A 461,373-nucleotide genomic window follows, 5' to 3' on the forward strand; every position below is an offset into this window, starting at 1 on the left:
TTTTAGCACGGGCGATAAGGACACTGCCAACCGCAGCCAAAATCAATGCAACCCAATTATGGTTGATGGTATTTTGTATGGCACCAGTCCTAAATTGAAGCTATTTGCGCTCAATGCTGTCACGGGCCAGCAAAAGTGGCTGTTTGATCCAGCAAAGGATGATACCACCAATAACGGCGACCCGATGGCTTATTATAAAGTGAGCCGTGGAGTAATATACTGGCAAAATGATAATGGCGGCGAAAAGAGGATTTTCTACAGCGTGGGTGCTAAAACCTGGGCTATTGATGCCGAAAACGGCACTCCGGTGCGCTCATTTGGCAAGGGTGGCTATCTCGACCTCACTAAGAATTTAGACAGGGATATCAAATCATTTGTCGCAGGAACTACGCCCGGCGTGGTTTATAAAGATGTATTGATTGTTGGTGATCGTGTATCCGAATCAGCCGATGCAGCCCCTGGGCATGTGCGTGCTTACGATGCCCGTACAGGAAAGTTAAAATGGATCTTCCACACCATACCGCATCCCGGCGAAGTGGGTTACAATACCTGGAAAGATACAACGGCTTACAAAAAATTTGGCGGAGCTAACAATTGGGCGGGTATGGCTTTAGATGAAAAGCGGGGGATCGTGTACATTCCAACCGGCTCAGTAGGTGGCGACTTTTATGGTGGGTTCAGGAAAGGGCAAAATCTGTTTGCCAATTCATTGCTGGCACTTGATGCAGCTACGGGTAAGCTGAAATGGTATTACCAATTTGTGCACCATGATCTGTGGGACCGGGATTTGCCCGCTAACCCTAACCTGGTAACTATTGTTAAAGGCGGTAAAAAGATTGATGCTGTAACCCAAATTACCAAACATGGGTATGTATTTATGTTCGACAGAACGAATGGCAAACCTATATTCCCGATAGTGGAAACACCTGTGCCAACCAAAGCCCTTCCCGGCGAAGAAGTTTGGCCTACGCAACCCATCCCAACTTTGCCGCAACCTTTCGCCCGGCAAATGTTTAATCCCGAAGATGTTACCGGCCGTACGCCCGAAGTGCACAGGGAAATGCTGTCAAAATATAACCAGGTTAAAAACCGGATCATGTTCACCCCGCCAAGCAAGGAGGGAGGCTGGATCTTCCCCGGTTTTGACGGCGGGGGCGAGTGGGGCGGAGCTGCTGTCGATCCTGAAAGTAAGATACTATACGTAAACTGCTCTGAAATGCCATGGGCGCAGGTGATGATAGATGTACCTAAAACCAACACTAACGATCATTCACCGCAGGCATTAGGACATGTAGTGTATAATACGAATTGCATTGGCTGTCACGGCGCCGAACTGAAGGGTAATGGCACGTCCTATCCATCGTTGGTAAACATCGGCAAAAAGTATACTGCCGATCAGGTGAGCAGTATTGTTGCCGCCGGGCGCAACATGATGCCCTCTTTTAAACAGATTTCGCCTGCGGATAAAAAGAACCTGCTTGCTTTCCTGCTCAAGATCCCGGAAACTAATGCTGCGAAAGACGTGGCCAAAGAGCCAGCCGGCAATCACGCCGCCGGTTCGGAGGCGGAAAAGAAAATACTTGATGAAGTACCTTATGCCATGAATGGTTATAACCGTTTTTTAGATAAGGATGGATATCCCGGTATAAAACCGCCATGGGGTACCCTCAATGCTATCAACCTTACATCGGGCAAGTTGCTTTGGAAAGTGCCGCTGGGTGAGTATCCTGAGTTAACCAAAAAAGGAATCCCCCTAACCGGCACGGAAAACTATGGTGGTCCGGTGGTTACCAAAGGTGGCTTGGTATTTATTGCGGCCACTAAGGATGAAAAGATCCGTGCGTTTGATAAACGTACCGGCAAAGTGGTTTGGGAAGCTAATTTGCCGGCAGCGGGTTATGCTACCCCTGCAACTTATTCAATTGATGGTAAACAGTACATAGTTATTGCCTGTGGCGGTGGAAAAATTGGAAGTAAGTCGGGAGATAGTTATGTTTGTTTTGGATTAACCGACTAACACCTCTTTATGGATTTATTTGAAGCAGTTTTTGATTTGTACGAGCAGATACGGTTAAAGGCCGAAAATGATTTTCAGGATCTGATCAAATGCCAGTACACGCAGCAATGTTATAGCGATAATGGCGCTTTTTGCCTTGTATTGGAGATCACTGTTTTAAAAAATATCTCTGATGATGATTATGGGTTGGTATTTTCCATCAATGCTCAAACAGAACCAAATTACCCCGACCATAAAAGTGATGCTAAAGGTATATTTTTAATTGCCGATGTGCATCGTGGCGATAATAAGGCGATCAGTAATTTGGATGAGCTTGTTTTTGACCCGCAGAATGAAGATGCCGTTGAGGAGGCTTATGCTAAGATTGAGCAATTTGTTAAACCATTTACCACGAGCGTGAGTGATCTGCTTGTCCAGGGGTATGATATTAAGGTAGAGGATAATTCGGTAAATTAGGAATAATCGCCCACATTAAAACAACGTCATTATAAGGTATGAAACAATGACGTTGTTTAAGGTCTTTTAGTTGACGATCGCGAGCGGCCTCTCTTAAAACTGCTCCTCATAAACCGCTCCTCCGGGTGTTTGCAGCTTATAATGTTTTACCTGCCCAGGCCCTTCAAATTCAAAACGGATGCCTACAATACGGCCCATGGTGTGAGCCTGTTTAAATTCAAAGATCTGTTTGTTATTAAGATATATTTTCAGGTAATGGTCTTTAACGCTGCATCTCAGGTTTTGAAATTGTGACATATCTGTACCAAAGGCACTCAGGTCATGGTTTTTTCCATCAACCCATTCTTCACCGGTTAAAATGCCCATATCGGCGATACATCCTTTGTTTACTATGGGGATCACAATGGCAGTACCGTTACCTAAAATGGTAAGGTCGGCTTTGGCGCAGGCCGATTGGCCGGGCGTTGAGGTATTGCGCAAGGTGCAATCCATGGTGAAATTATCTGCATTAATTCCCGGAAATTCGCGGATGTTAGCAAATTTTACCCTCGTATTGTTAAAAACAGGCGTTCCTGATTTTTGCTCCATGACATCTGCTGTAATTCCCATAAACCCTTGCCCTTTAATTTCTTCCGGCGAAAGATAAACAGGTATCGGCTGGTGATCAAGGATGCCTTTCCAGCCCTTGGTTTTAATAAATACCGATGTTTCCTTTCGCACATGTTTGTCTACAATGAGCTTTGCTATAAAATAGCCGGGATCATAATAGATGGAGGTATACTGTTTGCCGTCACCGGGCACCTGTTCGCGGCGATTAGGGTCCCATGATTGCTGAATAAAAACGCTATCAGAATGATATGCTGAGGCATCATAATTAAATACAACTGAGTTAGGCAAACCGTCAGAAACTTTCTTGCTGGTGAATTTTATTGAGCCTGGATCAATTGGTTTATTGCGCTTGCTGCTCATGAAAAACAATGCGCCTAATACCAGCAGCAATGCGCTGCCAAACCATATATAGCGTAAACCGGGTTTTGAAAGCGGAGCCGCAACTGAGGTATCTGAATCATTTATTTTAACCGGGTGCTCAATTACGCCGTTAACCTGGTGGTGCTGCCTGAAATCGCGCCAACTGGTGTAGTCAAGGAAACGGGCAAGGGCATTCAGCGTTGCAGCATTGGGGAAGCTTTCGTAGCGCACCTTACCCCAGATCCTTTTCAGGGTTGATACACTGAGCTGTACCCGTGTTTTATCAAAGATCTGCTGGCTTAGCTGCTCAAAGTCATTATTACCCCAAATATCACTATCACCCCAATTTAAGGTTCGCTCAATAAGCTGCCGGCATAACAAAAGCAATTGTTTTTCCTTTTCCATTGATCTACAGGTAATAATGTGGTTTAAAAATCCCTAAAATGCTTTGAACAAACTTGAACTTAACTTGAAATGCCGCCCGTGCTTTATTGTAATGACAATTTGCAAGTTTTGATTAAAGTTAAAATCAAAACCCATGAACAACAAGATTTTATTGTTTGCCATACTAAGCATGACGCTTGGCAGCGGCTTTTGTTACAGTCAGCAAAAAAAAGTTACATATGATATTAACCAATTGCTGAAGGAAAATAAACTGGTGAAAGCCTACAGCCGCCAAACTGTTAAAGAACTTACTGACGGCAATAAACAAGGCCTAACATTAGATGGTATTTTATGGCTTAAAGATGTGGATTTTAAAACAGGCACTATTGATATCGATTTACGGGGCAGAGATGTTTTCCAGGAAAGCTTTTTAGGCATAGCTTTTCATGGTGTTGATACTACAACCAATGATGTTATTTATTTTCGCCCTTTTAATTTTCAAACTTCGGATACGCTTCGCCGCAAACATACAGTACAATACATCAGCGAGCCTGATTTTCCCTGGGATAAACTCCGTAAGGAACATCCGCTGGTTTATGAAAATGCAGTAAATCCTTTTCCGCTGGCGGAGGCCTGGTTTCATGCGCGCATTGTAGTTAATGCCGATAATATTGCTGTGTATGTTGACCATTCCCATCAACCATCGCTTACAGTAAAAAAACTGAATAACCGGCAAAGCGGGCTCGTTGGCCTTTGGTCGTCCGGGCTGCCGGGCGATTTTGCCAACCTTGTTATTACTCAATAAGTATAAAACAACCATCATCATGAAAAAATTAGTCTTAATGTTAACGCTGTTTGCTGCCGTAAAAACACAGGCACAGCAAAAGCGCCAGGTATACAACCTTTCGGCTGTAAATCCTAAACAATGGATCATCCCTAAAAACGATACGCTTGGCTATGAGCTGGGCACTTTCCAGGGGCAAAAAGCGCTGCTCATCAAACGGAAAATTGGCGACTACAAATCGGCCAGTTTAGCATATAAACCGGGTTTAAATTTTAAGGATGGGATTATTGAAATGGATGTAGCTTGTGTAAATCCTAAAGGAGGCTTTGTTGGTTTGGCTTTTCATATCCGGGATGCCCATCATTATGAAACAGTTTACTTCAGGCCAGGATCATCGGGTACAATTAACGCTATCCAGTATATGCCCGAAAAAAAGGCCGAGTTTAACTGGTGGGATTATGAGGCAACAAAGTACCAGGCTAAAGCTATAATCCCGCAAAATAAGTGGTTTCACATTAAGGTGCTGGTTCAGGGCAGCAAAATGGAGGTTTATATAGATAATGCCCCGAAGCCGGCGATGGTGTACACCCCGCTTGATCCGTCATTGAAAAGCGGTGCGGTAGGTTACTGGCACGGCAACTGCCCCAAAGGTGCTTACAAAAATCTTATTGTAACGGCTTTTAATTAAGAACTATGGTGAGGGATTTGTGCGCGCTCTATCCGGCCTTGCGAGGTTTTTAAACTTCGTAAGTCTTCAACTGCAAAAAATCGCCCTAACTACATCGATGTAGTAGAAATATATAGTCAAATGGCTGTCCTGTGCTTGTTTTTATTGAACCAAAATCTGCACTTTTATAACTTGAAATGTGCCCTGCATAAGCACTTTAACCAGTTATTTATAGTCTATGAAATTTAAACACCTGTACAAATCAACAATTACTGCATGTTTATTAGCGCTAAGCCTCAATTCTTTTTCGCAAAATAGTTTTAAACCCCAAAAGGATGTATTGGCAACCATCAAAAAAAACTTTGCTGATGCGGATGTACAATATAAGTATATGGCCAAACAGTTTGGGCCGGAGCAATTTCCCAAAACGTATCACCCTAATACCGATAAGTTTGAAACAAGCAACAGCAGCTGGTGGTGCAGTGGTTTTTATTCAGGTACATTACTAAATCTATATCAGCAAACTAAAGATGCTGAGCTGCTTAACCAGGCTAATGAAAACTTGAAAGGCCTCGAAAAAGAACAATATAATAAAGGAACGCATGACCTCGGCTTTATGATGTATTGCAGCTTCGGTACAGCAAACCATCTTGAGCCGAAACCTGAGTATAAAGAAATTCTGATTAATAGTGCCAAATCACTTTCAACAAGGTTTAACCCAACGGTTGGCTGTATCCGTTCATGGAATTCAAAGGCTAATGATTTTCTGGTGATCATTGACAATATGATGAACCTGGAACTGTTGTTTTACGCTACCAAGGCAACCGGCGACTCGAGCTTTTATAAAATAGCGGTTACCCATGCCAATACCACTATGAAAAACCACTTCCGCCCGGATTTTAGCTCGTATCACGTAATTAACTATGATGAACAAACAGGGGCGGTAAAAGAAAAGAAAACCGCACAGGGCTTTGCTAATGAGTCGGCATGGGCAAGGGGACAATCCTGGGGGCTATACGGCTATACAGTTATGTACCGCGAAACTAAAGACAAAAAATACCTTGAGCAGGCAAAAAATATAGCTCATTTTATATTGACCAATCCAAACTTGCCTGCCGATAAAATACCTTACTGGGATTATAACGCACCAAACATCCCCAATGCGTTGCGCGATGCTTCTGCAGCATCAGTTATGGCCTCGGCCTTGCTTGAACTTTGCCGTTATGTTGATAAAAAGGATGGCCAGGAGTATTTTAATACAGCTCAAACTATCATCAAAAACTTATCTGCACCGGCATATAAAGCTGACTTGAACACTAACGGAGGTTTTATTTTGAAACACAGCGTGGGCCATTTTCCGGCAGGTACCGAAGTTGACGTACCTTTAACTTATGCCGATTATTACTTTGTTGAGGCCATGGAGCGTTATAAAGCTTTTGCTAAATAACGCTATATTTATTGCATGGCATTAGGCAAAGGTAGGTTAGAAGCATTTAGTGATGGCGTAATAGCCATCATTATTACCATTATGGTGTTGGAAATGAAGGTTCCGCATGGCGAAAGCCTGGAAGCTTTGAAACCGCTTATCCCGGTTTTTTTAAGCTATCTGCTCAGTTTTGTATATGTAGGTATTTACTGGAACAATCATCACCATACCTTGCAGGCGGTACGCTCTGTAAACGGTAAAATATTGTGGGCCAACCTACACCTGTTATTCTGGCTATCGTTGATACCTTTTGTAACCGGCTGGATGGGAGAGACCCACCTCACCCAATGGCCGGTTTTCTTTTATGGTGTGGTGCTCATCATGAATGGTATTGCCTATCGCATCCTGGCGTTAATGCTCATTAAACATCACGGTGAAGACTCGTTAATAGCAAAAGCCTTCGGCAATGATTTTAAGGGGAAAATTTCTGTGGTGCTGTACGCGGTTGCTATATTATGTACCTGGCTAAATCCTGTTGTCAGCGTTTTAATTTATGTAGTGGTAGCCGGGAGTTGGTTTATACCCGATAAACGTTTCGAACGTCTCCTCGAATCTTAACAGTTGCCTGAATTAAGATCGGGATCCCGGTATGATAAAAAGTGCAGTAACCCTGCTTACTTGGTGCACATAGTTAAAAAGCAGTTCACTTTTAACTATGCTTTATTTACCCAAATAGTTTATTCCGGCTGTTTTTAATTTTTTAATAACCGCTGCTGCCACATCGCGCCCCTGCTGATTGCCGTTAACAATGGCATCATTAAAATGAATACCGCCATAAAAACGGGACAAAGAAGCCTCTTCAGCAGCCTGCTTAAACGATTTGAAATCGCGGGGGCCAACACCATAGGGGATTTCCGAATCATCTGTGTAAGCAAAGTTATCACCCAACAGATAACTTAATACTCCAGCCGACGAATTTGACAACACGGCATGGCCGCTTGGATACTCCGGGAATGGCGGGGTTTGCAACATGGGCACCCATTTAATATCAATGTATTTGTTAATATAGGTTTCGGGACGGATGCCGTTACTGCGATATTTTTCGTCCCAGCAACTGATAAATGCATCCATTTCGGTCATGGCTACCAGCGTTGCTACTTGTATCGATTTATCAAAACTAAGCCCGGCTTTTTTTACGGCAATACCGACAATGTTCATCCAGTGCCCACCCGGACTGATTTTTTTAAAACCGATCATCATGTGTCCCGATGTGGTGACAGCAAAAGGGTTGCAATCCCAAAAGTTGGCAATCATGATCTGCTCTGTCGACATGTTTTTGGATACCTTGTAAACTGCATATGCTTCCTTGTAAAAGTCGCTGGTGCTGTCAGTGCTGAATACGGCGGGCCTTATAGGCACAAACTGGTTAGAGGAGTCGATAAACATAGGCCGAATGGTTTTCCAGTTGGGTTCAACGGCCTCCATATACATCGGCGGGGTAGGGAACCAGTTTTTACCACCTTTAATAGGCGAATACCGAAGCCGGCCGCTCAACTTATTGTAATTATCTGATTTAGAATATTTAATAACCTTAGCCGTCATTTCGGTGGCAGCGGCTATCGATTGCTTGACCACATCTTCGCTGATTCCGTTCTCTTTAAGAAGGGCTACATACTTATCCTCATCATCCTGCAGCATAAAGCCCGATGGGAGCATCTGCTTTCCTGTTTCCAGTATACAATACATAGCGGCTATGCGATAATCGTACTTATCGGCCGGGATGCTGATCTGGTTATCCAGTGTGTAGCTTTTGATGAAATTGCCAACCGGTATTACCTGTTTATTGTTGAGACTAACCAAATTATAAGCCCCCAGGGTTACATAAGCATAATAGCGGGAGGCTGCGGGCGGGTTTACAACATCATGGATCATAACCGCCGAAATAGCGTTTACAGCCTGATCGATATGCAGGTACGGAAGAATGTTTTTTTTACTCTTTTGCGCATAGGCTGTTGTGCTTATCAGCGCTAAAAACAATATGGATATTTGTTTGATCATCTGTTTTAATTTTTGTTTCGAGTTCCAAGCATTAAGGCAGAAGCTAATAGTTCTCTAACACACTAAAGCTCCCGATTCCAGACTTTAGACTTACTTAAAACTTAGTATTTATAAAACTGCAAAGCCTGGCCCGATGCACCTATCATTACATAATTTGCGCCGTTTATTTTTATTTCCGTGGCCGATTTTACGTCACCGTTTACCGATAGCCCTGCAACCGGTTGGCTTTGGTATGTGAAATTACCCTTCCCGTCGCCGGTAAGCAGGCAGCCATAATTTGCATCAAAGCTTCCCAATTTCAGGCGGTTATCTGAATGGTTGCCCAGCAGCAGGAAGTCTGTTTTACCGTCATGATTAAAATCGCCGGTGAGGATCTCTGATACCGATGAATATTGGGCCTGCAACGGCAGCTCAGCTTTTACAAACTTTCCACCACGGTTCATGAACAGGCATGTTGCAACCTCATTAGCTGTAAGCTTAGTAGCTTTAGCAAGCTCTTCGGGCGTGAAAATATCTTTCATAGTAGCATCGCAATAAGCTTTATATGAAGCGAACCTTTTACGCATCGGGTAAATCTGGTCGTTCAATTCGTCGCGGCTTACAAAAGGGTAGCTTACGCCCTGTATATAAAAGTTAAAAAACGGATCGATTGAGCCGTTGCCGTCAAAATCGGCAAAATACATTTCGGCAGGCTCTGTTTGGCTGGCATGGATTTGTGTGTTTTCGCCAAGGTTGCCAGCAATAATATCAGGCTTGCCATCGCTATCCACATCGGTAATGGTTAGCGTGTTCCAGAAACCGCTAACGGGATGGTCAAAGTATTTGACTGTTTCATCAACAAAACCAGCTTTGGTGTTGGTAAATACCATGATGGACATAAATTCGCCGCATACTACCAGGTCTTTACGGCCATCGCCATTCAAGTCGGCCCATTGAGCATCTTTGATCATACCTATGCCTGTAAATGGTGCATCGGTAATTTCAAAATGACCACTGCCCGTATTGGTAAGCAGGTAGCTTTTTGGTGCAGATGGATAAGAACCCGGTGTAACGTTTGATCCGACAAACAGGTCAATTTTTCCGTCGTTGTTATAATCACAAGGGCGTACACATGATTTACTGCTGGCGGTTAATATCGGGAGGGAGGTGCTTGAAAAGCTGAAATTGCCTTTACCATCGTTTAGATAAAGCTTGTCCTGCAGTTCATTGGCGCCGGGTTCTAATAGTGAATAGCCGCCTTTGGCTATGTACAGATCGGGAAAACCATCGCCATTGGCGTCAAAAAACGCCGCTGCTGATGTGTTTTCTTTATTAACGTCCGATATCTCCTGAACGGCATAATTGCCACCTGCTTTTTGAATAAACATCTTGCTCGGTGTATTCTGATCACCGGCAATAAATAGGTCCTCAAGACCATCTTTGTTTACATCAGCTTTGGCTATCACCGGCCCTGTTTTTGAGCTCATGAACAGCATTAAAGGCTGGCGCTTAAAATCATTGATGCTGTTTTCGGTATGGGTATAATCGATAGCGGGTTTAGCTAACGTGAACAGAGCTTTTTGATTGCTTTTGCTATCGGTTTTAAACATAGAATTGCCTGTTTTATAGGTAATGTTTAAGCGTTGATTTGCTTTAACGTCGCTAAGCAATTGCGATGTTTGATCGGGCCAGATGATCCGTACTGAATCTGCCTGCTGCTGATTGCCTAATCCAAAACTTAAAACTGTGGATACGCATGAAAGATACCCCCTGTTAGGGTTAACCTCCTGGTATTGTACTTGTTTACCGCTATATACGAATACTTTTGAGCCTATGGCATTGGTATTTCCTTCCGGCTGTTTAAGGTTTATTGCCAGGTAGTTCTTTTTACCGGTTTCCATGGTCATGTTTTGTAATATGGAAGCCTCGCTGTTGATATTATTGGTAACCAGGTCAAGATCGCCGTCGTTATCAAGGTCGGCATAAACAGAGCCGCTGGAAATGCCTCCTTTATTGATCCCCCAATCTTGTTTTTTATCGCTGAAGGTAAGGTTATGATTATTTTGGAAAATATAGTTTGACAGGGTAGTAGAGGGCATAGCTTTAACCAGGTCCATGAGCAGGAATGGTTCGCGGTTCATGGCTTTTTTTAGCTTATAATCGCCCCAGTACCGTAAAAAATCCTTGTTGGTATAATCGCGGAAGTAACCGTTGGAGATGAAGATATCCTTGTAGCCGTCGTTGTCAAAATCGGCAATAAGCGGGCACCAGCTCCAATCAGTATTGGAAACACCCGCCAACTGACCGATTTCGCTGAAAGTACCATCGCCATTATTAACCTGCAACATGTTGCGCATATATTGTTTGTACAGGTTCTGGTTCAGCATCAGTTCAAACGACTCGTAGTTTTCCTGTAGTTGCAACAGCTTTTGACGCCGGTTATCAGGAGGCAGCATGTCAAGCGTCATCATATCAGGAAGGCCGTCATTATTGATATCGGCGATATCAACCCCCATTGAAAATTGTGACAAATGTTTGAAGCACTTTTTGCTATCCTCGGTAAAAGTGCCGTTTCCGTTGTTTATGTATAGGTAGTCGGGTTCGTTGTAATCGTTGGTTACATAAATATCCTGTAATCCATCTTTGTTAATATCAGCAATGGCAACGCCAAGGCCAAAGGTGAGGGGATTTTGAATGATGCCCACTTTTTTGGATACGTCAACAAAATGACCATCCTGGTTTTCAAAAAGTTTATTGCTGGCCAATTCGTCAGTTTCGGCTTTGGCCTGCGCAAATTCAAGGTTGCTGATTTTTTTAACGTTATGGTTAAGCAGGAACATATCCAGCTTGCCATCATTATTATAGTCAAAAAATACAGCCTGGGTACTATAGCCCGGATCATCAAGGCCGTATTGTTTGGCCATTTCAACAAATTTGCTGTTGCCTTTGTTGATGAAAAGCTGGTTGCGGCGTTTGGCATTATCACCAAGGCCGGAGTAACATACATAAATATCCAGGAGACCGTCACCGTTAACATCAGCCATGGTGACGCCGGTTTTCCAGTCGCCGGGCCTTCCGGCGAGGCCGCTGCCGGCTTGCTGAGTAATATCTTTAAATTTCAGGTTCCCTAAGTTGAGATACAGTTTATTTTGACCAAGGTTGCTGGTAAAAAATAGGTCTTCGAGGCCGTCATTGTTGATATCACCAACGGCAACACCACCGCCATTGTACAGGTACTCATAGGAGAGCACATTGAGCTTTTCGTCCTCAACCAGGTCATTCCGGAATTTAATATTGGTTTCTTCGGGTGTACGCAGCTTAAAAAGCGGTTGCTGCGCATTACCGCGCATACTTTGTAATGTAAACAGCGCAACAGTACAAAATGTAAAAGTGTTTAACCTTTTAAGTTTAAAATTAACGAGGGGAGAAGAACAACACATTATCAACAGATTTTATTTTTCCGGGTCGCAGGGGGATTTAAATTTACTTATTTGTATTGATAATTGCCACCGGATGATTAATCCTTTTTGTTGTAAAAACTAAAAACAAGGCTATGAAGCCATAGCCTTGTTTTTAAAGTGAATTATATAGGGGTATTATTTATCCCACCATACACGTGATGAAAATTTATCACCACCAGATAATGATTGAACTCCGCTTGCCAAACCATTAGGGTTTGTTGATTGCAGCGAAATAGGATAAATTACACGACGCGGGATTTCAGTATCAAACTGAGATGGATATTTAACTGGGGTTAACACAGGGAAACCTGATCTTCTCCAGTTTGTCCAATTTTCGTTGAACATAAATAGTGTTGAAGTTTCAACCCAATATTCGGTATTAATTTGCTGCAAAGCTGATGCACCAAGCGGGTGGGTGGCAACATACGCAGTTATCGCAGCGTCGCTGATAGTGGCGGCTGTATTAATCTGCGCTATCGACTTCATATCGGCAGCTAAGGCGTTAGCATAGTGTGTAGCCGCGCTACCGCCTACGCTCCAGCCCCTTGTCGCTGCTTCGGCCAATAGTAGTTCAGTTTCGCCGTAAGTTAAAAGCATATTGATGGTGCTTTTGTCAACCGGGTTAATATTACTTGATGATGTGTAATAAACTTGTAAACGGGGACGTGAATACCTGCCGAGCGGGGCTGGAGCGTCGTCTTTAACAGCCGGGTCGGCCGGGGATGCACCTGGATAGTTTGGATCTGTAGTTACATCGGTAGCGCCGCCGTTTAAATCTAAGCCATTAGGCAAACCAATCTGCTTTGCGTAGGAGTTATCACCTGCAACCGTTTCAGTTTCGTTAGCTGCCCTACCGGTACCGCTTGAAATTTCGGCAATAGCGCTTACGCGGGGATCTGTAGTTGATTTCATAAAATTAATCAACGTTTTTGACCAGCGTACTTCGCGGAAGTCGTCAACCGTTAGCAACGCGTTAACAATAGCGTTTGAATAGCCATTAGCATTATTTGTTTTTACTTTCGCATTATCATCAATACTAACCATAGTACCGGCTGCGGCAGCCTTTTCAACATATTTTTGAGCTGTTGCCGGGTCAACTTTAGTTAACCTCATAGCTACGCGTACCATTAGTGAGTAACCAAACCTTTTCCACTTGGCAATGTCGCCGCTATAAAACAAATCAGAACTTGGCTTGTCTTTGGCCGGATTCAAAGCAGTTAGGGCCGCATCGAGATCGGTTAACATAGCTGTATAAATAGCCTGCTGTTTATCGAACTTAGGGAAGAAAACGCCTTGTTTAGCCTGGCCTGCTTCTGAGTAAGGCACATCGCCATAAGTATCTGTTATACGTTGTACAATCAATACTTTCATAATGGTGGCAATGTTGTTCAGATTGTCATACCCGGTTTTGCCTTTGGTAAGATTTTTTATTTCCTCAACGTAGGTCTCAGCACCATAACCTTCGCTGTAAACGCGGCCTATGTAATCGTTAAACGATCCGCTTTGCTGATATTTATCGCCATTGCCGTAATAACTAAATGTTGACGCTAACGACTGTGTCCACATACTTTGAAACAGCAACTGCGAGTAACCCGTTTGCGAATAATTCAATTGTGCCTGGGCCAGTAAAAAGTTTGGATTAAACTGATCGGCAATGGTAGCATTAGGGTCGGTATTTATTTTAGTGAAGTCTTTGGTGCAACCGGCAAACAGTGTTGCTGCCAGGCAAAGGCCACTATATATAAGTCTCTTTTTCATCTCCGTTATTTTCTAAATTTAAAGTTAACATTAATACCGAATGTGCGGGTTGCCGGTAAGCTGGTACCTTCGATGCCTGCATAGTTGATATTGTTTGAGAAGCCTGATTCTGGGTCGATGTTATCAGAATGTTTCATGATAGTCCAAAGGTTACGACCTACTGCCGAAACTGTGATGGCGTTGAATGGTGAGCCATTCAGGAAACTGCTGGTGAAAGTGTAGCCAAAGGTAACCTGACGTAACTTGATAAAATCGCCGTTTAACACGTTAAGCGCCGAAACATTGTATAACCCTTTTTGGTAGTAATCTTGTGCTTCAACACTTTTAGTGTTTGGCGTACCAGCGTCGGTAACACCTTTACCTACTACACCACCTTCACGGCCATCAAGCGTTAATTTGTTTAAACCGCGGAAAATACTATAAGCATTTGTTGCTGAAAGGATCTTATTGCCAAAACGGTAATCAACCAGGAATGACAGGTTAAAATGTTTGTAGCTGAAATCGTTGTTTAAACCACCGTATATTTTTGGCACAGTTGAACCCATAGGGATACGGGCCGTGGTTTCAGGGTAACCGTCCTTGTCAAAAATTACGTTGCCCGAAGCATCACGTTTGTAATCGTTAGCCATAATTTGTGGGCCAGGTAAGCCTACAACGTAAGCCAAGTTGGCATTTAACGGCCTGTAAGTACCTAACGGTTGGGTGGTATTCAAATCGTCGGTTTTTAAAACTTTGTTTTTAACATACGTAAAGTTGATTGCGGGGGTCCAGCTGAAATTTGCTGTTTGAACGGGCGTACCTTTAATCTCAACTTCTACACCGCGGTTTTGAAAGGATTGTGTACCGATAAGATGAGTATTGTAACCTACAGATGGGTCTGTTTGGCTGCGAACGATCTCGTTTTTAGTTTTACGCGTAAAGTAATCAACATCGGCACTTAAACGACCGTTAAAGAACTTTAACTCGGTACCAACCTCGATTTCATCAAGCGTATATGGCTTTAAGTTAAGGTTGAAAAGATCTGCCGAATAATTACCAATTGTGGTGCCGTTGATTTGGTTGCCCAGGTTATAATAAGCGGAGGTTAAGTAAGGTTTATCCGGCTCGCCACTGGTTTTGGCGTACGAAAGGCGCAACTTTCCAAAATCAAGCGAAGGAAGCTTTAACATGTCTGCAAAAAGGAAACTTGCCGAAACCGATGGTGTAAAGATGCCCATGTTGCCGGCCGGAAGTTTTGAATAAGCATCATATCTGCCGCTCGTGCTTAAGGTAAGGAAGCTTTTGATGTTAAAATCAGCCGTGTAATACGCCGAATGAACTTCAGATTTACTAAACTGGTAGGTAGGCGCGTTTTTTACGCTTACGTTGCTGAAACTGTAAAAGAAAGGCAGCGTAAAGGGTCCACCGCTAAGGCTGGTGTATTCCGATTGATTTTTGCGGATGTTAGCACCGGCTGAAAAATCAAACGCGAGGAGATCTTTCACGATATCATGTTTTACACCAATCAAACCATCGGCATTTAACTCAAAGCTTTGAGCTGTTGATTGCTCATCCAAACCACCCATTAAACCGGTGTAGTAAGCGGTACCGGTAGGGGTTACTTTAAAGCGGCTATCATTGATATTGTCATAACCTAAACGGGCCTGAGCGTAAATCCAATCGGTAAAATTATAACGTGCGGTTAATGATGAAATTAAACGTTTACGACCGGTGTTATTAATGAATTTGTTGGCCGCAAAATATGGATTGGTTACATATGGGTCATCAGTCCACACTTGTTCATAACCATTAGCTGCGGTACCAGGGCTAAGTATTGACTGGTTGATGTTAGGTGCAAGGAACCAGATGTTGTTCGGGTTACCCGGGCCATCGCTCAAACTCGGCCTGTTTTTTGAATTTTCGATCAAATAGTTGGCTACAACAGCGATATTCAATTTTGGCGTAACATTTTGATTTACGTTTAAGTTGAAAGTTTTCCTGTCTAAGTTACTGTTGCGTACAATTGAACCTGCATTCAAATCAGAAATTGATAAACGGAAGGCTCCGTTTTCACCGCCGCCATCAAATGATACCGTATTGGTGTAAGTATTACCGGTACGGTAAAAGTTTTGCAGGTTATCGGTGCCTGTAGCAGAGTAAGGATACATTTTGCCGTCAAACTGTATAGTTGACGAACCATCAAGTTTAGAGCCCCATGCCAAGCGGGTCGCATCTTTAGCTGCTGCTACAGTTAAAGGTTTTGCTCCATGTTGGCCCTGACCGTAAGTGGTCTGGAAATCAGTAGTGTTGTTAACCTTATCTGCCTGGTAGTTAGTATTAAATTCAACACCAAAGCCCGAATTTTTTTTGCCGCCTTTAGTGGTGATCAAAATTACACCATTTGATGCACGGCTACCATACAGCGCAGATGCCGATTGGCCTTTTAATACAGTGATTGTTTCAACGTCATCCGGGTTGATGTTGCTGATGCCATCCCCATAGTCGGCACCTCCCCATTCGCCCGATGAACCACGCTGAGTGTTATCCATTGGTACGCCGTTAATAACAAACAATGGCGAACCGGCGCTGCCGCTGGTAACGCCACGTAATAAAATACGAGCTGATGAACCCGGGCCACCGCTAACACCGCTAATGCTCACACCTGCAACTCGGCCTTCTAATGAATAGGCAACGTTGGTTTCTTTCGCTTTATCAAGCAGGTCGCCTTTTACTGTTGTTACAGCATAACCTAATTTTTTCTCTTCCTTTTTTATACCTAAAGCCGTTACAACTACCTCATTCAGGTTAGTGTTTGATTTTAGGGTAATGGTAATAGTTGATTTACCACCAACCGCTACATCTACAGTTGCGTAGCCTATGTAACTTAAGGTTAACACAGTGTTTGGCTGAACATCAAGCGTAAAGTTACCGTTGGCATCAGTTTGGGTACCGGTGGTGGTGCCTTTGATCCTGATGCTTACGCCTACGAGTGGTTCGCCTTTTTCGTCAACAACCTTACCTGTAAGTTTAGCGAAGTTTAAGTTAAAATTATAGTTTGATTTAGCATTTGCTTTTGGCGCTTCAGCAGCCGAAGCCTGCACGTTCAAGAGCACCATACCTGCAAGGGCAAATTTACACAGGTTGATGGATTGTGATACCCATGGCCTGTGTACACCCACCGGGTGTTTGAAAAATTTCATATTTTATTGAATTTAAAGGGAGTTAATAGCGAAGCGCCCTGGAAGCACAACGCAGTTATAAACATTCAAAAATCTTTTTCGGGGCAGTAATTCCCTCCGGGTAATTATTGCCTGTAGCGGGGAGAGTAAGCTTTTTTTACATAGGCATCAGTTTTCCTGGGTTTATTAATAATGTCATATAGTTTGGTTAATGATCACTGTGCTAAAGGAAATCTATCCTTTGTAGGGATGCACTTTAGTGATTTAAAGTGAGGACAATTAAATTTCAGCGATTGCCTACAAACCCATGAAAAATATTTTGCAATTATTAATTACCGGTATTTTAAACTGCTGTATGGAAAAAAAGAGATTGGTAAGAAGTGGATTAGTATTGCCCGCTGCCTGACATGATCATAGATGCAAGCTGTTCATCGCGGTCATAAATATCTTTGCGGAAGTTGAGCAGATTATTCCTGTCGGTAAAGGCGGTAAAATAAGCTATAAATACAGGCATCTTTTGTTTGAGTGTAACCTGCTGTTCTTTACCAAGATGCATGGCTTTATTAATGCGGGAGGTTGTCCAGGTGCTGTCGTACTTTAAAAGAAATGAAGCCAGTTTTATTGGTTCGCCAACGCGGATACAGCCGTGGCTAAACGCCCGTGAGGATTCGCCAAACAACGACCTTGAAGGCGTATCGTGCAAATAGATACTGTAACTATTAGGGAACAGGAATTTTACCAGCCCCAAAGAGTTTGCCGGTCCGGGTTTTTGCTGAATTACCGGAAGTCCGTTTTCCCGGCCGGTAATGACCATATTATGCTCGTTAAGATAATTTGGGTTGCTGCTCATGGCCGGCAACACTTCATTGCGCACAATACTTTCGGGCAGGTTCCAGTAAGGACTGAATACCACGTACTGCATTTCGCCGTAAAATATTACTGTTTGATGTACTTTTTCCCCCACTACCACATTGCAACTCCATAATAAGCTATCGGCATGGTAAACGTGTAGTTTAAATTCGGGGATATTCACAGCGAGGTAGTCGGTAGTTAAACTTACAGGCAGCCAGCGGCAGCGCTCCATGTTTACAATGATCTGTTTGATCCGTGATTTGAGCGGTACATTCATTTCGGCCATAGTTCCGGGGCCGGGTAAGCCATCGGCGCTAAGGCCGTGCCTGAGCTGGAATTGGGTTATGGCTGCTTTAAACTCGTCATCAAACCTATTGTTGAGCGTATCGCCTTTAAAATCTTCCAGTTTATATAGGCGGGCTTTTATGCGGGCAACTACGGCCGACGAGTCGCCGGGTTTGAGTTTTTTGCTGATAATAATTGGTTCCCAGCTCTCATGGGCATCAAGCCGGCGGTATTTGGCCAGAAAGCTTTTTAGCAGATCGTACTGACGGTATACCGGCTCGCTTATAGCAGGGGTTTTCGAAGGTCTTTTTAAGAGCGTATCCAGGTAATCATCATATGCTATCTTCTTACGCGGCAGGAACCAGTTTACCGAACGGCTAACCGAATCGCTCATGCCCCGGAAAGCCAGTTTTGAAAACGCGAAATATTGGGCAGTGAGCATTAACTCGGTGCCGATATCAGGTTTTTTGACCCTTGTTTTTGAATGATTGTCAAATATCAGGGAGTCTAAATCTTTTTGATAGGGGATACCTTTATATATGCCTTCATTTTGCAGGTTCATAAGCCTGTCGTTCAGGTTACCGGCCTGTTCAATTAAGGTGCCTTTTTCGTACCATGCATATGCAAATTTACGCTTACGGTAAAAACTCCGCAGATCCTGCTCATAGGGGACCAAAGCGGGGTGCTTTTGAAGAAATGTGACGATACGGGTACTGTCAAATACAACTTCAGTTTGATCACTAAAGTTACCGGGAATGGTTTTTGTCCACTCTTTAACCATTTTCTTTTTTAGGGAATCAGCTATATAATTGTGATGTTTTTTGCTGTTGTTTTTGCAGTTGGAGAGGACTAAAACACTTAAAGCAAGTACGATAATATATTGTGATTTCAGCCTGTTCTGCATAGCTAATTTATTAGTTATACGGAACGTAAATGACAAGGTTTTGTTTTGGAAAAGGAAAGGGTACTGAATGTTAACCGATATAAAATACCCGTAGAGCACAGGAAATCCCGATATTGAAAAAAAGGATGAATATTTTTTAAACAAACACTACTAAGTTTATAGATATTATAGTATATTTGTTGTGTGACATTCAAAAACAGATGACAGGCAACAGTTTAATCAGCAGCAACAAATATGCACCAGCCGAAAACCGGGGGCTGTACATGCCCATGTGTTGCTGTTGTTGAAATTCTCTCCAATACAAAATAAGCTGTTACGCACCTTTAAATTTACTGGCCTCAATTAATATATTTTTATGAATACATCCCGCAATAAACAATTAAGCAACGCCATCCCGCCGGGCTTGCTCATGCGTTACCGGATAATTTATGGATTATGCCGTTGTTGTTGAACAATACAACTTAACTACGATTACCTAAAAACATTATCCATAACATCATAATCTATTTTAAAATGCAAACCACAAATAATAATAAATATCCTTTTTTTGACCTGCTTGAAGTTGTTGCCGAACCCGATCTTAAGTTTCGTAAGCTGAAATCATTACATCCTGTAAAAGCGGGCAATTTGGTCCCTGAATTTAAGTTAAGTAACGATTATAGCCGCTGGCAGCAATTTTACAATGGCGGCGAAACACATGGGCCTATTTCGCAAAGAAATTTATTAAATAAACCGCTGGTTATTTCTTTTTATTCGCGTCATTGGGGGCAGCAAGGTCTGGCGCAACTTAAACAACTGAATAATTTGCAGCATGAGGTTAAGGCAAGCGGCGGCAACCTGCTTATTATTATTGATGAGCGCACCGAAGAGCTTGAAAAATGGGCATGGGAGCAAAGCCTCACCCTTAATTTTTATCACGATGCCGATAAAGAATTAGCACAGCAATTCAGGGTTTATTCTGACGATTACCCGGTGTGGGACAGGTTTTCGGGCATCGACGAAAATGCGCCGTTATTGGCCACCTATATTATTGAACCATCAAAACAGGTTATCTACAGCCATATCGACTGGGATTTCCTGGGTACTTTTTCTGCCGAAGACATCATCAGCACTGTTTATGAATCAGCATTGATCAGTAATAGCCGCAGATCGGCATAAACACCAGAAGGTTAAGCGCCTTACACAACAGCAATCTTATAAGTGTTTACTAAGTGCACGTATAAGATTGCTTCTTACCTTCCGAATAATATCTTTATTAGTCTGTTAATTCAGGTGCCCACCCCGCAGCCTGGCCTTGTAATAACTTGGCGTAATGCCCTCTATCTTTTTAAATGCGCGGCTAAAGTAGTTAAGGTTATTGAACCCGGCTTTAAAACAGGCTTCAGAGATACTGTTATGCGGATTGTTCATGAGCTGCTTGGCTAATTGCAGGCGCTCTTTAATGATATAGTCAACCGGCGAAATCCCCAACTCGTGCCTAAACGCCCGGAAAAAGCTGGCTTTGCTCATAAAGGCCATCTGGCTCAATGCATCAATATTAAGCTTATCGCTTAAATGCACCCTAATGTATTCCAGTACATAGGCAAATCGGCTGCTGCTTGATAACTCATGCAGGTTATCGCTGATCTCGTTAATGTTTTGCATCTGCATAATGCGGATTAGCAACTCTTTTAAAGTGAGGTTAGCCAGCACATCTTTGGTCAGCGCATCGCCGGTACTGATGCGGATGAGTTTATTAATGAGCTGTGCCAGCTCATAATTATTAAAAAAGTGGAACTGGTTATAGTTCAGCTGCCAAACCCGCTTATCTTCCCTTGGATAATTCTCATTTAAGAAATCAAGCGTATTGGTAATTTCCTGGTGGTTAATAGCCAAAGCTGTGCACTGAGATGGCTGGTTGATAGTAGCCTCCGGGAAATCAATTTTCATCGTAATATTTGGCGGTACTATAACGGTTTCGCCGGGGAGGTAATCAAACCCCGGTTTATCAAACAGATGCATCACCTTTTTGCCGCGCAGCATGCTTGTTATTACCAGATCGCTAAAAGTTAAGGGCACCAGTTCGCTGCGCTCAAAAGTTTCAAAAACGTTGAGTTCGCAATGGTTCATGGTATAAGCCCTGCGGTTTTCAACCAGGGTATTCAGTTCTTTTCCGTGTGAGAGGCTTAGTGGAGATAACAGGGTTTTGTTATTCATAGCCGTTTATAATTTATACCAAATTAGGCATACTTATCCTGATTAACAAGCGGGTGCAAAAAATGCGACCATTGTGCTATCATTTGAGAACATAATGCAAATGCCCTACAGCAAGGTAGCTCTACATTAGTGTTACCAAAAAACCATAAAAATTATGAGCGCTGTTTCTAAACCATCCTTCAAGGATAAATACGACAATTTTATCGGCGGAAAATTTGTCCCGCCGGTTAAAGGCGAATATTTTGATAACGTTTCGCCTATCGACGGTAAAGTATTCACCAAAGCTGCACGATCAGGAAAGGAAGATGTTGAACTGGCTCTGGACGCCGCTCATGCCGCATTCCCAGCGTGGGGCAAAACTTCAGCAGCGCACAGGGCATCGCTATTAAATAAAATAGCCGATGTTATTGAAGCCAACCTGGAGTTTTTGGCTGCGGTAGAATGCATTGATAACGGAAAAGCCATTCGTGAATGTCGCGCTGCCGACTTGCCGCTGGTGATTGATCATTTTCGTTATTTCGCTGGTGTAATTCGTGCCGAAGAAGGCGGGATTTCCGAGCATGATGAATATACCGTAAGTATTTGTTTAAATGAGCCGTTGGGTGTGGTAGGACAAATCATCCCCTGGAATTTTCCGCTGTTGATGGCTACCTGGAAAATTGCCCCTGCGCTGGCTGCAGGTAATTGCTGTGTTGTAAAACCGGCCGAACAAACCCCGACATCCATCATGGTATTGATGGAATTGATCCAGGATATTTTGCCGCCGGGTGTTTTAAATATTATTACAGGTTTTGGTCCGGAGGCAGGTAAGCCGCTGGCTTCATCGCCGAGGGTTGCCAAAGTTTCTTTTACGGGCGAAACCACAACAGGCCGCTTAATTATGCAGTACGCATCTGAAAACCTCATTCCGGTTACGATGGAATTGGGTGGGAAATCACCAAATATCTTTTTTGAATCGGTAGCCGATGCCGATGATGAGTTTTTTGACAAAGCCGTTGAAGGCGCCGTATTATTTGCCCTTAACCAGGGCGAGGTTTGTACCTGTCCGTCGAGGATCCTGGTACACGAAAACATCTACGATAAATTTATGTCGAAGGTGATAGAACGCACTAATGCTATCATTATGGGCAACCCGCTTGACGGGAATACCATGATGGGTGCGCAGGCATCTAACGATCAATACGAAAAAATCCAGTCGTACCTGAAAATTGGTAAAGAAGAGGGAGCAGAGGTACTTTGCGGCGGCGAGGTTAAAAAGCTTGATGGCGAGCTGGAAGGCGGTTATTATATTCAGCCTACGTTATTTAAAGGCAATAACAAAATGCGCATTTTTCAGGAGGAGATCTTTGGTCCGGTGGCTTGTGTAACCACATTCAAAACTACTGAAGAAGCCATCGCGATAGCCAATGACACACTGTACGGGTTGGGCGCCGGTGTGTGGACCCGCGATGCGCACGAGCTTTACCAGGTGCCGCGTGCTATACTGGCCGGCAGGGTTTGGGTAAATAACTACCACGCTTATCCTGCACATGCTCCATTCGGTGGCTACAAAAAATCAGGTTTTGGCCGCGAAAATCATAAAATGATGCTTGGTCACTACCGTCAAACAAAAAACATGCTGATCTCATATAATAAGAACAAGTTGGGATTTTTTTAATCCCGGCTTTAATCCCCCCGTTCCCCAGACTTGCGAAGTTTCTGAAACTTCGTAAGTCTTTATGTGTTTGAATATTTCTTTACTTATCTGCTTCTTCGCGCGAAATTTGAAGACATGATCAAAAGAGTAACCATAACCCCCGAAGCTTCAAAGCTGATAGCCGAACTCAAATCCCGCTTTGGCGACCTGATGTTTCATCAAAGCGGTGGTTGCTGCGATGGCTCATCGCCTATGTGCTTTGAAAAGGGCGAGTTTAAACTCGGCGGCAGCGATGTGAAAATAGGAGAGGTGGATGACTGTGAATTTTGGATGAGTAGGGACCAGTTTGAATACTGGCAGCATACCCAGCTCCAGCTCGATATTACCAAAGGCCGTGGTTCAAGTTTTTCAATAGAAATACCGACGGGTTTTAGGTTTATGATCCATTCAAGATTGTTTACCGAAGACGAGTTGAAAGATTTAGAACCGGTGAGTTTTATAGATTAGCCTCCTCCAAATCTCTTACTGCTCTGCCTGCACCTTATCCAGCTTATCCATGATCTCTTTTGTATACTTTATTGATAAAGCTTTCTTAAAATACTTTTCGGCATTTGCTTTATCCCCACGGGCTAAAAAGCAATCGCCCATACTGTCATAAACGTTGAAGTTTTTCGGGTAATTATCTATGTTCACCTGGAAAAACATGGCCGCTTTTTCATAATCTTTTTGTTGCAAAAACGCGTAGCCTATGCTATTCATCTCCGGCTCGGGGGGGCGTACGGTGTAACCCATTTCAGCGGACATCATTTTGTAATGGGCAGTTATCATTTGTCTTAGCTGCACGGCATTATACTGTTTATCAAAATATTGGTTATAAGGCTGGTTTCGAGGAAAGCGGTTGTTTTTGAAAATAAACCGTAAGGCATCATACTCGGCATTGAATGAAACAGAATTATGATCGTCGTCAGGATAATACTTTTTAGCCCATTGCAGATTGTTTGTTTTATTGACAGAAAGATCATCAGCCAGTTTCATGATAGACCGGATATGATGTGATATTTCGGCCGTGTCCTTTTTTACTTGTATAGTATCCATACCTGCATTCATCGTATTGGCAAAACCGAGGAAAAGCTTTTTACCGCCAAAATTCTTTTGCTTAAGGATAATTGTTGCCTGTTTAAGTAAATTATCGTTATCATAAAACATGCTGGGATCTATAGCCACATATGCATTAAAAACCTGTGTATGTTTTGATAATAAATTGATTACCGTTAATCCTCCCAACGAATGACCGATCATAGTGCGATAGGGCGCAGTTGGATTTGTTTTGTCGATATATGGGATTAGTTCTTTTTCCATAAAGGCGGCAAAGTTTTCCCCTCCGCCTGATGACTTGTCCATAGCGCTGCTGGTAGGCGTCAGGTCCCGGGTACGATTTCCGGGTGTATTCAAAATACCAACTATGATCATTTGCGGCAGCACCGTATTGCCTGCAGTTGCGCTAAGTTCTTTGATCATAGTAACCAGCGACATGAAATGATCATCGGCATCTAAAACGTACAAAACCGGAAATTCCGGTTTTGAAAAGTAGTTGGTATCATATCCTGGCGTATAAACCCAAAGGGGTCGTTTCTCTTTCAGGATGTTGGAATAAATGGTATCCACCCTCCCCAAAACTATAGGTTGCTGTGGTGGCTGCGCCTTCAACAGGTATGCAATGGTGAGATGAATGAGTATCAGGATGAGCTTTTTCATGTGACTGTTGATTTTATGATTCAATGGTACAGCAACAATATGACCTTCAGAATTAAATGTGACGAATGTTGTCGTTGGCGTGACGGAAATAATTTGGAGCTTGTTTTCGTTTAAAAAAAGGACCGAAAACATGTTTTGGTAAGTTTTTGTTAGTTATTACAATCATTCATAAAATTATCGCCGTGCTCAATACTTATAATACTGCCCGTAAAAAGAATAGCTTAACAAAGTTTGAGACGTTGATATTCGGATTAATGATCGTGTTCACTATAGGGGCTATCATACTCTTCTTCATTGATAAAGGATATTTTGAGATGATATACAATCGCCATGGCGGTTTTATAGGATACTTCACGGTATTGTTGTTACTTGTAATTTTTGTAGTGTCGGCAGCATATATTGTAAGGCTTTCGCGCTATCGCAGCATCCAGTTTTGTGTGGTTTTAATTTTAACCGGGATAGCAAGCCTGTTTTTCATCACCGAAAAAATGAGCAGTTTACCTGACCTTTTTCATCTGTCAACCCATTCGCTTTTTAAAGCCAACCCCGCAATATTGGGGGCAAATGCAAATGGAATAATTAAAATTAATGAGACCGGAAAAATTGTGCTCTATTGGATTTTGATAGCTGCAAGTGCTTTTTACTTTTTGATATTGCCGTTTATATATCGGAGTAATTTTAGGGCTAAACGCTTTATTGATAGAATCGGAATTCCTATCCCTCACCGCAACCACGTTATCGCAATAATTATATTAACTATTTTGATAATGCTATTTTCGGCAGTAAACGAGTCGGAAGTTTTACCATTTGATTTTGCTGCAATATTTTTGCTGATACTGCTTTGCCCGGAAAATATCGGTGTTTTCAGGCGATAGTCATATTTTTTTGCAACACTTTAAATTGTTTTTTTAGGCTCCGTTTAATCCGATCATTTACTGCAACTTTGTAATAAACCTTTCAGTTACAACCTTATAAAAATATGGCTACAGTTTCATTGGGCAGCCCGGCAGGCAAATGGATCATGGTTTCGGCTATACTGGCTTCGGCCATGGCATTTATTGATGGAACAGCGCTTAATGTGGTGCTGCCGGCATTACAACAAAGCCTTGATGCCAAAGGAGCTGATCTCTTTTGGATCCTAAACGCCTACCTGTTGATGCTTGCCTCTCTTATTTTAATAGGCGGCTCGCTTGGCGATAAATTGGGGCGAAAGAAGGTCTTCATGATTGGGATTTTTATTTTTATAACCGGATCAGCCCTTTGCGGGCTTTCACCAGGTGTTTTTTATCTCATTGTTTTCCGGATCATACAGGGTATAGGAGGGGCACTGATGATTCCGGGGAGCCTTTCGCTTATTTCATCATCCATCGATGCAAAAGAAAGGGGCAAGGCTATCGGAACATGGTCGGCCATTACCACGGTAGTTACTATGGGCGGCCCGGTATTGGGTGGCGCCTTAGCCGATGCCGGTTTATGGCGGTACATATTCTTTATTAATATACCCATAGGGATAGTAGCTTTAGTTATCCTGTGGCGCAAGGTTGCCGAAAGCAAGGATGATAGCACCGATCAAACTATCGATTTTCCGGGCGCTATTTCCATTGCATCAGGGCTTGCTTTGCTAACATTTGGTTTTCTGCGAATGCCGGCGGTTGGATTTAATAACTGGCAGGTTTATGGATCATTAGCCCTGGGCTTATTATTGCTCATTGTTTTTATTTGCATAGAAGGTACAAGCACACATCCCATGATGCCGCTAAGCCTGTTTAGCAATAAAACCTTTAGCGGGATAAACCTGCTTACATTTTTTCTGTATGCGGGTTTGGGCGGCGGTATGCTGTTCATGTCACTAAACATGGTGCAGGTGCAGGGGTATAGCCAACTGCAATCTGGGTTAACATTTTTACCTTTTACTGTGCTCATGATCTCCATTGCGCGTTATGCAGGAGCTATTGCCGATAAAAAAGGTCCGCGTTTATTGCTCATCATCGGTCCGGCTTTGGCGGGAGCAGGGTTACTAATGTTGTCGTTCATCAAACAAACTGCAGGCCCTTCCGATTATTGGACAAGCTTTTTCCCCGGCGTACTTGTTTTTGGCTTCGGCATGTCATTAACGGTAGCGCCGCTTACGGCAACGGTAATGGGATCGGTAAGTGATCATTTTTCGGGTACAGCGTCGGGTATTAATAATGCTATGACCCGCATTTCGAATGTTTTTGCCAATGCCATTTTTGGTGCCCTGGCAGTTTTGTTTTTTTCGGGAGCGATGCAGGGGGAGTTGAAAAAGTTATCCTTTAATGAAAAAGATAAAAAGACGGTTATGGAACAATCGGCCAACTTGGGCAATGCTAAAGTGCCCGCCGGCATCGACGGAACCAATAAAAAGGCAGTCGGGATTGCCTATCACAACGGATTTATTTCAGCCTATGGCAATATTATGCGGATCTGCGCCGGCCTTGGTTTCCTGGGTGCGCTGATGTCGGTTATTTTTATCAGGAATAGTGCTGTTAAGAAGGAGTGATTGTTTTTGAAAAGACGTATATAGAGTTAGGATGCCTCTGTGTAGAGCCTAAAAAAATCAGATCGGGGTTGCAACCATTTGTTTATCACTATCGTCTACCTTACAAATCCATCTAAAGCTTATTGTTATGTTCAAGTCGATATTCTCCCGAAATTCTGTAAAACTCTTTGCCTTATGTTTTTTTTGCTTTGTTGCCGTTAGCGTATCCGCCCAGGATAAAACCAAAACGATAGGCAACAAGCCCAGAAGCGGCTCATCCAATAATACCTTTGATGCTGTTAAAGGTGCGCAGGTTGGTATTGAAATGAATGCTGGTAAAAAGCAGGTACAATTACTTACGCTGAACTTTCATACTCAAAACCGATCAAGCGATAGCATTCCTTTTAAAGTAAATGTTTACCAAATGGCCGGGAAGTTTCCAAATGAAGCTAATTTGGTTAAAGACGAAATAAAAGGCTATATTAAAAAATACGACAATGTGGAAAACCATCAATTAACCACTGTCGACTTATCGCCATACAATGTTAAAGTGGCCGGTGATATTGTGGTTTCTATTGAATTTTTGACAACCAAAACCAACTCCAACGTTGGATTTGCCTGCGGCTTATTTAACGGCGGTACCTTCCATAAGGATGGTGAAACCCAACCCTGGAAGAAGATTCCGATTGTTGGTGTTGATTTTAATGTACTGGTGAAAAAGTTGAAGTAGATACCCCTCTAAATCTGCCCTAAAGGAGAGACTTTTAACAACTGCGCTCATTGCAAACGAGCGCAGTAAAATACGCTAAATACTCTTCTTTAAACCCTGCGAGATTTACTCGAACAATTCCTGCTCATCAGTATAATATGTTTTCCGCGATGCTTCGTTAATTATGATCGCGGCGCCTGTAGGGCTGTGTTTTTTCTTTGAATTGTGAATATCCATGAAATCACGAACTTCACCGTTAATGATGTCGGGGTTTGATTTAAGGATATTTTGTTCTGCATCTTCCAATACCGATTTTATTGCCTTAACCAGGTCTTTCAGTTTGGCCTCCGGTATTTTACTGCTTATGGAGAACGGAGAAATGCGGGCGTGCCATAAAATCTCATCGGCGTATGCATTGCCGATGCCTCTCATGATCTTTTGATCAAGCAGTACAGTTTTAATATTGGTTTTTGTTTTTGCCAGGCGCTTTTTTAAATATTCAGCATCGGCATCAAGCGCGTCGGGGACATCCTTTTTTTCGGGGTCGAGGGTAGGTGTTGCTATCCCCTGGAAATCTGTAAGTACTAATCCGCTGCCATCATCAAAGTGCAGCTCGATGATGCTGTACTTGTTGTCGTTTTTGGTATCGAACAAAAACAGTTTACCGTGCAACATTAGGTGCAGACCCAGTACATCGCCTTTGCTAAATTTAATGTGCAGTTCCTTCCCTTCGCGATATACTTTTTCGAGCTTTTGTCCGCATAATACCTCGTTTAATTCGTGTACGCTAACATTTAGTTTTTTAGCGTTAGGTACTTCTATTTTTTTAACGGTTTTACCTGCAAGTATTTTTTGCAGGTTATGGCTAAAAGCCTGCAGATCGGGTAGTTCGGGCATAATATGTTGTTTTTATAAGTAACTTGTTGATGTAGTTAATGTTTGTTATCCGACACCATTAAACTTTTTAAAACGTTGTATGGCGTTTTCAATAGACTGGTTTTGAGCCTTATTGAGTTTGTTAAATGGTTTGAGCTCAATATCAATATTCTTTTTGCCCATATTCCGGCTCCAGTTGCCAACCACCTGGTTATTGACCATTATAGTTGGGAAAAAGGTAATAGCCCCCATTTTATCCCGAAAGCTGGCTGGTACCATGGCATCGCGATTTTTATAAGCTATAATTAACTCATCGTAAACAGGCAGAAGGTAAGCCCCCCTTTTTTTTGCTGTACTGAAATCGACATCAGTATCCATCCAATAGCCTACCCCTTCAATGATGATATTACTTAGCTGGTCTTTATTTATTTCGATCCCGGTTTTGGCATCGGCAACTGTAAGGCCGCTCCAATGTACAAAATCATTTATTGTAGCGGGGCCATGGCTTGTAAAATACCGCAAAACCAGTCTGGTTACCGCTTCGTCACGAGATATGGCTGGTGTCACAGGTGCCCGTTCGTTGAGCAGAGCATAGGTGAACTGTTTGCCCTGCCTTGCCCCGCTGCAAATTAATTGCTCCAGTTCGGCTTTCATCAGTAATATGGTAAGCCTGAGATCGTTGGTAGCTATTTTTGCCTTATTTAGCGCAGCGGCAATTTCTGTACGGGTTAGCTGTTTGCCGCCTTGCAGGGCTTTTGTAAACACATCAAAGCTTTTATTAAAAATGGCATCTGTAACCTCCTGCTTTTTATACATGGCGGCATTACCGGCATTAATTCGTGGTGCGGTAAGGCTAAGCATCCAGCGGATATCCTGAGGTAAAACAAAATGCCAGGTTGGTCTTAATACATGGGTTCGTAAAATAGCACCGGTGGTCATCGCTTTTTCCACAGCCCCGTCCGATGGAGATGACATACGTAACCCAATTGCCCATTTGGCATGGGCATATTCCTGCGCCTGCATGGCGCACATATGACCAACCACTTCTTCGGGCTTTTTGAATTTATTGTGGTTAAGATGTTGGTTATAAACCCGGAGATTAGCTATATCACGTATGGTCATGTCTGTCTGCTTTGATACTATTCAAAATAAATATATATTAATGACAACTGTTTGTCAGCAGGAAAAATGATTTAATTTGAGAGGCTTATTTTGATGGACAGATGAACAGGATAGATCCTAATTATTTTGCAGGTGGGCTGGTGGTTGGCACAGCTATCGGTTTGGCTTTGCATAGCCTTGCTGTGGGTATAGCAATTGGTGTAGCCGTCGGGGTATCTGTAGGCTCAAGAAAAAAGAAAAGGGAGTAAAGATTCTCTGGTTTATAGCCTCACAAAGGTTTTAAACTTCGTAAGGCTTTTTATCGATTAAAAATCGTGATATAAATTTCTGAACGAGCTTCTTATCCCGAAGGTGATCATAGTGTTTTTTGAATCTTTCTGATCATTTTTTTCCTGGCGATATAACGCGCCGAGTTCCAGGCGTAAATTATACTTTGGGTTAAGTATGTAAGCAACAGTTCCTTCACCATAATAAAGCTGTGTGCTTATACCCTGGCCTATGGTAGTCGTAGTATTTTCCGATGGTACAAAAGGTTTGGTAATTATTTTGCCGTTATTTGCAGCCTTTGTGGCATCAAGTCCATATTTGGCATAATTAAGTTGCCCCTGGAAATCAAACCGGCCAACCGAATAATTCAAAATGCCTAAAAGTTCCCTGAAGTTTGCTCCGTAAGGATGGGCCAGAGGATCGCCGTAAAACGAATAACTGCTTATTGACTGCTGGTTACTGTAAGTGTATGGCTTAACAGTGTTATATTCAAATAGATAGTTTAACCTTTTAACTTTAAAAATATCTGCCCCACGGATCCCCAGTTGCCAGCCGTTGGTGTTATCGGTACTGTTGCCCGAAAAGAAATTGCTGCCTTTGAACCTGTCGAACATGATCTGTCCGTACAGGGCAGCTTTATCAAAAATCTTGTATTTGGCATTGAACCCTAAAAATACGTTATCCTTTTTGTTCCCGCCCGGGCCCAATGAGCTTGCAAATAAAATAGGGTTTACAAAATTGGCGTCAAAGCCTGCCCGGTTGCCCTGGTTATCAGCTTCGGGAGCTATCAGGGCGTTAAACATACCAAACGAGGCGCGTTTGGTTATATTCCAGTCAATATAATGGAATAAAGCCCATTTGCGGCGGTTACTTCCAAAACTGTCAAATTTTTGTGCAACATTATTGAGGTCTTCAATATAGGCCCACGCTACCATATAACGTACGGGGCCAAGGTCGGCTGTAAGCCTGAGAAGCGGCATATTGGCGGCAAAGTCAGATAAGAGCACCGACCGGTACCCGTCACCAATAAACATTTTATCTTCGCCTAATGTAATATTCAGTTTTTTTGTTACTGAATAGGAGAGTATTGCAGTTACGTACGACCAATCTTGTGAGTTGCGTGGTTGGCCTGTATACTTCCTGGCATATGCCTGGCCGGGTATAAAACCATTGGTATTGACATAGTTGTTATAATACGATACAAACTTGGCCGAATTTTCAAAACCGCTTGTGTAAAATGAAAATTTGCTGCCTACTGTTCCCCCAATTTGATAGCCACGTACATTTAAGTTGGTCGAATTACTGTTAGTGAAATCCCTGCCGGCCTGCAGATCAGTAATATAGTCGGCATAAAAGGTATATTCTTTTGCTTTTACGTCAAAAAGGTGTTCATTAAATAATTTACGCCCGCCCCAGGTTTTGCGGTCTTTAACACCAACATTCATTACCGAATCATAGGTATGCAAAATGGTGCTGTCAATTAAAAAAGGACGCAATGAAGTATGGACCGAGTTTTTTACAGAATAAATATCCGAATTGAACTTTTGATACAACTGGTATGAATTAGGTAAATAAACTGATTGAGCTTTTGCTAATTGCGATGTAAATAAGGCAATTACAGCTATGATAAATGTTTTTCGAAAGCTTAGGAAGTAGAGTTTTTGCATTACAACAAAATAAGTATTAATTGTTCTAAGTTAAAAATTTCATTGGTAAATAAGGATATATACATACATGCCCCGCAGGTTGTTTCTGATATATATTAAAATTATGCAAATTGATTTGGACATTGATACCTGGTTAACCGTTCATAATCATTGAATTAATTATTCAATAAAGCAGGTTTATAGTTATTAAATAAATGGATTGAAATATGCCTGTTCGTGGAGATCGGTAAATAAAATTTCTTTAATCCCAGTACTTCAAAAAGTTAATTAATGTTAAATTTTGTCACGTGCAGGTGTTTTTTTTAAATAAGTTATAAAAATCATGATATTTGCCGCGCTATTAAATCAATTGATATTATTAAATGCAGTACAAAAAAATCAATAACCTGTTAGGCTGGCTTTGTTTTGTTATAGCCTCAATAACCTATATTTTAACATTAGAGCCGTCTGTAAGCTTTTGGGATTGCGGCGAATTTATTTCATGTGCCTACCGTTTACAGGTAGCCCACCAGCCTGGTTACCCGGTTTTTGCCATGATAGGCAAGGTTTTGTCGTTATTGTCATTTGGCGATAACACTAAAGTGCCTTTCTTTACTAATATGGGGTCGGCATTGGCCAGTGGTGCAACTATTATGTTTTTATTTTGGACAATTACTGCTTTTGCCAAAAAACTGATGGTTGAAAAACGAGATGAGGCTATTGACGGTTATAAATTATATGTAATTATGGGGGCCGGCCTTGTTGGTGCCCTGGCCTTCACATATACCGATACGTTTTGGTTTTCGGCTGTCGAAACCATTGTATTTGCCCTGTCATCACTATGTACCGCAATTGTATTTTGGGCAATTCTTAAATGGGATGAGCACGCCGACGAACCCGGTGCTGATAAATGGATTGTTTTTATAGCTTATGTTATCGGTTTATCCATAGGGATCCACCTGTTAAACCTGTTGACTATACCGGCCATCGCAATGGTTTACTATTTCCGCCGAACCAAAAATATTACCGTTGGCAATAGCATCCTGACTTTTTTGGCAGGGGTAGTGATTCTTGGCCTGGTACAATACGGCATCAGGGGATATACCATTAAGTTTGCGGCTTATTTCGACCTTTTCTTTGTCAATTCCTTAGGAATGGGCTTTGGTACCGGAGCTTTCTTTTTCATCCTGCTGATAGTTGTTGCTCTGGTATTGGGGATCATGTACAGTATCCGCAAAAAGAAGCCTGTATTAAACCTGGCTTTACTTTGCGTTGCATTTATATACTTTGGATATGGCTCATTCGCTTATATCCCTATTCGTGCGACTGCTAATACTAATTTAAATAACTCACATCCAGATAACGCTTTTACGCTTTACGGTTATTTAAATCGTATCCAGTATGGTGAAGTGCCTTTGCTAACCGGCCCTATGTATGATTCGCAGGTTACGGATCAAAAACAGGGTAGTATCATTTACCGCAAAGGTAAAACTAAATATGAAAATGCAGGTCGTAAAACAGATTATGTTTATGACCATACCACAGCATTGCCACGTATGTACAGCACCGACGCTAACGATGTGCAGTTTTACAAGCAATGGCTGAGGATTCCCGAAGGGCAGGCCCCAACTATGGGCGATAACCTGAAATGGATGTTTAGCTGGCAAATGTACCAAATGTACTGGCGTTACTTTTTCTGGAACTTTGTTGGCCGTTATAACGATGCCGACGGACAAACCAGCACCGAAGGTATTGACGGCAACTGGACGACCGGTTTATTTGACGGTGGCAAACATTTACCAAAATCAGTAACTGCAGCTACTACCTATACTCCGCTATATGCCCTGCCATTAATAATTGGTTTAATAGGTTTGTTTTTCCATGTTAACCGCCGCAGTAAAGACGCATTGATTGTTGGCTTGCTATTTTTCTTCACAGGCTTGGCCATTGTTTTATATGTAAACCAGGCATCAGTACAGCCGCGTGAGCGTGATTACTCGTACGTAGGCTCATTTTATGCCTTTGCCATATGGATAGGTCTTGGCGTAATTGCCATTGCCGAATTTGGCCGCAAATATATCGACGCTAAAATGGCCGCTATCGGTTCAACTGTGATTGGTTTATTGGTTTGCCCGGTGCTGTTGGCTGCCAAAGAATGGAAAGATCATGACCGCTCAACCAAGATGACGCCGCATGATATGGCCTATAATTATCTCATCTCATGCCCGCCGAATGCTATTTTATTTACTTATGGCGATAACGATACTTACTCATTGTGGTACGATCAGGAAGTTGAAGGCATCCGCCCGGATGTGCGGATTGTAAACCTCAGTTTGTTTACCGGCGATTGGTACATTCGTCAGATGCAGAAAAAGATGAACAGTTCTGAGCCGCTTCCTATCACTATGCCTTTTGATAAATATAAAGAAGGGGTGAGGGACGTTATTTATTTTAACGATCAGAAACTACCTGGATATCAGGATATTAAAGAAGTGTTTGATTTTATTACTTCTGATGATAAGGCTACGCAGGTACAATATCAAAGCGGCGACTATGGCAACTACCTGCCGACCAAAAATCTGAAAGTTACGGTTAACCCTGATGAGGTAATTGCAAACGGTGTAATAAAAGCCGATCAGAAAGATAAGCTTGCAACCGCCATGGAGTGGAAATATACATCAAACTATGTAACCAAAGAGAATTTGGCCATGTTTGATATTTTGGCGCATAACCACTGGAAGCGCCCTATCTGCTTCACTACTACCATTGGTAACGAAAACCTGATAGGTTTGCAACCTTACCTGTACAAAGAAGGTTTTACCTATCACTTGATTCCATTTAAGCCGGATACAGCTTTACATGATCAGTTGAGCAAAACCAATACTGATGTAATGTATGATAACGTGATGAACAAGTTTAAATTTGGCAAGTTTAAAACTGCTAAATACCTTGATCATGAGTCGACCTCCATGTTTTACCCCGTTATGGTAACCACTTTCCTTGATCTGGCCCAAAGCCTTGTTCAGGAAGGTAAAAACGATAAAGCATTAAAAGTTGTTCAAAAATATGATGCTGAATTACCTGATATTTACCCGTATGTTGATGTTGCAGGTCGTAAGTTATATTTAACGCAATTGGCTTATCAGCTTCATGACGTGGTGTTGGGTAACAAATTGGCAGGCAATATCGACAATTACCTTACCGATCAGTTGGATTATAATGCCTACCTGCTAAGCCAGGATGTTAATAGCATTAACGGGCGCGATGTACAAATAGGCATGCAAGTGTTGAACGGATTGGTGCAGTTTACCAAAGACAACCATCAAATCGCTCTTGCTACCAAATTTGAAAACCAGTTAAAGGGTTACGAATCAAAATTCCGTGCTGTATTAGGCGGCGGTCAATAGTAATCCTTGATAATATTTATTGGCAAAGCCATCCCGGTTGGGGTGGCTTTGTTGGTGGTTTATAACTGCAGTTAATGGATTTGCTCGTATCTACGGTTGAATTTTCTATAATCTTTTTGATTGAATTAAACGAATCTGGCCCGATCATAGCATACATATAATACAATTATCGGTAGTATGATAATTAGGGTACCAACTGCTTTGTTTCACAATGTAAGCCGTGGCTCAATTGTCATGGTCTTTAGCCTTTAATCGACAAAAAAAATCGACATCTCACGAAATATCGCCACGTAATTGTTGTTGATTGAATTCAAGCTGTTGAAAATCAATGATATGTTTGTGTGGTATAAGGTTTGCAAATGCAAGGGCAACCATTTTCTTGCCTTTTGCATAAACAATGTCCGATAAATTGATGTTTCTCCCCGGTGCATGGCTGCAAATAGGAATTTTTAAAATAAATTTGATTTACTTTTAACAACAAAAACTACGATGAAATTTCAACCGCTGTTAGAACAGGTAAAACAGTACGCTATATCCTATTTTGACGTACATCATGATCCCGATTTAATTTATCATAACCTGAGGCATACTAAAGATGTTGTTGCAGCGGCCACACAGATAGCTAACCACTATCAGTTAAGTGATGAAGATTTTTTTGTAGTGATCTCCGCTTCCTGGTTTCACGATACGGGGTACTTCACCGATAAAAAAGATCACGAATCAAAAAGTGTTGCGCTGGCTACACATTTTCTTAAACAGCATAAAGTTGAGCAAGCTGTTATCGATAAGGTATCCGGCTGTATTTTGGCAACCAAAATGCCGCAAAGCCCTGCCGATTTATTGCAACAGATCATCTGCGATGCAGATTTGTTTCATTTAGGTACAGATGATTTTCGCGATAAAAACAAGTTGTTGCGCAAAGAGATGGAAGCCATCAAAAAGCATGATATTGATAAGGATGAATGGCGCAACTACAACATCGAATTTTTGCAGGGACACGAATACTATACTGATTATTGCCGACTGCTGCTTAACGATCAAAAACATAAAAACCTGCAAAAACTGATAGAAAAGCAGGCTGATGTGGAAGTGAAGGAAACACCGGAAATTCTTATAGCTGATGCAGGTGGGGACGCTGTCATCACGCACGAAAAAGAGAAGGATAAAGACAAAGACCACGATGATGATCACGGTGGTAAAAAACATAAGAATGACAGGCCCGACCGCGGTATCGAAACAATGTTCAGGATCAGCTCCAGCAACCATCAGCGTTTAAGCGATATGGCCGATAATAAAGCCCATATTATGATCACGGTTAACTCTATCATCCTTTCGGCAATTATCAGTTTGGTGCTGCGTAAGCTTGATGAGCATTCAAATTTGTTGATCCCAACTTTCATGCTCCTGTCGGTTAGTTTGGCTACTATGATCTTCTCCATACTTTCAACCCGTCCGTCAATTCCGCCGGGTTTGTTTACACCCGAGGATATCAATAAAAAAACAGTTAACCTGTTGTTTTTCGGTAACTTCTACCGTATGTCATACCAGGATTACAGCGACGGTATGGAGAAAATGATGGAAGACCGCGAGTTTCTGTACGGCAGCTTAATCCGCGATAACTATTCGCAGGGTGTTGTACTTGGCAAAAAATACAGGTTGCTCAGGGCATCGTACAATATATTCATGTTTGGCCTTATCGTATCGGTAGTAGCATTCATCATATCTTCATTACTGTAGGCGGTCGGGGTACTGCCAAAAACAAAATCTACGCCTATGGAATACTCATTTTTCGACAGGGACCTGAGCTGGTTACTTTTCAATGAACGCATATTGATGGAGGCCGAAAGTGAAGAGCTCCCTGTAATGGAAAGGGTAAATTTTCTTGCTATATTCTCATCCAACCTCGACGAATTTTATCGCGTGCGGATGCCGGTGGTAATGGCATTGCACAAGCTTAACCTGCTTAATAAAACCGATGAAAGCGAGGATGTGCTATATAAAGCCCAGCAACTGGTAGAAGCTCAGCAAAATCGGTTTGGGAAGGTTTTTACAGACAGACTTATTCCGTTGTTAAAAGAAAATAATGTAAACCTGTTGTTCAATGAGCGTATTCCTGCTTCTATAGCCGATAGAGTGAGCGACTATTTTTACAGCCAGGTACTTGCCTTTCTGCAACCTATTGACCTGGTAGGCGGTAAAAAACAATTCTTCCCCGAAAATAACCGGCTATACTTTTTAGTGAACCTTGGTTTGGATAAGAAGAAGGAAAGGTCAGTGATCCTCAATATTCCGTCGAACCAGTTGCCGCGATTTTTTAGTGTTAACGAAGATGGTAAACAATACATCATTTTCCTGGATGACATTGTGCGGTACAATCTCGGCAAGATCTTCAAAACCGAAGAAATAAAAGGCTGTTACAGCTTCAAAATAACCCGCGACGCTGAGCTTGAACTTAAAGATGATTATGACGGTGATGTTCAGGAGCAGATAGAAAAACAATTGCTAAAACGTGATCTGGGTTTGGCAACGCGCTTTTTGCATCAGCCGGGTATCCCGCTGCGCATATTGCATTTAATTGAAGATAAGCTGGGCGTACAGGGATCAAGCGTTGTTGAAGGTGGCTTTTATCATAACCTTAAAGATTTAATGAGTTTGCCGGTAGGTATTCCATCATTAAAATATACCAAATGGCCGCCATTGGTAAACCGGCAGATCAGCGCAGACGAATCCATATTTGATTATATAGATAAAGGCGATTGTATTTTTCATGCGCCTTATCAATCCTATAACTCCATTCTTCGCTTTTTTAACGAGGCAGCTATCGACGAAAACGTTGAGGAAATCTCCGTAACGCTTTACCGCGTAGCCAGCGATTCGCGGATTGTAAACGCGCTGATCAGTGCTGCCCAAAGCGGTAAAAAAGTGAGGGTACTGGTTGAGCTAAAAGCCCGTTTTGATGAAGCCAACAATATCAAATGGGCTAAAAAGCTAAAAGCAGCCGGTGCCAATATCATTTACAGTGATAAGGCCATAAAAGTACACGCCAAAGTTGGCCTTGTAAAGCGCCTTGTTGACGGCCGCGTTAAATATGCCGGACTTTTAGCAACAGGTAATTTTAACGAAAGTACAGCTGCTTTTTATACCGATCATATCATGATGACGGCCAATCCGCAATTGCTGCGCGAAATGGACCTGCTGTTCATCTACCTTGCTAAAAAAGCAAAATCGGCCGAGGGATATGATATTGATTTTAAATACCTGCTGGTGGCTCAATTTAATTTGCAATCAAAGTTTATTGAGCTTATTGACAGGGAAATTGAGCAGGCCCGTAAAGGGAAGCCGGCAGGGATCACCATAAAGCTCAATAACCTGGAAGAGCGGGTATTGATTGGCAAACTCTACGAAGCGTCGCAGGCGGGGGTGAAGATCAGGATGATTGTACGTAGTATTTGCTGCCTGATCCCCGGAGTACCAGGCATGAGCGAAAATATTACCATAAGGCGTATTGTTGACCGATACCTGGAACATGGGCGTATTTTTATATTCCACAATGGTGGTAATCAAGAGGTATTTATGGGTTCGGCCGATTGGATGAACCGTAATATTTATCGTCGTATTGAGGTTTGTTTTCCGGTTTATGATGAACGTATCAGGAACGAGGTAATAGCCATGCTTGATATTCAACTGGCCGATAATGTGCAGGCCGTAAATTTAAATGAACAATTGCAAAACATAAGGGTTGATAAAACTGAACCGCAGGTACAATCGCAGCGCGCCATTTATGAACTTTTACAGCAAAAAAAATATGACAGGGTTTAAAAAACAAGATGCTAAACGTGCAATGACCCTTTATGTAGCCGGCATGCTTGCCGTGGCCGTAGTTTTTTTGATCATCTCTTGTAAAAATAAAGAAAAGGCAATCCCTGCCAGTCCGACGGGATACGACCTTAATAATCCTGTTAAATATAAAATGCCCGAAGATCTCACCGAAATCTCTGGTTTTGCCTTTCACAATGGTAAAAATGATTCGGTTTATGCCGAGCAGGACGAAGAAGGCTTTTTGTTTAACCTGAAACTGGGCGATAAAAAAGCTAACTATACCAAGTTTGGCAAAAGCGGTGACTATGAGGATGTGACCATTTGCCGTGAACAGGTGATCATGCTAAAAAGCGATGGTACATTGTTTACGTTTCCTTTTAGCCAGGTTAGGACAAAAGAAGCAGCCAAGGTACAAAAGATTAAAGGCGAATTGCCCGAAGGTGAATTTGAAGCTATGTGCGCAGATGAAAAGACCGGCCTGGTTTACGTGCTTTGCAAACATTGCGCCGACGAAAAAACATCCAAAAGCAGCAACGGCTATATTTTGAAACTTCAGGCAGACGGGACCCTGAAGCAGGCCGGCAGTTTTGCAATAGATGTTAAGGAAATTGAGCGGTTGGCTGATAAAAAGCGTGTACCGTTCCGCCCTTCGGCAATGGCGAAAAATACATTTACCAATGAATGGTATATCCTTTCGTCGGTAAATAAGATGCTGATAGTTACCGATATTAACTGGAAAGTAAAAAATGTTTATCCTTTAAGTGTTACCATATTCGGACAGCCCGAAGGTATGGCATTTGATAACCAGCGCAACCTGTATATCTCCAACGAGGGCGATCAGTTAAGTGCAGGCAATATATTGAAATTCAGCTTTAAGAAATAGCTCTTTAAAGCACTCATAACACAAATAAATATACATCTCAACCAAACCTCATGATTAAAAAACTACCCTTGCTGTTTGTTTTATTATTGGGCATGCTAAAAGCCGAGGCCCAGGATTCGGTACAGTACAGGATGATCCTTATTGGCGATGCCGGCGAAATAGATCTGCAGCAAAGTGCCGTTTTGAAACATGCCGCTGCCAATATTCTTAAAAATAAAACTTCGGTATTTTATCTGGGCGATAATATCTATCCACGGGGAATGGGTTTGCCGGGTAGTTCTGAAGAAGCCGAAACTAAAAAGATCCTGCAATCGCAATATCTACCTATGCGCGCCACCGGTGCGCCTGTTTACTTTATACCGGGTAATCATGACTGGGACAAGATGGGCCCGCTTGGTTTAGCTAAAATAAAACGCCAGTGGGCGTTTTTGGATCAGCAGGGCGATAAGCTGCTTAAAATGGTGCCCGAAAACGGCTGCCCCGATCCGGTTGAGATCAACCTTACCAATGACCTTACCGTAATAGCTTTTGACAGCGAATGGTGGTTATATCCATTCAATAAAAGTAACCCCGGCGCCGAGTGCGATTGTAAAAACAAAGATGACATTGCCGATAAGATCAAGCTGATCTTTGAGCGCAATAAAGATAAAGTGATCATCCTGGCATCGCACCATCCATTCCAGAGTTATGGTACGCATGGCGGATATTTTTCGCTTAAAGATCATATCTTCCCGCTTACTGTGGCTAATAAAGACCTTTGGGTGCCCTTGCCTGTTATAGGTTCGCTTTACCCGTTTTTGCGCTCTACATTTTCAAACCCCGAAGATTTGGGGCATCCCTTGTATAAAGACATGATCAGAAAGGTGGATGCTGTTTTTGGAAGTTTTCCAAACCTGATCCACGTGGCGGGTCATGAGCATAGCTTGCAATTCATTAAAAGTAAACAGGTGCAGGTGGTTAGCGGCGCTGGTGCCAAGCAAACCTACGCCATTAAAGGCAAATACTCACTTTTTGCTGACGCTACGCAAGGCTACGTAACTGCCGATCTGCTGATAGATAAACGGGTGCGTTTCACGTATTATATCGACAGTGATAAAGGTGTTAAACAGGTGTTTACGTATACGCAGCCTTATACATCTGTAAAAAATGTCCCTGATACGCTGCACACGCCTATTAAGGCAGATAGCATAATGGTTAGGGTCCATCCGAAATACGATAGCGTAAGCAATTTTCACCGTCGCTGGTTTGGCGAAAACTACCGTAAGGAGTGGGCTGCCGAAACTAAGCTGCCTGTGATAAGGCTGTCACAAATTCATGGCGGATTAAAGGCCGAAAGCATTGGCGGCGGGTTCCAAACACACTCGCTTCGTTTAATTGATAAGGATGGGAAGGAGTGGGTGCTGCGCAGTGTTGAGAAACAGCCCGAAAAGATTTTGCCCGACGAATTCCAGGAGACCTTTGCTAAAGATTGGGTTAATGATGCCATGAGCGCCCAGCACCCGTTTTCGGCGTTGATAGTACCACCGCTGGCCGATGCCGCCCGTGTGCCGCATGCCAACCCGATAATCGGTGTGGTATCGGCTGATCCTGTTTTAGGTCAATATGCAAATATTTTTGCCAATAAAGTTTGTTTGCTTGAAGAACGCGAACCAGGTGGCAAATCCGATAATACCGTGAAGATGATCGGTAAAATGCTGGAGGATAATGATAATACAGTAGATGGCGACGAATTTTTACGTGCCCGCCTGCTCGATTTGCTTATTGGCGACTGGGACAGGCACGGCGACCAGTGGCGCTGGCGCGATGAGGATAAAGGGAAAGGCAAGTTTTATACCGCCGTTCCGCGCGACCGCGATCAGGTATTTTACACCAACCAGGGTGTATTGCCAACCATAGCAGCGCAGCCATGGGTAGCGCCGAACCTGCAGGGCTTTAGCGGTGAGATCTACAGCGTAAAATATTCCTTATGGAAAACCATGTTTATGCAACGGTGGCCATCGGTACAATACAGTCATGAACAATGGACCAAAATTGTGAATGATTTTGTCGCTGCCGAAACTGACGACGTATTGGAAGCCGGTTTAAGGCGCCTGCCCGAATCATCGTATAAATTAAGGCATGATGTATTGCTAAAGCAACTGAAAGAACGGCGCGCTAATATCCCGGCCGAAATGGAGTATTACTACAAATTCATCAATAAAATAGTTGATATCCACACTTCAAATAAAAATGAGCTGGTAACGGTGAAAGATGAGCCTAATGGCAGTCTCAATGTGATCATCAATAAGATCAATAAAGATGGTGAGATTAAGGATACGCTCATGAACCAGAATTATCATCCTGATATTACCAAAGAGCTCCGCATTTATGTAAGCGGCGGCGATGATAAGGTAGTGCTTGATAATGCCACATCACCAATAAAACTGAGGTTTATCGATAGCACAGGCACCAAAACTTACAATATTGTAAAATCGCTTAACACGGTACAGCTTTATGACCGTGGCAAAAAGCTGAGTATAACTGGCGACGAATCAAGGGTTAACAAACACATAAGCAAGGATAGCGCTAATACGTCATACTTAAGAGTTAATCTGATGAATGTGATAGCGCCGCTGGCTAATATCTCTTACAACCCGGATGAGGGCGTATTGCTTGGAGCAGGTTTTAAATATACTCACCAGGAGGGTTTTCAAAAACTGCCTTACAACGATGTGCAAACAGTGTTTGCCAGTCACTCGTTCACAACAAAGGCTTTTAAGATTAAATATAACGGCGAGTGGATCCACGCTTTTGGCAAAGCCGACTTTTTGATGGATGCCCAGCTCGACTTTCCGGATAACATCAATTTTTTTGGCAGGGGCAACGAAACGCTGTTTGTTAAAGTTGGCGATTATCGCAAATATTATCGTACCCGCTTTGATAATTTTACCTTTAGCCCAGCCTTTAGGTGGCGTAATGAATCGGGAACTTCTGTAACGGTAGGTCCTGCTTTTCAGTACTATAAATTAGATGTTGACGACAATATCGGCCGATTTATTACATATCCGTTACTCACAAATGCGCCCGACAGTTATACCTTTGATAAAACAAAAATGCATGCCGGTATAGTTGTTAACTTTACCAGTGATAAACGCAATGACAAGATACTTCCGGCCTGGGGAAGTTTTGTAAATATTAAACTTCAGGAGTTTAATGGCTTAAATAATAACTCCACAAGTTTTGCCCAGCTTATACCCCAGGTTGCTTTGTACAAAAGCCTGAATGCCAAAAGCACTATTGTTTTGGCGGATAGGATGGGCGGCGGCATTACCATCGGAAAAACCGCTTTTTATCAGTCGTTGTTTTTAGGCGGGCAGGATAACTTATTAGGCTACAGGTTATACAGGTTTGCCGGCCAGCATAGTTTTTATAATAACCTGGAGTTGAGGATAAAATTAACTGATTTTGCCAGTTATATAGTTCCCGGACAAATAGGTGTTTTAGGATTTTATGATATAGGCCGTGTTTGGGAAAACGGGCAAGGCTCGGATAAATGGCACAACGGCACCGGTGCAGGTTTTTATGTTGCTCCTGCACGATTGGCAGTTATTAAGATAATCGCCGGTTACTCTGAAGAAGGATGGTACCCTTATCTTTCAACAAGTTTCAGATTTTAAAGAAGGGTAAAATTATAATTAAAATGCACACGGAAGTACTCAATATAAGCAAAAACGAATGCACCATTTGTCAGGTTGAAACATGCCTGACTTTTAACCCGTTCGTGGCACATTTAAAAGAACGGATCGCTACCGAAAAAACGCTCAAAAGCGAGTTTTATCGCTACGTTTTGGAGCGTTTTGAGCACGATATATGTATTGACCTGGATATGCGACCAACAGATGCCGAAAAGTACCGGGAAATGCTGGAGCTCATTTACTCCATACTGACACCGCCAATAGCTAACGAAAAGGAATTTCACTGGGCGCTAAGTACACCGGTACCTGATAAAATATTTTTCAGTACTGAGGCTTTTTATGATTTCCATTCAAGTCATCATTCTAATTTATATGCGTTGAATGTATCCAAGAACGAAATGTTCAGTGACAGGCAAAAGCGGTTCATTTATAACCTGATTCTTGAACGGATGTATGGCTTTTCGTCGGCAATTAAGAATGAATTGCTGTTTTCATACGAAGATCCTGAAACCGGTCTTTCAAGGTATTTTAATATCCAGACTGATGCCCGCTTCGTGGAGGTTGAATTGAATGGCGAACTGCCCGAACTTAGCTTTGATACTATTGAACCCTATTTACATTCACATACCAGCCTTGAGTTAATTGAAAAGGTAATACCACTTAATATTTTTAAATTCAAGGGGTTCACAATAATTACGTTAACAGATGTAACGTTAACGCATGCACTTGAAAATATTCGTACCGAGCTGGTTAACCATTCGGCAAATGAGGAGGAGCAATATGCGCACATCATCAGCTCGCTAAAATCCCTTGCCGAAAGCCCAGGCATTGAGTTTGGGTTGATGCCTTTTTTAACCATCAATAATGAGCCTATTTTTGATAACGACGAATGCTCCAGAAGTATCCTGCTTAAGGCCGCTAAAGATTTTAACCTTGCGGAAGAAACGTTTGACGCCATCATTGATGATTACAACCAGAACCCGAGGCCTATCTTTTTCAATTCCATTACCGACGAAAAGATAGGTAAATTCCCCTTTTTGCAGGTTTTGAAACAAGCCGGCATTAAATCTTACGGAATTTTCCCGGTGTACTACAATAAGAAAAATGTAGGCATCATGGAAGTGTTTTCATATAAAGAGATTGTTTTTTACGAAAAACTGCTCTCGAAATTACAGGCTACTATCCCGCTGATTGCCCAATTGCTGCAAAACAGCATCGATCAGTTTGAGGCCCGCATTTCAAGTGTTATCAAAAATAAATTTACCTCGTTGCAACCGTCGGTTCAATGGAAGTTTAATGAAGTGGCCTGGAATTATCTTAAGGAAAAAAGAAAGAGGAAAAAGAGCCCTGAAATTGAAACAGTATCATTCAGCCATGTTTACCCTTTATTTGGTGCGGTTGATATCCGTAACTCCACGGTTGAGCGTAACAGCGCCCTGCAGGAGGATTTGAAAAATCTGCTCACCATACTTATTGAAACGCTTCAGGTTTTAAATGAAAATATTCATTTAAGCCTTACCGGCAAGCTGGTATCTAAATGCGAAGAGTGGCTCGAACGCATCAGCGGTTATATTACTACCAATGATGAATTGATGCTGGATACTTTCCTTCATAACGAGATTAATCCTTTCCTGGAGCATTTCAGAAATAATTACCCTGCCGAAAGGGAAACTATTGACAGGTATTTTAATGCCATGAATGAGGAAACCGGCGCTTCGTTTGAAAACAGGCGCAACCTGGAAACCTCCATGCAGCTTATCAATACTTCTATCAACCAATACCTGGAGCAGGCTCAGACAGAAGTGCAGGAATCATTTCCCTGTTATTTTGAAAAATTCCGTACCGATGGGGTGGAATATGATATTTACATAGGGCAATCAATAGCGCCGCAACGCGTTTTCGATATGCTGTACCTTAAAAATATCCGTTTGTGGCAGTTACGATCAATGGCCGAGATAGCCCGGATGACAAACGACCTTGGCGATCAGCTTTCACGTCCTTTGCAAACCACGCACTTAATATTTATTCACTCAAACGCTATAGATATCAGTTTCAGAAACGATGAAAGGCGTTTTGACGTTGAGGGGGCCTATAATATCCGTTACGAGGTGGTAAAAAAGCGGATTGATAAAGTTTTAATAGCAGGAACTTTTGAACGCCTTACCCAGCCCGGCAAAATAGCCATGGTATATTTTAACCCAACAGAAGCTGCTGAATATGACGAGTACATCAGGTACCTGCAAGTACAAGGCTATTTGCTGGATGACCTGGAATATCTTGAACTGGAAGAGTTACAGGGCGTTACAGGCTTAAAAGCGTTAAGGGTTGGAGTTAATTATCAATTGCCGTTATTAAATAGCTAAAAGCCTAAGGCTGAAAGCTTAAAGCGACAAGAAATCAAATAAAGCAAAAAAAGCTTTCAGCCTTAGGCTTTCGGCTTTGAGCTTGATAAGATCGCTTTCCTCATTAATAAATCGGTTTGCTTATCGCTTCCCAGGACAAATTCATGGCTGCTGAATACTTCAAAGCCATGTTTTTCATAAAAGGCAATTGCTTTTAGGTTGTGTTCCCAAACACCAAGCCAAACGTATTGCAGGTTTTTATCCGTAGCTGCTTTTAAGGTGAAATCAATAAATTGGTGGCCTATCTTTTTGCCGTGATATTCGGCCAAAACATAAATGCGCTCAATTTCAACTGCCGCAGGATCCTGAAATTCTGTTTGGGCGTGGCTATAGTTTAGCTTGAGATAACCGGTTATTTCACCATCCAGCATCGCGAAGAAAAAATGAGAGTTTGGGTTACTGAGCTCTGCTTGTATTTTTTGCGGAGTGAAGGCTACAGATGCATAAGCCTCCATATCTTCTGGTTTATTTAAATGAGCAAAGAAATCAAAAAACGTTTTTTTGCTTAACTCCAATAATACGTCGGCATCAGCCAAAGTTAATTTTTTAATTGTTACAGTTTCGGAAATAGCCATCAGGCAAATCTAAAAAACTAATCCTTTAATCAAATTGTTCTTTCAACCTCACCAGTCTGTCAATCATAAGGTTTAGCTTTTCTTCCTCGTTCTTAAACATCCGGGGTTTAAGGTAAAACGTAGTGAACAAAAACCAGATCCCGATTGATGTATATGTTACTATTTTAAAGGTGAGTGATGAATGTTCAAGTACCTCGATAAAATACATGGCTAAACCGGCGCTTAGCAACAATATATAGGTATAATAAAACCAGCCTATAACTTTGCTCCGGTTTTTTTGATATGCCTTAAGGCTGTCAAGATATTCGGCAGGATTGAGGGTTGCATCGCGCTTACTCAAAATGTGATAATGACGTACCATTAACGAAAGATACATCAACATGGTTACCAGTACGATGAGGATCCCGATAGTAGTAACTGCAGACTTAAATGCCAGAAAAAAAGTGACGACAAAAGCAAACGCAACGGTTACAACCATGGCCACAATACTCCAGTATAACTTTTGGGTTATACTCCTTATTCCCTTCTTTACCTGCTTCAGCACCTCATCCACCGAAAGCTGATCTGGTTTTGGCTGTCCCTGCCAAACCGACATCAAATGATCAAAGTCTTTCATACTGGTTATATAACTCCGTTAATTTTTGTTTTATACGATAAATTTTCACCCTCAAATTTCCTTCTGATATACCCGAAATTTCGGCAATTTCGGGGTATGGCACCTCATCAAGTACCATAGTTATAATAATCCTTTCTGATTCTTCCAGTTTTGAAATACACTTATAGAGCAAAGCTACCTGCTCGTTTTTATCCGATAGTTCTTCTCGTTTTGTTTCTGCTAATTGTGGGGTTAGTTCGTCTTTGGCCTGGCGTTTTTCCGAGCGCAAATAGGTTAAACAGGTATTTACAGCAATGCGGTAAATCCAGGTTGATATCATGGCCTGGTTACGGAATTTCTCTAAATTTTGCCAAACCTTTAAAAAGGTTTCCTGTAGCAGGTCGTTGGCGGCATCGTCATCGCCGGTATAACCATAGCACAGATGGAATATCTTTTTAGAATTAGCTTCATATATCTGCTTGAATGCTGCTTCTTTGTTGGCCACTTCAGTTAATTTTATATTTAGACGATGTTAAGCTTTATATGTTACAACAAGTGATCATTCTTTTTAAACCAGCCCAGCTTGCTTTCGGCATCGCTTATTAGTTTATTGTAACTGTCCTGGTAATCAAACTGTAAGTCTTCGTGGAGCTTATTGATTAAGCCACGGATCTTTTCAACCTGCCTTATTAATATCAGCCTTAAAGGCTTGTATGATGTACGCCTGTCGGCATATTCAAGGTAATTTTCGCAAAAATTGATCAGCAATTCAATCTCAGCACCTTTTGATGCCATAAACTTGATGTATTTACTCAGCAATCTCAATATTTTGCGCATGCCCTTTGCAGCGTTGTAACTTAATGATGATAACTGGCTGAACATGAAGCCGGCTTCGGCTTTTACTTTTTCTACAAAGGCGGCTTCATCATGGGCTTCAAAAAGCAGGTAGGCCAACAGCTCTTTGTTTTCCTTTTTGTAGCGTGCCAGGCGCAGCATTAATTCGGCCAGCTGCTCGTTAGGCAGGTGCTGAATTTCTTTTTTTATATGCTGTAATCCGTAGGCGGTAGTAGTCATGTTGTAAATAAGCAGGCAAAATACTAATTGTTTAAATATTTTTCACGAATTGCATTTAAGCTTGATTCAATTAGAACGAATTACACGAATGGGTCTACTAATTATATTGATGTAATTAATGTAGTTCGCAAAATTAGTTAAGAAATTAAAATAGCGTTTGCTGGGGCAACGATTTTATTTCCTCATCCGATTTAAACGGAAAATAGAATATTCCCATAGCAGTTTAAACAGCGCGTAAATTTTGTAGTTTTGCAGGCTTATTAAATTAAATGAAAAAAAGCAGACTGACGCTCTTCATTTTTATCGCACTGGTATTGGGTGTGATAGCCGGTTATATTTATAACACCTACGTTTTCGCCGATCTTAATAAACAACTCAGTACCGCAGGTGCTGCAATTAAAAGTATCGACAAAAAAATAGAAGCATTACCCGATACCTCAGTTGCAGCCTACAAAGACCTTAAGTTACAAAGAATTGCCCAGGTTAAATTGCAAGGCCAGGCTACAGATGCGCGGGAGGATAAACTTGAGCTTTATAACATCCTGAGCAAGATTTTTCTTAACCTCATTAAAATGATTGTGGCTCCATTGGTGTTTACCACATTGGTGGTAGGCGTAGCCAAGGTAGGGGATATCAAAGCCGTTGGCAGGATAGGTGGCAAAACCATGCTCTGGTTTATCAGCGCTACGCTGGTATCCTTATTATTAGGGATGCTATTGGTTAACCTGTTTGAGCCAGGCAAAACCATGCATTTGCCACTGCCTGATAGTCATTTAAGTACAGGCATTAAAAAAACGGCATTATCATTAACCGAATTCGTTGGTCACGTTTTCCCTAAGAGTTTTATTGAGGCAATGGCCAATAATGAGATCTTACAGATTGTGGTGTTCTCTTTGTTTTTTGGCGTAGCTACCGCTGCTATAGGTGAGCAAGGTAAAATAGTGATCAAAGCGATGGATGCTTTTGCCCATGTGATTATGAAGATTACCGGTTATGTGATGAAAATGGCCCCTTTAGCTGTATTTGGTGCCATAACTGCGGTAGTGGCCAAGCAAGGAATAGGTGTACTTTCAACCTATGGTATTTTTATCAGCGAGTTCTATTTTTCGCTCATCGTACTTTGGTCTGTGATTATATTAGCCGGGTATATTGTATTAAGAAAGCCGGTGTTCAGGCTGCTTAACAGTATTAAAGATGCTATGTTGATAGCATTTAGTACTTCCACAAGTGAAGCGGCTTATCCAAAGGTATTGGAAGAACTGGAGAAATTTGGCTGTAGCAATAAAATAGTGAGCTTTGTATTGCCATTGGGCTATTCGTTTAATTTGGATGGTTCAATGATGTATATGACCTTTGCATCATTGTTCCTGGCGCAATCATATGATATTCATCTTTCATTCGGGCACCAGTTATCCATGTTGCTGGTGCTGATGCTTACCAGCAAAGGCGTGGCGGGTGTACCGAGGGCTTCGCTGGTGGTTATAGCAGGTACGCTGGCAATGTTCAATATCCCGGAAGCTGGTTTGTTTTTGCTGATAGGCATTGATCCACTGCTTGATATGGGACGTTCAGCCACAAACGTATTAGGCAACGCTATGGCTACAGCGGTTGTGAGTAAGTGGGAAGGAGAAGAAGTAGGTACCCAAATAATAAGAGAATAAAACATGCCTTCATTGTGGGAAACCTGGAATCAGCAGTGATGGTACACAAAATATATTTCAGGGATATGCGCAGGGGCCGCGTTAGGGATTGCAGTGTAAAGCCCACAGCGCGGGTTGGGGTTGCGGGCAGGAAAGGCGAGGACTTGTAACGGAAAGCCCGGCCGCAGGCAACGCCCAAGTTTATAAATAGATAAAAACATTCAATAATCAACAGCTTACAAGTACGTCATTACAAGGAACAAGACAAAAAACCCAAAGAGAACTCATTAATACCTATAAAATCAAATTATAGCTATCAATTAATAACGTCTGATAAAACATAGGCGCTCTGTAAAGTTCGCGATTGCTTCGTACCTCGCAATGACGGGCGAAGAAATAAATTCACTAACTCACTAATTCAATAATTCACTAATTACTTACATATGTCTCCCCGTTTAAAAAAAGTATTCCTGATCATGACTGTTGTGGTGCCGTTTATACTGTACTGCGTTTATTATTATGGTATGATGATCAAGAATGCACCATACCGTTTTGTTGATTTTGAATCGATCAGTTTCCAATATGGTCATAAGGATAGCCTTGTGAACAAATATGATTCACATACCGGCATGTTCCAATATCTCGACAAGCGTGATTCGTTGGTTAAAGAGCATTTACGTTTAACCAAAGACGACCTGTTATACCTCCACCGTAAAGCTGCCGATCTGGGTTTCTGGGATTTTCCGTCGAAGGAAACGGGTGATACGTCAAAAGTTGCTGATGGAAAAGCTGTTCGGTACATTATTGAGTTCAAATACAAGGAAAAAACCAAGCGCGTGATCTTTGATACTGATTACTTTGGTAATCCTAAACTAATTGATGCTAATCAGCGATTGATAGCCGAGATTCAGAAAAAACTTACCGACGTAGAGAACCGTGGTAAAAAATAAAATATTGGGATGTTGTTTATTAAATAATCAATCCCTATATTTGCACCTCGAAATTTAAAACAATATTTAACAAACATGTACGCAATAGTAAGTATAGCAGGACAGCAATTTAAAGTTGCCAAAGACCAGCAGATCTTTGTACACAGGTTACAAGGCGATGAAGGCGCTAGTATTGAATTTGACAGTGTATTGTTAGCAGAAAACGAAGGTAAATTCAAATTAGGTTCTGATTTGAAAGGTGCTAAAGTATCGGCTAAGATCGTGTCACATTTAAAAGGTGATAAAGTAATTATCTTCAAAAAGAAAAGAAGAAAAGGTTACAAAAAGAAAAACGGTCACCGTCAGCAATTTACCAAAATCGAGATCACCGGTATTACATTATAATTAAAGGTTGAACCGGAGTTGTTCTGCAATTCCATAAAAGATATAAAAAATGGCACATAAGAAAGGGGCCGGTAGTTCAAGAAACGGTCGTGAGTCACATAGCAAGCGTTTAGGTATCAAAATTTTCGGTGGTCAGCCAGCAATTGCAGGTAACATCATCGTACGTCAGCGTGGTACTAAACACAACCCAGGCTTAAACGTTGGTCTTGGTAAAGATCATACTTTATTTGCACTGGCCGAAGGTATCGTAGTTTTCAAAAAGAAAGCTGATAACCGTTCATACGTATCAGTAGTTCCATTTGAAGCTGCTGAAGTTGAAGAAGTAGCTGCACCTGCACCAAAAGCTAAAAAAGAAGCTGTAGCTGTTGAAGCTCCTGCTGCTGAAGAAGCTCCAAAAGCAAAGAAAGCTGCTGCACCAAAAGCTAAAAAAGAAGAAGCTGCTGATGCTGCTGAAGAAATTGTAGCTGAATAATCAGTTAACAAATATTAGGATATGAAAAATCCCGGGCAATTTTGATCGGGATTTTTTATTTTGTGATTATTCGTCAGATTGCAGCATAAAACAACTAATAGGAGAACTATACAAAACCCTTACCGGTTTGCCATTAATACGCCCCGGTTTCCATTTTGGTGATTTGTTTACATGAGCAATGAATGCTTTGCACATTGCTTCGTTTATTTTCCTCCTGACATTGGCATGCGTTACACTTCCGTCGGTTTCTATAATCATTTGTATAAGAAAACTGGCCTGTGTATTCTCTTTGTCGTAGTCTTCTGGTATCGGTACTTTAAAAAGATAATTTGTCCACTTTTCTGTGCCTCCGGGAAATTCTGGCTGTACATCTACTGTTTTATAAACTGTTGTATTTGGTTTAACATGCTCCCTTTTAGCTTTGCCTTGTGCAAACAACGCAACAGGTAATATAATCAAACCAAATACAAGCAGATATCTCATGTGTTTATTCGATGACCAGTTTCTTTAAATAGTAAGTATCAGGATCAATAACCGGCATAGTTTTGCTGGTTATGGTAATGCCTTTTTTATCAAGCGTATAGCGTTTAGTAATGCCATCTGCAGTGATATCAATTGGCAATGGCATATCGATATTGAGCAACTGAACCTGGTATTTATCGCCACGTTGGGCCTTAACATGTACTTCCAGTTTATTGGTTGAATAGATGTACAAATCAAACAGCGGCTTGAGATCCTTACCTGCAGCCTTGCTAAAATACTGCATTACATCATCTGTACCGGCCAAATTACTGTAGGTATAACGCGGGTCGGTAACAAAGCCTTTAAGAGTAGGGAAGAAGGTACTATCGCCCATAATATACCTGAGTGTATGCATAAAGAAAGCCCCTTTACCATAGATATCACCATTATAAGCTGATTCCTCATCGATATCTTTCCCGATAACAAGCGGGATTTTATTGCCGAATGACAGTGCTGAACTTTGGAAAAATTTGATATAAGCTTTTTCGCCTTCAAATTCCCTTACGTACAGCGCGTCGCCATAAGTACAGATGCCCTCGTGGATCCAGTAATCGGCCCAATCCTTAGCGGTAACTTTATTGCCCCACCATTCGTGGCCAAACTCGTGGTGCATGAGGCCGTCATAATCCTCGCCGCCAACTTTGGTATATTTAAATTTGGCGCCGTAGGCATTCATGGTTTGATGCTCCATGCCCAGGTGAGGGGTTTCAACGATGCCTATCTTTTCTTTTGCCCAGGGATATTCGCCAAAGTATTTCTCCTGTTCTTTGATGGTTTTTACAAAAATATCGAGGTGATGCTCGGCTTTGGCGGCATGTTCCTTTAATACATAAAACTGGATAGGTACATTATGCCCATCTACAGTAGTATACGGACGAGTTACTACGGTATAGTCACCTGCATTGAACAAGATACTGTAATTGTTAATGGTGTATTTGGTTTGCCAATGGAAAGTTGCTGTTCCCTTTTGTTTGCTTACACTTTTTAACAACCCCGGACCTGCAACTACAAGATCTTTAGGAACGGTGATGAACATGTCTACACCCTCGTTTGGTTCGTCGGAGGGGTGATCTTTACAAGGGAAATACAATTTGCCGCCTGTACCTTCGGCCGTGATGGCCATCCACTGGTGTCTGGTCGAGTCTTGTGTCCAGATAAAACCGTCGTCCCATGGTGGGCGACGGGCAACATGGGGCTTACCGCCATAAATTACTTTCACGCTTGCTTTACCTGCTGACAATTCTTTGGCTGTATTAATTGTAATTAGATTGTTTTTGTAGTCAAAAGGTTCTTGTTTACCATTTACCAATATTTTGCTGATAGTTAAAGAATCTAACAGGTCAAACAATAAGACTTTGGTAGGCTGTGCCATAATTACATCAATGGTGGCGAAACCGTCGATAGTTTTTTGTACAGGATCAACAGCAAGCGAAATGGTATAATGTCGCACATCCATAATGGCTTGTTCTGGTTTAAGTTTTCCGCCAGATGTTAGGGTTTGGGCATGAACATATCCCGCAAAAAAGAGGATAGTTGAAATTAATATGACTTTTTTCATAGAATATTAATGGCTACGTTTAAAGTTAATGGGTAAAGCATATTGAACCCTTACAGGCTGACCTCCCCGCATACCGGGTTTCCAAGGGGGAGACATTTTTATAAGCCGTAGCGCTTCTGCATCCGTTGCTTCAGATAAGCTTTTGGCAATTTTTATATCGCTAAGGCTTCCATCTTTTTCTACTACAAATAGAACATATACTCTGCCTTCAATTGTTTCTCCTTTGGGATATTTAAAATTTTCATCAATGAACATGGCGAGCCTATGGAGCCCACCCGGAAATACAGGAACTTGTTCAACTGATGTAAATATGGGTTCTTTAGCCTTTGTTGTATCAGTTGTTTGAGCTTTTGCTGCCAGGGCTCCCATTATGAACATCGCAGCTGACAAGATTCTTTTCATTTACCCTTTGTTCCTTAGTGAAATTTATGATAATTGATCAATTAACTTTTGTGCTATCTAAAACCTGTACAGCCTGCATTGTATAAAATTGTATGGGGACGGAATATTTTGATTTGATAAAATGACCGTCACGCATTGCAGGGACCCATCTTTCTGACAGGGCGATCACTCGTAAAGCTTCTTTATTAAAAGGTTGGCTCATCCCTTTAACAACTTTCAAGTCGGTTAAACGGCCGTCGTTTTCAACAAAAAAGCTTATGGTAACAATGCCTTCTCCGCCGCTTACATCTTTTGGCCATTTCAAATTTTCTTTTAAAAATTCATGAAATGCCTTATCGCCACCACGGAAATGCGGAGGCGTAAGTTTTTGCGCCTTAGCGCTTAATGAAACCATTAAAATGATAAGGATGGGTGAAAATTTCTTCATCCTTAAATATAAATCAATTCTCCCTCACCAGCAAGCCGTCTGCAAAATCTCGCAGGTATTGTTTATGATCTTCGGGCAGATCAATAGCGTCGAGGGCTGCAAAAGCTTTATCGGCATAGGTCTGCATGGCTTTTTCAGCATGCTGCCTGATATCAAGTTCGTTGTAAATGTTTGTTATGGCTTTAACTTTTTCTGCATTGTCAAATTCAGTAGCGCTCAGCCATCGGTTTAGCGTTTGTGCCTGGCTGCCTTTTGTCAGTTCAAGGGCCCTGATTAGCAAAAAAGTTTTTTTATTGGAGATGATATCGCCGCCAACCTGCTTGCCAAACTTTTCAGGATCGCCATAAACATCCAGTATGTCGTCCTGTAGCTGGAAGGCTATACCAAGGTTAACCCCGAAAGAATCAATCAAATCAGCGTCGGTTAAAGCTGCACCGCCAATGATGGAGCCGATTTTTAATGTACCACCTAACAGTACAGCAGTTTTAAGGCGGATCATGTTGATATATTCTTCAATACTTACATTGTTACGCTGTTCAAAGCTCATATCAATTTGCTGGCCTTCGCATACGCCGGTCGCAGTATCGTTAAAAACGTCAAGTACATTACGCAAAATGCTGTCATCAACCTTCATCATCATGCGGTTGGCTTCTACCATCATGGCATCGCCGGAGAGGATAGCAACATTGGCGTTCCATTTTTCATGCACAGTTGCTTTGCCACGGCGGAGCGGGGCTTTATCCATAATATCATCATGCATCAGCGTGAAATTATGGAATACCTCTATAGCCAGTGCGGGTTCAATAGCCTTGTCAACGTCGCCGCCAAAAAGGTCACAGGCCAGCAGGAGCAGGGCAGGGCGCATACGTTTTCCGCCAATAGATAAAATATAGCTTATCGGTTCATACAGATCGGCCGGGTAAGCGGGATAGCTTAGTCTGCCTACTGCATCATTTATTAGTAACTGTAACTCTGTAAGTTGTTTCATTTATTTACGGGAACCCTGATTTTCTTGATTTTAGGATCGACTTGATTATAAATATCAGGAAATCCTAAAATCAAGAAAATCACGGTTCATTATTCTTGTACCAATATAAAGTCTATCTGTTTTTTGGTCAGATCAACCTGTTTTACCTTAATCTTTACTTCGTCGCCCAGTTGGTAAATTTTCTTTTTACGCTGACCGATGATGGCATAGTTTTTCTCGTCCAAAGTATAAAAATCGTCCGAGATATCACGCAGGCGGATCATACCCTCGCATTTATTTTCGATGATCTCCACATACATGCCCCATTCGGTAACGCCCGATATGATACCCATAAAGGTGTTGCCAACCTGGTCGCGAAGATACTCAGCTTGTTTGTATTTTACTGAAGAACGCTCTGCATCGGCGGCTTTTTTCTCCATTAAAGAACTGTGCGAACATAGCTTTTCATAAAACTCGGCATTGGCTGATTGACCGCCGTTTAAATAATGGAACAGGAGCCTGTGTACCATTACATCCGGATAGCGGCGAATTGGTGAGGTAAAGTGCGTATAATGATCAAAAGCCAAACCGTAATGACTGCTGCTTTTAGTGGTATAAATAGCTTTAGCCATGGAGCGGATAGCCAGATGGGTTAGCACGTTCTGTTCTTTTTTGCCCTCTACGTCTTCCATCAGGTAATTGAGGGATTTTGCTGTTTCCTTGTCAGATTTTGTATTGATTTTATAACCAAACCTGGCTGCAAATTGGGCAAAATTGGCCAGCGCATCGGGCTTGGGCGAATCATGCACGCGATAAACAAAAGTGTATTTGTGCTTGCCCTTGCCCATTTTGCTTACGCGCTCAGCTACTTTGCGGTTAGCCAGCAACATAAAATCTTCGATCAGTTTATGGGCGTCTTTGCGCTCTTTTACATAAACGCCTGTTGGTTTACCGTTTTCATCCAGTTTGAACTTAACCTCAGTAGTTTCAAAGCTGATAGCGCCGTTTTTAAATTTGCGGTCGCGCAGTTTGTAGGCCAGCGCATTAAGCTTAAATATTTCATCTTTAAAATCACCCTCGCCGCTTTCTATTACTTCCTGCACCTCTTCGTAAGTAAAACGCCTGTCGGAGTAAATGACGGTTTTGCCATACCATTCGGTAATGATATTTGCGTTCTCATCCATTTCAAACACTGCCGAAAAGCAGAGTTTTTCTTCTTTAGGGCGAAGAGAGCAAAGGCCGTTTGACAGTCTTTCCGGTAGCATTGGTATAACCCTGTCCACAAGGTAAACTGATGTGGCCCTGTCCAAAGCTTCTTTGTCTAAAGCCGAATCGGGAATGATGTAGTGTGATACGTCGGCAATGTGAACACCGACTTCGTAATTTCCGTTTTCCAGTGCACGGTAGGATAGGGCATCGTCAAAGTCTTTGGCATCAAATGGGTCGATGGTAAAGGTGGTGATGTTTCGGAAATCACGGCGTTTGGCAATTTCTTCGGGCGTGATCGCATCCGGAATTTCTTCAGCATCATGCTCAACCTCGGCAGGAAATGATAGCGGAAAACCATATTCGGCCAGGATGGCGTTCATCTCCGTATCGTTTTCACCCTGGGCTCCTAAGATATGTTTGATCCTTCCGATAGGGTTTTTAGCTTCCGTTGGCCAGTCGGTAATTTCGGCTACAGCTTTGATGCCATTTTTAGCCCCGTTAAGCTCGCTAATGGGGATGAAAATATCGTGCATCATCTTACGATCATCAGGAATAAAAAACGCGTATCGTTCTGAGAGTTTAACAATGCCCGTAAACTCCATTTTGGCACGCTGCAGAATTTCGATAACCTCGCCTTCTTTGTGCTTGCCTTTACTTTTGGCGTATACATAAACTTTCACACGGTCGCCGTTAAGGGCGGTGCGAAGCTTACGAGGAGCGATGAAAATATCGCTTTCAAACTCGTCATCGGTAACGATAAAGGCCGAACCATCGTTGGTAAGGTCAACTACGCCTTCAATAAAGGTTTTAAGTTCAAGCAGCTGGAATTTGCCCGGAGCGATTTCTTTTAATACCGATTTTTTAACCTCGTCTTTTAAGATGTCGTAGATGATTTCGCGCGATTCGGGGTCACGGACGTTTAATTTAGCAGAAACCTGTTTATAATTGAGTGGCGTATTGCCGTTTTGTTCAAATATATCAAGTACCATTTGGGTAAGTACCTGGTGTATAGAAGAGTTGTTTTTCTTACGTTTAGACATAGAATAGTATTTGCATCAAAGATACAGAATTTTGGGACCCTATCTTGGCCCAATAGTGATGGATAAAGCAGTTTTAATCAACCCGGTATTGAAGCGATCAGCCTTTTGGTGTATTCTTCTTTTGGGCGATAATAAATATCGTCGGGATAGCCGGTTTCCAGTATTTCGCCTTTGTTCATCACCATAATCCGGTCGGAGATATGTTTAATCACGGCCAAATCATGCGAAATAAAGATATAGGTCAATTTAAGTTCGTCTTGTAGTTCGCGGATGAGGTTTAATACCTGGGCCTGAACCGATACATCAAGCGCCGATACTGATTCATCGCAAATGATAAATTTAGGCTGGAGCGCCAAAGCCCGGGCAATAACAATCCGTTGCCGTTGTCCGCCCGAAAACTCATGCGGATAACGGTCAAAATGTGCGGGCAGCAGATTGACCCGTTCAAGCAATTCAAGTACCTTTCGTTTGCGGGTTGTATCGTTACTGTAAAACTGATGTACCTGCAATGGCTCCATAAGCGATTGCCCAACGGTAAGCTTAGGATTTAATGATGAGTATGGATCCTGAAAAATGATCTGGATATCTTTTCTGATCTGTCTCAACTCATCCTTTTTAAGCCCGCGAAGATCTGTGCCGTCAAAAGAAACCTTTCCCGAAGTAGGTTCTATCAACCTTAAAATACTTCGCCCCAAAGTGGTTTTTCCACAGCCCGATTCGCCAACCAGACCTAAGGTTTCGCCTGGGTACACATCAAAGCTTACATTATTCACTGCTTTTACAACATGATCTTTTCGTTTGAAAAGCCCCGTATCTGTAGGGAACCAAGTGTTTAATTTATCTGCCCTTAACAAAGGCTGCTGTTCATATAGTTTACGCTTTCTTTCGGCGATTTCGGTGTCCGGGTAATGATATAATTCCCTGATGCTTTCTATAGTTACTGCGGGCCTGGCCCCATCCAGAAAATCGGCCACAACAGGGAGTTTTTTCAAATGCTGCTGCGGGGAAGGACGGCAGGCCAGCAATCCTTTAGTATAAGGGTGCCGGGGATTTGCGAATAGATCTTTTACCGCTGCCTCCTCTATAATTTCGCCTTTGTACATCACCAAAACCCGGTCGGCAATTTCTTTGATCACACCCAAATCATGCGATATAAAGATCAGGCTCATATGCCTTTCAGCTTTAAGCTTGTGCAGCAGCTCAATGATTGTTTTTTGCACGGTAACGTCAAGTGCAGTGGTGGGCTCATCGGCAATCAAAATCTCCGGGTTGCAGGCCAAAGCCATCGCTATCATTACCCGTTGTTTTTGTCCGCCCGAAATCTGGTGAGGATAGCTGTTGAATATGGCTTCGGGCCGCGGTAATTGTACTTCTTTAAACAGCTCAATGGTTTTTTGTTTAGCCTCCGCTTTACTTGATCCTAAATGCAACCTGATAGCTTCCGTAAGCTGAAAGCCACAAGTAAGTACCGGGTTAAGCGAGGTCATGGGCTCCTGGAAAATCATGGCTACCTGGTTGCCGCGCACACGCCGCATTTCATCTTCCGATAATTTGCACAGGCATACACCATTTAAAAGTACAGAGCCATCTATTAGGGACTGATCTTCATTAAGCAAACGCATCAGGGCAAGGGAGGTAACAGATTTGCCCGAGCCGGATTCGCCGACAATGCCAATGGTTTCACCTTTGTTAAGTGTAAAAGAAATTCCCTTTACCGCTGTGAACTGGTTTTTACCATTCTTAAAACTAACCGACAGATCACTGACTTTAAGCATTATTAGCCTACAATGGTTATAAATTCGTCTGCTATCAGTTCTTCGCCGCGGTAACGTCTTAATAGTTGTGCTGTAGCTATCACATCTTTTTGGCAATAAGCGCAAATGCGCTCCAACTGGTTTTCATTCCAGTATACGCGGCCTACATCGCTGCCATCTATATCGTCTTTGGAGGTCGGGATATTAAAAATTGTGGTAAGCAGGTTTAAGGAAGTGTAGTGTTTGTGATCGCCAAACTTCCATAATTCCATGGTATCTAAATGGACAATCTCCCAGGGCTTTTTACCCGCTATTTGCAGCTGCGGCGGAATTGGTATGCCGTTTACCAGTAAACGGCGGCAGAGGTACGGGAAGTCAAATTCCTTGCCATTATGAGCACATAAAATAAGGTTGGGCGGTTGACTGACCAACAGGTTGCAGAATTTGGTAAGCAATTCTTTTTCATCATGTGATGCAAAAGATTTTACCCTCAAGCCAATGTTTTTCCCGGCAATAAAGATCCCGGCCGAAATGCAAACTATTTTACCAAACTCGGCCCAGATGCCGGCGCGCTCATAATGAATGTCAGCAGGTTCATCTTTGCGTTGATGCCGGGTTTTTAGTTCCCATAAAACCTGCAGATTTTCGGGCAGTTGTTCGTGGGTGCTGTACTGCGGCACAGTTTCGATATCAATTACCAATAAATTATGCAGATCGTACTGTTCAAGCATCCGGTTAAAAATTATCGAGCCAATATAATGATAAAGTTAGTAGATGGTTGCTGCGGACATTTAGTTTACAGAAAAATTAAAATCGATAAGTTGTGTTTTTTATTTCTTCAATACTTCAAACGCTATGCTGATAGTATTGCCGTTGCCATCAACCAACGTAAGAATATGTTTGCCCGGAGGTGGGTTTAAAGCCACCTGGTGAAAATCTTTGGTCTCGCCAACGTACTGATCATCCAGGTGCCAAAAAATCTTCATACCTGGCTGGCGGTGTGCTGCGTTGCAAATCATGCGGCCACGGGTGCCGTCTGCTTCAAGGGGCACGTATATTTTAGCGCCGTTTTTAGGGTAGATGACTTCCATTGTATTTCCATTGTCGGCCTGGATACAATCCGGGCGAAAGGGCGGGAGTACATGATATTGATAGTTTCTGGCTTTGTAATAATATTCCATAGATGGCGGCAACACAAACCAGCTTTTATTGAGGATGTTATCCGGCGGCTCACAATTACCGTTTACCTGCCATTTGGCATCGGCAGATAAATGCACCAATTGATGGTAAGGACAAACAGGGGCTTTCAGGCCGCTTTTGGGTACATATTGCTCATCTGCTTCCTGGCAGTATTGCCCGGCCCGGTAGCCGCTTTGTTTGCACACATTTATTTTCACCATTTCGCCCATTGGCATTTCAAACCAATCGCGCGATACGGGCAATAGCCTGAAGATTTCAAACAGAGCAGGTGCAGCTGTGTTAATGCCCGTTAAGCCCGGCCGGCCCTCGCCATCGGTATTGCCAACCCAAACGCCAACAACATATTTAGGAGTAATCCCAATTGCCCATCCATCGCGAAAGCCAAAGCTTGTACCGGTTTTCCAGGCCACCCGCTGGCTCGAGCTAAATTGCTGCCAAAGCATTTCCTCGCCCGGCCGCATCACTTCCTCCATGGCCTGGAAAGTGTAATAAATAGATGCTGCATCCAGCAGTCCGGACTTTTCAAGTTCAGGTTTGGCTGCAGGCTTCTTTTCATAAACAGGATTATGAAAATCGGCGGGGTTATACTTACCGCCGTTTTTGTTGTAATGATTAAGCACACGCGCCATATCGGCATAAGCGCCGCTTAATTCCCAAAGCGTGTTTTCACCCCCGCCCAATATTAACGACAGCCCATAATGATCGGCAGGTTTGGTTAAAGTGGTGATGCCTGCTTTATGCAAAAAATCATAAAAGCGTTCGTATTTGTATTGCTGCAGCATTTTAACCGCCGGTACATTCAGCGAACGGGATAAGGCGCGCGATGCGGGGACAGCGCCGTCATAACCCAGATCAAAGTTTTCGGGATGGTAACCCGCGATCATGGTAGGTACATCGGGCATCAGGCTATTGGGCAATATCAGTCCGTCGTGCAGCATTGCCGCGTATAACAGCGGCTTCAGGGTACTTCCGGGGCTTCGCGGGGCATCTATCACATCAACATCGCTCTCCATTTGCGGGTCCTCCCGGTGGGATATGTTACCGGCATATGCAAGTGTTGCACCTGTTTCAACATCAAGTACAATGGCGGCAATATTGTTGATATCATTAGCCTTTAGTAGGCTATGATGCTGCTCCAGGATATCATTTACCTGTTGCTGAAGCGACGACTTGATGCTGCTTGTAATGCGGGTCTCTCCCTCGGGCTTAGCCTGATGATCGGCTTTAAAACGTTGCAGCAGGTGTGGAGCAAGTTGAGGAAGGGCCATCGGTCTGTCGGGCACAGGCTCGAGCCGGGCAAGGGCTGCGGTTGTACTATCAATGATACCTGCCTTATGCAATTTATCTAATAATGAATTCCGTTTGCGGAGCAGTATGGCCCTGTTCCTGCCGGGATGTACCAGGGATGGCGAGTTAGGCAAAACAGCCATAGCCGCCATTTCGCCCCAGGAAAGTTTATCAGGGTTGCGGCCAAAATATCGCCATGACGCTGCATCCAGCCCAATGACATTGGTGCCGAAGGGGGCGTTACTGGTATATAACGCTAAAATTTCGCTTTTGCTATGGGTTATTTCAAGGCGCATTGCCATGAAAATCTCTTTCAGTTTATTCCAGACATTGCGTTTACGCCTGGTAGCCAGCCTGATTACCTGCATGGTAAGGGTACTGCCGCCGCTGCTTACCTTTTTCGAGCTCAGGTTTTGTTTGATGGCCCGGCTAAAAGCAACAATATCAAAGCCGGGGTGATGCTCAAAGCGTTTATCCTCAAAAGTGATAATACATTGTTTGAATTTTTCGGGTACTGTGGGATTATAAGGAAAGCGCCATTGGCCATCATTTGCTATGGATGCACCGAGTAACTGGCCCTGATCATCGTCAATTACGTAGGAGGTGGGACTATTAAATAAAGGATTGGGCAAACAAAACCAAAATATCAGGGTTAAAACAAACAAAAAGAAAAGCGATACTATAACTTTAGGCTTTTTTAAATAACTTTTAGCTCGTTTTAGCACAAATTGCATTACTAAATATAAAAATATTAAGCCAGTTCAGGTTTATACAACTATAATTGTGGCAAAAATCTACGAGGCAATAATACAATAAATGACGATACAAAAATTATCAATTATTATTCCGGCTTACAACGAAGGTAAAACCATACATTTAATTTTGGATAAAATTAAGGAGGTAAACCTTATCAACGATATTGAAAAAGAAGTGATCATTGTAAATGATTGCTCAAAGGATGATACAGAAGCAGCTATTTATAAATATAAACTTGCCAACCCCGAAGTTAACATTCAGTACTTTAAGCATGAAGTAAACAAAGGTAAGGGAGCAGCTTTACATACAGGTATAGCAAAAGCTACAGGCGATTACCTGATCATCCAGGATGCCGACCTTGAATATGATCCCGCTGAATACAACGACCTGTTAAAACCCGTAGTAGCAGGTTTTGCCGATGTGGTTTATGGTTCCAGGTTTATGGGAAGTAACCCTCACCGTATCCTGTTTTTTTGGCATACCATTGGCAACAGATGGCTTACCTTTGCTTCAAACATGTTTTCCAATCTTAACCTTACTGATATGGAAACATGCTATAAATTGTTCAATACCAAAGTTATCCAATCCATAAAGCTCACTGAAAAGCGTTTTGGCTTTGAGCCTGAGGTTACCCAAAAGATCTCGAGGGTGCACCGGATCAGGATCTATGAGGTAGGTATTTCCTATTATGGCCGTACTTATGAAGAAGGCAAAAAGATAGGATGGAAGGATGGGGTTAGGGCCATTTACTGTATCCTTAAATATGGCTTGTTTAAATCAAAATAAGAGTTTTTCTGCCGGAGTGGCTTTCATAAACTGTATTTCTTCTTCACGGAAATTATCAGCAAGAACTTGAATGACGAAAGCCGCTTTTTAGAGTGGCCCAATCCATTTTAAATTGCACACAGGAGATGCAATGTGACGCGTCTCAATATACAAATCAACGTGTTAAACAGGTTCTAAGATGTTTAACATTCAAAAAATAGCTGTCATTAAAACTTAAATCAATGTTTTACTGCTTTCGTTGCACCTTTTCCCAAACAGCGCTTTGCTTCGTGCTAAAATAACGGATGATACCGGCCAGTACCGCATAGTTCATAACACAAAAATAATAGGGAATGAAAAGGACTTTAATACGGAGCTGCCGCTTTTCCATTATCAGCCCGAGCAAAGCCAGTAAATAAAACAATACCTGTGCCAATAATAGTCCTTGCATAGCTGTTTCTCCAGGTTTAAAAGCCAGCACAACGTTTAAAATAAACGATAATATAAGCAGGAACGGTGTAATGGTCCATCTTAAAACCCGGTGACTGATATACTGAAACGATAAAATTGGGTAGGGGAAAGGATTGAATAATTTTTTTAGCCTTAAAATAGATTGCATTCCGCCGGCAGCTATCCTCACTTTTCGTTTTAACTCTTCCGACACATTTTCCGACGCCGTTTCGGTAGCGTATGCTTCAGGTTCATAAACAATGCGGTAGCCTTTGGCAGCTATCAGCATCGAGATCATGAAATCATCAAGCACGGTATCCGCTTCAACAGGCTGATATAGCGAGCGGCGCACACTAAACAGTTCGCCTGCCGCGCCAACAACCGAATATAGTTCCGAATCCCATTTTTTCAGGGCCGATTCATATTTCCAGTAGAACCCCTCACCAGCTGCACTGGCATCTGCGTTCTCGTCAATATGTACCCGTTTTTCGCCCGCAACGGCACCAACTGTTGCATCGCTGTAATGCCTGCAGATCTTGATCAATGCATCTTTATTTAAAAATGTATTGGCATCGGTAAATACAACCGCGTCGGTATTAACATAGTTCATGGCCCGATGTACCGCGGCTATTTTGCCGGAGCGCTGTGGCTGGTGCAGCAATTGTATCTGCGGGTACCTGGCAACAATATCGGGTGTTTTATCCGATGACCCGTCGGTCACAAAAAGCAGTTTTAGTTTTCCTGCGGGATAATTAAGCAGGAGACTGTTGCTGATCTTTTGCTCAATAAAATATTCTTCGTTGTAAGCGGCTATCACCAAAGTACAGGTAGGAAGTTCATCCAGGTTATCTGAAGGAAGAGCTTTCCGGCCTTTAAAAGCCCTTTTGATCCTGATGATCAGGTACAGAAAAATCCCATACCCGGCAAAAGTGTAAAAAACAATAAAAAGGCTTATGGCTAAAATTATTTTCATGTTATGGTGTTAATGGGGTATCCTAAATTGCTGCTGTTTTTTGAGTGGGTAAAATTCCACCATACTGCTTTAAAAAGCATCGGAATAAAGTCGTATTGTTTTTCTTTGACGTAGTTAACCAGGTTACGGGGTACCACAATCAGCAAAAAATAAAAATAAAATAATACTTTTTTAAGCGTCGGGGCATTCCGGCGGATAAAAAGGATCCTATTCCGGTTCATGAAGTATTCTTTTAGTTTGCTTTTTTTGCCCACCGAAACAGATTCTTTATGGTAAATAAGCGCATCGGTACAAACCCAGGCCTTAAAACCTGCTCTTATAATGTGCTCGCACCAGTCAACCTCTTCATAGTAAAGAAAAAAGTTTTCGCTCATCATGCCCGCCTTTTCAATAGCTTCTTTCCTGATCATCATGGCTGCTCCGTGGCAGTAGGCTGTAGGTGCAGTTATATGATCAAACTGACCTTCGTCCTTTTGCTTTAAGCCTATCACACTATTTCGGCAGGTGTAATAGTTCATAGGCGTGTAGCCCGCATATTGTATTAATTGTTTATCACTGAAATACTTGATCTTGGGCGACAGCATTCCTACGGCGATGTTACTATCCATTACCTCAACCAGTTTTTCAACTAAACCCGGGGTAAACTCGGTATCATTGTTCACCATAAAAATATAATCGCCGGTAGCTACCGTAAGCCCGAGGTTATTTCCACCGGCAAAACCAAGGTTAACATCCGAGCGGATAAATATTATTTCGGGGTATTTTATTCTCCAGCCGGGAACCGGATCTACCTTACTTGCATTATCAACAACAATTATTTCTATATTACTATAAGTACTTGTATTTTTAATTGATAATAACATTTCCTCGGTAACGGATGGCTGATTAAAACTTACAGTAACAACAGAAACTTTTTTCATCTAAAAGGGGTTATTATCAATATTGCTTTTTACGGCTAATATGAGTAAAAGTTAACCAATTATATCACTATATTCCTTTGAATAATAACCAACCAAATAATGATGAGTCACTGCTTACCATAAAAGCAGATGAGCTTATACAATTGCTGAAAAAGGGGAATGTTGATAAAGAACTTGTTAAAGCCATACAGCAAAAAATAAATAATGCTATTGAAAGTAATTCGAACCAGCAAAAATTTGATGCCTTTAGCGGGTTAGATCAGGAGCAAAGCCGGCTTGATATGGTAACAAACCTGGAATTTTTACTTACCCAACACCAGGTTGATAGCCGGGAATCGAAGAAATACCTGCTGCATGAAAGGATAAAACATATAGTTTTGGTAGCAATTGCGGTTACCATGATCATACTTGGTTTAGCCATGATCATCATGCCTGCACCGCCATATTTTGAAATGTTTACCATTTTTTATTTTTCAAAAGACGACGGTATAACTTTAATGGATGTTATATCGGTGTTAATAGTATTATCGGGTGTATATTTGTTTATAAATGCCCTACTCCGAAAAATTAACGCCTGAACTCACTAATATGCCTAAACGTCCGAAAATACTCCTGGTTGATGATAGCCCGCTGATTTTGATGGTTATAGGGCAGGCTTTGGAAAAAGAGGGTTTTATTAGCCGCAAGGCAGGTAATGTAGAGGAAGCTATGAAGGCGCTTGAAAATGAGATCCCCGATTTGATTTTGTCCGATTATCAAATGCCCGGTACAGATGGTTTTGCATTCAGGCAGCATTTAATGACTGTACCTGAGTATAAAAATATCCCCTTTATGTTTTTAACATCAGTTACCGATCACGCTCACATGATAGCGGGGATCAGTCTTGATGCTATTGACTACATTGATAAGGATACACCCATTGTGGTCATTATCTCAAAGATCAATAATTTTTTGAACAGCATCCGCGAACGCCACGAACACACGATCAGGGAGCTGAGCAGCGCCGCTATAGCCTTAAATTTGTATTCCGTTCCGCAGGAAATACCCCGTATTAATGGCTTTGAAATAGATTTCTGGCATAAATCGTTTGAGAATTACCCTGGCGGAGATTTTATTGATGTGTTAACTATAAATAACAGGTATACTTTTATTATCCTGGGCGATGTGATGGGCAAAAAATGGGGAGCGTGGTTTTTTTCATTCGGCTATCTGAGCTATATAAGGGCCGCTGTAAGGATATGTGTTTCGGAAGGGGACGTATCAACCAAAAGTATCATGCAAAAAATCAACTCGGTAATTTATCATGACCCGGTTGTGAGTGACGTGTTGTCGACGCTTTCACTTGTCAGGATCGATCCGGAGAATGAAACGCTAAGTTATACCGGCGCGGGCGACTTGCCGCTGTTGTATTTTAGCTCCAGGGAAAATAAACTTAACAGGATTAACTCATCAGGTTTGTTGCTGGGGATTAGTAAAGAGGGCGGCTTTGATGAACATTTATTTACCATGCAGCCTGGTGATCAATTGATCATGATAACAGATGGATTGATAGATAAAGAGACACCGGCAGGAAAGAAAACTGATCTGAACAGTTTTATTGATGAGATTGAAAAATATCTTGGTAAAACCAATTCATTTGCAACCTTAAAATACGATGGCTTTTTGAACGAAAAAGCGAGAGAACAAATTGATGACTGCAGTTTAATATTTATTCAAAAAAACAGCTAAATGATATTACGAACACATCTGCTTAATAATGCATTAATTGCGGATATTCAGCTTAAAGAGGCGAATTTGGCAAATGCTGAACAATTTAAGTCGGAACTGATGAGCCTGATCAATAAAGGAAATAAGTATGTTATTGTAAACTTTGAACAAGTAATATATGTTGACAGTTCTTTTTTAGGCGCATTGGTATCGGCTCTTAAACTGGCCATGAACAACGGGGGAGACATTGCCGTAGTTGGTTTAAATAATGATATCAGGTCCTTGTTTCAATTGGTGCGGCTTGATAAGGTGTTCAGGATCTATACAAATACACAGGAGGCTTTAACCGGGGCATAAACGAATTTACTACCTTGAAAAAATTTGTTTTTAACAATGAAACCGAAGGTATTTATCCTTTAACTGTCCAAATCATTAATTATATCCAAAACATAACAAAAGATATACTTGATGACGACGCCGGCTTCAGGATAAAAACCATCCTGATTGAACTGCTTACTAATTCGCTCAAGCACATGGGCGATGATGTTACCAGGATCGGGATCGATCTGAAAAATAACAAATTATATATAAGTAAACAGGATAAGGGAAGGCCGCTGCAAATTAATACCAGGCAGGCATTGTTAACCTGGCCGTTAACGTACAGCAAATTTACCCAAAACGAAATTGCTATTTACGGCGATGACTTCGGTACATTAAAAGGACGGGTAAAAAACAGTAATCAGTTAGAATTTTTTACAGAAGACCTCGATGTGCGGTATGTTAACAAGGAAACCATTATGGGGTTAAATGAACATTATGGCCTGATGATCATTGCACGTGCCAGCGATGCGTTTAACTACAAACATAAACCTGATACAGGCGTGAATACATTTACCTCGGTAATTGAACTTAAACAGCGTTAGGCATCATTGCATAATTTCTGAAGGCCTTTGTTAATGGGTTAGGGTATTCTATATAAGTGACCGAACTACAACCATCAGAGAAAAAACTTTCGGCAAAGTAATATATTATTGGGCAATTAATTATCACACTCGTTTTCGCTATTTCACAGCTGTCTCTTCGTTTACCGGTTCTGCAGGAGCATTATCGTGCGGTGTATGAATAAACTTTTTGTTTGCCCCTTTTAACTTAAACAGAAGTAAAAACATGGTAAAAAATATAAGCGGCAGTTTAAGCATGGCTTCTAAAAGTTTTCTATTATAAAACGATGTTGGTATGGCAACTATGATGCCAAGGTAACAAGCCACTGTTGCCCCGAGCCACAAATGCCAGTGCGGGCCTATGCCCGGAGTAAAAAAAGAGATCAATAGCATAAAAGGCATCAGGCCAAGCATTAATACGCGCGGCAGGATAGCCATCTGATAAATCTCATTCACGTAGTCAAAATTGCCGCGGAAAAATTGGGCCGGCGCGGTTGCTCCATACTTTTTAAGCAAGTTAAACTGAGCCGAAAGCCAGCGCTTACGCTGCTTTTCAAACACTGCGGGATTACTCACTTTTTCATCGTAGATATACGCTTTTTCTGCATAAGCAACATGGATCTTATCACGGGTCAATAATAAGCCCATTTCCTTGTCAAACCCGCCCACGGCATCAATACGCGACATTACATTTACAAACAGGTTGTACTCCAAGGCCATACCCGAACCTATAATGGCTGCCGAAAAATTAAACAATTGCTGCGATTTTCTGAAAATGTGATTGTTAACTTCTTCGCTTACAGCATCAAGTATTGCTACCTGTGTGTTTGAGTTTTTTGCTACCCTATGGCCCTGCACCACCCGGTGACCTGCTTGTAAATAGTTGTTGATCTGGTATAGGTAATCGGACGCGGCAATGTTATCAATGTCAAAAACAACCGCGGCATCAAATCCAACCGCCGTGTTTTCAATGGCTTTGTTCAGCGCTTTTGATTTGGTGCTGGTTTCAAAAACCACCTCTACTACCTGCAAAGGCATCTGCTTTAATTTAACAATGGTTTCAGGTTTCATGGAGTCGGCTATCACACAAACCGTGAACATATCTTTAGGGTAATCGATAGTTAGTGCCGCCGCCGCCGAGTTTAAAATAATTTCATCTTCTTTATAAGCACAGATATAAACTATGAATTTACTGAGTGCGGTGGCTGTAGCAGGCGGTTTGATGGGGATTAATTTTCCGAATACCGAAAATACAAACAGGTACAGGCTATATACACCAAGGTATATAAACAGCAAAATGGCGATTAGGGATGCTATGAATTTAATGATTTCCATGTGTTTTATTGCTAAACCCTGTTTGTATTAATTAGCAGCAGGTTGTATTATTAAAAATTAACTTTTCGGTTTATTGTTCAAATTTGTTGCCAGCAAACTTTTGATCTCTGTTATACGGTGCTCCCATGTATTTTGTGCGGCTATTTTTAATCTTTTTTGTTGTAAAAAAGGAGTGTCGTTTAACGATAAATTAAGGGCAGCAGAAAATTCATCAACATTTTTGCAGATATATACGCTGTCGCCGGTAAACTCTTCTAAATCTTCGTTAAAATCAGTGATCACTACCGGCCGGCCCGAGCCCAGGTATTCAAATAACTTAAGCGGAAAAATGGAACTGCTTACGTCATCTTTTTTAAAGGGGATAATAGCCACATCAAATCCTTTAAGTACGGCAGGCAACTGCTCATAAAGTACTGCTCCTTTTTTGAAAATATTAGGCGCATTAAAAGCAGGGTTGTTTTCATAATCTTTACCAACCGGCCCTACAAATACAAAGTTTTTATCGGGATTTTGTTCGAGTAGCTGTGTTAGTAAATTATAATCAATACGTCGTTCAATATTGCCAAAATAACCGATTATCGGTTTAGGGATATCAAAAAGGATATCTGCTACAGGCAACGCCGGATCCAGCGCTTTTTGACTATGGCCGATGTCGGCTGCATTCGGTACGAAGTACGAGTTAGGATTAAGTTTTGCTTTTGCGTTGCGTAACTCTTTACTGGTGCTGATCACCAGATCCATATCTTTCACCAATATATCTTCGGATATAAGGCCGTGACGAATTTGGTATTCCTCAATAAGCGGATCAACGCAATGATAAACTTTTAATAATGGTTTCAATTTCAACAACCGGTGCATGGTTGGATAGTAAAACGCATAGGAGTTGATAAAGATGTAGTCCTTTATTTTAAGGCTCTTAATAATTTTATTGAGCCTCGCCGCTACAATTCGTTCGTTCACCTTTACGGCCAGCCGATAGACAGCTCCTTCGGGCAATGAATTGATCGACGGCACCGGAGGCGTAATAATAATCTTTAAATTAGGGATCTCTGTTTGGATAAAACTATTTTTGGGAGAAAAGAAGTGCGGTTTGCGTGCTTTATAGCCCGGCGTATTTTTAAACTGGATATAATCTTTCCAGGTATAGGGCCTGTCAACATAATACACGTAGTTATCTTTGGCCAAATGTTTGGCCATAGTATAGTTTGTTGATTCGAGGCGGCTATCAAACTGCATTTGCGAAAATATTACGATATGCCGGTTTTTAAGCTCCATATAACTTGCTTATTCAGTTAGTCGTTTTCCTTTTATTTTGCCCATCACAACACCTATAAGCTCTTTTAATTCGATGTAGCCTAAAACAAAGATGTCGGATATTTTAAACTGAAGATGTTTTTTTAATGCCCAGTAACCAAATATAGCACCGGTAGCAAAGGTAAAGATAGAAGCAACTGCTACCGCATACAAGTTGTGGAATATGAGAATTCCCGTAAAATCGCCTATTATGTTAACAGTTAGCATCAGGAACACTTTGATCATGTTAAGATGTGGTTTGTTGATGATATCAAGCGTTATCCCGAAAAACCTGTCGATAGGCAACAGCATTACATAACACATAAAAATCCTGAAGATATTGCCTGCATCAGAATGCTGGTATTTAGCTCCGAACAAGAGTCCGATAATAAGGTCGGCAGCAACAAAACAGATCACAGCGATAGGGGTAAGCGCTATGGTCAGCATGCCTGCATATTTTTTCATGATATAGGTGACATATTTTTGATCGCCCCGCTGTACAGCTGCCGACATTACCGGCAATGCAGTAGAAATGAAAGCCCTTAGCGGGATTTCAAAAATCTCCATAAGTCGTTGCGGAATGTAATAAACAGCCAACAGATCGGGGCTGAACATAGGCTTTACGATAAACGTATCAGAGCTCCTGAGCAGGTATGAACTTATAGATGTGCCTACACTGTATTTACCAAAATGGGCCATTTGTTTTATTGTAGCCCAGTTTTTGTGTGCTATGGTTTTTACCTTAGCCCAGCCTGTAATAATGCAAATAACGCTGCTTAACAGGTTAGCTGTAAAGTAACAATATATAGTTGTTTCAAAATTTGATTTGCCCGCAACGGCAACGCCAACCACCAGCGCCAGAAAACCTCCCTGGTTCATTAATTGCAAGGTGAACATTTTATCAAAGCGCTCTTCGGCCTGGAGCGTCCAAAGGCTCACCGCCGATGGGAGTGTGCATAAATAAATGATACTGAACCATTTAAGTGTAATTCCTATATCAGCATCCGGATTGGTGTAAATAAAATAGATCAGGAGATTTACGACGGCAAATACACAGGTGACCATAAAACCCAGGTACCAGGCGGATCCTGATATGTTTTTCATTCTTTCGGATGTGGAGCCCGAATAAAATTTAATGACCGATGTTTGCAGAAAACCCGTGCGAAAGGTATCGGCCAGTGTAAATACAATCTGGAAAAATACATAGTTGCCAAAGGCGGGTTTACTTAAGCGGCGGGCCAGCAGTGATAGTATTACCATTCCCAAAACCGGTAATACGGCGTTAGTCGCCAGTGAAAGCGTGTGTTTGTTTATTAATTTTTTAAATAAACTCATGTATCATGTTTTACGCTTTCTCCCACAATTGTGTTGTAAAATTATATTGTTTTATTACTTTGGCGGGGTTGCCCACTGCTACCGAATAAGGCGGGATATCCCTTGTAACCACACTGCCGGCCCCAATAACCGAATGTTTACCTATAGTTACACCGGCGGTTACCACACAATTAGCGCCTATCCACACATTATCATCAATAGTAATTAGTTGGGTGGTTACTTTTTGATGGCGGGGCGGTATACTTACGTCCTGATATCCATGATTAAGGCCGGATATTACAACATGCTGCGCGGTCATGCTGAAATTGCCTATTTTAACCGGGCCAATTACTACCGTACCGATGCCAACGCCTGATCCTTCGCCGATAAATACATCGCCAACGCCGTTATTGATCACAGCGAAGTCTTCCACAATACTTTTTGCGCCAAGGGAAAACTTGTTAAACGGAAAAAGGTCCATCCGTGCATTAAACCTTACTACACTGTTTTTACCCCGGTGATGGAAAAAGCGGTTAAGTATCAGCCTAACCCAAAGCCTTGGCCTCGACTGTCCGGGCGGAATAAGCATCCAGTGGACTAATTTTTTTAATTTGGGATTTGATTTTATGGATGATACAAATGACATCTGCTTAATTAATTAGTATTGTCCCTATACTATTTTTTTTAATTGCTCCTGCTCCTGGTTGTCAAGGCGCTTGCATACTACAAGGATGGATATGGCCAGGTAGAACAGGATGTTTGATGGGTATTGAACGATAGCCTGCTGCGGAAAGTTACCAATATTGAACGCGAACAAGATTAGCAACATAGCCAGGCAGTAGTTTTTAAGTTCGGGATTTTTGATACTAAAGTAAAAGTTTATCCCCGTTTTAAGCACTACAAAAAACAGTGTACAAAATAAGATGAGCCCGATCCAGCCCATTTCAACAGCTACGCGCACATAACCGCTGTCGGGCGGGAATTTGGCTAACATGGAGTTTGGTGAAAACTTACGGCCCCAAACGCCTACAGAACCTAAGCCGCCACCAATAGGGTGGGAAAGGATATAAGGCTTGATCCTCCTTTGATTTTCAGCACGGACGTTGTAAGATGCGTCATCGGATGGGTTAAAAGCTGTTTGAAACCGCTTGATCAATGGGTTGGAGGTCGGCATTACTATCAAAATGCCGAGCATGCCTCCTGCCACAAGTGTGAAAAATAAAACCCGTTTGTTGAAGTTTAAAACGGCCAGCATGGAAAGCGCTCCCGGTACCAATACATAGGCAGCCCTTGTACCGGAATAGAGCATAACATATAAGAAGAAAGCAGCTATAAAGCCCAGTAATATTTTGCGTTTGACAGGTAATTTGCCCATAATGAGTACAACACAGAGCAATGCGCCTATAACCATGTTGTATGAAAATGTAACAGGGTCAGAGAAGATGGCAAATTTACGCATATGACCGTTGATGAACAACAAGCTTACACGGGTAGGGTCAGAATACAGGTATCGGCGCTCGAATGAAAAAAAACCTATATTTTCTTGTTGAAAAGCAGAAATTCCCGCCAGTATATCCAGCAATAACCAAAGCTTTAAAAGCGTTTTTATAAACTTTACTGTGCGGATCTGGTAAACAAAAACAAAATACATCAGCATAATGAAACCCACAGTCCGAACGGTATAAATCCAGGCCAGCCGCGATGCGGCTGCAGGGTTTACAAACTCAAACATATTGTAAGCCAGCCATACCAATATCATGTAGCTGATAGGATTTTTAAAATAGGTCCAGTTTTGTTCGGTGCGCTGTTTTATAAAAAAACCAAGGATAAGCAGATAGGTGGTTACATCCATCAATGTACCGATGGGTACTCCGCTTGGTAATAATTCAGCAACGTAACTGATGAAAAATGCACCTATGATCAGCGCGCAAATGCCGAATTCGGGATAAACGGTAATGGCAAATACAATAGGTAAACCTATAGTTATCGCTAAAACAGCACCTACCCCTATAAATCCAAGCTTATAGGTTAAAAAACTTATCACAAGTGAGATAATCAGCAGAAAAAACAGGGCAAACGGATGCGAAAACTTTTGAATCAGAAGCGCTTTCCAAAAGTTTTGCTTAATTTCAGTATTACCTGTTGGTTCATTGCGCATGAAGTAGTAACTCTTTTTATAAATTTACAGGAACAAGATCTTCACAGCCCATACAAATACACTGATAAACGCAAATACTATAGCCGCTTTGCGTGTTTTTTTTTGAAGCGGACTTAAATCTCCAAACGGATCCTTTTTAGGTTTGGGAGGGTCAATTCTCATTTTAAGTAACGTTAAGTATATGAACCGGTGTTGCGCGCTTCGTTCAATTAGGAGCGTTTTTCTTTGTTCTGATTGTATTCGGTTTTATTGAGTACCCAGCCGGCAAACTTGTTTTCGAGCCCTTTTAAATAGGTTATGTGCTGTTTCTGAATATTGTTTATTTTCCTGTTGGCTTCAAATACAGCTATTGTTTTATTTGCAAATAATAACCATTCTTTGGATTTATTAAGCGCGGTAAGTGGGGCAGTATCAATAATCACAATATCGTATTTAGTCCGCAGCTCGTCAAATTTGCTCTTAACAAAGCCTTCGCTGCCAATTTCAAGCAGGGTTACATCACCTCCGCGGTTGCCTAAAACGGTAGTGTTTGAACTGCTGAGCTCGGGTTGGCCAAATTGGCTGTTTTTAAAATAATCTTCAAGGTATACCTGCGGCTGAGCGGTATTACTTATCGTGGCGTTATTGAAGTTGCCATCAATTAACAATACTCTTTTGTTAATCATGGAGTAAGAGTACGCCAGGCTTATCGCCAGCAGTGTTTTGCCTTCGCCAGGCTCAATGCTTGTTATGGCTAAAATTTTTTCACCTTTTAATTCCTGGTCAATCTCAAACCGTATAGAGCGCAACAGCTCTTTAAAGGTTTTCATTTTTTCACGGTGCTCCACATCCCACAGCTTGCGCAGATCGAGATTCTCACCGCTGATCTTATTCAGATAGCCTAATAACGGTAGCTGGGTTTTATTAACCAGTTCGGTAGGGCTTTTAATAGTATCATCGATGTAAAATAATACGAACAGCCAGAAGAGACAGGCAAATAAACTGCCCATGCCGCTTAATATAATAAGCAGCATTTTTTTTGAAGGTTGGGCCACGTCCGGCTGGGCCATCTCAATCTGGACCAGTTTTATTGAAATGCTTGAACGCAGGTTAGTTTCATTGTATTTGTTCAATACATCAAGATATTCTTTACCTGCAATATCAATATCAAAATAAAGGGTTTTTACTTTCGCATCAAACGGAACCAGGCGAGAGAATTTAGCATTAAGATTCGTGAGCTCGTCATTTATTGATTTAACGCTGTATTTAGCCAAATCGCGGGAAATCTCAAGACCAAGCTTTTGTTTAACCTGATCCTCTTTAGCCACAAGCGGATTGGTAATGTATTTATCAGATGTTAAATTTACCTGATTTGAGAGCTGTTTCTGTAACGAATCAAGAGATTCTTTATACTTATTATTAAACCCGCTGCGTACATACTGGTCTTCCAGTATATGCAATTGGTCCTGAGTGGAAATGATAGCCTGGTTGTATTTGTTGGTTATCGACTCAACATATTTCCTTTCATCGGGTGAGAACTTTTGGACGATAGCATCAATGGCGCCCTGATTGGATATTACATCCTTTTCGGCCTGCAATTTTCTGTCATTGTAAGTCATGATCTGGCTAAAAATCGCTTTGGACTGCTCATCCAGGTTCAATACACCGTTTTGAATTTTATATTGCTGTAATTCGCTGGTTTTTTCACTCAGCGCCTTACGTTTGGTATCTAACAGATTTGATAAAAAATTTACTGCATTTGATTCATTTTGCTTTACGCTTTGGGTATAATAGTCGATAAACTGTTTGCATAATGTATTCACTACAAACGCCGAAAGCTGAGGGTTTTCTGAATTAAAACTTACAGAAATAAAATCACTGCTTTCTTCACGGTAAATTAGCAGGTCTTTTACTATGTTACGCTCATCGTATTTCATTGACCTGAGCAAACCAATAAGTGAGTTCTCGGTTTTATCATAAACAGATAACGGTTGAAGGGTGGCAAATTTCTTTTTAAAAATCGCTAATACGTTATCCTTTTCATAAGGCCGCAATTCAAGTAATTCCTTACTTTGTTTACGAAAGGGATAAGGATCGCTCAGGTCATGGATCATGAGCGAATAAGAAACCTGGTCAATAAGTTTCTTTAGCTTCATGATCGCCATGAGGTTACTGAATTCGCGGTAAACCTGTTGCTCTTGTACGTTAGTCGTCGGATCTTGATCAAGAAGATGGCTGGACGCGTCAACTATGCCGGTGGCTATTTCCGCGTGCGACTGGTAATTATCAGGTAAGTTTTTTACCAGGAAAAAAGAAGTGATTACTGCTACAAGCGGTATTATTATCAGTACAGTTCTGTATTTCTTTAGTAGATTGAAAAAATTGCCTATCTCCATCTTTTACTTAACGTCTTCTAATTTAGTACCCAATAATTCTTCAAGATTGGTTTTGGCTGTAAATGTCGATAATTCAGCTTGTACTTTAAAGGCGTTTTGGCTGTATAAGGTGGTAAGCTGTTCATTATAGATCTGAAAAGTTGTTTCGCCTTTTTGAAACGCGTATTTTAATTGCTTAACAGCACTTTCGGCATCAATTACAGCATTTGCCCGCAGTCTTAGTTCGGCCTGTGCTGCCAGATATGAAAAGTAAAGACGTTTAACCTGGGCCTCAAGGCTTAACATATACTCGGCCTGTTGAAATTCGGCTGCTTTATAAATTTCTTTCGTTTGCCTGATAACTCCCGGCCTCGAAAACAGGTGTCCTAAGTTTAGCGAAAGGCTTATTTGATAACCTTTAAATATGGTTGGCTGCGAAATGTTGATAGACGTTTGCGGACTATAAATGTAAGATGCAGTTAAACCATCAAGCCATGAAAACACGGCTGAGTTATAAACGGCTTTGGCTGCATTTACCTGGCTTTGACGGGATTTTACTTCGGGGTAGTTTTTTTTAGCAGTTGCTATAAGTTTTTCAAGAAAAGGATAGTTAATGTCACTTACAAATGAAGTTTGCTGCGCATGTACGCGGGTGGTAAATAAAAGAGCAATTATAAAAATATAAATGGGCTTCAGTTTCAGGGGCATATAGTTATACTTTTTCTTTTTGGAATAATGCGGGTACTGTACCGGCAATAATTTTTAAATCTAACCAAATAGAATATTTCTGCGCATAAAAATTATCTAATTTTTTCCTTTCACGTTCAGACATGTCTTCCTTTCCGCGTTTGCTGATCTGCCATAGGCCCGTTAAACCGGCAGGGCCAAGAAAACGCATCGACCACTCGTTTGAGGTAAGCATCTCGGCCTCATATAAAGGCAATGGCCTGTTACCAACTACCGACATATCGCCCCGTAGTATATTGAATAATTGCGGTAATTCATCAAGACTTGAATTGCGTAAGAAGTTGCCCAGCTTGGTAATACGCGGATCATTCTTGATTTTTACAAAGGCGACTTTATTGTCGCCTCCTTCGGCGGCATATTGATTGTTTTCGGCAGATAACTTGGCCAGCAATTGATCGGCGTCGGTACGCATCGACCTGAACTTATAAAAATCAAATACTTTATAACCTGTACCTACGCGTTTGCTTTTGTAAAATACCGGGCCTTTTGAATCCAGCTTAATTAAAATAGCAACTATCAGCATAACAGGCGATAATACAAACATCATACCGCCTGAAATTACCAGATCGATAAGACGCTTACCTGCCGGCATTTTATAAGTCGTATCAACTACTTTTGAAAGTTCAAGCAATTTGGGCTTTATCAGTTTAAAGCGCACCAAAAAGTTAAGCCTTTCGCGAAGGTCACTTATGGAAAACGGTTCGCCATAAAAATCATGAACCTTTAATTTAATGGCTTTTTGTCTTAGCGTTTTATCATTTTGTGATGAAAGAAGTACAATAATTAAACCACTAAGAAGAAAGCTTTGCTTAACTTCTTCAACCATTTTAATCCATTTGCCCTCAGTATCAACTTCAACCAAAATAATATCAGGAACGGATAAAATAGATTGCTCGCCTAAATAATCATTCAACTGGTCAATAGAGTTGTTGTAAGCAATTTTAAAGCCTTCATTTAGTCCAGCCGAAATCATTTCCTTAAACTCGGTGCCGGCATAGGCTATCCTGATATTAGAACCTGAACTTTCGTTCCAATCAGATGTTTGGTGATTCATAAACTTGTAAAACTTGATTAATAGCTGTTTTTAATGCAGTTGGGTTAAACGGCTTGTGAATGTAAGCATCAACCTTAAAGGGCATGTTGCTTACCTGGGCATCAAGATCATGGGCGGCCGATAGCAATATAACAGGTATTTCACGATAAAAGCCACTAATCTTTACGTTCTTAATAAAAGACTGGCCGTCAAAATAAGGCATCTGGAGGTCGGATATAATCAATTCGGGCATATGGCCGTCTTCGAGCCAGCTGAAAGCTTCGATGCCATTATTTTTAACTACAATATCATATTCTTTTGACAGAATGAAGTTGAGCAGTTTTAGGATACTCAAGTCATCATCAACTATAAGTAGCGTTCTTTTCATGCTTAATTAATGGGGATTATTTATAAAAGAGAAGCAAATGTTTTGTTAATCAGTTTGTTGTATGTTATTATTATTTATTGTAAATGCTGATGTGTTAAAAAAAATATAAATTTAATAAATGTTATTAATGAAAAGGAAATGGTTTATTAGCCGTTTTTAACTAACAGCTAAATATAAAATAAATAGCCTTACAATTAGCGTGTTTTGTTTTTCACTGTAATTGCATGCAAAAAACATTCCTCAAATAAAAAAAACAGCCGAAATCAAAGGCTTAGTAGGCTTTTATACGGTTAATATATAAAATGGTTGTGAAAAATTGCGATATTAACAGAAAGTTAATAACCGTCGAGGAATTTATTCCCACGGCGGGTAGCTGTAATTCCCCAAAATGGGATTTAATTTATACCGGGTATAGGTATTTATAGCGCTACTTTTCTATCACGGATAAAAAATTTCCGGCGGGGTCTTTAAACCAGGCTATTTTGGGGCCCCCATCAAGAAAAATGCCTTTTTCGTTTGTCTTAAAATTCTCCTGGTTATAAATCTCAAACTTAACACCGCGTGCGCTGAGTTCATCAACTGTTTTTTCCACATCATCAACCGGGAAATTCAAGATTGTGAAGGTAGCCGGGGTATGGTTGGGTTTAGTGTATATTAATATGGGGGTGCTCCCTGTAATATTAAGGTTAAGTAAGCCTTGCATTTCGGGTACATCACTTACATCTAACCCAAGTACATCAGCATAAAACGCCCTGGCTTTAGCTGTATCATCTACCGAAAATCCGCTGAATGCTTTGCTGTCTTTTAACATGATAGTTGACTTTTTGTTATTGATACTACCTTGCTTTTTAATAATTTGTTTTGTAAAAGTGAGTTTAGCCTTCCAAAACTTCGGCCCGGCAACCTAACTCATTTAAAAAATTGATAAGCGAGTGGGCGCATAATGTGCCGCTATCGCACTGTACCCGCAAAATCCGGTCACAATCATCAAGATCGAAATTGGCTTTATGGTTGCCAAACGTGCTATGGATGGCATTCAAAAGCATATTAGCCTGGCGGCGTTTATTTACATTGGTTTTAAAAACTTCTACTATCATAAGCCTGTTTTGGTGTGTACCTAAAACTTTTGGTTGAACAATAGAAATGTTTGATTTTTTAGGGACGGTGTTTGGTTCACCAGCCCCTAAAGAATCAATAAATTATTATTTGGTGGCGTTAGGATTGTATGTGATCATCCAGTTTATGCCAAACCTGTCGGTAAGCCAGCCAAAATAATCGCCCCAAAACTCATCATGCATAGGCGAAACAGCGTTACCGCCTTCGGCTAAACCGCTATACAGTTTGTCTGCCTCCTCTCTTGATTCGGCACTTATGGTGAGCGAGAAGTTATTACCCATAGTTACGAATGGCATACCTCCCGCGCCAATCGCATCCGTACCCATCAGCATGCTGCCATTAGCAAGGGGGAGTGCAATATGCATAAGCTTATCCTGGTCTTTTTCGGGTGTATTGGCAGCCGCAGGCGAGTCTTTAAAACGCATAACCATTGCAAACTCACCACCGAATACTGACTTGTAGTGGTTAAAAGCTTCTTCGGTATTACCGTTAAAGTTTAAATAAGGATTGATAGCTAACATGATGTGATGTTTTTTGTAGATTTATAATTGAGTGATTTTATAAAAGTAAAATTAAGTCTTGTACCCTAACATAGGAGGGGGGTATCAAGACATGTTAAGGGGTTAATTGCGACATTGTTTCATCGCAAAACACACAGATGGATCAATAAAGAGGGTATTGCCGGCTTTAGCTATTATCCGCCGGCACTCCGTCCGAAACAAATTTATATAGGTATGGTGCCTTATGCGCGCCGCCAGTCCATTTTTTTGCCACCCGCTCCAAAATACCCAGCCCCAGCATTTTACGCTGAAAAGCAGCGCGGATCAGCTTTTTGTTAAGAATGGTTTCGTAGAGCGATTGCAGGTCGCCCATGGTAAATTCCTCGGTCATGAGGTTAAAACCTATCAGCTTTTGGTCAAGCTCATTCTGCAGGGTTTCCAGCGCTTTATTAATAATTTGCTGATGGTCCTGCATCAGCGCAGGCAGTTCATTCAGGCTGTACCAGTCGCAGCTATCAGATATTTCATCGGGTGTTGGGATAGCCTTGGTAAAATCAACCAGCGCATAGTATCCCACCGAAATAAAACGCTTTAATAACCAGTGATCAGCGGGTGGGTTATAGCCACGGGCCTGCATAATGGCCTTAAGCGGCCCGGGATCATACCGGCTGTAATTGCCAAAAACATAAAACTGTTCCAGGTAGATGTTGGTTAAGGCTGTTCGGCTTTGAAGTACCCGCCACGCCGCTTCGTTCACATTCTCATTATCATGAATAAAGCCGCCGGGAAGCGCATATAGCCCGGTATTTTTATAAGCCAGCAGCAATACCTTTAATTGGTTGTCATGAAAACCAAAAATAACTGTATCTATAGCAAGACCTGGTAGAAAACCCTCGCCCGCGATGTTATTTTCCAGTTGGTAAAACTCTTTATTCATGTATCGTAATAAAACAAAGGCACAAGTAAATAAAAAAAATTGATAGCTATCGAAAAATAATTTATTATTGTAACAAATTGATACAATAAGGATCGAATTCAAAAAATCTCCATCAATTAAACCGGACTAACCAAATACCAGTAATGAAGAAATCAATTTTAGTAATGCTGTTGCTTGCACAAGTTGCCTCGGTAAAAGTAATGGCGCAGCTATCGGCAAACAAAATCACCGTTGAGAACGGTGCGCTTGAGGGCACTCGCGAAGCATCAAACGTATTAAGTTTTAAAGGTATTCCTTTTGCACAGCCGCCCGTGGGCGATTTGCGCTGGAAAGAGCCTCAGCCCGCCAAAAACTGGGAGGGTACATTAAAGGCCGATCATTTTGCCCATAACCCCATGCAGAAGCCCATTTTTGGTGATATGGGCTTTCGTTCATCGGGTATGAGTGAAGATTGTTTATACCTTAACGTATGGACACCTGCAAAATCAGCCAAAGAGAAGCTGCCTGTATTGGTTTATTTTTACGGTGGGGGCTTAATGGCCGGCGATGGTTCTGAGTCGCGCTATGATGGTGAAAGCATGGCAAAAAAAGGCATTGTTGCTTTAACTGTTAATTACAGACTTGGTGTATTTGGCTTTTTTTCGCATCCCGAATTAACTAAAGAATCACCTAACCATTCGTCGGGTAACTACGGGTACCTTGATCAGCACCTGGCCTTGCTTTGGGTACAAAAAAATATAGCTGCCTTTGGCGGCGATCCCAAACGGGTTACCATTGCGGGTGAATCGGCGGGATCTATCTCGGTATCGGTGCAAATGGCTTCACCTTTATCAAAAGACCTGATTGCGGGTGCTATCGGCGAGAGTGGCGCGGGGATCAAGCCAACACTGTTCCCTATACCATTGGCTGATGCCGAACAAAACGGCGTTAAGTTTGCCGCTAACGAGAAAGCCAACACCCTGGCTGATTTGAGGGCCATACCCGCCGAACAATTGCTGAACGATGCTTTTAAACCCGGTACGCCGCCAATGTCGGCCACTATTGATAATTACCTGTTGCCAAAATCGTTGCCTGAGATCTTTATGGGGGGCGAACAAGCCAAAGTTCCTTTGTTAGTGGGCTGGAACTCGGCCGAAGTGCCATTCCAGTTCATGATGCGCGGCGATGCGCCAACTCTTGAGAATTATACCAAAACACTGAAACAATTATATGGCGACAGGGCAGAGGAAGCATTGAAACTATATCCGGCTGCTAATGACGGGGAGGTGATCAAAGTTGCAACCGACCTATCAAGCGACCGGTTTATCGTATACAGCACCTGGAAATGGGCCGACTTGCAGGTACAAACAGGAGGGAAGCCGGTTTATCGTTACCTGTTTTCACGGGTTCGCCCGGCCATGGTGGCTTCTATGGGGAATGCCACCCCGGGGCTTGCCGGCGGTGTGGTTAAGGGCGATGCCGCAAAACCGGCCCCGAAAATGCCGCCACCTGTGGGTGCTGCCCATGCTTCAGAAATTGAATATGCCATGGGAAACCTGGCCGGGAACAAAACCTATGCCTGGACACCCGATGATTTCAAAGTATCCGAAACCATGGAAAACTATTTTGCCAACTTTATAAAAACTGGCAACCCTAACGGCGCAGGCTTGCCAAAATGGTCGGCAATTAAGGATAACAATCATGTTAAATTCATGAATATTGATGTTAATAGCGAGGAGATGCCGGAGGTTAACCGGGCGCGCTACCTGTTTTTGGATAAAGATTACATGAAATAAGAAATAAGATTTTTTCAGACAAATGGGCTGGCTCCTGTGATTTTTCGCAGGGGCCTTTTTTGTGGATCAATATCATACATTTATATAATGAAGTTTTGTCCGGTAAAAAGCGTGTTATCCAAATGGTTGTTAACTGCCATTATAATACCTGGCTTTTTTACTTTTTCAGGGCTTACTGCCCAAACTGCAGATAAGGTAGCTCTATCTGATACAACTTTAGTTGTCAGTTTTGTAAACAGGGTCTCAAAATCATTATCATATAAAGCTGCTCTTAAAACGGCTAAGCGGAATAATCGTTCAACTTTTATTTCCGGGGATAGCTGTCCTGCTGCGTTAAGCTTTTTGCATAGCAGGAAAGCCGATGTCAACATTAAACAAACTTCGAAATTGTTTATACCCGGCAGACTCAACAAACAGGCTCTTTTCAATAAAGATTTCAATCCGGATTTAGGCGATGCCGATAATTCCCTCATAGGATAATTCTTCCTTACTGATTACCCAATGTGGTAATCATTCCCATAAATTATTTAGGAACAAACCTAAAAGGATAATACCTGTCGTTTATTTTCTGAGATCGAAATGAAAAGACTTAAAAAGTTCATAAGGCTTTGCGGGCTTATATTGTTTATGGCATTGGCCACTGCCGGGATAGGTATATTGGGCGTAGCGCCCACTTTAACTAAAGACAGAAAGCTGTTTGTAGATATGCACCCCAAAACAGAATTGGTAGAAAAAGCCGAAACCGACCAACGCGTAGCAGATAACTTATTTTAACATGAAGTTGATAGCGGCATGGATAAATTGTTAATAGTTATCTTTGCCCTATGAACTATTTTGAATTTTATGGCATCCCCGAATCTTTTAAGGTTGATCAGGCGCTGCTTAAGAAAAAGTTTTACGAGCTGAGCAAGCTTTACCATCCCGATTTTTATGCCAATGAGGATGAAACCAGGCAACAGGAGATCCTGGAGCTATCTACCCTAAATAACAAGGCTTACCATGCGCTTGGTGACCCCGCAAAGCGCATGGAATACATTTTAAAACTGCACGACCTCGTATCTGAAGGGTCAAAACCACAATTGCCTGCAGATTTTTTAATGGAAATGATGGATATTAATGAACGCCTTATGGAGGTTGATGATGCAACGCACCTGGCTGCCATAACCGCAGAAACACTTGCTATTGAAGGGGATATGAATGAAGAGCTGGCGAAGTTGACAAAAGACTATGAACAGTTGGACGATACCGCGAAGGAAAGCCGCCGGATAGAAATTGCAAATATTTACTATAAACAAAAATATCTGTTGCGAATTAAGGAGAGTTTATCTACATTTGCAGCCCGCTTGTAAGGAAAGACACTTACAACATGCCCAGCTGGCGGAATTGGTAGACGCGCTGGTCTCAAACACCTGTGGGAAACCGTGCCGGTTCGACTCCGGCGCTGGGTACAGGTAAAGTTAGGTACTACCTAACTTTACTGTAATAATTAGAAACCCTCTTTACAAATGCGTAGAGAGGGTTTTGTTTTCTCCACAAGTCATAATCCTCACTATTCAAGCTTTCATTTATAAATCTAATAAACGTAATTTTATTAAATGGATATTATGAAATCAAAGCCAACAATTAAAATAGAAGAACAATACTATTTAGGCAAATTTGACAACGATTTGTATGTTAAGATTTCTAATTATGGAAAATATGGAATAGTAAATATTGACGGAGAAATTGTTGTCCCTTGTATTTATGATGATATCGTTCCCATCGAAAAAGATTATAATACAACTTGGCAAAGAACTTACGATGGTTTTAGTTTTGGGAGTTCGGGATATGCTGCCGTGTTACAAAACGCTAAATGGGGAGTTATAAATAAACAGAATCAATTAATCTTAAATTGTGAATTTGAAAAAATTAACTGCTATTCAGAAGGCTTATTCAGCATAGTAAAAAATGAAAAATGTGGATGTGCCGACTTGGACGGCAACATAATAATCCCTTTCGGCTATACTCATATCTACGGGTTTAATAACGGATATGCTGTTTATTATTACGCTGAAATAACTAAGTATACTGCTTTAAGGTCTGTTACTCACAATTCACCTCGCTACGGCGTTATTAATAAAAAAGGACAGATAATAATAGAGGCTAACTATGCCAAAATGATACAATTACCATTGGGGTCTAATTTTGTTGTAGGTGAAACATCTGATAAATATTCATATCTGATAAACGTAACCGGGCAAATATCTTCAATAAGTGAATTTGAACTCATTTATAACTTTATTAATGGCTATGCAATTATTAGAGCAACTGAAGATCAATATGGTGTGATAAATGAAATAGGACAAATTATAATACCGCCTGTTTATAATGGAGCAGACTATTTAGGTAATAAAGCTTTTCTTGTATATAAAAACGAAATTCTTGATACCAGGAAGTATTTCCTGATAAACGAGAAAGGAGAAATTTTAAGTCAAACCGGTAAATTTTCTTACATAGAAAAACGCAATGGCTACCTGTTTTATCAAGAATACTATTCCAAATATGCTTCTAAAATTGGTGTATTGAATGACGGATTTAACATTTTATTACGTGCTAATTATTTCGATTTACATGTTTGCCGAAATGGTATTCTTTCTGTAAAAACTGAAAAATCAGGTAAAAGAATGTTAATTGATTTCAAGGATAACATATTGTTAGAAATAGATGATCATATTATAGATGATTTTAAAGTCTGGTATAATATAGATGCCAGCAAGTTAGTTTTAGCGCCAGTTGATCAACAGCTCTGTGCAATTAACAATTCGGGTACAATTGTTAAGAAACTTAATTATTCATTCGCATTCCATCTGTCAATAAACCCATTTGACGGTAGCGATTATTTGTACTTAACCTTAAACGGCTCAAAGACTGATAGTAACTGGGTTGATTATATTGGCAAATGGGGATTAATGGATTCGGACTTTAATGAAATTATAACACCGAAATACGATCAATTGGAGCCTTTCAAAAAAAATAAAAATTTAATATTGGTTGCTAACGGCCACATTAATTACCCTCACAGATATGAAACTGAAGATGGTGATAGTATTTCTGCAGAAGGGTTAGTATACGGAGTTATTAATTACCTTAACGAAACTGTTATTCCTTTTGAATATAATAAGATTGATGAGACGGATTATAATCTGTTTGTTGTTTATCAGGGTGGAAACATGGTTTTTGACGGTGACGATTATGAATGGCACTATGAAACTGTGAAAAAAGGAGTAGTAGATATTAAAGGAAGATTGATTGTCCCGCTCATTTATAAAAACATTTCCATCCAAAATCACATATTCGCCTTCCATGAAGATCCTCTTGTAACTGTACCAACTAGTTATGATGTTTTCGATTTATTTGGGAATAAGCTGCTTAAGCCTTTGCCCCAATTTAGGCGTAAAACGTTGAATAATTTTTAGATGTATGGATATCCAAACTATATAGGACATTCCTTGATTCTCGACAAGAAGAAATATTGAAAATTTCAAATTTCCGGTTCAATTCAAAACCGCTACATAAAAAAACAGAAGCCTATTAAAATCAGTTTTCATTTATCCATTAACTTTCTTTTATAAATCCTTTCGATTTTAGATCATAGATTATTGGTTCTATAAGCCGCAAAAAGCTTTCTAAATATTGAAAGTATTCCCGCTGATCGGTACCGAGCCGGGATGAAAGCTTTTCGAAGTTTTTATCCCGGCTTTTTTTCTCTCTAATCTGTTGTTAATCATGTAAATAAAAAATTCCGCCGAGTTAATTTGAGCGGTTCGTACAGCTTTTTCTAAGATCTTCCATTTTTCCGGAAAGATCGAACCAGTAATCAGCCTCTTTTCGTCAATTTCAGCCTCTCTATACAGTTTAAACAGCATATTTAGCCGCAACAACAATGCTCCGTCTATAATTTCGGCGTTATCCATCTGTTCAGTGTTATTTTCCTTCAAAGTTTTTAACCCCGCTTCAATTTAGTTTCATTGGTTTTAAAATTCAGGTTGGAAACTGAATTTGATGCTGAAGACGCGTGCGCCGGGTTGGTCAAGATAATTGCAACGGCGAATAAGGTCGATCCGCAAAAATTTGAAAATATTGGCTATACCGGCCCCGACTTCAACATACGGTATGCTGCCAAGGGTGTAGGTGCCGTTGGAGCCTTTGGTTGCAGCAGGTAAGCGATAAAGGCCTGTGCTTTGAGCCGGATCATTTTCGGCACGCAAGCCACCGTACAATATTTTGGCAGAGATGAATTCCCGCCATTTTAGATGCTTGATTAGCGGGACTTTGTTTAGCAGGAAGCCGTTAAAGGTGTGCGTAAGGTTAAGGCCAACGTAATGATCGCTCACAAATTCAAGATAGTTCATGGCATTATAAGCATCTCGATTGTAGGCGAGCGATTGATTGGCGGGGCTGATATTGAGCAAGGGAAAAGGCACTTTGCCCAGCACGTAGCCGCCGAGCAGGGTAACATCGGTGAAGCCTGCCTGAGAGAGATAAAAGCGCTTATAAATGTTAATTCCAAAGTCGGTATATGCATACTTGCCACCAAAGCTACGGTTAATAAGAAGGTCATAAATAGGATAAGGGTTATGGATACTATGACGCGTACGGCTGCCCTGAATAAGCTCTTCGTGCGGCGCATAGCGTAAGTGAAGATTTAGCTCGCTGGTAGTTAAATTGTTCACCAAACTACCATCATCATTTTTTTGATAAACCAGTGCTGCAGCAGGTGTTTGCTGCCAGTTTTTATAACCCAGAATGTACGAGAAATGATTTTCGAAATCACGGAAGTATTGTAGCTCAAATATTCTGCTATATAGCCAATAGTTGGTTTTTCCGGTTTGAAAAGATGAGAATGCTGTAGCACGGTTGGTTACCGAAAAAGTATGACCAGGTACATCTACATCATATAAATAGCTTACCTTAAAATAATTATTAGGAAAACGATAGGGCGCTGTTTTATTTAAAGAAAAATAAGCGATTGCATTCCCTTTTACCCGATGGTCTTTAGTGCCATAAGCGCCATATCCCTCAAAATAAAAGGTGCTATCCAGCAATGGAGTAGTTCGTCCGCCCAATTCCAAATGCAGGCCTTCCTGGCTATTAAAAGATAAAAAATGTGCAATTGGTCCGATTTGCACTGGCCCCGTATCGGCATAGCCCGCCGTAAGTGTAGACAGCCACCACATAGTTCTTTTGTAAGACGGCATTTGTTCCAGTTTGTACAACTTTTCGTAAACCTGTGCCTGGCCTTTGCTAAGCGTATCAAAACCAGCTTTGCCCGTAGCCACCTGTAAAGTCTCACCCTGGTAAAATGCCGCACTCTGCGGCGCGCCGATTTTGTAGTTACGATATATCACCTTACGCTCACCAAATATACCCCAACCTTTTTTAGTCAGCCCAAAATCTGCCTTAACCCTACTGCTGGCCAGTTCATACCGACCGCCGGTTTGCCGGGCAAAATCTAACAGTACATCAAAGCTTCTAACAAAATTTACATTGATCTTCCCATTTAGCCTTAATTCACAGGCGGTTACTGAAAAACGTCCGTCCAACGTCACAACCAACTTGCCCTCAAATAACAAATCTCCTTTTGTACGCGGCGTAAAAGCGAGCTCCACCTGTTTACCCATAGCTGTGCTAATGGTATCTGTAATAAAAAACTTATAATAATTTGGCGCATGATCCGCTATCGGGCTCAAAAACTGGTTAGCTATAATAAATAGGTTATTCTCATAAATATCCACCTGATGACCGTACAGTTGATTTACATAAAGTTTAACCCCCGCGGTGTCAATAAACTGCAATATATTAACGCCTTTATAGGCTCTCTGTATCTGTATTTTCTTCTCCGGTTCCTTTCGAAAATAAATGTCCGAGAGCTTTTCTTCCAGCAACACTGGCAAAAAAGTTTGCCCCTGCACCGTATCCAACATAAACTTATATTGGCTAAAAAATTTACTTTCAACCACTTTCTGCGGTAAATTAAAAAAAGATAGCCCCATTCGTTCATACTGTTCATATTGCAAATAAGCTGCAGCCTCTGCCCGGTTCTCCTGCTTATGATCGATCACTTGCTGAATGAGCGCGACTGCCAGATTTCCTTTGTTGCGATAACGCTGCCCTCTCACCGAGGTTATCGTTACATTTGCCAGCTCATTAGCATCCCGTTCAAGCAATACTTGTAATTTATTCGCTTGCCCGGGTACAATTACTTTGACGGTGGGTAAATAACCAACATGTGAAAATGCTACCTGTGTAAACGTTACTGCTCCGGCCAGCCGAAACCGTCCCAGCGAATCTGCCTGGGTGCCAATATTACTACCTGCAAAAGTCACTGAAACTGATGCGAGGGGCTCACCACTGGAGGCATCTACCACTTGCCCTGTTACTAACGTCTGCGCTGCGGCCCATAAGCCTGATATTGAAAAGCATATCAAAAAACAAAGACGCAAACGCATGATTAATTAACCATTTCTGTGAAAATATGTTTTTGTCTTAAAAAGCATTCAGATAGTCTTCACTTTCTTTTTCGACCTAACAACTCCTAAAAATAAATACAATCATGAACCTGTTTGGCATTTGGGCTATAGCTCGGTTGAATGGCTGTATTTTCAGACCGAAGAAGAAAATTGTCTTTGAGAGTTTCCTCGTTTGTTGACTGATTTGCCGTATCGCATCATTCAAATATTATGGGTCAGGACTACGTAAATGACCTATTTATCTATACTCAGTAAAATTTCAGTCAATTCATCGGGGCGATGCTCCATAACATTATGTTCACAATCAATCACCTCCACTCGCCATTCCGGAGAATTTTTATGTAATTCATATAGTTGCCGGAAAGGAGTATTTTCCCAGCCGCTGAGATAGATAAAAGTAAGATTTCGAATTTGCTTGTAGTTACCAATTAATCGTAGACTTTGCATAAAGGTAGCCAAAGGGTGTGGGCGCCTTCTACTATCAGAACCTGGTCTGCTAACTACATTAAATCCATCCGCCGCGGCGCCAGCTGCAAAAAGCTCGCGATATTGATCGCTAGTTAGCTTCCAACATGAATCCCCGTCTTTTGGAATATAGGCATCTATGTGTACAAGCCCGAAAATATTTTCAGGAATAATATCAGCTACACCTGTAATAACCATTCCAGCATAGCTATGCCCGCATAATATCACATTGGTCAATTTCTTTTCAACAATAAAATCAATGACAAATTGAATATGAGTTGTCAAATTGATGATCTTGTGTTGGCTAACGGTTTTTTGCTCGAGTCCGGGTAATGTTAAAGAAAAACAATCTTTTTCATACGATTTCATTCGCGTTGTTATTGGATCAAATACCCACGCACCATGTCACCCACCTGGTATAAATAAATAAGTTTTTTTAGTTTTTTCAATCATTGGTCGAAAAGTGTTAGTGAATATTGTGCTTTACTTCAAGTTTTTAGAAGACGAAAGCTAACGGTAATAAAACGACTGCGCTGTGAAAAAACAACGATCAACCCGAAAAGCTTTTGATTAAAAGAAGTTTATTTTTCATTGTGATATGTTAAATATTTATGAACAATCTAAGATTTTGCCGGGTCGAAGGGTTTTCAATTAACGTGCACTATAAATAGTCCTTTTCTACAAAAGCTTCTTCCCGGTTTTGTTCAATAGGAAAGGTTATCATTACGGTAACGCCATGGCCATTTTCAATTACAAATTTCCCTTTTAACTGTCTGCCAAGCGCTTTCATCATTTCCATCCCAAGGGAATTAGCTTCACTAAAGTCAAAGTCGGGAGGGAGGCCGCGACCGGTATCAGATACCTTTAAAATTGCGTTTTCATCGTCTGATGTTGACAGGCTCACCTTGATCTCGCCGCCCCTATGATCAAAAGCATATTTTATAGCGTTGGTGATAGCTTCGTTTAATATTAAACCGATGGGTACCGCCAGGGCCGGATCAAGGTTAAGAGGATTTAATACCTGGTTTATTTTGATCTGCCTGTAACCTGTATCGAATGAATCGCTCAGGTAATCGATCAATTCGCCGATATAAGCGGGCATAGATACAAGGGCGGTGGTTGTACTGCTGTAGAGTTTCTGGTGTAAAAGTGCGATAGCATTTACCCGGTGCTGGCTGCCGCGAATTGCTTCAAGCGCGATATCGTTTTGTAAATAAGCCGATTGTGTGTTCAGAATGCTCATTACAATTTGCAGGTTGTTTTTTACACGGTGATGTACTTCTTTCAACAACCATTCCTTTTGTAGCAGCAGATCTTCCAGCAAAACGTTTTTGGAAGTGATCACCTCGTTGCTTTTTTGCTTATGTACGTTTTGCCTGAATAATAAAGCCGCTATGACCAGCAATAAAAATATGGCGCCGATAGTAAGGTTTTTAACCAGGTTGGCCTGCTGTAAATTAGCCTGCTCAAGCTTGCTCTTTTGGTTTAAAAGTGTAATTTGTGCTTCTTTTTGCCGGGTTTCATACTCAATTTGCAACTGCTCAATCTGTTTGCTTTTGGTGGTATTAAATATCGAGTCTTTGATGGTATTGGCTGATATAAGATGATGAATAGCCGACTGATACTGTCTCCGGCTGGTATCCAGGCCAAACCAAAGAGTTTCATTGGTGCCAAGGTCATTGTCATTACCAATCTTCCTCAATAGGTCCTGGTTCATTTTGAGGTATTTTAACGCTTCGGCAAACCTTGCGGTTGCGGTGTAAAACTTAATGATCAGTTCATAATAGCTGGTCCGCGCATATAAATTGAGGTTGGGATTGTTGGTTTGTTGTATCAGTTTGTCGCAGTAAAGTTTAGCCGTATCATACTGTTTTAATGCCAGGTAAATTTTAAGATAGGTTTGACTTACCTCATCGCCTCCTTCATATAACTTACCGGAGGGATGCGCAAATTTTTGAGTCACCTGTGTTAAAAAGGCTTTGGCTTTTTGGGGCTGATGCATCCGGAGGTAAACATCAACTATATTGCCTGCCAGCAGGTATATGGTTGCATTATCTTTCTCTGATTTAGCAATTTCCAAAGCACGTGAAAAATAATTGATGGCCTTTTGATTGTCGCCAAGCTTTACAAAATCATAGCCCAGGTTATTGTTGATCTGGCATATTAACCTCACATTATCCGCGTGGCTTGCGGTGGCAATTTTCAGGGCCCTTAGTTCATAGCTGATAGCTGTTTTATAGTCGCCCTGGGTATAATACAGCCTTCCTAATAACGCGTAAAGCCCCTGGGTTTCGGTGTAGTGAGCCTGGTCATAATAGGCTAATGCCTTTTTAGTTTCGGCAAAAGCAAGGGTATAATCATTCATCATCTGGTGCAGGTCGGCTAATAACCGGTAACACCTGGCAAGTTCAACCAGTTGGTTTGTACGTTCAAAAGCACCGACGGCCAGATTTAAATAGCGAATTCGGGAAACCATGGTTTGCTGCAAAAAATCCTGACTGTAATATTCAGATAACTCAAAATAAGCTTTACCGAGCAGCGCCCAGTTATGTGCCTGCTTAATTTGCTGTGTGGTTTGTTCAAGCAATGCGCGGCCGTTTTTGGATTGGCCTTTCGACTTGTAAAAAGCCGAACGGATCAATGCAATGCGAAAGTTGGTTTCAGACTGCGGAGAGCGGTAATTAAGCTGTTCGGCCTGGTTAATAAAGTGAGAAGCACTATCCAATTGTGCAGTGGAAGGGTGGCGCAGATGGGTGAAAAACTCCGCCAGTTGCAGCGCAACATGGATGCGGTTGGCGGCAGAACCCAGGAAGCTTTTTTGCGAAAGCAAAGAATCAACATGGCGCCTGGTAATTTCCTGCGCGTTTGCCGAAATGGCCAAAAGAAAGCACAGGATAATCAGTTTGCATTTTCGTATCGTGTCAGCTCGTTTCATCTTTGGTTGGGAGCCTGTCTGCATCAATCTTTTTTTTAAATTTAGGTATATTCAAGTACATCTGCTAATTTAAAAGCTATACTTGTGTGATGTAATTTATTAGCATTCAGTGATTTTAAAGCTTTGTTAAAAGAAATGATTAACAACATCGAAAAAGAAATAGCATAAAAAAAACATTAGCAAGGCTATATCAGCATTCACGGGATCTTTTAATATATTCTATCCGGTATAAATATATCCGTATTTGATAGATCCTCATTGATCAGGATGCTGCAGCTCAATACATTTCTTTTAATTGTTGAGTGATGGCCGGTAATTTGTACCAAACAGGTGCCGCAGCTCCCCATTCCGCAGCACAGCCCAAAGCCCGGAATTGCCAGCTTATCACATATGAGCGACATTAAACTATGATATTGCCCGGGGAGTGTATGGATACGTTCGCTATTGCCCAGGTGATGCAATGTAAATAGAATGGTGTTTTTTTCGGGCATCGTATGTTACTTTAAACTTTAACGGGTGCGATAGGTAAATTAATAAAAAATCCCCGGTTACCCGTAATGATGCTCGGTTTAAGCCAGTGGTAAACTGAAGTGAAAAACAGATCCTGTACCGCTTTCGCTTTCTGCCCAGATCTGTCCTTCGTGCCGGCGGACGATCTCGGCACTTAAATAAAGCCCTATACCGAAACCTGAAATATGACGGGTTTGGTTACTTTCAACCCGGTAATAACGGTCAAAGATCCTCGGCAGGTCCTGGGCATTAACCCCCATCCCCTCATCTTTTATGCTAACCTGGGCAAAGCCATTGACCGGAGCGCATTTCACTTCAATCTTCCCGCGTTTGGGCGAGTATTTAACGGCGTTGCTAATCAGGTTGGAAATTACCGAGCCGATCTTTTCCCTGTCGGCGTTAACCTGCACATGATTACTGATATCAATGTCAATAATATGAGTGGAAACAGTGAGCCCGTATTCCTCAACAACTTCCCTGATCAGTAGGTCCAAATCAAATAATTCTTTATTAATAGCGATTTTACCTGATTCCAGGCGCGATATATTCAGGAAACCGTTGATCATGCTGCTCATTCTCTTCGCCTGGATCTCCGCCTTTTCCATAGCGCCCGCGAGAAAACTATCAGGATTATTTTTCAATTTGAGATTAGCTACCTGGATCAACGCCATTAGTGAGGTTAATGGGGTTTTAAGTTCATGGCTCACCATACCTATAAAATCATTTTTTCGCAGCTCGTCCTGTTTCTGTTCTGAAATATCCCTGGCGATCTTGGAAACCCCGGTGATCTTTCCGTGTTTGTCGCGTATAGGCGAAATGGTTAGGGATACGTCCAGGACACGACCACCGTTTGCCAGCCTTTTTGTCTCAAAATGCTCCATGCGTTCCCCGTTTTTCAGGCGGGTTATGATCTGCGGTTCCTCATCCTGCCGGTCTTCCGGAACCAGTTTAAGAATAGATTGTCCTATCATTTCGGAGGCCGGGTAACCAAAGATCCTTTCTGCCGATTTGTTCCAGCTGGTGATCGTCCCCTCCAGCGATTTGCCTATTATTGCATCATCTGATGATTCTACGATGGCGGCCAGTTTGGCACTGCGTTCCTCTGCTTTTTTCTGATCGGATATGTCAAGCGCGATCACCAGTCCGGCATACACCATTCCCCGTTCATCTGTTAATGGTACAAAATCTACCTGCAGATCATGGCCGCCGGTGCTTTTAAGTTCGGTCCTTATCTGCTCACCGTTCAACATCCGCTCATAATACTCCCTGGTTATGGCATATCGCTCCGGAGAGTTAAGTTCGGCCATATGTAAACCTGCATAACTATCTCCATTGTACCCTAATTTTTGCATCAGTTCACCTTCCATCGTTATCAGGTTATGTTCTCTGTCAATAACGAGGACCAGCGAGCGGGGAATATTGACGGCGATAGAACGGAATAACTGCTCCTTCTTTTGTATTTCGTCCCTGCTTTTTTGTAGTTCCTCATTACTTGCCAGCATTTCTTCGTTTGATGCCGCAAGTTCTTCGTTAATCGCGGTAAGCTCCTCATTAAGAGCTTGCGTTTCCTCTTCACTTTCTGCAAGGGATTTAGTGCGTGAAGCTACCAATTCCTCCAGCGATCCGTTCATCCGTGAAAGTGCCTGCTGTGCCTCCAAAAGCTCCCCATTGATTGAGAGGAGTTCCTCGTTTGTTGTGCTGATCTCTTCATTAGCCGCGGTAAGCTCCTCGTTAAAAGCCGCGGTCTCCTGTTCTTTCACCTCCAGTTCCTGCTGCAGGCGTTCTTTTACCTTTACATCCCGAATTGCACTAATATATGACAGAGAGGCGATCACAACGGCGAGTATGAGCATTGCGATTATGGCTGCAGGAGCAACAAAGGTATAACGTTCCAAAACCGCCCTGCGTTCGTCCAATAGTTTGCTTTCGGTATCTTCTGCATGGTCAACGGCAAGGCGCAATGCATCCATGGCAGATCTTCCTTCTTCCAGATCGGCTGTGGAAACAACCTGTTGATGTTGTTTTTTTGAAACAAGTTGTTCCAGGATGGCCATTCGCCGGGTTAGTATCGCTTGAATGCTTGCCAGGTTGGCTTGCTGCAGAGCGTTATCGGCGGTTAAGGCACTTACCTCACTAATCAGGCGCTGTGTTTTGAGATAGGCACCCTTATAAGGGCCTAAGAAGGCGGTTTTGCCGGTAAGCAGAAAGCCACGCTGCCCTGTTTCTGCATCTTTCATCGATGAAATAGCTTGTTCAAGCTTCTGGATCACCAGCGTGCTGTGGCCAACAGCGTTATTGCTATTTAGCAAATTATTAATCGTATTATAGGAAAAGAATCCGACGATCAGCAGGATCAATATCGAAAACCCGTAGCCGAGCTGTAAATTGCGGGTAAAGTTCAGTCGCATGGAGATACCGGGTATCAATGATGTTAAGTGGTATACAATAATTTATGTTTTTACGAAAAAAACCAAAGGGATGGTTTGGCGTTACCGGTAATAAATATCGAAGGTAACATAGATGTTACAATTATTGGGGCTTGCTATTTATACAACGGTTTAATTTTAATTCAGGGGCTTAATTTTTTTAATTGGTAACTTACTAATTAACAATAACGTTTAACAACTTTATTGATTTTACTGACTATATATGAGAAAAGGGGCGTTCGGAATTGCCTTTGCTTATTTGTTGATTAGCCTGCTGTGGATCCTGTTCAGTGACCGGCTGTTGTTTTATTTCGAAGGAATACTTAGCCCCCACCAATACCTGTGGCTGAGTTTAGGAAAGGGGTGCCTGTTTGTGATGGTTACAGCAATTGCTCTTTACGTTTTGATCAGGTCAGAAGAACGAAGGTTGAAACAGAGCGAAAAGCAATACCGGAGCATGTATGAATCCAATCCAAACCCAATGTGGATTTACGAGCCGGGGACACTCCGTTTCATTTCGGTAAACGATGCCGCAATTGCGGTTTATGGCTACAGTGCGGAGGAGTTCAGGCAACGGACAATATTGGATATCAGGCCTTTGGAAGACCGGGAGAATGTGATTGCTTCGTCCGATCGGGTAGACAGTAAGCTCAATGATAGCGGTACCTGGCGTCACATTAAAAAGGACGGGCAACTGATTTATGTAAATATTACCTCGCATAAAATCTGGTTCAATAAAAAGCCCCATATCATGGTTATGGCTCGTGACATGACCGAACGGGTAGCATTTGAGCAAGCTCTTGAAAAAGTAAACCAGGAGCTTTTAGAAGAAAAACACAAGCTTAGTGAAACCCAGTTGTTGTCGCGGGTGGCCGGATGGGAATTCTACCCCCGTGAAAACAAGCTGATATGGTCAGACGAAGTTTATCGCATCGCAGGTTTGAAGCGGGATGGGCGCGAAGCATTCGATATTTATGTAAATCACATTTTTCCGGAAGACCGGCCGCTGATGATCAACGCTTTGCATGAGCTCATCAGTACCGGTAAACAACTCGATGTAACGCACCGCATCACTGCCCTGGATGGCACAACCCGTTATATCCGGCAGCTTGCCCGCGTTGAAAGCACCGGGGAGCAGGAACTTAAGATAGCAGGTTCGCTACAGGATATTACTGAGCTCAAGCAATTGGAAATGGAGCGTAATCGGTATCAGTATAGCTTTGAGCATACGCTGAACAGTATTACCGATTGCTTTTTTGAGCTCGACCGCCAAATGAAGATAACCCGGATAAACGACATCTTTCGGGAGATGGTTAAAACAGACAGAAGCCAGATTATTGGTGCAAGTATTTTTGAGTTTTTTCCTAAAGCCGAAAATAAGTTTTATCATGTTTACCATAAAGCGCTTGAAGAAAGGGTTATTGTAAGGCACGAAGATTACTCGGTTATCCTGCAGCGCTGGCTCAGGATGGCTGCTTATCCTACCGATGAAGGTGTTGCCGTATACTTCGCCGACATTACCGAAGACAGGCTTAAAGACGAACGGTTAAAAGAAGCAGTTGAACGTTACGAACTGGTGGCCCAGGCGACGAGGGATGTTGTTTATGACCTTAATATTGTTGAAAACAAACTGATATACAATACAAGCCTTACACATTTGGTGCAAATATCGCTCGACGAAATCAGTTATGAACTGGAATGGTGGCGGTCGCTGATCCATCCGGATGATATGGAAGAAGTAGTGAGCAGCCAGGAAAGGATCAGCCGTGCCGGTTTAACCAATTGGGAATGCGAATACCGGCTTAATTGCGGTAAAGGTGAATATAAATACGTGATGGACCAGGGGTATTTTATATATAACGAACAGAAGCAACCGATACGACTGATAGGAGCGGTAAGAGATATTGATGCCCTTAAACGCAGCACCCAGGAAAATAAGCGGTTGGCAGGGATCATCAAACAGGTAAATAATATGGTGCTTATTACAGATGATCTGCGCAGGGTGCAATGGGTAAATAATGCCTTTGTAGAGCTGACCGGTTACGCCATGGAAGAGGTGGTAAATAAGATGCCGGGTGATTTTTTGACAGATCCCGATGACCCGGTGATCCAAACGTTATTAAGGAAACAGCAGGCCAGGGAAGCTTTTGGTATTGATACGATCATTTATACCAAAAACAGAACCCCGGTTTGGGTATCAGCCCAGTTAACCCCTGCATATGATGAAGATAACGCTTTTCAGGGCTACATCATCGTTTGTCAGGATATAACTTACCGTAAAGAAAAAGAAGAAGAGGTTAACAGGCAGAACCGTTTACTCCGTGAGATAGCGTGGATAAGCTCGCATGAGATCAGGCGGCCTGTGGCAACTATGCTCGGATTGGTAAACTTGCTGGATATGGCAGAAGATGAGAACGAGCGAAGAGAGATTTTTTCAAAACTCCGCGAATGCGCGCGGGAAATGGACAGCATGGTGCATGAGATCCACCGTCGCATTGAAGCGGAAAAAGTAATGCAAATTGCGCGCGATCTTTAAACAGGTAACTTAATGGTTAGCATAACGGCTTAGTAAAAATTTAACATTACGGCATTTATCGTTTTAGCGAAAACCTGCCAAATAAAATTAACGACAGGTCTTTTTTTAACTTCACCCCACTATACCGTAACCGGAATTTTCCGGTTATTCGCTTTTTAGGCTCTTTACCGGGCTTGTTAACGCTGCTTTTATCGTCTGTAGGCTAACCGTAAGCAGTGTGATGACAAGCGCTGTAAAACCGGTAATAATAAATATCCACGCCGATATACCCGCCCGGTAATCAAAATGCTGGAGCCAGTTGTGCATCAGGTAAAACGCTATCGGTGTAGCTAACAGTAATGAAAGCATGACCAGGCTAATGAAATCTGCAGATAATAACCGCCAAAGGTTGAAAACTGTTGCCCCCAGCACCTTGCGAACGCCGATTTCTTTCACACGTTGTTCGGCCATAAAGGAAGCCATGCCAAATAATCCAAGGCAACTGATAAAGATTGCCAGCCCGGCAAAGAATGCGGCCAGCCTGCCGATGCGCTGCTCGTTACCAAATTTCTGAGCGAAGGCCCCGTCGATAAAAGTATATTGGAAGGGCTGCTCAGGATTAAAACGTTTAAATACCCTCTGGATATTTGCTATAGCAGTACCGGCGCTCACCTTTGGATTAATACGCAGTAATACGGCGCCTCCGGCATCTTTATTAAAAAAGTAAACGCATGGCTTCACCTGTCCGTATGGCGAATCGACAATAATATCTTTGATCACGCCGATGATTTTAAAAGTGACGCCATAAAAAGTAATACTATTTCTTAAAGGGTCCTTCATCCCCATAAACTTCACGGCGGATTCGTTGATGACTACCGCTGTTGAATCAGTCAGAAAATCTTTAGAAAATTCCCGTCCCTCCCTGAATTGCCATCCGGCGGTTTTTCCGTAGCCGGCCGAAACGCCATTCTGCTGAAAATCTATGCTCAGGTTCGGATCTTTATCTTTCCATTCAATGGCACTGGTGCTGCCCGCGGTTTGTGTTGGGTTTACATCTCCCTCTGCTGCGGAAACCACTGTGCCGATTTTGTAAAGTTCATCTTTTACGGCTTCGAAACTTTTATGGATTTGGTCTGTACCCGGGTTAACTGATAATAACCCGTCGCGGGTATAACCCACAGGTCTGTCTTTTGCAAATTGTATTTGCCTGAAAACAACAATGGTGCCTATAATTAGCGTAACAGATACTGTGAATTGCAGCACTACCAATGCTTTGCGGGGGAGGGCAGCCATTTTTCCAACCCTGAAAGCTCCCTTCAGTACCTTTACAGGTTGGAAAGAAGACAAATAAAAAGCGGGGTAACTACCTGCCACTATGCCGGTAAACAAGGTAAAGCCTATTCCCATAAGCCAGAAAAAAGGGTTAGTCCAGGGGATAGTTATTTGTTTGCCGGCTACTTCATTAAAAAAAGGCAAACTCAATTGCACAAAAAGCAGCGCAAGTACAAAGGCAAAGGATACACATAATACCGATTCACTAAAGAACTGATAGATCAGCTGGCCCCTGGCCGAGCCGATAGCCTTGCGGATACCCACCTCGCGGGCACGCTTTTCAGACCGCGCAGTGCTCAGGTTCATGAAATTGATACAGGCCAGTAGCAACACAAATACGCCAATAATACCAAACATCCATACATACTGGATACGGCCGCCTGTATTTTTACCATCCTTAAATTCATCATAAAGATGCCATTTGCTCATGGGCTGCAGGAACAGCGCAGGTTTCTTTTTAGCGAGAACAGCGCTCACATTACGCAGCTTGGCATCTTTTATTGTTGATGAGATGACCGATAGGTCGGCGCCTTCGGCAGTTTGAACATATAGCGTACAGAAGTTTGGCCGCCATGGTTCACGCATCGATCTGATGTCATTGGCAGTAAACCCCATATCAAAGGGCGCGATAAAATTGAGGCCAGCAAATGTGGCATTTGAGGGCATGTCTTCAAACACGCCTCCAACTTTTGCATTGTAATGGTTATCAATCTTTAAAGTTTTGTTGGTCGGATCACTGTCGCCAAAATAAGCTTTAGCCGTTGAAGCGGAGATCAGGATAGATGAAGGATCGATAAGCGCATTGCGGTTGCCTTTCAGCATTTGCAATGTAAACATTTCGGGGCCGTTAGGTTCCATGAACATGCCGGTACGGTTGAGTTTTTTGTTGTCAAGCGCCAGCATGTGATCGCCATAACCGGCGCTGTTCACCACTTGCTTAAAAAGTCTTCCGTAGTTTTTGCGCAGTTCCGCGGCCAGGGGCAGCGGAACTGATTGCCATGTTTGCACTTCCCCGTTATTGGTTACATTTTGAATTACCTGGGCAATAGTGTCTCGGTTTTTATGATTGCTATCAAAGGATAGCTCATCCCATATCCACAGGCCGATCAGCATAGCTACTGCCATACCAACAGATAGCCCGGCGATATTGATAACAGAGTGTACCTTGTTTTTGATAAGGTTACGCCATGCAATTATTAAATAATTTTTGATCATAAAATTGATTGTTTAATTGGCAGCCACCGATGCGCAGACAGGCCTGCTTCAAGAATATGCATTAAATGTGTGCCAAATGATTAATTTATTGTAAGTCAATTGAATGCGATGTGTGTGTGTCTTGGAATCGTTCGTTTTCGCACAGTGATTGTGCGGTTGCGGATGGTTGATTTCGGATCTGTTTCGGTGGAATGTAACTTTTTTAATAAATGTTCTTTTATCTGGATACCGAAAATGCCTTTTAACGTTGAGTATCAATCTGAAATATAGGTGTCTTGTAGAAGATCATGCGTTGCCGCCGTTACGGTGCCATTATTTCGCTTTCCCCTGATTAACTATTTTTTACAAGTCTAACCTTAAGGGTTACCAACTATTGTTTGGTCAGCAAAGAAGAAGGCCGGCGGCTATCCTTCATAGGGTAGCCGTCGGCATATAATAATCTTTGAAAATAAAGGCGATTCCTGTTCGCCGGTCATCGGGCAATAAAGCCGAAATCTTTTCGCTGCTTATTTTCCTGCACGTCAATCGAATGATTAGTTTTTATATTATTTGAGCGTATGTTTAAGTGTTGATCGCGTGCTTATAATACTTTGTTCAAATAACTGATTTTCTGTAAATAACTAAACCAATTGATCTGGCTGGCCGTATAAAGGTTGAATATTATTAAGAATATTATTTAATAACGTTTTACCTGTGAATATGAGAGGGCGTCATGCTTACTTTTTACTATCGGTTGTTTTAATATTGCTGGGGAATAACATTTTTGCCGCTGTTCCCATCATTACCTATACTTCATCCAATGTTTATACAGTTGGCACAGCCATTACTACCTTGACCCCCTCAGTTACTAACGGCGTTAGCGCGATAGGCTATGGTGCGCCGACAGCGCTTACGGGTGCTACCTTAAGCAACCCGCGCGGAATGGCTATCGACGCGGCCGGCAATATTTATGTAACTAATACAAGTAACAACACCATCAGCAGATATAATTCAAGCGGTACTTACCTGGGTACCTTTGGTACGGGTGCTACCATGTCGCTTCCTAAAGACCTGGTTTTTGATTCATCGGGCAACGCTTACGTGTTGAACCTGGGTGCTACCCCGGGCACAGGCAGTGTATATAAATATAATTCAAGTGGCGTATACCAGTCTACCATACTGAGCAGCTTAAATTATGCATTAGGAATTACCATCGACAATTCGGATAATATTTACATTGCCGATCAGGGCGCTGTTACGGTGCAAAAATACAATACCAGTGGTACACTGTTACTATCGCTGCCCACTACTAATTTAAGCACTCCACTTGGAGTAGCTGTGGACGCATCGGGTAACATTTACGTATTAAATAACGGCACCGGGAATGTAACAAAATACAATTCGGCCGGCACATTTCAATCTATTTTTCTTAGCGGATATACATCAGCGCAAGCCATAACCATTGATGGTGCCGGCAATTTTTATGTAGGCGACAATGCAGCTACCAATATAGTTTATGTTTACAATCAAAGCGGTACGTTACTTACCAGTAAAGCCCTTACGGATCCTGAGGGGATAGCTGTTGACAGCAAGGGCGTCATATTTACCGCGGTCTATTATGCCAACCAAATAAACAAAACTACGCCAACCGGCGGCTTTTTTTTAAACAAGGCTTTACCTGCCGGATTAAGCTTTAACAGTTCAACAGGCAGCATCAGCGGTACCCCGACAGCAGCGATGGCAGCCACCAACTATATTGTTACGGGCTATAATGCCAGTGGTGCAGGTACCAGTAATACATTTTCTATTACGGTTAATCCTACAGCCCCTACAGGTACCGGCGGTTCAACGTGCGGTTCGGGCACTGTAACGCTTTCAGCTTCAGGAAGCTCCCCGTCGGGCGGGGTATATAACTGGTATGCAGCTCTTACCGGCGGCTCATCTTTAGGAACGGGAGCCACCTTTACTACGCCAACTATATCGGCAACTACTACTTATTATGTAAGCTATACTCAAAACGGGGCAACAAGCACGCCGCGCATCGCCGTAACTGCAACAGTAAATGCCAAACCCGTTATATCAACTGCGCCCACTACAGGCAGCTTATATCTTTCCTATCCGTTTACAGGTAACGCTAATGACGCCTCTGGTAATTTTAATAATGGAATACCTCAAAATGCTCCCACACTTACTACTGATCGTTATGGAGCAGCAAGCAGTGCCTATAGTTTTAATGGTTCAAGTCAATACATGGCCACTTCCAGCCTGATACTAATTAGTCCGCAAACTTTTTCTATCAGTGTGTGGTTTAAAACAAGTTCGGCAGGAGGTAAGCTGGTTGGTTTCGGTTCGTCACAAACCGGGTTAAGCTCAAGTGCTTTTGGTTATGACCGTCATATTTATATGAATAGCAGCGGACAACTATACTTTGGGGTTAAACCTGGCAGTACATATAACACAATAAACACTACTGCATCCTATGCTGATGGCGCATGGCACCATGCAGTTGTAACTATGTCATCTACAAATGGGGCCAACCTGTATGTAGATGGCGCACTGCAGGCCAGTGATCCTACGATGACATCAGCAGGAGCTTACACAGGTTATTGGCGGGTTGCTTATGACAATTTAGCAAGTTGGCCAGGTGCACCATCCAGTTATTATTTTAACGGCTCACTGGATGACATAGCTGTTTATCAAACCGAGTTAACTGCGGCTCAAGTGTATACGTTATACGGTGCAGGCAGTGCCCCGGTTTGCCCCGGCGGTACACTTGCTTTCCAGGCCAATACGGTAAGCGGCGCTACCTACTCATGGTCGGGGCCGGGCAGCTTTACATCTACCTCTCAAAATCCTACAATCAGCAATGTTACATCAGCAAATGCAGGCACCTATGTACTTACTGTAACCGGTTCAAATGGCTGTACCTCGCAGTTAAATGTAACCGCAGTTGTAAATGCACTGCCTTCAACAACATTTACTGCAACGTCTTCGGTAAACATTAACTCAAACGCTACTGTCACTTATACAGGGACAGACCCCTCAACTTCAACTTATAGTTGGGATTTTAATGGAGGCACACCTTCAACCGGTACCGGGCAGGGACCGTTTTCGGTACAATGGGCAACGCCCGGAACAAAAACAATTACTTTGACTGTAACCAATGCTGCGGGCTGCTCGTCGTCATCAACACAAAATGTAACTGTAAACCTGGGTACCTATGGTAATTATGCTTTTGGTGAAACCATCACATTAAATACAACCTCACTTGGCATTACATCAAACCTTACCAATTTTCCGGCATTACTCAGCATACAGGATAATAACCTGATCATTACAAATACATGTTCAGACAAAGTGCAAAATCCCAACGGCCCCAATTACGATTTTGCATTTGTAAGCGGCGGCAGCGAGTTATATTACCAGGTTGAAAGCTACAACCAAACCACGGGAACCCTGCTGGTCTGGGTACAAATCCCTACTTTAACTTATGCTACCAACAATATCATATCTTTTTATTACGGTTCAAAATCACCTACGGTAACACACAATACGGCATTTTTTGCGAATACCTGGGCAAGTAATTACCTGGCTGTATTCCATTTTAATGAATCGAGCTATACGGGTTCGGTTGCTGATGGTACCGCGGGAGGGCATACGGGCACTGCCAGCGGGATGACCTCGGCGGACCTTGTTACCGGTAAAATCGGCACGGCTTACAGCTTTAACGGATCGAGCAAAAAAATTACAACCAATGCCGTATCTGTTACAGGCCCCTTCACCTTATCTGCCTGGGTTAAATTAGGGGCTACAGGTCTTGATCAAAAAGTAATGACAAACCAGGATGCAACAGGAGGGTTTAGCGGCGGCTATAAAATGGGGATCTATACTAATGACATCCCTGAATCGGAATCAGGTATTGCCACAAACAGGCTTAGTATCCCTAATCCAACTGCTTTTACCAGCGGCGCATGGCATTATATACAAAGTGTTTATACAGGTACGACCCTCAGTACATATGTTGATGGAACACAATATAAAATATTACTATCGGTCGTCAATCCTGCTGCTAATACCAGCTTTTATATTGGAGTAGGAGAAGGGGGGAACAGCTATTATTTTAACGGGGTAATTGATGAACCGCGTGTTTCAAATGTTGCAAAAACGGCAGATTGGCTTAAGGCAGAATATGTAAATCAAAATAACCCGGCAACGTTTACTACTGTTGGTACAACCTCTGTTAATGTCACTAATGCGGCAAGTATACCGGGCGCACTAACCTATACTTATAAAGGCGTTACAGGAACTTATACCGATGCCAGCAACTGGGATAACACCACCGCTGGTACCACCAATCAGGCACCTGCTTTTGACGGTACAGCTACTTTAATTATTCCAACAGGCAAAAGTATTACAATTAATTCTGATGCTTCGGTATACGGGCTTACTTTAAGCGGTACGGCTTCAATAAGCCTTAAGGCAAATTTAAGTGTTGGGTGCAATATTTATAACCAGGGCACCGGAAAAATAGATTGGAATAATTTAAATACATCAAAGATAACCTGGAATGGGACCAGTGCCGCTCAAAGCTACAATGGTGCAGCCTCTACAGGGTATACACATGTGGGCACTATGGAAGTGAATAATTCGGCGGGTGGAACAATAACGGTTAATAGTGATACACTTGATATTTACAGCGAGCTCAAAATTACCAAGGGGAACCTGGCGGTTGCCTCCGGGGCTATTATGGTACTCAAAAGCAGTTTCTCTCAAACGGCCTCTGTCGATCCTATCCCATCAGGGTACAGCATTACAGGTACAGTATATGCAGAACGTTATTTCAAGGCCGGGACTATTGCTACCAATACCCGCAATTATCGGCTTCTGTCTTCCCCGGTAAATACCACTACAGGTGCTTATAACCTCAGTTATCTGAACGCCAATTCGGGGAATTTCTCCGGGGTTTTTGTTGCCGGACCAACGGGGACGACAGGTGGATTTACTGTCACCAACGCTGCCTCTACGGTTTATTTATACAAAGAGAACCTGCCTGCAAGCAGCACTACTTTTAATTCCGGAAATTTTAAAGGCTTAACAGACATTTCGGGTAATACAATATCTTATTATACCGGCACAGGCACCACCACTGCAACAACAACGCTTCCGGTAGGTAATGGCTACATGTTATATTATGCCGGAAATAATGTTAACAATGTCACCTCCACAACAGCACTGAATAAACAATACCGATTTGGCGGAAGTTATATTGACCCGGATGCTTCAACAATGGTAGCTGTTGGCACACTTAACCAGGGCAGCATCCCGGTAAAACTATGGTGGAACAGCAGCAGCACCACTTTAAGCAAAGCACAAACCGGTTATAATCTGGTAGGCAATCCATATGCGTCTTCTATTGATTGGGACACTTTTTCGCAAAGCAGTTCAACAAACGGTATTTACGGCCCCGGTGTATCTGCTACCATATATGTTTTTAATTACACCAATAAAAATTATGGTACTTATACCGCTTTGATCCCGGGGGGCATTGGCACCAATAATGCAACGCGTTACATTGCCAGCGGACAAGGCTTTTTTGTGCAGGCTACTACAACCTCGGCTTCATTGACTTTTAATGAAGTTGCCAAAACAACAGTGCAACCCAGCTCCCTGGGGAGTACCCTTTACATGTTGATGAGCAAAAAAGGCCAGGCATTAGCCAGGCCCCAGTTAATGCGGGTGAAACTCTCCTCTGATTCGGTTAATACGGATGAGATTATAGTATTATTTGATCCCGGATCCAAAAACGAATATGAGCCTTTTTATGATTCAGACCGGTTAAACGGCATCGGAAACGTTTCGACACTGGCCAGCTACGGATACAGGAGCCAAAATATGCTCGCCATTAACAGGATGAATGTTATCGATTCCACTACCCGGGTAAAGTTATTTGTGAATGTTAATAATTCGGCGACCACAGGTACAATTTCCGGTTCGGGATTTGAATCACTTGATTCGAGATATGACGTATATCTGCTTGATCATTATAAAAAGGATTCTTTGCTTTTTAGCCAGTATAAACGTTACCCGTTCAATATCGACAAAACAGATACAACCAGCTACGGCGCAAACAGGTTTGAGATCGTATTTCATAAAAAAAGTTCATTAAACTACCGGTTGCTGAGTTTTGAGGCAAGCCCGGTTAAAGACGGTATTCAGTTAACCTGGAAAACTGAGCATGAAGGAAACCTGTCGGGCTTTACACTGCAAAGGCAGGACGGCTCTAAGGAATTTGTTCTTTTAACATCAATGTTAAGCAATGGCAGCGGATCTTATACTTATATAGACAGGTTCCCGTCAACAGGAACCAATTACTATCGCTTGCAGCAAAATGATGCTTTTAATACGATCAGCTATAGCAAAATAGTAGCGGCAAGTTTCAATGCACCTGGTATTATTAATGAGCAAATTACACTTTATCCTAATCCAGTTAACAGCGAACTTTATATTAAGATCAATAGAAATGTACCGGACAGGGTGGTACTTAAGGTAACCGGCATAACCGGCCAGGTAATGTTTTACCGGGAAACGGATGGCAATAATATACAACAGAACGTAGGCAATCTGCTGCCCGGAAACTACATTGTTGAGATTTCGGACAAGGCAACCAAAAGGCTGATTGGAATTAAAAAATTTAATAAAAAATGAAATTTTACCTCTGCAAAACAATCTATCGGGTCAGTAGGATATTATTGACTTTTTACCTGGTTATAAGCCCCATTTTGCTGTTTGCTGATGATCCGGGCGCGCCGTGTGATGACAGCGACCCGCTGGATAATAATTGTCCGCTGGATACCTGGATTATTTATATATTCATATTAGTTCTTATTCTTACCGCTATCCGCCTGCACAAAAAGCAGCATGCCTTCGGTTGTTAACACGCGGGAGTGTTGAGCAGGCCTCAAAGTGTCAGGGAATAAAGGCATTATATAAACATTTAGAAAACATATCAATGTTCGGCTTGGCAACGATTCGCAAACTTCGTTTATATACGCTGTGTATTATCATGCATGGTATCCTGGCTTGTATTGGAAATACAATTATCAGTACTTCCGCATGTCGTGCCCAAACCAATAACATAAATACGCAGCTTAAAAATCTTGGTAAAGCAAAACATGATACTGATAAAGTGAAGATTTATTACTCCATTTCAAGGTTGTATTGGAGCAGGAATGCCGACAGCGCGCTGCTGATGGCACAAAAATCCCTTGATCTTGCAAAAAAAATCCATTATGAAAAAGGTATTGCACTGGCATATCTCGCAGAAGGGGTAGCCTTCGGGTACAAAGGAAGATGGCCCGAAGCTCTTAACAGTCATTTACAGTGCCTGCGCATTAGTGAAAAACTGGGCATGGAAGGGTTAAGCGGAAATGAGTATAATAATATCGCCGGCCTGTACACCTCAATGGAAGATTATTCGAAAGCGCTTTATTACAGTCAGAAGGCTTATAAGATAGCTATGAAGCAAAACGACCCCGCGCATGAAGGAACGTTTAGCCCGTTGGTGAATATTGGCGAGATATTTAAGAAAAAAGGATTGTCAGACTCGGCAATTGCTTATAACTTAAAGGCTTTGGTTATAGCAAAAAAGGTAAAGGACCCGGTTTTTACTGCCGCCGCAATGTACAATATTGCCGAAAATTATATTACGAAGAAAGAATACCGGCTTGCCGAGGGTTATTTAAATAAGGCGCTTGATATTGCGCAAAATGCAGGCGACGACGAAGATGTTGCTTACTGCCATACCGGCCTGGCACTTACATCTTATTATACAGGTAAATACAATTCGAGTATGCTGTATGCACAAAAAGGGCTTGACGAAAGCAGGAGATCAGGTATTGTTGAACTCATTCAAACCGCCTATAACGTATTATACTTAACTCATCAGAAAATGGGTAATTACCAACAGGCCCTATATTACCGGAACCTTGAAGTTGCTTTGAACGATAGCTTGAAAACCGAACAAAGACTGAAAACTATCAGGAATATGCAGTCTGCTTACGAGCTGGAAAAAAAGGAACGGCAAATTGATTTGCTAAATAAAAATAAAATTATAGGTCAAAAAGAGCTGGAAAAAGTAAGTCTGAAGCGGGATATTTTAACTGCGGGCACCATACTTTTAGTATTGCTCGCTTTTATCCTGCTCAGAAATTACATGCAAAAAAAGAAGCTCAGTGAGCAACTGGCTCTGCAAAATAAAAACATATCTGAGCAAAATCTTCACCTCGAAGAACTTGTACACGTAAAGGACCGCCTGTTTTCAATTATCGGGCACGATTTAAGGGGACCGATCCATACCATCAGTCATATGATGGATATAGTAAAGGAAAAAAGCCTGTCGGAAGAAGAAAGCGATTATTGGATTGAAAAAATAGATGAGACCCTGATAATAACCTCAAGCTTAGTGGAAAACCTGCTATACTGGGCAAAAAGTCAGTTGGACGGAATCCAGCCCAATCCTGCCGGTTTTGATGTGCGAAAGTTAATTGATCAAAATGTTATGCTGCTGAAACAGCGGGCCGCTGAAAAGAAAGTGGTAGTAACAAGTGAGGAGATAGCTGAGCCCGTGATGGTATTCGGAGATGAAACTATGATTGATATTGTGATCAGGAACTTATTGGAGAATGCCGTAAAGTTTTCAAAAGCGGGTGATCATGTTACCGTAACCGCGGAAAAAAGCGAGGCCTTTGCGATACTGAAGGTTCGGGACAACGGGAAAGGTATTCCCGAAGAAGCGCAATCAAAAATATTTAACAAGTATACCTCATATACCACTTTTGGCACAGCCAGTGAAAAGGGGAGCGGTCTGGGGTTGTTATTATGTAAAGAGCTTGTGGAAAGAAACAATGGCACCATATGGTTTGAAAGTAAGGCCGGGATCGGAAGTACGTTCTATTTTACCGTGCCGATAGAAAACGAAGAGTTGGTGGCTGTTTAAAGCTGTTTTAAACAGGCCAGACGATGGGATGTTTACTTATTCTTCAATCATCCTCCGATATCAGGGCATGATGTTTGTGCAAAAAGAGCTATGTTAATATGTTAAAACGTAGCTTTTAGAACTATAATGATTGCCTCTTATCAGAAAAGAGTCCTGGTTGTTGATGATGATAAGGACATTCGTGAGTTAATACATCTGATCCTGGAGATGGAGGGATATGCGGTGACCGAACTGGATAACGGTCATGGCGTCCTTGAAGCGATACAGACCTTACGACCAGATGTTGTGTTGCTGGATGTTATGCTGGGCGATATGGATGGCCGCGATATTTGTAAACATTTGAAAAATGATCCGGGTATGCAGGATATACCTATAATCATTGTTTCGGCAAGTCACGGGTTGCATACGATGCACGAGAAACAATGCGGGGCCAATGATTATCTGGCTAAGCCTTTTGATGTGAATGAACTTGTTAATCATGTGCGTCATTTTGCCGCTTGATGGCTGCCATGCGGTAAATCTCCGGCTGTGCCATGGCCCTGCAGTTACCATAGTGGCTCAAATAATTTCTTTATATAGCTGCCAGCAGGTTAATTAGGGTTGAAATTTCGGGGAGGTTTTCGAGGTTACGAACGATGCCGATCAGTTGGTCCTGCATCTCAGCGGAAACAATATTGTTGCTCAGCCGCCGAAATTTTTCAATCGTATCATTCCATGTAAACGGACGGGTAAAAAAGCCATGGTAATCTTCCTGTTCCCTGGTTAGGGTTTGGCCGTTTTTCATGCTGATCTCCACCTTGGTTTTCATTTTATCGGGATATGCAACGGTATAAGGATCAAGGATACCGGCAACTACCAGCGGTTGATGCAGTGGGAAACCCGTACTTACTTTCACTTTCTTTAGTAATTGCTGTACATCGTTATTTTTAATTCTTTCCGGCTCATATTGTTCGGGATAAACTTCGCCATCGAGCAGGAGCACTGCGGCAGCATAGAATAAACTGTGATCAGCCTGCTCCTTCGTTTTCACAATTTGCCGGTTGCCGTAAGCACCGGATCCTATGATGTGATAGGCAGTTAAAAATGTGGTGAGCTCAAGGTTTTCAATCTCTTCCGGATTAACCTGCTGTTGTTTGCGCAGCTCGTCAAGGGCTTCCAGTGTGGCCTGTGCATGTACTTCTACATTATATTTCTTCAATACGCAGCGTGGTAGCAGTTCAAAGGTCTCACTATCCCAATCATAATCCAGCTTCATGCCAAACACATCATCAAAGCCCTTGGGACCTTCAAAAATGGCCACCGGGCCGGTCATCCCTTCTCGGGCCAGGAAGCAAATGTTAACGCAGTTCAGCGCATCCAGGGAAGATGCAAACCCCTTCCACTCATAGGTATATGATGCCCGGCTGCTTACCATCGGGCTTATTGAAGTGCCAGTAATGCCAAGTGCATGAGCTGTTTGTTCTTCAGTCAGGTTTAACAGGCGGGCAATTCCGGCTGTCATCGAGTAGCCTAAAAGCAAGGTATGGTCGATACCTTCTTTCATAACCGGGATTTCCAGTACGAGGCGGCATTCTATCTGGTAAGCCACAGCCATGGCAGCAAGGAAATCCTTACCTGATATCGGCCCAAACTGCGCTACTGCCAGCAGCGGGCCTATATTATCACTGGGATGGCAGGTAGCTTCTTTGCCCATAAAATTATCCATAAAATCCGGATAACGGATAAGCGCTGTATACAATTGTGCCGCCCGGTCGTAGGGTAAGTTTTCAATAAGCGGCACTTTGCATTTGCCGCCTTCGCCCATAACCTGCAATTGCCTCAATAATTTTTGGATGGCAGGTTTGTTACCGGCGTGGATCAGCGAGCCCAAAGCGTCAAGCAGATGGCGTTTCAGTTGTTCGATGGAGGTTTCACCGATGTCGTCATAGCGGGCATTAAGCGCGAAACGGGCGATCTTGAAATTCTGCAGCTCTTTTTCCATGATCTACCTGTTAATTGCTGCGGCCGCGAAACAATGAGATAACCCAGATGATGACCGCGATAACGACGATTACCGCGAAAATGCCCACGGCAGCACCGGCTTTAAAAATACCGACAACGGCATCACAACTGCTCAATAACAGGCAAAGGCTTAAAAATAGTGGTGTAATTAACTTTTTCATAAACTGATAGTTTTATAATTAAAACTTAAAACAGCAAGCGATGTTTTAATTATCATTTAAAAGATATTTTTCAGCGATTTTTTTAATTGTTAACCGATTTAAACCTATGAACGCATCACCCTGGCTCAGGAATACCAAAGCCGCCCTGCATTTGCCTGACCTTATTCCGGTATATAAAACCACAGCAGGCAGTTATGATTTTAAAATATATGACCTTGGAGACAGCTGCTGGCTGGTGGCCGGATGGCCGGATGGCAACGAGATCGCTTTCCGGTTGGCCTATTCACCAAACGACCGGTTACAGATCACACTAAAAGAAAGGAAAAACGACGTGCGATTGAAGATTGGCTCGTTACTGGGCGACTACGAAGTTGTTTTGACGCTACCCACAGAAAACCGGCCCGTACTTCATTACACCACCAGGTTAACGCCGGCCTCCACCTTATTGTTCCCTTACTGGCCGCGCGACATTGTACCGCTTGGTTCCGGGGGAAGTGAAAGCATGGCCGACGGAGAAATACATACCAGGCAGGTTGGTACGCGTTCGGGACAGCTCTATTTTAGTATGAGTCGGCCAAAAGCGGGTTCGGTATTATACCTGCAAAATCTAACCGCGTTGGCCGGTTACAACCAGCAAACCGAAACCTCCGCGGCAGACAGTGTAGGCGGCGAATGGCCTGAAATTGGCTTTGCCCTGCCGCCAACTATTAAAAATAAACCGCTGGCAGCAGGTACAAGCTATACCTTGAGCGATGCTTTTATTGTTTTTTCGGAAGAAGTACCCGCTGATGAAGCGGCCATGGTTCAGCAATATCTCAATTTATTGGCTGAAGTTTACCTGGCTTTACCCAAACCGGCAACGAATTATACCCATTGGCCCGAAATCCTTGGCAAAGGATTAAAGGACCTGATAGACAGTCCCGGTTGTTGGGTACAACTTGATGGTCATCATTATTTTAACGCCTATGTATCAGACTATGTCACTCCTCCCGAGATCATGGTGCAACTGGCGGTACTGCTGCCTTTACTTGATTATGTGGAATGGAGCGGCGCGGAACTGGAAGTAATGAAAAAAGTTAAAGCCGGCTTGCCGTCATTCTATAGTGAAAAATACGGCACCATAATGCGCTGGCACCCAAAAGCAGCCGATACGCTGGAAGGTGAGGAGGAGCAAAAACAACCGCTGGTTATGGATTCCTGGTACCTGCACCACCCTTTGTTAAACCTGTCGCGTCTTGCGCTGAAGGGCGATAAGGTTGCCAGGAAACTCTTTTTGGATTCTTTGGAATTTTCGATACGGGTGGCGCACCATTTTAATTACAAATGGCCGGTTTTTTATAAAGTAGATACCCTTGAGGTAGTGAAAGCCGAAACGCAGCCAGGCAAAGGAGGTGAAAAGGATGTGCCGGGTTTATATGCCCATGTCATGCTGCAGGCCTGGGAGCTTACGGGCGAGAAACGCTATTTAACCGAAGCGGAAAAAGCTGCTATGCATTTGCGCGGACAGGGTTTCGACCTGTTTTACCAGGCCAACAATACAGCCTTTTCAGCTGGTGCAATGCTGCGCTTATATAAAATCACCAAAAAAGAAATTTACCGCCAGCTTAGTTATCTGTGCCTGGCTGGTGTATTTAACAACGTGAAGCTTTGGGACTGTGATTACGGCTATGGGAAAAACTTTCCGACATTTTTTGCATTGTTTCCGCTTAATGATGCTCCTTATACGGCAGTATACGAAGAGCAGGAAGTGTTTTGCGCGCTGCATGACTACCTCCGCCACGCCCAGGATATTGAGATTTTACCATCGGTACGCCTCCTGATAACCGAATATGTCCGTTACCTTGTAGACCGTGCCGCTTATTACTACCCGACAATGCTTCCAAAAGAAATGCTCCAGGAAAAGCCCAAGATAGGTGAGGTTGATCCGAACCTGTGGATCGCGCTTGAGGATTTACACGACGGCTGGGAAAAATCAGGGCAGGTAGGTCAGGAAGTATATGGGGCAGGCAACGCTTTCGGGATCCTGCCGCGCCACTATATCCGTATACCTGATCAGCCTTTCATGGTCTTCACTGATTATCCTGTTTACCGATTTACCACCAGGAAGCAAGATTATCTTCATGTCCGCATGGCGGGCGATAATCGCATCGACTGCCACCTGATGGTGGTTAAGAGTGGTCCTGGCAAATTACCAGGGGTAGAAGTGCGTGTTAATCAGAAGCCTATCGACGGAAAAAAAATCAAAGGCGGCCACTTTGAATATTTAATACCCGGCAATGCCGAAATCACTATTAGCTGGAAATAACATGAAAAAGAAAATCAATTACTTTGAGCGGTTCTCTAACTGGGCTACCGCGGCAACCGGCAGTTCGGCCGCTTTTATTATAGCCGCGTCCACCATAGTGATATGGGCTGTTACCGGGCCGGTATTTCACTACTCGGAAACCTGGCAACTTATTATAAACACCGGCACAACCATCATTACTTTTTTAATGGTCTTCCTTATCCAGAAGGCGCAGAATAAGGATTCGAAAGCCATCCATTTAAAACTGAATGAATTGCTGGCTTCTCATGAAGGTACCAGTAACAGGATGGTTAATATTGAGGACCTGAGTGAAGAGGAGCTGGATCACCTATACAAATTTTATATCCGTTTGTCTGAACTGGCGCAAAAAGAAAGTGACCTTACCAAAACACATTCTATTGATGCCGCGCGGGTAAATCAACAAAATAAGTCAAAACGTTATACCAGGAATAATAAGAATTCAGGGTAACCTAATGCCTGGAACCGGCTCATTAATTATTGAGATTATGATAAGTAAAATAAGATTGTTGATCATCATCGGGTTTGTTGCAGCGGGCATTTGGCTGGCGGTAAGGCATCGTTCGGCCCAAAACGTCAAACCCGGAGTTGTCTGCAGCGGGCCTTTAAAAAATTGAGTTATGGAAAAGTTATTGATCACTGTTTTTGGAGAGGGGAAGGACCTGAATGCCCTGCAAATGAGCAGCCGCGGCGTTGTTATCTTTTTTATCGCGCTTATACTGATCCGCATTTCGGGGCGCCGGTCTTTTGGGTTGCGTACCCCGTTGGATAATATCGTCAGTATTTCGCTTGGGGCTGTTATGAGCAGGGCGGTGGTTGGCGCCTCGGCTTTTGTGCCTGTTATTGTTTGCTGCTTTGTGATCGTTCTGCTACATCGGGTGCTGGGCTGGCTTATTGCCCGCAACAGCCCTTTGGTTAATTGGGTAGAAGGGGAAAAGATCCCACTTTTTCGTGGCGGCCGGTTTGATGAAGAGCGGATGAAACGGGCACTGGTTTGCCGTGAAGATGTGATGCAGGGTGTACGCAAATCTGCGCTTACCGAAGATCTGGAAAAGATAGACAAGGTGTATATGGAAAGGAATGGCGATATCAGCGCCATTAAAAAATGATACCTATGGAATGGCATATAGGATGTTCAGGGTTTTACTATCGTCACTGGAAAAATACTTTTTACCCGGAAGGGTTGGCGCAAAAACGCTGGTTTGAGTTTTACGCCGGGCAATTCCGTACCCTGGAATTAAATGTGACCTTTTACCGTTTTCCGCAATTATCCATGCTGCGTACCTGGTATGAAAAAGCGCCGGCTGAGTTTCGCTTCGCGGTGAAAGCCCCCAAGGCTATTACCCATTTTAAGCAGTTTCACGGAACCGTGGATATGATTACGAGTTTTTATGATACCATCCGCAATGGTTTACAGGAAAAGTTAGGGCCTGTATTGTTCCAGTTTCCGCCGCGTTTTCATTATGATGAAGAACGTTTGACACGCGTGTTGGCGCAATTGGATCCCAGCTTTAGTAATGTATTGGAATTCAGGCACCCGGGCTGGTGGCAGGAAGATGTTTATTCACGGCTTAGGGAGCGTGGTGTTTATTTTTGCGGTATGAGCCATCCCGAACTGCCGGATGAGCCTGTTGTAACCGGCCCTGTGGTATATTATCGTTTTCACGGTGTTCCGGATGTATACCGCTCATCTTATAGTGATGCTCAGTTACGGAAATTTGCCGATGAGATTAATTCAAAACCGGAAGTCCGGGAAGCATGGTGTTATTTTAACAATGACGCGGCAGTGGCAGCTATTCCCAACGCAAAGTCCCTGCTGCAATTTTCGGTTAAGCACTGAAAGGTTAATAAATAGGGCGACCGAAGCCGCCCTAACAGTCGGTTTGTTTTATTCTGTTTCCGCTGCTGCGGCTTCATTTACATAGTTTTCAGCTACCTGGGTTAACAGTGCATCGGCATTTTTCTCCTCGGCCAGGGTTTCCTCAAGTAGGCTTTGCGCTTCGCTATAGCCTAATGTACCGGCCAGCGTGCGCAAGGTGCCGTACGACGCGATCTCATAATGCTCCACTTTCTGTGCCGCTGAAATGATCGCTACGTCGCGTACTTCGGTACCTTTGTCGGTATCTGACAGCAATTCTGTTGCTTCATTCAGCAAACCTTCCATGGCCAGGCATTTTTTAGCCGAAGCTTTCTCACCAATAGACTCGAATACGCTTTCCAGTCGGGTTACGTGGTTTTTGGTTTCTTCCAGGTGGGTGGTGATGGTTTGCTTCAGATCTTCTGAGGTAGCTCCCTTGATCAATTTGGGCAGGGCGGTGGCCAAATGCTTCTCGGCCCAATAAAGGTCCTTGATCTCGTCGATGAATAGTTCTTTCAGCGCGCTCTCGGCTTCCGGGCTGCGGCTGGCCGCTGCTGCGGTCTTTTTGCTGTTTGTTGTTGCCATAGTAGATATATGTTGATGATAATTAAATTGAGTTAGCGCCCTGATCAGCATCTCCGCGGTAGCTTGGATAGTTTGCTGAATAATTTCTTCGCATGATCCCTGAAATACTTTTCGAAAGCTGAGGTGCCTGTCGTGGATCAGTGCATATACAAACATAGTTCCAACCGGTTTTTCCGGGGTTTCGCTGCCACCGGGTGTAGTGAGCCCGGTAACGGTTACCTGTATGTCGGATGGGATAAGGTGTGCCAGGCGGTATGCCATTTCCCTCGTCACCTCCATCGACTCTGGTGTAAACTGATCAATCAATCCCTTCGGTACCCCTAACAGGGATACTTTGAGATCGGCATCATAGCAGGCGATCCCACCCTTGAGAACCTGGCCGGATTCGTCGGTAAGTGCAAACTCCGAACAAAGCCAGCCTGCCGTAGCGCTTTCGGCAAAAGCAATGGTCATCCCCTGTTGAGCTATCAATTTACTACATTCTTTAATCTTATTTTCTGCCATGATTAATTGATCCAGGCCTGTCGATTACAGACTCTATAAAAACCTCCGGAAATACGGTTTTGTTTTGTTGTAATTTATTATTTTAATAATAAATTAAAGTTTGGAGAATGGCACCGATAGAGAAATGTGCGCCGCAAACAAACTCATCGGCTGCTCCATAATAGATGGTTAAACGGTCGCCATCGACAATATGGCCGTTAGTGAAAACAACATAACCGAAAAACCCGCTAAGCTCATAAGCCTCGGTTGGCACCATAATCGGGTTACCACTTCGGGCGATAACCTTTGATGGATTGTTAATATCCATTAAAAAAGCTCCAAGACAATAACGATGTTCAGCATTTGCACCATGATATATCTCCAGCCAGCCATGTTCCGTGCGGATAGGTGCCGCGCCCGCGCCAACGCGACCGCTGTCCCACATTCCGGGCCGGGTTTTTATCAGGCATTGGTGATTGCCCCATTGCCGGCTGTCTGATGACTCTGCCAGCCAGATATAATTGCCGCCGATCTCTTTGCTGCTTGGCCGGTGTAAACAGTAATATTTTCCGCCGATCTTTTCCTCAAAAATTGCGCAATCCTTATTATGCGGAGGCAGGATCATTCCGTCGCTTTCAAAGTGCTGCCAATTGGTGGTTGTTAGGAGGCCTACACCTACGCCGCTGTCAGATACAGCGGTATAGGTGAGGTAATAAGTGTCATTTATCTGCGCAACCCGGCAATCCTCTATACCAAAACGTTCCAGGTATCCCTTTCCGAATAAGGGCGGATAGCCTTCCTGTTCAGTAAAACGGATCCCATCGTCACTGGCCAGTAAACGTAAATGCGAAACTGTGGTGAGATAATCCAGCCCCTTGTAACTAATGACCCGGGCATCGGTAGCGATAAGGTCGGGGTCGTTAAGCGGCACTTTAATGATTTCGGTATTGCCCGTGGCATCCAGAGCAGGGAAAAATAAAACTCCTTCCTCCTGCATAACCCCTTCGGCTACCCTTACAATAAGCCAGGTTTTACCGCCATATCTAAAAACGCCGGGATTAAGCAGGCTGATAATTTGTAAACCCTCGCGACTGGGAGCAAGATCTTTTGGCAGCAGCAAAGGGTTTTCGGGAAAGCGTTGTGCCAGGTCTTTCATATTTCTTCCCCGCTAACCCAGGCTTTGGCCTCCTCCAATTGATCGGGTGAAAAACCGCGCGACTTGCCGGGTATCATAAACCGGAAGAGGTCCGTAAACCATTCCACACCTTTCTGGTAGGTTACTACCGCAATGCGGTGCCAGTTTGTAAAGTTCGTTAGCCCAAGTTTGAGGTCGTCCCACCAGGCCGCCAGCGTGAAATTCTCCACGCCTGTTCCCAATACCAGCAAATAGTTAATTTCACCCTGGCGGTTTTTCAGCTCCTGTATCTTGGGTATCAGTATGGTCTCCATATCGTTGCGGGTTACTTCGCCGCTGGCATAAATCCCTACCACGTGCTGCGGGAGATTATTAATTATTTGTAGCATAGCTTGTTGTTTTTTGTGAGATGTGATAACCAATGCCGGCAAAAACTGCGAACACAATATGTGCTGGTATCAGTTGCAGATAGTATTTTTTAAAGTTGAGGGATGGGGGCAACGGGTGCATTTTAAAGGTCGTTTTCCAAACAGCTACAGCTAACAGCCCGCTTAGGCCACCCAACCAAAGATTTGTTTTAAGGTCAGGTTTTAATTTACCGCGGTGCCATAGTTCTACATAAACGAGCGTAAACAGCAGGCCTACGCCGTAATGCCCCAGCCAGCCTAACGCCTGGCTTTGCTGTTTATCTAATTTAGGGATCAGGCGGCCGGTTAGCTGCCCCAGTCGCTCTGGTTCGCTAAAGTTTTCGCCATCGGCCAGCGATACAAGATAGCTGAACAGCGTCATGAAGGTAGTGCCGGTGACTCCCGAAATTAAAATTTCTTTAGTTTTCATCATCGCTTATCCTCGTAAGGCCTTTGGTTGCTGGCCCGGTTAATACATTGCCATCAATATCGTAGCGCGCGCCATGGCAAGGGCAGTCCCAACTCTTTTCTTCGCTGTTCCAGCTAACAATGCAGGCGGCGTGAGTACATACGGGATTCAGGACATGTATGGTGCCGTCGTCATCGCGGTAAGCGGCGATTTTGTTTCCGTCTACTTCAACCACTTTGCCGGTGCCAGGCTTTAACCTGTTCAGCGAATCGGTACTTTTAATATTCAGGCGATCAGCCACAAAGTGGTAGGCTACATCGGCGTTTTCTTTTACAAATTCGCTAAACCCGTCTATCGGTTTTATTCTGCCCGGATTAAACAGTTTTTCATATTTGCTGCCTTTGCCGCTTACCAGGTCGGCAAGGATTTGGGCGGCAACACTTCCAAGCATCATGCCGTTGCCATTATAACCGGTTGCGCAGTAAATACCATTGGCCGCTAAAGGCATGCGGCCGATATAAGGAAGGCCATCTACGGGTACATAATACTGGCTTGACCACCGGTATTTCACCGATGATACATTATAATACTTACGTGCATATTTTTCAAGGTCGCCAAAAGCTTTCTCCGGCTCTTCGTGCCCCGTCTTATGATCAAGCCCGCCAATCAACAATAATTTTTGTCCGTCTATTACATGTGTCCGCACATAATGATATGGTTCCTGGCAGTCATAAATAAGTCCGTCAGGATATTTTCCGCTATGGAGTTTAACGGCCAATACGTAACTGCGGTAAGGTGCGCATTCGAAATTGAGTACATTGATATTCGGCGGCATGTGGGTGGCATAGATTACATTTTTTGCACGGATCTTATTTTCACCGGCCTGCACATTATGTATTTCATCTTCAGTGACTATTTTTTCAACAAGCGTATTTTCTAATAAGGTGCCGCCGGCTTCCAAATAAGCTTTTAGTAATCCTTTTAAATATTTTATGGGATGAAATTGTGCCTGGCCATCGAAAGCCAAAGCTTTTTGAAAAGGAACAGGTGTCGGTACTTCGTCTGTATATTTTACAGGAACGCCAACTTTGGTAGCACCCTGGTATATGTCATCCAGCATTTTCACTTCATCTTCATTTTCGGCATACAGGTAACCGGTTTTCGGTTCATAATCGCACTTGATGCCATAGATATCGATATTGGTCTTAATCAGTTCGAACCCCTCATTGATCGCGTCTGCAAAACCCTGTGCGCCTTCCTCGCCAAAAGCACTTTCAGCTTCGCTGTAAGTAGTATCAGCAAAAGTATTGATATGTGCGCTCGTGCCGCCGGTTGTGCCAAAACCGATATTATGCGCTTCTGTAATAATGGTAGCCTTGCCTGCTTTTTGTAATAGCAGCGCCGCCGTCATACCAGTGATTCCGGCGCCAACAATGAGGCAATCATATATTTTATCTTCAGGCCTAACCCTGGCTGCCGAACTGCTGAGAGACTGCCAGGGGCTATTCCTGGTACCATCTCGTTTAAGATTGATTAATGTCATTGCATAGATTTTGTACCATTAAATACAGTGCAAATGCGTAATGGTTTCTTTTGAAGAATATTTTTAATTATTTAATTAAATTAGGAGAGGGTGTAGCTGATATAGTCGACTCCCGCGGGGGAAGTGCTGTTAGGGTTAATTCAAAGGGTTGGGGACTAACGGTTTGAATAGGTTTATATAGCATATCACATTTATGCCAACCATTTATGCATATGTTTGTTAAGCCAATCATGCAACACGAAACTACTAAAACACGGTACACTGATATCGAATTAAATGAATTCAGAACGTTGATCAAAGAAAAGATCGGCATGGCACGCGAAGAGCTGCAGGAACTGGTGGGGACGCTCAGTGCTTCAAACACCAACGGAGACGATGCCGCAATTGCGGGCAAGACGCTTGAAGATGGTTCGGCAACTTTTGAAAAGGAACAGATCAACCAGCTGGCCGCCCGCCAGAAAAAATTCATCGAGCAGCTTGAAGCCGCGCTGATGCGTATTGAAAACAGGACTTATGGCATTTGCCGTACTACCGGTAAACTGATACCAAGGGAACGCCTGCTTGCTGTGCCGCACACTACCCAAAGCATGGAAGCCAAACTTAAACAGGCATGAGTTCGGCATTTGTAAAAGAAGGGGAGGCCAGGCACCTTAAAGATGTTGCACCGAATATAGGCGCACTGCTTTTTTTTCTGGGGGTGGAAAACAACGGGACTATTATCCGTGATGAGAAAATCTACTTTAGTCAAAAACATGGCCGTGATGTTTATGAAATGAGTGACGGCCTGGCCTATGCCCTTGACGATGACAATCATTGGTATATCATACTTGACCTATGAAAGGACTATTTTTTGGAGGTACCAGTGGCTTACAAATCGACAGGCCCAGGCGGGATTTTCCGCCTGAATACAGCCATTTGTCGCGGTTGGGTTATTATGCTTTGCAGGAAAACAGTATAGAGATCAACAGCTCTTTTTATAAAATCCCGCAGGCAAAAACCATAGCCCGGTGGGCAACGGAAGTAACCGAGGGGTTTCGTTTCACTTTCAAGCTGTGGCAGGGGATCACGCACCAAAAAAGTTTGTTTTTTAATGAGGAAGAGGTTACCCGTTTTATGCAGGCTATCCATTTGCCGGAAACTGAGCGGGGTTGCCTGCTTGTTCAGTTTCCGCCAAGCCTGCAGGCGGGTGCACTTCCTCAATTAACAGAGTTACTGGAGGCCCTTAAACCTTATACCTGGCCCATGGCCGTCGAATTTCGTCACCCGTCCTGGTACAGGGATGAAGTTTTTGAACTTTTAAACTGGTACCAGGCTGCAATGGTACTGCAGGATATGCCCAAATCGGCCACGCCCATGGAAATCACTGCCGATGAACTGGTTTACCTGCGCTTTCATGGCCCATCAGGCAATTATAAAGGAAGTTACAGTGAAAGTTTCCTTTCTGAATACGCATCGTATATCAATGAATGGCAGCAGGAGGGTAAAACAGTTTACGTGTACTTCAACAATACCGCCGGGGCGGCACTGGAAAATCTCCAGTTATTGAAACAGCTTCTCGTTTAAGCAATACCCCTGGTAGCTTAAATCTGCCCTGTAACGAACGCTTTATTGGATCGGTATCTGCGTGTGTTTATTAGTGTTATAAATACAATTAATTTTTTTATTTCTGTTTTTCGATATAAATTATTTCTTATCTTGTCGTCGTTATAGCCTAAAATAGTTACACCATGGCAAAATTGCTGCTTAGGATGTGATAAACGTAAACAACAATCTGATTGGTTAATTTTATCTCGCTTAATTAAATGTATTTAGTACGCTTATAATTATGTGCGTACGAAATGCCGGTTAGGATGATTTTATCTTAAATGAAAAATTTTTATGATCATGCGGATGTTCAATTGACCGGGCTTTTTGAACCTGGAGATATTGACGCGTGTGAAGGAATCTACAACTGGTATTGGCTAAAGCTCGTAGGATACTTATAGAAATAAACAAAGCGCGGGATGGCGGGTTGGCCGTTACTGCTTTTGAACTAATAATCATCAGGATGAAAAAAAGATTACTTATTGCATTATCATTTTATTGCGGCGTTGCTTACGCGCAAACTAAGGATTACCCCATTAAGCCGGTATCATTTACCAATGTAAAGCTTAACGATAAGTTTTGGACCTCGCGTATCGAAACTAACCGTACGGTCACCATCCCGGCATCATTTGCCCGGTGCGAGAATACCGGCAGGGTTAAAAATTTTGAAATGGCGGCTGCCCGCAGCGGTAAGTTTTGTACTAAGTTTCCTTTTGATGATACGGATATTTATAAAACCATTGAGGGCGCATCTTATTCTATGGCCGTTCATCCTGATGCAAAGCTGGATGCCTATGTCGATTCATTGATCACGATAGTAGGGAAAGCGCAGGAGCCGGACGGATATCTTTATACTGCCCGCACTATTGACCCATTGCATCCGCACACGTGGTCGGGCCCGGAGCGTTGGGTAAAAGAGAATGAACTGAGCCACGAACTGTATAACTCCGGACACATGTTTGAGGCAGCGGCCGCACATTACCTGGCTACCAACAAGCGCAACTTTTTAGATATCGCGCTTAAAAATGCCGATCTGCTGGTTAAAACCTTCGGGCCGGGTAAAAGGCATGTAGCGCCCGGCCATGAGATTGTGGAAATGGGCCTGGTACGCCTGTACCGTATCACCGGCAAAAAAGAATATCTCGATCTTGCTAAATTTTTTATTGACGAAAGAGGGCACCGCACCTATGATAAAACCAGTACCGATGAGTGGAAAAACGGGATGTACTGGCAGGACAATGAACCTGTCATAGCACAGGAAGATGCCGAAGGTCATGCCGTAAGGGCAATGTACCTGTACTCGGGCATGGCCGATGTTGCCGCTTTAACCGGTGACAAGGAATACATTACCGCCATTGATAAGATCTGGAACAACATGGTTGGCAAAAAGATCTACGTGCAGGGGGGAATCGGCGCAGTGCCGGGCGGTGAACGTTTCGGAGCCGATTATGAGTTGCCAAATACTACCGCTTATAATGAAACCTGTGCGGCAATAGGTGATGTGTTCTGGAACCAGAGGATGTTCCTGCTGCACGGCGAGTCGAAATATATTGATGTGATGGAAAAGGTTTTATATAACGGGTTAATTTCGGGTGTTGGGCTGGATGGTAAGACATTCTTCTACACCAATGCCATGCAGGTAACCAATGGGGTTACACATCATGAGCTTGAGCCCGAGCGTTCCGGCTGGTTTGAGTGCTCATGCTGCCCAACCAATATGGCGCGTTTCCTGCCGTCGTTATCAGGCTATATGTATGCTCAAAAGGATAATAATGTATTTGTGAACCTGTTTATTGCTGGTACAGCAAATATGGAGATTGGTAATAAAAAAGTGAGCATTGTTCAAAGCAATAATTACCCGTGGAATGGTGCACTGTCGTTTGCTGTAACACCGGAGACGGCAACTAATTTTGCTATGCACATCCGGATCCCGGGCTGGGCAAGAGCACAGGCGATCCCGTCTGACCTGTATGTTTTCCAAAATAAATCGGCTGCAAAAATCAGCCTGAAACTAAACGGCAAAGTGGTTGCTTATAAAGTTGAAAATGGCTACGCTGTAATTAACAGGCAATGGAAAAAAGGTGATAACATCCAATTAAACCTGCCGATGGAAGTTAAAAAGGTTATTGCCAATAAAGCATTGGTTGATGATAAAGGTAAAACAGCCCTTCAACGCGGCCCGATTATGTATTGCGCCGAGTGGAAAGATAACGGCGGAACAGTGAGCAATTTAGCAATTCCCGCAAATGCGACTTTTAAACCAGTAGCCGAGCCAAACCTGTTAAATGGCGTAACTGTTTTAAAAGGAGAGATCCTAAGTAAAACAAAAGGCGAATCTGCTAAAAAGGTAGAGCTTATGGCCATTCCTTATTATTCATGGGCAAACCGTGGTAAAGGCGAAATGACCGTTTGGTTTCCCGAAGTAAATGCAGCTGCCAAATAAATATTTAAAGCTTCAGCAACTCTCCAGCAAAAAAAATAAGATGGTTTAGGGTAATTGCATTCAGCATTCCCGTACTTGTTTTATTATTTGCCAAAGCATTGCTGAGGCTTTTCCATTACAGGCATGATACCAGCCTGTTTAGCAAATACCCTTGATGACCTTGACTATTGGGTGATAAATACGCGAAAAGTATTTATATACACTACCAGTTCAACTGAGTTAACCCGCGAAGGAATTGGCAACTCATCGCAGCAAAGTTCAGAAACCTATACGCCATTATTTAAGCTCCCCGGCGTAATCTCAAAACATTTATATATTTTTTGAAAATTGTCAGATATTAGGCTTAAAATTAAATAATCAAAATTTACAAGTCTTCACTGCCTATCCCTTAAGATTTGCCGGCATATCTTTTTTCTGAAAATTTGAAATGTTTAATAAGCAATAATGAAAAATATTAAAGTGATCATCCTTGCAATCATAACTACCTTTTTTATGGCCGGGGCTTCGACTAATGCGCAAAGCAGCAAATTAATCACCGCCGATGTTTGTGTATATGGCGGAACCTCCGCAGGGGTAATCGCTGCATATACGGCAAAAAAGATGGGCAAAACGGTGATTTTGATAGAGCCGGGAAAGCATTTAGGTGGCATGAGTTCGGGAGGTCTTGGCTACACGGATATTGGGAACAAATATGTGGTGACCGGCTTAGCACGTGATTTTTACCGCCGTATAGGTACGCATTACGGAAAATTTGAACAATGGATATTTGAGCCAAAGGTAGCGGAGGGAATTTTTAATGATTATGTAAAAAGGGCTGGCTTTCCTGTTTTATTCGGGAACAGGCTTATAAAAGTGAAAAAGGAAAAAAATCAGCTAAAGGAAATTATAGTAGAGGACAGCTATAAGCCCTCGACTGCTACCAATAAAACTATTCGAGCTAAGGTATTTATTGATTGTACTTATGAAGGGGACCTGATGGCCCGCTCGGGTGTTTCTTATACTGTAGGAAGAGAAGCTAACAGCCGGTATGATGAAACTATAAACGGAGTGGAGTTGCTGGATAAACACCAGTTTCCGGATAATATTGATCCCTATAAAGTGCCGGGCGACGCAAAAAGTGGTTTGTTGTGGGGTATAAGTAAGGAAGTATTACAAGCAAATGGTGCAGGAGATAAAAAAGTGCAGGCATACAATTTTCGTATCACGTTAACCAATGTGCCCGAAAACCGGATCCCCATTTCAAAACCCGAAAATTATGATCCCAAAAAGTATGAGTTACTGCTGCGTTTAAAAGAAAAACAACCCTGGAAATCAATTTCCGATGTTTTTATTATAAGTAAAATGCCCAATGGCAAAACGGATATCAATAATAACGGAGGGTTCTCTACGGATATGATCGGGATGAACTGGGAATATCCGGAGGCTGATTATAACACAAGGGCCAAAATATGGAAGGAGCATGAAGATTATACCAAAGGCTTCTTTTATTTTATCGGCAATGACAACCGCATACCCGGAAATATCAGGGACGAAATGAAACAATGGGGCTACCCTAAAGACGAATATACGGATAACGGGAACTGGACACCGCAGCTTTATATCAGGGAAGCCCGCCGAATGATTGGTGAACTGATTATGACCCAGCATCATTGCCAGGGAAAAGAACAGGTAGAAGATGGAGTAGGAATGGCCGCATATGGTATGGATTCGCATAATTGCGAAAGGTTGGTAGTTAATGGCATGGTGAAAAATGAGGGGGATGTTCAGGTACATGGTTTTGCGCCATACGCTGTTTCGTACAGGGCAATAGTCCCAAAGCAAAAGGAAGCCGCTAATTTATTTGTCCCGGTATGCTTATCTGCAAGTCATATAGCTTACGGATCAATCAGGATGGAGCCGGTATTCATGGTATTAGGCCAATCTTCGGCTGTGGCGGCATGCCAGGCTATTGATAAAAGAATTGCGGTACAGCAGGTTAATGTAAAAGAAGTACAAAGCTTGTTCAGGGCAGACCCTCTTGCAGATGGTAGTATACCCGAAGTACTGGCTGATAATGAGGACAGTCACATAACAGGCGACTGGAAAACTGAAAAATCAGGCGGCTATGGGCCAACCTATCTCGCGGATGATTCAAAAGCAGAAACTGCAAAATCGGTAAGGTTTATTCCGGAAAAATTAAAAAAAGGTGCTTACCACGTTTATACCTATTTTCCTAAGGTTATGAATCCGGCAACAAAAACTTATATTACTATTTATGATGGTGATAAGGCCACAGAAAAGATAATCAGCCAGTCTGATTTGCAGGTAGAAGGCCAAACTTCAGGTGAGTGGCTTCCACTGGGGCTATATAACTTTTCAGGAGAAAAAAAGGCATATGTTGAAATTTTCAATAAAAACGCGGATGGCGTAATTGTGGCTGATGCAGTGCTTTTTGTACCTGTTAGGTAGTTTTATCGTTTTTGTGCGACGCTTAAATTATTAAATGCCCATATTAAACATAGATTTATTTTATTAGAGGTGGAGCCTTAAAATAGCTGATAAAAAATACCGATGCTGCCTATACCCCCAATATTTTAATTTAATAACATATTTTATATTTTCATTGCTTATCACGGCTTTGATAAAATTAAACTATGTTTAACAGCCGTTGTAAACCAATTAAACAAGCATAATGCAAACAAAGCAAAGAGCTAATTACGGGGTGAAATCCCTCGTACAGCAAATTGTCGGATCAATCAGTAAGAATATTGACAAAGGTGTTTACCGGAAAAATGAAAAGCTGCTGTCAATAAATACATACAGCAAGCAACACGGTGTAGCAAGAGACACCATTGAAAAGGCTTACACGATACTTAAGAGCAATGGCTATATCCGTTCGGTTTCCGGAAAGGGTTATTTTGTAGTCGGTAAGCCCGATGTGCGGATCAAGGTACTTTTGTTGTTTAATAAGTTAAGCTCTTATAAGAAAACAGTTTATGATACCATCGTACGCACCCTGGGTGATAAAGCCAGGGTCGATCTTCATATTCATCATTATAATCCCGCTTTGCTCGAGGAAAGTATAGATTCAAATTTGGGCAATTACCATTATTATGTGGTAATGCCGCATTTTTTTGATTATAGTAACGAGCATGAATATTTAACCATTTTAAAGAAGATTCCGGTTGATCAGTTGATATTGCTGGATAAAGATTTGCCCAAATTAGGCAGGCAGTCGGCTGTATTCCAGGATTTTCGCAACGATATCTATGGGGCATTAAACGTAGTCACCGACCTGATTGCCAAATACAAAAAATTAATTATCATATATCCCGTAGATCGCCACCATCCGCCCGAAATTAAGGATGGAATAATGCAGTTCTGTGAAGAGAAAAACAAAAAGTTTGAAGTAATAGACGCTTTTAAAACAGACGATCTCAAAAAAGGCTCCCTTTATATTGTATTGACCGAAAATGACCTTGCCGATTTGATTAAAGGTGCCAGAGCAAGTGGATATGAATTAGGGAAGGATATAGGGATCATATCTTTTAATGAAACCGTGTTTAAAGAATTATTGGATATTACTGTTATTACAAGTGATTTTGAAGAAATGGGCAGAAAAACAGCTGAGCTAATGTTGCAAAACAAAGCCGCGGTTATTAAAAACGCCTTCAAAATAATTATCCGGAAATCGCTATAACGAAGCCCTGAGTGTAAGGTAAAAAGGCACCTCGTAACGGCCGGTAGAACCATTTTTAATAATCTCCGCGGTCATTTTTCCCATCTGTTCAAAATCCGTTGATATCGTGGTTAAGCCATTGAGGATGATTTTTTTAAGCGGCGTTTCATTGTATGATATTACGCCAACATCTTTACCTATCTTTAATTCCGTAGCCAGGATCCTTTCAATCAAGACCACAAGGTCGTTTTCCATCAGGTTAATGAATACATCTCCTTCATGTATGGGTTCGCCTTGTATATCATGAACTACCTTGTAAGTAAACGCGTATTGGATACAAAAACTGAAAAAGCCTTTCAAAATCTCGCCCGGAAAATAAGTGTATTCAGGAAATATGATCTTTAGGGTGTGATACTTCCTTAATTGCGGCAGGGCTTCCTCCAGGGCCTGGTAAATGTCTTTTTCAAAATTCTCGTACACGGCAGCAAAATCGCCTTTTATCCCTGGCACTAATTTATCAAGTATGATCAGTTTCTCTTTGGGTAGGGTATTAATAATATCGTGAACGTTTTCGCCGCCGTGCATAAAGTGCGGCAGGATCACATAATGAGTGTAATCGTTGCTATTATTTTGAAGCAGTTTTTTAAAAAATTCGAAGTCGTTATTGTATATATAAAAGTCGATAGCTGCTTCATGCCCAAGGCCATCAATTATGGCATCATAAACCAGCTTTTTATGAGTGCTTAGCTTGTTAAATATTAAAAACACCTTAAACTGTTGCCCGGCTTCAGTGTTTTTAATGTAATACCCCTTACCAGGTACCGAGCCAAGCAAGCCGATTGATTTCAGGTGTTTATAAGCCTTTTCGGCGGTATCACGTGATATTTCAAAGTTGCAGTTTAACTCATTAATGGATGGCAGCGTTTCGTTAATGATTAATTTCCCTTCACGTACACTTTTGATGATTGAGTTGGCTAACTGGATGTATTTAGGGGTAGATGAATAATAATCAATATAGATGTATTCTAAAAAACGTGAAGATTTCATAACTATTGAACTGGCTACTGGCAAAAACTTAAAGTTAATCAAATTAGGTTTGATAAGACTCCCACCTTTGCGTGTGTAAGCAGGGGAAGCTTAATAAGCAGCCAAAATAAATAAAGTGATGAATTTGTTACAATAAGAGAGTCTTTAATCAGGATGGTGCAGGACGCTGTTAGTATAAACATGCTCTAACTTTATTTATTATAAACCTCGGCCCATATAAACCGGCCGGTAACCAGATAAATTATACTATAATGATCAAGCTGCCTTACAAGATCTTGCTGTGTTCTGTTTGCGTTTCGTTGCGGCTCATTTTACCCGTGCAGTTTTTACTTGCCCTTTCACTGGTTGCAGAGGCCCAGGAAGTAATGGAAACAGGAGGTGTCAAACCTATGCCCGCTCAATGGGTCGATAGCGAAACCTGTCATAAAGTAATCCGCCTGGTGAACCGCGAAAGTGACAACGGCAGTTTTTATTTCAACAATACGCCTTTTGTTCCTCAATTGAAGAATGAAGGCGATTTGATGGTGTTTTACGGTAAAACGGATAAGGGGGAACAGCTATTTACGGTTAATTTAAAAACGAAAAAAATAGAACAGCTAACAAACAGGACAAAAGTATCCGGCGAGATGGTTTGTGCCAAAACCCGTGAAGCCTTTTATCAAAGTGCCGACAGCATATTCGCTGTAAATGTTAACACCCACAAAACTAGATTTATCTACGCCTTTGCACCCGATTTTAAAGGCAGGGTCGGTACTGTAAATGCCGACGGAACTTATATGGCCTGTGTTAAGGCTACCGGTGAGCAGGAACGTAAGATCCTTGCAAAATATCCCGAAAAGCATGATTTTTTTAACCGGATCTATGATGCGCATATCCAGCATACCTTGTATGTGCTTGATGTTAAACATAAAACACTGAAACAAATACACCAGGAAAATGAGTGGACAAACCATCTGCTTTTTTCGCCTGCAGATCCTGATAACCTTTCATATTGCCATGAAGGCCCCTGGGAAAAGGTGGACCGGATCTGGAACATCAATATAAAAACCGGCGAAAACAAGCTGTTGCACAAGCGCACCATGGTCAATGAAATAGCCGGTCATGAGTTTTTTTCACCGTTGGGCAATACTGAGTGGTTTGATTTGCAGAAACCTAAAGGGCAAACTTTTTTTTTGGCAGGTATCAACATGAAAACAGGAAAAGAAGACCGTGTTTATCAAATGGACAGGAACGAATGGTCTATCCATTTTAATGTAACTAAAGATGAGCAAACCTTTACCGGCGACGGAGGTAATTCCGGGCAGGTAGCCAAAGCACCCGATGGCATGTGGATCTATTTGTTTAAGCCTAACGGCGATCATTTTAAATCAGAAAAACTGGTAAATATGAAACATCATAATTACCATTTGGAGCCTAATGTGCATTTTTCGCCTGATGAAAAATGGGTTATCTTCAGGGCCAATTTTGAAGGTCATGAGGGCGTTTACGCTGTAGAAATTGCCAAACACTAATACCCCAAACAGGATGTCATTGATCAAAAATAAGTTAAAAATAGCTGTTGCATTCGCACTGGCAATAGGTTCGCAAACAGCGTCTGCACAAATCGGCTGGCCTGCAACTACCGAACAAACCAAGCCCTGGGCCCGTTGGTGGTGGGAAGGGAGCGCGGTAAATAAAAAAGACCTTACCTGGAACATGGAGAGCTACCATAAAGCCGGGTTGGGTGGTTTGGAAATAACGCCGATTTATGGTGTAAAAGGGCGGGAAAATGAATTTATACAATACCTGTCGCCCCAATGGGTGGATATGTTGAAGTATACGCTGACAGAGGCAAAACGGCTGAATATGGGCATTGATTTGGCTAATGCTACCGGCTGGCCTTTCGGCGGCCCCTGGGTTAATAACGAAGATGCCAGTAAAGAACTGTTCTGGAAAAATTACGATGTTAAAGGTGGCGAAAAACTAAGCGACGTCGTGGTATTTGTGCAGCAACCCTTAGTGAGGGCGGACGGCCAGGCTCTGAAGATCACCGACCTTGTTGAACCCATCAGCAGTAATAAAAATTTGCAGTTGATGGCCCTTGACCAGGTACGGTTTGAAAAGCGGATCCCTTTAACGGTTTTAATGGCTTATGATGGCAAGGGGCAGGTATTGAACCTTACCGATAACGTTGATGCAGCCGGCAAACTTAACTGGACAGCACCCGCCGGCGAATGGAAACTTTATGCCCTTTTTCAGGGTTGGCATGGTAAAATGGTTGAACGTGCGGCTCCCGGAGGTGAGGGTTATGTTATCGATCATTTTTCCAAGCCTGCACTTGATAATTACCTTGCCCGGTTTGATCAGGCATTTAAAGGTCAGGATTTAAGCGGGATCAGGGCATATTTTAATGACTCGTACGAAGTGGATGATGCCCGCGGGCAATCGAACTTTACCCCGCTGTTTTTTGACGAATTTATTAAACGCCGCGGGTACGATCTGCGCGATCACTTGCCTGCTCTGTTTGGTAATGATAGCAAAGAAAACAATAGCCGTATCCTGTGTGATTACCGGGAAACTATATCCGACCTGTTGCTTGATGATTTTACCAAACCATGGCATGGCTGGGCTAAAACCAGGGGCGCTTTAATCCGCAATCAATCACACGGTTCCCCATCAAATATACTGGATCTGTATGCTGCTATTGATATTCCCGAAACAGAGGGCGATGATGTGCTGCGGTTTAAATTTGCCACATCGGCAGCACATGTAATGGGGAAGCCCCTTGCATCGTCCGAGTCGGCGACATGGCTTAATGATCATTTTCTATCGTCGTTAGGAGATGTTAAACAGGCTATTGATAAATATTTTGTAGGAGGCGTAAACCATATTTTCTATCACGGAATCAGTTACTCGCCTCAAAATGCCCAATGGCCGGGGTGGTTATTTTATGCCGCGGTACATTTTAATCAAACCAATCCGTTCTGGAATGATTTTTCAACATTAAATAAATACATAACTAATTGTCAGTCGTTTTTGCAGCAAGGAAAGCCCAATAATGATATATTGGTTTATTACCCGTTATTTGATAGCTTTTCCGAGCCGGGGGATAGGGGCCTGCTTAAGCATTATGATGCCATGAAACCCGATTTTAAGGGGACAGACTTTGAATCCTCTGCCGAAGAAATGCTTAAACAAGGCTACACGTTTGATTTTATATCAGATAAGCAAATAATGGATTTACAAACCTCCGGTGGTCATTTGCTTACCGGCGGTCTTAATTATAAGACTATCCTTTTGCCTGATAATAAATATATCCCGTTCGAAACCTTTAATAAAATGGTGGATTTGGCAAAGGCCGGGGCAACAATTGTGGTGTATAAAAATCTTCCATCGGGTGTTCCGGGATATTCCGGGTTGCAGGAACGAGAAAAAGCATTTAAAACAGTGCTTGCCGGGCTTAATTTTACTGCTGAAAATAATGGTGTTAAAATTGCCAAAGTTGGCAAAGGCAGTTTTTTAATAGCAGATGATATTGCTCCGTTGCTGGACGCGGCGGGAATAAACAGGGAAAAAATGACCGATAAGGGGCTGCAATTTGTACGCCGTACTTATGAAAATGGGAACAGCTACTTTATAACAAATAGCGGCGGTAACCAGGTTAATGGTTGGGTTGATCTATCTGTTAATGCTGCATCAGTAGTAGTATTTGATCCGATGACAAAAAGTTACGGATTGGCTAAAAGCCGCAAGCAGGCTGATGGTAAAACCAGCGTATACCTGCAAATATCGCCCGGACAAAGCTGTATTTTACAAACCCTGCCTGTAAAAACTCAAATAGCAGCGTATCCTTATTATCAGGTTGTAGGTAATAAAGTGCCTGTTAACGGTACGTGGACACTGAGCTTTACCGAAGGTGGCCCAACATTACCTCAGCCAATAAAAACCGCAGCGCTCAAATCATGGACAGATTTAGGTGGTGATGACCTTAAAGCTTTTTCCGGAACAGGCACTTATAATATCACCTTTAAAAAGCCGGTACAAAATGCCGCTGTTTGGAAGCTTGATTTGGGAAAAGTAAATGAAAGTGCCGAGGTGTATCTAAACGGTAAAAAGCTGGCGACACTTCTCGGCCCTCAGTATATAATCATCATACCTTCAGCACAGTTAAGGACGGTTAATCAGTTGCAAATAAAGGTAGCCAACCTCATGGTTAACCGGATAATTGATATGGATAAGAAGCATATACCTTACCGTGTATTTTATAATACCAATTTTCAATCCCATAGCCCCGGCTCTAAAGGGCCTGACGGGCTTTTTACGGCTATAAACTGGGAACCGAAGCCTTCCGGTTTGATTGGTCCGGTAACACTTGAGCCGGTTAAGCCGCTGTTTGTTAAGTAATCATTTAAGGGTTTATTTCAAAAAGGTGGTCATGTTGGCCGCCTTTTTTTGTGTTTTTAATGTATCGGAGCAGGATACTACAGGATGGTATTATTGAAATTAACTTTTATGTTCGTTTATACAATTATAACCCAAACTGTACCAAACAGTAAACCCCTTAATTTGATTTTATGAAAAGAATTTTTATTCATTCTTGTAAAATGCTATTGCTATTACTGCTCTTTTGTGTGGCAGGAGCAAACAGTGCATTGGCACAAAGGCTTAGCATTACGGGTACTATTACAGATAGTAAGCACCAACCGGTTTCGGCTGCTTCCGTGCAAATAAAAGGCACGAAATCGGGTACTACGTCCGATATAGACGGAAAATACGCCATTAAGGCCTCAACAGGAGAGGTATTAATATTTAAATCAATCGGTTTTGATGCTAAAGAAGTTACCGTAGGCACGAACAATACCATCAATGTTAGTTTAACGGAAACCGAATCGCAACTGAACGAAGTGGTAGTTATCGGTTACGGTGCACAAAAGCGGGCTAATGTTACCGGCTCTCAGGCTACCTTCAAGGCCGATAACCTGAACGAACGCGCTATAACCCGTGTTGACCAGGCCTTGGTAGGCCAAATGGCAGGTGTAACTGTTAAGCAAACAACGGGTGTGCCGGGTAAAGCATTTAGTGTTAACGTGCGCGGCAGCGGCTCCATAAGTGCCGGTAATGAGCCTTTGTATGTAATAGATGGCTTTCCTTTGTCTGTATCGGCAATAGGCAGCGGTGGTAGCTTTGGCTCAGGAAATCCGCTCGATAATATCAACCCAAATGATATTGAAGATATCCAGGTTTTAAAGGATGCAGCTGCCGCGGCTATCTATGGTTCAAGGGCATCAAATGGTGTTGTTTTGATCACCACAAAAAAAGGAAAATCGGGCAAGGCTAAAATTAGCTATAGTGCTTACTATGGTTACAATGCTGCAGCCAAATATTTGCCCATGCTTAACGGCGATCAATGGATTGACAGGGCTACCGAAATGATCAATGCCGCCTATGTACTCAAATATGGCGCAAAGGGTGCAACTGCCAGTGATGATAATGCAACACGCCAGGCGATGAATGGCGGTGCCTTTAGCTCAGCCTATATGCTCGATCCGAGATGGGCTATGCCGGGCCATCCCGGGCTGCAGTATATAGACTGGCAGAAAGCGATTGAGCAGAAAGGAGCTATGCAAAACCAGGCATTAAGCGCAAGCGGTGGCAATGAATTTGTAAATTATTTTATTTCGGGCAACTACGCCAACCAGGATGGTTTTGTGAAAGGCCTGGGTTATAAAGCCTACTCGGCCAGGGCCAATGTGGAAGCTCGTATTGCCAAAAACCTTAAATTAGGTTTAAACATTGCACCCACTTATTCAATTTCGCAGGACCCTGGTGTAGAAGGGAAAGACAATATTTTTCACCAGGCCATAAGCTATAGCCCTATTCAGGAAGATACGGTAGGTTTATATCCCAACGCGTTTAAGAACGGACAATATACCTGGGGCAACTCGGCAAACAGCCCTATCGCTAAATTGGAGAACAAGGTAGGACAAACCAAAAAATACCGCACATTAGGTAGCATATTTGCCGAATACGAAATTTTAAAGGGGTTGACGTTAAGAAGCTCATTGAATCTTGATAATGTTGACAATGCCACTAATAGCTACACACCGTATATCATAGCCGGTAATCTTGCTGCCAGAACATTTGATGCTGCTAAAAATCCTAATTTAACAGCTAATACTTCAGGATCATACAGCACCTTTAAAAGGCAAACCTTTGTTAATGAAAACACGCTTACCTATAATACTACAATTCACGCAAATCATAGCTTGAGTATATTGTTAGGTCAGTCTTACAATACAGATCGTTTAGATCAGTCTTCATTATCATCAGTTGGCGGTTATACCAGCAGCGTTATCCAAACTTTAAATGCTGCCGCAGCGGTAACAGGCAGTACCTCCAGCACCAAAAGTGTGTTGGTATCCTACTTTAGCCGCGCGCAATATGCATATAAGAACAAGTATCTTTTATCCGCAAGCTTGCGTGAAGACGGTTCCTCAAGGTTTGGCGGCAATACCAAATACGGTATTTTCCCCTCAGCATCTGTAGGCTGGCGTATCATACAGGAAGATTTTATGAAAAGACTATCTGCGGTAAGCGACTTGAAACTACGCTTTAGTTATGGCGTAAATGGTAATAACAGCATTGCCGATTACGGAAGTATTTCGCAAATAGGTTCATATGGATATGTTTTGGGTTCACCTCAGGCTTTAGCCATCGGGCAGGCACCAAGTAACTTACCAAACCCAGATATCAAATGGGAAAAATCACAAACTTATGATGTGGGCCTCGACTTCGGTTTGTTCAGCAACCGTTTAACCGGTTCATTTGACTACTATAACAAACTAAACACCGACTTATTGCTGAATGTGCCCATCCTGCAATCTACCGGTTTCAGCAGCCAGCTGCGCAATGCAGGTTCAGTGCGTAACATTGGTCAGGAGCTGGAATTGACAAGTCGTAATTTGGTTGGCAAAGTTCAATGGAGTACATCAATTAATATCAGTCATTACAAAAATAAAATCGTAAGTCTTTACGGTAACCAGAAACAAATTATTATTCCAAACTCCTTTGATGTATCTGACGCTATTTTGCGCGTAGGCCAGCCAATAAACAGTATCTATGTAGTAAGGCAGATCGGTTTCCTTACACAGGCCGATCTTGATAACCATGTGGCAACCTACGGCACCGGCGAAACCGTTGGTGATCCGAAATACCAGGACCTGAACGGCGATGGCGTAATAACCGAAGCTGATAAACAAATTGTTGGCCATCCCAACCCCAATTATACCTGGGGTATTACCAATACTGTACGCTGGAAAGGTTTCGATCTCACTGTTTTAGTACAGGGTCAAAATGGAGGATCTGTTTATTCCTTATTGGGTAGGGCCATAACCCGTACCGGCCAGGGCTTTACTGATAATGCTCCTGCATTTTATGATAATCGCTGGAGATCTCCTGAAAACCAGGGTGCCGGCCGCGTTAGCAAAGCCTATTCTACATTTGGTTTCGTAGCCAATACCGATTGGTTGTATTCTTCAGATTATGTGAGGGTTAGAAATATCACATTAGGGTACGATCTTAAAAATATCTTTAAAACCAAAGTTTTAGGAGCAGCTCGCTTGTATGTTACGGCCGAAAACTTCTTCGGGCATGACAAATATTATGGAGGTTTCAACCCGGAGGCGCAAAACACAGCCATCAGTTCGGACAGTAACTATCCCGAAGCAGGTGATTACGGAGGCTTGCCGCTGGCTAAATCATTGATCTTTGGGTTAAATGTTACTTTTTAATTATTTCAACATTATCAAAATGAAAAAGATATTTTTTCTATCAACCATAACAGCTGCATTTTTAATGGCCTCCTGTAATAAGGATTTAAACCAGGTGCCTATATCCGCTTCAACAACAGCAACTTTTTACAAATCGCCAAGCGATTTTTTACAGGCTACCAATGCCATTTATGCCGATCTGCACAATTACCCGGTGCGGTTAGCTAATATGTCTGAAATCCGTTCGGATAATATTTATGGTGTTTCTGTCACCGTGCGTGACTGGGACCCTGTGAATGATTTTTCGCCATCATTAGCAGCAAACGCTTACGTTACCGAAGCCTGGGGTACCGACTTTAACGGTATTTTCAGGGCTAATACCCTGCTTGACCAGGTTGCCAAAAATGGCAGCTACATAGGTTCGGCTTCGTTAGCTACAAGGCTGCAGGCCGAAGCCAAATTTCTGCGTGCATTTTATTACTTCGATCTGCTTAGGTATTTTGGTAAGCTTCCAATCATTGACCACCCGGTTACTGCGCCTGAAGCTAATTCAATCGGCCGCAGTTCTGTAGCTGATGTTTACAAACTGATTATAGCCGATCTGCAATCGGCCGTAGCTAACTTACCCACCACATATACCGGGGTAGACGTAGGTCGTGCCACCAAATATGCTGCAGAAGCTTTGCTGGCACAGGTGTATATGGCTAAATCGGCACCGAATTACGGTATTGAGGGGCCTGGAACGGGATCAAACGAATGGAATCTGGCTTTGCCCTTACTGCAGGATATTATCAGCAGCGGTAAGTTTGCTTTTGAACCTACTTATAGCAATATATTTTCATATACCAATCAAAGTCCAGCGGTTAATAAAGAGGCCATTTTTGATGTGATGTATACCAGTGGCATAAGCGGTACGAGTGATCTTTACGGAGCGTCGTTCCCATGGACACTTGCTCCAAATGCTTACTTTTTATCTATTAAGGATACAAAATCAAACGGAAGCCTGGAAATCATCCCGGTATCAAATGATCTGGCCAACAGTTATGACGCTGCCGACGTGCGTAAGGCATTTACGATATATACCGCGGGTTACACCAATGCTGGCAGTACAGAAAATCGCCCGTTCTTTAAAAAATGGCTTGATATAACTAAAATCCCAACCGCAAGCCGGTTTGACTGGGGAATTAACTTTATTGCCATCAGGTATACCGATGTTTTAATGCTTAAAGCCGAATGTATTTTGAATGGCGCAACCGGCGGATCCCAGGCTGATGTTGACGCTATTGTCAACCAGGTACGTACAAGGGCCGGCTTACCGCCGGTAACAGGTGTAACGCTGGCACAGTTGTTTGATGAGCGCCGCAGGGAGTTTGCCGATGAAGGTTCGCGCTGGTTCGATCTGCAAAGAAGTGGTAACCTCTTAACTATTATGAATAGCTGGATTGCCAAAGAAGATGCTCAGAAAGCGATAAAGCCGGTTATTGCTAATTATGTTATTTACCCTGTACCACAAACACAATTGGATGCGGCACCGGGCTTATATTCACAAAATCCGGGGTATTGATTTCGGTGAATGAATTATCCTGATCATCATAAAAATGGTTTATCCTTCGGGTTTTCGGAGGGTAAACCATTTAATGTTAATCATATAATGATGGATAGTCATTAGTCGAAAGTCTTAAGTTCTAAGTCAAAAAAAATGAGCTTAACTTTTTACTTAAGGCTTAGTACTGTTAACTTAACACTGCCTATGAAATTATTACGCTATTCTTTTCTTCTGATAGTTATTACCGCAAATGCCGTAAACGGGCAAACTAAGCTTGACTGGGCAAAAAAGGTTGGGGCCAGGCACGCGCCGCAAAAAACAATGGTGTGGTATGTAAATGATAATGGCGCGGTCAATGATGGAGTCACTTTAAACACAGTCGCCATACAAAAAACTATTGATCAATGCGCTGGTAAGGGCGGAGGCATAGTCTCATTTAAACCCGGTAAATATTTAACAGGTTCCATTTTTTTAAAGAATAATGTTTGCCTGAATATTGATGAGGGAGTAACGTTGTTGGGTAGCCAGGATCTGAAAGATTATCCCGAAATTGATACCCGCGTTGCCGGTATTGAAATGAAATGGCCTGCCGCTTTGATCAACATAGCCGGGCAAGCCAATGTGGCAATTACCGGGAAAGGACTGGTAAACGCACAGGGTAAACCATTTTGGGATCTCTACCGGAAAATGCGGGCTGAATATGACCCTAAAGGTTTGCGCTGGATAGTTGATTATGACGCCAAACGCCCGCGTACATTATTGGTTTCTAATTCGGCAGATGTTACCATTAAAAACATTACGCTGCAACAGGCGGGGTTCTGGACTGTGCAATTGCTTTATTCAGATCATGTTACTGTTGATGGCATCACCATCCGCAATAACGTTGATGGGCATGGGCCATCGACAGATGGGATAGACATAGATTCGTCCAGCTGGATCCTGGTGCAAAACTGCGATATTGACTGTAACGACGATGATTTTTGCCTTAAAGCCGGCAGGGATTGGGATGGGCTGAGGGTAAATAAACCAACCGAATATGTGGTGATCCGCAAATGTGTATCAAGGGCGGGGGCAGGGTTGCTTACCTGCGGCAGTGAAACATCGGGGGGGATCAGGCATGTGCTTGCCACCGATCTGATAGGTAACGGAACCAGTAATGGGTTAAATATTAAGTCGGCCATTACCCGGGGTGGTACGGTTGAGGACATCCACTTTACCAATATAACCATGAATGGCGTAGGCACGGCTTTTCAAATTACAATGAATTGGAACCCAACCTATAGTTATTCTAAACTGCCCGATGGTTACAATGAAGCAACGCTGCCCGACCATTGGAAAAAGATCCTGCATAAAGTGGAACCTGCCGAAAAAGGGATCCCGCATTTCAAAGATGTTTTTATTTCAAATATTAAAGTAACAGGTGCTAAAAAGGCCATTAACGCTATAGGTCTTAAAGAGTCTACGATGCAAAATTTCCATTTTGATGGGGTTAACATTGAGTCAGGCACGGCGGGCGATGTTCAGTTTGCAGAAGGATGGGAGTGGAAAAACTCACAGATCAATACTCAGGATAATACTAAACTTAATTTAACTGATGCCGGAGCTGGTCAATAATAAATACAAGCTTTTAAAGCGAATCCTTATTTGCGTGGGTACGGGTTTGGGAATGCTTTTTTGTGCATGGTCAGTCCCTCCAGCACAGAAAAATGGCAATGTTATTTCGCTGACAGGTCGTTGGCAGTTTCAGATGGATCGCGCTGATAAGGGGATTGAAGAGAAATGGTTCTTAAAACCGCTGGCGGATACTATTCACTTGCCGGGTTCCATGGCCCAAAACCTAAAAGGTGATGATATCAGCCTTAAAACAAAATGGACAGGCAGCATCTACGATAGTTCGTGGTTTTATAACCCACGTTTGGCAAAGTACCGGGTGCCTGGCAACCTCAAAATACCTTTCTGGCTTACACCGCCGAAACATTACACGGGAGCGGCATGGTATAAAAAAGAAGTAATTATTCCTGCGGATTGGAAAAATAAACATCTTGTGCTTTTCCTGGAAAGGGCACATACTGAAACCAGGTTATGGATTGATGGTGCTGAAATTGGGATGCAGAACAGCCTGGTGGCACCGCATCAATATGATCTTGGAGATCAGTTATCGCCCGGAAAACATGAAATAACATTATGCATTGATAACCGTGTTAAGGCGATCAATGTAGGGCCCGATTCTCATAGTATCACGGACCATACGCAGGGCAACTGGAATGGGGTGATCGGCAATATGGAGTTGCGAGCCGGAAGCCAGACCTGGATGGATGAGATCCAGGTTTACCCCGACCTGAAACAAAAAACAGCTCATATTAAAGTGCGGATAAAAACTGAACGCGGAGCTGTTAACGGTAAAATCACACTTTCGGCCAAAGCATTTAATAGCCCGGTTTCGCAACTTATACCCACTGTAAGCAAGCTGGTTAATATCAAAGATAGCATCGCAGAGTTAACGATTGACTTGCCGATGGGCGTAAAAATGCAGACATGGGATGAATTTAATCCGGTTTTATACCGGCTTACAGCAATGCTGCATATTGCGGATGGATCAACAGATACCAGAGAGGTTAATTTTGGCATGCACGAGTTTAAAGCCGATGGTAAAACATTTACCATAAATGGCAAACCCGTTTTTCTGCGTGGTACGGTGAATAACTGTGAGTTCCCGCTTACCGGTTATCCGCCTACTACCGAAGCAGAATGGGACCGGATCTTTAAGATTTGCAGGGAACACGGGCTTAACCACATGCGGTTTCACTCCTGGTGCCCGCCTGAGGCTGCTTTCGATGCAGCTGATAAAGCCGGCTTCTACTTGCATGTGGAAGGGCCGTCATGGGCAAACCATGGCAGTGGCTTAGGTTTGGGCCGACCGATTGACCAATATATTTATGACGAAACAAACCGCATGGTTAAATGGTACGGTAACCATCCATCATTTTGCATGATGGCTTATGGTAATGAGCCAAGCGGTAAACAAGTAGAATACCTTACCAAATTTGTTGATTACTGGAAAGCCAAAGATCCGCGCAGGCTTTACACAGGGGCGGCGGTAGGCAGCAGCTGGCCGGTGATCCCTAATAACGAATACATGGCCCGTGCCGGTGCGCGCGGCCTGGCCTGGAACCAGCGGCCCGAAAGTTATTCGGATTATAGCAAACAGATAGCCCAGTTTAATGTGCCCTTTGTAGCTCACGAAATGGGCCAGTATTGCGCCTTCCCCGATTTTAAAGAAATCAAAAAGTATACGGGAATCTATAAAGCCAAAAACTTTGAACTTTTTCAGGAAGACCTTAAAGATCATGGCATGGCCGATGAGGCCGAGAAGTTCCTGATGGCTTCGGGAAAATTACAGGCTTTATGCTACAAACATGAAATTGAAAAAGCCATGCGTACGCCCGGATATTCGGGATTTCAGTTGCTTTCGTTAAATGACTATCCGGGTCAGGGTACTGCCTTAGTTGGAGTGCTTAATGCCTTTTGGGATAGTAAGGGATACATCACAGCAAAGCAGTTTGCCCGGTTTTGCAATTCCACCGTACCACTTATCTGTACGGAAAAGTTTGTTTATCAAAACAGTGAAACGCTAAAGGCGCAGGTTGAGCTGTTTAACTATAGCAAGCCTATGGCAACTACGCTTAACTGGAAATTAACCGATGCTCAGCATAAAGTGATCAGCGAGGGTGTGCTGGATAAAAAAAGCTATGTAATGGGGAACTGTCAGCAGGCAGGAGTGATCAATGTCGCTTTATCAAAAATAAAATCGCCGGTAAAACTGAACCTTGAAGTAGCCGTGCCTAACACTCAATATGTAAACGACTGGGATTTTTGGGTGTATCCCGCAAACTTGCCTGCTGTGAAAACCGATGTGTATTATACTACTTCGCTGGATGATAAGGCCAAAGAGGTACTCAATAATGGCGGCAAAGTATTTCTGAATGCCTCGGGTAAGGTAATAAAGGGCAAGGAAATTATACAATCATTTACTCCTGTTTTCTGGAATACCTCCTGGTTTAAAATGCGCCCTCCGCATACGCTGGGTTTTGTGTGCGATCCCAAACATCCTGCATTTAATGATTTCCCTACATCTGGGTACAGTGAAATACAGTGGTGGGATATCCTCTCGAATGCGCAGGTCATGCACCTGGAAGATTTCCCGGCAACATTTCGCCCTATTGTTCAGCCTATTGATACCTGGTTTATGAACCGCCGTTTAGCGTTGCTCTTTGAAGCAAGGATAGGTAAGGGCAGCCTGATGGTAAGCAGTGCCGATCTTTCGCCGGCAACCGGCGACGACAGACCGGCGGCAAAGCAATTATATTACAGCATTTTAAAATATATGTCGTCACCGCAGTTTAAACCTGCTGACAGCATTTCGATGGAAACTGTTGATGATCTTTTCAAAACGGCTTCAAAAGAGGTGTTCATATCCTATACCAATGGCGCACCCGATGAACTGAAGCCTAAAAACATAAAAAAATAGTATGAAAGTATTGAAACCGGTTTTAGCTTTATTAATAATAGCCTTTGTGGGCCTGGCTTTTATCAATCAGCAAAAGCCAACCATTTATTTAATTGGCGATTCCACTACGCATAACAACGATAAAGAAACATGGGGCTGGGGGAGCATTATCCCATACTATTTCGATCTGTCGAAGATCAATATTGAAAACCATGCCATGGCCGGTCGCAGTACACGCACTTTTATCAAAGAAGGCCGGTGGAACAAGGTTGATTCGCTTTTAAAGCCGGGCGATTATGTGATGATGGTATTCGGCCATAATGAAGGCAGTAAACCCGATACTACCAAAGCCGGGTATCGTGGGGTATTAAAAGGCACCGGTAATGAAACTGTAGAGCTTACCTGGCCTAACGGTACTAAAGAAACTGTACATACCTATGGTTGGTATTTTCACAAATTTATAAGGGATACCAAAGCTAAAGGTGCAACGCCTATTGTACTATCCATGATCCCCCGGAATGAGTTTCGTGATGGCAAAGTTATTCGTGCCGATAACGATTATGGTAAATGGGCACAGGAAGTGGCACAGCAGGAAAGTGTCATCTTCATTGATATGAACCGTATCACAGCCGATAAATATGATCAATGGGGAGCCGATTCGGTTAAGAAATTTTTCCCCGGAGATCATACCCACACTAACAAGATGGGCGCTACTGTAAATGCTGAATCGGTAGTTGATGGCATTAAAGCCAACCCTGCAAACCCTCTGAATAAATATCTTAAAAACTAAATTTTAGCTGCTATGAAAAATAGGTTGCGTACAAATGCCGGCTTAAGCTTACTGCTTGTCCTGGTTATGCTGTTATCTTCTTTTATGCTGATGAAACCGGTTGATAAGCCAACCTTTTACCTGATAGGCGATTCGACCGTAAAAAATGGTAAGGGCAAAGGCGATGGTGGTTTATGGGGATGGGGAAATTACATAGCCCCTTATTTTGATACAACAAAAATATCGGTCGAAAATGACGCACTTGGCGGCACCAGCAGCCGCACCTTCCAAACTATGGGCTTGTGGGATAAGGTACTGGTTAAAATCAAACCCGGCGATTTTGTGATTATGCAGTTTGGCCACAATGACGCCGGTGCGCTGGATGATACAGCCCGGGCCCGCGGAACTATCAAAGGTATTGGCGACGAACAACAGGAAATATATAACCCGATAAGGAAAGTAAAAGAGGTGGTACATACCTATGGCTGGTACATGCGCAAATTTATTGCGGATATTAAAGCGAAGGGGGCAACACCTATCATCTGTTCGCCAATACCTCGTAATGTCTGGAAAGATGGCAAATCTGCAGGCCGCAATAATGAAAACAGCTATGGGCAATGGGCACGTGAGTTGGGCGAACAAACCGGGACTTTTTTTATCGACCTAAACAAACTAATTGCCGATGATTATGACCATGAAGGCGAAGCGAAAGTTAAATCAACCTATTTCGGCACTGATGGCACGCATACGCTTGAGCCGGGTGCGCAGCTAAATGCCAGCATGGTTATTCAGGGCATTCGTTCATTCAATCAGTTGGCGCTCAATAAATATCTAAAGTAATAGGTTCCGTAAATAATTGTGTTTGGATGATGAAAAGAAGAGATTTTATTGAACAGTTAAGCATGGTTTCGGCAATGGCGTTATTGCCAAGTTTGGCCTTTGGTGATACGGATGATCATATTTCGGCATTTGCCAAAAAGCTAAGGCCTGTTGGCCGTGCGTTGGAAATGGATGGTTATTACGTTTGGTGCAATAGCCCTATTGAGGGGCCCGATGGCCGGATCCATGTGTTTTTTTCGAGGTGGGTTGCTTCAAAGAAAATGGGCGGATGGATCAATGGATCCGAGATATGCCATGCCGTGGCAGATACACCGGAAAGCGAGTTTAGATTTCTGGGAACAATCCTTGCCCCGCGGGGGCCGGGTTATTGGGATGCTACTACCTGTCATAACCCGTCGATAAAAGTAGTCGATGGTAAATATTGCCTGTTTTTTATGGGTAATTCCAACGGTAAAACCAATACAAAACGGATAGGGTTGGCCATGGCTGATTCTCTTGATGGCCCATGGACGCGGCCGGATGAACCACTGCTTTTGCCCGGACCCGAAGGGGCATGGGACGATCATTGTACAACCAATCCGGCATTTGTTAAGCATCCCAACGGGCAGTACTGGCTATTTTATAAATCATGGAACACCAAAGAATATGAAACATCCACCGACCCGCTGGTAAAAGGGAATCGTAAATATGGTTTGGCTATTTCCGATAAACTGGAAGGCCCTTACATAAAATATGACGGTAACCCGGTTATAGATTTTTCGGGACGGGGCAATAATGCCCAGTTGGAGGATGCTTGTGTTTGGCTTGATAAGGGCCGCTTTAAAATGCTTGCCCGGGACATGGGTGTATTTAATCACCAGTATGGTTTGTACATGGAATCAAAAACCGGCAAGAAATGGAACGAGCCGGAGATAGGCTATTTTAACGCCGATTATTACCATATCAATCAACCACCGCCACCGAAATATTTGAACAAATACGGCAGGTTTGAAAGGCCCCAGCTTTTATTTCAAGATGGTAAACCCACTTACATGTTTACTACCTCGCAGGGCGGTAAATACATGACAGCATCGCCATTCATATTTAAAATAAATTCATAACACCGTGATATGAAAAAACTACTGCCTGTATATTTTGCATTATTTGCTGTTGTTTGGCCGGTTTTATTGAGGGCGCAAAATAAAATAGACCGTAAGGCTTTGGTGCAAAGGCACAATGTAATAAATAATGGCACCGACACGCTTTCTTCCCTGTCTGTCGGTAATGGTCGTTTTGCTTTTACGGTTGACGCTACAGGCTTACAAACCTTTCCTGAACATTATGATAAAGGCATTCCATTAGGCACACAATCTGAGTGGGGTTGGCACAGCTTTAAAGATACCGCAGGCTACAAGTTTGATGAAACATTAAAAACCTATATGCTCAATGGCCGCAACGTAAGCTACTCGGTACAATGGAACCAGCCTGGCCGTAACAGGAATGCTGCTAACTGGTTTAGGGAAAATGTACATCGCCTGCAATTGGGCAATCTTGGCTTTGTGTTATTGCATAAGGATGGGAGCGAGGCACAGATAACCGAGATCCAAAATATCCGGCAGGAACTTGATTTATGGACGGGCGCTATTAGCAGCTCTTTTACATTTGATGGTGAGCCCGTAAAGGTTCAAACCTACGCGCACCAGGATCAGGACCTGGTAGCGGTGAAAGTCCAATCGCCATTGTTAGCGCAGGGCAGGCTTAAAGTAAGGCTGCGTTTTCCTTTCCCCTCCAATCAGTTTGCCGATTATGGCGACAATTGGAAAAATCCGCAAGAACACTATTCGGCAATTGTTGGTTCCGGTGCCAGCCAGGCAGCCATCATTCATCGTTTAGATACTAACCAGTATTTTGTACGCCTCGCCTGGGATGGGGCAGCATCGCTTAAAAATATCGCTGTTCATCAGTTTGTATTATCACCGCAGGGCAAAACCAATGAATTAACATTTACCTGTTTGTTTAGCCCTAAGAAAACAACAACACTTTTACCCGGGTTTTCCCAAACGCAAACAAACAGCATTCAGCAATGGAAGGCCTTTTGGCAAAGCGGCGGTGCGGTTGATTTTAGTGGTAGTACCGATCCCCGGGCAAAAGAACTGGAACGCAGGGTAATACTGTCTCAATATCTTACCAAAATACAATGTTCTGGTCATCAGCCCCCACAGGAAACAGGTTTAACGTATAATAGCTGGTATGGTAAGCCCCACCTGGAGATGCATTGGTGGCACGGGATTCATTTTGCACTATGGGGCAGGGAGCAACTGCTCGAAAATAGTCTGGGTTGGTACCATCATGTAAAAGCCAATGCCCGTGCTATTGCTCAAAGACAAGGATATGATGGCGTCCGCTGGCAAAAAATGACCGACCCAGATGGCAATGAAAGCCCATCATCGGTAGGGGCATTCCTGATCTGGCAGCAGCCTCATTTTATTTATTTTGCCGAACTGGATTATCGTGCCCATCCGAATAAGCAAACGCTGGATAAGTATAAAGATCTTGTATTGGCTGACGCTGATTTTATGGCCTCATTTCCAACTTATGATAAGGAGCATGACCGGTATAATTTAGGCAAAGGAATTATCCTGGCGCAGGAACGTTACAAGCCCGAAGAAACATATAATCCAACCTATGAGTTGCAATATTGGCGCTGGGCTTTAAATACCGCTCAGCTATGGCGCAAACGCCTGGGCCTGCAGCCGGATAAAAAGTATGCCCAAATCCTGGATAAATTGGCCCCGCTGCCTCAAAAAGATGGCGTTTATCTCGCTGCTGAAAGTTCGCCCAACGCCTATACAAACCCTAAATTAAAAACAGATCATCCGGCAGTATTAGCAGCCTATGGTATGCTGCCCTATAATGATAAACTGGATACCACGGTAATGAAGAAAACCTTTAACCTGGTTTGGGACGTATGGGATTGGAAGGATACCTGGGGCTGGGATTTCCCGATGACTGCCATGACTGCAGCCCGCTTAAATATGCCTGATAAAGCCATCGATGCTTTATTTATGCCCATAAAAACCAATACTTACTTAGCTAACGGCCACAATTACCAGGACGGGCGATTACGCATGTACCTGCCCGGCAATGGCGGTTTGCTGGCCGCTGTAGCCATGATGTGTGCAGGCTGGGACGGCTCAACCACTGTTAACCCCGGTTTTCCTAAGAACGGAAAATGGAAAGTTAGGTGGGAAGGGCTTAAAAAGATGCCTTAGTGTTTACGTGTTTTAGAATATATATAATCTACGATATGAATAAATTATTGCTTACAATAAAAACGGTATTGAGTGCGTGCGTTGTTATGGGTATGATAGGTAGTGCATATGCCCAACAGCCTGCAAAAACAGAGGTTTTGGCTGGTATGACCCTGGCCAATAATTATTTTATGCAGAAATGGCCCGATCCGGGAGCTTCTGTTACGGTAAAGGGTACTACCCGTACCAGTAATTTGTGGACGAGGGCTGTTTATTACGAAGGGTTGATGGCGATGTATAAAATTGATCCTCAAAAAAAATACTATGATTATGCGGTTGAGTGGGGCGAGAAACACCAATGGAGCCCCCGTGGTACAGTTGATACCCGCAATGCCGACAATCAGTGCTGTGGGCAAACCTATATCGATCTTTACCTGATAGATAAAAAACCCGAACGGATTGAAAAAATAAAGCAAAGCATCGACCTGATGGTGAACAGCGAAAAAAAGGACAACTGGAACTGGATAGATGCACTGCAAATGGCTATGCCGGTATATGCCAGGCTTGGTGCAGTGTATAACGACAATAAGTATTATGAAAAGATGTTCGACATCTACAATTACTCAAAAACCATTCACGGCGGTAAAGGATTGTACAATACAGCCGATCATCTTTGGTGGCGTGATAAAGACTTTGTACCTCCATATAAAGAACCTAACGGAGCGAATTGCTACTGGTCGCGCGGGAATGGTTGGGTATTGGCTGCCATGCTGCGCGTGTTAGAAGTTATGCCTAAAAATGCACCTCACCGCAACGAGTATCTATCGGTATATAAAGAAATGATTGAGGCTTTGGTTCCATTACAGCGTGTTGATGGCTACTGGAATGTGAGCCTGAAGGATTCAACCAATTTTGGCGGGAAGGAATTGTCTGGCACAGCCTTGTTTACTTATGGTATGGCCTGGGGAATTAACCATGGCATCCTGAAAAAGAAAACCTATTTGCCAATAGTTTTCAAAGCATGGAATGCCATGGCAAAAGAATGCCTGCATCCGGATGGCATGCTCGGCTTTGTGCAGGGCACAGGCAAGGAACCCAAGGATGGCCAGCCTGTTGGCTATAACAACGTGCCCGATTTTGAAGACTATGGTTTGGGATGTTTCCTGCTGGCTGGCAGCGAAGTTTATAAACTGAGCAAGTAATGAAAAAGGTATCCTTGTTTTTAGCCTTTGTTTTATTAATAGCGGTGGCTGCCTCTGCGCAAACGGGTATTGGCAGCAATAAGTCCGGCTATAAAAAGCAAGGCAATGCATTGTTGTTCAGTAATGCTAATGGCGATGTTAAAATTGAATTTTGCTCGCCCTCAATGTTCCGCGTAAGGGCGAGCTGGAGCCGTACATTTTCGCCCGATGAGCATTTAATGCAGGAGACTTATAAGTGGCCCGCTGTTGATTATAAAATAACTGATGCTAAATCGGCATACATAATCCAAACATCGGCGTTGATTATTACGGTGTTTAAATCGCCGTTTATAATCAATGTGGCTGATAGTAAGGGTGTGATGTTATCATCAGAGTATGTGCCTGATAGTAAGCAGAACGGCGGTTTGCATCACATGGGCGATACCGTGATGTGTACCAAAAACTTGTTACCCGATGAGCATTTCTTTGGCTTTGGTGAGCGTATGGATTTTACCGACCAGCGTAACAAACTGGTAAAGCTCAATGTAGGTAGGGGCAAAAGCAAAAACAACTTGCTTGGTGCCTATAACATCAACGAGGCCAATTATTGCCCTGTGCCATTTTTTATGAGCACCAAGGGATATGGCATATATCTGCACAATTCATCGGCTACCGAATGGGATATGGGTAGCAAAACTGATGATGAATACAGCTTTAAAGCGAATGATGGCGAATTGGATTATTACTTTATTTACGGTTCAACGTTCCCGGTTATTTTAAGCAGTTATTTAAGCATCACAGGTAAATCGCCATTGTTGCCAAGGTTTGCCTTCGGTTTGCATATGGGCACTTATAGCGGCGGCACCTGGGGGCATGAGGAACTTACTTCGGATAGGTATGTGATAGAACTGGCCCGTAAGATGCGCGAGATGGGCATCCCGGTTGATATTCTTTTTCTTGATTCCACCTGGCGCTTGTTTGGTAAAAAGGGGGGTAAGGGGGCCACGACCTTTGAATGGCGCGAAACATTTAAAGACCCTAAAGCCATGTTTGATAGCCTGTATACCATGAACTTTAAAATGGTGGGGCTGCATATCCGCCCAAGGTTTGATAACGCTAAAAATCTGAACCTGCTTGATGAGGCACAGGCTAAAGGTTTTACTTATCCCGAAAATGGCAAACCAGGCGAATTTGTGAACTTTTTTGATCAGCAGGCTGCAAACTGGTGGTGGGATAACGGCGTGATGAAAGTAGCCTCAATTGGTGCTAAATTCCTGAAAACAGATGAAGGCAGTGCCTTTGGCTCATTAGCCAATGAAAGTGAAAAAGTTGGGCCTACTGGTAGAGAAGTGGCACAACTTCATAATGTATTCCCTATTGCATATGCTAAAGCACCATATTTGAAATTTCAGCAATACAATGGCATTCGTGGTTTAAACCAAACGCGCGAAGGTTATTCCGGCATCCAGCGTTACCCGTTCATTTTTGCAGGCGACTGGCCAAGCGAATGGCAATACTTTGCGCCGGTTATAAAAGCCGGATTAAATATTGGCATGTCGGGCGTTGGATATTGGGCACATTGCATGGGCGGTTTTGAACATGCGGCGGATCCGGAGTTGTATATGAGGTGGGTGCAGTTCGGTATGTTCAGTCCGGTGGCTATGGTTTTTGGCATGGACCATCCGGGTTATAAAGAGCCCTGGAACTATGGGGCCGAAGCTTTAGCCAACTTTAAAAAATACGACGATCTCCGTTACAGGCTGATACCCTATATTTACAGCAACGCATATACACAATATCAAACCGGCATGCCGCTTATGCGCGCCTTGGTGCTGGAATATCAGGAGGATCCCAATACCTACAATATAGCCGACCAATACTTGTTTGGTGATGACATGATGGTTTGCCCGGTTACCGTAAAGGGTGCACAAACCCGTACCATATATTTACCCCGTGGCACCTGGTTTGATTACTGGACCGGCGCAAAATATACCGGGAAACAATACATAAATATATTAACCCCGGTCGATCATTTACCCATTTTTGTAAAAGCAGGCAGCATTATCCCCATGCAACCGCCAATGAAATACATGGATGAAAAGCCGGTAGATGTAATTACGCTTGATGTATTTCCTGACAAGGGATCGTCGGAGTTTAAACTGTATGAAGATGATGGCATGACCTTAAAATATCAGCATGGGGATAAGGCAATCACTCATGTTACATTGGTAAATGGTGATGGTGGCTGGGAATTGCAGATTAAGAAACCATCCGGTAGTTTTATCCCCGCGCAGCATACCTATCTGGCCAAAATACATTGGGCCGGTGATAAGGAACCTTCTTCAATAACAGAAAATAAAGAAACATTGAAAATGGCCAATGGTGTTGAGGCATTAGATAAAGCAGCGGGCTGGTATTACGATAAAGCAACTCATTTGCTTTGGATAAAAACTTCCCATAACAACAGGGAGGATATTGTTCTTAATTTCAAATAGATAACGACTTATAGCTTCCCCTATGAAAAAGTTCCTCAAAATTATTTCTCTTTTTGCTATAGTAAGCAACCCGGTATTCGCCCAGGATAAGCATGCGGCTAAGCGTCCAAACATCATTATTATCCTGGCTGATGATATGGGTTACTCGGATATCGGCTGTTTCGGCTCTGAAACCCAAACGCCCAATCTTGATGCGATGGCCAAAGGCGGTTTGCGCATGACACAATTTTACAATGCGTCGCGCTGTTGCCCAACCCGGGCATCGTTACTCACCGGGCTTTATCAGCACCAGGCCGGGGTTGGTGATATGGTAAACCACCGGGATGTGCCGGCTTATCAGGGCTATCTGAACCAAAACTGTGTAACCATAGCCGAGGCGCTTAAAGAAGGTGGCTATAATACGCTGATGGCAGGCAAATGGCATGTGGGTACAGATCCCTTGCGCTGGCCGGTTAAACGCGGATTTGATCATTACTTTGGTTTAATAGATGGCGCAAGCAGTTATTTTAATCCAACAATGCCTTATCGCCCTAATCAAAAACTTACCATTGCGTTAGACGATAAGGAATACACACCAGGGCCAAACTGGTATTCAACTAATGCCTATGCTGATTATGCCCTTAAGTTTATTGAAGGTAATAAAGGCACGGGCAAGCCATTTTTCCTGTATATGGCTTTTACCAGTCCGCACTGGCCAATTCAGGCACTGCCCCAAGATATTGCTAAATACAAAGGCAAATACCTGAAAGGTTGGGATAAGCTCAGGCAGGAGCGGCTCGAACGTCAAAAGCAATTGGGGATCATCGCTAAGGATGAAAAACTTTCGCCAAGGGATAAGAGCGTACCGGAATGGGATAGCCTAAGCCCGGAAGAAAAGGAGCAGTTTGATACCAAAATGGCAGTATATGCCGCTATGGTCGACCGGATGGATCAGAACATAGGCCGCATCAGGAAAAAACTTAAAGAGCTGGGTGAGGATAAAAATACGGTGATCATGTTCTTGTCAGATAATGGCGCCAGTAATGAAACTATCTCGGGGCCGGGTTTTACTCCTGAAGTGCTGGCTGCAAACAGTAAGCCTGCAAGTGACCCAACTTCTTTTACATCGTACGGGGCATTGGGGGCCAATGTAAGCGACACACCTTTCCGCTTATTTAAACACTGGGAATATGAAGGGGGGACAGCTACCCCTTTTATAGCTTATTTTCCCGATGTGATTAAGCCGGGTTCTATAGTCAATAAGCCTGCCCACATTATAGATTTGATGGCTACCTGTCTTGATCTGGCTGGTGCAACTTATCCTAAAGTTTATCATGGCAATAACATTACACCTACAGAGGGTATAAGTCTTGTCCCCGTATTCAAGGGGCAAAACTGGAAAGGACATAACGGGCTGTTTTTTGAACACGAAGGTAACCGTGCTGTAAGGCAGGGAGACTGGAAACTGGTATCACAACGTCCCGAAAATAAATGGGAGCTTTACAATATCAGCACCGACCGCTCCGAATTAAACGACCTTAGCGCCAAATATCCTCAAAAAGTAGCCGAGCTTGAAGCCATGTACAAGACATGGGCCACCAGGGCAGGTGTGGTGGAGTTTGATAAATTAGCAAAAGCAAAAGGTGAATGATTAAATAATATTAATCATTTGCTTATGCAGCAACACTATAGCAGCTATAAATTAGCTTTTAAGCTTTGTGCATTCAGCTTCCAGCTTTTACCAATGCTAATGTTTCAGGTCAGTTCCACATAGTGCCGTTGAGGCCCAATACAAGGGCCATCCACAAGCCGATGAAATAACCCACAAAACTCAGCACAAGGAACAATCGCCCCAGCCAGCCATCAAGGCGGCGAAGCGGCTCTGTTAAATCGTAGCAGGCGCCAATCAACGCACCTAAAAAAGGAGTTAACAGGAGGGGTTTCACCCGCCAGTACTCATTCCAGGCAGGGTTACCCTTACCGGCACTGATCACAAAAAAGCTGATCATCAATAAACCGATACCTGCGCCTGTTAACATACGCTTTCCCAAAGCGTCGGTAAAAAAAGGTCTTGTTGTAAATTGTCTCGTTTCTGTCATGGCTTATATTGATACTTAAAAGTACTTTGTTATTCAAAGTTAAATTATAATTTTTATTTATGCAAGCCTTATTTTTCTGCATTTGAATAATCTTTTGTGAATCGACCCGCTTACCGAAATTGAATTGAGGCGCCGGTTCTGGCGTTAATACACTGGTGGAATGGGGATGGAGTTGGACAGGTCGTAGACTTACAAATTATCGGGTGATTCAGCCCGGGGAAGCGAAAAATAAAAAGTTGATCCCTTATCCAATTCACTTTCAGCCCAGATTTCGCCGCCATGCCGTTTAATAATTTCGGCACTGAGATAAAGGCCGATCCCGAAACCGGAAATATGGCGTGTATGATTGGTTTCAACGCGGTAATACCGGTCGAAAATATAGCCGAGATCATCGGGCTTTATGCCCATGCCTTCATCTTTTACACTCACTATTACCATATTGCCATTGAGTTTACAACTGATATCGATCTGGCGGTCTTTGGGCGAGTATTTTACGGCATTACTGATGAGGTTGGAAATAACGGAAATGATCTTATCCCGATCGGCATTAACCGTGAGGTTGCTACATTCTTTAAGGCTGAAAATATGGCTCGTTACGGTTAGCCGGGTTTCCTCCAGTATTTCCTGCAGTAATTGCCCCAGATCGAACGGCTGCTTCTCAATTAATAATTTACCGGCTTCGAGACGCGAAATATTAAGGAAACTGTTTATCATAGTAGCCATCCGCCTGGCTTGCTGGTTTGCCTTCTCCATCGCATCTGAAAGGAATTGATCTTCACTCTGCGCTAATTTCTTTTGCGCAACCTGTATAATGGCAGCTAATGAGGTCAGCGGCGTTTTCAGTTCATGGCTCACCATACCGATAAAGTCATTTTTGCGTTGTTCCTCCTGCTTTTTATCTGTGATATCGCGTGCGATCTTGGATAGGCCGATTATTTTCCCCTGCTTATCCATAATGGGAGAGATGGTTAGCGAAACATCCAGTAACCGCCCATCTTTGGTTAGTCTCCTGGTTTCAAAGTGATCAACCCGTTCGCCTGTAATTAAACTGGAAAGAATGTGCGGTTCCTCGTTTTGCCGGTCTTCGGGAATGATCTTGTAAATTGTTTGCCCTATCATTTCCTCCGCTGTGTAGCCAAACATTCGTTCGGCCGCGGCATTCCAACTGGTGACCACACTTCCCAGCGTTTTGCTTACAATGGCGTCATCCGAAGTTTCGACGATCGCGGCAAGCTTTGCGCTTTTTTCTTCGGCCTGCTTGATCTCGGTAATATCCAGGGTTATGATAAGCCCGGATTCTACAATGTTGTCGTCATTTTTAAGCGGCACAAAATGGATAAGATAAAATTCTCCCGTTTCTGCCTTTCGCTCTATAGAAAACTTTTCGCCGGACAAAACCCTCTCATATAAATGCCTGGAAGCTTCGTAGCGTTCGGGCGAAATCTCTGACGGATGCTTGCCTTCATAGTCGCGCCGGTCATAACCCATCCTTTCCATAATGTCGCCTTCAATGGCCATATACCGGTGGTTCCGGTCAACAACAAGGATCAGTGAACCTGGAATGTTCAGAGCAATGGAGCGGAAAAGTTTTTCACTCCGCCGGAGGTTTTCCTGGGCTTCCAGCAACTCCTCGTTGGTTGTGGCCAATTCTTCGTTGGCAGCTGCCAGCTCTTCGTTGGCCGCAGCATACTCTTCATTGGTAGCGGCCAGTTCTTCGTTGATGGCTGCCAGTTCCTCGTCAAGCGCCTCTTTGGTGTTTTCTAATATCCATATGGCTATGCGGGTAACCTCGCCCTTGTTGTTCTTTACGGGCTTATAAACAAAGGTAACGGGTACAATCTCTTTCTTCCCATTAAGCATTTGTATCATCGTTCCTTTATCATCCTGGTGCTGCCTGCCTTCTACTGCTATTTTCAGTGCCGACTCATCACCGGGTTTTGCAAGGGTAAAGATTTCCCGGTAAGATTTCCCTGCCAGGTCTTCAGCCTGTTTATTGATCAGCTTTAACAAATGAATATTAGCTGTTTCAATGCTCATACTTTCCGCATGAAGTATACAAATGCCCACAGGTGCGTGGAGCATGATCGAATATAAATCTTCCTCGCCGGCTATCTGCATATAAGTAATAAGTAATTTCTTATGGATAAATATAAGTTAAATACAAATTAAGGAGATTAAAAATATTTAATTTACAGGTTATAAAAATTGACAGGCAATTGGTATTGAACGTGGGGTAGCTTTACCGACAGCGCTTATTTTTTAGGCAGCTGGCCGCTCGGCGGCACGTTGCCTTTCGATGTGGTATCTCCGGTTAAGGAATCCTGTAGGTGTTGTTTCCTTGCACTGTTTATGGTGCTTGTGTCGGAGATGGATGGCCCGCCGCCCCTGTTTACACTGCTGCTATCGGTAGAGCCACCTATTTTTCTATTTCGATCGGCAGGATTACAGCCGGTGCTGACGTAGAGCAACAGAGCGACCGCAATAATTAGATTTGTTGTTTTCATGGTGATGCTATTATAACGTTTAAAAAAAGGTGATTGTCTTTTACTGCTAAACAAGCCTGTCTGCCCGGAGGAAGATAACTGATGCCGCTCTTGGGTTTACTTTTATCAGATGTCACCTTATCCGTTTACTACTTCGCCGCCGTTAACATGGATTACCTGGCCTGTAATAAAGGAAGAGTCGTCTGAAGCCAGGAAAACATAGGCGGGTCCAAGCTCAGAAGGCTGTCCGGCACGTTTCATAGCCGTTTCACTGCCAAACTTTTTGATCTTTTCTTCGTCGAAGGTGGATACAATAAGCGGTGTCCAGACGGGTCCGGGCGCTACGGCGTTAACGCGGATCCCTTTTTCTGTCAGGTTGGTAGCCAGTGATCGCGTAAACGTGGTGATAGCGCCTTTGGTTGATGAGTAATCAATAAGCGAAGGCGAAGAGCGATAGGCCGTTACCGAGGTGGTATTGATAATGCAATCGCCTGCATGCATATGATCTAATGCAGCTTCTGCAAAATAAAAATAGGCAAATATATTGGTGCGGAAGGTAACATCCAGTTGCCCGGGGTCAATCGCCCTAACGTCTTTTTGCGGAAACTGCATACCTGCATTATTCACCAGGATATTCAGCTTGCCAAATTCTTTTATAGTTTGTTGTACCGCGTGTTTGCAAAAGGCGGGGTCTTTTACGTCTCCTTTAATGAGCAGGCATTGCTGACCTGTTAATTCAACCAGGTCCTTTGTTATTTTGGCATCTTCATCCTCATCCAGGTAAACAATGGCCACATTGGCACCTTCCTGCGCAAAATGTACACTTACCGCGCGGCCAATCCCACTGTCGCCTCCGGTAATCAGGGCTATTTTTCCCTGCAATTTGCCGGCAGCTTTATAGTTGTCTTTAATGTATTCCGGAGCCGGATGCATCTTTGCTTCAATGCCTGGCTGCCTGTCCTGTTTTTGCGGTGTTTCTTCTTTGGTTATCATAAATTCTTAAAAAAAAAATTTGTTGTTGAGTTGATTAAATAAAACGGAATGCCGACTCTTATTAGAAGTTGTTTAATTAAATAATGATTTTTTTTCTTAAATGTTTATAATATTGAAAAAATTAGAAAATATTTTGTAAACACGGGAGTGCAGATCTAATAAACTTTCTTTAAAATCGATCGATATAAAGCTCTCGAAAAGGGGGGGGAAGTCAGCGGTATTAAAAACGCCTGGGCAACTGTTTAGTAAAAGCCGTCATCAGCAGGATGACGGCCGGTAGCATTGTTTTTTTTAGTATTTCAGACTCTGTTATTATTATCAGGATAAGTACTCCATTGCGCCACGCCTTCGGGTTCAGAGTCCTTTACTTCTGTGCTTTTTTCCTGGCTCATTTGCTTATTCAGCTTTTCGGCCTGTTTAAGTTCCCTCGCCTTATCATCTTCCAGTTGGGTGAGGCCCTGTGTTTCCCTTACGTGCTTGACCGGGTCAGCTATGTAAATGAATTCTTTTTCCAAATCGGGCATTTCGCCTTCGTTCCACGGGCCGTGAACGTCGGCACCATTAGACATATTGAAATACTGCTGGGCAAAGCGTGGATCGGCTGCCAGTACCCCTGGTGGAAAGTTTGGCTGGATATCGTTTAAAGCCGCTTCGAACATCTTGTAATGCGCCACTTCACGGGTCATCAGGAAAGACAGTGTTTCGTGAATGTAAGGATCATTGGTGAATTTCATTAGGTGTTCATAAACGAGCTTGGCGCGTGACTCTGAGGCAAGGTTACTGCGAAGATCGACGGTCAGGTCGCCATTTGAATGAATATAACTTGCACACCATGGTATGCCCTGGCTGTTGCGGGGCGTAACACCGCCGCCTGTAATAACGCCAAACTGTGGATTGGCGAATACTGCCTGGTGAATAATATCTTCTTTGGCAGCTTTACCATTCAAAACCTGCATGATCTCGGAACTGTCGGCAGCATTCTTAAGTTCGCCATTAACGCCTTTGAGGAGCATTTGAATAGTGGCGCCCACAATTTCAAGGTGACTGAATTCCTCCGTGGCGATATCCATCAGCATATCATATTTGTCGGGGTATGGCACCTTGGCACCAAAGGCCTGGGTGAAGTATTGCATGGCTGCTGCCAGTTCGCCGTTTTCTCCGCCAAATTGCTCCAGTAATAAATTGGCAAACTGTGGGTCGGGGCGCGATACGCGCGCGTTAAATTGTAGTTCTTTTACATGGTGAAACATAACATTTGATTTTAGAGTAGATAGTGTTATGATACAACCATGGGCAATGTTTTATGTTTTATAATTTAAAAAATTTATTTAATATGAAAATATAAGTGATCTATTTTACAAATCGTTAATATGATTACTGTTTCAATAAACTGCAAAATTTAAGCATCGACTGCGGAGTAATACTCCAGTTAGGGGCTTTAATATCACCCCAGGCTTTGGGGTTGTCATACAAATTAAAGTAGCAAACGCCAAAAATATGAGGGTTTGCATTTATTGTTTCAGCGGCATCGGCAAGCCATTTGTCCTGGAAGCTTTCTGATCCCTTCACACCAAATTCGGTTATGAACAAAGGCTTATCAAGAAACCTCATCCGAAAATATTTTCGGTTAAATATGGTGCTAAAGGCTTCCTGCTTATCCTGATCGGTAATGTTTTTATCCGGCAAACCGTAAATGGCTATACTGATATAATCTACTACATCGCTTCCGGGCCAAAAATCTGCCGAGCCGCGGTCGCCGGCAGGTCCCCAAACCTTTCTGACATTTTTGCCCGGCCCTCCGTCAAACTGCATAAAATATCTGAAGGCGTTGATGTAGTTAACGGGATCCTGACTTTGCCACTTGTACCGGTGGATCGGGATCTCCATTTCATGCATCCATCTGAGATAAACGATATTCGGTGTGGCAGAAATTATATTAAATAATTTTTTAATCTGTTTGTTATAACGGCCGTTTAAAATACTTTCCATAACAGCAGTATCCGGTATTCCGCTGGTGTCACGCCATGGCTCCATAGTTACAATAACTTCATGGTGACGGTTAATGACCTCCGAAAATTTTTTCTCAAAATCGCCTCTTTCAACTTCGCCCCAATCTGTAAAAAGATGTTCTACACTAATTCTCGGTTGATTGAGCAGTTTTTTATTTGGATCAAATACCCCAATCTTGAGCGAGGTCCTTGCCGGCTTTTTAGCGGCACTATCCGCGTAGTTGTCGGCACTGTATACGGTATTCCGGTATTTTATAAAGTAGTCTTTTTGTTGGTTTAGCCAACTGTATTTAAAAGGTGTTTTTCCGGTATTATTATCTATGATCAATACCGGTTTGTCTATAAACCTTAAGCGATGGAGCTTATGTTTTAACATATCAGAAACCGTGCTGTCTTTTGGATAAAAGTGAGTGGTATCTTCTGATTTGCTTCCAAGTGTTATACTTACATAATCAACAGTCTTATTTCCGGGCCAGTATTCGGTATCGCCGGGATAACCTGAGGGCCCCCAGATGATTTGTGCCTTTGGGGCAATCATTTTAATTTTTTTTGAAAAATAATTAAATGAAATAATATAGTCTTTAGGCGATTTATATTGCCACGGAAATATGCTGGCCGGTACTTCCATGTCAGGATTCCAGCGGATAAAAACCTGATGGTGACTTTTTGCCGCCAAAACAGCCAGTTCATGGATCTGCTTATCAAAACTACCATTGAGCACTTCAGTTAAAACGTTGTTTTTATAATCTACGCCTTTAAGCCAGGTTTCCACGGTAATTAATACATCATTGTTAGCCAAAGCTGTTTCAACATTGCCCCGGCTTGACCTTATAGCTGTATTTTTAAACACTGCCGTGTAACAAATAATGGGTTTGGCCGGTAAGGTATCACTTAAATTCCTGCGGTTAAATATGCCAACCACCTGTTCGTTGCTGCGGTAGTAGTCATTTGTAAAATAATCACTGCGGAAAAGTTTAATGCCCCAAAAGGATATAACGAAGATTATACCTAAACTGATCGCTAAATAAATCTTTACGGACTTTTTTTTCATTGACGATTAATTTTGAAGAGGGGTATTTAATGTTGCGTAATCAACAGTTACATTATTGCCATCGGTTGCAACAAGGTACAGCCTGTATCTGTCGTCATTTTTTGGAATCGTAATGTATACGTCCGGACTGCTTCCTACCTTTTTCATGCCGATAGCGTTACCCAAATTGTCTGTTTTGACAAGATACCATTCAAATTTCAATCCGGTTTTTAAATAGGCGGCGATATTCCAATGGCCGTAGGAAAATACCAGGGCGTTATAGCGCAGGGATGCTCCGGGAGTAGTTGTTAATGCAGGTTTTAGTATTTTAATATCGGGCAAATTATAGATAGGTGTATTGCCATTCCAGTTCCTGCTTATTTTATAAAGGTAACGTTTATTTCTGCCCCATACATCTTTTAAACCGTCAAACGTGACAGCAGTGCCGCTTTGTTGATCCTGCCAGTTAGCGTAAAAAATTCCGCCGGAATGCTGTACACCTTCGAGTGCACCGGGATCAGTGCAACTGAAAAAATAAGGCGTTTTAAAATCACAGCTAACATATTTCAATGACCGTTTATTATCAACAATTACTCCGAAAGCATCAATTGCCGGTATTTGCCCCTTTAATATTTGCATAGCAGGGTTGAGTGTGGGAGAGGATAAAAGGTCGATGGTTAATGGCCTTGTTGGGTCTTCATGTTTAATTTCATTTACCAAACGTTTTAACAAATTGATATAATGCTGTTGGGCCTGGTACAACTGTGGCCCATGATAAAATTGAGATAGTTGCTGGTAGGTACTATTACCTAAGTTCCAGGCACTGATGTTAGGGTTTGATTTATTTTTATTTATGGTGTTAAGGATGATATTGAATTGCTCGTGCAGGTAGGTGGTATCATTAATGAAGCTTGATGGGGCAGGAACCCAAAAGCTATAATTAATTTTTAAGCCCTTTTGTGCTGCTGCTTCAAAAATTGAGTGGTCGTAAATATTAGGTCCATATATTTTTATGGTATTTATCCCCGCTTTTCTAATGTCTTCAAAATCATTAACTATGATTTTTTTGGTGAGCGGGGCTATGTTCTTGTACCAGTAGTTTCCTTTAGAGTAGATTACGCCTTTTACTGAAGAAAAAAATGGAGGGTTTACTGATAAACGTTTTTGACCGGTGACTGGATCTTGTTCAATAATATTTGTCGAAGTATCTGAAGACTTTCTCGAAGCGCTATTATAAAGTCGCGATCGCCTGATCAATTGGGATAACCCGGTGGTATCTGATGAGGAGATGAACTCGGCAAAAGACTTTTTGCTATTATCATTCTTTGCATCGAAACCACGCGCAACATTAAAACTTGTATCTTCATCCGTTTCCTGAGAAGCATATATGCAGATGCCAACCACTAATACGCTAAGTATCAGGCTAACTTTCCTTACACCGAAATATATCTTTCTTCTTAATAGCCAAAAAAATACTTTAACATGCTGTATTTTTGAAACAACTGTAAATAATGTTGCATGTTTATCCAGGTAGGCCTGAAACTTGAGTTCTGAACTCGCGATAAGCATAAATATCATGAACATACAATTCAGGCCAACGATGCCGGACATAAAAAGTGTATAGGGGTTCCAGTCGTTGTAAAGGCCGTAAATAATAGCCGCGATGGATACAACCAACACTACAATATTGGGTAAGTTGTTTTTTAAATTTTTTTCATCTTTGATATCCTTGGGGGTTGCTATGTAGGGAACGTTCTTCCTGATAATAGTATAGACAAAACCTAATATAAAAACCCACCATGTACCTATGAGCAGTAATCCCCCCACCACATGAAACCCCCGCTCATTATCCTCCATTACCCATTGCTGAACAAAATGCCTGATCAGAACCACTGAAGTTATAAAAGGAACACTGATAACTAAAAACTCAGAAAAGTCCATCCTTAACGGGAAAGCATCTGTGAACAGTGATATGACCGGAATTGAGAAATTAATAAGAAATACAAAACCAGATAAGTAAAATAGAGGTAAAAGACCGTAATGAAGTTTCTGCCGCCAGTTGAATTTTCTAAAAAGTTTAACGTAGGAAGTCACCAGAAGCTCAAAAACACCCCGCGACCATTTCAATTGTTGCTTATAATAAGCTGACAAAGTAGCCGGAACCAGGCCCCGGGTCAATACAGCGGGTACATAAACGGATTTCCAATTGCGTGCATGGAGCTGCATTGCCGTATGCATATCTTCAGCCAGCCCGGCAGCATGCCCGCCAATTGATTCCAAAGCTGTTCGCCTGAAAGTACAATTGGCGCCTATAGCCTGCACAGTGCCATAACTGTTCATGCACATCATCATGGGGCCGTAAAACTGATAGGTTTGTTGTGCCGCGCCTTTAGCTATCCATCCAATGTCATGATTGTAATAAGCCTGCACAATTTGCACATAACCAATTTCGGGGTTATCAAAATGAGCTATTATCGGATCCAGAAATTCGGGTACGGGTATATGGTCAGGATCAAGAATTACACATAGTTCGCCTGATGACTGGGCTAACGCGTTATTAATATTGCCGGCTTTGGCGTTGATCTTTTTAGTTCTTGTTATGTGATGAACACCCAGTTCTTTACAAACTGATTTCAGGTAAGGGTCATCGGCCTCGTCACATAAAAAGGTTTCGTGAGGATAACGTATAGCCTGAATTGCAGTAAGTGTTTCAACAATCATTTCATATGGTTCACCGGCGCAAAACGTGGTAAATATGTCTACCGTATATTGTTTCGTTATGGGTAAAACAGGCGGAACACTTATTGACCAATAATGATACCACTCATATATTACCTTAAAAAAGGTATAAACAAAGGTTGATATTAATAGCCAATACAGTGGCTGATAACCAATAACTGACTTTCTGAGCAGGCTATGTATTAAAAAAAACATACAAAGCAAACCGATGATAATCATCAGCCTTAAATAAAATAATTGCCGTTTGGAAGGTGGTTTTATAATATTGTTCATGGATTTTTTAATACATAAAAGGGAGTGTTTGAGGTAGCAAAAGAGCCCTTTTGATCATATACATAAACCAATAAGCGATAAGGGCCTTCTTGATCCGGTACTTTAAACTTCAAGTCCGGTCCGCTATGCCCGATTATTAAATTTTTAATCTCCTTTGGTTTCTTTTGGTTAAAAACGCCATTGGGTTTGAACCAATCCTCCGCAAATATTTGCCATTTAAATGTTAAGCCGGTAGTATCAGGATCTTCAAGATACACTTTGCTGTTTATTGTTATGCCGGGCTTAAACAAGATATTGTCCCTGGCACCTTTTCCATCTACCAGCATATATTTCAATGCAGGGGCCTTCTTAGACGCTTTTTGGCCCGTCCAGATATAATGCATCACCTGAACGGCCTCGGTTTCAGCGCCATTTTCATCAAACAGACTGAACCAGGTTGGCGTTAGCTCCTGTTTTTGACCCCAATAAAACACCATCGACCCCAGAAACCTGGAGTTATTAACCGGCATATACTTTTTATAGGTATAAAGATATTGCTCAGCCTTTTTGGTACTGGTATTTTCAATATAAGCCCCCCAGGCATTTTGATTGTCCGCGACCCAGGGCCCTTCAATTCCCCATTCTGTTATCAGGAACGGGCCATCCCAAAACCAATTGAATTTTTGAAGATCTTCATTTAATGTTTGTATCGAGCCAAAAACATTGAACGAGATGAAGTCAATATTCGTCCGTAGCTTAATATTGACAATGTTTTTCTTTTGAAAGGACATAATGGTTGTGGTAACCGGATGCTGCGGATCGTCCTGATGGATCATATCAACCACATCATTAAATATGGTATAAAACTGATTGTATTTCGGTTTGTAAGGGAATGCAAGCTCATTGCCCAGGCACCAACTCAAAAGCGCGGGGTGATGCTTAAACCTATTTACAATACCGGCAATAGTCTTCACATGGGCACTGGCTTTGGGTGTTTTATAAAAGTCATCTATACTTTCGCTTGGTGGCATTGGCAAACCTGCTATTACAGCTAAATGATGTGCCTGCGCCGAATCTAAAATACTTCCTAAATTTAAGGTGTCCCAAACCCTTATCGTATTGCCTCCAGCCTCGTTTAACTGTTTTAAATTTGTAAAACCGGAAGCTCCTTTTATGAAAAATGGCTCACCATTACGGTACAGCGAATATTTGCCATTTTCGTTTTTGATGTAAACTCCATTTTTATTGACATTGCGAGGCTGTGATCGATTACAAGACAAAAAAGAAAGGCAAAGTATCAGACAACTAATAATTAATCGTAAAAGAGGACATCTCATAAATAGTAGTTCGGTTCATTTAAAAATGCAAACGAAATTTTTGTAGCTACATATAAAACTCTTCGCCTTTTAATAAAAGGAAATTCCAACTGCAGGTTTTGGTTCATGTTGCGAATATTCAAAAAATCATGTAAATATTGACTGTATACGGAAAGTATAATTAATAGTTTATATGTAGATCAGGAATTAAGAGGAGGGGGCCAGATGTTAGCAGATACACCTTACTGCCGGCATGATTTGGGGGACATTTGCAGGATAAATTGCCCGAATTTATAGAACGTAAAGGTAAGGCGACAAGAAATGATGTGTATATTGTGCCTGATAACTTAAATCGTCAGTGCGCGTTTTACTAAGGCAAATTAGTAGCGGGCAAATCCAAAATACAGATACCTGTGAAACCGGAAAAGCATGATTATGACGCAGTAATAGTAGGCTCGGGGCCAAATGGCCTTGCGGCAGCCATATTGTTGCAACAAAACGGACTTTCGGTGTTACTGCTTGAAGGAAAAAGTACTATTGGCGGCGGTTTACGTACTGAAGAACTAACCCTGCCTGGTTATAAGCATGATGTTTGCTCAGCTATTCATCCGCTGGCAGTTGGTTCGCCATTTTTTGAAACACTGCCACTGCGTGAGCACGGCCTTGAATATATTTATCCCACAATATCTGCAGCGCATCCCTTTGATAATGGAACCGCCGCGGTACTTAAAAAAGCCATTGTTGAAACTGCCAATCTGTTAGGTGCCGACAGGGATACCTACATCAAACTGATGGCCCCCCTGGTAACTTCGTGGCCCGGTTTGGCGTCTGATGTTTTAGGTCCGCTTACTTTTCCCAAACATCCGGTCCACCTGGCTGCTTTTGGGCTGGATGCTTTAACTTCAGTAAACTATTTGGCCAAACGCTTTAAAACTGAGGAAGCCAAAGGGCTTTTAGCCGGGATGGCTGCTCATAGCATTCTGCCGCTAAAAAATCTTACCACATCTGCAATTGCTTTAGTATTGATGGTTAACGGGCATTTAAAAGGCTGGCCTGTGCCTAAAGGCGGCTCGGTAAAAATAGCGGAGGCACTGGCATCATACTTTACATCAATAGGGGGCAGGATAGAAACCAATACCTACATCAATAATTTTGATCAGCTGCCATCGGCAAAGACAATTTTGTTTGATGTTACGCCAAAACAACTGCTGCAAATTGCCGGACATAAATTTTCATCATTGTATAAATGGCAACTGGAACGTTATCGTTACGGGATGGGTGTTTTTAAAGTTGACTGGGCGCTTGACGATGTTATTCCGTTTAAAGCAGGAGAGGCCCGGCAAGCAGGAACGGTACATATTGGCGGTACGCTGAGGGAAATTGCTGCATGTGAACAGCAAATCTGGGACGGTTTGCACCCCGAAAAACCATTTGTACTGCTGGCCCAGCAAAGCCTTTTTGATAATACCCGTGCACCCCAGGGCAAGCATACCGCCTGGGCATACTGCCACGTTCCCAACGGATCAAACAAAGACATGACCGATTTTATCGAAAAACAAGTGGAGCGTTTTGCCCCTGGTTTCCGCGAACGCATCATAGGCAGGCATACTTTTAACACAGGGCAACTGGAAAACTATAATCCCAATTATATCGGAGGTGATATTAACGGTGGGGTAATTGACATTGGCCAGTTGTTTACCCGGCCGGTATTGCGCCGCTCACCATACCGCACATCGGCAAAGGGGATTTATATCTGTTCATCATCCACACCGCCGGGAGGAGGGGTACATGGTATGTGCGGCTACCATTCGGCCAAACGTGCTTTAAAAGATGTGTTTAACATCAGCATTCAATCATAATTATTAATCAAAGCTCAGAAGTCCCTATAGCTCTTCATACCTAAAATGACAATAGGCTTCGCAAAGCCGTGCACAATCCCCCCCCCGCATTATTTAAAAAACATATAGTACAGGCAAAGCATCGTTGAAACTTGCTTGAAACAGCTCCTTAGGTGTTTCAATGCCACGGTTATCTGGTTTTCAACCGTTCGTTTGGATATTCCTAAGCGGGCGGCAATTTCCTGGTTACTCAGGTTTTCCATGCGGCTCATGTAAAATATTTCCTGGCAGCGCTTGGGCAACTTCTCCAGGTAATAACTCAGTTCCTGTAACAACTCCTGATTTTTGATCCGGAAATCACCCTGGTTGTAGTCGGGGAAATTGCCTGCTTCCAGATTATCTAATTCCAGGATGACCGGGCGCTTTGCCGCACGCATGCGATTATAAACCTGGTAGCGGATGGCCGAGAGCAGAAAATTGGGGACAGATTCTATGTCCAGTTGATACCGGCGATCCCAGATATTCAGGAAAACATCATGTACTGCTTCTTCACTATTTTCACGGTCTTTCAGGTACCGGAGGGCAGTCTTATATAACCTTACCCAGTACCGGTCAAAAAGTAGGGCGAACGCGTGCTCATCGTCATTACGTACGGCAAGCCACAGCTCCTGATCACTAATATGAGAATTGTACATACAATTGGTTGGATAAAAGTAGGAAAAGCCGGTTAAAATTATTTAACATTTAAGCCTGAGTGGGAAAAAAAGTTAGAAATGTATGTGTGTGTCGTCATAAAATTTACACTAACACCATATAAACCTGCAATTGCAACCTGATGATAACTAAAAACGAGTTCCTTGCGCTGTATGAAAAATATATGAGCGGTCAATGTACTGATGCTGAAAAACAGCTATTGGATGCATACCGCGATGAAATGCAGTTGGCCGACGAGGTTTGGGATGATGAAGAGGTTAGTGAAGCCGATGTACATGCGCGGATTTGGAAAAAATTAACTGAAAGCAGGCAAAAAGCTACCGTCATAAAACCTCTTAAACAAACGAGCTACAAATGGTTATGGGCGGCTGCTTCATTAGTTGCTATAGCTGTATTGGCTGGCTTGCTGTTTATGCCTACAAAAAAGGATAATACCACAGGTACAATAGTTAAGAATACTAAAACAACCATATTACCCGGAAGCAACAAAGCATATCTCACTTTGGCCAATGGCAATAAAATAGTACTTGATGACGCCAAAAATGGTCAATTGGCAGCAGGGATGGGCGTAAAAGTAAGCAAAGCAGCCAACGGTTTAGTGGTTTATAAATTTGACAGGAAGCCAAACGAACAAGGGCAGGCAGGTATCCCACAAATCAATACCATCACCACACCGCGTGGCGGCCAATACCAGGTAGTATTGGAAGACGGCACCAAGGTGCAGCTTAATGCAGCATCGTCAATCAAATTCCCGGAGTATTTTACCGGGGCGAACCGTGAAATTGAATTAAACGGTGAGGCCTATTTTGAGGTAGCAAGGGATAAAGCTCATCCATTTATCGTTAAGGCCAACAGTACGCAGGTGCAGGTATTTGGTACCCATTTTAATATTAATGCTTATAGCGATAATGACGATATAACCACCACCTTGCTTGAAGGTTCGGTTAAAATGAGTAAAGGAACGGCCTCGGTGATGCTTTTACCTGGACAACAGGGAACTGTAAACCAAAATGGTTCATCAATAAAAGTACAAAAGGCCGATGTTGAAGCCAATATGGCCTGGATAAACGGCTTTTTTATATTTCATGATCAAAGCATTGTGAATATCATGAAGCAGGTGAGCCGCTGGTATGACGTGGATATTGAGTATCAGGATACGCAGGTTCAGGAAAATGAATTTGGCGGTACCATCTCAAAATATAAAGACATTAAAGAATTGCTTGATAATATCAAGCTTACCGGTAGTATTCACTATAAAATTGAAGGAAGGAGGGTTATCATTATGAAGTAACCCCATACTTACATAATGCTATCCCAAAAAGAAAGTAACCAGGAGCGTTCGCACCGCCCCTGGCTCAATGCTACGGATAGCAATCAGGTCAGTTAACGATCATTTTTCTCACAACCAATTATTTAACCTAATATTCAAATGTACAAAAATTCTACTGCATTAAAGCGCGGGCAGATACCCCGTGCCGTATCAAAAATATTTCTGATCATGAAATTGTCGTTCTTTTTGTGTCTGGTTTCGATACTTCAGGTAAGTGCCTCAACCACGTTTGCGCAAAGGATAAGTCTTAGTAAAAATAACGCTTCGCTTGTTGAAACGCTTAAAGACATCCACAGGCAAAGCGGATATAGCCTACTCTACAATTCCAAAATGTTAAAAAAGGCACTTCCTGTAAACGTCGACCTTAAAGATGCGGGATTGGAAGAAGCATTGCAGCAATGTTTCCGCGACCAGCCTTTTAGTTATGTAATTAATAACACTACTATTGTAGTTACCCCCAAACCCGCCGAAAAGAAACCGGCACAGGTAATAACGATTACCGGTACGGTAAAAGATCAGAAAGGCATGTCTTTACCGGGTGTTACAGTAAAGGTTAAAGGTACCAACACGGGTGTACAGACCAATATTGATGGCAATTATACTGTTACTGTGAATGACAATAGCGCAGTGTTGGTATTCAGCTTTGTGGGTTTTGTTACCCGGGAGGTACCTGTAGGCAATCAAACCAAAATTGATGTAACGCTTAAAGAGCAAACATCGGCACTAAACGAAATTGTAGTGGTTGGTTATGGTACGCAAAAGAAAGCAAACCTTACAGGTGCTGTATCATCGGTATCCGGCGAGACATTGAATAAACGCCCTGTCGTTAACACTGCATCTATGCTTGAAGGTCTTGCACCGGGTGTTCAGATCAACACAGGCTCAGGCGAGCCGGGCAACGAGAGCGTATCTATCCGGATTCGCGGTAACAGCACATTCAGTGGCGCCGGTTCTGATCCGTTAGTATTGATAGATGGTGTTCCCGGTAACTTCAGCGATCTTAACCCAACCGATATCGACAATGTATCTGTTTTGAAAGACGCTGCATCTGCATCAATATACGGTTCAAGGGCTGCCAACGGCGTGGTGCTTGTAACAACCAAGCAAGGCAAGGCCGGACAAATGTCTGTTACTTACGATGGTAACTTAGGGTACAACAGCCCGACCAAGATGTTTAAACTGGTGACCAACTCTGCCCAATATATGGAGATGTTTAACCAGGCACGCATCAACAGCGGCACAACAGATCCTAACTCACTTTATCCGCAGGACCAGATCGATCTGTATCGTAACGCTACAGATAGGGTACGCTATCCTAATACCGATTGGCTGAGCCTGATATTCAGGACTGCTGTAACACAAAACCATAACCTGACATTTAACGGAGGCAGTGAAAAAACTACGTATAACGTGTCATTGGGATATGTTAACCAGGACGGTATTGAAAGGGGCTTTGATTATAAGCGATATAGCGCACGGATCAATCTGACTTCAAAGATTAACGATCATATAAAATTCGGCACCAACGTATTGTTAAAATCAGGCACCAGGGGTGCTGTAGCCGGTAATCCTTCATCACCAAGTCAGTGGGATGGTTCTTCGATGGATCTTTTCCTTTCGGCCATGTCGCAGGCGCCTACTTATGGTCCATATTTAGCTGATGGTAGCGGGCGGTACACCTACAAAGCTTATGACTTTGAGTATAACAATAAAAACCCGATAGCTGTACTTGATCAAAACTTCAGAAGGATCACCAATGATTACGCTGTAAACGCTCAGGGCTGGTTTGAGGTGCAGTTTACTAAAGATATTTCCTGGTATACCAAAGGTGCCGTGAACTTTAACATGGATAAGTACAAGGACTTTAAAGCCACGCTGGATGAGTATAATTTCCGCACTAATCAACTGGCAACATCTCTTGACCTGGGTAAAGGTTTAACAGATCAGGACGAGCAAACCGTATATACCAACCTGTTCAGTTACCTGAACTATGCACTCAATTTTCATGGGCATAATATTAAAGCACAATTTGGTTATAGTATTGAGCAAAGTAAATATCAGTACTTATCAGGTTATCGTAAAAACTTTGCCGATCTGGACCTGCAGGAGTTAAACGCAGGTGGTTCTGATATTCAAAACGCAAACGGAACCAGTAACCAATGGGCCTTAATGTCTTATTTCGGTCGTGTAAATTACGACTATAAAGGGCGTTACCTTTTAGAGGGCAACATCCGTGATGACGGAAGTTCAAAATTCGCCGGTAAAAACAAATGGGGTGTATTCCCATCGTTTTCAGCCGGCTGGAGGGTTACTGAAGAGCCTTTTGTAAAAGCCATGAATTTAACCTGGCTGGATAATTTCAAATTAAGAGGTTCATGGGGACAACTGGGTAATCAAAATATAGTAATGAACGGCTATGGTGCCAACTATCCATATCAGGCTTTATTAAACTTTACCGGCAATTATTCTTTTGATAATTCGACACTGTTAACTGGCGTAGCTCAGCAAAACCTCAACAATCCGGCTATTAAATGGGAAACCACTACTATGACCGACATTGGTTTGGATGTAACAGTTTTCAAAAACTTTAATTTAACTGCCGATTGGTATAATAAAACAACGTCTGATATTTTGAGGCAGGCACAGGTTACCGCAGCTGTGGGCTTAAGTGCACCTACCATTAATGACGGTTCGGTAAATAACAGGGGTATTGAGCTTGGTATATCGTACAATAATGTAATAACTGATGGCGCTTTAAAGGGCTTAGCCTTTAATGTAGGCGCAAACGTTGATCATAACCGTAACAAACTGGTGAAATTTGGTCAAACAGAAATTGGAGATTATACCATCAACCAAAACGGACAGCCGTGGAACTCATTCTACATGCTGCAGGTTATCGGGATCTTCCAGTCGGCACAAGAGGTAGCCAATTCTCCCAAACAGTTTTCTGATTCTACCTTACCGGGCGACTTAAAATATAGAGACGTAAACGGCGATGGTAAAATTGATCAAAATGACCGTACAATTATCGGTGGTGTTTATCCAAAATTAAACTACTCATTTAACTTATCGGCCAGCTTTAAAGGCTTTGACTTATCAGCCATGATGCAGGGCGTTTACGGTGTTAAATCTTATGTATCAGGTTGGGGCACTATACCATTTGTACAAGGTTCGTCACCAACTACCGATTGGTTAAATGCCTGGACGCCTGAGCACCCTTCAACCACTATGCCGCGTCTGTATTTTGGCCAAAGCGCACCTGATAAGATCGGTCGCAGGTCATCTTATTTCTTGCAGGACGCATCTTATTTGAGGCTTAAAAACCTGGTGTTTGGTTATACCCTGCCGTCACAGCTTACCAAAAAAGTGGGTATCAATAGGTTAAGGGTTTATTTCGCCGGTGATAACCTATTAACCATAACCCAATTTAAAGGCCTTGATCCTGAGCGTTATGGTAGCGGCGACCAGGTGCAGTACCCGCAAAATAAAATCTACTCTTTTGGTTTGAACGTTTCCTTTTAATTAGCCCACATGAAAAATCGAATTATAATAACCATCATATTAATTGCATCGCTGTTTTTAGGCGCATGTAAAAAGGCTCTTGATCTAAACCCCAATGATCAGATAGCCACTTCAACTTTCTATAAAACGAAAGCAGACTTTGACGCGGCTTTAGCAGCGGTTTACGCTTCCCTTCAGCCAGAAGAATTTTCCTATGGCATGGGCTTCAGGGATGGCTTTACTGATAACGGCTATAATCAGTTTAATTCGGGAGCTGCCAAGGATTTTGTACAGGGCAACTTTAACCCTACAACCGGCGGTTATGAAACAGCCATTTATAACGATAGTTATACCGGCATCGCAAGGGTAAACCTGTTTTTGCAAAATTTAGGTACTTATAAAGGTTCAGATATATCTGATAGCCAGCGTAAGGTGTATGAAGGCGAAGTAAGGTTTATCCGGGCTTTTCTATACTTCCAGTTATATAGCATTTATGGTGATGTACCATTGGTTGTGGAACCGCTTAACCTCAGCAATCAAAAGCAACCTAAAGTACCTGCGGCGCAGGTGCTTGCCCAGATCATTGCCGACCTGGATTATGGTATTGCCAATTTGAACGCTGCAGCTTATTATGCTAACGGCGGCCACGCTGCAGCTTCATCTGCAAAGGCATTAAAGGCAAGGGTTTTGTTATTTGCAGCATTTGGCAGCACTGGTACGCCTGATGCCGCCATGCTTACACAGGTTAAAAACCTATGTCTTGATTTGATGGCACAATATAAACTGAGTACCAATTTTGAGGATATTTTCAGGGATGCTGCCCAGAAAAACAATACCGAGATCATGTTTTCGGTTAACTTCCTGGCTCCAAACAATACGGCTCCATGGGATATGTATTATGGCGACTGGGATGCTTGTGCGCCTATGCAAAATATGGTGGACGCTTACGAGTGCACCGATGGACAACCATATGGTACCTCGCCATTAACTGATACAAAAAATCAGTTCAAAAACCGCGACCCAAGGTTGGCCAAAACTGTATATGCCGATTCAGTATATTTTGGTCCAGGCAAGGTTCACCATCCTTCAAATCTGAGGCCTACAGGCTATGGGATTATAAAATTCCTCGAACCAAATAATATCCCTTACGGCTTTTCAACCCTTAGCCAGCAGGATGCGGTTATACTGCGTTTAGGTGAGGTGATGCTGATGTATGCAGAAGCTCAAAATGAAATTGCCGGCCCTGATGCAACAGTTTATAAAGCTATGGCCGATTTGCGCGCAAGGGTAAATATGCCGGCTTACCCGGCCGGGTATACCAAAGATCAGATGCGTGAACGCATCAGGCACGAACGCCGTGTTGAGCTTGCTTTCGAAGGCTTGCGTCACTATGATCTGTTAAGATGGCATATTGCCGGCCCGGTACTTAACGCGGTAAAAACCAGCCTTATCAATTATCATTTTGAGGATAAATTTTACCATTGGCCTCTGCCTCAAACAGAAATTGACAAGAGCGGAGGCGTACTTATACAAAATCCGGATTACAAATAGCAACCGGATCTTAAAAGCCAGAGGCGGCCTGTCAATGAAGCGCATGCCAAAATCTGGACAACAGTCTTAATTAATCATGTGATGAGCCCGGTATTTTATCGGGCTCATTCCTTTAGTTTGAGTTTGACCCATTCCAAAAGCTTTTAACTGTATAATTCCGTACTTTATATAAAAGCTAAAAACAGAATGCACAAGGCCCAAAGTTTAATGTGTTGATTATTAATATTATTTATGCAGCTCAATGATGTTCAAACCTGCCGGTGACCTTGTCTATCCTGATCTTATAGACGATCAGGTCGATCTTGTCGCCAATATCATACTCATTTGCGGTTATACCATGGGAGGGATGGTCTGTAGCATGTTCCACCAGTGGCATAACCCGGTGGATCAGTAACTGCATTGTCTGCTCTTGTTCCGCTATGTCTGTAATTTCTTCAAATGTACCCCAGGCTATGACACTTTTCCAGCTAAAGATGTTTTTTATATCATCAACTTCAAAACAAACTTTAGGGTTTTTTCGCATCATTTCAATTTTCTTTCCCGGACCGGAATGCGCATAGATTACGCCGTTCTTGTATACATAGTTAACGGGTACGATATACGTGGTGCCCTGGGCATGACACCCTAAACGGCCGATTACCTGCCGGCTAAGCAACGCTTCAATTTCCGGTTGTTCCAATTTTCCTAACATAACGGCGAATATTAATTGACCAAAGCTAAGCTCATCACTGTTTAAACAAAATGCTGCCGGTCAGTTAAGGGCATGATCGCCGTCACATTTGTGTCAGTATCCCTTGGGCTGTTGATGTTGTGATACATGTTATGCATCCCGATCTGCCGGCTGTTGTACATCATCGCAATCACAGGGATATTTACCTGTGATTGTTTTTTATGTTGCTTTATTAATCAATTGGACCGGTTTCGGGTGTACAATCAATTGTATAAGTGACGGCCGTCACTATTTTAACCTGCCGAACATCGCAACTTTACCTCATAAAAATAATGTTATGAAAGTAGTTGAGGTAAGCTATGCCGCCAGTAAACGAACGGTCATTTCCCTGTTATACAATTTAAAGTTTTAAAAGCGTGAATAATAAGAGCAGCATAACTGGGATCGAAAATTTTTACGCGGTCGGAATTAATTATAAAAAATCGGACGCCCGGCTTAGAGGCCGTTTTGCAATTTCAAACGAGCAATATGAAGCCATATTGAAAGAGGCCGGTAATTATGGCGTTAGCTCATTATTTATCTTGTCGACATGTAACCGTACCGAAATCTACGGAGTAACCAATACGCCAAATGAACTGGTTAATCTGTTATGCAGTGTTACCAATGGCGAAATAAAAGAATTTAAGGGTCACTGCTATAAAAAGGAAGGCATTGGCGCGGTTGAACATATGTTTAACGTTGCAGCTGGTTTAGATTCACAGATACTTGGAGACTATGAAATTATCGGGCAGTTTAAACAGGCTGTAAGATTTGCGAAAGACCGCGGTTTTATCAATACCTTTTTAGAAAAGCTATATAATACTGTTTTGCAAGCCTCAAAGCAGATCAAAAATCAAACGGGCCTCAGCAAAGGAACTACTTCCGTATCATTTGCAGCTCTGCAATCCATTAAGCAATATCATGCTGATGCGACAAATATTTTGATTGTAGGGGCAGGTAAAATGGGGCAGCGTACATGTAAAAACATTAAAGATTACCTGGGACAAAAGGTTCGTATTACTTTGGTTAACAGGACTGTTGATAAGGCAGAGCGGCTTGCCGAAGAAATGGACGTTAGTTATGGCCATATAGCAGATTTGCCAACGCTCATTTCTCTTGCAGATGTTATTATTGTAACCACAGCTTGCGCTACGCCTGTAATTTTTAAAGCTGATCTTGAATATTGCAGTGAAAAACTGATCATAGATTTGGCAATACCCAACAATGTTGAACCCGCAGCATCAGAATTACCGCACATTAAACTGGTTAATATTGACGAACTCTCGCTTGTTAACAGTGAAACTATTCAGAAAAGGCAAAGTCAGGTTATTGCCGCGCGAGAGATCAACAACCATTTCATCAACAGGTTTGTTGAATGGTGCGAACTGCGAAAAAGCTGCATAGTGGTGAATGCCATTAAAAAACAGTTAACCTCCATTTGTTTAAGCCAATCTAAATCCGCCGGCTGCGTTGCGGGCTTTGTATCTTCCACGGATGAACAAAGAATACAGCAAATATTAAACGGAACAGCGGGAAAAATAAAAGGCGTTAACAAAGCCGGCTGCCATTACCTGGAGGCTTTAAATGAATTTATGTCGCCCCCGGGTTTACCAACCAACATATTAAATCCTGAGCGAACGTTAATATAAATAACAATAGACAGCCAAGGCAGATGTTTGAGGTTATCGGATAAACGGAAGTAATATCAATTTTGCCTGAATATAACCGGGGCATGAAAGAGATTATTAAATAGCGAATAAGAAAAAGAGGGTTTCCGGCGTTCAAAATATCATAGTACCTTTATTACTAAACATATTTTGCAGTATTGCCTGATACAGTACGATTTTTGTTAGTCATTGATCATCATCTTATCTGACTTCGCTATGGAAACCGCAAATCAACACCGCAGGGATTTTATTAAGACAGCCGCCATTGGGTCACTAACCGGGCTGACATTGTTATCAGCTTGTAATGACAACGATGATGAGGAGGATCAAAAAGTATCGCCACCCGAGGATCTTATGCAGGAGCACGGTTTACTGAACCGGGTGCTGCTCATTTATGACCATTGCAAAGGCCTCCTAATAGATAAGCAGGGTTTCCCGATGGAAGCATTGTTAAACTCGGCTGGCATTATTCGCACCTTTGTTGAGGATTACCATGAAAAGCAGGAAGAAAACTATCTGTTCCCACGTTTTCAAAAGGCCAACCAGTTAACTGATCTTGTACAAACGTTGCTGGCGCAGCATAAGGCTGGGCGTACTATCACGGATGAGCTCATGCAATTAACTAAGTCTCAAAACCTGACCGATACGGAAAAACAGCAGCTTATTACCTTGTTGAATAATTTCAACAGGATGTACCGCCCGCATGAAGCGCGCGAGGATACCATTTTATTCCCCGCCTTCCGCAAGATCGTATCCCATCATGAATATGACGCGCTGGGTGAGGAATTTGAAAATAACGAACATAAACTGTTTGGCAAAAACGGGTTTGAAGACATGGTTGAGAAAGTGGCCGGTATCGAAAAGTCTTTAGGTATTTATGAGCTGGCCCGGTTCACGCCAGGCACCTAACTGCAAATTGCCCACTATTTTTTGTTTCCTATCGATAACAGGCTGGCATTAATAGCCACCACTACCGTGCTCACTGTCATGAGTACCGCGCCAATTGTCGGGCTCACCATAATACCCTGGTTGTACAGAACGCCTGCTGCCAGTGGCAGGGTTATCACATTGTAACCTGTTGCCCAGGCCAGGTTCTGTGTCATTTTACGGTAGGTGGCTTTACCAAACAGGATCAGGTTAACGATGTCTTTAGGATTGCTGTTCACCAGCACAATGCCGGCGGTTTCGGCAGCAATGTCACTGCCCGAGCCAACAGCAATGCCAACGTCGGCCTGTGCAAGTGCGGGGGCGTCGTTTACACCATCACCTGTCATTGCTACAAACTCGCCCTGTTGCTGTAATTCTTTGATCTTTTCCAGTTTTTCATGCGGCAGTACTTCGGCAAAAAAACCATCCATTTTCAGCTGTGTGCTAACACTTTCGGCAACCTGCTTATTATCGCCGGTCAGGAGTATCGACTTGATACCGTTTTCGTGGAGGGTTGCTATCGCTCCCTTTGATTCCTCCCTGATGGCATCGCCAAGGGCAACAAACCCGGCAAGTTTTTCATCGATCAATACAAATACCACTGTTTCGTTACTGGACACCTTGAAATTTGCCGGAAGGCCGATACTATTTTCTTTCAGATAACCGGGACTGACCACTTTGATGTGCTTTTGCTCTGTAACCGCTTCAACGCCTTTACCAGTGATCGCTTTAAATTGTGTTACTTCGGGAAGGGTTAGTTTTCTTTTTTTAACTTCACTTAAAATGCCTGTGGCTATCGGATGTTCTGAATTGCTTTCCAATGCCCCCGCCAGCCTAAGTAATTCATCTTCGCTTTTCAATACTCCTCCGGTAAGCACCGTCCTGGATACCTCAAATTTTCCTTTAGTTAAGGTGCCGGTTTTATCAAAAACAATAGAAGTGATCTTTCGTGCATTTTCAAAAGCAGTCCTGTTTTTGATCAACAGGCCATGTTGCGCCGATAAGGATGTTGATTTAGCTACCACGAGGGGAACAGCCAGGCCGAGCGCATGCGGGCAACAGATCACAATAACGGTCACCATTCGCTCCATGGCAAAAGCCAGGTCGTGCCCCAGGCTAATCCATACCACGAATGTAGTTATACCGGCTAAGAGCGCAATGATAGTTAGCCAACGGGCCGCTTTATCTGCTAACAACTGCGTGTTTGATTTAGCGTTTTGCGCATCGCGGACAAGATCGATGACTTTGAACAAATAGGAATCTTTACCGCTATGTGTAACACGAACTTTTAATGAACCGTTACCGTTCACCGATCCGGCAATCACTCGCTGGCCTTTTGTTTTTTGCACCGGGGCAGATTCCCCTGTCAGCATGGACTCATTCAGGTAACTCTCGCCATCTTCCACCATACCGTCGGCGGGTACCTTTTCGCCTGGTTTAATTAAGATCAGGTCATTTTCTTTCAGGCTTTCCGTTTTCACGTCCTCTGTAATGTCTCCTTTAAATACGTGCGCGGCTGAAGGCATGAGCTGGACCAGCAATTCGAGCTCGCGCGAGGCGCCGGCTATCGATTTCATTTCGATCCAGTGTCCCAATAGCATAATGAGAATAAGCGTGTCCAGTTCCCAAAAGAAATCCATGCCATTAAGCCCGAATACGGTAGCCGCACTGTACAGGTAAGCAACGGATATGGCGAAACCGATCAGGGTCATCATTCCGGGGTTTTTCGCCTTTAGTTCCGAAAGCCACCCGGTCAGAAAAGGCCGGCCGCCATAAAGAAAAACTGCCGTCGACAGCGCAAAAAGTATATACCGGTCGCCCGGGAAACCAATTTGCAGGTGCAGCCAGTGTCGGATCATGGGCGATAGCGCCAATATAGGTAGGGTGAATGCTAGCACTACGTAAAAACGCTTACGGAAATCAGCGATCATGGCTCCGTGATCATGCCCGGCGTGGCCCATGTCTCCATGCCCCATACCATTTTCTTCCTGATGTTGTGGATGCTGGTGCCCTTTCATTTCAGGCATTTCGTGCTGGTGTTCATGATGCTGATGTTCCATAGTCGTTTGTATTAATTAGCTTTACTTACTGATAACTACTAATAGGTTAATGTTAATCCGGCGCCTAAGCCCATATCACTGTCATAGTGGCTGGAGAAAGAAAAATTCTTATTAACGATATAGCGCAGTCCGGTGCTATATTCTTTATCGGTATTGCCTGTTATAGAAAACCGGAGCCTGCTGGTCAATGCAATATCCTCCCGGCCAAGTTGAAACCTGAGTTTGCCATTGCCATCAATACGGGCATCGGCCACAAACAGTAATGGCAAAGTGTAGGCCAAACCTGCAACTACCGTATGCCGGTTGTTTTTATTGCTGAGCTGACCGAACAGGTTTTTTTCCTGTTCGTTTGTTTTTTTATAATGATAATCAAATCCTGCATAAGCATACAGCCATTGCATACGGCCAAAGTACCTTCCAAACATCGTTTCACTCTCATATCCCTTGGTATTGTTTATTCCAAGGTGCCACATGGTAGAAAATTTCCAGCGGGTATTTGCTAAAGCCGCGTTGCCATCGCTGCCGTTTGTTTCCAGCCCCAGTTTGGCCGATGCATAGTATTTACGATCGTCGGCAGCTACTTTCTTAAATCCAGCTGCCGGGTCGGGCACTTCGGGGTTAGGCGGCGAGTTTTCGTAACTGAAGATCCGCCCCATACCGCTCATCATATGGTATAGGATATGACAATGGAAAAACCAGTCGCCGCTTTCGCTGGCACGGAATTCGATGGTGTCCCTTTCCATCGGCATAATATCCAGGGTGTTCTTCAGCGGCGAGTATTCTCCCTGTCCGTTTAATACCCTGAAATAATGCCCGTGAAGGTGCATAGGGTGACGCATCATGGTATTGTTATAGAGAATGATACGAACATTTTCTCCCCGCTTAATCAGGATCTTGTCAGATTCCGAAACGGTTTTGTTGTTGATCGTCCAGACATAGCGGTTCATGTTACCGGTTAATTCAAAATTGAACACTTTGGTAGGGCCGGTTGGAAGCGTTGTCGGTTGAAGGGCTTTCAGCATACCATAGTTCAGGGTAACCGGCGGCTTGCCTTTGTCAAGTTCGGGATACATCACGGTGTTCATGTCCATTACCTGGGTAGTCATCTTCATTCCTTCCATTTCCTTCATGTTACCGTGCATATCCATCATATCATTCATCATTTTCATGCCGTCAAAATATTTCAGCTTAGGCAGCTTTTTAGCGGCGTGTTTGGCACCGCTGCCCAGCCAAAGCGACGTATATTTGGTACGATCTTCGGGTGTCGCCAGGAACTCATAACTGCCATCGGCAGGGATAGTAACTATCAGGTCATACGTTTCTGCAACGCCTACGATCATCCGGTCCACCTCAACAGGCTGAACATCTTCGCCGTCATTGGCAACAACTTTTAGTTTGCCGCCCGCCCAGCCAAGCCAGAAATAGGTAGAAGAACTTCCGTTAATTACCCGCAGTTTCACCTTGTCGCCGGCTTTAAATTCGGGAGCTTGGTTTTCGGCCTTGCCATTGCTGAAAAAACGGTCGTAGTAAACATCGCTTACATCCATAGCCGTCATGCGTTTCCATTCATTGGCCAGCTTTGTTTTGAAATGTCCGGTTTGTATCGCCTGCAAATAATTCTGGGTACTGCCTTTACGGATGGCATACCAGTCTGTGGCATTATGGAGCCGGCGCTGTACCTGTTCCGGGTTTTCATCGGTCCAGTCGCTTAGCAGCAGGGTATATTCCTTTAAAGGGGATGGCTGTTTTTTATGAATGATAAATGCCCCGTACAGCCCGCTTTGTTCCTGCGTCATCGTATGGGAGTGGTACCAGTAGGTTCCGTGCTGCACCAGCGGAAATTTGAATAGGTGCGTTTCACCAGCCTTGATGGGCGTGGTAGTTAGATAGGAAACACCGTCATACCGGTTGGGCAGGATCAGCCCGTGCCAGTGGATAGAGGTTTCCATCATCATTTCATTGTGCACATAGATCTCGGCAGTATCGCCTTCGGTAAATTCCAGTTCGGGTGCAGGGATACTGCCATTTATAGCCATAGCCGGCCGCTGTTTGCCGGTATAGTTAACGGTGGTATCATTGATATATAAGTGGTAAATCTCCCGGTTGCCTGTCTTGGTGAAAAACGGAAGATGCTTGCTCTGACCGGCAGACTCCATTTTCATCCCCGAATGTTGGGCAATGGAACTGACAACAGGCAGCAAAAAAAGGAACAATAAAATAAACTTCTTCATAGTATTAAAATATAAGGCCGGAGTATATGCCCCGGCCCTTTAATTACTTAGCTGCAGGTAAAGTTTCTTTTACAGCGCCACAGGTTAACATTTGATTGCCGTAGTAGGGATTTTGAATAGCGGCAGTTTCACTTAACCAATATGATTTTTTCATCGGACAATAGTCGCGGTAAACAGGGGCATTGTTCAGTTTGATTGCCTGTACGGTGGCGAACATGTTTTCTGAAAGGCTGGCAAAATGTTCACGCTGATGCGTGATATCATCGCTTTCCGAAATATGGCGGGCATCGAACTGCAACTTATCCGCATATTTTGTCCAGCTAGTTTTATCAGCTGCTGAAAGCTTGTCGACCGGAAATGAACTGATTGCAGCCAGCAACATTTTGGCTTTGGCATTGGTTGCAGACGCGTCGCCGCTGATCAGGGCGTTTTTTACGCCATAATAGGCCGAAAGTACATCCGCTTTGGATGAAGTGTTTTGTGCTTTAACCTGGTTAAAAGCAAATAGCATGATGATGGCGAAAACGAAAATTTGAATCTTTTTCATGATATAGAAATGATTAAGTAATGAATATCATTTCCCGCCGTAGCAGGAAACTATAGATTAAAGAAGTTTTAGGGTTGCAGGGTAGCCATAAGAAAGCTACCGGGCTTCGGATTGAAGCAAAAGGAAAATCAAATGCGGAATGTGCAGTTGCGTAAAAAAACAGGTAGGGTAGTGACAAGCGGCGGTGACTGGCCAACCGGATGACTAATTTTCAGCGGCAGGTAATTGTAAGGCACTAACCCGAAAAGCGGTATAACCAACAATGCGGGGCTTGTGCCCAGGCCAATCTGGCTGTACGTAAGTGAGCTGCTCTTTTCCGATTTCAGTTGCTGGTGTTTATCTGTACAGCATTTTTTTGCAGCCTTGCCATGGTAGTTCATACCGCAAGTATTGCATTTTTTGCCCTGCTCATCATGCCACAACGCAACTTTGACCAGCCTGCCCATGCAGTACTGATAATGCAATGTTGCACCCGAAGAAACCCCGAGGTACAGCACAGCTAAAAAAGTTACGAACAGTTTCTTCATCACGGTACAAATATGAGCAAATTAGTAAAGTGTTGTTTATAGAATTTCTTTTTCTTTTTATGTTTTTTTGGGATAGATCACCTTCCAAACATAGAATAAACCATCCTTGCAATAAATGATAACCATTACTTTTTTACATGCTGATGATCAATGATTTGCTTTTTTAAATGCCGGTACTTTGGAAAAAAAAACAATCATGAAAAAACTAATCACAGCTATTTTGTTTATTACAGCTGCGCTATTATGGAATAGCGTACCTGCATTTGCGCAAACAGAACCTAAGAGTGTTCCTGCCAGCGAAATTCATATTAATAAAAAAGGTGAAATCCATGATCACGGCGGTACGCTGCTCGGGTATATCAGCAAAGATGATATCGTAAAAGATGCCCAGGGCAACAAGGTTTATTTTGTCGACCGGGACGGTAACGTGATCGATGCCAAGGGCAATAAATTGGGCAAAGCAAGGAAAGACGGTTTTTATTTTAATAATGAGGGTGAAACCGTACTTAAAGTTAAGGATAAGGACGCCGAAGAATGCGAAATCCTTGATCCCGCAGGACATAACCTTGGCACGACACACAAAAATTATAAACTGCATGCATGCGCCGCGCATTGTTTCTGGCTGAAAAAGAAAAATACGCCACACCCGGTGCATTAATTAAAGGGAGTATCACAACATACTCCCTTTTCTGTTTGCTAATTCAAAGCTGCTAATCAGCACTTTCATAGTTGTTGTTTTTAAGCGAGGGTTGTATCCCCACTATCCTGCTCAGCCCGTAGTTAAATATGACGGAGATCATTTTTGTTTTTGATTGTTTACCCTTATCAGATTTCATCCGGCAACGATATTTGTACTATAAAATATTCAAACGATGGAAGCACTTATCGAAGACACCGAACTGGAATTTGAACTTCAGGAAATTTACCTCACTGGTAAACAATGGCTGGCAGACCTGGCCTTCATGGATAATGAGCATGCCTTTTTAACAAAACTGCTGGCTGGCGAAAAAAGCCCGGCCAGGCATATGGAAGAAGGGCTGCACTCCGCTATGCTTGAGCAACATGACCTGCATAAAGATATTCTTCATTTCATAAACAAAATAGAACAATTGATCGTTGTTCCGGGAGCTGTGATCGGGTTATCGCTGATAGATGACTTTATCAGTTTACAGATCAGGGTAGGGGGTGCTTTATTGGCAATGAAGGACCTTAAATTGGCGTTTACAGGCATAAGGCGGGCTGCTTAGTTCCACAAGAAAACTTAATTTATAAAGGTTTTGACAAAAAGTATTTATATCACTTCGGCCGAACCCTATAGCGGCAAATCAGTTATTGTATTGGGCCTGGTGGCTATGCTGCTTGGCCGGGCACAAAAGATAGGTTATTTGAAACCCATTATACCGTTTGGCCCGGAAGAGCAGCCAGATACCCATATTGAAACGGTTTTGGCACATTTTCAACTACCGCAAACTTATCGGGATACCTATGTATTTACCCGGCAGGGGGCTATGCAGCAGATCAAAGATCAGCACCAGGGCGACATGATCGACGCGATTATCGCACGGTTTAAGGCCTTAGAAGCGACGTGCGATTTTACTGTAGTTGAAGGGAGTGATTTTGAAGGGCAGGGAACGGCATTTGAGTTTGAAACTAACCGGCTCATCGCCAAAAATCTGAACTCCCCCGTCTTACTCCTTGTATCGGGCGTGGGGAAAACCACTGCCGGAATTGTTCAGGATGCGCTGAATTTCAAGCAGGCTTACCAGGCGCAGGATATTCAGGTATTAGCGGTTGTTGTCAACAGGGTACAGGCCGATCAGGCTGCAGATGTACAACAATTGCTGCGTGCGCAATTGTCTGAAAATATACTTATCGCGGTTATACCCGCTGATCCGGGCCTGGAAAACCCAACTGTTCACGATATTTTTGAAAAGTTGGACGGCAGGTTGCTGTTTGGTAGTGAACACCTCGGAAACCAGGTTGATAACTTTGTGACCGGCGCCATGCAGGTGCCCAATTTTTTGAATTATCTGAAGGAGAATGTTTTGATCGTTACACCTGGCGACAGGGGAGATATTGTCATCAGCTCGTTGCAAGCCAATCAATCTGCCAGTTATCCCCGCGTGGCCGGCATTATACTTACGGCAGGCGCAATTCCGGAAGAACCGGTGATGAGGTTGATTGAAGGATTGCAGAACGTTGTCCCTATCCTCGCTGTCGGGTCAGGCACTTTTGAAACAACTAACCAGGTGGCAGCGGTTAAAGCCCGTATTACAGCGGATAATACTAAAAAAATACGGCTTGCTATAGAAACATTTAACCGTTATATAGATATCGCCGCCCTTGATAAAATGCTGGTAACATATCATTCCAATGTGATGACGCCGCACATGTTTCAATACCAGCTCACCCAATGGGCTAAGCGGCAGCGCAAAACTATTGTACTGCCCGAAGGGAATGACGACCGCATCCTGCAGGCGAGCGCAAGGCTGATTGCACAGCAGTTGGTTAACATTATCCTGCTTGGCGATCCTGCAGAAATAGCCGCTTCGGTGAAACGGTTGGGCATTGACCTTGATCTCAATAAGGTAACCGTTATACCCCCGGCCAGTTCGCCTCATTACGAAGATTATGTTCAAACACTGTATGAGCTGCGTAAAAGTAAAAACGTAACCCTCGAAATGGCGAGGGACCTCATGACGGATGTATCTTATTTTGGAACGATGATGGTTTATAAAGGGCATGCCGACGGAATGGTTTCCGGGGCCGTTCATACCACTCAGCATACCATACGCCCCGCTCTGCAGTTTATCAAAACAAAGCCCGGCATCTCTACGGTGTCATCTGTTTTTTTTATGTGCCTGGCCGACCGTGTTTCTGTATTTGGCGATTGCGCGGTAAATCCCGACCCTACTGCCGAAGAACTGGCCGAGATAGCTATCTCGTCGGCAGATAACAGCCTGCGTTTTGGCATTGAACCGCGTGTTGCAATGCTTTCATATTCATCGGGTACATCAGGTTCAGGAGCCGACGTGGAAAAGGTTAGGCGAGCTACCCAATTGGTGCGTGATAGACGGCCCGATATTAAAGTAGAAGGGCCCATACAATATGATGCCGCTGTAGATCCGGTAGTTGGCAGCCAGAAAATGCCCGGTTCAGAAGTTGCAGGCAAGGCAAGCGTATTGATTTTCCCTGATCTGAATACCGGGAATAACACTTACAAAGCGGTACAGCGGGAAACGGGAGCCCTGGCCATTGGGCCGATGCTGCAGGGGTTGAATAAACCGGTTAATGACCTTAGCCGCGGTTGCACTGTTGATGATGTTTTTAATACCGTTATTATCACTGCCATCCAAAGTCAGGATAGCCCGGCCTCACTATAATTTTACATATGGAAATATTTGTTATCAATTCAGGCAGCAGCTCTATCAAATACCAGTTGTTTTCTCAGGATTCAAGCAGCCCACTTTGCAGTGGCCTGGTTGAACGCATCGGTCAGCCGGATGCGCTGATCACTCATAAATACAGGCAGCATGACGAAGAAAAAGTGTTGTATATTCAACAACAGGTACCCGATCACGAAGCCGGCATGCAGGCTGTGGGCGAACTGCTCATCAGGGATGGTATCGCGGTGATCCGCGATTCGGGACAAGTGGGCGCGGTTGGCCATCGTGTAGTTCATGGCGGCGAAAAACTTACCGGTACCACAGTCATTACGCCCGGGGTAAAAGACAAGATCAAAGCACTGTACCCACTGGCGCCTTTGCATAATCCGGGGCATATAAAGGGTATCGAAGTGTCAGAAAAGATTTTCCCCGAGGCTGTACAGATTGCTGTATTTGATACCGCGTTTCATACATCGCTACCCGAAAAAGCTTTTAGGTATGCTATACCCGACTCTTTTTATAAAAACCACGGCATTCGTGTTTATGGCTTTCATGGCATAAGTCATCAGTACGTTAGTGGTGAAGCAATGAAATATCTTAATCATACAGACGCAAAACTCATTACCATTCACCTTGGTAATGGCTGCAGCATGGCCGCTGTTAACGGCGGAAAGAGCGTGGATACAAGTATGGGGCTTACCCCACTTGATGGGTTGATCATGGGAACAAGAAGCGGAAGCATTGATGCCTCGGTATTATTATACCTTTCAGAACAAGAAAATTACAGTACAGAACAGCTTACTACGTTGTTAAACAAACAAAGCGGCATGCAAGGGCTTACCGGTCATAATGATATGCGGGATATCAGCGCGCTTTATAATAATGGGAATGACCGGGCGGAGCTTGCTTATGAGATGTATGCCTACCGGATTAAAAAATTTATTGGCGCTTATGCCGCTGCAATGAACGGGCTTGATGCAATTGTGTTTACAGCTGGGGTTGGTGAAAATGATGCCCTGGCACGCGACCTAGTTTGCCGGAATATGGATTTTTTAGGCATTAAGCTGGATGACGCAAAAAATTCAGAAAAAGGCAATGGGATTCGTGATCTTAGTGCACCGGCTTCTCGTGCCAGAATATTGGTGGTGCCCACCAATGAAGAATTGGAAATTGCCCGGCAGTGCAGGCAATTGCTCGGTGAAACCACCGGGCGGTAACTGGATCCCATGCAAATATTTTATAATTCTGGGGATCATTACTTAAGTTCATGAACTCATCGGAACAGCAAGTAACGGTATGTTCAGCCCGATAGCCATTTGGCGGGTTTTACTTCGGTGAAGAAGTGAAGACCAGAAGCCGTGCTTTTTGGGGATCATGATCAACAACTCGGCGCCACAAGTAATAAGCTCTTTTTTTAATTCGGCAACGATTTTATTTGAATTAGTTTCTCTATAAACACAATCAATACCAGCTGCCTGGAAATTATGCGGTACTGTGCCCTGAACAGGTTTTATTTCAGCTGCTTCTTTATTAACATAAAAAACCTCCACCGGCGATTCGAAAGCAATAACTTCATTCCGAATCGTGGAAAGTAAGTGTACGGGCTGATCATTAGCCACATCACATGCCAGCATGATTTTCCTTAGCCCTTTGAACCGGGCGCCAATGGGGACGACCAGCACAGGGAAAGCCAAATTTTTGATGGCAGTTGTAGTTGTATTGCCCAAAATCCAGTCCTGGCTTTCAGGGGCCATGCCAAGCACTACCAGCGAAGCATTGTGCTTTTTTACCAGGTTTTGTAATTCATCTGTTACCGGCGTATAACTGGTTTCACAACTGACAGTGATGTCGTGAACCAATGCGGTTATTGCTGCTTGTTGTGCAAGCCGGTCTTGATTTTTTGCCTCCAGGTCGCTTACGGTTGAAGCTGGCAGGAGCGTATTCGATTCGTGCAGGGACAAGCTGAAGGCATTAAAAAGCAGAAGCCTGTAGTTGAAATGTTTGGCCAAAGCGGCGGCATAGGTTACCGCGTTTTCGGCAGCCGGCGAATAGTCTGTTGCAGCAATTATAGTTTTCATATGGGTGACTGGTTGTTTTGTTAATATTCATAAAACCATTAAATACGGGCTCGTAAAAGTAGAAGACCCTTTGTACAGTAAATAGCGCAGTTAAACAGTGCAACCTGTTCTGCTTTTTTATCGGCGGTTTCTTAAAAACAAAGATCAAGAATGGCTTTAAACTTCAACATGACGTTGATCAGCTTAAAAAATGATCACAATTACTAACAACTGCAGGGAAACCAGAAGGCAATCAGGGAGAAGATCAACTGCCATAGCGCCGGGCCATTTTGAAAAGTTTATTTTAGGAGATAGGGCTTTTTAAAAATAGCGTAGATAATGTGGGCAGAAAGAGAACAGGAAACCAATTGTTGGCAGCCATTTGATCGATGGGTGACTGACGCAAAAAATATCGCAGCAGGGTAAACGTAATCTTTACGTCACCTTTCTAAATAATAAAAGACAATTTTATCTTTTATTATTTACATTTGTCCATCAACTCATAAAAAAATGGAACCGTCAGAAATACACATTGTATTGAATGCTAATAGCCTAATAAGTGATCTGCTGAAGTATAACGAAGAGCTGATAATCCAAAAACTTACCGAACTCAATAAAAATTTTAACCGGCTGAAAAACCCTGTGCTCAGAAAGGTTTTAGCCAAACGGGTATCCGTTGCTCAGGCTTGCAGGATAGCAGGCTGCTCGCTGAATGAATTTTTTGACGTCCTTAAACCGCTTGGATTTAAAGCGGCGCACGAAGCTGTTGAAGTTGACAGGTTACCGCTTTCGCTTGCTGCTTCTTTTAATAAAATTATCGACCTCGATGTCAGACCGATTTTGGCGGCAGGAAATGACCCTTTAAAAATGATCCTTACTACGGCGGCCGGGCTTAAAAATGGCGAGGTGCTTAAAGTGATCAATACTTTTGAACCTGTGCCGTTAATCAACCTCCTGGAAAATAAGGGATACCGTTCGTTTATTGACATCGCGGGACCGGAACTTGTGAATACTTATTTCCTAAAGAAAGAGGCCCAACCTGATGAGCTTATAATGGATATATCGGAATTATCGGTTGAAGCAGATGGGCTCACGGAACTTATGAAAGCCTATCAATTGCACATTATGGATGTCAGGCCTTTCCAAATGCCTAAGCCTATGACTATGATCCTTGACAAGCTGGAAACGCTGAAGACCACTGAAGCCTTGTATGTCCGGCATCGAAAAGTCCCAGTTCACCTGCTCCCGGTATTAAAAGAAAGAGGTTTTGACTTTCGCGTCATGGAAACAGCGGAAGCAGTTATCCTGTTTATCTATAGGCCATGAATATGATCACTAAACAGCATCCCGAATTATACCCTATTGTAAGGGCTCACTACCTGGCTTCAGCGGTTTGTTTTGTGCTTATCGGCGTCTTGTTTTTCTTTGCGTCGGCAGACTTTGCCGGGCACTATTTTCAGCCGAAATTATTAGCCATTACCCATCTTGCCGCGTTGGGCTGGGTTACCATGGTTATTTTCGGTGCAGCGTATCAACTGGTACCGGTCATACTTGAAACAGGTTTGTCAGGCTATCGTTTGCCCTGGTTATCATTCGTCGCTTTTTTGAGCGGGCTTGTCCTGTTGGTTTGCTCTTTCTGGCGTTTTGAACCAGGTTTATGTATGCAGGGAGGGGCTCTGCTGCTGCTAACCGGCATGCTTGGCTTTACCACTGTTATTTTTCTAACAGGAAAAAGGTTGAAGAACAAAAAGGAGAACATTCATCAGGAAATGATCAATACTTCCTGTATCTGGTTGCTGGCCACCGGTGTTCTTGGGGTTCTGCTGGTGTTCAACCTCCGTTACGCCTTTCTGCCACAGGATCACCTTCAGTTTTTAAGGCTCCATGCGCATATGGGAATGGGTGGGTGGTTTTTATTGTTAGTGATAGGGGTAAGCAGTAAATTGGTGCCAATGTTCCTGGTGTCCCGCAAACAGAATTTGTGGCTGCTTGATTGGGTTTATTATCTGCTGAATGGCGGCCTGCTTGCATTTGTGATCGATACGTACCTGGAAGGTATCAACAACCGAACCTATCTCATCGCACTGCTTCCAACTGCAGCGTTTATCATATATTTCATTTATTTAATCCAATGTTACCGGTCACGAATGAAAAGAAGGTTGGATTTACCTATGATGTACACCATGTTGTCTTTTATATTGCTGCTGGCTGCATTGCTGATACAGCCGCTCATTATTAACGCGCATGTTCAAAATACCGCACAAGGCATTGCGCTTACTAAACTATACGGGCTATTGGTGCTAATGGGCTGGCTTTCTTTACTGATCCTGGGGCAGGCGTTTAAAACTTTGCCTTTCCTGGTTTGGCTAAAAATTTATGGACCAGGCACCGGCAAAGAACCTACACCTTTACCTTCGGATCTATACAGTCAAAAATTACTGGTCATCCAGGGTATCGCCTTTACCGGTTTTATATTATCCATGATCACTATGGCGTTATCCGGCCTGGCTGCGCCTGCGCGTATTGCCTCAGGTTGCCTGCTGTTAACGGCGCTTTGCTATCTTTTAAATTTAACCAGGGTCCTTACCCACAAAAAAACAACCGGCCATGCATAGCTTTGACATTACCGATCCTGATACCTACATAGAAATGGAAGCATGGGAGCGCTTACGATCCATTATTGACCCTGAACTTCATGTCAATATCATTGATTTGGGACTTGTTTATACTATCAGGGCAAATAGCACGGTGAGGATGCTGGTGGTGGTAATGACCTTGTCGTCGCCCAGTTGCCCGGTAGGGGAAGCCATTTTGCAGGGGGTGGCCAATTGCCTCGAAGCCAGATTTGTGGACTACAAGACAGATGTGCAACTCACCTGGGAGCCAGCATGGGGCTTTGATAATATTACCGAAGAAGGCAAAAAACAGTTGTGGGGATAATGGACTGGATAAGTAAAGGCCGGTGTCATTATTGGGCAGGAGGCAGCTTTGTGGTGCTTGCTGTTTTTGGCGTGGTGCTCAGGCTGATGCATGTTACCTTTGTGCCTCATTTAAACTATACTTTTTTGCTGCATGCTCACTCGCATTTCGCTTTTGCCGGGTGGGCCTTTCTTGGATTGGCCATGTTATTGGCCGGACGGGTTTCGCCTGTTCAAAGACGCCGGAAGTTCCTGTATGCCCTTAATGCAACACTATTAAGTGCTTATGGCATGCTGGTTAGTTTCTCCTTTCAGGGCTACAAAACAGTCTCTATTATTTTTTCGACGTTTTTTATTTTAAGTACTTATTATTTTACCCGGCAGTTCCTGAAAAGTTTAAAGGAAACACGGCAACTTTCAAAAGGCGCGCGCCAATTGACCCTTGGCGCTTTGTTTTTTCTCTGCTTTTCCTCACTGGGCCCTTTAGCCCTGGGGCCGCTTATGGTTATGGGATTAAAAGGCACGGCAGTGTACCAGGATGCAATTTATGTTTACCTGCATTTTCAGTTGAATGGCTGGATGCAGTTGGCGGCCATTGCGTTAGTTGAAATCACTTATTTCAATATGTGCCCAACCAATCCGCAGCGTTGGGTATATCAACTATTAATCTGGTCGAACCTGCCGCTGTATTTAATTTTTACCTTGTGGAGCAACCCTGCCGGTTGGGTTTTTCTGATAGCCGGAATTGCGGCTACGGGTAATCTTACCGCGTGGTTTATGATATGCCGGGGTCGGAAAGCGCGGCTGCTGAAACTGCCTTTGCTGTTAAAAGTTGCATTTTTGGCCATCACCTTAAAAACCGTTTTCCAAACCCTGGTATGTATTCCCGTCATTGGCAGATGGGCTTTCAGTGACCGTAATATCATCATTGGCTATATTCATTTGCTGACATTGGGCATCGTGACACCAGTCATACTCGATCAGTTTAAGCAAGCCGGCTTTTTCGGCGCCGGAAAAAAATTGCAGATCATAAACGGAAGTTATATAGTGTTGACTTTGGCATATCTCGTGATATTATTTGTTGAACCCGCCTTAAAACTTGTCGGAATAATAGTTCAGGATGTCGAGCCCCAATTATTGTTGCTATCCATACTGTTGCTGCTATGCGGGGTCGGCTATTTTGGGCTGCTAATTTTAGGTAGTTCAAAAAAAAGCAAGGCAGTTAGCGTGTAAAATCAGATTCAAATAATTATTTTTGGATTAACACGCCGGATATGAAAAACAAAGTTCTCCTAATCGAAGACAACCAGGACATTCGGGAAAACGCAGCAGAGCTGCTGGAGCTTTACGGTTTCGAAGTGCTGGTTGCCGACTGCGGCGAGGCAGGATTGGACCTAACTGATTTACACCCGGACTTGATTATTTCGGATGTAGTTATGCCGGGTATTAGCGGATACGATGTGTTCAATCAGCTTCAACAGGATTCCCTTAAAAAAAACATCCCCTTTATCTTTACCACTGCACTTTCCGAAAAGAGGGACCAGGACATAGCAAAAGTGATGGGAATACAAAACTATCTCATTAAACCATATGACGAAGCTGAGCTTATCAACTGTATCCGGAAGTGCCTGGACATAATCTGATTTCCCTTCGGTTGAACGCCCGGTAATTTGCCTCAAATATCGGGTTAACGTGCCATGACTATTTTTTACTGAAATTACGGCAAGGCTTTTCAAAGTTTCAGCCGGAGCTAATGAGCGCGGTCACTTTTGCGCTTTAAAAATTGATTGTTATCACATTTACGAAAAAAGAACAGCCTAAAATATACAAGAACAATAATAAAGGATAAATTTGTCTTCTATTAAATTAATAACAAATGGAAACACAAATTTTGGATGTAACGGTCATTGAACCAAAACTAAAACATCCCACTATTTTTAAGAGATTCGATGAACTGACCGGCGGTGAGGAATTGATCATTCACAATGATCATGACCCCAAACCGCTTTATTATCAGTTGCTGGCAGAGCGCGGACAGATCTTTAACTGGGAATATCTGATGAGCGGCCCGGAGGTTTGGAGGGTTCTGATTGGTAAAAAGAACCCGCATAACCAGGAAGAGACAATTGGTGAGATTGTTGCTAAAGACTATAGGAAGGCGATGGTTTTCAAAAAACTCGGCATTGATTTCTGCTGCGGCGGCAAAAAAACATTAACAGAAGCCTGCGTGAAAAAAGGGCTTGCCGTTGAAGAAGTGAAGCTCGCACTGCAGTCGGCGGATAACGGAGAATATGTAAATGCGCATAATTTTCAGGACTGGACTCTTGATTTTTTAAGTGACTACGTAGTAAATGTCCATCATAAATATGTACGTGACAATATTCCCTTTATTGGTGAACTTGCAACAAAAGTGGCGCGTGTACATGGGGACAAACACCCCGAATTGATCGTGGTGGCTAACGTATTCGCTACGGTGGCACAGGAACTGAGCATGCACATGATTAAAGAGGAGCGCATCCTTTTTCCTTATATCAGGGATATGGTGACAGCCCGGGAATTAGGTACCGCTGTGTTGCCGGCGCCGTTTGGAGGGGTTATGAATCCCATTCAAATGATGGAGATGGAGCACGAAGGAGCGGGAGAAGAACTCGAAGAGATCAGGCAAATGACAAATAACTATACGCTTCCGGAAGATGCCTGTACCTCGTATCGTATCCTTTTCCAAAAGTTGCAGGAGTTTGAAAATGACCTGCACACACATGTACACCTCGAAAATAATATTTTGTTTCCGAAGTCGGTTCAACTCGAACAGCAGTTAAAAGATAATTCTCAATTATAGGTTTTAAGTTGAAAGGATAGTAGTGTTATTATCTAAATCATGTGAATATGCCATCAGGGCGGCAGTACATGTTGGTTATAAGACCTTGACCAAAGAAAAGACCGGCATCTCAGAGGTCGCTGAAGCGATAGGTGCACCTGTACATTTCACTGCCAGGATCCTGCAGGGGTTATCCCGAAAGCGCGTCATTTCCTCCAGCAAAGGTCCGCACGGTGGTTTTTATATTGAAAACTCCGCCAAGGTTTACCTGATTGATATTATCCGGGCTATTGAAGGGGACGGGCTATTCAATGCCTGCATACTTGGACTTAAAAACTGTTCCGACACGAAGCCTTGTCCGGTGCATGACGAAATCAAGGCGGTACGGACACAACTGCTCCTCGAATTTAACAAAAAATCCCTTCGAGACCTGGTAAGCGATTACCACCAAAATAAGTTCGTTTTAAAATAAAAAAAAATTATTCAACAAACAGGAGGGGACAAGTTTAAAATAATAAAAGATAAAAATGTCTTTATTTATAGGGGTGCTTTGGGGTAGAAGCTATATAGATATATTATATATCATATAAAATGCTATTTAAATGAGATATATCACTAAAAAAACATGATTTGAATCATGAAATAGTCAAAATTAATAAAGCAATTTCGAAGTATTATAAATATGAAAATAATGAAAATTTCAACCAGCTTTATCCGGGCCGCCTTTATAGGAGGTATGGCCCTTTTGGCCGCTTGCGGCCCTTCCAATGGGGGTGATAAACAGGCAACGGAATCTGCTCCGGCTGCCAATGCCGAAAATAGTTCGGCCGCATCTTCAGCAGATGTTGACCCCGCCGCCAAAAGTGACAGCAAGGGCGTAGGTAAATTCACAAGCGTGGAGATCGGCACAATTGACAATGCAATGGCCGACAAAGGCAAAGGAGTTTTTACTGCCAAGTGCTCCGCCTGTCACCAGATCACTGATCAGAAGGTGGTTGGGCCCGGTCTGAAAGGGGTAACCAAACGCCGTACGCCGGAATGGATCATGAACCAGATCACCAATCCGGTAGAAATGGAACAAAAAGACCCCGTGGGTAAAGCACTTTTAGCAAAATATCTGACTCAGATGAGTTTTCAGAATGTAAGTGACGATGAAACCCGACAGATACTTGAGTATTTGAGAAAAAACGATCAATAACCTCTTTATATGTTTAAACCATGAAACGAATTACACAAACTACCCTGTTGTTAGCGGGACTGGGGGCGATTGCCATTGCCAGCGGTTGTAAAGCAGGTAAAACGGGGCAGGCGGCCACCGATGAAGATGCTGCCAAAAAAGTATACGTAGCGCCCGGCAAGCATGATGAATTGTACATGTTCGCTTCCGGTGGCTTCAGCGGCCAAATTGCAGCGTATGGCATTCCTTCCGGCAGGTTGCTTAAAGTGATACCTGTGTTTTCCCAGAACCCGGAAAATGGTTATGGCTACTCAGAAGAGACCAAACCAATGCTCAACACCTCGCACGGATTTGTGCCCTGGGACGACACGCACCATCCTGAATTTTCCAAAACCAATGGCGAAGATGATGGCCGCTGGCTTTTTATCAACGGTAATAACACGCCACGCATTGCCCGTCTCAACCTGGCAACTTTCAAAACGGAAGAAATTCTGGAGTTACCAAACGTTGCCGGTAACCACGCCTCGCCATTTTGTACAGAAAATACTGAGTATATAGTAGGTAACACTCGTTTTAGCGTACCGCTTGATGGGGATAAGGATGTATCGATAGGTGATTTCAAAAAGAAGTTCAAAGGTGCCGCCACTTTTATCAAAGTAGATAAGAACACGGGCCGCATGAACATTGCCTTTCAATTGATTGTTCCTGGCTTTAACTATGACCTGGCACATGCCGGCAAAGGCCCCTCACATGATTGGATTTTCTTTACCTGTTATAATACGGAGCAAGCCAATACCTTGCTTGAAGTTAATGCCAGTCAACGCGATAAGGACTTTATCATGGCGGTGAACTGGAAAAAAGCAGAAGAGTTGGTGACCCAGGGCAAGGGGCGTAAAGCGCCTGCTAAATACGCGCATAACCTCTATAACGAGCGCACCCACTCAGCTACTTCAGCCATGGAAAACGACGTGACCATGCTGGATGTAAAAGATTATCCGGGACTAATCTATTATATTCCCTGCCCGAAATCACCTCACGGTGTTGACGTGGAACCTAACGGCGAATACTTTGTAGCCAGCGGTAAACTGGCCGCGGTGATTCCTGTATTTTCGTTTAAGAAGATGCTTGGTGCTATTGACCAAAAACAATTTGAAGGGGACTTTGACGGTATTCCGGTATTGAAATATAATACTGTATTGGAAGGTGAAGTGCAAAAGCCGGGTTTAGGTCCGCTGCATACCGAATTTGACGGTAAAGGTTATGCTTATACGTCCATGTTCGTGTCTTCAGAGATTGTAAAATGGAAAGTGGACACACGCGAGATCATCGATCGTATTCCAACTTATTATTCTATTGGCCACCTTTCGGTACCGGGCGGCGATTCCAGGCATCCATATGGTAAATATGTGATTGCATTGAACAAGATCACCAAAGACCGTTATCTGCCCACCGGTCCCGAGCTAACGCAATCTGCCCAGTTGATTGACATTACCGGCAACAAGATGAAACTATTGCTTGACTTCCCGACCATTGGTGAGCCGCACTATGCACAGACCATACCGGCGGAGAAAATAGAGAAAAATTCTGTGAAGTTTTTTAAACTGGAAGAGAATGATAATCCATACGCTGCCAAATCAGAGAAAGAAGCCCGCGTAGTAAGAAAAGGCAACCGGGTGGATGTATACATGACTGCTATCCGGTCTCACCTGGCCCCGGACAATATAGAAGGCATAAATCAGGGTGATGATGTGTATGTGCATGTGACCAATCTGGAGCAGGACTGGGACGTTCCGCACGGCTTTGCCATCAAAGGTTCCAATAACTCAGAATTATTGATCATGCCGGGCGAGACCGCCACACTGAAATGGACACCTGACCGGACTGGTATTTTCCCATTCTATTGTACCGACTTCTGCTCTGCATTGCACCAGGAGATGTCTGGTTACTTTAGGGTATCGCCTAAAGGCTTAAACGTACCACTTACTTTCCACCTGGGAGAAAACCTCGCGGCAAGGTAATAGATCTTTTATTCAACGGGAGGGCCCTGTGTCCTCCCATTAATACCAATAATATGAAAACCGGTTCAAGAATAGCAATAGCTGCAGCCATGGTGCTGCTGCTAACAGCGTATTTTCTTCCTTTATGGGAGATTACCTTGTCCGCACCACAATACCCTGAGGGCCTGAGTATGGATATATGGCTGAATGGTATCACAGGAAACGTGCTGCAGATCAATGGGCTTAACCATTATATCGGCATGCAGCATATCGACCCGCAGAACTTTGCCGAATTTAAGATTGCCCCCTATGTGTTCGGGTTACTGATCCTGATCGGGTCGGTTGCTTCAGTAAAAGGCAGCAGAAAACTGCTGATTGGCTTGCTGGCGCTGATGATCGTTTTTGCCGCCGCCGGATTTATTGATTTTTACCTGTGGGAATACAACTATGGACACAATCTTGATCCTCATGCAGCCATTAAAGTTGAAGGCATGTATTATCAACCTCCGCTGGTTGGGTATAAACAACTTCTGAACTTCCTGGCAGGGTCTTTTCCTGCCACGGGGGGGATGCTGATCGGTCTGGCCGGAATAATTACCGCCGCTACATTATACATCGAAATAAGAAATGGTAAAAGAAATGAAAAAGAGAGGAATGATCGTGCTGCTGGCACTTTGGATCACCGCCTGCAGTCAAAAGCCTGAGGCCCTGCAATATGGAAAAGATGCCTGCGTACACTGTATGATGACAATTATGGACCGTAAGTTCGGTGCAGAGATCGTAACTTCCAAAGGCAAGATTTATAAGTTCGATTCTGCAGAGTGTATGCTGGGTTACATCAGCGAAAAACGTGGGCAGTTTGGCGATGCAGATACTTACCTTGTTGTAAACTACAAGTCAGGCGGTACACTTATGGATGCCCGCAAATGCACCTATATACATGACCAAAAGATCAGTTCTCCGATGGGCGGTAACCTCGCTGCCCTTGCTTCCGAACAAGAGGCGAAAACCTTTCTTGGCAACGGAAATGGGAAACTACTGACCTGGAATGAACTTGTTAAATAAAAGATTGCATGAAAAGGATCTTGCTCATTTGTCTTTTTGCCGTGGCGGTAACTGTTGCTTCGCATGCACGTACACTTGTAGTGGCCGTGAATACTGCCCTGCCTGATTTAAAGGCAGCTGTTGCTGAGGCTGCCGATGGTGATACGATCAAGGTGAAGAAGGGGTATTATTATTCGTACAATACACTTATCACCAAAAGACTGACCATCATTGGCGATGGGTATCCTGTGCTGGACGCAAATTATAAAGAAGAAGTAGTGACTATCCTGGCGAATGGTGTTACGTTCAGCGGCTTTGTGCTCAAAAACTCTAAAACCGGTTCGATGCGCGACTATGCTGGCATCCGGCTGCACAAGGTACACAATGTTACGATCAGTAATAACAGGCTAATCAATAACTTTTTTGGGATTTACCTGTCTGATTGCGATCATGTGTCTGTTATTGGTAATACAACCAGTGGCACTGGTACCGAGCTTACGGCCGGTAACGGCATTCATGCCTGGCAATGTCATGATGTTATCATTATGAATAATTATTCTACCCGCCACCGCGACGGTATCTACTTTGAATTTGTGAAAAAGAGCAGGATCATCAGTAATACCAGTGAACGGAACTTTAGGTATGGGCTGCACTTCATGTTTTCGGACGATGATCTGTATCAAAAAAACACTTTTCGCAATAACGGATCAGGTGTCGCGGTGATGTATTCCAAACGGATACGAATGTTTGATAATTTGTTTATTGAAAACTGGGGAAGCTCCATTTATGGTTTGCTGCTGAAAGATATTACCAGGTCTCAAATTGTTGGCAACCGTTTCGTTAGGAATACGACGGGTATTTATATGGAGGGTTGCAACCTCATGACGGCTAACAATAATACCTTCATCAATAATGGTTGGGCTATGCGTATACTGGCTAATTGTGAAAACGGCAGGTTTGAGCGGAATAATTTCGAGTCGAACTCTTTTGATGTGACAACCAACGGGGTGCTCAACCTTAATAAATTTGATCAGAACTACTGGGACAAGTATGAAGGTTATGATTTGAATAAAGATGGCACCGGTGATGTACCCTACCGGCCGGTTAGCCTCTATGCGCAGATAATGGAGCAAATTCCGCAAAGCGTGATGTTGATGCGGAGTTTTATGGTCAATCTTTTAGACAAGGTTGAACGGGCTATCCCATCTCTTACCCCTGAATCTGTTAAAGATATAAACCCTAAAATGAAACCATGGACACGTTAATTGAACTAAGCCACATTAAAAAGGCATTCGGCAAATTACAGGTGCTAAAAGATATTAGTTGTCATTTTGAAAGCGGCAACATTGTGTCTGTTTTGGGGCCAAACGCCTCCGGAAAAACAACCATGATCAAAAGTATACTCGGTATGGTTATTCCCGACGAAGGCGACATCCGGTTTCGCGGGGCCAGAGTCAACAAGACTTTTGATTACAAAAAATATATCGGCTATATGCCACAGATCGGGCGTTACCCGGATAATATGAAGATTGGCCAGTTGTTTGACATGATGCTTGATATTCGTAACTGCAACAAAATACCTGATACAGACCTGATTGAGGCTTACCGGCTCAAAAGTATGTACCATAAGCCTATGAGGACACTTTCCGGAGGTACCAGGCAGAAAGTGAGCGCCGCCCTTGCTTTTATGTTTAATCCTGACGTGCTGATACTCGACGAACCCACAGCTGGCCTTGATCCCTTTGCCACCGAAATTTTAAAACAAAAGATCCTCGCCGAAAAAGCAAATAACAGGCTTGTGATCATTACCTCACATATCCTTTCAGAGTCGGAGGAGTTGGCCGATACCGTGATGTACCTTTATGAAGGCAAGATCAAATTTTATGAGCCGCTGGCTGCGCTGCAAATGGAGACAGGTGAGCAGAGGCTGGGTAAAATATTGACCCGATTATTAACTGAAGAACATGTTTAAGATAGCCAAATATATTATTCTCGACATCATACGCAGTAAGGTGCTCATTGCCTACACGTTGTTGCTCGCTACCATTTGTACGGTGATCTTCCTGTCAGACAGCGATGTGATTAAAGGACTGGTAAGTATTACAACCATTGTGATGATCATTGTGCCGCTGGTCAGCATTATCTATGCAACCACCTATTATTTCAACGCCGCGGAGTTTACCGAATTGCTTGTTTCTCAGCCTATCAAACGCAGGGACATTTTATTGGGAGAATACCTCGGCATCAGCAGCTCTATCCTCGGGGCTTTTGTGCTCGGAGTTTGCCTGCCGGTTGCTTTGTTTGCACTCTCAGCTACGGGCATCACCTTAATGGTTGCCGGAGGTTTGGTAACCTTAAGTTTTACTTCACTCGCTTTCTGGGCTTCCACCAAAACCAGGGATAAATCAAAGGGGATTGGGCTTGCGCTAATGATTTGGTTCTATGCGGCCATTGTTTATGATGCCCTGGTGCTGCTGTTCCTGTTCACCTTTAGCGATTATCCGTTGGAAAAAGCCATGATTGTGCTCACGGCTTTAAATCCGGTAGACCTGGCAAGGATCATGATCTTGTTAGAACTGGATATTTCTGCTCTGATGGGTTACACCGGCGCGCTTTACCGACAGTTTTTCGGAAGCGGTACAGGCATTGCCTTCAGTGTTTCGATGTTATTTATCTGGTCTGTTTTACCCGTACTACTGGCGCTTAAAATTTTCTCCAAAAAAGATCTGTAAGATGTTCCGCCGTTTCACCGCCATATTACTCCTGTTCTCGGTGCTGGTTATGAACCTGAATTCGCTATGGCTTTATGCGGGGTTCCGGCTTAACCAGGATTATATTGCGGCAAAACTTTGCGCCAATAAGTCAAGGCCTATGCTACACTGTAACGGCAGGTGTTTCCTGAGCAAACAGCTTAAAAAGGCTAATAGTGAAGAGAAAAGCAACGAAAACCGAACCGCTAAAGAAATCATTTTTGAGGCTTATCATCACGGCGTGGATCAATTTACTGTACACATCAAACTGCTGGCCATTTTTACCTCCCTGGTAAGCTTCGCCCTGCTGCTTCGCCCGCTCGGAGCTATCTTTCGGCCCCCCGCTGCATCTTCAGTTCACCGCTACATGCTCTCCTGAGCAAATTCAATTTTGGTTTAACAAGAAGATGTTTAAAAATGAAATACTTTATCGTGTTCTGCTTTGCTATTGCTTTTACTTTACAGGCATCAGCGCAAAAAATACGGGGTGTTGTTGTCGACGCCCAAACCCAGGCACCCGTTGTTGGTGCCAGTATCCGTGTCAAAGGAAGCAAGCTGGGTACCTCTACGGATTTATCAGGCAAATTTATATTGGCGCATAAAAATAAAACTGATTCCCTGACGGTTAGCTGTACCGGTTATGGTACTTGCTGTATCAGGTGCGATAGCTCGCTTACAGTTCAACTAAAACCGGTGATTGCCGGCCTGGAGGAGGTGGTGGTAACGGCGGGCCGCCAGGAGCAGCCCCGCAAGGATATACCGGCTGCAATCAGCAAGATAAGTTCAAATGCCATCCGCGAAGCGCATGCAACTGCTCCTTATCAATTGTTGAATAAAGTTGCGGGGGTATATATGGTGAACCTCGGTAATGAGCAGCATACCATGGCCATCCGCCAACCGATTACTTACAATGCGCTTTACCTTTACATGGAAGATGGTATCCCGATCCGACCAACGGGCATATTCAATCATAACGCTTTGTACGAGATCAATACCGATGGTATCCGGGATATTGAGGTGATTAAGGGGCCAGCTTCGTCTCTATATGGCAGTAACTCAATAGGTGCGGCTGTTAACTTCAATACGGCAAAAGAATCCGTAACTCCGGCAGGGCAAATCAATGTACAGGGAGATAAATACCATTACCTGCGGGCTGGTATTCAAGGGGGGCTCACTGCAGGAAAAGTTGGGTTTTATATGGCAGGTTATGCCACACACCAGGAAAAAGGCTGGCAGGATTATACTGATTTTGATAAGTATTCGCTTTCTGCTAAAGTTAGCTATCCGCTGGGGGCCGACAGTAAGCTAACGGTATATGGTACCTATAATTATCTTAACACACAAACACCCGGAAGCCTTGATAGTGCGCGTTTCTATGACCGATCTTACAGTAGTAATCAGCGTTTTGCCTACCGCAGGGTGAACGCATTCCGGGCCAGCAGCCGTCTTGATCATAATTGGAATGATGATAATCACACCTTTCTAACGCTTTTTTACAGAAACAATTCCACCGGGCAATTACCCAGCTATTACATTTCTGATGTCCGCAACAATAAGGGCCAATACTTAAAGTCAACAGGTCAAATAAATGAGCTGAGTTTTTACAGCTTTGGCTTACTTGCCCAGCATACGGTAAAGTTAAATTTTATGCACTCACAATTGATCGCAGGCATTTACCTGGATAATAGCCCAAGTTCGTTTTATGCTAACTTCCTGAATATTAAAAAAGATATTGCTGCTCAATATTATACCGGTTATATCAACACTGATTCGCTGATTGATAATTATAAGATTCACCTTTTTAATGCCGCATCCTATGTACAGTATATGGCAGAGCCGGTTAAGCGGATAAAAATTACTGCCGGACTGCGTTATGACCTGCTCGTTTACAATTTTGACAACCAGCTGCCTCCTTTAAAAACCAAGTACAAACAACAGGAGCATAATCGATATGATGTATTGGCGCCCAAGCTTGGCGTAACTTATGACCTGCAGAAGGGGCGCGGCATTTATGCCAATTTCAGTATGGGCTTTCAGCCGCCTGAAACTAATACCCTTTACAATTCCAGGCAATTAACACCGCTTAAACAGGCCACTTACAACAATTATGAACTGGGCGGCTGGACATCATTGTTCTCTCAAAAGATCAGGTTTGAGCTAACTGCTTATTACTTGCAAGGGAAAGATGAGATCATCAGCTTGCTCCAGGCAGACAATACTACACAATATGCCAACGCTGCTGCTACTACCCACAAAGGCTTAGAGTATAACCTACTGGTTGGCTCCGTAGAAAGCCTTGCCTTTCGCATCGGTGGAACGTTTGCGTCCCATACCTTTAATAAATACAGTGAAATTAGTGGCGGAAAATCCATCGGCTATGACGGTCATCAAATGACCAATGCGCCAAAATGGATTGCTAATTCGGAGATTACCTGGAAACCCGCTTTTATCGCTGGCTTCAGAACTGGTGTTGAATGGCAACATTTGGGTAAATACTTTACAAATGCAGCTAATACCAAAACCTACAGTGGTTATGATCTTTTTAATTTACGCACTGCCTATCGCATCAGCAGAGGCAGCGCAAAGGGACTGGAAGTTTGGTTCAATGTAATGAACCTGACCAATAAGCTATATGCAACTACTGTTACTGGAAATAGCTATGGGGATACTTATACAGCGGCCCCTCCGCGCACCCTTTCATTAGGTATCAGTCATTCTGTTTCAAAACTATGATCATGAAAAGACATCGGTTTGCAAAAATTGTAAACACTGATTTTCAATTCAAGGCAGAATCGATTGACAATAATCTGTTTATTGATTGAAGCCATTGGCAGGGGCGGGATATGCCCAATATATGGACGGAAAAAAGGTGTATTAAATTATAAGCTTAAAGATTCGCTATTATACCTGAAAGGAAACGGTTATGACGAGGTTTGGAAAAGAGTGAAGTAAACCCGTGTGGCTATTATGGGTATGTACAATTAAACATTACGATATATCATTCATTATCGTGAAATCACGGTATATCAAAAAGCTTAAAAAAATATGTTAATTACAAATATTTGACTGTTAATTGCTTAACAAATGGCACGTGTTTGGTGTTATGGATAATAAATTACCACATCACTAACGCTAAACAACCCAAACATGTCAAAAAAAGTAGCCGAGCAACTTGTAGAAATGCTGATACAGGCCGGCATCAAACGTATTTACGCCATTACCGGCGATAGTTTAAACGAACTTAATGATGCCGTACGCATAACGCCCGAATTAAAATGGATCCACGTACGCAATGAAGAAGCAGGCGCTTTTGCAGCTTCGGCTGATGCGCAACTGAGCGGGCTTGCCTGTTGTGCAGGAAGCAGTGGTCCCGGGCATGTGCACCTGGTGAATGGCCTTTATGATGCTCACCGGTCAGGAGCACCTGTTTTAGCCATAGCATCTACCTGTGCTACTAAAGAGTTTGGCAGTAACTACTTCCAGGAAACCAATGTTATCAAGCTTTTTGATGACTGCAGTTACTATAACCAGGTGGCTGCCAACAACAAGCAAGTACCCCGTATGGCACAGGCGGCTATCCAAACCGCTATTCAGCGCAAAGGGGTTGGCGTATTGGGTTTACCGGGCGATGTGGCAGGGGAGGATGCTGTTGAAATCGACTCGTCGGTAAATAACTTTTTTTGCAAGGCCAACATTACCCCGGTATGGGAAGAGTTAGTAAAACTGGCCGACCTGATTAACCGATACCCCAAAGTTTGCATTTTTGGCGGGATAGGCTGTGCCGATGCTCATGATGAAGTGGTTGAACTGGCGGCACTGATCAAAGCGCCGGTTGGTTACTCGTTCCGTGGTAAAATGTTTTTGGAGCACGATAACCCATACGAGGTAGGCATGACCGGCCTGCTTGGCTTGCCTGCTGCGTATCATAGCATGCATGAAAGCGATTTGGTTATCCTGCTTGGCACCGATTTTCCTTACACGCCTTTTTATCCCCAGGATAAAAAGATAGTGCAGATTGACATTAAGCCCGAAAGCCTTGGTCGCCGGGCAAAACTAACAATGGGGCTTTATGGTGATATAAAATCTACAATTAAAGCATTGATCCCTTTAATTAAAGAAAAAACCGACAGCAGCTTTTTAGATGCGCAACTTCATGTACATGCTAAAGTAAAAGAGCAACAGCAAGCCTATATTAAGGATTTTGGTGAACATGATGCTATTCATCCCGAAGCCTTAGCCGCCATTGTAGACGAATATGCATCTGCTGATGCCATTTTTACCTGCGATACCGGTATGTGTAATGTTTGGAGTGCCAGGCATATCAGCGCTAATGGGCGGCGTTCTATGATCGGCTCGTTTGTTCATGGATCTATGGCCAATGCTATGCCGCATGCTATCGGCGCGGCGCTGGCTTGCCCCGAAAGGCAGGTTGTGGCTATGTGCGGCGATGGCGGTATTTCTATGTTGTTGGGTGACTTAGCCACTATTAAACAATATGATCTGCCTATAAAGATCATTGTATTTAATAACAGGAGCCTTGGCATGGTAAAGCTGGAAATGGAAGTAATGGGCCTGCCCGATTTTGAAGTGGACATGCACAATCCTGATTTTACCATGGTCGCGGAGTCAATGGGTATAAAGGGGATCACTATTAATGACCCGCAGGACCTTGAACAGGGCATAGCCGAAGCTTTTGCACACACAGGACCAGTTTTAGTAAATGTTTATACCGACGGAACCGCCCTTGCCATGCCGCCGCATATCGAACTTAAAATGGTTAAAGGAATGGCCGTCTCCATGACCAAAATGATGCTTGGTGGTAAATTTGATGAGGTTTTGGCTACCGTAAAAGGTAACTATAAGCATCTGCCCGAAATATTTGATTAATGGTGGCAATACGTATAACCGGGAGATGTATGCTGTTTATATCTTCCGGTTTTTATATCGATGACTTGATAGGAAAGCCTTTTTGACAATACCCGTCATAAGGTTAGCTATAAAAAGCAATTGCGCAGTCAGCAATACGGTTGTTGCAATAGTAATTATAGCGTTAATGTTGACCGCTTCCCGGATCTGACCATCGGTATAGTATTTATGCGGGCCGCGGATGGATAGCTGTGCGGAAAAATAAGAAATTATAATTAACGCAATCAATGTAACCAGCACGTGTCCCCATTTTAACCAAACTACAGGCAATATCAGTTCGGTTATTGTATAAATAACCCATAAGATAAAAAATATTAAGCCTATTAAGCGGCATAAATGAACTGCTGATACTACGAAATAAGTGTCATGAAGATTGATATCTATTGTTGCGGCAGTCGTAAAAAATGAAAGTATAATTGATAACAATGCCACAATCGCGAATATGTGCTGGGACGGGTTCTGATGTTGAAGAAAGGATAAGGTTTCAAGGCGGTATATATGAATAAAAAGTGTTGACTTACAATTTCAAATGCGCAACAATGTTATTGTCCCTGATCTGTATAAAATTAATATGCTCATCAGCCGGATCGTAATCGATACTTAAAACAAGGTTATCTATTTTGTAATGGTCTACCAGGAAGGGTTTATCCAGTATCGGCGAATCTCCGTGTTTGGTTTGCGTAAGTTCTCCTGCTTTTTTGAAAACGTCTGCGCGGGTATCGTCAAATGAAATCTCAAATGGGAGTACAACTTGCATACCCGGTTTAGGGTAAATATTCAGATGAGAGAATATCGGCCGGCCAGGTTCTAAAATGATCAACTCATCTTCATCAATAACAGCATCCTCATTGGTGAACCCCAAATCGATACCCAATATTTCAGATCGCATGTAATCGCTTTTTAAAATATTGTATGAGCTAAGATCAGTAAATGTATCCGCTAAAAATGCCTGGAAATTGTCATCATAAAGATAGGAGCCGAATTGATTTGTAAAATGGAGGTAGGTGAACATGCTATAATCTTCTGTTCTTAAAGCTACAATAAATTTTATAATGATGTGTCCCTGATATGCAACTCAACCAAATTTCCCTACTTTTAAGCCCGTAATGGAAGCAAAAAATAACAAGAAAACCATTTGGGCCTGGTGCATGTTTGACTGGGCCAATCAGTCATATAACATCGTTATCACCTCTACTATTTTCCCGGCATACTTTGTGGAGGTTACCAAGTTCAATTCAAAAAATACCCAAATGGTAACCTTTTTGGGGCACAGGTATGTTAATACGGTTTTATCAAATTATATATTGGGTTTGTCATATCTTGTGGTGGCCGCCATCCTGCCTATCCTTACTTCCATAGCCGATTACCGGGGCAATAAAAAATCATACCTGCAATTATTTACTTGGTTGGGTAGCCTGGCCTGCGCCGGTTTGTTTTTCTTTAAGCCTGGCGGTGGATTGGAAATTCCGATGCTTTGCTTTGGATTGGCTTCTATAGGTTATTGCGGTGGCTTTGTATTTTATAACTCTTATCTCCCTCAAATAGCCACGCCCGATAAGCAGGACGCTGTAAGCGCCAAAGGGTTTATTTATGGTTATGTAGGCAGTATTGTAGTGCAGGTATTATGCTTTATCGTAGTGCTTGAACCTAATTGGTTTGGCATTACCGACGACTGGCTGCCAGCCCGGATCTCGTTCCTGATGGTTTTTGTATGGTGGATAGGTTTTTCCATTATCCCGTTCCGCATGTTGCCAAAAGGCCAACCTAACGCCGGTAAACATAATTATAATGTACTTACGGGAGGCTTTAAAGAACTTGCCAAAGTTTTTGGCAAAGTGCGTAACATGCCGCTGCTTAAACGCTTCCTGGTATCGTTTTTCCTTTACTCTGTCGGTGTACAAACCATTATGCTGGCTGCGGCTAACTTTGCTGCCAAAGAATTGCACATGCCCGATGCTGCCCTGATCTCTATTGTGCTCATCATCCAGGTGGTTGCTGTGCCGGGGGCATTGATCGCCTCCAAATCATCGGAGAAATTCGGGAATGTGCGTACGCTGGTAGGTTTGGTGGCAATCTGGTCGGCCATTTGTTTGTATGCTTACTTTATCACCAATTCTACCCAGTTTTATGTGGCCGCGGTGATCATTGGCATTGTAATGGGAGGGGTACAATCTTTGTCACGCTCAACCTACTCCAAATATTTACCCGAAAACATCCCGGATACGGCTTCATATTTCAGTTTTTATGATGTTACCGAAAAGCTGTCGATTGTGGTAGGCCTGTTTTGTTTTGGCTTTGTGGAAGCTGTGACTAATGAGATGCGCGACTCGACACTTGCCCTTGATGGTTTTTTTGTGTTGGGCCTTATTATGCTCATCGTGCTGATGTTTAAAGAAAATAAACTTCGCAAACAGCGTGTTGAAGTAGAGGCCTAAACAATTTGGCGGCAGGCTTGTACTATCAATAAATAAAAACATAAGCCATGATCCACACAGTTAACCACAACGTTACCGGCGATAACGGCACACAGAGAAATATCATTATTGAGCCGGTACTGCATCAATCAACAAATCATGAATTAAATGCCACCGGCTTGTACAAACTTTATAAAGGTGGGGCCGATGGGGAAGCTACACTTTTTGAAATTCAGGAGATAGCTCCCGAAATTGGTGAAAGCAAGCCGCTGCTGGATGATAACAGAAATCCGGATTATTTAGGACAGATCAGGTTTGAGGGTGATGTTACTTCTAAATGGCATTATTCCGAAGGCACTTTATCGAATTATGAACAGCAACAGGTGGTGGAGTTTATCCAAAATACAAATTAGTTAGTTTTTCTTTTTTCCTGCTGACATAGGGCTGTCACCATGGTGTGGTTACTTTGTATTGTAATCAAAAACAAAACTCAAAGCAATGGAAACTAACACAAATCAACAGTCAACAGAAACTGCAGCAGCATCTGTTTATACACCCGATCAACTTTTACAAAGCTGGCTTGGCCAGCGCCGGGTAACCCGCAGGGTTATAGACGCTTTTCCGGAGGAAGCCTTATTTAATTATTCGATAGGTGGTATGCGCCCCTTTGCCGATATGGTTAAAGAGTTTATTAGTATGGGCGGGCCTTGTGTAAGAGGTGTTGTAACAGATAACTGGACCCCAATTGCAGGTCTGGATCACCATACAGGTAAAATAGCAGCGGCTACAAAGGCCGAACTGCTGCAACTTTGGGATGAGGCCACTGAGGAAATAAAAACCTATTGGCCCCAGATTACGCCTGAGCGTTTCCAGGAAACAGTACTGGCATTTGGCCAATACGAAGGATTAGTCAATTATATTTTACAGTACGTTATTGATAACGAGATCCATCACCGCGGCCAGGGCTATGTTTACCTTCGCACTTTGGGTATTGAGCCACCCGCGTTTTATGACAGGAGCTAAACCCGTTTTATAAAAAATAATCAAGGCTTTCCGAAAGGGAGGCCTTTTTTTATAATTGCCCCGGGCCAATATTGGCGTTTTTATATCTTTAACGAAGTGGTTACTTCAAATTTTAATAATGGCAATTATCCGCTCTTTTGCTCTTTTTTTGCTGGCCGGTTTATTTGAAATAGGCGGCGGCTATTTGGTTTGGCTTTGGTTAAAAGAAGGTAAGCCGCTTTGGTTTGGTATAGCGGGCGGGGTGATCCTGGCGCTTTATGGTATAGTAGCAACGTGGCAAACCGCCAATTTCGGCAGGGTGTATGCGGCTTATGGCGGTATTTTTATTGTACTGGCATTAATCTGGGCCTGGAAGGTGGATGGATTTAAGCCCGACCGTTATGATATTATCGGTGCTTTGATTGCATTGGTAGGCGCTTGTATCATTGTTTATGCACCGCGAGGACATTGATAAGTACTATTGTTGCACTTTTTTGCAGTTTCTAAAATTTGCATACATTTAGTGAGCAAATGGAAAATAAAAACAACAAAAAGACCATCCGCGCCTGGGCTTTCTTTGATTGGGCCAACTCAGCGTATAACCTTGTCATCACTTCAACCATTTTTCCGGCTTATTATGTAGCTATAACTACCAATCATGCCAATGGCGACAGGGTTAACTTTTTTGGTAAAAGCTTTGTAAATACAGCACTTTCAGATTATGCTTTATCGGCCGCTTACCTGGTAATGGTATTGCTGCTGCCCATATTGTCATCAATAGCCGACTATAAAGGCAATAAGAAGATCTTCATGATGTTTTTTACCCTGCTTGGTTCGGCAGCCTGCTGCGCGTTGTTCAACTTTGACAAAGACCACCTGGAGTTAGGTATCATTTGCTTTGCGCTGGCGGCTATAGGTTATAGTGGTGGCTTTGTGTTTTACAATTCATACCTGCCCGAAATTGCCACTGTTGATATGCAGGATAATGTGAGTGCCAAAGGTTTCACCTATGGTTATATCGGCAGCGTACTGCTTCAGCTTATTTGCTTTTTATTTGTGCTGAAAGGGGAGTGGTTTGGTATTGTTGACAAAACCTTCGCGCCCCGATTGTCGTTTTTGCTGGTAGGCTTATGGTGGATAGGTTTTGCTATGATCCCCTTCAGCGTATTGCCTAAGGGCAGCCCAAATGCGCAAAGCCACAATCATCATATTATAAAAGGCGGTTTTATCGAATTAGGGCACGTTTGGAAAAAGGTTAAGGAAATGCCGTTGTTAAAAAGGTTTTTACCGTCATTCTTTTTTTATTCCATGGGAGTGCAAACCATTATGCTGGTGGCAACCGGTTTTGCTGCTAAAGAGCTTAAAATGGAAACTCCGCAGTTGATCACTATCATTTTAATTATTCAATTGGTAGCTATTTTGGGCGCTACGCTGATGTCGCGCCTGTCGGGTAAATATGGTAACGTAAGGATTTTAATTAGTGTGGTGATCCTGTGGATCGCGGTTTGTATAGCTGCTTACTTTACCTATACACAAACACAGTTTTACATCATAGCAGTGGTGGTTGGTTTGGTGATGGGCGGTATCCAGTCCATGTCGCGCTCAACGTATTCAAAATATCTGCCCGAAAATATCCCCGATACGGCATCTTTCTTTAGTTTTTATGATGTTACCGAAAAGCTGGCCATAGTAGGCGGGGTATTTAGCTTTGGTTTTTTTGAAGAAATAACCGGCAGTCCGCGAAACTCGGTTTTGGTACTGGGTGTATTTTTCATTGTTGGCTTAGTTTTGTTGTTTTCTTTGCTGAGGGCTGAACGAAACGTCAATAAAAATTTGGATTTTAGCGCCCGTTAACTAATTTGTGCCGATGAAGGTTGAATTGTTTATACCGTGTTTCATAGATCAGTTGTTTCCGGCAACTGCTTTTAATACCGTAAAATTGTTGGAGAAAGCAGGCTGCAAGGTTAGTTATAACCCGGCGCAAACCTGCTGCGGTCAGCCGGCTTTTAATGCTGGTTTTTGGGATGATGCCAAAGAGGTGGGAAGCAAGTTTTTAAGCGATTTTTCGGAAGACAGTGTTATTGTTTCGCCTTCGGCTTCATGCACCGGAATGGTGAAGAATTACTATAACGATCTGTTTACCAATACGGCTGTTCACAATAAATGCAGAGCCATTCAAGGGAATATCTACGAACTGTCCGACTTTTTGGTGAATATCCTGGAGTTTGATTATTTCGGCGCCGAGCTTGATGGCAAGGCCGTTTATCATGATAGCTGTGCCGGCCTGCGCGAGTGCAAAATAAAGGATGAGCCGCGCCAACTGCTCTCCAAGGTACTTGGCCTCGAACTGCTTGACCTGAAAGACGGTGAAACCTGCTGCGGTTTCGGCGGTACATTTGCCGTTAAGTTTGATGGCATTTCAACCGCGATGGCGCAGCAAAAGGTTAATAATGCCCTTGATGTTGGTGCGGAATACATCATATCTACTGATGCCTCATGTTTAATGCACATGCAGGGGTACATCGATAAAAATAACCTGCCTATCCAAACCATGCACATTGCCGATGTTTTGGCTTTGGGCTGGGGGAATGTGTAAGAAGCAGCTATTCTTTGATTAGTTTCAACTTCAAGGTATCATCATATACTTTGGTATCCCATTGCATTTGCTTACCGTTGTAGTTGCTGATCTTTACCTTTGTTGTATCTCGTTTTGTACCTCCGTCAAAAACAATGTCGAACTTTTTTTCTCCTGTCTGGTATATGTATTGACCAAACCATGCGCGGTTAGCCTCAAAAACATAAGGGTTGGCACAAAATGCAATCCGGCCGCCGTCTTCTATATAAACGTAGCACCAGTTTTGCGCACCGTTCATCCATTCGTTTTTACCCACGAGTTTGCCGTTCCTGATAAGCTCATCTATTTTCCATTTTCCTGTAAGGGCCGATGGAGGGACGGCTGCTACATAACGGTAAATACTATAAAACGCAAGACCGATTACTAAAAGTTTTAAAACTGGTTTTGCAAAACTTAGCCTTAAGGGCGGTATTGTTACGTCTTTAAATAAAACAGGTTTAATATCCGGCCATCGTAGTAGTAAAAGGTATAACAATCCGGTAGTTATAATGATTGAGTTCATAAATGCCCCCACGGCTATATTATAAAAAGCATTGATTAGTACAATGTTTAACATTATGGGTAATAATATGCAGGTGCCCAGCAAGGTAGTACGCCTGAATAAAAGCATGATGGCGCCACCAATCTGAAGTAAACCGAGTATGACCGCGAAAGTGTAAGAGTGGCCAAAATAATTCCAGGTGAGGTCGAAGCCGTTTAACTTGCCTACAGGCGTGTTATCCCTCATGTAAACGTGTCCAAACTGTGTTTTCAGGATCTTGGCAAAGCCATAAGCCGACACTTGGAAGGCAAGGAAGTACCGCATAACGCCCCGCAGAAACGCGTGCCTTATTCCTGAATTAAATCCTTCCTTTTTACTTTTTTGATGCCAATAAATGGAATAAATCACCGAAAGGATGCATATTCCAATAATGATCCAGGTGAAAGTCATCGCGAAGGACAGGTCACCAAAAGAACTAAACAGCTTATAAAGCAAAGTGCCCCACATTATCATTAAACAATCGTAGATAGCTACGAGCAGATACAGGCATTCAAGGAACTTGGCAAACCAATAGGAGCGGGGTGTGGTATTCATAGCTTATTTGCGTTCAATATCCAGGATAGATCCTTCTTTGGCCATCTCTACAAGAAATGGTTTGGCAATACCTTGCTGGGCGTTATCATAGGCGGTATCACCCTTTGCCGCGATATCATCAAGGCCCTCTTCACGGTCCGATTCATATTTGTTTAAGGCCAGGTAAACAGAATCGCCGGAAACCTTATTTACCCTGTAAAGGGTATAGTGATCGTTTTTAAGTTTGATATGAAATATATCGTTCTTTTGTGGCGATAAAACCCATTGGTTTACTTTTTTTGCTTTCTGCTTTTCGCTGATATAAAAAAATATCGAACCAATAACGATCAGGAAACAGCCTGCAAATGTCCACACAGGTATTGTAGTTTGAGATTTTATATTATCATAGCTTAATTTAAGCGAGGCGGGCATTTCCTTAAGCTTCAAAACCTGCCTGCAATGGAGGCATTGGGATACGCCTGTTTTACCTATCGGGAAAAACGGGATCCAGAAAATATGCGCCCAGCGTTGAAATACATTCATCTGGATACTGTTGGTTGTATTGCAGTTTGGGCAGATGTCGCTTGTTATTTCAGCTTTTAATAGTTTCGCTTTGGTGCCGTATATGATCATGGTATGGGTGGTTTAGGGTTTACGTTTATCCGCACTGAAAATAGGTAAATTACCAGGATTATGAAAATACCGGGACTATAAAGAGGCTCTTGTTTATAGAAAAACTAAAGCAACGATGGTGGCACTGTTTTGTCAGCGGGTATTGGCAATAGGCCCTGCAGGTTAAAAAAACTCAAAAAAATATCAAAAAAAAGCCGAAAATAAATGCACGTTCTTAAGTGTTGATTTCGTACTCCTTAAAGTTTTAATTGTTGATAATCAAATATTTATCGATGTTTCAGGTGAAATGTTAAAGCTTTGATTATCAATATGTTTCATAAAAAGCATGTTTTGCGTTTCAGTCTCAAAAAATGGGACATTTTAAAAAATCGGCAAAGACAAAACCAATTTTATTTGGGGAATCGCGATTTTGGGACACCCATAATTTTACAATTACTTTTTACCTTGAAGTGAAATTGCTGAAATAGGCATTTCTTTAAAAAACATTATCTTTGCCGATTGAAATGAACAAGAAAGTCGCTTTTTACACTTTAGGCTGCAAGCTGAATTATTCAGAGACCTCATCCATTGGTCGGCTGTTTAACCAGGCCGGTTATGATACGGTAAATTTTACCGAAACACCGGATGTTTTTGTGATCAATACCTGCTCGGTAACTGACAATGCCGATAAAAAGTGTAAGAAGATCGTTAAAGAGGCCCTTAAGATTTCGCCTAACGCCTATGTAACTATAGTAGGTTGTTACGCGCAGCTAAAACCACAGGAAATTGCCGAAATTCCGGGTGTTGACATGGTGCTTGGCGCTGCCGAAAAATTTCAGATAGTTGACCATATTACCGACTTAACCAAAAGGCCAAAGGCGCTGGTGCTTAATCAGCCGGTTTCTGAAGCTAATGAGTTTGTTCCCGCATATTCTTTTGGCGACCGTACCCGTACTTTCCTGAAAGTGCAGGACGGTTGCGACTACTCTTGCACCTTTTGTACCATCCCTTTGGCCCGCGGCACAAGCAGGAGCGATACTATTGAAAACGTTGTTGCTCAGGCAAAACAAATTGCTGAGTCGGGCGTAAAAGAAATTGTGCTTACCGGCGTAAACCTTGGCGATTTCGGGATCCGGAACGGTAAACGCGAAGACAAGTTTTTTGATTTGGTTAAGGCCCTTGATGAGGTAGAAGGGATCGACCGTTTCAGGATCTCATCCATAGAACCTAACCTGCTTACCGACGAGATCATCGCTTTTGTAGCTGCTTCAAAACGTTTCGTACCGCATTTTCATATCCCGCTGCAATCGGGTTCGGATAAGATCCTGGGCTTGATGCGCCGCCGTTACAAACGCGATTTGTATGTTAACCGTGTTGCCAGGATAAAAGAGCTGATGCCCGATTGCTGCATTGGCGTGGATGTTATTGTTGGTTTCCCCGGCGAAACAAGGGAGGATTTTATCGATACCTATAACTTCCTCAACGAACTTAATATATCGTACCTGCACGTATTTACTTATTCGGAAAGGGAAAATACTTTGGCCGCTCAGATGACGGGCGCGGTACCCGGCTCGGCAAGGGGCGAGCGGAGTAAAATGTTGCATATCCTGTCGGATAAAAAACGCCGTGCTTTTTATGAAAACCAACTCGGTAAAAACCAGGAAGTTTTGTTTGAGGGTGATATCAAAGATGGCTTCATGCACGGCTTTACCCGTAACTATGTAAAGGTACGTACCAAGTATGATCCTGTACTGGTTAACGAATTGAAAACGGTGCACCTAACAAATATTTCACCTGATGGTGATGTTGAAATAACAGAAGGCGAAGAAATATTAGTGCATTAAATTCTATATTCGCCTTAAAATATAACCTATGTTTCCAACGCTTACATCGTTACTGAAATACCTTTTTGGTTTTAATCTTCCTTTGCCTATACAAACCTTCGGCTTTTTTGTGGCGATAGCTTTTGTTGGCGCTTATTGGGCATTTGGCCAGGAGTTTAAACGTAAAGAAGCGTTAGGCGTAATCCATACTTTTAAAAAACGGGTTACTATCGGGTTGCCGGCTTCAAATGCCGAGCTTGCGGGAAATGGTGTTTTTGGCTTCATATTAGGCTATAAAATTGTTGACTGTATCCTTAATTACCAGGCTCTTATAGATAACCCGCAGGAGTTTTTGTTATCCCTGCGAGGCAACTGGATAGGTGGGATCCTTGGAGCTGCAGCGTTCGCGTACTGGGCATGGCATGAAGCTCAAAAACAAAAGCTTGATAAACCGGTGACCAAAGATGTAGATGTACATCCCAATGAATTGATGGGTAGTATATTGTTATGGGCAGCCGTGTTCGGCTTTGCTGGTGCCAAGCTGTTTAATGCGTTGGAAAACTGGGGCGACTTTATGAAAGACCCGGTTGGCATGCTGATAGGCTTTAGTGGTTTAACCTTTTATGGCGGTCTGATCTGCGGTGGCGCGGCAGTACTCTATATTGCTAACAAACATGGCATTAAACCGCTGGATATGCTTGATATCGGTGGCCCGGGCATGATGCTGGCTTATGCTTTAGGCCGTATCGGATGCCAGATGAGCGGCGATGGTGATTGGGGTATAGTTAACCTGGCGCCGAAGCCTCATTGGTTAAGCTGGGCACCTGATTGGATGTGGAGCTTCAAATTTCCGCACAACGTGAACGACGAAGGTGTGCAGATGATGGATTGCGTGGGTAAATTTTGCCATGAACTTCAATATCCGGTTTATCCAACCTCGTTTTACGAATCTGTAATTTGTTTATTACTGTTCTTTGTATTGTGGAAAATAAGGCACATTTTTAAAGCTCCGGGCGTTTTGTTTGGTATATACATGATATTAGCAGGCGTTGAGCGTTTCTTTATTGAGCTCATCAGGGTTAATACAAAGTATGTTGTTGCGGGTGTTTCATTTACCCAGGCCGAAATGATCTCTGTGATCATGGTTTTAGGCGGTATTACACTTATTGTAACCGGATTAAACAAAGAAAAGAAAGCGCTGGGCACAACAAATGGCTGATAACAAATCAAAAGGCAGTTTAATCCATAACCAGGTATTCAGATTTGTAGTTTCGGCCGGTGCCGGCTTTTTGGTGGATGTTTCGGCGTTTTATCTTTTTTACCACAACCTTTTAATACAGCATACTTATAGGATATTCGGGCTTACCGTTCGTAACTATACCGTATCATTGGCATTGTCGTTTTTTATGGGCGTGGTAGTTAATTTTTTAATTACCCGTTACATGGTGTTCAATGAATCTAAATCGGCACCGCGCAAGCAGTTTTTTCGCTTTGTAACGGTGGCTATAATTGGGTTCTTCGCTAACTTATCTGTTGTGAAAATATTGATCCAGGCATGCAGTTTTAACCCTACGGTAGCGCGGATCTCGGCGGCGCTAAGCCTGTTCTTCGCAAGTTTTTTTATTCATAAAGTTTTTTCATTTAGCCTCTCATTAAAACGTAACCATGCAAACAGCGAACATCATAAACCAGGTAATTGAAGTTTCAAAACAGGCGGGTGATTTCATCAGGCAGGAACGTAAAGCATTTGATCCTGATAAGATAGAATATAAAGGCCTTAACGATATGGTGTCCTACGTTGATAAAACCGCCGAAGAAACTATAGTAAAAGGCCTGAGCAAAATTTTGCCTGAAGCAGGGTTCATCACCGAAGAAAAGACAACAACCAAAATAGGCGAGCGTTACAACTGGATCATTGACCCTCTGGATGGTACTACCAATTTCATTCATGGAGTACCCGCTTTTTCAGTAAGTATCGCGTTGAAAGAATATGATGAGCTGATAGCCGGTGTAATATATGAAATAAATCTTGATGAGTGTTTCTATGCCTGGAAAGATGCGCCCGCATACCTGAACGGCAAAGAGATCAGTGTAAGCAAAAACAACACAGTTGGCACCAGCTTATTGGCAACCGGTTTCCCATATTACGATTTTACAAAGCAGGCAGCCTATATCGAATTATTTACCGAGCTGATGCGCAGCAGTCATGGCTTGCGCCGTTTAGGTTCTGCAGCTGTTGACCTCGCTTATACTGCCTGCGGTCGTTTTGATGCTTTTTACGAGTATAACCTTAACGCCTGGGATGTGGCCGCCGGTATTGTGATTGTAAAACAAGCAGGAGGCGAAGTGGTGAACTTTAAAGGCGGTTCTGAGGTATTGGATACCCGGGAGCTGTTGGCTACTAATAGTAGGATAACAGGGGAGATGTTGCAGGTAATTCAGAAGTATTTTAGGTAATTGTTACTTTAACCCCAAATGTTATGGATAAGTGGAAGCCCATATCTTTAGGAGAACTTTTTGACAAAATTCATAAGACAGAAGCTAATTTAAATGGAGACTTGTGGAATTTTTGGCAGTTAATTAAAGTTTATCCGACAAAGTGGATTGAAAATGAACTTGGTAACGAGGGGGGCGGATTTTGGGTTGTAGCAATTTGTGGAACAAAAGTTATTTGGTATAATGATATTGAAGAAGGGTTCAATATTTCTAACTATAAGGTCTTTGGGGAAATTGACGGATATTATTGCAATCAAGACGAACTTAGTTGGTCGGTTATTAGATTGTTTAATTTGGTGAAATTTGGCGGAGATATCATTGGGCAGGCTGGTCCACCTCAATCGTTAGATTAGTAGTATAAAAGAAGTCCTTCACTCGTGACTTTCCTAATATCAAATTAATGTTCACGAGTACACCGGGTTTTTCCCAACGCTACATACTCGCGCCAGTTGAGGCTCTGAAGTTTTGGATACCAGGGAACTGTTGGCTACTAATGGTAAGATAACAGGGGAGATGCTGGGGGTGATTGGAAAGTATTTATAAGTAAGGGTACTTGTTTATCTTAGTTATTTTTTTTTATCTTAAAACCTTATCATGAACTTTAAAAATTACCGCAATTGTCAAGGTTTTGACCAACATCTGTCGTTGGTATGTGTTGCATTGATAGCTGTATTAATGAGTATGGGCTGTAGTTGCAATACACAACATAAAAGTGATAGGAAAACAATAATCACTGCTAAACGGAAACTAAATACCCAGACAGAAAAACAATCTTCTGTTGATTACAATATGGTTTTTGACAATGCTATTGTAGATGGTACAAAAATAGAATTGCTCGAGATGGGCAAGCTTAGTATTCCTACGGGAAAGGTCGTTGCTTGCGATCCCCTTACTACTCCCAATCCCAAGCCTTTTACTAAAACCATCACACCCGGACAATATCCAGTTAAAATATATATAGCTAAGACTGAAAAGTCCGGAGATAGATATGCAATTGCTAAATTGGAATTTAGTTCGGAAAAAGCAGATCGATGGATTCTTGCGACTCAGGATGGCGATGATATTTCTAAGTTGACAGATAAAGATGATTTTTTAGGTTTTCCTGTTGATGCGGGTTTAGCATGTTTTTTTGATGATAAGGTCGGCCGGGAATATAGAAAATTTGAAAATGATTTAATGACAAAGCATCCTGGGGGGAATATTTATGATGATTTTCTTGCCGCTGAATTCAAAAAGAATGCAAAAGAACCCAATAATCCAAATGATGCAGGAGATTGGGTGAATTTGAAAATTCCCAATACTAATGATAACATTGTGATGTTTCAATCAGGTTATGGTGATGGAACTTATCCTTCGTATTGGGGTGTTACTAAAAATAACAAAATAGTTTCATTGATAATTGACTTCCTTGTTTTGCCACTAAAATCAGAAAAAAAATAAAGCTTTTTTCAATCACTCAAGAACCTATTGGGTATATAAATTATTTTGTTTTTAAGCTTCTGATAGTAAACGCTTCATTATAGATCTTTAGTGAAAATCCAAAGCCTTTCATTTTCATGAAAGGCTTTTTTGTAAACAATAGGGCTCGAACCTCCAATCTTCAATATTATAAAGCTTCTGAAACCACCTCAGTAACTTCAGGCACCATACGCTTAAGCAGGTTTTCGATACCGGCTTTAAGTGTTACGGTTGATGACGGGCAACCGCTGCATGAACCGCGAAGTTCAACAGTTACAACACCCTCGTTAAATGAGCGGTAAGAGATAGCGCCGCCATCCTGCTCAACAGCCGGGCGAACGTAATCATGCAGGATCTGCTGAATTTTCACTTCGGTTTCAGTGCCTTCAAAGTTTCCGGCTTCAGCTTCTTCCTCTAACTGGATCTTTAACTCTGATTCGACGGCGCCTTTAACAAACTCTTTCATTATCGGCTCAACATCCGCCCAGTCGCTGCCTTCAGTTTTGGTAATGGTAACAAAATTGCTGGCAAAGAAAACACCATTTACAAACGAAAACTTGTACAGTTCCTTTGCAAAAGGTGAATGTTCGGCACTTTCCTTAGTAGGGAAGTCAACACTGCCATTAATAAGCAGTTTATTAACTATGAATTTCATAGTTGCCGGGTTCGGCGTTAATTCGGTATATACGTTGATGTTCATCGTCTCGTGTTTTTATTCAATCTAATTAACAAATTTAACTACCTTTTTTATTAAAAGCTACCCTAAACTTTGTTATGACATTTCTTTGATGTGACTTCCGATGTGCAGATGAGTAAATTTCAAATGTGCAGATTTCAGATGTGCAAATTGATGTATAATTAAAGCATCAAAAAATCATAATATAATTTGCACATCTGCACATTTGAAATCTGCAGATTAAATACCAGTATAGTTCAACGGCGTTATCTTTTTGATCTCATCTTTAATAGCATCACTTATATCTAACGTATCAACAAACTCTGCTATTGTGTTGGCGTTGATCTGCTGATTGGTGCGGGTAAGATCTTTCAGGGCTTCGTAAGGGTTAGGGTAGCCCTCACGCCTTAATATGGTTTGGATGGCTTCTGCAACAACCGGCCAGTTAGCTTCCAGATCGGCATTAATGGCATCGGTATTCAATAACAGCTTGTTTAATCCCCTTACGGTTGATTTAATGGCGATCAATGTATGTGCAAAAGGTACACCGATGTTCCTTAATACGGTCGAGTCGGTAAGGTCGCGCTGTAACCTTGAAATTGGCAATTTGGCCGCAAGGTGCTCAAACAAAGCATTAGCGATGCCCAAGTTACCTTCCGAATTTTCAAAATCGATAGGGTTAACCTTATGCGGCATGGCCGATGAGCCAACTTCGCCCGCTTTGATCTTTTGTTTAAAGTAGTTCATGGATATGTAGGTCCACATATCACGGTCAAGATCAATCAGGATATTGTTAATGCGTTTCAAAGCATCACATTGTGCGGCAAAATTATCGTAGTGCTCAATTTGGGTAGTAAACTGCGAGCGTTTTAAACCCAATATTTCGTTCACAAAATGATTACCGAATGATTTCCAGTCCTTATCAGGATAGGCGATAAAGTGAGCGTTAAAATTACCGGTAGCGCCACCAAACTTGGCTGAATTTGGAATAGGTTTTAGCAACTCAAGCTGGGCTTCCAAACGTTCAACAAATACCAGGATCTCTTTGCCTAACCGGGTTGGAGAAGCTGGCTGGCCATGCGTATGCGCCAATAACGGAACATTTTCCCACTCGGCAGCAAATGCTTTCAGGATACTAATCAGGTTATTAATGGCAGGGTAGTAGCTGTTATTCAGAGCAAGCTTAAAGGTATATGGAATAGCAGTGTTGTTGATATCCTGAGAAGTAAGGCCAAAGTGGATAAACTCTTTGTAGGGCTCCAAACCTAATTTATCAAACTCTTTTTTAATGAAATATTCAACCGCTTTAACATCGTGATTTGTCGTTTTTTCAATCACTTTAATGCTTTCAGCGTCATCTTCCGAAAAAATCCTGTAAATATCGCGTAACTTTTCTGATAGATTTTTATCAAATGATTGTAACTGAGGTAGTGGATATTCGGCAAGTGCTATAAAATATTCTATCTCAACAAATACGCGGTACTTGATAAGGGCATATTCTGAAAAGTACGCGGCAAGTTCGGCGGTGGTGTTTCTATAACGGCCATCAATAGGCGAGATCGCTGAAAGTGGAGTAAGCGTCATATTAAAAGAGTGGTATAATTTTTTGCAAAGGTAATCATTTTTGATGTGCCATCGGCAGATTAAAAGCTTTGCAAATAAGCCACTACAACAAACAATAACTAACTGATGTTAAAAAAAGCAAATAAGTATTTGTAATGAAAAAGTAAAAATGAATGGAAACTTTTTATTCAAAAAATGTTTCCTTAGTTTTGACCCGGAAAGTCAATGAGTCAAACAGAAAGAATTATAAAAGGTGCTGAAGACCTGTTTTTAACGGCGGGGATTAAAAGTATCACGATGGATGATATAGCCAGGCACCTTGGCATGTCAAAAAAAACGATCTATCAATTTTTCAAGGACAAAAACGAATTAGTTGTTGCCCTTACAAAAAAGAAATTGAAGGAAGATGAGGATCAAATGAATGAGATTATCAGTAAATCAGCTAATGTGATTGAGGAGATGATCAACATGACCAAATGCTCAGAAGAGATATTTTCAAGGATCAACCCGATTGTTATTCATGATTTGCAAAAATATCATGCTGAAGCCTGGGAAGACTTTCAAAGATTCAAGGCCGGGGTACTGATCCAAAAAATGGAAGAACTTTTAACTAAAGGCATGGGTCAGGGTTACATTCGTAAGGATATTGACGTAAAGATAATGGCACGGATGCGGGTTAACCAGGTGGAGTTGGGTTTTAACACTTCAATATTCCCGGTAACTGAATTTAGCCCCTGGAAGGTACAAGTTCAGTTTTTAGATCATTTTAACTATGGCATTTGTACGCTTGAGGGCTACAAGCTGCTTAACGAATATAAAAATATTAATAATGAATAACCGGCTGCTGACACAAGGTTGTCAATAGCTAAAAGAAATTTGTATCAGTTTAAGTAAATCACTCAACCACAATATATATAATGAAATATCTATTTTTTACGGCAACTGTATTTTGTGCCATAGCCTTTAAAAGCTACGCGCAGGAGGCGACGCCAAATGGACAAACCTATAACTTTACAGTTCAGGATTGTGTCAATTATGCTTACGAGCATCAAAGCGCAGTTGTGAACTCGGGTCTTGATATCAAAAGTGCGGAGTATAAGGTTAAAGAAACAACCGGCATTGGCTTACCACAAATCAGCGGCTCAGCCTCATTCCAGGATTATCTTAAAATACCAACCACGTTATTACCGGGTGAGTTTTTTGGAGCCCCTGGTACCTTTGTGCCGGTTAAATTTGGCGTAAAGTACCAATCAAACCTTGGTGTTAGTTTAAACCAGATCCTTTTTAACGGGAGTTATCTTGTTGGTTTAAAGGCTTCAAGAACATATCGTGAGCTTTCACAGCGTAATTATACCCGCTCAAAAATTGAAGCCAACGTTGCTGTCACCAAAGCATATTATCAGGTTTTGGTTAGCGACGAACAAATTAAACTATACGATGCTAATATAACCCAGTTAAAACAGCAGGTTGACCAAACCGTAGCACAAAATAAGCAAGGCTTTGTTGAAAAAATTGATGTAGACCGCATTACTGTGCAATACAATAATTTAATAACTAACCGCGAAAACGTTGTACGTTCATTGGCTTTGAACTATCAAATGCTGAAGTTTCAGATGGGAATGCCTGTTGATGAAAACCTTGTGTTGAAAGATAAGCTAAGCGACGTTAGCCTTGATAATAACGTTGCAGAAATGTCGGTAGATACAGGCTTTTACCATAATCGTATAGAGTACTCCTTGCAGGAAACTCAGAAAAAACTAAATGAGCTTGATCTGCAAAACAAAAAAACAACTTATTTGCCAACATTAAGCGCGAATGGCAGCTATGCGGCATCATATCAGAATAATAATTTTAGTAAGCTTTACAGCCAGGTTTTTCCTTCAAGTTATATCGGTTTAACGCTCAACGTTCCTATTTTCAGTGGCGGGCAAAGACTAAACCAGGTAAGACAGGCAAAAATTGAGGTGCAAAAATCAACAAACGACCTCGTAAACCTTAAAAATACGATAAATCTTGATGCAAAGGTGGCAACTGTGTCATACATTAATGGCTTACAATCACTTAATAATCAAAAACGTAACCAGGAGCTTGCACAGGAAGTACTGCGTGTATCAAAAGTAAAATATCAGCAGGGGGTAGGCTCAAGCATTGAGGTTACACAGGCTCAAACATCTCTTGAAGATGCCGATAACAAATATATACAAGGTCTTTATGATGCCCTGGTTAGTAAAGTTGACCTTGACAAAGCTTACGGACGAATTAAATAACAACACTAAACTCACTATATAACAATGAAAATGAAAAAACTCATATACATACCTTTCCTGGTTTTACTGGCTGCATGCTCAAGTAAGCCCAAAGATAAAAAGGCCGAACTGGCCTATCTGCAAAAGCAACAATCGGATATCAATTCAAAAATAGCGAAGCTGCAGGCTGAAATGGGTACTACCGATTCGGTTAAAACAACTGATGTAAGTGTTACAGAAGTGAAAAATGGCAGTTTTACTAACTATGTACAGATCCAGGGTAAAATAGATGCGCAGGATAACGTTACTGCCTATCCGCAGGCATCGGCTGTTATTACTGCTATTTACGTAAAACCAGGCCAGCATGTAACTAAAGGCCAGGTGTTAGCACAACTGGATAATAGTGTTATGCAACAAAATATAGCACAAGCCGAAGCACAGGTTAGCTTAAGCCAACAGTTGTTTGATCGTCAAAAAAACCTTTGGGATCAGAAAATTGGCACTGAAGTACAATATCTGCAAGCTCAAACCGCATTGCAAAGCAATCAGAAAGCTTTGGCTTCCTTAAAAAGGCAATCGGGTTTATACCGCATCATATCGCCAATTTCTGGTACCGTAGATCAAATGGACCTGAAACTCGGACAGGGTGCCACGCCGGGGCAAACAGGGATCCGTATTGTGAATGCCGATGTTTTAAAAGTTAAGGCCGATGTCCCTGAATCATATGCAAGTAGCGTAAATACCGGTAACGATGTCAAAATATTAATTCCGGATGCTAAGGACTCGTTGGTTACTAAAGTTACTTTTGCGGCCAAAGCCATCGACCCAACATCGCGTAGTTTCGGTGTGGAGGTCAAATTACCTCAGCGCAGCACACTTCGCCCTAATATGACTGCAATTTTAAAAATTGCTGATTATTCAAAAACAAATACCATAGCAGTACCGGTTAAAGCTATACAGAAATCAGAGAATGGCGACCATGTTTTTGTTAATCAGAATGGTATTGCCAAACAGGTGAATGTAAAATCGGGTGTTACCTATGGTGGCCAAACAGAGATATTATCAGGCTTAAAAGCCGGCGACCAGCTGGTTGTTGAAGGTGCAACTGAAATAGAAGACGGCGATAAGATCAAAGTTGTTCAGTCGGCCAATTAGTTATTAATCAATTGATCTGTTCATTATGAAAGATGTAAAAAAAGAATTTGGCCCTTCAAGCTGGGCCATTGATAACAAAACAGCCATTTACGTGCTCATGTTCCTGATCACTGCGCTGGGGCTGATAAGTTATAACCGTTTACCAAAGGAAAACTTCCCGGACATAGCGCAATCAAAGGTGTTTGTCACAACACAGTTTCTGGGGCAATCACCGCAAAATATTGAAAATTTGGTAACCAGGCAAATCGAAAAACGCCTGAAATCATTAAAAGGTTTAAAAAAGGTAACATCTAATTCAATTCAAAACGCTTCGGTAATTACTGCGGAGTTCAATGCTGATATTGATATAAAAGATGCGAAAACAGATGTTAAGGAAGCTGTTGATAAAGCGAAGCAGGATCTTCCGCAAGGAGATCCAAATCTTAAGGAATCGACCATTTCAGATATTAATGTGGCTGATATCCCTATCCTTTATATAAATATATCGGGTAATTACGACCTCAAAAAGCTTAAAGAATATGCAGACGCGTTAAAAGATGAAATAGAAGGATTTAAAGAAATCTCTAAAGTAGACGAGGTGGGCGCATTGACTCCAGAAATTCAAATAAATGTCGATATCAATAAAATGGCTGCCGCGCAGCTTACCTTCAATGATATTACTACAGCTGTAGGAAACGAAAATATATTAGCTTCTACGGGCACAGTGAAAACAGATGGAGTACGACGTACCATTGATATCAAGCAGGATTTTAAAAATGCTGATGAAGTAAAAGCAATGGTAATCAGGAACCCTAAAGGACAGCCAATATATCTTAGGGATATTGCGGAAGTGAAGGATTCATTTCTTGAGCAGGAAAGCTATGCTCGTTTGAAAACTAATGCCAACCCTAATTTTAAAAATGTAATTACTCTTAATGTAAGTAAAAGGGCGGGGGAAAACTTGATAGAAGCCTCAGACAAAATCAACGACCTGATCAAACTTAAGCAGAAGACAGTATTTCCCAAAGGATTAGATATTACAGTAACCGGGGATCAATCTGACAAAACCCGCACAACGTTAAACGACTTAATCAACACGATTGTTATTGGTTTTTTGCTGGTTACCGTTATCCTGATGTTTTTCATGGGCACAACCAATGCTATTTTCGTTGCGCTCTCGGTTCCGTTGTCATGCTTTATAGCCTTTTTGGTGATGCCTGCTATTGGCTTTACGCTCAATATGATCGTGTTGTTCTCGTTTTTGCTGGCGCTGGGTATTGTGGTAGATGATGCTATTGTGGTGATAGAAAATACACACCGTATTTTTGCTAACGGAAAGGTTCCGATTAAGGAGGCCGCAAAAATGGCTGCAGGCGAGGTTTTCTTGCCAGTGTTTTCAGGGACCATGACCACTTTGGCTCCATTTATACCATTGGCATTCTGGAATAGTTTGATTGGCCATTTCATGTTTTTCCTGCCTATAACACTGATCATTACTTTGTTGGCATCGTTGGTGGTAGCCTATATCTTTAACCCTGTATTTGCGGTTGATTTTATGAAACCTCATCATGATGGTGAGCATGATAACCCTAAGTTTGACAGGCCTACAAAAAGGGCTATGATATTTTTGGCCATCGCTGCGGTAATCGGTTACTTGATCAATATTGGTTTTGGCAACCTGATGGTGCTGATCATGGTATTATATCTGATCAATCATTTCTTCCTGCTGCGGATTATTGACAAATTTCAGAAAAACGCCTGGCCCAAATTTCAAAATTGGTATGCCAAATGGCTTGAACGCGCTGTCCGCAGACCAGTAACCGTTTTGGTAGGAACCATTGGCTTATTCGGTTTTGCTATTTTCCTGATGGCAGTACGAGGAAAGACTCCGGAGTTTTTTCCTTCCGGCGACCCTAACTTTGCATACGTCTATATTACTTTGCCTATCGGTACCGATCAAGCTTATACTAATGAAGTAACCAGGCAGATAGAAAAAAAGGTTGCAACAGTTGTTGAGCCCGATAAGGATATTGTGTCGTCAGTTATTTCAAATGTTACAAAGGGAGTAAATGATCCCACAGATGAAGACCAAAGTGACTACCAGAATAAAGGCAAAATAACAGTTGCTTTTGTTGAGTTTGGTAAGCGAAACGGAAAAGATACTAAAGCAATACTCAAACGTATACGTGAAGCTGTACAAGGTGTCCCTGGCGCTAAAATATCAGTAACCCAAGAAAATAGTGGCCCGCCTGTACAAAAGGATATAAGTATTGAAATTGTTGGTGATAATTTAGATACTTTGGTAGCGACAGGCACGCGACTGAAAAATTATTTAGCAAAACAGAATATTGCTGGTATCGAAAATCTTATTGCCGACGTGCAAAGTGATAAGCCTGAAATAGTATTTGATGTTGACCGTGAGCGTGCCAACAGGGAAGGAATATCGTCCGGGCAGATTACTGATAATTTGGCAACCGCTATTTTTGGAAAAAAAGCAGCTGATTTTAGAAATACTAAAGAGGATGATTATCAAATAAAAGTAAGAGCGCTCGAAGATCAGCGAGGCAGTATTGATGAGATCAAAAACTTAAAAATAACCTATCGCGATATGGCAATGAATGGAACAATACGCCAGGTGCCAATATCAGCTTTCACTGATGTACGTTATACAACTACGTACAGCAATATCAGGCGTAAACAGCAACGCAGGGTTTTAACACTTGGCTCAAATGTTATTAAGCCTAACAACCCTAATGATGTTAACGCCAATATTTTAAAAGCTATTAATAACTTCAAAAAGCCGGATAACGTTATCATACGCCAGGGTGGTGGCCAGGAAGACCAAATGGAAGCCATGACATTCCTGCTTTCTGCCCTTGGTGTGTCATTTGGACTTATTCTTGTTATTTTAATGATCCAGTTTAACTCTATTGGCAAAACGCTTATTATTATCAGCGAGATCCTCTTTAGTATTATTGGTGTGTTGCTGGGGGTTAGCGTATTTGGCATGACCATGTCTATCGTAATGACAGGTATTGGTATCATCGCGCTGGCAGGTGTGGTTGTTCGTAACGGGATTTTATTGGTTGAGTTTACCGATATGCTGTTGGAGCAGGGGGTAAGCATCCACGATGCGGTGGTTGAAGCCGGTCATACCCGTATGACTCCTGTATTGTTAACCGCAACAGCTGCTATTTTAGGTTTAATACCGCTGGCAGTTGGTTTCAATATCGATTTCGTTGGCTTGTTTACCCATTTTGCACCGCATATCCATTTTGGTGGTGATAACGTTGCTTTCTGGGGCCCATTAGCCTGGACAATGATCTTTGGTTTAGGTTTCGCTACCATCATTACATTGATCCTTGTACCTTGTTTATACCTCATCCGCTATAATCTTAAAGCAAGGCTGTTCGGTAAAAAATCGGTTGAAACCAAACATGTGGAGGTATTGGAAACAGAAACAGTTTAAAATAGAGAGCCATTAGTAACACAAACAGCCGCGGTCGAAAGATTGCGGCTGTTTTGTTTTATGACAGTTTTTTAAATAAAACATAATAATGTATTTATGGTTCTTTATGCAAACGTTTATCACAGCCATGAAACTTGAAATATCAAAACCGCTTTGGCCGGTAATAGGCCTTGGTACATTAGCCGGTATGCGTACCTTATCTGCCCCTGTTGTAACAACGCATGTATTAAGTCATCATCCATCAAAGCAACTTGAAAAATCACCGCTAAGGTTCATGCAATCAACAACCGTGGCTGCTGTTTTAAAGATCTTATCGGTTACTGAAGTTATTGCGGATAAATTACCTTCAACTCCAAACCGTATAGAACCCACCGGGTTAGCGGCAAGGGGGCTATCAGGTGCTTTGGCCGGCGCAAGTATTTACAAAGCTGTTGGCGGTAAAGCATTAACCGGAGCACTGATAGGAGGGGCAGTGGCAATAGCAGCCACCTACGGAAGCTACTTCCTGCGAAAAAACACAGTTAAGGCAAATCATATTGCCGATCCATTAATTGGCGCGATTGAAGATGCTTTGGTAATAGGATCGGGTTTTGGCTTAAGCAAGCTGATTTATGCCCCGGTTGCAGGCTGAACATATTTTTCAAGTTCTCCCAGGTTACTGATCTCATTACGCGATCGGGGCAGGCTGTCAGGATAGTTCTTTTGAATAAAGGTTACCAGGTTTTCGCGGATATAGCAGCGCAGGTCAAAAGCATCTGATGAGGTTCGGGAGCTCATTAACACCCTGATCTCAATGGTATGTTCTTTAACATCAGTTACCTGTACTACTTTAACCCGTTTATCCCATAAGTTTGATTTAACTATCAGACGTTCAAATTCTTCGCGTATAGCATCAATAGGGGCGGTATGGTCCATGTATAAAAATACGGTGCCCAAAATGTCGGCAGATGTCCTTGTCCAGTTCTGAAAGGGTTTTTGAATAAAGTAATTGATGGGAAGTATCAGCCTACGTTCGTCCCAGATCTTTAAAACCACATAAGTAAGCGTGATCTCTTCTACGCGCCCCCATTCGCCCTCTACAACCAAAACATCATCAATACGAATAGGCTGAGTAAACGCTATCTGGAAGCCGGCCAGCAAATTACCTAATGAGCTCTGTGCTGCAAACCCAACTATGATACCGCCTATACCAACGCCGGTAAGTAAACCGGTACCTATCTTGCGCATACTTTCAAAACTGAGCAAGATAATGGCAATTGTTAAAAAGATGATGGTCACTACAATGATCTTACGGATAAACTGGATTTGGGTGCGTACCTTACGTTCCTTCAGGTTATCCACTTTATTAAGGTCGTAAGTGTGATAGATGTAATCTTCCAGGATCCTTACCGAACGTACAAGCAGGCCCGCGAAAGATATGGTAAGTAAAATCTCAAAAGTTTTGTCAAGAGGTTTGTAATAAACCGGATTCATTCGCATTAATGGCGAAAGGATATTGAATAGAAACAGTGGGATGAAATAAGCTACAGCCGGCCCAAGGTTAACCAGTATCGATCTTAAGATTGAGTAGGATGTATCTGCTTTTTTTGCATAAAATTTAAATAGACAGGTTATTATGAATTTTATAATAAGGCCAACAAGTACGGCTACCAGCGCGATGATCAGGTTCCAGGCAAATGACGGTATGCGCTGTGAAAATGTAAGCAGGTCGGGGGGTAAGCTGTTTTCAATATTCATAGCAAGGCAAATGTTTTCTACAGTAAAATAGTTGGAATGTAAAATTGTTTTAGCAAATGCCGCGGTACCGGGTGTTGTTACATATGTTTAATGAATTTTTGATAGTTTTGTTAAAAAAGTCAGGAAATCGATTGTCTTAACTTTTTGTTTACCTGTTTAAATAAAACTTAACGAGCACATGGCAGCAGTGAATGACCAGCAGGATATTAAAAGAGAGAAAATTTTAGAAGCCTCGCACCAGCGCTTTTTACATTACGGTTATTCAAAAACTACCATGAACGAAATAGCCGGCGACCTCTCTATGTCAAAGGCCCTGCTTTATTATTATTTCCCGGATAAAAGCCAGTTGTACATTGCTGTAATGCGTAAGCTTGCTACTGATTATCTTAAAACACTTGAAAACAGGCTAAATACATTTACCAATTTAAAAGAAGCTTTCACCTTCCAGGTAAATACCCATCATGAGTTTATAGTAAACAATTATAACTTTTTTGATTTTTTCAGGCTTAACGAACAAAACCTCCCCGAAACCATTTGGCAAATAGTTAGCGAAGTTCACAGTGCCGAGCTAAACTTGTTAAGCAATGCTATTAAATCGGAAGTTGAAAAAGGAGCCATTAAGCCTGTAGAAAATCCTGACGAAGTTGTTGATGTATTGATGGATGCTTTGCACGGCATCAGGGTGGGGGCGATATCTCAAAAGAAAACTAACTTTCCGCGCAAGGAACACCTGGAAGAAATTCATCATAAAAAACTACTCCTGCTTGATATTTTTATCAAAGGATTGATGTACTAAAGTCATCTTAAGGTATAAATACTCCATACTGTCAGTTAGCCGTCAAATGAATTGGCTGTTAAATATTATGGCTATTATTTATGGGTACATTTGTACTTACAAATAATTTAATAGCCAGGTAATTACCTCCCTGTTTAGTTATTTATAAAATACTTCTTTTTTAAGAGGTGATTGTTTTAGAGTGATTTAGCCTGCATAGCTTTTTGCCGTGCGGGCTTTTTTATGGGTTGATATTTGTACGGATAGCAATATTGCCGGTCAATATTTTATGTACCGGGCATGCATTTGCTATTTTCAATAACCGGTCTCTTTGTTCGTCATTTACTTCACCTTTAAAGCTAATTTTAGTTTCAATGCGTGTACCACTTAAAGTCTTAAACATTTCAACATCGGCTTTAATTTCCTCTATAGGCCACATTTTACGGTTAATGTACATGCGCAGGGTGATTGCAGTGCAGCTTGCGAGGCTCGCCAGTAACAAACTAAATGGGTTCATGCCTGTATTGCTGCCTTCGGCCTCAAGGGGTTCATCGGTTATAAGGCCATGCCCACCGCTGTTAACTACTGTTTGATATTGAGTGAGTCCTATAAGTGCAGTAGCTGTTTCTATCAACTCAATTCCGGTTTCTTCCATAAGGCGTTTAAATAGAGTATTGTTATTAATAAATTAAGCTTAGTCCTTAGTCCTAAGGCATGAGTTCTAAGTATAGAAAAGCAAAAAAACAGATTGGCGACTTCCGACTCAATACTATCGACTTAATTTTCTTTATTCGGGTGTTTCATTAATATCAACCAGGTTCCAGTTCTTTTTCAGAAATTTGGGGCCGCCATTATATTTCAGTATCACTTCAAAATTGGTACGGTTTGTTTCACCCTGGCTATCTGTTGAAAGAACATACGATTTGATAATAAAAACAGAGTCGGCCTTTTTGCCAAATTGATATCTGTCATCAGGAAAAGAGATATTTCCCGAACGTATGGTTGGGATTACAAATTCCTTCGCAATTTTATAAGCATCATCGGCATTAGGCATTTTGCTAAATGAAAGCACCTCCGTAACATCACCGGATATGGCAAACTTTACCATAATAAAAATAAATACTACACCAGCGATGATAATAGCGTAGACGCCTTTCATAGCGCGCTTTTTTTTTAGCTGCTTTTCTTTAAGATAAGTTTGAGTCATTAGTTTATAAAGGGTGCGATAAAATTAGCAATTAATTTGATGAATAAACACCCCTTTGTTAAGCGGTAATTATGGCTGATGGCCGAAGAACAAATAAGCAATAAAAATAGCCGCAATAACGCCGGCCAAATCGGCAATAAGTCCTGCCGGAATAGCATAACGCGATTTTTTAATACCCACCGAACCAAAGTATAAAGCAACGATGTAAAAAGTAGTATCGGCCGAACCGTTAAAGATCCCGGCAAGCCGCCCCGCAAATTTATCGACACCAAAATTTTGCATTACCGTTATCATCATACCTTTTGAGCCCGAACCGCTAAGTGGTTTTAAGTAAGCCACGGGCATAGCATCTACAAAGCGTGTATCTAAATTAAACTGAACACAAACCCAGCGTAAGCCTTCATTCATATAATCCAACGCGCCGCAATTCCTGAACACGCTGATCCCAACCAGCATAGCTACCAGATAGGGAATTATCTTTACTGAGGTTTCAAAGCCGCCTTTAGCGCCCTCTACAAAAACTTCAAATACGTTTACCTTTTTTATAAGGCCACCCACGATAAATATTACCGGTATGGTAAACAACATCACATTGCTTATAACTGATGATACCGTACTGATCTGCTCTTTGGTTAGCTGCGTGGTAAAGTACCATACCACCAATGTAATGAAAGCGGTAACGCCGCCAAGCCAGCCAATAATAACCCTGTCAAAAAGATTGATTTTTTGCTTAATGGCCACTGCTATTAAGCCAACTACCGTGGCTACATAGGTAGCAATGATACAAGGTAAAAATACTTCGGCCGGATCTTTTGAATTAAGGATGGCCCTTTGTGCGATGATGGTAACGGGTAATAACTGCAAGCCGGATGTATGCAGCACCAGGAACATGATCTGGGCATTTGAAGCTGTTTCTTTATCTGGATTCAGCTCCTGCAGGCTACCCATCGCTTTTAAGCCAAGCGGTGTAGCTGCGTTATCGAGGCCCATTAAATTGGCCGAAAAGTTCATCATCATCTGGCCCGTAGCGGGGTGATCTTTAGGTACATCGGGAAACAATCGGCTAAAGAAAGGTCTTACTATCCGTGATAAAAAATTAATAGCTCCAGCTTTTTCGCCAATGTTCAGAATGCCGAGCCAGAATGCCATAGAGCCAATCAGCGGCAAAGCGATATCCATTACCGATGATTTTGACGAATTAAATAATCCTTCAACCAATAATTTGAAAGCTTCTGTATCGCCAAAAAAAACTAATTTTATGAGTGAAACTACAAATGCAATTACAAAAAAAGCTATCCAGATATAGTTAAGCGCCATAGTAATGTTTAAGGCTTTGAAGTTAGTGCTTTTGCTGTTTAATATGAAATACTGATACTTTTATACTATCGATAAACCAATAAATGAACGACACTATCCATAAACTCAACGGAATTATAGATAATGTAAGGCAACTAAAAGGCCGCGACATTGACTGGGCCTATAAGGCATCGCCCGCTAAATGGTCAAAAAAAGAAGTGATTGGCCATTTGATTGACAGTGCTCAAATTAATCTGCAGCGTTTTGTGCGTTGCACCTATGAAGAAAACTTCAGACTTACCTACCAACAGGTAGAATGGGTTGCTGCCGCACGTTACCAGGATGCTGACATTAACGAATTGATTGAACTTTGGGCCTTGCTGAACCTGCAGATTGTACGGGTGTTAGAGAATTACCCTGCCGACAGATGGAGTGCCCGCTGTGACAACAGCAAACAGGAACCAAACCTGCAAACTGTAGAATGGCTTGCCGCCGACTATGTTGATCATATGCTGCATCATCTAAAAGATATATTGTAATGGCTGGCTATTCGGGTACACCACTGGCAAAGAAACTGGGTATAAAAGCAGGCGGGAAGCTGTTGCTTGTTAATGCCCCTGACCATTACCTTGATCTGTTTAGCGACATGCCTCCTGATGTTTATTTTACAGATGATATTTCATTTGAAATTGATGTGATCCATTTCTTTAGCAAAAGTGCGGATGAATATCGGGTTAAGCTGCCTGAACTGATAAAGCAAATTAAACAGGACGGCATGATTTGGGTATCCTGGCCCAAAAAGGCTTCAAAAGTAGTTACTGATATTACAGAAGATTTGATCAGGAACTTTGCTTTGCAAATGGGGTTGGTTGATATCAAGGTTTGCGCGGTTGATGAAGTGTGGTCGGGTTTAAAGCTGGTGATCCCCGTTAAAAACAGGAAATATGTGGTATAGGTCATTTTTGGTTAAAACCAGTTAAACAAACGGCACTGCGTTTTAGCATAAGCACTTAATTGTATAACTTAGCGCAATAATACCCGATAATATGGCTCAGATTGAATTAAAACGTGTACATGGCGATTTTGGCTTTGAAGCTGTTGACGCTAACGGTCACACCGTAAAAATGGACAGCAGTCCGGAAAGTGGCGGCCAGGATTTTGGCATCCGCCCAATGCAAATGCTTTTAATGGGCCTGGCTGGTTGCTCGGCAATTGATGTGATCAGTATCCTGAAAAAACAGCGCCAGGAAATTACCGACTATAAAATGGTGGTTAATGGCGAGCGGGAAGCCGGTAAAGAACCTTCATTATGGGAGGATGTGGATATTGAATTTCATATTTATGGCAATGTTGATGAGGATAAAGCTGTACGAGCTGCCGAGCTTTCTATTAATAAATACTGCTCAGTTGCTGCAACACTTGCAAAAGCCGGTGCTGAAATTAACTGGAAAGTAATTGTTCACCCTGCTCAATAATATAGTTATTACTCGTTGAAAATACCAGATGGCGGAACAGGAAGTACCTATTAAAACAGTTCACCTGTTCCCCCTGTTGGACCAAAAGCTAATAGAACTGCTTAGATCCTTATCAACCGACGACTGGAACAGGCCTACATTAGCAAAGCTTTGGACTGTAAAGGATATTGCCGCTCATTTACTTGATGGTAACATGCGCGTCATTTCTTCCGCTCACCAGTTTGCCGGCGACCCTCCTTCAAATCCCATTAATAACTATAGTGATTTAGTTGTTTTTTTGAACGGATTAAACGCTACCTGGGTAAACGCTATGAAGCGTGTAAGCCCACAGTTGCTTACCGATCTTTTAGAAACTACAGGCAAACAATACAGCGAAATAATGACTGCTGCTGATTTGTTTGCGCCTGCACCATTTTCAGTAGCCTGGGCAGGTGAAGATGAATCTGTTAACTGGTTTCACATAGCCCGCGAATACACCGAAAAGTTTCATCACCAACAACAGATCCGTGAAGCGGTAGGCAAACAAGGTATCCTAACTGCCGAATTATTTTATCCCTGCATCGATACCTTTATGTGTGGGCTTCCGCATACATATCGTACGGTCAACGGAAACACTGGTATGCTAATTCAAATTACTGTAACTGGCGAAGCCGGCGGTAACTGGTACCTGCTTAAAATGGCTGAGGGCTGGACACTCATCAAAAATGCCGGATCAGTGCCGGATACTACAGTAACTTTATCGCCTGATATTGCCTGGAGGGTTTTCACCAAAGGTATCGATCCACAAACAGCATTGGAGGTATCTAATATCAGCGGCAATATTAACCTTGGCGAAAACTTGTTTAATATGGTTGCCGTGATGGCTTAACAACTATTTTGTTTAATTACTCTTTAACTGTACAAAACTGTATTCTTTTTAACTCATTAATCAGTTTGTACAAAAGGTTAAAAATTTGGCTGTTATTGCTTGTTTAAAGCAACCTTAATCGCATTATAAAAACATAAGCGCTTGACTTAGTTAACCAGCATTTTATCTCAAATTTCATATGCTTTTTTTGTTTGATTAGCCTGCCTTTTGGCCATGGGCTTTCTGGATTAACAAATATTGATGGCATCAATGTTGGATTAACCAGTGTACGTTTTACTTGAATGTTAAACGTATAATTAAACATATAAATATGAAAACAAATTTAAAAAAAGCCTCATTGCTTCTTACGGGAGTTATGATTGGCAGTAAATTATTCGCTCAGTCAACAGATACCTCAGCTACAGCAAAAGATTACGTGAGGCCCTTTTCGGGTGGTGGTGAATTGCGCACATGGTCAATAGGTGTACATGGTGGTTTGTTAACCCCTTTTACCATATTTGGACGCAATAACAGGCAGGATTTTACCAGCCCAACCGAACAGTTTGGTTACGGCGGATACATTAAAAAACAAATATTGCCATCCTTGGGCTTACAGGCCGACTTCCTTCGCGGTAAATTAACTTCATCAAACAGTCAACCTAACGCAGCAGGTACTTCTCCCTATGATTCATACTCTACTAAATTAAACTGGTCGGCAGCTTTAAGTGCTAATATTACGCTGGCTAACATCAATTGGCGCCATGAAAAGCCGTTTATTCAGCCTTATTTAACCGCAGGTGTTGGTAATTTGAATTACACACCAAGGATTACCCCGGTTGGCGGGCAACAGGAAAACTTTAAGAAAACCGATAACGGCCATATCAACGAATTGTTTATCCCGGTTGGCTTAGGTTTGAAATTTGACCTTGCACCAGGTATAAACCTTGATTTAGGTTACCAGGTTAACTTTGTACAGGCCGATAACCTTGACGGATATAAGTATGGGGCGGGTGATGACAGGTTTTCATACGCGCATATTGGTTTAGAGTTTGCCCTTGGTAATAAGAAAAAACACCAGATGGCAACTCATAATCCCGTATCGTCAATGCGTACAGAGTACCAATGGGAAAACCAGCGTACCCGCGCCGAACTACAGCAACAGATTGATGCTGAAAAAGCAAAAAATGCGCAGCTGGCCAGCGACCTTGCAACAACCAATGCCAATCTTGCCAAATTAACTACCGACAGCGACGGTGACGGTGTTGTGGACGTAAACGATAAATGCCCTAACACACCAGCCGGCCAAAAAGTTGATGGCTCAGGTTGTCCTTTGGCTAAACCGGTAGTTTATGTTACTGAAGAAGATAAAAAAGTGGTTAAAGACGCTATCAAAAACCTTGAGTTTGATTTGGGTAAAGCTACCATTCGTGCGCATTCATATCCAAGTTTGGATAGGGTAGCACAGTTATTAGTTGATAAAAACTTTAGCCTGAAACTTGCTGGCCATACTGACAATACAGGTTCGGCTGATTTAAACATGCGTTTATCAAAAGATCGTGCTGAATCGGTTAAATCATACCTCGCAAGCAAAGGTGCAAATCCATCGCGTATTGAAGCAACCGGCTATGGTCAAACACAGCCAATAGCTACAAACAAAACAGCTGCAGGCCGTCAGGCTAACCGCAGGGTTGAATTTACCTTGTATTAACAAAGGTTGTTAAACCTTAAATAAGTAAAAAGCTGCTCAATTGAGTGGCTTTTTTGCTTTCATATTTAGCAACCAAACCAGGGATTGGTTGAATAGGCAGGATTTTAATCGATTCGCCAATACCATCATCCCGTGTAATTTCTTGTAGCAGGAGCGGGTAACGGTTGTGATACGAGGGAATCGTTAACAGCGATCAAGTGTTGAGTATGTGCGCTCAATTTTGTTGCAAATTGATCTGTATTTATTTATCGGTGACATTTATAAGCAACGTTATTTAATATCAGTGTAAATTAAAACAAAGTCATTTTAAAGATTACTCAACATAACCGTTTATTGCAGCGGGTGGTGAATAATATCCGCTTTTTAGTTAAGGTTAAAGGTTATATGCTGCCGGTAACTCTTGAGCGTATCAAACTGACTTTTTTATGACTTTTTTAATTACAAATTAAGAAACAGCTCTTGTTATCACTTGTTCAAATCATACATCTCATTATTATAAATTAGCTATGAAAGCAATCCTGGTAGTTCACAATCTCAAAAAAGAAAGCAATTATGCACTTACTTACGCCGGTAATTTAGGTGATAAATTAAAAACCAAAGTAATTGTTATGAACACGGTACCGGAGCCGATGAGTGTTCAGTTATCTGATACTACCAAGCAGGATATATTTGATAATGAGGAATTCAGTTTTAAAGATCAAAATAAAGGCATCGAAAAGATAGTTTTCCTTAACTATCTGGATACTTTGGGGATGTCGCTCCACGCAATTATAGCTAAATATGATATAGGTTTAATTATCAAAGGGGTTGGCGGAACTGCAAAAGAAATTAATGAACAGCTTGTGCCTGTTTTAAATCATTCATGCTGCCCCTTACTGGCCGTTCCGGAAGGTGCCTCATTCAATATTACGAATATGGGATACCTTGCCGATCTTCGTTATGCCAAAAAGGATATCGTAAGCCTTTTAAGTAAAATGAGTGAAGCAATGGATGTAAAGGCATCACTTTTTAATATAACTGAATCGGGATTACCCCATATGCATAATGATTATGCTGATGCTGTGTTCAGGCAATTGTTCTCCGGTTCAAGGCTGAACCTGGTGAATATCAAGGAGCGGGATATCATGAAAACCGTTGATGTACTGGCCAATATAATGCGGGTTGATTTTTTTGTATTGAGCAACCGCAGCTCACAATTAAATGGGTTATGGGATTGGGAGAATATGGAGAATGAAGAACATGCCCATCTACCGGCGCTTATCTTTCCATGCTGAAAATAGCGTAAATATAAAGGGAAGATACTGTGATCGATCTTCCCTTTATATATTCAATTTGGTCTTTTATAAAACGTAAACACCATTTGCTTTCAGAACTTTGCTGAAAAACAACAAATGCCCCGGCAAGGCGTTTTGCCAAAACTCCCAGGTATGGCCTCCTGGTTGTTCGGAATAATCATGTGGAGTATGGTTATAAACCAATCTGCGGTGTAATTCACGGTTGGGCTCAAGCAAAAAGTCATCAACTCCTATATTAATAACCAATGGCAGCCCGTTTTTACGGATCTGATCTGCCATGTTCACAACAGAATATTGCAGATAAGTATCGGGCGTCATAGGCCCCCAAATCTTATCAAGCATTTTGCTAAGCATCTCAAACCTGTCGGGCGGAAGTTTCCAGGTTGTCATGTTGGGGTCAAGGGCTCCGCTCATGCTCCCTGCTGCTGCGAAAAGGTCAGGATGTTTGGTCGAGAGATACAACGAACCAAAGCCCCCCATGGATAAACCTGTGATAAGCCTGCCTTTTTTATCATTGATAGTGCGGTATTTGCTATCGATAAAAGGGATCACCTCTTTAATAATATAAGTTTCAAACTTGCTGTTAGGATCAATCGGGCTATCAACATAGTAGCTGAAGATTTCACCTTCCGGCATTACAATAATGATATTATACTGATCGGAGAGATCTTTCACCAGTGATTTATCCGGTGTTTTCGACAGCCAGTCGTCAAAATGGCCGTAGCCGCCATGCAGAAGATAGAGTACCGGGAAACTGGCTTTACTTTTTGCATATGCCTTCGGAAAGACAATCGCCGCTTTGTAAGTTTTGTTCATAGCTGCGCTGGGGATTTGTACCGTGTCAACTTTGGCAGCAAATACCCATACGCAGCAAAACAACAGCGTAAATGTTAGAACTATTCTTTTCATATACTTAGGGTTTAGGGGCAGCTGCTACTATTTTTAATAATTCATCATCAGGGTGGTTTTTAACTACGCATTGGTTGTCCAATATCATTGTTGCACCATTTTCGGCAGTATATGCCGGCCAGTTAGGTAATGATGGCGTATTCGGGTTGCCGGTTTTGGAAAAATTTATCCATGCGCTGCTTATTTTATCGGCAAGGGCATATGCTTCCTTACCGCCGCCGGTCATTTCCTGGCAACGGGCTATGTTATTAAACTGAAAAGCAATATCCATACAGTGCATGGCTTTATACATACCTCCATTTACGGGCGATTGCCAGGTAAACAGGTACATATACACCGGGGCCGCGCCACTAACAGCCTTTTCATTGGCCTGTTTAATGGCTAATGAGCGGAAGTTAAATTCAATGTCGGTATATTCTGATGGTTTTGAGATTGTTGGATACGCTTTTTGAGCAGCAGCGATATAAGCGTCGGTTTTATCGCCGTATTTCTTTTGCAGGGCAGTCTTTAACTCATCCATTGTTTGGCTTTTGGGGCCGGGAACAAATGGAGCAAACTCGTTTTTGGTAGTGCCTACCAGCAGCGGAACATTTTTAGACAATGCCTTGGCGGCAGCATCAGAGGGCTGATAAGGCAGAAAATCGCCGTCTAAAGCAGGGCCCCAGCCGTTCATGGTTCTGCCTTCTTTCTTTAAATCGGCTGAAACCTTGCGCATTGCTTTTTTACCCGCTTCGTTCAGTACATCATAAGGCAGTTTTTGAAGAGAATCAACCTGTGAAGGCTGCAGGTGAAGTTCTTCCAATAATGCAGCGGCAATTTTTTGGGTAACCGGTTTTTCATTAAAATTGGTGATATAGCTGCCGCTTTCAACAATGGCATTTTTAAATAAACCTTTTACTGATGGCGCGTTCATTAAACAGGTAACCTTGCCGCCGCCGCCCGACTGCCCAAAGATGGTCACATTATCAGGATCGCCGCCAAACTGGGTTATATTTTGTTTTACCCATTCCAGGGCCAATTTCAAATCAAGCAGGCCCGCGTTTGCAGAGCCCTTATATTTATCACCATAGGCTGAAAGATCAAGAAAGCCCAAAATGTTTAACCGGTGATTTACCGACACCAGTACCACATCTCCCTTTTTAGCCAGGTTTTCACCATCATACGATGGAAGCTCAATTGATGAACCGGCAGTAAAGCCGCCACCATGCAGCCAAACCATTACCGGGCGTTTTTTGCCATCGTTCAGTTTCTGTGTCCATACATTGAGCGACTGGCAGTGTTCATTTGAATAACCCAGATCATGCTGAAAGGCAAATTCAAATTCGTCGTTAACAGTTGTAGTTGGATCGGTAGGACAAACCGGACCGTAAGTTTTTGAACTGCGTACATCTGTCCATGGCGCAGGTTTTTCGGGCGCCATAAACCGGTCGGCTTTGGCGTAGGGGATACCTTTAAATGTAAAAATGCCATTGTGAAGATAGCCTTTTACTTTTCCGCTTTCGGTTGATGTTACAGCCACATCGTTCCCGGCGACAACTGGTTCGTTGCTGCTTTGGCAAAACGCCGTTACGGGTAAAAAGCAAATGAGTAAAAGCAGCATGAGGGTACTGTTTTTTTTCATGATTGTATTTGGTTAAATTGGTTTAAACTTCGTGATCCGAAACTGGCTTCCGGAATTGAAAGATAGCTAATTACCAATAATTGGCGAGGATCTTTATCCACTGGTAATAGCTATTGTGTAAATATAACACAATGGATTAGCCAAATACAACTATATCATACTTTTTACTTTAAAAAAATTTCAGCTGAAAACGTAGTTAATTTAATATAATTATAATCCATAGCTATCCTTATACCGCTGCATCGAAGTTTCAAATATTTCCATCGCGTTGCCCTCGATATCCTGGTTTTCAAATGCTCCATACACAGTATCAAAATTAAGCATGGATGCTTTTTGATATGCTTTGACAAATTCTTCCTTGGCGAGTAATATAATATTAGGATAGCTGTACATAATAGCCATATGCCGTTTGCTTCTGGCTATATTAAATGTATCACCACAAAGCATAGTTCCATTAGGTGTAAAGCCTGCAATGTGCAACACACAGCTGCCCGCAAAATGACCGCCGATATGTACTACGCTTATGCCATCCCAAAGTTGTGTGGTGTTACCACCCCATAAGTAGATATACGGAGAATTAAAAGGTATCCATTCGGCGTCATTTTGGTGTATATAGATTGGGCAGCCAAATTCGGCGGCCCAGTCATTCATATTACTATAATAATGCGGATGTGAAAACGCGATAGCTTTTAATCCGCCTTTAGCCCGGATAAATTCAATTGTAGCATCATCCAGGTACGGAATACAATCCCACAAAATGTTACCTCCCGGAGAGATAAGGAGCAGGGCCCTTTGGGCAATTGCAAAGTCTGGTTGTATTTTGAGTGCATACAGATGTTTATTTAACTGTGTTATTTTGATGGTGCGGTTCTTAAGTTCGGCTGGCGTATTCCATTGCTGTCCACTCTCCGGAACGTATTGTCGATCATCGGTACAAATTGGACAAAATTGGGGTGTTACCGGCCCGGCTAAAAGCTGGGTGCCGCATGTGCTACATATGATGGTTTTATTCATTGTTTTATAAAGTGTTATTTAGGGAGATGATTTTAGATCCGGTAAGCTATTTTAGCCAATGCTTTGATCTGTTCCAAATCGGAAGCAGGGTTGAGGTGGTTGCAGTTACCTGTTTGTTCAACTGTTTCGGTCACAGGTTTTTTAAACGTAAGCTTCCCATACTTTGAAAGATTTACAAGCAATACGCTGAGCAAGATCACAATTAACCCCAAAAACTGCATTAACGAAATACTTTCATGTGCAAAGCAAACCCCAAGTAATACGGCGATAACCGGATTTACATACGAATGGGTGCTCACCTGCGTTGCAGGCCTTACCTGCAGCAGCCATACATAAGCGCTGAATGCCCCAATTGATCCGAATATGATAAGGTAAACGATAGCCATCCATGACTGAGCCGGAACAGTAGCGAGATCAAATCCGTTAAACTCCTGGTGAATAATGGCAGCCGGTACAAAAGCCAAACCGGCAATGATCATTTGCCAGGAAGTATTTACCCTTGCCGGAGCTGTACCGCCCCGCTTTTTTGAATATAATGATCCTGCCGACCATGCGACAGGACCAGCCAGTAACAATAGTAATCCTGTTAATTTTGCATGGTCCATAGTACCGGTAACTGATTTTAGGAAGGCTTCACCAAAAAGGAGCAGGATTCCTGCAAAGCCGATGATGAGGCCGAATATGGTCGATTTATTTTTTAGGTTTACCCGCCAGTTAGCTTTATCTAATATGATGAACCATATCGGGTTCACGGAAACCATAATGGCAACCATGGCACTGGGGATATTGCGCTCGACCCAGATCACTATACCTGTAGCTATGAATAGGGTAAGCAGCCCGCAGATACCGGAGGTAATGATATCGCGCTTAACAAATATGTTGTCGCCCTTAATGTAGCACCAGCCAAGTAATAAAATACCCGCGGTAAAAAAACGAAATGCACCCATCAGCATGGGAGGGAAGCCCTGAATTGCCATTTGTATAAAGAAATAGGTTGACCCCCATACTATATAAACAGTAGCAAAGGCTATGATCACTAAAAGGGGGAATGCTTTTGTATTTGCTGTAATTGCCATGATTATTTTATTGGTTAAAGATGTTTGCTGATTTTAATTGGTTTGCAATGATTGGTAAGCCGTAAGCTTTTTGTTCACAATACGTGAGGCGAACCATTTATCCAAGCTCCATGAATATTGGGACGTCCCGGCCAGCAGAAAACTTGCGGCGCTCAAAGTAAACACTGAGTAACCTAAAGGCGATTCGACGCCGAAGGAAATTGCCATCGCGATAGCAAAACATAAACTAAGGATACCGCTGCCGATAGCTGCCACGCGGGTAAATAAGCCAAGGATGAGTAATATGCCAAAACCGCCTTCGCCAATGGTTGCAATAGTTGCCAGCGGATTTATGATGCCATTGGGCAGGAAACTCATTACCTGTTTGGCATAGGCAATAAAATGTTTCCAGTCGCCCCAGCTAACGTGTGCGTGACCGTTTGGGCCAAATAAGCCGAGGCGGTCGGCTACTTCCCACAGGTAGCTTACTCCAATGGCTAACCTTAGGTATATGGATGATATTTTTTGATTGAGTTGCATAAGTTTTATTTTTTTGATGATCAAAAATACCATGCTTTTGGACTATACTTGTAGTCCAGAAAATAGATTAAAGATAGTCCAGGATGATGCTCATTGAAAGTTTATTAAGTGTAGATAAAAGCAGCCAGGTGCCTGTGTATTTGCAAATTAGCAACGGTATTATCAATTATATCAGGCAGGGGACCTTAAAACCAGGCTCTGCGCTTCCTGCCAGTCGTGTGTTGGCAGCATCGTTAAACGTACATCGTAAAACAGTAGTAGCTGCTTATGACGAACTTTATGCGCAAAGCTGGGTTGATGTTATAGCGCGTAAGGGGATTTACATAGCTAAAAACCTGCCCGATGTTGCACCCCGGCCTATTGAAAAAGCTGTTCTGAAACATAGCCTGGCAAATGAAACTTCGTTCAATGTTGATGACAACAGGATCAACCCTCAGCGCATGTTTGTGGAAATGCCTGATGGCAATATTACATTTACCGAAGGGTTTCCCGATACCCGCATTGCGCCTGTCGACCTGATGGTGCGCGAATACAGACGGATGGCAGGTTATCATTTTACGCATAAATACCTGATGTACGGGCTGGAGCAGGGTTCCGAAAATTTAAGGAACGAACTTGCCCGTTTTTTGGGTGAAACCCGTGGCCTGCATGTAACACCTAATGATATTTTAATAACCAAAGGCGTTCAAATGGCACTTTACCTGTGCGCACAGGTACTGATTAATAAAAATGATATTGTAATTGTAGGTAACCCAGGCTACAGTGGTGCAAATGAGGTGTTTGAGCAAGCCGGTGCCAGGTTGGAATTTGTCCCTGTAGATGAACATGGTATTGATATTAATGCCGTTGAGACTATTTGTAAAGCACAAAAGGTACGTATGCTGTACGTGGTGCCGCATCATCATCAGCCTACTACAGTAACGCTGAGTTCGGAGAGGCGTATGCGTTTACTCGAACTGGCAGCAAAATATCAGTTTGCCATTATTGAAGATGATTACGACTTTGACTTTCATTATACAAGCGGCCCTATTTTACCGCTGGCCAGTGCCGATTATTATGGAAACGTAATATATGTAGGTTCATTTTGCAAAACCATTGCGCCGGGCATCCGCATTGGTTTTATGGTTGCGCCGGCAAATTTTTTACGCCAGGCCACCCGCTTACGCAGACTGATTGACCGCCAGGGGGAGCACCTGTTAGAAGAAGCTATGGCAAGTTTATTAAAGAATGGAGACATTAGCAGGCACCTGAAAAAAGCCAATAAGCTGTATCACGAACGGCGGGATATTCTTTGCAAATTACTGCAGGAGCAATTGGGCGATTATATTTCCTTTAAAATACCATGTGGCGGTTTTGCCATATGGGTTAAATACCTCCATGATCTGGACACTGCCGTTGTTTCAGAAAAAGCTAATGAACTGGGGCTGTCTATAGGTGCGGGACATGATTATTATTATGATAAAACATTTAAACACAGCTTTGTACGAATAGGGTTTGCCTCATTAAACGAAAAAGAAATGCATGAAGCGGTAAATATCTGGAAAAAGGCCATTCTTAAATGCCTTCCAAAAGTTTAAAAGTTTGGCATAGGGATTAAACGCCATAATAGGATGAATTTGCTAAATGTTATGTCATGCTTTGGCAGCTACTGTCATGCTTTTAAGTTAGAGATTTTCTGCCAAAATTTGCGTTTGTCATGCCGGTGACAAATTGTCGGTTAATTTTTTTAAAAAAGCTAAGACCTATAATATGTAAAAATCAGGGAATAGTTTTTTTACAAAAAAAAGTTTGGCGATGAGTTTTTATAGCCGCAAAGCAGGCTAAGAAATTAATGAGCGAAATAATTTTCTCCAAAAATAAATTTGTGCTTGTTTGCCCGCTTTTTTTTAAATAATTCGGCGAAAAACAATTTTTCGGCTTTTTTTGCCTCGATTTAAGCCCATTTTTTTTCGTTATGCGCAAAACTCTGGGTTAAATTTAATAAACACCAGTTTTTGAAGGTAGTTTCAAAGAAAAAATCCATTTTGAAAATGACGTTTTTGAGCTTAAAGTATTGATTTATAGGGCTTATTTTTTAATGGCATGTTTTTAGCCGAACCGGTGACAGGAATGATACAATTGTTCTTGCATCCCTGCCACAGCATACCTGTAGGAACGGTTGTATTTCCTGAAAACATTGTTAGTTCAGTAATTAAAACATTAAAAAAATTAAAGTTATGTTAACCGTATTAGAAGTTGCCCTTTTCTTAGCTGTTATTATCGTTCCATTAATCCCTGCAAGAAAAACTGCAAAATAATTGGACATTAAAACCAGTTAATGAATGGGCGGCCTTTGGTTGCCCATTTTCGTTTTTATAACATTTGTGATCAGTCGTACTCATTGCTAACCAATCTGCTCCGCGTTTTTTCCGTCGCTTCCAAAACCCCCTTCTTTCCCAATTTGCTGAATTTTTTATTTATATATAATGTTACCTGTGGTAGTAGTGATGTAGTGCTATAATAAAAGCATCAGATCATGCTATCGGATAGATTTGTGCATCAATGATCCATTGGATTTATACCAGTGCTTTATAAACGAGGTTGGCATTTGGCATGCACGGCGATAATATTTTATATACCGCAAGCCATAATTCACTATTTTCCAGAAAAATTAAATGAAAACTCTTAAATAAGCATGCAGCAATTACCCAAACGCCTTTTATCAATAGATGTATTGCGTGCGATTACTATGCTCCTGATGATATTTGTTAACGATGCGGGCGGTGTACAGCATATTCCCGAATGGATAGACCACGCCAAAGGTCTTGAAGACAGGATGGGTTTTGCTGATACTATTTTCCCGGCGTTTTTGTTCATTGTGGGCTTGTCGTTACCATTTGCCATTAATAACAGGATCAAAAAGAGTGATAGTACGAGACAGGTGTTATTTTATATCCTGGTGCGCAGTGCGGCGCTGCTCATTATGGGTTTTTACCATGTAAACCTTGAAGAATATAATTCATCGGCGGCATTAATTCCGAAGGCTGCATGGGCACTGGTTATTACTATGGCATTCTTCCTGATCTGGCTTGACTATCCGGAATCTATGGCAAAGACTAAAAGATATGCCTTGCAGACATTGGGAATTGCTATGCTGATAGGCATGGCGGTGATTTATAAAGGTGGCGAAGATGGCGAGGTACGGGGTATGGAGCCTTCATGGTGGGGGATATTGGGTTTGATAGGATGGGCATATTTGGTTTGTGCTTTGATATTTTTCGCAGTTAAAGGCAAATTGAATAGCCTTATCGTAGCATGGATAATGTTTGCCGCCATTAATATTTTGGCACACTCTATATTAAAGATAGAGGTGTTGCACGACGAAACGATGGTAGCCATCGCAGGAAAAGATGTTACAGGCGGTTTCCTCGGCAATGCTATTATCTTTTTAAAACCGTTTTGGATAATCAACGACGCGTCAACAATGACTTTAACTATGGGAGGCGCGGTAATATCGGGGATCTACGCCAAATTGGTTGAGCAGGGTAAAACGCAACATATTTGGGGCACACTGATTGTCGTCGTTATTTTATTCCTGATAGCAGGTTTTGCTTTAAGGCCTTATACCGAAGGTGTTTCCAAGATCCGTTCAACACCTGCATGGGTATTCATTTGTTCCGGAATTACCACGTTAGTTTTTTTGATGCTGATATATATGGTAGATGTTAAAGGAAAAATAGATGCCTTTAACTGGATCAAACCGGCAGGTACCAGCACACTAACCTGCTACCTGATCCCGTATTTTCAGGTGTTTACACTGGAACTGTTCCAAATTAACTATCCCGGCGTTATCAATAACGGATTTCCGGGACTATTGCGCTCTTTTCTGACGGCTGTGATCATCGTTTTATTTGTTGGATTACTTGAAAAGAAAAGATTGCGCTTAAAAATTTAATTATTATACATACCTAAAATGTCATGGCAACAATTTCATCATTATTGTAACCATGGCTGGTGAAATATGCCGGGAGATGTTGGTGAAAAAATGAGTGCTTACTTGATGCGGCTATCAGAAACTTGGATTAAAAGAACCTTGAAAGCATCTTCAAAAGAGGCCCCCTGAAATCAGGCGGCCTCTTTTAGGTTTAGGCTGATTATAATAAAAGCTACTAATTATAATTGCGTTCTTTGGCATAATCGGCAATCAATGTGCCCGCATTGGCGTCAGGCAAAACCTCGCAATTAGGATGTAGCTATACTAATGATGTCGGGATGTCCGTACTTACACGGCCAGGAATAGCCTGTTTAACAATTTTAACTTTACGGCAGTCCCGTAGACTATATTTCATGTTGGATTTATATAAGAGATGAAATTTTATATTCTGCAATTATCAGCCAAACTTTACTCAATTGCTATTTGGAAGCCACTACAATACCACTACTATTATGTTATCGATAAAGTGCTACGTGGTCATTAGCCCAAAGTCGTAGTTTCTAAGCACAGAATTTTAAAAACGACTTTTCACACCCCACTTAGCACTTGCCGGGTAATCGGCGAAGGTAACTTTGTAACAAATTGAGGTGTTTAATCACGGTAGAGCTAATGTAGTGGCATAAAAATATCCGGTCGAAACTTAATCTTTTAGCTTTGACCAACATTGCAAAACCATCATGCTTAAACCGCAGGGCAATTTCTTAACTTTATATATGAGTCTGAAAAAACACATCAATATCCTGTTTAAGGCCACCGCCTTGTTTTGGTTCGGTCTGCCGATTTTTGTACAGGCACAAAATATTAAAGTGGTAACCAATCACGTTGGTTATGAAGACAACAAGACAAAACATGCCGTTATAGTTGCCGACAACCGTCTTACATTTACATCATTTAACCTCATTGATGCAGATAAGGGTAAAGCTGTATTTACCGGAAAGATCTCTTACAGCGGCCCGGTTGGCAAATGGAAAAAATTTGAGTTTTGGACTCTTAATTTCAGCAGTTTTACCGTGCCGGGGACTTATAAAATTCAATTCGCTTCACCTAAAGGAATAATTTCATCATACCCTTTTACCATTGGCAAAAATGTGCTTGAAAAAGCTACTATATCCGATGTAATATATTATTTTAAAGGGCAGCGCAGTTCGGGCCTGCTGGATAAGGCCGATCATCATCTGGTATTACCGGGCACAACGGATACTATTGACGCGCACGGCGGTTGGTATGATGCCACCGGCGATTATGGCAAGCATTTGTCGCATTTATCATTTTCCAATTATTTTAATCCGCAGCAGATCTGTTTAACAGCCTTTAGCCTGTTTAAAACATATGAGCTGCTAAACGCCCGCCCGGGAACTGATTTCCGCCAGTTTAACCGCAGGATTTTAGACGAAGCCATGTATGGCGCTGATTATTTAGTGCGGATGCAGGCTAAAAATGGCTCATTTTATCGCTCTGTGTCATCGCCCGGCCCCGGGAAATTGCCTAAGGATAGGGTGATCCAGGCAGATGAAGGCAATTACCGGATTAAACAAACCAAAGACCAGTCGTTTACCAAAACCACCGGGGGCAAAAACTGGCGTGCTTATCAGGTCAGTTACCGATCGGGCGGGGGGATTGCTATTGCGGCGCTGGCTATGGCTTCGGCTTATCAAGCGTCGGGTGAGTTTAGTAACGCCGATTATCTGAAAGCTGCCGAAAATGCCTTTGCTTTTCTGGAAAAGGAAAACCCGCAAATGGACTATGATAAAAAAGAAAATATCCTTGATGATTATTGTGCGCTGAGTGCCGCTACCGAATTATACAAAGCAACTCACAAGGATATATATAAAGCTGCTACAGAAAAGCGTGCTAACAACCTGCTTAACCGCCTAACCTCATGGAATAAATACCAAAATTTTTGGCGCGCTGACGATCGCGACTGGCCTTTTTTTCATCCATCAGATGCTGGCTTGCCTGTAGTAAGCCTGTTGTATTATTATCCCTATGCTTCTGCGGATCTGCAGGCAAAGATCAAAACAGCAGTAAGAAAGTCAATGGAATTTGAATTGGCTATTACCCACGAAGTGAACAATCCCTTTGGTTACAGCCGCGAACTGGTGCAGGATACATTGGGCAACCGGCACAGCGCTTTCTTTTTCCCGCATGGCAGTGATGCTTCACCCTGGTGGCAGGGCGAAAACGCGAGATTAGGTTCAGTAGCCACTGCTGCACGAATGGCTGCCAGCCTGTTTAAAGATGATAAGACTTTCCATGACCAGCTCTCCGGCTTTGCGATAGATCAGTTGAACTGGATCCTGGGCCTGAACCCCTTTGACGCCAGTATGCTGCAGGGCACAGGACATAACAATCCGGCGTATGGCTTTTTTGGCACGTTTGAATATACCAACGCACCGGGCGGTATTGTAAATGGCATTACTTCAGGGTTTGATAATGAGGATGATATTGATTTTAATATCCCTTATGTAGTGTCAGGTAAAGATTCCGACTGGCGCTGGGCCGAGCAATGGCTTCCACACACGGCCTGGTACCTGCTGGCAGTATCGACGAGTGATTAATTGTAAACCATATCTACTATGAAGGAGTTTAAGATCAGTTTGTGTTTCATCTTCGGGTTACTGTTGGTTTTGCCGATGTTTTCTTTCGCCTTTGATGAACATAAAACACTGGCGATAGGAGCAGCGGCACCCGATTTTAGTCTGCCCGGTATTGATGGCAAAACTTACACTTTGCAGTCGTTCAGAAATGCTAAAGTGTTAGTTGTGGTTTTTATGTGCAACCATTGCCCTACCTCGCAGGCTTATGAAGACAAGGTAATCAAACTAACCAGCGACTATGCACCAAAGGGAGTTGGTGTGGTAGCAATCAATCCTAATAATCCTGCCTCATTGCGCTATGATGAATTGGGCTACAGTGATTTAGGCGATTCATTTGAAGAGATGAAAATACGTGCGAAAGATAAAGGCTTTAACTTCCCATATCTGTATGATGGCGAAACCGAATCAGCTTCCAATAAATATGGCCCGGTTGCTACCCCTCATATTTTTGTTTTTGATAAAGACAGGAAGCTGCGTTACAATGGACGAATAGATGATATGGAAAACCCTGCCAAAATACCTAAATCATTGGATGCTCGTAATGCTATTGATGCGGTACTTGGAGGCAAAGAAATAGCAGTACCGGTTACCAAAACCTTTGGCTGCTCAGTTAAATGGGCGGAGAAAATGAATTGGATAGATAAGGCGCAAATTCAATGGGCAAAGGAGCCGGTAAAACTTGATACCATTAGCGCCAGCGGAATTGCAATAGTGGTAAAAAATCATTCGGATAGGTTAAGGCTTATCAACCTTTGGGCTACCTGGTGCGGCCCCCGCGTTGCGGAGTTTGACGATCTGGTTACCCTAAACAGGCTTTACCGCGACAGGGGACTGGAATTTGTAAGCATCAGCGCTGATGACCCGGCTAATAAAGATAAAGCTCTGAAGTTTTTACAACGCAAGCAGTCATCAGGTATCAACTACATTTATACAGGCGATGACAAATATAAAATGATAGAGGCAGTAGACCCTAAATGGCATGGAGCTTTACCTTATACCATGCTGATTGACCCGGATGGGAAGGTTGTATACAGCCATCAGGGCGCTCTCGATCTGGAGGAAGTTAAGAAAGTGATCTGGAATAACCCGATGATGGACAGGATCTATAAATAAATCATCAATGCAGAAATTATCGATATGAAAAAAATAGCCCTGATCTTCAATTTTTGCCTGTTAACTGTCATCAGCGCGTGGGCACAAAACGCCCCGCGTTTTAAAGTAATAGCTCTGTATGAAAACGGGGGGCATCATATTGAGTATTCAAAAGTGGCAAAAGTATGGCTGGATAAGCTGGCTGCTGATAGTAATTTTTTTGTCGATTATATTCAAAGTACTGATGGAATTGATGATGCTTTTTTGTCTAATTATCAATTATTTATTCAGCTGGACTACCCGCCGTATGCCTGGAAGGAAAAAGCCGTAAAAGCCTTTGAAAAATATATTGATGAGGGTAAAGGAGGCTGGATAGGTTTTCATCACGCAACCCTACTGGGCGAGTTTGATGGTTACCCGATGTGGAACTGGTTCTGGAATTTTATGGGGGGGATCCGCTATAAAAACTATATAGCTACATTTGCCAAAGGTACTGTCAATATCGAAGATCAAAGCCATCCGGTAATGCAAGGCGTTTCACCATCTTTCCTGATTCAGAAGGAAGAGTGGTACACTTATGACAAAGATCCAAGGCCTAATGTACATGTGCTGGCCTCGGTAGATGAATCAACCTATGAACCTAAAGACGGCATTACTATGGGTGACCATCCTGTAGTATGGATTAACCCCGGAAAAAAAGCCCGGAACGTTTACATCTTTATGGGACACTCGCCAGTGCTTTTTGATAGTAAGGATTATACCAGGCTTTTCAGCAATGCTATATTCTGGGCTGCCGGAAAATAAATACGAAAGTAGCCGGGATTGAGCAAAAGCATTTTTAAAACAAGATGCCTATCGGGGCAGCACTTGTTCGATGTTTAATAGTAGCTGGAAAATAGTGAAATCTGGAAGCAGTTTTACCCGGATTGTTTAGTAACCTCCATCAAAAAGTCGTATAGGTTAGTTTCGGTAGCTAACTGCAGTTTTTTGCGTACCCGGTAACGGCTGATCTCCACGCCTTTCAACGAAATATTAAGCAACTGCGCTATCTCCTTTGATGAAAGGTTTAACCGCAGGTAAGCACACAGCTTCAAATCGGTTGAGCTTAAACCGGGGAATTTGGCTTTCATGGTGGTTAAAAAGTTATTATGCACCTGGTCAAAATACATGGAAAAGTTGTCCCAGTCATCATCACTTTTCCCGGTATCGTTTAATAATTTAAACACACCCCTGAACTGGTATGATGCATCAGGGATATTAAGTTTTTTGATCAATATCATCAGCTCGTCCTTAATATTGAGCAATAGTTTTCCCCTGTCAACCATTTGCATGGTTAAGGTAGCCAGCTCCTTATTTTTATGAGATAGTTCGGCTTCAAGTTTTTCGTTTTTAAGAGCTATGATCTCTTTATCATTCCTGTCAAGTTCAAGACTATGGAGGTAGCTGAGCCTTTTCTGTTCATCTGCATGGCGTTGTTGATACAGCTCGAAACGTTTTTGCTGTGCCTTTATGCCGATATAAACAATGCAGGCAATGATCAGGAAATAAGCCAGGTAAGCCCAAATAGTTTGGTACCAGGCCGGCTCAACAATAAAAGTATAATTGACAGCAGCAGATGCAGTGCCCAAATTATTACGGGCCTTTACCGAAAACGTGTATTTGCCATAAGGAAGGTTGGTGTAATCCTTCTCTGTTTTAACCGACCATTGTGACCAGTCTTTATCAAAACCTATCAATTTATAGCTAAACTCTTCATTGCTTTTTTGTGCGAACAGGGTAGATGTATATTCAAAATGAAAGGAATTCCAGTGGTTGGACAGCGAGGCAATAAGTTGCGTGTTTTGTGCTGATGCGATCCGGTTGTTTTTAACAAAATATCCTCCAAAAATAAGGCTGTCTTTTTCAGCTATAGCTTTTACTGTAGTAAGCAATACCTTGAGTTTGTTGTTGGAAGATACATACTGTCGGTAATTTAAATGAAATACGCCATTGTTTGAGCCGATAAAGATGTTCTCCATGTCGTACGGATAAATATACTCTGCCCCCTTTACTGTTTGCCCGGCCAGTTCAGGGAAATAGATCACCTTATAAGATACGTTAGATGATCTTTTGCCAAAATCAATTACGCCAACCCGCTGGTTGCTGATAAACCAGATATTACCCTTATTGTCTTCTGTAAGGAACTCGATTTTTGCTTTGCCAAATATAGGTTTGTAAAAAACAGACCGAGCAAAGTCACCCTCGGTGACATTATACTCATAAGCACCTTTTTCGGTGACAGCGATTACTTTGTTTTTAATAAAATACACATGATTATTCAGCGCCGATGGTAAGCCGCTTTTTTCGGTATATTGTGTATAGCCAACTACCTTTTTCCTGTCGGCGGATAGCTGCACTTTAAAAATGCCCCTGTAGGGGTGCGTTGCCCACACGAAGTTGCCCTTATCCACCGCGAGGTTTCCTAACGATTCATAAATACCATTTATTTTTCCTTCAAAGGTAAATCCGGCACCATTGTATTTTAAGAGTTGAAAGCCGGTGTAAGTCCCCGCTATCACATCTTGAGTAGCAGGGAAAGCTTTCACCATCCACGCCCCCGGGCCGGGAGTAATCAGTTTAGCCTGGTTATCGTCTACCTGTAAAACACCATCCTGATGACCGGCCAATAAATGCCCGTTAATTTGCGTAAGGCTTAAAACCTGTCCTTTAGTGTTTGGCACTTCTGCAAAAGCACCTGTGGCCGTGCTGATATCTTTTTGCTGCGCGCCTATCGGTACAGCATATAAGCCGTTCGATGTTCCGATGAACAGTTTATTGTTGAAGATACTTACCGCATTGCTTTTTACCAGGTTTTCGCGATTGGGATAAATATTTTTAACTGAAGTGTTATAACTGATAAAATCGAGCCCATTTTCCAGTCCGAGCCATAAATTACGATCTCTGTCTAACAATATACCATGCACATTATTGTTTTGTAACCCCTGATTGTTGGAGAACTGGTCTATCGGCTTGCCTTTGCCATCAATAATAATCAGCCCTTTTGCTGATGTACCAATGGCGTACCTGTCGGTGCCAATTTTTTGAATGAAGTTTATAAGATCAGTAAGCAGGATTCCATCAATAGCCGTGTTTTTTTTAACCAGTGACGAGCCAGCGACGATAAAGAGGCCATTTTTGCGGGTACTTACCAGTAAGGTGTCTTTATTAAACTCAGTGATGCCGGTGATGCTCAGCGCCGTTGTGGGTTGTTGAACGGAGGCTTGCCAGCGCGAATCTTTAAAAATAACCAGTCCAATAGCTTTATCATAAGCAAACAATTTACCGCCGGCCTGGTTTAGCAGCATCCAGCCACCGGGTGCATCAAAGGTGTGCATGGTATTGTTCTTCAGCTCAAAGATACACTCTATGGTCCTGAAGAACACCTCATTATTATGGATAACGATATCCCAGATATCGGCAAACTGCCTTGCTTTTTTGGGCAGGAGTTGTTTAAGCGAATGAAATTTGAGGATGCCTGCATTGTCAGGAAAAAAATAGCCTACTTCATCCTGTCCGCCAACATAAATACGTCCCCAGGCATCAATAGCTACAGATTTTATGGCGCTTTTATTAGGAAGCGGATATGTTTTCCAATAACTCCCGTCGAATGTCAGCAGGCCTTCATCATTGGCAAAATAAAGAATCCCATTCTTATCTTGTTTAATATTCCAAATCTCGCTCCCTGCATTATATTCATTATGCGTGTAGCTTTTGATAGCGGGTGTCCCAATGGTTGTTTGAGCAGAAGATGCGCAGATCGACATGCGCAGAACAATAACAAATAGTATGCTTTTTTTCATTAACGGTTTTCCTGGCGAGGGTTAAAACCCATTGATAATTAGTATTGCCCGGCAAATGCGAGCCTAATTAACAGCCGTAAATTAATCAACATTTTACATATAATATGTAGTTCGCTAATATTGCTAAGCGAAAAAAACGCATATGTGGTAAACCTGCAATAGATTGCGTAGTGGTATTGTAGAGGCATAGACTATCTATAAAACCAAAATAGCAATTCTCCATTGTTTGGCTGTCAAACATCTGCAGCGGCATAGAATAGCATGACCTAAGCTAAATGCATAACTGCATACAATGCTGCCCCTGATATCGCAATCCAAAGCGCTACTCCCTGCAGAAGCGGCTTCAACCCAACCGATGCCAATACCCTGCGTGAAAGGCCTGCACCTATTAAAAATAAGGTAAGCGTTAAACCAGCTTTTGCTATGTTGACTATAAACGGGCTTACCGACTTTATAACGGGCACATAAGTATTAGCTATCATAGCCAATATGAACAAGCCAATAAAATAAGGAATGCTTACTTTTTTCGATCGGTTCCTGAACAGAAAGGTAGATAGAAATGCTACCGGGATGATCCACAGAGCCCGGGCCAGTTTAACAGTAGTGGCTACTTCAAGCGCGTGAGCTCCGTATTTACTTGCTGCACCCACTACTGAGCTGGTATCATGTATGGCAATAGCGCACCATAAACCAAACTGCGTTTGTGATAAATTAAGATAATGACCTATCAGCGGGAAAACAAACAAGGCTATTGAGTTGAGGATGAATACGCAACCTAATGCTACAGAAATCTGCTTTTCTTCGGCTTTAATAACGGGCGAAATGGCTGCGATGGCACTCCCGCCACAAATAGCGGTTCCTGATGAGATTAAAAATGATGTCTTTTTTTCGATGTTTAGCCATTTGCCCATTAGTGTACCAAAGAGTAAAGTTCCGGTTATGGAAGCGATGGTAAACAGAATCCCTTCTTTGCCGGCTTGCAATGCGCTGTGTACATTCATGCCGAAACCTAAGCCTACTACTGACACCTGTAATAAAATATGGGTTGCCCTGTGATTAAGGTGCAGATAGGGATGACCGGAACATTGCGCTACTACCAAACCCAAAAACAATGCTACTGCCGGGCTCATAAAAGGCATCAGGCATAATACAATACAAACTGCGAATATAATTTTGCGGGCATTTTCATTGATATTCAATAAAAGGCCGCCGGTATTGTTTAGTTGATGTTGGGTATTCATTTTTCCTTTGTTTTAATGATACAAAGGTGTGAGGAATTACCGCTGGTTTTTTATCATAAAACGCAATCTGTGATAACTAAAAGTTATTATGAACTCTTAATAATTTAATGTGCCAAATACGCCGTTTTGATAATCGGATAATGCCTGCTCAATTTCTTCGGGTGTGTTCATCACAAAATTATCCTTAGCTGATACGGGTTCGTCAATAGGTTCTGCTGAGAGGAATAATACCTGCGAATCTTCGGTAGCCATCACTGAAATCTCTTCGTTATTTTTTTCAAATACGATTAGATTATATTGGTTGATGGTTTGTTCATTTACATTAACACAGCCATTTATAATATAAAGTAATGCCCAGTAGCCGGGTATGGCTTCAAAGTTTGCCTTTTTACCTTCGGCTATTTTTCCAACTATAGAAATAACCGGGGTGAAGTTTTTGATAGGTCCGGTTTTGCCCTCATAATCTCCGCTGGCCAAACTGAAGTCGAGGCCTTCACCAATAAGTACTTTCGGTAGTTCGCTTGCTTTGGCCGACTGGTAAAAAGGCTCATCCCACTTTTTACTTTTAGGCGCATTGATCCAAAGTTGAATAAGTTCCTGAACGCCACCCTGCTGCAGTAATTCGGCAGTGGGGCCCTCGCTGTGCATAATACCTTTGCCTGCAAACATCCATTGTACATCGCCGGCTTTGATGATCTCATCGTTACCCGCATTGTCTTTATGGTAACCTTCGCCCTGCAGCATAATAGTGTAAGGGCTAAAGCCTCGATGCGGGTGTGGATGGATGCGCAAGGTTTGACCGGGCGTTATTATCTCCGGCCCCATGTGATGCAATACAATGAACGGGTTTGCAAACCTAAAATCTTTATGGGGCAGCGGTTGGCGAACGGTTTCTTCGGCAGGAATTTTCTTCTCACGACCGGCGAGAATATGAGTGATGACTTTTTTCATTAGGATGATGTTATCGGAATAAAAATAGTTTATTCAGCACATAATACAGCTTGCCAACAAGAAAATTACTGTTGTTTTACTTGCTCATTGTTAACCGCACCAGATACTGCTTAAATTCATCCTCCAATAACACCTCCATATCAAATTCTGCTTCTGCAACGATGGGCTCAAGTGTTTTTTCATCAACATATAGCCAACGGAACCAGTCAGTTTTTTGGCGATTGTATTCATATTGATAAAGTAGCTCACCGTAATAACCTTTTTCCGGCAGGCCATCTTCATATAAATAAGTGATATCTGATGAATCAAATAAGATTTGCCCGCCTGGCTTGAGCAGCAGTTTAATGTGTTGTAAAAACACCTTTAGGTTTGCAAGCGTTCCGGTAAGGCCAATCCCGTTCATGAGCAAAAGCAGGGTATCGTATTTACATTCGTCATAAACAAAAATGTTACCTTTGATTACTTTGTTTACTTTGCGCAGTTTCATTACATCACAGGCTAACGGGGAAATATCAAGCGCGGTGCAATCAAAGCCACGTTGCTGCAATACTAAAGCATGACTGCCTGCTCCTGCGCCAATATCCAGCACGCTTCCGCGGCATTCGTTCATGGCCAGCCATTCTATATCCGGCATGTCATCCTCATCCCTGAAGTAAACATCAATGGGCATCTCCTCTTTAGGTCCATATTGATTATTGATCCAAAGTTTATGGTTAGCTGATTTATGATAATGATCATGTATGGCCTGGCCCAGTATATCTTTCATGTGCCCAAAAGTATGAATTGAAAGTTTAATTTAGCGCCACATTAATCCCTTTGATCGACTATGTGGTTAAGTTATGGTTTGCTGGCACTTATTTTAGTAGCTGGTGTAGCATACAGTATATCGGCCCGTAAGCTAACTGTTATAGCAGCATTAACCGGTGCCGCTGTTGCCATCCTGGTATTTGCCGGTGCCTGCTTTACAGGTTTAGCCATGATGACCACCTTTTTTATCTTAGGCTCGGCGGCTACCTCAGTGCAAAGCAAAGTTAAGCAGGATTTAAATGCGGCGGAAAAAGGTGGAAGAACAGCCGGACAGGTTTTGGCCAATGCAGGTACCGCTGCCTTATGCGGAATTTTGATCTTCGTTTTTCCGGCCCAAACTCAAGTTTTACAATTGATGATTGCCGCCAGCTTCGCTTCGGCAACAGCCGACACATTGTCATCGGAGTTAGGGACGGTTTACGGAAAACGTTTCTTCAATATTATAACCCTAAAGCCGGATTTACGCGGACTTGATGGGGTGATCAGCTTAGAGGGTACTTTAATTGGCGTAATTGGCTCAGTTATCATTGCTGTTGTTTATGCCATAGGAATGGGTTGGACAGCGGACCTCATCTTGATAGTTGTTGCCGGCATATTGGGGAATGTAGCCGACTCTGTGTTAGGTGCTGTATTAGAAAGAAAAAATCTGATCAACAACAATACCGTTAATTTTTTAAATACCCTGATAGCCGCTTTGTTTATGTTGTTGTTGTACTTTGTTTTATAATTTAATCTGTAAATAAAAATGGTTCCTATCCTGATATTGATCGTTGTTGCGTTGGTGGTGTTCGTTTTCCTCAATAAAAAGAAAATGGTAAATGAAACGCCTGCTGCCACATTGAATTATAAAGCGCTTTTAGAATTGCACATTCCATATTATCAGCACCTTGATGCTGATCGAAAACTGTTGTTTGAGAGAAAGGTTGCCGGACTTTTAGCGGATATTACTATCGAGGGTGTTGGTACAACGGTAAGCGATGCTGATAAAGTAATGATAGCTGCCAGTGCCGTGATCCCGATATTTGGCTTTAACGATTGGAAATACCGTAACCTCACCAACGTGATCCTTTACCCAGATACTTTCGACAGCGAGTTTCGGTTTGAAGGAGAAAACAGGAACATTTTAGGAATGGTAGGCTCAGGATATATGAACGGGCAAATGATCCTGTCGAGAGCGGCGTTGACAAAAGGTTTTAGTAAATCGGCAGGGAAAGGGAACACGGCTATTCATGAGTTTGTACACCTGCTTGATAAATCGGACGGGGCTACTGACGGTGTGCCCGAAAGTCTGCTTGCTCATGAATATGTAATGCCGTGGCTGAAGATGATTCACCAGGAAATTCACAAAATAGAAGCGGGTCGTTCTGATATTAATCCATATGCAATAACCAATGAAGCCGAGTTTTTAGCCGTTGTTTCCGAGTACTTTTTTCAAAAGCCAAACGAGTTGAAACATAAACACCCCGAACTGTATGATATGCTAAGCACCATCTTCTTGCAGGATCTGGCTGATAATGATGTTGCCTGATCAAAAGCTCAGGCCAAGCTGCCCTAACGACTCATGCTGAACAACCGTATTGCTGATATAATAAACCGGCGTTTCCTCGTGCCTCGAAGCTACGATGATATTGATACCATCGGCACAATTGGTAAACAAATCTTTCACCAGTTTAGGGTCGTTGTTATTTTTAGATAGGTGTGAAAGCAGCAAGTGGGTCATGTGCGGTGGGCGGTGTGTTGTAAATAACCCCAGGGCCTGCTTGTTTGATAAATGTCCTTTTCCCCCGCGGATGCGTTGTTTTAAATAATAAGGGTAACCGCCTTTATCAAGCATGTTATCATCGTAATTGGCTTCCAAAAAAGCGGCGTGGCACTGGCTAAAGTAGCGGATCAGTTGGTCGCACACTATTCCCAGGTCGGTAAACACGCCTACCTTAACATTGCGACAGCTTACAATAAAGCTATGCGGCTCAGACGCATCATGCATTTTGGGGAAGGATGTTACTTCGAGGTCACCAATAACAATTGTTTGAAATGCGGTAAGGTGATGGACCTTAAAATGATCAACACCGCTAAGGTGCATCAACGTGCCGGGGGTGATGTAAACCGGCAGCTGATATTTTTTGGCTAATACCGGTATACCACGAATATGATCAGAATGTTCATGCGATACAAAAATGGCTTTTACCTTTTGCATGGACAAGCCCAGCCGGGTCATGCGTTTTTCAGTCTCGCGGCATGAAATGCCCACATCAACCAATATAGCCTCCTGGTCGTTCCCTACGTAATAGCAATTGCCATTACTTCCCGAATTTAATGATGTAATGAATAAAGACATTGCAATGCAAAGTAAACTATTTTGGTGTTATTATTTTAATCCTAATGATTTTAGCATTCAGAAAATCAGCATTTTTTTTTGACGCTATAAAAACCTGCTTATATTTAGCCATGGATTCACCGCAAACTTTACCCGTACTTGATGCAGAAGAACTACGTGTGCTTGGTACTTTAATGGAAAAGGCCAAAACCACGCCCGATTATTATCCTATGACCCTTAACGGATTGGTGGCCGCCTGTAACCAGAAAACATCGCGCAAACCTGTTGTTAATTATGACGATGATACTGTTATCAATGCGCTAAACTCATTAAAACGACGGGGGTTGACATCTACCGCTACCGGTGGTTCTATTCGCAATATTAAATACAAACACAATTTTGCGATAGTTTTCCCGGTGATCCCGTCAGAAGTAGCACTGATTTGCCTGTTGATCCTTCGCGGTCCTCAAACACCCGGTGAATTGAATACCAACAGCGGCCGCATGTACGAATTTGATTCGATAGAAGAAGTACAGGAGATCCTGGATAAACTAGCTGGCGGCGAGACGCCTTACATTGTACAGTTGCCAAAACGCCCCGGCCAAAAAGAGGTTAGATATGCCCATCTATTAAGCGGAACACCCGAAATTAACGATGATGATTTTGCAGATGAGCCAAGTGGTCGCCCATCTTCATCAGTAATGGAGGCCCGTTTAACAAAAGCCGAACAGGAAATTGCCGAATTGAAAGAAACCGTGGGCAGGTTGATGAGGGAATTGGGAGTGGAGTAAAAATTATGGTCTATGGAACTTGTTTCAACACCTCATTTGCTAAGCCGCCTGCTAATCTGGGCGTCTGCCTGTCCTGTGGGGTGCTGAAATAAATTCAGCATATGGTGCAGTTTTTTCATGGCTATATTTCTTTTAAAAATACTTCCATTACATCCCGCAAAGCCCTCTCCGTTTGCTCATCTGTAATATTCCCATTCACATCTATTTTACTCCTGATAAAAGGAATAAGCAAAGTTGCTCCTGCTGTTACTTTTGCTGAAAGCGCCCCAAGTGTCAGCAGCAATGCAGCGTGAGCATGACTGCCAACTGATGACGCGGTAACTAAAGCTACAGGTTTATCAACCAACGAACCGCTCGAAACCATCCAATCCAACATATTTTTAAGCTGACCGGGAACTCCAAATGCATACTCAGGTGTACAAATGATAATGCCTGATGCATTTTTAATTAATTCTCGCAATTCTGCAATTGCTTCTGGTGGATGTTCATGATCCAATCCCGGATCAAATGGCGGGATATCTGCCAGTTTGCCGTACACAAAAAAGCTTATATCAGTTGGAACCAATCCGCTTAAAAATTGAAGGATTTTATGATTAGATGATCCCGACCTTAAACTGCCGGAAATGGCGAGGATATTACCTTTATAATTCATGAAGCAGACGTTATTAAACCAAACTTACGAAGTTTTGGAAACTTCGTAAGTTTTCGGAATGTCATATAAAGGATGCTAATCAAAAGCTCCCCTTCAGGGGGCTGGGGGGTTATACGAATGACAAAATAAACGCCGAACCTTTACCTTCGGTTGATTGTACCTGGATATTGCCCTTGTGCAACAGCATGATCTGTTTACACAGGCTTAGGCCAATACCGCTGCCTGTTTTACGGGTACTGAAGAAAGGGATAAAGATTTTGTCGAGCAGTTCGGGTGGCATGCCTAATCCGTTATCGATAACTTTTACAAAGGTTTTTCCACCCTGAATCTCAGCTGTAAGCGTTATGCGCGGTGTTTCGCGGTCTTTTACAGCTTCAATAGCGTTGACCAGCAAATTGATCATCACCTGTTCGATGAGGTTAATATCGGCTTCAATGGCAAGTGTCGGATCGCGCAGGATGATCTCCAGTTCTATCTTCTTTTTCTCCAGTGTAGGCGTCATCAAGCTGTTGAGGTTTTCAAAGATATTACGCACCATGATCTTGTTCAGATCAAGTTTGGTGATCTTATTGAGGCTGCGGTAGCTTTCGGTAAACTTAAGCAGGCCTTCGCTGCGGCGCTTGATGGTATCGATACCGAGCTCAATATCTTCCAAATCGCTATGAGGCAGGCTTTCGGCAATATCAGGGCTTTGCAGGCGGTTCTTGAGCGTATCCGCCAGTGAGGAAATAGGAGCTACGGAGTTCATGATCTCATGCGTCATTACATTAAGCAATTTCGACCACGCTTTCGACTCCGTTTCGTCCAAAGCTTCGTTCACGTTTTGAAATGCTATTAGCTTGTATAGTTTATCATCGCTGCGCATCAGGCTCGCATTCACTAATATTTTAACCTGTTGCTGGTTACGGGTAACAGTGATAATCTTACTATCTCCGGGTTTGAGTTTAATAAGTTCAGCATACAATGATGGCTCACGCTTTTCAAGTGAGTGCACAGTCTTAAGATAAGGTACGCCTATAATGGTTTTAAAAGCTTCATTGATCCAGCCGGTTTCGCCGGTTTCTTCTTCGTAAGATAAAATGCCGGTATCAACCAGCTCAAGGATTTTTTGCAGGTAATGATATTGTGTTTCGCGTTCGCGGCTTATCAGTTTAAATGTGGTATTGATATCGTTAAAACCTTTACGCAGGGGCTTAAGCTCATTGGGGGCCTTGCGTACATCAAAATGGCGGGAAAAATCACGGTAATGGATCGACTCTACAAATTGATTTACTTCGTCCTGTGCTTTTTTCTGAAAACGGATCATATCCACCACCGAGTAGGCAACCAGCGGCAACAGGATCACGAGATACAACAGCTGATTAAGGCTTACTATGACAAAAGCCGTGACGGTAAGTACAATCAGCAATAAAAATACACGCAGCAAAAGCCGCCACTCGTAACGGTTAAATATCATATTTACTTAGTCTTCGGTATAAGGCGGTGCGGGTGAGGCCAAGTTCTTTGGCTGCGCGGGTAATATTGCCATTGTGTTTTTCAATAACCCTTAATATAGCGTTCTTTTCAAGGGCGCTTAACGGAATATTGTCGGCATCAACCACGCTCTCTGTTGATGTTTCCAGTATTGAAAAGATCAGGTCGTCGGGCCTTAAGGTATTGTCGTCGGCCATAATCACTGCACGTTCAATAGTATATTGTAATTCACGAACATTGCCCGGAAAATTGTATGATTTAAGCTTGTTAATAGCTGCCGTATCAAAGTCCATTGATGGCTTAAGATATTTACTCGCGTACAATTTCGCAAAATGGCGAGCCAATATTACAATATCCTCATTACGACGGCGTAGCGGTGGCATATTGATCTCGACAGTATTGATACGATAGATCAAATCCTTACGGAACTTGTTTTCGTTTGCCAGTTCGCTCAAAGGCACATTGGTAGCGCAAATGAGCCTGATATCCACATCAACAGGTTTGTTGGTGCCCAAACGGGTTACCTGGCGGTTTTGTAAAATGGTAAGCAGCTTGGCCTGTTGCTGCAAACTGATGTTGCCAATTTCATCTAAAAATAAAGTACCGCCCTGGGCTTCTTCAAAACGCCCCATACGGTCTTCCCGGGCATCGGTAAAGGCGCCTTTTTTGTGGCCGAAGAGCTCACTTTCAAACAGGGTATCTGTTAACGCGCCAACATCTACTTTAATAAAAGGTTTATCAGCGCGGAGCGAACGTTCGTGGATAGCCTTTGCCATAAGATCTTTACCGGTACCGTTCTCTCCAAGGATCAGGATATTGGCATCGGTAGGGGCTATCTTGTTCACCTTATAAAAAATATCCTGCATCACGTCCGATTCACCAAGGATAGAAGTGTCTCCCGCGGTGCTTTTTACAGGGGTTTTGGTGGTTTTTGTTCCACCTTCTTTTTTATCCAAAAGATCTTTTATCGTATTTATGAGCTTTTCGTTGTGCCATGGCTTTACCACAAAGTCATTTGCTCCTTCTTTAAGCGAACGGACAGCCAGGTCAATATCACCATAAGCCGTTATCATAATTACGCAAACATCAGGCTTCCATTCTTTTACCTTGCGCAGCCAGTAAAGCCCCTCATTGCCCGTGTTAATTGCGCTGTTGAAGTTCATGTCAAGCAAAATCAGATCAACCTCGTTACGTTGCAGCAGCCAGTTCAGGTTTTCGGGGTTCTTTTCGGTGATGATTTCACGGGCTTCGGGTTTTAGCAAAAGTTTAACCGCGGTAAGTACGTCCGGATCGTCATCAACAATTAAAACGGTGGCTTTTTTTAGTATCATTTATTTTTAGTTAATAGTTCATAGATAATTGTTCATGGTCTTCAAAACGATGCCACTTGATCATTTAAGTTCAAAATAAAAATAGCATCTTATTTATTGAGGGTGTCAATTTAATAAAAGTTATAAATTTAAATTAAATTGTATCTCTTTACCGAAGCTGCCTAAATAAACTTTTAGCATTGTTGCCATCAACTATGAACTATACGCTAAAACCATTTAACTATGAACAATAAATTAAAGACTCGCTAATTATGCCACATGTTACAATTTTTGTGCTAAATACCCGCACTTTATGCAGTATATGATATAAATACTTCACAATGAAGCGCTAACCTGTATTTGCCTATAACAGGCTATTAATACGTAAAAAAACATTGTATCAATACCGTACACCTGATGTAACAGAAGCGTACGCTCAAATATGGTGTTTTGTGTTTAAGTTATTGAAAAACAGTATCTTAATTTGTGGCATATCTTTTTGTTATAACATTCAAAATATTATAGAAATACAGTGGACAGAAAAATTGAGAAAAAGACCTGGAACAGCAAAAAGATACTTACCATTGCAGGTATTACAGGCATTATTTTACTAATAGGCGGCAGTATTTATCTTACATCGGGTAAAAGCAAGCTTGATGTTGATACTGAACGCTTAACTATAAGTACTATTACTAAAGGTCCTTTCCAGGAGTTTATACCGGTTAACGGCGTGGTTATGCCGCTAACTACCATATTTCTTGATGCATCTGAAGGCGGTGTTGTTGAAGAAAAATACGTTGAAGACGGAGCTAACCTTAAAAAAGGCGATCGGATTTTGAGAATGTCTAATACCGATCTTGAGCTTACTTTAGCTAACCAGGAAACCGCGGTTTATGCCGAGCAAACCCAAATGCAGATCTCCCATAACAATGCACAGCAAAACACCATCAGCAAGCTAAATACTATGGCCGATGTAGAGAATGCATATAAAGAGGCTGAAAGGATTTACAAGTTGGACAAACATTTATATGATCAGAAAGCCATCGGCCTGCAGGAATATCAATCAGCTAAAAATACTTATGATTATCAGGTAAATCGTTACAAATTGGCTAAACAGATTCTTAGGCAGGATACAGCGTTGGTTAAGCAACAGGCTTCACAATCACAGGAACAATACGCCCACATGAAAACTACGCTTGAACTGATGCGAAAAAAAGTGGCCGGTTTAGTATTGGTGGCGCCTACCGATGGCCAGTTAACCTCAATGGATGCCGAAGTAGGTCAGAGCAAAAATAAGGGCGAGCATTTGGGGCAGATAGACGTACAATCGGGCTTTAAGGTTAGGGTTGATATCGATGAGCATTACCTGTCACGTATTTACACCGGCCTGAAAGGCGATTTTCAGTTTGCCGATCAAACATATAACCTGGTCATAAAAAAGGTATATACCCAGGTTAAAACAACAGGTAGTTTCCAGGTTGATATGCAATTTGTTGGTAAAGTGCCTACAGGGATCCGTAAAGGGCAAACACTGCAGGTGAGGTTGGCGTTGAGTGATCAGATGCAGGCGGTATTGGTGCCTAAAGGTGGTTTCTTCCAGCAAACAGGCGGCAATTGGATCTTTAAGGTAAGTGAAGATGGTTCAAAAGCATACAGGGTAAACATCCAGCTTGGACGCCAGAGCCCTGATTACTTCGTGGTAACAGAAGGCTTAAATCCGGGCGATAAGGTTATTACCTCAAGTTATGAAACCTATGGTGATATTCAGGAGCTTGTGCTAAAAAAATAACGTAACCAAGCTGCAACGCCTGGCACTGTTTAAGCGTCATATATAATATATAACAGAGCTAATTAATAAATTAAAATAAACAAAAAATAAAATCATATCGCCATAAAGGCGGGATGAATAACGGAGGCACCAATGATAAAAATTTCTAATCTTGAGAAATTCTACCGTACCGAAGAGGTAGAAACCATCGCATTAAACAAGCTATCTATGGAAGTGGCTACAGGTGAGTTTGTAGCCATTATGGGCCCATCGGGCTGCGGTAAATCAACCCTGCTTAATATTTTAGGAATGCTTGATGACCCGGATGCCGGCAGCTATGTTTTTAATGAAATTGAAGTAGCGCATTTTAATGAGCGTAAACGCGCCGATCTGCGTAAACACAACATCGGTTTCGTGTTCCAGAGCTTTAACCTTATTGATGAACTTACTGTGTTTGAAAACGTTGAATTGCCGTTGATTTACACAGGAGTGGCTGCTTCAGAGCGTGTTAAAAGGGTGGAAGAGGTGTTAGACAAAATGCAGATCATGCACCGTCGCAACCACTATCCGCAGCAGTTATCAGGTGGTCAGCAACAGCGTGTGGCCATTGCCCGTGCAGTTGTTAATAAACCCAAACTGATCCTTGCGGATGAGCCTACCGGTAACCTGGACAGCAGCAATGGTAACGATGTGATGGAACTGCTTACCGACCTGAACGAACAGGGAACTACCATTATCATGGTTACCCACTCTGAACATGACGCCCGTTACAGTCACCGCATTATACGCCTGCTTGACGGACAAACGGTTATGGAAAATATCATGGTGTAGTTTGTTGAGTTCATAGCTGATGGTTTTATAGCTCTCTTGGTAAGAAAAGAACTTCCGGTTTAAAACTGACGATTTTGACTTAGACCAACGCCCCCGAAATCAGTTTATAGATAAGTTAATAATTGCCTCTGCTGCCCTTCTCTGCATTTGTAGAGAAGGGCATGTTAGAGAATTTTTTTATTCAGAGCTATTCCTATGTTTAAAAACTACTCGAAAACCACATAGCAAAATTTAGTTAACGCCAAGCTTTAGCGCCTTAAGTATCACCGGCCTTACCGTTATTATAGCTTTTGTTATATCAGTTTCCAAGCATTGAAGGCGGCGTTGACTAACCCGGTGAAGAGTTTACGATCTGAATAATTATTATTAAGTCATTAGCTACGCGTCATAAAGTCATTTTGATTGGCTAATTGCGCAAGTGACAGGTAATGACTTAATGGCCAATGACTAATGAAATAAAACATATGTTTAAGAACTATTTAAAAATCGCGTGGCGGAGTTTGATTAAAAACAAACTTTATTCGACCATCAATATTGGAGGTTTGGGTGTAGGCATGGCAGTGAGCTTTATGTTGCTGTTATATGTTTATAATGAATTTACTTACGATGGGTTTCATGAAAATAAAGACAGGTTGTATAAGGTAATGCGTAACCAGCCTTCAAATGGCGAAATAAACACGGGGGATGCCACGCCCGTGCAGATTGCTGCCGCGCTGCAAAAAGACTATCCGGAGGTTGAGTATGCAGCCCGTGCAAACTGGTCATATGATCAACTGTTTAATTACAACAACAAACCGTTAAAAGTTAATACAATTGCGACCGACGAGTCATTTCTGAACATGTTTACACTTGATTTTGTGAAGGGTAACAAAAAAGATGCTTTTAGGGATATGTCGTCAGTTATCATGTCCGAATCGGCAGTAAAGGCCGTTTTTGGCGATGTCGATCCTATAGGTAAAACTGTTAAGTTAAATGGTTCGCGGCTGGTAAAAGTGAGTGCTGTTTACAAAGATCTGCCCCGGAATTCTACGTTCAGGTTTAATGCACTAATTCCATGGAAACTTTATGAAGCTGATAATGGCTGGGTGAAAACATCGGGTTGGGGTAACTATTCGTTTAAAACTTATGTTATGCTTAAGCCTGGTGTTAATGTAGATAAGCTTAATCTGGAAATCAAAAAGTTAATTGGTCGCTATGACGATCATAATAAAGAAAATCAGTTGTTCTTGTTTCCATTTGCCAAATGGCACCTGCACAGCGAGTTCAAAAATGGAGTGAATACAGGTGGCGCAATCGAATACGTGCGTTTATTCCTTTTTCTGGCAATAGGTATTTTGCTTATTGCGTGTATCAACTTTATGAACCTTTCTACTGCGCGGTCTGAGCGCCGCTCCCGTGAAGTTGGGATCCGTAAAGTTGTGGGTGCACGGAGAATAGCCATTGTTCAGCAGTTTTTAGGCGAATCAATCCTAACCGCTATAATTTCGCTTGTTGTTGCACTGGTAATAATAGCATCAACGCTTGGTTATTTTAACGAAATCATACATAAGCAACTAACAATTCCTTATAGAAATGCGTGGGCATGGGGTGCCGCTATATTAGTAACGCTGATAACAGGTTTATTGGCAGGTAGTTACCCGGCTTTGTTTTTATCGTCGTTTAAACCGGTAAAAGTTTTAAAGGGCACTAACAAAACTGGTAGAAAAACGCTGCACTCAAGACAGGTATTGGTTATTGTGCAATTTGTATTTGCTACATGTCTTATACTTTCAAGTATCCTAATTTATAAACAGATCAACTACATTAAAGACCGCCCGGTAGGTTATTCACAAAATGGACTTATCGAAATCTCATTAGATGGAAATTTATATAAAGAGTACGAAAACTTCAGAACGGATATAATTAATGCAGGAGCCGCTGTTGATGCTGCAGAGACATCGGGCAGTATAGCCAGTAACGGCAGCAGCAGTTGGGGCATCAACTGGCCCGGACAGCTACCTGGCGAGGATAAAATACCTATCGACCAGATTGTTACTTCATTTCATTTTATTTCAACTTATAAGCTTGAATTGATAAAAGGCCGTGATTACATACCTGGTCGTATGGCCGATTCACTGTCGCTCATTATGAACGAATCGGCTGTTAAACTGATGCGGTTAAAAGATCCGCTTGGGCAGATAGTGAAATGGCAGGGCCGTAATTGTACCGTGGTTGGTATTGTTAAAGATTTTGTTTGGGGATCGCCATATGAGCCTGTCAAGCCTGCCATTATTGGTTTTGATAAAGGTTGGGCAGGTCAGCTTGGTATTCGTTTAAATCCGAACGCTTCGGTATCAAAGAGCCTTGCTACAATTGGCAATATTTATAAAAAATATAACCCCGAATACCCATTTGAATACAAGTTTGTTGACGAAAACTTCAGCGGCAAATTTGAGAATGAAAAGCTGTTGGGTACGTTGTCGAGTTCGTTTACGGTGTTGGCCATTATTATATCCTGCCTCGGCTTGTTTGGTTTAGCTTCGTTCTCGGCCGAGCAGCGTAAAAAGGAAATCAGTATCCGTAAAGTATTAGGCGCAAGCATCAGTAGTTTGTGGTTCAACCTGTCGAAAGAGTTTTTAATACTCGTGGTTATTTCATTTATTATTGGTTCGGCCCTGAGCTGGTACAACATGAGCAAATGGTTACAGCATTATACCTACCGTACAGATATAAGCGCCTGGGTATTTATAGCTACCATCAGCATTAGTATGATAGTTTGTTTACTCACCGTGAGCTGGCAGGCTATCAAAGCAGCGTTGAGTAACCCGGTTAAGAGCCTAAAAAATGAATAAATCTGCATTGGGTCACTGAGTCATTAAGCCATTGAATGCTGAATAATGACTTAATAATATAAAGTCTAAAGTAAAGAATAACTTTGATTCTCTACTTTAGACTTCTGACTTAAACAAACGTTCACATTCGCACTGTAAGTGTTCCATTATCGAACGGTTTTATATTGATTGTATTTTGTTAATTGATTGATATTTAATTAATTGTGTAATTGGTATGGGTTTTAATATTTTAGTGGTATAAACCATTTGCCATGTTACGTAATTACATCAAAATAGCCTGGAGAAACCTTATCAAACACAAGGTTTTTTCGTTTATCAATATCTTCGGTTTAGCTACAGGTATTGCTGCTTTTTGGCTCATTAGCCTTTATGTGGTTGATGAATGGAGTTACGACCGTTATAACCTTAAAGCCGATCGTATTTTTCGCGTGGTACAGCACGGCACATGGAACGGCGGCAAATTCAATCTCGCGGTTACTTCACCGCCATATGCCCCCGCTTTAAAAAATGATTATGCCGAAGTGGAAGACGCTATCCGCATTGATGCTGAAGGTGGCGGTAAAATCACTTATGGCGAAAAGCAGATTAACGAGGGTGCGATGTTGTTTACAGATAAAGGCTTCTTTAATCTTTTTACCCATCACTTTTTATCCGGCGATCCCAATACTGCTTTAACCAAGCCACAAAGCATTGTACTTACTAAAACCCTATCCGAAAAAATATTCGGTAACGTTGCGGATGCACTCGATAAAACTGTGCTCATCGAAAATAACCCAAGCACAGTTACCGGTGTAATTGATGATATAACTGCAAATTCGCATTTTACTTTCAGCGCCCTTCGCTCATTGCCTGATGGTTATACCGATGGTTGGGCTAATTCACACGTTTATACCTATGTGCTGCTGAAAAATCATGATGATTTTAAAAAGGTCCAGGCTGGCTCCGATGTGTTTTTTAATAAATACCTAAAAGGGCCGCTTGGAGCTATACAATACAGTATGGAACTGCAGCCGCTTACATCAATTCACCTTAACTCTAATCTTGATTACGAGCTGGGCAGCAACGGCAACATAACCTATGTATATGTATTTGGCATTGTAGCACTACTGATACTGGCTATCGCAGTTATTAATTACGTAAATCTTACAACAGCACGTTCATCCATAAGGATTAGGGAGATAGGTGTGCGCAAGGTAATTGGCTCCAGCAAAAAACAGCTGATCATAATGTTTTTTGCCGAATCAGTTTTGTTTACACTCATCGCTGCCTTGATAGCATCAGTGATGGTGCAATTTTTATTGCCTTATTTTAACCTTCTCTCCGGTAAAAGCCTTGTACTTATGCAGTTTGGATTTAGCAAAACGCTTATCTTATTCAGTCTGTTTGCGTTTGTTACCGGTATTTTAAGCGGTTTATATCCCGCATTGTTCTTATCGGGGTTCCGCACCATTGCTGCTATGAAGGGGCAAATGGGCAGTCAGGCTGCTACTATCATGTTCAGGAAATCATTGGTAATATTTCAGTTTGTTATTACCATTGTTATGATAGCCGGTTCATGCATCATTTACAGGCAACTACGTTATGTGATGAATAAGGACCTCGGCTTTAATAAAGCCCAAACGCTTACCTTTCATATTAGCGATAAATCGGCACGCACAAAAATTGCCGCTATTAAAAGTCAGCTTTTGCAAAATCCGGCTGTTGAGGCCGTGGGTATTGCAGGCAATCCTATAGGTAACAATGATATCGGTTTGAGCAATTTCAATATCGGCGCTGACGGAAAGGCCAATTCTGAATCAAAAATGGTGGAGAACCTTATAATTGATGAGGATTTTATACCAACCTTACAGGTGAAGCTGGCCAAGGGCCGAAATTTTTCAGCAGAGATGAGTACCGACCGGCTTGAATCCATTATTGTAAACCAAACGTTAGTTAACGAAATGGGCTGGAAGGATGCCATCGGCCGCTCTGTGAGGGTTGGAGTAGATGATAAGGGCAATGTGATCAGCCGGAAAATAATTGGTGTGGTTAAAGATTTTAACACCTATTCGTTACAGCACAAGGTTGCACCAATGATGTTGTACCTGCCTTTTACAGCCAATGATGAGGATAATATGTATATCCGAATTGGCAGGAATAATATTCCAGCCACGCTCGACTATATCAGCAAAGTTTACAGCCGTTTTGATATCGAAAACAAAGTTGAGTTTCATTTCCTCGATCAGAATTTTGCCAAACAATACCAGTCCGAACAAAAGCAGGGCAACATCCTGCTTATATTCACCATACTGGCTATCAGCATTGCTTGCCTGGGCTTGTTTGGTTTGGTGACCTTCACTGCAGAGCAAAGGGTAAAGGAAATTGGCATCAGGAAAGTTTTGGGTGCAAGTGTAACCTCCATAGTTACCCTGTTGTCAAAAGATTTGATGAAACTGGTGTTGATTGCCACACTGATAGCGTCGCCGCTGGCCTGGTATGGCATGCGGAAATGGTTACAAAGCTTTGCTTATCGCGTAGATATTAACTGGTGGATCTTCGCTATAGCAGGTGTTCTTGCAGTAATTATTGCCTTTGTAACGGTGAGCATGCAATCGGTAAGGGCGGCAAATGCTAACCCGGCTAAAAGTTTAAAAAACGAATAAACCTCACCAACCCTCTCCAAAGGAGAGGGCTTAATGTGTGGACTATGATATAAAATAATTAATTAAAATTCCTCCCCTTGGGGAGGTTAGAAGGGATTTATGTTTAAAAATTACTTAAAAACAGCATTCCGTACCCTGCGTAAAAACGTGGGGTTTACGGTTATAAATATATTGGGGCTGGCCCTTGGCCTGGCTACCTGCCTTATGATTGTGCTATATGTAGCTGATGAACTGAGCTATGATCGGTTTAATGAGAAAGCCAGCCGCACCTATCGGGTTAATGAAGACCTTAAATTTGGTAATAATAATGTACTTTATGCCGTTGCGATGCCACCGTTGGCTCAGGCTTTAAAGACGGATCTCCCTGAGGTTGAAGAAGCAACCCGGCTTAAAGCAGCGGGAGGGTTTCATGTCAAAAAATGTAATGAAAGCATCCTTGAGTACGGTACCGTTTATGCCGATCCATCGGTTTTTAACGTGTTTACGCTGCCCATGATTAATGGTAACCCGGCTACGGCTTTGAAGGAGCCTAACACCGTGGTTATTACCGAAACTATCGCCAAAAAGTACTTTAACAGTACCAATGTTGTAGGACGAACACTTACCATCGATAACAATCAACTATTAAAGGTTACGGGGGTGATCAGGGATTTACCGAAGCAATCGCACTTTCATTTTGATTTTTTCATGTCGATGATAAGCTGGCCTGATAGCAAATCTTCTGAATGGTTGAGAAGTGATTATAATACTTACGTGGTGTTGAAACCGGGCACAGATTACAAGTTATTTGAGAAGAAATTAATTGCCCTCCTAAAAAAATACAGCGAAGGGCAAATGCAAACGGCCTTACACGTCAACATTGCCGATTTTGAAAAAAGCGGCAGTTATTTCAGGCTTAACCTAACTCCGTTAACCGATATCCATTTACACTCAAACCGTACCGGCGAATTAAGCGGCAACAGTTCGGTGCAGTATGTTTATATATTTTCGGCCATTGCCATATTTATATTACTTATAGCAGGCATCAACTTTATGAACCTTTCAACAGCTCGTTCGGCCAGCAGGGCAAGAGAGGTAGGAGTACGTAAAGTTTTAGGTTCCCCACGTAAATATTTAATAACCCAGTTTTTAACAGAATCGATATTGGTGACCCTGGCATCAGCAGTTATCGCTTTTTTTGCCGTTTTACTTTTATTGCCGCTATTTAATCAAGTGTCCGGAAAAGAATTGGTTGTAGGTTCGCAAACCTTAACCTGGTTGTTGCCGGCCTTACTATTAATTGTACTGGTGGTAGGTTTTGCTGCCGGATCATATCCTGCTTTTTTTCTTTCAGCATTTCAGCCAATTAATGTGCTTAGCGGTAAACTGGCCGGTGGTTTCAAAGGCAGCTGGCTCAGGAGTGTACTGGTTGTCTTCCAGTTTTCTATTTCAATATTCCTCATCATTGGCACCATTGTTATTTATAATCAGCTCAATTATATTCAAACCAAAAACCTGGGTTATAACCGTAACCAGGTGCTTATTATTAATAATGCGTTTGAGTTGGGCAGCCATGCCAAAACCTTTAAAAATGAGGTGAAGCAATTACAAGGCGTGGTTAACGCTACATTGACGGGTTATTTACCAACCGGTAAAAACAGGGGAACGTCCATTTTTTACAAAGAAGCGGCAGCCGATCAAAAAACTGCTTTGTTTCCACAAAGCTGGCGGGTAGACGCAGATTACATCAATACCCTGGGTATGAAGATCTCAGCCGGGCGCGATTTTTCCGCAGGCATGCCAACGGATTCCACCGGATTAGTGATAAACGAAACAGCGGCCAAGTTTTTAGGCTTTACTAATCCCGTTAATAAAATCCTGTACCGCAATATGGATGGCAATCGTGATCATGTAAAAGCTTATCACATCATTGGCGTGGTTAAGGATTTTAATTTCAATTCGCTGAGAGAAAATATCAGTCCGATGATTTTTTTAATGGACGAAGACAGTGGAAATCTGAGTATCAGGGTAAATACAACTAATTTACCGGCTCTCGTCGATCAGATAAAAAGCAAATGGCAGGGCATGACCCAAGGCCAGTTTAGCTACTCTTTTATGGATCAGGACTTTGACGCTAACTATCGGGCCGAGCAGCGCACCGGCACCATATCTATCATATTTACCGTATTAGCCATCTCCATTGCCTGCCTTGGCCTATTTGGCTTAGCTGCGTATGCCGCCGAGCAACGTACCAAAGAAATCGGGATCCGTAAAGTACTCGGTGCAAGTGTATCTGCCATAGTAAATACCTTATCCAAAGATTTTATAAAGCTGGTATTGATCTCCATAGCCATTACAACCCCTTTAGCCTGGTATTTAATGAACAAATGGCTGCAGGATTTCGCTTACCGCATCACTATACAATGGTGGGTGCTGGTGCTGGCAGGTGCAGGCGCCATGTTAATAGCTATTGTGACAGTAAGTTTCCAATCTATAAAAGCAGCATTGGCAAACCCGGTTAACAGCCTTAAAAATGAGTAGGCAGTTTGTAGTGGCAGTTAGCAGTTATGTAACAGGAGGATACCAATGAACTAACGAACAATTGAACCAATGAACCATGTTTAGAAATTACCTTAAAACTGCATTTCGCACATTGAAAAAAAATGTGGGTTTCACCGCAATTAATGTATTTGGTTTGTCCCTTGGGCTGGCCACATGTTTACTCATTATATTTTATGTGGTTGATGAGCTAAGTTATGACAAGTTCAATGTTAAGGCCGACAGGATCTATCGCGCCAATATGCAGATTAAATTTGGCGGTATCGATCAAAGCTATGCATCGTCTCCGGCGCCGCTGGGGGCTGTATTTCAAAACGATTATCCCGAGGTTGAACGTGCCTGCCGTTTGTTGCAACGCGGCGGTTATAACGTGAAAAAAGGTAACCAAACCATTCACGAAAACAGAATGGTACTTGCAGATTCGACATTGTTTGATGTATTTACCCTGCCTATCATAGCCGGTGACCCAAAAAAAGCGCTTGTTGAACCTAATACCGTGGTTATCACTGAAAGTACGGCTAAACGTTATTTTAACAACACACAGGCAGTGGGTAAAACATTTACGTTTGATGAAAAGCTGCTTTATAAGGTTACCGGCGTAATTAAAGACCTGCCAAAGCAATCGCATTTTCGTTATGATTTTTTCCTGTCGATGGCATCAAATGCCGAAAGCAAAGATGGGGCATGGTTCAGCAATAATTTCAATACCTATGTGCTGCTAAAACCAGGTGTGGATGCCAAAAAATTTGAAGCGAAGTTTCCTGCATTGATGCACAAATATGCGGGTCCGCAATTGCAAAGTATCTTACATCTTACTTTTGATTCGTTTGAAGGTTCAGGCAACAAATACCAATTGAGCCTTATACCATTGAAGGATATCCACCTTAAATCAAATCTCGTGTCGGAGCTTGACCATAACGGGAATATCCAGTATGTGTACATTTTTGGCGCGGTGGCAATTTTTATCTTACTGATAGCCTGTGTAAACTTCATGAACCTTTCAACCGCCCGTTCTGCAAACCGGGCCCGTGAGGTAGGTGTACGCAAGGTTCTTGGTTCAAGGCGTCAGTCGCTTATAGCTCAATTCCTGTCCGAGTCAATCATGGTAACGTTTATCGCAACAATGATAGCCATGCTGATGGCTTATTTCCTATTGCCGGTATTCAATAATATAGCGGGTAAAAACATGGAGCTTAATATAGGCTCACTGGTTTGGCTGATTCCTGCTTTGCTGGTAATAGTTTTGGTGATCGGCTTCCTGGCCGGTTCATATCCCGCATTTTTCCTTTCGGCATTTCAGCCAATTGATGTTTTAAAAGGAAAGCTTTCCTCAGGCTTTAAGGGCGGGATGTTAAGGAGTTCATTGGTGGTGTTCCAGTTTTTTATATCGATAGTGCTCATCATTGGTACGCTGGTGATCTATAATCAGCTTAAATATATTCAGAATAAAGACCTTGGTTATAATCGCAGCCAGGTATTGGTGATTCATGGTGTGTATGACCTTGGCGACAAGAGCAAAGTGTTAAGAGATGAAGTAAAGCAGTTGCCCGGCGTAATAGGTGTAACTATGACAGGCTTTTTGCCAACTTCTGATTACCGGAACAGCAGCAGCGTTTTCCAGGAACGCGGGCTCGACCCCAAAAAAGCAGTGCTTGCACAAACCTGGGTAGTTGACGACAACTACCTGCCAACCCTCGGCATAAAACTAACCAAAGGCCGTAATTTCTCAAACCAGATGCCTACCGATTCGGCGGCTATGATCATTAACGAAACGGCGGCGAAACTGATGGGCGTACGTGACCCGCTTAACAAATCCATGTTTTTGCCTATGGACAATATGGCCAAAACGTTTAAAGAATATCATATAGTAGGTGTTATTAAAGATTTTAATTTCGCTTCGCTGCGCAATAATGTAAGCCCGGTGATATTGATGTACGGACAGGATACCGGCGCCTTAAGTGTAAAAGTAAATACCGCTAATATCACCGCACTTATGGCAATGATCAGCGACAAATGGAAATCCATAAAGCCGGGTAAGGAGTTTGAATATTCATTTATGGATGACGATTTTGATTCATCATACCGTGCGGAACAGCGGATGGGTACCATATTCATCATATTTACAAGTTTAACAATTGTGATAGCCTGTTTAGGTTTGTTTGGCCTTGCTGCATATGCCGCCGAACAGCGCACTAAGGAGATAGGCATCCGTAAAGTGCTTGGCGCTAATGTAGGCGCTATAGTAGGTATGCTGTCAAAAGATTTTATCAAACTGGTAATGATAGCAATAGTGATAGCCATTCCGGTTGCCTGGGTCGCCATGCAGCAATGGTTGCAGGGTTTTGCCTACCGGCAAAACATACAATGGTGGGTGGTAGTATTGGCCGCGGTTTTGGCCGTGTTGATCGCTTTCGTAACCATCAGCTTCCAATCTATCAAGGCGGCACTGGCCAACCCGGTTAGGAGTTTAAAAAATGAATAATTGTCATTAGGTCATTTAGGTTCGCCTCATTAGGTCATAAAAAGAAAATGACAAAAGTGGCCAAATGACTTAATGAGTACGCAGTAATGACACAATGATATAAATATGATACGTAACTACATAAAAACAGCATGGCGGAACCTTTATCGGAATAAGGCATTTTCGCTGATCCATATTTTGGGATTAACCATGGGGATAACCGTTTGCCTCATGATATTCCTGTATATTATGAATGAGTTTAGCGTGGATAACTTTCATAAGCAGGGAAAAAATATTTACAGGGTAATGCGCGGTTTTGATAAATCGAAAGCGCCCACGTCGTACCTCTCGGGGCCTTACGGCCCTGCCATGCTGAATGATTATCCGCAGGATATAAAGATGGCAGTGCGAGTTTCTCCACGAAATAACCTGGTTTCTTTTGGCGAAAAATCGTTCAATGAGAAAAAGGTTTACGCGGTTGACTCCAACTTTTTTAGCCTCTTTACCTTCCCGTTGCTGAGGGGGGATGCTACTTCGGCACTAAACCATCCGGGCAGCGTGGTGCTAACTGAAACCACCGCCAAAAAATATTTCGGCAATATTGATAATGCCATGGGCAAAGTGGTGCAGATGGATAAACGCCTGCAGTTAAAGGTAACCGGTATTGCCAAAGATGTACCTTCCAACTCGCATCTTGATTTTGATTTGGTGATGCCAATAGCCAATTACACCCGCGATCAGGGTTTTAATGTATGGATTAACAATAGCCTGTTTGTTTACCTGTTATTGAATGAGCATAGCAGCCCGGCTGCATTGGAAAGCCGCTTTCCGCAGTTTATGGATAAGTACATGGGCAAGGATATGCAGCGTTTCGGTACCAAATTTAACCTGAGCCTCAGACCATTCAAGGATATCTATTTTGAAAATGCCTCTTCGTTTGATAATGTAAAGCATGGCGATAAAACTGTAGTATTCATCTTTATTTCGATAGCAGTGCTCATCATGATCATTGCCTGTATCAATTTTATGAACCTTGCCACTATCCGCGCTGTTGAACGCTCAAAAGAAGTAGGGATGCGTAAGGTTTTAGGCGCGTTAAGAAACCATCTGGTATGGCAATTCATAGGCGAATCTATTTTGCTGGCGCTGGTTTCATGCGCACTTTCTATTGGTTTGTTACTCTTGCTGATGCCATCATACAATAGCCTGCTGGGGTATGAACTCACTGTATCATGGAACAGTGCACCGATTTACTTGTTTCTTTTTGGGGTTATTTTATTTGTGGGTTTTCTTGCCGGAAGCTACCCGGCTATATTCATGTCGGCGTTTTCGCCTATTGAGGCTTTAAAGGGTAAGCTTAAATTAGGTAAGGGCGGGGCATTCTTCAGGCAATCGCTGGTGGTGTTCCAGTTCAGTATTTCGGTATTACTTATTATCGGCACTATCGTGATAGTTAACCAGATGCGGTATGTCAAAAACAAATCATTAGGTTATGACAAAGAGCAAACGGTTATTGTGCAGATTGATAATAATGACATCTATGATCACAGGCAAACATTTAAACACCAGCTGCAAAATTCGGACTATGTGAAGTCGGTATCCCTGATGTCGGGCGAACCGGGCGGCTTTTTTGATATGCAGGGCTTTGAGGTTGAAGGCCAGCATGAAACGTTCAAATCCAGGTCGGAATTTGCCGACTTTGAATATGTAAAAACATTTGGCCTGAAAATTATTGCCGGCAGGGATTTTTCATCACAGTTTGCTACTGATACTACGAACTCGGTATTGATCAACCGTACAGCGTCTAAAGAACTGGGCTTTACGCCGCAGCAGGCTATCGGTAAATGGATTAAAAATACGGTGCGTGATAGTAGTCGCCGCACTATCATTGGTGTAGTTGAAGATTTTAACTTCCTTTCACTTAAAGAAAACATGGATGCCCTGGTGATATCGCCAAGCGAAGACAGGCGTGTAGCCGTAATCAAATTAAAATCCGGGAATATCCAGGCTGGTTTGGCGGCTATCAAAAACATTTATGCCGAAGTTGCGCCCGTTTATCCGTTTGAATACAGCTTTCTTGATCAGCAGTTTGATACTACCTATCGCAACGATATCAGGCAGCAAACCATGTTAAGTATATTTTCAGGCTTGGCAATCTTTATAGCCTGTTTGGGCTTGTTCGGTTTAGCCTCATTTACCGCGGCGAAACGTACCAAGGAGATCGGGGTCCGTAAAGTATTGGGTTCATCGGTACAAAATATCCTTATCCTGATATCAAAAGATCTACTTAAACCGGTGTTATTAGCTACAGTGATTGCTATCCCCCTGGGTTATTACAGCATGGATAAATGGTTGCAAAGTTTCGCTTACAAAACACCTTTGCATTGGTGGATCTTTGCTTTGGCGGCTTTGCTTACATTTGTTATAGCAGTGGTTACCATTAGCTTTCAATCGTTAAAGGCGGCACTTGCAAATCCTATCCGGAGTTTGAGAAGCGAATGAGATCAGTTTGCAGATAGCAGTGGCAGTTTGCAGTAGCAGTTGAAGAAATAGGATATACCCTGAGCCCGTGTCCCCACGGGCTTTTTTATGACGTTCTGTCATTATTAGGTAGCCTGAATTTATTTTCAGCACCATGCAACGTATTTGCTAAACGCCTGGTCTTATTATATATAAACCAAAGATCATTATTATGAAAAAGTATTTACTCGTGTTATTTGTTGCCTGTGCAGGCAGCGCTTTTGCGCAAAATAATCAGAAAACACCATACCTCACCAAATCATTGTCAGGACAGGCTGTGAAAAATGTATTTGTTAATACATCGGGCGGCAGTATTACTGTTAGCGGCGCATCGGGCGAAGAACCGAGAGTTGAGGTTTTTATACAAGGTAATAATGGTAATAATGACCTTTCCAAAGAAGAGATCAAAAAGCGCCTCGACGAAAATTACGACCTGAGCATTGATGTTAACGGCGGGGAGCTGCATGCCAAGGCTAAAAGCAAGCACGATGGCAACTGGGACTGGAAAAAATCGTTAAGTATCTCGTTCCGTGTGTATGTACCCGGCAATGTGGCAACAAATCTGAATACCAGCGGAGGCAGTATCCATTTGGATAATCTAACAGGTGCGCAGCAATTTGAAACCAGCGGCGGCAGTTTACATCTTGATAAAATTACCGGTATCATTAAAGGCCGTACTTCTGGCGGCAGCATTCATGTAAGCGATTCAAAAGAAAATATCGATCTGCAAACCTCAGGCGGCAGTATCGAAGCCCGTAATTGCATAGGGCATATCAGACTTGAAACATCTGGCGGTTCGTTGCATCTCGATGGTTTAAAGGGAGATATCAAAGCTACAACCAGCGGCGGCAGTATCAGCGGCAGTAAAATTGACGGCGATTTCATTACCGGCACATCAGGTGGCAGCATTAACCTTACTGATTTGTCGTGCAGCCTCGATGCTTCAACAAGTGCCGGCAGCTTTCATGCGCAATTTGTAAGCGTTGGTAAATCTGTTAAAATTGATGTAAGCTCGGGTCATATCGATCTGCAGTTACCGTCAAAACAAGGTCTTAACCTCGATTTGCGCGCCAACAAAATAGAAAGTAACCTTGCAGATAACTTCTCTGGTAACAAGGATAAAGAAAGGGTAGAAGGCAAACTTAACGGCGGCGGATCCCCCGTTGAAGTACGTGGTAATGGGCGAGTTAATCTTACCGTCAATTAATATAAGTGTAAGGAATATTACAAAGGCCTGTTGCTCAAATAGTGACAGGCCTTTTGTGTTGCCTGGGGTGTATCATAACCGAACACATGGTGTTACGTCTTCGTACAGTTTTTATATGAAATAAATCGTAATTGATTGATAATTAGAGATTTGATTTATTGGTATGGCTTTTAAACCTGTATTAAGGTTAATCGTACACTCATGTTCAGAAACTACATCAAAACCGCCTGGCGAAACTTAAGGCGGAACAAAATATTCTCTTTTATTAATGTGTTTGGCCTGTCTGTAGGCTTAGCATGCTGTATGCTCATTTGTGCTTATGTATATAGTGAATTAAATTATGATCAATATCCGGCACAGGCCAAACAAATGTATCGTGTTGGTTTACGTTCCATTGAAAATAATGGCGTAAGCGAATACCCGATGGTTGACATCGCGGTAGGACAGGGGATTAAAAATATGTTTCCCGAAGTGCTTGAAACTACAAGGCTTGCCCGTCGTGGTCCGGTTTTTATAAAATATAACGACAGGCAGTTTAAGGAAGAGCATGTGCAGATGATAGATGCCAATTTCTTTCGCCTGTTTTCGATACCATTGGTTGATGGTGATAATAAAACCTGCTTTACTGAGCCTAACAGCATGGTAATCACGAGGGCCATGGCTACCAAATATTTTGGCAACCAGGAAGCTGTAGGAAAAGCTGTTACAATAGACGGGAAGCCTTATAAAGTAACAGGAGTAATTGACAAAATACCCGATGATTCGCACTTTCATGGCGATGCATTTTTAAATATGGCCCCTTTTGTTGAAAAAGCAAAGCAAAGCTGGAGCAATATTGGTTATTTTACTTATGTGGTATTAAATAAAAATGCCGACGCAAAAAAACTGGAAGCTGCTTTCCCTGAAATGGTGCGGAAATTTGTTGTGCCCGAAATTGCCCATGATATGGGTACGAGTTTGGCACAGGCAAGCAAATCGGTGAACACTTTCCTGTTTTTCCTGCAGCCTTTAAGCGATATCCACCTGCACTCGGCAACCAAATACGAATTGGAGCCCAATGGCGATATTCATTATGTATATATATTTGGTGCATTGGCCGCTTTTATATTGATATTGGCCTGCATTAATTTTACTAATCTTTCAACGGCAAGTTCGGCCAAGCGCTCAAAAGAAGTGGGCATCCGTAAGGTGCTTGGTTCTGAAAAGAGCGGACTGGTTTCCCAGTTCCTCACCGAATCGGTTATGCTAACCTTAGGGGCTTTATTATTGGCATTAGGTATTGTATATCTGCTGTTACCGCTGTTCAATAACTTGGCAGGGAAACATATCGAACTTAGGTTTTTCCTGAGCCCTATGGCTTTGCTTATCGAACTGTTTACAGCTTTTGGCGTTGGAATTCTCGCAGGTATTTATCCGGCATTCTTCTTGTCCTCGTTCCAGATCATCGCTGTGTTAAAAGGCAACAGCGCTACCAAAGCAGAAGGAAAAGGGATTTTACGCAGCGGATTAATCATTTTTCAGTTTGCGGTATCTACAGCACTTATTATATCAACTTTTGTAGTGTACCAGCAATTACACTATATGCAGAACAAAAAGTTGGGTTATGATAAAGACCAGGTATTGATAATTAATGATGCCTATACCTTAGGCCATAATGCAGATGCTTTCAAAAATCAACTTCTGCGCAACCCGCAGGTGTTGAATGCTACTATATCCAGCAGTGTGCCAGGTATGTTAGCCGGTGTTGATGGTACCCAAATTGCTGCTAAAGAATTTGATGACAAGGGTGGTCATGCCGAGATCCATACCAATATTTACCATGTGGATGAAAGTTATGTGCCTACTTTAGGTTTACAGGTTATCAACGGGCGCAATTTTTATCAATCCTTTCCCGCCGATTCGATGTCGGTTGTAGTGAACGAAGCTTTAGTAAAAGGTTTGGGATGGGGTAACACCAACCCGATAGGTAAAACTATAGTGCGTTCAGCCCGTACCCAATACAAAGTTGTAGGTGTGGTTAAAGATTTTCACTATGCTTCGGCCAGGCAAAAAATAGCGCCATTGATGCTGTTATCGGGGCATAGTACAGGGACACTAATTTTAAAGGTTAAAACTGCCGATGTAAAATCGGTTATTGCCGGCATCAAAGCCGAATGGGATAGTTTCAGGCCGGAAGCGCCTTTTAGCTACTCGTTCCTTGATGAGCAATACGCATCACTTTATGCGTCCGAACAGCAAACGGGTAAAATATTCACCGTGTTTTCATGCATCGCCCTCATTATAGCAAGCCTGGGCTTGTTCGGTTTAGCCGCGTTTATGATCAGGCTAAGGGTTAAAGAAATAGGTATCCGTAAAGTATTGGGTGCATCGACAGGCAGTATTACGGTGATGCTATCAAAGGAGTTTTTGCGGTTGATTGTGATTGCTTCGATCATATCGTTCCCGGTAACATGGCTTGCCATGAACAAGTGGCTGCAGGATTTTGCATACCGGATCAGTATCCAATGGTGGGTATTCCTGTTAGCAGGTGGCATTGCCCTGCTGGTAGCGGGTATCACAATAAGCTTTCAATCGGTTAAAGCGGCTTTGGCTAACCCGGTGAAAAGCCTCAGAAGTGAGTAGCAGTTGGCAGTGGCAGTTTACAGATCATTGCCCAGGGACTAATAATTAATGAATAAGTGAACTAATGAACTAAATCATGATAAAGAATTATTTACGAAGTGCCTTTCGCAATATTGCCCGGCATAAATTTATTTCGTTCATCAACATATTTGGCTTAACCATAGGGTTAACCTGTTGCCTGCTTATTTTAACTTACATAGTTAAAGAGCTCAGTTATGATAAATTTAACCATAATGCGCCCAATATTTACAGGGTGAGCCGGAGTTTTAATACAGCTGATGGTATAGTCAACCTGCATTTGGGGGCCGTGGCGCCCCCCTTCGGTCCGCTGCTGAAAAACGAATTTCCGGATATAAAAAAGGTTACCCGTTTATTCCCCAACGGCGATGTGGTTTTGCGTTATAAGGATAAATTATTAACCGAAAAGGGCTCTTATTTTGCTGATGAAAACTTCCTTAGTTTCTTTGATCTTAAAACAGTAGCAGGCGACCCCAAAACTGCCCTTAGTGAGCCGTATACAGTGATGATGACCGAGGATATGGCGCGCAAGTACTTTGGTAATGAAGATCCTATAAACAAAGAAATCAGGCTTGATAATACAGCCAATTTTAAAGTTACAGGTATTTTTAAGCCATTCCCGGCTAACTCGCAGATGCACCCTCAAATGTTGCTGTCATTCAATACACTGAACGATGACAAGGTTTACGGACGCAATCAACTGGCAACCAATTGGGGGAACAACTCATTTTTTACCTACCTGCTATTGCCCGATCATTATAATATTGATCGAATCAGCTCACAGTTTCCGGCTTTTATAGATAAATACATGAATTCTCCCGGGCAACCCCGGCAGTCAAAATTTACCCAGCTGCATATTCAAAGATTCCTGGATATTCACCTGCATTCACATCTTGATGATGAAGTAGAGCAAAATGGCGATATTAAAAGGGTTTACATTTTTTCGGCTATCGCCCTGTTTATTTTGCTGATCGCCTGTATCAATTACATGAACCTATCTACTGCCCGCTCAACGCTTAGGGCTAAAGAGATCGGTATCCGCAAGGTGATCGGCGCACAACAAAAAGAGATTATTACCCAATTTTTAAGCGAATCTGTGTTGATCACTTATTTTTCGCTTGTACTGGCCTTGACTTTGACGTGGTTGCTGCTGCCACTTATTAACCGGCTTTCAGAACTTAGTCTTTCTATCAATAGTTTATTTCAACCGATAATTTTAATATCGGTGTTATTGCTGCCGCTGATTATCGGACTTATCAGTGGTATTTATCCGGCTATTTTTATGTCGTCATTTAAACCGATAAAAGTTTTAAAAGGTATCCTTAAAGTTGGATCTGGAAATATCTCGTTCCGTAAGGTATTGGTGGTGGTGCAGTTCTCCATCTCCATCATCCTGATTGTTGCTACGACGATAGTTTTTCAGCAATTGAGGTATATTCAAACCAAATCACTTGGCTTTAATAAAGATCATTTAGTAACATTGGGCGGTATCCCTGCTAACCAGTTTGAAGCTTTCAGGGCAGAGGTATTACGGGATCCTGCCGTAAAAGATATCGGCCGTTCATCGCGGATTCCGTCGGGGCGGCTACTGGATGATCAGGGCGTTTCTGTTTTTGACGGGGATAAACCGCTGCCGGTTAAAGCAGATATCAAATGCATCAATGCCGATTATGGCTTTATTCCAACCTACGGTATAAAAATGGCAGCTGGCAGAAATTTTAGTCGCGAGTTCGCCACCGACAGTAATAATTTTGTGATCAACGCATCGGCAGTAAGTGCATTAGGATGGAAATCGCCTGAAAACGCTATAGGCAAGGATATGAGCTATGGTGGCGTTAAAGGAAAAGTGATAGGGGTGGTTAATGACTTTCATTTCGAGTCATTACATCAAAATATCATCCCGCTTTTAATGGAGATGCCCTCATTCGTCAACAATAGTTATAGAAGAATAACGGTTAAGATCGATGGTAATCGCATCAATTCGGCATTGGCAACCCTTGGGCAAACCTGGAAAAAATATCAACCCGAAACACCTTTTGAGTACAGCTTTTTAGATGAACGCTTTCAAAAGCTATACAACAGCGAGCAGGAGCAGGGTAACCTGTTTACCATATTCTCGTGCCTGGCCATATTCATTGCCTGTTTAGGCTTATTCGGGCTTTCGGCCTTCACCATATCACAACGGGTAAAAGAAATAGGTGTGCGCAAAGTACTTGGCGCAAGCATACCGCAAATTGTTACCGAACTATCAAAAGACTTTTTGAAGCTGGTGATCATAGCATCGGTAATTGCTTTACCAATAGCGTGGTACGCAATGAGTAAATGGCTACTTGATTTTGCCTTCAGAATTAACATACAATGGTGGGTTTTTGTGATGGCCGGCGTAATAGCGCTGATCATCGCTTTTGCAACCATAAGCTATCAATCAATAAAAGCAGCTATGGCTAACCCGGTGAAGAGTTTACGTTCTGAATAAATTCGTCATTATGTCATTTTGCTTCGCGTCATAAAGCCATTTTTTGATTAGCGCGAGGCAAAAATGACTTAATGACCTAATGATGACTTGACAATGTTTAAAAACTATTTCAAAATCGCGCTGCGTAATTTTTGGCGGCATAAATTTTTTACATTCATCAATGTAATCGGTTTATCTATAGGGATCAGTTCGGCGCTGGTTATTTACCTGATAGTTCATTTTGATTTTACTTTTAATCAAAACTTTGATAACGGCGACCGCATTTACCGGGTAGTATCAAACTATACCTTTTCCGGCGAAGAAGCGCATAACCGCGGCGTATCAGGCCCGGTGCCCGAAGCTGTAAGAAATGGCGTGAGTGGCGTGGAACTTACCGTGCCATTTTTCTTGTTGAATCAGCCTAATGTGTTTATTCCCGAAAAAGGGCGCGTTCCTGTTAAGTTTAAACTACAGGATAATGTGATCCTTGCTGATGGCAGGTATTTCAGCATGTTTAAATATAACTGGCTTGCGGGCTCGGCCAACACTGCTTTGAATTCTCCCAATCAAACGGTGCTCACTTCAGATCAGGCAAAAAAATATTTCCCTCAGCTGTCATATAGCCAGATGATGGGCCGGGTAATCACTTATGATACTATTAGTGTGGCCGTTAGTGGCATTGTTGAACCATTAAAGGGGAATAACGATTTTACTTTTCACGATTTTATCTCTTATTCAACGGCAAAAGCTAATAAAGCGCTGTCTGACGAACTAAGCCTTACCAGTTGGGGAGGTACTACTTCATCATCTATACTTTTTGTTAAGCTGGCGCCCAATGCCACTGCAGCTAATTTTGAAAAGCAACTAAATATTATTCTTAAAAAGAATGATCCTCCAAAACCCGAAAACAAGGGCAACACACGTGATTTTGCCTTACAGCCTTTGAGCGATCTGCATTTTAACAGTATATACGGAACATTTGATTCCGGTAATCCGGCTAATAAAACAACACTTTACGGTTTACTGGTTATAGCTGCCTTCCTGTTGTTATTAGGCTGTATCAATTTTGTTAATTTAACTACCGCGCAGGCTACCCAAAGAGCCAAGGAAATTGGCGTACGTAAAACAATGGGAAGTAGCCGTACCCAGCTTATTACGCAGTTTCTGAGCGAAACATTCATCATAACCCTTTTGGCAGTTATCATTTCGGTGGCGTTGGCACCCGCTATATTAAAGCTGTTTAAAGATTTTATATCCGCAGGTATTAAACTTGACCTGCTGCAACAGCCCCATCTTTTTGTGTTCCTGTTTTTATTGATAATAGTGGTAAGCTTATTGTCGGGCTTTTACCCCGCAGCTTTGCTATCAGGCTACAAACCTGTTTTAGTGCTTAAAGATCAGGCATCGTCAAACACGGGTAAAACACGTAATGCGTGGCTACGTAAATCATTAACAGTAACTCAATTTGTTATTGCCCAGTTTTTTATAATGGCTACTGTGCTGGTAGGCAAACAGATTCATTATGCGCTCACAAAAGACCTGGGTTTTAAAAAGGATGCCATCCTGATCATTAACTCACCCTGGAAAAATAGAACGCTTAGTAAGAACCAGGTATTTATGAACAAATTAAAGGCGATACCTCAGGTTGAGCTGGTAAGCGCGGGTAAGGCCGCTCCGTCATCAACCAGCACCAATTCAACGGAAGCTACGTACATAGATGGCAAAAAGGAAATAAAGATTGAATTGTACGAAAAGTACGGCGACCCTAATTATATTAATGTATACAAGCTTAAACTTTTGGCCGGACGTAATATACAATATGGCGATAGTACCAGGGCATTTTTAATTAATAATACTTACGCAAAACTAATGGGGTTTAAAAATCCGGCTGATGCTGTAGGTAAATACATTGATAAATTTAATGGCGATAAAAGAATGCAGATCATAGGTGTAGTGGCCGACTTTTATTCTGAATCATTGCATTCGGCAATTAAACCTACCTGCATTCATATCAGCAACAGTTATTACAATAATGGTACCTTTCATATAGCGCTTAAGCCGCAGACTGCCGGAGGCAACGAATGGAAAAAAGCTATTGCATCAATGGAAAAAACGTGGAAAGAGATTTATCCTGAAGACGATTTTGAATATAGCTTCTTTGATGAAAGCATCGCCAAATTTTATGATTCCGAGCAACATACATCAACGCTGTTAACATGGGCAACGGGCTTATCCATATTTATCAGCTGCCTTGGTTTGTTAGGCTTGGCCATTTACAATACCAATCAGCGTACTAAGGAGATAGGCATACGGAAAGTACTTGGTGCTACGGTAACGCAGATAGTAACCCTGCTTTCAACTGAGCTGGTAATGCTCATTGTGCTGGCCTTTGTACTGGTAACCCCACTGGCCTGGTATGCAATGAACAAATGGATGGAGAGCTTTGCCGACCGTACAACAATAAGTTGGTGGATATTTGTAGTAAGCGGCGGCGGAATGTTATTGACGGCGTTGATCACCTCAAGTTTTCAAACTGTTAAAGCTGCGTTGGCTAATCCAACCAAAAGTTTACGTTCTGAATAATTGGTCATTTGAGTCAGTTGCTTCGAGTCATTAAAACATTTTGATAAATGATTTAGAAAAGCAAAATGACTTAATGACCATACAATAATGACTCAATGACTAATTAATATGCTCAGAAATTATTTTAAAATAGCATTCCGTAATTTAGGTAAGCACCGCACTATCAGTCTCATTAATATTGCCGGACTTACTATTGGCATTACCGCATCGGTATTTATAATGTTGTGGGTACAAAATGAGTTTAGCTTTGACAATTACCACCCTGATGTTGATAATATCTACAGGGTAAAAACCAAACTAAGCCTGACTAAAGACGAAGTGTGGGACTGGGAATCATCTCCTTATATGTTAGGCCCGGTTGCCAGGCAGGAAATACCGGGTTTAAAGAATTATACGTTTTTGTGGCCGGGTTATATGATGACGGTGCATCATAATAACCAACTGATATCGGAAAAAAAGTATGCATATATAGATGCTAATTGGTTCAAAGTATTCCATTACGATTTTATCGACGGAAGCGCCGATAGTTTTTCGAAAAATCCATTTAGTTTAATCCTGACAGAATCAACAGCAAAGAAATATTTTGGTAATGGCGAAGCTGTCGGCAAAATGCTGAAAGTTGACTCCATGAACTACCAGGTGCAGGCAGTAGTTAAGGATAATCCTGCAAATTCAAGCTTTCAGTACGATATATTGATGCCAGTAGAGGCTAAACTAAGCAATGCACATGAAAAAGAACAGGCGAGCAATTGGGGTAATTACAGCGGCCTCACATTTTTAAAGCTGCAGCCGGGCGTAAATATTAAAGAGGTAGGCCAAAAGCTAACCCAAATTATCAGGAAAAATAACAAGGGCAGCGAAAACACAACCATGAGTGTGATAAGCCTTAAGGATATCCATTTTGAAAGTGGCTTGCTAAGTACTTCATTTGAAAACGGCAACCGAAAGTTGGTTAACATCTTCCTGATACTGGCTTTTTTACTTTTATCAACGGCATGCATTAATTATGTAAACTTAACTACGGCAAGGGCAAGCGTGCGTTCAAAAGAGGTGAGCGTACGTAAAATTGTTGGTGCCGGCAGGAGGCAGCTTTTCGCCCAGTTTATGTCCGAATCATTGGTTGTTAGTTTCTTATCATTATTATTTGCCATTTTATTTATCCAGATTTGCCTGCCCTGGTTTAATCAGGTTACCGAAAAGCATTTTGTACAACCACTAACATCCGGTATTACATGGTTGATATTGTTGGGTACACTGATAGTTTGCTTTATTTTTAATGGCTTATATCCCGCTGTGTTATTGTCGTCATTTAAGCCATTAAGCGTGTTTAAAGGTAGGGCACTATTGAATTTTAAGGATGGCGGCATCCGTAAAACGCTGGTTGTTTTGCAATTTGGTATCTCGGTGATGCTTATCATTAGTACAATGATCATTTACCGTCAGCTTAATTTTATGAAAAATGCTGATTTGGGGTATAAGCGCGAACACGTTTTTGTAATGACTATACCATGGCAGGTGCTTGGCTTAGACGATAAGACAAGAGAGTCGAAATTAAAAAGTATCGCCAGCGAGTTAACCCAGCAAAGCGCGATAGCTGAGATCTCTCAATCGGCCAACGATGCCTTTTTTAATAATAGTAACAAGGTGTCAGGATCAATGGATTGGGAAGGCCGGCCACTGGATTATAAACCTTCGGTTTCCACCATATCGGCCGACGAAAAATTTCAACATATACTAAGCCTTAAAATGGCCGACGGGCATTGGTTTGATAAAAATGGCTCCGATCAGCATAATGTAGTTTTGAATGAAACCGCAGTAAAACAGCTTGGTATCCATAGGCCTGTTATAGGGCAGCGGTTTAAGTTTAACGGGGATTCGGGCGTTGTTGCAGGTGTGGTGAAAGATTTTAACTTCAGGAGCCTGCATGAAAAGATAGGTCCTATGGTTATAAATAATCATACTGATTGGGCGCGTAGTTTTTATATCAAAACTGCTCCCGGCAATACGGCGGCAGCCATCAGGATAGCCCAAAATGTATGGAATGAATTTGTTCCCGACCAGCCGTTTGATTATAGTTTTATTGATGACGGTTATAATAAACTTTACCATGCCGAACAGCGTTCGTCAACATTGATAGCCGCTTTCGCCATTATAGCCATTGCAATATCGGCCATGGGTTTACTCGGCCTGGCCGCCTTTGCCGCCGAACAGCGGGTAAAAGAAATAGGTATTCGTAAAGTGCTTGGCGCCAGTGTCCAAAATATAATAGGATTGCTATCTGCCGAGTTTTTAAAAACAGTTGTCATAGCCAACGTCGTTGCTTTCCCGGTGGCTTGGTACATGATGAACAAATGGCTGCAGGATTTCGCATACCGTACAAATATCACATGGTGGATCTTTGCTGTTGCCGCGTGCATAGCACTTTTAATAACATTGATAACCGTAAGCATCCAATCTATTAAAGCTGCACTGGCCAACCCGGTAAATAGCTTAAGGAGCGAATAGATTTTTGAGGCGAAAGGTTAAAGGCGAAAGCTAAAAGGTAGTTGTCAATTTATGAAAACGTCCGATGTTAGAGACCTTCCGCCTTTAACCTTTCGCCTTAACATATTTTAACTACTCATTTAAAGGGTTTTGCGTATCATCGTATAAAAGTATTTGATATGATAAAAAACTACTTTAAGATAGCCTGGCGTAACCTTTGGAAGCATAAGTTTTACACCTTTATCAATATGTTTGGCCTGGCGCTGAGCATAGGCTGCAGTATTATACTTTTTCAGTTTATTACCTATCATTTGAGTTTTGATACTTATCACCATGATGCCAAACAGGTATATAGGGTTGTTCACCAGCTTACTTTTGATGATGGCATGCCGTTATATGACCAGGGAGCGCCTTTGGCTTTGGCAACAGATGTGAAAGCGAACAATCCGCAGGTGAAAGATGTAGGTGTGTTATTACGAATGCATGATATCAATGTCAGCATTCCTCAAAATGATGGGGCTGGTAAAAAAATGTTTGCCGAGCATGAAAATATCAGCATAACCGATGGCCATTTTTTTAATTTATTTGATTACGGGTGGGAGCAAGGCAATCAGAATACCGCTCTTACCGAACCTAATACCGTAGTTTTAAGTCACTATCTTGCCGAAAAGTATTTTGGCAGCCAGGAGGTTATCGGAAAAACTATCAGGGTTGATAATAAGAATACTTTCAGGGTAACAGGTGTTGTTAAAGATCACCCGGCTAATACTGATATCAAAGCAGATCTGTTTCTTTCTCTCGCCACATTAAAAAATATCTATCCCGATGTTGCCAATGGCCTTCAAAATGACTGGGGCTTTATCAATTCAACTAACTCAATTTATTTAGAACTTAAGGATGGGGCAAATCCGCAATCGGTAGAAAAAGATATCAATCGGTTGAATGTGAAATTACATGGTGCGGAAGCCGCAAAACCATACCATTTTATGATGCTTCCGCTAAGCGAAGTGCATTTCGACGGTCGCTTTGCGGGTGTTATCCAACGCTCTTTATTGGTAACCCTTGGTATAATTGGTTTACTGCTCATTATTATTGCTTGCGTTAACTTCATCAATATGGCTACAGCCCAAAGCTTTAAGCGGGCCAAGGAGATAGGTACCCGCAAAGTTTTAGGCAGCTCACCGCGGGCAATATTCATTCAGTTTATTTCCGAAACATCATATATCGTAGTTTTTGCGGCATTGTTATCATTTGTAATGGTGATTACAGCCATCCCGGTGTTGAATAATTGGCTGCAAACTCAACTGAGCTTTAAGCTTTTTAATGACTATCGCCTTGCTGGTTTTACTGTAGTTGTTTTAGTCATTATCATAATAGCTGCCGGTTCATATCCCGCACTGATATTAAGCAGGTTAAAGCCTGTAAACGCTTTGAAAAACCAGCTTGGCGGTAAAACGCACGCTGCTGGTTTTACCCGTAAAGGTTTAATTGTGGTTCAAAACATAATAGCCCAGGTGCTTATCATTAGCACGATATTGATAACCATGCAGGTTAAATATCTTAAAACTGCTGACCTCGGTTTTAATAAAAATGCCGTTGTAATGATTCCGGTGCCAGATAATGATAAAAGTAAAACCAATTATTTGCGTAACCAGTTGCTGGCCGATCCAGCGATAAAAAGTATTTCATTTTGTTATCGCGCGCCATCTTCTACAGCTGATAAAGGCGGATCAATTAAATTTGATACCCGCGACTGGGAAAAATTTGTTGGGTATACTCAGATAGGTGATGCCGACTATGTTAAAACTTTTGGAATGCAGTTAATTGCGGGCCGCAATATTGTTGAAGCCGATACCGCCCGTGAATACCTGGTTAACGAAGTGTTGATACATAAATTAGGTTTAAAAGACCCGAAACAAGCTATCGGCAGGTTTTTTACCGCCGGGGATTTATCCAACAATCCGGGAATTATAGTAGGTGTGGTTAAAGACTTTCATGCCAAATCATTATATACAGCTATAGCACCTGAATATATTTCCACCTTCAGAAAAGGATATCAATATGCAGGCGTAAAAATCGGTTCGAATAACCCTTCAGCTGTTATCGACCGTATTAAGAAAGAGTGGCAAGAGATTTATCCGGATAATGTATTTGAATACCGCTTTCTCGACCAGCAAATAGCCGACTTTTATCAAAAGGAAGATTTGTTAAATAAGCTGATCACCTCAAGCGCGATAATCGCCATTTTTATCAGCTGCCTCGGTTTGCTTGGCCTGATATCGCTGTTAACGCTTCAGCGTACCAAAGAGATTGGCATCCGTAAAGTGCTTGGTGCATCGGTAACCAATATAACAGGTTTGCTTTCTGTTGATTTTCTGAAATTGGTACTGATTGCTGTTATTGTGGCATCGCCTATTGCCTGGCTTATGATGAGCAAATACCTTCAAAATTTTGCTTACCGCATAGATATTCAATGGTGGGTATTTGTGCTGGCTGCTTTTGTAGCGCTGCTGATAGCATTTATCACAGTAAGTTTTCAATCCATTAAGGCAGCGATGGCAAACCCGGTTGAAAGTTTGAGGAGTAGAGATTAGAGATTAGTTTATGATGATATATGAATAAACTAATAATGTGTTGAAGGCACAAGTGAGCCTTACAATTGTTCACACACAACACTTGCGCCTGCCGGGCGCAGGAAACAAACTTCTAAATCCGAAATCGAACTTCCGAAATTCGAGTTATAACTAATCTCTAACCTCAAACCACTAATCTCCAAAACCACTGTATCAATACCGTACACAAGGTGTTACACTTACGAACAGTTGATGTTTTTTATTTGATTTAAATAATTGATATTCAGTTGATTTTGGTTTTGGTATAGCTTTTACATCAATTTCGAAAATTACTGTACGATATGCTTAAAAATTACTTCAAAATAGCCTGGCGCAATATCGTGCGTCATAAAGGCTATTCTGCTATAAATGTTGCGGGTTTAACAGTTGGCCTGGCTGCCTGCCTGCTCATTTTTGTGATTATTCAGTTTGAACTTAGTTTTGACACTTTCAATCCTAATTATAAAAGCATTTATCGTATAGTTACCCAGGAAAAGCACGAGTCGGAAACTACCACCAATCCAGGAGTTGCTGTTCCTGCTACAGATGCCCTTCGTTTGGATATACCTCAGGCTAAAGTGGCAGCTTTGAACAGCAGTTATGGCAGTCAGATCACAGTGCCGCAAACTGCAGGAAGTAATGGCAGCGATAAGAAATTTACTGAAAATATTGGCGTGCTATTTATTCAGCCTCAATTCTTCGATATTTTTAGCTACAAATGGCTGGCTGGAAGTCCCGCTGTATTGGCCAGTCCGGATATGGTTGTGTTGGATAAAAGTTCGGCCATTAAGTATTTTGGCGACTGGACAAATGCTGTGGGCAAAATTCTTAAAATGGATAATGTTTTGACGCTGAAAGTATCCGGCATTGTAGAAGATGCCCCGGTTAACAGCGATTTTCCATTTAAGGTAATGGTATCGTTTGATACCTGGAAACAGCATCCGAAAGATTACAACTACAGCGCCGAATGGGGATCAACCAGCAGCAGCCATGAGGTGTTTATGTTGTTCCCGGCAAGCATGTCAAAAAGCAGTATCGACGCACAGTTAAAAGCATTTTCGACCAAGCATTTTAAAAAAGGATCGGCACAAACTACGCTGTTACCACAGCCGCTTGCTGATATGCATTTTGATACCCGGATAGGTAACCCGCTTGGTGATCATAGCACCAGCAGGGCTACCTTGCGTACCCTGTCATTCATAGCTTTGCTCATCATCATTATGGCTTCTATCAATTTCATCAACCTTTCAACAGCACAATCTGTCGGACGGTCAAAAGAAGTTGGTATCCGCAAGGTGTTGGGCAGTACCCGTCCACAATTGATTTTTCAGGTAATTGGCGAAACAACAATCATCGTTATTGCTTCGGCCCTGATTGCTTTGGCAGTAGCGAGGCTGGCCATGCCGCAATTGAAAAACATAGCCAATGTGCCCGATAGCATTAGTTTATTCACTACTGGCAGTTTGTTGTTTTTAGTGGCCAGTACAGTTACTATCGTTTTATTATCAGGTATTTATCCCGCATTGGTAGTATCAGGTTTTAAACCTGTGCTTGCACTTAAAAATAAAATAACAGCAGCTTCTATCGGCGGTATTCCGCTTCGCCGGGGATTGGTGATTGCACAGTTTGCCATATCACAATTGCTCATTATTGGTACCATCGTAGCGGTAAACCAGATGGACTTTGTAAATAAAGCCGATCTCGGCTTCAACAAAAATGCATTGCTCATTATTCCCGGCTATACCGATAGTTTAAGTCTCCGTAAAATGGAATCATTCAAACAACAGGTGTTGCAGGACCCTAATGTTAAAGCAATCAGTTTTTCTTCGGATGTACCATCATCAGAAAATAACTGGGGTACAAATTTCGATTTCAATAACTCAACCAAGGACGTTGGCTTTAATACCTACCTTAAATTTGGAGATGTTGATTACTTCAAAACTTATGGGTTAAAGTTTGCAGCGGGCAAAGGATATGACGTAAGCGATACCGCAAGGCAGTACGTGGTTAACGAAACATTTATCCATAAATTAGGTATCCAGAATGCTAATGATGCCATTGGCAAAACACTACGTTTGGGCGGCGGCAAATGGCTGCCGATAGTGGGGGTAGTTAAGGATTTTAAAACCAACTCACTTCGTGAGGCTATAAAACCAATAGTAATATCACCTGCTAAGAAATTCGAGGGGCAAATAGGTATCAAGATCCAAACTGCTGATTTGAGCAAAACTGTATCTCAGTTGCAAAAACTGTGGGAGAATACTTATCCCGAATATGCTTATAACGGTTATTTCCTGGATGATAATATTGCTAAATTTTACGAGCAGGAGAACAAGATGGCCCTGGTGTACAAAGTATTTGCCGGGATAGCCATTTTTATATCATGCCTTGGTTTGTACGGACTCGTATCATTCATGGCTGTTCAGCGCACAAAAGAGGTTGGCATTCGGAAGGTATTAGGTGCATCGGTAAGCAGCATCGTATTCCTGTTTTCAAAAGAGTTTATGATACTTATCGGTATCTCGTTCCTGATAGCCATGCCCGCCGCATGGTATATTATGAACGGATGGCTGCAAAACTTTGTATACCGTATTTCGATGAGCATCTGGATCTTTTTACTGGCAATAATATCATCGCTGATAATAGCCTGGGTGACAGTAGGGTATAAGGCTGTTAAAGCGGCACTTGTTAACCCGGTTAAAAGCCTGAGAAGTGAGTAGCAGTTGGCAATGGCAGTTTGCAGTTAACGGACTATGCAAGTACTAATGAACCAGTGAACCAATGAACAACTACCATGATAGGAAATTACATTAAAACAACCGTGCGCGGCCTGATGAAAAACCGGGCCTACAGTTTCTTGAACATTGCCGGTTTGGCTATTGGCGTTGCTTGTGCATCCATGATATTTTTGTGGGTGCAGGATGAGCTTACGTTTAATCAAAATTTTGTAAAGCGCGATAATCTGTACACAGTTCGTGAAAATCAAACCTATGATGGTAAAACCTCCACATTTCGCGCTACGCCGGGGCCAATGGCCGCTGCACTAAAAGCAGATATTCCCGGTGTAAAAAATGCGGCACGTATGGCCGGCTCTGATAATATAGTATTTGCATTGGGCGACAAAGTGATCAACGAAGATGGCTCCTATACTGATGCTGAGATTTTTCAGATGCTGAAACTGCCGTTTTTACAAGGTGATGAGGCCAATGTTTTTCATGAACTGCATTCGGTAGTAATCAGCTCTACTATGGCTAAAAAGTTTTTTGGTGATGTTAACCCGGTAGGTAAGGTCCTGAAGATGAACAATGAGCAGGATTTTGCAGTTACCGGGGTGTTTGCAGATTTTCCCAAAAATTCAACATTCCAAATGCAATGGTTTGCACCATTGAAAAATATCGATCACATGCAGCCCTGGATGCAGGACTGGGGAGCAAACTGGGCTCGTACCTATGTGGAGCTGGAACCATCAGCAGACGTTAATGCCGTTAACAAAAAACTGGCTAACTACATCGGTACTAAGAAAAATGGTAACAAAACCGTTTCGTTCCTGTTCGGAATGAACGACTGGAACCTTCGTGATAAATTTATTGATGGTAAAATGAATGGCGGTCGCATTGAGTATGTTCGTCTGTTTTCGGTAATTGCCTTTATTATACTTATTATAGCTTGCATAAATTTCATGAACTTGTCAACCGCAAGATCTGAGAAAAGAGCTAAGGAGGTTGGGGTACGCAAAGTGATGGGAGCCGGTAAAGGTAAGCTTGTAGCCCAGTTTATAGGCGAGGCGGTGATTATGGCGTTTATAGCGGTAATTGTAGCTGTGTTTTTAGTTTACGCAGTTCTGCCATCGTTCAATAATATGGTTCAAAAAGAGCTTACTATCGACCTTTTGCAACCACTCCATTTGTTTTATTTACTGTCGATAGGTTTGGTTACCGGTTTGCTGGCTGGCAGCTATCCTGCGTTTTACCTGTCGTCATTTAACCCCATTGCCGTATTAAAAAATATCAAATTACCATCTGCAGCTGGCGCGGGCTTTATCAGGCAAAGTTTGGTGGTGATCCAGTTTTCTGTTTCTATCATACTCATCATTGGTACGGTAATTATCTATCAGCAAATTCAACACGTTAAAAATCGTGAGCTGGGTTATCAAAAAGATAACCTTGTTTATATCGATACCAAAGGCAAACTGACAGATCATTTTGCTGCGGTAAACAATGAATTAAAACAAACCGGGGTTGTAGCCGATGCTTCATTGAGTGAATATCCAATTTTGCAAATTTGGAGTAACACGGATAATTTTTCATGGGACGGAAAAGATGCCTCAAAAAATCCACTGATCACTATCGAAAGCGTAAGCCCTCAGTTTGTATCAACTATGAATATGAAACTGCTTGCCGGCAGGGATTTTTATGCCAATGCAAAGCTCGATAGCAGCAATGTGATTATTAATGAAGCCTTTGCCAAACAAATGGGAAAGGCTGGTCACGTAGGTGGCATTATCAGGGATGGTGGCAGTAAACCATACCAAATTGCTGGAATCATTAAAGATTTCCTTTATAATGATATGTATGTTTCTGGCGCACCGCTGATGCTGTTTAGCCGTCCACAAAACAATAACATTTTAACTATCCGCTTTAAAGAGGGCGTTAATTTAACCGAGGCGCTGGCAAAAGCAGGCGAAGTTTATAAACGCGCCAACCCCGGTTATCCATTCGAATACAAGTTTGTTGATGCTGATTTTGATGAGCTTTTTAAAACGGAGGCCCTTACCGGTAGGCTGTCGGGCATATTTGCATCGCTGGCTATCGTTATTTCATGCCTTGGTTTGTTTGGCTTAGCAGCTTATACTGCCGAAAGAAGGATCAAAGAAATAGGCATTCGCAAGGTGCTTGGTGCTTCGGTAGCTGGTTTAACCGGGTTGCTATCCCGTGATTTTTTAAAGCTGGTTGCAGTTTCATGCCTGATTGCCTTTCCGGTTGCCTGGTATGCAATCAATAACTGGCTGCAAAGTTATCAGTACCGGGTAACTGTACAATGGTGGGTATTTGCTGTCGCCGGCATTGCCGCTATTGTTATAGCGCTGGTAACTGTGAGTTTTCAGGCTGTTAAGGCGGCATTGAGCAACCCGGTGAAAAGTTTGAGGTCTGAATAGCCTCGCCCAACCCTCTCCAAAGGAGAGGGCTTTAAATGAAATTGAAACAATAATATAAAAAGGTCCCTCCCCTTTGGGGAGGTTAGGAGGGGTTTATGATTCGTAACTATTTAAAAATCGCGTGGCGCAACATCCTGAACAATAAGGTTTATAGCGCAATTAATATATTGGGGCTTGCCGCAGGCATGGCGGTTGCGCTGATTATTGGTCTTTGGGTAGCCAATGAATATTCATACGACAGGTTTTTACCCAACTATGAGCAGCTTTACCAGGTTGAACAGCATTTTACTACCCAGCATGATGGGGAGCACACACAAACGGCGGTTTCATTGCCATTGGCCGGGGTTTTGCGCAAGGAAATTCCGGGCATAAAACGCGTGGCCGAAACAGATTGGGTAGGCATGCAATGGCACGATCTGTTAGTAGGTGATAAAAAGCTCTACGTTGCCGGAGGCGCAGCTAACCCCGATTTTTTACAGATCTTTAAATACGCCTTTGTAAAAGGTAATGCTAAAGATGTGTTTACACAACCAAATTCCATCATCCTTAATGAATCTACCGCGAGAGCACTTTTCGGCGATGCCGATCCGATCAATAAAGTAATACGTTACGATAATAGTCAAAATTTGAAGGTTACGGGCATAATAAAAGACATCCCTAAAAATGCCACGCTGCAATTCAGCTTCCTGACTCCTTTCAGCTTTAAAGAAGCAACCGAGGGCTGGATGAAAGGAGCCCGCACTACATGGACCAACAACTCCTTTAACATGTACCTGGAGCTGCAACCCGGTGTTACTATGGAGCAGATTGCACCAAAAATTAAAAACATAGTATATGATCATAACGAACAGATGCGCCCGGCAAAACCTGAAGTAATTATTCATCCATTAAAAAAATGGCATTTGTATAATGATTTCAAAAACGGTAAGGCTGTTGGCGGTTTTATTGATTATGTGCGTATGTTTAGCGTGATAGGTGTTTTGGTGTTGCTTATTGCCTGCATCAACTTTATGAACCTTTCAACCGCCAGGTCTGAAAAACGGGCTCGCGAAGTAGGGGTACGCAAAGCCATTGGTTCGCAACGCGGCGATCTGATAGCCCAGTTCCTCGCGGAGTCGATAATGATCACTTTCATTTCATTTTTGTTGTCGATAGTGATGGTGCAGCTGGCTATCCCGTCTTTTAATGCTATCGTAGGTAGCGCTATTAGTATCCCATATACCAATGTTTTGTTTTGGGCTATGATGATAGCCTATGTGCTGCTTACTGGTTTGTTAGCAGGTAGTCGTCCTGCATTTTATCTATCGTCATTTAACCCTGTGCAGGTATTAAAGGGTACTATTAAGGTTGGCAGGTCGGCTTCATTGCCGCGCAAGGTGTTGGTAGTAATGCAGTTTAGCTGTTCTGTTGCTTTGATTATCAGTACTGTTATTGTTTATCAGCAAATACAATATGCTAAAAACAGGCCTACCGGTTATAGCTCAACCCGTTTAATGATGACCGACATGAGCGGCGATCTTGAAAAAAACTACAGCGCTTTAAAAAACGACCTGATAGCCAGTGGAACGGTGGAGGGCGTGGCCTCTGCGTCAAGCCCGGTTACCAATATTTATAGCCATATGGGTATTGATAACTGGCCCGGAAAAGGAGGGGGTGAAACAGGGATAAACGTTGGAGCTATCTCTGTATCTCCTAATTACTTCAAAACAATGGGCATGACCATGAAAGAAGGCCGTGATTTTTCGGCCGAATGGGCATCTGATACAACAAATGTTATCATCAACGAAGCTGCCGTAAAACGCATGGGCTTAAAAGATCCGATTAACAAAGTGATAAATTATAGCTTTATGGGTCGGGTTCATATTATAGGTGTGGTTAAAGATGCCCTAATGGAATCGCCATTTACACCTGTGCAGCCGGCTGTATTTAATCATGGCAGGGGAGGTAATAACATCATGTATCGCCTGGCACCTAACGTAAATATGCAGGATGCCATTAAGAAGATAGGGAAGATCTTTGATACCTATAACCCGGCGTATCCTTATATCTATCAGTTTGTTGATGAGGAATACAATCGCAAGTTTAGCCTCGAAGCCTTAGTTGGCAAACTTGCCGGCGTTTTTGCCGGATTAGCTATTTTCATTTCATGCCTTGGTTTGTTTGGGTTAGCTGCGTACGTAGCCGAGCAACGCACCAAAGAAATTGGTATACGAAAAGTATTGGGTGCTTCAATAGCACAAGTGTGGCTGCTGCTATCAAAAGAATTTATTTTACTGGTGATGTTAAGTTGCATAATAGCAACGCCTGTAGCTTTTTATTTTTTGAAAGACTGGCTGCAGAAATATGATTACAGGATAACAATAGGTCCGGGAGTGTTTGTGCTTTCGGCAGTGGCAGCAATCGTTATCACACTGGTTACGATAAGTTTCCAGGCTATAAAGGCAGCGTTGACAAATCCGGTGAAAAGTTTGAGAAGTGAGTAACCTCACCCAAACCCTCTCCAAAGGAGAGGGCTTTAAGAAGATTAAAATACATAACTAATAACTAAATATATCACAAGTACAATTCCTCCCCTTTGGGGAGGTTAGGAGGGGTTTATGATCAAAAACTACATAAAAATTGCATGGCGAAATTTGGTGCGTAACAAGGCTTACGCAACCATCAGTGTTATTGGTTTGGCTTTGGGTATAGCCTGTGGCGTACTAATATTTACGCTGATCACTTACCACCTGAGCTTTGATACCTTTCATAAGGATAAAGACAGGATCTACCGTTTTTATACCGAGTTTCACGATCAGGGTGTAGACCGGGTAGGCGCTATTCCGCAACCGATGGCCAAGGGTTATCGAAATGACTTTGCTTTTAGCGAAAAAACGGCGAGATACATCAGCTTTAATAAAACGCTGATCACGATTACCAAGGGAAGTGAAGTGAAAAAATTTGGTGAGGATGATGGCGTTGCGTTTGTTGAGCCCGAGTATTTCAATATCCTGAATTTTCCGTTGCTCAAAGGTGATAAGAAAACCATGCTTGTTAACCCCAATGAAGCTTTAGTTACCGAAAAAGTGGCCCAAAAATATTTTGGTAATGATAACCCCATAGGCAAAGTTTTCAAGCTGGATAACAACATCAACGTTACTATAACCGGTGTACTGCAGGATTTGCCAAATAACACCGACCAAAAGCAACAGATTTTCATTTCGTATGCAAGTATGGAAGCGTACGCAGGTAAAGGCCGTGAAAATAACTGGGGCGGCGTTTACAGCGGCTGTCAGGGCTTTACCCGATTAAAGCCAGGCGTAACAAAGGCACAGGTTGAAACTGCCATGCTGCAATTGGTTAAAAAGAATTACACCGGTCGGGATTTGCAGGTTTGGCGCTTTAAATTACAGCCTATTGCCGAAATGCACTTTGACCGTGAACTCGGCGGCTACGCTGATAAGAGCTATTTATGGGCACTGTTCTTTATCGGCGTGTTCCTGATCATTACTGCTTCGGTGAACTTTATAAACCTAGCTACGGCTCAGGCACTAAATCGCTCAAAAGAGGTGGGTATCCGTAAAGTATTGGGCAGCCAGCCTTTTCAATTATTTTGGCAGTTTATTGCCGAAACAGCCATTATCAGTATTATAGCCGTTGGGGTGGCCATTGGGTTGTCGGAAATTGCCTTGCCTGCATTGAATAAACTCTTTCACGCAAGGATGACCTTTAACTGGTCGGAACTTAGTGCTTTTATCGTGTTGATTACTATTATTGTAGTATTCCTTTCGGGCTCGTATCCTGGTTTGGTACTGGCACGGTTTCAACCTATCAAGGCGCTCAAAAGCAAGCTGTCACAAAAAGACGTCGGCGGGTTTTCGTTGCGCAGGGTTTTGGTGGTTACTCAATTTACTATATCGCAGGTTTTGATCATCGGCACCATTATCGTGGTATCGCAATTACACTATTCACAAACTGCGGATCTTGGTTTTAATAAAAATGCCATAGTATTGGTGCCGCTCCCTCAAAACGATAAGATGAAAATGAGCACGATGCGTAATCGCCTCAGCGAAATTAAGGGAGTTGAAAACGTATCTTACTGTGCTAATGCACCTGCATCCCGTTCAAATAGTAATACCGGTATTCAATATGATAACCGTGCCGAAGACGAGCATTGGAGCATCAATACCAAACAGGCCGACGAAAATTACATTTCAACCTTTGGCATTAAACTGATTGCCGGTAGAAATTTCTTTAAAGGCGACTCGGTAAAAGAGTTTTTGGTGAACGAAACCTTTGTTAAAAAACTACACCTTAAACCGCAGGATGTAATTGGAAAACAGATGGCAATTAATGGCCGCGACTATAAAGGCACCATTGTAGGGGTGATGAAAGATTTTTATAATTACTCTTTCCATTCGGAAATTTCCCCATTGTGTGTGATGCCTAATTACCAGGATTTGGGTACCGTTGCTGTGAAAATAGATATGCGTAATGCTAAGGCTACATTAGCTGCAATTGACAAGATCTGGAACCAAACCTTCCCGGAAGAATTATATTCATACCAGTTTTTGGACGATACTATTGCCCATTTTTACGAAATGGATAATATCCTGTTAACATTGGTTGAAGCGTTTGCCGGTATCGCGATCATCATAGGTTGCCTCGGTTTATACGGTCTGGTATCGTTTATGGCCGTGCGTAAAACCAAAGAGATTGGAGTACGCAAGGTATTGGGAGCCAATATCAGCGGTATCCTATGGCTATTTGGTAAGGAGTTTAGCATATTGTTGCTCATCGCTTTTGTAATAGCCGCTCCTCTGGCCTGGTGGGCAATGCACAATTACTTAAAGGATTTTCAATACCGAATCAGTATCGGCCCGCAAATATTTGTGATATCGATTTTGTCAAGCCTCATAATAGCCTGGATTACGGTAGGTTACCGCGCTGCAATGGCGGCGCTCGCCAACCCGGTTAAAAGTTTGCGTTCCGAATAAATAGTCATTGAGTCATTTGCTTCGTGTCATTAAGTCATTGAAGAATGAGCAAAGCAAAAAATGACCTAATGACGCATTGACCTAATGATATAGAATATGATTAGAAATTATCTGAAAATAGCCTGGCGAAATATCGCAAACAACAAAGCTTATACAGCTATCAACGTTTTAGGATTGGCAGCTGGGATGGCTGTTGCCTTGATGATAGCGCTTTGGGTTGCCCATGAATATTCATATGACAGATTTTTGCCCGATGCCAACAGGGTATACCAGGTTCGCCGTAATTTTAATAGTAATGGCGAAACATTAACGTTTAGTTCAACCTCGCTAAAACTGGCAGATGTGTTGAAAACTATGCCCGAAATAGAATATGTAGCACCCACAGATTGGGGGGGCACACATGGGTTAATGGTAGGCGATAAGAAGCTATCTATTGATGGCGTGCAGGCAGGTAGTGATTTCCTGAAAATTTTTCAATACAATTTTTTACAGGGGAGCCGTACCACCGCTTTGAATGATCCATATTCAATTGTATTGACCAAAGCTACTGCTCTCGCTTTATTTGGCGCGGGGAATGTGATCAATAAGGTAGTTAAGGTTGATAATAACTACAATTTAAAAGTTACCGGCGTGATTCAGGATGTACCATTGAATTCGTCGCTTCAATTTAAATATGTTATTCCATTCAGTTTGATGGAGCAACAGCCTTACATGAAAGACGCCCACGATAGCTTTGGTAACAATAGCTTCGAGCTATTTGCAAAGCTAAAACCAGGTGTAACGTACGCACAACTGGCCCCAAAGATCCTTCATATCGAAAAAGGCGAAAAAAATATAAATGCCGAAAACTCTGACGTAATTATGCAGCCGATGGTCGACTGGCATCTATTGTCCGATTATAAAAATGGAGTTGCTGCAGGTGGTTTTATTGATTATGTACGCACCTTTAGTATTGTTGGTGTACTGGTACTACTGATAGCTTGTGTGAATTTCATCAACCTCACAACTGCCCGGTCTGAAAAACGCGCGCGCGAGGTCGGCATCCGTAAAGCTATCGGATCACAACGTCAGCATCTGATATTCCAGTTCTTGACAGAATCTACATTGATCACACTGATCTCCTTTATATGCTCAATGCTTTTTGTTCAAATAGCGCTCGGGCCGTTTAACTCGCTCACCGGTACTACTATTGCCATCCCTTTTAACAGCGCAATTTTTTGGCTGATTGCCATAGGGTGCGTATTACTTACAGCCTTGGTAGCCGGTAGTCGTCCTGCATTTTATCTTTCGTCATTTAATCCGGTTAAGGTATTAAAAGGTACTATTCAGGTTGGCCGCTCAGCATCGTATTCGCGTAAAGTTTTAGTAGTGATGCAGTTTAGCTGTTCAATAGCCTTGATCATAAGCACAGTTGTTATTTACAGGCAAATTCAATATGCAAAAAACCGCCCGGCGGGATACGATATTAATAGGTTAATAGCCACTAATGCCAATGAAGATTTGGGTAAGCACTATTCCGCTTTTAAAAATGAATTATTGCAAAGCGGCGTGATTGAAAGTATCTCCACAGCATCAAGCACCATTACAGATATTAACATGCACAACAACCTTGACCAATGGCCTGGTAAATTTGCCGGCGAAACCGTTGAAATGGGCGTAATAGCTGTAGCTAATGATTATTTCAAGACGGTGGGCATGAAAATGCTTGCCGGCAGGGATTATAATAATGTTGTGTCCGATTCATTGAATATCATTTTTAATGAAGCGGCGGTTAAGCGCCTGCGCCTTAAAGGTGATCCGATAAGCCAGGTAATAACTTATGGAGGTAAGCAGCGCAAGATAATTGGTGTAGTTAAAAACGCGCTGATGTTATCGCCGTTTGCACAGGCCGACCCAACCATGTTTGTGTATAATAATGATCCGCATCAAAACATGATTTACCGCCTCTCGCCCAAAGTGAACCCGCATGATGCTATTGATAAAATTGGGCAGGTGTTTTCAAAATATAGTCCGGCCTATCCCTATACCTATCGTTTTGTAGATGATGATTATAACCGCAAGTTTGGTCAGGAAGTGTTGGTGGGTAAGTTGTCGGGCATATTTGCCGGTTTGGCTATTTTTATATCCTGCCTCGGTCTCTTTGGCTTGGCTGCATATATCGCCGAACAACGCACCAAAGAAATTGGTGTGCGCAAGGTATTGGGTGCAACTGTAAGTCAGCTATGGTTTTTACTGTCGAAGGATTTTGTGCTGCTGGTGCTCATCAGTTGCGTGATAGCATCACCTATAGCATTTTACTTTTTGCAGGGATGGCTACAAAAATATGATTACAGGGTAACCGTAGAGCCAGGTGTGTTTATTATATCGGCAATAGCGGCTATTTTGATCACACTGTTAACTATCAGTTTTCAGGCTATTAAAGCTGCAATTGCTAACCCTGTTAAAAGTTTAAGAAGCGAATGACCTCACCCAACCCTCTCCAAAGGAGAGGGCTCTAAGTGATACTAAATAATATTAATAATTCCTCCCCTTTGGGGAGGTTAGGAGGGGTAAATGATAAAGAATTACTTCAAAACCGCCTGGCGGAATATCCGGAAAAGCAAGGTTTTTTCGGCTATCAACATTTTTGGGTTGGCCGTTGGTATGGCAGCCTGCATCGTAATCACGCTTTTTGTTTATTACGAAAAAAGCTTTGATAACCTGCATACTAAAAATATCTATCGCTTAAACGAGGTGCAAAAGTTTGAGGGAATGGGAGCCACGCAAAAAGTTGCCTTATCTATGTTCCCAATGGGGCCAACACTTAAAGCCGATTTTCCGGAAATAAAAAACTTTACACGTGTTCGCTGGCAGCAAAAGTTTCCGCTCAATAACGGACTTAAACGTGTGTACATGCCACAGGTATTCTTTGTGGATTCGGTTTTTTTGAAAATGTTTGATTTCAAACTGCTAAGGGGCGACAGGGCAACTGCCTTATTAAAACCGCGCAGCGTTTTATTGACGGAAGATGCCGCAAAACGTATGTTTGGCAATGATGACCCGATTGGTAAAACGGTTACCAATTACGGGCAGGATACCATCACCTATTCGGTTACCGGCATATTGGCTAATGTGCCCAAAAACTCGCAATTGCAGTTTGATTGCCTGTTTTCGTTCAGTAGTATTTATAAGAAATGGATGTTTACCAACTGGGGCGGCAACTGGTTAAATACCTATCTTGAACTGGCCCCTGGTACCAACGTAGCGGCGCTTGAAAAGAAGTTTCCAGCCTATCTTCAAAAATATAAAGGTAAAGACGGCCCTAAAAATTATGAGCTATTCTTGTTATCCCTGAAAGATGTTCACGCTAACTCGGCTGATATAGGGCTGGATTATATCAACTATCAAAAATTTGATAAACATATCACCAACCTGTTTACAGTTATAGGGATCATTGTTTTGGTAATAGCCTGTATTAATTTCATTAACCTTTCAACCGCGCGGTCATCGGAGCGGGCAAAAGAAGTTGGCGTACGCAAGTCTATTGGCGCAGGGCGTATTCAGCTGGCCATGCAGTTTTTGGGCGAAACGGTGTTACTTTCCCTGATAGCTTTAGTTTTTGCATGTGTTTTGGTGACCCTTGCCATTCCGTTTATCAATAGTTTGAGCCAGCGCGATATCAGTTTGCCGCTGCATGATAACAAAATGCTTATCGGAGTGGTGTTTATAAGCACAGTGCTTGTCGGTATTATATCCGGTATATATCCTGCACTCTTTCTGTCGTCATTTCAGCCGGTCAAGGTATTAAAAGGGGCTTTAACTTCAGCAGGAGGTAATAAGGTGCCACTGCGTAATATTTTGGTTGTTGGCCAGTTTACGAGTGCTGTAATCTTAATGATAGCTACGGTTTTGGTTATCAGGCAACTTAAGTTTATGCAGAAAAAAGATCCCGGTTTTAATCGCGATCAGATTGTTAATGTTCCTTTGGGTTTGATCCCGCAAAACAAATATGATTTGTTTAAACAGGAGTTGCTTTCCAACTCGATGGTGCAGGGAGTTACTGCATCGCAGGATATTTTGGGTAGCCACCTTGACCAAACAGGTATCTCATTTAAACTTGGTGATTCGCCGTTGCGCCAGCTTACTTCAACATTGCTGGTGGTTGATAATAACTACCTTGATCTGTATAAGATCAAACTGCTGATGGGTAAAAATTTTTCTACCGATACTTCTGCGGTTTGGAAACAATATATCATCAATGAAGCGCTGGCTAAGGAGTTGTTGAAAGATCATAAAGGGAAAAATATGGAATCCTTATTGGGGCAAAGATTTGGTTTTGATTCGTTGGGCGTGATTACCGGAATAGCCAAGGATTTCAATTTCAATTCCCTGCATTATAAAATTGAAACGCTGTTCCTGGTAAATGGTAAAGGGTTTAACCAAATGTCAGTTAAGATCAACGGCGGCAGGGCTAAGGAAGCGGTAGCATTCATCCAGTCAACCTGGAATAAAGAGTTTCCGGGTGTGCCTTTTGAATACCAATTCCTTGATGATCATTTTAAAGAAGTTTACAGCGTTGACAACCAGATAAGTACCGTAGTAAGTATCTTAGCTGGACTTATCATTATCATATCCTGTTTGGGGCTGTTCGGCCTTGCATCTTACTCAGCCGAAAAACGAATCAAAGAAATCGGAGTACGCAAAGTATTGGGGGCATCGGTACAAAACATTGTGATGCTGCTTTCGGGCCATTTTGTAAAACTAGTGTTGATTGCCAATGTCATTGCCTGGCCTATCGCATTTTATGTCATGAGCAAGTGGCTGCAGGACTTTGCCTATCGTATTGATATCAGTTGGTGGATATTTGGTATTGCCGGGCTTACTTCGCTGGTTATTGCCTTTGCAACGGTAAGTTTCCAGGCTATAAAAGCGGCGGTGGCTAACCCGGTTAAAAGTTTAAGGTCAGAATAGATTCGTTCATTGGTTCACTTGTTCATTGGTTCATTAGTGAACACGGGGTAAGTGAGAAAAGATTTTGTAAACATGCAAATACCAATGAACTAATAAACCAGTGAACTAATAAACTAAAAAATGATTAAAAACTATATAAAAACAGCATGGCGTAACCTGGTTATCAACAAGGTTACTTCACTCATAAGTATTGCGGGATTGGCAGTTGGAATAGGCTGCTTTATATTGCTGGCTACCTACCTGTTAAATGAATTACGGTACGATAGATTTCATGTAAAAGCCGATAGGATAATCCGTGTGGTTTATAATTATAAATCATCAGACGATGCTGAAGCTAAATCAGTATCGGTAACGCCAACTGCGCCTGTGCCCGTATTTAAACAGCAATTACAGGAAATTGAGGATGGTGTACGGATTTACCGGTATAACAACCCGGTGCAATACCAGGACAAATTATTTAACGAAAAACGGTTCTTTTTAGCTGATGAGCCTTTCTTTAAGATCTTCAGCTTTAAGTTTTTGAAAGGTAATGCCGCTACCGCGCTTAGAGACCCGTCGGCTGTGGTGATCACCGCTTCTACGGCAAAAAAATATTTCGGCAACGAGGATGCCGTAGGCAAGGTTTTGAAGGTTAATAACAAGCAAAACATGATGGTTAGCGGTGTGGTGGAAGATGTGCCCGAATACTCGCAGATCAAATTTGATATGATCGGCTCCTATGCCGGCTTAGAACATGCTAAAACACGCAAATGGGATTCGGCTAATGATTATTCGTACCTGCTGTTAAAACCGGGTGTTAATATGGCCTCGGTTGAGCAAAAAATGAACAACTACGTAGCCGAGCTGTTTAAAGATGATTTTAGGCAGGGGCATAAAATGTGGTTCAAGCTTGAACCTTTGACTAATGTTCACTTGAAATCGGCGGCTACATACCCGCTAACACCATCCGGCAATATCAAATACATTTACATTTTGGGTGCGGTTGCTGTTATTTTATTGCTGCTGGCTTGCGTAAATTTCCTGAACCTGATAACTGCTAAAGCTATAGAGCGTGGCCACGAAATAGGGGTAAGAAAGGTAATGGGCGCAGCCCGTACCCAGCTTTTTGTTCAGTTCATTATTGAGTCGGCGATGATCACCCTGGTATCGCTGTTAGGTGGTTTGTTTTTAGCCGATGTAAGTTTTAAATGGTTCAGCGATTTTTTGGGGCAGCAATTGGGTTTTCAAACGTGGAACATTTCATGGCTTATCATGGCCGTGGCTGCCCTGTTTGTAACGGTAACTTTTTTAGCCGGGACTTATCCATCGCTATATTTATCTTCATTTAACCCCATTGTCACTTTAAAGGGAAAACTTACAAATACAACGGGTGGTAAAGCTTTACGCAGATCGTTGGTTATAGTTCAGTTTGTTGTATCTGTGTTCTTTATGATCTGTACGGTTATAGCCGGCAGCCAGCTGCGATACATTCAGCATTTGAATATTGGTATCGACCGGTCGCAGGTAATGGTACTGGATCTTGGTGGCGAATCATTAAAAGAGGTCCAATCATTTAATAATGCGGTAACTCAATTGCCGGGAGTGCTTGGTGCTACCGCGTCGTATGACTCGCCGGTTGATGTTCACGGCGGATATAGTATTAACAAGGCCGATGGCAAAAACAGCGACTATAATCTTTCGGTAACCGCGTTGCCGGTAGAAAAGAATTTCTTGAAAACACTCGGCATCAAACTGGTTCAAGGCATAGATTTTACTAATGCCGATGAAACACGCGCTACCGATCCCGATCAAAACAAGCGCTATTATGGTTTTATCATCAATGAAAAGGCTGCTGAAGCTTTGGGCTGGAAAGCCGAAGAAGCGATAGGCAAACACATTGGGCTAAACGGCCGTACTGGCGAAGTCAGGGGAGTTGCACAAAATTTCAACTTTGCATCCCTGCATCAGGAAGTTACCCCAATTGTAATGTTTACTGAAGATTATTTTGGTAAAATACTCGTCAAAACCTCTGGAAATAATATTGGTAAAACCATAGCTGTAGTAAAAGAGAAATGGGCCGCCTTTAACCCGGCCACACCGTTTGAATATTACTTCCTCGACCAGGAATTTGATGACATGTATAAGGTTGAGCAGCGCATAGGTTCAATACTAACTGCGTTTACTTTGGTTACAATTTTTATTTCCTGTTTGGGTTTATTTGGCCTGGCGGTATTTTCAACCAGGCAAAGGGTAAAAGAAGTTGGGGTACGTAAGGTTTTAGGTGCAAGCGTTTTCAGTATAGTGAAACTTGTTTCAGGCGATTTTTTGAAACTGGTAATTATATCGGTTATCATCGCCTCACCAATAGCCTGGTATGTCATGCACAAGTGGCTGCAGGACTTTGCTTATAAGATCAGCATACAAATATGGGTATTCATAGCTGCAGGCACAGTGGCCATACTTATCGCCTTTATTACCGTGAGTGTGCAATCACTTAAGGCCGCGCTTGCTAACCCGGTTAAGAGTTTGCGGTCTGGAGATTGATTATTTAGGTGAAAGGTAATAGGCGAAAGCTGAAAGGTTTATTAGCGTTGATGTAATGTTAAATATACCTTTCAGCTTTTTGTTTTACTTAAGCTCTGTAGAGCACCGAAGTTTTGGATCCCGCCGCCACTACCTGTTTGCGAAAAAAAATACCTTTCACCTTTTGCCTTTTACCTTTCTCTTCAAAAAACACTGTATCATAACCGTACGCATCTTGTTACATAAGCGTACAGTGAAGTTTTGATAGGATGGTTTAATTTGTTGATAATTAGTTAGATATAACTTTGGTATGTTATTGATATGTTAATCGCAAAATGATGAGTATTATTGTTTAACTCATTTATTTACTAACAAACTAATTCAATAACTAAAAATGTTATCACTGCAGCATATTTCAAAGTATTTCCAGGTAGGGGGCAACAGAAACATCATTCTTAATGATCTTAGCCTTGAGGTTGACGAGGGCGAATTTATTTCGATCATGGGCCCTTCAGGTTCGGGCAAATCAACATTACTTAATATCATAGGTATGCTCGACGAACCATCAGACGGTTACCATTATTTTGAAGGTCATGCGGTGCATCAGCTTAAAGAAAAACAACGCTCGGCTTTATACAAGCAATATATTGGTTTCGTTTTCCAGGCTTACCATTTAATTGACGAGCTTACCGTTTATGAAAACATTGAAACCCCACTTATTTACCAGGATTTTAAAAGCGCTGAGCGTAAAGCCATGGTTGCCGATATGCTCGACCGCTTTAACATTGTTGGCAAAAAAGATCTTTTCCCGGCACAGTTATCGGGCGGACAGCAGCAGCTTGTGGGCATAGCGCGCGCGCTTATTGCAAAACCAAAATTGTTATTGGCCGATGAACCAACCGGTAACCTCAACTCAAAACAAGGGGAGGAGATTATGGAACTATTCCGTAAGCTGAATAAGGAAGATGGTGTGACCATTATACAAGTTACCCACTCCGAAAAAAATGCCGAATACGGTTCGCGCATTATCGATCTGCTGGACGGTAGGATCGATTCATCAAGAAAACTCTGAACTCAATAATAAAATGCGATACTATAAATTACTATTTCTCGGTCTTGTTACGTTGTCGTCGGCAAAAGCGTTTGGCCAGTCTGATACATCCCTTTCGTTGCAGAAATGCATTGATATTGCTATAAAAAATAACCTTGATGTAAAGCAAAGCGAATTAAAGGCCCAAAGTGCCCGCATTGATTTTATGCAGGCTAAAGAAAACATGCTGCCAACTTTAAATGCTAATATAAACCACGGTATAAACCAGGGGCGTAATATTAACCCCTTTACAAATACCTATGTAAATCAATCATTAACTTACGGCAACTACAGTCTCGAATCAAACCTTACGCTTTTTGGTGGTTTACAAAACGTAAATGCTATCAAACAAACTTCGCTGGCTTACCAGGCCGGTAAAATGGATTTGCAGCAGGCTAAAGATCTGGTTACTATAAATGTGATTACTGCCTATTTGCTTGTACTGGATAATACGGAATTGTTGGCACAGGTTAAAAACCAGGTTGATGTTTCGGCAAAGCAGGTTGAAAGGCTAACTGTTTTAGAAAAGGATGGTGCTAATAAATTGCCATCTGATCTATATGATTTGCAGGGTACACTGGGCGATAACAAGTTGAACGTTGTTGCGGCTAACAGCGCGTTGGAAAGTGCCAAACTGAGCTTATTACAAATACTTAATATCCCATATAATAAAAATATTGTATTGCAGCCCATTAACGCACAGGACGTTTCAAATCAAACTGCGCTCACGTCCGATCAGGTTTACGATACAGCGTTGCAGCAACTGGCCTTAGTTAAAGCCGCCACGCTTCGCCGTCAAAGTGCCGAAAAAGCAGTCAGCGTAGCTAAAGGGGCTTTGCTGCCAAATGTTTCGTTATATGGCGGTCTGTACACCAATTATTCAAGTGCTGCGCAGACCTCGGTGTTCACCGATTCATCAACAGTAAAAACAGGTGATTTTATAAATACGCCAGGTGGTAAGCAACCAGTTTTAACTACGCAGGCTAATTACGTAAATAAGGATATCGGCTACTATGACCAGTTTAAAAATAATTACAGTACACAGTTTGGTGTAAGTCTAAAGATCCCGATCTTAAATTATTTCCAAAATCACAATAAGGTGGCCAAAGCAAAGATCGATTTGCTCAATTATAAATACATAGAGGAAAATACTAAAATTAAGCTGAAACAGGATGTTGAACAGGCTTATCTTAACATGACATCGGCCTATAACAGGTATACTGTGCTCCTTGAGCAGGTTAAAGCCTATGCCGAATCATTTCGTACTGCCGAAATACGGTTCAATGCGGGTGTTTTAACTTCGGTTGATTATGTAGTAGCAAAAAATAACCTTGATAAATCAAAGATAAACATGATCAACGCCCGCTATGACTGTTACATTTATAACAAAATCCTTGATTATTACCAGGGAAAATTAGCGTTGTAAATGCGACAAGACTAACAAAGCCTATACTTTTATTAAAAATTATAAGTTAAATATCCGGTTAAACTTTACTGAATTATCAGTTGGGTTTAGCCGGATATTTCTAATTTAGCAGCGGTTTTGCAAACAATAAGGTTTGCCAAGACTTAATACATCATTCAAACACCTAAAAAAATGAAAAAAGCAATTTTACTCTCCTTATCTATTTTTTTACTGTCAGTTGGCGTTTCAAAAGCCCAGGTAATCCCGAGCTTTTCTTTCGGCCTTAAAGGCGGCTTAAACTATTCAACGTTTCCCTCAAACGGCGTTTTTAACAACGATAATAAAGCAGGTTACCAGGCTGGTGCATGGGCACGAATAGGCGGCCTGGGCCTAATTTTTCAACCCGAACTTTATTATACTAATAAAAGCGTAACTGTAAATAATGGAGGTGTTTCAAATAAACAAAGCTTTAAAAGTTTTGATGTTCCATTGCTTGTAGGTGCTAAAGTTGGTGCCTTAGGTTTAGGTGGAAGGTTTTATGGTGGGCCGGTGCTTTCATTTACAACCGGAAGAGATAGGGATGCATTTAATGATGCAACAGCGTTAAGATATAAAGACGCGAACTACGCAATACAGGTAGGTGCAGGTGTTGATATCAGTAGCCTGTCTATCGATCTTCGTTACGAAGGTGGTTTAAATAAAATAGCTTATGGCAACGATAATTCACACACACGTGTTAGCTTGTTTAGCCTTGCTGTTGCTTATAAATTGTTCTCGTTATAATTTCCCAGTCCCTCAAAAAATACTGAAAGATCCTCCGGTAACGGCGGGTCTTTTTTGCGTTAGATCGGAGTGTAAACTTTCTTATTGTTTAGTTACGCAATCGATTGTATATATAGTATTATATTTTAGCTTTTATTTGATAGAATAGTATTATACTTATTGTACAATGTACACCTATATTTATCTGCCATTTATGCGTCAGTTATCTGTTTAAACGCGGGTTTCGGACGTTTTCTAAAATTCAGGGCAGATGAAAAAATACCTTTCAATCTCATTTTACAAATTTTTGTTTGCGCTATCGCTGATAGGAGGCAATACTTCTGCTCAAACCGATACAACTTCGAGGCCGATCCGCCTCAATCAAATTGGCTTTTACCCCGGTGCCATTAAAAAGGCCATTGTTTTAAGTGACAGAGGGGGCGACTTTTTTATCCAAACCATTCAAAAGCAAACAGTATTTACCGGTAAGCTTAAACCATCACTTAAACCAAACTTTGCCGGTCATATTGTTCAATTGGCCGACTTTACTACGTTCGGCAAGCCCGGCAGGTATGTACTTTATGTCCCATCTGCAGGTTATTCTTATCCCTTTGAGGTTAAAGTTCTGGTTCATAAAGCTGTGGCAGCCGCTGCTATCAAAGCCTATTATTTTATGCGCTCGGGCACACCGTTACCCGAAAAGTATGCCGGCAAATGGCACCGGGCCGAAGGTCATCCTGATACGGTTGTACAGATCCATCCATCTGCCGAAAGTGAAGGGCGGAAGGCTGGCTCAATAATCTCATCACCGCGCGGTTGGTATGATGCCGGCGATTATAACAAGTATATTGTGAACAGTGGTATTACAACAAGTACGTTGCTTTCTTTATATGAGGATTTTCCCGCTTACATGAAAACAGTTAAGCTTAATATCCCCGAAAGCAGCAACAAAATTCCGGATGTTTTGGATGAGGTGCTTTGGAACCTGCGTTGGATGCTGACTATGCAGGATCCCGCCGATGGCGGCGTATACCATAAGCTTACCAATGCTGCTTTTGATAAGTTTGAAATGCCCGATAAAGACACATCGCCACGTTATGTGGTACAAAAAGGTACTGCGGGCACGCTTGATTTTGCCGCTGTTATGGCGCAAGCTTCCCGCGTTTTTAAACAGTATCCTAACGAGCTACCGGGCTTAGCCGATTCATGTATCAATGCTGCTCAAAAAGCCTGGAGTTGGGCCGGTAAAAATCCGATGGTGGCCTACCGGCAGGATGAGATGAACAAAAAGTTTGAACCGAAGATCACAACAGGCGGTTATGGCGATAATAACTTTACCGACGAGTTTATCTGGGCGGCATCCGAGCTGGCAGTCAGCACCAGTGAGGTTGACTATCTTAAAAATATTAATCTTTTGCCTGATAGCCGGATGCCGGTACCTACATGGTCGCAGGTTAGGCTGTTGGGGTATTATACGCTGATCAAAAATGATATAACAGGGAAAACCGTCCCCGCGTTACCAGAAATAAGGAAGCGGCTTATCAACACGGCCGATGATATGATTAATGGGGTTGACTCAAACGCTTATCAAACAGTGATGACTAAATCAGCCAGGCATTTTGGCTGGGGCAGCACGTCCGAGGCCGCAAACGAAGGAGTTCTGCTTATCCAGGCTTACAAGTTATCGGGCGATAAAAAATACCTGGATTATGCTTTAGCAAATCTTGACTACCTGCTTGGCCGTAACGGCACTGGTTATTCCTTTGTAACAGGGTATGGTACTAAAACACCAATGCATCCGCACCACAGGCCTTCTGCAACTGACGCTATAGTTGACCCAATACCAGGCCTGCTTGTCGGCGGCCCCAATCCAGGTATGCAGGATGGTGTCAAATTGCCATCAAAAGTGCCCGATGAGGCCTATATTGATGATGAGCACGCTTACGCCGCCAATGAAATAGCCATAAACTGGAATGCCCCGCTGGCTTATCTGGCTAATGCGTTAGAGGCTTTGCAACACAAGTTAGCGAGTCAGACCACAAGATAATAAAATATTAGGCATATATCTGCGACAGGTCAACCTTCAAGACCCCGTAGGTTGTAAGACTTTATTATCGCAGTAAAAAGAAAGCGCTTCTTCAATTAATTAGAAGCGCTTTTTGTTTTTTAAGAACTTACGAGGTCTCTAAAACTTCGTAAGTTTGAATTTATCGTTACTTCACCACCTCAACCCATTGTCCTTTCAATAAGCTGCTGATTTGGTTATTATACATCGCCTCGCAATAAACAGCTGGTAAATAATATTTACCTGTGTACGCTGCATTAAGCATTACATAATAGGTTGATTCCTGCCCTTCGTATAAACTGAAATAAGTATTCACCCTATCGTCGCGAATATCGCGGTAATCAGATGGTGACGATTTAAAAGCTTCATCACCAAGCAGCCGGGTATTCAAGATCTCCCAGCCTGACGGGAAGATCTGGGTGAGGGCCAGGTTATCATACCTGCCGCGTTTACCGGGGTTTTTGATGTTTACCTGTGCTACAAAATCGGTCCCTTGTTTTAATGATGATGGGTCAATAGGCTTACCTTTAAGCGAGAAATAACCGACGCGCATCTGTAATACATCGGAGTTAAGGATTGATTTGGTATCCTGTCCGGATGATGGCTGGCCTTTTTGTATCAACCTAATGTACAGTTTGTTGTTGCTGTTATTCTTTAGGTAAACTTTACCTCCGTTGCCCGCCAGCGCTCCCTGCCATAAGTACGAACTCGTACTGATGGAGGCTTTGATGTTGCCTGCCGCATAGTTAAATTCAAGTTTGCCTGCAGGTTTATTTTGGCCGTAAAACTGCGCCAATGCTATCAGCGAATATGCTGTGGTTTGGGTACTGTACCAATCGTCCTGCGATAAGCGGGCGGCAACAGTGTGCACCAATCCAGCGGCTTTTTGTTTTTGATCGAGTAATGTAAGGGTTTCCAGTATCATAGCCTCATCTCTTAAATCGGACCCATAGGTGCCGTAAAGGCTGTTGTATGGCTTAACGGTGGTTGATAATTTAGCTATCATCCGCAGGCCAACTTCGGGTTGTCCGGCAAGCTTATAAGCGGCAGCAAGGCGCCATGCAGCGGCGTCGCTCAATAACGCAAATTCACGCAGGCGGTTCATCGCACCCATTTCAGGCGAGCGTGCCAGTGCCAGCAAGTATAAACGATAGGCCTGGGTAAGGTCATCTTCGTAATAGTATGGCTGCTTGCGTGGTGCCCAGCTAAGTGCTTTTTCTTTCTGGTATTTTTTCCAGCGGTCGATAAAGCCTATTGGCATACTAAAGCCTTTTGCCTGTGCCGCTAACATGAAATGCCCCGCATAATTGGTTCCCCACTCATCGGCTTCGCCGCCGTAAGGCCAGTAGCTTAAGCCACCGCCCTGTACCTGGAAGCCATTGAGCCTGTTAATGGTGGCTTTAATATTCCGGTCGGTTTCGGCTCTTTGTTTTGGTGAAAGGTCAAGCAACTGGTTCAGGTATAACTGGGGGAAAGCTGATGATGTGGTTTGTTCCACACAGCCATGCGGATATTCAATCAGGTAATCCAAACGTTTTGAAAGGTTCAATGGCGGGATGTAAGCTACTTCAAGCGTGGCTTTATTAGTACCGTTGATGCCAACCGGCTGATAATCGGTATTCCACACTTCGCCCGGCGCAAGCTCTTTCTGAACAATGCGGGTAACCGGCGGATTAGGGTTGCGAACGTTAAGATCAACATCATAAGCAGCTGTTTCCGAACCGCTTTTGGCAATTATTTTTACTTTACCTACGCCGACAAAATCTTTAACGTTCAAATCAAAGGTTACCATCTGGTCGCCGGGCTTATCGAAAGTCAGCGTCTTTTGGTTATTGCCGCCCAAATTGCTGAAAGCATTGCTTTGCACTTGTATGTTAACGGTTTTAATATTGTTCTCCATAGCAAAAACGGTAACCGGTAACTGGATGCTTTCGGACGGGCCAAGCACACGCGGCAGGGTAGCCAGGATCATCAAGGGTTTTTTAACAGCTACAGCTTTTTCGGCAATACCATAAGCGCCGTTATGCCCGGCTACTATCATAGCCTTAACAGATCCAACGTATTGCGGCAATATAAAGCGCTGTGTTTGCTTTTCACCGGCATCGAGATGGAAAGGCCCAAGGAATTTTACAACAGGCTTAAAACGGTTTACAGATACGTTTTTGTTGGTACCGAGGTTTCCGTCGCCGCCGATGCTTAAAATTCGATCCAGCCCTCCGCCAAACGCGCCTATCACATAGTCGAACAGGTCCCAGGTTTTTACGCCTAAAGCTTCATGAGCATAAAAGGTATCATGCGGATCGGGCAGTTTGTAATTGGTGATATCTAATAAACCTTCATCAACAATAGCGATAGTATAGGTCATTTCCTTGCCCGACGCTTCAGATACGGTAATGGCTGACTGTGTTTCCGGCCTGATCTTATCGGGCATGCTGATGATTGGTTTCAGGATGGTTTCCGGGTTTTCAACCTGCAGCGGGATGGCACCATACATGCGGATAGGCAAGTCATTAACCGTTTGCGAATGTTTTTGCAGTAGCGTAACATTTACAAAAATGTTTGGCGCCATTGTTTCATCAACCGTAAATATATATCGGGTTTGTCCCTTTTTCGTATCTATCCAGGTTGTTTTTAAAACCTTGCTGCCGTTTTCAAAACTAATCAGTGCTCGACCAGCTTCTCCTGTTGGAATGGTCAAAGTTGCCTCATCGCCAACTTTATATGCAGGTTTATCTGAAGTAAAAGATAACATTGCAGCCTCGGTAGGATTGGTGGATTGTAACCTTTCCGACCAGTTTGGCCAATCCACATAAATGATCTTACCTGTTGAATGGCCTGTTTGCTCGTCTTTAACTTTAATGAGGTAGCGGCCCCAGTCGGCTTTGTTGATATGCAGCTTCCATTTCCCTGCGCCACCGGTAAGCCTTACGGTTTCAGTTTTGATAAGTTTATTATACTTATCCTGGGTAAAGTTACTCATTTCATTGCCGGTTTGGTCCCACCACCAGCGCCATTGTACCTTGTATAGTTCAACCTGCACATCGCGGCTACCCGGCAGGGCGTTTCCATTCACGTCCACATCGGCAATATCAACCATATGATCTTTATCGGTAATCAACATGCCCGAAAGGTCACTGCCTTCAGGTGTCTTGATCCCTACGTAGCCTGGGTAAACGTTATAAGGCATGCTCACCTGGTTGATGCTGAAATTACCGCCCGGCTCAAATACCTTAACCAGGAAATTCGCACGAAGCTGCCCAGGGGCCTGTTTCTCTACATTTACATTGGCGTCAACATCGGCTGAGCCTGTTTCGCTTAGCTTGCCATCAAAAACGGTTTGAACCTGCGTATTAAAGGCCAGTGTAGGATCATCAAAAACATAATCCTTATATTTTTTGAAGCTGGTATTCTGTGCCGATAAATAAGCATCAACTTTGGCTTTTAAGTTTTGGGCCGCACCACCAAAAAGCCATTGTGCACTTAGTTTTCCATTGGCGTTGTTTCCTTTGGTCAATTCAGCAGCCCCGCCGAAAGACAAGCTAAGCTTAAGCCGGTTAGGCATTATGGTTTCAACTTTTATTTTTTTCTCAAAAGTAGCGCCTCCAACTTTAACCTTAGCTGTCCAGTTACCGGTAGGGGACGAGGTTTCCGTCGCTGTATGGAAACTGTAAAATCCATCTAAGCTTTTGGTTTGGGTAATGCGCCTGTAAAGCTTATCACTTGGGTCATATAATTCAAACTCAACAGGGTGATCGGCAGGAAGAGTTTTTAATTTATCCTCCAGAATAAAGGATGTATAAATAGAATCACCAGGGCGCCAAACGCCGCGTTCGCCATAAATAAATCCTTTGAGGCCATTCTGCACTTCTTCACCGCCAACGTTAAATCTTGACAGAGGTAAAGAGCTTCCGTCATCCAGCTTTAGGTAACCGCGCTGTACGCCTTTTTTGGCTACCAACAGGTACGGTTTACGCTTCAGGTCGAATTTGGCAAGCCCATCGCCGTCGCTGGTTGTTTTGTAAATCACCTGTTTTTGGTAGTCAAGTAATTCCAAATCCACGTTATTCATCGGCTGGGCACTAAGTATATCAGTAACAGCTATCAGCATACTGTTATCATTGCCACGTTTGGCAATAAGACCAATGTTTGAGGATATGATGTTTCGGGTAGCCCAGCGTTGCTTACTATAATACGAATCTGTGCACGCATCGTCGCGTTCCTGCCAGTTATACCCTTCGGGATAGTAATTGTCGTAGCGTTTCCAGAAGTCGTCGTCCTCGTCGCTTACTTTTGATGAATTGTCGCTGTATTCACCGCCATAGTATTCGCCTTCGTCACTATCACCGTTATCTTTTTGAACTTTACCGCTATAAACCTTGCAGTTGAACAACGAGTACGATCGCCTGAAACCGATTACCACGCGATAGATAGCGCCGGGTTCAGTTCGGATCATCTGGTCAAGATCAAGCATAAAGCGGTTTTTCTTGTGCAGGTTAAGACCTTTATCATTATCCAGGCGGATAGTTTTTTGCACTATGGGCTTACCAACCTGCCTTAATTCGGCACTGCCGTCAAAACCATTGCTTTGAAAGTATTGAGGTACGTTGTTTTCGTAGATCTTGATGATGGTCACATCAACCGCGTTCAGGTTAATTGCTTCAAACGGCATCATAATGCGGCCCGAATCGGGGAGGATCACACCCTTGCCGGGGATAGTAACTGCAGGCAAACGATTTTCAAAGAATAAATTAGCGGTATAACCCTTCGTGATCCTTTTAAGGAGCGTGTTTTTAATGCCTTCGTTCACAGATATGGTGTAATCCCCCTGCAAACGATCAGGTGCGTAAACTTTGACCAGGCTGCCATCTATGCTATAAGCAGGATCAGTTATATTATTGATTGTGATAAGCCCGTTAAGCTCCTGGCCAACCAAAATATTATCCGAAAATTGTACTTCAACATACTGATCATTGTCCTGCACAGCGCGGATATTCAGTACCTTAAAATCGCCAATGGCGGGCACTTCAAAATTCTGGTTACCTTTTTTATCTACGCCAATGCTGCTGCCATCCCATTTAATAGTAAGTGGATTGGCTTTGCCTGCAATACGGGTTAAGCCGGCTATGGTAAAATGATGGTTTTTGTGGGCAGCGTCATGCTCCCAGTTTATTTTTACCGGAGATGCGTAGTTGGGTGTGAGGATCTTATCAACAGCCGATGGATCTTCTGCATCGGCTGTTTGAACATCGCCAGTCAGTTTCATTTCGGTGTTTGAAGTGCTGCTTGCAGTTTGCATGCCAACAAATGAAACCGTAAAATCGGGCTGAATAACCTGGAAATTAAATTTAAAGTGCTCAAAATGATCCGACACTTCAATAAGCTTGCCCAATTTAAAATCGGCAGTATAGTTTTTACCGGGGTCGAGCTTTTCATCGGGCCTGAACTCGATGGTTCGTGCATCCGTCCAAATAGCCTTTCCTTTTATAGCCGGTGAAAAGTTGAAAAGATCTTCGGTTATTTCCTCATTTTGTTGGTGCGTTACCTGCACGTCATTGGCCAGCCTGATACGAATGGGGCTCTGTTTGGAAATAACACCAGTTGTATACGACTCGATATACTTGCTGAAAGCAGGATCAACTATTGTTTTTTTATGGCCATGAGCTACCAGGTATACGATGAGTAATGCAAGAGCAATGGTAGTGACAACAGTGATTAAGGTTTGGCGTTTGCGGAATTGATTGTATCCGTTTTCCATGAATAGGTTTATTTATTATCAGGTAAATTATGAAATTTATGACAATAAATAATTTAAAGCGAAAATTATTTTATCATAACCCCGGGCTTATTTAAAACCGGGATCTTGATAAAATTCATCTCCACAATACTTTCAGGAAGGAATATAAATTTCTTGTCGAAAATGTCTTTGCCTATATAATAGCTGAGCCAATATTCGTTATTAAGGCCGAAGGTTTGCTCATCAATAGGCTCGATAAGCTTATATGCTTTGCTGTCAACAACAGGGATCATATGCCTCAGGGTAGAGGTTTTTACCTGTTCGCCGTCCTTTTCCCCATAGCCTTTTGAGGTTATGAGCACGTTTTCGATCGGCTCGTTTTTAAGGTTAATGAGATATACATACCATACCTTACTTTCCACGCTCTCGCTCTCTAATGCTACCGCGATAGCAATATCCTTTACATTATTTTCGGGCAGGTCTTTTTTCATTCTTTTGGTTGATTGGGTTAATTAGGCTGATTAGGTGAGTGGTTTAGTAAAGATGCGATTAGAACCATTCCCCTAATCAACCCAATTAACTATTCACTACTTCTTCTTAGTTGCCGCCTTTTTCCTGGCCGGTGCTTTAGTTGCAGTAGGTTTAGCTGAGGCAGCAGTTTTACCAAAGCGGCCTTTTTTTGCATCCTTCGGTGTTGCATCGGCGAGTGCCTTGCATTCCTCGTAGGTCAGGGTCAAAGGATCTTTATCTTTAGGGATCTTAACGTTCAGTTTGCCGAATTCAATATAGGGCCCCCACCGGCCGTTCAATACTTTTACATCCGGATCTTCATCAAAAGCTTTGATTAACTTTTCAGCATCTTTTTTTCGCTTAAGGTTAATGAGCTCAATGGCTTGTTCCTCGGTAACATCATGCGGGTCGATCTCTTTAGGTAAAGATACAAAAGCGCTGTTGTGGCTGATGTAAGGCCCGAAACGGCCGATGGCCACTTTCATTACCTTGCCTTCATACTCGCCCACAACTTTGGGAAGCTTGAATAGCTCAAGTGCTTCTTCAAGGCTGATGGTCTCGATACTCTGTCCGCTCCGAAGACTTGCATAGAGGGGTTTCTCTTCGTTTTCGTCTGTAGCGCTCTCTCCAACCTGTACAAATGGCCCGAAACGGCCTATCCGAACAGAGACTTTTTTTCCGCTTTCCGGGTGGATGCCTAATTCGCGTTCGCCGGTTGCTTTGTCGGCCTTTTCGATGGTGCTTTCAACTTCTTTATGGAATGGATTATAAAAATCATGGAGCATTGCAGTCCACTCTTTCATTCCTTGCGCTATCTCGTCAAATTGTTTTTCAACGCTGGCGGTAAAGTTAAAATCAACAATATCCTTGAAGTATTGTACCAGGAAGTCGTTAACAACTGCACCAATATCAGTAGGGAACAGTTTGCCACGTTCGGCTCCGGTGTTCTCTGTTTTTTCCTCTTTGGTGATGCTGCCCGCCTTCAATGTTAACACCCGGAAATTACGCTGTTTACCTTCGCGTTCTTCCTTAACCACATAACCACGGTTTTGAATGGTTGAGATAGTTGGAGCGTAGGTTGACGGACGCCCGATACCAAGCTCTTCCAACTTTTTCACTAAGCTCGCCTCAGTGTAGCGTGCCGCCGGACGTGAAAAACGCTCTGTAGCCGACATTTCCTGTAATGCTAAACGCTGACCCTTGGCTAAAGGAGGCAGTATGGCATTTTCACCGTCCTGTTGTGGTTCGTCTTCCTCATCTTTCGATTCGAGGTAAACTTTCAGGAAGCCATCAAATTTCATTACCTCGCCGTTTGCCATTAAATCTTGATTACGGGTTGAGATGCTGATTTTTGCTGTGGTTTTCTCAAACTGGGCTTCGCTCATTTGCGAGGCGATGGCGCGTTTCCAGATTAGCTCATATAAGCGCTTTTCTGCCGATTCACCATCGATAGAATGATTATTGAAATATGTTGGCCTGATCGCTTCGTGCGCTTCCTGTGCACTGGCATTTTTGGTTTTATATCTTCTTTGCTGATGGTATTTTTCGCCATAGGCCGATACGATTTCGCTTGCAGCCGAATTTAAAGCCAGTTCAGACAGGTTTACCGAATCGGTACGCATGTAGGTAATGTAACCAGATTCGTATAGCCTTTGTGCAACCTGCATAGTCCGCGCTACTGAGTAACCAAGTTTACGGCTTGCTTCCTGTTGAAGGGTAGAGGTAGTGAACGGCGCAGCTGGCGAACGCTTTGTTGGGCGGGTATCTAACGATTTTACATCGAAATCGGCCGCAATACAATCCTGTAAAAACTTTTCAGCATCTTCCTGTTTTGCAAAGCGCTCTGGCAATTCGGCTTTAAATGCTTCTTTGCCTTTACCAAATATGGCTACAATTTTAAATGATGCTTCTGATTTAAATTTATTTATTTCACGTTCACGATCAACAATAAGCCTTACCGCAACTGATTGTACGCGACCCGCTGAAAGCGACGGTTTTACCTTTTTCCATAAAACCGGGGAAAGCTCAAAACCTACCAACCTGTCTAAAACACGGCGTGCCTGTTGAGCGTTAACAAGGTTATAGTCGATTTTACGTGGTGTATCTATTGCTTTTAAAATGGCCGGCTTAGTGATCTCATGAAAAACGATACGCTTGGTATGTGTGTCCTTCAGATCCAATGTTTCAAATAAGTGCCAGGAAATGGCCTCACCCTCGCGGTCCTCGTCCGATGCGAGCCAAACCATTTCGGCTTCCTTAGCTAACTTCTTTAATTCGCTAACTACCTGCTTTTTATCTGCGGGTACCTCGTATTTTTGTTTAAAGTTATTAGCTATATCAATTGCATCTTCCGACTTAACCAGATCACGGATATGCCCATAGCTGGACTTTACAGTAAAGTCCTTTCCAAGGTAACCCTCAATGGTCTTAGCTTTCGCAGGTGATTCAACTATCAGTAAGTTTTTGGCCATTTAATCAGTTTTAGTTTTTGCAAATAAAACATAAAGTAAGCGAAACACCAATTAGTTTTTAGTAAAAGGTGTAAAAGTTGGAGGCGAATTATGTTTTAAGTTGAGATTTTTACGCGAAAATGCCTGTGAAAATTATATTCTTGCAAAATAACTAAACTGATTTTAACAAAATGATAACGAGCCGCTAAGGCGGTTCATGTTGTTAAGTTCAAAAGATTGCAGTAAAAGGGCTCTTTACATCAGGAAACCGCCGCCAACAAGGTCATCCCCTTCATAAAATACAGCTGATTGGCCCGGCGCTATGCCTGATACATTATGATGAAAATCAACTTTCATATGTTCGCCCATTTGAAGAATGGTGCTTTGCGCTCCGGCATCTTTATAACGGATTTTGGTAATAGCTTCGAGCGGCTCATTTATATTTTCATATTTAATGAGGTTGAGGTTTTTTACCCAGGCTTGTTTGCGTTCAAGCTCGTCGGCGGTGCCTAAAACAACTGTGTTGGTAGCCGGATCGATTTTTGTAACAAACATAGGATGACCTAATGCCACGCCCAAGCCTTTACGCTGGCCAATGGTATAAAAAGGATAACCCTGGTGTTTGCCTACTACGGTGCCGTTGGTAAGTACAAAATTACCCGGACCTATGCGCTCGTCAAGGTCTTCTACTTTATGGCGCAGAAACGAGCGGTAGTCATTATCGGGTACAAAACAGATCTCGTAGCTTTCACTTTTGCCGGCAAGCTCTATTTGCCCCATATCAAGTGCCATTTGCCTGATCTCGGGCTTTGAAAAACTACCCAACGGGAATTTAGTACGTGCAAGATTTTTTTGAGACACCCCCCACAATACGTACGATTGATCTTTATTGGTATCCTTACCTTTTGATATCACGTAACGGCCGTTATCCTGCAAACGGATATTGGCATAGTGACCGGTAGCAATAAATTCACAGTCGAGCTTATCAGCACGTTTTAGCAATGCTTCCCATTTAATATGGGTATTGCACAAAACGCATGGGTTAGGGGTGCGACCGGCTAAATATTCATCAACAAAGTTATCGATCACAAAATCGCCAAACTCATTACGGATATCTAATATATAATGAGGGAAACCGTAACCAACGGCAAGGGCACGCGCATCATTGATGCTATCTAAACTACAACAGCCGGTTTCTTTTGAGCTGCCGCCCGATGAGGCATAGTCCCAGGTTTTCATGGTTAAACCAATAACTTCATAGCCCTGTTCATGCAGCATCACTGCCGCCACCGAACTATCAACCCCGCCGCTCATTGCCACTAATATCCTGCCATGCTTACTCATAATGCTGCAAAGATACCTATTTGATTTTTATGTTAACACAAGCTTGGTCAGTATAGGGTAAAATGTGTTGAGATAACTATTGCTTTGTATTAATTAATAGTTAATTAATGCTGTATTCCAGTATTTTATATAGATTATATTAAGCAAAAGTGATGATCATATTCAAAACAAATTCGGGATAAATACTGCTCATAAATCCTGATTGCGTCGTCTTTAGTTTTATTGTTTCTTTAATATAAGTTAAAATACCCCAATAGCTATTTCCTTAACATACTATTAATATTGTATAATAATTGATAAAATTTAATCTACTTAGTGTAAAAAGGGCTGATTAAAAAAAGGAATTAAACGCGCGCTCCGGGAGTTCATTTCGTTGTAAAAAGTGTGTTTGTAACAGGTGTAGGTGATACACAAATTTCAACATTAAAAGACATTTGTTGCTAAAATTTTAAATAATAAATGTAGAGTTGACTATTATAAAAACAAGCAACATTATTTATTAAAAATAACGTAAAAGTGATGCTGCCTATTGTAACGGACCTATTACATTATAAATTTGCTATATCCTAATTAATAAAACAATGTTAACTCAATTGACTTTAGAACAAAAATTACAGGGCGTAATTTTAGTGATTATTTGCTTTATTGCAGCAGCCAACTACTTAATAAAGTAACGCTTAACAATACGAATAAACACGTTGAGGTGCTTACTACACAGAGTAAGCACCTTTTTTATGCATATGGTTTTACAGGATGTCTTACGGATTACGTGTTTGTCCGTTGCCTTTAACTATCCACTTGTAACTGGTAAGTTCTTCCAGGCCCATAGGACCGCGGGCATGAAGTTTTTGAGTGCTGATGCCAATCTCGGCGCCAAGACCAAATTGGGCGCCATCAGTGAACGCTGTTGATACGTTTGCATAAACAGCTGCAGCATCCACATCATTTAAAAATTTAGCAATGTTTTCTGCATTTTCAGAGATAATGGCTTCACTATGTTTTGAACTGTTTACAGCGATATATTCTAACGCTTCAATAAATGAACTTACCGTTTTAATAGCCATCTTCATCGAAAGAAATTCGGTACCAAAGTGTTCTGGGCTGGCTTTATGCAAAAGGTTGGAAGGATAATTACTTCTTAGTGCTTCAAAGGCCCGTTCATCGGCAAAGATCTCTACTTCTTTTTCCTTTAGGATGTGTGCCAGTTGCGGCAAGTCATTTAAGCGTGCCGAATGGACTATCAAACAATCCAAGGCGTTGCAAACACTTACCCGGCGGGTTTTTGCGTTGGCAATAATTTCAGCACCTCTCTCTACGTTGCCCGATTCATCAAAATAAGTATGCACAATACCGGCACCTGTTTCAATAACCGGTACCTTGCTATTATCCCGCACAAAATCAATCAGCGACTGGCTTCCCCTTGGGATGAGCACATCGATATAACCAATAGCTGTCAATAAGGCGGTAGTGGCTTCACGGTCGGCAGGGAGCAGGGTAACTACATTAACATCAACGCCATGCTTTATCAATACCTTATGGATAACGGAGATAATGGCCCGGTTGGAGAAATCGGCATCACTACCACCTTTTAATACACTGATGTTACCTGTTTTAAAGCAAAGAGCAAAAACATCAAAAGTAACATTGGGGCGGGCTTCATATATAACACCAACAACGCCAAGCGGTACGCGTATCTTTGATATCGATAAGCCATTAGGCATTTCGGTAGCCGAAAGTTGTTTTCCAAGCGGACTATCCAATTTTGCGACGCTTATCATATCGCTTGCAATACCTTTTATCCTATCGGCGGTAAGTTTCAGGCGATCATATTTAGGATCAGCCGGATCCATTCGGTCAAGATCTTTCTGGTTTTCGGCCAGGATATATTCGGTTTGAGCTATCGCCTCGCCAGCAACATCCTCCAAAATTCCGTTGATTGCGGAAGGGGCGAGGGAGGCTTTGCGGCTTGCTTCACGTGCTTTATCAAAATAGCTGTTATAATTCATGGTGTTTAGCCTTGTAAGTAAAGATAATCATAATGTACCAGTGCCTTTTGGTTTTTTTGGCCTACACGTTCGCGGGCCTTATCGGCACCATATTCGGCAATGCCTAAACCAATAAGCTTATCGGTATCATCTATCAGTTTAATAATATCGCCTTTTTTAAAGTCGGTTATTACTCCCACTATGCCAACCGGCAATAAGCTGGTTGCCTTGTTTGAGATGAGCGCGGCTTTTGCGCCGGCGTTAATGAGTACACTGCCCGTTGCTGATTTTTCGGAATGGGCAATCCACTTCTTTTTGCCTGATGCTGTTTTATTGGGAATGAAGCGGGTATGTGTAACCTGGTTTTCCAAAACATCGGTTAAAATCTGGTCCCGTTTGCCATTGGCGATGTGCACCGAAATACCAAGCTGGGCGGTTTTTTGCGCCATGGTTGACTTCGTGATCATGCCACCTCTGCCAAATTGCGAACGTCCCGATGATACAAAGCTTGAAAAATCGAGTTCATTACCGCTAACCTCGTCTATTACTGCCGAACCTGCTGCTTTGGGATCGCCATTGTAAATACCATCAACGTTGGTGAGGATGATGAGCGCATTAGCGTTTAGCATAGATGCTATAAGGCCTGCCAATTCATCATTATCGGTAAACATAAGCTCGGTTACCGATACCACGTCGTTTTCGTTTACCACAGGGATCACCTCATATTGCAGCAACGCCTCAAGGCAGTTTTTCATATTGAGGTAATGCATCCTGTCCCTGAAATCCTCGCGGGTAACCAAAACCTGCGAACATAATATCTGAAACTGCTCAAACAAATGTGAATAGGTATTGATCAATTTTACCTGCCCAATGGAGGCCAATACCTGCCGGGCCGCAACAGCATCTGATTTTTCGGCAACCGTAATTAGGCTGCGACCGGATGCTACAGCGCCTGATGAAACTAGTATCACTTCAATGCCTTGCTTTTTTATCGCAGCTATCTGGTCAACCAAATGGGTTATTCGCGGAAGGTCGGGGAGCCCGTTTTCCTGGGTAATAACATTTGAGCCGATTTTGATAACGATGCGTTGATAATTGAAAGCCATTAGTGCAGTACAGATTGAGGCTTCAATATTACAAATTTGGGAGAAATTAGGCGTTGTTTATTTTGAAATATCCAGTAAAGTGATGGATTTTATAGTGAAATGATGCGAAAGCCATCAAAAATTTAAAAAAACAGACAGAAAAGCTTGACAGTTAGTATTAAATTTATATTTTTGTCGACTAATTCTATAGACAATGTATCATTTTAGTGCCGCTCTGTCCAAGTTAAAAATGCAGCTCCTAACTGCAATGTGTTGTTGTTGAGCCATAACCTCCATCAACGATAATACACAACCCAAAATCACAATTTTAATTACCACCACCACAAATTACTTCATGAAAATTTTTACAAACTTAGTTAGAATACTTGTGCTCTTCCTGGTACTATTGCCGGGTATAAGTTATGCACAGCTTAACGGCTCATATATATTGAGCGGAAAAGTGAACGACGATCAGGGTAAGCCGCTGATAGGGGCAACCGTATCTATTAAAGGCACAACCAATAAAACATCAACAGATACTACCGGTAAGTTTTCATTAACTACCAGTGCCAAATTGCCCTATACACTTGTTTTTACCGCGATCGGTTATCAGCCGCAGGAGTTTTACATTAAAAATGCCAATAGTGCCGTAAATATTACGCTTACTACGCAATCATTGTTGGTTAATGAGGTGGTAGTAACGGCATCCCGTAAGGAGGAAAAATTGCTTCGCTCGCCCGTAGCTATCGAAAAATTGAGTATCACGGCGTTAAAACAATCGCCCGGCCCAAGTTTTTATGATGCTTTGGAGAACGTGAAAGGCGTACAGATGACAACCACCAGTATCACCCTCAAAGTGCCTAATACCCGTGGCTTCAACAGTCCCAACAACTTCAGGTTTATGCAACTGGTTGATGGTGTTGATATGCAGTCGGCTACATTAGGTGTACCGCTTGGCAATGCCATTGGGCCGACTGAACTGGATATTGCCAGTGTGGAGATCACCCCGGGCGCTGCTGCTGCCCTTTATGGTACCAACGCTATCAATGGTTTATCAAATCTGTTTACTAAAGATCCATTCAAATACCAGGGCTTAAGCTTTTACCATCGCCAGGGTTTAAACCATGTTGGTAAAGACCGCTTAGGGGCAAGTTCACTTACCGAGGATGCTTTGCGCTATGCCAAAGCTTTTAACGATAAGTTTGCGGTGAAAGTAAACTTTAGCTATATGCAAGGTCAGGACTGGCAATCAGATACCCGTAATGATCAAAACCCAACCAACCTTAAATCAGCTAATCCTGCTTATCCTGAATTAACCGGTACCAGTAACGCTGCTTATGATGGCTGGAACAAATATGGTGATGATGCCCTTGCAGGTAGTAATACCGTATCAATAAAAGGTATCACCGTTGATGGTAAAGCCCGCCCTAATCTTACCGTTGCCCGTACAGGCTACAATGAAGTTGACCTGGTTGACCCACACGTGAAAAACTTAAAATTGGATGGAACTTTATCTTATAAATTATCGCCAAACACCATCTTGTCGTATACTTATCGCTATGGCAGACTTGATGGCGTGTTTCAGCGCGGTAACAAAATCTCGTTACAAGGCGCAACAGTTCAGAATCATAAAATTGAGTTAAAAGGAAAAGATTTCCTGGTTCGTGGTTATGAATCAATAGAAAATACCGGCAACTCATTTAACGTAAAACCGCTTGCTGATAACCTTGATCTTAAACATGCAAGTAACTCGGCCTGGGCCACTCTATATGGTAATGCTTTAAAAGCCTACAATGGCGGTGTGCTTACTTCCGCAAATCTTGCTGCGGCAGAACAAGCTGCACGTGCTGCCGCCGATAAAGGCCGGGTTGAACCAGGCACTCCTGAGTTTGACGCGTTACGCAAAACCATCATTGGTATCAATAACTGGGATATTAAGTCGAGCCTGATCCCCAACGCCCCGGAAACAGGCGGTGCAGCTCTATGGCAAAAAAGCCATATGTACAACGGCGAGGCCCAGTGGGACCTGAGCAGGAAGGTTAAATTTGTTGACCTGTTGGTTGGTGCTGATGTACGTGTGTACAGTATTACACCTGATGGCAATAACTTCGTTGATTTCAGCCGTCCTATTGCAGACAGGAATACCCCATTGGCTGATGGCTCTTTCGGTAAAGACGTTATCTATAAAAAATACGGTGCATTTACCCAGATTACCAAAACCTTTTTTGACGAAAAACTGAAAGTATTCGGCTCTATCCGTTGGGACCGCAATCCATACTTCGATCCTAAGTTTACACCGCGTTTAGCTGCTGTTTACACCGTTAATCAAAACCATAACTTCAGGTTTACATTCCAGAATGGTTATCGTTTCCCTTCATTGTTTGAGGCTTTATCATATGTAAATAACGGTCGCGTAAAACGTGTGGGTAGTTTACCATTCATTAACGAAGGCTTAGGATACCTTGGTAATAGCTATACCCAAACATCTGTAGTGGCATTCAATGCCGCAGTAAACGCTGCAGGCGGCTCAGACCAGGCAGCTTTGGCTAACCGCAACCTGTTAAAAGTAGCGGACCTGCCACCTGCCCGCCCGGAGCAAATTACTTCTTTCGAGGTAGGTTATAAAGGTATCGTAGCCGACAATAAAGTGTTCATCGATATTGACGCTTACACCAACCGTTATGATGGTTTCCTTGGCCAGGTACAAGTTTTTGTGCCAAACGGTGCTACCGTAGGTTCAGACGCAGCTGTATTAGCCATGCTTGACATTAACCGTGATCCCACGACAGGCACATCAAGTAACGCAGCCAGCCAGGGGCAAAGCAGATACCGCGTTTATACCAATGCTAAAAACATCTATCATAATTATGGTTCTTCGGCAGGTATCACTTACAATTTCTACCAGCACTATACAGTATCAGGTAACGTGAGCTTCAATAAGCTGAAAGCCCAAACAGCTTCAGATATTTTTGTTACAGGCTTCAATACCCCTGAGTGGTCGGGCAATGTATCATTCGGTAACCGTGAGGTGGTTAAAAACTTCGGCTTCAACGTGGTTTACAAATGGCAGCAGTCATACCTGTGGGAGAGTCCGCTGGTTACAGGTACCGTGCCTTCAATTAAAACAGTTGATGCACAGGTTACTTACCGCGTACCTTCATACTACGCAACCTTTAAATTAGGTGCTACCGATATCTTTAATAAAAGGTATTACCAATACGCCGGCGGGCCAACCATCGGTGGCTTGTATTATGTATCGGTAACGCTTGATGGATTACTTGCTGGCAATAATAATAACAAATAAGCGCTTTTATTACCTTTTATATTAGTTTGTGAACGGGTGGGGAACTTCTTCACCCGTTTTGCGTTGGTTTTACATTTACATTCCAATCTTCTGATGTTAGCTCAATTGTTTCCATAGCCTGATAACATAGGCGTTGAATACTTTGGGCCGATAAATTCACTTCAATGAAATACTCATTTTCGAGTTTTCTGATTGCTCTAAATCTACTCTTGTCTTTGCCAATGTATCGTGGAAAATTATAGGCCAATACTTCAAATTTGGCAGGTTCAAGATCGGCCACGACGTTTAAAGTTTTTTCCATTACGTCCCTCCAGCTTTCCACCGGAATTTGTTGACCGAGAATAGTTAACGAAATTGGGCTTGTTCCCGTAACTTCTGTTAAATCAGTGGGTGAAGAATTGTCACTTCCAAAGAAACCCCAAATGGTTAAAGCTCTTTGTGTTAAAACTTCAGCTCTTTCTTCGATATCCTTCCTCGTCCAAGTCAAATTATTCTCGAAATATTTATTTAATTCAAGATGACTTTCAGTTAGAGTTTGCTTTTTTGTTGTGAATGACTCGTTTGACAGCTCTGAATTATACCCGGTTAATGTTAAATTTCCAATAGTGTGTAAATATAAATCGTGTGTTTCTTGCCAATCGTCACCAAGGGCATTTTGCCACCACTCAGAAATTGTCTGAGGCATTATATGCTCAATTGATAGATTGTTGAAAGGAATTACTTCTTTATGGCCGAAACCTTCTTCGAAGGTTTCTAATATCAATTTCGTTTTTATCTGCCTATCACCTGCTCCATAGAATTTTGCATCTTTGAATCTCAAAGAAAACTCATTATCTTTTGGATATCCTCTACCTTGCAAAACTGTTTTAAGTCCTTCAACGATGTTTTCTGAATATTTAGGTATAACTTGTGGGTATATTGACGGAAAGATTTTATTTAATTGATTAGAGGGAACATTACAAACAAATCGTCTGATCAAATAATTTTCAAGAATTTTTAAAATATCTACAAATTCGCCTCTTGATATTATTTTCTTTTCATAATCGTCATAAAAATTTAGAAGTAATGGATATGCGGTAGTTACTTCAATTCTATTTAACCTTTTGAAATATTTTTTTAAATTATTTTCTGGCTCTTCATCCGGTTCTATGAGACGTTTGTAATAAACAGAAAACTTTTTTAGCTCTCGTAAATAATCTATCGCATTCGAGACAGAAACACTTTCTTTTAAAGAGTAATAGACATCTCCCAGTTTTATTGTATTTCCATTTCGCATTAAAAAGTGTCTGATAAATTCGGTTAAGTTATCATCTAAAGATTTTTGCATTGGAAGCCAATAGGTGTTGTATATTTCTTCTTGGCTATCGATATGGATTCTCATGAAAAAATAATTTCTTATTAGATCCGACTGAGATAATGCGCGTCCTTTAGCATTTAAACTTTCAAATACCAAGTACGGATTATCATCAGAGTCAAGCACGATACTTACGACGGAAAAATAAGTTGTAATTATTTTTTTTAATTTATCCGATTCTATTTCTTGTTGGCGAAATTTTTTGTCAAAGAATACATACGCTTTTGTTAGTTGATTATCAATCTCGTTTGGACTCCCATTGATTAAATTTTGAAAAGCTGTTCTATCAACCTGGGTTGGCAGTAGCTTAAAATAGTCTACTCCATCTTTATACTGATTTACTAAAAGAGTGTTGTTTATCTCATCAGCGAATCTATTATTTTGATTCTCCCGTGCCTTATTTCTTAAAAGAATAAGCAATATAAATATGGTTGTTATTCTTTGTTGACCATCAATAAGCAGATATTTCGCAACTCCTTCTGGTACGGAGGTTGTAGGCATATTAACAATAGAGCCAATAAAGTGAGTCCTTGGAGTTTCTAACTCATTAATTTCTAATAAGTCTTTCCATAATGTATCCCATTCTTTAATTGTCCAACTATAAGTACGTTGAAATAATGGAATTACATACTGTTTAGTGCCTTCTATAATGTCTTGGAGTTTAGTTTCTTTTGCTTGCATGAAATAAGAGATTAGGTTAATCTTAATCTAAGATAGTGCGTTTAATTTATTAAATAAAAAAGGCCAACTGATTTTTCAACCAATTGACCTACGTATAAAAAAAGCGTCTTGAACCTTGATTGGCCTGATTAGAGGATTTTCATGAATTGGTTGATTACTTCAACTTGCATAGTTTTCAAGGCAATCTTTTAATCCTAAAATCAAAGTTTTGCTGTCTCATGCAAACCACATTCTTTTTTGGATTGATCTTCCCACCACCAGCGGCCTGCACGAAAATCTTCACCTTCGGCTACGGCACGGGTACATGGCATACAGCCGATGCTTGGGAAGCCTTTATCATGCAGTGAATTATATGGAATATTGTATTGTTTAATGTAAGCTTTCACTTCGTCAAGCGTCCAGCTAAAAATAGGGTGGAACTTTACCAGTTGGTTTTGTTCGTCCCATTCCAGGTCATGCATGTCGTGGCGGTTAACCGACTGCTCCGCACGGATACCTGTAATCCAGATCTTATTGCCCTTTAAGGCACGCTTAAGCGGTTCTATTTTACGGATCCCGCAGCATTCCTTACGGTTTTCAACCGATTCGTAGAAGCTGTTGGGCCCTTTTTTGCTTACCATTTCTTCCAGCAATTCGTTATTGGGATAGTAAGCATGAATTGGCTTCTGATACCTGTTCATGGTAGCCGCCCAAACTGAATAGGTTTCGCGGAACAGCCTGCCGGTTTCAAGCGTAAATACTTTGATAGGCAGGTTATTGGCAAATATCATATGACTGATCACCTGGTCTTCCCATCCAAAGCTGGTTGAAAATATAACTTCACCAGGAAAAAGCTCTGCCAGTTTAGTCAGGGCTTCAACCGGATTAAGTCCGGTAGTTACACCTTGTATTTGTTGTAATGCGGTGCTCATTTTATATAACCTTAGTAATAAACATTATAATAGAACGGATACTGATGAGGATAACAATTACTGATACCGCCACCATGATAGTTTTCGCAGAGATCTTATTAGAAATCTTAGCTGCGATTGGCGAAGCAAGCGCACTGCCTAAGATAAGCCCTCCGACAGCCTGCCAGTGATCGCTGCTTACCATGGCTATGAAGGTTATTGAGCCCATCATTGCCACAAAAAAACGTGAAAGCTTAACAGTGCCTAACGAAAAACGTGGGCTCCGGCCACCGGCTATCAGGGTTGATAACACGATTGATCCCCAGCCACCGCCGCCAACAGCATCGATAAAACCACCGCCTAAACCCAGCAGCGAAATGCGTTTTACCTTATCGGCCGATTTTTTCTTTTGTGTATTGAATGCCTTCCTGAATATCACTATACCCAATATCAGGGTATAAACCGATACAACAGGTTTGGTATACATACTGTAATGCTCAAGCGAAGATAGGAGATAAGCTCCCGTTACCGCTCCTATTATACCGGGAATAACTAATAACTTAAATAGTTTCCAGTTGATGTTGCCCATGCGATAATGCATCCAACCGGCTATACCGCAACTCATGATCTCGGAAAGATGTACGCCCATGCTGGCCGAGGCCGGAGGGATACCCATAGAAAGAGAGAATGTGGTTGAAGTAACTCCGTATGACATACCAATGGCGCCGTCGATCATTGCAAATACAAACCCGGCACCTAAAAAATAATAAAAGATAGGATCGATGCCAGTTACGAAGTGCTTAAAGTTCGGCTCCTTGAAATAAAGTGCCGTTATACCAATGGCCAGCGATATGATAATGGTTGACCAAATTAGCCAAATGAAATTTTTCCGGTTAACAGGTTTTGGTTCAACCAATACGGAGGTTACGCTATTTAGTTTTTTTACCTTGTCGGCAAAATCGCCTTCAAGGGTATTTCTTAGTTCGCTCATTTGCTGCAAAGTAATGTCGAGTTCAGCAGGGAGGCTTTCATTTAATACTTCTTTTAATCGTTTTGCCACAGTGGGTGATTTTCCATTGGTAGATATGGCTAATTTCAGGTCACCCTTTTGCACTATCGATCCCAGGTAAAAATCACATAATGCAGGCTTATCGGCTACATTGATCAGTAGCTTTCGGTCGTGAGCTGCGCTGCGGACATAGCTGTTAAGCTCACTATCGTTAGTAGCGGCAATAACAATATCTGCATTGTTCAGGTCGTCATCTGTAAATGATTTTTGTACAATACGGATACCGGGATATTGCGATGCAAGCGTATGTACCTCGGGCAAAAACTCGCGCGAAATAACGGTTACCCTCGCGCTGTTGCTGTTATTAAGCACAGCGGTAAGTTTTTCCAAACCAACATTACCGCCGCCTATAAGCACAGTATGCAAGTCATTCAGTTTTAAAAAAACAGGGAAAAGCTGATTGCCTTCCTGTTTCATATCCTGAATATTGGTTAAACTCCTATCCCCGGGCAACAACGTCATAAACTTCTTGTATCAGTTGGAATTTTGGATGAAGCGACACTACCTCGCCTAAAACAATAATTGCGGGCGATGAGATCTTGCTTTCTTCAACAGCATTAACAATTGTATCTACTGTAGCAACAGCTATTTTTTCATCATCTGTCGATCCGCTTTGGATAACGGCTACAGGTAGTTTGTTCCTGCCTTGCAGCTTAAATATTTCAGCGATCTCGGCCAGCTTATGGATCCCCATCAATACAACCACTGTAGCATTTGAGCGTGAAGCATCAATAAGATCGTTAGAGATCTTGCCGTTTGCAGTAGTGCCTGTAACAACCCAGAAACTTTCGCTTAAACCACGATGCGTAACAGGGATCTGCTGTAATTCGGGCACGGCTATCGAGCTTGAGATGCCAGGAATAACTGAAGCCGGTATCTTATGCGCTGCAGCAATAATGAGTTCCTCGTATCCGCGACCGAATACAAATGGATCGCCGCCTTTTAACCTAACCACATGGCCGTAGTTTTTGGCATAATCAACCATAAGGTTGTTAATAGCTTCCTGCGAAAAGGTGTGATCGCCTGAACGTTTGCCAACGTAAACTTTTGTTGATGTTTCGGGAGCGTATTCAAGCAGTTCTTCATTAACCAACGCATCGTATAAAACAACATCAGCTGTTTTTAAAGCTTTGATGGCTTTCACGGTTATCAGGTCGGCGTCGCCGGGACCGGCACCCACCAGTGTGATGCGTGGTTCTTTTATATTTTTATTAGTTTCAGTCATTATTGTACAAGCGCCTCTCTCTTATCCTTGCTTCTGCTTAAAAATTCTGTAGCCTGTGCTAAATATGTTGTGGCAAATTCTTGTGACGGCTCATTTTGGTTGAGTTGTAATACCAGATCATTAAAGCTCCCGTTCAATTCAAACTCGCCTTTTTCAACGTATTGTGCATCAAACTCGCGGATCACACCTATTTGTGTACTGCTATTAACACCTTTGTCAAGCAATAGCGCTTTTGCTGAGCTAACAAAGACATTATAAGCATGATAAATAGCGTCAGCCCAGCGGCCATCAGCATAAGCTTCGTTAGCCCAGCCTAATTTTTCTTCCGATTCAAACAGGAGGGTAGCTACCAGGTCGATGATCACACCGGCGCATTCACCTACGCCTATAGCGGTAACAAATGTTTCCTGGTGGCCCCAGTCAATGTATTCGTCATCGGTAAGAGTAGTTAAATCGGCAAGTGGTTTCAGCAAACGGTAAAAATAATCTTTACCCTGCCTGTCGTAATATTCGTGGTAGGTTTCGCCCTCCGGTGAAAACTCTTTATAGTCGTTCAGTAAATACCTTAAAACATCTGTAGCACGTTTGGTTGGCACTTTGATCACCCTTTCGGCAGCGCGGCCAACGCCGTCGCCAACGGTACCGCCGCCTAACATTACCTGTACCGAAGGTAATACTTTGGCACCTGCTTTAAGCGAGCTGCCGTGGAAACCAATGTGGGCTAAGCCGTGCTGACCACAAGAGTTCATACAACCGCTTATTTTGATTTTGATTTCGCGGTTATAAATAAAATCCTCGTATTCGTTATAAATCAGATCTTCCAGTACGCGCGCCATGGTCATGCTGTTGGAGATACCAAGGTTGCAGGTGTCTGTACCCGGGCAGGTGGTAACATCAGCAATGCTATCAAAGCCCGGCGCAGCCAGTTCAAGCTTAGCGAGGCCTTCATATAAAGCAGGCAATGCTTCTTTTTGAACATATTTTAAAAGCAATCCCTGGTTTTGAGTAATGCGGATCTCGTGACCAACCAATGGCTCCAGTGTTTTAACCAGTGCACGGGCAGTATCTGATGAGATATCACCTACAGGCACTTTAATATACACGCCGTAAAAACCTTTTTGCTTTTGCTCAAAAACGTTGGTAGCCAGCCATTGCTCATAGCGCAGCGGGTTGCTGATGGTTACTTCAGGATAGCTATCAGTTGGTGGTAAAGCCGGGGCATCAACAGTATCCCGGTTGATAGGGTATGATTTTACTTTGTTGGCAGTACGCTCGATTTTGGTTAAACGCAATACTTCATCCAGACCTAATTTTTGGATAAGGTATTTCATACGGGCTTTGTTGCGGTTATTGCGTTCGCCGTAACGGTCAAAAACACGGATCACTGATTCGATATAAGGGATCAGCTGATCTTCTGGTAAGAACTCTTCAACAATACTGGCTAAAATTGGCTGTGCACCTAAACCGCCGCCAAGCATGATCTTAAACCCACGTTCGCCATTGGCGTTTATTTTAGGGATAGCACCGATATCATGAATGTATGAAAACGCTGTATCCTCATCGCTTGACGAGAAAGATATTTTAAATTTGCGGCCCATTTCCTGGCATATCGGGTTACGCAGAAAATAATCAAACGTAGCATATGCGTAAGGGGAAACGTCAAATGGTTCTTTTGGGTCAATACCTGCAGTAGGAGAGGCTGTAACATTACGCACGGTATTGCCACATGCTTCGCGCAGGGTGATGTCATCCTGTGCAAGCTTAGCCCAAAGCTGGGGTGTACGGTCAAGACTTACATAGTGGATCTGGATGTCCTGGCGGGTGGTAAGGTGGAGATTACTGCTCCCAAACTCGTCAGAAATCTCGGCAATCTTCAATAGTTGCTTAAAGCTAACTTTACCAAAAGGTAGTTTAATACGTACCATTTGCACGCCTGGCTGACGCTGGCCATAAACACCGCGCGCCAAGCGCAAGCTTCTGAATTTTTCATCATGAATTTTACCTTCACGAAAAGCATGGATCTTTTTTTCAAGATCTATAATATCCTTCTCAACAATAGGGTTCTCCAGTTCCGTTCTGAAGCTCTGCATATTCTATGTATTAATCTTTTATAAAAAAGCCCCTTTGGCTGTGGCTAAAGAGGCATATATGGTTAAATATTACGTTTACAGCCTCGTTTTCTCATTGCACATATAGCAATAAGTCAGCTGGTTAAGACAAGTAATATTAATGCTCTCACGATTCATTTCCCAAATATATATATAGTATACGGAAAAAGTAGCATTTAATTTAAAAAAACTGTGTTATGACAGTTTTATGAAGTTTTAAAATTAAACGCTGATGAGGGTGGTTTCGCGTTTGATGATATCGGCGATGCTGGTTTCGCTTAATATTTTAAGTGTGGCATCTCTTACATCAACAAATACATCCCTTATGCCGCAAGTGCTTTCCTGGTGGCATTCATCGCATTTGTGGTAAAAGTTTAAGCTGGCGCAGGGCACCATGGCAATAGGTCCGTCGGTTATACGCATGATACTTACCAGGAATATTTCTTTGGGATCGCGGTTAAGGCTGTAGCCACCACCTGCTCCTTTTTTGCTGTAAAGAAACCCCGCATTGCGCAGATCAAGCAGTATCTGCTCAAGAAACTTTTTAGGGATTCGTTCAATTTCGGCAATCTTCGAAATTTGCATAGGCGGCTGGTCCATGTTCTTGCCAAGAACCACAAGTGCCTTTATAGCATACTTAGTTTTTTTTGAAAGCATTTTCTAAAATAAAACTCACAAAGGTAAATAAAGATATTCTCTAAATTAACTATTTTTTCGAGTAATATTATAGATTATATAGAAAGGATATTTTATACAGACATTGTTATATAAAAGTTACAACTGATGCCTGTCTGAATGACCGAGGCTTTTACCCGGGTTAACTTTATCACGAACGGCCTGTTTTAACTCTTTGATTTCTGGGAAATGGCCATCAAGCTTGCGGTCAAACAGCGTTTCTTCATCAATGCTTATCGTATATCTGCCGCTCACTTCGCTTGGTTTTAAGGTAACCCCATTTAGGTCATCGGTAAAGGTTGTAAGCAGTTCCTGGGCCATATAAGCGGCACGCATCATCCAGTTGCATTTTGGGCAATATTCAATAATTATAGTTGGTTTCATGCTGTTGTGATTGGTTGCTTTGCTACAATAAATCTATCCTCAGTATGGGTACTTAAAACCTTAAGTTCGTCACCCACAGAAATTATGCCTGTATTTTCATGTACCAGGTTTTGTCCAAACATGATCTTATTGTTTTTCATACGGTAAGAAGCCAGGGTTTTTAGAGGCTCCTTAGCTTTCAGGGCTGTTTGCTGATCGATGGTGGTTAACACACAACGTGCGCAAAGTTTTGCCCCGTAGAAGGTTATCCCTGCTATTGTTATCTGGTTCATCAGGTCCTCGCTATAAGCATCACCGCCGGTAAAAACTATATTGGGACGAAAGCGGTTCATTGGCAAAGGCAATGGCATTCGTTTGTTAAGGTCATTAAGCGAAGCCTGCCCAATAAGCAGGAAAGGATAGGCATCTGCAAATGAAGTGATCATGCCGGGTTTGGCGTAGCGCTGGTCAACTTCGCGTTCACTGTCATCGGGCATGTAAACGAGGCGGCATTTCATATTGAGTGCTTCGCTGAACCACTGGTCAAATCCATTATTTATGTATTGTCCCATGCAGGTGTCGTCCCATACAGTAAATTGTTGTAAGGGGTTTCTTTCGCCATTAAATGGAATTAATAATGACCCGCCCGAATGATGATGTACAGCTACACCATCAGTTTCTACTGTCGTTTTGATCAGTGCCATTTGCGGAAACTCCCGTTGGGTTATAAAGTGCCCGTGTTCATTAACCAGCATCCAACGCCTGTCGTGTTGTAAACCGCGACGGGTAACCTCCGCATTTTGTACCGCAACGCCGCCCAATGATTTAATAGGGTAGATGTATAATTCGCTTACTTGTAGCATGGGGTAAAAATAAATAAAAGAACCATGGTTTTCAGGATTAGAGGATTTCATGATGGCTGAATAAAACTTATTATCAAGGTAATCCATCAATCCCATAAATCGTGGTTCACACTTTTCTTCACAATCGATTGCTATATCGATTTTTAATTAATATAATTGTTTTATCCAATCTCAAAACCAATTTATAAACTATGCCATTAAGTAATATAAACGGCAAGGCTAAGGCTAATAATACCTATGATGCCATTGTAATAGGGTCAGGCATCAGCGGTGGCTGGGCAGCAAAAGAGTTATCCGAACTTGGCTTGAAAACCATTATGCTTGAACGGGGCCGAAACTTTGAGCACATTAAAGATTATAAAACTGCTAATCAGGACCCCTGGGACCGACATCATGCCGGTTCGCCAACCCAAGCCCAGCGCAAGCAACGCCCGGTGATCTCACGCAACTGGGGAGCGACCGAACCCATTATGGATTACTGGACTGACGAACAGGCCGCACCATATACCGAGATTAAACCGTTTAACTGGTGGCGTTCATACCAGCTTGGCGGTCGCTCCATTTTATGGGGCAGGCAAAGCTACCGCTGGAGTGATTTTGATTTTGAAGCAAATGCCAAAGATGGGTGGGCCATTGACTGGCCTATTCGATATAAAGACCTTGCACCCTGGTATGATCATGTAGAGAAATTTGCAGGAATCAGCGGCTCATTGGAAGGCTTACCGCAACTGCCCGATGGTCATTATTTACCGCCGATGGACATGAACGTGGTCGAAAAGGATGTTGCTGCCCGGATCAAGAAAAACTATAACGGAGCAAGGCATATGATTATTGGTCGTTCCGCGAATTTAACAGCCGCAATTCCGGGACGTACGGCCTGCCAATTCAGGAACCGGTGCTGGGAGGGTTGCCCTTTTGGAGGATACTTCAGCACGCAATCATCAACTTTGCCTGCTGCTTTGGCAACCGGCAATTTAACGGTCAGGCCATTTTCTATCGTTACTAAGATATTGTATGATAAGGATACAAAAAAAGCCAAAGGGGTAGAGGTGCTTGATGCCGAAACCAACCAAACTTATGAGTATTATTCAAAGATCGTTTTTGTAAACGCCTCTGCTTTGAACAGCGCCTGGGTATTGATGAATTCGGCTACCGAAATTTGGCCTGATGGTTTGGGCAGCAGCAGCGGAGAGTTAGGCCATAACATTATGGATCATCATTACAATCTCGGCGCAAGCGGATTGGTTGAAGGTTTTGAAGATAAATATTATTACGGTCGCCGGGCCAACGGTATTTATGTTGCGCGTTTTGCCAACCTGTTTGGCGATAAACGCGATTACCTGCGTGGTTTCGGTTACCAGGGCGCGGCAAGCCGTATGGGATGGAGCCGTGAGATTGCTGAATTGAACATTGGAGCCGACTATAAAGACGCACTTACAGAGCCAGGTCCGTGGACTATAGGCTTAAGCGGTTTTGGTGAATTGCTGCCTTATCACGAAAATAAAATTACCCTTGATAAAACCCGCAAGGACAAATGGGGGTTGCCTATTTTAGCGATGGATGCTGAGATCAAAGAAAACGAAAAGAAAATGCGCTTTGATATTGTAAGAGAAGCCAAAGCGATGCTTGAAAGTGCTGGTGTAAAAAACATTGAAACCCACGACCGCGGCCACAACGTTGGCGATGGAATTCACGAAATGGGTACTGCAAGGATGGGACGCGACCCCAAAACATCAGTATTGAATGGCAACAACCAGGTATGGGACGCCAAAAACGTCTTTGTTACCGATGGCGCAGCTATGACCTCATCAGCATGTCAAAACCCATCATTAACGTACATGGCAATGACGGCCCGCGCCGCTCATTTTGCTGTAGATGAATTGAAGAAAGGGAATTTATAATTTGGTGATTAGTGAGTGGTTGATTAGGTGAATGGTTTGGCACTAATTGTCAAGTTTTAATTAACCACTCACTTAATCAACCATTCATCAAACATAAAACTCAATACTCACTTAATCAATATATCAACCACTCACCAACTATGAAAAAACTACTTACCATTTGCCTTTTAATAGGCGCACTAATAAGCCAGGTACTTGCTAAAGATAAGGTACTGATATTTTGTAAAACCGCGGGATTCCCTCATAAATCAATAGCGGTAGGCGTAACTGCAATAATTAAACTGGGGCAGGAAAATAATTTTGATACAGACAGTACCACTGATGCCGCGAGGTTTACGGTAGATAATTTAAAACAATATAAGGCGGTAATATTTTTAAACACCACCGGCGATGTTTTAAATGATGCCCAACAAACTGCATTTGAGCAATATATTAAGGCCGGCGGCGGTTTTGTTGGTGTTCATTCCGCAACTGACACCGAGTATGAATGGCCATGGTATGGTAAACTGGTAGGGGCTTATTTTAAAAGTCATCCAAAACAACAGGAAGCAACATTACATGTGGTCGACCGTAATTTTATTGCCACTAAACATCTGCCCGAAACCTGGAAGCGATGGGACGAATGGTATAACTATAAATGGATAGGTGATGATCTGCACGTACTGATCAAAATAGATGAGAAAAGCTACACCGGCGGCGAAAACGGTGATAATCACCCAATGGCATGGTATCATAACTTCGATGGCGGCAGGGCCTTTTATACCGAATTAGGTCATACTGATGAATCATATGCTGATCCATTATATTTGAACCATCTGTTAGGTGGTATCAAATATGCGATGGGAAGTAAATAGTCTGAATCAGAATTTACAGAATTAAAGAATTTTCAGAATAGCCATAATAAAAGAGCCTTACTAATCGAAACTTAGTAAGGCCTTTTTGATTCTCTTAATTTTTCAATTCTGTAAATTCTGATTCAGACAATTACGCATGCTGTATCGCTTCAACAAGCGCTTTATTATGTTTATATCTGAACACAAACGGGAAGATAATAGCAATTACCAAAGCATACCCGGCAAACGTAAGCCAGATCCCATGCCAATCTTTACCACCGCCCGGCAGCAAAAAGAAATGATCGATAATAAGGCCGCTTGCGATGCTTCCGAAGAATGCCCCGAAACCGTTTACCATCATCATAAACAGGCCTTGTGCACTTGCCCTGATATCAGGAGTAGCCTGTGTTTCAACAAACAGCGAGCCCGATATATTGAAGAAGTCGAAAGCCATACCGTAAACAATGCATGATAAAACAATCATCCATAAACCACCGGCTGGATCGCCAAAGGCAAAAAGGCCAAATCGTAACACCCAGGCCAGCATACTAAATAACATTACATACTTAATACCGAATTTGCGCAGAAAGAACGGGATCAGTAAAATAAAAAACGTTTCAGAAAACTGGGAAATAGACATGATAATGGCCGGGTATTTTACGCCGACCGAATCTTTATAAATGGCTATATTTTTAAAGTCTTGTATAAAGGTATCACCGTACGCATTGGTAAGTTGCAGTGCTGCGCCCAAAAGCATCGAAAATGCAAAGAAAATAGCAAACTTTGGATCTTTGAATAGTTTAAAGGCATTTAGCCCCAATGAATCAACAAACGATTTGTTATTTGCTTTGGCCGAAAGTGGCGGGCATTTAGGAAGACTAAAAGAATAAATGCCAAGTGCAAGGGCTACGGCCGATGCAATATAAAACTGGTTGGGAGAGGTTTCGTTGTGTGTGAGACTCACTGTCCACAACGCAGCTATGAATCCAATAGTTCCCCAAATCCTGATAGGAGGATAATCTTTAACTACATCTTTGTTGTTACTTTTTAACGCCGAATATGCCACTGTTATTGATAATGAAAGGGTTGGCATATAAAAGATCATGTTGATCAGCATTACCCAGAAAAAGGCGGAAGGACTGGTAATTAAAGGCAAGGTAAATAAGGATGCCGCCCCTAAAATATGCATGATACCGTAAAGCTTTTCAGCATTGATAAACCTATCGGCTATGATACCGGTAAGGGCAGGCATAAATATTGCCGAAATACCCATGGTACTGAAGATTGCCCCAAATTGTGCGCCCGACCAATGTTTATCCTGGAACCAGTATGCACCAATGGTAAGCAACCAGGCACCCCAGATAAAAAATTGCATAAAATTCATCAGTATTAAGCGGAACTTAATATTCATATGGTACCGGGTTTAAATAATTTTAGTCAGTGTTAAATTAAAAGCGGAAAGTAGTGAAATAAATGTAAATCAGAAAGCTACAAGTGTAGAAATTACGATTGTTAAACAGAAATCCGGGGTTGGATTTCTGTTTAATATTATTATTTGTGATAAATTATCTTTTGGCAAATCCGAAATCGAAAATCCGAAATCATTAGGATGCTTTACGCTTGTTCAGTTCATCGCGGATCTTGGCGGCTTTTTCGTATGATTCTTCGGCCAGGGCTTCCTGGAGTTTGGTTTTCAGCTCCTCGGTACTGATAGAAGCATAACCGCTCACTGATGCGCTCACCGATTTTTCTTCGGGCGTTTCGTTGATATTTTCCAGGTAAACAAAATCGTTGCCTTCTATAACAATGCCCGCAGTTGAAAGAATAAATTCATAAGTGAAGATAGGACAGTCAAAGCGTACAGCTACTGCAATAGCGTCAGAAGTGCGGGCATCTATTTCTACAGAACGCTTTCCGTCGCTGCAAACCAGTTTGGCATAAAATATCCCATCAACCAAATTATAGATGATCACTTCCTGAACTTCAATCTGGTAAGCCTGGGCGAAGCTTTTGAACAGGTCGTGCGTAAGCGGGCGGCTTGGGGTCATTTTTTCTATTTCGATAGCGATAGCCTGAGCTTCAAAGCTTCCGATGATAATAGGCAAGCGACGACGGCCGCTAACCTCGCCTAAAACAAGTGCATAGGCGCCCGATTGAGTTTGACTGTATGATAAGCCGACAATATCAAGCTTTATTTTTTTCATGTTATTCCCCATCACACCTGTATTTATGCTGAAGCTTTATATTCTTTAACGGCTGCTATTAATTTAGGGAGTACTTCAAACGCGTCGCCCACAATTCCGTAATCTGCCACCTTAAAAAACGGTGCTTCCGGATCTTTGTTTATGACTACAATAACTTTTGATGAACTTACCCCGGCCAGGTGTTGAATTGCACCTGAAATACCGACTGCAATATACAAATTTGGACTGACAGCTATACCGGTTTGTCCAACGTGTTCGCTATGCGGCCTCCAGCCAGCATCTGATACAGGTTTTGAACATGCAGTAGCTGCGCCTAAAAGTTCGGCAAGTTCTTCTATCATGCCCCAGTTTTCGGGGCCTTTTAAACCGCGACCGCCCGAAACAACGATTTCAGCATCAGGCAATGAAACTTTATCCGTTGAACGAACGATTTCTTTAATCATCGCCTTAAAGTCTGAAGCTTTAGTTTCAACACTAAAGTCCTCAACCTGGGCAGTACCGCCAGTTTCAACAACTTTATAAGAGTTGGGCACAAGCGCAATAACTTTTATGGCGGAGGTAAGCTCGACAGTTGCGAAAGCTTTACCTGAAAATGCTGTCTTTTTTACTTTAAACGAGCCGCCTGTCTGTTCAGGTAAAGCAACCGCTCCGTCGGCAACACCGGCTTCCAGTTTAACACCTATCCGGGGCGCTAAACCACGACCCGAAAATGTGTTTGATAGTACCACAACAGCCGAACCTTCTTTTTTGGCCGCCTCGGCTATGACAGAGGCGTAGGCCTGGTTTACAAATTCCTTCAATTTATCTCCTGATACATTAAGCACTTTATCTACACCGTATTTACTTAATAAAGCTAATTCGGTGGCGTCAACGTTGCCTATTGAAACAGCGGTAAGGGAAGTATTATTTTGATCGGCAATGGCGCGGGCATAAGAAACGGCTTCAAAAACTGATTTCTTGAATTTGCCCCCGGTATTTTCCGCATATATTAAAACTGACATATTTATCTGTTAATGATTTAGATCATAATTTATATAACACGCGCTTCGGTATGCAGCAGCTCAACCAGTTTAGCAGTATCATCAGCAGGTATAAGCTTCACCTGGCCGCGTGGAGCAGGTGTTTCATAACTAATGATCTCCGAAAATGTTTTTACCTCAACCGGTTCAACAACTGTAAGTGGCTTGGTTCGGGCAGACATAATGCCGCGCATATTGGGTATTTTGGGTTCGGCCACACCTTCGGCCGTACCGGCTACAAAAGGATAGGGAATAGTTAAAACCTCTTTACCACCTTCAATCTCGCGCTCAACGGTTGCCTCTGTGTCAGCGGCATCTAATTTTTTAATGATGGATACCGATGGCAGATCAAGCAGTTCGCCAAGCATACCAGCAACTTTTGATCCATTATAATCAATAGATTCACGACCTGTCAGGATCAGATCAAAAGGATTTGATTTTACATATTGCGCAATCTGATATGCTACATACCAGGCATCGTGCGGTTTAGCGTTTATTCGTATCGCATCGGTAGCGCCAATGGCCAGGGCTTTACGTATAGTGGCTTCTGTATTTGCTTCCCCAACATTTATTACAGTTACTGTACCTTTACCGCCGTCGGTTAGTTCAATGGCGCGGGCAAGTGCAATTTCATCATAAGGGTTAAGTATAAACTGAACGCCGTTTGTATTAAATTGCGTGTTATTATCAGTAAAAGTTATTTTTGTGGTGGTATCAGGAACATTACTTATACATACCAGAATCTTCATATCAATAGGTTTTTGCAAATTTAGTTAAAAAAGATAGAGTTTAAAATGGAGTTAAGCAGATTGAATAAGCTGTTGGAATTTATAAAAAATGAACCGGATGATGAGTTTCTGAAATATGCCCTGGCAACAGAATATCTGCGTCTGAATGAGACAGATAAGGCTCTTGCTTATTATGAAGACCTGGTAAATAACCACCCCGGCTATACAGGTACCTATTATCATTTGGGTAAGCTTTATGAAGCGCTAAACCGAAAGGATGACGCCATTAAAACTTATGAAGCTGGTATGAAAGTGACAAAAGAAAAGCGCGATAACCATGCTTTTTCTGAATTGCAGGCAGTATATAGGCAGGCAATGGGTTTTGAAGAAGACGATGACGATTATTAGTAGTTCATAGTTAATGGTTAATAGTTCATGGTAGCTCCGCAGTATTGGCTCGTCCATTTTTCGTGAATATATCTATGATCTGCCTGCTATGAACCATGATCTATGAACTATCTGCAAAAAACTATCTGCGAATATACAAATGAAGAAACGGCAACTATTATTTCTGCGGGATGTGCTAATTTATACTTTTACCGCTTTTGGCGGACCGCAGGCCCACATTGCTGTTTTGCTGCGCGAATTTGTTGAAAAACGAAAATATATTACCGAAGATGAGTTGATGGAGCTTAACGCCTTATCGCAGGTATTGCCCGGCCCTTCGTCAACCCAAACGCTGGTTGGGATAGCCTGGAAAGTGGGTGGACTTAGGCTGGCTATTATTACATTTTTAATTTGGATCCTGCCCTCGGCTACTATTATGTGTATGGCGGCTATCAGTTACAGTATGGTTGCTAATAAGGCCAAATTTGCTCATGTAATCAGTTATGTACAGCCTATAGCGGTAGGCATAGTTGCTTATGCCACTTATACATTTGCCAATAAATTTTTGAAGACCAGGGTCAGCACCATGCTGGCTATTGGTTCACTGATTGTGACACTCATCCTTCAAAATGCTTATGCCTTTCCGATACTCATATTGCTTGGCGGCATTATATCGTCGGCCATGGAAACCCAGCAGCATGAAAACGAATTGAGGGTAAAACTATATTCAAATGTAAATCCTAATAAAGTAGCATACTTTATAGGGATTCTGCTTTTTTTCGCTGCTTTAGGTGCGGTTGTAAATCAAACGTCCCCATTAAGTTTACCAATCCGTTTATTTGAAAACTTTTACCGCAACGGCATCCTTATTTTTGGAGGGGGACAAGTGCTGGTACCACTCATGTATACCGAATTTGTTGAGGTTAAGCATTACTTAAGCCGGTCGGAGTTTTTGTCGGGATATGCTTTGCAGCAGGCTTTGCCGGGGCCTACATTTTCATTTACTTCGTTTTTGGGCGGCATAACGCTTGGCAACAAAGGAAACAGCATTTGGGGGCAGGTAATTGGGAGCCTGGTTGCTGTTATTGGCATCAATACACCAGGCCTTATCCTGATCCTCTTTATTGTGCCGTTTTGGGAGGATCTGAAGAAGATTACACGTATAAAAAACTCACTGAGCGGTATAAATGCAGTAGCTGTAGGTTTTATGGCTACTGCGCTGATTTTACTGGTAAGGCCTTTTGGCTTAAATTGGACAGCCTATGCCTTAATGATCGGTACGTTCCTGGTGCTGCATTTTACCAAAATAAAAACACCGATAGTGATCATTATCGGCGTGGTTTTAGGAATAATATTTTAGCCTCCTGGCCCCCTAAAGGGGAGGTTAGGGAACCCAGGGATTACTTTTAACGGCATCATATTCCACAATCAGCAATTGAGAATTACCTTTAATCCTTTCTCCAACTGTTTTATCAATTTTGGTTTATCAGCTACAAAATGCAGTGAATTTGCCATAAGCACCCCATTCAGCAACCTAACGCCGATCTGCTCATTTACAAAATCGACTTTTCTGAAATCTATTTTGACGTCATCACTAAACGCAGGAAAATGTTGTTGTGTTTTGTTGATGGCTGTAATATAACTTTCCGGAGGCAGCAAGCTTGCAAGGGCAAACCTAAATGTGCCGTTTTCGTAACCCGGATCTGCACAGCATTGTGGATGTTCACTTGTTATTCCTTTTTATAAGCGCTATAGCTCCGGGCTGTTGCAGGCCTGAAATGAGGATCTAAAACTCTTCGGCCGTGCTACGGCTGTCAATAAAGGGCGAACTATAAAGATTTATAATTAAAAGCTTGTAATCAACGATGAAAGTCCATTCTGATGTTTGATTTTTTTTATGGGTAACCAGGTCTTCGCAGCCGAACGCATAGTCGATATCTAATACTATCCGGAAACTTCCCTGGCCTGTGTTCTCATCAAATTTGATCCTGTCGAAATTTAAACGGGTTACTTCCGGCGAACCTTCCGGCCTGAATTCGCGCTCAAGCGCATGTTTAAGCTGTTCGTAGTTTGCTGAAAGAGGCTTAAATATAACATTCAGAAAACTTAACAAGCTGGCAGGTTCATCCTTTAGCTCATCGAGCTGCCCTTTGTGAAGTTTAATTTGCAAGCTGTTTATCATCAAAACAAAATTAAAAACAAAGCCGGATTAAATGAAATGCGAAATAGAACGAGTGTTTTTGCGCATTTTGTAAAAAAAAGAGCCGGATAAATTTTGATGCCGAACTGGATATCCTAAGTTAAAAAGAATTAAAAGAGGAATGCCTTATTTTTATTTTTTAATTGTTTTTATTACAATAATTACTAAATGAAATCGATTGCTTTTGAATATTTTTCAAAACCAAAGTATGTCCCGTTTCTTAGGATGTATCAAGAATGTCTCCGCTATAAATCTTAACTTTTAAATGGCCCGTTTAGTAAAAAAGGCTTGTTAGAGATCCTGGTTTTGAGTAAAGTGATGATTTTTTAATATTTTTTTAATAATTGTTGTTTTGACAATAAAAGTTTTTACATTTAGCTTTCTATAGTAGCCCAACCTATTTAATTATAAACCAGTTAAGACCAATTCATGGAGATTTTGAACGATGCTCATATTATTGAGCAATTAAAATTGGGGAACAAGGAGGCCTTTGAAGCAGTATTTAAAAAATACTATAAGCTGCTTAATGTATCGGCCTTTTATATTTTACGGGATGAAATGGAAGCTGAAGATACCGTTCAGGGTTTTTTTGTTGATCTTTGGGAAAGACAATTATATACCAATATTAATTCGTCATTAAAAGCTTATTTAACTACAGCAATCCGTAACAGATGCCTCAAAAAAGTTGAAAGCGAAACACGAACGCAAAAAAAATTGGTAGATTATAAATATACACTTACCGAAATAGAGGAGGAAGAAACACCTGTACCGGAAATTTATCCTGAAAAAGTGCTGGCCGATTTGTCGATACAGCGGATGCAGGCTTTTACGCTGGTGCATTATGAGCATAAAAAGTATAAAGATGCGGCCCTTGAAATGGGCATTAGCATAAATTCTTTGAAAACTCATTTAAAACTGGCAATAAAAACTTTAAAAGAAGGGTTAAAGAGTGCCAAATAAGTTCACCCTTTTTATCCATAATGAGGTCTTATAAATAATGACATACAATAAAGCGTATTTTCAGGAACTGATAATTGAGCAAATTACAGGCGTAATAAGTGAGGAAGACAGTCATTTGCTTGAACAGGCTATACAAAATGATCCCCGGATTAAACAACTGTGGGATGAAATGCAACAGGTACTTACTTCAAATAAAGCTCAAACCTTCTTTAATAATATTGATGAAAATAAAGCCTGGGATACAATCCAGGCCGAAATAAAGCCGGTGCGATCGATCAGGCCTGGCTGGGCAGGCGCAGTAAAATGGCTTTCTGTAGCAGCTTTATTATGCATCGCGTTTACCGCAGGATATTATTGGCGGCAAATGCCTGTTAATGCTCTTGTTGCTGCAAAAAAGAATCTTAAAACACCGGCCATTGAGCTACGATTGGCAAACGGGCAGCATATCAACCTGTCTGATACCAGCAAAAAGGTGATCAATATGTCGTTTGCTCATTTAAAGAAAAGTGTTAACGGTTTAAGTTACCAGGTGGATAATAGTAAAAGTGAAGAGTGGAGCACACTCGTTATTCCTTCAAAATTAAACTACCGGATAGTACTTTCAGACGGTACACAGGTTTGGTTAAATTCTGTATCAAGCCTGCGCTTCCCGTTTTCATTTTTAGGCAAAACCAGGGAAGTGTACTTAACAGGCGAAGCTTTTTTTAAAGTTGCAAAAAATGCTGCCCACCCGTTTATAGTTCATACAGGCCAAACTGATGTAAAAGTTTTAGGTACTGAGTTTAACGTAAATACTTATCATGCCGGTGAAACAGTAACTTCGTTGGTTGAAGGCTCGGTATCAACAAGCGGTCAGGATAAACAAAAAATGCTTTTACAACCTGGCTACCAAGCTGTTTATACATCGGGGGCTGGGTTTCGGGCCCAACCATTTGATTCTGCTGTTGAACTGGCCTGGATGAATGATATTTATTATTTCCATAACATTAAACTTCACGATATAAGCGATGTGCTGCTCCGCTGGTTTGATGTAAAAGTGGTTTTTGACGATCCAGCGAAAGCCGACGAAGCATTTAGTGGTGCTATTCAAAAAAACAAACCAATTGAAGTTTTCATTCAAAATATTAAAGCATCTGCAGGAGTTTCGGCCCTTTTAAAGGAAGGGGTTTTACACATCAGGTAAGAAAGCGCCACGGTTAAACCACAACCTGTTTCCCGGTTATTTAATGCCTGGCCCTTAAGCGCCATGGGAATCATTTGCCCTTGTTTGTCAAATGGGTAGCATTAGTAATGCATTGAAATAGTGTTGATTAACAATGTTTGTTTTTCATTGTAATAAAAAAAATACAATTTTTCTTGTTTCCGTTCACCCGTTTTAGCAGGAACAGGTCTTAGAGAAAACCAATCGTAAACCCAATAAATATGGAGAGAATTCTATTCAGCCGGCGGCTTATACTGCCCTTTATTTTTCTTTTATTGGTAACCCGGTATAGCGCTGTACAAGCGCAGGGTACTGGACCAATAACACTTAAAAAGGCTAACATCAGTTTGGCCGATGTATTTAAATCAATCAAAAAGCAAACGGGCCTAACCGTTTTTTACAGTAACACTCTTTTGAATGACAAAGAATTGGTTACTGTTGATTTTAAAAACGCTGAACTGAAAGAAGTGTTCGGCGTTCTTTTGAAAGGAAAAAACCTGAATTATGTAGTGCGTGACCAACTCGTTGTTATTGAAAAGAGCGAACCCGCGCCCGTTGTAAACCCTCCCAAAAAAGAACCTGCAGGAGCCGTCGTTCCTAAAAAAGTGCAGGGGATTGTTTCTGACGACAAAGGCCTTACTTTACCAGGTGTAAGTGTTAAGGTTAAGGGAACCATGAACGGCACACAGTCAGACATGGATGGAAAGTACACTCTTAATTTAAAGGAAGGCGGAGGGTCAATTATTGTATTTTCATTTGTGGGATCAAAATCGCAGGAATTTGATCTTGCAAACTATTCTCCATCAGCCGGCGGCGTTTATAAAATTAATGTGCAAATGGGCGCTGATAAAAATGGCCTTGAAGAAGTTACCGTAGTTGCCTACGGTACGCAAAAAAAGGCGAGCCTTGTTAGTTCGATTACCTCTATAAACCCTAAACAGCTCAAGGGGCCGTCAAGTAACCTTACCACCATGTTGGCAGGCGTTGTACCGGGGATGATCTCTTACCAAAGAAGCGGTGAACCGGGTGCTGATAATGCCCAGTTCTTTATCAGGGGCGTGGGTACGTTTGGAGCTGGTAAGGTTGATCCGCTGATATTGATCGATGGTATTGAAATGGGCACCACCGATCTGGCAAGGCTTCAACCGGATGACATATCGGGCTTTTCGGTGCTGAAGGACGCTACAGCCTCATCACTATATGGTGCAAGGGGGGCAAACGGTGTAATATTGGTTACAACTAAGCGTGGTGAGACGGGGGCTGTAAAATTCAATATCCGCGGTGAAAATTCAACATCATCAAACGTTAAGAATATTGATCTGGCCGATAATATTAGTTACATGACATTGGCTAATGAAGCGGTACTTACCCGTAATCCGCTGGGCATCTTGCCTTATTCGCAAAATAAAATAGACCATACTGCAAAAGGTGATGACCCGCTGTTATATCCCAGTAATAATTGGATCAAGCAGTTGATCAAAACCAAAACCAATAACCAACGGTTTAATATGAACGCCAGCGGCGGGTCAGAAAAAGCTAAGTACTATCTGGCCATGACCTATAATATTGATAATGGCAACCTGGCCGAGAACAGCCTTAACAATTTCAGCAATAACATTAAGCTGCAATCATATTCTCTTTTATCAAATACAACTTTAAACCTTACTAAAACCACTGAGGCGGTGGTGAGCTTAAAAGGCCAGTTTGATAGTTATCATGGGCCTATCGGCGGTGGTGGTTACACTTTTTTAAACGCCCTTTGGAGTAACCCTGTCGCTTTTCCGGCAATTTATCCGGGTAATTTGCTGCCATATGTAAATCACCCGCTTTTCGGTAATGCCATTATACCTGGTGGCGGTTTGTATATGAATCCTTATGCGCAATCCCTGTCTGGTTTCCAAAGCTCAAATACCAGCACACTGACAGCGCAATTAAGCTTAAGTCAAAAGCTTGATTTTATAACGCAGGGTTTATCGGCAAGGGCAATGGCGTATACTACGCGTTATTCATACTTCACTGTTTCACGTCAGTATAGTCCTTATTATTACCAATCGGATGTAGTTAACGGAACGTTTAATGGCTTAACGCTACTTAATAACGGTTTGGCAGGCAGCAGCATTGGCAATACGCCAACCGAATATTTGACTTATAATCAAGATCCGGCGTTAAATGTTTCTAATTCCATAGCTTACATTGAAACGGCGGTAACCTATAACCGCACCTTTGCTCAAAAACATGCTGTTAGCGGGTTACTGATCGGGACTATGCGTAACTATCTTACAGGTAATGCCAAAACATTACAATTATCATTGCCGTCACGTAATCAAGGGGTATCGGGCAGGTTTACCTATGGTTATGATAACCGGTATCTGTTTGAGTTTAACTTTGGTTACAATGGGTCTGAGCGTTTTGCAAGTAATCATCGTTTTGGTTTTTTCCCGTCTGTGGGTGCGGGTTGGGTAGTGTCGAACGAGAAGTTTTTTGAGCCATTACTTTCAACTATTGATAATCTTAAATTCAGGGTTACCTATGGTTTAGTAGGTAATGATCAGATCGGAAAGCCGGAAGATCGGTTTTTCTATTTGTCTGACGTTAGTTTAAATAATGGCGCCTATGGCCAGTTTGGTACCAACTACCTATATAGCAGGCCGGGCGTAGCTACCAGACGTTATGAAAATCAGAATATTACCTGGGAGCAATCAAGGCAAACTAACCTCGGTATGGATTTAACTGTGGCCAAAAACTTCACCTTAACAGTTGATGCCTACCAACAAAAACGTGACAATATTTTAATGGTACGCAGCACCATCCCAACCTCTATGGGTTTGCAAGCTGATATATCTTCAAACGCAGGTAAATCATCCAGTAAAGGTGTGGACATTGCTATGGATTACAAGAAAAACTTTAACAACTCTTTCTGGATCCAATCGCGCGGTACGCTTACTTATGCTAAGAGCAAGCTGTTGAAAAATGAAGAACCTGTTTACCCAAATAACCTTCAATACCTGAGCAAAGTAGGTAATTCCTTAAGCCAGATATATGGCCTTATAGCCGAGCGGTTATTTATTGACAATGTAGAGGTAGCCAACTCGCCCGTCCAAAGCTTTGGCGACTATAAAGCCGGCGATATTAAATACCGCGACATGAATGGCGATGGAAAAATAACCAGTTCGGATATAGTGCCGATAGGGTATCCGCAAGTGCCGGAAATCATCTACGGTTTCGGTTTTTCTGTTGGGTATAAAAACTTCGATATCAGCGCGTTTTTCCAGGGCTCGGCAAGGTCTTCTTTCGTCATCAATTCAGCAGATATTTCTCCGTTTTATTTAGTGAGCGGCCTGCAGAACAACGGCCTTAACACAGGTAACCAAAGCGGTCTGTTAAAATCAATTGCCGATGATCACTGGTCTGAAGATAATCGTAACCCTTACGCGTTTTGGCCACGCTTAAGTAATACTATACAAGCCAACAACAGCGCAACCCCAAATTCTCCAACATCAACATGGTGGTTAAGGAATGGCTCGTTCCTGCGCCTGAAGTCGGCAGAACTTGGATACAATTTCAATAAGAGTCAACTCAAGTTTATCCATTTGAATAGCGCACGTATCTATCTAAACGGCTTAAACCTGTTAACCTTCAGTAGCTTCAAGCTTTGGGATCCCGAAATGGGAACCTCAGGATTGGGTTACCCGATTCAAAAAGTATTTAACGTGGGCCTGCGGGTAGAATTTTAAAAGCTTTCAAATTAATTATATGAAAAGTAATTTTATACAAAAAATTAAGCAATCGGTATTAAGTCAAACACCAAAGAGGAATATCTCCCTGGTAATAATGACCTTAATAATGATTGTACCGGTAACATCTTGTAAAAAATCATTTTTGGATGTTGTTCCTGATAACGTATCAACAATAGCCAACGCCTTTGTTTCACAAACCGAGGCAGAGAAGTATTTGTTTACCTGCTACTCATACCTGCCAACGGAAACAGATCCCACTTATAATGTTGGGCTTACCGCCGGTGATGAAGTTTGGGTGGAAGACCCTGCAAATCACATACGGTCAACAAACGTACTGCAACTGCCCAGAGGATTCCAAAACTCGTCTGACCCTATAGCCAATTATATGAATGGTACCAGGGACGCGGCTGCGAATTATAAGGCTATACGGGATTGTAATGTCTTTATTGAAAATGTCAGCGACAAAAGCAAAGTGCTGGATTTGGATATTGACACACGTGAGCGTTGGATAGCAGAAGCCCAATTCTTAAAAGCTTTCTATCATTTTCAACTTTTCAGAGCTTATGGGCCAATACCCATTATCGATAAAAATCTGCCCATTGACGCGTCCATCGACGATATACGGGTAAAACGCAGGCCGGTTGATGAAGTAGTAAATTATATAGCCGGATTATATGATCAGGCTGCTGCAAAACTACCTTTAACAATCAGGAATGAAGGAAGTGAACTGGGTCGTGTTACCAAGGCGGCTGCTTTGAGTATGAAAGCCAAATTGCTGGTAACGGCGGCAAGTCCGTTGTTTAATGGCAACCCGGATTATAATTCATTCAAGAATAAGGATGGCGAGCAGTTGTTTAACCCTACTTTTAGTGTCGAAAAATGGCAGCGCGCTGCCGATGCCTGCAAAGCAGCCATTGATTTTTGCGAATCCCAAAATATACGCCTTTATACGTTTCCTACACCTACTAATCCACTTAGTCAAACTACTATGACTCAAATGGGTATCAGGAACGCGATGAGCGAAAAGTGGAATGAAGAACTGATATGGGGGCTAACTGCCAATAATAACATCAACTATAATTCATTCTTCCAGTCGATGTGCGCCGGGCAATATGATTTTAACAATGCCGATGCCGCAAAGTCAGCCAATCGCCCGTTACTTGGCCCTACCTTAAAAATGGCTAAGATGTTCTACACTAAACACGGGGTGCCGATTAACGAAGATAAAACGCTTGACTTTAGTGATATAGCTCAGCTAAGGGTTGGTACACATGACGAGCGTTTTAACATCAAAGAAGGGGAAACAACTGCAAGGCTTAATTTTGACCGGGAGCCACGTTATTATGCCGACCTTGGATTTGACCGCGGTGTTTGGTATATGGCCAACAGCCCAACTAAAACCGATGAAGATACCTGGTGGATGAAGGCCCGCGGTGCCGAAGTTGGGCAATCGTCACCTATACCAATTGCTGGTTTTTATATGAAAAAAGCCCTTAACTGGCACTACGAATGGGCAACGGTTACCTATATCAATTACCCTTGGCCCGAAATGCGTTTGTCTGATCTGTATTTGCTTTATTCAGAGGCATTAAATGAAGCTCAGGGGCCTGTAGCTGATGTATATACCTACGTAAACCGCGTGAGAGCGCGGGCCGGCCTGCCTACGGTTCAGGATGCCTGGACTAATTACAGTATTAATCCAACCAAATACACTACAAAGGATGGAATGCGGTCAATCATTCAGCGTGAGCGCAGCCTTGAACTTTGTTTTGAAGGCCACCGGTTTTGGGATCTATTGCGCTGGAAAACAGCCGGTATTGAACTTAACGGAAACGTAACAGGATGGACAATAAGCGAAAATTCACCTCAGTTGTATTATCGCGAACGGCTGATTTTTTCGCGGCATTTTGTGATTCCGCGCGATTACTTATGGCCAATAAAAGAAAGCGATTTACTGGTTAACCAAAACCTGGTTCAAAACCCTAACTGGTAGATATAGCGACAATATGTTTAACAATAAAAACATTCACATGGAAACAATGAAATTACGGGCTGCTTTCTGGATCGGGTTGTTAGCAATAATAATAACAGGCTGTAAGCAGGAAACACTTAATAAACCTACTATAACTAATAACAACCCGCCTGGAGTTGTTACCAACGTGCAGGTACAAAACGAAAACGGTAAAGCCAGTTTAACTTATACGTTACCCGGAGATAATGATCTGTTTTACGTAAAAGCAGTTTACGAAACCTCTCCGGGTAAAACACGCGAGGTAATTGCATCACGCTACACTAATACATTAACTGTTGATGGCTTTGGCGATACTCTGGCACATGTGATAAAACTTTACGCGGTAAATTCAAGCGAAAAGGCTTCGGCACCTGTTAGTGTCACAGCAAACCCTTTAACGCCACCATATCTTCTTGCTTACCGATCACTTAAAATAACTGCTACTTTCGGTGGTTTTAACATTGCTTGTGATAACCTTACCCAGGATAACCTGGTTATTGTACCAATGGTTGATACCGCTAACAATGGTTTATATGTGCAGCCAAAGGGTATGGATAATGTTTACAGTAACAGTATTTCAATAAAGGCCGCTGTAAGAGGCCAGCCGGCTATTGAGCGGAAGTACGCATTCTTTGTAAGGGATAGATTTTTAAATAAATCCGACACTTTATTTTTAAATCTTACACCTTTTTATGAGGAGCAGTTTTCAAAATCGGATTGGTCGGTTTACAAGCTGCCAGGCGACGCAACCAACTTGTATTCATATACCGATGTAACCAAAATTTTTGATGGAAACTTTACCGGCGGTTGGCCAAATTGCCTCTTCACGGTTGAAAGTGCCGGAAGCCCGCAAATGGTAACAATCGATCTTGGTAAACAAAGGGTATTCAGCCGCTTTATTCTCAATCCATTCATCGAGATCGGTAATGTATATTATGTAAGGGGTAATTTGCGTGATTTTGAAATATGGGGATCAAATTCGCCAAATGTGAATGGCTCGCTGGATGCTTCGTGGACAAAATTGTTAACCTGTAATATAGTAAAACCATCTGGTTCACCTTCAGGTACGGAAACAGCTGCTGATTACAAATATGCACATGATGGATGGGGCTTTGATTTCCCGGCCGGATTAAGTGCTTACAGATACATCAGGATCAGGAGCTTGCGTAATTGGACAGGATCGTACTTTATGAGTATCAGTGAATTTACCATGTTTGGAAAGTAACAAGGCCGATGCATTTATCAATTTAATTACAATTATGAAACTATATAAAATAACATCATGCTATCTTTTAGTGCTGGCCGTTTTCATTATGAGCGCCTGTACCAAAATGGATGATTATAAAAAGAAATATGAGCCCAATGGGGCAATAATATATCCGGGCAAACTGGATTCCGTTCAGGTGTTTTCTGGCCGGAACCGTGTTTTGCTAACTGGTCTGTTTACATCTGACCCTAAAATTGTGAAATACCGGGTATACTGGAACAGTAAACAAGATTCGATAGAAACGCCTGTAACCCGTACATCAGGGGTTGACACGGCTAAATTGGTCATACCTAATTTGCCTGAAGGTACAATGACCTTCGAGGTCCGCACTTTTGATAACGGGGGCCATATTTCCGTTCCGGTTACATTGGCTGCTAATGTATATGGTACTCTTTACCAAAGTTCACTTATCAACAGAGGTATAATCGCGGTCAAATTACAAACAGATGGCTCAGCTTTAATTAACTGGGCTGACGTGAATGCTGATGACGGGTTGGTTTCAATGGAACTAAAATACACAGACGCTGCCAACAAACAACGTGATACAGTAATTGTATCGCAGCCAACTGGTTTAACCACATCTCTCCCTAAATTTAATGCTGGAAAAACGCTTAGTTACCGCACAGGTTTTAAACCCAATAAAACGGCCATCGATACTTTTTATGCAGATTACGTAGACCAGAAAGTAATTGATGTAACTAATGCTTACCTCTTAAACACAGGGCCTTTTCAAAGAAACACCTTTGATGGCCGTTGGGGAACCCTCGCTGCGCCCTGGATAACCAATGCGGCGGCCAAAAATAAAGATGGCGGTACCAATGGGGGCTACAGTTCTGATGGCGGTGGTACCATTAACTGGGAAACATGGAATAATACCCCGGTAGTAAACGGTATCGTATATCAGGTTACTTCTTCGCAGCTATCGGCAGGAAGTTATACTGTGTCATTTGATGCCTATTCGGAAGTGCAATCAAATTCATCGGTTTATTGTGTGGCAGCCGCCGGAGGGAACGGCATCCCGATACTCGCAAACCTTTCAACAGCGCTGGGATCTGTAAAGATGTATAACGGTGCAAAGGCTGGTACAACCAGTCCGAGTTCAAGGGATGTGAAAACTTTTACTTTTACACTTTCTTCACCGCAGGTTGTGTCCATAGGATTTCTGGGTAACCTGGTTGGTAATGGAAACCCAGGCAATTATTTTACGGTGTTTAATATTAAACTGTTTAAAAATTAAAAGTGATAAAAAGTCCCTGGTGTTAGCCAGGGACTTTTTACTTTAATATAGCTATGGTTTACAATTGAGCTTATTCATAAATGGCTACTTGTACGGGTTCGTCCTCTGGTATTTCGTCAATTTGAGCTGATATCGATTTTTTTGTAGCATTTGAGGTAATAAAACTCATGCCAAATGCAAGTAAAAGCAGGGGTACTGTCATCCAGATTACCTGATGGATACCATAATGAGCAATCACAAAACCACCCAGTAAAGTGCCCAATGTAATACCGGCGTTAAAGAAGGAGGGAAGCAGGCTGTTTACAAAGTCAAGCGCTGGTTCCTGAATGCCATGGGTAAGCTGTATATTTGCCGCTAAAAATCCTCCGGTGTGTATAAATCCCCAAACTGAAAGAATAATAACCATTGGAATAAAATGCCCGCCAAACAGATATGCCAAAACATGGGTTGCAACTAAAGAAAGCAAAAACAGCCGCGTTGTAAGCGTTACATTTTTACTAAGCGCTATACCCATAAGCCAGTTGCCGGCTATCCCTGTACCTCCAAATACCAGCAGCATGATGCTAATTTGAGCTCCGCTCATACGCGAAACTTTATCCAGGTATTCGGCAAGATAACCATAGGTGGCAAACATGCCTGCCAGGATAATGGTTGAAGCCAGTAGCTTAATCCATAAGTGTACACTCCGCAGCAGCTTTACCTGGCTTTTGGGACTTGCCTGTTCCTCATTAACGGGCATTGAAGGTGCAAATAGCGTCAACGCGCCAAAGGCTAATAGGTTAATGACGGCTGATAAGATAAAAGATGCCCTCCAGCTAAAAATATCTGCCATATAAGTGGTTAAGGGTACGCCCAACACGGTGGCAACGCTAAGTCCGGCCATTACTATAGAGATGGCTTTGGGCGCATCTTTTGGCCCTGCTTGTTTTGCAGCTGCAGTCATGGATACAGCCCAAAACACCGGGTGTAAAAACGCCGGTAGTATACGGGCAATCATAAGCACGGTGAAGTTCGGCGCTATTGCTGATAACAGGTTAGAAACAACAAATATTCCCAATACCAGGCACATCACAAATTTGCGGTTAAGACGTGCTGTTAGCATATTGGTAAACGGTCCCGCAAGCGCCACCGTTAACGCGAAGGCACTAAGCAGCCAGCCTGCCGTATCAATGGAAATATGAAATTCTTTCACCAGGTCGGGAAGGATACCGATAACCCCGAACTCCGTGGTTATGATACCGAAGGCACCAAGGGCCATAATGTAGATTAATCTATTCATGAGTAGATATATTTAAATATTTGAATGTTTCGATGTTTTCGCATTGAAATAGCAGGTTAAATCAGAAGATATTAATACTTAACTTTTCAATTCGTTCAGGCAGGCAATGTATTCATCAAGTACCTGCTGGTTCAATACATATTTAAGGTTGCGGCCTTCTTTTTGTGATAACAATAAATCGGCATCAACCAGCTGTTTAAGATGGTGTGATACGGAAGGTTGGGTAAGGTCAAGGAGGTCGTTTACCTCCGCACAGTAAAGGCAATCTTTCCTTTTTTTAAACTGTTGTAAAATAGCTATCCGGTTTGCATCGCTCAGCGCCCTGGATATTTTCTCTATTTTTTTGTTGTCCATTTTTTTGCCGTCAATTATATGTAATCAACGTTATAATGTAAAGGTAAAATAATATTAACATATAGAAATGTTTCTATGTATTTAAAGCATATAAATGACAATAAAAGGATATATGGGCAGGCCTTATGGAGGAGAGATGCTTCTCCGATGCTTCATTTTGTCACAAATACCCCCGTTTGTTGGCACTTTTGCCTGTTTAATAGTGATCGTGCTGATCTTAATTTTATGGTATGAAGGTAGTAAGAGTACAATACACCACACGCGCGGAGTTTGCGGCCACCAATCAGCGGAACATCGCTGCCATTGTTGAAGAGTTGAAAACTTTAAATCATCCCGGTATTAAATATACAGCATGGCTATTGCCCGACGGTAAAACATTCATGCATTTCGATCAGCTCGAAAATGAAGAAGCCCACCTTGTATTACAAGGGCTGGCTTCGTTCCATAAGTTTGCTGACGAACTTGAAGCCAGTGATTTAGAAGTCGAACCCAAGCTTGAGCTGCTTTCGCTTGTGGCGTCTACGGAGACCTATTTTTAATGCACTAAAACTACTGTTTGCCGATTGGTAAAGCCGTTTCTGTTTTCGCAGCTTTCATCACGAGTTTGGTTTCTACTTTACCAATTGCAACGACCGCGAAAAGCCGGTTCATCAAAAAATCATAGTACTCTTTGCGGTCTTTTACGGTTACCTTAAGTATAAAGTCAAAATCGCCGGTGAGGTGATAGCATTCCAGTACTTCCGGAAGTTTAATGATCTCACTTTCAAAATGACTTAAACTGTGCTGACTGTGATCTTTCAGTTGCACATGCGTAAAGGTCATGAAATCCAGCTCGAGCTTTTCATGATCAAGCACCGCAACGTATTTTTTAATATAGCCTCGCTCCTGGAGCGAACGGATCCTGTTATTGATAGGAGTAGTGGTTTTGTTAAGCTTAAGGCCTATCTCCTGGCCGGTAAGGCGCGCATTTTCCTGTAAAAGCTGGAGTATGCGGATATCTGTTTCATCGAGTTGGTTGAGCATGAGAGTTATAAAAACTAAAATATAAGCTTTAAATATTTATCAAAAGTTTTAAAACCTGTTTTTAAGAAGATTTTTAGTCTTAAAAACCAAATTTTAAGTGCTGTGTGGATTATGAGATTGTGAATATACAATTTTACATCGTAATACTATGGAGCACGACAAAAAACAACTATCGCCGGTAATCCTTGTTACGGGCGCCCGGGGGCAGATCGGTACCGAACTGGTTGCCGCTTTAAGAAATGTTTATGGCAGGGAACAAGTAATTGCCACCGACTTACATGATGCTATGGCAACCCCGGATTTAGAGGGGCCATATCATCAGTTAAATGTATTAGATAAAGATGAGCTGGAAAACCTGATTGCTACCTACGGAGTAACTCAAATTTATCATCTTGCAGCTACCTTATCTGCCAAAGGAGAAGAGGCTCCGTTAAAAGCATGGCACCTGAACATGCAAAGCCTGCTCAATATATTGGAAGCAGCCAAAGATCATAAATTGGATAAAGTGTTCTGGCCGAGCAGTATTGCCGTATTCGGGCCATCAACAGCACGTAAGATCAGCCCCCAGAATGCTTTGCTTGATCCGCAAACGGTCTACGGTATCAGTAAGGAAGCTGGTGAACAATGGTGCGCCTATTACAGGGAGCATTATGGGGTGGATGTACGCAGCTTGCGTTATCCGGGATTGATCAGCTACAGCGCGCCGGCTGGCGGGGGTACTACAGACTATGCAGTAGCTATATTTCACGAAGCTTTGCAGAATGGATCTTACGAATGCTACCTGAACCCCGACACCGCATTACCTATGATGTATATGGATGACGCGGTAAGGGCTACACTTCAACTGATGAACGCGCCCGTGGAAGCACTCAAAGAACGCGGAGCATATAATATCGGTGCTTTAAGTTTTACACCTGCTCAGCTTGCCGCAGAGTTGAAAAATCACCTGCCCGATTTTACCATTAGTTATAACACCGACAAGCGCCAGTCCATTGCGAACTCATGGCCCGCCGGTGTTGAGGATGCTGAAGCAAGGCGCGACTGGAACTGGCGTCCTGAATATGATCTTGTTACTATGACTGCAGATATGCTCGGTCATCTTACACCTGTTTATAAAAATAACAGCAATACTGCCGCAGTGAGTTAAATAAGGGTTTAATGAGAGACCTGAATATTACCCAATCGATCACAGCCCGGGATGCTGCTTCGCTGGAAAAGTATTTTAGTGATATTGCCCGCGAGCCAACTATCAATACGGAAGAAGAAGTTCTGTTAGCTCGGAAGATCCGGCAGGGAGATCTGTCGGCTTTGCATAGGTTGGTAAAGGCCAATCTGCGTTTTGTGGTTTCCGTGGCAAAAAAGTATCAGCACCAGGGCATGCCCATGGGCGACCTGATAAGCGAAGGTAATTTGGGTTTGCTTGAAGCTGCGAAACGGTTTGACGAAACCCGCGGCTTCAAGTTTATATCTTATGCAGTTTGGTGGATCAGGCAGCGAATCATGGAAGCGCTGTTGGATAAAACGCGGATGATCCGCCTGCCTGCCAACCAGGTGGATATGATTGTTCATGTTAACAGGGCTACAGGGGTTCTGGAACAACGACTTGAGCGACTGCCCGTTCAGGATGAAATAGCGGCATTCCTGGAAACTGCTGAATGGAAAGTAAAAGAAGCTTTACATGTGGCTCCTTTTACTCATTCGTATGATAAAGCCGATACACCCGGCAATGACGGATACAGCCTGCTTGATCGTTTACATACAGATGAACCCGGAATAGAAGGCCTTTTGGAAGCTTACCAACTTAAACAACAGCTTGATGATTTGCTTAATAAGCTAAACGATGCTGAACGATCTGTTGTGTTTTATCATTATGGTCTGGACGGGCACAGTGAACTCTCGGCTCCCGAAATCGGTAACCGGCTTGGTATTAGCGCAGAAAGAGTGAGGCAGCTAAGAAACCGGGCTATTGACAAGCTTAGGGAAAGTGCTAATTTGCAAAAACTTGAAATTTAAGATAAAGGGTAGGGATTTATTTTCTGTGTCTTAATTTCTTTCGGTGCTTTATCCTTTGTTTGTTAACTTCACTAGCCCATTATTCAGGGCTAATTTGCGACTAAAATGAGCTCCTGAACCATTTATCTTGCATTCGCTGAATTAAGCAAACGTTTGCGCTAAATTAAGATCGCAGGAAATTAGGCATTCCTATTTAACCTTTATAATTTAGGAACTTAAAAACATCATGGTCGGTACACTTAATATACGGTCAATCATGTTCAACCCTACAAATGCAAATGAAAAAAATACTCCTCTCTTTATTATTGCTAACCCTCATAATTTCACAGGCTTTTAGCCAGGCGAAACATAGTTTTAAAATTGCTGATGGCAACTTTATTTATGATGGAAAACCCATCCAAATCCACTCGGGCGAAATGCATTTTGCAAGAATCCCTAAAGCTTACTGGAAGCAGCGCCTGCAAATGCTCAGGGCAATGGGTATGAATACGGTTGCTACTTACGTTTTCTGGAACCATCATGAGGTCAGTCCGGGTGTATGGGATTTTAAAACGGATAACCGCGATATCCGCGAGTTTGTAAAAACAGCACAGCAGGAGGGCTTAATGGTAATATTAAGGCCGGGGCCTTATGCTTGTGCCGAATGGGAATTTGGCGGCTATCCTTGGTGGCTCCAAAATGATAGACAATTGGTTATCCGCAGTAAAAACGAACGCTTCCTTGATTCATGCAAAACTTATATTAACCAGTTGATGGGGCAGGTTAAAGACCTGCAAATAACCCATGGCGGGCCAATAATCATGGTTCAGGCCGAAAATGAATTTGGATCATATGTAGCCCAGCGTAAGGATGTGCCGCTTGCCGATCATAAAATTTACAGCGCAGCTATAAAAGATCTGCTTTTAAAAGCGGGCGTTGATGTGCCATTGTTTACTTCTGATGGCGACTGGTTGTTTGAAGGCGGCGTAATTAAAGGGGCATTGCCAACTGCCAATGGCGAAGGTGATACCAAAAATTTGAAGAAGCTCATTAACCAATATAACGGAGGAAAAGGCCCTTATATGGTGGCCGAATATTATCCTGGCTGGCTTGACCATTGGGGCGAGAAATTTGAAAAAGTATCCGAGACCTCGGTAATTAAAGACCTGGAGAAGTACTTGAAAGATACCGTATCATTTAATATATACATGGCACATGGTGGCACCAATTTTGGTTTCACAAGCGGTGCTAATTATGACAAGGAACATCAAATTCAGCCGGATATCACCAGCTATGATTATGACGCCCCTATCAGCGAGGCAGGATGGGTAACTCCCAAGTTTACAGCTATCCGCAACCTGATGAAAAAGTATGCAGCTTATGCTATTCCTGAAGTACCCGCGCAGCTTCCGGTGATCCAGATACCGGTTATTAAGCTTACCAAAACGGCCGATTTGCTGGAGATGGCGAAAGACCAGCCCGCTGTAGAAAGCGATACCCCGCAAACATTTGAAACGCTTAAGCAAGGCCATGGCTATGTATTATACAGCCGTAAATTTACCCAACCTGTCAGCGGCACTTTAAATCTGGAAGGCCTGCGGGATTATGCAACCATATATGTAAATGGCGAAAAAGTTGCAGAGCTTAACAGGCAAAGTAATAAATTTAGCTGCCCTGTAAATATTCCTTTTAATGCGCGTTTGGATATTTTGGTTGAAAACCTTGGCAGGATCAATTACGGGGGCGAGATCATTCACAATCTTAAAGGAATCATTAGCCCGGTGAAGGTTGATGATCATGAAATTACAGGCAACTGGCAAATGTATAAGCTACCTATGGATAAAGTGCCGACGCTCGGGGCAGGCACAACAAACACAACCGGCCATCCAGCAATTTATCAGGGGACATTTGACCTGAATAAAGTGGGAGATACCTTTTTAGACATGAAGAATTGGGGTAAAGGTATAGTATTCGTAAACGGGATCAACATTGGTCGCTATTGGAAAATTGGCCCGCAGCAAACGCTTTATTTGCCAGGCTGCTGGCTTAAAAAAGGTACAAACAGTATCGTTGTACTTGATCAGTTGAATGATATCCAGCAAACAGAGATCGCTACGGTAACCGTGCCGGTATTAGATGGCCCGGTAAGTAAATAATATAATTTAACTTAATGAATGACGGCAGGAGACTATCCTGTCGTTTTTTTATGGCTGTTATTTAACAGGATTGGGTTTTAATATTTAACTATTACTATTTAAAAATAAGAGGTAATTTAACCTATCGTTTATATCAATAGATAAGCCTTAATAATAGTTCTAAATATTCGTACGGGTTGGTATATTCACACTTAATTATGAAATCCTTAAGTTAGATTAAGGAAAATAAATCCTGTTTCTTATTCCCGAACGAAACAATTTGTAAGCTTTTGGTTTGATAATAAGTGCCGTAAATCGATGAAGATCAGTAAGGTTCTATATGTTATATTTATATTATTGATCGGAACCATAGCGAGGGTATCTGCCCAAAATACCTATGTAGCCGCGGTGCACGGCGTACTCGATCTTCGTAATCAGCCTGTCAATGATAAAATTGAACTGACCGGAAACTGGCTGTTTTATTGGAACCAATTAATAAATCCCAATGACACTACTGCTATTAAGGACAGGCTTTTGGTTGAGTTTCCATTTAAATGGAGTGGATATGCCTGGCGGGGCAAAAAGCTACCTGCGTTTGGCTATGGTACATACCGGCTTAAAATTTTACTTCCCCAAAAACATGGCGAATTAAAGCTGGGCATGCCTGATGTTTACAGCGCGTACAGGCTGTATATTAACAAAAAGTTAGTATCATCAAACGGGAAGGTAACTACTTCCGGAAAGGGATTTGAAGCACATTGGGAATATCATGCTGTTGCCCTGCCCAACAGTGATACCATCAATATTACATTACAAATTTCCAATTTTATACACAGTAAAGGAGGAATCAGTAAACCCATTTTCATAGGGCCTGCGGAAAGAATTGACCTGGCCCGGCATCGCGCCGAAGGTATTGATCTGATGCTGACGGGCTGTTTACTGATGGGGGGATTATTTTTTCTTGGTTTATATCTGCTGGGCAGCCGTGATAAAGCCATTTTACTTTTTGCCTTGTTCTCGATAGTTTATAGTTACCGGATCATAGGTACAGATAACTATGTGCTGCACACCTTATTGCCTGATATTAACTGGTACATAACGGCCCGGTTGGAATATATGAGCTTATTTTCGGGGATAGGTCTGTTTGGGCTTTACACGTTATACTTATATCCGGCAGATGTAAATCGGCGGGTTGTAAATATTATTAATGGCATTTGCTTTTCGTTCACTTTAATGACATTATTTAGTCCTCCGTGGATTTTTACCCAGCTCGTGAACCCATTTTTAGCAGTGATGCTGTTTTGCCTCGTTTATATTCCATATGTATACTCAAAAGCCTGGCGCAATAACAGGCCTGGATCTGTTTATGCTTTAATGAGCGCGTTTGCTTTAATGTCGGTATTTGCGATATCGCTTTTTCATTACTGGGCATTAATACCTCCGTTGCAGCTGGTTAGTTTTTTAGGATATATCGCTTTTTTCTTTTTGCAGTCGCTTGTGTTAGCGCACCGGGTATCATTTGTATTGAAAAAGGCGAGGGCTGAAGCCGAACAGGGTTTAAAGGTTAAAAGTGAATTTTTGAGCACGATGAGCCACGAAATCCGGACACCGCTTAATTCGGTAATAGGGATGAGCCATCTGCTGCTTAAGAACGAGCCACGCAAGGATCAGATCGAACATCTCAACGTCATGCTTTTTTCGGCTAATAACCTTTTGGCAATAGTGAATGATGTACTGGATTATAACAAGATAGAAGCCGGGAAGATAACTTTTGAAAGCATTGAAATGGACCTGGCTGCACTTGCCCGTAATGTAGTAGGTGGTTTGCAAACAGTAGCACATGATAAGGATATAACCCTACGCCTTGATTTTGATAAGAAATTGCAGCATAAACTGCTTGGCGATCCCACCCGCTTATCGCAGGTAATTACTAACCTGGTTCATAATGCTATAAAGTTTACCCCAAGCGGGGAGGTTGTGTTAGGGATTGAGGTGAAAGAACAAACCGAAACTACGGCCACATTAATGGTGTTTGTTAAAGATACCGGTATCGGTATCCCCCGTGGCAAACAAAAACTCATATTTGAACGCTTTACCCAGGCCGATTCGTCCATATCACGCAGTTTTGGTGGGACAGGTTTAGGTCTCGCAATCAGTAAAAAAATATTGGAGTTACAAGAATCGTCCTTGCAGTTGATTAGTGAGGAAGGAGTAGGCTCGGTATTTTATTTTATTAAAACCTTTGAAAAAGCTGGTAAAATATCAGAGGCGGTTAATGTTAACGTTAAACCCGATGCAAATGATAAGCTTCTGAACGGGATCTCTATCTTGCTGGTTGATGATAACCCGATGAATGTGCTGGTGGCGCAAACTTATTTAAAACGCTGGGGGGCTGCTACCGATGTGGCAACCAACGGACAGGAAGCACTTGACAAGCTGGATACGTCAAAACATCGTCTTGTGTTGATGGATTTGCAAATGCCTGTGATGGATGGGTATGAATCCACAAAAAAAATGAGATTGAACGGTATAAATATCCCCATTATAGCGCTTACCGCCAATCTTCCCAAAGACGTAGAGGACGAAGCTTATAAAACAGGTTTTGACGATATTGTGATGAAACCTTTTTTACCCGATGAACTGCATAGTAAAGTATTGCACCACGTTTTTAAGCAGGAGCATGTGTAAGATGTTCCTGAATCAAACTTCCTGTTTATTTTCTGAATAAAAATTTCATTTACTCATAGGGGTAAAATGATCCTGGCGTGTTTCAGGATAAATTTTACTAAAATGAACAGATTAGCTTCCTTATTACTTCTTATTACTTTTATTTACCCTCCCGATAATAATTGGGCCAGGCGGATAATGGAGGAAAATAAATGGATAAACATCCTTACAACCATTAATTACCGCGTTAAGATTTAATTGAATGTTAACCCAAACTGATGATATTTTGGATATAAATAGCGAACAATTGATCCCGCTACTGCTCTCGGGCGATGAGCCGACCTTTGAAAAGGTATATAAGCACTTCATCAGGCCGTTGCATGTGTACGCTATCTCTATTTTAAGAGATGAAGATACGGCGAAGGGGATGGTACAAAACGTTTTTATGCGGCTGTGGGAACGAAAGGAACGGCTGAATTTTACCGGCTCGATAAAGGCCTACTTGTATGGCGCGGTTTATAACGAATGCCTTAACAACCTCAGGCACCAGAAAGTAAAGGTTAATCACCAGCAGCACGTACTGTATATGACAAAGGATAAAGTTGATAGGGGCGCCGGTATGGAACTGCTTGACCTCAAGGAAAAATTACAACAGGCATTGAATGACCTTCCCGAAAAATGCCGCACAGTGTTTCAGTTGAGCAGGTTTGAGGATTTAAAATACCAGGAAATTGCTGATGAATTAGGCATCTCCATAAAAACGGTAGAAAACCAGATGGGCAAGGCCCTGAAAACATTACGGATCAAATTAGTTGATTACCTGCCGTTGATCATTTGGGTTATCAGCCGGGCTTTTAATATTATTTAACATGATGGACGATTTATTAACCAAATACATGCTGAACGAGACCACGCCGGTTGAGAATGAAACCATCAACCGCTGGCTTGGCGAAAATGACGATAACCGGAAATATTTCGATCATTTTAAACTGATCTGGGATACCAGCCGCGAACTTAAAATAGAAAGTAAGCTTGATCCCGAAGCTTCATGGGCCGAATTTAAACAGCTGGCGCAAAACAGGGATGAAGCACCGGCTACAATTAAATCTTTAAAACCGGTAAACCGCTGGCTTAAAATGGCTGCTATGTGGCTGGTGATATTGGGAAGTGCGGGGATCTTGTACACCGTATTCAAACCGGTCAAAGTCAATATGCTTACACTGCAAAGCGGCAAAATAGTACGCAAGGTTACGTTATCTGATGGGTCATCGATCACCATGAATAAAAACTCGGTGTTGAATTACCCGGACAGATTTACCGGCGGTACCAGGGAGATATCATTAAAGGGAGAAGCCTTTTTTGATGTGGCTCATGATAAATCAAAACCATTTATGATCCACGTAAATGATGTAGTTGTGAAGGTGGTAGGCACATCGTTCAATATCAAAACTACCGGCGCCAATACCGAGGTTATTGTTGAAACCGGCGTGGTGCAGGTAATTCAGCAGGAGATCATTGTAAAGCTAAAGCCGAAAGAGAAAGCATCGGTGCAGGGTGGTCGCCTGCAAAAAGGCAGCAGCCAGGATGAGCTATATAATTATTATCGTACCCAAAAGTTCGTAGCTAATAAAACACCACTGTGGCGGCTTGTGGATGTGCTTAATGAGGCCTACCATGCAAATATTGTGATAGATAATAAAAAGCTGGCTAACAGGACTATAACAACCACATTTAAAGCAGATTCACTTGACGGGATATTAGAGGTCATAAGCAAAACCCTGGGCGATGTTAAAGTGGTCAAAAAACCTCATCTCATCATAATCAAAAACTGATGGAAAAGAAACTAAGCATATTATTTTATATAATGCTCGTGTTGGCGGGCTGCCTGCTCATTACCAATGCGCTGGCGCAGGATAACCTGAACCGTACTGTAGCGCTCAATGTTAAACAAAAAAAGATAGCCGAGATCCTCACCATTATCGGCGAAAAAGGGAAGTTTTATTTCTCGTACAGCAATGATGTCATCAAAACCGATAGTGTGGTGAGCATAGTATCATCCGGGCAAACGATCAAAAACTTACTTGATGAGCTGTTTCATGGCAGGGTTGATTATAAGGAGTCGCCGGGATATATTATACTCCGGCCTACCCCGTACAGGTTAGCCCTTGTGCCTGATACCCTGGCCGGGCCAGGCAATGTTTATTACATCAGCGGGTACGTGTATGATGATATCACCGGTAAAAAACTTTACAATGCCAGTGTTTATGAAAAAAATTCGCTGGAATCAACCCTTACCGATCAGAACGGTTACTTCCAGCTCAAGATAAAAGCCAATGGTATGATTACACTTAATGTAAGTAAGGAGCTATATCGTGACACCAGTATCAATTTTTTAAATAATGTAAACGTATCCATAAAGTCACGCGAATATTATTACAGCGCCGATGCCGCAAATTCAAAATCAGACAGGAGCTGGCTGGGCAGAATGTTCCTTTCATCCGGCCAGAAAATACAGAACCTTAATTTAGGTGGATATCTTTCAACGGTTCCGGTACAAACCTCGCTTTTACCAAGTTTAGGAAGCCATGGTATGATGAGCGGGCAAATAGTCAATAACTTTTCGCTCAATATTTTAGGGGGATATAACGGTGGCGTTAATGGCGTTGAACTTGGCGGACTGTTTAATATCAACAAACAGGAAGTTAAATATGTACAGGCCGCCGGGCTCTTTAATATTGTTGGGGGTAACAGCAAAGGCGTTCAACTGGCCGGCATTAATAATAACGACCAGAAAAACATAGAAGGTATCCAGGCGGCTGGTATATATAATATGGTAAAAGACAGTCTTAAAGGCGTTCAGCTTGCCGGGATCTTTAACCACGTGAGCAATAGCAAAGGCATCCAGGCGGCAGGTATTTACAATTACACCCGGAAAAACAACAAAGGTTTTAGTATCGCAGGGATAGCCAATGTTACAGGCAACGAAGCAAGCGGAATACAGGTAGCAGGAATTTTTAATAAAGCCCGGGTGATAAAAGGCGTGTCATTTGCTATGGTAAATATTGCCGATACGCTTGATGGTTATGGCATCGGCTTATTGAATATTTCGCGTAATGGATATGCTAAAATTGAAGTGTACAGTAACGAGATCGCTACAACAAACATCGCCTTTAAATCGGGGAATGCTAAACTGTATTCCATCATATCAGGCGGCGTTAATTTTACAGATAAGCATGTTTATTATAGCACAGGTTTTGGCTTAGGTCACGATTTTATCTTCAATAACAATATGTCACTGTCAGCTGAAGGTTCGACTCACTTACTATTGGCAAAAGGATGGAAAAACCAAAATCAGATAAACCGGGTAAGCGCGTTGCTCAATTTCAGGGCAGGTTCAAAAGTTAGCTTCTTTGCAGGGCCGTCGTTTAATGTTTACACTAATTATGGCAATCATCCCGGAGACAGCGATATTCAGCAGATCATAAAAAACAAACCCGGTTTGATTGATTGGGGTAACCGCACAAAAGGTTGGATCGGTTGGTCGGCCGGTATCACGATATTGTAAGTGTGCTTTAATATGTCCAAATTTGTGCAAATCAATAATCACCTGATGAAAAAACTCCTTTATCTCATTTTGTTCTGCGCATCGTCAGCTTGTTTTGCCCAGGATTCGAATAAAGACGTAACTTTCTTAAACCCATCTACAGTTGGTAAGCCATTTGGCTATTCTCACGCTGTAATTGTTGATCTGGGTAAAAATAAAATGGTGATCATGTCGGGTCAGGTTGGTTTGGATCAGGCCGGCAAGCTTGCCGGCAAAGGTGATCTCGCGAGCCAAACTGAGCAGGTTTTTGCCAATATCAAAAACATTGTTGAGGCTGCAGGCGGGACCATGAATGATCTGGTTGAGTTGAACTACTATATCATAGACGCATCGCAGGTGCAGGTAGTTCGTAATATCAGGGATAGATATGTGAATACAAAGCAACCACCGGCAAGTACACTGGTGCAGGTAAGCAAGCTTTTCAGGGATGATATTTTAATTGAGATAAAAGCGACGGCTGTTATCAAAAAGAAGTGAGGTTAATATTAAGCCTACGAAGTTTTAAAAACTTCGCAGGCTGATTTACGTGTTACCATTTTTTATTGGCAACCCTTGCTGCCTTTACCTGTGCAGCAGTTACCGTATTTGCCTTATTGCCAAAGGCCATTAATTTAAAAAAAACCGACGACAGGTTTCCTTGTCGCCGGTTTTTATGCCTTGTTTATGCCTGTGAGGCAATACTTGTAAGTGAGATTATGAATAATAAAATGAGAGCTTTTTTCAGTCTGTTATTATTTTTTATAGGTGATTTTATAAATATTTCCAGCTACATCATCGGTAACGTAAAGTGAGCCATCCGGGCCTTGCGCCAAGCCGCATGGACGGTGGGCCGCAGCACCTGAAGCTGTATTAGCAGCAGAGCCAGAAAAGCCGTTGGCAAAAACTTCCCACTGACCATCGGGCTTGCCATCTTTAAATGGTTGAAATACCACGAAGTAACCAGCCTGCGGTTCAGGTGCGCGGTTCCATGAACCATGAAAAGCGATGAATGCACCATTTTTATATTTCGCGGGGAACTGATCGCCGGTATAAAATAACAGGCCGTTAGGGGCAAGGTGGCCCGGATAAGCAGCTGCGGGGTCGATAGCATCTTTTCCGCCTTCAATCTTGCCGTCGCCGCCATATTCAGGCATCAGCATTTTTTTATGTTGTTCCTGGTCGTAATACATATAAGGCCAGCCTGCATTATCTCCTTTTTTAAGCGCATACATACACTCGGCAGGTAATATGGCCGATTGTTTAGCAGTGAAATATTGTGGATAGAATTCAAAAAGCTGATCGCGGCCGTGCTGCATTACAAAAAGCTGGTTGTTTTGCTGATTCCAGGTGATACCTACAACATTACGCAGACCGGTAGCATAACGTACACCATCGCCATAATGCTGATTCAATTTATCCGCTTTAAACTGCCAGATGCCGCCGGCCGAATCTAAAATAGGGCAGCCCTTTTGGCCCGGAGAACCTTTTTTACGGTCTTCAACCTGGCAGGCATTTGAGTAAGCGCCAATGTTTACGTAAATGTTGCCATCGTTATCAAGCGTTATGGCCTTAGCTTCGTGCTCGTGGCGGCTAATAAGGCCGGTCACTATTTTTTCGGGCTGATCAGGATTGATCACCTCGCCCTTATCGTTCAGTTTATAACGAAAAACCTCTTCATCCGACGATGCATACAGGTATCCGTTTTTAATCGACATACCTGTGCCGCTATAAGCGCCAAAGCTGTTCTTTACGGTAGCCTTGCCGCCATCTTCGTGAAGCATTAATATCCCCTTGTTGTTTTTAACATTGGTAAGCTTTACATAGATGTCGCCTTGCGGTGTAATGGCAATATGGCGGGTACCACCAAGTTTTTCAGCAATAATACTGGCGCTAAAGCCTTCTGGAGTTTTAATACCCGCGTTTTCTGTTGATGGAGCAGGGGTAGAAGTGCTATCAGCAGTTTTCTTTGAGTCGCTATTACTTTTGCAGGCTGTAATAAACATAATACCTGCCATAGCAACTACAGGCAGTATGGAACGTAATAATTTGCGGTTTTTCATGGTAAAGATTAATGGTTATCAAATTAAGTAAATATACCGATAATCCTAAAATCTGTTTTGTAGTAATCAAGTGACACTTTATGGTTTATTTAACCATACCAATTAATAAAATTTGGCAGCAATAGATTGCGGTATTAATTGTTTGAAATAAAATTTGGTTAAATAGCTTGTGGGTAAAACATAGTATCAATCAACTAATGTTGTGACATATAATGCTGTGTTTGATTAAACCATTGCTGATAGATATCGTCCTAACTATATAAAATTTACAATTATGAAGAAGTTAGCCATATTATCAGCAATAGCAGCCGGAAGCTTATTTATCAGTAAAGCCAACGCCCAGGTATCTATACAATTTGGTATCAATATCCCTGCTCATCGTGTTTATGTACCGGCCCCTCCTCCGCCAGTAGTAGAAGAAGAGCCTGTTTATGATGATAACGTAAATGTTAGTGACGACGATGATTATTACTATTTACCGGAAGTAGAAGCTTACTATAATGTAGGTGCAGGATGCTACTACTACAATGACGGCAGCCGCTGGGTAAGCTGTGCTTATCTGCCAGGCGCTTACCGTGACTATAACTGGCGTACTGCTGTACGATACGAGGTAAGAGCGCCACGACCATACTTGCGTCACGATTTTTACAGGCAAAGGTGGGGCGGTTACATGGGCGACCGTGGTAACTGGGGTCACCGTTTTGACAGAAGGCCTGCAGGCGGCTATGCTTATCGCCCGGGTTGGGGTGGTGACCGTGGAAGCTGGGGCAGAAGACCTAATCCGTATGATAACCGTGGTAACTGGGGAAGTGGCAGAGATAATCATAACTGGGGCAACGGTAATCATGACCGTGGTAACTGGGGTAATGGAAACCAATCTGACAATGACAACCATGGTAACCATGGCGGATGGGGTAACGGACAGCCTAACAATGGCAACAATGATAACCATGGCGGTCATGACAATCGCGGCAACTGGGGTGGCCGACCATCAAACGGCGGCGGTTATGACAGGGGCAATGGTGGTGAGCGTTTTTCTCAAAATGGAAATTACGGCCGGGGCATGCGCAGGTTTTAATATTCTAACTCCCTATATATTAACTGGAAGGTCGCCTGTTATGGGCGATCTTTTTTGTTTATATATTGTTGTGCATTTTTGAGTTATCCTGCATGCATTAATTAATAAGTAATATAAACCATTTATTATCTACTAAACCTGTTTAGCATTACTATTTATATTATATATTTGGTTTTAAAATACTAAATCCTTGAAGAAGAAATTATCTATAGTTGACATTGCCAATAGCCTGAATATATCTAAAACTACGGTATCTTTTATCCTTAATGGTCGCGCGCAGGAAAAACGCATCAGCGATGAGTTGGTGAAGCGCGTACTTCAATATGTGAAAGAGGTTGGTTATAAACCCAATTCGTTAGCCAAAAGTTTACGCACCGGCAAATCAAATATCATCGGCTTGCTGGTGCAGGATATTTCCAATCATTTTTTTGCCACAATAGCCCGCCGCATAGAGGACCTTGCTTACCAAAACGGTTATAAGATCATTTACAGCAGTACAGATAACGATACGCAAAAAACGCGCGAACTGATAGCTATGTTTCGCGACAGGCATGTTGATGGGTACATTATTACCCCGCCCGATAATATTGAAGAGGATATCAGCGATTTGATCAAAGATGGTTTCCCTGTGGTACTTTTTGACCGCTACCTGCCTAAAGTAGCTACCGACTATGTAGTGGTTGATAACCTGTTCAGCACCTTTAACGCCACACAGTACCTTATTGATAAAGGACATAAAAATATAGCTTTTATAACTTACAGCTCTATCCAAACTCAAATGATAGAAAGGCTTGAAGGTTATGAAAAAGCCATGCACCAAAGCAAATTAAAACCCAATATAACCGAGGTCGATTTTCACACTACTGTTCAGGAACTGCTTAAGTTAATGACAAACTTCCTGGAAAAAAATAAAGATGTCGATGCCATTCTGTTCGCCAATAATCATTTGGGCAAATGCGGCTTGAAGGCCATCCGTAAGGCAGGTAAAAATATACCGGGTGATATTGCTTTGATCGCGTTTGACGATTACGAACTTTTTGAATTGTATACCCCAGCTGTTACCGCTATAGCTCAGCCAATTGACGAAATAGCCGACAACGTGATCAAGCTGCTGATGGAAAGGCTTAACGCTGCTGTCCCCGAAGAAAAAAATCAACACATAACATTAGCAACCGAACTAATTATCAGGGATTCATCAAACTAATGAACTATTTTGCAGAATGAATTCAGGGTGATGATGCACCACGTCCTGAACGATTGATTATTTCAATTCATCTTTCAATATAGCCCAAACATTATTGGCTACAATCTTTGCACCCTGAGCGGTAGGGTGGATGCCATCGCCCTGGTTAAGTGAGGGTACGCCTCCAACGCCTTGCAATAAAAAGGGGACAAGGGCCATATTGTTTTTTTTAGCCAGATGGGGAAAAACGTTTTTAAACTTAGCGGTATAATCGGCGCCCATGTTCGGCGGTACCTGCATGCCCAGCAAAACAAGTTTAGCATCAGGATATTTGGCTTTTACCTTATCTACTATGGACTGAAGATTTTTGGCGGTTTCGCTTACCGGGATGCCACGAAGGCCATCGTTGGCGCCAAGCTCTAATACAAAAACGTCTACTTTTTGCTTTAACAGCCAGTCTATGCGGCCATTGCCGCCTGCGGTAGTTTCGCCGCTTAGTCCGGCATTTATTACTTTATACGGTAATTTTAATGAATCAACCCGGCGACTGATAACGCCGGGAAATGCATCTGCAGGATCATCGAGGCCGTACCCGGCAGTGAGGCTATCACCAAAAAACAAAACAATTTTCTTTGATGCCGAATCGGTTTTGACATTTTCTGTGGCAGCTTGCGCCTGATCATTGTTTGATGATTTAGCACCATCGCCGCAACCTGCCATTGTGAGGGCCGCAAGCAAGATACCGCTTAATGTAACTTTGTTCATATAAAATAAATACAATGCGCTCAGGCGTTTGTTCTTAAAATCTCAAGCGGCGGTTTGTTTAATACCCCACGGCTATTCAGTAAGCCAATAACAACCGTCAGCAAACTTACTATTAAAAATAGCACAAGTGCTGGTAATATATTCACACTGTATGGTATTTCAAAACTATATTTTGCCAGGAAATAAGTACCCGCAAAAGCTATCAGGATTCCGGTTAAGGCCGACAGGCTGCCCAAAAACCAATACTCCAACGCTGTTATAGTGAATATTTGTTTACGGCTTGCACCAAGCGTACGCAATAAAACACTTTCCTGGATGCGCTGATATTTGCTGATCCGCACAGATGCTATTAGTACCACAATACCTGTTATAATACTGAACGCGCTCATGAAACGTATAACGTAGCTGATTTTACTTAACAGCTCATCAACAACACTTAAAATTAGCCCCAGATCAATTATCGAAACGTTAGGATAAGCCCTTACTACAACCTGCTGAAAAGCTGCTGATACCTTGTTTGATGGCACGTGTGTCATCAACACATGAAATTGCGGTGCACCCTCAAGTATTCCCTTCGGAAAAACCACCTGAAAATTGGTTTGTACCTTACCCCAGTTAACCTTGCGGATACTGGCAACATATGCCGGCATTTGTACGCCCTGCACATTAAATACTATTTTGTCGCCAATTTTAAGGTTGCCCCGTTTAGAGAGGTTTTCTTCAACAGATACCGGGATTTCTTTTGAAGGATCGGCTTTGCCAATCCATTTGCCATCCAGCAATTTCTCTGATGATGTTAACGAATCTCTGAACGTTACACGGTACTCCCAGGTAAACACACCATGCTGTATTTTAATAGTAGTGTCTTTTGCAAGGTCGGCGGCCGTTTTACCGTTGATTTGTTCAATACGCATCGTAACAATAGGCACTTGTTGCAGCACAGGAAGTCCCTGTTGCTTTGTTAACTGAACAACCCCTTTTTCCTGGCTGCTCTGAATATCAAACAATATCATGTTTGATTGATTGCCGCTTGTAGAAAGATTGACTTGCTGTACCAATAATGTCTGCACAAAATAAAGTGTACAAATAAACATGGTACTTAAACCAATGGATACGATAAGAATAATGGTTTGATTATTGGGGCGGTATAAATTCGCAAATCCCTGTCTCCATAAGTAGCTCCATGAGCCTTTTACTATTGCTTTTGTGATACGCATTAATAGCCAGGCTGTTGCCGTAAGGATCATAAAGGCAATCAGGATTCCTAACGTAAACAGGATACTGCCAATGATGCTGTCTAATTGTAAATATGTAAATGCTATCACAAATACCAGTATCAGCAAATACACGAGCCAACGCAAAGGATCACGCCTGTTGCCACTTTCATCAAACGAGATACGAAGCGTATTGAGCGGCGAGATATTGCGAACGGAGATTAAAGGTAGTAAAGCAAATAGTATAGAGATAATCACACCCAGTAAAATACCCTGGCCAATAGCCATCCACGAAATTTGTACGGAAATGGTAAACGGTAAAAAGTCCTTAAATACAATGGGGAGTAAATGTTGAACAGCGGTACCCAATATAGCCCCGGTAACAGAACCGATAATCCCGATGCCTACAATTTGTATCAGGTAAATCAAAAATGCTTCGGATGATTTAACACCAAGACAACGCATAATAGCTATCGATGCAATTTTTTCTTTTACATAAATATGGATTGCGCTGGCTACACCAACGCAACCTAATAATAAGGCTACAAAACCAACCAGCGATAAAAAACGGCTTAGATCACCGAAGGCTCGCCCCGTATTGTCTTTTTTTGTTTCGATGGTTTCAAAGCGCATCCCTGCCTTGTCAAGCATAGGATCGATCTTTTTCCCGATCTTATCTACATTAACCGACGAATTAAACTTATAATAAAAACTATAATTAACCCGGCTGCCAATTTTTACAAGCCCGGTTTGCTCCAGGTATTGCATGGGGATATAAACTACGGGGGCAATACCCGCCATTACACCGCTTTGGCCTGGTGCTTTATTCAGGATACCGGCAATCTGGAAGTTGAGGTTACCTACTTTCACAGAATCACCCACTTTAGCATTAAACTGTAGCATCAGGGTTTTATCAACCAACGCCATTCTGCCTTTCTTGAAGGTAAGTCCGGCTACCTCGGGTGTGGTTTCTAAAGTGCCGTAGTAGGGGAAATCTCCGTGTAAAGCCCTGATCTGCACCAACCGGGTACCATTGGTGCGCGGAAAATAAGCCATGGACGCAAAGCTTCGTTCCTGTGAGCGGTCGTCGCCTAATGAATCGAGCATATGCTTTAATTTATCGTCGACCGGTTTGTTGCCGGAAATAGATAAGTCGGCACCAATCAGCGTAGCGGCCTGATCGTTCACATCATTCTGTACATTGTATTTGAACGAATAAATAGCCACCAGCGCAGCAATCCCAAATACGATGGCCGATATAAAAAGGAACAGCCTTGACCGGTTGCGCCGGCTATCGCGCCAGGCCATCCGAAACAGCCAGGGGATATTTATTTTTCTTTTGAAATCAATAGCAGTATTATCCATTAGCTTATCCGTTAATGGTTTTTTCGTCGGCAATCAGTTTGCCGCCTTTGATCCTGATGATGCGCTGGGTTTTGGCTGCCAACTCAAGATCATGGGTCACCACTACAAGTGTAGTACCCGCTTCCTTATTCAGGTCGAAAATGAGTTTGATCACCTTGTCACTGGTTTCTGCATCGAGGTTTCCCGTAGGCTCGTCGGCAAAGAGGATCCGGGGGGCATTTGAAAAAGCACGAGCCAATGATACACGTTGCTGTTCACCACCCGAAAGCTGGAGCGGGTAATGATGTCCGCGCTCTGATAAGCCCACTTTATCTAAAAGATCCCAAGCCCTTGCTTTGATGTTTTTTTCGCCTCTAAGCTCAAGTGGCACCATGACGTTTTCGAGCGCAGTAAGTGTAGGTAGCAACTGGAAATTCTGGAATATGAAACCTACATGCTGATTCCGCACTTGTGCACGCTGATCTTCAGTAAGCTTATTAAGGTTAATACCATTAAGCTCAACAGTGCCTGAAGTTGAGCGGTCGAGCCCGGCACAAAGGCCAAGCAGGGTGGTTTTTCCGCTGCCTGATGGCCCAACTATAGCATTGGTTGAACCTGCCGCCACCGAAAAATTTATTTGATCGAGCACGGTGAGCGTACGACCGGCACTTTGGTATGTTTTACTTAAATCAGAGATATTGAGGATATTGTCCACAGATGTTTTTTTATGGTATAGATACAAAAAAGCCGGGGTTGTTACCACGCCCGGCCATTGAATGTCCAAGTATTATGCCATCTTTACTTTTAGCTGACATTGAGTTTAAAGGCGGCTTTTCAAGCTGTCTCTTAGTTTATTTTCCCATTCGTCTTTTAAAATACTCAGCACAATCGAGTCACGGCGGCTGCCATTGGCAAGAGGCGTATGATTTCGCAAAACGCCTTCAACTGTACAACCAATGCTTTTCATGGCAGCTATGCTTCGCTCGTTTCGAGCATCGGCCCTGAATTCCACACGCTCTATTCCCAGTTGGTCAAAAGCCAATTGAAGCAGCAAAAATTTACAATGTTTATTAAGTCCCGTACCCCTGAACTTTTCGCCATACCAGGTATAGCCTAACTGTAAGGTTTGATAGGCAGGCTGAATATCATAGAAACGGGTACTGCCTGCATACCCGCCGCTTGCTTTATCAAAAATTATAAAAGGATATTCCCTACCTGTAGTGCGGCCATTAGCAGCTGCTTTAATATAAGCTCGCATGCCATCCTCGCCGGCAGCACTTGTGAGTGAGTAATTCCAGGTGTCGGGTTCATTGATGGCAAAAGGGAGCAGGTGGTCAAGGTCAGTTTCCTGCAAGGGGCGTAATAGTACCCTGTCGTCTTCTAAAACATAGCTTGCTTCGGGGTGGAATGCAGTGCTCATCGTCAATTGTTGTTACTGGTACTGAAGTTAAGCTTTATCTGCCATTGCAAGCTCATACATCTGGTCAAAAGGTTTATTTTTTAGTTCGATGGCAACAGCCGAGTTCCGCTGCTCACAATATTTTAGCATTTCATAGCAATCGGTTAAAATATCATCATCGATACCTTTAAAAGTCATTTCCACCACTTTTCCAGAGATCTTATAATATTCGTCAAGAGCCGCAATACCCTTCTCGGTTATTTTGATCAGCTTAGCCCGTTTGTCATCGGGGGAGGTTCGTTCATCTATCTTGTTTTCCCGGATGAGCCGGTTAATGACTTCCATGCCGGTTGTTGTTTCGGCAAACATATAGTTGATCAGGTCGCTTTTTCTTACCTCCCCAAGGTGAAGTAAACCATTTAGGTAATAGAAACTTTCGGCAGGAGGGATGCCGATGTGGTTAACTGCCGACCGGAAATAAAGTGAATAAGCGCTCAGGATGCGGCCGAGGGTTTTAAGCAAGTATGCGCCGTTCATGATGCGCTCACCTTTTTTGCCGGCTTGTTTAGGCTTTGGGCGTTGCTTTTGCAGGTAGTATCTGCAAAATGCTTCTACAGTAGGTTGTTCGCTTACTTCTTCAAAAACAGTCCATTCTTCAACTAATTGCACTATTGGTTTCATTTTATTCCGGTTTAGGTGTAAAATTATAAATTTATTTCTAAAATGTTTTAATTATTCCCAAATAGAAATATATTTGTCAAACTATATCGAAATAGAAATATATGGAAAATAAGAATGGCTTACCGTTCCGTTCTGATTTATTTCGATAATTTTAGATTGAAATAAAAATGTTTTGCAGGTTCAGTCGTCAACTATAATAAAAGCGCGATTTGATACCCGCAAAAGAGAATTATAAATCAAGATCACTATGCAACCTGATCCTACAAAAAAAACAAACAATAAACCTCCCGGCGTATTTAGTTTGCTGAAACCATATAAAGGGCTTGTGGCGCTGTTACTGTTATTTGCTTTACTGGGCAACGCCATGAACCTTTGGCTGCCTAAAATTATAGCTAACGGTATTGATGCCTACTCCAATCATCATTTTGTGATAAACGAGGTTATGGCCAAATTTCTGACGGCGACAATTGTGGTATTTTTGTTTGCAGGCTTACAGGCAATTGTGCAAATATATGCATCTGAAAAAGTAGCGCGTGATCTCAGGCAGCAACTGGCTGATAAAATATCCCGCCAAACCCATGCTTTTATCGAGCAGGCAAACCCTTCAAAACTGTTAACCAACCTTACTTCGGATATCGATTCGATCAAACTATTCGTATCGCAGGCTTTGGTTTCTATTGTATCGTCGCTATTTATCATTATTGGCTGCAGTGTTATGCTGCTCACCATTAACTGGAAACTTGCGCTGGTTGTGATCACTATTATTCCCATCATTGGCGGTACTTTTTTTTACGTTTTGAAAAACGTGCGCGCGTTGTTTATGAAAAGCCGCGGCGTTATCGACCAGCTTAATAAAGTAATTAATGAGAGCATACTCGGCGCAGCACTCATCAGGGTGATCAACTCGCAGCAGTTGGAATACAATAAATTCCTGGCCGCCAATACCGAAGCAAAGGATTACGGTTTAAAGATCCTTGGTTTTTTTGCCGGGCTCATTCCTATTGTAACGTTTACCGCTAACATGGCAGCATTTACTATTTTGGTAATGGGCGGGCATTTCGTAATCAGCGGCAGCATGACCCTGGGTAGTTTCGCGGCTTTCAACAGCTACCTGTCGTTATTGATATTCCCGATATTCATTTTAGGTTTCATGAGCAACCTGATAGCCCAGGCTACGGCTTCATTTACGAGGATCAGCATGGTTTTGAATGCGCCGGATGTTACCGACGGTGGCCCGTTGAAGGATACTTTGCGCGGCGATGTGGAACTGAGGAACGTTACAATAAGCTACGGCCAAAAATCGGCGCTGAAAAACATCTCATTTAAAGTTAAGGCAGGTTCAAAGATCGCCATCATCGGGCCTACATCTGCCGGTAAAACGCAATTATTGTACCTGCTCACCGGCTTGATCAATGCTACCGAAGGTGAAGTGTTGTTTGACGGCAAAGCCCTTGCCGAATATGACAGTGAAACCTTTCACCGGCAGGTTGGCTTTGTTTTTCAGGATAGCATTATCTTTAATATGAGCATTCGTGAAAATATCGCTTTCAGCGATACGGTGACTGATGAATCGCTTCAAAAAGCGATTGAAACAGCCGAGTTAAGTACGTTTATCGATAACCTGCCCGACAAATTGAGCACTATTGTTTCTGAACGGGGCTCAAGCCTTTCGGGCGGACAAAAGCAACGCATTATGCTTGCCCGGGCACTTGCAGTTAATCCAAAGGTTTTGCTGCTTGATGATTTTACTGCCAGGGTTGATAACAATACCGAAAGGAAGATCCTGGCAAATATTCAAAAGAACTATCCGGGTTTAACACTGATATCGGTAACCCAAAAGATTGCCTCTGTTGAACATTACGACCAGATCATTTTGCTGATGCAAGGCGAAATAGTAGCCAGCGGCGTGCATGATGAGCTGATGAAAACCAGTCCGGATTATGTACAGATCTTTAATTCACAGCAAAGCACCAGCAATTACGAACAGGGTGTTAGCCATTAAACATAAAGTTAGCGCCTGAAAAATATTGATTATAATGAACTACGATCTTAACCAATTAGGTAAAAATCAGCCAAAAACTTCTACGCTGGCCGGGTTAAAAAAGCTGCTGCAGCTGATAGCTCATGAAAAGCGTACGCTCATCATTGCTTTTTTTGCCATCCTTGTTAACTCCACACTTAACCTGCTTGGGCCGCTTATTATCGGTCATACCATTGACAAATATGTGCAGCACAAGGATTTTAGCGGGGTTTTACATAATGCGGCTATTTTATTTTGTATGTACCTGGTAGCTTTATTTACCAGCTATAAGCAAACCACGCTGATGGGAGGGGTGGGGCAAAGGATGTTGTTTACCTTGCGCAATTCTATCTTTAATAAGTTACAGCAATTGCCGGTAGCCTTTTTTAATCAGAACAAGGCCGGCGACCTGATATCGAGGGTTAACAACGATACCGATAAGCTTAATCAATTCTTTTCCCAGTCATTGATGCAGTTTATCGGCAATATCTCTATTATGATCGGCGCCGGTATTTTTTTGCTGGCTATCAATATTGAGCTGGGAGCGGCTGCTTTATCTCCGGCCTTGGTCATTCTGTTTTTAACGCTGGTATTATCACCATGGATAAAAAGGAAAAATGCAGCAAATTTGAAAAGTACAGGTGCATTGAGCGGTGAGATCCAGGAGAGCATTAATAATTTTAAAGTGATCATCGCTTTTAACCGGCGCGATTATTTCAGGAAGCGTTTTGACATAGCTAACAATCAAAACTATAAAACAGCTATCGGATCGGGCCTGGCTAACAACGTGTTTGTGCCGGTATATGGTTTATTTGCCAGTATGGCCCAGCTTACCGTCCTGTGCTTTGGTATCTACCTGATCAGTAAAGGTATGTTCTCTATCGGGTTGCTGGTGAGCTACTTATCATATGCTACCAATTTTTATAACCCGTTAAGGCAATTAGCTGCTTTATGGACAAACTTTCAGCTGGCGATGGCGGGCTGGGACAGGATCTCGCAGATCTTATCCCTTGAAACCGATTTACCCGTGCTGCAGGCAGGCATTAACGAACCAGATGCTGCTTTATTAGAGTTCAGACATGTGCACTTTAGTTATGATGAAAGCCGGGAGATCCTCCATAATATCTGCTTTAAATTAGAGCGTGGCAAAACCTATGCCTTGGTTGGCCCCACAGGTGGCGGCAAAACAACAACGGCTTCATTAATAGCACGTTTGTATGACCCTACTAAAGGGTTGGTGTTACTTGGCGGGAAAGATATCAGGAGTTTTACGGCCGAGGAACGCAGCCGAAAAATAGGCTTTATTTTACAGGAGCCGTTCCTGTTTACAGGCACGGTAAGAGATAATATCCTTTATGGCAACGAGCTTTTTCAAGATCATACCAACGAAGAAATGGAACAGGTGATCAGGGATGCCAACCTGGGCAGCCTGCTGGCAATTTTTGAAGAAGGGTTGGACACCAAAGTTCTATCAGGCGGCGACAGCATTAGCTTGGGCCAGAAGCAGCTTATTGCCTTTATGCGGGCTGTTTTACGCAACCCGGAAATTTTGATACTGGATGAGGCAACAGCCAACATTGATACCATTACCGAAAAATTGCTGAGCGACATTTTGGATAACCTGCCAAAAACTACTACAAGGGTAATAATAGCACATCGTTTAAATACGATTGAAAATGCTGATGAGATCTTTTTTGTAAACTCGGGTGAGGTGATCAGGGCTGGATCATTTGATGACGCTATGGATTTATTGTTGCAAGGAAAGAGGGTAAGCTGATCTTTCTTGGGATATGGATATGCGGTATCATGGTTTTGCCTTGTTTTTTATCCGGACTTGATAAATCGTTTTAAATTTTGGAGATAAATTGCCGGTATATAAAATAGTTGTCCGATCAACACTAAATAATTGCTAAATTATTTTTACAATTGCATATAAACTTAACCTAAGTTATGCATAAGTACAGCGGCGAAACGCGCATTTTAGTTGCAACAGATTGTATCATATTTGGATTCGACGGGGCAAATATTAAGTTATTGCTTGTTCAGCGTGGCCTTGAGCCCGAAAAACACAAGTGGAGCCTGATAGGTGGTTTTATAAAACCAACCGAATCACCCGAAGACGCTGCAAACCGTGTGCTTGAATTGCGCACCGGGCTTAAGAATGTGTATATGGAGCAGTTCCAGGTATTCGGTAAACCGGAACGTGACCCGGTAGAAAGGACCCTTTCCGTTGCTTATTTCGCGCTTATCGACATCCATAAATATGAGGCCCAACTAAGTGAAGAATATCACCCCGAATGGTTTTTACTGGATGAGATGCCCGATTTGATCTTTGACCATAATGAAATGGTGCGCCTCGCTAAAAGACAACTGCGCTATAAAGCCGCGCTTCACCCGATTTTATTTCAATTGCTTCCGGAAAAGTTCACCATTCCGCAATTACAGGCCCTTTATGAAGGAGTTTATCAAACCAAGTTTGATGACAGGAACTTTAGCCGTAAGCTGCTTTCAACAGGTTTGCTTGTAAAGCTCCCTGAAAAGGATAAGCTTTCATCAAAAAAAGGTGCATTTTACTACAAACTTGATCAGTCACATTACGAGGAAAATTTTGAAAAGTTCCTGAACCTGGTGCCCAACCCTGATAAGTTTTTTTAACATGCAGGACAAATGCGTTTTAATATTTTAGTGACAACGCCTTGTTGTTTATATAGCTGACGAGATGATGTCGGTTAGCTATTAGCATCAAATGACCCTTGTTTTATGACCTGATGCGGGTTAAATTCGTCGGGGTCTTATCAGCATGCTTTTACCAATGGCAGGCAACATTCGAATGTATGGGACTACTCAGAAAATCTGTTTAGTGTTAACCCTGTAAAATATAAATAATTGATTATTAGGTATTTGAATGCTTGGTATTTAAAATGTGTTAAGTCGTGTTAACCCCTGTTAGTTGCGTGTGTCCGGTTTTAACATGTGTTTTTTATTATCATCCGGACCTGCTGGTGGGGTTTTATAGATAGCCATGTTGCTGACACTGTTAACACGGAGATAGTTCCCAAAACCATTGCCAAACGATGGCAACACGACGATCAGAAATACACCATCCAAAATGCTCTTGAAGTTTATGATCCGCGGAAAAGCAACTTGAGCTTAGTTATAAATTAAACGCAGCTAATTATAAAATTGACCGGGCAAATAACGGCATGGTTATTTTATATAATCATATACCGTATCAATTAAAGGTTTTTGTATTTTTAAAGGGTTAGTTTAATACTATCAAACCAATTCAACTAAACACTTTTGAGCAAGATAATTTTTTTGCGGTCGTTAAGCCTCTCTTTTATTTTCATATGCATTGCTATTTGCACTAACGCGCAAGGTTCAAACCAGGGTACGGAGTTTTATACTGCATATATTGATCACGTTGATGGTGCAGCAGGCAGTCCTACCGCGTTGGGCAGGGGTAGTCAGATGGACCTTTACATAACTGCCGACGTAAATACCACTGTAACAGTTGAAGTTGCAGATGGTAGCTTTTCAAGTACCTACCAGGTTAAGGCGAAGGATATATTAACGGTAGCTATTCCCCCCGAAGCCTTTGTAGGAAACCAGGGGCAGTTTTTAAAGGGGATTCATATCAAGTCGTTAAAACCTATTGCAGTTTACGCGCATATTTTTGCAGAGAATGTATCGGGCGCAACGCTTCTGCTGCCCGTCAATACGCTCGGTAAAGATTACCTCTCCATTAACTATAAACAAATATCAAACTCAAACAACGGTACGAAAAATACTGAAGGCGTACCCTCATATTCAACCTTTGCGGTAATAGCTACAGAAGATAATACCACGGTTGAAATAACACCCTCGCAACCACTGCTAAACGGGATCCCTGCAAACCAACCATTTACCGTAAATTTAAAAAAAGGCGAAGTATACCAGGGATTATCAGCTACTGACCTTACCGGTACCCGCATCCACTCAATTGTGAGCGCTGCCGGGGCCTGTAAAAAAATCGCTGTTTTCTCAGGCAGCTCAAAAATAAGCATAGGGTGCCAGGGCGATAAGGGATCATCAGATAACCTCTTTCAGCAGGTTTATCCTTTAGCAGTTTGGGGTAAGAACTATGTGACCGCACCTTTAAAAGGGCGCTATTATGATATCTTAAGAATAGTGCTTAGTTCGCCCGATACAAAAGTTACAGTAAACGGTGCCGCGCCAACGGGAGGGCTAAACAATGGTTTGTATTACGAGTTTACATCAACTACGACTAATGTTATCACTGCCGATAAACCAATCCAGGTAGTGCAATATGCGGTAACCCAGGGCGAAGGTTTAAATTGCCAGTTTATTCAAGGTGATACAGGTGATCCTGAAATGATCTATCTGACCCCGATTGAACAAACACTCGATCACGTTACGCTAAACTCAACCGGAAACTATAGGATCCTGAATAATTTTATTAATGTTATTATTAAAACAACTGCAGTGCCAACGTTTTCACTCGATGGAGAACCTTATACCCAGTTTTCTCCTGTGCCGAACAGTATTTACTCCTATGCACAAATCAGTGTAAACGCAGGCGTGCACAATATCAAAGCTTCAGACGGGTTCAACGCAATTGCCTATGGGTTTGGCAAAACGGAATCATACGGTTATGCTGCAGGCACCAACCTTAAAAACCTGAATGAGTTCATTGCCTTATTAAATCTTTCGGATAAGTCGGTACAGGCCAATGGCTGCGTCGATACTCATTATAAACTGCAGCTTACGCTGCCATTTCAAACCAATAAAATAAGCTGGGATTTTAAGGATGGCAGTGCTGCTGTTGTTGTAGACAACCCAATACCAACCGGTTCAATCATAAAGGATTCGAAGGTGCTTTATACTTATGAATGTCCGGTAGATAAAACCTATATCGACGGTGATTATAGTGTAGTGGCGACTGTATTTAACCCTATTGCAGATGAATGCGGATCGAACGAAGATATAGAGTTTGATTTTAATATATCATTGCCACCGGTTGTAAAGTTCAATTTTGCAAATACCTGTTTTGGCAGCGATGTTCAATTCACCGACCAGTCAACCTCAGGTACACGGCAAATTAAAACATGGCGATGGGACTTTGGCGATGGGTTAACTGATGTTGTGCAAAACCCTGTACACAAATATGCCCAACCCGGTTATTACCTGGTTAAACTTTTTGTTACCAATGAAAATGGATGCGGCGCTGCATCTGATCCAATAAAGATCCATATATCAAAACCACCTCTTGCATCTTTTAGCTATTCGTCGCCGAGCTGTACAGGTCAGGATGTTACATTTACGGATAAGTCCACATCTGCCGAAGGAAGTATCATTAGCTGGCAATGGGACTTTGGTGATGGCACACCGGTTGAAATTCTTAAAAGCAAGAACCCATTTAACCATACATTTAGTGAACCGGGAGATTATTTAGTTAAGCTAACCGTCACAAATGATAATGGTTGTACAAGTAATATAGCCCCGCTGCCTGTTAAAGTTTATCCTGTGCCGGTAGTGGATTTTTTATTGCCCGATGCCTGTGAAGATGACTTTGTTCAGTTTACTGATCGAAGCACAATTGCTGATGCCACAGAAGCTGAATTTACCTACGATTGGAATTTTGGTGACCCTAATGCAACACCAGCTAACCCGAATATTTCCCACGGGAAAAACCCGAAGCACAAGTTTTTAGCCGGCAACTATCAGGTTACACTTAAGGTTACTTCAAAAAATGGATGCTCTTTTACATCGGCTTCAAAGTCATTAACAATTAACGGTAGCAAACCAAAAGCTAAAGTAATTATTAAGGATCCGGCTGGTTTGTGCAGCGCTCAGGAAGTATTTTTTGAAAACCAATCCTCGGTTAATTTCGGCGAGATTACCCGGCTGGAGGTTACTTATGACATCAACGACCCATCAACTACGATAGTTTATGACCATCCGGTATATGGAATGCAACTCAGGCATAAATACCCTTTATTTACATCAGGATCGCGGCAGGTTACCTTGCGAGTAATTGCATATTCGGGTACATCATGCTCTGATGTCGCAGAAATCCCGGTTAATTTAAAAGCATCGCCTGTCGTCATCTTTGATCAGGCGCCGGTTTTTTGTATCGAATCGGAGCCCAAAAAATTGTTGCCAAAACCTCAGGGCCCTGTTGGCTCCGGTGTGTTTTCAGGAACAGGGATTAGTACAGATGGTGTGTTTAACCCTGCTGTTTCGGGCGTCGGCGAATTTGATATCATGTACATTTATACCACCCGGGACGCGTGCGCTGATACAGTTATGCAGCAGGTTAAGGTAGATGCATCGCCTGTTGTAACGTTGGGGCCGGATTTTACTATGCTTGAAGGCACAAAGCGTGTTTTAAAACCCATAGTAAACGATAATAACTTAAGTTATAAATGGACACCAGCAACAGGCCTTGATCATGATAATGTGGCTAATCCTGTTGCAAGTCCGTCGCAGGATATTACCTATCAGGTAGTGGTTACATCGGCACATGGATGCCAGGCTATGGCCAGCGTATCGGTAAAGGTTTTAAAGTTTTTAGTCGTTCCCAATGTGTTTACGCCTAATGGAGATGGGGTAAATGACATTTGGAATGTTAAATATTTAGAAAGTTATCCAAATAATAAGGTTGACGTATACAACCGATTCGGAGAAAAGGTATATTCGTCAATTGGTTATAGTATACCCTGGGATGGGAAATACAAAGGCTCATATTTGCCTCCCGGGACTTATTATTATATTATTGATCCGAAAAATGGCCGGGAGGTTATTGCAGGTAATGTGACCATTATCAGATAAAATGAAGCGAATTTTATATACTCTACTTATTATTGCCGTAACAATTCAATTAGCAAAAGCACAGCAACGGCCGCAGTACACTCAATACGTATTCAATAATTACCTTTTAAATCCTGCGTTAAGCGGTATTGAAAACTATACCGATGTAAAACTGGGTTATCGCAGCCAATGGACAGGGCTTGAAGGCGCGCCGGTAACATCCTATTTTTCAGTAAACGCGCCTATAGGTAACCGGTTTTTACAGGGCGATGCTACTGCATTTCCTGCGGGTGGAGGTTTAAACCCATCAAGCAGGTCATATACACAAAATTACATGGCTGCGGAGCCGCATCATGGCGTGGGCTTAATGGTGGTGTCTGATAAAACAGGCCCGATAACACAAACCAATATTGACGCTACTTACGCTTATCACCTCGGCCTCACCGAAACATTGAATTTAGCGGTAGGGGTGTCTGCCGGAGTAAGTCATAATATTATTGACAAAAGTAAACTCACTTATGTTGACCAAAATGACCCAACCATTAATAGCATCGCGGGCGCGCAGTGGAAACCTGATTTGGGAGTAGGCGTATGGGCTTATTCATCTAATTATTTTTTTGGTGCGTCGGTACAGCAAATCCTTCCGCAAAATTTATATGTAACTACTTCGACAACTGCTGTACAAAACAAAACGGTACCCCATTATTTTGTGACCGGCGGCGTTAAGCTTTTCGTATCTGATGATATTACGCTTATGCCTTCAGCCTTGTTGAAATTTATAGCACCGGTTCCGGTAACTTTTGATGTGAACATGAAAATGTCATTTAAAGACAGGTTCTGGATTGGTGGTTCATACCGCCGCAATGATTCATACGCGGCATTGGTTGGATTTAACCTGAGTTCGCTTATTAATGTTGGCTACTCATACGATTTTACAACATCTGCCCTAAATACGGTGAGTCATGGTTCGCATGAAATTGTGTTAGGCATCCTGCTTAATAATCGATATAAAGTAACTTGCCCTCAGCATACTTTTTAATTTTAAAAAGCGTTTTTAATATACTGGCGGATAAACTGCCGTATCGTTCGAGATTAGTCCGAATCAAGCTCTGTAATCCGGTTCGGCTCGCGAAGGCGCAATTATGCCATGCTGCATAACATTTATAAACTATTTTGAAGCTTCCTAATAATTACAACTATAATAGTTTTAATTTACGATATTTAATTTCTTAAAAGGATAAAAAATAAAACAATACAATTGTTTCGTAGGTTTATTAAATAACAACTAAAATTAAAACCTATGAATACCAATAATGAAAACTGGGGAAACCAGGATAATGATCGTAATGATTTTGAAAACAACACCAACTCATTTTCTGTGAATGGTGATGAAGCCTATCCAAACCGTGATCTTGAAAACGATGATGATGATCTGGATGAGGTAGACGATATAGTAGACTATGATGAACAGCCTGAAGTAGAAAAACCCGAAGACGAACAGGTGGGTACCCATAGTCAATCGGAGATTGACCAGCCCAACAGAAGCGCCGACACCTCATTTAGCGAGCAAACAGATGTAACACCGCCGAATAAAAAGGAATTTCCATCGGTAGGCCCCGCTAAAACTGATTTTGAGAGCCGCCCGCAAGGACGCACCACCGGCAGGATGGTTGGTCATGAACCAGGAACTGAAGGAATTTAGTAAAAGGAGGGTATAATCATGAATGATTATAAAAATGACTATCCTGCTTCCCGGCAGGGTAATATTAAGGAGACCAGGGAAAGTAACATTAAAGACAGCTATAACTATGCTGCCCGAAACAACCCCTGTCTTGAAACAAAAGGTCCTCAAAGAAAACACTTTAAAGTTTTACATGAGGATGGGAGCCTGGCTGATCTTCCGGATCCAAATGTTGAAGGAGCAGGTGTCGGAGATGGCACAATAGGCCGTTAAGCAAAAAAGGTGACCGAAATGGCCACCTTTTTTATGCTGTTATGATTAGATTTACAATTACGTGGTATAACCCAGAATTTTCAATACTTGCTTGCTGTTTTGCTCTTCTCCAAACACCTCAAAGTTAAACGTTTCGTCCCTGTTACGGCGAATGATCACATGCTTGGGTGATGGCAGTAGGCAGTGGTGGATACCGCCGTAGCCACTTAATACTTCCTGGTAGGCGCCGGTATTAAAGAAGCCTAAATATTGCACCTTACGGGTTTTAGGCATAAATACGCTGTTCATATGCGCTTCCTGGTTGTAATAATCCTGCCCGTCGCAGGTGATACCCCCAAGGTTTACACGTTCGTATTCCGAATCCCAGTTGTTAACCGGCAACAGGATATATTTTTGGTTCAACGCCCAAACGTCAGGCAGATTGGTAATAAACGAGCCATCAAGCATCAGCCAGCGTTCGCGGTCGTTTTGTTGTTTACGGCCTAATACCTTGTATAGGATACCAGAAGCTTCGGCTACAGTATACTTACCGAATTCGGTAATGATATCCGGTTCCATGGTATCATGCTCAGCACATATCTCTTTGATCCGGCTTACTATTTCGTTGATCATGTATTCATAATCAAAATCGAAAACCAGTGAATCTTTAAATGGCATACCACCGCCAATATCAAGCGTATCCAGATGCGGGTTTACTTTTTTGAATTTGCAGTAAAGAGTTACATATTTTTCAAGCTCGTTCCAGTAGTATGGTGTATCGGATATACCGGAGTTGATGAAGAAATGTAACAGCTTAACCTGGAAGTTAGGGTTATCCTCAATTTTGTTATGATAAAAATCAATAACATCTTCCATACGCACACCCAAACGTGAAGTATAAAACTGAGAATCAGGCTGTTCTTCAGCTGCGATCCGGATGCCCAGATTGCAAGGGGTGTCCATCTCAATTTCGTCGTCGTAAAGGTTAAATTCTTCTTTATTATCCAATACCGGAATGATGTTTTTAAAGCCATCATGCAGCATATCAATAATATATGTTTTGTACTGGAAGGTTTTAAAGCCGTTGCATATTACGGTTATATCCTTTGTTACAGTACCTTTTTTCTCCAGTGCATCAATCATCGGCATATCAAAGGCCGATGATGTTTCCAGGTGGATCTCGTTTTTCAGGGCTTCTTCAACAATGTGCTTGAAATGCGAGCTCTTGGTACAATAGCAGTATTTATAACTGCCGCGATAGTTGTTTTTGATGATGGCCTGTTGAAACAGCAGTTTAGCTTGCTGGATCTTTTTGGATATCATAGGCAGATAAGTAAAGCGTAAGGGAGTACCGTACGTTTCAATCATCTCCATCAAATTTAGGTCCTGAAAGTATAGTTCATCGTCGATGATCTCAAAACCATCCTGTGGAAAGCCTACACTTAAGTCAAGAAATTCCTGATAACTCTGCATCCTTAAAAATTTTGGGGCAAAAATGTAATTTTTAAACGGAATATTTGGCTATTTGTTAGGATTAATTTTATTGACAGAATGTAATGTTTTTGAGGTAGAAGCCGGATTGGCCAGTACTTACTGCAATACAGCAGGTTCCGGTTGATAATCAATAGATATTTTCGATAATAACAAACCTGGAGTATAGGTGACCGAGGGTTAGCAGAAATTCAAAATTCTGATGGACATACCTATGCTACAGCCGCTTCTTTGTTATATTTATTACGGTAATCAATTGGCGAGAGCCCGGTGATCTTTTTAAAAACTGTACGAAATGCTTTGGCATCGGTATACCCAACATCATACATTACCTCATTGATGTTTTTGGGGGTACTTTCCAATTGTTTTTTGGCTGCTTCAATTTTTACGCGCTGTATATATTCGACCGGGGTATTGTTGGTGGCTTTTTTAAACCGGCGTTCAAAATGCCTGCGGCCAATAGCATACATTGATGACAGGTCTTCAACTGAGATTTTTTCGGTAACGTTATTCTCTATGTATTCCTGGGCTTGCTTTATAGGATTGTCTTCATGTTTTTTTTGCCCGGTGAACATAGCAAATGGGGACTGACTTTTCCGGTCGATCTCTAAAGCATAGATCTTGGCGGCCATGATGGCTATATCCCGACCAGCATATTTTTCAATCAATAACAGTAATAAACTCCAGTAAGAGGTAGCGCCGCCGCTTGAATATAAACCCTGCTGTTCGGTAACAATACGCCCGTCAACCAGCTTCACTTCCGGGAACATATTTCTGAAGGCATCAGCTGTAATCCAATGGCTGGAACACTCTTTACCGTTCAATAACCCTGTAGAGGCCAATATGAATGAGCCGATACAAAGACTTGCTATTTCGGCGCCGTTGTTATATTGGTTGATGATCCACGGTACAAAATCCCGGTTTACGTTTACCGCATTTTGAAGATCGCCGCTTATGGCAGGGATGATCACCATATCGCTTTTTTGCAGATCGCTTAACAAAATATCCGTATGAACCGAAAACATGCCGCCATGCACCTTAACTTCTTTAGAAAGCCCAACCATCTGTACGTCAAAAACAGGTTGCCTCCCCATGGATTGTAAAAAATCGTTGGCGCCTGTAAAAATGGTTCGGGCGTCAACGATGCTGGCTAAAACTGCTTCGTTGGGTATCAGGATGGCAACATGTTTCATTTTATTATTGTATAACTGGTTATCTGGGATAAAGATAGCGAACACTAAAGTCGCAAACAACCCCTTAACAAGTCCTTTTTACGTGCTACACAACTTTATCGCCCGAGATAACTTTGTATCGTTAACAAATATGTAAATCACACAAAACAAATATCATCATGAAACCAAAAACAATTAAAACCCTTTATTGGATCTTTACCGTCCTTTTTTTATTAGCTATGCTTGGCGATGCATACGGAGGGATCACAATGCAGCAGGCAGGCAAAGATTCATTAGCTAAACTTGGTTACCCTTTTTACCTCATGGTTATTATGGGGGCGGCAAAAATAGCAGGTGTACTGGCCATAGCTCAAACCAGGTATCAGGTTATTAAAGAATGGGCTTATTCAGGCTTCACCATCAGCTTTATCGGTGCATTTTTATCATGGCTTGCTGTTGGAGCCGGGGCAGCTATGCTCATTCCGCCGGTAGTTATGCTGCTTGTTATGTTCCTTACCTACTATTTATGGAAAAGGTATGAGCAGGTAAAAGAGCTGGGCTTAACCAATACCAAACTTGCCGGAAATACCGAACTGGCTTAATGTTTTTAGTTTAATTATAAATTCCGGGTTTATCAATAAACCCGGTTTGCTTGTTTATCACCATGCGCAAACTAATTGTATCCTTAAACATTACGCTGGATGGTTTTGTAGCGGCGGAGGATGAGGGCCTTGATTGGCACTATCAATACTGGACGGATGAAATAGCCGAGACAACAACAGAATTGCTTAGCCGGGCCGATACTATTTTATTGGGTAAAAACACCTATCAGGCTATGGCTGCCTATTGGCCTTTTCAGGCCAAGTGCATGAACTTTCCGCGTACGGATATTGCTTATGCAGATATGATGAACAACTACCTAAAAGTGGTTATGTCCTCAACAATGACCTCCGTGTGGTGGAACAATTCATTACTGCTCAAAGGAAATCTGAAGAAAGCTGTTGAGCATTTAAAAAAGCAGCATGGCCGTGACATCCTTACTTACGGAAGCATCAGTGTGGTTAAAAAACTGGTGACCGCGAATTTGGTTGATGAGTACCAGTTTTGGATCCACCCGGTAATTTTAGGCAATGGTAAAGCACTTTTCAAGGGGGTAAAAAATACCTTACCTTTAAAACTGGTTTTAAAGAAAGTTTTTTCATCGGGTGTTATTTTGATGGTTTATCAATCACATAATTAACTTAGGTAACAGAATCAAACCAACCGGGTTAAAACGCATCTTTACTGCTGACACACTGTTGTCAATAGCGCGTTGCACCTTTGTATATAAAAATGTGATCCGTTATGAACAGAGCCGACAGGTTGCTCAGAGTATTGGTGCTGCTGCAAACCAGGGATATGGTTTCTATCGACCTGCTGAAATCACATTTTCATATCAGTACCCGTACAGCCTATCAGGACCTTGAGTGCCTGAAGCAATTAAAAATAACAGTGACCTTTGAAGCTGAAAAGGGGTGTTTGGTTTTAGTCGCAAGCTGCCCTTCACCCGATAGAAAAAATGACATCATTTCTCAGCCTATGCTGGTTATTCCGGCGGCCATAAAAAATGAAATGTTATCAATTATCCCGCGTGTGGTAAATAATGATCCTCAAAACTCATCGTCGTAGTTTACCTTTCCATTTTTTAACCGCACATAATCTACCGATCCTGTACCCTGGAACCGGAAAACAATCCCGATTATTTTAGCCCGACTGATTCCTTTATTCACTGTGTAAATAGGTTTGTTATCAATGAAAATCAGTGCCTTTCCATTGTGTGATTCAATTTTAAGCGATACATATTTTTCAAAATCTACCCCAAAGGCCGATAGATCATGTTTTTTACCGGATGCCTCATAACCTGCAAAATACATGTCGAGATCAGATACACAGCCTTTAGTACTTAGTGGAATCCAGATAGCAGTGCCTTTACACAGTATATAAACAGTACTTAGACGGCAAGCAGCCGCGCCCTCGTTATAGTTGTTTTTTACGGATGTTTCAAATGTGAAATCATCGCTGTAAATCTCGCCGTAATCGCTTACATTGGTATAAACCACAAAAGGAGGGGCAGGCTGCAGGGCAATATTTCGCTCTTTGATCTTTTCGGGCGATAGGGAAAGCTTACCATCGCCTAAGGCATCCATTTTTTCATAATAAACGGGAACAGGCTGCTTTTCAACTACGGGTAGCCATCCGTTCGATTCAATAAACAATTCATGCTGTTTTACAATTTTTCCACCGACAATAAGCTTGGCGTAATAGAAATCGGGGAAATAATAAATGGACGTATGCTGGCGGTCGTTTTTGGAAACGTTAACCCGTAAATGCCTGTCCCATGATTGCTGAATAGCTACCGAATCATATGGAGATTTACTTGCATCAAAATCAAACACAACTGAATTAGGTAATCCTGATGTGATCACCTTTTTACTGCTGAAAGTATAATCCTTAGGGTTGATAGCCGGTGTTGTTTTCGAATGTTCGGTACGTGAAGCTATTATCAAAACCAATAAAATACCCATCAGCGTTAAAGCGCCCAAAGCATAGCGCATTGATCTGAACTGTTTTTTTACAGGCCGGGGTTTCGGTTGAGGGAGATTGACCGATATATCAGCAGGAACAAACCGCATACTGAATACCCTGAAGTTTTCATAACCTAAAAACTGAGCCAGCGTATCCATGGTATAGGTATTGGGCAGGCTGTCATATTTAACTTTGCCCCAGATGCGCTTCAGCGTAACGTGGCTAATAGAAGCGCCGGTCTTCTCCCTTATCTTTTCGCTAAGGTTTATAAAATCCTGGTTCTTCCAGTTACTACTGTCGCCCCAGCCGGTGAAGGCCTCGTATTGTTTTATCAGTTCGGTAATAAGCAACGCTTGTGCAGGCATATCCATTGGTCAAAAATAGCCGGTAAATCAGTTCAAATATTATTTGTACAGGCTTGTACCAACTTGTACAGGCTGTGAATTGCAATAGCCTGGCGGGCGAACTAATTTTATCAGCAATTCGAAAATTAAGCCTAATATACCATAACCTAACCAACAATGAAACAAATACTAAGCAGGATCAGTGCATACATTTATGCCACAGTAACGTTCATATTCGGTATCCAGCATTTTATGTATGCCGATTTTGTGGCAACGCTTGTACCCGGCTGGATCCCATTCCATCTATTTTGGGTATATCTTACGGCGGTTGCACTTATAGCCGCTGCAATTAGTATCTATGTTAATCTGTATGCTCAATGGGGATGTTTTTTATTAGGATGTATGATATGGGTGTTTATTTTAACGATCCATATCCCGCTGCTGATCGACAGTCATTTCGATGCAGGTAAAATAACCAATGCCCTGAAAGATACAGGGCTCGCATCATGTGCCTTTATACTTGCGGCTATCTATGATCGGCAGGGGTAAAATTATATCCTATCGTATGTAACCTGAATGCGTTTGTTGTGTGAACGAAATCAGCTTATCTCATGAACAAAAAAAACGGCCGATACAGTTGCTGTTTGAATAAAGTAGATAATCCTAAAAAGATCATAACTGAACTGGATAAATAGGGAAGCCGAATTGTGCAAACACTTACCAACAATTATATATATCCACCTGTTAGCCGGCTTGCACAAGCAAGCCGGCTAACGGTCATTAAAAGCATAAATTATCCAGCCTCACACCACCTGTCTGGTACAAGTTTAAAACGAGGGAACCTCTGGTTTTTGCGCAAAATTACGTATGAAAATACCGTATTTTAACGGATTGATATTTGGCCGATTGCTTTGTAAATTGGGAAACATTTTTATGTCTGTTAAACCAGCAACCTTATGTTTAATTCCCCAATTATCGATCTTGCGCTCACGCTGTCGTTCACCTATTTTTCGCTCAGTCTAACTGTTAGCACAATTCATGAGTATCTATCCGCTCTGCTTAATAAGCGGGGAGAGTATCTGAAAAATGCTATTGACTGTTTACTTTTTGACCAGGACTGGAAAAAAATAGCTGAAAAGCTTTATAACAATCCGAACATTACATCTTTAAAAAAGGATTTAAACAGTTTGCCATCATATATCCCAGCGGGCAATTTTGCCGCGGCTTTAATGGATCAGTTTAAAGACGATAAAAATATTATCCTTGATATGAATAAGATCAGGGACGTTTTAACAGATGATGGAATAGCGGCACAGGTTGGTATCTCTGCCGGTATCAGGAAACTTCTTCTTAATTTTTATGAACGCGCCCAGGGCGATCTTCAGAGTTTTCAAAAACAGATCGAAACATTTTATAATTCGGCCATGGACAGGGCCTCGGGAGTTTATAAACGATCGTCTCAGCTTATTGTATTTATTATTTCGGTGGTAATCTGTGCCTCCTTGAATGTTGATACCATAAATATTGTGAACAAGCTTTGGGGTAACCAGGAAGCACTGAAACATACAGCCGATAATTTACAAACCGTAGTTAAACAAGTAAACGAAAAAGGATATAATCCTAAAACTGATACGATAAAGTTTGAAGCCAGCAAAGTAACGGTTATTAAAAACATACCTGCCGATACAAGTAAAAACGCACCTAACGGAAAAAAAGTCGCCCAGCAAATCAGCACAGTTAGTACGTTTCTGGTAAGCTCTGGTATTCCTGTAGGTTGGACGGCACAAAATACTCCAGATTTGAAGGGTAAAACATTCTGCCAAAGCCTTTTGTCCCTTTTAATCAAGATAACGGGTTTATTATTAACAGCTATCGCTTTAATGTTAGGCGCTCCCTTTTGGTTCGATTTGATCAATAAAATTGTAAGTTTACGTGCGGCAGGCAAAAAGCCTGAAGAAGAAGCAACCACACCAACTAAGAATACCACCGTAACCGTAAAACCAGTAGGCTAATGCGTATTAAAGTAACCAAGCTGCTCAATACCAGGGTAGGAGGCGCTCATACAACCTATCAAACCGGTGCTGTAAGAGAGCCGGGTGACGAGATAGAAGTAACGGGTACTGTGCAGGGAGAGGAACTTGATGGAAACAATACCTGGTATAAAGTGGGTGACGATGCTAATAGTCATTATTGGAGCGGCGGGGCCGAACAAATAGATGGCGTCGGGAGCAATTATCAGCAATGGATGATTGACTTGAACCTGCCGGAGATTTGGGGCCGGTATGCAGGTACAGGCGTTGGTGTTGCTGTGGTTGACACCGGTATTGCGCCAGGCATAACAGACCTGTTTTATAATCAGAGTAAGTATTATGTTTATGGCGATAATGTTGAGATAAAAGACAACGCCGGTCATGGTACATTTTGTGCTTCCCTTGTTGGGCTACGGAATACCAGCGGCAACTATGTCGGTGTGGCTCCGGGATGTAATTTATTCGCCTGTAAAATATCCGAAAAAAGAACATTTGAAAACACGGAGAGAGATGCCCAAAGATATGCTGACGCGATTAATTGGTGTGCAAAAAAAACTGATATTCATATAGTGTCAATAAGTTGGTCGTCAGGTATAAGTAATGCGGCTACTCTAAGTTTAATTCAGGAGGCTATAAACAATGCCGTAGCTAACAATAAAATAATTGTTTGTTCTATCGGAAATTCGATAGTATTTGGAGATACAAGTAAATATTATCCGGCCTGTTTGAAAAATACAATCGGGGTCGGCATGGTTCCGGATAAGGAGAATGGCTATCCTTGTATAAATGAGTTCCTGTCGCTGGTGATCAATGGCTCGCAAATAAAATCATATGATCAGAATAACGAATTGATAGCTGATAGCGGGAGTAGTTTTGCGACGGCTATTACATCGGGCATAATTGCGCTGATGATTCAAAAAATGAATTTTAGTTATTCATTTGCTACGATCATTGAAAAATTGGCGGCTATGACGCAGAAAACAACCTTCATTATAACCGAAGATGGAAACCCGCCAGCATCCTTCGATCTTCCACTGCTAAAACCCGAACTTTTATTGAATTTTTTTAATGATGTTGTATGAAATATAAATACGCCCCCCTTTTTTTGTTCTTGCTTCTGTCTTGCAAAATGTTTGCACAACAACCCGAAAGGCGCGTTTTTTATGATGTGTTATATTTGAAAAGCCTTTACGACAAAGACGGGAAAATAAGGATCAGCCCGCAAAATAAGCCGCTGTTTGCTTATTATTTTAATCTCAAGAACACCACTAATGTAGATACTGTTATCAAGAAAAACCCTTTTTTTAATTTGAACGGGATTTATGAAGCTGGCGGTGCAAGCGGAGGGACAATACCCAGCCCATCCGGATTACTACAATCCATAGGCTCACTTGATGTTACCAATCTTGCCGACGGTCTTGCAAAGTTTTTAGTGGAACGAACAAAGCAGGAACTTTCCACTGCCTTTTTTTCACGGTTTAAAAAGGAGCTGGATAGTACCAGGCAGTTGCAGTTATTATTTCCGGTTACTTACAAATCACTTACAGCTATAGATGTTGAGATCTATAATTACGCCGCCTATACAGATTTGCTGCGGGAGTCATTTCAGAAAGACCTGGCACTATTACTTCCCAATGTTTCCAATTTGATTGACGACCCGTGCATGGATCAATTGTTTGCTGCCATGCCCCACGTCAGGATAATCTTCATCGATGCCTTGTATATAGCCAACGAGTTTCATGAGGGTTCGCATCCGGGGGATATTTTTCATAACTACCTGGTTAATAAAGCAGGCAATGGCACCTTAAAGCTTGTAAATGAAAATGTATATCCGGCATTGCAAGCTTTTGATCTTTTTTCACAATCATTACGGTCAAATCAGAGAGATAAATACTGGGTCGATGCCGATTCGGCGAAGATGCTGTTTAGTAACCCTGTAACTTTCCAAATCTACCTTGGTTTGCTTTATCAGCAATTGGAAAAAAAAGACATTAATTTTAAAGAGGGGTCAATGAAGCAGTTTCTGAAAGATCGTAGTGGTGACTTTTTAAAGTTTGAGGAAATTTATCAGAGTTATAACATTGAATTTATCCAAAAAGCAACAATAGCAAACAGGTATTTCATTAATTTAAAGCAACTTCAGCAAAAAGGTGAAAATACTTTTAATTACCAGGATTATTACGCGCTTTATAATTCATCACTTAATCTTTTTGAGCAATTATTGAAATCACCATTGCTTTTAAATGTCGACCCGGCCAATATTACTATACCAATGATTGACCGGAAAGACACAAAGATTGATCAGTACCTGTCATCAGCCAGGAGTCTTGGCAACGTTTACATTGATGTTTACGAAAAACAGTACCCATCGGCCATAGTTGAGCTTAGTGGCGTTTACGATAACCTGTTTATTAATAAAGTCGTTACTAACCCAATAAAACAGGATTTAGTTAGAAATCTTGCAGACAAAAAAGCAGAATATGATAAACTGCAGGATGCAGTCGTCAAGACTGCCATAAAGAAAGAAATAAATGAACTTGAAGCGAAAATTGCAGCGTTCACCGAGTGGCCGGCAATAAATAAAATGTTTATTAAATATGCCAATTTTGCCGCTGAGGTATCAAAAGCGAAAAACAGCGACGAAGTAAAAAATGCTATTGAAGCAATTGCTTTACCGGTAGGCAGCTCAACCGTTAAACGCGAGGCTATTTTTAATGTCGCTCTAAACGCCTATGTTGGCCCTTATGTAGGTAAAGAAAAAGTGCACGGCATTGATGAAAAGTATAAAGGCACATACGGGCTCTCAGCACCGGTAGGAATTTCATTTAGCTGGGGGCACCGTTTATTATTTGTTCCTACTGGCGATAAAAAATGGTCGACTTCTGTTTTTGTTTCTTTAATTGATATCGGCGCACTTGCTTCATACCGTTTTACATCCGGAAGTACCCCGGTAGCAAAAGATACCAGCGCCACTGTAGCGCAGGTGCCTAAAATTGAGCTGAAGAATATCATAAGCCCAGGTTTGTTTTTATCTGTAGGCATACCATCCACGCCAATCTCAATTTCGGGTGGTTTCCAGGTTGCGCCAAATTTGCGTAGCGTTAGTTTAACAGGAGCCAATAAAGATGTGATAACTAACACTTACGGCGATAATAAGTTATATACACGTTGGTCGGTGGGGGTTTTAGTTGATATACCGATACTCAATTTGTTTACTAAAGGACGTTAACAGATTTGATCAACGGTTCGTCGGCCAACGATAAATCGAGGGCGAAGGATGGCAGCGCCATTTATAGCTTGAAATTGATAAAACTTTTACTGGAGTATCCTGTTCAGATAACGGTTCGGCGGCTGCCGCTCTTGCCGTGCATTATATTTAAAAGTTATTGCATATTGGGCTGGCATAATTAAAAAGATGATTTAACTTTAAGGCGTTCTGTTTTGATTATTTATTATCATATTTAAAACAAAACCGAATCTGATAAATTGAAAATATACAACCACTTATGCAGGAATTAGACCCCACCATTCTTCAAAAAGCAAACTCATGGCTTCAAGGAAATTATGATGCTGATGTAAAGCACGAAATTCAAAAATTAATTGACGATAAGGCATATACCGAACTGACGGATTCATTTTATCGTGATCTGGAGTTTGGTACCGGTGGCCTTCGCGGTATTATGGGGCCGGGTTCAAACCGTATCAATAAGTATACTATAGGCGCCGCCACACAGGGATTAGCTAATTATCTGAAAAAAACCTACCCCGGCGAAAAAATCAAAGTAGCTATTGCTCATGACAGCCGTAACAATGCCGATTTCTTTTCGACTATTACGGCCGAAGTTTTTTCAGCTAATGACATTTATGTTTACTTTTTTAAGGCATTGCGTCCTACACCCGAGCTTTCATTTGCCGTGCGCCATTTAGGTTGCAAAAGCGGCGTAATGCTTACAGCATCGCACAACCCAAAAGAGTATAACGGTTACAAAGCTTATGGGGCCGATGGTGGGCAATTTGTTTCTCCGCACGATAAGGCCGTAATGGACGAGGTTGCTGCAATCAGCAGCATTGATGACATCAAATTTAACCGTGTTGATGCTAATATTGAAGAAATAGGGGAGGATATTGACGAGCTTTACCTGAGCAAGATCACCGAACTTTCTGTTTCGCCTGATGCTATTGAACGTCAAAAAGATCTTAAAATAGTTTATTCGCCCATCCATGGTACAGGCATCACGTTGGTACCCCAAGCCCTGAAACGGTTTGGTTTTGAGAATGTGATCCTGGTTGACGAGCAAATAACTCCCGATGGAAATTTCCCAACAGTAGTTTACCCTAACCCCGAAGAAAAAGAAGCGCTTACACTTGCTCTTAAAAAAGCCCAGGATACTGATGCCGATCTGGTATTGGCAACGGATCCGGACGCAGACCGTGTGGGTATTGCTGTGAAAAATACCGATGGCGAGTTTATTCTGCTCAATGGTAACCAAACCGGCGCTATGCTGATCAATTATTTATTAAGCGCATGGGAAGAAAAAGGCAAGCTTACCGGTAAAGAATACATTGTTAAAACCATTGTTACCACAAATCTTATCGAACGCATAGCCGAAGCCAAGAATGTTACTTACTATAACACCCTTACCGGCTTCAAATATATTGGCGAGTTAATGACCCATTTTGAGGGTAAACAAACTTTTATAGGTGGCGGTGAAGAAAGCTATGGTTATTTGATAGGCGAACTGGTAAGGGATAAGGACGCTGTAGTTTCAAGCGCATTCATTGCAGAAATGACCGCTTATTACAAAGACAAAGGAAGCAGCCTTTTTGAAGCATTGATTGATACTTACGTGCAATATGGGTTTTATAAGGAAAAGCTGATCTCCCTGACTAAAAAAGGTAAAACCGGTGCGGAAGAAATTAAGGAAATGATGGAGAAATTCCGTACCAATCCTCCGGCCACCTTAGGCGGATCAAAAGTAAGCACGCTTAAGGATTATGAAAAACGTATTGAAACTGATTTAGCAACCAATACAAGCAAACCAATTGAATTGCCTGTATCTGATGTTTTACAATTCATTACCGAGGACGGCAGTATCATCTCGGCCCGTCCGTCAGGCACGGAGCCTAAAATTAAGTTTTATTGCAGTGTGAACGGCAAACTTGAAAGTAAAGAAACATACAGTGAAACAGACAAAAAACTTGACGCTAAGATTGCCTCAATTATGCAGGATCTCGGTGTTTAACTACGGATAATGATGTTTGAAAAAATCCCGGCCGATTGAGATCTGGCCGGGATTTTTTTTAGTATGACCCTATCAGTGGTTTGTTACATCGTTTTTCTGGGGCGCCTTGGTCTGTCACCTCCAGGTGACTGATCATTATTGCTCCGGTAATTGCTTGGGCTATTATAGCTTCGGGTATTGTTAGTTCTGTCACCGGTGCCTCTATTATTGTTGTTGCCGTATCCAAATGACTTACGTGGCGGAGGAGTTTTCTTAACAAAGTCGTCGTTTATTTTTACACTTAATACCCGATCGGCAATGGGCGTACCGTCTAAGGCAATCACCGCGTTCTCGGCCCCGGTGCGGTCCTTCATTTCAAGAAATGCATATCCTTTGCATATCCTTGTTTTTTTGTCGCGTACAATTTTAATCGTTTCCACATCGCCATGTGGACCTATCATTTTAACAAGTTCCAGCTCTGTCATTTCCAGAGGAAAGCCGCCTACAAATAATTTGACCATTTATAAATTGAGATTAAGATGATAGATAACCACCGTACACAAATTTCGTTTGATTTTTTTTAAATAAAGGATGTTTTCGCGTTAAAACCAAAGTTTATTTAATAATTCGTTGTTTTCAAGTCAGTAATGGTCCTGAAGAGGCATTTTGTGACCCTTAATAACAGAACGTCATCAATACAAAACAGAAAACGACTGATATGCATCTTTAAGGAGTACTGAAGGCCGGTTGGCTGCAATTTCGTTTTCAAGGTTTTTATTGCTAAATATAGCTACCCCCATCTCGGTTTTTACCTGGTATCTCAATGACAAATTCAGTGCGGTTGTATCCCAGTTATAAATATCAGCATAAGCGTTCGGGCGCCCTGTAAATGGCCCATATGCTTTTAAGAAATAGTCCAGTATTTTATAAGCGTCAGTCATCTTAAAGAAAAGATAAATGTTCACTATTTTGTTTTTGTAAGCGCGGAAACCTATTGCATCTAATAACAAACTATCTCCCTGTATCAATGAGCTACTGTCTTTATATTGATAACGGATACAGCTGTCTGCATCGGGTTTAGCATCATTATCTAAATAGGTAAACTTACGGGCCGGAATTTGGCTAATGTCCTCACCAAGTGTCAGTCCGCTAATTCCATTGCAAAATTTTAAATACTCAACCGATCCTGGTGTTTTAGACTGTGAGAAAACCAGCGATGGTAAAAGGCAGACTGTTGCAATCAATAGGGTTTTGATGCCTGTTGTTAGAGATTCATAATATGCTTTCATAAGTCAGGTTTTACAATAATAAAAACAAGGGAGATGCCATCTTCGCCCTAAAAATTAGTTTGTATTAATTTTTACTTAAATTTTGAAAATTTGAGTTTATATAATTGAATTTATTGCAATACTTTAATTAGTTACGCACTTCTTGTATAGAAAAGAACGCAGTAATTGAAAATACTGTCTGCTTTTGTTAACTATAGGTTAAAAACAAGGCCCGTCGTTTGAGGGGCATAGTCTCAATCTTTTTTCGGTTCGGACAGTGTAATCTCTGTTGACCAAAAAACAAAACTAAAACGCATTAGCAATGCCGTAAATCCATATATTTGAGAATATAAACCGGGGATAGGTGTGCAATTTATCTCCTAAAATGATAGCCTTGTTGGTTGCAGTTTAATTAATTTATTGCCGCATTTGATTTGCAGAAATTGTGTGTTTGATTAATCATCGGATCGGTACGCTATTTAGAAACCGTTATAACAAAAATGAAATATATCTTCTGTTTGTTTTTTTCATTAATTATTCTTTCGGCAAATGCATTCACTGATCCTAATACCTTACTCGAAGAATTAAAAACTGAAATCGCAAAAAAAAATATATATGATAGCAGTAAAGAAGCAAGGATCCGAAAATTAAAGGCATATCAATCAAATCTTTCGCAAACCAATTATGATGCGCGGTTTGATACCTGGGACAAGCTTTACACCGAATACAAATCATATCAGTTTGATTCAGCGTATGTTTATGTCGATAAAATGATATCGCTAAGCAAGGTAACAGGTAATAAACCAAAGGAGTATTATAGTTATGTAAGGATGGCTTTTATTCTCCTGTCGTCGGGGATGTTTAACGAAACCTTTGACTATTTACGAAAAGTAAATGTAAAAGCCCTAAGCAATGCCGATAAAGTTGATTACTATTTCTTTTTAGGCAGGTGCAATTATGACCTGGCGAATTACAGTAATGACAAATATTTTAGCCCCGATTATATTAAGGCCGGCAATAAATACATTGATTCGGCGGTCTCGTTTTGCGGCAACGACCATATAATGCATACTTATTTACTTGGTTTGAAGGATTACCAGGAAAAGAATTACGGAGAAGGACGCTTACGGTTTAAAAAATTACTGGAGAAAGATATGCCAATTTCCATGCACTTGCGGGCAATGGTGTCATGCTCGTTAGGAGCAATCTGTCTTGAAGATAACGAAAGGCAGGAAGGCCTTAATTTGATGATGAGGGCTGCCATAGCCGATATCAAATCATCAACCCGTGAAACGGTTGCGCTTTATACGCTGGCAGAACTGTTGTATAAACAGGGCAACATCAAAGATGCTTACAGTTTCATTCAATTGGCAAAAGCTGATGCCGACTTTTACGGAGCCCGGCAGCGTAAAATACAAATTGCTTCAATTTTACCATTAATAGCAGCAGCCGAGCTTAATAATACCGAGCATCAAAAAAACCGCTTCCTGGTGTTCCTGTTAATTATTACTGCGCTTGCATTGCTGGTTGTCTTTTTCCTGGTGATGATCATTAACCAATTAAAAAAGTTGAAGGTTAAAGAAGCAATAATTGAAGGGAAAAATGTGCAATTAAACCACATAAACGCGAAACTAATTGAAGATGCAAAAATTAAAGAGGAATATATCGGGCAGTTTTTTAAAGCCATTTCGGGATATATCGTTAAGCTCGAAAATTTGAAAATCTCTATTGATGCCAAGCTCTCGATGAAGAAGTATGACGCCATTCATACTTTTGTAAATAATATTGATATTAAAAAAGAAAGGGAGAGCTTGTATTACAGCTTTGATCATATTTTTTTAAAGATCTTCCCTAACTTTATTACGGTGTTCAATAGCTTGTTTGCCGAGAAAGATCAGATCTGGCCTGATGAAGACGAAGTATTAAATACCGACCTTCGCATATTCGCGCTTATAAGGATGGGTATTGCTGATAATGAAACTATTGCCAAAATATTGGAATATTCTGTCAATACAATCTATGTTTACAAAATGAGGATCAAAGCCAAATCGTTGCACCCTGATCAATTCGAACAACGGATTATGGATATTAAGGCTTTTGATTACGAGTGATTTTTTTTGAAGATACATGCTAAAAACCCTGTAAAGTAGCCAAACCTTACAGGGTTTTTAGTAAAAAAAGTATTATAAATAATTAAAAAAACATTATATTTTTTGTCGGCATTTTTTATATAAATATCTGTTTTTCAATGTTTTAAATTTAAAAAACATCGAAAAAAATTATAAAATTATTAAAATAAGCCTTTTTCGCGTTTACCGCAACGCATAAGTCTTTTTCTGAGTTTATTTATAAGTAAATTGCATCAGAATTTAACCTGTAATAATTGTAAACCATTACATTTTTAAACGATCGGTCATTGTTAACCTTTTCCTGTGCTCACCTGCTAACCTATCGGTACGGGCGATGTTTGCATGGCCATTATGCGTATACTTCGGGTATTATTTATTATGATAACCCGAAACCATATTAGCATGACTTCGTATAAAATGTTGGGGATCTCTTTTACGGATTGAAAACTAAACCCAAACAACAACCAATTTCAACTAAATCTCAAGTTTTATGCAAATTAAACATTTACTCAACGTATGTTTCTTTGCTGTTTTTCTCTTTTTGATGGAGCCTGCTATGGCCCAAAATAAGATAATAACAGGTAAAGTAACCGACAAAAAAGATGGCTCCCCTTTAATAGGAGTATCGGTAGTAACTGCTGTAGGTGCCCAGGGTGGCGCTATAACAGCAACAGACGGATCATACAAAATTTCCGTTCCGGCAAATACCGCGAGCCTTACTTTTACTTATGTTGGTTTCCTCAACGCAACTGTTCCATTAAACGGTCGGACTTCTGTTGATGTACAGATGGAAGAAGCGAATCGTGCACTGAACGAAGTTGTAGTGATAGGTTACGGTACCCAGAAAGTTAAGGATGCAACCGGTTCTGTAGCTACTTTAGGTGCCAAAGACTTTAACAAAGGCGTTATCGCTACACCTGAGCAATTGCTGCAAGGTCGTATAGCCGGTGTTCAGGTAACTCCTTCGAGTGGTGAGCCTGGTGCAGGTGCTACCATTAACATCCGCGGCGCAAGCTCAATCAGGTCAGGTACGAGTCCGCTATACGTTGTGGATGGTGTTCCTCTTGACAATGGCGGTACTTCAGGTGGTTTTGACAGCGGTGCAGGTAGTTCATCTGCGCGTAACCCGTTAGCATTTATTAACCCTGCCGATATCGAAAATATTTCGGTTTTAAAAGATGCGTCGGCCTCTGCTATTTATGGTTCACGTGGTGCTAATGGTGTAATCCTTATCACTACAAAAAAAGGTAGAAAAGGGCAAGGTATACAATTTGGGGCAAGCACAAGTATTGCAAATGCAGCCAAAAGATATGATTTGCTTGATAAGGCTGCATTTTTAAAAGGCGTAGCCAGTGTTGGGTCAAACGCGGGACCTCTTGCCGATGGAGGTATTGATTATGGCGGTAATACCGATTGGCAAAAACAGGTTTTCCGTACCGCTGTATCACAAAACTATAATTTAGGTTTTGGTGGTGGAAACAATACGGGGAGCTACAGGGCAACGTTTGCTTATGATGATCAGCAGGGTATTGTAAAAAGAAGTGAGTTGAAACGTTTTACAGCTCGTATAAATGCTTCACAATCGTTTTTCAATCAACGTTTAAAGTTTGATCTGCAATCATTGTTTTCAAATGTAAAAGACCGGTTTGCGCCAATCACTAATAACGCAGGCTTTAACGGTAGTTTGATAGGGGCAATGATCCAAACCAATCCTACCATCCCTGTATTTGATTCGGAAGGCAGATATTATGACATCAATGGCTATGAAAATGGTTTCCCCAAGGGCAATAGTTTCAGAAACCCGGTTTCAATGCTTAACCAGATAGATGACACTGATAATATCAACCGGTACCTGAATAATTTAACCATGACCTTAAAGCTGTTTGAAGGTTTATCATACAAAGGCAACTTCGGCGCAGATATATCAAGGGGGCAAAGGGAAACTTATTATGACTCAAAAATTGTGGGCTATACCGATGAAGCTAATATTGGCGATTTTAAAGTGCCTTCTGCAACCGGAAACGGTCGCGGGATCCTGATCCACAACAAGCTTACCAATTTAACCACAGAACATACCCTGAATTATGATAAAAAGTGGGCTAACAATAATGCATTAACAGCATTGGTAGGTTATTCATATCAAACCTTTAAAAACTTCAACAGGGGTAATCTTGCCTGGGGAACACCAACGCCGGGCCAATTTTTGCATGATTTTAATCAGTTTAAAAATCACATGCCGCACGATTTTAGTAACCGTAATGGTTTGGATAGCAGTAGCTATACACTTCAATCTTATTTCGCGCGTGCTCAATATACTTATAAAGACAGGTATATCATTACCGGTACTATCAGACGTGATGGTTCATCTCGTTTTGGCGAAAATCACCACTATGCTAATTTTCCTGCTGCTGCGTTTAAATGGCGTATAAGCCAGGAAAGTTTCGGCCCTAAGGGTGTGTTTGATGATTTAAGTCTTCGTTTAAACTGGGGTAAAACAGGTAACCAGGATTTCCCTTCTTACGCATCTAAAAGACTTAGGCAAACAAACTATGCAGGTACAGCAAATTCGCAGTTGAATGCCGAAAACCCTGATCTGAAATGGGAAACGCAAACCGCTTATGGCGCAGGTATCGATTTCTCGATGTTTAAAGGGCGTTTAACCGGTACATTGGATTATTATAACAAATCACAAACGGATATCTTGTTTTACCAGGATTTAGCGCAACCTGCTCCTTTCCCAAGAATATGGATCAACTTACCTGGTCAGGTGGTAAACAAAGGCATCGAGTTGGGTTTAAATTTTGCTGCGATAGATCATAAGAGTTTTAGCTGGGATGTGTCATATAACATGACAACAATCAATAACCGTGTCAGAAATTTTGGAAGCCGTAATATTATTACCGGTAATATTGATGGGCAGGGCTTATCAGGCGCTTATGCACAGTTTATTGGAGATGGTTATCCGCTTTACTCATTTAACATACCTAAATACTCGGGTCTTGATGCCAACGGTTTTGGTATCTACCCTCAAGGTATTGACGTCGCTACGCCTCAAGGCAGCCCGCTGCCAACCTTCGTGGCAAGCTTAACTAACAGCTTCAGTTATAAAAACTTTAGCTTAAGTTTTCTATTGAATGGAGCAACCGGTTTCTATATATATAACAACACAGCCAACGCATTTTTCTACAAAGGTAATCTGGTTAGCGGTCGTAACGTAACCAAGGCAGTAGCTGAAACCAACGAAAATCCGCTTAACTCGGGCGAGGTATCAACCCGTTTCCTTGAAAAAGGCGATTTCATGCGCTTAAGCAACGCTACGTTAGGTTATACCGTACCATTAAAAGGTAAAACCATTAAAACTTTGCGGGTTTCGTTAACCGGTCAAAACCTATTCCTGATTACAGGATACAGCGGTCTTGATCCGGAAGTAAATACCAACAAAGAGAGGAATGGGGTGCCTTCACGTGGTATCGATTACACACCTTATCCAAATGCACGCACATTTACTTTAGGTTTAAATGCAGGTTTTTAAAAATATTAACATGAAAAGAAGAGCATCAATAGCCGCGATAAGTGGGATAATTCTGTTAACCGCTGCAGGCTGTGCAAAATTAAAAGAAACTCCTTATGGTTCCGTATCCGTGGATAACGGAGGAGCTTCGTCACCATCAGATCTAAATGGTGTATATTCTCAATTATTTGGTCAAACGGACCAGGCTAATACTTATGCTCTGCAAGAGCATCCTACAGATGAAATGATGGGCCCAACCCGCGGTACGGACTGGGGCGATTTCGGAACATGGCGTAAGCTCCATACCCACACCTGGACACCCTCACACAATCAGGTGAGCGATACCTGGGACCAGTTGAATATCGGTGTGTACCGGGCAAGTCAGGTTATACAAAGGGCTACAGATAACAAGATCAAGGCTGAAGCAAGCTTTTTACGCGCTTATTTTATGTTCCAGGTAGTTGATTTATATGGACAGGCTCCTTATCGGGATCCAGAGGCACCAAATTCGGCGATACCTATCGTATACAACAGGGCGGATGCTACAGCTTTTATTATCAAAGATCTTGAGTTTGCTGAAGCTAATCTTACTACATCAGCGAATATCGGGGTGGCCAGTAAAGCCGCAGCACAGGCACTGCTTGCTAAAATATATCTTAATAAGGCTGTTTATACTGCTACAACCGTAGGTGGCCCTTTTACTTTTGCCAAAGCCGATATGGATAAGGTAATTGAATATGCCAATAAAGTTACAGCGGCTGGATATACATTGGAACCTGCAGGTAAATATTTCCAGGATTTCGCCTGGGATAATACTGAAAAATCACATGAAAATATTTTTGGTATCTACAATACACCTACGAATGTTCCGGCATCAGCAAAAAATCGTTGGAAAATGGGTTTGCATTATAATCAGACGCCTGATGGATGGAATGGTTTCACCACTTTGGCCGATTTCTATAAATCATTTGAAGCTACAGATGAACGCAGAGGGGTAGATTATCCGGGCTTAACTGATAAAGTTGGCTTACGTGCCGGTTTTGCAATTGGTCAGCAATACGGTCCGGGTCACGTTGCTTTGAAACAAAGGGGTGGCCAGCCGCTGGTGTTTACAGAGAATGTTAACCTTAATTATTCAACAGAAGCTCAAGGTATCAGGGTGTTCAAATATTTTCCTCATCCAAATGCAGACGGAACTGTGACCGATTCTGGTGAAGATAATGACTACGTGATCTTACGCTATGCCGACGTGGTGCTTGAAAAAGCCGAAGCCATTTTGCGTGGAGGGACCGACCCATTAGGCCAAACAGCCCTGCAGCTTGTTAACTCTGTCCGCGTTCCACGTGGTGCTACTGCCATGGCAACAGTTGATCTGACCGCTATGCTTGCCGAAAGAGGTCGTGAGCTATATTGGGAAGGCTGGAGAAGGAATGACCTGATCCGCTTTGAGAAATTTAATGATCCGGTTGATCAGCGTCCCGCAAAAACGGATAAAAGCAAAACAGTTTATCCAATTCCTCAGCGCGCGGTTGATACCAACCCCAACCTTAAACAAAACGCAGGTTATTAATATTTGAGATTTATTTGATTGAAAGGAACGTAGCGGAAATTTCCGCTACGTTTGTTTTTTCGCAAAGTATATGCAACCAAAAATACCCCTGTTTCTGCTTATCTTAATCCTTACTATTTTTTGCGCCTGTAATGGTGGGGATAAACAAACCTTGTTTACCGAGCAAAATAATGAATCCATCGGCATCAATTTCGCTAATCGGCTCAATGATCAGGACCGTACCAATGTGTTCACCTTTCGTAATTATTACAATGGAGGCGGGGTTGCCATTGGCGATGTAAATAATGACGGGTTAAATGATGTTTACCTGACATCAAACATGGGCGGCAATCAACTCTATATCAACAAGGGAAATTGGAAATTTGAAAACATAACTGACAAAGCGGGGGTGAAGGGAACTAAATACTGGAGCACCGGAGCTACCATGGTTGATATCAATGGCGACGGCTGGCTTGATATTTACGTTTGCCACAGTGGTAATGCCCGCGGCAACGAAAAGGGTAATGAACTGTTTATTAATCAGCACGATGGTACGTTTAAGGAAGAAGCCCAAAAGTATGGCCTGGTAGATAATGGGTTATCCACCCAGGCCATTTTTTTCGACTATGATAATGACGGCGATCTGGACTGCTTTGTACTAAATAATTCTTTCAGGCCTATAGAGTCGTTTGATTTTAGTAAAAATCTGCGTGCTGTTGTTGATGAGTTGGGTGGTGCCCGTCTTTATCGTAATGATGGCGGCCATTTTACAAATGTAACCAAAGAAGCAGGAATATATTCAAGTGATATAGGTTTTGGTTTAGGCGTTTCTGTAGCAGATATCAACCAGGATGGATATCCTGATATCTATGTCTCCAATGATTTTTTTGAGCGCGATTATCTTTATATCAACCAAAAAAACGGAACTTTTAAAGAGGATATTCAAAATGAAACGGGGCACCTGAGCCTGGCCTCAATGGGATCAGATATTGCCGATATCAATAACGATGGGCAGTATGATATTTTTACTACAGAGATGCTGCCTGAAGGCGATCGGCGTTTAAAAAAAATGACCTCGTTTGAATCATACGATGTGATCAAAGCCAAGCAGCGCGACGGCTATTATAACCAATACATGCAAAACTGTCTGCAGGTGCGTAATAGCGATGGTACGTTCTCCGAAACGGCCTTCTATTCGGGCGTAGCAGCAACCGACTGGAGCTGGGGAGCGCTGATGTTTGATATGGATAACGATGGTTGGAAAGATATTTTTGTATCAAACGGTATTTATAAAGACCTGACCGATCAGGATTACATTGAATTTTTAGGCAATCGTGATAATATGGCCAAAATAGCCGAAGGCCGGAAAAAATTTGATTATAAAGATTTTACTGATAAAATGGCTTCATCGCCTTTGTCTAATTATGCCTATCTGAATAATCACAACCTTACTTTCACCAATAAATCAACTGATTTTGGTTTGGATAAGCCGGGGTTTAGTAACGGTTCGTCATATGCCGATCTGGATAATGATGGGGACAATGACCTCATCGTAAATAACGAAAATGCCCAGGTGTCGATCTTTAAAAACAACGCCGAAAAAAACGGGAACCATCATATCCAAATAAAATTAAAAGGAACAGGTCTGAATACTTTTGGAATAGGTACTACGGTAAAAGTGTTTATGAAGGGCAGTTCGCTAATTTACTATAATCAGCCTACACGTGGTTTTCAAAGTTGCACATCGCCCAATTTACTTACAATAGGTATAGGTAAATACAAATCTATTGATTCGGTCCAGGTGATTTGGCCGGGTAATACTTATCAGTTGCTAAAAAACGTAAACGCGGATAAAGTTTACGCGGTTAATCAAACCGATGCCGCCTTGAAATATAACTGGACAAAGCCTGCTGTTAAAACACTATTTGCCGATGTTACCAAATCAATATTTGACAGCATTCCTAAGCATAAGGAGGACGATTTTATCGATTTCGACAACGAGCGCCTGATGCTCCAGATGTTATCGACAGAAAATCCTTATATGGCTACCGGTGACGTTAATGGCGACGGGCTGACTGATTTTTATTTCGGAAGCTCAAAAAACAGCTTTGCCAGCATCTATATCCAGCAAAAGAACGGTAAGTTTAAACAAACTATTCCCGAAGATTTTAAAAAGCAGGAATACCTGGAAAATGCCGGGGCTGTTTTTGGCGATTTTGATGGCGATGGCGACCAGGACCTGATTATAGGAGTAGGAGGTAATGCCGATGAAGCCGAAACACCAGTCTATAATCCCCGCTTTTTTGTGAACGATGGTAAAGGGAATTTTCATAGGGACCCTGAGAGAACACTCCATGCAGCTGTTAATGCCTCGATCATTATTTCGGCTGATTATGATGGCGATGGCAAGCCCGACCTTTTTATTGGGGGCAGAAGTATGCCCGGGCTTTACGGATGTTCGCCGCAATCATTTGTTTTTCATAATGAAGGCAACGGGCATTTTACCGATGTATCAAAATTAGTATTGGGCACGGATACAAGGCTCGGTATGGTAACAGCAGCCAAATGGGCTGATATTGATCATAACGGCTCGCCCGATTTGATAATTGCCGGTGATTGGATGGGAATTAAGATTTTCAAAAACAACAAAGGAAAATTTGCTGAAGATAAACAACTGGCTAATTACAAAGGCTGGTGGAGCAGTCTTGAAATTGCTGATGTGGATGGCGATGGCGCACTTGATATTATTGGCGGTAACATCGGGCTTAACTCAAAATTCAGGGCTTCGTTTGAGCAACCAATGGAAATTTTTGTAAAGGATTTCGATAATAACGGTACAAAAGAATGTGTAACTTCCATGTATAAAAGTGATGGGGTAAACTATGTTTTTCATATGAAACCTGATTTAGTGGGCCAGATGCCAATCTTCAAAAAACGTTTTCTGCGCTATATTGACTATGCGGGCAAACCATTTGACGAGGTATTTCCTGCTGAGATGCTTGATGGCGCCGAAAAGCACCAAATGAATTTCCTGGCTTCGGCGGTATTTTTTAATAAACGCGGAAAATTTATTTGTAAACCACTGCCTGCCGATGCACAGTTATCTATGATAAATACTATTTTGTGTGCAGATTTTGATAATACCGGAGCTGTGAAGATCATATTAGGAGGTAACTTTTATGGCTTTAAACCCGAAATCGGCCGGCTTGATGCCAATCGGGGGCTTGTTTATCAATATACAAAAAATGGGTTTGCTTATTTTCCGGCTGCCAAAACGGGCCTCAATTTAAACGGACAGGTACGCTCATCGTTAGGTATAAGAAATGCATCCGGTAAAAATTATTACCTGTTTGGCATTAATGATGAACCGCTTAAAGCTTATGAACTACGTTAACATCAATTTAATGCTGTTTGCCAAATATATTCTGAGATACTTCTTTATCCTTCTTTGTATTGGTGTGGTCGGCCTGTCTTCTTGTAAACCCCAAAAGGCCGGAGAAGGTGTATTTAAATTACTCCCAGCTAATGAAACGGGGGTGACCTTCGAAAACAGGAACGTAGTATCCGATTCGGTCAATGTTTTAGATTATTTGTATTTCTACAACGGTGCCGGCATAGCTACCGCTGATTTTAATAACGACGGCTTGCCCGATCTTTATTTCGTATCAAACCAGGGTTCTAACAAGCTTTACCTTAATAAGGGAGGGATGAAGTTTGAAGACATCACCGATAGAGCGGGTGTTGCAGGTACCGGGAATTGGAAAACCGGCGTAACTGTAGTTGATATCAATGGCGATGGATTTAAAGATATCTACGTAAGCGTGGTGTCAGGTTATAAAACCTTTAAAGGTAAAAATCAGCTTTACATCAATAACGGTAATTTAACTTTTACAGAAAGCGCGGCCAAATACGGGCTCGATTTTGCAGGACTTTCTACCCAGGCTTCTTTTTTTGATTATGATAAGGACGGTGACCTGGATATGTTCCTGCTTACCTCATCAGTTCATAGCAATGATACCTATGGCGATTCAACCCAAAGGTTTAAATACAGCCATGATGCCGGCGATCATCTTTTCAGGAATGACAATGGACACTTTACAGATGTAACTGCGGGTTCAGGCATTTATTCGGCGCCAATTGGTTACGGATTAGGTGTGAGTGTAGGTGATTTGAATAATGATGGCTGGGATGATCTTTATGTAAGTAACGACTTTTTTGAGCAGGACTATTACTACGTTAACCAACATAACGGCACATTTAAAGAAGAGTTGAAAAGTGCGTTCGGACATACGAGCCTTTTTTCAATGGGGAATACTATCAGTGATATCAACCAGGATGGCCATTTGGATGTGCTTAGCACCGACATGCTTCCGGAAGAAATGAAGGTGTTACGATCGACCATCAACGACGAACCTTTGGATATTTATAATCAGGAAGTTAATGCCGGGTATTACTATCAATATTCAAAAAATTGTATGCAATTGAACGTAGGCAACGGCAATAAGTTTGTCGACCTGAGTTTGTACAGCGGGAACTCTGCTACGGATTGGACATGGTCGCCACTGGTACAGGATTTTGATATGGACGGAATGAAAGATATGTTCTTCTCCAACGGTATCAAACGCCGTCTCAATGATATGGACTACCTGAAATATCTTGGTGACCCCATGGTTATGCAGGCATATAAACAAAATCGCGTTTTTGATAAGGACAAGATCAACAGAATGCCCGAAGGCGGCGTGCATAATTACTTTTATCACGGTGAGGATAAATTGAAATTTACAGATGTTTCTAACGGCAACGATATGCAGCAAGCATCTATATCGGCAGGATCTGTTGCCGTTGATTTAGATAATGATGGCGATCTCGATATTGTGACCAACAATATGGATGAACCGGCATATATCTATAACAATACCACAATGGAGAACCGCAAAGAAAGCAAGCCGGGCTATCTTAAATACACTGTAAAATATAACCTTTTAAACCGTGATGGCATCGGTACTAAATTTTTCCTTAAGTCAAAGCATCATCTCGATCACCAGGAAATACAAACCAGCAATGCGTACGAAAGTAATTTGAATAACGAGCTGCTTTTTACATTTGCCCCTGACGATAAACCAGAATCGTTGTTAGTGGTTTGGCCTGACAATAGCTACGAAGTGGTGAATGATTTTAGGCTCGGTCAGAAAACCACTTTAAGATATAACCCTCAAGCAGTTGAAAATAGTAAACCTATAGCTAAGGTTATCGAAGCTTTCATCAGCGATAAAAAACAGTTTGACAGCAAATTTATACAAGCAAAGCTTTTGACCACCGTTAAAACTTTTGATACTCCCGACTTTAATTATTATTCGCTTTTACCGCACACTTATTTGCAGCACACTCCCGCAGTTGCCGTAGCTGATGCCAATAATGATGGCATTGATGATATTTACGTAGGAGGCATAGCCGACGAAGAAAAATACATACTTGCAGGTGATAAATCGGGAGGATTTACCAAAGTTAAAGTGTCATTATTTGACCGGGATAAATATATTGCGGATGAGCAGGCTACATGGGCTGATGTAAATAACGATGGTAAGCCCGATTTGATCGTGATCAGCGCTAACCATCCTTTTCAGGAAACCGATAAATTGATACAGCCCCGGTTATATATCAATAAAGGCAATTTTCAGTTTGAAGATCAACATTTGCCAAAACTCAATTACCAGGCATCAAAAATTACGTTGTTTGATTTTAACGGAGATGGGCTGAACGATATTTTATTTACCAGCACCGTTTCATTTAAGGATTATACAGCGACTGTTCCTTCCTCGATATTGATTAATAAAGGCAATGGAAAGTTTGAAATAAGTCACGACAAGGCATATAATCAAATCGCGGACCTGCAATATGTCACCAGTATAACAACTGCTGATATCGATCACAATGGCAAGCCCGATCTGCTGATAACAGCCGAGTGGCAGCCGATTTACATTTTCCTGAATGATGGAAAAAAATTAGATCGTTTTTCATCGCCGGTTTTGGATAAGGAAAAAGGCTGGTGGCAATCGGCTATAATAAGCGATATAGATGGCGACGGCAAGGCCGACCTTATCGCCGGCAATTGGGGATTGAACAATAAATATAATGTTACTGCCGATCAGCCGCTTTATGCCTATAATACCGATTTGGACAAGGATGGCAAAAACGATTTGATATTATCATATTTTTATAAAGGCCTCTATTACCCGTTTCGTCCAAAAAATGATTTGGAGCAGGAACTGCCATATCTTAAAAAAGAATGGCTTAGCTATCAAAAAATGGCCGATAAAACCACCCCTGAGGTATTTAAGGACAAACTGGATGATAATGACAGGTTAAGTGTGAACCAATTCAATAGTATTTTTGTGAGTGATCTATTGCATGCTGCTTCAATTACTGCACTACCTTATCTTTATCAGCAAGCCCCTATCAAATCGATGTTAAAATATGATAATGGTGATATATTGCTGAACGGAAACTTTTGGGGTGTTGTGCCCTATGAAGGAAAGTACGATGCACTCGGCCTGGCCGGCTTACACTACAACAAACAGCAAAAACAATTTGATACGCCGACATACTATGTTAACGGTGCAATCAACTCACAGGAAATCACTTATCTGGCGCCAGTGAAAACGGCAACCAATCTGAATAATTATCTTGCGGTTACCTATGATGGCCGGGTAATGTTATTAAGCAGATAACGTAATATCACAATATTGGATAATATATTTTGGTAATCCATTTTGAGGTATCCTTTTGTGCCAGCCTATCGGTAACAAGCGATTGAAAAGGCATGGCAGGTGATACCAGCCTGTGATCTGTCATGTATATTTTCATTTGTACCAATGCATTGTTGACTGTGTTTTGGCCGCCACGTACATCAGCCACCAATAAATTGCCTCCCTTTGGTATATTATTTAAACTTGTTTTTTGAAACGGAATTATCCTTTTGTTAATCGGTAAGGCGACATTTACCTGGTATTCGTGCTCATCTGTTTGGGTGACGTTAAGCATAGGGAAATTTGTTTGTTTGGCCCCCTGGCTGCCAGCTTGGTGTTGGAGGGTTTTAATGGTGTTGTAAATTGCTTGTAATGAAGGATATATCGGATAGGTGTTAGCTGAAACGAGCAAAACTGTGTCTTTAGCATGATTTAAGTATATTCTATAGCCATATGCGTTTCTTTCATCCTCAAGAAAATGTTTAAGGGTTAGTAAAATTTCGCCAACCAGTTTTTCTGCATCTTTGGTTTTGAAATAATTAGTTATCCGTGATAAAAATTGGGTGTTATTCTCATCAACAGCATCCCATTTAAATTTGACAGAACCTTCGGCGTCGGCAAAATAGCTTATTTTGCCGCTAAAGGTCAGGTTATCTTTTTTCAATTTAAGATAGGTACTGCTATTGGTCATTTTATCGATACCGATCTTTGTACCTTTAAAATTGTATTGCCTGTACCCGGTTTTGGTGCCGGGCCACCATTTATTCCATCCACTTTCTGTGGTCAGGAATTTTCCGGCAATAACATCGGAGGTATCAATTGACAGGTCCTGGGTTATAACAGGTTTTTCGGGGAGCAAAACATTAGCCGCTGCAATAATTACAATAATGGTAAGTATAATAAAAAAGATCTTCTTCATTTAGTTTATAAAAGACGGATACCCGGGGTGATAAATTTAATAATATCGGGTGGATTAACAGGTGTATATTGTTATAAAATATGTTGCCTTTTTATTAAATAAAAAAAGTGCCTCATCGGGTTAAAAAACTAATGTAAATATGCTGTAGCGTACAAAAAAAAGCCTATATTGGCTGTTGATCAATCAAAAAACCAGCAGATTTTCTCCTTGTGTATCTGTTCGGTTTTTAACCTATTTTATAACTTATGAGATCCTTTTTATTTTGCCTTGCCGGTGTATTACTTTTATTCACCTCCTGTAAAAAGCCCTACTATGAAAAAGTACTCCACGATCCCGAACTTTATCGTATAACCGTTAAAAAACTTAATGATATTGTATTGGAAAATAACTTTCCGCCGGTTACAGCTTCCCGTAATTATGTATATGCCAATATAGCCGCCTATGAAGTTATAGCTTCCGGAGATCCTGAGCATTTTAGATCATTAGCCGGGCAAATTAAACACTTACCGGCCGTACCCAAAGCGTCAAAAGATACTGCTGTTGATTACCAATTTGCTTCGTTGCTTGCCTTTTGCACAGTTGGCAATGCGGTAACGTTTCCGGAAGGTAGTATGGATCAATATGTTGATGAGCTTAAAAAGAAGGCCAAAGATGCAGGTATGCCGTCGGTTTTGTTTGAAGGTTCCGTAAACTACGCTGATAAAGTCGCTAAATTTATATTGAAGTGGAGCAAAGGCGATCACTATGCACAAACACGGTCGGCAAGTAAATACACGGTAAAACAGCAGGATGGCCGTTGGATCCCCACGCCGCCCATGTACGCGCAGGCCCTTGAGGCCCATTGGGGTGAGATCAGGCCCATGGTGCTGGATTCCACAGCTCAATTTATTCCACCCGATCCGCCGGCTTTCAATGTTAAAGACCATAACAGTCCTTTTTACAAACAGGCGCTTGAAGTAAAGCAAATAGTTGACAGCCTAACCAAAGAAGAGAAACATCAGGCCGATTTTTGGGATGATAATGCCTTTAAACTCAACGTCGTAGGCCATGCATCGTTCGCGACCAAGAAGTTTTCGCCGGGAGGGCACTGGATGAATATTACCGCAATTGGCACAAGAATTAAAAAGTTTGATTTTGGAACCACAGTAAGCGTTTATACCGAAACGGCGATCGCTCTGTTTGATGGCTTTATCAATTGCTGGTACCTTAAATACCGCTCAAATTACGTTCGCCCCGAAACCATAATTACCAAATATATGGATGCCGAATGGCGCCCATATATTCAAACGCCCCCCTTTCCGGAGTATAGTAGCGGCCATGCCGTAATTTCGGCAGCCGCGGCCGAAGTACTTACCAATAGGATCGGTGATAATTTTGCATATACAGATTCATCAGAAATGGAGTTTGGGATCGATCCGCTTTCTTTTAAATCATTCCGGGCGGCCGCGAAATCAGCAGGGATGTCAAGGGTAATGGGAGGAATCCATTTTAAGAATGCCTGTATTGTGGGCAATAAACAAGGCGCCGAGATTGGGCAACTGGTGGTGAAAAAGCTACAATTAAAAATTAAGTAGTATTTTATTTATTTTAATTAAATAATTGATTTTGAACAGGATATTTAAATTGAGCTTGTTTTTCGCTTTGCTAACACCTGCTGTGTCTGAGGCGCAAAGCATCGATCCATGGAAAATTAAAGCCGACAAAATTGATCCCGCAAACTATTACGGAATTACCGTAGCCAACGGGATGATTGGAATAGTATCAGCACCGGAGCCTTTCAAGGTTAAAAATGTAGTACTGGCCGGCGCCTATGATCTATATGGCAGGGGGCGGGTAAGCAATTTCCTGAACAGCTTTAACCTGCTTAATATGTACTTTGAAATAGATGGCAGACGGATCGATGCTAAAAGTATTAACAATTTTAAGCAGGAACTGGATATGCAACACGCCGCCTTCACTACTACCTTTGATTATGCCGATAAAGCGACCATAAAATATACTTATTACTCGCTGCGGCAACTGCCCTTTACCGTTTTGATGGATGTTTCGGTAACAGCAAAACAGGCCATCAACATTACATCGGCCAGTGTAATGGAAGCGCCCGATGCGCTCAAAGAAGTGCAGAATTATTATAACGAAATCGACAGACCGCATGTAACCATTAGTTTGCTTACTTCAACAGCAAAGAGCCCTACAGGTAAAATGCAGTTATGTGCATCTACTTCGTTCTTATTCAATGAACCGCATGGACAAGAGCCGCGCATTATTCATGAAATGTGGGACAATAACATGCACCTTATGAAGTTTAGCAAGTCAATAGCTGCGGGGCAAACTTATAATTATGCGGTAACTGGTTCATCCATAACTTCAGCACACCATGCCGACCCACTGAATGAAGCCGAACGCCTCACCATTTTTGCCAAATTGGAAGGTCGGGACAGGCTAATTAAATTTCATAACAAGGCCTGGAGTGAGCTGTGGACAAGCGATATCCAAATAGAAGGCGACGATCAATCGCAGCAGGATATTCACAGCATGTTATATCATTTATATTCATTCTCGAGGGCTGGCACAGCATACTCACCTTCACCCATGGGACTTTCGGGGTTGGGTTACAATGGCCACGTTTTTTGGGATTGTGATGTTTGGATGTATCCGGCTATGCTGGTTTTACACCCCGACATTGCCAAATCTATGGTTGAATACAGGTTTGAACGATTGGATGCCGCGCGTAAAAATGCTTTTTCGCATGGGTATAAAGGAGCGATGTTCCCCTGGGAAAGCGCTGACAGCGGGGTAGAGGAAACACCGGTTTGGGCTTTGAGCGGTCCGTTTGAGCACCATATTACTGCGGATGTAGCGCTGGCCGCATGGAATTACTATTGCGTAACCCAGGATAAACAATGGCTAAAAGAAAAAGGTTGGCCAATACTTTCAGCCACTGCTGATTTCTGGGCAAGCAGAGTTGAACGCAATGGACCCGGTCATTACGATATTAAAAACGTAGTAGCTGCAGATGAATGGGCCGAAAATATCGACAATAATGCTTTCACCAATGCCGCAGCGAAAGCTAACTTGCTAAATGCTACCGCTGCTGCCAAAATCCTGGGAGAAAAGGCCGATGTCGATTGGGTAAGTGTTGCTCAAAACATCCCGATCCTGAAGTTGGATAATGGCGTTACCAGCGAACATGCTTCTTACAAAGGTGAAGGAATTAAACAGGCTGATGTTAACCTGTTAGCTTATCCGCTTAAGACAATAACCGATCCGGCACAAATAAAAAAAGATCTTGAATACTACGAAACCCGTGTGCCTAACGAAGGTACCCCTGCCATGACCCAGGCCGTTTTTGCTTTATTATACTCGCGGTTGGGTAATGGCGATAAGGCATTTCACTTTTTTAAGGATGCTTACGAACCCAACCTCAACCCGCCATTCAGGGTAATTGCCGAAACAAAAGGCGGGACCAATCCGTATTTTGCTACAGGCGCAGGTGGTATTATTCAAAGCTTGCTCATGGGTTTTGGCGGTTTGGATATTACACCAACCGGTATAGTACAAGTTAAAAGCAAGTTGCCTGCTAACTGGAAATCATTGAAAATTACAGGCGTGGGAATGGATAAGGCTACTTATGCAATAAAGTAACTGTTTTATAACTTTATACATTATGCCCTTTAAAATCTCCTGCGTTTGACAGAGAGAGAACTGGCGAATGGAAGACTGACGAAGTTTTTAAAACTTCGTCAGTCTGGCTTCTGAAACTTGCTTTACCAGGTACTTAGTTCTGAACTTCTGCCGGAGCCCTTTCTAATTGCTGGGTATCAATATGATACCTGTTTACTAAGTGCAGTAATACCCCATTCGTCCAGCCGAAACCATCTTGTAGGGGGTATTCACCACCGCCGGCAGTTAATTGGGTATCAACCACATTATACTTTTCAAGTAATTTACCGGTCTGTTTAAACACCCGGATGTTAAGTTTAAGCCAGCGGGTGGCAATTTCTTTGGCCAGCGTATTGTAATTGTATTTTTCGAGCCCGTCAATAGCTATGTATTGCAGTGGGGCCCAGCCATTGGGTGCATCCCACTGCTGGCCGGAAAAGTTGAGTGTAGTAACCAGTCCGCCGGGTTTCAGGAAATTATTTTTGAGCCCATCGGCCACAAGGCGGGCTTGCTCATCACTGGCAATTTTAAATTCGAGCGGGAACTCCCCTGCAAGTGTTTCCACACTTGATAGTTGATTCAGCCTCCAGTTATAATCATCAAACCAGCCTGTTTTCTGGTTCCAGCAATATTTCAGGATCGCATTTTTTCGACTATTTGCCCGATACCTATACATTTTGGCCAGCTTCGCATTTGAGAGCTGGTTCAGACTGCGTGCAATAGTCATTTCCAGGTTATATAATAAGCAATTCAAATCAATCGGTATAATGTCGGTGGTTTGTATAGTTGGCAACTTGCCCGACGAATCAAACCAGCGCGTGCTAAAATCCCAACCCGAAGCCGCCGCTGTCCGCACGTTGCGGTAAAATTGTGCTGCCGGTTGTTTGCTTTCTTTGGCGGCATTAACATCTTTTATATATGATTCTTCGCGGGGTTCATCACTTTCGTCCCAATAACGGTTCATTATCTGCCCATCCGGCATTCGTACAACCCGGTGTGCAGCCTGATTGGCTTGTACAGCTTCCCATCCATGCATCCAATATTCATATTCTTTGATCAATTGCGGCCTGAAATGTACCAATACTTTCTCTCCCTCAATTTTGGCCAACAGGTTTACCATCATAGCAAAAAATGGCGGCTGCGAACGGGTAAGATAATAACTTCGATTGCCGTTGGGTATAAAGCCATATTTATCAATGAGGTAAGCAAAGTTTTCGACCATGTTGCGGATCACTTTAACCTGATGGCTTTCCTGTAAGCCTAACATCGTAAAATATGAGTCCCAATAGTAAATTTCCCTGAACCTGCCGCCAGGTACAATGTAAGGGTTAGGCAGCGCCAGGGTTGATGAAAAAGGTTTTGCTTCATCCGGACGGCGTTGTAATACCTGCCACAAAGTATCAATATGTTTGCGGATACCGGCCGATATATCTGTTTGAAAATTGTTGTGCGATACAGGTACGTTAAAATTGGCCAATATAAATGCCTGGAGGTTAAACCCGGGCTGACCTTTCTGTTCGTTATAAGCCTTCATGATCAGCGCTGGATCCTGTTTGGGCACAGCGTCAACAAAAGTTTTGTTATCCGGGAAAATGGTTGAAGTTTGAACCGCCTCAAACAATCCCGGGAATTGTTGCCGGGGTGTAAGCGTTTGCGATTTTGCGTTAAATACAAAGAATAAAAATGCGAGTAAAAAAAGTTTTCTCATCAGCCTAAAATTATACCCTGCTGCAGGATGGGTAATTGGTTTATAACAGGTTATAAATTTACTATTTTTGGAACGAATATAACTGATATCTGATTTGTTTTCAGGGGTTTTGTGCGATATTATCGCAGGGAAATAATAGATATCAAGGTGTGGGCCAATTAAAAAAACAAATACATAAGCCATTTATTATGATAAACTTTTTACGGAAGGGAAGTATTATATTTTCGTTGTTACTTACCCAGCTATGCTATGGCCAGTCGCGGGTTAATACCCTGCCTACCTGGGCCTTTGGTGGCTTTGTGCGGCCGGCAAATATCAATCCTATTATCTCACCAGATACGGTTTCCCGGTTCCATGATCCGATGAGTAGAAGGCAGGTTCAATGGGAAGCTAACGATACTTTTAACCCTGGTGCAACCGTCAAGAACAATAAAATAGTAGTATTATACCGGGCTGAAGACTTGTACGGCATCGGTATTGGCTTTCGTACTTCACGTGTTGGGTATGCCGAAAGTGCTGATGGTATTAAGTTTAGCAGAAGGAAAACCCCGGTGCTGTATCCCGATAATGATATTGCTAAAAAGTACGAATGGCCCGGAGGCTGTGAGGACCCCCGCGTAGCCGTTACGCCCAGCGGCACCTATGTTGTTTTTTACACCGAATGGAACCGCGATTTGCCAAGATTAGGTGTGGCCACATCAAAAGACCTCATCCATTGGAAAAAACACGGGCCGATATTTGAAGCTGCTTATCATGGCAGGTTTTTCAATATCGCCAGTAAATCAGCTTCTATATTAACTCGGGTGGTTAATGGTAAACAAGTGATTATTAAAACAAATGGAAAATATTGGCTGTACTGGGGCGAGCATCATGTATATGCGGCAACATCAACAAACCTGTTAGACTGGGCCCCGGTGGTTGACAATAAAGGAGAGTTGAAAGAACTCATGTCCCCGCGCGATGGTTATTTCGATAGCGACTTAACCGAATGCGGCCCGCCTGCGTTGATGACCAAAAATGGTGTAATCCTGTTTTACAATGGCAAAAACAAACCCGCCGAAGGCAGGGACATCCGGTTTAACGCTAATTCATACTGTGCGGGGCAAGCCTTGTTTGATGCAAAAGATCCTTCTAAATTCAAAACACGCCTCGATATTCCTTTCTTAAGACCAATGGAATCTTTCGAAAAAAGTGGTCAATATATTAACGGAACAGTTTTTATTGAAGGAATGGTTTATTTTAAAAGGAAATGGTTCCTTTACTATGGCTGTGCAGATTCACGGGTAGCCGTAGCTGTATATGATCCATCGAAACCGGCGCCTCCTGATCCGGTTGAATAGTATTTGACATTTGTTTACTGTTAATGAGAAAAATATAGCTTAGAATCTTTGGGCTTTGGCTTAGCGGCTTATCTGTGTTTGCTTTAGCTGCCTTGTATAGTGGTACAAACCGCTCAGCCTTCCTTGATTATTTTGATACCTGGATGAGGAGATCATATATCGTGCTGTTTACTTTTGGGCTGTCATTAGTTGTTCACGTTATTGTTACTTTTTTAGTTCTCCCGCTATTACGAAAATCTAAAACGCAATAGCGACGGTTAGCTTGAATGTTCAACAATGATTAACTAATTCAATAAATCAAGGAGGTCATCTTTTGACAATGAACTCGTAGCAGCGCTGTCGGGCCTGATCAGGCTATTTGCGATATCCTTTTTTGATTGCTGCATCACCATGATCTTCTCTTCTATAGTGCCGGGGCAAATGAGCCTTACCGCCACAATTTTTTTATCCTGGCCTATGCGGTGGCAGCGGTCTATGGCCTGGTTTTCGACAGCCGGGTTCCACCACGGGTCGACGAGATAAACATAATCGGCTTCCGTTAAATTAAGACCGGTACCGCCGGCTTTGAGACTAATCAGGAATACCCTGATGCCGGGATCATTCTGAAACTCATTAACAACCTGCTCGCGTTTGCGGGTTTGACCGGTGAGGTATGAGAAGCGAATCCCGCGGGATATCAACTCCTTGCGGATAAGATCAAGCATGGAAACAAACTGCGAAAATATGAGGATCTTATGCTGGTGCTTTTTGCTTTCTATTTCCTCAATCAGCGTTTCCAATTTGGCCGATGCATCACCGGGCATTTTTTCGCCTTTTATGAGCATCGGCGAATCGCAGATCTGTCTCAATTTGTTTAACCCTTTTAATACGTTCATCGGGCTTTTCTTTAGCTCCTCATTTGTTGTGGCCGAAATGTACTCTCTAAATTCTTTTTCGTATGAGTCGTAAATATGACGCTGCTCCTGCTTCATTTCACAATACAACACCATTTCGGTTTTCTCGGGCAATTCAGTTGCAACCTGTTGTTTAGTACGCCGAAGTATAAAAGGCTTTACTTTTTCCTGTAGTTCGGCCGCGCGTTTGCTACCCTTAAATTTATCGATCGGAACCGCATAAATATCCTTGAAATATTGTTTGCTCCCCAATAAACCGGGGCAGGCAAATGAAAGTTGACCATACAAGTCGAACGTATTATTTTCTATCGGAGTACCCGTTATCGTAATTTTATTGCGCGATTTCAGGAGCCTTACAGCCTTGTAACGCTGCGATTCGGGATTTTTTATATTTTGCGATTCGTCGAGAAAAACGTAGTTGAAATTAAAATCCTTTAGAAAATTAACATCTGACAGTAATGTGCCGTAGGAGGTAAGCACTATCTCATACTGGTGCAGGTGTTTGGTATGCCTAAGTCGTTCAGCACCGTAAATGGTGTGGATGCTGATAGAAGGCGCAAATTTTTGTACCTCCTGCTGCCAGTTAAAGAGGAGCGAGGTAGGCACAACAATAAGGTTAGTGTTGTTTTCAGTTTTGCTGCGCTGTAAAAGGATAAAGGCAATCACCTGGAGACTTTTACCCAGACCCATATCATCGGCAAGGCAGCCGCCAAAATTAAGGTTATCCAAAAAACTTAACCAGTTTAATCCCTGGCGTTGGTAAGCGCGAAGCGTTCCGTTTAATCCGGGAGGAACCGGTACTTCATCAATGCTTTCTGTACCGGTAAGCTTTCTGTTGTATATCGCAAGTTCATTTCGCACGTCCTCGTCAAGCATTTCCTCGTCGTAATATTGCTGTATAGCAGTATAATTACTTTTTGAAGTATGCAGCGTGTCATTATCAGCAATCTCTCCCGAATTAAAATAATCAGTGAATTTCTCTATCCATTCGGTGGGTAAAATTCCCCGGGTTCCATCATCAAGGTGTACATACTTGCTTTTATTTTTTACAGCCTGGTGAACCTGTTTCAACGAAGCTCTTTTTTTGCCAAATTTTATATCGATAACTGTATTGAACCAGTTAATCCCGCTCACTACGTTGATGGTTATCTTTACTTTATGCGGGTTCAGCTTGTTGCCTTCCAGTTCGTTAAAGCCGAGTATTTCGATCTTGTGGTTATGCCATTCGTCAAATACATTTAAAAACCACTCCTCATCTAAAAAATGCCTTTTATGCAGGTAGAAGTAATCAAGGCCGTTATCCAACTGTTCGTTAAAATAAGGGTGTTGTTTTACAAGCAGAGCTGTAAAGGCTATTTCCTCATCATCGCGCCGTTTAACTAAAAATTGGTTGCCTTTTTCGTCGGTTCCGTAGATCTGCCTTTGCGTGCGCATCGGGATCTCGGCCTCACCATAACGCAGCACAGGTATGATCATGACATGTGCGCCAAAGTCCGACAGATAAATGATCTTCTCGGTAGGCTGATCAAAGCCTTCTTTTTTTATTTGCTCTTGTGTTGCAGGTTTAATGTAAGTATAATCAATAAGAAGCTTGTTTTCCAGTTTGTTAAGCAAATGTGATTTTAATTCTGCAAACTTACTCTTATGTACCTGCAGGCTGCCTTGTTTCTTTTTCAAAAGGTCGAGGATATTTAATACCTGTAAGCTTTCAATAAGATAAAGCGCGTTGCCTATGCCGATAAAATAAGTATACCTGATATCAAGGTCCTTAACATTGTACAGCAAGCCATCTATATTAAAAATGCCGCTTATTTCATAAAACTCATCCCAGGTATTTACTTTTAGCTCCAGGTCACTTTTTAAATTTTTAACCAATACAGGGTTTATCGAGCCAGCTGTTACTTTATCCGAAACAGTGTTGTCATGCGCGTAAAAACTGTAGGCCAATGGGTTTTTAACAACGGCTTTTAGTGCTGCGATATCCGCAGCAGTTCTTTGTATGTTAATATGATTTTGAAACTTATGTACCCCGGTAAAGAATTTGAGTTGCTGTGCGTCATTCGTTTCCCAAATCAGGTCTAAAGGAGCTATAGGCACAAGGGGGTTCTTGATTTTTCCATCTTTGGTGCTTTGTGCGGTGTATAGTTCAATAAATAAATATTTATAGTATTTATGCTGTTTTAGTATGATACAAGTTGTTTTATCCGTGTCCTCGCCAGGTTGCCCAACCGGTTCAGAAATGTTATTAACTATAACGCTTTGCAAACTGGCAAGGCTCTCTTTGGTAATGGCTGTTAACGCGGCGGAGCGGGGGACTATCTCGAAATTTTTAGACAGTGATTTTACCTCGAAAAACTTGTCGAGATCAGGGGCCTCTTCAAGTCCGTAATCAGCTGCTGCTTTTTTTAACTTTTTATGTCTTAGTTCGTCATCAAAAAATAACCGTAACTCATCACGCTGTGTTATTGCCGATAGTACCTGTGCCTGGTGCTCGCACAGTTTATTACCTGTAGCATGGCACCCGCACGAAAGTGCCAGCTGCCCTTCATGACTGGTAATGATTACCTCGGGGAAGGCAACCGTACCCGACTGATTGGTAAAAGCTCCGTGGTTAATTTCCAAATGTTTGGCCAGTATTTGCCTGTAACTTTGCTTGTCAAAATAAATGCTGACGGCTGCATGAGCGGCAATAACACTTTCACTAAAGTCGGTTATGGTTGCGCCTTTGATGATAATATTATGGTTGCTTTCGCCTTCCTGGTAGCTGATTATCCTGATCACTCGTATATTGATGTGTTACCCGGTAAATATCATAACAATTATATAAAAGAAGACAATCACCAACGCATTTTCGTTAACTATGTAACAATTATATTCTTTATCAAATATTTACCTTTAGTAAACGTATCTGCCTTAATTTAGCCACTTAGTTCAGTACTATGAAGTATCCAAAATTCTTATTGCATCTATCCATATTAGCAATTTTTTTTCCCCTTTATGCCTGCCATACCGTTTCTGGCAACAAACAAAGCTCCGATAATGAACAGGTTAATATGCACAGTGCTTATGATGACAGCACACTAAATCGCCATATACTACCGGTTTTAATGCCTTACAACCGTATTATTGATCCGGCAGGAACGGTGATATCGTTTGGCGATGCATCCGACGAAAATCATAGCATGGATGTAAGGCTGATCCCCGGCACCAGGTTTATCGCTGTCGAAGACCGATACGGACTTACTATAATTGATACACTCTCAAAAAAAGTAACCACCCGCTGGACCTATAAACAAGATCCCCGCTACGGCGGACTTACAAGTACTTACTCCGGCCTAAAAGTTGTAAATATTGACAATCAAACTCAAATATATTGGAGCGCTGCAGCAGGCAAGGGTAAGGATTCAAAATCGTACGTTTTCCAGGCTATCTGGAAAGATGGTAATATCAGCATACAAAACACTTTCAATTTTAAAGCTGAAGGCGAGTCGCCATTGGCATTACCTAACGATTTAGCCATCAATAAAGAAAATGGTATAAATTACTTATATGTAGTTTTAAACGGGAATAATCAACTGGTAAAGATTAATTTAACTGATAATAAAACCGTTTGGACAAGATCGACCGGTGTTGCACCTTATGGATTGACGATAGCAAAGGGCAAGATATTTTTAACCAACTGGGCCGGGCCGCAAGCTATTGATACATTGAAGCGTGAAACAGCGGGTGTACCCTATGGTAAGGCTTATGTCGATCCTAAAACAGGGGCAACAGTGCAGGGCACTGTAATGGTTATGGATTTGGCTAAAGGAGATGTGATCAAGGAAATTACTGTGGGGCTGCATCCTAATGCCATTATCAACAGTGCCGATGAAGCTTTTGTTTATGTTGCGAATGGCAATAGTGACATGGTATCGGTAATTTCAACAAGTTCATTACAAAATGTAGCAGCGATTGATGTTAAATTAAATCCTGGCAAAAAGAGTTATATAGGTGATACGCCCAATGCTTTAGCCATTAATGCCGATGGTACAATACTTTATGTAGCAAATGGTTTGGATAACGCTGTGGCCATGGTAAAATTGGGTAGTAAAACATCTCTTAAAGGAACCGGCACTAACGAAGTGAAAGGCTTTATTCCAACCGAAGCATACCCTGGCGGCCTGGCTGTTGACGGCAATAATTTATTTGTAACTAACCTGGAAGGAGAAGGCTCGAGGGTAAGTGCCGATGAGATAGGTAAAAGCAATTTGAAAGGTGATTTACCCTCGGGAGCAGACGTTACAGCTTACAACTCGCACCATTCGAAGGCTACGGTATCAATGATAGCCATTCCCGATGATGCTTTGCTTAAAAAGTATACTCAAAAAGTCCAAAACCTAAACCTGAGTTTCCGCCAGCAGATAGCGCAGCTACTGCCCCGTAAAAACATTGCGCCTAAACCCATACCAGAGCGTATTGGCGAGCCATCGGTATTTAACCATGTGCTTTATATCATCAAGGAAAACCGTACATACGACCAGGTTTTGGGCGATATGCCTGAAGGTGAAGGCAATAAATCGCTTTGTATTTATGGTGATAGTGTTACCCCTAATCAGCATAATTTAGCGCGCAACTTTTTATTGCTTGATAATTATTATGCCTCAGGAAAATGCTCTGCCGAAGGGCACCAATGGACTGATGCCGCTATGGTTACAGATTATGTTGAAAAAAGCGTCCGTTCATGGTTTAGAAGTTATCCTCATGTGCAGGAGGATGCTTTGGTTTATGACGGGAACGGTTTTATCTGGAATAATGCCGCCGATCATGGCAAAACGGTCAGAATTTACGGTGAAGCCTGTGCCGTGCATTTTGATGATAAGTTAAACTGGAGCGATATTTATAACAATTACACAGCAGGTAAACCATTCGCATTTAAAAACACCAGCACTATTTCCCGGGTGAGGCCAATGCTGTCACAAAACTTCCCGGGATCTGACGAGCATAAGATTAATGAACAGTTACGGGCCACCGCTTTTATTAAAGAGCTACATGAATATGAGCAAAAGCCCGGCGACCAGTTACCGCAACTAATGATCATGGCCCTATCGGCCGATCATACCGTAGGCACGAGGCCAGGCTACCCGACACCTGACGCTATGGTAGCTGATAATGACCTGGCGCTCGGCCGTATTGTTGAAGCAGTTTCAAAAAGCCGTTTCTGGAAAAACACGGTAATATTTGTTACCGAAGATGATTCACAGGCAGGGTGGGACCATGTATCTGCATATCGTACTACAGGGTTTGTGATTAGTCCGTATAGCAGGTTACAGCATAAGGTGAGCAAAAACTATAATCAAACCTGTATAGTGCGTTCTATTGAGCAAATATTGGGCTTACCACCAATGAATATTATTGACGCTACTGCATTACCTATGTTTGATTGCTTTACCGGCAAACCATCTGCATACACTTATACCAGTTTAAAAAACAGGGTTCCGCTCAATACAATCAACCAGCCTTTTTCTGCGCTAAAAGGTTCTGCATTGCATTTTGCACAATTATCATCAAGACCTGAATACGATCATATTGACGGTGGTAATGATGATGTGATGAACAGGATACTTTGGTTTGCGGCCAAGGGTAAAAAAGCTTATCCCGCTAAACTGGCGGGCAAAGATGAAGATCATGATGATTGATCGGGAAAATAGCTAACGTCAACATCATTCCCAGAGATTAACCGTATAATATTACATGGATGATTAGAGCTCGTTGCCTTAACCAGACAGCGAGTTTTTTTTATAGCTGATTGCCTTAAATTTCTATTGATCTATTAATTGTTTTATGCGTAAAAATACGGGAAACTCTTCTGAAAATTCCGTGAAATTACGTGGTCATTTGTGCACGATATTACTTTATCTTTATTGCAAACCTCATCAACGCCTGCAAACAATTAATCAATTAATTTTTCAACCTAACCAAAAAAGTTATGAAAATTTCTGCGCTTGATGAGAACGGCGCACCAGTCGACTGGTGGTTTATCTACAAAGTTCCGCAACTTGACGGAGGTGTGGGTAATGACAAAGCTACAGGGTACGAATATGTTTATTACGACTCAACTATCGATGCCAATACCGACGCCCGAAAAAGGACGATTACAAAATCACCCAATGTTTTGAATGGCGATAAAGGAGCACTCAACCTGACTATGGACTCCGTATTCAAAAACATTAAATCACCGGCTCCGAGTACCGGATGGGTTCTTTATAATGACGAGATGCCCGAAAGTGCCAATAAACATGATGATGGCACCAAAGGGCATACCAAGGGAGTATTGGCATTTGATACCGAATCTAAAACTGCATTTTGGTTACTTCACTCATGGCCGAAATTTGCAGACCCTGGTGCCATCAAAGATCCTACTCCCAAATACGGGCAAACCTACCTGTGCATTTCATTGGATTTGGATACCGCTAATCTTATTGCCAAACAGATGCTGAACCACCAGGAGCCGCAAATCTATCTTCATAATACCGCCAACCTGCCCGCAACTGCCGAGTTGCATTCGCTGACACAGCCTTTGGCGAGCCACCCGATCGCTCTGGGCGACTCGATCGATTTAAAGTCTATTGGCGGTATGCCATTCAAAGTTATAGCCAAGAACCGGGAATGGAATAAAGATTTTTGGAACGAATTGGTAGGGCCTATCCTAAACGACGATTTAGACATTGAAACCTGGATCCGCGGTCCTATTCCACCTATCGCTGATAGCGACGGCATTCACAAAACTTTTGACATCAAGTATATCAATTTAGGTTTCATGGGTGCACACTGGGCCTGGCCCGAAACACATGACCATGCCAAATGGGGAGTCACATTGCATGACCCCTGGGTTTGTGTTGGCGATATCAACCGCATGATTTCGCAAAGGAGGCGCGGCGGCTGTACAATTGCATTTCAAAATCAAACTTTATGGTCGGGTTTATCCAAAACAAGTTTGCTTTTAGCGCCTCCGGGGCATAACAGAACTGAAGCTCACGTTCTGATCCAAAAAACACATCATCTTCATGCCGAAGCACCATTGAGGGAACAGCAGTAAACGTAATTTACAATTTAAAACTTTTCCATACACGCCAGTATACAAAAATTCTGCTCAAGCGGGATTTTTGTATACATATTAGGCTGTTTTTTATAACATAGCGGATGGTTTGCTTATATTTAACTATCTCTTTGATATAAAATTATAAGCCGGCGCTGCCAATGATTTTAAACGGAAAATACTTTAGCTTCGAACCGAGGCGATATGCATTTATGCTAATCGCTCTTTTTACTACTAACGGCTTTGCGCACGCTCAAAACTTACCCAACGAAACAAGACCACGCATCGTAATTACAGCAGATCCGGAATTGGATGATAATAATTCACTTATTCGGTTCCTGCTATATAGCAGTGATGTTGAAATTGAAGGATTGATTTATGCCAGCAGCGCTTTTCATTGGAAGGGAGATAGCAAAAGAACCAAATGGTTTGTACCGGGACGGGAGTATACCCGCTTTGGATTAAACTTGTGCCCATGTGAATCGTGGCGGTGGGGTGAAGATGAGCATTTTATTCATGATGCTGTGTATACCTACGCAAATGTTTACGCCAATCTAAAAATTCATAATTTCAATTATCCTGCACCTGATGTACTCAGAGGCAAAATCAGGATTGGGAATATTGAATTTGATGGTGATATTTCAAAAGATTCACCAGGTTCAGACCTCATCAAAACCCTGATACTTGATGATAAACCGGGCCAATTGTTTATTACAGCATGGGGAGGCCAAAGCACTATAGCGCGAGCTTTAAAAGCTATTCAGGAACAATATGAGTTCACCGCCAATTGGGAGCAAACGAAATTAAAAATTTATCGAAAGGTGGTTTTACTTCCCTCCAGTGACCAGGATGATACTTATGCAAAATTATATTAAACCTAACTGGCCGGGTGTTTATCATATGTTTTAGAGTATAAAACTGCTAATATGCCCCCTGTTAAAGCTATCAGGGAACAATGGCATGAGGACAAAAACTCTTTAAACCAGCATGACGCCGGTGCTGCATCAATAACCCTCGACCAGGTTTACCAGAAAGCAAAGAACGAATGGCTATCTGCAGATAAGAAAAAGAATACCATTTATTTTGAAACCAATAATAATGGCATGATATCCGGCGCAAGTTATGTACCCAATGGCTGTCAGGATGATTGCTCAACAGGTATCTCCATAAGCGAGATCAAGGCACTGTAACTTTATTGTAATTTACCGCGAAATTTGGCCGATATGTGTCATAACGCATATTACTTTTGTGCTTTTTAGTACCTTTGACCAAATTTTTAATTGATGCATAATTCAGATAATTTACAGTTTTTACTTAACGATCCGAATTTATCTGCTGATTTAAAGCATATTGCTCAAAAAGTTCTTGACAAACAACGCATCACTTTTGATGAAGGTGTTTTGCTTTATGAGCAGGGCGAACTTGGCTATCTTGGCACTTTGGCTAATTACATCCGCGAGGAACGCCACGGCGATAAAACTTATTTCAACCGTAATTTTCATATTGAGCCCACCAATCTTTGCGTTTACGACTGCAAATTTTGTTCGTACTCGCGGCTGCTGAAACAAAAGGCGGAAGGATGGGAGTACACCATGGATGAAATGTTCAACATGGTTACCAAGTATGATGGCGAACCGGTTACTGAGGTTCACATTGTAGGTGGTGTGCTGCCGCAATATGACGTGCCTTTTTACCAGGAACTTTTCGCCCGCATCCGCGCGCATCGCCCGGAGTTGCATATCAAAGCGTTAACCCCGGTTGAATATCACTACATCTTTAAAAAAGCTAAAATTGACTACGCCACAGGCATGCGCCTGATGAAGGAAGCTGGCTTGGACTCTATCCCCGGCGGCGGCGCTGAAATTTTTGACCCGGAAATCAGGGATCAGATCTCAAAAGATAAATGTACTGCCGATCAGTGGCTGGCTATTCATGAAGAATGGCACAAGCTTGGCGGCCGTTCAAACGCTACCATGCTTTACGGACATATTGAAGCATATAAACACCGCGTTGACCACATGGAACGCTTACGCCAATTGCAGGATAAAACAGGCGGTTTCCAGACGTTCATTCCGCTTAAGTTCCGTAACAAGGATAACCAGATGTCGCACGTACCCGAGGTTTCGGTAATTGAAGATTTGCGAAACTACGCCGTAGCCCGCATCTACCTGGATAACTTCGACCATATTAAAGCTTATTGGGCTATGATCAGTCGTACTACCGCACAGCTTTCGCTTAACTTCGGCGTTGACGACATTGATGGTACGCTTGATGATACCACCAAAATCTATTCAATGGCCGGCGCCGAAGAGCAGCATCCAGGTATGAGCACCAAGCAAGTGGTAGAGTTAATTAAACATGTAGGCCGCCAGCCTATTGAACGTGATACATTATATAATGTAGTAACGGATTATACCAACTTTGTGTTCGGCGACGAACCGAAACCGCAGTATTACAAATTACCGGTAATTAATTAAGCTTTTTAAGCTGAAAGCCAAAGGCCGAAAGCTTAAAGCAAAGCAATAAATTTAGCATAGATAAAAGCAAAAAAGCTTTAAGCCTTCGGCTTTCAGCTTTGGGCTCAAGAAAATGGTACAAAAAACCTTATATATAGTACGTCACGGCCAAACTGAGTATAACAAACTTGGTATTATACAGGGTCGTGGTGTGGATACCGATTTAAATGACGAAGGTCGTAAACAAGCCCGCCAGTTTTTTGAGGCTTATAAAACTGTTCCGTTCGATAAAATTTATATATCGGCATTAAAGCGCACACAGCAAAGTATCCAGCCTTTTATTGATCTGGGGATACCTTATGAAAAGCTTCCGGGTTTGGATGAGCTGGCCTGGGGCATTCACGAAGGCCAGTCGCCAACTACTGATAATAAAGCTGCTTTTCTGCAGATTATGCGTGATTGGCTGGATGGTAAGCTCGACAGTAAATTTGAAGGGGGCGAAAGTCCGCTTGAGGTTGAAGTACGCCAGCGCGAAGCCATGGAGGTGATCATGAGCCACCCCGAAGAAAAAAACGTGCTTATTTGTATGCACGGTCGCGCTTTACGACTGTTGCTTTGTATCCTTACCGGTAAGCCCTTATCCGAAATGGATACCTTTCCGCACCAAAACCTGGTATTATACAAGGTAACGTACAATGGCGAAAGATTCGAAATCATCGACTTTAACAATGCCGAACATCTCAAACATTCCGAAGAATAGAAATAGCGAATTTGTGAACAAGATCAGAATATCAGCAGTAAGCTACACTAATACCAAACCCTTTTTATACGGCATTCAACATACCGACATCATTAATAAAATTGACCTGAGCCTTGATATCCCGTCAGATTGTGCTCAAAAGCTTATTGACGACGTGGTTGATATCGGTCTGATCCCGGTTGCTGCAGCACTGAGTTTGCCGCAATGGGAAATTGTTTCTGACTACTGCATTGGTGCCGTAGGCGCGGTAAACTCCGTTTTCATTTTCAGCAATAGTGATATTAAGGACGTAACTACCATTCAACTCGATCCGCAGTCGCGTTCATCAAATAATCTTGCCCGTGTGCTGCTGAAAAACCACTGGTTGGTAAACCCCAAACAGGTAAGTAATGCGCCGGATTATGCCCAATCTGCAGATGAACAAACCGCCTTTGTACAAATAGGCGACCGTACCTTCGGCAAAAAGCAGCAATACAAATATGTTTACGACCTGGCCGAAGAATGGCAAAAAATGACCGGGCTGCCTTTTACATTTGCGGCCTGGATAGCTAATAAGCCTATCCCGCGGGAGTTCATGGATGAGTTTAACGCGTCGTTAAAGTATGGCCTTGAACACCGGGAAGAGCTTTTTAAAGAATTAACCATGCGCGACGATTTTGACCTGGTTGATTATTTGATGGTGAAGATAGATTATGATTTAACAGCGGATAAAAAGAAAGCCCTGTACCTGTTTCATGAGTATATAAAAGCGTTATAATCTCTGAACCGGGATTTGGGTGGATTTTTAGGATTACAGGATCAGAATTGTTTGGTTATGTAATCCGATAATCACATAAATCCCGGTTCGCGCAAAAACAATTCCCTTCTCAATTCCATTGCTTATCTTAAACACAAAAACGTTTATCTATGAGCAATACTCCCCAACTACTAAAAGGACAAGCTGCCCTCGTAACCGGCGCCGATAGCGGCATTGGCAAAGGTGTCGCATTAGCTATGGCCGCTGCCGGAGCCAAATTACTGATTAATTATGCCCATAATAAAGCAGCCGCTGATGATGTTGTAAGCCAGATCAAGGCCACAGGCGGCGAGGCATTTGCATTTCAGGCCGATGTAAGCCATGAGGAAGAGGTAAAAGCCATGTTTGCCGAAATATTTAAGCAATATGGCACCATTGACATTTTGGTAAACAATGCCGGTTTGCAAAAAGATGCCAGATTTGTTGATATGACGCTTGACGACTGGAATAAAGTGATTAGTATTAACTTAACCGGTCAGTTTCTTTGTGCCCGGGAGGCTGCTAAAGAGTTTATAAAACGCGGTGTTGTTGAAGGAGGAAGCAAAGCTGCGGGCAAAATTATCTGTATGAGCAGTGTGCATGAAGTAATTCCCTGGGCGGGGCATGTAAACTATGCGGCCAGCAAAGGCGGTATTATGATGTTTATGAAAAGTATAGCACAAGAGCTCGCCCCGCATAAGATCAGGGTGAATGGGATAGGGCCAGGCGCTATACAAACACCTATTAATAAGGAAGCCTGGGAAACCCCGGAAGCTCTTGATAAGTTATTGACGCTCATCCCTTACAACCGGATAGGCCAGCCGGCTGACATCGGAAAACTGGCAGTTTGGCTGGCTTCAGATGAGTCGGATTACATTACCGGGGTCACAATTTTTGCAGATGGGGGCATGACTTTGTACCCGGGCTTTGCAGATAATGGCTAAATGACATTTTCATGACAACATAAATCGGTTTAGCAAACTAAAAACGCCATTAATTGGCGTTTTTTCTTTTAGATATTGTAAAATATACACTAAGGTTATTGATAAAATTTAAATTTTGCGGCTATAAAAGGCTATAATTATTAAATATTCATAAAAGTTCAAGAAAATTTTAAATATTGACAAGTGTAGCGTATTTTTGTTGCAGGATTTAAAATTTAAACGAACATGAAAAAGATATTTTTAACAATAGCAACCGCAGCATTATTTACCGTTAACGCTTTTGCCGATGGTGGCAAAAAATCTGACGGTGGTACCAACGTTTCTTACATCGCTTTACACGGCTTTACTGCTGATTTCGCTGAAGCTACCAACGTTAACTGGACTGTAACCAAAAACGTTCAAAAAGCTACTTTCACTGTTGATGGCGTTCAAAAAACTGCTTTCTACAACCTGCAAGGTGAATTTTTAGGTACAACTCAACGTGTTGACAACAAAGCTATCCCTGCAAAAGCCCTTCAACAAATCAACAGCGATTACAAAGGTTACGAAGTAGGCGAAGTTATCGTTTACCAGGCTAACACTTCAATCAATGACGCTATCGAGCCAACTTCATATTTTGTTGACTTGAAAAACGACAAACACGAAGTTTTGGTAAGGATTACTCAACAAGCTAACATCGAGTTTTTCCAACAAGTAAAATAACTCCGAAAAATTATAACAATGGAAAGCCGTCCCGAATATCAGGACGGCTTTTTTTATGATTATAAATCACACTTTTATGTCATAAAGCCTCTTTTCATAAAACAAAAACGGTGTTTTCGTCTTTTAAATATTAATTAATATTTACTTCATATGTCGAAAACAATAATTGTATCAAACCGTTTGCCTGTTAAAATTTCCAAAACTGATGGTGCATACCATTCATCACCGAGCGAGGGAGGATTAGCTACCGGTTTAGGTTCAATATATAAACAGGGCGATAACGTATGGATAGGCTGGCCCGGAATAGAAGTTGCTGAGCAGGAAGATAAAGACCAGGTTACAAAAGAATTAAAAGAGTTAAGCCTGATCCCTGTTTTTTTAGATCAGGAAGAGATCAACCAATACTACGAAGGTTTCAGCAACGAGGTTTTATGGCCCGTTTTTCATTATTACGCTTCAACTTATGCTGCATACAAACAATCAAACTGGGATTACTATAAAGCGGTAAATAAAAAGTTCAGGGATATGATCCTGAGCATCGCCGGGCCCGGCGATGTGATCTGGATCCACGATTACCAGTTGCTATTATTACCCGCCCTGGTCAGGCAGGAGTTGCCGGATGTTTCTATTGGCTTTTTCCTCCATATTCCTTTCCCGTCAAATGAAATGTTCAGGTTAATCCCGTGGCGTTCGGAACTATTGGATGGAATGCTTGGCGCCGATCTGATCGGTTTACATACATTTGATGATGTGCGCCACTTTTTAGGTGCGGCTACACGTCTGCTGCCGGTAACATCCAGTGCCAATATCATCAGCAATGGCGAGCGCTCGGTTGTTATCGAGTCGTTCCCGATGGGGATCGATGAAAAAAGGTATTCATCGCTACCGCTACAGGACGATGTAAAACAGCAGATTGAGCTTATTAAAGAGAATTTCCAGAACAAAAAGCTGATCCTTTCTATAGACAGGCTTGATTACAGCAAGGGGATCCTGCAAAGGCTGGAAGCTTTTGAGCTGCTGCTTGAACAATGCCCGGAATGTATTGAGCACATTACGCTTTACATGATCGTGGTTCCATCCCGGGATACGGTACCGCAATACGCTCACCTTCGGGATGAAATAGATAAAAAAGTAGGGAAGATCAATGCTTTGTATCGCACTATGGACTGGAGCCCGGTGCACTATTACTATCGCTCATTCCCTATCGAAACCCTGTCGGCACTCTACTACTCGGCCGATGTTTGCCTGGTTACACCCATGCGCGATGGCATGAACCTGGTAAGCAAAGAGTATGTCGCCAGCCGGATAAACAATGATGGCGTATTGATTATGAGTGAGATGGCAGGATCATCTAAAGAACTTATAGATGCTATAATTGTTAATCCTAATAATACCGGGGAAGTTTGCCGGGCCATTTTACAGGCTATCAATATGCCGCTTGAGGAACAGCGCCGGCGCATGATCCCGATGAGGCAGCTTGTAGCAAAGTTCAACACATCCCATTGGGTTAAAATTTTTATGGATAGGCTGAAAGAAGTAAAACTCATGCAGCGCTCCATGCAGGCCAGGCACGTGAGCAACACTACCGAACAAAGTATTATTAACCGTTATATCAAAACTAAAAAGCGCATTATCTTTTTGGATTATGACGGAACACTGGTAAATTTTAAATCCAATATCGATCAGGCCTCTCCCGATAAGGAGTTGTACAATGTCATCAATAAACTTGCGGAAGATTCTGCAAATCAATTGGTTTTGATTAGCGGGCGAAAGCATGAAAACCTCGACGAGTGGTTTAAGGAAAACGACATCTATCTTATTGCCGAACATGGTTCATGGTTTAAGCAACCCGGCACTTTATGGCATAAAATAAGCGGACTAACCGATCAATGGAAGCATGATATTTATCCGATATTGGAAACCTATGTTGATCGTACACCTGGCTCGTTCATTGAAGAGAAAACATATTCACTGGTTTGGCATTACCGTAAAGCCCAGGCCGGGCTTGGCGAGCTCAGGGCCAATGAGTTGATGAATAATCTTAAATATCTTGCAAGCGATAAAGGGTTACAGTTACTGGCAGGGGATAAGGTACTGGAAGTGAAGAATATGGATATTAACAAGGGTAAAGCCGCTTTAACACTTACCGAAGGCCGTGATTATGATTTCATTATAGCTTTCGGCGATGATTATACCGACGAAGATATCTTTAAAGCCCTGCCCGAAAGTGCTATTACCATTAAAGTTGGCAGTAATCTTTCGGCAGCTAAATTTTACCTGCGAAACCCATCAGAGGTTAGGAAATTACTTACCAGTTTTGCTAAGTATACGCCGGTTGAGGAACCGGCGGACAAGTAAGGTTTAGTCGGTTTATTTAAAATTTATTTATGCCTGCGGTTTAGCCGCGGGCATTTTTTTATATTCGGTTCGCGATAATGTAACCCTTTATGAAAAAAATCAGCCTGCTTGTTTTTGCATTGATGCTTAGTTGCCATATCATTTTTGCGCAAACCCCGGTCTATAAAATTTATGCTGTAAAATTCGCCGAATCCGGATATCCATTTAATCTTGCGCTCGTTCGCAACGAGCGCTTAATATGGCTTAGCGATTGCATCGCCAGTGGCGTTATAAACGCAAACCCAGGTTACGCACTCGTTGCAAACGAGCGCGAGATGACAAATAGGTATTATTAGTTTAATTTAAAATTATTTATGCCTGCGGTTTAGCCGCGGGCATTTTTTATATTCGGTTCACGATAATATAACCTATTATGAAAAAAATCAGCCTGCTTGTTTTTGCATTAATGCTTAGTTGCCATATCATTTATGCGCAAACCCCGGTCTATAAAATTTATGGAGTAAAATTCGCCGAATCGGGATATCCATTTAAAGTGGGCGATTGGGCATTGAACGGCCCCAAAAATGAGCCGGTTAAAATTGATTTTATGGTATGGCTTATCAAAGGTAGCAACGGCAAAAACATTTTGGTTGATGCCGGCTTTTTGCCCGATATCGAAGATGCTAAAGAATTTAAACTTAAAACCTATCAACGCCCGGACTCGGCGCTTTTAAAGCTTGGTGTAAAGCCCCAGGATATAACCGATATTATTTTAAGCCACCCTCATTGGGATCATATAGATGGTTTAAGTCTTTTCCCTAAAGCTAAGGTTTGGATGCAAAAGCTGGATTATGAGTTTTTTGTAGGCGCAGCATGGCAAAAAGCGGGAGAGGCAGGGGGGTATGCTACGCGCGATGTTATCAATACCGTTAATTTAAATTTGGCGGGCAGGCTCAAACTGATAGACGGCGACGATAAAGAGATCATTAAAGGTATAAAAGTTTATACCGGTTCAAAGCATACCTACAATTCGCAATATGTGCTGGTACAAACCGGGAAAAACAGGGTGATCATAGCATCTGATAATATCTGGATCTATTACAGCCTTGAACATTTAGTACCACCTTCGCAAGGTGGTACGCTTGATCCCCAGGGCTATGTAAAGGCGATGAAACGAATGAAAACGCTCGCCAGTGATGTTAAATTTATAATCCCGGGGCATGATGGCAGGCAGTTAGAGATGTTTCCAAAAGTTGCGGATGGAGTAGTGGAGATCAGGTAATTATTTAGGTGAACACCGAATTGGTTAATCCAGACTTACGAAGTTTTAGAAACTTCGTAAGTCTTATCTGCTACCAATTTATGCAAGAGAAGATTAATCCTACAAAAATATCGGCCTGTCCAATTTCATGGCAATCCGGTACGCCGCGTTCATCAACCCCACATGACTGTAAGCCTGGGGGAAATTGCCCCATTGGCTTCCGTCGCGCTCATCAACATCTTCGCTAAAGAGCAACAGGTGATTGGAGTACTGCAACAGGTTGCCAAACTCGCGCTGGGCATCATCCAAACGGCCAACAGCAGCCAGCGCTTCTACATACCAAAATGCGCAGATCAGGAAAGTAGTTTTAGGCTTGCCAAAATCGTCGGTATATAAATACCTGTAAAATAATCCATTAGGCGTCTTTAGCTCTTTTTCTAATGCAACTAAATGATCCTTCGCTTTCTGCGAATTTGGATCGAGATAGTTCATCATAATCAATTGCAAAGTGCTGGCGTCAAGGTTACTGCTCCCGGCCGAGTTGGTGTAAACTTTGCGCACCGGGTCATAGCAGCTCTCGATATGCGCGGCCGCACGTTCTTTAAGAGAAATGGCCTTATCAATCAGCTCCTGGTTTTGGATGGTACGCGCCATTTTTTCGGCAGCGGATGCACCTGCCCATTGAAACAGGTTGCTGTAACAATGAATGTTGGCCATATTCCTGAACTCCCAGATGCCGGCATCTTTTTCATCAATGGTATGCTCTATCTTACTCAACAGAAAGGCTATCCAGTGAACCGAATCTTTTCGTTCCGAAAAAACAAAACGATGATCGGTGTATAATGGGAGCAGGGAGATCAATACCTGGCCGTAGATGTCATTCTGAATATGTTCAGACGCCTGGTTGCCAACCCGCACCGGCTGGTTGCCCATATAGCCTGCTAAATCAGTTAAAATATGCTCTACAAGGTCTTTTTTACCGGTAATGCCATAAAGCGGCTGGTAACGTTCCATTTCCGAAAAGGTAATATCAGTAACATAGCCGAAATACTTCTCCATCTCCTCAAAATGGCCAATGTGGTTTAGCGCGGTTATTACGTAATAAGTATCGCGCAGCCAGCAATAACGATAATCCCAGTTACGGCCGCTTCCCGGCGATTCGGGCAGGCTTGTGGTGCTTGCGGCGATAATTGCACCGGTATCCTCATACTGGTGTATTTTAAGGGCCAAAGCAGAGCGGATTACAAAGGGCTGAAAATAAGTAGCAATTGATGAGTGTTTGATCCATGTACGCCAGTATTGCACGGTTTCGGCCAAAAACCGATCAGCTGTGCTGATGAGTGGCGCTTCAAGCGGTTCGCCGTAGGTCATGGCCAGGTACTTGGTTTCATTGAGTACAAAAGCCTGTCCATCAAAAACATAACTTATGGGGATATTGGTGGTAAGGCGGATGTTTTCTTCGCCGCCCAGATATTGGATATGATTGCTGCCACGGTTTACACTCAATTTAACAGCGCCATATTCAGATACCGGCGTGCATTTGACAATGATGCGCGGCGAACCCTCAATAACCTCAATTTTCCTGATCAGCATCAATGGTTTATAATAACGCTGATGCTGGTAAAAGCGTGGTGCAAAATCGGTTATGCGGTATTTTCCGCCGCTTGCAGGGCATATTTCCGTAATTAAAATATTGGTATTTTCCAGGTAATGTTGATTGGTAGTGTATTCACCTTCCGGGCGGATCGAGAATTCGCCGCCTTTATCTTTATCAAGCAGGCCGCCAAAAATAAAGGTACTGTCAAACCGGGGCCAGCACAGCCAGTCGACATTGGTGTTTTTATTAATATGGGCTAAAAAGGCGCAATTGCCAATTATACCGGTATCATAGGTGTGTTTACTCATGGATAGGTGTTATTAATTTCAAACTTCAACAACACAGCCTTTGTAATGTTGGCGTAAATAATGCGATTATTTAAAGTTTGTTTGCATTTGTTTATGAATGTATAGTAACTTAGTCGTATTAAATTACCATAAAAAATCTATCATCATGAGTTTAAGACTGGGCGATAAAGCGCCAAACTTCAAAGCAAAAACATCAGAAGGCGAAATTGACTTTTACGAATATTTAGGCGATAGCTGGGGCGTACTATTCTCGCATCCTGGCGATTATACACCAGTTTGTACCACCGAGCTTGGAAAAACTGCCGCGTTAAAAGATGAATTCACCAAACGCAATGTTAAAGTATTGGCACTTAGTGTCGACTCGGTAGAATCACACCATGGCTGGATCCAGGACATTAACGAAACGCAGGGTGTTGAAGTTAACTTCCCGATCATTGCCGATGAAGACCGCAAAATTTCTGAAGCCTATGACATGATCCATCCAAATGCTTCGGTAAATGCCACAGTGCGCTCATTATTTATTATAGGGCCCGACAAGCTGGTTAAGCTCATCATCACTTACCCGGCATCAACCGGCCGTAACTTCCAGGAAATTTTAAGGGTTATTGACTCATTGCAGTTAACCGCTAATTACAGTGTTGCCACACCTGCCGACTGGAAAGAAGGGGAGGACGTGGTGGTGGTGCCGGCAATTAAAACTGAAGATATCCCTGCCAAATTTCCAAAGGGTTTTACTGCAGTTAAGCCCTATTTGCGCCTGACACCACAACCAAATAAATAATTTTATTTGGTTTATTAATAATTTTATATATTTGAGGGAAGCTGGATATCTATTCCTTCTGAACCAATAAGCCTATTTGTTTTCAGTTTGGTTTTAGTTGATCTTAACACGAATTTTTTATTACGATTATTATAATTATGAAAACTGGAAAAGTAAAATGGTTTAACACACAAAAAGGCTACGGCTTTATTATTACCGAAGAAGGTAAGGATCTTTTTGTACACTTTAAAGACGTGCAAGGCGGTGTAAATGCAATTAAGGATAATGATAGCGTCACGTACGATGTGGAAGAAGGAAGAAAAGGATTACAGGCAGTAAACGTTAAAAAAGCATAAAATATATAAAATTATTGAGCAAAACTTACTTACAAAACCTCTGTTATGACAGGGGTTTTTTTGTGCCGATTTTTTTGTTTTTATCTTCATAAATCACCTACATTAGCCAACCAATTTTTACACGCTATGACCGATGCTACCAACGCCAAAGCCACAAGGAACGCTGTTTTCTTAGTACTTGTTGCTTCCCTGGGCTATTTTGTTGATATATATGATCTTTTGGTTTTTTCTATAGTACGCATCCCCAGCCTTAAAGATATCGGCTTAAATGCACAGGAAATAACCGATAAAGGTCAGTTCATTATTAGCATCCAGATGTTTGGGCTGTTGCTTGGCGGTATCATATGGGGCATTGTCGGTGATAAACTGGGCCGTATTAAGGTGCTTTTTGGTTCGATATTACTTTACTCGATAGCCAATTTTGCCAATGGCCTTGTTCATGATGTAAATACTTATGCCATAGTAAGGTTTATTGCAGGTTTGGGGCTTGCAGGAGAACTTGGTGCTGGTATTACCCTGGTTAGCGAAACATTAAGCAAGGAAAACCGGGGTTACGGAACCATGATGGTAGCTGTTATTGGCTTGTTTGGCGCTACCGCTGCTTATGCTGTAGCTAAATTTGGCTGGCGTAATGCTTACTTTGTAGGCGGCGGCTTAGGGATTTTATTATTGCTTCTTCGTGTTGGTACTTTTGAATCGGGCATGTTTAAGAATGTTGAGAACAGCGATGTATCCAAAGGCAATATGCTCATGTTGTTTACCAACTGGGAACGTTTAAAAAAATACCTGTTTTGCATCCTGATAGGCGCGCCGCTTTGGTACGTAGTGGGTGTATTGATTAGCTTTTCGGATAAGTTTGGGGCTGCTTTAGGGGCTAAAACCCTGATCAAACCGGGCGACGGCATTTTTTACAGCTACATTGGCATCGCCATCGGCGATATTGTGGCCGGCTTACTGGCCCAGGTTACCAAATCGCGCAAACTAACGATGGCTGTATTTTTAATACTTTCATTGGTAAGCGTTCATTTTTATTTAAGCGATAACGGCATTACTCCCGAACGGTTTGCAGTATTAAGCTTTTTTATGGGTTGTACAGTGGGCTATTGGGCTACATTTGTTACCATTGCGTCTGAGCAGTTCGGCACCAATATCCGCTCAACAGTTACTACTACCGTGCCCAACTTTGTGCGCGGCTCACTGATCCCGATAACTGTAGCATTTAATGCTTTCAATGCAAAGTACGGGTATATCAAGTCGGGATATATCATGATGGGGATACTTACTGCGGTAGCCCTGTTATCCTTAAGCCAGTTAAAGGAAACCTTCGGCAAGGATTTGAATTACGTAGAGATAAGCTAAAATCTCCCAGGTGTTCAATTTTTAAAAAACGGGTGTTCAAAAATGTTGCGTTTAGCCTAAACCTAAAAAACAAGTACTGATTATCAGTAGTTTATGTTTTTAGCAGCAAAATAATGAACATGTAAACCGTTGATTATCAAGCAACTTGTTTTTACGAGGTGTTCACACCTAAAAAAGTTGAACACTTTCCATCATCGTCTGTAAATGCGGGTAGCTATGAGTGCCCGCATTGAAAAAAGGCCTTCCGCTGCAATTCCCAAAATTCATTACTTTTACAGCCTATGATCAGCAAAGAACAAATAGCCGAAGATTATAAACAAATACAGAATGAAATCTGCACCGCACTTGAGCAATTAGATGGCGCCGCAAAATTTGAGGAGGAGATTTGGGAGCGCGAGGGCGGAGGCGGGGGGCGTACCCGGGTTATCCAGAACGGTAACATCCTTGAAAAGGGCGGCGTTAACTTTTCGGCTGTTCACGGTCATTTGCCCGATACCATGAAGCGTGCCCTGCAGGTTGAGCAGGATGATTTTTTTGCTACCGGTGTATCAATTGTGATCCATCCCAATCACCCGCTGGTACCTATCATCCACATGAATATCCGTTACTTTGAAATGCCATCAACCATGGGCGACAGCCAGAAACCGGTTCGCTGGTTTGGCGGAGGCATAGATCTAACGCCTCATTATGTAACAGAAGATGACGCCCGTTTTTTTCATTCAGGCCTAAAAGCTGTTTGTGATCAATACTATGCCGATTTTTACCCCCGGTTTAAAAAATGGGCTGATGATTACTTTTTCATCAAACACCGTAATGAAACCCGTGGAATAGGCGGCATATTTTACGACAGGCTTACCGCTAATGATGAGTTAAGCTGGGAAGATATCTTTGAGTTTTCAAAATCTGTTGGCCGCTCTTTTGCACCCTTATATACTGAGCTGGTTAACCGAAATCGCGATAAATCATTTACCGAAGCGCAGCAGCTTTTCCAATACCAGCGCCGCAGCCGTTATGCAGAATTTAATCTGGTTTATGATGCCGGCACCAAATTCGGGCTCGAAACCAATGGCCGGATTGAATCAATATTAATGAGCCTGCCGCCTACGGCCAAATGGGTTTATGACTATCATCCGGTAACTGGCAGCGAAGAGGAAAAAACACTATCTTTATTAAAAAAAGGCATTAACTGGGCATAGGAAAAAGCTGAAAGCGAAATGCAGAAAGCCAAAGGCCTAAAGAAAAAAGCTTTCAGCATTATGCTTTGGGCTTTTAGCTAATAACATAACCAATGAAAAAATTTATTGTGCCGGTTATCGGTATTTTACTGTTATGTGCTTTCCGTTTTGATGATAGTCCGCTGAAAGGCGTCTGGGAGTATCGAGGAGGTATAATTAACGGAAAGCTTGATGCCGCTCCCGCAGCTTATAAGCTACAACGGGATTATGACAATGAACATTATAAGGCTAAAGTGATTGAAGAAGGGGAGAAGACCCAGATATACGAAAAGGGCGATTACCGGTTAAAAGAGGATACCTGCTTTGAAACCCAAACCTATTGTATGCAGGAGTCAAAACTGCTTAACAAAACCATAAAATACAACTACATAATCAGTAACGATACACTAAAACTGCTTTCGGTTTTGCCCAACGGCAACAAGGTTGAAGATTACTGGGTAAAGGTGAATTAAACCTGTATTAAAGTAACAAAATTGTTAAACCGGGGTAATATGTTCCCCCGGTTTATTGTTACTAAGTTGGCGCAATCCCAAGTATTTTTTTAACTTCGCAGGTCGTTGAAAAATCAATTTTAACACGCAATTATAAGAGAAGGTTCTACAAATAATTAAAAATGGCTGAAGGAACAGAAAACGATAATTCACACGCAGAAGACAGGATAATTTCGATAAATATTGATGAGGAAATGCGATCGGCGTACATTGATTATTCAATGTCGGTGATTGTTTCCAGGGCGCTGCCCGATGTCCGCGATGGACTGAAACCCGTTCACAGGCGCGTACTTTACGGTATGCTTGACCTGGGTTTAACCAATAACAAACCCTATAAAAAGTCTGCCCGTATTGTGGGTGAGGTGATGGGTAAGTATCACCCGCACGGTGATAAATCGGTGTACGACACTATGGTACGTATGGCTCAGGAGTGGAGCTTACGCTACTTACTGGTTGAAGGCCAGGGTAACTACGGTTCAGTTGATGGTGACGAACCTGCGGCAATGCGTTATACAGAGGCACGCTTACAAAAGCTTGCGGAAGAGATGCTTGCTGATATCAACAAAGACACCATTGATTTTCAATTAAACTTTGACGACTCACTGCAGGAGCCAACCGTACTGCCATCCAAATTTCCTAATCTGCTGGTTAACGGCGCTTCGGGTATTGCCGTAGGTATGGCTACCAACATGGCTCCGCACAACCTATCGGAAGTTATCGATGCAACCATGGCATTAATTGATAACCGCCAGATCGAGGTTGCCGAGTTAATGAAATATGTAAAAGGCCCTGATTTCCCTACAGGCGGTATTATTTACGGGTACGACGGCCCTCGCGAAGCGCTTGAAACAGGCCGCGGCAGGGTTGTGATCCGCGCACGTGCGGAGATTGAAACCTATAATGGCGAACGTGAACGCATCGTTGTTAGCGAAATACCTTACCAGGTAAATAAAGCTTTGATGATTGAGCGTACTGCCGAACTGGTTAACGAAAAGAAACTGGAAGGCATTTCGGCTATTCGCGATGAATCGAGTCGTGAAGGGATCCGCATCGTTTATGAGATCAAACGTGACGCCAATGCTGCTATTGTATTAAACAACCTGTTTAAATATACGGCCCTCCAAACATCGTTTAGTGTAAACAACATCGCGTTGGTTAATGGCCGGCCAATGCTGCTTAACCTAAAAGACCTGATCCATCACTTTGTTGAGCACCGTCATGAGGTTGTGGTACGCCGCACCAAATTTGAGCTTAATGAAGCTGAAAAACGCGCGCACATCCTTGAAGGCTTATTGATCGCTTTAGATCACCTTGATGAAGTTATCCGCCTGATCCGCGCTTCACAAACTCCGGATGAAGCAAGGGAAGGCTTGATGAGCAGCTTTGGTTTAACCGATATCCAGGCACGTGCTATCCTTGATATGACCCTAAGGAGGTTAACAGGACTTGAACGTGATAAGATCAAAGATGAATATGCCGCTTTAATGAAACTCATCGAACACTTAAAAAACATCCTGAGCGACGAAGGTTTAAGGATGCAGATCATTAAGGATGAGTTATTGGAAGTTAAGGAGAAATATGGCGATGAGCGCCGTACTGAAATGGTTCACTCATCTGCAGAAATGCAAACTGAAGACTTTATTGAGGACGAGGATGTAGTAATCACCATCTCCCGCGAAGGTTATATCAAACGTACCCCGCTTACCGAATACCGCAGGCAGAGCAGGGGAGGTAAAGGCGCTATTGGCAGCAACAGCCGTGATGAGGATTTCATTGAGCACCTGCTTATTGCCTCAAACCACAACTATATGCTCTTCTTTACCGAATCGGGACAATGTTTCTGGCTCCGGGTGTTTGAAATACCGGAAGGCACACGTACCTCAAAAGGCCGCGCCATCCAGAATATCATCAATATTCCGAAAGAAGAGAATATCAAGGCCTACATTAAACTGATTTCGCTTAAAGATCAGAACTACCTTGAAAATAACTTCATTATTATGTGTACCAAGAAGGGTACCATCAAGAAAACCTCACTCGAGGCTTATTCACGTCCACGTTCAAATGGTATCAATGCTATCAATATTAACGAGGGCGATTCATTACTTGAGGCAAGCTTAACAAGTGGCAGCAGCGAAATTGTGATGGCACTTAAATCTGGCCGTGCTATCCGTTTCAACGAGTCGACAGTAAGGCCTATGGGACGTACAGCTACCGGTGTTCGTGGTATTACGCTTGATGACGAGAGCGATGAGGTAGTTGGCATGATAGCAATTGATGACGCTGAAACAACCGTATTGGTGGTATCAGAAAAGGGATACGGTAAACGTACCGACATTGAAGACTATCGTGTTACGAACCGTGGTGGTAAAGGTGTAAAAACATTAAATATTACTGAAAAAACCGGAAACCTTGTTGCCATAAAAGGTGTTACAGATAAGGAAGACCTGATGATCATTAACAAGTCAGGTATTATTATCCGTATAGCTGTAAGCGAATTAAGAGTGATGGGCCGTGCAACACAGGGTGTAAGGCTGATAACGCTTAAAAACAACGATGAGATAGCTTCAGTAGCCAAAATTGAGCATGATGAGGATGAGGAAGTAAAAGAAGGTGATGAAAATGCAGAAGGCTCTGATACCACAGCCGAAAATACAGGCGGTGATGATACAGCTGAAAATGGTGCAGAACCATCAACTGACGATACAACAGAATAATAAATATGCACTACCGCAAGATCATTTTATCGGTTTTAATTACAAGCTTTACTACGACTTTTGCCTTCGCACAAAAAGAAGCGCTGAAAGTTGTAGTAAATAACCTGGCTTTTTATAAACAGAAAAACGACCTGAAATACTTGGCCGCGGCCAAAAAATCTGCAGATAGTTTGATCATTACCAAGTCGGATACGGCTGATATTGAAAAAAACCTTTACCGGGCTATTGTAAATTCGAGTATCCTGTACATCGATTCTTTAAACAAACTCGGGATGCCTGCAGATATGCTTGACAAAACAACCAAACTGGTTGATCGGCTATCGGGTATGAACAAGATTTTCAAGTACCAGTCAGAACTTGATTATACCAGGCGCTGCCTGGCAAACGTTTATATCCGAAAGGGGTTTGATGCGGTAAATAATTCAGATTTCACCAATGCTAAAACTTGGTTTGAAAACGCGAAAAAGTATGCGCCGGCGATGAATCAGATCAATACCTATATCGCTTTCGCAAACAATAAAGCTGGTAATTTGCAGGATGCCGCTGTGTATTATAGCAATATGCTAAGGGTTGACAGTGCACGTACTGAATATATTGAAACAGCATCAAATATCTATAAATCATTGGGGGATACGGCCAAGGCTTTACAGATTCTTCAAAAAGGGAGGAAAATCTTGCCTAACGACAGATTTTTATTACTTGATGAAGCCAATATCTATAACAATAAAAAAAATTACAAAGCCTTAGAGCCCCTAATTGGCCCCTTGCTTGATATTAATGCAAATAACGCCGATATTGCATTTGTTGCAGCTAATTGCTACGATCATTTAGATAAATTTGATCAGGCAGAATCTCTTTACTTACACGCCATTGAACTAAGCGGAACATATTTTGATCCGGTATTTAATTTGGGGTTATTATATTTAAAGCAAAGCACGACTTCGAAAGGAGAGAGGAGCATTCAGGACCTTGGGCGAGCTATTCAATGGCTTGAAAAGGCCAATGAAATATCACCGAATAACGTAAACAGCCTGCAGGCTTTGCAGTTGGCATACGCAAAAACCAATAACCAGGATCAGTTAGACAAAATAAACAATAAACTAAAACAGTTAACCAATCAATAATAATCATGAAAATCAAACTTTTGATGGCGGGCCTGTTAGGCTTGGTTTCAGCAACAGCTTTTGCACAGAAAGGCGAGTTAAATACCGCAAAAGAAGAATATGAAAAATATTCGGGCTTAAGGGGCCAGCCGGCAATGGCAGCAATGGCAGGCAAAAGCCTCACTACTGCAAAAGAATCAATTGACAAAGCTTCAGCCAATGAAAAAACCGCTACTTTACCGCTTACTTACGCTGTAAAAGGTTCAATTTATTCAGCGTTAGCTGTTCAGGATACTGTACCCGCTACTTCATTGCCTTTGTTTACCACAGCCGAAGAAGCCTTGAAAAAAGCTAAAGAAGCTGACACTAAAGGTGAAAATAAAAAAATGATTGATGAGGCATACTTAAATCTGGCTCAATATCAATTAACTAAAGGTGTAAAAGAATATTCGTCCGGTAAATATGATCTTGCTTACAAATCATTTGACTTTTACCGCACCGTATTACCAGAAGATACCAATGCCATTTATTACACCGGTCTTGCAGCTGCAAACGGAAAAAATTATCCGGCTGCAATTTCAAACTACAGCAAACTGGTAACTACAAAATATTCAAAAAATGCCGGGGTTTACCTTGATCTTTCTTCATTATATCTCGCCAGTAAAGACACTGCAGGAGCTCTCAAAGCAGTATCTGAAGGTGTGAGTAAATACCCGGCAAACAGTGAATTGCGTAAACGTGAAATCGAAATCAGCCTGCAAACAGGAAAAGAAAAAGAAGTTACCGATAAGATCCAGGCAGCTTTGGCTAATGACCCTAAAAACAAGACTTTGTATTACTATGCAGGTCTAACTTATTCACAAACAGCCGATAATTACGCAAAAGAAGCGGGTGCAACTAAAGATGCTGCTGCAAAAGCGAAACTGCAGGCCTCAAAAGCCGAGGCTTATGTTAAAGCTGGTGAAATGTATAAAAAAGCTTTAGAAATTGATCCTAATTATTTTGAAGCTAATTTAAACTATGGTTATGTAATACTTAACCCCGCTATTGACGCTTATAACGCTGCTAATAAATTGCCTGCTAACAAACAAAAAGAATACGATGCTGCTATTGCTAAAGCTAAAGCTCAGTTTGAACAAGCTAAACCATATTTGGTAAAAGCTGTTGAACTACAGCCAAAATCAATTGACGCATTGCAAAATTTAAGAACCTATTATTTGGGTGTTAAAGATGATGCGAATGCTTCAAAATTAAAAGCTCAGATTGATGCGTTACCAACCAATCAATAATTAGATAATACAATATAAAAAAGAGGGGCCTTGAAAAAGGCCTTCCTTTTAAAAGTTTTACTTAACATAATGTTAATTATGGGAATAATATTCATTTGCAAATTTCACATAGATACTATTAATTTTAGCTTAAACTTTTACCGAATTGCACGGGTATACAGATAATATTTACAGGCGTTCACAGGTATGTAAAGTAATTGAAAAGTAGTTTACAATTTAAGAGTCAATAAAGTAGCGCGGGCTGCTGATAAGCATGAATTAAATATATTTGACATAGCAAATTGCTGTTATAAGCCGACTCGTAATTATTGATTTTTGATCGAACCAAAGACGAATTAAAAGTTTATTTAAGCAATAAACCTTTCGATCAAATAAATAAAAAATGTGAGTCATATGGCGAAGCATTGTGCGATGGTTCAAACGTATACCAGGTTCGGTATCTCGGTAAAGTACCAGGCATGTGAAGCTCAAATTCTATTTAATACTTCTAAAATAAATTTTTTCTTTTATATGGTAACAGGTCAGAACTTGATGGTTAGCGTTTGCTGTACAACTTACAATCACAAAGATTTTATCGGCCAGGCTATCGAAAGTTTCCTGATGCAGGAAACTAATTTTAGGTACGAAATTGTTATTGGCGACGATTGCTCAACCGATGGCACAACTGAAATAGTGAGATCATACAAGGAAAAATATCCTGATAAAATCAAAATCATCTACCCGGAAAAAAACCGTGGAGCTCATTTAAATACTATTAATACCATCAAAGCATGTGAAGGAAAATACATTGCTCTTTGTGATGGCGATGACTTTTGGACAAGTCCTCAAAAGTTGCAAAAGCAAGTCAATTTCCTGGAAAATAACCCGGAATATATTATTTGTTGTCACCACA

At 42.2% G+C, this 461,373-nt stretch carries 341 protein-coding genes, 1 tRNA gene and 1 pseudogene (2 of these 343 running past the window's edge); 211 read left to right on the forward strand and 132 right to left on the reverse strand.

Annotated elements, in window-relative coordinates:
* Nucleotides 1-2,017, forward strand: the 3' portion of a protein-coding gene (locus IEX80_RS01685; protein ID WP_188831725.1) for an outer membrane protein assembly factor BamB family protein. The gene continues 188 nt to the left of window position 1, outside the view; only the last 2,017 of its 2,205 coding nucleotides appear in the window; its start codon lies beyond the left edge, outside the window; it ends in the stop codon at nt 2,015-2,017.
* Between the two features lie 9 nt (nt 2,018-2,026).
* Nucleotides 2,027-2,473, forward strand: a complete 447-nt coding sequence (locus tag IEX80_RS01690; RefSeq protein ID WP_188831726.1) for a hypothetical protein — start codon at nt 2,027-2,029, stop codon at nt 2,471-2,473.
* A gap of 93 nt (nt 2,474-2,566) precedes the next feature.
* Here IEX80_RS01690 and IEX80_RS01695 read toward each other — a convergent pair whose 3' ends face one another.
* Nucleotides 2,567-3,847, reverse strand: coding sequence for a hypothetical protein (locus tag IEX80_RS01695; RefSeq protein ID WP_188831727.1), 1,281 nt, complete (start codon nt 3,845-3,847; stop codon nt 2,567-2,569).
* A gap of 133 nt (nt 3,848-3,980) precedes the next feature.
* On the opposite strand from IEX80_RS01695, the gene IEX80_RS01700 reads away from it, so the two are divergent.
* From IEX80_RS01700 to IEX80_RS01715, 4 genes are all read left to right on the forward strand, one after another.
* Nucleotides 3,981-4,631: a hypothetical protein gene (locus tag IEX80_RS01700; protein ID WP_188831728.1), complete on the forward strand. Its 651-nt coding sequence runs from the start codon at nt 3,981-3,983 to the stop codon at nt 4,629-4,631.
* A gap of 19 nt (nt 4,632-4,650) precedes the next feature.
* The gene (locus tag IEX80_RS01705) at nt 4,651-5,298 is read left to right on the forward strand and encodes a LamG-like jellyroll fold domain-containing protein (RefSeq protein WP_188831729.1); all 648 of its coding nucleotides are present in this window, start codon (nt 4,651-4,653) and stop codon (nt 5,296-5,298) included.
* 217 nt (nt 5,299-5,515) lie between these two features.
* A complete protein-coding gene (locus IEX80_RS01710) occupies nt 5,516-6,724 on the forward strand; it encodes a glycoside hydrolase family 88 protein (protein ID WP_188831730.1) in 1,209 nt (402 codons plus the stop codon).
* 15 nt (nt 6,725-6,739) lie between these two features.
* On the forward strand, nt 6,740-7,321 hold the full coding sequence (locus IEX80_RS01715) for a TMEM175 family protein (protein WP_188831731.1): 582 nt from the start codon (nt 6,740-6,742) through the stop codon (nt 7,319-7,321).
* 102 nt (nt 7,322-7,423) lie between these two features.
* Here the strand turns inward: IEX80_RS01715 and IEX80_RS01720 are convergent, their stop codons facing one another.
* The 5 genes from IEX80_RS01720 to IEX80_RS01740 form a co-directional block, all read right to left on the reverse strand.
* On the reverse strand, nt 7,424-8,761 hold the full coding sequence (locus tag IEX80_RS01720; RefSeq protein ID WP_229701480.1) for a vanadium-dependent haloperoxidase: 1,338 nt from the start codon (nt 8,759-8,761) through the stop codon (nt 7,424-7,426).
* Nucleotides 8,762-8,862: 101 nt separating this feature from the next.
* A complete protein-coding gene (locus IEX80_RS01725; RefSeq protein WP_229701481.1) occupies nt 8,863-12,090 on the reverse strand; it encodes a VCBS repeat-containing protein in 3,228 nt (1,075 codons plus the stop codon).
* A gap of 246 nt (nt 12,091-12,336) precedes the next feature.
* Entirely contained in the window at nt 12,337-13,959 is a 1,623-nt protein-coding gene (locus IEX80_RS01730) for a SusD/RagB family nutrient-binding outer membrane lipoprotein (protein WP_176624145.1), read from the reverse strand.
* A gap of 5 nt (nt 13,960-13,964) precedes the next feature.
* Nucleotides 13,965-17,138 carry a SusC/RagA family TonB-linked outer membrane protein gene (locus tag IEX80_RS01735; RefSeq protein ID WP_229701482.1) on the reverse strand — a complete coding sequence of 1,058 codons (3,174 nt, stop codon included), beginning with the start codon at nt 17,136-17,138 and terminating at the stop codon, nt 13,965-13,967.
* A 364-nt stretch (nt 17,139-17,502) separates the two neighbouring features.
* Nucleotides 17,503-19,158: a L,D-transpeptidase family protein gene (locus IEX80_RS01740; RefSeq protein WP_188831733.1), complete on the reverse strand. Its 1,656-nt coding sequence runs from the start codon at nt 19,156-19,158 to the stop codon at nt 17,503-17,505.
* A 513-nt stretch (nt 19,159-19,671) separates the two neighbouring features.
* Between IEX80_RS01740 and IEX80_RS01745 the strand changes: the two genes are divergently transcribed.
* A complete protein-coding gene (locus IEX80_RS01745; RefSeq protein ID WP_188831734.1) occupies nt 19,672-20,316 on the forward strand; it encodes a redoxin domain-containing protein in 645 nt (214 codons plus the stop codon).
* A 105-nt stretch (nt 20,317-20,421) separates the two neighbouring features.
* On the opposite strand, the gene IEX80_RS01750 is transcribed toward IEX80_RS01745, so the two are convergent.
* A complete protein-coding gene (locus tag IEX80_RS01750) occupies nt 20,422-21,354 on the reverse strand; it encodes an AraC family transcriptional regulator (RefSeq protein WP_129568699.1) in 933 nt (310 codons plus the stop codon).
* A gap of 154 nt (nt 21,355-21,508) precedes the next feature.
* On the opposite strand from IEX80_RS01750, the gene IEX80_RS01755 reads away from it, so the two are divergent.
* Together IEX80_RS01755 and IEX80_RS01760 are read left to right on the forward strand one after the other, a co-directional pair.
* Nucleotides 21,509-23,011: an aldehyde dehydrogenase family protein gene (locus IEX80_RS01755; RefSeq protein ID WP_188831735.1), complete on the forward strand. Its 1,503-nt coding sequence runs from the start codon at nt 21,509-21,511 to the stop codon at nt 23,009-23,011.
* 114 nt (nt 23,012-23,125) lie between these two features.
* Nucleotides 23,126-23,497 carry a DUF779 domain-containing protein gene (locus IEX80_RS01760; protein ID WP_090524975.1) on the forward strand — a complete coding sequence of 124 codons (372 nt, stop codon included), beginning with the start codon at nt 23,126-23,128 and terminating at the stop codon, nt 23,495-23,497.
* Between the two features lie 15 nt (nt 23,498-23,512).
* Here the strand turns inward: IEX80_RS01760 and IEX80_RS01765 are convergent, their stop codons facing one another.
* A complete protein-coding gene (locus IEX80_RS01765) occupies nt 23,513-24,745 on the reverse strand; it encodes an alpha/beta hydrolase-fold protein (protein ID WP_188831736.1) in 1,233 nt (410 codons plus the stop codon).
* A 182-nt stretch (nt 24,746-24,927) separates the two neighbouring features.
* Here IEX80_RS01765 and IEX80_RS01770 point away from each other — a divergent pair, with 182 nt between their 5' ends.
* The 3 genes from IEX80_RS01770 to IEX80_RS01780 all read left to right on the forward strand — a co-directional run bounded on the left by IEX80_RS01770 (nt 24,928) and on the right by IEX80_RS01780 (nt 27,975).
* Complete coding sequence (locus IEX80_RS01770; RefSeq protein ID WP_188831737.1) at nt 24,928-25,620, forward strand: hypothetical protein; 693 nt, start codon at nt 24,928-24,930, stop codon at nt 25,618-25,620.
* 104 nt (nt 25,621-25,724) lie between these two features.
* On the forward strand, nt 25,725-27,266 hold the full coding sequence (locus IEX80_RS01775; protein WP_188831738.1) for an MFS transporter: 1,542 nt from the start codon (nt 25,725-25,727) through the stop codon (nt 27,264-27,266).
* Nucleotides 27,267-27,393: 127 nt separating this feature from the next.
* Nucleotides 27,394-27,975, forward strand: coding sequence for a hypothetical protein (locus IEX80_RS01780; protein ID WP_188831739.1), 582 nt, complete (start codon nt 27,394-27,396; stop codon nt 27,973-27,975).
* Nucleotides 27,976-28,080: 105 nt separating this feature from the next.
* Here IEX80_RS01780 and IEX80_RS01785 read toward each other — a convergent pair whose 3' ends face one another.
* Nucleotides 28,081-28,851: a DNA-formamidopyrimidine glycosylase family protein gene (locus IEX80_RS01785; protein ID WP_188831740.1), complete on the reverse strand. Its 771-nt coding sequence runs from the start codon at nt 28,849-28,851 to the stop codon at nt 28,081-28,083.
* Between the two features lie 45 nt (nt 28,852-28,896).
* Nucleotides 28,897-29,952 carry a winged helix DNA-binding domain-containing protein gene (locus IEX80_RS01790; RefSeq protein WP_188831741.1) on the reverse strand — a complete coding sequence of 352 codons (1,056 nt, stop codon included), beginning with the start codon at nt 29,950-29,952 and terminating at the stop codon, nt 28,897-28,899.
* A gap of 101 nt (nt 29,953-30,053) precedes the next feature.
* Here IEX80_RS01790 and IEX80_RS01795 point away from each other — a divergent pair, with 101 nt between their 5' ends.
* Complete coding sequence (locus tag IEX80_RS01795; protein WP_175489875.1) at nt 30,054-30,200, forward strand: glycine zipper domain-containing protein; 147 nt, start codon at nt 30,054-30,056, stop codon at nt 30,198-30,200.
* 57 nt (nt 30,201-30,257) lie between these two features.
* Here the strand turns inward: IEX80_RS01795 and IEX80_RS01800 are convergent, their stop codons facing one another.
* Nucleotides 30,258-31,886: a gliding motility protein RemB gene (locus IEX80_RS01800; protein WP_229701483.1), complete on the reverse strand. Its 1,629-nt coding sequence runs from the start codon at nt 31,884-31,886 to the stop codon at nt 30,258-30,260.
* A 362-nt stretch (nt 31,887-32,248) separates the two neighbouring features.
* On the opposite strand from IEX80_RS01800, the gene IEX80_RS01805 reads away from it, so the two are divergent.
* From IEX80_RS01805 to IEX80_RS01830, 6 genes are all read left to right on the forward strand, one after another.
* The gene (locus IEX80_RS01805) at nt 32,249-35,272 is read left to right on the forward strand and encodes a DUF2723 domain-containing protein (protein ID WP_188831742.1); all 3,024 of its coding nucleotides are present in this window, start codon (nt 32,249-32,251) and stop codon (nt 35,270-35,272) included.
* Nucleotides 35,273-35,761: 489 nt separating this feature from the next.
* Complete coding sequence (locus IEX80_RS01810) at nt 35,762-37,009, forward strand: Pycsar system effector family protein (RefSeq protein WP_188831743.1); 1,248 nt, start codon at nt 35,762-35,764, stop codon at nt 37,007-37,009.
* Nucleotides 37,010-37,045: 36 nt separating this feature from the next.
* Nucleotides 37,046-39,091 (forward strand): polyphosphate kinase 1, encoded by a 2,046-nt coding sequence (gene ppk1, locus IEX80_RS01815; RefSeq protein ID WP_188831744.1) that lies wholly within the window; start codon nt 37,046-37,048, stop codon nt 39,089-39,091.
* Entirely contained in the window at nt 39,078-39,974 is an 897-nt protein-coding gene (locus IEX80_RS01820; protein WP_229701484.1) for an SdiA-regulated domain-containing protein, read from the forward strand. Before ppk1 ends, IEX80_RS01820 begins: the two co-directional genes overlap by 14 nt.
* A gap of 50 nt (nt 39,975-40,024) precedes the next feature.
* Complete coding sequence (locus tag IEX80_RS01825; protein ID WP_188831745.1) at nt 40,025-43,630, forward strand: BamA/TamA family outer membrane protein; 3,606 nt, start codon at nt 40,025-40,027, stop codon at nt 43,628-43,630.
* Between the two features lie 23 nt (nt 43,631-43,653).
* Nucleotides 43,654-46,011: a GAF domain-containing protein gene (locus tag IEX80_RS01830; protein WP_188831746.1), complete on the forward strand. Its 2,358-nt coding sequence runs from the start codon at nt 43,654-43,656 to the stop codon at nt 46,009-46,011.
* A 62-nt stretch (nt 46,012-46,073) separates the two neighbouring features.
* Here the strand turns inward: IEX80_RS01830 and IEX80_RS01835 are convergent, their stop codons facing one another.
* From IEX80_RS01835 to IEX80_RS01850, 4 genes are read right to left on the reverse strand one after another with little or no spacing between them, the layout of a single operon-like run.
* Nucleotides 46,074-46,625: a GNAT family N-acetyltransferase gene (locus tag IEX80_RS01835; RefSeq protein ID WP_188831747.1), complete on the reverse strand. Its 552-nt coding sequence runs from the start codon at nt 46,623-46,625 to the stop codon at nt 46,074-46,076.
* A 25-nt stretch (nt 46,626-46,650) separates the two neighbouring features.
* Nucleotides 46,651-47,241, reverse strand: a complete 591-nt coding sequence (locus tag IEX80_RS01840; protein ID WP_090525003.1) for a hypothetical protein — start codon at nt 47,239-47,241, stop codon at nt 46,651-46,653.
* A complete protein-coding gene (locus IEX80_RS01845) occupies nt 47,228-47,725 on the reverse strand; it encodes an RNA polymerase sigma factor (protein WP_090525007.1) in 498 nt (165 codons plus the stop codon). Before IEX80_RS01845 ends, IEX80_RS01840 begins: the two co-directional genes overlap by 14 nt.
* 41 nt (nt 47,726-47,766) lie before the next feature.
* Entirely contained in the window at nt 47,767-48,294 is a 528-nt protein-coding gene (locus IEX80_RS01850; protein ID WP_176624182.1) for a hypothetical protein, read from the reverse strand.
* Nucleotides 48,295-48,563: 269 nt separating this feature from the next.
* Here IEX80_RS01850 and IEX80_RS01855 point away from each other — a divergent pair, with 269 nt between their 5' ends.
* The 4 genes from IEX80_RS01855 (at nt 48,564) to rpmA (ending at nt 51,740) form a co-directional block, all read left to right on the forward strand.
* Nucleotides 48,564-49,955, forward strand: a complete 1,392-nt coding sequence (locus tag IEX80_RS01855; protein ID WP_188831748.1) for a dicarboxylate/amino acid:cation symporter — start codon at nt 48,564-48,566, stop codon at nt 49,953-49,955.
* 422 nt (nt 49,956-50,377) lie between these two features.
* On the forward strand, nt 50,378-50,884 hold the full coding sequence (locus IEX80_RS01860; RefSeq protein WP_176624186.1) for a hypothetical protein: 507 nt from the start codon (nt 50,378-50,380) through the stop codon (nt 50,882-50,884).
* Between the two features lie 75 nt (nt 50,885-50,959).
* On the forward strand, nt 50,960-51,268 hold the full coding sequence (rplU, locus tag IEX80_RS01865) for a 50S ribosomal protein L21 (RefSeq protein WP_090467954.1): 309 nt from the start codon (nt 50,960-50,962) through the stop codon (nt 51,266-51,268).
* A gap of 49 nt (nt 51,269-51,317) precedes the next feature.
* Complete coding sequence (gene rpmA / locus IEX80_RS01870; protein WP_090525016.1) at nt 51,318-51,740, forward strand: 50S ribosomal protein L27; 423 nt, start codon at nt 51,318-51,320, stop codon at nt 51,738-51,740.
* 66 nt (nt 51,741-51,806) lie between these two features.
* Here the strand turns inward: rpmA and IEX80_RS01875 are convergent, their stop codons facing one another.
* The 9 genes from IEX80_RS01875 to pbpC form a co-directional block, all read right to left on the reverse strand.
* Entirely contained in the window at nt 51,807-52,223 is a 417-nt protein-coding gene (locus IEX80_RS01875) for an energy transducer TonB (protein ID WP_188831749.1), read from the reverse strand.
* A gap of 4 nt (nt 52,224-52,227) precedes the next feature.
* On the reverse strand, nt 52,228-53,820 hold the full coding sequence (locus tag IEX80_RS01880; protein ID WP_188831750.1) for a M1 family metallopeptidase: 1,593 nt from the start codon (nt 53,818-53,820) through the stop codon (nt 52,228-52,230).
* Nucleotides 53,821-53,826: 6 nt separating this feature from the next.
* On the reverse strand, nt 53,827-54,222 hold the full coding sequence (locus tag IEX80_RS01885; RefSeq protein ID WP_188831751.1) for an energy transducer TonB: 396 nt from the start codon (nt 54,220-54,222) through the stop codon (nt 53,827-53,829).
* Between the two features lie 37 nt (nt 54,223-54,259).
* Nucleotides 54,260-54,649, reverse strand: a complete 390-nt coding sequence (locus IEX80_RS01890; protein ID WP_188831752.1) for a TonB family protein — start codon at nt 54,647-54,649, stop codon at nt 54,260-54,262.
* A gap of 13 nt (nt 54,650-54,662) precedes the next feature.
* Complete coding sequence (locus tag IEX80_RS01895; RefSeq protein ID WP_188831753.1) at nt 54,663-55,637, reverse strand: polyprenyl synthetase family protein; 975 nt, start codon at nt 55,635-55,637, stop codon at nt 54,663-54,665.
* 89 nt (nt 55,638-55,726) lie between these two features.
* Nucleotides 55,727-57,865 carry a ribonuclease R gene (rnr, locus tag IEX80_RS01900; protein WP_090525028.1) on the reverse strand — a complete coding sequence of 713 codons (2,139 nt, stop codon included), beginning with the start codon at nt 57,863-57,865 and terminating at the stop codon, nt 55,727-55,729.
* A gap of 77 nt (nt 57,866-57,942) precedes the next feature.
* A complete protein-coding gene (locus IEX80_RS01905) occupies nt 57,943-59,640 on the reverse strand; it encodes an ABC transporter ATP-binding protein (protein ID WP_188831754.1) in 1,698 nt (565 codons plus the stop codon).
* A 2-nt stretch (nt 59,641-59,642) separates the two neighbouring features.
* On the reverse strand, nt 59,643-60,350 hold the full coding sequence (locus IEX80_RS01910) for a 3'-5' exonuclease (RefSeq protein WP_090525031.1): 708 nt from the start codon (nt 60,348-60,350) through the stop codon (nt 59,643-59,645).
* A 99-nt stretch (nt 60,351-60,449) separates the two neighbouring features.
* The gene (gene pbpC, locus IEX80_RS01915; protein ID WP_188831755.1) at nt 60,450-62,840 is read right to left on the reverse strand and encodes a penicillin-binding protein 1C; all 2,391 of its coding nucleotides are present in this window, start codon (nt 62,838-62,840) and stop codon (nt 60,450-60,452) included.
* Nucleotides 62,841-62,922: 82 nt separating this feature from the next.
* On the opposite strand from pbpC, the gene IEX80_RS01920 reads away from it, so the two are divergent.
* Nucleotides 62,923-63,648: a glycosyltransferase family 2 protein gene (locus IEX80_RS01920; protein ID WP_129568672.1), complete on the forward strand. Its 726-nt coding sequence runs from the start codon at nt 62,923-62,925 to the stop codon at nt 63,646-63,648.
* A gap of 226 nt (nt 63,649-63,874) precedes the next feature.
* Here the strand turns inward: IEX80_RS01920 and IEX80_RS01925 are convergent, their stop codons facing one another.
* Both IEX80_RS01925 and IEX80_RS01930 read right to left on the reverse strand, forming a co-directional pair.
* A complete protein-coding gene (locus IEX80_RS01925) occupies nt 63,875-65,050 on the reverse strand; it encodes a glycosyltransferase family 2 protein (RefSeq protein ID WP_188831756.1) in 1,176 nt (391 codons plus the stop codon).
* The gene (locus IEX80_RS01930) at nt 65,047-65,970 is read right to left on the reverse strand and encodes a glycosyltransferase family 2 protein (RefSeq protein ID WP_188831757.1); all 924 of its coding nucleotides are present in this window, start codon (nt 65,968-65,970) and stop codon (nt 65,047-65,049) included. The genes IEX80_RS01925 and IEX80_RS01930 overlap by 4 nt, the downstream gene beginning before the upstream one ends.
* A gap of 77 nt (nt 65,971-66,047) precedes the next feature.
* Here IEX80_RS01930 and IEX80_RS01935 point away from each other — a divergent pair, with 77 nt between their 5' ends.
* From IEX80_RS01935 to IEX80_RS01950, 4 genes are read left to right on the forward strand one after another with little or no spacing between them, the layout of a single operon-like run.
* Nucleotides 66,048-66,548 carry a hypothetical protein gene (locus IEX80_RS01935; RefSeq protein ID WP_091167743.1) on the forward strand — a complete coding sequence of 167 codons (501 nt, stop codon included), beginning with the start codon at nt 66,048-66,050 and terminating at the stop codon, nt 66,546-66,548.
* A gap of 10 nt (nt 66,549-66,558) precedes the next feature.
* Nucleotides 66,559-67,698 (forward strand): fused response regulator/phosphatase, encoded by a 1,140-nt coding sequence (locus IEX80_RS01940; protein ID WP_188831758.1) that lies wholly within the window; start codon nt 66,559-66,561, stop codon nt 67,696-67,698.
* Nucleotides 67,699-68,034, forward strand: a complete 336-nt coding sequence (locus tag IEX80_RS01945) for an STAS domain-containing protein (protein WP_176624213.1) — start codon at nt 67,699-67,701, stop codon at nt 68,032-68,034.
* Between the two features lie 14 nt (nt 68,035-68,048).
* Nucleotides 68,049-68,600 (forward strand): hypothetical protein, encoded by a 552-nt coding sequence (locus IEX80_RS01950; protein ID WP_188831759.1) that lies wholly within the window; start codon nt 68,049-68,051, stop codon nt 68,598-68,600.
* Between the two features lie 138 nt (nt 68,601-68,738).
* Here IEX80_RS01950 and IEX80_RS01955 read toward each other — a convergent pair whose 3' ends face one another.
* The 14 genes from IEX80_RS01955 to IEX80_RS02020 all read right to left on the reverse strand — a co-directional run bounded on the left by IEX80_RS01955 (nt 68,739) and on the right by IEX80_RS02020 (nt 81,793).
* The gene (locus tag IEX80_RS01955; RefSeq protein WP_176624217.1) at nt 68,739-69,953 is read right to left on the reverse strand and encodes a glycosyltransferase family 2 protein; all 1,215 of its coding nucleotides are present in this window, start codon (nt 69,951-69,953) and stop codon (nt 68,739-68,741) included.
* Between the two features lie 57 nt (nt 69,954-70,010).
* Nucleotides 70,011-71,228: a glycosyltransferase gene (locus tag IEX80_RS01960; protein ID WP_176624219.1), complete on the reverse strand. Its 1,218-nt coding sequence runs from the start codon at nt 71,226-71,228 to the stop codon at nt 70,011-70,013.
* 9 nt (nt 71,229-71,237) lie between these two features.
* Nucleotides 71,238-72,581, reverse strand: a complete 1,344-nt coding sequence (locus IEX80_RS01965; protein WP_188831760.1) for a lipopolysaccharide biosynthesis protein — start codon at nt 72,579-72,581, stop codon at nt 71,238-71,240.
* Between the two features lie 10 nt (nt 72,582-72,591).
* On the reverse strand, nt 72,592-73,206 hold the full coding sequence (locus tag IEX80_RS27895; RefSeq protein ID WP_176624223.1) for an acyltransferase: 615 nt from the start codon (nt 73,204-73,206) through the stop codon (nt 72,592-72,594).
* A gap of 24 nt (nt 73,207-73,230) precedes the next feature.
* Complete coding sequence (locus tag IEX80_RS01975; protein WP_188831761.1) at nt 73,231-74,718, reverse strand: O-antigen ligase family protein; 1,488 nt, start codon at nt 74,716-74,718, stop codon at nt 73,231-73,233.
* Nucleotides 74,719-74,742: 24 nt separating this feature from the next.
* Nucleotides 74,743-74,880 (reverse strand): hypothetical protein, encoded by a 138-nt coding sequence (locus tag IEX80_RS01980; protein ID WP_175489921.1) that lies wholly within the window; start codon nt 74,878-74,880, stop codon nt 74,743-74,745.
* Nucleotides 74,881-74,927: 47 nt separating this feature from the next.
* The gene (locus IEX80_RS01985) at nt 74,928-77,093 is read right to left on the reverse strand and encodes an exopolysaccharide transport family protein (RefSeq protein WP_188831762.1); all 2,166 of its coding nucleotides are present in this window, start codon (nt 77,091-77,093) and stop codon (nt 74,928-74,930) included.
* A gap of 3 nt (nt 77,094-77,096) precedes the next feature.
* The gene (locus IEX80_RS01990) at nt 77,097-77,780 is read right to left on the reverse strand and encodes a TolC family protein (protein WP_176624230.1); all 684 of its coding nucleotides are present in this window, start codon (nt 77,778-77,780) and stop codon (nt 77,097-77,099) included.
* A gap of 4 nt (nt 77,781-77,784) precedes the next feature.
* The gene (locus IEX80_RS01995) at nt 77,785-78,873 is read right to left on the reverse strand and encodes a sugar transferase (RefSeq protein WP_188831763.1); all 1,089 of its coding nucleotides are present in this window, start codon (nt 78,871-78,873) and stop codon (nt 77,785-77,787) included.
* On the reverse strand, nt 78,854-79,240 hold the full coding sequence (locus tag IEX80_RS02000; RefSeq protein ID WP_188831764.1) for a response regulator: 387 nt from the start codon (nt 79,238-79,240) through the stop codon (nt 78,854-78,856). The genes IEX80_RS01995 and IEX80_RS02000 overlap by 20 nt, the downstream gene beginning before the upstream one ends.
* 427 nt (nt 79,241-79,667) lie before the next feature.
* A complete protein-coding gene (locus IEX80_RS02005; RefSeq protein WP_188831765.1) occupies nt 79,668-80,051 on the reverse strand; it encodes a VOC family protein in 384 nt (127 codons plus the stop codon).
* Nucleotides 80,052-80,115: 64 nt separating this feature from the next.
* On the reverse strand, nt 80,116-80,337 hold the full coding sequence (locus IEX80_RS02010; protein WP_090525068.1) for a hypothetical protein: 222 nt from the start codon (nt 80,335-80,337) through the stop codon (nt 80,116-80,118).
* A gap of 105 nt (nt 80,338-80,442) precedes the next feature.
* Nucleotides 80,443-80,877, reverse strand: coding sequence for a VOC family protein (locus IEX80_RS02015; RefSeq protein WP_188831766.1), 435 nt, complete (start codon nt 80,875-80,877; stop codon nt 80,443-80,445).
* Between the two features lie 166 nt (nt 80,878-81,043).
* A complete protein-coding gene (locus tag IEX80_RS02020; protein ID WP_188831767.1) occupies nt 81,044-81,793 on the reverse strand; it encodes an NUDIX hydrolase in 750 nt (249 codons plus the stop codon).
* A gap of 143 nt (nt 81,794-81,936) precedes the next feature.
* On the opposite strand from IEX80_RS02020, the gene IEX80_RS02025 reads away from it, so the two are divergent.
* Entirely contained in the window at nt 81,937-83,568 is a 1,632-nt protein-coding gene (locus IEX80_RS02025) for a carboxylesterase/lipase family protein (RefSeq protein ID WP_188831768.1), read from the forward strand.
* Between the two features lie 80 nt (nt 83,569-83,648).
* Here the strand turns inward: IEX80_RS02025 and IEX80_RS02030 are convergent, their stop codons facing one another.
* Nucleotides 83,649-84,008 carry a hypothetical protein gene (locus tag IEX80_RS02030; RefSeq protein ID WP_188831769.1) on the reverse strand — a complete coding sequence of 120 codons (360 nt, stop codon included), beginning with the start codon at nt 84,006-84,008 and terminating at the stop codon, nt 83,649-83,651.
* A gap of 139 nt (nt 84,009-84,147) precedes the next feature.
* Between IEX80_RS02030 and IEX80_RS02035 the strand changes: the two genes are divergently transcribed.
* From IEX80_RS02035 to IEX80_RS02050, 4 genes are all read left to right on the forward strand, one after another.
* On the forward strand, nt 84,148-84,342 hold the full coding sequence (locus IEX80_RS02035) for a hypothetical protein (RefSeq protein ID WP_176624244.1): 195 nt from the start codon (nt 84,148-84,150) through the stop codon (nt 84,340-84,342).
* Between the two features lie 50 nt (nt 84,343-84,392).
* The gene (gene hscB, locus IEX80_RS02040) at nt 84,393-84,917 is read left to right on the forward strand and encodes a Fe-S protein assembly co-chaperone HscB (protein WP_188831770.1); all 525 of its coding nucleotides are present in this window, start codon (nt 84,393-84,395) and stop codon (nt 84,915-84,917) included.
* A 19-nt stretch (nt 84,918-84,936) separates the two neighbouring features.
* A tRNA-Leu gene (locus IEX80_RS02045) sits at nt 84,937-85,016 on the forward strand.
* 147 nt (nt 85,017-85,163) lie between these two features.
* Nucleotides 85,164-87,023 (forward strand): WG repeat-containing protein, encoded by a 1,860-nt coding sequence (locus IEX80_RS02050; RefSeq protein ID WP_188831771.1) that lies wholly within the window; start codon nt 85,164-85,166, stop codon nt 87,021-87,023.
* A 210-nt stretch (nt 87,024-87,233) separates the two neighbouring features.
* Here IEX80_RS02050 and IEX80_RS02055 read toward each other — a convergent pair whose 3' ends face one another.
* The 6 genes and pseudogenes from IEX80_RS02055 to IEX80_RS02080 form a co-directional block, all read right to left on the reverse strand.
* On the reverse strand, nt 87,234-87,521 hold the full coding sequence (locus IEX80_RS02055; protein WP_188831772.1) for a hypothetical protein: 288 nt from the start codon (nt 87,519-87,521) through the stop codon (nt 87,234-87,236).
* Nucleotides 87,522-87,581: 60 nt separating this feature from the next.
* A complete protein-coding gene (locus tag IEX80_RS02060; RefSeq protein ID WP_229701485.1) occupies nt 87,582-90,056 on the reverse strand; it encodes a DUF5686 and carboxypeptidase-like regulatory domain-containing protein in 2,475 nt (824 codons plus the stop codon).
* Between the two features lie 255 nt (nt 90,057-90,311).
* Nucleotides 90,312-90,935, reverse strand: a pseudogene (locus IEX80_RS02065) (alpha/beta fold hydrolase); the annotation flags it as partial.
* A gap of 268 nt (nt 90,936-91,203) precedes the next feature.
* A complete protein-coding gene (locus tag IEX80_RS02070; protein WP_188831775.1) occupies nt 91,204-93,477 on the reverse strand; it encodes a tetratricopeptide repeat-containing sensor histidine kinase in 2,274 nt (757 codons plus the stop codon).
* 209 nt (nt 93,478-93,686) lie between these two features.
* Nucleotides 93,687-93,968 (reverse strand): 2Fe-2S iron-sulfur cluster-binding family protein, encoded by a 282-nt coding sequence (locus IEX80_RS02075; RefSeq protein WP_188831776.1) that lies wholly within the window; start codon nt 93,966-93,968, stop codon nt 93,687-93,689.
* A 78-nt stretch (nt 93,969-94,046) separates the two neighbouring features.
* A complete protein-coding gene (locus IEX80_RS02080) occupies nt 94,047-96,395 on the reverse strand; it encodes a PAS domain S-box protein (protein ID WP_188831777.1) in 2,349 nt (782 codons plus the stop codon).
* 241 nt (nt 96,396-96,636) lie between these two features.
* Here IEX80_RS02080 and IEX80_RS02085 point away from each other — a divergent pair, with 241 nt between their 5' ends.
* Nucleotides 96,637-98,949 (forward strand): PAS domain S-box protein, encoded by a 2,313-nt coding sequence (locus IEX80_RS02085; protein WP_090525095.1) that lies wholly within the window; start codon nt 96,637-96,639, stop codon nt 98,947-98,949.
* Between the two features lie 144 nt (nt 98,950-99,093).
* Here the strand turns inward: IEX80_RS02085 and IEX80_RS02090 are convergent, their stop codons facing one another.
* Nucleotides 99,094-101,475: an ABC transporter permease gene (locus tag IEX80_RS02090; protein WP_188831778.1), complete on the reverse strand. Its 2,382-nt coding sequence runs from the start codon at nt 101,473-101,475 to the stop codon at nt 99,094-99,096.
* Nucleotides 101,476-102,174: 699 nt separating this feature from the next.
* Here IEX80_RS02090 and IEX80_RS02095 point away from each other — a divergent pair.
* From IEX80_RS02095 to IEX80_RS02110, 4 genes are all read left to right on the forward strand, one after another.
* Entirely contained in the window at nt 102,175-108,159 is a 5,985-nt protein-coding gene (locus IEX80_RS02095; RefSeq protein WP_188831779.1) for a DUF2341 domain-containing protein, read from the forward strand.
* Entirely contained in the window at nt 108,156-108,389 is a 234-nt protein-coding gene (locus IEX80_RS02100) for a hypothetical protein (protein WP_188831780.1), read from the forward strand. The genes IEX80_RS02095 and IEX80_RS02100 overlap by 4 nt, the downstream gene beginning before the upstream one ends.
* 83 nt (nt 108,390-108,472) lie before the next feature.
* Nucleotides 108,473-110,449 (forward strand): tetratricopeptide repeat-containing sensor histidine kinase, encoded by a 1,977-nt coding sequence (locus IEX80_RS02105; protein WP_188831781.1) that lies wholly within the window; start codon nt 108,473-108,475, stop codon nt 110,447-110,449.
* Nucleotides 110,450-110,575: 126 nt separating this feature from the next.
* Complete coding sequence (locus tag IEX80_RS02110; protein ID WP_090525106.1) at nt 110,576-110,950, forward strand: response regulator; 375 nt, start codon at nt 110,576-110,578, stop codon at nt 110,948-110,950.
* 70 nt (nt 110,951-111,020) lie between these two features.
* On the opposite strand, the gene IEX80_RS02115 is transcribed toward IEX80_RS02110, so the two are convergent.
* Both IEX80_RS02115 and IEX80_RS02120 read right to left on the reverse strand, forming a co-directional pair.
* Nucleotides 111,021-112,430: an MmgE/PrpD family protein gene (locus tag IEX80_RS02115; RefSeq protein WP_188831782.1), complete on the reverse strand. Its 1,410-nt coding sequence runs from the start codon at nt 112,428-112,430 to the stop codon at nt 111,021-111,023.
* A 10-nt stretch (nt 112,431-112,440) separates the two neighbouring features.
* A complete protein-coding gene (locus tag IEX80_RS02120) occupies nt 112,441-112,611 on the reverse strand; it encodes a hypothetical protein (protein WP_175489925.1) in 171 nt (56 codons plus the stop codon).
* Between the two features lie 106 nt (nt 112,612-112,717).
* On the opposite strand from IEX80_RS02120, the gene IEX80_RS02125 reads away from it, so the two are divergent.
* The 4 genes from IEX80_RS02125 to IEX80_RS02140 all read left to right on the forward strand — a co-directional run bounded on the left by IEX80_RS02125 (nt 112,718) and on the right by IEX80_RS02140 (nt 116,774).
* Nucleotides 112,718-114,916 carry a hypothetical protein gene (locus tag IEX80_RS02125; protein ID WP_188831783.1) on the forward strand — a complete coding sequence of 733 codons (2,199 nt, stop codon included), beginning with the start codon at nt 112,718-112,720 and terminating at the stop codon, nt 114,914-114,916.
* A 1-nt stretch (nt 114,917) separates the two neighbouring features.
* Nucleotides 114,918-115,385 carry a low affinity iron permease family protein gene (locus IEX80_RS02130; RefSeq protein WP_188831784.1) on the forward strand — a complete coding sequence of 156 codons (468 nt, stop codon included), beginning with the start codon at nt 114,918-114,920 and terminating at the stop codon, nt 115,383-115,385.
* A gap of 169 nt (nt 115,386-115,554) precedes the next feature.
* Nucleotides 115,555-116,043, forward strand: a complete 489-nt coding sequence (locus IEX80_RS02135; protein ID WP_188831785.1) for a DUF421 domain-containing protein — start codon at nt 115,555-115,557, stop codon at nt 116,041-116,043.
* Nucleotides 116,044-116,048: 5 nt separating this feature from the next.
* Nucleotides 116,049-116,774: a DUF72 domain-containing protein gene (locus IEX80_RS02140; RefSeq protein ID WP_188831786.1), complete on the forward strand. Its 726-nt coding sequence runs from the start codon at nt 116,049-116,051 to the stop codon at nt 116,772-116,774.
* 48 nt (nt 116,775-116,822) lie between these two features.
* Here the strand turns inward: IEX80_RS02140 and IEX80_RS27760 are convergent, their stop codons facing one another.
* The 5 genes from IEX80_RS27760 to IEX80_RS02170 all read right to left on the reverse strand — a co-directional run bounded on the left by IEX80_RS27760 (nt 116,823) and on the right by IEX80_RS02170 (nt 121,354).
* Nucleotides 116,823-117,881 (reverse strand): DUF892 family protein, encoded by a 1,059-nt coding sequence (locus IEX80_RS27760; protein ID WP_229701486.1) that lies wholly within the window; start codon nt 117,879-117,881, stop codon nt 116,823-116,825.
* A gap of 82 nt (nt 117,882-117,963) precedes the next feature.
* Nucleotides 117,964-119,016 carry a glycoside hydrolase family 130 protein gene (locus IEX80_RS02155; RefSeq protein WP_188831787.1) on the reverse strand — a complete coding sequence of 351 codons (1,053 nt, stop codon included), beginning with the start codon at nt 119,014-119,016 and terminating at the stop codon, nt 117,964-117,966.
* Complete coding sequence (locus IEX80_RS02160) at nt 119,013-119,384, reverse strand: SpoIIAA family protein (RefSeq protein WP_090525118.1); 372 nt, start codon at nt 119,382-119,384, stop codon at nt 119,013-119,015. The genes IEX80_RS02155 and IEX80_RS02160 overlap by 4 nt, the downstream gene beginning before the upstream one ends.
* Nucleotides 119,368-119,835 (reverse strand): hypothetical protein, encoded by a 468-nt coding sequence (locus tag IEX80_RS02165; protein ID WP_090525120.1) that lies wholly within the window; start codon nt 119,833-119,835, stop codon nt 119,368-119,370. The genes IEX80_RS02160 and IEX80_RS02165 overlap by 17 nt, the downstream gene beginning before the upstream one ends.
* Nucleotides 119,822-121,354 (reverse strand): FAD-dependent oxidoreductase, encoded by a 1,533-nt coding sequence (locus tag IEX80_RS02170; RefSeq protein ID WP_188831788.1) that lies wholly within the window; start codon nt 121,352-121,354, stop codon nt 119,822-119,824. Before IEX80_RS02170 ends, IEX80_RS02165 begins: the two co-directional genes overlap by 14 nt.
* A gap of 230 nt (nt 121,355-121,584) precedes the next feature.
* On the opposite strand from IEX80_RS02170, the gene IEX80_RS02175 reads away from it, so the two are divergent.
* The 7 genes from IEX80_RS02175 (at nt 121,585) to IEX80_RS02205 (ending at nt 129,060) form a co-directional block, all read left to right on the forward strand.
* Nucleotides 121,585-121,968: a TraR/DksA family transcriptional regulator gene (locus IEX80_RS02175; protein ID WP_188831789.1), complete on the forward strand. Its 384-nt coding sequence runs from the start codon at nt 121,585-121,587 to the stop codon at nt 121,966-121,968.
* The gene (locus IEX80_RS02180) at nt 121,965-122,192 is read left to right on the forward strand and encodes a hypothetical protein (protein ID WP_188831790.1); all 228 of its coding nucleotides are present in this window, start codon (nt 121,965-121,967) and stop codon (nt 122,190-122,192) included. The genes IEX80_RS02175 and IEX80_RS02180 overlap by 4 nt, the downstream gene beginning before the upstream one ends.
* Nucleotides 122,189-122,917, forward strand: coding sequence for a DUF72 domain-containing protein (locus IEX80_RS02185; RefSeq protein WP_188831791.1), 729 nt, complete (start codon nt 122,189-122,191; stop codon nt 122,915-122,917). The genes IEX80_RS02180 and IEX80_RS02185 overlap by 4 nt, the downstream gene beginning before the upstream one ends.
* 484 nt (nt 122,918-123,401) lie before the next feature.
* The gene (locus IEX80_RS02190; protein ID WP_188831792.1) at nt 123,402-125,381 is read left to right on the forward strand and encodes a glycoside hydrolase family 127 protein; all 1,980 of its coding nucleotides are present in this window, start codon (nt 123,402-123,404) and stop codon (nt 125,379-125,381) included.
* A gap of 123 nt (nt 125,382-125,504) precedes the next feature.
* Nucleotides 125,505-125,705: a hypothetical protein gene (locus IEX80_RS02195; protein ID WP_188831793.1), complete on the forward strand. Its 201-nt coding sequence runs from the start codon at nt 125,505-125,507 to the stop codon at nt 125,703-125,705.
* 120 nt (nt 125,706-125,825) lie between these two features.
* The gene (locus tag IEX80_RS02200; protein ID WP_188831794.1) at nt 125,826-127,829 is read left to right on the forward strand and encodes an FAD-dependent oxidoreductase; all 2,004 of its coding nucleotides are present in this window, start codon (nt 125,826-125,828) and stop codon (nt 127,827-127,829) included.
* A 223-nt stretch (nt 127,830-128,052) separates the two neighbouring features.
* Nucleotides 128,053-129,060 (forward strand): GntR family transcriptional regulator, encoded by a 1,008-nt coding sequence (locus tag IEX80_RS02205; protein WP_188831795.1) that lies wholly within the window; start codon nt 128,053-128,055, stop codon nt 129,058-129,060.
* On the opposite strand, the gene IEX80_RS02210 is transcribed toward IEX80_RS02205, so the two are convergent.
* Nucleotides 129,055-130,086, reverse strand: a complete 1,032-nt coding sequence (locus IEX80_RS02210; protein WP_176624309.1) for a GntR family transcriptional regulator — start codon at nt 130,084-130,086, stop codon at nt 129,055-129,057. The genes IEX80_RS02205 and IEX80_RS02210 overlap by 6 nt on opposite strands.
* Before the next feature lie 251 nt (nt 130,087-130,337).
* On the opposite strand from IEX80_RS02210, the gene IEX80_RS02215 reads away from it, so the two are divergent.
* The 13 genes from IEX80_RS02215 to IEX80_RS02275 all read left to right on the forward strand — a co-directional run bounded on the left by IEX80_RS02215 (nt 130,338) and on the right by IEX80_RS02275 (nt 154,032).
* Entirely contained in the window at nt 130,338-131,597 is a 1,260-nt protein-coding gene (locus IEX80_RS02215; RefSeq protein ID WP_188831796.1) for an oligogalacturonate lyase family protein, read from the forward strand.
* A gap of 13 nt (nt 131,598-131,610) precedes the next feature.
* Entirely contained in the window at nt 131,611-134,469 is a 2,859-nt protein-coding gene (locus IEX80_RS02220) for a glycosyl hydrolase (RefSeq protein WP_188831797.1), read from the forward strand.
* A 170-nt stretch (nt 134,470-134,639) separates the two neighbouring features.
* Complete coding sequence (locus IEX80_RS02225) at nt 134,640-137,855, forward strand: SusC/RagA family TonB-linked outer membrane protein (protein WP_188831798.1); 3,216 nt, start codon at nt 134,640-134,642, stop codon at nt 137,853-137,855.
* 19 nt (nt 137,856-137,874) lie between these two features.
* Nucleotides 137,875-139,398, forward strand: coding sequence for a RagB/SusD family nutrient uptake outer membrane protein (locus IEX80_RS02230; RefSeq protein ID WP_188831799.1), 1,524 nt, complete (start codon nt 137,875-137,877; stop codon nt 139,396-139,398).
* A gap of 186 nt (nt 139,399-139,584) precedes the next feature.
* The gene (locus tag IEX80_RS02235; protein WP_188831800.1) at nt 139,585-140,994 is read left to right on the forward strand and encodes a glycoside hydrolase family 28 protein; all 1,410 of its coding nucleotides are present in this window, start codon (nt 139,585-139,587) and stop codon (nt 140,992-140,994) included.
* Nucleotides 140,975-143,908 carry an exo-beta-1,4-galactosidase gene (locus IEX80_RS02240; protein WP_229701487.1) on the forward strand — a complete coding sequence of 978 codons (2,934 nt, stop codon included), beginning with the start codon at nt 140,975-140,977 and terminating at the stop codon, nt 143,906-143,908. Before IEX80_RS02235 ends, IEX80_RS02240 begins: the two co-directional genes overlap by 20 nt.
* A 1-nt stretch (nt 143,909) precedes the next feature.
* Complete coding sequence (locus tag IEX80_RS02245; RefSeq protein WP_090525141.1) at nt 143,910-144,677, forward strand: rhamnogalacturonan acetylesterase; 768 nt, start codon at nt 143,910-143,912, stop codon at nt 144,675-144,677.
* Between the two features lie 12 nt (nt 144,678-144,689).
* Complete coding sequence (locus IEX80_RS02250; protein ID WP_090525143.1) at nt 144,690-145,496, forward strand: rhamnogalacturonan acetylesterase; 807 nt, start codon at nt 144,690-144,692, stop codon at nt 145,494-145,496.
* A gap of 26 nt (nt 145,497-145,522) precedes the next feature.
* On the forward strand, nt 145,523-146,596 hold the full coding sequence (locus IEX80_RS02255; RefSeq protein WP_229701488.1) for a glycoside hydrolase family protein: 1,074 nt from the start codon (nt 145,523-145,525) through the stop codon (nt 146,594-146,596).
* A 9-nt stretch (nt 146,597-146,605) separates the two neighbouring features.
* Nucleotides 146,606-148,747, forward strand: a complete 2,142-nt coding sequence (locus IEX80_RS02260) for a hypothetical protein (protein WP_188831801.1) — start codon at nt 146,606-146,608, stop codon at nt 148,745-148,747.
* A gap of 35 nt (nt 148,748-148,782) precedes the next feature.
* On the forward strand, nt 148,783-149,928 hold the full coding sequence (locus tag IEX80_RS02265) for a glycoside hydrolase family 88/105 protein (RefSeq protein WP_188831802.1): 1,146 nt from the start codon (nt 148,783-148,785) through the stop codon (nt 149,926-149,928).
* Nucleotides 149,928-152,402: a glycoside hydrolase family 31 protein gene (locus IEX80_RS02270; protein WP_188831803.1), complete on the forward strand. Its 2,475-nt coding sequence runs from the start codon at nt 149,928-149,930 to the stop codon at nt 152,400-152,402. The genes IEX80_RS02265 and IEX80_RS02270 overlap by 1 nt, the downstream gene beginning before the upstream one ends.
* 22 nt (nt 152,403-152,424) lie before the next feature.
* Nucleotides 152,425-154,032, forward strand: coding sequence for an arylsulfatase (locus tag IEX80_RS02275; protein WP_188831804.1), 1,608 nt, complete (start codon nt 152,425-152,427; stop codon nt 154,030-154,032).
* A gap of 109 nt (nt 154,033-154,141) precedes the next feature.
* Here IEX80_RS02275 and IEX80_RS02280 read toward each other — a convergent pair whose 3' ends face one another.
* The 8 genes from IEX80_RS02280 to IEX80_RS02315 form a co-directional block, all read right to left on the reverse strand.
* Nucleotides 154,142-154,480: a potassium transporter KefB gene (locus IEX80_RS02280; RefSeq protein ID WP_188831805.1), complete on the reverse strand. Its 339-nt coding sequence runs from the start codon at nt 154,478-154,480 to the stop codon at nt 154,142-154,144.
* 189 nt (nt 154,481-154,669) lie between these two features.
* Nucleotides 154,670-156,598, reverse strand: coding sequence for a PAS domain-containing sensor histidine kinase (locus IEX80_RS02285; RefSeq protein WP_188831806.1), 1,929 nt, complete (start codon nt 156,596-156,598; stop codon nt 154,670-154,672).
* 134 nt (nt 156,599-156,732) lie between these two features.
* Complete coding sequence (locus tag IEX80_RS02290; RefSeq protein WP_188831807.1) at nt 156,733-156,984, reverse strand: hypothetical protein; 252 nt, start codon at nt 156,982-156,984, stop codon at nt 156,733-156,735.
* Between the two features lie 117 nt (nt 156,985-157,101).
* Nucleotides 157,102-157,956, reverse strand: a complete 855-nt coding sequence (locus IEX80_RS02295; protein ID WP_188831808.1) for an SDR family oxidoreductase — start codon at nt 157,954-157,956, stop codon at nt 157,102-157,104.
* Between the two features lie 299 nt (nt 157,957-158,255).
* Entirely contained in the window at nt 158,256-159,206 is a 951-nt protein-coding gene (locus IEX80_RS02300; protein ID WP_188831809.1) for a manganese catalase family protein, read from the reverse strand.
* Between the two features lie 124 nt (nt 159,207-159,330).
* Nucleotides 159,331-161,016 (reverse strand): glycoside hydrolase family 26 protein, encoded by a 1,686-nt coding sequence (locus tag IEX80_RS02305; RefSeq protein WP_188831810.1) that lies wholly within the window; start codon nt 161,014-161,016, stop codon nt 159,331-159,333.
* Nucleotides 161,017-161,022: 6 nt separating this feature from the next.
* A complete protein-coding gene (locus tag IEX80_RS02310) occupies nt 161,023-163,716 on the reverse strand; it encodes a glycosyltransferase family 2 protein (protein ID WP_229701489.1) in 2,694 nt (897 codons plus the stop codon).
* 287 nt (nt 163,717-164,003) lie between these two features.
* Nucleotides 164,004-165,266 carry a glycoside hydrolase family 2 TIM barrel-domain containing protein gene (locus IEX80_RS02315; protein ID WP_229701490.1) on the reverse strand — a complete coding sequence of 421 codons (1,263 nt, stop codon included), beginning with the start codon at nt 165,264-165,266 and terminating at the stop codon, nt 164,004-164,006.
* Nucleotides 165,267-165,715: 449 nt separating this feature from the next.
* On the opposite strand from IEX80_RS02315, the gene IEX80_RS02320 reads away from it, so the two are divergent.
* Nucleotides 165,716-167,161: a phytoene desaturase family protein gene (locus tag IEX80_RS02320; RefSeq protein WP_188831813.1), complete on the forward strand. Its 1,446-nt coding sequence runs from the start codon at nt 165,716-165,718 to the stop codon at nt 167,159-167,161.
* 89 nt (nt 167,162-167,250) lie between these two features.
* Here the strand turns inward: IEX80_RS02320 and IEX80_RS02325 are convergent, their stop codons facing one another.
* The gene (locus IEX80_RS02325) at nt 167,251-167,835 is read right to left on the reverse strand and encodes an RNA polymerase sigma factor (RefSeq protein ID WP_188831814.1); all 585 of its coding nucleotides are present in this window, start codon (nt 167,833-167,835) and stop codon (nt 167,251-167,253) included.
* A 140-nt stretch (nt 167,836-167,975) separates the two neighbouring features.
* Here IEX80_RS02325 and IEX80_RS02330 point away from each other — a divergent pair, with 140 nt between their 5' ends.
* The 3 genes from IEX80_RS02330 (at nt 167,976) to IEX80_RS02340 (ending at nt 174,236) form a co-directional block, all read left to right on the forward strand.
* Nucleotides 167,976-169,145 carry a FecR family protein gene (locus IEX80_RS02330; protein ID WP_188831815.1) on the forward strand — a complete coding sequence of 390 codons (1,170 nt, stop codon included), beginning with the start codon at nt 167,976-167,978 and terminating at the stop codon, nt 169,143-169,145.
* Nucleotides 169,146-169,283: 138 nt separating this feature from the next.
* Nucleotides 169,284-172,706: a TonB-dependent receptor gene (locus IEX80_RS02335; RefSeq protein ID WP_188831816.1), complete on the forward strand. Its 3,423-nt coding sequence runs from the start codon at nt 169,284-169,286 to the stop codon at nt 172,704-172,706.
* A 9-nt stretch (nt 172,707-172,715) separates the two neighbouring features.
* On the forward strand, nt 172,716-174,236 hold the full coding sequence (locus IEX80_RS02340; protein WP_188831817.1) for a RagB/SusD family nutrient uptake outer membrane protein: 1,521 nt from the start codon (nt 172,716-172,718) through the stop codon (nt 174,234-174,236).
* Between the two features lie 238 nt (nt 174,237-174,474).
* On the opposite strand, the gene IEX80_RS02345 is transcribed toward IEX80_RS02340, so the two are convergent.
* Nucleotides 174,475-174,927: a pyridoxamine 5'-phosphate oxidase family protein gene (locus IEX80_RS02345; protein WP_090525181.1), complete on the reverse strand. Its 453-nt coding sequence runs from the start codon at nt 174,925-174,927 to the stop codon at nt 174,475-174,477.
* Nucleotides 174,928-175,322: 395 nt separating this feature from the next.
* Between IEX80_RS02345 and hemA the strand changes: the two genes are divergently transcribed.
* Nucleotides 175,323-176,594 (forward strand): glutamyl-tRNA reductase, encoded by a 1,272-nt coding sequence (gene hemA / locus IEX80_RS02350; RefSeq protein WP_217633103.1) that lies wholly within the window; start codon nt 175,323-175,325, stop codon nt 176,592-176,594.
* Between the two features lie 234 nt (nt 176,595-176,828).
* Complete coding sequence (locus IEX80_RS02355; protein WP_090525184.1) at nt 176,829-177,521, forward strand: hemerythrin domain-containing protein; 693 nt, start codon at nt 176,829-176,831, stop codon at nt 177,519-177,521.
* Nucleotides 177,522-177,535: 14 nt separating this feature from the next.
* Here IEX80_RS02355 and IEX80_RS02360 read toward each other — a convergent pair whose 3' ends face one another.
* From IEX80_RS02360 to IEX80_RS02375, 4 genes are all read right to left on the reverse strand, one after another.
* A complete protein-coding gene (locus tag IEX80_RS02360; RefSeq protein WP_090525186.1) occupies nt 177,536-179,599 on the reverse strand; it encodes a copper-translocating P-type ATPase in 2,064 nt (687 codons plus the stop codon).
* A 38-nt stretch (nt 179,600-179,637) separates the two neighbouring features.
* Nucleotides 179,638-181,830, reverse strand: coding sequence for a multicopper oxidase domain-containing protein (locus tag IEX80_RS02365; protein WP_090525188.1), 2,193 nt, complete (start codon nt 181,828-181,830; stop codon nt 179,638-179,640).
* A 43-nt stretch (nt 181,831-181,873) separates the two neighbouring features.
* Nucleotides 181,874-182,377 (reverse strand): DUF3347 domain-containing protein, encoded by a 504-nt coding sequence (locus IEX80_RS02370; protein ID WP_090525190.1) that lies wholly within the window; start codon nt 182,375-182,377, stop codon nt 181,874-181,876.
* Nucleotides 182,378-182,505: 128 nt separating this feature from the next.
* Nucleotides 182,506-182,904 (reverse strand): HYC_CC_PP family protein, encoded by a 399-nt coding sequence (locus IEX80_RS02375; RefSeq protein ID WP_090525192.1) that lies wholly within the window; start codon nt 182,902-182,904, stop codon nt 182,506-182,508.
* Nucleotides 182,905-183,100: 196 nt separating this feature from the next.
* Here IEX80_RS02375 and IEX80_RS02380 point away from each other — a divergent pair, with 196 nt between their 5' ends.
* The gene (locus IEX80_RS02380; protein WP_188831818.1) at nt 183,101-183,562 is read left to right on the forward strand and encodes a DUF3659 domain-containing protein; all 462 of its coding nucleotides are present in this window, start codon (nt 183,101-183,103) and stop codon (nt 183,560-183,562) included.
* A gap of 52 nt (nt 183,563-183,614) precedes the next feature.
* Here IEX80_RS02380 and IEX80_RS27900 read toward each other — a convergent pair whose 3' ends face one another.
* Nucleotides 183,615-183,740, reverse strand: a complete 126-nt coding sequence (locus IEX80_RS27900; protein ID WP_255485223.1) for a hypothetical protein — start codon at nt 183,738-183,740, stop codon at nt 183,615-183,617.
* Between the two features lie 36 nt (nt 183,741-183,776).
* On the opposite strand from IEX80_RS27900, the gene IEX80_RS02385 reads away from it, so the two are divergent.
* The 3 genes from IEX80_RS02385 to IEX80_RS02395 are packed head-to-tail and all read left to right on the forward strand — an operon-like array spanning nt 183,777 to nt 187,507.
* On the forward strand, nt 183,777-184,151 hold the full coding sequence (locus IEX80_RS02385) for a hypothetical protein (RefSeq protein ID WP_090525198.1): 375 nt from the start codon (nt 183,777-183,779) through the stop codon (nt 184,149-184,151).
* Between the two features lie 30 nt (nt 184,152-184,181).
* On the forward strand, nt 184,182-186,287 hold the full coding sequence (gene pta / locus IEX80_RS02390) for a phosphate acetyltransferase (protein ID WP_176624365.1): 2,106 nt from the start codon (nt 184,182-184,184) through the stop codon (nt 186,285-186,287).
* Between the two features lie 8 nt (nt 186,288-186,295).
* On the forward strand, nt 186,296-187,507 hold the full coding sequence (locus tag IEX80_RS02395; RefSeq protein ID WP_188831819.1) for an acetate/propionate family kinase: 1,212 nt from the start codon (nt 186,296-186,298) through the stop codon (nt 187,505-187,507).
* A 48-nt stretch (nt 187,508-187,555) separates the two neighbouring features.
* Here IEX80_RS02395 and IEX80_RS02400 read toward each other — a convergent pair whose 3' ends face one another.
* Nucleotides 187,556-188,368, reverse strand: coding sequence for a universal stress protein (locus tag IEX80_RS02400; RefSeq protein ID WP_188831820.1), 813 nt, complete (start codon nt 188,366-188,368; stop codon nt 187,556-187,558).
* A 489-nt stretch (nt 188,369-188,857) separates the two neighbouring features.
* Between IEX80_RS02400 and IEX80_RS02405 the strand changes: the two genes are divergently transcribed.
* The 17 genes from IEX80_RS02405 (at nt 188,858) to IEX80_RS02485 (ending at nt 205,938) form a co-directional block, all read left to right on the forward strand.
* Nucleotides 188,858-189,673 carry a DUF2249 domain-containing protein gene (locus tag IEX80_RS02405; RefSeq protein ID WP_090525207.1) on the forward strand — a complete coding sequence of 272 codons (816 nt, stop codon included), beginning with the start codon at nt 188,858-188,860 and terminating at the stop codon, nt 189,671-189,673.
* Nucleotides 189,674-189,675: 2 nt separating this feature from the next.
* A complete protein-coding gene (locus IEX80_RS02410) occupies nt 189,676-190,962 on the forward strand; it encodes a heme-copper oxidase family protein (RefSeq protein ID WP_188831821.1) in 1,287 nt (428 codons plus the stop codon).
* A complete protein-coding gene (locus IEX80_RS02415) occupies nt 190,955-191,287 on the forward strand; it encodes a metal-sulfur cluster assembly factor (RefSeq protein WP_229701491.1) in 333 nt (110 codons plus the stop codon). The genes IEX80_RS02410 and IEX80_RS02415 overlap by 8 nt, the downstream gene beginning before the upstream one ends.
* Nucleotides 191,287-192,498: a hypothetical protein gene (locus IEX80_RS02420; RefSeq protein ID WP_188831822.1), complete on the forward strand. Its 1,212-nt coding sequence runs from the start codon at nt 191,287-191,289 to the stop codon at nt 192,496-192,498. Before IEX80_RS02415 ends, IEX80_RS02420 begins: the two co-directional genes overlap by 1 nt.
* Before the next feature lie 41 nt (nt 192,499-192,539).
* Nucleotides 192,540-192,908: a response regulator gene (locus tag IEX80_RS02425; RefSeq protein ID WP_090525213.1), complete on the forward strand. Its 369-nt coding sequence runs from the start codon at nt 192,540-192,542 to the stop codon at nt 192,906-192,908.
* Between the two features lie 233 nt (nt 192,909-193,141).
* Nucleotides 193,142-194,104, forward strand: coding sequence for an iron-sulfur cluster repair di-iron protein (gene ric / locus IEX80_RS02430; RefSeq protein WP_188831823.1), 963 nt, complete (start codon nt 193,142-193,144; stop codon nt 194,102-194,104).
* A 22-nt stretch (nt 194,105-194,126) separates the two neighbouring features.
* Nucleotides 194,127-194,555 (forward strand): RrF2 family transcriptional regulator, encoded by a 429-nt coding sequence (locus IEX80_RS02435; RefSeq protein ID WP_188831824.1) that lies wholly within the window; start codon nt 194,127-194,129, stop codon nt 194,553-194,555.
* A 219-nt stretch (nt 194,556-194,774) separates the two neighbouring features.
* Nucleotides 194,775-195,281 (forward strand): c-type cytochrome, encoded by a 507-nt coding sequence (locus IEX80_RS02440; RefSeq protein WP_229701493.1) that lies wholly within the window; start codon nt 194,775-194,777, stop codon nt 195,279-195,281.
* A gap of 20 nt (nt 195,282-195,301) precedes the next feature.
* Complete coding sequence (gene nosZ / locus IEX80_RS02445) at nt 195,302-197,278, forward strand: Sec-dependent nitrous-oxide reductase (protein ID WP_176624376.1); 1,977 nt, start codon at nt 195,302-195,304, stop codon at nt 197,276-197,278.
* A 53-nt stretch (nt 197,279-197,331) separates the two neighbouring features.
* The gene (locus tag IEX80_RS02450) at nt 197,332-197,961 is read left to right on the forward strand and encodes a hypothetical protein (RefSeq protein WP_188831825.1); all 630 of its coding nucleotides are present in this window, start codon (nt 197,332-197,334) and stop codon (nt 197,959-197,961) included.
* A complete protein-coding gene (locus IEX80_RS02455) occupies nt 197,897-198,322 on the forward strand; it encodes a nitrous oxide reductase accessory protein NosL (protein WP_176624378.1) in 426 nt (141 codons plus the stop codon). The genes IEX80_RS02450 and IEX80_RS02455 overlap by 65 nt, the downstream gene beginning before the upstream one ends.
* Before the next feature lie 8 nt (nt 198,323-198,330).
* A complete protein-coding gene (locus IEX80_RS02460; protein WP_188831826.1) occupies nt 198,331-199,566 on the forward strand; it encodes a nitrous oxide reductase family maturation protein NosD in 1,236 nt (411 codons plus the stop codon).
* Nucleotides 199,554-200,273, forward strand: a complete 720-nt coding sequence (locus IEX80_RS02465) for an ABC transporter ATP-binding protein (protein WP_188831827.1) — start codon at nt 199,554-199,556, stop codon at nt 200,271-200,273. Before IEX80_RS02460 ends, IEX80_RS02465 begins: the two co-directional genes overlap by 13 nt.
* Nucleotides 200,266-201,033 carry an ABC transporter permease subunit gene (locus IEX80_RS02470; RefSeq protein WP_188831828.1) on the forward strand — a complete coding sequence of 256 codons (768 nt, stop codon included), beginning with the start codon at nt 200,266-200,268 and terminating at the stop codon, nt 201,031-201,033. Before IEX80_RS02465 ends, IEX80_RS02470 begins: the two co-directional genes overlap by 8 nt.
* 1 nt (nt 201,034) lies before the next feature.
* On the forward strand, nt 201,035-201,430 hold the full coding sequence (locus IEX80_RS02475) for a hypothetical protein (protein ID WP_188831829.1): 396 nt from the start codon (nt 201,035-201,037) through the stop codon (nt 201,428-201,430).
* Between the two features lie 38 nt (nt 201,431-201,468).
* Entirely contained in the window at nt 201,469-203,784 is a 2,316-nt protein-coding gene (locus tag IEX80_RS02480) for a TonB-dependent receptor (protein ID WP_188831830.1), read from the forward strand.
* Nucleotides 203,785-204,198: 414 nt separating this feature from the next.
* Nucleotides 204,199-205,938: a thiamine pyrophosphate-dependent enzyme gene (locus tag IEX80_RS02485; RefSeq protein ID WP_188831831.1), complete on the forward strand. Its 1,740-nt coding sequence runs from the start codon at nt 204,199-204,201 to the stop codon at nt 205,936-205,938.
* A 36-nt stretch (nt 205,939-205,974) separates the two neighbouring features.
* Here the strand turns inward: IEX80_RS02485 and IEX80_RS02490 are convergent, their stop codons facing one another.
* On the reverse strand, nt 205,975-206,409 hold the full coding sequence (locus tag IEX80_RS02490; RefSeq protein ID WP_176624390.1) for a hypothetical protein: 435 nt from the start codon (nt 206,407-206,409) through the stop codon (nt 205,975-205,977).
* Nucleotides 206,410-206,494: 85 nt separating this feature from the next.
* Nucleotides 206,495-206,989, reverse strand: coding sequence for a hypothetical protein (locus tag IEX80_RS02495; RefSeq protein WP_176624392.1), 495 nt, complete (start codon nt 206,987-206,989; stop codon nt 206,495-206,497).
* Between the two features lie 94 nt (nt 206,990-207,083).
* Here IEX80_RS02495 and IEX80_RS02500 point away from each other — a divergent pair, with 94 nt between their 5' ends.
* The 6 genes from IEX80_RS02500 (at nt 207,084) to IEX80_RS02525 (ending at nt 211,989) form a co-directional block, all read left to right on the forward strand.
* Nucleotides 207,084-208,412: an MFS transporter gene (locus tag IEX80_RS02500; RefSeq protein ID WP_176624394.1), complete on the forward strand. Its 1,329-nt coding sequence runs from the start codon at nt 207,084-207,086 to the stop codon at nt 208,410-208,412.
* A gap of 47 nt (nt 208,413-208,459) precedes the next feature.
* On the forward strand, nt 208,460-208,804 hold the full coding sequence (locus tag IEX80_RS02505; RefSeq protein WP_188831832.1) for a hypothetical protein: 345 nt from the start codon (nt 208,460-208,462) through the stop codon (nt 208,802-208,804).
* Between the two features lie 85 nt (nt 208,805-208,889).
* Nucleotides 208,890-209,414 carry a DinB family protein gene (locus tag IEX80_RS02510; RefSeq protein WP_176624396.1) on the forward strand — a complete coding sequence of 175 codons (525 nt, stop codon included), beginning with the start codon at nt 208,890-208,892 and terminating at the stop codon, nt 209,412-209,414.
* Nucleotides 209,415-209,532: 118 nt separating this feature from the next.
* Entirely contained in the window at nt 209,533-209,865 is a 333-nt protein-coding gene (locus IEX80_RS02515) for a YnfA family protein (RefSeq protein ID WP_175489927.1), read from the forward strand.
* Between the two features lie 59 nt (nt 209,866-209,924).
* On the forward strand, nt 209,925-211,247 hold the full coding sequence (locus IEX80_RS02520; protein WP_090525248.1) for an MFS transporter: 1,323 nt from the start codon (nt 209,925-209,927) through the stop codon (nt 211,245-211,247).
* Between the two features lie 13 nt (nt 211,248-211,260).
* Entirely contained in the window at nt 211,261-211,989 is a 729-nt protein-coding gene (locus tag IEX80_RS02525) for a (Fe-S)-binding protein (RefSeq protein ID WP_090525250.1), read from the forward strand.
* Between the two features lie 7 nt (nt 211,990-211,996).
* Here IEX80_RS02525 and IEX80_RS02530 read toward each other — a convergent pair whose 3' ends face one another.
* Together IEX80_RS02530 and IEX80_RS02535 are read right to left on the reverse strand one after the other, a co-directional pair.
* Nucleotides 211,997-213,103: a hypothetical protein gene (locus tag IEX80_RS02530; protein WP_188831833.1), complete on the reverse strand. Its 1,107-nt coding sequence runs from the start codon at nt 213,101-213,103 to the stop codon at nt 211,997-211,999.
* A 3-nt stretch (nt 213,104-213,106) separates the two neighbouring features.
* Nucleotides 213,107-213,715, reverse strand: a complete 609-nt coding sequence (locus IEX80_RS02535) for a hypothetical protein (protein ID WP_188831834.1) — start codon at nt 213,713-213,715, stop codon at nt 213,107-213,109.
* A 503-nt stretch (nt 213,716-214,218) separates the two neighbouring features.
* Here IEX80_RS02535 and mtaB point away from each other — a divergent pair.
* From mtaB to IEX80_RS02565, 6 genes are all read left to right on the forward strand, one after another.
* Nucleotides 214,219-215,538, forward strand: a complete 1,320-nt coding sequence (gene mtaB / locus IEX80_RS02540) for a tRNA (N(6)-L-threonylcarbamoyladenosine(37)-C(2))-methylthiotransferase MtaB (protein WP_188831835.1) — start codon at nt 214,219-214,221, stop codon at nt 215,536-215,538.
* A 28-nt stretch (nt 215,539-215,566) separates the two neighbouring features.
* A complete protein-coding gene (locus IEX80_RS02545) occupies nt 215,567-216,736 on the forward strand; it encodes a prolipoprotein diacylglyceryl transferase (protein ID WP_090525260.1) in 1,170 nt (389 codons plus the stop codon).
* The gene (locus tag IEX80_RS02550) at nt 216,729-217,217 is read left to right on the forward strand and encodes a GtrA family protein (RefSeq protein ID WP_188831836.1); all 489 of its coding nucleotides are present in this window, start codon (nt 216,729-216,731) and stop codon (nt 217,215-217,217) included. The genes IEX80_RS02545 and IEX80_RS02550 overlap by 8 nt, the downstream gene beginning before the upstream one ends.
* On the forward strand, nt 217,183-217,974 hold the full coding sequence (locus IEX80_RS02555) for an inositol monophosphatase family protein (protein ID WP_188831837.1): 792 nt from the start codon (nt 217,183-217,185) through the stop codon (nt 217,972-217,974). The genes IEX80_RS02550 and IEX80_RS02555 overlap by 35 nt, the downstream gene beginning before the upstream one ends.
* A gap of 23 nt (nt 217,975-217,997) precedes the next feature.
* Nucleotides 217,998-218,366 (forward strand): hypothetical protein, encoded by a 369-nt coding sequence (locus tag IEX80_RS02560; protein ID WP_188831838.1) that lies wholly within the window; start codon nt 217,998-218,000, stop codon nt 218,364-218,366.
* A 241-nt stretch (nt 218,367-218,607) separates the two neighbouring features.
* Nucleotides 218,608-219,453: a DUF4241 domain-containing protein gene (locus tag IEX80_RS02565; RefSeq protein ID WP_188831839.1), complete on the forward strand. Its 846-nt coding sequence runs from the start codon at nt 218,608-218,610 to the stop codon at nt 219,451-219,453.
* 166 nt (nt 219,454-219,619) lie between these two features.
* On the opposite strand, the gene IEX80_RS02570 is transcribed toward IEX80_RS02565, so the two are convergent.
* Together IEX80_RS02570 and purB are read right to left on the reverse strand one after the other, a co-directional pair.
* Nucleotides 219,620-220,171, reverse strand: coding sequence for a NifU family protein (locus IEX80_RS02570; protein ID WP_188831840.1), 552 nt, complete (start codon nt 220,169-220,171; stop codon nt 219,620-219,622).
* Nucleotides 220,172-220,387: 216 nt separating this feature from the next.
* On the reverse strand, nt 220,388-221,731 hold the full coding sequence (gene purB / locus IEX80_RS02575; protein WP_188831841.1) for an adenylosuccinate lyase: 1,344 nt from the start codon (nt 221,729-221,731) through the stop codon (nt 220,388-220,390).
* Nucleotides 221,732-221,935: 204 nt separating this feature from the next.
* Here purB and IEX80_RS02580 point away from each other — a divergent pair, with 204 nt between their 5' ends.
* The 5 genes from IEX80_RS02580 (at nt 221,936) to IEX80_RS02600 (ending at nt 229,190) form a co-directional block, all read left to right on the forward strand.
* Nucleotides 221,936-222,547, forward strand: a complete 612-nt coding sequence (locus IEX80_RS02580) for a TetR/AcrR family transcriptional regulator (RefSeq protein ID WP_090525271.1) — start codon at nt 221,936-221,938, stop codon at nt 222,545-222,547.
* Between the two features lie 80 nt (nt 222,548-222,627).
* Entirely contained in the window at nt 222,628-223,977 is a 1,350-nt protein-coding gene (locus IEX80_RS02585) for a TolC family protein (protein WP_176624414.1), read from the forward strand.
* A gap of 30 nt (nt 223,978-224,007) precedes the next feature.
* On the forward strand, nt 224,008-225,111 hold the full coding sequence (locus tag IEX80_RS02590; RefSeq protein ID WP_188831842.1) for an efflux RND transporter periplasmic adaptor subunit: 1,104 nt from the start codon (nt 224,008-224,010) through the stop codon (nt 225,109-225,111).
* Nucleotides 225,112-225,136: 25 nt separating this feature from the next.
* Nucleotides 225,137-228,559 carry an efflux RND transporter permease subunit gene (locus tag IEX80_RS02595; protein ID WP_188831843.1) on the forward strand — a complete coding sequence of 1,141 codons (3,423 nt, stop codon included), beginning with the start codon at nt 225,137-225,139 and terminating at the stop codon, nt 228,557-228,559.
* A gap of 127 nt (nt 228,560-228,686) precedes the next feature.
* Complete coding sequence (locus tag IEX80_RS02600; RefSeq protein ID WP_090526206.1) at nt 228,687-229,190, forward strand: DUF4126 family protein; 504 nt, start codon at nt 228,687-228,689, stop codon at nt 229,188-229,190.
* Here the strand turns inward: IEX80_RS02600 and IEX80_RS02605 are convergent.
* A complete protein-coding gene (locus tag IEX80_RS02605; protein ID WP_188831844.1) occupies nt 229,169-230,296 on the reverse strand; it encodes a mechanosensitive ion channel family protein in 1,128 nt (375 codons plus the stop codon). The two genes, IEX80_RS02600 and IEX80_RS02605, sit on opposite strands and share 22 nt — an antisense overlap.
* Before the next feature lie 178 nt (nt 230,297-230,474).
* On the opposite strand from IEX80_RS02605, the gene IEX80_RS02610 reads away from it, so the two are divergent.
* Nucleotides 230,475-231,092: a TetR/AcrR family transcriptional regulator gene (locus IEX80_RS02610; RefSeq protein WP_091163733.1), complete on the forward strand. Its 618-nt coding sequence runs from the start codon at nt 230,475-230,477 to the stop codon at nt 231,090-231,092.
* A 220-nt stretch (nt 231,093-231,312) separates the two neighbouring features.
* Here IEX80_RS02610 and IEX80_RS02615 read toward each other — a convergent pair whose 3' ends face one another.
* From IEX80_RS02615 to IEX80_RS02625, 3 genes are all read right to left on the reverse strand, one after another.
* Nucleotides 231,313-231,726, reverse strand: coding sequence for an OsmC family protein (locus tag IEX80_RS02615; protein ID WP_176624422.1), 414 nt, complete (start codon nt 231,724-231,726; stop codon nt 231,313-231,315).
* A gap of 132 nt (nt 231,727-231,858) precedes the next feature.
* The gene (locus IEX80_RS02620) at nt 231,859-232,278 is read right to left on the reverse strand and encodes a hypothetical protein (protein WP_176624424.1); all 420 of its coding nucleotides are present in this window, start codon (nt 232,276-232,278) and stop codon (nt 231,859-231,861) included.
* A gap of 69 nt (nt 232,279-232,347) precedes the next feature.
* A complete protein-coding gene (locus IEX80_RS02625) occupies nt 232,348-233,595 on the reverse strand; it encodes a spore maturation protein (RefSeq protein ID WP_090525283.1) in 1,248 nt (415 codons plus the stop codon).
* An 83-nt stretch (nt 233,596-233,678) separates the two neighbouring features.
* Between IEX80_RS02625 and IEX80_RS02630 the strand changes: the two genes are divergently transcribed.
* From IEX80_RS02630 to IEX80_RS02655, 6 genes are all read left to right on the forward strand, one after another.
* Nucleotides 233,679-234,113: a DinB family protein gene (locus IEX80_RS02630; protein ID WP_188831845.1), complete on the forward strand. Its 435-nt coding sequence runs from the start codon at nt 233,679-233,681 to the stop codon at nt 234,111-234,113.
* On the forward strand, nt 234,113-234,529 hold the full coding sequence (locus tag IEX80_RS02635; protein ID WP_188831846.1) for a DUF3052 family protein: 417 nt from the start codon (nt 234,113-234,115) through the stop codon (nt 234,527-234,529). The genes IEX80_RS02630 and IEX80_RS02635 overlap by 1 nt, the downstream gene beginning before the upstream one ends.
* A gap of 91 nt (nt 234,530-234,620) precedes the next feature.
* On the forward strand, nt 234,621-235,049 hold the full coding sequence (locus IEX80_RS02640; protein WP_090525291.1) for an OsmC family protein: 429 nt from the start codon (nt 234,621-234,623) through the stop codon (nt 235,047-235,049).
* A 28-nt stretch (nt 235,050-235,077) separates the two neighbouring features.
* On the forward strand, nt 235,078-235,917 hold the full coding sequence (locus IEX80_RS02645; protein ID WP_188831847.1) for a maleylpyruvate isomerase N-terminal domain-containing protein: 840 nt from the start codon (nt 235,078-235,080) through the stop codon (nt 235,915-235,917).
* A gap of 310 nt (nt 235,918-236,227) precedes the next feature.
* On the forward strand, nt 236,228-237,604 hold the full coding sequence (locus IEX80_RS02650; RefSeq protein WP_188831848.1) for an OmpA family protein: 1,377 nt from the start codon (nt 236,228-236,230) through the stop codon (nt 237,602-237,604).
* 506 nt (nt 237,605-238,110) lie between these two features.
* On the forward strand, nt 238,111-238,878 hold the full coding sequence (locus tag IEX80_RS02655; RefSeq protein ID WP_090525297.1) for a hypothetical protein: 768 nt from the start codon (nt 238,111-238,113) through the stop codon (nt 238,876-238,878).
* A gap of 66 nt (nt 238,879-238,944) precedes the next feature.
* On the opposite strand, the gene IEX80_RS02660 is transcribed toward IEX80_RS02655, so the two are convergent.
* From IEX80_RS02660 to IEX80_RS02680, 5 genes are all read right to left on the reverse strand, one after another.
* Nucleotides 238,945-239,808 (reverse strand): alpha/beta hydrolase, encoded by an 864-nt coding sequence (locus IEX80_RS02660; RefSeq protein WP_090525299.1) that lies wholly within the window; start codon nt 239,806-239,808, stop codon nt 238,945-238,947.
* Between the two features lie 4 nt (nt 239,809-239,812).
* The gene (locus IEX80_RS02665; RefSeq protein WP_188831849.1) at nt 239,813-241,429 is read right to left on the reverse strand and encodes a carboxylesterase/lipase family protein; all 1,617 of its coding nucleotides are present in this window, start codon (nt 241,427-241,429) and stop codon (nt 239,813-239,815) included.
* Between the two features lie 210 nt (nt 241,430-241,639).
* Nucleotides 241,640-242,443 carry an MBL fold metallo-hydrolase gene (locus IEX80_RS02670; protein WP_176624438.1) on the reverse strand — a complete coding sequence of 268 codons (804 nt, stop codon included), beginning with the start codon at nt 242,441-242,443 and terminating at the stop codon, nt 241,640-241,642.
* 32 nt (nt 242,444-242,475) lie between these two features.
* A complete protein-coding gene (locus IEX80_RS02675; RefSeq protein WP_188831850.1) occupies nt 242,476-243,519 on the reverse strand; it encodes an EamA family transporter in 1,044 nt (347 codons plus the stop codon).
* A gap of 33 nt (nt 243,520-243,552) precedes the next feature.
* Complete coding sequence (locus IEX80_RS02680) at nt 243,553-244,038, reverse strand: DoxX family protein (protein WP_175489928.1); 486 nt, start codon at nt 244,036-244,038, stop codon at nt 243,553-243,555.
* Nucleotides 244,039-244,121: 83 nt separating this feature from the next.
* Here IEX80_RS02680 and pdxR point away from each other — a divergent pair, with 83 nt between their 5' ends.
* The 5 genes from pdxR to IEX80_RS02705 all read left to right on the forward strand — a co-directional run bounded on the left by pdxR (nt 244,122) and on the right by IEX80_RS02705 (nt 252,504).
* On the forward strand, nt 244,122-245,615 hold the full coding sequence (gene pdxR / locus IEX80_RS02685; protein WP_188831851.1) for a MocR-like pyridoxine biosynthesis transcription factor PdxR: 1,494 nt from the start codon (nt 244,122-244,124) through the stop codon (nt 245,613-245,615).
* A 1,097-nt stretch (nt 245,616-246,712) separates the two neighbouring features.
* On the forward strand, nt 246,713-247,972 hold the full coding sequence (locus IEX80_RS02690; RefSeq protein WP_188831852.1) for a DUF5009 domain-containing protein: 1,260 nt from the start codon (nt 246,713-246,715) through the stop codon (nt 247,970-247,972).
* Nucleotides 247,973-248,724: 752 nt separating this feature from the next.
* Nucleotides 248,725-250,569 carry a glycoside hydrolase family 9 protein gene (locus IEX80_RS02695; protein ID WP_188831853.1) on the forward strand — a complete coding sequence of 615 codons (1,845 nt, stop codon included), beginning with the start codon at nt 248,725-248,727 and terminating at the stop codon, nt 250,567-250,569.
* Nucleotides 250,570-250,587: 18 nt separating this feature from the next.
* Complete coding sequence (locus IEX80_RS02700) at nt 250,588-251,721, forward strand: redoxin family protein (RefSeq protein ID WP_188831854.1); 1,134 nt, start codon at nt 250,588-250,590, stop codon at nt 251,719-251,721.
* 24 nt (nt 251,722-251,745) lie between these two features.
* Complete coding sequence (locus IEX80_RS02705; RefSeq protein ID WP_188831855.1) at nt 251,746-252,504, forward strand: ThuA domain-containing protein; 759 nt, start codon at nt 251,746-251,748, stop codon at nt 252,502-252,504.
* A gap of 113 nt (nt 252,505-252,617) precedes the next feature.
* On the opposite strand, the gene IEX80_RS02710 is transcribed toward IEX80_RS02705, so the two are convergent.
* The 4 genes from IEX80_RS02710 to IEX80_RS02725 all read right to left on the reverse strand — a co-directional run bounded on the left by IEX80_RS02710 (nt 252,618) and on the right by IEX80_RS02725 (nt 258,497).
* Nucleotides 252,618-255,539, reverse strand: coding sequence for a helix-turn-helix and ligand-binding sensor domain-containing protein (locus IEX80_RS02710; RefSeq protein WP_188831856.1), 2,922 nt, complete (start codon nt 255,537-255,539; stop codon nt 252,618-252,620).
* A gap of 266 nt (nt 255,540-255,805) precedes the next feature.
* Nucleotides 255,806-256,780 (reverse strand): YeiH family protein, encoded by a 975-nt coding sequence (locus IEX80_RS02715; RefSeq protein WP_188831857.1) that lies wholly within the window; start codon nt 256,778-256,780, stop codon nt 255,806-255,808.
* A 96-nt stretch (nt 256,781-256,876) separates the two neighbouring features.
* Entirely contained in the window at nt 256,877-257,731 is an 855-nt protein-coding gene (locus IEX80_RS02720) for a pirin family protein (RefSeq protein ID WP_090525320.1), read from the reverse strand.
* Between the two features lie 76 nt (nt 257,732-257,807).
* Entirely contained in the window at nt 257,808-258,497 is a 690-nt protein-coding gene (locus IEX80_RS02725; protein WP_090525322.1) for a class I SAM-dependent methyltransferase, read from the reverse strand.
* Nucleotides 258,498-258,557: 60 nt separating this feature from the next.
* Between IEX80_RS02725 and IEX80_RS02730 the strand changes: the two genes are divergently transcribed.
* Nucleotides 258,558-259,265, forward strand: coding sequence for a DUF92 domain-containing protein (locus IEX80_RS02730; protein WP_090525324.1), 708 nt, complete (start codon nt 258,558-258,560; stop codon nt 259,263-259,265).
* A gap of 18 nt (nt 259,266-259,283) precedes the next feature.
* Entirely contained in the window at nt 259,284-260,066 is a 783-nt protein-coding gene (locus IEX80_RS02735; protein ID WP_090525326.1) for a M90 family metallopeptidase, read from the forward strand.
* Here the strand turns inward: IEX80_RS02735 and IEX80_RS02740 are convergent, their stop codons facing one another.
* Entirely contained in the window at nt 260,067-260,876 is an 810-nt protein-coding gene (locus IEX80_RS02740) for an MBL fold metallo-hydrolase (RefSeq protein WP_090525328.1), read from the reverse strand.
* A gap of 110 nt (nt 260,877-260,986) precedes the next feature.
* Here IEX80_RS02740 and IEX80_RS02745 point away from each other — a divergent pair, with 110 nt between their 5' ends.
* Nucleotides 260,987-261,646 (forward strand): YceH family protein, encoded by a 660-nt coding sequence (locus IEX80_RS02745; protein ID WP_090526209.1) that lies wholly within the window; start codon nt 260,987-260,989, stop codon nt 261,644-261,646.
* Nucleotides 261,647-261,767: 121 nt separating this feature from the next.
* Here the strand turns inward: IEX80_RS02745 and IEX80_RS02750 are convergent, their stop codons facing one another.
* The 3 genes from IEX80_RS02750 to IEX80_RS02760 form a co-directional block, all read right to left on the reverse strand.
* A complete protein-coding gene (locus tag IEX80_RS02750) occupies nt 261,768-262,298 on the reverse strand; it encodes an NADPH-dependent FMN reductase (protein ID WP_090525330.1) in 531 nt (176 codons plus the stop codon).
* Between the two features lie 109 nt (nt 262,299-262,407).
* Nucleotides 262,408-263,754: a sensor histidine kinase gene (locus IEX80_RS02755; protein ID WP_090525332.1), complete on the reverse strand. Its 1,347-nt coding sequence runs from the start codon at nt 263,752-263,754 to the stop codon at nt 262,408-262,410.
* Nucleotides 263,744-265,102, reverse strand: coding sequence for a sigma-54-dependent transcriptional regulator (locus IEX80_RS02760; RefSeq protein WP_090525334.1), 1,359 nt, complete (start codon nt 265,100-265,102; stop codon nt 263,744-263,746). Before IEX80_RS02760 ends, IEX80_RS02755 begins: the two co-directional genes overlap by 11 nt.
* Before the next feature lie 511 nt (nt 265,103-265,613).
* Between IEX80_RS02760 and IEX80_RS02765 the strand changes: the two genes are divergently transcribed.
* The 24 genes from IEX80_RS02765 (at nt 265,614) to IEX80_RS02880 (ending at nt 317,540) form a co-directional block, all read left to right on the forward strand.
* Nucleotides 265,614-266,870: an efflux RND transporter periplasmic adaptor subunit gene (locus IEX80_RS02765; protein ID WP_091163814.1), complete on the forward strand. Its 1,257-nt coding sequence runs from the start codon at nt 265,614-265,616 to the stop codon at nt 266,868-266,870.
* 132 nt (nt 266,871-267,002) lie between these two features.
* The gene (locus tag IEX80_RS02770) at nt 267,003-267,680 is read left to right on the forward strand and encodes an ABC transporter ATP-binding protein (protein WP_090525339.1); all 678 of its coding nucleotides are present in this window, start codon (nt 267,003-267,005) and stop codon (nt 267,678-267,680) included.
* Nucleotides 267,681-268,144: 464 nt separating this feature from the next.
* Nucleotides 268,145-270,511 carry an ABC transporter permease gene (locus tag IEX80_RS02775; RefSeq protein ID WP_188831858.1) on the forward strand — a complete coding sequence of 789 codons (2,367 nt, stop codon included), beginning with the start codon at nt 268,145-268,147 and terminating at the stop codon, nt 270,509-270,511.
* Between the two features lie 251 nt (nt 270,512-270,762).
* Nucleotides 270,763-273,153: an ABC transporter permease gene (locus IEX80_RS02780; RefSeq protein ID WP_188831859.1), complete on the forward strand. Its 2,391-nt coding sequence runs from the start codon at nt 270,763-270,765 to the stop codon at nt 273,151-273,153.
* Between the two features lie 99 nt (nt 273,154-273,252).
* Nucleotides 273,253-275,673 carry an ABC transporter permease gene (locus IEX80_RS02785; protein WP_188831860.1) on the forward strand — a complete coding sequence of 807 codons (2,421 nt, stop codon included), beginning with the start codon at nt 273,253-273,255 and terminating at the stop codon, nt 275,671-275,673.
* Nucleotides 275,674-275,749: 76 nt separating this feature from the next.
* Nucleotides 275,750-278,173, forward strand: a complete 2,424-nt coding sequence (locus tag IEX80_RS02790) for an ABC transporter permease (RefSeq protein WP_090525347.1) — start codon at nt 275,750-275,752, stop codon at nt 278,171-278,173.
* Between the two features lie 105 nt (nt 278,174-278,278).
* Nucleotides 278,279-280,654, forward strand: coding sequence for an ABC transporter permease (locus IEX80_RS02795; protein WP_188831861.1), 2,376 nt, complete (start codon nt 278,279-278,281; stop codon nt 280,652-280,654).
* A gap of 190 nt (nt 280,655-280,844) precedes the next feature.
* Nucleotides 280,845-281,879, forward strand: coding sequence for a DUF4097 family beta strand repeat-containing protein (locus IEX80_RS02800; protein WP_188831862.1), 1,035 nt, complete (start codon nt 280,845-280,847; stop codon nt 281,877-281,879).
* 201 nt (nt 281,880-282,080) lie between these two features.
* The gene (locus IEX80_RS02805) at nt 282,081-284,501 is read left to right on the forward strand and encodes an ABC transporter permease (protein WP_090525353.1); all 2,421 of its coding nucleotides are present in this window, start codon (nt 282,081-282,083) and stop codon (nt 284,499-284,501) included.
* Nucleotides 284,502-284,577: 76 nt separating this feature from the next.
* Complete coding sequence (locus IEX80_RS02810) at nt 284,578-286,995, forward strand: ABC transporter permease (protein WP_090525355.1); 2,418 nt, start codon at nt 284,578-284,580, stop codon at nt 286,993-286,995.
* A 93-nt stretch (nt 286,996-287,088) separates the two neighbouring features.
* A complete protein-coding gene (locus IEX80_RS02815; RefSeq protein ID WP_090525357.1) occupies nt 287,089-289,557 on the forward strand; it encodes an ABC transporter permease in 2,469 nt (822 codons plus the stop codon).
* Nucleotides 289,558-289,665: 108 nt separating this feature from the next.
* A complete protein-coding gene (locus IEX80_RS02820) occupies nt 289,666-292,062 on the forward strand; it encodes an ABC transporter permease (RefSeq protein WP_090525359.1) in 2,397 nt (798 codons plus the stop codon).
* Between the two features lie 158 nt (nt 292,063-292,220).
* The gene (locus IEX80_RS02825) at nt 292,221-294,635 is read left to right on the forward strand and encodes an ABC transporter permease (RefSeq protein WP_090525361.1); all 2,415 of its coding nucleotides are present in this window, start codon (nt 292,221-292,223) and stop codon (nt 294,633-294,635) included.
* Nucleotides 294,636-294,955: 320 nt separating this feature from the next.
* Nucleotides 294,956-297,373 carry an ABC transporter permease gene (locus IEX80_RS02830; protein WP_188831863.1) on the forward strand — a complete coding sequence of 806 codons (2,418 nt, stop codon included), beginning with the start codon at nt 294,956-294,958 and terminating at the stop codon, nt 297,371-297,373.
* 74 nt (nt 297,374-297,447) lie between these two features.
* Nucleotides 297,448-299,808: an ABC transporter permease gene (locus IEX80_RS02835; protein ID WP_188831864.1), complete on the forward strand. Its 2,361-nt coding sequence runs from the start codon at nt 297,448-297,450 to the stop codon at nt 299,806-299,808.
* Between the two features lie 95 nt (nt 299,809-299,903).
* Complete coding sequence (locus IEX80_RS02840) at nt 299,904-302,291, forward strand: ABC transporter permease (RefSeq protein WP_090525368.1); 2,388 nt, start codon at nt 299,904-299,906, stop codon at nt 302,289-302,291.
* Nucleotides 302,292-302,405: 114 nt separating this feature from the next.
* Entirely contained in the window at nt 302,406-304,784 is a 2,379-nt protein-coding gene (locus IEX80_RS02845) for an ABC transporter permease (protein ID WP_090525370.1), read from the forward strand.
* Between the two features lie 96 nt (nt 304,785-304,880).
* Nucleotides 304,881-307,247, forward strand: a complete 2,367-nt coding sequence (locus IEX80_RS02850; RefSeq protein ID WP_090525372.1) for an ABC transporter permease — start codon at nt 304,881-304,883, stop codon at nt 307,245-307,247.
* Between the two features lie 90 nt (nt 307,248-307,337).
* Nucleotides 307,338-309,734 (forward strand): ABC transporter permease, encoded by a 2,397-nt coding sequence (locus IEX80_RS02855; protein WP_090525374.1) that lies wholly within the window; start codon nt 307,338-307,340, stop codon nt 309,732-309,734.
* 120 nt (nt 309,735-309,854) lie between these two features.
* On the forward strand, nt 309,855-312,257 hold the full coding sequence (locus tag IEX80_RS02860; protein ID WP_188831865.1) for an ABC transporter permease: 2,403 nt from the start codon (nt 309,855-309,857) through the stop codon (nt 312,255-312,257).
* A gap of 373 nt (nt 312,258-312,630) precedes the next feature.
* Nucleotides 312,631-313,308, forward strand: a complete 678-nt coding sequence (locus IEX80_RS02865) for an ABC transporter ATP-binding protein (protein ID WP_176624504.1) — start codon at nt 312,631-312,633, stop codon at nt 313,306-313,308.
* A 13-nt stretch (nt 313,309-313,321) separates the two neighbouring features.
* A complete protein-coding gene (locus IEX80_RS02870) occupies nt 313,322-314,752 on the forward strand; it encodes a TolC family protein (protein ID WP_188831866.1) in 1,431 nt (476 codons plus the stop codon).
* Nucleotides 314,753-314,923: 171 nt separating this feature from the next.
* A complete protein-coding gene (locus IEX80_RS02875; RefSeq protein ID WP_176624508.1) occupies nt 314,924-315,514 on the forward strand; it encodes a porin family protein in 591 nt (196 codons plus the stop codon).
* 250 nt (nt 315,515-315,764) lie between these two features.
* Nucleotides 315,765-317,540, forward strand: a complete 1,776-nt coding sequence (locus IEX80_RS02880; RefSeq protein WP_188831867.1) for a glycoside hydrolase family 9 protein — start codon at nt 315,765-315,767, stop codon at nt 317,538-317,540.
* 166 nt (nt 317,541-317,706) lie between these two features.
* Here IEX80_RS02880 and IEX80_RS02885 read toward each other — a convergent pair whose 3' ends face one another.
* From IEX80_RS02885 to proB, 6 genes are all read right to left on the reverse strand, one after another.
* Complete coding sequence (locus IEX80_RS02885; protein WP_188831868.1) at nt 317,707-323,313, reverse strand: alpha-2-macroglobulin family protein; 5,607 nt, start codon at nt 323,311-323,313, stop codon at nt 317,707-317,709.
* 65 nt (nt 323,314-323,378) lie between these two features.
* A complete protein-coding gene (locus IEX80_RS02890) occupies nt 323,379-323,783 on the reverse strand; it encodes a hypothetical protein (RefSeq protein ID WP_090525388.1) in 405 nt (134 codons plus the stop codon).
* Between the two features lie 96 nt (nt 323,784-323,879).
* On the reverse strand, nt 323,880-326,273 hold the full coding sequence (gene topA, locus IEX80_RS02895; protein ID WP_188831869.1) for a type I DNA topoisomerase: 2,394 nt from the start codon (nt 326,271-326,273) through the stop codon (nt 323,880-323,882).
* 234 nt (nt 326,274-326,507) lie between these two features.
* The gene (gene mnmA / locus IEX80_RS02900) at nt 326,508-327,596 is read right to left on the reverse strand and encodes a tRNA 2-thiouridine(34) synthase MnmA (protein WP_090525391.1); all 1,089 of its coding nucleotides are present in this window, start codon (nt 327,594-327,596) and stop codon (nt 326,508-326,510) included.
* A 758-nt stretch (nt 327,597-328,354) separates the two neighbouring features.
* Complete coding sequence (locus IEX80_RS02905) at nt 328,355-329,602, reverse strand: glutamate-5-semialdehyde dehydrogenase (protein ID WP_176624516.1); 1,248 nt, start codon at nt 329,600-329,602, stop codon at nt 328,355-328,357.
* Nucleotides 329,603-329,607: 5 nt separating this feature from the next.
* Complete coding sequence (proB, locus tag IEX80_RS02910; RefSeq protein WP_090525396.1) at nt 329,608-330,687, reverse strand: glutamate 5-kinase; 1,080 nt, start codon at nt 330,685-330,687, stop codon at nt 329,608-329,610.
* A 334-nt stretch (nt 330,688-331,021) separates the two neighbouring features.
* Here proB and IEX80_RS02915 point away from each other — a divergent pair, with 334 nt between their 5' ends.
* Nucleotides 331,022-333,970, forward strand: a complete 2,949-nt coding sequence (locus IEX80_RS02915) for a TonB-dependent receptor (protein WP_188831870.1) — start codon at nt 331,022-331,024, stop codon at nt 333,968-333,970.
* Nucleotides 333,971-334,019: 49 nt separating this feature from the next.
* Here IEX80_RS02915 and IEX80_RS02920 read toward each other — a convergent pair whose 3' ends face one another.
* The 8 genes from IEX80_RS02920 to IEX80_RS02955 form a co-directional block, all read right to left on the reverse strand.
* Nucleotides 334,020-336,005 carry a DUF262 domain-containing protein gene (locus IEX80_RS02920; RefSeq protein ID WP_176624520.1) on the reverse strand — a complete coding sequence of 662 codons (1,986 nt, stop codon included), beginning with the start codon at nt 336,003-336,005 and terminating at the stop codon, nt 334,020-334,022.
* Nucleotides 336,006-336,205: 200 nt separating this feature from the next.
* The gene (locus tag IEX80_RS02925; RefSeq protein WP_090525400.1) at nt 336,206-336,916 is read right to left on the reverse strand and encodes a phosphoadenylyl-sulfate reductase; all 711 of its coding nucleotides are present in this window, start codon (nt 336,914-336,916) and stop codon (nt 336,206-336,208) included.
* A 1-nt stretch (nt 336,917) separates the two neighbouring features.
* Complete coding sequence (locus IEX80_RS02930; protein WP_229701494.1) at nt 336,918-338,381, reverse strand: TSUP family transporter; 1,464 nt, start codon at nt 338,379-338,381, stop codon at nt 336,918-336,920.
* 22 nt (nt 338,382-338,403) lie between these two features.
* Nucleotides 338,404-339,189, reverse strand: a complete 786-nt coding sequence (gene cobA, locus IEX80_RS02935) for a uroporphyrinogen-III C-methyltransferase (RefSeq protein WP_090525404.1) — start codon at nt 339,187-339,189, stop codon at nt 338,404-338,406.
* Nucleotides 339,189-341,279, reverse strand: a complete 2,091-nt coding sequence (locus IEX80_RS02940) for a ferredoxin-like domain-containing protein (protein ID WP_090525406.1) — start codon at nt 341,277-341,279, stop codon at nt 339,189-339,191. Before IEX80_RS02940 ends, cobA begins: the two co-directional genes overlap by 1 nt.
* Before the next feature lie 240 nt (nt 341,280-341,519).
* Nucleotides 341,520-341,954 carry an RrF2 family transcriptional regulator gene (locus tag IEX80_RS02945; protein WP_090525408.1) on the reverse strand — a complete coding sequence of 145 codons (435 nt, stop codon included), beginning with the start codon at nt 341,952-341,954 and terminating at the stop codon, nt 341,520-341,522.
* Nucleotides 341,955-342,071: 117 nt separating this feature from the next.
* Nucleotides 342,072-342,356: an Rdx family protein gene (locus tag IEX80_RS02950; protein WP_090525410.1), complete on the reverse strand. Its 285-nt coding sequence runs from the start codon at nt 342,354-342,356 to the stop codon at nt 342,072-342,074.
* Complete coding sequence (locus IEX80_RS02955; RefSeq protein WP_090526211.1) at nt 342,353-343,198, reverse strand: MOSC domain-containing protein; 846 nt, start codon at nt 343,196-343,198, stop codon at nt 342,353-342,355. The genes IEX80_RS02950 and IEX80_RS02955 overlap by 4 nt, the downstream gene beginning before the upstream one ends.
* 191 nt (nt 343,199-343,389) lie before the next feature.
* On the opposite strand from IEX80_RS02955, the gene IEX80_RS02960 reads away from it, so the two are divergent.
* Together IEX80_RS02960 and IEX80_RS02965 are read left to right on the forward strand one after the other, a co-directional pair.
* On the forward strand, nt 343,390-345,099 hold the full coding sequence (locus IEX80_RS02960) for a GMC oxidoreductase (RefSeq protein ID WP_188831871.1): 1,710 nt from the start codon (nt 343,390-343,392) through the stop codon (nt 345,097-345,099).
* A 140-nt stretch (nt 345,100-345,239) separates the two neighbouring features.
* Nucleotides 345,240-345,953 carry a ThuA domain-containing protein gene (locus tag IEX80_RS02965; protein ID WP_188831872.1) on the forward strand — a complete coding sequence of 238 codons (714 nt, stop codon included), beginning with the start codon at nt 345,240-345,242 and terminating at the stop codon, nt 345,951-345,953.
* Nucleotides 345,954-346,083: 130 nt separating this feature from the next.
* Here the strand turns inward: IEX80_RS02965 and IEX80_RS02970 are convergent, their stop codons facing one another.
* The 4 genes from IEX80_RS02970 to IEX80_RS02985 form a co-directional block, all read right to left on the reverse strand.
* Nucleotides 346,084-347,343, reverse strand: coding sequence for a nucleoside permease (locus tag IEX80_RS02970; protein WP_188831873.1), 1,260 nt, complete (start codon nt 347,341-347,343; stop codon nt 346,084-346,086).
* 193 nt (nt 347,344-347,536) lie between these two features.
* Nucleotides 347,537-348,136, reverse strand: a complete 600-nt coding sequence (locus tag IEX80_RS02975) for a bifunctional nuclease family protein (protein WP_091164922.1) — start codon at nt 348,134-348,136, stop codon at nt 347,537-347,539.
* A 23-nt stretch (nt 348,137-348,159) separates the two neighbouring features.
* Nucleotides 348,160-349,137 carry an electron transfer flavoprotein subunit alpha/FixB family protein gene (locus IEX80_RS02980; RefSeq protein ID WP_188831874.1) on the reverse strand — a complete coding sequence of 326 codons (978 nt, stop codon included), beginning with the start codon at nt 349,135-349,137 and terminating at the stop codon, nt 348,160-348,162.
* Between the two features lie 29 nt (nt 349,138-349,166).
* Entirely contained in the window at nt 349,167-349,904 is a 738-nt protein-coding gene (locus IEX80_RS02985; RefSeq protein WP_188831875.1) for an electron transfer flavoprotein subunit beta/FixA family protein, read from the reverse strand.
* A gap of 45 nt (nt 349,905-349,949) precedes the next feature.
* Between IEX80_RS02985 and IEX80_RS02990 the strand changes: the two genes are divergently transcribed.
* Nucleotides 349,950-350,291, forward strand: coding sequence for a tetratricopeptide repeat protein (locus IEX80_RS02990; protein WP_090525421.1), 342 nt, complete (start codon nt 349,950-349,952; stop codon nt 350,289-350,291).
* A 139-nt stretch (nt 350,292-350,430) separates the two neighbouring features.
* Nucleotides 350,431-351,630 carry a chromate efflux transporter gene (gene chrA / locus IEX80_RS02995; RefSeq protein ID WP_090525423.1) on the forward strand — a complete coding sequence of 400 codons (1,200 nt, stop codon included), beginning with the start codon at nt 350,431-350,433 and terminating at the stop codon, nt 351,628-351,630.
* Nucleotides 351,631-352,056: 426 nt separating this feature from the next.
* Here chrA and IEX80_RS03000 read toward each other — a convergent pair whose 3' ends face one another.
* On the reverse strand, nt 352,057-352,452 hold the full coding sequence (locus tag IEX80_RS03000; protein WP_090525427.1) for a hypothetical protein: 396 nt from the start codon (nt 352,450-352,452) through the stop codon (nt 352,057-352,059).
* 447 nt (nt 352,453-352,899) lie between these two features.
* Between IEX80_RS03000 and IEX80_RS03005 the strand changes: the two genes are divergently transcribed.
* The 6 genes from IEX80_RS03005 (at nt 352,900) to IEX80_RS03030 (ending at nt 362,883) form a co-directional block, all read left to right on the forward strand.
* On the forward strand, nt 352,900-353,430 hold the full coding sequence (locus IEX80_RS03005; RefSeq protein ID WP_176624545.1) for an RNA polymerase sigma factor: 531 nt from the start codon (nt 352,900-352,902) through the stop codon (nt 353,428-353,430).
* Nucleotides 353,431-353,467: 37 nt separating this feature from the next.
* Nucleotides 353,468-354,613, forward strand: a complete 1,146-nt coding sequence (locus IEX80_RS03010; protein WP_188831876.1) for a FecR family protein — start codon at nt 353,468-353,470, stop codon at nt 354,611-354,613.
* A gap of 239 nt (nt 354,614-354,852) precedes the next feature.
* Nucleotides 354,853-358,365, forward strand: coding sequence for a TonB-dependent receptor (locus IEX80_RS03015; RefSeq protein WP_188831877.1), 3,513 nt, complete (start codon nt 354,853-354,855; stop codon nt 358,363-358,365).
* A gap of 109 nt (nt 358,366-358,474) precedes the next feature.
* Complete coding sequence (locus IEX80_RS03020; RefSeq protein ID WP_229701495.1) at nt 358,475-360,361, forward strand: RagB/SusD family nutrient uptake outer membrane protein; 1,887 nt, start codon at nt 358,475-358,477, stop codon at nt 360,359-360,361.
* Nucleotides 360,362-360,398: 37 nt separating this feature from the next.
* Complete coding sequence (locus tag IEX80_RS03025; RefSeq protein WP_188831879.1) at nt 360,399-361,604, forward strand: DUF5000 domain-containing lipoprotein; 1,206 nt, start codon at nt 360,399-360,401, stop codon at nt 361,602-361,604.
* Between the two features lie 34 nt (nt 361,605-361,638).
* The gene (locus tag IEX80_RS03030) at nt 361,639-362,883 is read left to right on the forward strand and encodes a DUF4998 domain-containing protein (protein ID WP_188831880.1); all 1,245 of its coding nucleotides are present in this window, start codon (nt 361,639-361,641) and stop codon (nt 362,881-362,883) included.
* 70 nt (nt 362,884-362,953) lie between these two features.
* Here IEX80_RS03030 and IEX80_RS03035 read toward each other — a convergent pair whose 3' ends face one another.
* Both IEX80_RS03035 and IEX80_RS03040 read right to left on the reverse strand, forming a co-directional pair.
* Nucleotides 362,954-364,162, reverse strand: coding sequence for an MFS transporter (locus IEX80_RS03035; protein ID WP_188831881.1), 1,209 nt, complete (start codon nt 364,160-364,162; stop codon nt 362,954-362,956).
* A 78-nt stretch (nt 364,163-364,240) separates the two neighbouring features.
* Complete coding sequence (locus IEX80_RS03040) at nt 364,241-364,516, reverse strand: ArsR/SmtB family transcription factor (RefSeq protein ID WP_176624557.1); 276 nt, start codon at nt 364,514-364,516, stop codon at nt 364,241-364,243.
* A gap of 230 nt (nt 364,517-364,746) precedes the next feature.
* On the opposite strand from IEX80_RS03040, the gene IEX80_RS03045 reads away from it, so the two are divergent.
* The gene (locus IEX80_RS03045) at nt 364,747-365,055 is read left to right on the forward strand and encodes a hypothetical protein (protein WP_091162842.1); all 309 of its coding nucleotides are present in this window, start codon (nt 364,747-364,749) and stop codon (nt 365,053-365,055) included.
* 10 nt (nt 365,056-365,065) lie between these two features.
* On the opposite strand, the gene IEX80_RS03050 is transcribed toward IEX80_RS03045, so the two are convergent.
* Entirely contained in the window at nt 365,066-365,539 is a 474-nt protein-coding gene (locus IEX80_RS03050) for an Lrp/AsnC family transcriptional regulator (RefSeq protein WP_090525447.1), read from the reverse strand.
* Between the two features lie 148 nt (nt 365,540-365,687).
* On the opposite strand from IEX80_RS03050, the gene IEX80_RS03055 reads away from it, so the two are divergent.
* From IEX80_RS03055 to IEX80_RS03090, 8 genes are all read left to right on the forward strand, one after another.
* Nucleotides 365,688-366,686 carry an NAD-dependent epimerase/dehydratase family protein gene (locus tag IEX80_RS03055; protein ID WP_188831882.1) on the forward strand — a complete coding sequence of 333 codons (999 nt, stop codon included), beginning with the start codon at nt 365,688-365,690 and terminating at the stop codon, nt 366,684-366,686.
* Between the two features lie 11 nt (nt 366,687-366,697).
* The gene (locus IEX80_RS03060; protein ID WP_188831883.1) at nt 366,698-367,552 is read left to right on the forward strand and encodes a sigma-70 family RNA polymerase sigma factor; all 855 of its coding nucleotides are present in this window, start codon (nt 366,698-366,700) and stop codon (nt 367,550-367,552) included.
* A 278-nt stretch (nt 367,553-367,830) separates the two neighbouring features.
* Nucleotides 367,831-369,687: a glycoside hydrolase family 35 protein gene (locus IEX80_RS03065; RefSeq protein WP_188831884.1), complete on the forward strand. Its 1,857-nt coding sequence runs from the start codon at nt 367,831-367,833 to the stop codon at nt 369,685-369,687.
* Nucleotides 369,688-369,984: 297 nt separating this feature from the next.
* On the forward strand, nt 369,985-372,354 hold the full coding sequence (locus tag IEX80_RS03070) for a response regulator (RefSeq protein WP_176624566.1): 2,370 nt from the start codon (nt 369,985-369,987) through the stop codon (nt 372,352-372,354).
* 241 nt (nt 372,355-372,595) lie between these two features.
* Nucleotides 372,596-373,201 (forward strand): RNA polymerase sigma-70 factor, encoded by a 606-nt coding sequence (locus IEX80_RS03075; RefSeq protein WP_090525458.1) that lies wholly within the window; start codon nt 372,596-372,598, stop codon nt 373,199-373,201.
* A 1-nt stretch (nt 373,202) separates the two neighbouring features.
* Nucleotides 373,203-374,165, forward strand: coding sequence for a FecR family protein (locus IEX80_RS03080; RefSeq protein ID WP_188831885.1), 963 nt, complete (start codon nt 373,203-373,205; stop codon nt 374,163-374,165).
* Nucleotides 374,165-375,898, forward strand: a complete 1,734-nt coding sequence (locus IEX80_RS03085; RefSeq protein WP_090525462.1) for a carboxypeptidase-like regulatory domain-containing protein — start codon at nt 374,165-374,167, stop codon at nt 375,896-375,898. The genes IEX80_RS03080 and IEX80_RS03085 overlap by 1 nt, the downstream gene beginning before the upstream one ends.
* A 45-nt stretch (nt 375,899-375,943) precedes the next feature.
* Entirely contained in the window at nt 375,944-376,414 is a 471-nt protein-coding gene (locus tag IEX80_RS03090; protein WP_090526214.1) for a RidA family protein, read from the forward strand.
* Nucleotides 376,415-376,668: 254 nt separating this feature from the next.
* On the opposite strand, the gene IEX80_RS03095 is transcribed toward IEX80_RS03090, so the two are convergent.
* Nucleotides 376,669-377,976: a PQQ-dependent sugar dehydrogenase gene (locus IEX80_RS03095; RefSeq protein WP_229701496.1), complete on the reverse strand. Its 1,308-nt coding sequence runs from the start codon at nt 377,974-377,976 to the stop codon at nt 376,669-376,671.
* A 274-nt stretch (nt 377,977-378,250) separates the two neighbouring features.
* Between IEX80_RS03095 and IEX80_RS03100 the strand changes: the two genes are divergently transcribed.
* A complete protein-coding gene (locus tag IEX80_RS03100) occupies nt 378,251-379,054 on the forward strand; it encodes a hypothetical protein (protein WP_188831886.1) in 804 nt (267 codons plus the stop codon).
* Nucleotides 379,055-379,244: 190 nt separating this feature from the next.
* On the forward strand, nt 379,245-380,258 hold the full coding sequence (locus IEX80_RS03105; RefSeq protein WP_090525468.1) for a LacI family DNA-binding transcriptional regulator: 1,014 nt from the start codon (nt 379,245-379,247) through the stop codon (nt 380,256-380,258).
* Between the two features lie 57 nt (nt 380,259-380,315).
* Here the strand turns inward: IEX80_RS03105 and IEX80_RS03110 are convergent, their stop codons facing one another.
* The 5 genes from IEX80_RS03110 to IEX80_RS03130 form a co-directional block, all read right to left on the reverse strand.
* Complete coding sequence (locus IEX80_RS03110; RefSeq protein ID WP_176624578.1) at nt 380,316-381,002, reverse strand: arylesterase; 687 nt, start codon at nt 381,000-381,002, stop codon at nt 380,316-380,318.
* 20 nt (nt 381,003-381,022) lie between these two features.
* Entirely contained in the window at nt 381,023-383,581 is a 2,559-nt protein-coding gene (locus tag IEX80_RS03115; protein WP_218117143.1) for an ABC transporter permease, read from the reverse strand.
* A 4-nt stretch (nt 383,582-383,585) separates the two neighbouring features.
* A complete protein-coding gene (locus IEX80_RS03120; RefSeq protein ID WP_176624580.1) occupies nt 383,586-384,275 on the reverse strand; it encodes an ABC transporter ATP-binding protein in 690 nt (229 codons plus the stop codon).
* A 105-nt stretch (nt 384,276-384,380) separates the two neighbouring features.
* Nucleotides 384,381-384,980: a GNAT family N-acetyltransferase gene (locus IEX80_RS03125; RefSeq protein WP_188831887.1), complete on the reverse strand. Its 600-nt coding sequence runs from the start codon at nt 384,978-384,980 to the stop codon at nt 384,381-384,383.
* 27 nt (nt 384,981-385,007) lie between these two features.
* On the reverse strand, nt 385,008-385,640 hold the full coding sequence (locus IEX80_RS03130) for a MarR family winged helix-turn-helix transcriptional regulator (RefSeq protein WP_188831888.1): 633 nt from the start codon (nt 385,638-385,640) through the stop codon (nt 385,008-385,010).
* Nucleotides 385,641-385,887: 247 nt separating this feature from the next.
* On the opposite strand from IEX80_RS03130, the gene IEX80_RS03135 reads away from it, so the two are divergent.
* The 7 genes from IEX80_RS03135 (at nt 385,888) to IEX80_RS03165 (ending at nt 396,427) form a co-directional block, all read left to right on the forward strand.
* Complete coding sequence (locus IEX80_RS03135; RefSeq protein ID WP_090525478.1) at nt 385,888-387,642, forward strand: ABC transporter ATP-binding protein; 1,755 nt, start codon at nt 385,888-385,890, stop codon at nt 387,640-387,642.
* A 34-nt stretch (nt 387,643-387,676) separates the two neighbouring features.
* Complete coding sequence (locus IEX80_RS03140; RefSeq protein WP_176624584.1) at nt 387,677-389,437, forward strand: ABC transporter ATP-binding protein; 1,761 nt, start codon at nt 387,677-387,679, stop codon at nt 389,435-389,437.
* A 173-nt stretch (nt 389,438-389,610) separates the two neighbouring features.
* Complete coding sequence (locus IEX80_RS03145) at nt 389,611-390,315, forward strand: NUDIX hydrolase (RefSeq protein WP_090525482.1); 705 nt, start codon at nt 389,611-389,613, stop codon at nt 390,313-390,315.
* A gap of 645 nt (nt 390,316-390,960) precedes the next feature.
* Complete coding sequence (locus IEX80_RS03150; protein ID WP_188831889.1) at nt 390,961-394,494, forward strand: PKD domain-containing protein; 3,534 nt, start codon at nt 390,961-390,963, stop codon at nt 394,492-394,494.
* Between the two features lies 1 nt (nt 394,495).
* The gene (locus tag IEX80_RS03155) at nt 394,496-395,512 is read left to right on the forward strand and encodes a PorP/SprF family type IX secretion system membrane protein (protein ID WP_090525486.1); all 1,017 of its coding nucleotides are present in this window, start codon (nt 394,496-394,498) and stop codon (nt 395,510-395,512) included.
* A gap of 261 nt (nt 395,513-395,773) precedes the next feature.
* A complete protein-coding gene (locus IEX80_RS03160) occupies nt 395,774-396,175 on the forward strand; it encodes a hypothetical protein (RefSeq protein WP_090525488.1) in 402 nt (133 codons plus the stop codon).
* An 18-nt stretch (nt 396,176-396,193) separates the two neighbouring features.
* Entirely contained in the window at nt 396,194-396,427 is a 234-nt protein-coding gene (locus IEX80_RS03165) for a hypothetical protein (protein WP_090525490.1), read from the forward strand.
* A gap of 57 nt (nt 396,428-396,484) precedes the next feature.
* Here the strand turns inward: IEX80_RS03165 and IEX80_RS03170 are convergent, their stop codons facing one another.
* Nucleotides 396,485-397,879, reverse strand: a complete 1,395-nt coding sequence (locus tag IEX80_RS03170) for an arginine decarboxylase (protein WP_090525492.1) — start codon at nt 397,877-397,879, stop codon at nt 396,485-396,487.
* A gap of 230 nt (nt 397,880-398,109) precedes the next feature.
* The gene (locus IEX80_RS03175; protein ID WP_090525495.1) at nt 398,110-399,090 is read right to left on the reverse strand and encodes a GlxA family transcriptional regulator; all 981 of its coding nucleotides are present in this window, start codon (nt 399,088-399,090) and stop codon (nt 398,110-398,112) included.
* A gap of 158 nt (nt 399,091-399,248) precedes the next feature.
* Between IEX80_RS03175 and IEX80_RS03180 the strand changes: the two genes are divergently transcribed.
* The 3 genes from IEX80_RS03180 (at nt 399,249) to IEX80_RS03190 (ending at nt 400,737) form a co-directional block, all read left to right on the forward strand.
* The gene (locus tag IEX80_RS03180) at nt 399,249-399,671 is read left to right on the forward strand and encodes a DoxX family protein (RefSeq protein WP_090525498.1); all 423 of its coding nucleotides are present in this window, start codon (nt 399,249-399,251) and stop codon (nt 399,669-399,671) included.
* 62 nt (nt 399,672-399,733) lie between these two features.
* Entirely contained in the window at nt 399,734-400,309 is a 576-nt protein-coding gene (locus IEX80_RS03185) for a dihydrofolate reductase family protein (RefSeq protein ID WP_188831890.1), read from the forward strand.
* 104 nt (nt 400,310-400,413) lie between these two features.
* Nucleotides 400,414-400,737, forward strand: a complete 324-nt coding sequence (locus tag IEX80_RS03190; protein ID WP_188831891.1) for an HTH domain-containing protein — start codon at nt 400,414-400,416, stop codon at nt 400,735-400,737.
* Here IEX80_RS03190 and IEX80_RS03195 read toward each other — a convergent pair.
* Nucleotides 400,719-402,005, reverse strand: a complete 1,287-nt coding sequence (locus IEX80_RS03195) for a hypothetical protein (protein WP_229701497.1) — start codon at nt 402,003-402,005, stop codon at nt 400,719-400,721. The genes IEX80_RS03190 and IEX80_RS03195 overlap by 19 nt on opposite strands.
* A gap of 150 nt (nt 402,006-402,155) precedes the next feature.
* On the opposite strand from IEX80_RS03195, the gene IEX80_RS03200 reads away from it, so the two are divergent.
* The 5 genes from IEX80_RS03200 to IEX80_RS03220 all read left to right on the forward strand — a co-directional run bounded on the left by IEX80_RS03200 (nt 402,156) and on the right by IEX80_RS03220 (nt 409,251).
* The gene (locus IEX80_RS03200) at nt 402,156-402,527 is read left to right on the forward strand and encodes a DoxX-related protein (protein WP_188831893.1); all 372 of its coding nucleotides are present in this window, start codon (nt 402,156-402,158) and stop codon (nt 402,525-402,527) included.
* A gap of 407 nt (nt 402,528-402,934) precedes the next feature.
* A complete protein-coding gene (locus tag IEX80_RS03205) occupies nt 402,935-403,990 on the forward strand; it encodes a hypothetical protein (RefSeq protein WP_176624600.1) in 1,056 nt (351 codons plus the stop codon).
* A complete protein-coding gene (locus IEX80_RS03210; RefSeq protein ID WP_188831894.1) occupies nt 403,990-405,090 on the forward strand; it encodes a S8 family peptidase in 1,101 nt (366 codons plus the stop codon). The genes IEX80_RS03205 and IEX80_RS03210 overlap by 1 nt, the downstream gene beginning before the upstream one ends.
* Nucleotides 405,091-405,137: 47 nt before the next feature.
* Nucleotides 405,138-407,237: a hypothetical protein gene (locus IEX80_RS03215; protein WP_188831895.1), complete on the forward strand. Its 2,100-nt coding sequence runs from the start codon at nt 405,138-405,140 to the stop codon at nt 407,235-407,237.
* 277 nt (nt 407,238-407,514) lie between these two features.
* Nucleotides 407,515-409,251: a phospho-sugar mutase gene (locus IEX80_RS03220; RefSeq protein WP_188831896.1), complete on the forward strand. Its 1,737-nt coding sequence runs from the start codon at nt 407,515-407,517 to the stop codon at nt 409,249-409,251.
* An 83-nt stretch (nt 409,252-409,334) separates the two neighbouring features.
* Here the strand turns inward: IEX80_RS03220 and IEX80_RS03225 are convergent, their stop codons facing one another.
* Together IEX80_RS03225 and IEX80_RS03230 are read right to left on the reverse strand one after the other, a co-directional pair.
* Nucleotides 409,335-409,751: an RNA recognition motif domain-containing protein gene (locus tag IEX80_RS03225; RefSeq protein WP_090525518.1), complete on the reverse strand. Its 417-nt coding sequence runs from the start codon at nt 409,749-409,751 to the stop codon at nt 409,335-409,337.
* 171 nt (nt 409,752-409,922) lie between these two features.
* Nucleotides 409,923-410,519, reverse strand: coding sequence for a hypothetical protein (locus IEX80_RS03230; protein WP_188831897.1), 597 nt, complete (start codon nt 410,517-410,519; stop codon nt 409,923-409,925).
* A gap of 479 nt (nt 410,520-410,998) precedes the next feature.
* Here IEX80_RS03230 and susR point away from each other — a divergent pair, with 479 nt between their 5' ends.
* The 5 genes from susR (at nt 410,999) to IEX80_RS03255 (ending at nt 424,415) form a co-directional block, all read left to right on the forward strand.
* Nucleotides 410,999-412,609 (forward strand): SusR family glycan utilization regulator, encoded by a 1,611-nt coding sequence (gene susR / locus IEX80_RS03235; protein ID WP_090525521.1) that lies wholly within the window; start codon nt 410,999-411,001, stop codon nt 412,607-412,609.
* Between the two features lie 508 nt (nt 412,610-413,117).
* Nucleotides 413,118-416,159 (forward strand): SusC/RagA family TonB-linked outer membrane protein, encoded by a 3,042-nt coding sequence (locus IEX80_RS03240; RefSeq protein ID WP_188831898.1) that lies wholly within the window; start codon nt 413,118-413,120, stop codon nt 416,157-416,159.
* A 10-nt stretch (nt 416,160-416,169) separates the two neighbouring features.
* Entirely contained in the window at nt 416,170-417,708 is a 1,539-nt protein-coding gene (locus tag IEX80_RS03245; protein WP_188831899.1) for a RagB/SusD family nutrient uptake outer membrane protein, read from the forward strand.
* A 70-nt stretch (nt 417,709-417,778) separates the two neighbouring features.
* Nucleotides 417,779-421,081, forward strand: coding sequence for a VCBS repeat-containing protein (locus IEX80_RS03250; RefSeq protein ID WP_188831900.1), 3,303 nt, complete (start codon nt 417,779-417,781; stop codon nt 421,079-421,081).
* Nucleotides 421,068-424,415, forward strand: coding sequence for an FG-GAP repeat domain-containing protein (locus IEX80_RS03255; RefSeq protein WP_188831901.1), 3,348 nt, complete (start codon nt 421,068-421,070; stop codon nt 424,413-424,415). The genes IEX80_RS03250 and IEX80_RS03255 overlap by 14 nt, the downstream gene beginning before the upstream one ends.
* 7 nt (nt 424,416-424,422) lie before the next feature.
* Here IEX80_RS03255 and IEX80_RS03260 read toward each other — a convergent pair whose 3' ends face one another.
* Nucleotides 424,423-425,352 carry a GyrI-like domain-containing protein gene (locus IEX80_RS03260; protein ID WP_090525529.1) on the reverse strand — a complete coding sequence of 310 codons (930 nt, stop codon included), beginning with the start codon at nt 425,350-425,352 and terminating at the stop codon, nt 424,423-424,425.
* A gap of 245 nt (nt 425,353-425,597) precedes the next feature.
* Here IEX80_RS03260 and IEX80_RS03265 point away from each other — a divergent pair, with 245 nt between their 5' ends.
* Nucleotides 425,598-426,926: a vanadium-dependent haloperoxidase gene (locus IEX80_RS03265; RefSeq protein WP_176624618.1), complete on the forward strand. Its 1,329-nt coding sequence runs from the start codon at nt 425,598-425,600 to the stop codon at nt 426,924-426,926.
* Between the two features lie 31 nt (nt 426,927-426,957).
* Complete coding sequence (locus IEX80_RS03270) at nt 426,958-428,997, forward strand: kojibiose hydrolase (RefSeq protein WP_229701498.1); 2,040 nt, start codon at nt 426,958-426,960, stop codon at nt 428,995-428,997.
* A 133-nt stretch (nt 428,998-429,130) separates the two neighbouring features.
* Here IEX80_RS03270 and treA read toward each other — a convergent pair whose 3' ends face one another.
* Complete coding sequence (gene treA, locus IEX80_RS03275) at nt 429,131-430,723, reverse strand: alpha,alpha-trehalase TreA (RefSeq protein WP_188831902.1); 1,593 nt, start codon at nt 430,721-430,723, stop codon at nt 429,131-429,133.
* 188 nt (nt 430,724-430,911) lie between these two features.
* On the opposite strand from treA, the gene IEX80_RS03280 reads away from it, so the two are divergent.
* Nucleotides 430,912-432,063, forward strand: coding sequence for a beta-1,2-mannosidase (locus IEX80_RS03280; protein ID WP_188831903.1), 1,152 nt, complete (start codon nt 430,912-430,914; stop codon nt 432,061-432,063).
* A 284-nt stretch (nt 432,064-432,347) separates the two neighbouring features.
* Here IEX80_RS03280 and IEX80_RS03285 read toward each other — a convergent pair whose 3' ends face one another.
* Nucleotides 432,348-435,737, reverse strand: coding sequence for a DEAD/DEAH box helicase (locus IEX80_RS03285; RefSeq protein WP_229701499.1), 3,390 nt, complete (start codon nt 435,735-435,737; stop codon nt 432,348-432,350).
* A gap of 158 nt (nt 435,738-435,895) precedes the next feature.
* Between IEX80_RS03285 and IEX80_RS03290 the strand changes: the two genes are divergently transcribed.
* The 12 genes from IEX80_RS03290 to IEX80_RS03345 all read left to right on the forward strand — a co-directional run bounded on the left by IEX80_RS03290 (nt 435,896) and on the right by IEX80_RS03345 (nt 449,290).
* Nucleotides 435,896-438,634: a bifunctional YncE family protein/alkaline phosphatase family protein gene (locus IEX80_RS03290; RefSeq protein WP_188831904.1), complete on the forward strand. Its 2,739-nt coding sequence runs from the start codon at nt 435,896-435,898 to the stop codon at nt 438,632-438,634.
* Nucleotides 438,635-438,924: 290 nt separating this feature from the next.
* Complete coding sequence (locus IEX80_RS03295; RefSeq protein ID WP_090525541.1) at nt 438,925-440,034, forward strand: deoxyribonuclease II family protein; 1,110 nt, start codon at nt 438,925-438,927, stop codon at nt 440,032-440,034.
* A gap of 212 nt (nt 440,035-440,246) precedes the next feature.
* Complete coding sequence (locus IEX80_RS03300) at nt 440,247-440,909, forward strand: nucleoside hydrolase-like domain-containing protein (RefSeq protein WP_229701500.1); 663 nt, start codon at nt 440,247-440,249, stop codon at nt 440,907-440,909.
* Nucleotides 440,910-440,960: 51 nt separating this feature from the next.
* Nucleotides 440,961-441,224 carry a hypothetical protein gene (locus IEX80_RS03305; RefSeq protein WP_188831905.1) on the forward strand — a complete coding sequence of 88 codons (264 nt, stop codon included), beginning with the start codon at nt 440,961-440,963 and terminating at the stop codon, nt 441,222-441,224.
* 93 nt (nt 441,225-441,317) lie between these two features.
* The gene (mqnE, locus tag IEX80_RS03310) at nt 441,318-442,511 is read left to right on the forward strand and encodes an aminofutalosine synthase MqnE (RefSeq protein WP_090525545.1); all 1,194 of its coding nucleotides are present in this window, start codon (nt 441,318-441,320) and stop codon (nt 442,509-442,511) included.
* Between the two features lie 112 nt (nt 442,512-442,623).
* Entirely contained in the window at nt 442,624-443,250 is a 627-nt protein-coding gene (locus tag IEX80_RS03315) for a histidine phosphatase family protein (protein ID WP_188831906.1), read from the forward strand.
* Nucleotides 443,219-444,007, forward strand: coding sequence for a menaquinone biosynthetic enzyme MqnA/MqnD family protein (locus IEX80_RS03320; RefSeq protein ID WP_229701501.1), 789 nt, complete (start codon nt 443,219-443,221; stop codon nt 444,005-444,007). Before IEX80_RS03315 ends, IEX80_RS03320 begins: the two co-directional genes overlap by 32 nt.
* Before the next feature lie 149 nt (nt 444,008-444,156).
* A complete protein-coding gene (locus IEX80_RS03325; protein ID WP_188831907.1) occupies nt 444,157-444,969 on the forward strand; it encodes an SDR family oxidoreductase in 813 nt (270 codons plus the stop codon).
* Nucleotides 444,970-445,194: 225 nt separating this feature from the next.
* Nucleotides 445,195-445,671 carry a hypothetical protein gene (locus IEX80_RS03330; RefSeq protein WP_176624633.1) on the forward strand — a complete coding sequence of 159 codons (477 nt, stop codon included), beginning with the start codon at nt 445,195-445,197 and terminating at the stop codon, nt 445,669-445,671.
* A 150-nt stretch (nt 445,672-445,821) separates the two neighbouring features.
* Nucleotides 445,822-448,029 (forward strand): bifunctional alpha,alpha-trehalose-phosphate synthase (UDP-forming)/trehalose-phosphatase, encoded by a 2,208-nt coding sequence (locus IEX80_RS03335; RefSeq protein ID WP_188831908.1) that lies wholly within the window; start codon nt 445,822-445,824, stop codon nt 448,027-448,029.
* Between the two features lie 89 nt (nt 448,030-448,118).
* Nucleotides 448,119-448,364 (forward strand): hypothetical protein, encoded by a 246-nt coding sequence (locus IEX80_RS03340; RefSeq protein ID WP_188831909.1) that lies wholly within the window; start codon nt 448,119-448,121, stop codon nt 448,362-448,364.
* A 77-nt stretch (nt 448,365-448,441) separates the two neighbouring features.
* Nucleotides 448,442-449,290, forward strand: a complete 849-nt coding sequence (locus IEX80_RS03345; RefSeq protein WP_188831910.1) for an N-acyl homoserine lactonase family protein — start codon at nt 448,442-448,444, stop codon at nt 449,288-449,290.
* Nucleotides 449,291-449,389: 99 nt separating this feature from the next.
* Here the strand turns inward: IEX80_RS03345 and IEX80_RS03350 are convergent, their stop codons facing one another.
* The gene (locus IEX80_RS03350) at nt 449,390-451,174 is read right to left on the reverse strand and encodes a glycoside hydrolase family 15 protein (RefSeq protein WP_188831911.1); all 1,785 of its coding nucleotides are present in this window, start codon (nt 451,172-451,174) and stop codon (nt 449,390-449,392) included.
* A 145-nt stretch (nt 451,175-451,319) separates the two neighbouring features.
* On the opposite strand from IEX80_RS03350, the gene IEX80_RS03355 reads away from it, so the two are divergent.
* The 9 genes from IEX80_RS03355 to IEX80_RS03395 all read left to right on the forward strand — a co-directional run.
* Entirely contained in the window at nt 451,320-451,955 is a 636-nt protein-coding gene (locus IEX80_RS03355; protein ID WP_176624642.1) for a peroxiredoxin, read from the forward strand.
* Nucleotides 451,956-452,092: 137 nt separating this feature from the next.
* Nucleotides 452,093-452,290, forward strand: coding sequence for a cold-shock protein (locus tag IEX80_RS03360; protein ID WP_090525558.1), 198 nt, complete (start codon nt 452,093-452,095; stop codon nt 452,288-452,290).
* A 126-nt stretch (nt 452,291-452,416) separates the two neighbouring features.
* The gene (locus IEX80_RS03365; protein ID WP_188831912.1) at nt 452,417-453,649 is read left to right on the forward strand and encodes an MFS transporter; all 1,233 of its coding nucleotides are present in this window, start codon (nt 452,417-452,419) and stop codon (nt 453,647-453,649) included.
* A 281-nt stretch (nt 453,650-453,930) separates the two neighbouring features.
* On the forward strand, nt 453,931-454,845 hold the full coding sequence (gene hemF, locus IEX80_RS03370; protein ID WP_188831913.1) for an oxygen-dependent coproporphyrinogen oxidase: 915 nt from the start codon (nt 453,931-453,933) through the stop codon (nt 454,843-454,845).
* Between the two features lie 92 nt (nt 454,846-454,937).
* On the forward strand, nt 454,938-455,336 hold the full coding sequence (locus IEX80_RS03375) for a hypothetical protein (protein WP_188831914.1): 399 nt from the start codon (nt 454,938-454,940) through the stop codon (nt 455,334-455,336).
* 161 nt (nt 455,337-455,497) lie between these two features.
* The gene (gene gyrA / locus IEX80_RS03380) at nt 455,498-458,089 is read left to right on the forward strand and encodes a DNA gyrase subunit A (protein ID WP_090525568.1); all 2,592 of its coding nucleotides are present in this window, start codon (nt 455,498-455,500) and stop codon (nt 458,087-458,089) included.
* Nucleotides 458,090-458,094: 5 nt separating this feature from the next.
* A complete protein-coding gene (locus IEX80_RS03385) occupies nt 458,095-459,213 on the forward strand; it encodes a tetratricopeptide repeat protein (protein ID WP_176624650.1) in 1,119 nt (372 codons plus the stop codon).
* 5 nt (nt 459,214-459,218) lie between these two features.
* On the forward strand, nt 459,219-460,481 hold the full coding sequence (locus IEX80_RS03390; protein ID WP_090525572.1) for a tetratricopeptide repeat protein: 1,263 nt from the start codon (nt 459,219-459,221) through the stop codon (nt 460,479-460,481).
* Nucleotides 460,482-461,012: 531 nt separating this feature from the next.
* On the forward strand, nt 461,013-461,373 hold the beginning of the coding sequence (locus IEX80_RS03395) for a glycosyltransferase family 2 protein (protein ID WP_229701538.1). Its footprint extends 479 nt past the window's final position; 361 of the gene's 840 nt are visible here — the first part of the coding sequence; it begins with the start codon at nt 461,013-461,015; the stop codon falls past the right edge of the window.

This window comes from Mucilaginibacter rubeus (assembly GCF_014643835.1).
Classification (GTDB): domain Bacteria; phylum Bacteroidota; class Bacteroidia; order Sphingobacteriales; family Sphingobacteriaceae; genus Mucilaginibacter; species Mucilaginibacter rubeus.

What these genes read in the sequence shown, in the direction of transcription:
- IEX80_RS01690 (WP_188831726.1), top strand. Translation starts at nt 2,027, where the DNA reads ATGGATTTATTTGAAGCAGTTTTTGATTTGTACGAGCAGATACGGTTA.
- IEX80_RS01695 (WP_188831727.1), bottom strand. Translation starts at nt 3,847, where the DNA reads ATGGAAAAGGAAAAACAATTGCTTTTGTTATGCCGGCAGCTTATTGAG.
- IEX80_RS01700 (WP_188831728.1), top strand. Translation starts at nt 3,981, where the DNA reads ATGAACAACAAGATTTTATTGTTTGCCATACTAAGCATGACGCTTGGC.
- IEX80_RS01705 (WP_188831729.1), top strand. Translation starts at nt 4,651, where the DNA reads ATGAAAAAATTAGTCTTAATGTTAACGCTGTTTGCTGCCGTAAAAACA.
- IEX80_RS01710 (WP_188831730.1), top strand. Translation starts at nt 5,516, where the DNA reads ATGAAATTTAAACACCTGTACAAATCAACAATTACTGCATGTTTATTA.
- IEX80_RS01715 (WP_188831731.1), top strand. Translation starts at nt 6,740, where the DNA reads ATGGCATTAGGCAAAGGTAGGTTAGAAGCATTTAGTGATGGCGTAATA.
- IEX80_RS01720 (WP_229701480.1), bottom strand. Translation starts at nt 8,761, where the DNA reads ATGATCAAACAAATATCCATATTGTTTTTAGCGCTGATAAGCACAACA.
- IEX80_RS01725 (WP_229701481.1), bottom strand. Translation starts at nt 12,090, where the DNA reads ATGCGCGGTAATGCGCAGCAACCGCTTTTTAAGCTGCGTACACCCGAA.
- IEX80_RS01730 (WP_176624145.1), bottom strand. Translation starts at nt 13,959, where the DNA reads ATGAAAAAGAGACTTATATATAGTGGCCTTTGCCTGGCAGCAACACTG.
- IEX80_RS01735 (WP_229701482.1), bottom strand. Translation starts at nt 17,138, where the DNA reads ATGAAATTTTTCAAACACCCGGTGGGTGTACACAGGCCATGGGTATCA.
- IEX80_RS01740 (WP_188831733.1), bottom strand. Translation starts at nt 19,158, where the DNA reads ATGCAGAACAGGCTGAAATCACAATATATTATCGTACTTGCTTTAAGT.
- IEX80_RS01745 (WP_188831734.1), top strand. Translation starts at nt 19,672, where the DNA reads ATGCAAACCACAAATAATAATAAATATCCTTTTTTTGACCTGCTTGAA.
- IEX80_RS01750 (WP_129568699.1), bottom strand. Translation starts at nt 21,354, where the DNA reads ATGAATAACAAAACCCTGTTATCTCCACTAAGCCTCTCACACGGAAAA.
- IEX80_RS01755 (WP_188831735.1), top strand. Translation starts at nt 21,509, where the DNA reads ATGAGCGCTGTTTCTAAACCATCCTTCAAGGATAAATACGACAATTTT.
- IEX80_RS01760 (WP_090524975.1), top strand. Translation starts at nt 23,126, where the DNA reads ATGATCAAAAGAGTAACCATAACCCCCGAAGCTTCAAAGCTGATAGCC.
- IEX80_RS01765 (WP_188831736.1), bottom strand. Translation starts at nt 24,745, where the DNA reads ATGAAAAAGCTCATCCTGATACTCATTCATCTCACCATTGCATACCTG.
- IEX80_RS01775 (WP_188831738.1), top strand. Translation starts at nt 25,725, where the DNA reads ATGGCTACAGTTTCATTGGGCAGCCCGGCAGGCAAATGGATCATGGTT.
- IEX80_RS01780 (WP_188831739.1), top strand. Translation starts at nt 27,394, where the DNA reads ATGTTCAAGTCGATATTCTCCCGAAATTCTGTAAAACTCTTTGCCTTA.
- IEX80_RS01785 (WP_188831740.1), bottom strand. Translation starts at nt 28,851, where the DNA reads ATGCCCGAACTACCCGATCTGCAGGCTTTTAGCCATAACCTGCAAAAA.
- IEX80_RS01790 (WP_188831741.1), bottom strand. Translation starts at nt 29,952, where the DNA reads ATGACCATACGTGATATAGCTAATCTCCGGGTTTATAACCAACATCTT.
- IEX80_RS01795 (WP_175489875.1), top strand. Translation starts at nt 30,054, where the DNA reads ATGAACAGGATAGATCCTAATTATTTTGCAGGTGGGCTGGTGGTTGGC.
- IEX80_RS01800 (WP_229701483.1), bottom strand. Translation starts at nt 31,886, where the DNA reads ATGCAAAAACTCTACTTCCTAAGCTTTCGAAAAACATTTATCATAGCT.
- IEX80_RS01805 (WP_188831742.1), top strand. Translation starts at nt 32,249, where the DNA reads ATGCAGTACAAAAAAATCAATAACCTGTTAGGCTGGCTTTGTTTTGTT.
- IEX80_RS01810 (WP_188831743.1), top strand. Translation starts at nt 35,762, where the DNA reads ATGAAATTTCAACCGCTGTTAGAACAGGTAAAACAGTACGCTATATCC.
- ppk1 (WP_188831744.1), top strand. Translation starts at nt 37,046, where the DNA reads ATGGAATACTCATTTTTCGACAGGGACCTGAGCTGGTTACTTTTCAAT.
- IEX80_RS01820 (WP_229701484.1), top strand. Translation starts at nt 39,078, where the DNA reads ATGACAGGGTTTAAAAAACAAGATGCTAAACGTGCAATGACCCTTTAT.
- IEX80_RS01825 (WP_188831745.1), top strand. Translation starts at nt 40,025, where the DNA reads ATGATTAAAAAACTACCCTTGCTGTTTGTTTTATTATTGGGCATGCTA.
- IEX80_RS01830 (WP_188831746.1), top strand. Translation starts at nt 43,654, where the DNA reads ATGCACACGGAAGTACTCAATATAAGCAAAAACGAATGCACCATTTGT.
- IEX80_RS01835 (WP_188831747.1), bottom strand. Translation starts at nt 46,625, where the DNA reads ATGGCTATTTCCGAAACTGTAACAATTAAAAAATTAACTTTGGCTGAT.
- IEX80_RS01840 (WP_090525003.1), bottom strand. Translation starts at nt 47,241, where the DNA reads ATGAAAGACTTTGATCATTTGATGTCGGTTTGGCAGGGACAGCCAAAA.
- IEX80_RS01850 (WP_176624182.1), bottom strand. Translation starts at nt 48,294, where the DNA reads ATGACTACTACCGCCTACGGATTACAGCATATAAAAAAAGAAATTCAG.
- IEX80_RS01855 (WP_188831748.1), top strand. Translation starts at nt 48,564, where the DNA reads ATGAAAAAAAGCAGACTGACGCTCTTCATTTTTATCGCACTGGTATTG.
- IEX80_RS01860 (WP_176624186.1), top strand. Translation starts at nt 50,378, where the DNA reads ATGTCTCCCCGTTTAAAAAAAGTATTCCTGATCATGACTGTTGTGGTG.
- rplU (WP_090467954.1), top strand. Translation starts at nt 50,960, where the DNA reads ATGTACGCAATAGTAAGTATAGCAGGACAGCAATTTAAAGTTGCCAAA.
- rpmA (WP_090525016.1), top strand. Translation starts at nt 51,318, where the DNA reads ATGGCACATAAGAAAGGGGCCGGTAGTTCAAGAAACGGTCGTGAGTCA.
- IEX80_RS01875 (WP_188831749.1), bottom strand. Translation starts at nt 52,223, where the DNA reads ATGAGATATCTGCTTGTATTTGGTTTGATTATATTACCTGTTGCGTTG.
- IEX80_RS01880 (WP_188831750.1), bottom strand. Translation starts at nt 53,820, where the DNA reads ATGAAAAAAGTCATATTAATTTCAACTATCCTCTTTTTTGCGGGATAT.
- IEX80_RS01885 (WP_188831751.1), bottom strand. Translation starts at nt 54,222, where the DNA reads ATGAAAAGAATCTTGTCAGCTGCGATGTTCATAATGGGAGCCCTGGCA.
- IEX80_RS01890 (WP_188831752.1), bottom strand. Translation starts at nt 54,649, where the DNA reads ATGAAGAAATTTTCACCCATCCTTATCATTTTAATGGTTTCATTAAGC.
- IEX80_RS01895 (WP_188831753.1), bottom strand. Translation starts at nt 55,637, where the DNA reads ATGAAACAACTTACAGAGTTACAGTTACTAATAAATGATGCAGTAGGC.
- rnr (WP_090525028.1), bottom strand. Translation starts at nt 57,865, where the DNA reads ATGTCTAAACGTAAGAAAAACAACTCTTCTATACACCAGGTACTTACC.
- IEX80_RS01905 (WP_188831754.1), bottom strand. Translation starts at nt 59,640, where the DNA reads ATGCTTAAAGTCAGTGATCTGTCGGTTAGTTTTAAGAATGGTAAAAAC.
- IEX80_RS01910 (WP_090525031.1), bottom strand. Translation starts at nt 60,350, where the DNA reads ATGCTTGAACAGTACGATCTGCATAATTTATTGGTAATTGATATCGAA.
- pbpC (WP_188831755.1), bottom strand. Translation starts at nt 62,840, where the DNA reads ATGCAATTTGTGCTAAAACGAGCTAAAAGTTATTTAAAAAAGCCTAAA.
- IEX80_RS01920 (WP_129568672.1), top strand. Translation starts at nt 62,923, where the DNA reads ATGACGATACAAAAATTATCAATTATTATTCCGGCTTACAACGAAGGT.
- IEX80_RS01925 (WP_188831756.1), bottom strand. Translation starts at nt 65,050, where the DNA reads ATGAAAATAATTTTAGCCATAAGCCTTTTTATTGTTTTTTACACTTTT.
- IEX80_RS01930 (WP_188831757.1), bottom strand. Translation starts at nt 65,970, where the DNA reads ATGAAAAAAGTTTCTGTTGTTACTGTAAGTTTTAATCAGCCATCCGTT.
- IEX80_RS01940 (WP_188831758.1), top strand. Translation starts at nt 66,559, where the DNA reads ATGCCTAAACGTCCGAAAATACTCCTGGTTGATGATAGCCCGCTGATT.
- IEX80_RS01945 (WP_176624213.1), top strand. Translation starts at nt 67,699, where the DNA reads ATGATATTACGAACACATCTGCTTAATAATGCATTAATTGCGGATATT.
- IEX80_RS01955 (WP_176624217.1), bottom strand. Translation starts at nt 69,953, where the DNA reads ATGGAAATCATTAAATTCATAGCATCCCTAATCGCCATTTTGCTGTTT.
- IEX80_RS01960 (WP_176624219.1), bottom strand. Translation starts at nt 71,228, where the DNA reads ATGGAGCTTAAAAACCGGCATATCGTAATATTTTCGCAAATGCAGTTT.
- IEX80_RS01965 (WP_188831760.1), bottom strand. Translation starts at nt 72,581, where the DNA reads ATGAGTTTATTTAAAAAATTAATAAACAAACACACGCTTTCACTGGCG.
- IEX80_RS27895 (WP_176624223.1), bottom strand. Translation starts at nt 73,206, where the DNA reads ATGTCATTTGTATCATCCATAAAATCAAATCCCAAATTAAAAAAATTA.
- IEX80_RS01975 (WP_188831761.1), bottom strand. Translation starts at nt 74,718, where the DNA reads ATGCGCAATGAACCAACAGGTAATACTGAAATTAAGCAAAACTTTTGG.
- IEX80_RS01980 (WP_175489921.1), bottom strand. Translation starts at nt 74,880, where the DNA reads ATGAGAATTGACCCTCCCAAACCTAAAAAGGATCCGTTTGGAGATTTA.
- IEX80_RS01985 (WP_188831762.1), bottom strand. Translation starts at nt 77,093, where the DNA reads ATGGAGATAGGCAATTTTTTCAATCTACTAAAGAAATACAGAACTGTA.
- IEX80_RS01990 (WP_176624230.1), bottom strand. Translation starts at nt 77,780, where the DNA reads ATGCCCCTGAAACTGAAGCCCATTTATATTTTTATAATTGCTCTTTTA.
- IEX80_RS01995 (WP_188831763.1), bottom strand. Translation starts at nt 78,873, where the DNA reads ATGAATCACCAAACATCTGATTGGAACGAAAGTTCAGGTTCTAATATC.
- IEX80_RS02000 (WP_188831764.1), bottom strand. Translation starts at nt 79,240, where the DNA reads ATGAAAAGAACGCTACTTATAGTTGATGATGACTTGAGTATCCTAAAA.
- IEX80_RS02005 (WP_188831765.1), bottom strand. Translation starts at nt 80,051, where the DNA reads ATGTTAAAAGACAGCAAAGCATTCAGCGGATTTTCGGTAGATGATACA.
- IEX80_RS02010 (WP_090525068.1), bottom strand. Translation starts at nt 80,337, where the DNA reads ATGATAGTAGAAGTTTTTAAAACCAATGTAAATAAACGCCGCCAGGCT.
- IEX80_RS02015 (WP_188831766.1), bottom strand. Translation starts at nt 80,877, where the DNA reads ATGTTAGCTATCAATCCTTATTTAAACTTTAACGGTAATACCGAAGAA.
- IEX80_RS02020 (WP_188831767.1), bottom strand. Translation starts at nt 81,793, where the DNA reads ATGAATAAAGAGTTTTACCAACTGGAAAATAACATCGCGGGCGAGGGT.
- IEX80_RS02025 (WP_188831768.1), top strand. Translation starts at nt 81,937, where the DNA reads ATGAAGAAATCAATTTTAGTAATGCTGTTGCTTGCACAAGTTGCCTCG.
- IEX80_RS02035 (WP_176624244.1), top strand. Translation starts at nt 84,148, where the DNA reads ATGAAAAGACTTAAAAAGTTCATAAGGCTTTGCGGGCTTATATTGTTT.
- hscB (WP_188831770.1), top strand. Translation starts at nt 84,393, where the DNA reads ATGAACTATTTTGAATTTTATGGCATCCCCGAATCTTTTAAGGTTGAT.
- IEX80_RS02050 (WP_188831771.1), top strand. Translation starts at nt 85,164, where the DNA reads ATGGATATTATGAAATCAAAGCCAACAATTAAAATAGAAGAACAATAC.
- IEX80_RS02055 (WP_188831772.1), bottom strand. Translation starts at nt 87,521, where the DNA reads ATGGATAACGCCGAAATTATAGACGGAGCATTGTTGTTGCGGCTAAAT.
- IEX80_RS02060 (WP_229701485.1), bottom strand. Translation starts at nt 90,056, where the DNA reads ATGCGTTTGCGTCTTTGTTTTTTGATATGCTTTTCAATATCAGGCTTA.
- IEX80_RS02070 (WP_188831775.1), bottom strand. Translation starts at nt 93,477, where the DNA reads ATGAAACGAGCTGACACGATACGAAAATGCAAACTGATTATCCTGTGC.
- IEX80_RS02075 (WP_188831776.1), bottom strand. Translation starts at nt 93,968, where the DNA reads ATGCCCGAAAAAAACACCATTCTATTTACATTGCATCACCTGGGCAAT.
- IEX80_RS02080 (WP_188831777.1), bottom strand. Translation starts at nt 96,395, where the DNA reads ATGCGACTGAACTTTACCCGCAATTTACAGCTCGGCTACGGGTTTTCG.
- IEX80_RS02085 (WP_090525095.1), top strand. Translation starts at nt 96,637, where the DNA reads ATGAGAAAAGGGGCGTTCGGAATTGCCTTTGCTTATTTGTTGATTAGC.
- IEX80_RS02090 (WP_188831778.1), bottom strand. Translation starts at nt 101,475, where the DNA reads ATGATCAAAAATTATTTAATAATTGCATGGCGTAACCTTATCAAAAAC.
- IEX80_RS02095 (WP_188831779.1), top strand. Translation starts at nt 102,175, where the DNA reads ATGAGAGGGCGTCATGCTTACTTTTTACTATCGGTTGTTTTAATATTG.
- IEX80_RS02100 (WP_188831780.1), top strand. Translation starts at nt 108,156, where the DNA reads ATGAAATTTTACCTCTGCAAAACAATCTATCGGGTCAGTAGGATATTA.
- IEX80_RS02110 (WP_090525106.1), top strand. Translation starts at nt 110,576, where the DNA reads ATGATTGCCTCTTATCAGAAAAGAGTCCTGGTTGTTGATGATGATAAG.
- IEX80_RS02115 (WP_188831782.1), bottom strand. Translation starts at nt 112,430, where the DNA reads ATGGAAAAAGAGCTGCAGAATTTCAAGATCGCCCGTTTCGCGCTTAAT.
- IEX80_RS02120 (WP_175489925.1), bottom strand. Translation starts at nt 112,611, where the DNA reads ATGAAAAAGTTAATTACACCACTATTTTTAAGCCTTTGCCTGTTATTG.
- IEX80_RS02125 (WP_188831783.1), top strand. Translation starts at nt 112,718, where the DNA reads ATGAACGCATCACCCTGGCTCAGGAATACCAAAGCCGCCCTGCATTTG.
- IEX80_RS02130 (WP_188831784.1), top strand. Translation starts at nt 114,918, where the DNA reads ATGAAAAAGAAAATCAATTACTTTGAGCGGTTCTCTAACTGGGCTACC.
- IEX80_RS02135 (WP_188831785.1), top strand. Translation starts at nt 115,555, where the DNA reads ATGGAAAAGTTATTGATCACTGTTTTTGGAGAGGGGAAGGACCTGAAT.
- IEX80_RS02140 (WP_188831786.1), top strand. Translation starts at nt 116,049, where the DNA reads ATGGAATGGCATATAGGATGTTCAGGGTTTTACTATCGTCACTGGAAA.
- IEX80_RS27760 (WP_229701486.1), bottom strand. Translation starts at nt 117,881, where the DNA reads ATGGCAGAAAATAAGATTAAAGAATGTAGTAAATTGATAGCTCAACAG.
- IEX80_RS02155 (WP_188831787.1), bottom strand. Translation starts at nt 119,016, where the DNA reads ATGAAAGACCTGGCACAACGCTTTCCCGAAAACCCTTTGCTGCTGCCA.
- IEX80_RS02160 (WP_090525118.1), bottom strand. Translation starts at nt 119,384, where the DNA reads ATGCTACAAATAATTAATAATCTCCCGCAGCACGTGGTAGGGATTTAT.
- IEX80_RS02165 (WP_090525120.1), bottom strand. Translation starts at nt 119,835, where the DNA reads ATGATGAAAACTAAAGAAATTTTAATTTCGGGAGTCACCGGCACTACC.
- IEX80_RS02170 (WP_188831788.1), bottom strand. Translation starts at nt 121,354, where the DNA reads ATGACATTAATCAATCTTAAACGAGATGGTACCAGGAATAGCCCCTGG.
- IEX80_RS02175 (WP_188831789.1), top strand. Translation starts at nt 121,585, where the DNA reads ATGCAACACGAAACTACTAAAACACGGTACACTGATATCGAATTAAAT.
- IEX80_RS02180 (WP_188831790.1), top strand. Translation starts at nt 121,965, where the DNA reads ATGAGTTCGGCATTTGTAAAAGAAGGGGAGGCCAGGCACCTTAAAGAT.
- IEX80_RS02185 (WP_188831791.1), top strand. Translation starts at nt 122,189, where the DNA reads ATGAAAGGACTATTTTTTGGAGGTACCAGTGGCTTACAAATCGACAGG.
- IEX80_RS02190 (WP_188831792.1), top strand. Translation starts at nt 123,402, where the DNA reads ATGAAAAAAAGATTACTTATTGCATTATCATTTTATTGCGGCGTTGCT.
- IEX80_RS02195 (WP_188831793.1), top strand. Translation starts at nt 125,505, where the DNA reads ATGATACCAGCCTGTTTAGCAAATACCCTTGATGACCTTGACTATTGG.
- IEX80_RS02200 (WP_188831794.1), top strand. Translation starts at nt 125,826, where the DNA reads ATGAAAAATATTAAAGTGATCATCCTTGCAATCATAACTACCTTTTTT.
- IEX80_RS02205 (WP_188831795.1), top strand. Translation starts at nt 128,053, where the DNA reads ATGCAAACAAAGCAAAGAGCTAATTACGGGGTGAAATCCCTCGTACAG.
- IEX80_RS02210 (WP_176624309.1), bottom strand. Translation starts at nt 130,086, where the DNA reads ATGAAATCTTCACGTTTTTTAGAATACATCTATATTGATTATTATTCA.
- IEX80_RS02215 (WP_188831796.1), top strand. Translation starts at nt 130,338, where the DNA reads ATGATCAAGCTGCCTTACAAGATCTTGCTGTGTTCTGTTTGCGTTTCG.
- IEX80_RS02220 (WP_188831797.1), top strand. Translation starts at nt 131,611, where the DNA reads ATGTCATTGATCAAAAATAAGTTAAAAATAGCTGTTGCATTCGCACTG.
- IEX80_RS02225 (WP_188831798.1), top strand. Translation starts at nt 134,640, where the DNA reads ATGAAAAGAATTTTTATTCATTCTTGTAAAATGCTATTGCTATTACTG.
- IEX80_RS02230 (WP_188831799.1), top strand. Translation starts at nt 137,875, where the DNA reads ATGAAAAAGATATTTTTTCTATCAACCATAACAGCTGCATTTTTAATG.
- IEX80_RS02235 (WP_188831800.1), top strand. Translation starts at nt 139,585, where the DNA reads ATGAAATTATTACGCTATTCTTTTCTTCTGATAGTTATTACCGCAAAT.
- IEX80_RS02240 (WP_229701487.1), top strand. Translation starts at nt 140,975, where the DNA reads ATGCCGGAGCTGGTCAATAATAAATACAAGCTTTTAAAGCGAATCCTT.
- IEX80_RS02245 (WP_090525141.1), top strand. Translation starts at nt 143,910, where the DNA reads ATGAAAGTATTGAAACCGGTTTTAGCTTTATTAATAATAGCCTTTGTG.
- IEX80_RS02250 (WP_090525143.1), top strand. Translation starts at nt 144,690, where the DNA reads ATGAAAAATAGGTTGCGTACAAATGCCGGCTTAAGCTTACTGCTTGTC.
- IEX80_RS02255 (WP_229701488.1), top strand. Translation starts at nt 145,523, where the DNA reads ATGATGAAAAGAAGAGATTTTATTGAACAGTTAAGCATGGTTTCGGCA.
- IEX80_RS02260 (WP_188831801.1), top strand. Translation starts at nt 146,606, where the DNA reads ATGAAAAAACTACTGCCTGTATATTTTGCATTATTTGCTGTTGTTTGG.
- IEX80_RS02265 (WP_188831802.1), top strand. Translation starts at nt 148,783, where the DNA reads ATGAATAAATTATTGCTTACAATAAAAACGGTATTGAGTGCGTGCGTT.
- IEX80_RS02270 (WP_188831803.1), top strand. Translation starts at nt 149,928, where the DNA reads ATGAAAAAGGTATCCTTGTTTTTAGCCTTTGTTTTATTAATAGCGGTG.
- IEX80_RS02275 (WP_188831804.1), top strand. Translation starts at nt 152,425, where the DNA reads ATGAAAAAGTTCCTCAAAATTATTTCTCTTTTTGCTATAGTAAGCAAC.
- IEX80_RS02280 (WP_188831805.1), bottom strand. Translation starts at nt 154,480, where the DNA reads ATGACAGAAACGAGACAATTTACAACAAGACCTTTTTTTACCGACGCT.
- IEX80_RS02285 (WP_188831806.1), bottom strand. Translation starts at nt 156,598, where the DNA reads ATGCAGATAGCCGGCGAGGAAGATTTATATTCGATCATGCTCCACGCA.
- IEX80_RS02290 (WP_188831807.1), bottom strand. Translation starts at nt 156,984, where the DNA reads ATGAAAACAACAAATCTAATTATTGCGGTCGCTCTGTTGCTCTACGTC.
- IEX80_RS02295 (WP_188831808.1), bottom strand. Translation starts at nt 157,956, where the DNA reads ATGATAACCAAAGAAGAAACACCGCAAAAACAGGACAGGCAGCCAGGC.
- IEX80_RS02300 (WP_188831809.1), bottom strand. Translation starts at nt 159,206, where the DNA reads ATGTTTCACCATGTAAAAGAACTACAATTTAACGCGCGCGTATCGCGC.
- IEX80_RS02305 (WP_188831810.1), bottom strand. Translation starts at nt 161,016, where the DNA reads ATGAAAAAAAAGTCCGTAAAGATTTATTTAGCGATCAGTTTAGGTATA.
- IEX80_RS02310 (WP_229701489.1), bottom strand. Translation starts at nt 163,716, where the DNA reads ATGATTGTTGAAACACTTACTGCAATTCAGGCTATACGTTATCCTCAC.
- IEX80_RS02325 (WP_188831814.1), bottom strand. Translation starts at nt 167,835, where the DNA reads ATGTACAATTCTCATATTAGTGATCAGGAGCTGTGGCTTGCCGTACGT.
- IEX80_RS02330 (WP_188831815.1), top strand. Translation starts at nt 167,976, where the DNA reads ATGATAACTAAAAACGAGTTCCTTGCGCTGTATGAAAAATATATGAGC.
- IEX80_RS02335 (WP_188831816.1), top strand. Translation starts at nt 169,284, where the DNA reads ATGTACAAAAATTCTACTGCATTAAAGCGCGGGCAGATACCCCGTGCC.
- IEX80_RS02340 (WP_188831817.1), top strand. Translation starts at nt 172,716, where the DNA reads ATGAAAAATCGAATTATAATAACCATCATATTAATTGCATCGCTGTTT.
- IEX80_RS02345 (WP_090525181.1), bottom strand. Translation starts at nt 174,927, where the DNA reads ATGTTAGGAAAATTGGAACAACCGGAAATTGAAGCGTTGCTTAGCCGG.
- IEX80_RS02355 (WP_090525184.1), top strand. Translation starts at nt 176,829, where the DNA reads ATGGAAACCGCAAATCAACACCGCAGGGATTTTATTAAGACAGCCGCC.
- IEX80_RS02360 (WP_090525186.1), bottom strand. Translation starts at nt 179,599, where the DNA reads ATGGAACATCAGCATCATGAACACCAGCACGAAATGCCTGAAATGAAA.
- IEX80_RS02365 (WP_090525188.1), bottom strand. Translation starts at nt 181,830, where the DNA reads ATGAAGAAGTTTATTTTATTGTTCCTTTTTTTGCTGCCTGTTGTCAGT.
- IEX80_RS02370 (WP_090525190.1), bottom strand. Translation starts at nt 182,377, where the DNA reads ATGAAAAAGATTCAAATTTTCGTTTTCGCCATCATCATGCTATTTGCT.
- IEX80_RS02375 (WP_090525192.1), bottom strand. Translation starts at nt 182,904, where the DNA reads ATGAAGAAACTGTTCGTAACTTTTTTAGCTGTGCTGTACCTCGGGGTT.
- IEX80_RS02380 (WP_188831818.1), top strand. Translation starts at nt 183,101, where the DNA reads ATGAAAAAACTAATCACAGCTATTTTGTTTATTACAGCTGCGCTATTA.
- IEX80_RS27900 (WP_255485223.1), bottom strand. Translation starts at nt 183,740, where the DNA reads ATGAAATCTGATAAGGGTAAACAATCAAAAACAAAAATGATCTCCGTC.
- IEX80_RS02385 (WP_090525198.1), top strand. Translation starts at nt 183,777, where the DNA reads ATGGAAGCACTTATCGAAGACACCGAACTGGAATTTGAACTTCAGGAA.
- IEX80_RS02395 (WP_188831819.1), top strand. Translation starts at nt 186,296, where the DNA reads ATGGAAATATTTGTTATCAATTCAGGCAGCAGCTCTATCAAATACCAG.
- IEX80_RS02400 (WP_188831820.1), bottom strand. Translation starts at nt 188,368, where the DNA reads ATGAAAACTATAATTGCTGCAACAGACTATTCGCCGGCTGCCGAAAAC.
- IEX80_RS02405 (WP_090525207.1), top strand. Translation starts at nt 188,858, where the DNA reads ATGGAACCGTCAGAAATACACATTGTATTGAATGCTAATAGCCTAATA.
- IEX80_RS02410 (WP_188831821.1), top strand. Translation starts at nt 189,676, where the DNA reads ATGATCACTAAACAGCATCCCGAATTATACCCTATTGTAAGGGCTCAC.
- IEX80_RS02415 (WP_229701491.1), top strand. Translation starts at nt 190,955, where the DNA reads ATGCATAGCTTTGACATTACCGATCCTGATACCTACATAGAAATGGAA.
- IEX80_RS02420 (WP_188831822.1), top strand. Translation starts at nt 191,287, where the DNA reads ATGGACTGGATAAGTAAAGGCCGGTGTCATTATTGGGCAGGAGGCAGC.
- IEX80_RS02425 (WP_090525213.1), top strand. Translation starts at nt 192,540, where the DNA reads ATGAAAAACAAAGTTCTCCTAATCGAAGACAACCAGGACATTCGGGAA.
- ric (WP_188831823.1), top strand. Translation starts at nt 193,142, where the DNA reads ATGGAAACACAAATTTTGGATGTAACGGTCATTGAACCAAAACTAAAA.
- IEX80_RS02440 (WP_229701493.1), top strand. Translation starts at nt 194,775, where the DNA reads ATGAAAATTTCAACCAGCTTTATCCGGGCCGCCTTTATAGGAGGTATG.
- nosZ (WP_176624376.1), top strand. Translation starts at nt 195,302, where the DNA reads ATGAAACGAATTACACAAACTACCCTGTTGTTAGCGGGACTGGGGGCG.
- IEX80_RS02450 (WP_188831825.1), top strand. Translation starts at nt 197,332, where the DNA reads ATGAAAACCGGTTCAAGAATAGCAATAGCTGCAGCCATGGTGCTGCTG.
- IEX80_RS02455 (WP_176624378.1), top strand. Translation starts at nt 197,897, where the DNA reads ATGAAAAAGAGAGGAATGATCGTGCTGCTGGCACTTTGGATCACCGCC.
- IEX80_RS02460 (WP_188831826.1), top strand. Translation starts at nt 198,331, where the DNA reads ATGAAAAGGATCTTGCTCATTTGTCTTTTTGCCGTGGCGGTAACTGTT.
- IEX80_RS02465 (WP_188831827.1), top strand. Translation starts at nt 199,554, where the DNA reads ATGGACACGTTAATTGAACTAAGCCACATTAAAAAGGCATTCGGCAAA.
- IEX80_RS02470 (WP_188831828.1), top strand. Translation starts at nt 200,266, where the DNA reads ATGTTTAAGATAGCCAAATATATTATTCTCGACATCATACGCAGTAAG.
- IEX80_RS02475 (WP_188831829.1), top strand. Translation starts at nt 201,035, where the DNA reads ATGTTCCGCCGTTTCACCGCCATATTACTCCTGTTCTCGGTGCTGGTT.
- IEX80_RS02480 (WP_188831830.1), top strand. Translation starts at nt 201,469, where the DNA reads ATGAAATACTTTATCGTGTTCTGCTTTGCTATTGCTTTTACTTTACAG.
- IEX80_RS02485 (WP_188831831.1), top strand. Translation starts at nt 204,199, where the DNA reads ATGTCAAAAAAAGTAGCCGAGCAACTTGTAGAAATGCTGATACAGGCC.
- IEX80_RS02495 (WP_176624392.1), bottom strand. Translation starts at nt 206,989, where the DNA reads ATGTTCACCTACCTCCATTTTACAAATCAATTCGGCTCCTATCTTTAT.
- IEX80_RS02500 (WP_176624394.1), top strand. Translation starts at nt 207,084, where the DNA reads ATGGAAGCAAAAAATAACAAGAAAACCATTTGGGCCTGGTGCATGTTT.
- IEX80_RS02505 (WP_188831832.1), top strand. Translation starts at nt 208,460, where the DNA reads ATGATCCACACAGTTAACCACAACGTTACCGGCGATAACGGCACACAG.
- IEX80_RS02510 (WP_176624396.1), top strand. Translation starts at nt 208,890, where the DNA reads ATGGAAACTAACACAAATCAACAGTCAACAGAAACTGCAGCAGCATCT.
- IEX80_RS02515 (WP_175489927.1), top strand. Translation starts at nt 209,533, where the DNA reads ATGGCAATTATCCGCTCTTTTGCTCTTTTTTTGCTGGCCGGTTTATTT.
- IEX80_RS02520 (WP_090525248.1), top strand. Translation starts at nt 209,925, where the DNA reads ATGGAAAATAAAAACAACAAAAAGACCATCCGCGCCTGGGCTTTCTTT.
- IEX80_RS02525 (WP_090525250.1), top strand. Translation starts at nt 211,261, where the DNA reads ATGAAGGTTGAATTGTTTATACCGTGTTTCATAGATCAGTTGTTTCCG.
- IEX80_RS02530 (WP_188831833.1), bottom strand. Translation starts at nt 213,103, where the DNA reads ATGAATACCACACCCCGCTCCTATTGGTTTGCCAAGTTCCTTGAATGC.
- IEX80_RS02535 (WP_188831834.1), bottom strand. Translation starts at nt 213,715, where the DNA reads ATGATCATATACGGCACCAAAGCGAAACTATTAAAAGCTGAAATAACA.
- mtaB (WP_188831835.1), top strand. Translation starts at nt 214,219, where the DNA reads ATGAACAAGAAAGTCGCTTTTTACACTTTAGGCTGCAAGCTGAATTAT.
- IEX80_RS02545 (WP_090525260.1), top strand. Translation starts at nt 215,567, where the DNA reads ATGTTTCCAACGCTTACATCGTTACTGAAATACCTTTTTGGTTTTAAT.
- IEX80_RS02550 (WP_188831836.1), top strand. Translation starts at nt 216,729, where the DNA reads ATGGCTGATAACAAATCAAAAGGCAGTTTAATCCATAACCAGGTATTC.
- IEX80_RS02555 (WP_188831837.1), top strand. Translation starts at nt 217,183, where the DNA reads ATGCAAACAGCGAACATCATAAACCAGGTAATTGAAGTTTCAAAACAG.
- IEX80_RS02560 (WP_188831838.1), top strand. Translation starts at nt 217,998, where the DNA reads ATGGATAAGTGGAAGCCCATATCTTTAGGAGAACTTTTTGACAAAATT.
- IEX80_RS02565 (WP_188831839.1), top strand. Translation starts at nt 218,608, where the DNA reads ATGAACTTTAAAAATTACCGCAATTGTCAAGGTTTTGACCAACATCTG.
- IEX80_RS02570 (WP_188831840.1), bottom strand. Translation starts at nt 220,171, where the DNA reads ATGAACATCAACGTATATACCGAATTAACGCCGAACCCGGCAACTATG.
- purB (WP_188831841.1), bottom strand. Translation starts at nt 221,731, where the DNA reads ATGACGCTTACTCCACTTTCAGCGATCTCGCCTATTGATGGCCGTTAT.
- IEX80_RS02580 (WP_090525271.1), top strand. Translation starts at nt 221,936, where the DNA reads ATGAGTCAAACAGAAAGAATTATAAAAGGTGCTGAAGACCTGTTTTTA.
- IEX80_RS02585 (WP_176624414.1), top strand. Translation starts at nt 222,628, where the DNA reads ATGAAATATCTATTTTTTACGGCAACTGTATTTTGTGCCATAGCCTTT.
- IEX80_RS02590 (WP_188831842.1), top strand. Translation starts at nt 224,008, where the DNA reads ATGAAAAAACTCATATACATACCTTTCCTGGTTTTACTGGCTGCATGC.
- IEX80_RS02595 (WP_188831843.1), top strand. Translation starts at nt 225,137, where the DNA reads ATGAAAGATGTAAAAAAAGAATTTGGCCCTTCAAGCTGGGCCATTGAT.
- IEX80_RS02600 (WP_090526206.1), top strand. Translation starts at nt 228,687, where the DNA reads ATGAAACTTGAAATATCAAAACCGCTTTGGCCGGTAATAGGCCTTGGT.
- IEX80_RS02605 (WP_188831844.1), bottom strand. Translation starts at nt 230,296, where the DNA reads ATGAATATTGAAAACAGCTTACCCCCCGACCTGCTTACATTTTCACAG.
- IEX80_RS02610 (WP_091163733.1), top strand. Translation starts at nt 230,475, where the DNA reads ATGGCAGCAGTGAATGACCAGCAGGATATTAAAAGAGAGAAAATTTTA.
- IEX80_RS02615 (WP_176624422.1), bottom strand. Translation starts at nt 231,726, where the DNA reads ATGGAAGAAACCGGAATTGAGTTGATAGAAACAGCTACTGCACTTATA.
- IEX80_RS02620 (WP_176624424.1), bottom strand. Translation starts at nt 232,278, where the DNA reads ATGACTCAAACTTATCTTAAAGAAAAGCAGCTAAAAAAAAAGCGCGCT.
- IEX80_RS02625 (WP_090525283.1), bottom strand. Translation starts at nt 233,595, where the DNA reads ATGGCGCTTAACTATATCTGGATAGCTTTTTTTGTAATTGCATTTGTA.
- IEX80_RS02630 (WP_188831845.1), top strand. Translation starts at nt 233,679, where the DNA reads ATGAACGACACTATCCATAAACTCAACGGAATTATAGATAATGTAAGG.
- IEX80_RS02635 (WP_188831846.1), top strand. Translation starts at nt 234,113, where the DNA reads ATGGCTGGCTATTCGGGTACACCACTGGCAAAGAAACTGGGTATAAAA.
- IEX80_RS02640 (WP_090525291.1), top strand. Translation starts at nt 234,621, where the DNA reads ATGGCTCAGATTGAATTAAAACGTGTACATGGCGATTTTGGCTTTGAA.
- IEX80_RS02645 (WP_188831847.1), top strand. Translation starts at nt 235,078, where the DNA reads ATGGCGGAACAGGAAGTACCTATTAAAACAGTTCACCTGTTCCCCCTG.
- IEX80_RS02650 (WP_188831848.1), top strand. Translation starts at nt 236,228, where the DNA reads ATGAAAACAAATTTAAAAAAAGCCTCATTGCTTCTTACGGGAGTTATG.
- IEX80_RS02655 (WP_090525297.1), top strand. Translation starts at nt 238,111, where the DNA reads ATGAAAGCAATCCTGGTAGTTCACAATCTCAAAAAAGAAAGCAATTAT.
- IEX80_RS02660 (WP_090525299.1), bottom strand. Translation starts at nt 239,808, where the DNA reads ATGAAAAGAATAGTTCTAACATTTACGCTGTTGTTTTGCTGCGTATGG.
- IEX80_RS02665 (WP_188831849.1), bottom strand. Translation starts at nt 241,429, where the DNA reads ATGAAAAAAAACAGTACCCTCATGCTGCTTTTACTCATTTGCTTTTTA.
- IEX80_RS02670 (WP_176624438.1), bottom strand. Translation starts at nt 242,443, where the DNA reads ATGAATAAAACCATCATATGTAGCACATGCGGCACCCAGCTTTTAGCC.
- IEX80_RS02675 (WP_188831850.1), bottom strand. Translation starts at nt 243,519, where the DNA reads ATGGCAATTACAGCAAATACAAAAGCATTCCCCCTTTTAGTGATCATA.
- IEX80_RS02680 (WP_175489928.1), bottom strand. Translation starts at nt 244,038, where the DNA reads ATGCAACTCAATCAAAAAATATCATCCATATACCTAAGGTTAGCCATT.
- pdxR (WP_188831851.1), top strand. Translation starts at nt 244,122, where the DNA reads ATGATGCTCATTGAAAGTTTATTAAGTGTAGATAAAAGCAGCCAGGTG.
- IEX80_RS02690 (WP_188831852.1), top strand. Translation starts at nt 246,713, where the DNA reads ATGCAGCAATTACCCAAACGCCTTTTATCAATAGATGTATTGCGTGCG.
- IEX80_RS02695 (WP_188831853.1), top strand. Translation starts at nt 248,725, where the DNA reads ATGAGTCTGAAAAAACACATCAATATCCTGTTTAAGGCCACCGCCTTG.
- IEX80_RS02700 (WP_188831854.1), top strand. Translation starts at nt 250,588, where the DNA reads ATGAAGGAGTTTAAGATCAGTTTGTGTTTCATCTTCGGGTTACTGTTG.
- IEX80_RS02705 (WP_188831855.1), top strand. Translation starts at nt 251,746, where the DNA reads ATGAAAAAAATAGCCCTGATCTTCAATTTTTGCCTGTTAACTGTCATC.
- IEX80_RS02710 (WP_188831856.1), bottom strand. Translation starts at nt 255,539, where the DNA reads ATGAAAAAAAGCATACTATTTGTTATTGTTCTGCGCATGTCGATCTGC.
- IEX80_RS02715 (WP_188831857.1), bottom strand. Translation starts at nt 256,780, where the DNA reads ATGAATACCCAACATCAACTAAACAATACCGGCGGCCTTTTATTGAAT.
- IEX80_RS02720 (WP_090525320.1), bottom strand. Translation starts at nt 257,731, where the DNA reads ATGAAAAAAGTCATCACTCATATTCTCGCCGGTCGTGAGAAGAAAATT.
- IEX80_RS02725 (WP_090525322.1), bottom strand. Translation starts at nt 258,497, where the DNA reads ATGAAAGATATACTGGGCCAGGCCATACATGATCATTATCATAAATCA.
- IEX80_RS02730 (WP_090525324.1), top strand. Translation starts at nt 258,558, where the DNA reads ATGTGGTTAAGTTATGGTTTGCTGGCACTTATTTTAGTAGCTGGTGTA.
- IEX80_RS02735 (WP_090525326.1), top strand. Translation starts at nt 259,284, where the DNA reads ATGGTTCCTATCCTGATATTGATCGTTGTTGCGTTGGTGGTGTTCGTT.
- IEX80_RS02740 (WP_090525328.1), bottom strand. Translation starts at nt 260,876, where the DNA reads ATGTCTTTATTCATTACATCATTAAATTCGGGAAGTAATGGCAATTGC.
- IEX80_RS02745 (WP_090526209.1), top strand. Translation starts at nt 260,987, where the DNA reads ATGGATTCACCGCAAACTTTACCCGTACTTGATGCAGAAGAACTACGT.
- IEX80_RS02750 (WP_090525330.1), bottom strand. Translation starts at nt 262,298, where the DNA reads ATGAATTATAAAGGTAATATCCTCGCCATTTCCGGCAGTTTAAGGTCG.
- IEX80_RS02755 (WP_090525332.1), bottom strand. Translation starts at nt 263,754, where the DNA reads ATGATATTTAACCGTTACGAGTGGCGGCTTTTGCTGCGTGTATTTTTA.
- IEX80_RS02760 (WP_090525334.1), bottom strand. Translation starts at nt 265,102, where the DNA reads ATGATACTAAAAAAAGCCACCGTTTTAATTGTTGATGACGATCCGGAC.
- IEX80_RS02770 (WP_090525339.1), top strand. Translation starts at nt 267,003, where the DNA reads ATGATAAAAATTTCTAATCTTGAGAAATTCTACCGTACCGAAGAGGTA.
- IEX80_RS02775 (WP_188831858.1), top strand. Translation starts at nt 268,145, where the DNA reads ATGTTTAAGAACTATTTAAAAATCGCGTGGCGGAGTTTGATTAAAAAC.
- IEX80_RS02780 (WP_188831859.1), top strand. Translation starts at nt 270,763, where the DNA reads ATGTTACGTAATTACATCAAAATAGCCTGGAGAAACCTTATCAAACAC.
- IEX80_RS02785 (WP_188831860.1), top strand. Translation starts at nt 273,253, where the DNA reads ATGTTTAAAAATTACTTAAAAACAGCATTCCGTACCCTGCGTAAAAAC.
- IEX80_RS02790 (WP_090525347.1), top strand. Translation starts at nt 275,750, where the DNA reads ATGTTTAGAAATTACCTTAAAACTGCATTTCGCACATTGAAAAAAAAT.
- IEX80_RS02795 (WP_188831861.1), top strand. Translation starts at nt 278,279, where the DNA reads ATGATACGTAACTACATAAAAACAGCATGGCGGAACCTTTATCGGAAT.
- IEX80_RS02800 (WP_188831862.1), top strand. Translation starts at nt 280,845, where the DNA reads ATGAAAAAGTATTTACTCGTGTTATTTGTTGCCTGTGCAGGCAGCGCT.
- IEX80_RS02805 (WP_090525353.1), top strand. Translation starts at nt 282,081, where the DNA reads ATGTTCAGAAACTACATCAAAACCGCCTGGCGAAACTTAAGGCGGAAC.
- IEX80_RS02810 (WP_090525355.1), top strand. Translation starts at nt 284,578, where the DNA reads ATGATAAAGAATTATTTACGAAGTGCCTTTCGCAATATTGCCCGGCAT.
- IEX80_RS02815 (WP_090525357.1), top strand. Translation starts at nt 287,089, where the DNA reads ATGTTTAAAAACTATTTCAAAATCGCGCTGCGTAATTTTTGGCGGCAT.
- IEX80_RS02820 (WP_090525359.1), top strand. Translation starts at nt 289,666, where the DNA reads ATGCTCAGAAATTATTTTAAAATAGCATTCCGTAATTTAGGTAAGCAC.
- IEX80_RS02825 (WP_090525361.1), top strand. Translation starts at nt 292,221, where the DNA reads ATGATAAAAAACTACTTTAAGATAGCCTGGCGTAACCTTTGGAAGCAT.
- IEX80_RS02830 (WP_188831863.1), top strand. Translation starts at nt 294,956, where the DNA reads ATGCTTAAAAATTACTTCAAAATAGCCTGGCGCAATATCGTGCGTCAT.
- IEX80_RS02835 (WP_188831864.1), top strand. Translation starts at nt 297,448, where the DNA reads ATGATAGGAAATTACATTAAAACAACCGTGCGCGGCCTGATGAAAAAC.
- IEX80_RS02840 (WP_090525368.1), top strand. Translation starts at nt 299,904, where the DNA reads ATGATTCGTAACTATTTAAAAATCGCGTGGCGCAACATCCTGAACAAT.
- IEX80_RS02845 (WP_090525370.1), top strand. Translation starts at nt 302,406, where the DNA reads ATGATCAAAAACTACATAAAAATTGCATGGCGAAATTTGGTGCGTAAC.
- IEX80_RS02850 (WP_090525372.1), top strand. Translation starts at nt 304,881, where the DNA reads ATGATTAGAAATTATCTGAAAATAGCCTGGCGAAATATCGCAAACAAC.
- IEX80_RS02855 (WP_090525374.1), top strand. Translation starts at nt 307,338, where the DNA reads ATGATAAAGAATTACTTCAAAACCGCCTGGCGGAATATCCGGAAAAGC.
- IEX80_RS02860 (WP_188831865.1), top strand. Translation starts at nt 309,855, where the DNA reads ATGATTAAAAACTATATAAAAACAGCATGGCGTAACCTGGTTATCAAC.
- IEX80_RS02865 (WP_176624504.1), top strand. Translation starts at nt 312,631, where the DNA reads ATGTTATCACTGCAGCATATTTCAAAGTATTTCCAGGTAGGGGGCAAC.
- IEX80_RS02870 (WP_188831866.1), top strand. Translation starts at nt 313,322, where the DNA reads ATGCGATACTATAAATTACTATTTCTCGGTCTTGTTACGTTGTCGTCG.
- IEX80_RS02875 (WP_176624508.1), top strand. Translation starts at nt 314,924, where the DNA reads ATGAAAAAAGCAATTTTACTCTCCTTATCTATTTTTTTACTGTCAGTT.
- IEX80_RS02880 (WP_188831867.1), top strand. Translation starts at nt 315,765, where the DNA reads ATGAAAAAATACCTTTCAATCTCATTTTACAAATTTTTGTTTGCGCTA.
- IEX80_RS02885 (WP_188831868.1), bottom strand. Translation starts at nt 323,313, where the DNA reads ATGGAAAACGGATACAATCAATTCCGCAAACGCCAAACCTTAATCACT.
- IEX80_RS02890 (WP_090525388.1), bottom strand. Translation starts at nt 323,783, where the DNA reads ATGAAAAAAGACCTGCCCGAAAATAATGTAAAGGATATTGCTATCGCG.
- topA (WP_188831869.1), bottom strand. Translation starts at nt 326,273, where the DNA reads ATGGCCAAAAACTTACTGATAGTTGAATCACCTGCGAAAGCTAAGACC.
- mnmA (WP_090525391.1), bottom strand. Translation starts at nt 327,596, where the DNA reads ATGAGTAAGCATGGCAGGATATTAGTGGCAATGAGCGGCGGGGTTGAT.
- IEX80_RS02905 (WP_176624516.1), bottom strand. Translation starts at nt 329,602, where the DNA reads ATGAATTATAACAGCTATTTTGATAAAGCACGTGAAGCAAGCCGCAAA.
- proB (WP_090525396.1), bottom strand. Translation starts at nt 330,687, where the DNA reads ATGGCTTTCAATTATCAACGCATCGTTATCAAAATCGGCTCAAATGTT.
- IEX80_RS02915 (WP_188831870.1), top strand. Translation starts at nt 331,022, where the DNA reads ATGAAAATTTTTACAAACTTAGTTAGAATACTTGTGCTCTTCCTGGTA.
- IEX80_RS02920 (WP_176624520.1), bottom strand. Translation starts at nt 336,005, where the DNA reads ATGCAAGCAAAAGAAACTAAACTCCAAGACATTATAGAAGGCACTAAA.
- IEX80_RS02925 (WP_090525400.1), bottom strand. Translation starts at nt 336,916, where the DNA reads ATGAGCACCGCATTACAACAAATACAAGGTGTAACTACCGGACTTAAT.
- IEX80_RS02930 (WP_229701494.1), bottom strand. Translation starts at nt 338,381, where the DNA reads ATGAAACAGGAAGGCAATCAGCTTTTCCCTGTTTTTTTAAAACTGAAT.
- cobA (WP_090525404.1), bottom strand. Translation starts at nt 339,189, where the DNA reads ATGACTGAAACTAATAAAAATATAAAAGAACCACGCATCACACTGGTG.
- IEX80_RS02940 (WP_090525406.1), bottom strand. Translation starts at nt 341,279, where the DNA reads ATGCAGAGCTTCAGAACGGAACTGGAGAACCCTATTGTTGAGAAGGAT.
- IEX80_RS02945 (WP_090525408.1), bottom strand. Translation starts at nt 341,954, where the DNA reads ATGCTTTCAAAAAAAACTAAGTATGCTATAAAGGCACTTGTGGTTCTT.
- IEX80_RS02950 (WP_090525410.1), bottom strand. Translation starts at nt 342,356, where the DNA reads ATGAAACCAACTATAATTATTGAATATTGCCCAAAATGCAACTGGATG.
- IEX80_RS02955 (WP_090526211.1), bottom strand. Translation starts at nt 343,198, where the DNA reads ATGCTACAAGTAAGCGAATTATACATCTACCCTATTAAATCATTGGGC.
- IEX80_RS02960 (WP_188831871.1), top strand. Translation starts at nt 343,390, where the DNA reads ATGCCATTAAGTAATATAAACGGCAAGGCTAAGGCTAATAATACCTAT.
- IEX80_RS02965 (WP_188831872.1), top strand. Translation starts at nt 345,240, where the DNA reads ATGAAAAAACTACTTACCATTTGCCTTTTAATAGGCGCACTAATAAGC.
- IEX80_RS02970 (WP_188831873.1), bottom strand. Translation starts at nt 347,343, where the DNA reads ATGAATATTAAGTTCCGCTTAATACTGATGAATTTTATGCAATTTTTT.
- IEX80_RS02975 (WP_091164922.1), bottom strand. Translation starts at nt 348,136, where the DNA reads ATGAAAAAAATAAAGCTTGATATTGTCGGCTTATCATACAGTCAAACT.
- IEX80_RS02980 (WP_188831874.1), bottom strand. Translation starts at nt 349,137, where the DNA reads ATGTCAGTTTTAATATATGCGGAAAATACCGGGGGCAAATTCAAGAAA.
- IEX80_RS02985 (WP_188831875.1), bottom strand. Translation starts at nt 349,904, where the DNA reads ATGAAGATTCTGGTATGTATAAGTAATGTTCCTGATACCACCACAAAA.
- IEX80_RS02990 (WP_090525421.1), top strand. Translation starts at nt 349,950, where the DNA reads ATGGAGTTAAGCAGATTGAATAAGCTGTTGGAATTTATAAAAAATGAA.
- chrA (WP_090525423.1), top strand. Translation starts at nt 350,431, where the DNA reads ATGAAGAAACGGCAACTATTATTTCTGCGGGATGTGCTAATTTATACT.
- IEX80_RS03000 (WP_090525427.1), bottom strand. Translation starts at nt 352,452, where the DNA reads ATGATAAACAGCTTGCAAATTAAACTTCACAAAGGGCAGCTCGATGAG.
- IEX80_RS03005 (WP_176624545.1), top strand. Translation starts at nt 352,900, where the DNA reads ATGGAGATTTTGAACGATGCTCATATTATTGAGCAATTAAAATTGGGG.
- IEX80_RS03010 (WP_188831876.1), top strand. Translation starts at nt 353,468, where the DNA reads ATGACATACAATAAAGCGTATTTTCAGGAACTGATAATTGAGCAAATT.
- IEX80_RS03015 (WP_188831877.1), top strand. Translation starts at nt 354,853, where the DNA reads ATGGAGAGAATTCTATTCAGCCGGCGGCTTATACTGCCCTTTATTTTT.
- IEX80_RS03020 (WP_229701495.1), top strand. Translation starts at nt 358,475, where the DNA reads ATGATTGTACCGGTAACATCTTGTAAAAAATCATTTTTGGATGTTGTT.
- IEX80_RS03025 (WP_188831879.1), top strand. Translation starts at nt 360,399, where the DNA reads ATGGAAACAATGAAATTACGGGCTGCTTTCTGGATCGGGTTGTTAGCA.
- IEX80_RS03030 (WP_188831880.1), top strand. Translation starts at nt 361,639, where the DNA reads ATGAAACTATATAAAATAACATCATGCTATCTTTTAGTGCTGGCCGTT.
- IEX80_RS03035 (WP_188831881.1), bottom strand. Translation starts at nt 364,162, where the DNA reads ATGAATAGATTAATCTACATTATGGCCCTTGGTGCCTTCGGTATCATA.
- IEX80_RS03040 (WP_176624557.1), bottom strand. Translation starts at nt 364,516, where the DNA reads ATGGACAACAAAAAAATAGAGAAAATATCCAGGGCGCTGAGCGATGCA.
- IEX80_RS03045 (WP_091162842.1), top strand. Translation starts at nt 364,747, where the DNA reads ATGAAGGTAGTAAGAGTACAATACACCACACGCGCGGAGTTTGCGGCC.
- IEX80_RS03050 (WP_090525447.1), bottom strand. Translation starts at nt 365,539, where the DNA reads ATGCTCAACCAACTCGATGAAACAGATATCCGCATACTCCAGCTTTTA.
- IEX80_RS03055 (WP_188831882.1), top strand. Translation starts at nt 365,688, where the DNA reads ATGGAGCACGACAAAAAACAACTATCGCCGGTAATCCTTGTTACGGGC.
- IEX80_RS03060 (WP_188831883.1), top strand. Translation starts at nt 366,698, where the DNA reads ATGAGAGACCTGAATATTACCCAATCGATCACAGCCCGGGATGCTGCT.
- IEX80_RS03065 (WP_188831884.1), top strand. Translation starts at nt 367,831, where the DNA reads ATGAAAAAAATACTCCTCTCTTTATTATTGCTAACCCTCATAATTTCA.
- IEX80_RS03070 (WP_176624566.1), top strand. Translation starts at nt 369,985, where the DNA reads ATGAAGATCAGTAAGGTTCTATATGTTATATTTATATTATTGATCGGA.
- IEX80_RS03075 (WP_090525458.1), top strand. Translation starts at nt 372,596, where the DNA reads ATGTTAACCCAAACTGATGATATTTTGGATATAAATAGCGAACAATTG.
- IEX80_RS03080 (WP_188831885.1), top strand. Translation starts at nt 373,203, where the DNA reads ATGATGGACGATTTATTAACCAAATACATGCTGAACGAGACCACGCCG.
- IEX80_RS03085 (WP_090525462.1), top strand. Translation starts at nt 374,165, where the DNA reads ATGGAAAAGAAACTAAGCATATTATTTTATATAATGCTCGTGTTGGCG.
- IEX80_RS03090 (WP_090526214.1), top strand. Translation starts at nt 375,944, where the DNA reads ATGAAAAAACTCCTTTATCTCATTTTGTTCTGCGCATCGTCAGCTTGT.
- IEX80_RS03095 (WP_229701496.1), bottom strand. Translation starts at nt 377,976, where the DNA reads ATGAAAAACCGCAAATTATTACGTTCCATACTGCCTGTAGTTGCTATG.
- IEX80_RS03100 (WP_188831886.1), top strand. Translation starts at nt 378,251, where the DNA reads ATGAAGAAGTTAGCCATATTATCAGCAATAGCAGCCGGAAGCTTATTT.
- IEX80_RS03110 (WP_176624578.1), bottom strand. Translation starts at nt 381,002, where the DNA reads ATGAACAAAGTTACATTAAGCGGTATCTTGCTTGCGGCCCTCACAATG.
- IEX80_RS03115 (WP_218117143.1), bottom strand. Translation starts at nt 383,581, where the DNA reads ATGGATAATACTGCTATTGATTTCAAAAGAAAAATAAATATCCCCTGG.
- IEX80_RS03125 (WP_188831887.1), bottom strand. Translation starts at nt 384,980, where the DNA reads ATGAGCACTGCATTCCACCCCGAAGCAAGCTATGTTTTAGAAGACGAC.
- IEX80_RS03130 (WP_188831888.1), bottom strand. Translation starts at nt 385,640, where the DNA reads ATGAAACCAATAGTGCAATTAGTTGAAGAATGGACTGTTTTTGAAGAA.
- IEX80_RS03135 (WP_090525478.1), top strand. Translation starts at nt 385,888, where the DNA reads ATGCAACCTGATCCTACAAAAAAAACAAACAATAAACCTCCCGGCGTA.
- IEX80_RS03140 (WP_176624584.1), top strand. Translation starts at nt 387,677, where the DNA reads ATGAACTACGATCTTAACCAATTAGGTAAAAATCAGCCAAAAACTTCT.
- IEX80_RS03145 (WP_090525482.1), top strand. Translation starts at nt 389,611, where the DNA reads ATGCATAAGTACAGCGGCGAAACGCGCATTTTAGTTGCAACAGATTGT.
- IEX80_RS03155 (WP_090525486.1), top strand. Translation starts at nt 394,496, where the DNA reads ATGAAGCGAATTTTATATACTCTACTTATTATTGCCGTAACAATTCAA.
- IEX80_RS03160 (WP_090525488.1), top strand. Translation starts at nt 395,774, where the DNA reads ATGAATACCAATAATGAAAACTGGGGAAACCAGGATAATGATCGTAAT.
- IEX80_RS03165 (WP_090525490.1), top strand. Translation starts at nt 396,194, where the DNA reads ATGAATGATTATAAAAATGACTATCCTGCTTCCCGGCAGGGTAATATT.
- IEX80_RS03170 (WP_090525492.1), bottom strand. Translation starts at nt 397,879, where the DNA reads ATGCAGAGTTATCAGGAATTTCTTGACTTAAGTGTAGGCTTTCCACAG.
- IEX80_RS03175 (WP_090525495.1), bottom strand. Translation starts at nt 399,090, where the DNA reads ATGAAACATGTTGCCATCCTGATACCCAACGAAGCAGTTTTAGCCAGC.
- IEX80_RS03180 (WP_090525498.1), top strand. Translation starts at nt 399,249, where the DNA reads ATGAAACCAAAAACAATTAAAACCCTTTATTGGATCTTTACCGTCCTT.
- IEX80_RS03185 (WP_188831890.1), top strand. Translation starts at nt 399,734, where the DNA reads ATGCGCAAACTAATTGTATCCTTAAACATTACGCTGGATGGTTTTGTA.
- IEX80_RS03190 (WP_188831891.1), top strand. Translation starts at nt 400,414, where the DNA reads ATGAACAGAGCCGACAGGTTGCTCAGAGTATTGGTGCTGCTGCAAACC.
- IEX80_RS03195 (WP_229701497.1), bottom strand. Translation starts at nt 402,005, where the DNA reads ATGGATATGCCTGCACAAGCGTTGCTTATTACCGAACTGATAAAACAA.
- IEX80_RS03200 (WP_188831893.1), top strand. Translation starts at nt 402,156, where the DNA reads ATGAAACAAATACTAAGCAGGATCAGTGCATACATTTATGCCACAGTA.
- IEX80_RS03205 (WP_176624600.1), top strand. Translation starts at nt 402,935, where the DNA reads ATGTTTAATTCCCCAATTATCGATCTTGCGCTCACGCTGTCGTTCACC.
- IEX80_RS03210 (WP_188831894.1), top strand. Translation starts at nt 403,990, where the DNA reads ATGCGTATTAAAGTAACCAAGCTGCTCAATACCAGGGTAGGAGGCGCT.
- IEX80_RS03215 (WP_188831895.1), top strand. Translation starts at nt 405,138, where the DNA reads ATGTTTGCACAACAACCCGAAAGGCGCGTTTTTTATGATGTGTTATAT.
- IEX80_RS03220 (WP_188831896.1), top strand. Translation starts at nt 407,515, where the DNA reads ATGCAGGAATTAGACCCCACCATTCTTCAAAAAGCAAACTCATGGCTT.
- IEX80_RS03225 (WP_090525518.1), bottom strand. Translation starts at nt 409,751, where the DNA reads ATGGTCAAATTATTTGTAGGCGGCTTTCCTCTGGAAATGACAGAGCTG.
- IEX80_RS03230 (WP_188831897.1), bottom strand. Translation starts at nt 410,519, where the DNA reads ATGAAAGCATATTATGAATCTCTAACAACAGGCATCAAAACCCTATTG.
- susR (WP_090525521.1), top strand. Translation starts at nt 410,999, where the DNA reads ATGAAATATATCTTCTGTTTGTTTTTTTCATTAATTATTCTTTCGGCA.
- IEX80_RS03240 (WP_188831898.1), top strand. Translation starts at nt 413,118, where the DNA reads ATGCAAATTAAACATTTACTCAACGTATGTTTCTTTGCTGTTTTTCTC.
- IEX80_RS03245 (WP_188831899.1), top strand. Translation starts at nt 416,170, where the DNA reads ATGAAAAGAAGAGCATCAATAGCCGCGATAAGTGGGATAATTCTGTTA.
- IEX80_RS03250 (WP_188831900.1), top strand. Translation starts at nt 417,779, where the DNA reads ATGCAACCAAAAATACCCCTGTTTCTGCTTATCTTAATCCTTACTATT.
- IEX80_RS03255 (WP_188831901.1), top strand. Translation starts at nt 421,068, where the DNA reads ATGAACTACGTTAACATCAATTTAATGCTGTTTGCCAAATATATTCTG.
- IEX80_RS03260 (WP_090525529.1), bottom strand. Translation starts at nt 425,352, where the DNA reads ATGAAGAAGATCTTTTTTATTATACTTACCATTATTGTAATTATTGCA.
- IEX80_RS03265 (WP_176624618.1), top strand. Translation starts at nt 425,598, where the DNA reads ATGAGATCCTTTTTATTTTGCCTTGCCGGTGTATTACTTTTATTCACC.
- treA (WP_188831902.1), bottom strand. Translation starts at nt 430,723, where the DNA reads ATGAGAAAACTTTTTTTACTCGCATTTTTATTCTTTGTATTTAACGCA.
- IEX80_RS03280 (WP_188831903.1), top strand. Translation starts at nt 430,912, where the DNA reads ATGATAAACTTTTTACGGAAGGGAAGTATTATATTTTCGTTGTTACTT.
- IEX80_RS03290 (WP_188831904.1), top strand. Translation starts at nt 435,896, where the DNA reads ATGAAGTATCCAAAATTCTTATTGCATCTATCCATATTAGCAATTTTT.
- IEX80_RS03295 (WP_090525541.1), top strand. Translation starts at nt 438,925, where the DNA reads ATGAAAATTTCTGCGCTTGATGAGAACGGCGCACCAGTCGACTGGTGG.
- IEX80_RS03300 (WP_229701500.1), top strand. Translation starts at nt 440,247, where the DNA reads ATGCTAATCGCTCTTTTTACTACTAACGGCTTTGCGCACGCTCAAAAC.
- IEX80_RS03305 (WP_188831905.1), top strand. Translation starts at nt 440,961, where the DNA reads ATGCCCCCTGTTAAAGCTATCAGGGAACAATGGCATGAGGACAAAAAC.
- mqnE (WP_090525545.1), top strand. Translation starts at nt 441,318, where the DNA reads ATGCATAATTCAGATAATTTACAGTTTTTACTTAACGATCCGAATTTA.
- IEX80_RS03315 (WP_188831906.1), top strand. Translation starts at nt 442,624, where the DNA reads ATGGTACAAAAAACCTTATATATAGTACGTCACGGCCAAACTGAGTAT.
- IEX80_RS03320 (WP_229701501.1), top strand. Translation starts at nt 443,219, where the DNA reads ATGCCGAACATCTCAAACATTCCGAAGAATAGAAATAGCGAATTTGTG.
- IEX80_RS03325 (WP_188831907.1), top strand. Translation starts at nt 444,157, where the DNA reads ATGAGCAATACTCCCCAACTACTAAAAGGACAAGCTGCCCTCGTAACC.
- IEX80_RS03330 (WP_176624633.1), top strand. Translation starts at nt 445,195, where the DNA reads ATGAAAAAGATATTTTTAACAATAGCAACCGCAGCATTATTTACCGTT.
- IEX80_RS03335 (WP_188831908.1), top strand. Translation starts at nt 445,822, where the DNA reads ATGTCGAAAACAATAATTGTATCAAACCGTTTGCCTGTTAAAATTTCC.
- IEX80_RS03340 (WP_188831909.1), top strand. Translation starts at nt 448,119, where the DNA reads ATGAAAAAAATCAGCCTGCTTGTTTTTGCATTGATGCTTAGTTGCCAT.
- IEX80_RS03345 (WP_188831910.1), top strand. Translation starts at nt 448,442, where the DNA reads ATGAAAAAAATCAGCCTGCTTGTTTTTGCATTAATGCTTAGTTGCCAT.
- IEX80_RS03350 (WP_188831911.1), bottom strand. Translation starts at nt 451,174, where the DNA reads ATGAGTAAACACACCTATGATACCGGTATAATTGGCAATTGCGCCTTT.
- IEX80_RS03355 (WP_176624642.1), top strand. Translation starts at nt 451,320, where the DNA reads ATGAGTTTAAGACTGGGCGATAAAGCGCCAAACTTCAAAGCAAAAACA.
- IEX80_RS03360 (WP_090525558.1), top strand. Translation starts at nt 452,093, where the DNA reads ATGAAAACTGGAAAAGTAAAATGGTTTAACACACAAAAAGGCTACGGC.
- IEX80_RS03365 (WP_188831912.1), top strand. Translation starts at nt 452,417, where the DNA reads ATGACCGATGCTACCAACGCCAAAGCCACAAGGAACGCTGTTTTCTTA.
- hemF (WP_188831913.1), top strand. Translation starts at nt 453,931, where the DNA reads ATGATCAGCAAAGAACAAATAGCCGAAGATTATAAACAAATACAGAAT.
- IEX80_RS03375 (WP_188831914.1), top strand. Translation starts at nt 454,938, where the DNA reads ATGAAAAAATTTATTGTGCCGGTTATCGGTATTTTACTGTTATGTGCT.
- gyrA (WP_090525568.1), top strand. Translation starts at nt 455,498, where the DNA reads ATGGCTGAAGGAACAGAAAACGATAATTCACACGCAGAAGACAGGATA.
- IEX80_RS03385 (WP_176624650.1), top strand. Translation starts at nt 458,095, where the DNA reads ATGCACTACCGCAAGATCATTTTATCGGTTTTAATTACAAGCTTTACT.
- IEX80_RS03390 (WP_090525572.1), top strand. Translation starts at nt 459,219, where the DNA reads ATGAAAATCAAACTTTTGATGGCGGGCCTGTTAGGCTTGGTTTCAGCA.